Origin of the sequence: Lacibacter cauensis (assembly GCF_007830055.1) — a bacterium.
Taxonomy (GTDB): Bacteria; Bacteroidota; Bacteroidia; order Chitinophagales; family Chitinophagaceae; genus Lacibacter; species Lacibacter cauensis.
Genome location: NZ_VLLE01000002.1, coordinates 193624 through 654996, shown reverse-complemented (window position 1 = coordinate 654996; position 461373 = coordinate 193624). Strand labels below are relative to the sequence as shown.

Annotated in this window: 382 protein-coding genes, 3 tRNA genes, 2 other RNA genes and 1 riboswitch (1 of these 388 only partly in view); of the genes, 177 read left to right on the top strand and 210 right to left on the bottom strand. The window is 42.2% G+C overall.

Going from position 1 to position 461373, the window contains the following annotated elements:
* Positions 1–328 carry the 3' portion of a hypothetical protein gene (locus IQ13_RS02785; RefSeq protein WP_144884272.1) on the top strand. 41 nt of this gene lie to the left of the window's left edge, so 328 of the gene's 369 nt are visible here — the last part of the coding sequence; its start codon lies off the left edge, out of view; its stop codon occupies positions 326–328.
* 171 nt (positions 329–499) lie between these two features.
* Positions 500–1168, top strand: coding sequence for a porin family protein (locus tag IQ13_RS02780; RefSeq protein ID WP_144884270.1), 669 nt, complete (start codon positions 500–502; stop codon positions 1166–1168).
* Between the two features lie 115 nt (positions 1169–1283).
* Here the strand turns inward: IQ13_RS02780 and IQ13_RS02775 are convergent, their stop codons facing one another.
* The 8 genes from IQ13_RS02775 to IQ13_RS02740 form a co-directional block, all read right to left on the bottom strand.
* Positions 1284–1694 (bottom strand): SET domain-containing protein, encoded by a 411-nt coding sequence (locus IQ13_RS02775; RefSeq protein ID WP_144884269.1) that lies wholly within the window; start codon positions 1692–1694, stop codon positions 1284–1286.
* Positions 1695–1736: 42 nt separating this feature from the next.
* On the bottom strand, positions 1737–2171 hold the full coding sequence (gene smpB, locus IQ13_RS02770) for an SsrA-binding protein (protein WP_144884267.1): 435 nt from the start codon (positions 2169–2171) through the stop codon (positions 1737–1739).
* A gap of 67 nt (positions 2172–2238) precedes the next feature.
* Positions 2239–3156 carry an acetyl-CoA carboxylase, carboxyltransferase subunit beta gene (gene accD, locus IQ13_RS02765; protein WP_144884265.1) on the bottom strand — a complete coding sequence of 306 codons (918 nt, stop codon included), beginning with the start codon at positions 3154–3156 and terminating at the stop codon, positions 2239–2241.
* Between the two features lie 36 nt (positions 3157–3192).
* A complete protein-coding gene (gene fbaA, locus IQ13_RS02760) occupies positions 3193–4260 on the bottom strand; it encodes a class II fructose-bisphosphate aldolase (RefSeq protein ID WP_144884263.1) in 1068 nt (355 codons plus the stop codon).
* Between the two features lie 110 nt (positions 4261–4370).
* Positions 4371–5882: a hypothetical protein gene (locus IQ13_RS02755; RefSeq protein ID WP_144884261.1), complete on the bottom strand. Its 1512-nt coding sequence runs from the start codon at positions 5880–5882 to the stop codon at positions 4371–4373.
* Positions 5866–6696, bottom strand: coding sequence for an ABC transporter substrate-binding protein (locus IQ13_RS02750; protein ID WP_144884258.1), 831 nt, complete (start codon positions 6694–6696; stop codon positions 5866–5868). The genes IQ13_RS02755 and IQ13_RS02750 overlap by 17 nt, the downstream gene beginning before the upstream one ends.
* 773 nt (positions 6697–7469) lie before the next feature.
* Entirely contained in the window at positions 7470–8828 is a 1359-nt protein-coding gene (locus tag IQ13_RS02745; protein WP_144884256.1) for a pyridoxal-phosphate dependent enzyme, read from the bottom strand.
* Between the two features lie 99 nt (positions 8829–8927).
* On the bottom strand, positions 8928–10430 hold the full coding sequence (locus IQ13_RS02740) for a S41 family peptidase (RefSeq protein WP_242009466.1): 1503 nt from the start codon (positions 10428–10430) through the stop codon (positions 8928–8930).
* Positions 10431–10639: 209 nt separating this feature from the next.
* On the opposite strand from IQ13_RS02740, the gene IQ13_RS02735 reads away from it, so the two are divergent.
* The 17 genes from IQ13_RS02735 (at position 10640) to IQ13_RS02655 (ending at position 32213) form a co-directional block, all read left to right on the top strand.
* Positions 10640–11485: an N-acetylglucosamine kinase gene (locus IQ13_RS02735; protein WP_144884252.1), complete on the top strand. Its 846-nt coding sequence runs from the start codon at positions 10640–10642 to the stop codon at positions 11483–11485.
* 9 nt (positions 11486–11494) lie between these two features.
* On the top strand, positions 11495–12316 hold the full coding sequence (gene murQ, locus IQ13_RS02730; protein WP_144884251.1) for an N-acetylmuramic acid 6-phosphate etherase: 822 nt from the start codon (positions 11495–11497) through the stop codon (positions 12314–12316).
* 119 nt (positions 12317–12435) lie between these two features.
* On the top strand, positions 12436–13647 hold the full coding sequence (locus tag IQ13_RS02725) for a T9SS type A sorting domain-containing protein (RefSeq protein ID WP_158637287.1): 1212 nt from the start codon (positions 12436–12438) through the stop codon (positions 13645–13647).
* 287 nt (positions 13648–13934) lie between these two features.
* The gene (gene thrA / locus IQ13_RS02720; protein WP_144884247.1) at positions 13935–16376 is read left to right on the top strand and encodes a bifunctional aspartate kinase/homoserine dehydrogenase I; all 2442 of its coding nucleotides are present in this window, start codon (positions 13935–13937) and stop codon (positions 16374–16376) included.
* Positions 16377–16381: 5 nt separating this feature from the next.
* Positions 16382–17308 carry a homoserine kinase gene (locus IQ13_RS02715; protein ID WP_144884245.1) on the top strand — a complete coding sequence of 309 codons (927 nt, stop codon included), beginning with the start codon at positions 16382–16384 and terminating at the stop codon, positions 17306–17308.
* 136 nt (positions 17309–17444) lie between these two features.
* Positions 17445–18782: a threonine synthase gene (gene thrC, locus IQ13_RS02710; RefSeq protein ID WP_144884243.1), complete on the top strand. Its 1338-nt coding sequence runs from the start codon at positions 17445–17447 to the stop codon at positions 18780–18782.
* Between the two features lie 106 nt (positions 18783–18888).
* A complete protein-coding gene (locus IQ13_RS02705) occupies positions 18889–20334 on the top strand; it encodes a circularly permuted type 2 ATP-grasp protein (protein ID WP_144884241.1) in 1446 nt (481 codons plus the stop codon).
* A 154-nt stretch (positions 20335–20488) separates the two neighbouring features.
* The gene (locus tag IQ13_RS02700) at positions 20489–21430 is read left to right on the top strand and encodes an alpha-E domain-containing protein (RefSeq protein WP_144884239.1); all 942 of its coding nucleotides are present in this window, start codon (positions 20489–20491) and stop codon (positions 21428–21430) included.
* Between the two features lie 10 nt (positions 21431–21440).
* Positions 21441–22391, top strand: coding sequence for a transglutaminase family protein (locus IQ13_RS02695; protein ID WP_144884237.1), 951 nt, complete (start codon positions 21441–21443; stop codon positions 22389–22391).
* Positions 22392–22505: 114 nt separating this feature from the next.
* Positions 22506–22757, top strand: coding sequence for a hypothetical protein (locus IQ13_RS02690; RefSeq protein WP_144884235.1), 252 nt, complete (start codon positions 22506–22508; stop codon positions 22755–22757).
* Between the two features lie 71 nt (positions 22758–22828).
* The gene (locus tag IQ13_RS02685) at positions 22829–23395 is read left to right on the top strand and encodes a hypothetical protein (RefSeq protein WP_144884233.1); all 567 of its coding nucleotides are present in this window, start codon (positions 22829–22831) and stop codon (positions 23393–23395) included.
* Between the two features lie 80 nt (positions 23396–23475).
* A complete protein-coding gene (locus IQ13_RS02680; protein ID WP_144884231.1) occupies positions 23476–24279 on the top strand; it encodes a DUF3575 domain-containing protein in 804 nt (267 codons plus the stop codon).
* A gap of 133 nt (positions 24280–24412) precedes the next feature.
* A complete protein-coding gene (locus IQ13_RS02675; RefSeq protein WP_144884229.1) occupies positions 24413–25120 on the top strand; it encodes a succinate dehydrogenase cytochrome b subunit in 708 nt (235 codons plus the stop codon).
* A 109-nt stretch (positions 25121–25229) separates the two neighbouring features.
* Positions 25230–27200, top strand: coding sequence for a fumarate reductase/succinate dehydrogenase flavoprotein subunit (locus IQ13_RS02670; RefSeq protein WP_144884227.1), 1971 nt, complete (start codon positions 25230–25232; stop codon positions 27198–27200).
* Positions 27201–27222: 22 nt separating this feature from the next.
* Positions 27223–27987: a succinate dehydrogenase/fumarate reductase iron-sulfur subunit gene (locus IQ13_RS02665; RefSeq protein ID WP_144884225.1), complete on the top strand. Its 765-nt coding sequence runs from the start codon at positions 27223–27225 to the stop codon at positions 27985–27987.
* Positions 27988–28083: 96 nt separating this feature from the next.
* Positions 28084–28656, top strand: a complete 573-nt coding sequence (locus IQ13_RS02660; protein ID WP_144884223.1) for a TMEM175 family protein — start codon at positions 28084–28086, stop codon at positions 28654–28656.
* A gap of 122 nt (positions 28657–28778) precedes the next feature.
* Positions 28779–32213 carry a DUF8818 domain-containing protein gene (locus IQ13_RS02655; protein ID WP_242009465.1) on the top strand — a complete coding sequence of 1145 codons (3435 nt, stop codon included), beginning with the start codon at positions 28779–28781 and terminating at the stop codon, positions 32211–32213.
* Positions 32214–32275: 62 nt separating this feature from the next.
* Here IQ13_RS02655 and IQ13_RS02650 read toward each other — a convergent pair whose 3' ends face one another.
* A complete protein-coding gene (locus IQ13_RS02650; RefSeq protein ID WP_144884221.1) occupies positions 32276–33262 on the bottom strand; it encodes a DUF8428 domain-containing protein in 987 nt (328 codons plus the stop codon).
* A 38-nt stretch (positions 33263–33300) separates the two neighbouring features.
* Here IQ13_RS02650 and IQ13_RS02645 point away from each other — a divergent pair, with 38 nt between their 5' ends.
* The 6 genes from IQ13_RS02645 to IQ13_RS02620 all read left to right on the top strand — a co-directional run bounded on the left by IQ13_RS02645 (position 33301) and on the right by IQ13_RS02620 (position 39442).
* Positions 33301–34044, top strand: coding sequence for a 3'-5' exonuclease (locus IQ13_RS02645; protein WP_144884219.1), 744 nt, complete (start codon positions 33301–33303; stop codon positions 34042–34044).
* Positions 34041–35036 (top strand): DNA polymerase III subunit delta, encoded by a 996-nt coding sequence (gene holA / locus IQ13_RS02640; RefSeq protein ID WP_144884217.1) that lies wholly within the window; start codon positions 34041–34043, stop codon positions 35034–35036. Before IQ13_RS02645 ends, holA begins: the two co-directional genes overlap by 4 nt.
* A gap of 211 nt (positions 35037–35247) precedes the next feature.
* A complete protein-coding gene (gene glmM, locus IQ13_RS02635) occupies positions 35248–36609 on the top strand; it encodes a phosphoglucosamine mutase (protein ID WP_242009464.1) in 1362 nt (453 codons plus the stop codon).
* 62 nt (positions 36610–36671) lie between these two features.
* Complete coding sequence (locus IQ13_RS02630; RefSeq protein WP_144884213.1) at positions 36672–37799, top strand: cysteine desulfurase family protein; 1128 nt, start codon at positions 36672–36674, stop codon at positions 37797–37799.
* Between the two features lie 86 nt (positions 37800–37885).
* Positions 37886–39241: an alpha-amylase family glycosyl hydrolase gene (locus IQ13_RS02625; protein WP_158637286.1), complete on the top strand. Its 1356-nt coding sequence runs from the start codon at positions 37886–37888 to the stop codon at positions 39239–39241.
* Between the two features lie 9 nt (positions 39242–39250).
* On the top strand, positions 39251–39442 hold the full coding sequence (locus IQ13_RS02620; RefSeq protein ID WP_144884209.1) for a hypothetical protein: 192 nt from the start codon (positions 39251–39253) through the stop codon (positions 39440–39442).
* Positions 39443–39447: 5 nt separating this feature from the next.
* Here the strand turns inward: IQ13_RS02620 and IQ13_RS02615 are convergent, their stop codons facing one another.
* On the bottom strand, positions 39448–40911 hold the full coding sequence (locus IQ13_RS02615) for a cryptochrome/deoxyribodipyrimidine photo-lyase family protein (RefSeq protein WP_144884207.1): 1464 nt from the start codon (positions 40909–40911) through the stop codon (positions 39448–39450).
* Positions 40912–40976: 65 nt separating this feature from the next.
* The gene (locus IQ13_RS02610; protein WP_144884205.1) at positions 40977–42032 is read right to left on the bottom strand and encodes a tryptophan 2,3-dioxygenase family protein; all 1056 of its coding nucleotides are present in this window, start codon (positions 42030–42032) and stop codon (positions 40977–40979) included.
* A gap of 141 nt (positions 42033–42173) precedes the next feature.
* Here IQ13_RS02610 and IQ13_RS02605 point away from each other — a divergent pair, with 141 nt between their 5' ends.
* From IQ13_RS02605 to IQ13_RS02585, 6 genes are all read left to right on the top strand, one after another.
* A complete protein-coding gene (locus IQ13_RS02605) occupies positions 42174–43055 on the top strand; it encodes a DUF6089 family protein (RefSeq protein ID WP_144884203.1) in 882 nt (293 codons plus the stop codon).
* A gap of 140 nt (positions 43056–43195) precedes the next feature.
* Positions 43196–45805, top strand: a complete 2610-nt coding sequence (gene gyrA, locus IQ13_RS02600) for a DNA gyrase subunit A (RefSeq protein WP_144884202.1) — start codon at positions 43196–43198, stop codon at positions 45803–45805.
* 32 nt (positions 45806–45837) lie between these two features.
* The gene (locus tag IQ13_RS02595; protein WP_144884200.1) at positions 45838–47103 is read left to right on the top strand and encodes a tetratricopeptide repeat protein; all 1266 of its coding nucleotides are present in this window, start codon (positions 45838–45840) and stop codon (positions 47101–47103) included.
* Positions 47104–47179: 76 nt separating this feature from the next.
* Positions 47180–47422 carry a hypothetical protein gene (locus IQ13_RS21450; RefSeq protein WP_199758154.1) on the top strand — a complete coding sequence of 81 codons (243 nt, stop codon included), beginning with the start codon at positions 47180–47182 and terminating at the stop codon, positions 47420–47422.
* On the top strand, positions 47397–47627 hold the full coding sequence (locus IQ13_RS21445; protein ID WP_199758153.1) for a hypothetical protein: 231 nt from the start codon (positions 47397–47399) through the stop codon (positions 47625–47627). Before IQ13_RS21450 ends, IQ13_RS21445 begins: the two co-directional genes overlap by 26 nt.
* 274 nt (positions 47628–47901) lie before the next feature.
* A complete protein-coding gene (locus IQ13_RS02585) occupies positions 47902–48222 on the top strand; it encodes a hypothetical protein (RefSeq protein ID WP_144884198.1) in 321 nt (106 codons plus the stop codon).
* On the opposite strand, the gene IQ13_RS02580 is transcribed toward IQ13_RS02585, so the two are convergent.
* The 7 genes from IQ13_RS02580 to IQ13_RS02550 all read right to left on the bottom strand — a co-directional run bounded on the left by IQ13_RS02580 (position 48194) and on the right by IQ13_RS02550 (position 54999).
* Positions 48194–48499, bottom strand: a complete 306-nt coding sequence (locus IQ13_RS02580) for a hypothetical protein (RefSeq protein WP_144884196.1) — start codon at positions 48497–48499, stop codon at positions 48194–48196. The genes IQ13_RS02585 and IQ13_RS02580 overlap by 29 nt on opposite strands.
* A gap of 135 nt (positions 48500–48634) precedes the next feature.
* Complete coding sequence (locus IQ13_RS02575) at positions 48635–49609, bottom strand: GSCFA domain-containing protein (protein ID WP_144884194.1); 975 nt, start codon at positions 49607–49609, stop codon at positions 48635–48637.
* The gene (locus IQ13_RS02570) at positions 49609–50466 is read right to left on the bottom strand and encodes a hydroxymethylglutaryl-CoA lyase (protein ID WP_144884192.1); all 858 of its coding nucleotides are present in this window, start codon (positions 50464–50466) and stop codon (positions 49609–49611) included. The genes IQ13_RS02575 and IQ13_RS02570 overlap by 1 nt, the downstream gene beginning before the upstream one ends.
* A 36-nt stretch (positions 50467–50502) precedes the next feature.
* Positions 50503–51267: a 23S rRNA (guanosine(2251)-2'-O)-methyltransferase RlmB gene (gene rlmB, locus IQ13_RS02565; protein ID WP_242009463.1), complete on the bottom strand. Its 765-nt coding sequence runs from the start codon at positions 51265–51267 to the stop codon at positions 50503–50505.
* A gap of 76 nt (positions 51268–51343) precedes the next feature.
* Positions 51344–52600: a methionine adenosyltransferase gene (gene metK / locus IQ13_RS02560; RefSeq protein ID WP_144884190.1), complete on the bottom strand. Its 1257-nt coding sequence runs from the start codon at positions 52598–52600 to the stop codon at positions 51344–51346.
* Positions 52601–52674: 74 nt separating this feature from the next.
* The gene (locus IQ13_RS02555; protein WP_144884188.1) at positions 52675–54165 is read right to left on the bottom strand and encodes a DUF4270 domain-containing protein; all 1491 of its coding nucleotides are present in this window, start codon (positions 54163–54165) and stop codon (positions 52675–52677) included.
* Between the two features lie 15 nt (positions 54166–54180).
* The gene (locus IQ13_RS02550; RefSeq protein ID WP_144884186.1) at positions 54181–54999 is read right to left on the bottom strand and encodes a glycogen/starch synthase; all 819 of its coding nucleotides are present in this window, start codon (positions 54997–54999) and stop codon (positions 54181–54183) included.
* Between the two features lie 107 nt (positions 55000–55106).
* On the opposite strand from IQ13_RS02550, the gene panC reads away from it, so the two are divergent.
* The 7 genes from panC to panB all read left to right on the top strand — a co-directional run bounded on the left by panC (position 55107) and on the right by panB (position 61756).
* Positions 55107–55955, top strand: a complete 849-nt coding sequence (gene panC, locus IQ13_RS02545) for a pantoate--beta-alanine ligase (RefSeq protein ID WP_144884184.1) — start codon at positions 55107–55109, stop codon at positions 55953–55955.
* 37 nt (positions 55956–55992) lie between these two features.
* Positions 55993–56337 (top strand): aspartate 1-decarboxylase, encoded by a 345-nt coding sequence (gene panD / locus IQ13_RS02540; RefSeq protein WP_129128842.1) that lies wholly within the window; start codon positions 55993–55995, stop codon positions 56335–56337.
* A gap of 15 nt (positions 56338–56352) precedes the next feature.
* Positions 56353–57390: a lysylphosphatidylglycerol synthase transmembrane domain-containing protein gene (locus IQ13_RS02535; RefSeq protein ID WP_144884182.1), complete on the top strand. Its 1038-nt coding sequence runs from the start codon at positions 56353–56355 to the stop codon at positions 57388–57390.
* Positions 57353–57844: a D-glycero-beta-D-manno-heptose 1-phosphate adenylyltransferase gene (gene rfaE2 / locus IQ13_RS02530; protein ID WP_144884180.1), complete on the top strand. Its 492-nt coding sequence runs from the start codon at positions 57353–57355 to the stop codon at positions 57842–57844. The genes IQ13_RS02535 and rfaE2 overlap by 38 nt, the downstream gene beginning before the upstream one ends.
* A gap of 70 nt (positions 57845–57914) precedes the next feature.
* Positions 57915–60014, top strand: coding sequence for a polyphosphate kinase 1 (gene ppk1 / locus IQ13_RS02525; protein WP_144884178.1), 2100 nt, complete (start codon positions 57915–57917; stop codon positions 60012–60014).
* Positions 59995–60906: a Ppx/GppA phosphatase family protein gene (locus IQ13_RS02520; protein ID WP_144884176.1), complete on the top strand. Its 912-nt coding sequence runs from the start codon at positions 59995–59997 to the stop codon at positions 60904–60906. Before ppk1 ends, IQ13_RS02520 begins: the two co-directional genes overlap by 20 nt.
* A gap of 34 nt (positions 60907–60940) precedes the next feature.
* Complete coding sequence (panB, locus tag IQ13_RS02515; protein ID WP_144884174.1) at positions 60941–61756, top strand: 3-methyl-2-oxobutanoate hydroxymethyltransferase; 816 nt, start codon at positions 60941–60943, stop codon at positions 61754–61756.
* A gap of 48 nt (positions 61757–61804) precedes the next feature.
* Here panB and IQ13_RS02510 read toward each other — a convergent pair whose 3' ends face one another.
* The 3 genes from IQ13_RS02510 to IQ13_RS02500 all read right to left on the bottom strand — a co-directional run bounded on the left by IQ13_RS02510 (position 61805) and on the right by IQ13_RS02500 (position 65083).
* A complete protein-coding gene (locus tag IQ13_RS02510) occupies positions 61805–62995 on the bottom strand; it encodes a pyridoxal phosphate-dependent aminotransferase (RefSeq protein WP_144884172.1) in 1191 nt (396 codons plus the stop codon).
* Positions 62996–63057: 62 nt separating this feature from the next.
* Positions 63058–63792, bottom strand: a complete 735-nt coding sequence (locus tag IQ13_RS02505; protein WP_144884170.1) for a DUF4397 domain-containing protein — start codon at positions 63790–63792, stop codon at positions 63058–63060.
* Between the two features lie 28 nt (positions 63793–63820).
* Positions 63821–65083, bottom strand: coding sequence for a serine hydrolase (locus IQ13_RS02500; protein WP_144885033.1), 1263 nt, complete (start codon positions 65081–65083; stop codon positions 63821–63823).
* Between the two features lie 140 nt (positions 65084–65223).
* On the opposite strand from IQ13_RS02500, the gene secDF reads away from it, so the two are divergent.
* Positions 65224–68238 (top strand): protein translocase subunit SecDF, encoded by a 3015-nt coding sequence (gene secDF, locus IQ13_RS02495; protein ID WP_144884168.1) that lies wholly within the window; start codon positions 65224–65226, stop codon positions 68236–68238.
* Positions 68239–68296: 58 nt separating this feature from the next.
* Here secDF and IQ13_RS02490 read toward each other — a convergent pair whose 3' ends face one another.
* Complete coding sequence (locus IQ13_RS02490) at positions 68297–69202, bottom strand: hypothetical protein (RefSeq protein WP_144884166.1); 906 nt, start codon at positions 69200–69202, stop codon at positions 68297–68299.
* A gap of 137 nt (positions 69203–69339) precedes the next feature.
* Positions 69340–69678, bottom strand: a complete 339-nt coding sequence (locus IQ13_RS02485; protein WP_144884164.1) for a HesB/IscA family protein — start codon at positions 69676–69678, stop codon at positions 69340–69342.
* Positions 69679–69784: 106 nt separating this feature from the next.
* On the opposite strand from IQ13_RS02485, the gene IQ13_RS02480 reads away from it, so the two are divergent.
* The 5 genes from IQ13_RS02480 to IQ13_RS02460 all read left to right on the top strand — a co-directional run bounded on the left by IQ13_RS02480 (position 69785) and on the right by IQ13_RS02460 (position 75417).
* Positions 69785–70363: a DUF7935 family protein gene (locus tag IQ13_RS02480; protein ID WP_144884162.1), complete on the top strand. Its 579-nt coding sequence runs from the start codon at positions 69785–69787 to the stop codon at positions 70361–70363.
* 23 nt (positions 70364–70386) lie between these two features.
* The gene (locus IQ13_RS02475) at positions 70387–71934 is read left to right on the top strand and encodes an acyl-CoA mutase large subunit family protein (protein ID WP_144884160.1); all 1548 of its coding nucleotides are present in this window, start codon (positions 70387–70389) and stop codon (positions 71932–71934) included.
* Positions 71935–72020: 86 nt separating this feature from the next.
* Positions 72021–72464, top strand: coding sequence for a pyridoxamine 5'-phosphate oxidase family protein (locus IQ13_RS02470; RefSeq protein ID WP_144884159.1), 444 nt, complete (start codon positions 72021–72023; stop codon positions 72462–72464).
* Between the two features lie 125 nt (positions 72465–72589).
* Positions 72590–74104 carry a serine hydrolase gene (locus IQ13_RS02465; RefSeq protein ID WP_144884157.1) on the top strand — a complete coding sequence of 505 codons (1515 nt, stop codon included), beginning with the start codon at positions 72590–72592 and terminating at the stop codon, positions 74102–74104.
* Between the two features lie 26 nt (positions 74105–74130).
* On the top strand, positions 74131–75417 hold the full coding sequence (locus IQ13_RS02460) for an amidohydrolase (protein WP_144884155.1): 1287 nt from the start codon (positions 74131–74133) through the stop codon (positions 75415–75417).
* Positions 75418–75511: 94 nt separating this feature from the next.
* Here the strand turns inward: IQ13_RS02460 and IQ13_RS02455 are convergent, their stop codons facing one another.
* Together IQ13_RS02455 and IQ13_RS02450 are read right to left on the bottom strand one after the other, a co-directional pair.
* On the bottom strand, positions 75512–76234 hold the full coding sequence (locus tag IQ13_RS02455) for a LytR/AlgR family response regulator transcription factor (RefSeq protein WP_242009461.1): 723 nt from the start codon (positions 76232–76234) through the stop codon (positions 75512–75514).
* Positions 76231–77256 carry a sensor histidine kinase gene (locus IQ13_RS02450; RefSeq protein WP_144884153.1) on the bottom strand — a complete coding sequence of 342 codons (1026 nt, stop codon included), beginning with the start codon at positions 77254–77256 and terminating at the stop codon, positions 76231–76233. The genes IQ13_RS02455 and IQ13_RS02450 overlap by 4 nt, the downstream gene beginning before the upstream one ends.
* Positions 77257–77425: 169 nt before the next feature.
* Here IQ13_RS02450 and IQ13_RS02445 point away from each other — a divergent pair, with 169 nt between their 5' ends.
* Complete coding sequence (locus tag IQ13_RS02445) at positions 77426–78073, top strand: dioxygenase family protein (protein ID WP_144884151.1); 648 nt, start codon at positions 77426–77428, stop codon at positions 78071–78073.
* Positions 78074–78143: 70 nt separating this feature from the next.
* On the opposite strand, the gene IQ13_RS02440 is transcribed toward IQ13_RS02445, so the two are convergent.
* The 3 genes from IQ13_RS02440 to IQ13_RS02430 all read right to left on the bottom strand — a co-directional run bounded on the left by IQ13_RS02440 (position 78144) and on the right by IQ13_RS02430 (position 80361).
* Positions 78144–78413 (bottom strand): hypothetical protein, encoded by a 270-nt coding sequence (locus tag IQ13_RS02440; protein WP_144884149.1) that lies wholly within the window; start codon positions 78411–78413, stop codon positions 78144–78146.
* The gene (locus IQ13_RS02435) at positions 78410–79090 is read right to left on the bottom strand and encodes a YggS family pyridoxal phosphate-dependent enzyme (RefSeq protein ID WP_144884147.1); all 681 of its coding nucleotides are present in this window, start codon (positions 79088–79090) and stop codon (positions 78410–78412) included. The genes IQ13_RS02440 and IQ13_RS02435 overlap by 4 nt, the downstream gene beginning before the upstream one ends.
* Positions 79091–79206: 116 nt before the next feature.
* Complete coding sequence (locus IQ13_RS02430; protein ID WP_144884145.1) at positions 79207–80361, bottom strand: acyl-CoA dehydrogenase; 1155 nt, start codon at positions 80359–80361, stop codon at positions 79207–79209.
* A 141-nt stretch (positions 80362–80502) separates the two neighbouring features.
* Here IQ13_RS02430 and IQ13_RS02425 point away from each other — a divergent pair, with 141 nt between their 5' ends.
* Together IQ13_RS02425 and IQ13_RS02420 are read left to right on the top strand one after the other, a co-directional pair.
* Positions 80503–82551, top strand: a complete 2049-nt coding sequence (locus IQ13_RS02425; protein WP_144884143.1) for a caspase family protein — start codon at positions 80503–80505, stop codon at positions 82549–82551.
* Between the two features lie 79 nt (positions 82552–82630).
* The gene (locus IQ13_RS02420; RefSeq protein WP_144884141.1) at positions 82631–83215 is read left to right on the top strand and encodes a methyltransferase domain-containing protein; all 585 of its coding nucleotides are present in this window, start codon (positions 82631–82633) and stop codon (positions 83213–83215) included.
* Here IQ13_RS02420 and IQ13_RS02415 read toward each other — a convergent pair.
* The 3 genes from IQ13_RS02415 to IQ13_RS02405 all read right to left on the bottom strand — a co-directional run bounded on the left by IQ13_RS02415 (position 83212) and on the right by IQ13_RS02405 (position 85888).
* Positions 83212–84279, bottom strand: a complete 1068-nt coding sequence (locus IQ13_RS02415) for a fatty acid desaturase family protein (protein ID WP_144884139.1) — start codon at positions 84277–84279, stop codon at positions 83212–83214. The genes IQ13_RS02420 and IQ13_RS02415 overlap by 4 nt on opposite strands.
* Positions 84280–84387: 108 nt before the next feature.
* Positions 84388–85128 (bottom strand): bacillithiol biosynthesis deacetylase BshB1, encoded by a 741-nt coding sequence (gene bshB1, locus IQ13_RS02410; RefSeq protein ID WP_144884137.1) that lies wholly within the window; start codon positions 85126–85128, stop codon positions 84388–84390.
* Positions 85129–85204: 76 nt separating this feature from the next.
* The gene (locus tag IQ13_RS02405) at positions 85205–85888 is read right to left on the bottom strand and encodes a DUF4294 domain-containing protein (protein ID WP_242009460.1); all 684 of its coding nucleotides are present in this window, start codon (positions 85886–85888) and stop codon (positions 85205–85207) included.
* An 855-nt stretch (positions 85889–86743) separates the two neighbouring features.
* On the opposite strand from IQ13_RS02405, the gene IQ13_RS02400 reads away from it, so the two are divergent.
* The gene (locus tag IQ13_RS02400) at positions 86744–87124 is read left to right on the top strand and encodes a DUF2750 domain-containing protein (protein WP_144884135.1); all 381 of its coding nucleotides are present in this window, start codon (positions 86744–86746) and stop codon (positions 87122–87124) included.
* Positions 87125–87228: 104 nt separating this feature from the next.
* On the opposite strand, the gene ccsA is transcribed toward IQ13_RS02400, so the two are convergent.
* Both ccsA and IQ13_RS02390 read right to left on the bottom strand, forming a co-directional pair.
* Positions 87229–89697 carry a cytochrome c biogenesis protein CcsA gene (gene ccsA, locus IQ13_RS02395; RefSeq protein ID WP_144884133.1) on the bottom strand — a complete coding sequence of 823 codons (2469 nt, stop codon included), beginning with the start codon at positions 89695–89697 and terminating at the stop codon, positions 87229–87231.
* 47 nt (positions 89698–89744) lie between these two features.
* Complete coding sequence (locus tag IQ13_RS02390) at positions 89745–90152, bottom strand: cytochrome c maturation protein CcmE domain-containing protein (protein WP_144884131.1); 408 nt, start codon at positions 90150–90152, stop codon at positions 89745–89747.
* Positions 90153–90642: 490 nt separating this feature from the next.
* Between IQ13_RS02390 and IQ13_RS02385 the strand changes: the two genes are divergently transcribed.
* The 23 genes from IQ13_RS02385 to IQ13_RS02275 all read left to right on the top strand — a co-directional run bounded on the left by IQ13_RS02385 (position 90643) and on the right by IQ13_RS02275 (position 118057).
* Positions 90643–92547, top strand: coding sequence for a PAS domain-containing sensor histidine kinase (locus tag IQ13_RS02385; RefSeq protein ID WP_158637285.1), 1905 nt, complete (start codon positions 90643–90645; stop codon positions 92545–92547).
* A gap of 146 nt (positions 92548–92693) precedes the next feature.
* Entirely contained in the window at positions 92694–93740 is a 1047-nt protein-coding gene (locus IQ13_RS02380) for an agmatinase family protein (protein WP_144884128.1), read from the top strand.
* Between the two features lie 484 nt (positions 93741–94224).
* Positions 94225–96063, top strand: coding sequence for an ATP-binding protein (locus IQ13_RS02375; RefSeq protein ID WP_144884126.1), 1839 nt, complete (start codon positions 94225–94227; stop codon positions 96061–96063).
* A gap of 5 nt (positions 96064–96068) precedes the next feature.
* On the top strand, positions 96069–96512 hold the full coding sequence (locus IQ13_RS02370) for a response regulator (protein ID WP_144884124.1): 444 nt from the start codon (positions 96069–96071) through the stop codon (positions 96510–96512).
* 14 nt (positions 96513–96526) lie between these two features.
* A complete protein-coding gene (locus tag IQ13_RS02365; RefSeq protein ID WP_144884122.1) occupies positions 96527–98671 on the top strand; it encodes a PAS domain S-box protein in 2145 nt (714 codons plus the stop codon).
* A 62-nt stretch (positions 98672–98733) separates the two neighbouring features.
* Positions 98734–99339: a hypothetical protein gene (locus tag IQ13_RS02360; RefSeq protein WP_144884120.1), complete on the top strand. Its 606-nt coding sequence runs from the start codon at positions 98734–98736 to the stop codon at positions 99337–99339.
* 21 nt (positions 99340–99360) lie between these two features.
* Positions 99361–99747, top strand: coding sequence for a hypothetical protein (locus IQ13_RS02355; RefSeq protein WP_144884118.1), 387 nt, complete (start codon positions 99361–99363; stop codon positions 99745–99747).
* A gap of 90 nt (positions 99748–99837) precedes the next feature.
* Positions 99838–104187, top strand: a complete 4350-nt coding sequence (locus IQ13_RS02350) for a CusA/CzcA family heavy metal efflux RND transporter (RefSeq protein ID WP_144884116.1) — start codon at positions 99838–99840, stop codon at positions 104185–104187.
* Between the two features lie 10 nt (positions 104188–104197).
* Positions 104198–105328 carry an efflux RND transporter periplasmic adaptor subunit gene (locus IQ13_RS02345; RefSeq protein WP_144884114.1) on the top strand — a complete coding sequence of 377 codons (1131 nt, stop codon included), beginning with the start codon at positions 104198–104200 and terminating at the stop codon, positions 105326–105328.
* A 77-nt stretch (positions 105329–105405) separates the two neighbouring features.
* A complete protein-coding gene (locus IQ13_RS02340) occupies positions 105406–105762 on the top strand; it encodes a hypothetical protein (protein ID WP_158637284.1) in 357 nt (118 codons plus the stop codon).
* 84 nt (positions 105763–105846) lie between these two features.
* A complete protein-coding gene (locus IQ13_RS02335; protein WP_144884110.1) occupies positions 105847–106560 on the top strand; it encodes a c-type cytochrome domain-containing protein in 714 nt (237 codons plus the stop codon).
* A 10-nt stretch (positions 106561–106570) separates the two neighbouring features.
* Positions 106571–106942 carry a cytochrome c gene (locus IQ13_RS02330; RefSeq protein ID WP_144884108.1) on the top strand — a complete coding sequence of 124 codons (372 nt, stop codon included), beginning with the start codon at positions 106571–106573 and terminating at the stop codon, positions 106940–106942.
* 10 nt (positions 106943–106952) lie between these two features.
* On the top strand, positions 106953–107408 hold the full coding sequence (locus IQ13_RS02325; protein ID WP_158637283.1) for an OB-fold protein: 456 nt from the start codon (positions 106953–106955) through the stop codon (positions 107406–107408).
* 28 nt (positions 107409–107436) lie between these two features.
* Complete coding sequence (locus IQ13_RS02320) at positions 107437–107994, top strand: YceI family protein (RefSeq protein WP_144884104.1); 558 nt, start codon at positions 107437–107439, stop codon at positions 107992–107994.
* 23 nt (positions 107995–108017) lie between these two features.
* Positions 108018–108914 (top strand): DUF5777 family beta-barrel protein, encoded by an 897-nt coding sequence (locus IQ13_RS02315; RefSeq protein WP_242009459.1) that lies wholly within the window; start codon positions 108018–108020, stop codon positions 108912–108914.
* 90 nt (positions 108915–109004) lie between these two features.
* Positions 109005–109601 (top strand): hypothetical protein, encoded by a 597-nt coding sequence (locus IQ13_RS02310; RefSeq protein ID WP_144884102.1) that lies wholly within the window; start codon positions 109005–109007, stop codon positions 109599–109601.
* Between the two features lie 61 nt (positions 109602–109662).
* Entirely contained in the window at positions 109663–110964 is a 1302-nt protein-coding gene (locus tag IQ13_RS02305) for a radical SAM family protein (protein WP_144884100.1), read from the top strand.
* A gap of 188 nt (positions 110965–111152) precedes the next feature.
* Positions 111153–112334, top strand: coding sequence for an MFS transporter (locus IQ13_RS02300; protein WP_144884098.1), 1182 nt, complete (start codon positions 111153–111155; stop codon positions 112332–112334).
* Between the two features lie 176 nt (positions 112335–112510).
* The gene (locus IQ13_RS02295) at positions 112511–113425 is read left to right on the top strand and encodes a DMT family transporter (RefSeq protein ID WP_144884096.1); all 915 of its coding nucleotides are present in this window, start codon (positions 112511–112513) and stop codon (positions 113423–113425) included.
* Between the two features lie 3 nt (positions 113426–113428).
* A complete protein-coding gene (locus IQ13_RS02290) occupies positions 113429–114145 on the top strand; it encodes an SDR family NAD(P)-dependent oxidoreductase (RefSeq protein WP_144884094.1) in 717 nt (238 codons plus the stop codon).
* A gap of 88 nt (positions 114146–114233) precedes the next feature.
* Positions 114234–115118: a hypothetical protein gene (locus tag IQ13_RS02285; protein ID WP_144884092.1), complete on the top strand. Its 885-nt coding sequence runs from the start codon at positions 114234–114236 to the stop codon at positions 115116–115118.
* 254 nt (positions 115119–115372) lie between these two features.
* On the top strand, positions 115373–116725 hold the full coding sequence (locus IQ13_RS02280; RefSeq protein ID WP_144884090.1) for a sensor histidine kinase: 1353 nt from the start codon (positions 115373–115375) through the stop codon (positions 116723–116725).
* 36 nt (positions 116726–116761) lie between these two features.
* Positions 116762–118057, top strand: coding sequence for a bifunctional folylpolyglutamate synthase/dihydrofolate synthase (locus IQ13_RS02275; protein WP_144884088.1), 1296 nt, complete (start codon positions 116762–116764; stop codon positions 118055–118057).
* A 69-nt stretch (positions 118058–118126) separates the two neighbouring features.
* On the opposite strand, the gene IQ13_RS02270 is transcribed toward IQ13_RS02275, so the two are convergent.
* From IQ13_RS02270 to IQ13_RS02240, 7 genes are all read right to left on the bottom strand, one after another.
* On the bottom strand, positions 118127–118675 hold the full coding sequence (locus IQ13_RS02270; RefSeq protein WP_144884086.1) for an NUDIX hydrolase: 549 nt from the start codon (positions 118673–118675) through the stop codon (positions 118127–118129).
* A gap of 84 nt (positions 118676–118759) precedes the next feature.
* Positions 118760–119281: a YfiT family bacillithiol transferase gene (locus tag IQ13_RS02265; protein ID WP_144884084.1), complete on the bottom strand. Its 522-nt coding sequence runs from the start codon at positions 119279–119281 to the stop codon at positions 118760–118762.
* Between the two features lie 84 nt (positions 119282–119365).
* On the bottom strand, positions 119366–120121 hold the full coding sequence (locus IQ13_RS02260) for an FKBP-type peptidyl-prolyl cis-trans isomerase (RefSeq protein ID WP_144884082.1): 756 nt from the start codon (positions 120119–120121) through the stop codon (positions 119366–119368).
* Positions 120122–120140: 19 nt separating this feature from the next.
* Complete coding sequence (locus IQ13_RS02255) at positions 120141–120899, bottom strand: ABC transporter ATP-binding protein (protein WP_144884080.1); 759 nt, start codon at positions 120897–120899, stop codon at positions 120141–120143.
* A gap of 32 nt (positions 120900–120931) precedes the next feature.
* Positions 120932–121951 carry a class 1 fructose-bisphosphatase gene (gene fbp, locus IQ13_RS02250; protein ID WP_144884078.1) on the bottom strand — a complete coding sequence of 340 codons (1020 nt, stop codon included), beginning with the start codon at positions 121949–121951 and terminating at the stop codon, positions 120932–120934.
* Positions 121952–122076: 125 nt separating this feature from the next.
* The gene (locus IQ13_RS02245) at positions 122077–122559 is read right to left on the bottom strand and encodes a GtrA family protein (RefSeq protein ID WP_144884076.1); all 483 of its coding nucleotides are present in this window, start codon (positions 122557–122559) and stop codon (positions 122077–122079) included.
* Positions 122560–122629: 70 nt separating this feature from the next.
* On the bottom strand, positions 122630–125161 hold the full coding sequence (locus tag IQ13_RS02240) for a M14 family metallopeptidase (protein ID WP_144884074.1): 2532 nt from the start codon (positions 125159–125161) through the stop codon (positions 122630–122632).
* 114 nt (positions 125162–125275) lie between these two features.
* Between IQ13_RS02240 and IQ13_RS02235 the strand changes: the two genes are divergently transcribed.
* From IQ13_RS02235 to IQ13_RS02220, 4 genes are all read left to right on the top strand, one after another.
* Positions 125276–125968 (top strand): rhodanese-like domain-containing protein, encoded by a 693-nt coding sequence (locus IQ13_RS02235; RefSeq protein ID WP_144884072.1) that lies wholly within the window; start codon positions 125276–125278, stop codon positions 125966–125968.
* Between the two features lie 69 nt (positions 125969–126037).
* Positions 126038–126799, top strand: a complete 762-nt coding sequence (locus tag IQ13_RS02230; RefSeq protein WP_144884070.1) for a class I SAM-dependent methyltransferase — start codon at positions 126038–126040, stop codon at positions 126797–126799.
* 57 nt (positions 126800–126856) lie between these two features.
* Positions 126857–127141 carry a transposase gene (locus IQ13_RS21685; protein WP_144884068.1) on the top strand — a complete coding sequence of 95 codons (285 nt, stop codon included), beginning with the start codon at positions 126857–126859 and terminating at the stop codon, positions 127139–127141.
* Positions 127110–127442 carry a hypothetical protein gene (locus IQ13_RS02220; RefSeq protein WP_144884066.1) on the top strand — a complete coding sequence of 111 codons (333 nt, stop codon included), beginning with the start codon at positions 127110–127112 and terminating at the stop codon, positions 127440–127442. The genes IQ13_RS21685 and IQ13_RS02220 overlap by 32 nt, the downstream gene beginning before the upstream one ends.
* 43 nt (positions 127443–127485) lie before the next feature.
* On the opposite strand, the gene IQ13_RS02215 is transcribed toward IQ13_RS02220, so the two are convergent.
* On the bottom strand, positions 127486–129450 hold the full coding sequence (locus IQ13_RS02215) for an LTA synthase family protein (RefSeq protein WP_144884064.1): 1965 nt from the start codon (positions 129448–129450) through the stop codon (positions 127486–127488).
* Positions 129451–129537: 87 nt separating this feature from the next.
* Here IQ13_RS02215 and IQ13_RS02210 point away from each other — a divergent pair, with 87 nt between their 5' ends.
* From IQ13_RS02210 to IQ13_RS02200, 3 genes are all read left to right on the top strand, one after another.
* On the top strand, positions 129538–130110 hold the full coding sequence (locus tag IQ13_RS02210; RefSeq protein ID WP_144884062.1) for a phosphatase PAP2 family protein: 573 nt from the start codon (positions 129538–129540) through the stop codon (positions 130108–130110).
* A gap of 65 nt (positions 130111–130175) precedes the next feature.
* A complete protein-coding gene (locus tag IQ13_RS02205) occupies positions 130176–131474 on the top strand; it encodes a hemolysin family protein (protein ID WP_144884060.1) in 1299 nt (432 codons plus the stop codon).
* 14 nt (positions 131475–131488) lie between these two features.
* Positions 131489–131953 (top strand): hypothetical protein, encoded by a 465-nt coding sequence (locus IQ13_RS02200; protein ID WP_144884058.1) that lies wholly within the window; start codon positions 131489–131491, stop codon positions 131951–131953.
* 17 nt (positions 131954–131970) lie between these two features.
* Here IQ13_RS02200 and IQ13_RS02195 read toward each other — a convergent pair whose 3' ends face one another.
* From IQ13_RS02195 to IQ13_RS02180, 4 genes are all read right to left on the bottom strand, one after another.
* Positions 131971–132867, bottom strand: a complete 897-nt coding sequence (locus tag IQ13_RS02195; RefSeq protein ID WP_144884056.1) for a class I SAM-dependent methyltransferase — start codon at positions 132865–132867, stop codon at positions 131971–131973.
* Positions 132868–132898: 31 nt separating this feature from the next.
* Positions 132899–133558, bottom strand: coding sequence for a hypothetical protein (locus IQ13_RS02190; protein WP_144884054.1), 660 nt, complete (start codon positions 133556–133558; stop codon positions 132899–132901).
* Positions 133542–135167, bottom strand: coding sequence for a hypothetical protein (locus IQ13_RS02185; RefSeq protein ID WP_144884052.1), 1626 nt, complete (start codon positions 135165–135167; stop codon positions 133542–133544). The genes IQ13_RS02190 and IQ13_RS02185 overlap by 17 nt, the downstream gene beginning before the upstream one ends.
* A 101-nt stretch (positions 135168–135268) precedes the next feature.
* Positions 135269–138328, bottom strand: a complete 3060-nt coding sequence (locus tag IQ13_RS02180; protein ID WP_144884050.1) for a tetratricopeptide repeat protein — start codon at positions 138326–138328, stop codon at positions 135269–135271.
* Positions 138329–138526: 198 nt separating this feature from the next.
* On the opposite strand from IQ13_RS02180, the gene IQ13_RS02175 reads away from it, so the two are divergent.
* The 4 genes from IQ13_RS02175 (at position 138527) to IQ13_RS02160 (ending at position 142116) form a co-directional block, all read left to right on the top strand.
* Positions 138527–138934, top strand: a complete 408-nt coding sequence (locus IQ13_RS02175; protein WP_144884048.1) for a DoxX family protein — start codon at positions 138527–138529, stop codon at positions 138932–138934.
* A gap of 30 nt (positions 138935–138964) precedes the next feature.
* A complete protein-coding gene (locus IQ13_RS02170) occupies positions 138965–139375 on the top strand; it encodes an acyl-CoA thioesterase (RefSeq protein WP_144884046.1) in 411 nt (136 codons plus the stop codon).
* Between the two features lie 9 nt (positions 139376–139384).
* On the top strand, positions 139385–140650 hold the full coding sequence (locus IQ13_RS02165) for a competence/damage-inducible protein A (RefSeq protein ID WP_144884044.1): 1266 nt from the start codon (positions 139385–139387) through the stop codon (positions 140648–140650).
* A 107-nt stretch (positions 140651–140757) separates the two neighbouring features.
* Entirely contained in the window at positions 140758–142116 is a 1359-nt protein-coding gene (locus IQ13_RS02160; protein WP_144884042.1) for a dihydrolipoamide acetyltransferase family protein, read from the top strand.
* Positions 142117–142309: 193 nt separating this feature from the next.
* Here IQ13_RS02160 and IQ13_RS02155 read toward each other — a convergent pair whose 3' ends face one another.
* On the bottom strand, positions 142310–142693 hold the full coding sequence (locus tag IQ13_RS02155; protein WP_144884039.1) for a hypothetical protein: 384 nt from the start codon (positions 142691–142693) through the stop codon (positions 142310–142312).
* 132 nt (positions 142694–142825) lie between these two features.
* A complete protein-coding gene (locus IQ13_RS02150) occupies positions 142826–143332 on the bottom strand; it encodes a SixA phosphatase family protein (RefSeq protein WP_144884037.1) in 507 nt (168 codons plus the stop codon).
* A 72-nt stretch (positions 143333–143404) separates the two neighbouring features.
* Here IQ13_RS02150 and IQ13_RS02145 point away from each other — a divergent pair, with 72 nt between their 5' ends.
* On the top strand, positions 143405–144118 hold the full coding sequence (locus tag IQ13_RS02145) for a hypothetical protein (RefSeq protein ID WP_144884036.1): 714 nt from the start codon (positions 143405–143407) through the stop codon (positions 144116–144118).
* Between the two features lie 66 nt (positions 144119–144184).
* Here IQ13_RS02145 and IQ13_RS02140 read toward each other — a convergent pair whose 3' ends face one another.
* Complete coding sequence (locus tag IQ13_RS02140) at positions 144185–147142, bottom strand: S9 family peptidase (protein WP_144884034.1); 2958 nt, start codon at positions 147140–147142, stop codon at positions 144185–144187.
* Between the two features lie 88 nt (positions 147143–147230).
* Here IQ13_RS02140 and IQ13_RS02135 point away from each other — a divergent pair, with 88 nt between their 5' ends.
* Positions 147231–149675 (top strand): TonB-dependent receptor, encoded by a 2445-nt coding sequence (locus IQ13_RS02135; protein ID WP_144884032.1) that lies wholly within the window; start codon positions 147231–147233, stop codon positions 149673–149675.
* Between the two features lie 201 nt (positions 149676–149876).
* Here the strand turns inward: IQ13_RS02135 and IQ13_RS02130 are convergent, their stop codons facing one another.
* From IQ13_RS02130 to IQ13_RS02120, 3 genes are all read right to left on the bottom strand, one after another.
* Complete coding sequence (locus IQ13_RS02130) at positions 149877–150755, bottom strand: DMT family transporter (RefSeq protein WP_144884030.1); 879 nt, start codon at positions 150753–150755, stop codon at positions 149877–149879.
* Between the two features lie 49 nt (positions 150756–150804).
* On the bottom strand, positions 150805–151602 hold the full coding sequence (locus IQ13_RS02125; protein WP_199758151.1) for a polyprenol monophosphomannose synthase: 798 nt from the start codon (positions 151600–151602) through the stop codon (positions 150805–150807).
* Between the two features lie 70 nt (positions 151603–151672).
* On the bottom strand, positions 151673–152500 hold the full coding sequence (locus IQ13_RS02120) for a 3'-5' exonuclease (RefSeq protein WP_242009457.1): 828 nt from the start codon (positions 152498–152500) through the stop codon (positions 151673–151675).
* A gap of 278 nt (positions 152501–152778) precedes the next feature.
* Between IQ13_RS02120 and ytxJ the strand changes: the two genes are divergently transcribed.
* Positions 152779–153108 carry a bacillithiol system redox-active protein YtxJ gene (gene ytxJ, locus IQ13_RS02115; protein WP_144884028.1) on the top strand — a complete coding sequence of 110 codons (330 nt, stop codon included), beginning with the start codon at positions 152779–152781 and terminating at the stop codon, positions 153106–153108.
* Between the two features lie 65 nt (positions 153109–153173).
* On the opposite strand, the gene ppdK is transcribed toward ytxJ, so the two are convergent.
* A complete protein-coding gene (gene ppdK / locus IQ13_RS02110; protein WP_144884026.1) occupies positions 153174–155930 on the bottom strand; it encodes a pyruvate, phosphate dikinase in 2757 nt (918 codons plus the stop codon).
* 337 nt (positions 155931–156267) lie between these two features.
* Between ppdK and IQ13_RS02105 the strand changes: the two genes are divergently transcribed.
* From IQ13_RS02105 to IQ13_RS02075, 7 genes are all read left to right on the top strand, one after another.
* A complete protein-coding gene (locus IQ13_RS02105) occupies positions 156268–156810 on the top strand; it encodes a nuclear transport factor 2 family protein (protein WP_144884024.1) in 543 nt (180 codons plus the stop codon).
* A gap of 135 nt (positions 156811–156945) precedes the next feature.
* Positions 156946–158028: an amidohydrolase family protein gene (locus IQ13_RS02100; RefSeq protein WP_144884022.1), complete on the top strand. Its 1083-nt coding sequence runs from the start codon at positions 156946–156948 to the stop codon at positions 158026–158028.
* Between the two features lie 26 nt (positions 158029–158054).
* Positions 158055–158396, top strand: a complete 342-nt coding sequence (locus tag IQ13_RS02095; protein ID WP_144884020.1) for a cupin domain-containing protein — start codon at positions 158055–158057, stop codon at positions 158394–158396.
* A 349-nt stretch (positions 158397–158745) separates the two neighbouring features.
* Positions 158746–161886, top strand: a complete 3141-nt coding sequence (locus IQ13_RS02090) for a SusC/RagA family TonB-linked outer membrane protein (RefSeq protein WP_144884017.1) — start codon at positions 158746–158748, stop codon at positions 161884–161886.
* A 33-nt stretch (positions 161887–161919) separates the two neighbouring features.
* Entirely contained in the window at positions 161920–163416 is a 1497-nt protein-coding gene (locus IQ13_RS02085) for a RagB/SusD family nutrient uptake outer membrane protein (RefSeq protein ID WP_144884015.1), read from the top strand.
* A gap of 202 nt (positions 163417–163618) precedes the next feature.
* Positions 163619–164149, top strand: coding sequence for a hypothetical protein (locus IQ13_RS02080; protein WP_144884013.1), 531 nt, complete (start codon positions 163619–163621; stop codon positions 164147–164149).
* 8 nt (positions 164150–164157) lie between these two features.
* Positions 164158–164361: a YwbE family protein gene (locus IQ13_RS02075; protein WP_144884011.1), complete on the top strand. Its 204-nt coding sequence runs from the start codon at positions 164158–164160 to the stop codon at positions 164359–164361.
* A 73-nt stretch (positions 164362–164434) separates the two neighbouring features.
* On the opposite strand, the gene IQ13_RS02070 is transcribed toward IQ13_RS02075, so the two are convergent.
* The 4 genes from IQ13_RS02070 to IQ13_RS02055 all read right to left on the bottom strand — a co-directional run bounded on the left by IQ13_RS02070 (position 164435) and on the right by IQ13_RS02055 (position 171987).
* Complete coding sequence (locus tag IQ13_RS02070; RefSeq protein WP_144884009.1) at positions 164435–165133, bottom strand: DUF4397 domain-containing protein; 699 nt, start codon at positions 165131–165133, stop codon at positions 164435–164437.
* Positions 165134–165956: 823 nt separating this feature from the next.
* Positions 165957–168104, bottom strand: coding sequence for a glycoside hydrolase family 97 protein (locus IQ13_RS02065; RefSeq protein ID WP_144884007.1), 2148 nt, complete (start codon positions 168102–168104; stop codon positions 165957–165959).
* A 173-nt stretch (positions 168105–168277) separates the two neighbouring features.
* Entirely contained in the window at positions 168278–169381 is a 1104-nt protein-coding gene (locus IQ13_RS02060; RefSeq protein ID WP_144884005.1) for a hypothetical protein, read from the bottom strand.
* Between the two features lie 197 nt (positions 169382–169578).
* Positions 169579–171987, bottom strand: coding sequence for an alpha/beta hydrolase family protein (locus tag IQ13_RS02055; RefSeq protein ID WP_144884003.1), 2409 nt, complete (start codon positions 171985–171987; stop codon positions 169579–169581).
* 328 nt (positions 171988–172315) lie between these two features.
* On the opposite strand from IQ13_RS02055, the gene hisG reads away from it, so the two are divergent.
* The 7 genes from hisG to IQ13_RS02020 all read left to right on the top strand — a co-directional run bounded on the left by hisG (position 172316) and on the right by IQ13_RS02020 (position 178903).
* Positions 172316–173233, top strand: a complete 918-nt coding sequence (gene hisG, locus IQ13_RS02050) for an ATP phosphoribosyltransferase (protein WP_242009456.1) — start codon at positions 172316–172318, stop codon at positions 173231–173233.
* Between the two features lie 193 nt (positions 173234–173426).
* Complete coding sequence (gene hisD, locus IQ13_RS02045; protein WP_144884001.1) at positions 173427–174719, top strand: histidinol dehydrogenase; 1293 nt, start codon at positions 173427–173429, stop codon at positions 174717–174719.
* Between the two features lie 23 nt (positions 174720–174742).
* On the top strand, positions 174743–175102 hold the full coding sequence (locus tag IQ13_RS02040) for a four helix bundle protein (protein WP_144883999.1): 360 nt from the start codon (positions 174743–174745) through the stop codon (positions 175100–175102).
* Positions 175103–175118: 16 nt separating this feature from the next.
* Positions 175119–176168 carry a histidinol-phosphate transaminase gene (gene hisC, locus IQ13_RS02035; protein WP_144883997.1) on the top strand — a complete coding sequence of 350 codons (1050 nt, stop codon included), beginning with the start codon at positions 175119–175121 and terminating at the stop codon, positions 176166–176168.
* Positions 176169–176235: 67 nt separating this feature from the next.
* A complete protein-coding gene (locus tag IQ13_RS02030) occupies positions 176236–176649 on the top strand; it encodes a c-type cytochrome (protein WP_144883995.1) in 414 nt (137 codons plus the stop codon).
* 79 nt (positions 176650–176728) lie between these two features.
* Positions 176729–177892, top strand: a complete 1164-nt coding sequence (hisB, locus tag IQ13_RS02025; RefSeq protein WP_144883993.1) for a bifunctional histidinol-phosphatase/imidazoleglycerol-phosphate dehydratase HisB — start codon at positions 176729–176731, stop codon at positions 177890–177892.
* A gap of 189 nt (positions 177893–178081) precedes the next feature.
* Positions 178082–178903, top strand: coding sequence for a universal stress protein (locus IQ13_RS02020; RefSeq protein ID WP_144883991.1), 822 nt, complete (start codon positions 178082–178084; stop codon positions 178901–178903).
* A gap of 105 nt (positions 178904–179008) precedes the next feature.
* Here the strand turns inward: IQ13_RS02020 and IQ13_RS02015 are convergent, their stop codons facing one another.
* The 6 genes from IQ13_RS02015 to IQ13_RS01990 form a co-directional block, all read right to left on the bottom strand.
* The gene (locus tag IQ13_RS02015) at positions 179009–180793 is read right to left on the bottom strand and encodes a patatin-like phospholipase family protein (protein WP_144883989.1); all 1785 of its coding nucleotides are present in this window, start codon (positions 180791–180793) and stop codon (positions 179009–179011) included.
* A 172-nt stretch (positions 180794–180965) separates the two neighbouring features.
* Positions 180966–181715: an alpha/beta fold hydrolase gene (locus IQ13_RS02010; protein WP_144883987.1), complete on the bottom strand. Its 750-nt coding sequence runs from the start codon at positions 181713–181715 to the stop codon at positions 180966–180968.
* 107 nt (positions 181716–181822) lie between these two features.
* Positions 181823–182761 (bottom strand): bestrophin family protein, encoded by a 939-nt coding sequence (locus tag IQ13_RS02005; RefSeq protein ID WP_144883985.1) that lies wholly within the window; start codon positions 182759–182761, stop codon positions 181823–181825.
* 9 nt (positions 182762–182770) lie between these two features.
* Positions 182771–183388, bottom strand: a complete 618-nt coding sequence (locus tag IQ13_RS02000) for an NADPH-dependent F420 reductase (RefSeq protein WP_144883983.1) — start codon at positions 183386–183388, stop codon at positions 182771–182773.
* A 36-nt stretch (positions 183389–183424) separates the two neighbouring features.
* On the bottom strand, positions 183425–184048 hold the full coding sequence (locus IQ13_RS01995) for a hypothetical protein (protein WP_144883981.1): 624 nt from the start codon (positions 184046–184048) through the stop codon (positions 183425–183427).
* Positions 184049–184108: 60 nt separating this feature from the next.
* Complete coding sequence (locus IQ13_RS01990) at positions 184109–184873, bottom strand: type 1 glutamine amidotransferase domain-containing protein (protein WP_144883979.1); 765 nt, start codon at positions 184871–184873, stop codon at positions 184109–184111.
* 108 nt (positions 184874–184981) lie between these two features.
* On the opposite strand from IQ13_RS01990, the gene IQ13_RS01985 reads away from it, so the two are divergent.
* Entirely contained in the window at positions 184982–185368 is a 387-nt protein-coding gene (locus tag IQ13_RS01985) for a winged helix-turn-helix transcriptional regulator (protein WP_144883977.1), read from the top strand.
* Positions 185369–185419: 51 nt separating this feature from the next.
* On the opposite strand, the gene IQ13_RS01980 is transcribed toward IQ13_RS01985, so the two are convergent.
* Entirely contained in the window at positions 185420–186622 is a 1203-nt protein-coding gene (locus tag IQ13_RS01980; protein ID WP_242009455.1) for an ABC transporter permease, read from the bottom strand.
* Between the two features lie 154 nt (positions 186623–186776).
* Here IQ13_RS01980 and IQ13_RS01975 point away from each other — a divergent pair, with 154 nt between their 5' ends.
* The 3 genes from IQ13_RS01975 to fsa all read left to right on the top strand — a co-directional run bounded on the left by IQ13_RS01975 (position 186777) and on the right by fsa (position 188977).
* On the top strand, positions 186777–188081 hold the full coding sequence (locus tag IQ13_RS01975) for a type IX secretion system plug protein (protein WP_144883973.1): 1305 nt from the start codon (positions 186777–186779) through the stop codon (positions 188079–188081).
* Between the two features lie 68 nt (positions 188082–188149).
* Positions 188150–188249, top strand: an RNA gene (gene ffs / locus IQ13_RS01970) — signal recognition particle sRNA small type.
* Positions 188250–188323: 74 nt separating this feature from the next.
* Positions 188324–188977, top strand: a complete 654-nt coding sequence (fsa, locus tag IQ13_RS01965) for a fructose-6-phosphate aldolase (protein WP_129132524.1) — start codon at positions 188324–188326, stop codon at positions 188975–188977.
* Positions 188978–189030: 53 nt separating this feature from the next.
* On the opposite strand, the gene IQ13_RS01960 is transcribed toward fsa, so the two are convergent.
* Both IQ13_RS01960 and IQ13_RS01955 read right to left on the bottom strand, forming a co-directional pair.
* Positions 189031–189723 carry an SIR2 family NAD-dependent protein deacylase gene (locus tag IQ13_RS01960; protein WP_144883971.1) on the bottom strand — a complete coding sequence of 231 codons (693 nt, stop codon included), beginning with the start codon at positions 189721–189723 and terminating at the stop codon, positions 189031–189033.
* A 21-nt stretch (positions 189724–189744) separates the two neighbouring features.
* A complete protein-coding gene (locus IQ13_RS01955) occupies positions 189745–190380 on the bottom strand; it encodes a flavin reductase family protein (protein ID WP_144883969.1) in 636 nt (211 codons plus the stop codon).
* A gap of 51 nt (positions 190381–190431) precedes the next feature.
* On the opposite strand from IQ13_RS01955, the gene IQ13_RS01950 reads away from it, so the two are divergent.
* Genes IQ13_RS01950 through IQ13_RS01930 form a run of 5 tightly spaced genes read left to right on the top strand, consistent with a single transcriptional unit; the run spans position 190432 to position 194438 of the window.
* Positions 190432–191913 (top strand): cryptochrome/photolyase family protein, encoded by a 1482-nt coding sequence (locus IQ13_RS01950; RefSeq protein WP_144883967.1) that lies wholly within the window; start codon positions 190432–190434, stop codon positions 191911–191913.
* Positions 191910–192182, top strand: a complete 273-nt coding sequence (locus IQ13_RS01945; protein ID WP_144883965.1) for a TIGR03643 family protein — start codon at positions 191910–191912, stop codon at positions 192180–192182. The genes IQ13_RS01950 and IQ13_RS01945 overlap by 4 nt, the downstream gene beginning before the upstream one ends.
* Positions 192183–192185: 3 nt before the next feature.
* Positions 192186–192569, top strand: coding sequence for a DoxX family protein (locus IQ13_RS01940; protein WP_144883963.1), 384 nt, complete (start codon positions 192186–192188; stop codon positions 192567–192569).
* Between the two features lie 7 nt (positions 192570–192576).
* Positions 192577–193671, top strand: a complete 1095-nt coding sequence (locus IQ13_RS01935) for an FAD-binding domain-containing protein (RefSeq protein ID WP_144883961.1) — start codon at positions 192577–192579, stop codon at positions 193669–193671.
* 50 nt (positions 193672–193721) lie between these two features.
* Positions 193722–194438, top strand: a complete 717-nt coding sequence (locus IQ13_RS01930; RefSeq protein ID WP_144883959.1) for an SDR family oxidoreductase — start codon at positions 193722–193724, stop codon at positions 194436–194438.
* A gap of 58 nt (positions 194439–194496) precedes the next feature.
* Here the strand turns inward: IQ13_RS01930 and IQ13_RS01925 are convergent, their stop codons facing one another.
* The 3 genes from IQ13_RS01925 to IQ13_RS01915 all read right to left on the bottom strand — a co-directional run bounded on the left by IQ13_RS01925 (position 194497) and on the right by IQ13_RS01915 (position 195659).
* Positions 194497–195003, bottom strand: a complete 507-nt coding sequence (locus tag IQ13_RS01925; RefSeq protein WP_144883957.1) for an SRPBCC family protein — start codon at positions 195001–195003, stop codon at positions 194497–194499.
* Between the two features lie 2 nt (positions 195004–195005).
* On the bottom strand, positions 195006–195296 hold the full coding sequence (locus IQ13_RS01920; protein WP_144883955.1) for a hypothetical protein: 291 nt from the start codon (positions 195294–195296) through the stop codon (positions 195006–195008).
* A gap of 279 nt (positions 195297–195575) precedes the next feature.
* Positions 195576–195659: transfer RNA gene (locus tag IQ13_RS01915), tRNA-Leu, on the bottom strand.
* Between the two features lie 120 nt (positions 195660–195779).
* Between IQ13_RS01915 and IQ13_RS01910 the strand changes: the two genes are divergently transcribed.
* Positions 195780–196979, top strand: coding sequence for an NAD(P)-dependent oxidoreductase (locus IQ13_RS01910; RefSeq protein ID WP_144883953.1), 1200 nt, complete (start codon positions 195780–195782; stop codon positions 196977–196979).
* An 8-nt stretch (positions 196980–196987) separates the two neighbouring features.
* Here IQ13_RS01910 and IQ13_RS01905 read toward each other — a convergent pair whose 3' ends face one another.
* On the bottom strand, positions 196988–197749 hold the full coding sequence (locus IQ13_RS01905; protein WP_144883951.1) for a tRNA1(Val) (adenine(37)-N6)-methyltransferase: 762 nt from the start codon (positions 197747–197749) through the stop codon (positions 196988–196990).
* A gap of 58 nt (positions 197750–197807) precedes the next feature.
* Here IQ13_RS01905 and IQ13_RS01900 point away from each other — a divergent pair, with 58 nt between their 5' ends.
* On the top strand, positions 197808–198221 hold the full coding sequence (locus tag IQ13_RS01900; protein WP_144883949.1) for a hypothetical protein: 414 nt from the start codon (positions 197808–197810) through the stop codon (positions 198219–198221).
* 3 nt (positions 198222–198224) lie between these two features.
* Here the strand turns inward: IQ13_RS01900 and tsaD are convergent, their stop codons facing one another.
* Both tsaD and IQ13_RS01890 read right to left on the bottom strand, forming a co-directional pair.
* Positions 198225–199265: a tRNA (adenosine(37)-N6)-threonylcarbamoyltransferase complex transferase subunit TsaD gene (gene tsaD, locus IQ13_RS01895; RefSeq protein ID WP_144883947.1), complete on the bottom strand. Its 1041-nt coding sequence runs from the start codon at positions 199263–199265 to the stop codon at positions 198225–198227.
* Positions 199266–199354: 89 nt separating this feature from the next.
* Positions 199355–200602, bottom strand: a complete 1248-nt coding sequence (locus IQ13_RS01890; protein WP_144883945.1) for an ABC transporter permease — start codon at positions 200600–200602, stop codon at positions 199355–199357.
* A 152-nt stretch (positions 200603–200754) separates the two neighbouring features.
* Between IQ13_RS01890 and IQ13_RS01885 the strand changes: the two genes are divergently transcribed.
* Positions 200755–202353 carry a peptide chain release factor 3 gene (locus tag IQ13_RS01885; protein WP_242009454.1) on the top strand — a complete coding sequence of 533 codons (1599 nt, stop codon included), beginning with the start codon at positions 200755–200757 and terminating at the stop codon, positions 202351–202353.
* A 96-nt stretch (positions 202354–202449) separates the two neighbouring features.
* Positions 202450–202968 carry a GNAT family N-acetyltransferase gene (locus IQ13_RS01880; protein WP_144883941.1) on the top strand — a complete coding sequence of 173 codons (519 nt, stop codon included), beginning with the start codon at positions 202450–202452 and terminating at the stop codon, positions 202966–202968.
* 47 nt (positions 202969–203015) lie between these two features.
* Here the strand turns inward: IQ13_RS01880 and IQ13_RS01875 are convergent, their stop codons facing one another.
* Positions 203016–203531, bottom strand: coding sequence for a YkgJ family cysteine cluster protein (locus IQ13_RS01875; RefSeq protein WP_144883939.1), 516 nt, complete (start codon positions 203529–203531; stop codon positions 203016–203018).
* A gap of 166 nt (positions 203532–203697) precedes the next feature.
* Here IQ13_RS01875 and xerD point away from each other — a divergent pair, with 166 nt between their 5' ends.
* Positions 203698–204606: a site-specific tyrosine recombinase XerD gene (gene xerD, locus IQ13_RS01870; protein WP_144883937.1), complete on the top strand. Its 909-nt coding sequence runs from the start codon at positions 203698–203700 to the stop codon at positions 204604–204606.
* Between the two features lie 18 nt (positions 204607–204624).
* Entirely contained in the window at positions 204625–205719 is a 1095-nt protein-coding gene (locus tag IQ13_RS01865) for a glycoside hydrolase family 18 protein (RefSeq protein ID WP_144883935.1), read from the top strand.
* Positions 205720–205730: 11 nt separating this feature from the next.
* Here the strand turns inward: IQ13_RS01865 and IQ13_RS01860 are convergent, their stop codons facing one another.
* The 4 genes from IQ13_RS01860 to IQ13_RS01845 form a co-directional block, all read right to left on the bottom strand.
* Positions 205731–206189 (bottom strand): hypothetical protein, encoded by a 459-nt coding sequence (locus IQ13_RS01860; RefSeq protein ID WP_144883933.1) that lies wholly within the window; start codon positions 206187–206189, stop codon positions 205731–205733.
* A 20-nt stretch (positions 206190–206209) separates the two neighbouring features.
* The gene (locus IQ13_RS01855) at positions 206210–207514 is read right to left on the bottom strand and encodes a coiled-coil domain-containing protein (protein ID WP_144883931.1); all 1305 of its coding nucleotides are present in this window, start codon (positions 207512–207514) and stop codon (positions 206210–206212) included.
* Between the two features lie 294 nt (positions 207515–207808).
* Positions 207809–208804: a T9SS type A sorting domain-containing protein gene (locus IQ13_RS01850; protein ID WP_144883929.1), complete on the bottom strand. Its 996-nt coding sequence runs from the start codon at positions 208802–208804 to the stop codon at positions 207809–207811.
* Between the two features lie 6 nt (positions 208805–208810).
* Positions 208811–209848 (bottom strand): carboxypeptidase-like regulatory domain-containing protein, encoded by a 1038-nt coding sequence (locus IQ13_RS01845; RefSeq protein WP_158637282.1) that lies wholly within the window; start codon positions 209846–209848, stop codon positions 208811–208813.
* A 128-nt stretch (positions 209849–209976) separates the two neighbouring features.
* Between IQ13_RS01845 and IQ13_RS01840 the strand changes: the two genes are divergently transcribed.
* The 3 genes from IQ13_RS01840 (at position 209977) to IQ13_RS01830 (ending at position 212754) form a co-directional block, all read left to right on the top strand.
* Positions 209977–210558 carry an RNA polymerase sigma factor gene (locus tag IQ13_RS01840; protein ID WP_144883925.1) on the top strand — a complete coding sequence of 194 codons (582 nt, stop codon included), beginning with the start codon at positions 209977–209979 and terminating at the stop codon, positions 210556–210558.
* Between the two features lie 13 nt (positions 210559–210571).
* Positions 210572–211846: a carboxypeptidase-like regulatory domain-containing protein gene (locus IQ13_RS01835; RefSeq protein ID WP_144883923.1), complete on the top strand. Its 1275-nt coding sequence runs from the start codon at positions 210572–210574 to the stop codon at positions 211844–211846.
* Positions 211847–211920: 74 nt separating this feature from the next.
* A complete protein-coding gene (locus IQ13_RS01830) occupies positions 211921–212754 on the top strand; it encodes a DUF2911 domain-containing protein (protein WP_199758150.1) in 834 nt (277 codons plus the stop codon).
* A 172-nt stretch (positions 212755–212926) separates the two neighbouring features.
* Here IQ13_RS01830 and IQ13_RS01825 read toward each other — a convergent pair whose 3' ends face one another.
* The 6 genes from IQ13_RS01825 to IQ13_RS01805 all read right to left on the bottom strand — a co-directional run bounded on the left by IQ13_RS01825 (position 212927) and on the right by IQ13_RS01805 (position 220235).
* The gene (locus tag IQ13_RS01825) at positions 212927–213343 is read right to left on the bottom strand and encodes a hypothetical protein (RefSeq protein WP_144883921.1); all 417 of its coding nucleotides are present in this window, start codon (positions 213341–213343) and stop codon (positions 212927–212929) included.
* A 171-nt stretch (positions 213344–213514) separates the two neighbouring features.
* Entirely contained in the window at positions 213515–213988 is a 474-nt protein-coding gene (locus IQ13_RS01820; protein ID WP_144883919.1) for a hypothetical protein, read from the bottom strand.
* Positions 213989–214005: 17 nt separating this feature from the next.
* On the bottom strand, positions 214006–215721 hold the full coding sequence (locus IQ13_RS01815; protein ID WP_144883917.1) for a sodium:solute symporter family protein: 1716 nt from the start codon (positions 215719–215721) through the stop codon (positions 214006–214008).
* Positions 215722–215869: 148 nt separating this feature from the next.
* Positions 215870–216034, bottom strand: a complete 165-nt coding sequence (locus IQ13_RS21300; protein WP_158637281.1) for a hypothetical protein — start codon at positions 216032–216034, stop codon at positions 215870–215872.
* A 51-nt stretch (positions 216035–216085) separates the two neighbouring features.
* The gene (locus tag IQ13_RS01810; protein ID WP_144883915.1) at positions 216086–218665 is read right to left on the bottom strand and encodes a PIG-L family deacetylase; all 2580 of its coding nucleotides are present in this window, start codon (positions 218663–218665) and stop codon (positions 216086–216088) included.
* Between the two features lie 163 nt (positions 218666–218828).
* Positions 218829–220235 (bottom strand): spore maturation protein, encoded by a 1407-nt coding sequence (locus IQ13_RS01805; RefSeq protein WP_144883913.1) that lies wholly within the window; start codon positions 220233–220235, stop codon positions 218829–218831.
* A 226-nt stretch (positions 220236–220461) separates the two neighbouring features.
* Here IQ13_RS01805 and ychF point away from each other — a divergent pair, with 226 nt between their 5' ends.
* Positions 220462–221562 carry a redox-regulated ATPase YchF gene (gene ychF, locus IQ13_RS01800; protein WP_144883911.1) on the top strand — a complete coding sequence of 367 codons (1101 nt, stop codon included), beginning with the start codon at positions 220462–220464 and terminating at the stop codon, positions 221560–221562.
* Positions 221563–221695: 133 nt separating this feature from the next.
* On the opposite strand, the gene IQ13_RS01795 is transcribed toward ychF, so the two are convergent.
* Positions 221696–221947: a type B 50S ribosomal protein L31 gene (locus tag IQ13_RS01795; protein ID WP_144883909.1), complete on the bottom strand. Its 252-nt coding sequence runs from the start codon at positions 221945–221947 to the stop codon at positions 221696–221698.
* Positions 221948–222284: 337 nt separating this feature from the next.
* Here IQ13_RS01795 and IQ13_RS21295 point away from each other — a divergent pair, with 337 nt between their 5' ends.
* Positions 222285–222425 (top strand): hypothetical protein, encoded by a 141-nt coding sequence (locus IQ13_RS21295; protein WP_158637280.1) that lies wholly within the window; start codon positions 222285–222287, stop codon positions 222423–222425.
* Positions 222426–222463: 38 nt separating this feature from the next.
* Here the strand turns inward: IQ13_RS21295 and IQ13_RS01790 are convergent, their stop codons facing one another.
* The 7 genes from IQ13_RS01790 to IQ13_RS01760 all read right to left on the bottom strand — a co-directional run bounded on the left by IQ13_RS01790 (position 222464) and on the right by IQ13_RS01760 (position 231080).
* Positions 222464–222955, bottom strand: coding sequence for a YajQ family cyclic di-GMP-binding protein (locus tag IQ13_RS01790; RefSeq protein WP_144883907.1), 492 nt, complete (start codon positions 222953–222955; stop codon positions 222464–222466).
* A 146-nt stretch (positions 222956–223101) separates the two neighbouring features.
* On the bottom strand, positions 223102–225582 hold the full coding sequence (locus IQ13_RS01785) for an outer membrane beta-barrel family protein (RefSeq protein ID WP_144883905.1): 2481 nt from the start codon (positions 225580–225582) through the stop codon (positions 223102–223104).
* A gap of 291 nt (positions 225583–225873) precedes the next feature.
* Complete coding sequence (locus IQ13_RS01780; protein ID WP_144883903.1) at positions 225874–227163, bottom strand: prolipoprotein diacylglyceryl transferase; 1290 nt, start codon at positions 227161–227163, stop codon at positions 225874–225876.
* An 81-nt stretch (positions 227164–227244) separates the two neighbouring features.
* Positions 227245–228267, bottom strand: a complete 1023-nt coding sequence (locus IQ13_RS01775; protein WP_144883901.1) for a Smr/MutS family protein — start codon at positions 228265–228267, stop codon at positions 227245–227247.
* Between the two features lie 98 nt (positions 228268–228365).
* A complete protein-coding gene (locus IQ13_RS01770; protein WP_144883899.1) occupies positions 228366–228833 on the bottom strand; it encodes a DoxX family protein in 468 nt (155 codons plus the stop codon).
* A gap of 102 nt (positions 228834–228935) precedes the next feature.
* A complete protein-coding gene (locus IQ13_RS01765; protein ID WP_144883897.1) occupies positions 228936–229388 on the bottom strand; it encodes a methylglyoxal synthase in 453 nt (150 codons plus the stop codon).
* Positions 229389–229391: 3 nt separating this feature from the next.
* A complete protein-coding gene (locus tag IQ13_RS01760; RefSeq protein WP_144883895.1) occupies positions 229392–231080 on the bottom strand; it encodes an amino acid permease in 1689 nt (562 codons plus the stop codon).
* Positions 231081–231160: 80 nt separating this feature from the next.
* Between IQ13_RS01760 and IQ13_RS01755 the strand changes: the two genes are divergently transcribed.
* Complete coding sequence (locus tag IQ13_RS01755) at positions 231161–231517, top strand: hypothetical protein (RefSeq protein ID WP_144883893.1); 357 nt, start codon at positions 231161–231163, stop codon at positions 231515–231517.
* Here IQ13_RS01755 and IQ13_RS01750 read toward each other — a convergent pair.
* The 6 genes from IQ13_RS01750 to IQ13_RS01725 form a co-directional block, all read right to left on the bottom strand.
* A complete protein-coding gene (locus tag IQ13_RS01750; protein WP_144883891.1) occupies positions 231514–232476 on the bottom strand; it encodes a polyprenyl synthetase family protein in 963 nt (320 codons plus the stop codon). The two genes, IQ13_RS01755 and IQ13_RS01750, sit on opposite strands and share 4 nt — an antisense overlap.
* A gap of 122 nt (positions 232477–232598) precedes the next feature.
* Positions 232599–234704, bottom strand: a complete 2106-nt coding sequence (gene rnr, locus IQ13_RS01745) for a ribonuclease R (protein WP_144883889.1) — start codon at positions 234702–234704, stop codon at positions 232599–232601.
* Positions 234705–234710: 6 nt separating this feature from the next.
* Positions 234711–235787 (bottom strand): tetraacyldisaccharide 4'-kinase, encoded by a 1077-nt coding sequence (lpxK, locus tag IQ13_RS01740; RefSeq protein WP_144883887.1) that lies wholly within the window; start codon positions 235785–235787, stop codon positions 234711–234713.
* Positions 235774–236346 carry a 5-formyltetrahydrofolate cyclo-ligase gene (locus IQ13_RS01735; RefSeq protein WP_144883885.1) on the bottom strand — a complete coding sequence of 191 codons (573 nt, stop codon included), beginning with the start codon at positions 236344–236346 and terminating at the stop codon, positions 235774–235776. The genes lpxK and IQ13_RS01735 overlap by 14 nt, the downstream gene beginning before the upstream one ends.
* On the bottom strand, positions 236343–236891 hold the full coding sequence (locus IQ13_RS01730) for an RsmD family RNA methyltransferase (protein WP_144883883.1): 549 nt from the start codon (positions 236889–236891) through the stop codon (positions 236343–236345). Before IQ13_RS01730 ends, IQ13_RS01735 begins: the two co-directional genes overlap by 4 nt.
* Entirely contained in the window at positions 236879–237715 is an 837-nt protein-coding gene (locus tag IQ13_RS01725) for a DUF3822 family protein (protein ID WP_144883881.1), read from the bottom strand. Before IQ13_RS01725 ends, IQ13_RS01730 begins: the two co-directional genes overlap by 13 nt.
* 152 nt (positions 237716–237867) lie before the next feature.
* Here IQ13_RS01725 and IQ13_RS01720 point away from each other — a divergent pair, with 152 nt between their 5' ends.
* From IQ13_RS01720 to IQ13_RS01700, 5 genes are all read left to right on the top strand, one after another.
* A complete protein-coding gene (locus IQ13_RS01720) occupies positions 237868–239226 on the top strand; it encodes an MATE family efflux transporter (protein WP_144883879.1) in 1359 nt (452 codons plus the stop codon).
* 103 nt (positions 239227–239329) lie between these two features.
* Entirely contained in the window at positions 239330–240052 is a 723-nt protein-coding gene (locus tag IQ13_RS01715) for a hypothetical protein (protein WP_144883877.1), read from the top strand.
* On the top strand, positions 240042–240260 hold the full coding sequence (locus IQ13_RS01710; RefSeq protein WP_144883875.1) for a hypothetical protein: 219 nt from the start codon (positions 240042–240044) through the stop codon (positions 240258–240260). The genes IQ13_RS01715 and IQ13_RS01710 overlap by 11 nt, the downstream gene beginning before the upstream one ends.
* A 531-nt stretch (positions 240261–240791) precedes the next feature.
* Positions 240792–241190 (top strand): hypothetical protein, encoded by a 399-nt coding sequence (locus IQ13_RS01705; protein ID WP_144883873.1) that lies wholly within the window; start codon positions 240792–240794, stop codon positions 241188–241190.
* 31 nt (positions 241191–241221) lie between these two features.
* Positions 241222–241638, top strand: a complete 417-nt coding sequence (locus IQ13_RS01700) for a hypothetical protein (RefSeq protein ID WP_144883871.1) — start codon at positions 241222–241224, stop codon at positions 241636–241638.
* Here IQ13_RS01700 and IQ13_RS01695 read toward each other — a convergent pair.
* From IQ13_RS01695 to IQ13_RS01660, 8 genes are all read right to left on the bottom strand, one after another.
* Positions 241635–242285: a protein-glutamine glutaminase family protein gene (locus tag IQ13_RS01695; protein ID WP_144883869.1), complete on the bottom strand. Its 651-nt coding sequence runs from the start codon at positions 242283–242285 to the stop codon at positions 241635–241637. The two genes, IQ13_RS01700 and IQ13_RS01695, sit on opposite strands and share 4 nt — an antisense overlap.
* Positions 242286–242344: 59 nt before the next feature.
* A complete protein-coding gene (locus IQ13_RS01690) occupies positions 242345–243310 on the bottom strand; it encodes an energy transducer TonB (protein ID WP_144883867.1) in 966 nt (321 codons plus the stop codon).
* A gap of 55 nt (positions 243311–243365) precedes the next feature.
* A complete protein-coding gene (locus IQ13_RS01685) occupies positions 243366–245561 on the bottom strand; it encodes a B12-binding domain-containing radical SAM protein (protein WP_144883865.1) in 2196 nt (731 codons plus the stop codon).
* 43 nt (positions 245562–245604) lie between these two features.
* Positions 245605–246363 carry a tetratricopeptide repeat protein gene (locus tag IQ13_RS01680; RefSeq protein ID WP_144883863.1) on the bottom strand — a complete coding sequence of 253 codons (759 nt, stop codon included), beginning with the start codon at positions 246361–246363 and terminating at the stop codon, positions 245605–245607.
* Entirely contained in the window at positions 246360–246770 is a 411-nt protein-coding gene (folB, locus tag IQ13_RS01675; RefSeq protein ID WP_144883861.1) for a dihydroneopterin aldolase, read from the bottom strand. The genes IQ13_RS01680 and folB overlap by 4 nt, the downstream gene beginning before the upstream one ends.
* 12 nt (positions 246771–246782) lie before the next feature.
* A complete protein-coding gene (gene trxB, locus IQ13_RS01670; RefSeq protein ID WP_144885025.1) occupies positions 246783–247724 on the bottom strand; it encodes a thioredoxin-disulfide reductase in 942 nt (313 codons plus the stop codon).
* Positions 247725–247815: 91 nt separating this feature from the next.
* Entirely contained in the window at positions 247816–248703 is an 888-nt protein-coding gene (locus IQ13_RS01665) for a DUF4249 domain-containing protein (protein ID WP_144883859.1), read from the bottom strand.
* A gap of 173 nt (positions 248704–248876) precedes the next feature.
* Positions 248877–249737, bottom strand: a complete 861-nt coding sequence (locus IQ13_RS01660; RefSeq protein WP_129132464.1) for a sigma-70 family RNA polymerase sigma factor — start codon at positions 249735–249737, stop codon at positions 248877–248879.
* Between the two features lie 282 nt (positions 249738–250019).
* Here IQ13_RS01660 and IQ13_RS01655 point away from each other — a divergent pair, with 282 nt between their 5' ends.
* The gene (locus IQ13_RS01655; protein ID WP_144883857.1) at positions 250020–251045 is read left to right on the top strand and encodes a threonine aldolase family protein; all 1026 of its coding nucleotides are present in this window, start codon (positions 250020–250022) and stop codon (positions 251043–251045) included.
* A gap of 58 nt (positions 251046–251103) precedes the next feature.
* Here IQ13_RS01655 and IQ13_RS01650 read toward each other — a convergent pair whose 3' ends face one another.
* Entirely contained in the window at positions 251104–253272 is a 2169-nt protein-coding gene (locus IQ13_RS01650; RefSeq protein WP_242009453.1) for a carboxy terminal-processing peptidase, read from the bottom strand.
* A gap of 205 nt (positions 253273–253477) precedes the next feature.
* Between IQ13_RS01650 and IQ13_RS01645 the strand changes: the two genes are divergently transcribed.
* Positions 253478–254857, top strand: coding sequence for a DUF2339 domain-containing protein (locus tag IQ13_RS01645; protein WP_158637279.1), 1380 nt, complete (start codon positions 253478–253480; stop codon positions 254855–254857).
* Here the strand turns inward: IQ13_RS01645 and IQ13_RS01640 are convergent.
* On the bottom strand, positions 254854–255786 hold the full coding sequence (locus IQ13_RS01640; protein WP_144883853.1) for an AraC family transcriptional regulator: 933 nt from the start codon (positions 255784–255786) through the stop codon (positions 254854–254856). The genes IQ13_RS01645 and IQ13_RS01640 overlap by 4 nt on opposite strands.
* Positions 255787–255929: 143 nt before the next feature.
* Between IQ13_RS01640 and IQ13_RS01635 the strand changes: the two genes are divergently transcribed.
* Positions 255930–257375 carry a sialate O-acetylesterase gene (locus IQ13_RS01635; protein WP_144883851.1) on the top strand — a complete coding sequence of 482 codons (1446 nt, stop codon included), beginning with the start codon at positions 255930–255932 and terminating at the stop codon, positions 257373–257375.
* Between the two features lie 226 nt (positions 257376–257601).
* Here IQ13_RS01635 and IQ13_RS01630 read toward each other — a convergent pair whose 3' ends face one another.
* The 68 genes from IQ13_RS01630 to IQ13_RS01295 all read right to left on the bottom strand — a co-directional run bounded on the left by IQ13_RS01630 (position 257602) and on the right by IQ13_RS01295 (position 368710).
* Positions 257602–259887: a DUF5703 domain-containing protein gene (locus IQ13_RS01630; protein WP_144883849.1), complete on the bottom strand. Its 2286-nt coding sequence runs from the start codon at positions 259885–259887 to the stop codon at positions 257602–257604.
* Between the two features lie 95 nt (positions 259888–259982).
* Entirely contained in the window at positions 259983–263258 is a 3276-nt protein-coding gene (locus IQ13_RS01625) for a glycosyl hydrolase (RefSeq protein ID WP_242009452.1), read from the bottom strand.
* A 116-nt stretch (positions 263259–263374) separates the two neighbouring features.
* Complete coding sequence (locus tag IQ13_RS01620; protein WP_199758149.1) at positions 263375–264382, bottom strand: glycoside hydrolase family protein; 1008 nt, start codon at positions 264380–264382, stop codon at positions 263375–263377.
* Between the two features lie 109 nt (positions 264383–264491).
* A complete protein-coding gene (locus IQ13_RS01615) occupies positions 264492–267767 on the bottom strand; it encodes a glycoside hydrolase family 2 TIM barrel-domain containing protein (protein WP_242009451.1) in 3276 nt (1091 codons plus the stop codon).
* Between the two features lie 79 nt (positions 267768–267846).
* Positions 267847–269139: a glycoside hydrolase family 88/105 protein gene (locus IQ13_RS01610; RefSeq protein ID WP_144883841.1), complete on the bottom strand. Its 1293-nt coding sequence runs from the start codon at positions 269137–269139 to the stop codon at positions 267847–267849.
* Between the two features lie 10 nt (positions 269140–269149).
* Positions 269150–270433 carry a bile acid:sodium symporter family protein gene (locus tag IQ13_RS01605; protein WP_144883839.1) on the bottom strand — a complete coding sequence of 428 codons (1284 nt, stop codon included), beginning with the start codon at positions 270431–270433 and terminating at the stop codon, positions 269150–269152.
* Positions 270434–270480: 47 nt separating this feature from the next.
* On the bottom strand, positions 270481–271155 hold the full coding sequence (locus tag IQ13_RS01600; RefSeq protein ID WP_144883837.1) for an aspartate/glutamate racemase family protein: 675 nt from the start codon (positions 271153–271155) through the stop codon (positions 270481–270483).
* Between the two features lie 234 nt (positions 271156–271389).
* The gene (locus IQ13_RS01595) at positions 271390–272679 is read right to left on the bottom strand and encodes a four-carbon acid sugar kinase family protein (RefSeq protein WP_144883835.1); all 1290 of its coding nucleotides are present in this window, start codon (positions 272677–272679) and stop codon (positions 271390–271392) included.
* A gap of 117 nt (positions 272680–272796) precedes the next feature.
* Positions 272797–274041 carry a ribulose-bisphosphate carboxylase large subunit family protein gene (locus tag IQ13_RS01590; RefSeq protein ID WP_144883833.1) on the bottom strand — a complete coding sequence of 415 codons (1245 nt, stop codon included), beginning with the start codon at positions 274039–274041 and terminating at the stop codon, positions 272797–272799.
* 95 nt (positions 274042–274136) lie between these two features.
* Positions 274137–276143, bottom strand: coding sequence for an aceric acid hydrolase (locus IQ13_RS01585; protein WP_144883831.1), 2007 nt, complete (start codon positions 276141–276143; stop codon positions 274137–274139).
* A 1-nt stretch (position 276144) separates the two neighbouring features.
* A complete protein-coding gene (locus IQ13_RS01580; RefSeq protein WP_242009450.1) occupies positions 276145–278277 on the bottom strand; it encodes an alpha-L-rhamnosidase-related protein in 2133 nt (710 codons plus the stop codon).
* Between the two features lie 50 nt (positions 278278–278327).
* Entirely contained in the window at positions 278328–279695 is a 1368-nt protein-coding gene (locus IQ13_RS01575; RefSeq protein ID WP_144883829.1) for an MFS transporter, read from the bottom strand.
* A 2-nt stretch (positions 279696–279697) separates the two neighbouring features.
* On the bottom strand, positions 279698–281287 hold the full coding sequence (locus IQ13_RS01570; protein ID WP_144883827.1) for a sodium:solute symporter family transporter: 1590 nt from the start codon (positions 281285–281287) through the stop codon (positions 279698–279700).
* A gap of 131 nt (positions 281288–281418) precedes the next feature.
* The gene (locus IQ13_RS01565) at positions 281419–282498 is read right to left on the bottom strand and encodes a Gfo/Idh/MocA family protein (RefSeq protein ID WP_144883825.1); all 1080 of its coding nucleotides are present in this window, start codon (positions 282496–282498) and stop codon (positions 281419–281421) included.
* 35 nt (positions 282499–282533) lie between these two features.
* On the bottom strand, positions 282534–285044 hold the full coding sequence (locus IQ13_RS01560) for an L-rhamnose mutarotase (protein WP_144883824.1): 2511 nt from the start codon (positions 285042–285044) through the stop codon (positions 282534–282536).
* 218 nt (positions 285045–285262) lie between these two features.
* Positions 285263–286819: a RagB/SusD family nutrient uptake outer membrane protein gene (locus IQ13_RS01555; RefSeq protein ID WP_144883822.1), complete on the bottom strand. Its 1557-nt coding sequence runs from the start codon at positions 286817–286819 to the stop codon at positions 285263–285265.
* 3 nt (positions 286820–286822) lie between these two features.
* The gene (locus IQ13_RS01550) at positions 286823–289894 is read right to left on the bottom strand and encodes a SusC/RagA family TonB-linked outer membrane protein (protein WP_158637278.1); all 3072 of its coding nucleotides are present in this window, start codon (positions 289892–289894) and stop codon (positions 286823–286825) included.
* A 285-nt stretch (positions 289895–290179) separates the two neighbouring features.
* Positions 290180–292594 (bottom strand): sugar phosphate isomerase/epimerase family protein, encoded by a 2415-nt coding sequence (locus IQ13_RS21570; protein ID WP_242009449.1) that lies wholly within the window; start codon positions 292592–292594, stop codon positions 290180–290182.
* Between the two features lie 12 nt (positions 292595–292606).
* Positions 292607–294148 (bottom strand): sodium:solute symporter family protein, encoded by a 1542-nt coding sequence (locus IQ13_RS01540; protein ID WP_144883818.1) that lies wholly within the window; start codon positions 294146–294148, stop codon positions 292607–292609.
* Between the two features lie 62 nt (positions 294149–294210).
* Positions 294211–295335 carry a four-carbon acid sugar kinase family protein gene (locus IQ13_RS01535; RefSeq protein ID WP_144883816.1) on the bottom strand — a complete coding sequence of 375 codons (1125 nt, stop codon included), beginning with the start codon at positions 295333–295335 and terminating at the stop codon, positions 294211–294213.
* Positions 295336–295388: 53 nt separating this feature from the next.
* Entirely contained in the window at positions 295389–296417 is a 1029-nt protein-coding gene (gene pdxA, locus IQ13_RS01530; RefSeq protein ID WP_144883814.1) for a 4-hydroxythreonine-4-phosphate dehydrogenase PdxA, read from the bottom strand.
* Between the two features lie 6 nt (positions 296418–296423).
* Entirely contained in the window at positions 296424–297326 is a 903-nt protein-coding gene (locus IQ13_RS01525; protein ID WP_144883812.1) for a dihydrodipicolinate synthase family protein, read from the bottom strand.
* A complete protein-coding gene (locus tag IQ13_RS01520) occupies positions 297326–298477 on the bottom strand; it encodes an iron-containing alcohol dehydrogenase (protein ID WP_144883810.1) in 1152 nt (383 codons plus the stop codon). Before IQ13_RS01520 ends, IQ13_RS01525 begins: the two co-directional genes overlap by 1 nt.
* 9 nt (positions 298478–298486) lie before the next feature.
* The gene (locus IQ13_RS01515; RefSeq protein WP_144883808.1) at positions 298487–299464 is read right to left on the bottom strand and encodes a dihydrodipicolinate synthase family protein; all 978 of its coding nucleotides are present in this window, start codon (positions 299462–299464) and stop codon (positions 298487–298489) included.
* An 81-nt stretch (positions 299465–299545) separates the two neighbouring features.
* Complete coding sequence (locus IQ13_RS01510) at positions 299546–301102, bottom strand: sodium:solute symporter family protein (RefSeq protein ID WP_144883806.1); 1557 nt, start codon at positions 301100–301102, stop codon at positions 299546–299548.
* 193 nt (positions 301103–301295) lie between these two features.
* Positions 301296–305093 (bottom strand): family 78 glycoside hydrolase catalytic domain, encoded by a 3798-nt coding sequence (locus IQ13_RS01505; RefSeq protein ID WP_144883804.1) that lies wholly within the window; start codon positions 305091–305093, stop codon positions 301296–301298.
* Between the two features lie 2 nt (positions 305094–305095).
* Entirely contained in the window at positions 305096–307873 is a 2778-nt protein-coding gene (locus tag IQ13_RS01500) for a glycoside hydrolase family 2 protein (protein WP_144883802.1), read from the bottom strand.
* A 52-nt stretch (positions 307874–307925) separates the two neighbouring features.
* Complete coding sequence (locus IQ13_RS01495; RefSeq protein ID WP_242009480.1) at positions 307926–309524, bottom strand: MGH1-like glycoside hydrolase domain-containing protein; 1599 nt, start codon at positions 309522–309524, stop codon at positions 307926–307928.
* The gene (locus tag IQ13_RS01490; RefSeq protein ID WP_144883800.1) at positions 309524–311350 is read right to left on the bottom strand and encodes a sialidase family protein; all 1827 of its coding nucleotides are present in this window, start codon (positions 311348–311350) and stop codon (positions 309524–309526) included. Before IQ13_RS01490 ends, IQ13_RS01495 begins: the two co-directional genes overlap by 1 nt.
* Before the next feature lie 63 nt (positions 311351–311413).
* The gene (locus tag IQ13_RS01485; RefSeq protein ID WP_144883798.1) at positions 311414–312334 is read right to left on the bottom strand and encodes a glycoside hydrolase family 43 protein; all 921 of its coding nucleotides are present in this window, start codon (positions 312332–312334) and stop codon (positions 311414–311416) included.
* 3 nt (positions 312335–312337) lie between these two features.
* Positions 312338–313708 carry a glycoside hydrolase family 140 protein gene (locus IQ13_RS01480; protein ID WP_144883796.1) on the bottom strand — a complete coding sequence of 457 codons (1371 nt, stop codon included), beginning with the start codon at positions 313706–313708 and terminating at the stop codon, positions 312338–312340.
* Between the two features lie 3 nt (positions 313709–313711).
* Complete coding sequence (locus tag IQ13_RS01475) at positions 313712–316687, bottom strand: DUF6298 domain-containing protein (RefSeq protein WP_144883794.1); 2976 nt, start codon at positions 316685–316687, stop codon at positions 313712–313714.
* 50 nt (positions 316688–316737) lie between these two features.
* Positions 316738–318390, bottom strand: a complete 1653-nt coding sequence (locus IQ13_RS01470; RefSeq protein ID WP_242009448.1) for a pectate lyase family protein — start codon at positions 318388–318390, stop codon at positions 316738–316740.
* 107 nt (positions 318391–318497) lie between these two features.
* Positions 318498–319436, bottom strand: a complete 939-nt coding sequence (locus IQ13_RS01465; protein WP_144883792.1) for a hypothetical protein — start codon at positions 319434–319436, stop codon at positions 318498–318500.
* Between the two features lie 25 nt (positions 319437–319461).
* The gene (locus IQ13_RS01460) at positions 319462–321312 is read right to left on the bottom strand and encodes a RagB/SusD family nutrient uptake outer membrane protein (protein ID WP_158637277.1); all 1851 of its coding nucleotides are present in this window, start codon (positions 321310–321312) and stop codon (positions 319462–319464) included.
* Positions 321313–321344: 32 nt separating this feature from the next.
* Positions 321345–324551 (bottom strand): SusC/RagA family TonB-linked outer membrane protein, encoded by a 3207-nt coding sequence (locus IQ13_RS01455; protein ID WP_158637276.1) that lies wholly within the window; start codon positions 324549–324551, stop codon positions 321345–321347.
* A gap of 53 nt (positions 324552–324604) precedes the next feature.
* Positions 324605–325360 carry a DUF3826 domain-containing protein gene (locus tag IQ13_RS01450; protein ID WP_144883786.1) on the bottom strand — a complete coding sequence of 252 codons (756 nt, stop codon included), beginning with the start codon at positions 325358–325360 and terminating at the stop codon, positions 324605–324607.
* A gap of 170 nt (positions 325361–325530) precedes the next feature.
* Positions 325531–327948 (bottom strand): glycoside hydrolase family 2 TIM barrel-domain containing protein, encoded by a 2418-nt coding sequence (locus IQ13_RS01445; protein WP_144883784.1) that lies wholly within the window; start codon positions 327946–327948, stop codon positions 325531–325533.
* Between the two features lie 148 nt (positions 327949–328096).
* Positions 328097–329083, bottom strand: a complete 987-nt coding sequence (locus tag IQ13_RS01440) for an aldo/keto reductase (RefSeq protein WP_144883782.1) — start codon at positions 329081–329083, stop codon at positions 328097–328099.
* A gap of 83 nt (positions 329084–329166) precedes the next feature.
* A complete protein-coding gene (locus tag IQ13_RS01435; protein WP_144883780.1) occupies positions 329167–330180 on the bottom strand; it encodes a zinc-binding alcohol dehydrogenase family protein in 1014 nt (337 codons plus the stop codon).
* 111 nt (positions 330181–330291) lie between these two features.
* Positions 330292–333030: a family 78 glycoside hydrolase catalytic domain gene (locus IQ13_RS01430; protein ID WP_144883778.1), complete on the bottom strand. Its 2739-nt coding sequence runs from the start codon at positions 333028–333030 to the stop codon at positions 330292–330294.
* Positions 333031–333054: 24 nt separating this feature from the next.
* Positions 333055–336474 carry a malectin domain-containing carbohydrate-binding protein gene (locus IQ13_RS01425; protein ID WP_242009447.1) on the bottom strand — a complete coding sequence of 1140 codons (3420 nt, stop codon included), beginning with the start codon at positions 336472–336474 and terminating at the stop codon, positions 333055–333057.
* Positions 336475–336709: 235 nt separating this feature from the next.
* Positions 336710–339496, bottom strand: a complete 2787-nt coding sequence (locus tag IQ13_RS01420; protein ID WP_144883774.1) for a glycoside hydrolase family 95 protein — start codon at positions 339494–339496, stop codon at positions 336710–336712.
* 267 nt (positions 339497–339763) lie between these two features.
* Entirely contained in the window at positions 339764–341311 is a 1548-nt protein-coding gene (locus tag IQ13_RS01415) for a glycoside hydrolase family 28 protein (protein ID WP_144883772.1), read from the bottom strand.
* 76 nt (positions 341312–341387) lie between these two features.
* Positions 341388–344039, bottom strand: a complete 2652-nt coding sequence (locus IQ13_RS01410; protein ID WP_144883769.1) for an alpha-d-galacturonidase — start codon at positions 344037–344039, stop codon at positions 341388–341390.
* Position 344040: 1 nt separating this feature from the next.
* On the bottom strand, positions 344041–345432 hold the full coding sequence (locus tag IQ13_RS01405) for a pectate lyase (protein WP_144883767.1): 1392 nt from the start codon (positions 345430–345432) through the stop codon (positions 344041–344043).
* 18 nt (positions 345433–345450) lie between these two features.
* On the bottom strand, positions 345451–346515 hold the full coding sequence (locus IQ13_RS01400; RefSeq protein ID WP_144883765.1) for a Gfo/Idh/MocA family protein: 1065 nt from the start codon (positions 346513–346515) through the stop codon (positions 345451–345453).
* A 111-nt stretch (positions 346516–346626) separates the two neighbouring features.
* On the bottom strand, positions 346627–347664 hold the full coding sequence (locus IQ13_RS01395; RefSeq protein ID WP_144883763.1) for an L-rhamnose/proton symporter RhaT: 1038 nt from the start codon (positions 347662–347664) through the stop codon (positions 346627–346629).
* 17 nt (positions 347665–347681) lie between these two features.
* Entirely contained in the window at positions 347682–348536 is an 855-nt protein-coding gene (locus IQ13_RS01390) for an amidohydrolase family protein (RefSeq protein ID WP_242009446.1), read from the bottom strand.
* Positions 348537–348546: 10 nt separating this feature from the next.
* Positions 348547–349716 (bottom strand): CaiB/BaiF CoA transferase family protein, encoded by a 1170-nt coding sequence (locus IQ13_RS01385; protein WP_144883761.1) that lies wholly within the window; start codon positions 349714–349716, stop codon positions 348547–348549.
* A gap of 212 nt (positions 349717–349928) precedes the next feature.
* A complete protein-coding gene (locus tag IQ13_RS01380; protein WP_144883759.1) occupies positions 349929–351074 on the bottom strand; it encodes a CaiB/BaiF CoA transferase family protein in 1146 nt (381 codons plus the stop codon).
* Positions 351071–352222, bottom strand: a complete 1152-nt coding sequence (locus tag IQ13_RS01375) for an extracellular solute-binding protein (protein ID WP_144883757.1) — start codon at positions 352220–352222, stop codon at positions 351071–351073. The genes IQ13_RS01380 and IQ13_RS01375 overlap by 4 nt, the downstream gene beginning before the upstream one ends.
* Before the next feature lie 2 nt (positions 352223–352224).
* Positions 352225–352668, bottom strand: a complete 444-nt coding sequence (locus IQ13_RS01370) for a MaoC family dehydratase (protein ID WP_144883755.1) — start codon at positions 352666–352668, stop codon at positions 352225–352227.
* Between the two features lie 216 nt (positions 352669–352884).
* Entirely contained in the window at positions 352885–354363 is a 1479-nt protein-coding gene (locus tag IQ13_RS01365) for an FGGY family carbohydrate kinase (RefSeq protein WP_199758147.1), read from the bottom strand.
* Between the two features lie 102 nt (positions 354364–354465).
* Positions 354466–355446: an ABC transporter permease gene (locus IQ13_RS01360; RefSeq protein WP_144883751.1), complete on the bottom strand. Its 981-nt coding sequence runs from the start codon at positions 355444–355446 to the stop codon at positions 354466–354468.
* The gene (locus IQ13_RS01355) at positions 355443–356960 is read right to left on the bottom strand and encodes a sugar ABC transporter ATP-binding protein (RefSeq protein ID WP_144883749.1); all 1518 of its coding nucleotides are present in this window, start codon (positions 356958–356960) and stop codon (positions 355443–355445) included. Before IQ13_RS01355 ends, IQ13_RS01360 begins: the two co-directional genes overlap by 4 nt.
* Complete coding sequence (locus tag IQ13_RS01350; protein ID WP_144883747.1) at positions 356960–357589, bottom strand: DUF2291 domain-containing protein; 630 nt, start codon at positions 357587–357589, stop codon at positions 356960–356962. Before IQ13_RS01350 ends, IQ13_RS01355 begins: the two co-directional genes overlap by 1 nt.
* Positions 357590–357594: 5 nt before the next feature.
* Positions 357595–358539: a D-ribose ABC transporter substrate-binding protein gene (locus tag IQ13_RS01345; RefSeq protein ID WP_144883745.1), complete on the bottom strand. Its 945-nt coding sequence runs from the start codon at positions 358537–358539 to the stop codon at positions 357595–357597.
* A gap of 31 nt (positions 358540–358570) precedes the next feature.
* Positions 358571–360172: a DUF5060 domain-containing protein gene (locus tag IQ13_RS01340; protein WP_199758146.1), complete on the bottom strand. Its 1602-nt coding sequence runs from the start codon at positions 360170–360172 to the stop codon at positions 358571–358573.
* Between the two features lie 46 nt (positions 360173–360218).
* Entirely contained in the window at positions 360219–361184 is a 966-nt protein-coding gene (locus tag IQ13_RS01335; protein WP_144883743.1) for a transketolase family protein, read from the bottom strand.
* A 61-nt stretch (positions 361185–361245) separates the two neighbouring features.
* Positions 361246–362076, bottom strand: coding sequence for a transketolase (locus tag IQ13_RS01330; protein WP_144883741.1), 831 nt, complete (start codon positions 362074–362076; stop codon positions 361246–361248).
* Positions 362077–362101: 25 nt separating this feature from the next.
* Positions 362102–363559 carry a DUF1593 domain-containing protein gene (locus IQ13_RS01325; RefSeq protein ID WP_144883739.1) on the bottom strand — a complete coding sequence of 486 codons (1458 nt, stop codon included), beginning with the start codon at positions 363557–363559 and terminating at the stop codon, positions 362102–362104.
* Between the two features lie 10 nt (positions 363560–363569).
* Positions 363570–364988: an L-fucose/L-arabinose isomerase family protein gene (locus IQ13_RS01320; RefSeq protein ID WP_144883737.1), complete on the bottom strand. Its 1419-nt coding sequence runs from the start codon at positions 364986–364988 to the stop codon at positions 363570–363572.
* Positions 364989–364992: 4 nt separating this feature from the next.
* Entirely contained in the window at positions 364993–365757 is a 765-nt protein-coding gene (locus IQ13_RS01315; RefSeq protein ID WP_144883735.1) for a DeoR/GlpR family DNA-binding transcription regulator, read from the bottom strand.
* Between the two features lie 121 nt (positions 365758–365878).
* Positions 365879–365952: transfer RNA gene (locus IQ13_RS01310), tRNA-Pro, on the bottom strand.
* An 18-nt stretch (positions 365953–365970) separates the two neighbouring features.
* Positions 365971–366921 (bottom strand): phosphodiester glycosidase family protein, encoded by a 951-nt coding sequence (locus IQ13_RS01305; RefSeq protein ID WP_144883733.1) that lies wholly within the window; start codon positions 366919–366921, stop codon positions 365971–365973.
* A gap of 7 nt (positions 366922–366928) precedes the next feature.
* The gene (gene lipA / locus IQ13_RS01300; protein WP_144883731.1) at positions 366929–367858 is read right to left on the bottom strand and encodes a lipoyl synthase; all 930 of its coding nucleotides are present in this window, start codon (positions 367856–367858) and stop codon (positions 366929–366931) included.
* A 30-nt stretch (positions 367859–367888) separates the two neighbouring features.
* Entirely contained in the window at positions 367889–368710 is an 822-nt protein-coding gene (locus tag IQ13_RS01295) for a hypothetical protein (protein WP_144883729.1), read from the bottom strand.
* A 101-nt stretch (positions 368711–368811) separates the two neighbouring features.
* On the opposite strand from IQ13_RS01295, the gene IQ13_RS01290 reads away from it, so the two are divergent.
* Positions 368812–369216: an OsmC family protein gene (locus IQ13_RS01290; protein ID WP_144883727.1), complete on the top strand. Its 405-nt coding sequence runs from the start codon at positions 368812–368814 to the stop codon at positions 369214–369216.
* Here the strand turns inward: IQ13_RS01290 and IQ13_RS01285 are convergent.
* The 5 genes from IQ13_RS01285 to IQ13_RS01265 form a co-directional block, all read right to left on the bottom strand.
* On the bottom strand, positions 369206–370474 hold the full coding sequence (locus IQ13_RS01285) for a DUF2851 family protein (protein WP_144883725.1): 1269 nt from the start codon (positions 370472–370474) through the stop codon (positions 369206–369208). The two genes, IQ13_RS01290 and IQ13_RS01285, sit on opposite strands and share 11 nt — an antisense overlap.
* 132 nt (positions 370475–370606) lie before the next feature.
* Entirely contained in the window at positions 370607–371173 is a 567-nt protein-coding gene (locus tag IQ13_RS01280; protein WP_144883723.1) for a Maf family nucleotide pyrophosphatase, read from the bottom strand.
* Positions 371173–372117 (bottom strand): geranylgeranylglycerol-phosphate geranylgeranyltransferase, encoded by a 945-nt coding sequence (locus IQ13_RS01275; protein WP_144883721.1) that lies wholly within the window; start codon positions 372115–372117, stop codon positions 371173–371175. The genes IQ13_RS01280 and IQ13_RS01275 overlap by 1 nt, the downstream gene beginning before the upstream one ends.
* A gap of 126 nt (positions 372118–372243) precedes the next feature.
* Positions 372244–372768, bottom strand: a complete 525-nt coding sequence (locus IQ13_RS01270) for a KdsC family phosphatase (protein ID WP_144883719.1) — start codon at positions 372766–372768, stop codon at positions 372244–372246.
* Positions 372769–372792: 24 nt separating this feature from the next.
* Positions 372793–373560 carry a Rossmann-like and DUF2520 domain-containing protein gene (locus IQ13_RS01265; RefSeq protein WP_144883717.1) on the bottom strand — a complete coding sequence of 256 codons (768 nt, stop codon included), beginning with the start codon at positions 373558–373560 and terminating at the stop codon, positions 372793–372795.
* Positions 373561–373625: 65 nt separating this feature from the next.
* Here IQ13_RS01265 and IQ13_RS01260 point away from each other — a divergent pair, with 65 nt between their 5' ends.
* The 6 genes from IQ13_RS01260 to IQ13_RS01235 all read left to right on the top strand — a co-directional run bounded on the left by IQ13_RS01260 (position 373626) and on the right by IQ13_RS01235 (position 383767).
* Positions 373626–374468, top strand: a complete 843-nt coding sequence (locus IQ13_RS01260) for an alpha/beta hydrolase (RefSeq protein ID WP_144883714.1) — start codon at positions 373626–373628, stop codon at positions 374466–374468.
* Positions 374469–374658: 190 nt separating this feature from the next.
* Entirely contained in the window at positions 374659–377271 is a 2613-nt protein-coding gene (topA, locus tag IQ13_RS01255; RefSeq protein ID WP_144883712.1) for a type I DNA topoisomerase, read from the top strand.
* Positions 377272–377703: 432 nt separating this feature from the next.
* Positions 377704–379605 (top strand): TonB-dependent receptor plug domain-containing protein, encoded by a 1902-nt coding sequence (locus IQ13_RS01250; protein WP_144883710.1) that lies wholly within the window; start codon positions 377704–377706, stop codon positions 379603–379605.
* A gap of 146 nt (positions 379606–379751) precedes the next feature.
* A complete protein-coding gene (gene amaB, locus IQ13_RS01245) occupies positions 379752–381278 on the top strand; it encodes an L-piperidine-6-carboxylate dehydrogenase (RefSeq protein ID WP_144883708.1) in 1527 nt (508 codons plus the stop codon).
* Between the two features lie 167 nt (positions 381279–381445).
* Positions 381446–383146: a S8 family peptidase gene (locus IQ13_RS01240; protein WP_144883706.1), complete on the top strand. Its 1701-nt coding sequence runs from the start codon at positions 381446–381448 to the stop codon at positions 383144–383146.
* 111 nt (positions 383147–383257) lie between these two features.
* The gene (locus tag IQ13_RS01235; RefSeq protein WP_158637275.1) at positions 383258–383767 is read left to right on the top strand and encodes a DinB family protein; all 510 of its coding nucleotides are present in this window, start codon (positions 383258–383260) and stop codon (positions 383765–383767) included.
* A 40-nt stretch (positions 383768–383807) separates the two neighbouring features.
* Here the strand turns inward: IQ13_RS01235 and rnpB are convergent.
* Both rnpB and IQ13_RS01225 read right to left on the bottom strand, forming a co-directional pair.
* An RNA gene (rnpB, locus tag IQ13_RS01230) (RNase P RNA component class A) lies at positions 383808–384162 on the bottom strand.
* A 70-nt stretch (positions 384163–384232) separates the two neighbouring features.
* A complete protein-coding gene (locus IQ13_RS01225; RefSeq protein ID WP_144883702.1) occupies positions 384233–384649 on the bottom strand; it encodes a BrxA/BrxB family bacilliredoxin in 417 nt (138 codons plus the stop codon).
* Positions 384650–384856: 207 nt separating this feature from the next.
* Between IQ13_RS01225 and IQ13_RS01220 the strand changes: the two genes are divergently transcribed.
* Both IQ13_RS01220 and IQ13_RS01215 read left to right on the top strand, forming a co-directional pair.
* Positions 384857–385288 (top strand): Hsp20/alpha crystallin family protein, encoded by a 432-nt coding sequence (locus IQ13_RS01220; protein ID WP_144883700.1) that lies wholly within the window; start codon positions 384857–384859, stop codon positions 385286–385288.
* Between the two features lie 142 nt (positions 385289–385430).
* On the top strand, positions 385431–386681 hold the full coding sequence (locus IQ13_RS01215; RefSeq protein WP_144883698.1) for a hypothetical protein: 1251 nt from the start codon (positions 385431–385433) through the stop codon (positions 386679–386681).
* 54 nt (positions 386682–386735) lie between these two features.
* Here the strand turns inward: IQ13_RS01215 and IQ13_RS01210 are convergent, their stop codons facing one another.
* Positions 386736–387188 carry a hypothetical protein gene (locus tag IQ13_RS01210; RefSeq protein WP_144883696.1) on the bottom strand — a complete coding sequence of 151 codons (453 nt, stop codon included), beginning with the start codon at positions 387186–387188 and terminating at the stop codon, positions 386736–386738.
* 60 nt (positions 387189–387248) lie between these two features.
* On the opposite strand from IQ13_RS01210, the gene IQ13_RS21440 reads away from it, so the two are divergent.
* Positions 387249–387761, top strand: coding sequence for a T-complex 10 C-terminal domain-containing protein (locus tag IQ13_RS21440; RefSeq protein WP_199758145.1), 513 nt, complete (start codon positions 387249–387251; stop codon positions 387759–387761).
* Positions 387762–387828: 67 nt separating this feature from the next.
* Here the strand turns inward: IQ13_RS21440 and IQ13_RS01200 are convergent, their stop codons facing one another.
* The 5 genes from IQ13_RS01200 to thrS all read right to left on the bottom strand — a co-directional run bounded on the left by IQ13_RS01200 (position 387829) and on the right by thrS (position 392937).
* Complete coding sequence (locus IQ13_RS01200; protein WP_144883694.1) at positions 387829–389262, bottom strand: type III PLP-dependent enzyme domain-containing protein; 1434 nt, start codon at positions 389260–389262, stop codon at positions 387829–387831.
* Positions 389263–389428: 166 nt separating this feature from the next.
* The gene (gene rplT / locus IQ13_RS01195) at positions 389429–389773 is read right to left on the bottom strand and encodes a 50S ribosomal protein L20 (protein ID WP_144883692.1); all 345 of its coding nucleotides are present in this window, start codon (positions 389771–389773) and stop codon (positions 389429–389431) included.
* Between the two features lie 46 nt (positions 389774–389819).
* A complete protein-coding gene (gene rpmI / locus IQ13_RS01190) occupies positions 389820–390017 on the bottom strand; it encodes a 50S ribosomal protein L35 (protein WP_144883690.1) in 198 nt (65 codons plus the stop codon).
* Between the two features lie 324 nt (positions 390018–390341).
* Positions 390342–390920, bottom strand: coding sequence for a translation initiation factor IF-3 (gene infC, locus IQ13_RS01185; RefSeq protein WP_144883688.1), 579 nt, complete (start codon positions 390918–390920; stop codon positions 390342–390344).
* An 85-nt stretch (positions 390921–391005) separates the two neighbouring features.
* Positions 391006–392937: a threonine--tRNA ligase gene (gene thrS / locus IQ13_RS01180; RefSeq protein ID WP_144883686.1), complete on the bottom strand. Its 1932-nt coding sequence runs from the start codon at positions 392935–392937 to the stop codon at positions 391006–391008.
* 126 nt (positions 392938–393063) lie between these two features.
* Between thrS and IQ13_RS01175 the strand changes: the two genes are divergently transcribed.
* The 14 genes from IQ13_RS01175 (at position 393064) to IQ13_RS01110 (ending at position 411680) form a co-directional block, all read left to right on the top strand.
* Positions 393064–394095, top strand: coding sequence for a hypothetical protein (locus IQ13_RS01175; RefSeq protein ID WP_144883684.1), 1032 nt, complete (start codon positions 393064–393066; stop codon positions 394093–394095).
* A 226-nt stretch (positions 394096–394321) separates the two neighbouring features.
* Positions 394322–399256 (top strand): LamG-like jellyroll fold domain-containing protein, encoded by a 4935-nt coding sequence (locus tag IQ13_RS01170; RefSeq protein WP_144883682.1) that lies wholly within the window; start codon positions 394322–394324, stop codon positions 399254–399256.
* A gap of 132 nt (positions 399257–399388) precedes the next feature.
* Positions 399389–399688 carry a hypothetical protein gene (locus tag IQ13_RS01165; protein WP_144883680.1) on the top strand — a complete coding sequence of 100 codons (300 nt, stop codon included), beginning with the start codon at positions 399389–399391 and terminating at the stop codon, positions 399686–399688.
* A gap of 176 nt (positions 399689–399864) precedes the next feature.
* Positions 399865–400626 (top strand): protein kinase family protein, encoded by a 762-nt coding sequence (locus tag IQ13_RS01160; protein ID WP_144883678.1) that lies wholly within the window; start codon positions 399865–399867, stop codon positions 400624–400626.
* Between the two features lie 48 nt (positions 400627–400674).
* On the top strand, positions 400675–402111 hold the full coding sequence (locus IQ13_RS01155; protein ID WP_144883676.1) for a family 43 glycosylhydrolase: 1437 nt from the start codon (positions 400675–400677) through the stop codon (positions 402109–402111).
* 311 nt (positions 402112–402422) lie between these two features.
* A complete protein-coding gene (locus IQ13_RS01150) occupies positions 402423–403520 on the top strand; it encodes a D-TA family PLP-dependent enzyme (RefSeq protein WP_144883674.1) in 1098 nt (365 codons plus the stop codon).
* A gap of 114 nt (positions 403521–403634) precedes the next feature.
* Positions 403635–404906, top strand: a complete 1272-nt coding sequence (locus IQ13_RS01145) for an NRAMP family divalent metal transporter (RefSeq protein WP_144883672.1) — start codon at positions 403635–403637, stop codon at positions 404904–404906.
* Between the two features lie 120 nt (positions 404907–405026).
* Positions 405027–405301: riboswitch (cobalamin riboswitch) on the top strand.
* A 117-nt stretch (positions 405302–405418) separates the two neighbouring features.
* Positions 405419–406390: a ribonucleoside-diphosphate reductase small subunit gene (locus IQ13_RS01140; RefSeq protein WP_144883670.1), complete on the top strand. Its 972-nt coding sequence runs from the start codon at positions 405419–405421 to the stop codon at positions 406388–406390.
* A gap of 96 nt (positions 406391–406486) precedes the next feature.
* Positions 406487–408883 carry a ribonucleoside-diphosphate reductase subunit alpha gene (locus IQ13_RS01135; protein ID WP_144883668.1) on the top strand — a complete coding sequence of 799 codons (2397 nt, stop codon included), beginning with the start codon at positions 406487–406489 and terminating at the stop codon, positions 408881–408883.
* Between the two features lie 146 nt (positions 408884–409029).
* Entirely contained in the window at positions 409030–409635 is a 606-nt protein-coding gene (locus tag IQ13_RS01130) for a hypothetical protein (protein WP_144883666.1), read from the top strand.
* A 168-nt stretch (positions 409636–409803) separates the two neighbouring features.
* On the top strand, positions 409804–410277 hold the full coding sequence (locus tag IQ13_RS01125) for a hypothetical protein (RefSeq protein WP_144883664.1): 474 nt from the start codon (positions 409804–409806) through the stop codon (positions 410275–410277).
* Between the two features lie 258 nt (positions 410278–410535).
* Positions 410536–411081, top strand: coding sequence for a transposase (locus tag IQ13_RS01120; protein WP_199758144.1), 546 nt, complete (start codon positions 410536–410538; stop codon positions 411079–411081).
* 56 nt (positions 411082–411137) lie between these two features.
* The gene (locus tag IQ13_RS01115) at positions 411138–411461 is read left to right on the top strand and encodes a DUF7677 family protein (RefSeq protein ID WP_144883662.1); all 324 of its coding nucleotides are present in this window, start codon (positions 411138–411140) and stop codon (positions 411459–411461) included.
* A gap of 30 nt (positions 411462–411491) precedes the next feature.
* Entirely contained in the window at positions 411492–411680 is a 189-nt protein-coding gene (locus IQ13_RS01110) for a hypothetical protein (RefSeq protein ID WP_144883660.1), read from the top strand.
* A 32-nt stretch (positions 411681–411712) separates the two neighbouring features.
* On the opposite strand, the gene IQ13_RS01105 is transcribed toward IQ13_RS01110, so the two are convergent.
* Positions 411713–412957 carry an MFS transporter gene (locus IQ13_RS01105; protein WP_144883658.1) on the bottom strand — a complete coding sequence of 415 codons (1245 nt, stop codon included), beginning with the start codon at positions 412955–412957 and terminating at the stop codon, positions 411713–411715.
* Between the two features lie 174 nt (positions 412958–413131).
* Here IQ13_RS01105 and IQ13_RS01100 point away from each other — a divergent pair, with 174 nt between their 5' ends.
* A complete protein-coding gene (locus IQ13_RS01100) occupies positions 413132–414103 on the top strand; it encodes a 5,10-methylenetetrahydrofolate reductase (protein ID WP_144883656.1) in 972 nt (323 codons plus the stop codon).
* A gap of 96 nt (positions 414104–414199) precedes the next feature.
* Here the strand turns inward: IQ13_RS01100 and IQ13_RS01095 are convergent, their stop codons facing one another.
* From IQ13_RS01095 to IQ13_RS01085, 3 genes are all read right to left on the bottom strand, one after another.
* Positions 414200–414592, bottom strand: a complete 393-nt coding sequence (locus IQ13_RS01095; RefSeq protein ID WP_144883655.1) for a GreA/GreB family elongation factor — start codon at positions 414590–414592, stop codon at positions 414200–414202.
* Between the two features lie 290 nt (positions 414593–414882).
* The gene (locus tag IQ13_RS01090) at positions 414883–417249 is read right to left on the bottom strand and encodes a TonB-dependent receptor (protein WP_144883653.1); all 2367 of its coding nucleotides are present in this window, start codon (positions 417247–417249) and stop codon (positions 414883–414885) included.
* Positions 417250–417472: 223 nt separating this feature from the next.
* A complete protein-coding gene (locus IQ13_RS01085; protein WP_144883651.1) occupies positions 417473–418054 on the bottom strand; it encodes a DUF3347 domain-containing protein in 582 nt (193 codons plus the stop codon).
* Positions 418055–418245: 191 nt separating this feature from the next.
* Between IQ13_RS01085 and abc-f the strand changes: the two genes are divergently transcribed.
* Entirely contained in the window at positions 418246–420225 is a 1980-nt protein-coding gene (gene abc-f, locus IQ13_RS01080) for a ribosomal protection-like ABC-F family protein (protein ID WP_144883649.1), read from the top strand.
* Positions 420226–420298: 73 nt separating this feature from the next.
* Complete coding sequence (locus tag IQ13_RS01075) at positions 420299–420973, top strand: hypothetical protein (protein WP_144883647.1); 675 nt, start codon at positions 420299–420301, stop codon at positions 420971–420973.
* A 67-nt stretch (positions 420974–421040) separates the two neighbouring features.
* Here IQ13_RS01075 and IQ13_RS01070 read toward each other — a convergent pair whose 3' ends face one another.
* From IQ13_RS01070 to IQ13_RS01060, 3 genes are all read right to left on the bottom strand, one after another.
* Complete coding sequence (locus IQ13_RS01070) at positions 421041–421415, bottom strand: hypothetical protein (protein WP_144883644.1); 375 nt, start codon at positions 421413–421415, stop codon at positions 421041–421043.
* A gap of 228 nt (positions 421416–421643) precedes the next feature.
* The gene (locus IQ13_RS01065) at positions 421644–422063 is read right to left on the bottom strand and encodes a hypothetical protein (RefSeq protein ID WP_144883642.1); all 420 of its coding nucleotides are present in this window, start codon (positions 422061–422063) and stop codon (positions 421644–421646) included.
* Positions 422064–422517: 454 nt separating this feature from the next.
* A tRNA-Arg gene (locus IQ13_RS01060) sits at positions 422518–422591 on the bottom strand.
* A gap of 62 nt (positions 422592–422653) precedes the next feature.
* On the opposite strand from IQ13_RS01060, the gene ung reads away from it, so the two are divergent.
* Both ung and IQ13_RS01050 read left to right on the top strand, forming a co-directional pair.
* Positions 422654–423331 carry a uracil-DNA glycosylase gene (ung, locus tag IQ13_RS01055; RefSeq protein WP_144883640.1) on the top strand — a complete coding sequence of 226 codons (678 nt, stop codon included), beginning with the start codon at positions 422654–422656 and terminating at the stop codon, positions 423329–423331.
* Positions 423331–424074, top strand: coding sequence for a lysophospholipid acyltransferase family protein (locus tag IQ13_RS01050; protein WP_144883638.1), 744 nt, complete (start codon positions 423331–423333; stop codon positions 424072–424074). Before ung ends, IQ13_RS01050 begins: the two co-directional genes overlap by 1 nt.
* Here IQ13_RS01050 and IQ13_RS01045 read toward each other — a convergent pair whose 3' ends face one another.
* Positions 424075–426876, bottom strand: a complete 2802-nt coding sequence (locus tag IQ13_RS01045) for a putative LPS assembly protein LptD (protein ID WP_144883636.1) — start codon at positions 426874–426876, stop codon at positions 424075–424077.
* Between the two features lie 87 nt (positions 426877–426963).
* Between IQ13_RS01045 and IQ13_RS01040 the strand changes: the two genes are divergently transcribed.
* The 9 genes from IQ13_RS01040 (at position 426964) to IQ13_RS01000 (ending at position 436338) form a co-directional block, all read left to right on the top strand.
* On the top strand, positions 426964–427926 hold the full coding sequence (locus tag IQ13_RS01040) for an N-acetylmuramoyl-L-alanine amidase family protein (RefSeq protein ID WP_144883634.1): 963 nt from the start codon (positions 426964–426966) through the stop codon (positions 427924–427926).
* Positions 427927–428038: 112 nt separating this feature from the next.
* A complete protein-coding gene (locus IQ13_RS01035; protein WP_144883632.1) occupies positions 428039–429022 on the top strand; it encodes an MlaD family protein in 984 nt (327 codons plus the stop codon).
* Positions 429023–429035: 13 nt separating this feature from the next.
* The gene (locus IQ13_RS01030; protein WP_158637274.1) at positions 429036–430937 is read left to right on the top strand and encodes an OstA-like protein; all 1902 of its coding nucleotides are present in this window, start codon (positions 429036–429038) and stop codon (positions 430935–430937) included.
* Between the two features lie 66 nt (positions 430938–431003).
* The gene (gene nhaA / locus IQ13_RS01025) at positions 431004–432161 is read left to right on the top strand and encodes a Na+/H+ antiporter NhaA (protein ID WP_144883628.1); all 1158 of its coding nucleotides are present in this window, start codon (positions 431004–431006) and stop codon (positions 432159–432161) included.
* 46 nt (positions 432162–432207) lie between these two features.
* Positions 432208–432669, top strand: a complete 462-nt coding sequence (locus IQ13_RS01020) for a hypothetical protein (RefSeq protein ID WP_144883626.1) — start codon at positions 432208–432210, stop codon at positions 432667–432669.
* A gap of 107 nt (positions 432670–432776) precedes the next feature.
* Positions 432777–434291, top strand: a complete 1515-nt coding sequence (locus IQ13_RS01015; RefSeq protein ID WP_144883624.1) for an NAD(P)H-hydrate dehydratase — start codon at positions 432777–432779, stop codon at positions 434289–434291.
* The gene (locus tag IQ13_RS01010) at positions 434292–435395 is read left to right on the top strand and encodes a BamA/TamA family outer membrane protein (RefSeq protein WP_199758143.1); all 1104 of its coding nucleotides are present in this window, start codon (positions 434292–434294) and stop codon (positions 435393–435395) included.
* Positions 435396–435419: 24 nt separating this feature from the next.
* Positions 435420–435743, top strand: coding sequence for a DUF6922 domain-containing protein (locus IQ13_RS01005; protein ID WP_144883622.1), 324 nt, complete (start codon positions 435420–435422; stop codon positions 435741–435743).
* Complete coding sequence (locus IQ13_RS01000) at positions 435721–436338, top strand: nucleotidyl transferase AbiEii/AbiGii toxin family protein (protein ID WP_144883620.1); 618 nt, start codon at positions 435721–435723, stop codon at positions 436336–436338. The genes IQ13_RS01005 and IQ13_RS01000 overlap by 23 nt, the downstream gene beginning before the upstream one ends.
* Positions 436339–436418: 80 nt before the next feature.
* Here IQ13_RS01000 and IQ13_RS00995 read toward each other — a convergent pair whose 3' ends face one another.
* From IQ13_RS00995 to IQ13_RS00985, 3 genes are all read right to left on the bottom strand, one after another.
* The gene (locus tag IQ13_RS00995) at positions 436419–436814 is read right to left on the bottom strand and encodes an Hsp20/alpha crystallin family protein (RefSeq protein ID WP_144883618.1); all 396 of its coding nucleotides are present in this window, start codon (positions 436812–436814) and stop codon (positions 436419–436421) included.
* Positions 436815–436929: 115 nt separating this feature from the next.
* Complete coding sequence (locus IQ13_RS00990; RefSeq protein WP_144883616.1) at positions 436930–437283, bottom strand: hypothetical protein; 354 nt, start codon at positions 437281–437283, stop codon at positions 436930–436932.
* A 14-nt stretch (positions 437284–437297) separates the two neighbouring features.
* A complete protein-coding gene (locus IQ13_RS00985; protein WP_199758142.1) occupies positions 437298–437864 on the bottom strand; it encodes an RNA polymerase sigma factor in 567 nt (188 codons plus the stop codon).
* A gap of 457 nt (positions 437865–438321) precedes the next feature.
* On the opposite strand from IQ13_RS00985, the gene IQ13_RS00980 reads away from it, so the two are divergent.
* From IQ13_RS00980 to IQ13_RS00965, 4 genes are all read left to right on the top strand, one after another.
* Positions 438322–440712 carry a sodium-translocating pyrophosphatase gene (locus tag IQ13_RS00980; protein WP_144883614.1) on the top strand — a complete coding sequence of 797 codons (2391 nt, stop codon included), beginning with the start codon at positions 438322–438324 and terminating at the stop codon, positions 440710–440712.
* A gap of 172 nt (positions 440713–440884) precedes the next feature.
* The gene (locus IQ13_RS00975) at positions 440885–441685 is read left to right on the top strand and encodes a DUF4382 domain-containing protein (RefSeq protein WP_242009445.1); all 801 of its coding nucleotides are present in this window, start codon (positions 440885–440887) and stop codon (positions 441683–441685) included.
* 130 nt (positions 441686–441815) lie between these two features.
* Complete coding sequence (locus IQ13_RS00970; RefSeq protein ID WP_242009444.1) at positions 441816–442220, top strand: BlaI/MecI/CopY family transcriptional regulator; 405 nt, start codon at positions 441816–441818, stop codon at positions 442218–442220.
* 4 nt (positions 442221–442224) lie between these two features.
* Positions 442225–444219 carry a M56 family metallopeptidase gene (locus IQ13_RS00965; RefSeq protein WP_144883612.1) on the top strand — a complete coding sequence of 665 codons (1995 nt, stop codon included), beginning with the start codon at positions 442225–442227 and terminating at the stop codon, positions 444217–444219.
* On the opposite strand, the gene IQ13_RS00960 is transcribed toward IQ13_RS00965, so the two are convergent.
* From IQ13_RS00960 to IQ13_RS00950, 3 genes are all read right to left on the bottom strand, one after another.
* Positions 444220–445239, bottom strand: a complete 1020-nt coding sequence (locus IQ13_RS00960) for a PorP/SprF family type IX secretion system membrane protein (protein WP_144883611.1) — start codon at positions 445237–445239, stop codon at positions 444220–444222. It lies immediately after the preceding gene.
* A gap of 16 nt (positions 445240–445255) precedes the next feature.
* Positions 445256–449635 (bottom strand): PKD domain-containing protein, encoded by a 4380-nt coding sequence (locus IQ13_RS00955; protein WP_144883609.1) that lies wholly within the window; start codon positions 449633–449635, stop codon positions 445256–445258.
* A gap of 134 nt (positions 449636–449769) precedes the next feature.
* A complete protein-coding gene (locus tag IQ13_RS00950; protein ID WP_144883607.1) occupies positions 449770–450366 on the bottom strand; it encodes a WbqC family protein in 597 nt (198 codons plus the stop codon).
* Between the two features lie 295 nt (positions 450367–450661).
* Between IQ13_RS00950 and IQ13_RS00945 the strand changes: the two genes are divergently transcribed.
* A complete protein-coding gene (locus IQ13_RS00945; protein ID WP_144883605.1) occupies positions 450662–451123 on the top strand; it encodes an LEA/WHy family protein in 462 nt (153 codons plus the stop codon).
* A 272-nt stretch (positions 451124–451395) separates the two neighbouring features.
* On the opposite strand, the gene IQ13_RS00940 is transcribed toward IQ13_RS00945, so the two are convergent.
* Both IQ13_RS00940 and pyrE read right to left on the bottom strand, forming a co-directional pair.
* Positions 451396–451755, bottom strand: a complete 360-nt coding sequence (locus tag IQ13_RS00940) for a heavy-metal-associated domain-containing protein (RefSeq protein ID WP_144883603.1) — start codon at positions 451753–451755, stop codon at positions 451396–451398.
* A gap of 145 nt (positions 451756–451900) precedes the next feature.
* On the bottom strand, positions 451901–452536 hold the full coding sequence (gene pyrE / locus IQ13_RS00935) for an orotate phosphoribosyltransferase (RefSeq protein ID WP_144883601.1): 636 nt from the start codon (positions 452534–452536) through the stop codon (positions 451901–451903).
* Between the two features lie 216 nt (positions 452537–452752).
* On the opposite strand from pyrE, the gene IQ13_RS00930 reads away from it, so the two are divergent.
* The gene (locus IQ13_RS00930; RefSeq protein WP_144883599.1) at positions 452753–453370 is read left to right on the top strand and encodes an NUDIX hydrolase; all 618 of its coding nucleotides are present in this window, start codon (positions 452753–452755) and stop codon (positions 453368–453370) included.
* Between the two features lie 103 nt (positions 453371–453473).
* On the opposite strand, the gene IQ13_RS00925 is transcribed toward IQ13_RS00930, so the two are convergent.
* Positions 453474–453875, bottom strand: coding sequence for a VOC family protein (locus tag IQ13_RS00925; RefSeq protein ID WP_144883598.1), 402 nt, complete (start codon positions 453873–453875; stop codon positions 453474–453476).
* Between the two features lie 196 nt (positions 453876–454071).
* On the opposite strand from IQ13_RS00925, the gene rbp reads away from it, so the two are divergent.
* The 4 genes from rbp to IQ13_RS00905 all read left to right on the top strand — a co-directional run bounded on the left by rbp (position 454072) and on the right by IQ13_RS00905 (position 456211).
* Positions 454072–454341 (top strand): RNA-binding regulator, encoded by a 270-nt coding sequence (gene rbp / locus IQ13_RS00920; RefSeq protein WP_144883596.1) that lies wholly within the window; start codon positions 454072–454074, stop codon positions 454339–454341.
* A gap of 46 nt (positions 454342–454387) precedes the next feature.
* Positions 454388–454642 (top strand): short-chain dehydrogenase, encoded by a 255-nt coding sequence (locus IQ13_RS00915; RefSeq protein WP_242009443.1) that lies wholly within the window; start codon positions 454388–454390, stop codon positions 454640–454642.
* A gap of 23 nt (positions 454643–454665) precedes the next feature.
* Positions 454666–455046 (top strand): hypothetical protein, encoded by a 381-nt coding sequence (locus IQ13_RS00910; RefSeq protein ID WP_144883594.1) that lies wholly within the window; start codon positions 454666–454668, stop codon positions 455044–455046.
* Positions 455047–455137: 91 nt separating this feature from the next.
* Positions 455138–456211, top strand: a complete 1074-nt coding sequence (locus tag IQ13_RS00905; RefSeq protein ID WP_144883592.1) for a 3-oxoacyl-ACP synthase III family protein — start codon at positions 455138–455140, stop codon at positions 456209–456211.
* Here IQ13_RS00905 and IQ13_RS00900 read toward each other — a convergent pair.
* Positions 456208–457455 (bottom strand): DEAD/DEAH box helicase, encoded by a 1248-nt coding sequence (locus IQ13_RS00900; RefSeq protein ID WP_144883590.1) that lies wholly within the window; start codon positions 457453–457455, stop codon positions 456208–456210. The genes IQ13_RS00905 and IQ13_RS00900 overlap by 4 nt on opposite strands.
* A 310-nt stretch (positions 457456–457765) precedes the next feature.
* On the opposite strand from IQ13_RS00900, the gene IQ13_RS00895 reads away from it, so the two are divergent.
* The gene (locus IQ13_RS00895; protein ID WP_144883588.1) at positions 457766–458209 is read left to right on the top strand and encodes a cold-shock protein; all 444 of its coding nucleotides are present in this window, start codon (positions 457766–457768) and stop codon (positions 458207–458209) included.
* Between the two features lie 15 nt (positions 458210–458224).
* Here the strand turns inward: IQ13_RS00895 and IQ13_RS00890 are convergent, their stop codons facing one another.
* From IQ13_RS00890 to IQ13_RS00870, 5 genes are all read right to left on the bottom strand, one after another.
* Positions 458225–459169, bottom strand: a complete 945-nt coding sequence (locus IQ13_RS00890; RefSeq protein ID WP_144883586.1) for an ABC transporter ATP-binding protein — start codon at positions 459167–459169, stop codon at positions 458225–458227.
* Between the two features lie 69 nt (positions 459170–459238).
* Positions 459239–459673 carry a hypothetical protein gene (locus IQ13_RS00885; protein WP_144883584.1) on the bottom strand — a complete coding sequence of 145 codons (435 nt, stop codon included), beginning with the start codon at positions 459671–459673 and terminating at the stop codon, positions 459239–459241.
* A 151-nt stretch (positions 459674–459824) separates the two neighbouring features.
* Entirely contained in the window at positions 459825–460142 is a 318-nt protein-coding gene (locus IQ13_RS00880; protein WP_144883582.1) for a CHY zinc finger protein, read from the bottom strand.
* Between the two features lie 21 nt (positions 460143–460163).
* Positions 460164–460550: a DUF3037 domain-containing protein gene (locus tag IQ13_RS00875; protein WP_144883580.1), complete on the bottom strand. Its 387-nt coding sequence runs from the start codon at positions 460548–460550 to the stop codon at positions 460164–460166.
* Complete coding sequence (locus tag IQ13_RS00870; protein WP_199758141.1) at positions 460528–461325, bottom strand: HipA family kinase; 798 nt, start codon at positions 461323–461325, stop codon at positions 460528–460530. Before IQ13_RS00870 ends, IQ13_RS00875 begins: the two co-directional genes overlap by 23 nt.
* Between the last annotated feature and the right edge of the window lie 48 nt (positions 461326–461373).

Sequence of the window (461373 nt, the reverse complement as noted above, 5' to 3'; positions counted from 1 at the left end):
AAAGATTTTTGTTTTTACTGTATTAAATTTCTTCTTTTGGGAGACAATTAATTTTACCGGAAAACAGATTCTGCTATACGTCCTTGCATTTTTGCTATTTGTAATAACATCCGTTTTAAAGTTTCGTGGGGCAAGAACCTTTGGCAACTACCTTAAAACGTTGGAGAAGGAATTCTCTTTTATGTTTATTAGTGCACTTGCTCTACAAGACATGGGATTGGGAGCTATTGCATTATTCACATTTTTAGAATGGCACTTGTATCTTAAAGAATTCTGCATACTAAAACCAAGTAACAAGTTTGATGGAGATATAGAAACAGATGAATAAATATTGATTTAAAACTAAAACGGCGATTGCTTTGCAATCGCCGTTTTAGTTTACAAGAATTTGTTAAGAGCTTTACCCGTTAACAAAAGTTTAGAAACCACGATACATCTGTTGAAAATTTTCCTGCATCTGAATGAGCAAGCAGTTATTTAAAACCCTGCAACCATTTATATGAGGACTACATACCTGAGCTTACTCGTAGCATTTACTGCAGTAACCATTGCCGGCAACGCACAAGTGAAACCTGTTATCAAAGCAGGTATTATTCAATCAACATGGAAAGGAGAAGCCCGACAATCATTCGATCAGTTAGTTGACAAAGCCAATGGCTACATTACCACACGCAACCGCACTGCGTTTTATGTTGGTGCAGGTATTGAATTACCAATGGGCGATGTTGTTTCTATTGAACCTTCGCTCATATACACACAAAGAGGTTATGGCATTAAAGGAAACCTCACCATTAACGATATGAAGATCGATGCACTGGATGCAAGGGCAACTGCACAAATGCATTATATTGATTTGCCTGTACTGCTGAAAGTAAAGCCTGCTGCAGGTTTGCAGCTGTTTGCCGGCCCGCAGGTTTCATATTTGGTGAAGAATAATTTACGGGCCGATGTTGCCGTACTTGGCTTTTCACTCATCAACAGCGATATGGATATTACCGATCAATTTAACCGTTGGGATGTAGGTGTAACAGGTGGTGTGGGTTACGAATTTGCAAATGGTCTTGGTCTGATGGCGTCGTACGAACGGGGCTTTCAGCGATTGGATAAGAATCAAAACTTCAAAGCATTTAATGAAGGATATAAAGCAGGGTTAACATTCAAATTCTAATAAGTCTTAAGAATATCAACTTAGAAAACCTTTACCGATGATGCAGTACCCGGCATCATCGTTTTTTTTATCTATGCGAACCGCTGTCAGGGTTTGCAACCGCTGACGGGGTACATCATTCATCACTCTCCACAATCTCACCATAATCAATAAACAATTCTTCCCCAGCTTGTATTGCACGAATTGTTTCAAAATCTTCGCCATCATTAATAGAAATGATATTCGGTGTATCGGAATGATTGAGGAAGTTGACAATATCCATCACTTTAAATCCATAATCAGGAACATAGTAAAAGTCTTCATCAAATAAACAGTAGGTTTCTACCAACCCTTTGCTGTGTGCAGGCAGTGCATCAATTTCACTGCGTTCAATCTTGATCCATTCGCCGATATTTTTCGAAAACAATCCACGCTGGCCTTTCGGAATATCCCGCAAGGCAAACACACCGTTGCCATGAATGGGAGAGGGTTTCATCATAACCCAGGTATCGTATTTCAGTTCGTGCAGCAGTTGTTCTTTCGTCATATCCGAATGTATAAAAAAGCCGGCATTCGCCGGCTATCGTTGTTATTTTAAGTAACGTTTCATTTCACGTTCCGCATCCCTACTCTTGATTGTTTCCCGTTTATCGTGCAGTTTTTTACCTTTTGCCAAACCAACTTCCATTTTTGCCAGGTTATTTTCATTAAAGAAAATACGCAGCGGAACAACGGTGTAACCTTTATCCTTGAGTTTATTTTCCCATTTTTTGATCTCCCGTTTATTAAGCAGGAGTTTACGATCGTGTACCGCAATGTGGTTATTGGTTGTACCAAGTCGGTACTCTGCAATATGCAAACCCTTTACCCACAATTCGTGCTTATCAAAAAAACAATAAGCATCTGCAAAACTCACTTTGCCGTCACGAATCGATTTTACTTCCGTTCCCACCAATACCATGCCCGCCACGAGTTTATCCTCGATGTAATATTCGTGAAAGGCGCTTCTGTTCTTCAGTTCCATGTAATAAATAAAAAAGCAATCAGCAAAAGGAACATCCTTTTACTGATTGCAAATATAGAAGGTTCAATCAGTTCTTAAACAACGTAAAAATTACCCCGAATTTTTGTTTCATTTCCTTGCGGTCGATGATCATATCGAGGAAACCATGTTCAAGTAAAAATTCGCTGCGTTGGAAACCCTCGGGCAAATCTTTTTTAATGGTTTCTTTGATTACACGTGGACCTGCAAAGCCGATCAATGCGCCAGGCTCACCAATGTTCAGATCGCCCAACATTCCAAACGAAGCAGTAACACCGCCAAAGGTTGGGTCGGTTAACAGCGATATGTACGGGAGTTTGGCATCGCTCATTTGCGAAAGCTTTCCCGAAATTTTAGCGAGCTGCATTAACGAAAATGCACTTTCCATCATACGGGCACCACCACTTTTACAGATCATGATCATGGGGATGTTGTTCGCAATACAATAGTCTGCACCACGGGCAACTTTTTCGCCCATTACACTACCCAGCGATCCACCAATAAAATCAAAGTCCATACAACAGATGAGTACTTCATGTCCTTCAATTTTACCAACTGCAACTCGAATAGAATCGTGCAGATCAGACTTTTTCCAGATATCTTCCAAACGCTTATCATATGGCTTTAAATCGGTAAAGCCCAGATAATCTTTTGAGCGGATATTGGCATAAAGCTCGGTGTATTCATCGCCATCAAATAAAATGTCGAAGTATTCAGCACTACCAATGCGGTGGTGATAATTACATTTCGGACATACATATTTATTTTCCGAAAGTTCAGTTGTAGTACAGGTATACTTACACTCAGGGCATTTCGTCCAAAGTCCTTCCTGGATTTCTTTCTTTTCAGACGTTGAAGTAAGAATTCCTTTTTGTACCCGTTTAAACCAGGATGAGCGGATTGCATCTGCCTGTGGCAAATCGTCACCCGTCAGGTTTTTCTCAATATCCTCTTCTTTTTTAGCCATCGTTCTTTGATTTGAAAAGTGGGTAAAAGTAAGCAATTAAGCGTTTCTGTTCACACAGTTCAGATCTTCGAAGGCAACTTCGAGGCGCTTAATGAAACTTTCTTCTCCTTTACGTAACCAAACACGGGGATCGTAGTATTTTTTATTGGGGCTGTCCGGACCTTCGGGGTTACCCAACTGGCCTTGCAGATAGCCTTCATTTTTCTTGTAATTGTTGAGAACACCTTCCCAGAAAGCCCACTGCAGATCGGTATCAATATTCATTTTAATAGCGCCGTAACTGATGGCTTCACGGATTTGGTGTTGAGGAGAACCGCTACCGCCGTGAAATACGAAGTAAACAGGCTTAGGTCCGGTACCTAATTTTTTCTCAATGTGTACCTGACTGTTATGCAAGATGATTGGGGTTAACTGTACATTACCTGACTTATATACACCGTGTACGTTACCAAAAGCAGCTGCAACAGTAAAGAGCTTACCTACTTTGCTTAATTCAGTATAGGCATATTCTACATGCTCAGGTTGCGTATAAAGCTTATCGTTTTCGATATCGCTGTTATCAACACCATCTTCTTCACCACCGGTTACACCCAACTCAATTTCAATACCCATGCCTAAAGGAGCCATGCGTTTGAAATATTCTACGGATGTTTTGATATTCTCTTCAATTGGTTCTTCGCTTAAATCCAACATGTGCGAGCTGAAAAGTGGCTGGCCTTTTTCTTTTTTGAATTCAACACCAGCATCAATCAATCCGCTGATCCAGGGCAACCATTTTTTTGCAGCATGATCGGTATGCAATACAACAGGCACACCATAATATTTTGCCACGTTGTGAATATGTAAAGCACCTGAAATAGCACCACGGATATTGCCTTGCAGCTGATCGTTCGGCATGCCTTTACCTGCAATAAATTGCGCACCACCATTCGAAAACTGAACGATAACAGGCGAGTTTACTTTCGCAGCTGTTTCCAGTGTAGCGTTAATTGTGTTGGTGCCAATTGTGTTTACTGCTGGCAATGCAAACTGGTTATCTTTTGCATCTTGTAATAAAGCTTCCAGTTCTTCGCCGAAAAGGACGCCGGCTTTGTACTTGCTCATAGTTAAGTATTAATAGTTGAAAAAGACAGATTAACATCTGTATTAAGCGCCGCTAAGATAGTTAAATTGAGGCTTTAAACCCTTAGGAAATTTCATTTTGCAAACACACATTAGTAAAGCTGTATAACGAGTAAGCCGGGTAACAGCTCCAGTTGTTTTATACCCATCGACGCTATGCTTCCTTTTAAAAATTCTTCTTTATCCTGTTGCGTGATGTAGTAAAAGAAATAATATCTGATTTTAGTTTGTTTGAACTCAGTAAGAAGATCGGCTACTGCATAGGTTGGTTTATTAATAGTGTAGAAAGGATTTCCACTAAGATAAGCATACACCATGCACTCATCAACACGTTGATTGGAGGTGAAGCGTCCCTGGATATTTTGTCGTTTCATTGCTGCAGCAGTTTCAAAAATACTCTTGTGTTGATGAATCTGATCTTTCAAAAGATTAACAGGTTCAACAAGAAAACTGCCAAAGAAAATAAGCCACATGAATGCCTGTTGCAGCTTACGTATAGGATACGCTGCAGCAAGTTGCTGCAGCAATAATGCACCGGCAATGAAAAACACAAATGTTGTTGCCCAAATAAATCTTGTTTCTAAATGAAGCAACAAATAACCCGAAGGTAATAGCAGCATTCCAACCAATAAATACAACCATTGATTCGATCGGTGCTTGAAATACATATAGCCTGACAAAAAAAGAATTCCGGATGCAAGAAACGACAACTCATGAATACATTTTAACCATTGCTGAAAATTAAACAGTATTACACGCATCTGGTGTAATGCAAGAGTTACAAATGAAGCTGATGCAAGATTATCTCTACGCATATGCCATGGGTCTTCCCAAACAGAAGAAGAACCTTCGTGGGGCGGAGGATGCAGAATAGGGCCGGGCAGAGGTGCATCGCCAAACTGCCAGTGTGCATTAAATTTTCCAAATGCAATTATCCACTCTCCGTATTTCCAATGCAGGACATACAACCATGGAAAAATGCAGACAAAAAATATCAATAATCCAACTGCAAATTGTTTTACAATTTTCAGTCTGTTAAACAACAGGTGAATAACCGTAAAATGAAAAATGAAAAAAGGGAATCCATAAGATTTGTTCAGGTAGAGTAATGCACCAATAAATCCGGCCAGAATATTTTTACTATAGCTGGTATAAAAATTATCCTGCTTAAGCAGGTTGAAATAGATCAACAACAAAAAAACAAGCAGGGCGTCGGCTGCCAATTCAAAATAACAATAGTGCAACAGGATAATGATACTGCAATATTGTATGGCTGCTTTTAACCACAGCGACAATTCAAACTTATTGAGCAACGAATACAGCATCCACAACGAACCCAATGAAAAAAACAGGTTGCTGATTTTAAATGCAGCCCAATCATTCAACCCTAATTTCAGTAATGGCAGCACCAGCCAGGAATGTAAAGGATTCCAGAAACCATTTACAGCCAGCTTCCATTCGCCATTGAGATAATGATGAGCTACTTCCATATAGCCAATTGCATCCAGATCGGAAACGTATTGATAGAGTGGCCATGTTACTGCAAAAAGGATACAAAACGTTGCAAGAGAAAACGGGAGGCGTTGCTTATACAATAAGTTCATCGCTTAAAAATAAGCTTTCCCGGAGTTTTTTAAAATATTCTGTTGCATAAAGCAAACGGCTTCCATACCAGCTAAACATTTCGCCATCTACATTTCGTAACAAGGGTAGGTTTTGCTGCGGTATTTGTTGTTGCCAGGCTGTTGCAAGTGCTTCGAGATGTTGTTGCTTAAATGGAAATGGTTCCGATGAAAAAAGTATAACCTCAACATCCAGCGATGCTATTTGCTCCAAATCGATTTCAGGGTAACGCAGTTTTTCCTGCAACACATTTTCAAATCCGGCTTTGGTAAGCATGTCGTTAATAAATGTATCGCCACCGACACTCATGTACGGATTGTTCCAGATAAGATAGACACAGCGCATTTTTTTTGTTGCCGGTTTTAATTGCGCAAAGTTTGCTTTAAGCTGCTCAATCAGCTCTTCTGCCTTCGCTGAACGATGTGTAAGCATGCCGATTTGTGCTATTGCTTGGTATGCATCTTCCAGGTTGCTGATATCTGAACAATAAACCGGGCAAAAAGCTTCAATTGCTTCCACCTGCTCTCTTACATTTTCTTCTTTGCTGGCAATTACAAGATCGGGCTGTAAAGACTGGATTGCTGCTATGTCGGCATTTTTAGTTCCACCAACCCGTTGTTTTGTTCTGAACCAATGTTCGGGATGAACACAAAACTTGGTAATCCCCACAACTTCATCTTCTAGCTGCAGCGAATACAACAACTCGGTGAGTGATGGCACAAGAGATACAACCCTGCGGGGAGGAGAGGATTGAATAAAAACAAATTTGCCTGTTTGATCGTGAAATTGACTCATTTCATTTTTCAAACAGGCAAATTAATTAATTGAACGGTTCCTTTGGTGTTTATGTTTTCTTGGTACGAAATCAGGTAGCTCATTCAAAGGATTTTGGAAACACGTTCCAACTTTTTTTCAAAATATCTTCGGTTAATGACAGATAAAAGGAAAAAAAGATCTGGATTTCAGAGGATATTACGTTTGGATTTTACGTTGGTTTTCTTAGGATCCAGATCTTTTAGATAAAGCCTTTTTTGGTCTCTTGGTTTCCGCAACAGAGGGATTAGTTCTGATCCGGTTGGCTTTTTTTGGTCTTTCAGGACTAGGATTGGTCTTTCTTCCTAGGACGCTTGGATTTTGCGTTTGGTCTTTCTTTAGGATTTGGTGTGGTTCTTTCAGTTAGGATTTCATTTGGATTTTTCAACGGTTCTTTTGGTTTTCTTACAGGGCTATTGGATTTACTGTTGGTTTTTCAAATTGGAAGTCAACTGATATTGGATTTGTTACTTTGGTTTTTTAATGGATTTGGATATTTTCTCAGTTATTTCTCTTGGTTAACATTGATTGTGTTTCAATCAACTTCCGATACAAAAGTATAAGCATTGTTAAAGCTGTACAAGAGCAGTATTTCTCTTTTTCGAACCATCGGTATTTACCCCGCAAAACGTAAAACTACGTGTATTCTGAGCGTGTACTTACGTAAATAAGCCTGTTTTAGGCATAAAATGAACACTCTTACAAAAGAAAAGCCGCTTTACAGCGGCCTTTACGTTTCGTTTTTGCGGTATTCGCTATTTAGTAAGCGACTGTATAATATCGTATTTCGTAACAATATGGTAGTTGCCTGCCTCATCTTTACTCAGGACTGCACCGTTTTCTTTTGTTATGAGCGAACTGATACGTTCAATCGGCGTATCAAAGGCAACAATCGGCAACGTTGTTTCTATTACATCTGCTACAGCTGCATTCTTTATTTCAGGATTCGAAAAAACTTTATTGAACAATCCATTTTCCGAAATAGAACCTACAGGTTCGCCATCCTTCAGTACAGGCAAATGCTCGATATCATACTTCTTCATCAACTCTACTGTTTCAGCAACAGTAGTAGACGGATCTACACTGATTAAACGATTATGTGCACGGGATGAAACAATGTCTTTAAAGGTTTTCACATCCAGAAAACCACGTTCCATCATCCATTGATCGTTGTATATCTTTCCTACATAACGGCTTCCATGGTCGTGCAGAATAGCAACCACCAGGTCATCTTTTTTCAAACGGTCTTTCAACTGTATGAGGCCTTGCAAACAACTGCCTGCACTGTAACCGCAGAACAATCCTTCTTCCTTTGCTAAACGACGGGCCATCACCGCACCATCTTTATCCGTTACCTGTTCGAAGTGGTCGATAACACTCATATCATAATTCTTCGGCACAAAGTCTTCGCCAAAACCTTCGCTGATGTAAGGATGTACTTCACCCATATCAATTTCGCCAGTTCGGAAATACTTGGTGAGTAGTGAGCCATACACATCAATGGCCCATATTTGTATGTCAGGATTTTTTTCTTTCAAGTACATCGCCGTACCGGTAATGGTTCCACCGGTACCAGCTGTACAAACCAAGTGTGTAATTTTGCCATCGGTTTGCTTCCAGATTTCCGGACCCGTTGTTTCGTAATGCGCCAACCTGTTTGCGAGGTTGTCGTATTGATTCATGTGATATGAGTTCGGAATTTCCTTTGCCAAACGTGCTGCAACACTGTAGTAACTGCGGGGATCTTCGGGTGCAACATTGGTTGGGCAAACAATTACTTCTGCACCAACAGCTTTAAGAATATCTGCTTTCTCTTTCGATTGTTTATCTGTGGTAACAAAAATGCATTTGTAGCCTTTCACAACAGCAGCCAAAGCCAAGCCCATACCTGTATTACCACTGGTGCCTTCTATAATTGTTCCGCCTGGTTTTAACTTACCTTCCTGTTCGGCAATCTCAACCATCTTCAACGCCATGCGGTCCTTAATAGAATTGCCGGGATTGAAATAATCAACCTTTGCAACCACAGTGCAGGGGAGATTGCGGGTTATTTTATTTAACCGAATAAGCGGGGTGTTTCCAATTGTTTCAAGAATATTATTCTTAATGTCCATAGTATTTTCTTCTGTTAAGTGCACAAATGTACAAGGAATAACTGTACACTAACGGTTAGTAGCACCGTTCTTAACAAAGTAACAAAGTAAAAGGAGAGATTACTTCTTTATTTCTTCCAATGCTTTTAGCACAATAGGATCGCTGCTGTTTTTTACACGGGCATATCCTTCGTTGTACCAAACGTACCAGCTGATCATACTGATAAAATTCTCTGTAAGATTTTTCTGCTGAGGAACTGTAAATGCAGAAAGATTTACACTGTCTTTAGCAAGGTTGGTTGAAAGAAAAGAAAGTGCATCTGTATTGACTGCTAGATATTGCTGCAGTTGTGATGCAGATTTAAACGAGCTGATTTGCTTTTTGTTTTTGATAAAATACAAGTAGGCAGCGTCACTCACAAAACCTCTTATTTTCGGACGTTTATTGCGGGGCAGGGAAGCTGATGTATCGATTGCTACATATACATCGGGCGAAATACCACCGCCACCATAAACAATTCGTCCGCCTTTTGTTTTGTAAGCTTTACCATTATGTGCCGATGAATCGCCATGAAACACTTCACCGTTGGTAAATCGGTTCTGCACTTCTTCCTCATATTTATCACGATCGGTTCTGCTATAGGGCTTTTGAATGCTGCGGCCAATCGGCGTAAAATAGCGTGATACGGTTAAACGCACAGCACTGCCATCGCTTAAACTAAACTGTTCCTGTACCAACCCTTTACCAAACGAACGGCGGCCGATGATCGTTGCCCTGTCCCAATCCTGCAATGCACCTGCCAACACCTCACTTGCCGAAGCTGAGTTTTCATCAAGCAGCAACACCAACTTTCCTTTTTCAAATAAACCCGGGCGACGGGCAGAATAGATTTGCTTGGGATACGATTTGCCTTCGGTATAAACGATTTCCTTATTACCGTCTAAAAACTCATCGGCAATCTGAACGGCATCATCCAGCATACCACCACCATTGCCACGTAAATCGAGAATGAGCTTTTGCATGCCTTCCTTCTGCAAACGTTCCAGGTTTTCCATAAACTCTTCGTAAGTAGTGCTGGAGAACTTGTTTAAACGGATATACGCTACAGCTGGCTCTATCATGTAGGCCGCATCAATACTTTTAATAGGAATAATGTTGCGTACAATGCTGTATTGTACTTTCTTTCCATCACGGATTAACTCACCTTTCACTTCTGTTCCTTTCGGGCCACGGAAAATGCGGCGTATTTCATCGCCTTTGCGTTTTTTGCCCGATATGATAGAATCGTTCGCAGTAATAATCTGATCGCCCACTTGTAAACCTGCTTCAGCCGACGGACCGCCGGGCATCACATATAAAATGTTCAGCGTATCGTTCAACATCCCGAACTCGATACCTACACCCTGGAAATTACCCTGCATCTTTTCATTCACCATATCCAGTTCAACGGGAGGAATGTAAGTAGAATGCGGATCGAGCTGGCTGAGTAAATCCTGGATGGCAAATTCGCCAAGCGAATCAACATTCACCGTATCCACATATTTCTGCTGTATGAGTGTAAGAATTTCCTGAACGGGATTTTTCTTGGCCCGATGGAAGAAAGAAGGGGCGTAGCTGCCCATATTATCCCGGAGTTTATAACCGAAAAACATCCCCAAAACGAGGGTAACGGATAACACGACAGGCAACCAAACTTGAACTTTCTTTTGATTCATGAACTTAATATCAGATAAAAGACCCGCAAATTTCATGAAAATAAAGCATATTGTCTTCCTACATTTATCCCGATTTTAATAAATTACAGTAAAGGCCCGAAAAACGTAATAACGGTATGAGTTCGACTAAACTAATTGCAGACAGCGGAGCAACAAAGGCAGAATGGTGCCTGTTGAAGGGAAAAAAGAAAAAGACCATTTTTACCCAAGGCATCAGTCCTTTTTTGATGAGCAGCGAACAGATAAGCAGCTTGTTACAGAAAGAACTGAAAAAGAAATTAGCAAAAACGCAGGTGGACGAAATTGACTTCTATGGCACTGGCTGCAGCAGCGAGCAGAATATTAAAAGCATTAAGCAGGCGTTGAAGGAAGTATTTCCATCGGCACAAAAAATTAAGGTTGATAATGATATGATGGGCGCTGCGAAGGCGTTATGCGGCCACGAAAAAGGGATTGCATGCATATTGGGTACCGGCTCCAACACCTGTTATTACAATGGTAAACGCATCGTAAAGGGAAGTCCGGGTTTGGGTTATGTGCTGGGCGATGAAGGAAGCGGTGCTTATCTTGGCAGAAAGGTAATCCAACATTATCTCTACAATACATTTGATGAAGAGCTGAAAGCCCGTTTTGATGCCAAGTACAACACCGACCGTGTAGAAATTCTGGATAAGGTGTACCGCCAGCCGATGCCCAACAGGTACATGGCATCCTTTGCACTCTTCCTGAGCGAAAACAGGGGACATTACATGGTTGAAAATATTATTGAAGACTCCTTCAATGATTTTTTCTTTAACCACCTGTATAAGTTCAGGGAAAGCTGGTTGTATCCCATCCACTTTACAGGCAGCGTTGCTTATGCATTTCGTGATGTGTTGAAAGCAATGTGTCATACGTACGAATTACAACCGGGACGTATCCTTAAAAATCCAATGCAGGGTTTAATCGAATATCATAGCTAATTTTGCAGCATGGCAGAACAATTTGTACGGATTACAGAACAGGAATCGAATTATCATCATCTCGAAAACATGAGCGTTGCGGAATTGCTCCACAACATCAATAAAGAAGACAGCATTGTTCCCGCAGCTGTTGAAAAAGCAATTCCACAAATAGAACCGTTGGTTTCTGCCATTACCGATAAAATGCTCATGGGCGGCCGATTGTTTTATATTGGCGCCGGCACAAGCGGTCGTTTAGGTATTGTAGATGCCAGCGAATGTCCGCCAACGTACGGTGTGCCTTATGGTTTGGTGATTGGTATTATTGCCGGTGGCGAAAAAGCTATTACCAACGCTGTAGAGTTTGCCGAGGACAGTAAAGAACAGGGCTGGGCCGATCTTGAAGCACACAATATTTCCGATAAAGATGTGGTAATTGGCATTGCTGCCAGCGGCACCACACCTTATGTTATCGGCGCACTCGAAGAATGCCGCAAGCGCAACATTATTACAGGCAGCATCAGTTGCAACCCCAACTCACCCGTATCGAAAGCCGCAGATTTTCCAATTGAAGTAATTGTTGGGCCCGAGTTTGTAACCGGCAGTACCCGTATGAAAAGCGGCACAGCACAAAAACTGGTGTTGAACATGATCTCCACATCTATTATGATCCAGCTGGGAAGGGTAGAAGACAACCGCATGGTCAATATGCAGCTGAGCAACGAAAAACTGGTGGACCGGGGTGTAAAAATGCTGATGCTTCGCAGCGGCATCAATAATTACGAAGCGGCCAAAGACCTGCTGCTTACGCATGGCACTGTGAAAAAAGCACTTACCGCTATTGGCGGATAAACCACTCTGCTTCCTCATTTTCTCGTTCATAAAAATGTGCCTCAAAAGGGTTGCAATTGGCAATGAATGGTTGTAACTTATACATTCCATTTCGGCAAACACCACTAAAACTGCACATTATGAAAGAGCATTTTTTACTCTCCGCTTTCCTTTTCATCACCTGTTCATTAGCCGCACAAAAATCATCGTTTGTGTATGTGATCAACGCTGCCGAAAACGAGGCAAGCTGGATGAACCTACAACTGATGAACAGCAAAAAAGGAGAGTTGGTACAAACCATTTACGATTACCGGAAACAACACCCGGCAGTAATTGATGTTGAAACAAATAGACAACGGACAAGTTCTGGTGGATCTTTTCCAACTTATACCAGTGTTGCAGCTGCTGCTTACGATGGTAAAACACAACGCATGTTTTTTATTCCGATGCGCATTGCAGAATTACGTTGGGCAGATGTACGCACACCTGCTGAAGCTAAATATTACACAATATCATCTCCGATATTAAATGAACTTAATCTAAACGATCCTGCTAATCATATTACCAGGATGGTGATTGCAGCAGATGGCTATGGTTATGCTATTACCAACGATGGCAATCATCTCTATCGCTTTACTACAGGCAAAAAACCACAGTTGACCGATTTAGGAAATTTGGTTGATGCAGCTGATAACGGCGCCATGTCGGTACACAGCCAGTGCAGCAGCTGGGGTGGCGATGTGGTGGCTGGTACCGATGGTTTGCTTTACCTCATCAGTCAACGGCATCAGGTATTTTCAATTGACCCGGCAACAAGAATAACAACGAACCTCGGCACAATCAAAGGACTTCCGGAAAACTTTACCGTTAACGGTGCTGCAGTAAACAACGATGGAACGATCTTACTTTCCTGCAGCATAGGCAACCAACCTTTCTATCAACTTGAACTCGATCAGTTGCAGGCAAAGCTTGCCTTTACAAAAGAACAACGCATCAACGCCTCCGATCTGGCGAGCAGCAATCTTGCACTTCGTCCGGCGATCAATAAAGGTCAATATGTACAGGGCCGATCTCCGTTTGAAACTGCGAATCAAAAGATCAGCATGTATCCCAACCCCGTAACCGAATATCGTTTTCAATTAAACTTCGAAGAAACAACAACAGGAATACATACGATTCAGGTAATGGATCTTTCAGGAAAATTATTGCTGAACAAAGTTGTAAATATCAGCGGGCCCGGGCAATTTGAAGGAGTTGAGCTTAGCAAAAAAATGAGCAAAGGCATGTACTTTGTAAAAGTGCTTAACAATGAAATGAAAGCAGTTTATACTTCGAAATTCATTTTACAATAAAACGAAAAATCAATAGGGTGAAGGGCTGCAGCAATGCAGCCTTTTTATTTGTTTGAAATTTATTTTAAGACTAACGCTTGTTGCATGAAAACAGCTATTTAACTTCACACCCATAATGAAACAGACAGTTGTACATACAATCTCCACTCCGGTAGCTATTTCGGCTACAGGTACAACTACGTTTACAACTACGATCCGCTAAGCGGATTGTATAGTACCATATTACCCCAAGGGCACATATTGCTGCAAGAACAGAAACTCTACTGATCATTTAACGTTTATCTTATATGCTGGTTTTAAAATTTGGCGGCACTTCAATGGGAAGTGCAGAAGCAATGAAGCAGGTTGCTGACATTGTAAAAGAAAAGCTCCAACACAATAATTTATTTTTAGTGGTAAGTGCCATGAGCGGCACAACCGATCTGTTATTAAACTGCGGTGCAAAAGCAGCTGCAGACGATGAATCGTACAAAGAACTCTTAAAGCAGATTGAAACAAGACATCTCGAAGCAGTGAAAGCACTCATACCTGTACAGCATCAAAGCAGTGTACTGAGTATGGTGAAGAAATACTGCAACGAAATTGAAGATATCTGTAACGGCATTTATCTCCTCAGCGAATCATCTTTACGCACAAAAGATAAACTGGTAAGCTATGGTGAGTTGCTTTCATCTACCATCATCAACGCTGCATTAAATCATGCAGGTGTTGCATCTGTTTGGAAAGATGCACGTGAACTCATCCGCACCAATGCCAACTACGGTAATGCTGCTGTTGACTTTGCAGTAACCAACCAGCAGATTAAAGAATACGTACAGCAATCGAACGCCAGACTGATTGTTGTACCCGGTTTTATTGCAGCCAATGCAGAACAGATTACCACTACATTAGGTCGTGGTGGTTCTGATTATACAGCTGCTATTCTTGCAGCAGCTGTGGATGCAGGTGCTTTGGAAATATGGACTGATGTAAGTGGTATGATGACAGCCGACCCACGTTGGGTTGCCAATGCAAAGATCATCCCTTCCATTTCTTACCAGGAAGCAATGGAACTTTCGCACTTTGGTGCAAAAGTGATCTATCCGCCAACCATTCAACCGGTGTTGTCGAAAAATATTCCTACGTGGATCAAGAACACATTTGCACCGAATGATCATGGAACGGTGATTGAATTCAAATCAGAATCGAGCAATATTATTACCGGTATATCAAGCATCAACTCACTTGCACTGTTAAGTTTGGAAGGAAGTGGTATGATTGGTATTCCCGGTTTCAGCAGCCGTTTGTTTGCTGCTTTAGCCAATGCACAAATCAATGTTATTCTTATTACACAAGGTTCTTCTGAACATAGTATTTGTGTGGGTGTAGATGCAGCTTCTGCTGGTCGTGCAAAAGAAGTGGTAGACAAAGCATTTGAATACGAGATCAACAGCGATAAAGTTGAACCCTTGCAGATCGAAGAACAATTATCGATCGTGGCATTGGTAGGCGATCAAATGCGTCATCACACCGGTATCAGCGGACGCATGTTTTCTGCACTTGGGCGCAACGGTATCAACATCCGTGCAATTGCACAAGGTTCTACCGAACGAAATATTTCTGCAGTTGTTGCAGCAGCCGATGTACGCAAAGCAGTCAACGTTTTACACGAAGAGTTTTTTGAAACAACAAAGAAACAGGTAAACCTTTTTATAGTAGGTACCGGTAATGTAGGCAAGAAATTACTCGATCAGTTAAAGCAACAGCAAATTTTTCTTGAACAGCAATTACGTTTACAGGTAAACATTGTTGGTTTAAGCAACAGCCGCAAAATGTTGATTGATGAAAACGGCATTAATGTAGCGAATTGGGAAGACAGTTTAGCCAATGCAGAACAAGCCGATCTGCAGGCATTTGTACAATCGATCATTAAACGCAATTTGCGAAACTCAGTTTTTGTTGATGTAACTGCCAATGCAGCTATAGCCGATGTATATGCATCGCTGCTCGAAAAAAGTATTGCGGTGGTGGCGTGTAATAAAGTAGCGGCCTCATCGCAACTAAGCAACTATAAAAAACTGAAACATCTTTCGGCCGAGTTTAATGCGCCGTTTTTGTTTGAAACAAATGTTGGTGCAGGCTTGCCCATCATTGGTACATTGAACGATCTGATGCGCAGCGGCGATCGTGTACATCGCATGGAAGCCGTGTTGAGCGGCACACTCAACTTTGTGTTTAACAACTACGATGGCAGCAGACCCTTTGCTGATGTGGTGAAACAGGCACAGGACGAAGGATATACCGAACCCGATCCACGTTTGGATTTGAGTGGTACTGATGTAATGCGCAAGATTCTTATTCTTTCACGTGAAGCAGGAGTGCAGATGGAAATGGAAGAGATCAGTTGCAATGGTTTCCTGCCCGACAGTTGCATGCAGGGCAGTGTTGCCAATTTTTATGAAGCCATGAAAAAAGAAGAAGCACATTTTAAAGCCATCTATGATAAAGCTCATGCAGAAAATTGCAAGCTGAAATTTGTAGCAAGCTTTGCCGATGGTAAAGCAGGTGTGGGCTTACAGCATATTCCGCCGCAACACGATCTTTATCATTTGTACGGTAAAGACAACGTGGTGTTATTCTATACCGATCGTTATAAAGAACAACCGATGGTGGTGAAAGGTGCCGGAGCCGGTGCTGAAGTTACAGCCAGTGGTGTATTTGCAGATATATTAAGAGCAGCTCAAAAATAATTCTGATGAAAGAAGTAGTAGTGAAATGTCCGGCCACTGTTGCCAACCTCGTTTGCGGTTTCGATATTTTAGGTATGGCCCTGAAAGAGCCCTACGATATCATGAAACTGAAGTTAATCGATGAACCGAAAGTTGTCATCACCAACAAAGACGATTACAACTTACCCACCGAAGCCGAAAAAAATGTGGCTGGTGTAGTGTTACTGTCGATCATGGAGAAGCTTGGCGGAAACATTGGTTTTGAAGTAGAAATTGAAAAACAGATTAAACCGGGAAGTGGCCTTGGTTCCAGTGCGGCCAGTGCAGCAGGCGCAGCTGTTGCAGCAAATCTGTTATTAGACAATCGCTTTACGAAAGATGAGTTGGTGCAGTTTGCCATGAATGGTGAAAAGCTGGCGAGTGGTGTAAAACATGCCGATAATATTACACCATGCATAACAGGTGGTGTAACGCTTATCCGTTCGATTCATCCGCTGGATATTGTGCCGCTTAACTCACCATCCTTGTTTGTAACAGTAGTACATCCGCAGATAGAAGTAAAGACCAGCGATGCACGGCAAATACTCCGCAAAGAAGTATTGCTGAAAGATGCCATTAAACAATGGGGCAATATTGCAGGTTTGGTAGCCGGTTTTGAAAAAGGTGATACAGACCTTATCGGCCGCAGCCTGGAAGATGTAATCATTGAGCCCGTACGCAGTATTTTAATTCCGGGTTTTGATGAAATTAAAACAAGAAGCAAAGAGGCAGGTGCATTGGGTGGTGGTATTTCCGGCAGCGGTCCATCGATTTTTATGCTGAGCACAAACGAAGCAACGGCAAAAAGTGTGGAAGCCATTATGCAGGAAGTGTTTCAGCGCCTGGGCATCGATTATAAGACATATGTTACATCGATTGCACAGGAAGGAGTGAGTGAGATAAGTACGAAGTAAGAAGGACGAGGTACGAAAATTCTCCCGTCACCTCGACGAAGGAGAGGTCTCTAAAAATTGATGATGGCTGTAACTGCAGAGATATCTCGGTCCTCGATATGACGTTCAAATTCAAACAACAAAAAACTTTTTCAAATTGAAGTACTACAGTTTACATAAACAATCGCCCATTGCTTCGTTTAAGGAAGCAACCATACTCGGACAGGCACCTGATAAAGGATTGTATTTTCCGGAAACCATTCCACAGATTGATAAAGATTTAATCAACAATATCGAACACATCAGCAACGAAGAAATTGCTTTTCGTGTGATTAAGCCGTATGTGGGTAACGAGATAAAGGAAGAGGAACTGATGCGCATCGTGTCTGAAACAGTCAACTTTCCCATCCCGTTGGTACCGGTAACAGATAACATCTCTTCGCTTGAATTATTTCACGGACCAACACTGGCGTTTAAAGATGTGGGCGCACGTTTTATGAGCAGATGTCTGGGGCAATTTGTTCGTGAAGGTCAGGCCACTCAAAGCGGCCAGACCGGTAAGGTTACTGTACTCGTTGCTACCAGCGGCGATACAGGCGGTGCTGTTGCCAATGGTTTTTATGATGTGGAAGGAGTGGATGTAGTGATACTTTACCCCAGCGGTAAAGTAAGCAGTGTGCAGGAAAAACAACTCACCACGCTTGGCAAAAACATTCATGCATTGGAAGTAAATGGAACTTTTGATGATTGTCAGCAAATGGTGAAGCAGGCGTTTACAGATGCAGAACTCAACAAACAATTATTTCTTACATCAGCTAATTCCATTAATGTAGCAAGATGGTTACCACAACAGTTTTATTATTTCTTTGCCTACAAACAATGGATTTGCACCCCTTCAGGGGTTGGGGGCCAGCCACCAGTTATTTGTGTACCAAGCGGCAACTTTGGTAATATCTGTGCCGGCATCTTAGCACACATGAGTGGTTTACCGGTGCAGCATTTCATTGCAGCCTGCAATGCCAACGATGTAGTACCGAATTACATGCAAAGTCAGCAATACCAACCCAAGGCTGCTGTTGCCACCATCAGCAATGCCATGGATGTAGGCAACCCCAGTAACTTTGTACGCATCCTCGAATTATTTCATCAGCAGGTTCCGCAGTTGAAAGAAAAATTCAGCAGTATAAGCATTACTGATGAAGCAACAAAACAAACTATGAAGCGTGTGTTTGATGCAACAGGTTATACCCTCGATCCGCATGGTGCTGTTGGTTACCTGGCATTGGAACAATATCTTCAACAACATCAGGCATCGAAAGGAATGTTCCTTGAAACAGCACACCCGGTAAAGTTTTATGATGTGGTAGAACCGGTGTTACATCAAACAATACCATTACCCGAATCAGTAAAAGCGATTATTGATCTGCCGAAGCAATCCACATGCATCGATCCTTCGTTTGAACAACTGAAAGATTTTTTATTGACGAATCGATAATTTTTTCATCAGCGTCTCTGCTTTTTCCCTAAATTGGGCGAAGAGTTGCCTGCCGTACAAATTCATGTGCGAACGCAACTCTTTTTTATTAACACTAAAATCCAGCATGAACAGCGAAACCCTGATACAAAACTATCACACAAACCCTGCTTTGTTTGATGAGATGCAGCAGAACGGAGAGATCCGTATACCGTATCAAAAGTTGATGGAGGCGTTGCGTACACACAGTATTGACGAACTGAAACTGAAAGATAAACTGGCGGCTGAATTATTCATGAACCAGGGTATTACTTTCACCGTGTACAGCGATAATGCCGGCATTGAACGCATTTTTCCTTTTGATATTCTGCCCCGCATTATTACTGCTGCCGAATGGGATCATGTAGAAAAAGGCATTACACAACGGTTAAAAGCGTTGAATCTTTTTCTAAAAGACATTTACAGTGAACAGCAGATTATTAAAGACAAAGTTATTCCTGCCGAACTGATTGCATCCTGTCAGCATTACCTGCGTGAAGTAGCGGGCATTAAAGTACCGCATGATATTTATGTACACATCTCCGGTATTGATTTGATTCGTGGCGAAGATGGAACCTTCTACATCCTGGAAGATAACCTGCGTACACCATCAGGTGTATCGTACATGTTAGAAAACAGGGAAGTAACCAAACGCCTGTTCCCCGATTTGTTGGCGAAGGCGAATGTACGCATGGTGAATAATTACCCATTGTTGCTGCACAACAACTTAATGGCATTGTCACCACGTGCAGTAAGCAAACCCACTGTGGTGTTGCTTACACCAGGTGTGTACAATTCGGCGTATTACGAGCATACCTTTCTTGCACGGCAAATGGGAATACAGTTAGTTGAAGGAAGAGACCTTGTGATTGATAACCATAAAGTGTACATGAAAACAACCGGTGGTCTGCAACAGGTAGATGTGATCTATCGCCGCATTGATGATGAATTTATGGATCCGTTGTTGTTCCGACCTGATAGTATGTTGGGCGTGCCCGGCATTATGGGTGCGTACCGGAAAGGAACTGTTGCGTTAGCCAATGCAGTGGGCAACGGTGTGGCGGATGATAAAGCGGTGTATGCCTATGTGCCTGCTATGATCAAATACTATCTCAACGAAGAACCCATTCTGCAGAATGTACCTACCTACCAGATGAGCAATGAAGACGAACGCAAACACGTGTTCGACAATATGCACAAGATGGTGGTGAAGCGTACCAACCAAAGTGGCGGTTATGGTATGTTGATGGGCAATAAAGCAACGGACGAGGAAATACGTTTGTTCAAAAATGAAATTGAAAAGAACCCCAGAGAGTTTATTGCACAGCCCATTATTCAGTTGTCAACTGTTCCCTGTTTTATTGATGGGCAATTGAAAGCACGACATGTCGATCTGCGTCCGTATGCGTTATGCGGACCCGATGGTGTAAAAATTGTTCCCGGTGGTTTAACACGTGTTGCACTCAAAGAAGGTTCGCTCGTTGTAAACTCATCGCAGGGTGGCGGAAGTAAAGACACCTGGGTCATCGATTAAGTACAAGGTACAAAGTTGGAAGTACGAAAGAAGAAAAGTTACAGGTTGCCAGTTGCAAGTTACAGGTAGGAAAATCCTCAAAATTGCCCCCTAACCAGAAACCGGAAACTTGAAACCAGAAACAAAATCATAAATCAAAAATCAAACATCATACATGTTATCCCGTGTTGCCGATTCAATGTTCTGGATGAACCGTTATATGGAACGGGCCGAAGGTTTGTTGCGTGTATTGCTGACGAATTATATTATTTCGCTCGATAAAGGACCACATGGTGTGTACTCGTGGAAACCCGTGCTGGAAATGTTTGGTACATTAACGTCCGATGAAGTAAAAGCAATGGAATATTCTGCGGCAGATTCCTTGCAATACCTCATCATGCGTCCATCAAACCAAAATTCGTTGCGTAGCATTATCACCAAAGCAAGAGAGAATGCCCGTGGCATGCAGGATCATATAACCAAAGAAGTATGGGAAGAAGTAAATCTTATTTACCACACCGTTAACCAGGCCGGCCTCGATAAAAAACTTACCGGTTCGGAAGCTTTACCTACACTTGATCATTTTTTAAAGCTTTGCCTTACATACGTAGGTGTAACCGATACAACCATGCCCCGTGGTATGGGCTGGAACTTTATGAGCCTTGGCCGTTTCATCGAAAGAGCTATACTTACCACCGATGTAACAACCAAACATTTCGAGCAAATTGGTTTTAACCTCGACGATACTAAAGACATTCTGTTCTGGCGTAATCTTTTGTTCTCTTTGTCTGGCTATGAGTTACACCTGAAAAGTTACCAGGGCAGCAACATCAACTCCAACGTCTTGCACCAAGCTATGCTCAATCATTTATACCCACGTTCGGTTGTGTATTCCCTGTCACGTACAGAAAAATATTTAAAAGATGTATTGGAAGATAATGAGCCTCCGCAAAAACAAGCGATGTACCGTGAGTTTGGACGCATTTACAGCCGTATAAAATTTGCAGACGAAAGCTCCATTAAACAAGTTACATTGCAGCGCTTTTTGCAGGACACAAAAACCGATCTTTTGAATTTTTCATACATGCTCGGTCAACAATTTTTCTCGTACACATAGTATCAACTGAATGCCCGTTTTTAAAATACAGCACGTAACAAAATATCATTACAGCCGCCCTGTAAAGGAAAGTGTAAACCAAATCCGTATTTATCCGGTTGCCTCTGCCCAGCAGGAAATTCTGCAGCAAGATGTAACCATTTCTTCCGATCCGGAACCTTTTTTCTTTATCGATTATTGGGGAAACCGTTGTGCGGATTTCAGCGTGCTGGATGCGCACACCTCACTGGTTATCGACAGCAGGGTAGTGGTTCGTACCATCGGCCTGGAAACAATTCCGGATGTAAACAGCAGCAGAGAAGAGTTGCTTACGTTAATTGAAAACGATTTTCATTTACTTGAATTATCACGGCCCGAAGAAATTAAAGCTACGCAGGCATTGCAGCATATTCTTGATGAGTTAGCTTGTGAACATAAAACGGTGATGCAGATTGTGGAAGCCTGTTCAGCCTATATTTTTTCGCAGTTCAAATACATTAAAGGCATTACCAATATTGAAACAACGGTTGATGAGATTCTGCAACACCGCAGCGGTGTATGCCAGGATTTTGCACATGTGCTTTTGCAATTACTACGGAGCATGGGCATTCCATCCCGTTATGTAAGCGGTTATATCTGTCCCAACAAAAACGGCATGCGTGGCGAAGGTGCAACGCATGCCTGGGTTGAGGCCTACATACCACAATTGGGTTGGTCGGGTATTGACCCAACCAATAACGTATGGGCAACCTCGCACCACGTTAAATTGGCTGTAGGCCGTAATTTTAATGATTGCTCACCGGTAAAAGGCACCTTCAAAGGCATTTCCCGCCAAACCTTATCAGTTTATGTTTCGGTTGGTTACGAAGATGGGCATGTGTTTGAAGAGGTAAATGATGTACAAATGATTGTATCCGAAACCGAAAAAGAGGCTGATCGTCAGCTGGCGTTGGAAGAGGAGCAGCAGCAACAGCAGCAATAGTCCTTCATTTATTTACAAAAGAGTCGACGTTTTACTACAGGCGAAGGCAATTTTCCTGTTTACATTTACGTTGTAATCGCATCCACTATCTGTAAACCAAAATCTTTCAGTCCGATGAAACGCCATTATTACGATGATCATGCTCACATTGCAGAATCATTCACCCTCAACGAAGATCACACCAGTCGTCTTGCATTTCTTGCGTATCACAAAATTCATGCATACAAACTATCACTCAGCAGCGAAGCGTTTTGTGTAAACCGCAGGGAGCTTGCCGAACTCATCAGCACAACCCTGTTTAATTACGTGCACCCCTGCACGCTTTTGCAAATGGCAAACTACTACAACGAGTCGAACGAGAATTAATATTTTTTCTTTTACGTGCAAATTTGAAATTTGCAGCAACAATCGCTAAATGATTGTTGTTGATTTGAGGTATGCACGATATTGAACCTTTTTATAACTGGCGCCACATTTATACGAGTGAAGAAGACGAACGATCTCCTTTTTTCGGTCGCCAGTATTCTGAATTTGAATTTTCCCAAACGGTTTACAACTATTATATCCATCCGCAATGGGATGAATTCGGCAGCCGTACACTCTACCTGAAAATTTTAATAGCCGATTATGCCGAACAATATGCCATTATTGAATTACTGGGCGAGTGGAATGATGCCATTGAAAACGATGTAATGGAGTTGAAGCGGGAGGTAATTGAAAAGCTGATGAACGAAGGTATTTACAAGTTTATCCTCATTGCCGAAAATGTACTCAACTTTCACAGCAGCGAAAAAGATTATTACGAGGAATGGTATGAAAACTGTGCCGATGAAAACGGCTGGACCATCATCCTCAACATGCCGGAACAAACACAATACGATTTTAAAAAGCTGAAACTAAACCGCTACCTCGAATTAATGCAGCTCGATAACTGGCGGGTGTTTAAGCCCTATCATCTTTTCAAAAAAATCAACGACGAATTAAATAACCGGCTGCCGGGATAAAAGACAAAATACCAATTATTGGGTATTGGCTATTCCTGTTGGATGCATATCTTGATCTTTCAAACCCAAAACATAACACTATGCAAATCGTAAAACAATTTTTTACCATCGCATGCCTGTGCAGTTTGGCAATTGGCGTACATGCGCAATCGCTCGATGAAAAAGCCGGAAGTAATAAAACCTCAACAGGCGATGGTGGGAAAACAGGAGAGAAGATGAACATCATCAAAGTAAACCTGTTTGCATTGCCGTTAAAAAATTACTCTTTTCAATACGAACGTGTAGTAACCAAGCATATTTCGCTTGCGTTGGGCGTGCGTACGATGCCTTCTTCAACACTGCCATTTCAATCAACTTTTGTAAATATTGCCAATGTTACCGATCAGCAAACCATCGATAATCTTGCGAAATTTAAAACGGGTAATCTCGCCATTACACCCGAAATACGCTTTTACCTGAGCAAGAAAGGCTATGGCCGTGGTTTTTACATTGCCCCATATTACCGTTTTGCAAAATTCAGTTCGGAAGAATTGCCGGTTGAGTTTACGAGTGGCAACACTACAAAAACCGTTCGTTTGAAGGGAGATATTACTGCCAACTCGGGTGGGTTGATGTTTGGCGTAAACTGGAAAATAGGGAAAGCTGTTTCGCTCGACTGGTGGATCCTTGGTGCCCACTACGGTTCAAGCAAGGGCACGCTCAGCGGTACTCCCTCACCGGCGTTAACACAACAAGAACAGGATGAGTTACGTAACGAAATAGAATCAATCGATATTCCGCTTACAAAAATTAAAGCCGAAGTAACAGCCAACAGTGCGAAAGCAATTTTCGATGGACCATGGGGCGGAATCAGAAGCGGCTTAACACTCGGCATCAGGTTTTAATTTAAAATGTTTCAGTTATAACATGTAATGCTCCCCATAAAGGAGCATTTTTTTATTACATTAATCAGATTTATCTGCTTTTGCGTTTGTTCATACCCTAAATTTGCAGCGGCTCCCCAAAAACTAATTCGTTATGACATTCAAGCAGATGTTTACCTCTTCGATTGGTAAGAAACTTGTGATGGGACTTACCGGCTTGTTTCTGATTTCTTTTTTGATCGTTCACGTAAGTATTAATGCCTGCATTTTTGCAGACTTATTTAATCCGGATGAAAACGGTGAAATGTTTAATAAAGCAGCACACTTCATGGGCTCAACAGTGCTCATCCGTATACTCGAAGTAGGTTTAATGGCAGGTATCGTATTGCACATTGTGCAAGGTTACATGCTTGAAATGCTGAACCGTAAAGCCCGTGCAGTCGGTTACGATAAACCAATGGGCAATGTTGGCAGCAAATGGTACAGTCGCAGTATGGGCTTATTAGGTACGTTGCTGTTATTATTCTTTATTCTCCATTTCAGTCATTTTTGGGTACCTGCACGTTTTACTCACCAAGGTCTGGATATTCCTGTAACCTATAATGGTGTAGACATGCACGACATGTTCGGCTTAATGAAAGTAACTTTTAGCCAGCTTTGGGTGGTTATCGCTTACATCATCGGCTGTATTTCTCTTTTTTGGCATTTAATGCACGGCTTCCAGAGTGCATTCCGCACAGTTGGCGTTAGCAACAATCGTTATCTTTCTTTGTTAAACAATATTGGTATAGGTTTCTCACTCATTGTGTCGGTATTGTTTGCTTTAATGCCCATTGCCATGTACCTCGAGTGGATCGGGTAACTGTTTCTTTGTTGAAAGGAAGAGTACTCTATTCAATTGTTACATCACACAAAAGCTGACTGCACAAAAAACATCTACTAACTTGTACGATAAAAGAATTTGATACGCTATGCTCAATTCAAAAATTCCTGCCGGTCCGTTAGATTCTAAGTGGAAGAATTATAAGAATACTTGTAAGCTGGTAAATCCGGCTAACAAGCGCAGTCTTGAAATCATTGTGGTAGGTACCGGTTTGGCCGGTGCATCTGCTGCGGCTTCATTAGGCGAGCTTGGTTACAAGGTAAAAACATTTTGTTTCCAGGATAGCCCACGCCGTGCACACTCAATTGCTGCACAAGGTGGTATTAACGCTGCAAAAAACTATCAAAACGATGGTGACTCTGTTTACCGTTTGTTTTATGACACTATTAAAGGTGGCGACTATCGTGCACGTGAAGGCAACGTACACCGTTTAGCAGAAGTAAGTGCAAACATCATTGACCAGTGCGTTGCTCAGGGTGTTCCTTTTGCACGTGAGTATGGTGGTTTGTTGAGCAACCGTTCTTTTGGTGGTACACAGGTACAACGTACATTCTATGCTGCAGGCCAAACAGGTCAGCAGTTATTAATAGGCGCCTACCAGGCATTGGAGCGCCAGATTGCATTGGGCAACGTAACCCAGTACTCACGCCACGAAATGCTGGATATTGTAATGATCGATGGCAAGGCCCGTGGTATCATTGCCCGCAACCTGGTAACAGGTGAGTTGGAGCGCCACTTCGGTCATGCAGTACTGTTATGTACAGGTGGGTATGGCAACGTATTCTATCTTTCTACCAACGCTATGGGCAGCAACGTAACAGCTGCGTGGAAAGCGCACAAGAAAGGAGCATTGTTTGCGAACCCTTGCTTTACACAGATTCACCCAACCTGTATTCCTGTAAGTGGCGACCATCAGAGTAAGTTAACGCTGATGAGCGAATCGCTCCGTAATGACGGACGTATCTGGGTGCCTAAAAAACAAGGCGATACCCGTAAGCCCAACGAAATTCCTGAAGAAGAAAGAGATTATTATTTAGAAAGAAGATATCCTGCATTTGGTAACCTCGTTCCACGTGACGTTGCCAGCCGTGCTGCAAAAGAACGCTGCGATGCCGGTTACGGTGTGGGTACAAGTAAGCAGGCTGTTTATCTCGATTATGCAGCAGCTATTCAACGTTATGGAAAAATTGAAGCAGGTAAGCGTGGTATCAACGCCGATGCTGAAACAATAACTAAACTGGGTAAAGAAGTTGTAAAAGAAAAGTACGGTAACCTGTTCGATATGTACGAAAAAATTACCGGCGAAAACCCATACGAAGTGCCAATGCGTATTTACCCTGCGGTACACTATACCATGGGTGGTTTGTGGGTTGATTATGAACTGATGACGAATATCCCTGGTTTATATTCATTAGGTGAAGCTAACTTCAGCGACCACGGTGCAAACCGTTTGGGTGCAAGTGCACTGATGCAGGGCCTGGCTGATGGTTACTTTGTAATTCCTTACACAATCGGAAACTACCTCGCAGACGAGATCCGCACCAAATCAATTCCAACAGATCATCCTGCATTTGCTGAAACAGAAAGCAAAGTGCGTGACCGCATTCATATGCTCATGAACATCAAGGGTACAAAAACCGTTGAAAGTTTCCACAAGCGTTTAGGCAAGATCATGTGGGATAAGTGCGGTATGGCCCGTAATGCAGAAGGTTTGAAACAAGCCATCAAAGAAATTCAGCAATTGAAGAATGAATTCTGGAGCGATGTGCGTATTCCCGGTGAGATCAATGAAATGAACCCTGAGTTAGATAAAGCAAACCGTGTGGCCGACTTTATTGAATTGGGTGAATTGATGTGTATTGATGCGTTGAACCGTGAAGAAAGCTGTGGTGGGCACTTCCGTGAAGAACACCAGACAGAAGAAGGTGAAGCGTTACGTCATGATGATAAATACATGTATGTAGCTGCGTGGGAAATGAAAGCTGATCATGAATGGCAGTTACACAAAGAAGATCTGAATTACGAAGTGGTGAAACCAAGTCAACGTTCTTATAAATAATTTTAAAATCGTTTTTGATTTTATGGAACATAAAAATATCAATGTTAAACTGAAGGTTTGGCGTCAGAAAAACAGCAACGATAAAGGTACATTTGAAACCTACGATGCAAAGAATATTTCGCAGGAAATGAGTTTCCTCGAAATGTTTGATGTATTGAACGAAGAGCTGATTGCTGAAGGAAAAGACCCGATTGCTTTCGACCACGACTGCCGTGAAGGTATCTGCGGTATGTGCAGTATGTACATCAATGGTCGTCCGCATGGTCCGTGGGAAGCCAACACAACCTGTCAGTTGCACATGCGTGCTTTCAACGATGGTGATACCATTGTGGTAGAACCATGGAGAGCAAACTCATTTCCTGTTATCAAGGATTTGATGGTGGATCGTTCAGCATTCGACCGTATTATCCAGGCCGGTGGTTACATCAGCGTTAACACCGGTAATGCTGTTGATGCAAATGCGCTGCCTGTTGATAAAGCAAAAGCTGATGCAGCCTTTGCTGCTGCAGCCTGTATCGGTTGCGGTGCTTGCGTAGCGGCCTGTAAAAACTCTTCTGCCATGTTGTTTGTGAGTGCGAAGGTGGCACACTTGAATCAATTGCCACAAGGTGAACCGGAAAAGAACACACGTGTACTCAACATGATTGCACAAATGGATAAAGAAGGTTTTGGAGCTTGTACCAATACTGGTGCCTGCGAAGCTGTTTGTCCGAAAGAAATTTCGTTAACAAACATTGCCCGCCTCAATGCCGACTATGCGGTGGCAAGCTTAACAGCAACAAAATAATCAACCCTGATTGTATAGGAAAGCCTCCCGTTTGGGAGGCTTTTTATTTGCAGTAACTTACAGCAATAAATCATCTTACCAACCAATAAACGACTTATGACAAAAGGCAGAATGGAAGCTTTCAGTGATGGTGTACTCGCCATCATTATCACCATTATGGTGCTGGAATTAAAAGAACCCGAAGGTTATACCTTCGAAGCATTAAAACCAATCGTACCAAGCCTCATCAGCTATGTACTAAGCTTTATTTACATCGGCATTTACTGGAATAACCACCACCACCTGCTGCATGCCGTAAAACAAATTAAAGGCAATGTACTTTGGTACAATATGCTGTTGTTGTTTTGGCTGTCGCTGGTTCCGTTTGCAACAGGTTGGGTAGGGGCTCACCTGGAGCCGATCCCCATTGCTGTGTATGGATTTGTTTTACTGATGGCGGCCATTTCGTACAGTTTACTGTTAAAAGCATTGGTAAAAGTTGAAGGCAACGATTCCTTATTATCAAAAGCTGTTGGCAGAGACTGGAAAGGGAGAATTTCAATTACGTTATACCTGGTGGGCATACTGTCCGCTTTGTTTATTCACCCACTGCCGGGCTATATCTGTTACGTAATTGTTGCGTTTATCTGGTTTATTCCCGATACCCGACTTGAACGGAATATGAAATAAGGAGTGAAGCAGGCAGCTGTTTTTACAGCAATCCATGTCTTCACACAATAAATTCTATTTTTACACATTCTTATCCTGAAAACCACTGCTTTATCAGAAAACCAGTTTTTGTCATAGCGCTGTTGCTTTCCTTTCTTCTGGCCAATGCCCAGCAGCAGCCGCCATTATCTAATCTCCGGACAAAGAAGATAAGCACAAAAACCAGCCCGGTTAAAATTGATACGCTGAGTATCGTTCCGCAGTCTGTAAGTATTGCAGGCATCGCCAAAGATGCATATGCCGTTGATGAGATTAATGCAAAACTTACCTGGCTACAAGTTCAAATACCCGATTCGGTTGTAATCACCTATCGTGTATTTCCTTTTAAACTCAATGCACAGGTACAGCGGCTGCGGTTTGATGATGTGAAAAACAACTTCATGACCGCACCTATTACACTCGACAATAATCCCGGCTTTGGTAAAGGCATGTTCGACTTTGGGAATGTGAATTACAACGGAAGCTTTGGCCGTGGTATTGCATTTGGTAATAACCAGGATGCAGTGGTGAATGGTGTGTTGAATCTGCAGATCAATGGCATGATCGGCGATAGCATGATGCTCTCTGCTGCGTTAACCGATAATAACATTCCGGTGCAGGCCGAAGGCAATACCCAGCAGCTGAATGAATTTGACCGTGTTTGGATTCAATTAAAAAAGAGAGGCTGGCAGTTGAATCTCGGCGATATTGATATCAGGCGAAACGATGCATACTTTCTCAGCTTTTTTAAACGTCTCCAGGGTATTTCGTTCCAGAACGAAAGCAATGTATTTGCGAAAGGAAAGAATACTACACTTGTTTCCGGTGCTATTGCCAAAGGAAAATTCAATCGTTATTTATTTCAGGGGCAGGAAGGAAACCAGGGACCATACCGTTTGCAAGGTCCTAATGGCGAATTGTTCTTTATTGTTCTTGCAGGAACAGAACGTGTGTTTATCGATGGCGAATTAATGCAGCGTGGCGAAGACCAGGATTATGTGATCAATTACAACACAGCAGAAATTACGTTTACCCCACGCCGTATGATTACTAAAGACCGGCGTATACAGGTGGAGTTTGAATATGCCGACCGCAACTTTGTCAACTCGCAGTTTATTGTGGGCAACGAATTAAAGCTGAATGAAAAACTGACGGTACGGGTGAATGCTTTTTCCAATGCCGATGCAAAGAATACTTCTGTCAACCAGTTTTTAAACACTGAGCAACGGCAGTTTTTATTTGATATTGGTGATAAAGTTGAAACAGCTTTGTATCCATCCATTGTGAAAGACACCTTTGCTGCCAATAAAATTGTGTACCGGTTAGTTGACAGTACAGTTAATAATGTGTTGTACGATTCGGTATTGGTGTATACCAGCATCGATCAACCCGATGTATACGGTGCTTCGTTTACCGATGTGGGCATTGGCAATGCCGATTATATTCTGGAAGAAGCAGGCACCAACGGGCGAACCTATAAATGGGTGGCGCCGGTTAACGGTGTGCGGCAGGGACGTTATGCTCCGGCTTTGCGGTTAGTAGCTCCACGTACGCAACAGATGATGACGGTTGGTGCCGATTATCAAATAACGAAACAGCTGCTGGTAAAATCAGAAGTAGCCATCAGCCGTTTCGATATCAATACACTTTCAAGAAAAGATAAGTTGAATGATGATGGTGCTGCCGGTCGTGTTGCCTTGCAGTACAACAACAGCTTTAAACATCCAACAAAGAAACCGCTCAACTATAAACTTACAGGCAGTTACGAATTTGTACAACAAAGCTTTCGTGCACTGGAACGTTTACGCCCTGTGGAATTTACAAGGGAGTGGGGCTTACCCATTTTTTTGCAGCAGCAAAAAGAACAATTGGCAAATGCTGGTATTGAGTTGATGCGCAGCAGCGAACATAAATTCAGCTACACCATACAAAACTATCAACGGGGCGAGTTATTTAAAGGCTTTCGTCAAATTGTACAGCATAACTTTCAGCAAAAAGGCTGGACGTGGACAGGCAACCTCAACTACTCATCAACCGACAGTGGTTTCAACAAAGGTTTCTTTCTTCGTCCAACAGTTGATTTGAAAAGAAGATTTGCGAAGCTTGATAACATTGAAATTGGCGGGCAGTATTATCTTGAACACAGCGAATCACGCAACCGCAGAACCGATTCGCTTTCCGCATTAACCTTCAGCTGGGATACCTGGACGTTGTACCTGCGTTCGAAAGAAGCAGCCAATAAATGGGGTGTTAATCTCTTTACCAGAAGAGATAAACTTCCATTAGGAAAAATGCTGGAACAAACCGACCGCAGCTTTAACTACAATGCCTATGTTGAACTGATGAGCAGTGAAAAACATCAGTTCCGTTTAAATGCTACTGTGCGTGAGTTGAGAGTATACAACAGTCAGCTTACCGGACAAAAGCCCGAGCAAACCTTACTCGGCCGTGCGGAATATTTTGTAAACGAATGGAAAGGCATGCTTACTGGCAACCTGTTGTACGAAGCTGGTAGCGGACAGGAACAGCGAAGAGATTATTCTTTCCTTGAAGTTCCTGCAGGACAAGGCGAGTACACCTGGAACGATTACAATGCCGATGGTATTCCGCAGATCAATGAATTTGAAGTAGCACTTTATCAAGACCAGGCAAGATATATCCGTGTGTTTACACCCACGCTCGATTTTATCCGTGCAAACTATAATCAGTTTAATTACAGTATCAATCTCAACCCAAGAGCGATGATTGATGTAAACAGTGCGAAAGGCATCAAAAAATTCCTCACCCGAATTACACTGCAATCGGGGCTGCAGATTTTCAAAAAGGAAATTTCTGATAAAAACATCAGCCTCGATCCGTTTTCAAAACCAAAAGAAGACAGCAGTCTAATATCGTTGAGCTCTGTACTTACCAATACGTTATTTTTTAACCGTTCCAGTACGGTATGGGGCGTAGACTTTACACATATCGAAAATGTTGGACGCTCTATTCTTACGTATGGTTTAGAAACAAGAACGGTACGGGATCTGTCTGCACGCATCCGCTGGAACCTGAGTAAAACATTTTCAACAAACGTACTGGTAAAGTCCATCAACAATCAACTGGAAACACCCAAGTTTGGTAACCGAAATTACAATCTCAAACAATTTGTAACCGAGCCATCTGTCAGTTATCAAAGCGGAACAAAATACCGATTCTCGTTAAACTATAAACTGGAAGACAAAACCAATACGGAGGGGCAGAAAGAAAAAGCAACGGTTCATTCCATTATTACAGAAATGCGCTATAGTGTACTTTCGAGCAGTACCATCAATGGTAAGTTCCAGTTCAGCAATATCAATTTTACCGGTGCAAAAAATACAACTGTTGCATTTATTATGTTGGATGCATTATTACCCGGTAAAAACTTTTTGTGGAATATCGATTTTACACACCGCCTCTCCAACAACATGGAAATTAATTTCACTTACGAAGGAAGAAAGCCGGGCGAGTCAAAAGCAATTCATACCGGCAGGGCAGGTGTAAGAGCATTGTTCTAAACAAAAAAAGCGGCAGGAAAAACCTGCCGCTCCACCAATAAACCATCAACGTGTAAGTATGTTTAGCTAAATAAACCGCCTTTACGTAATGTTTTTGAACCTTCGCCAATTTTGAAACCGTTGTTATAAATTTCAACTTTGTAAGCACCTTCTACAAACTTTGCACCTGGTTTCCACTCAATAGATACAGGAACTGTTTTGTTTGCAGAGAAGGTTAAGCTGGTCATTTTTGTAAATACTCTTTCACCTTCTTCTCTTGTGGTGAAACGACCGCTACCCAATGCTTCGTTGCTTACAACCTGGCCGGAAGGATCAGTAATTACTACATATACATCTTTTGTACCTTCTTCACCAACACGGTTAAACACATTGAACGACAGACGGATTTTATCTACACGCTTCGCAACATCTTTTTCTTTTTCTTTACCGTTACGACGCTCATCAATTGTTACAATATTGATGGCTGAAGCATTTAATGTAGATGCTACATCCAGTTTTTCTTCCACTACTTTCTTTTCTGCACTTGTTTGATCGTACTGCACCTGCAAAGCTTCTTTCTGTGTAGTTAATTCCTGCTTTTCAGTTTTCAGCTGGAGGTTTTCGCCACGGAGTGTTTCCACTTCTACAACATAACCACTGATTTTTTCATTCAACTCGTTAATTAAACGCTTGGCCTCTGCAAGGTCAGCTGCTGTTTTGTTTTGCTTGTTCAGGAGCGTTTGAATACGGCTCTTCATATTTGCAATTTCACCGTTCTTGGTTTTTACCAGGCTGTCCATGCTTGCATTCATGCTGGTTAATTCATCAAGGCGTTGCAGTGCAGCGTTGTATTCTGTTTGAATAGCGCCTTTGCTGCTATCGCTGGTGCTTAACTGCGCCTGCAGCTGCGTAGTCATTTCTTTTGTTTTTGATTTATCCCAGATGATGTAACCCCAAGTACCGAGTAAAGCTGCAATTAACAAACCATAGATAAGGCTACGATTGTTTTTCTGAGGCGCAGATGGGGTAGGTTCCTGCGGATTTGCTGAAGGATAATTTGAATACGACATACTATTTGATTTTAATTTTTAAAAAATTACATTTATCCATGGCTAACCAAACGCATATTCATCCCGATCGTCTGATGGTACTCGATATCGAAACAGTACCACAGTTTGCATCGTTCGAACAGTTGCCGGAAGTATGGAAAGATCTCTGGGCAGACAAAATTTCCAAAACCATGCCAGAAAATTTTTCGCTGCCTGACAGTTATCAGCAAAAGGCTGGAATTCAAGCCGAATTTGGTAAAATAATATGTATTTCTACCGGCTTTTTTTACACCGATAAAGGTAACCGTTTATGCTTCCGGTTAAAGTCGTATGCAGCAGATAATGAAAAAAAATTATTGCAGGCTTTCACTGCCGATGTAGAGAAGTTTTACAACACTACACCCGACATGCACTTTGCCGGCCATAACATTAAAGAATTTGATATACCATTCATCAGCCGGCGCATGCTCATCAACCAATTAGCCTTACCGGCTTTCTTGCAATTCAGCGGAAGAAAACCATGGGAGACCAACCTGGTTGATACCATGCAGCTTTGGAAATTTGGCGACTATAAAAACTATACATCCCTGCATCTGCTGGCCAACTGCCTGGGTATTGAAACACCAAAAGATGGAATTGACGGCAGCATGGTAAAAGACATTTACTACAAGGAGCAAAACCTGCAACGGATCGTAACGTACTGCCAGAAAGATGTGGTTGCGGTTGCCCAGATTTTTCTTCGCTTTCAACAATTACCTTTGTTGCCGCCGGAAAACATCTTTATTGCCGGCACCGAAACATGAGTGTAGAAAAAATCCTCAACGACTGGAAAAAGAAAAGCTTTAAACCTGTTTACTGGTTCGAAGGCGAAGAAGATTTTTATATCGATCAGTTGGTTGATGCAGCTGAACATAAAATCCTTGATGAAGCAGAAGCTGGGTTTAACCTTTCGATCTTTTACGGAAAGGATACCAACTGGAGCGATGTCGTGAATGCCTGTATGCGTTACCCCATGTTTTCGGATAAACAGGTGGTGATATTGAAAGAAGCCCAGCAAATGAAAGATATTGATAAGCTGGAAGGCTATGTAGCCAAACCGCTAGCATCAACCATTTTTGTAGTAGCGCACAAAGAAAAAAAAGTAGATGGACGCAGTAAGCTTGCAAAGTTGCTGAAGGATAAAGCGGAAGTATTGAGTACAAAAAAAATGTACGATAACGAACTGCCCGCCTGGACCCAAAGCTTCATTGAAAAGAAAGGTTACGAACCCACACAAAAAGCTGTTCACTTACTGGTCGATCATATTGGTAACGATCTCAGCCGTATTGCCAATGAAATAGACAAAGTAATCCTCAACCTCGGCAACCGTAAAACCATTAACGAAGACGATATTGAAAACTTCGTCGGCATCAGCAAAGAATACAATGTATTTGAACTGCAGAATGCAGTTGGTAAAAAGAACTTAGCCAAAGCCCTGCAGATTGTACAGTACTTTGAAGGCAATCCGAAAGCTGCGCCCATACAACTGGTGCTGCCATCGCTGTACAGTTATTTCTCCAAAGTATTTATGTTGTTTGGCGCACAGGGCGATGATAAAACCGTAGCAGCACAAACCGGCATCAACGCCTGGTTTTTGAAAGACTACAAAGCAACAGCCAGTGCTTATGGTTACGAAGGTGTGCAATCGGCCCTGTTGCTGATGCATCATTACAATCTGCGCAGCGTTGGTGTGGGCGATGTGGGTACAGAAGACGGATCGCTGTTGAAAGAAATGATCTATAAAATGATGATGTAGGGAAGAGGTGAGTGGTGAGTGGTGAGCGCAGTCGAACCACGGATAAGCGTATCGAGCGGAGTCGAGATACACTTTATCATCCTTCGACTTCGCTCAGGACTTAACGCATACGGTTGCATCAAAGCATCTTAAACAAACAACAAGCATTACCTTCGCAACGCAGAAAAATATGCAATCGCAAATCTAAAATCTAAAATAAGCCATGGCTTTAATGAAATCGATCTCCGGTATTCGTGGTACAATCGGAGGTGCTCCCGGCGACAATCTTACTCCCGTTGATATTGTAAAATTCACAGCTGCATACGCAACAATTCTTGGTAAAGGCAAAAAAGTAATTGTTGGTCGTGATGGCCGTATGAGTGGCGAAATGGTACGCAGCCTTGTGGTAAATACATTACTGGGTATGGGACTGCATGTGATCGATCTGGGTTTAAGTACAACACCCACCGTTGAAATGGCGGTGAAATTTGAAGGTGCAGACGGTGGCATTATTCTAACGGCATCGCATAACCCAAAACAGTGGAATGCGTTAAAGCTGCTGAATGAAAAAGGAGAATTCATCAGTGCAGAACTTGGTCAGCAGATGCTGGCGATTGCAGAAAAAGAAGCGTTTGCATTTGCACCGGTAGATGAGCTCGGCACTTATTCTGATGACGATACGTTGTTACAAACACATATTGATGCAATTCTTGTTCATCCGTTGGTGAACAAACAAGCTATTGCTGAAAAGAAATTTAAAGTGGTGCTGGATGCCATCAACAGTTCCGGTGCAGTTGCTGTACCTGCACTGTTAAATGCATTGGGTGTAACCGATATTACCGTATTGAATGCAGAGATGCATGGCAACTTTGCACATAATCCCGAACCGCTGGCCGAGAACCTGGTGGAGCTGTGCACAGAGGTAGTTAACCAAAAAGCACATATAGGTATTGCTGTCGATCCCGATGTAGATCGTTTATGCTTTGTTAGTGATGACGGCAGTTTGTTTGGTGAAGAATATACACTGGTGGCTGTTGCTGATTACATTTTATCGAAACAAAAAGGGAATACAGTTTCCAATCTTTCATCTACAAGAGCATTGAAAGATGTAACCGAAAAACATGGCGGCGAGTATTTTGCCAGTGCAGTAGGAGAGGTGAATGTGGTGAAGATGATGAAAGAAGTAAATGCAGTCATTGGTGGTGAAGGTAACGGCGGCATTATTGATCCGCAGTTGCACTATGGCAGAGATGCATTGATTGGTATTGCCTTGTTCTTAACCCATCTTGCACAAACAGGATTAAGCACAGCTGCACTCCGCAAAACTTATCCGGATTATTTCATGAGTAAGCAAAAGATCGATCTGCCAAAAGGTACCGATGTAAAAGCAATTCTTGAAAAAGTAAAAACACAATACGCAGCACAACCCGTGAACACAGTTGATGGTGTAAAAATTGAATTCGATAAAAGCTGGGTGCATTTGCGCAGCAGTAATACCGAACCCATTATCCGGGTTTATTCAGAAGCAGCAACTGTTGAAAAAGCTGATGCATTGGCAAATGAGGTGATGGATGTGATTAAAGGGTTGATGTAATTCATTTGCTGTCTCAATCGGCAGTAATCACCTTATCTTTGCAGCCTCATTTCCCTTAAATCATGAACCGTATTTATTTCGACAACGCCGCAACAACAGCCATCGATCCACAGGTAGTGGAGGCCATGTTACCTTTTCTGCAAAATGGTTTTGGCAATCCTTCATCCATCTATTCGTTTGGCCGGGAAACGAGATTAGCCATTGAAAACTCCCGTAAAACTGTAGCGAAAATTCTCAATGCACACCCGGCAGAAATTTTCTTTACCAGCGGAGGTACAGAAAGTTCAAATACAGCAATTACAGCATCGGTTCGTGATCTGGGTTGTACCCACATCATTACTTCGAAAATTGAGCACCACGCCACTTTACATACTGTTGAATACCTCGACAACCGTGATGAAGCAAAAGTGAGTTATGTAAACGTTTTGCCCAACGGCCATATCGATCTGGAGCACCTGGAACAACTGCTGGCTTCAACAGAACAAAAAACATTGGTTACACTTATGCATGCCAACAACGAAATCGGTAACATCACCGATCTGCATGCGGTGGGCAATCTGTGTAAAATGTACAGTGCTATTTTCCACAGCGACACGGTGCAAACCATCGGCCACTTCAATTTTGATCTGCGCAGTACACCCGTGCATTTCATCAGCGGTTCGGCACATAAATTCCACGGACCAAAAGGTGCAGGACTTTTGTACATCAACGAAAACGTACACATCAAACCCTACATCCATGGCGGCGGACAGGAACGCAATATGCGTGCAGGAACTGAAAACGTCTACGGCATTGTAGGCTTTGCCAAAGCATTACAGATTGCCACAGACAAATTGGAAGAAGAAAGCGCTTATATCCAAAGCATCAAATATTACATGATCGAGCAATTGAAGAAACACGTTAAAGGTGTAAGTTTCAATGGCGATCCGATGGGCCGCAGCAACTACACTGTGCTCAATGCCAGTTTTCCCAAATCAGAAAAATCAGAAATGTTGCTGATGAATCTCGATATGGAAGGCATTTGTGCATCGGGCGGCAGTGCATGCACCAGTGGTGCACAGCAAGGCTCGCATGTAATTCGTGCCATCAACAGTAACCCTAACCAGATACCTGTTCGTTTCTCCTTCAGCAAATACAACACAAAAGAAGAAGTGGATATTGTAGTTGAAAAACTGAAAACCCTGATTTAAGTTTTCGGCCCGCAAAAAAGCCGGTAGAGAAATAGATGTTGAGCGTAAGAAAAAGTTCAATAATTTCCAGCATTAAATTATTGATTATGCGCTTTTCAAATCTTGTATTGCAGATTACTGCTGCAACCTTGTTGCTGTGTTCCTGCAAGGAGCTTCCGTCAAATGCAACAACTGTTACCACATCTGCTTATCCCGAATATATTAAGCAATCGAATATTTATGAAGTGAATGTTCGGCAATACACGCCCGAAGGAACATTCAAAGCGTTTGAAGCAAACCTGCCACGGTTGAAAGAAATGGGCATGGACATTCTCTGGTTTATGCCGATTACCCCCATCAGCAAAGCAGATCGCAAAGGTGCGTTGGGCAGCTATTATGCAGTGGCCGATTACACTGCCGTTAATCCCGAGTTTGGTACACTGGACGATTGGAAAAACCTGGTGAACAAAGCACACGAACTCGGCTTTAAAGTAATTACCGATTGGGTAGCCAACCATACCGGTGCCGATAACAGGTGGATGCAAAGCAACCCCGATTTTTTTGTAAAGAAAGCCGATGGCAGTTTCGCCTACGCATTCGACTGGAGCGATACCCGTGACCTCAACTTCTGGAATCCTGTTTTGCACGACAGCATGATCAATGCCATGAAGTTTTGGTTAACCGAAACAAACATCGATGGCTTTCGTTGCGATGTTGCAGGCGAAGTACCCCGCAGTTTCTGGCAGAAATGTATTGCCGAATTAAAAACGGTGAAGCCCGATATTTTTATGCTGGCAGAAGCAGATGTTGCGTGGATACATGATGCAGGTTTTCATGCAAGCTATGGCTGGGATGGTTTTGCCAAAATGAAAAAAGTAGCTAAAGGAGAGGCGAGTGCAAGGGTGCTGGATACAGTGCTTCGTCACCTCGACGAAAGCTTTAAACCTGATTATATTAAAATGTACTTCACCAGCAACCACGATGAGAATAGCTGGAATAAAGCCGACTACGAAACAATGCCCGGCGAAATACATGCACCGTTTGCGGTATTAACACAAACATGGAAAAATACATTGCCGTTAATTTACAGCGGACAAGAAGAACCTTTCCTGGATTCGATTTCCTTTTTCTATAAAGACACCATTACGTTTGGAAAGTACCAGCGTGCTGCTTTTTATAAAACCTTACTGGGTTTACGAAAGAGTACTGCTGCTTTAGCAGTTGATGCAGCTTATACAAAACTGCAATCAGCAAACGACGATGCTGTTTTTGCTTACACAAGAGAAAAGGATGGTAAGAAAGTATTGGTGATTTTGAATCTTTCAAATAAACCACAAACAACCAAACTGCAGGGAGCTATTGCCGGCGAAGCACAAAATGTATTCGCCAATAAGAAAGAGCATTTAACCGATGGGCAGGAATTTGTATTAGCGCCTTGGGGTTACTTAGTGTACTCTTATTGATAAGCTGTAATGGGCGATAAACATCTTGCTTTTCTTATGCCGATGATGATCGGTGGATTTGTTTATTGGGCTTTCAATGGCTTCAAAGGAAAGTACAATGAAGAATTGGCTGAAGAAAAACAGAACAGAAATTTCTGGACCGGTTACCTATTGCTGGCTATTGTTGCTATAGCTGTTGTTTTATTTCTATTAAGCAAATAGTTCAATCAGGAACGTTTGGTGTGTACAGCAAGTACATGTTTGTTTTCTGTAAGTACGTTTGTTGTTTTCTTCACATCCCACAAATGTTTGCGTGCAAAAGCAGCCGCCTCCGGCACATCAATAATGGGCAGCGGATAATCTATACCCAACTTTATGTTGTGAAGTTGTTGTTCCATTTCGCTCATCAGCCATGGTTCATGAATAAACTCCACCGGCACATTTGCTAATTCAGGAATCCATTTTTTGATAAACAATCCTTCAGGATCATGTTCTTTTCCCTGCTTTATCGGGTTATAAATACGTATGGTATGCACACCCATGGTACCGGCCTGCATTTGAAACTGCGGATAATGAATGCCCGGTTCATAATCTAAAAACTGTTTAGCCAAATGGTTTGCTCCGGCTTGCCAGGGTTGCCACAAATGATGTGTAAGAAAAGATGCCAGCATACTGCGCATGCGAAAATTTAAATAGCCCGTTTGGGTTACACAACGCATACAGGCATCAACCAATGGTATACCTGTTGCGCCATTTTTCCAGGCAGTTACATAGGTTTCATTGATTGTTGTTCGAATAGCATTGAACCCACGATTCAGGTTTTCAAATTCCATGCGGCATTCGCTTTCAAACTTTTGAATAAAATGACAATGCCAATGTAACCTTGCAATAAAAAAATGTAAGGGTCCTTTGTATGTTGTTGTTTCAATTGTCCTGAGTGTAGACTGGTACAGCTGCTTCATACTAATGTTGCCATAAGTTAAATAAGGCGAAATGCGGCTGCAGCTTTTCCTGCTTTCTTCCGGCTTGGAAATATGTTTGCTGTAGGTTCTGCAGCGTTCGTTCAAAAAAGAGAGAAGGTAGCGCCAGGCAGCTGTTTCGCCTCCCGGTTGAAACAAGGAATTTTTTGTTCGGATCGTTTGCGGAAGATGAGCTGCTGCATCCAAGTTGTTGATTGTTGGGGGAAGTGAAACGGGCTTTATTTCCTGAAGCAGCACTGTATATTCAGGTGATGCCATCGTTTCATTCCACTTTTCACTCCACTTGTTTCTGTTTTTCAATCCACGAATAATACCATTCGTAGGAAACTCCTGCCACTGTATCTTTTGTTGTTTGCAAAAGGCAGCCACTGCTTTATCACGCTTGTAGCTGATGGCATTACCAATTTCTTCATGCGAATAAATACTGTTGACGTAGAAATGTGTTTGCAACTGTTCAAGTACCGGTAATACTTCTGCATGTAACGAAAAGAAAGAAATACGCTGTTGAAGCAGCTTTGTTTTCATTTCGTCAACCGATTCGTAAATAAAGCGCCAATGCCGTTCATCGCTGTCTGCAGCATCCATCAGGCTTGGTTCAAAAAAATGCAGGAGCAAAACCGGCAAACCACGCTTGATCGCTTCCGATAAAGGTGCATGATCGGTAAGTCGCAAATCTTTTTTAAACCAAACAATAGTGATTGCTTCCTGCATGCATCAACAAACAATGCAGTCTGTTTTTTGTTGAGCTTAAACAGCGATTGATTGTAAGAGAACGATCAACTCAAAAAGCCCAATGCTTTAATTAATTCATCGGGCAGTTTGGGTAACTTTCTACGTTCAATTAAATAAGTTGAAATCGCAGCAAGGTCTTTAAAGATGTAATGTTGCTGCACAGCACCTTCTAAATAACCGGCGCCGCTGGTATTACCTGTACCTACACGCATACCAATCATGCGTCGAACCATAACATAATGTTTATGTCGCCAACCTGCAAGCCAATGATCAATTTCAATTAAGGTATCGAGTATTTGAAACGAAGTTTGAAACACGGGAAAGTCCCTGTACAACATTATAAACAACGCACTTCGCATCGCCGCATCGCTGAACGAACCATCTGCCTGTTTCTCATCAATAAACTGTGCATCAAAATCAGCCAGCTTCTGTTGCTCACGTTCAGTTAAACTGTTGGCATAAATGCTGCGGTAATCATTCCAGAACGGATGCAGCGTAGTTGATGGATACAATGCAGCATATCCTTTCCAGAATTTTTCGTCAAAAAAGGGCATACGTTCCAGCCATTGATTAACCAGTTGAAGAATGGTCGCCGATGCTTCAAAGGAATTGATCTCGTTAAAGTCGTTTGCAGCAAAACCACCTTCGTTGGTACGTTTGTAATAATCGTGCTGATGACGTTTTTCCATTTTCAATCCAAGCGTTGCTTCAATTAAACGGAACTGCTTGCTTTGAAAACCCGAAGCAGGGGTGAGGAGGTTGCGGAACTCCAGGAAATCCATCGGTGTCATGGTATCAAGGATCGTTACCTGTTGGTTGAGCAAAGCAAGAATGCTCGTTATACGTTGTAAACGGTGACGGCACAAATTCAAATCTTCACTGTTATCATCTACTTTGTCCTTGCTGAACACTTTTTTTACAAACTCCAGTTCAAACAAAATCTGTTTAAACCAAAGTTCATAAGCCTGGTGAATAATGATGAACAGCATTTCATCATGCGCAGGTGCTTGTCCTTCGGCAAAGCTTAATGGATGCTGGCTATCGAGAATTTTTTCTAATTGCAAATAGGAGGGGTAGTACTGCCCGTTATCTTGTTTCATACGCAAACATTGTTGCGGCAAGATTAATCAAAATCCTTCATTCAAGGCTGTTACTGTTTTCCAAATCAGGTGCTGTTGAAGCCATAATTAAAAAGCAGGATCGTTATCAAAACTGGCTTTATTTTTGCGTAACAACACACTATGCAAAAGAAACTGCTGACACTCATTTTTACCGCATCAACTTTTCTTTTTTCAACAGCACAGGATTTGCGTTTAAACCTGTTTGGCGGCATGGCCAATTACAATGGCGATCTGCAGGCCAAACCTTTTACGTTTCAGCAGGCACGTTATGCAGTTGGTTTATGGGCCAGTTACGATATCAACCCGTATATTATGCTTCGTGGTGGTTTGCATTTGGCGAACCTGCGGGCAGAAGATCGTTTTCAAACAAATCCTTTTAACCAATTACGAAACTTAAGCTTCAGTACAAATATTTACGAATTACATGCCGGTGCAGAATATCATTTTCTTGGTATGGATAACCGTGTATTTTCACCGTACGTGTTTGGGGCATTAGCTGGTTTTTATTATAATCCTTACGCCTACGATCGGACAGGTAATAAAGTTTTCCTGAAACCATTGTCAACCGAAGGACAGGGCTTACCCGGTTACCCAGATCGGAAACCGTACAGCTTAACACAGTTTACAGTTCCGCTTGGAATTGGTGTACGTATGGTATTAACAGACAGGTTTGATGTAGGTGTAGAATTTGGCTACCGGAAAACCTTCACCGATTACATGGATGATGTGAGTAAGACCTATGTTGACCCTGCCGTTTTACTTGCCAACCGTGGACCAAAAGCAGTTGAAATGTCGTTCCGCACACCCGAATTACCAACACACAGCGGCGATCCTTATCCGCCGAATTTGCAGGTGAGAGGTGGCAGCCAGTACGACGATAATTACTATTTCCTTGGAGTTACACTTAGCTACCGCATAACAGGCGGGAGCAGGGGTAATACGGGCAGCGGAAAAGCTGGCCGAAAGCGGTCTTCGCTGGGCTGTCCAACCAATGTTTTTTAATAAAATTTTCAAGCCGGATTCGCTCCGGCTTTTCTTTTCCACAAAAGCCTTTAATTTGTTGAAAAACAGTGTAAATAAACACTTGTTGAAGTGCGTATTGCCCTCCGTTTTCGGTATCTTTGACCGCTTTATTTTTTACTATGGATCAAACAGAAAATACAATGGAAAACGGTCAGGATAACAACGGCCGCATTATTCCGGTTAATATCGAAGAGCAAATGAAAACAGCCTACATCGATTACTCGATGTCGGTAATTGTTGGACGTGCACTTCCTGATGTGCGGGACGGTTTAAAACCGGTACATCGCCGCATTTTGTACGCCATGAACGAGCTGGGGCTTCAGTACAACAAAGCCTACAAAAAAAGTGCGAGAGTTGTGGGTGAGGTGCTGGGTAAGTATCACCCGCACGGCGACAGTTCGGTATACGATGCCATGGTGCGTATGGCCCAGGAATGGAGCATGCGGTACACCTTGGTCGATGGTCAGGGTAACTTCGGTAACCAGGATGGTGATGGTCCGGCGGCTATGCGTTACACAGAGGTACGTATGGAACGCCTTACCGAAAGCATGCTGAATGATATTGACAAAGAAACTGTAGACTTCCAGAATAACTTCGATGACTCCGAAACGGAACCTACTGTACTTCCAACCCGCATACCACAGTTGCTGGTAAACGGCTCCAGTGGTATCGCCGTAGGTATGGCTACCAACATGATGCCGCATAACCTCAGCGAAGTAATTGACGGTTGCGTGGCGTATATCGATAACCGTGAGATCACGATTGACGAACTGATGCAGTATGTAAAGGCTCCGGATTTCCCCACCGCTGGAACTATATTCGGCATGGAAGGCATCAAAGCCGGTTACCACACTGGTCGTGGTCGTGTTGTATTGCGTGGAAAATTAACGGTTGAAACCAAAACCAGTGGTCGTGAACAAATCATCATTACCGAAGTGCCTTACCAGGTAAACCGTGATGCTTTGACCGATAAGATCGGCCAATTGGTAAACGACAAGGTTATTGAAGGTATCGTTCACGTAAACAACGAAAGTAACCAGAAAGAAGGTACTCGTATTGTGGTTGATCTGAAGCGTGATGCAGTAGCAAACGTTATCATCAACCAGTTGTTCAAATACACCGAACTGCAGACTTCTTACGGCATCAACAACGTGGCGCTTGTAAAAGGACGTCCCAGAACACTCAACCTGAAAGACATGATTTCAGAGTTCGTCGAGTTCCGTCACGAAGTGGTTGTACGTCGTACCAAATACGAATTACGCAAGGCGCAGGAGCGTGCACACATCTTACAAGGTTATTTAATTGCCTTGGATCACCTCGATGAGGTAATTGCTTTGATCCGCAGCTCTGCCACACCGGATATTGCCAAGGATAACCTGATCAATGCAGGATGGGGATTGGATGAAATTCAGGCCAAAGCCATTCTGGAATTACGTCTCCAGCGTTTAACAGGCATGGAACGTGACAAGATCAAACAGGAGTACGACGAACTGATGAAGTTGATTGCACACCTGAATGAAATCCTCTCAAATGAAACCATGCGTTTCGAGCTCATCAAAACCGAACTCCTGGAAGTAAAAGAACGTTTTGGCGACGAGCGTAAAACAGAAATTACTTATCTCGATAACGAAGTACGTATTGAAGACCTCATCAAAGAAGAAGATGTGGTGATCACAATTTCACATCATGGATACATCAAACGTACATCTGCTACCGAATACCGTCAGCAGAAGCGTGGTGGCAGGGGAGCAATCGGTAGCAAAACAAGAGAAGAGGATTATGTAGAACATCTCTTTGTTGCATCTACCCACCACACACTGTTGTTCTTTACCGAAAAAGGTCGTTGTTACTGGCTGAAGAGCTACGAAATTCCTGAAGGTGATAAGACCAGCAAGGGGCGTGCAATTCAAAACCTGATGCAATTACCACCGGATGATAAGGTGAGAGCGATCATTGATGTTGCCAACCTCGACGATGAAGAATTTGTAAAGAATCATTACATTGTACTCTGCACCAGGAAGGGTATTATTAAGAAAACGCTTTTAGAAGACTTTAGCAGACGTCGTGCAACCGGTGTGAATGCGATTACCATCGTAGAAGGAGATCAGTTACTGGAAGCGAAGATGACCGATGGCAACAGCGAAATTATGATGGCAGTGAAGAGCGGACGGGCCATTCGTTTCCCTGAAGAAAAAGTAAGACCGACCGGCCGTGGCGCAATTGGTGTTGCCGGTATTGAAGTGGATGACGAGCACGACGAAGTGGTTGGTATGATTTGTGTAAACAGGGAAGACGCAACAAGGACAGTATTGGTAGTAAGTGAAAAAGGCTACGGTAAGCGTACAGCTGTTGATGAGTACCGTATTACGAACAGAGGTGGTAAAGGTGTGAAAACAATCAGCGTTACAGACAAAACAGGCCCTTTAGTTGGTATGCTTGAAGTAACCGAAAAAGAAGACCTGATGATTAGTTGTAAGAGCGGTATCACCATCCGTATGAAGGTTGCCCAAATCAGTGAACAGGGCCGTGCAACTCAGGGTGTAAAGCTGATTCGTGTGGATGATGGCGATGAAATTGCAGCCATTACACGGTTAGATGAAAGCAACATTGAAGAAGAAGTTGTTGAGACAGAAAGCAGTGATGCAACGAAATCAACACCTGAAGCATCTAACGAAAACACTACGCCAACCGACGAAGAAACAAACACCGAATCAACTGATAATCAGTAAAAAAAACAATAATTATCAAAATAAAAAAGAAAATGAAAAAATTTCTTTTCGCAGCGATTGCTGTACTGTTTGCCTGGAGTATTTCGGCTCAGGATATTAAAAAGATTCGCAGTGCTTACGACAAAAAAGACTGGGCAAAAGCAAAGGACGCAGTAGACCAAGCTTTGGCAACAGAAAAAGAACAAAAGAACTGGGAAGCCTGGTATTATAAAGGAATGATTTATGGTCAGATTGCAAAAGATGCAAACCTGAAGGCATCGGTTCCGGATGCATGGATGCAGTCGTTCGAAGCTTATCAAAAAGCGATGGAGCTTGACAGCAAGCAGACTGAAATTTCCATGATGACCAAAAGCTACCCGGTATTTGAGAACTACCTCGAACTCCAAAAGGAAGCAAACGCTTTTTACAACTCAGGCAATTACCAGGGTGCGTTAGATAATTATAAGAAAGCCGACAAAGTTGGTCGTTTCATCTTCAAAAATAAATGGGCTCTCAGCGAAGTAGACACCATCTTGTATTATTATGCAGGCGCTGCAGCAATGCAACTTGAAAACAAGGAAGAAACAGTAAGCTTCTTCCAAAAGATTGCTGATGCAAAGATTGGTGGCGATGGTTTTGACGTAGTTTATCGTTACCTCGCTTATTATTACGAGCAAAAGAAAGATGCAGAAAACGCTAAAAAATATGCAGATATTGGTCGCCAGCTTTATCCGAAGGATTCATACTACGACAAAGTAGAGCTGGACAAAATGCGCAAAAACGGAGCAGACCCGTTGGAGGTTTTCAAGAAATATGAAACTATTGCAGCGTACGACCCGAAGGATTACGAAGTACGTTATGACTATGCAGCTGAAATCTTCAACTGGATCTTTATGGATAACAAGGCAACAGCAGAACAACGCCCTGTATACTTCGACAAAATGATTTCTGTTTTAAAAAACTGCATTGAGCTGGATCCCAAAACCGCTGATGCGCACCTGTTAATGGGTAAGATCTATTACAACGAAGCGGCGTTTATCCAGGACGAAATCAAAAAAATCAAAGGAACAACTCCTGCAGATACCCAAAAGAAAGCAGACATGAAGAAGAAAATGGACGAAAAGATGAAGGAAGCAATTCCAAGTCTTGATAATGCGTACAACATCTTCAGCGCAATGACTGCAGACCAGTTAAAAGACAGACGCACGAAGAACGAATACAAGTCTACCGTATATCTTTTAACCGAAGCACACCGTTTCCTCGGCAATAAAGATAAGGAAAAAGAATATGATGCAAAATATCAGGCATTAAATCAATAATAATTGATTATCAATAAAAAAGGCTGTTCATTTGAACAGCCTTTTTTATTCTGTTCAACCATCTAAACGCATTACTATGTCATTGCTGTTAAACCGTAATAACTTTGGAGCCCCTGCAAATGCAGGTAATGTACTGAGTCGACACGACGCTGAAACGTTGCTGAATGACTGGGTTAAAAATGAACGATTAAAGCTGCATATGCGGCAAGTAGCTCAACTCATGAAAAGCTGGGCCGCCGAAATGGAGCAACTGGATGAAGCTGGCCAGTGGCGTTGGGAAATGGCAATCAAAAATGGACAAGCTGCTGTATGCATTTGATGAGCTTAGCGGACTGATTCATGCTTACAGCTTAATGCGGCCGGAGGGTTATGCGGGCATGGAATTGAAAGGAGTAAAAAAGCGGCTGAAAGAAAAAAGTTTTGCCGCCAACGTTAACCGAGATGAAATTGCTGATGCGCTCAACAGGGCAGGCCTTGATATCGATCAGCTGATCCCGTTCATCATTGCTAAGCAGCAAATGTAGGTTTGAAATTGTCTTTTAGCTGCTTAACATAAAAATTTCTTATATGATTTCTTAGCGGAGGGATTGAATTATTTGGGTGTAGCTCCCGACAGCGCCGCCCGTGTTCAGGCGGACATCCTGCCTTGGTGCTTGTGCGCAGGGGGATGTTCGCCTGAACACGGGCGGCAGTTGGAAGGGGGCGGTACGAGAAATTATATAAGACAATATTATGTTTAAATAGCTACGGGTTCAGTGGTTCTGGATTCGTAAGTTTTAAAAAACGAATCCTGAACATATGGAAGAAAAAAATGGGGACATAGAAAAAGAAATGAATAAAGAGGGAGAAGCTATCGAAGATAGATTTTCCCTTGATTTTTATAAGAAGTATGCTAATGTTCCACCACACATGTTACAGGAAGGTGAAATCCATTGGTATATGAAAATGAATGGTGAACTTGTTTTCTTATCGGTAGATAGAGAAATAATTACCGACCAAGCAAAAATTGATAGATTTTTAAACTGGATGTGGGATTGTCAGGAACGAATAAGCAAAATGTCGAACAAGTCTGTAAAAGACCTTTGTGACATTAAAGGCTTACCATATCGAGACCGTTAAATTTCAGAATGTTCTCTAATTCTTCAAAGTAATAATCCTTTCCATTTTTAACGTATCCTACAACTACATAGATTTTCATTATTCGTTCCTCTGGTGTAAGGTCGGAATCAATATTAAGCGATTCATTATTTGTAGCTTGCTGCTGTTGCTGCCCAGCAATACATGCAATAATATTTGTTATTGATGTGCTGATTGATTCACTAAGGGGTAGTCCACTAAGTTTGTCTGCATAATATTCCCTTAATTTAACCGCTGTTACAAAGTCGTAGTGTTTCATGCTTTAAATTTAAAGTAAGCCACGAAAGAAGCGGGTTGTTCCGGATCATTTCTTTTTTCGTCCCCATTTTTTTTCTGTGCGGCTATTTAACATAATATTAATTATAAGAAAAATATTTACTTTAGGATTTGATAATCAACCTTTAAAGTATTGCAGCTCATCTTGGAGATTTAGATATGGATGCTCCTGTGCAAGCTGAACTGCCTTTTCATAATGTTGCTTTAGAAATGCTTGGTGCTGTTGCGATTCGGGGTTAAATGCTTTGTGATTTTTCGCCGTTACAATTTGCCGGATTGTTTTGATTAAACTTTTCGTTTCTTCTGTAAATGCACATTCGCTGAACTTATCCATTACAAACTGTGTAGCAGCGTAATTGGGATGTGCCAGATCGATATCGTAAAAACGATAATCACGCAGCACATCAATAACCAGCTCATAAGCCGGGAAATAAAACAACCGATCGAACTTATTTACGAGATGATGCACGGTTTCAAGCAAACGGGCCTTGCTGCGGTTATTTTCCACAACGCCATCACGCAGATGCCTTACTGGACTGATAGTAAAAATGATCTTTAGCCTGGGATTAAAATGAAACAGCTGGTGAATGGTATTGTCCAGCAAAGCAATTTGCTCATCTATGGGCAATAAATGCTTTGTAAACCATTGTCCGGGAGCCTTGTGACAGTTGGCAACAAAACGGCCAGCATCATTCAGCTTATACACAAACGACGAGCCTAGCGTAATAATAAGCCAATCGGCATCTTTTAAAAAATGATGCGCTTCGGTTTGCGACTGATTTATTGCAGTTAAAGCAGCTTCCAGTGATGGATTGGAGAACCGGCTATGATGATCCCAGCTCTGCCAAAGTTCATTATAATGAAACAAATCCGCAGCGGCATACTGTTTATGTTGAATGTACGAAACCAGGCTCCGGGCTACACTTTCTGTCTCAAACAAAATACCATTAGGATTTTGTAAAACATTAAATTTCAAATCGCTAAGATTATTTCCAATATGCTCTGTAAAACAACTTCCGATAAGTAAAAGCTTCTGCTGATGCGTGATCGGCATCGGCAAAGGCTTCAAATCAATATGTGCAAAAAAGTTCATCAGTTAAATATTTCGGCGGCTAAATGCAGGCTGAGCTGCAAGGCTTCAGCATTCAAATGCAGCGATTCTTTGTTTTCAAAAAAACTCAACACTTTCGTTGTATCCATGTTACCCACCAATTCATCATTGGCCATCGGACAACCGCCGATTCCCAAAAGTGCAGAATCGAATCTTCGACAGCCAACCTTGTAAGCAGCCTCGAGTTTTTCTCTCCAGTTAACGGCGGTTGAATGCAGGTGAACACCTATTTCAACCTCAGGCATGTTTCGGATAAGATGACCGGTTACACGTTTTACCTGGTCGGCCGTTGCCAGCCCCACAGTATCTGCAAGTGAAATAATCTCAATTCCCATATTGGCCAGTTGATTAGCCTTTTCAAAAACGATCTCTTCCGACCACGAGTCGCCATACGGGTTACCAAATCCCATCGACAGATAAACCACCAGTTGCTTATTGTTTCTAATACAGAGTTCCTGAATCGCCTCTACCCTTTTTAACGACTCTGCGATTGAACTATTCGTATTTCGATGCTGAAATGTTTCGGAGACAGATAGCGGAAACCCGAGGTAACTGATTTCGTTGTACAAAACAGCCTCTTCGGCTCCTCTTTCATTGGCGATAATGGCCAACAGTTTCGATTTTGAACCGGTTAAGTCAAGCCCGGCAAGCACCTGTTTCGTATCGGCCATTTGTGGAATAGCTTTGGGCGATACAAAACTTCCAAAGTCGATCGTATCAAACCCTACCTGTAACAAAGCATTGATGTAAGCGATTTTCTTTTCGGTAGGAATCATCTGTTTCCACCCCTGCATAGCATCACGTGGACATTCGATAAGTTTAATTGAATGCTGCTCCATTATTTCAACTTAAGAGAGTTAGGAAAAAAGGTTAAGCTACCCTCGCTGCTTCATCCCTTCGTACAGAATCATTGCCGTTGCTACACCTACATTTAAACTTTCAAAATCTCCTTTCATGGGAATTTTAAACGTTTCATCGCAAATCTTCATCAAACCTGGAAAAACACCTTTCTCTTCTCCTCCCATTACAATGGCACAAGGTTCTTTAAAATCGCAAGTGTAAATACTTTTCTTTGCTGTCATTTCACTCGCCAATACTTTGATGCCGTTAAGATGCAGATCATCCACCGCTTTCATTAAACTGTTTACACGGCATACAGCAATTTGTTCCAATGCACCGGCACTGGCCAGTATCGCATCTTCATTCAACGCCCCCACTCCTTTATCCGGAATGATGATAGCCTGTGCACCACAGCATAAAGCCGTACGTGCAATACCGCCGATATTGCGTACATCGGTAACACCATCAAGAATAACAAACATCGGTGCTTCACCTTTCTCCACTACCCAATCAATTACCTGCTGCAGATCCTGGTAACGAATCTTCGAAAGCTGTGCAACAATACCCTCATGATCGTTGACATTAAAACTGTTCAGCTTTTCAACCGGTACTTTATTAATGGGCACCTGTTGCTTATAAGCCAGCTTTTGAATTTCATCGGCTACATCGCCATGCAAATTACTCTGCATGTAAATACGATCGAGTTGTTTGCCTTCCTGCAATGCTTCAAGCACGGCAATACGGCCAATTACTAATGAAGACTTTTTGGGACGTTGTTGTTTTTGACGGAACTGTTTCACATTGCAAAGAAACATAAAAAAGAAACCCACAAACCTTTCGGTTTATGGGTTTGAACCACATTGATGGTTTATTGGGTTATTTTAAACCGAAAGCTTTTTTCACTTTCGATACATAATCTAATTTCTCCCAGGTAAACAACTCAACTTTTACTTTCTTCACTTTACCATCGGGACTCTTGAATGATTTCTCAACCACTTCAGGAACACGACCCATGTGACCATAAGCTGCTGTTTCACTGTAGATCGGGTTACGCAATTTCAAGCGCTGCTCGATGAAGTAAGGACGCATATCAAAGATGCCTTCAACAATCTTTGCAATTTCGCCATCGCTCAAATCAACCTTTGCTGTACCATATGTATTTACGTTGATAGAGGTTGGCTTGGCAACACCAATTGCATAAGAAACCTGTACCAGCACTTCATCGCACAAACCTGCAGCAACAAGGTTCTTTGCAATATGGCGTGTTGCATAAGCAGCAGAACGATCTACTTTAGAAGGATCTTTACCGCTGAACGCACCACCACCGTGTGCACCTTTACCACCGTATGTATCAACAATGATTTTACGACCTGTTAAACCAGTATCACCGTGAGGCCCGCCAATTACAAACTTACCTGTTGGGTTGATGTGGTATTTAATGTCGTTGTTGAACAACTTAGCGTACTTTTTATATTTTGACTTAATGCGAGGGATCAGAATATTGATTACATCAGCTTTGATCTTCGCCAGCATTTTTGCTTCGGCATCAAAATCATCGTGCTGTGTAGAAATTACAATTGCATCAATACGAACCGGGCGGTTGTTATCATCGTATTCCAATGTTACCTGGCTCTTTGCATCTGGACGCAGGTAAGGCATTTTCGAATTCTTCTCACGACGGATAGCTGCTAATTCAATTAACAGATTATGTGCAAGATCCAACGCCAATGGCATGTAATGCTCTGTTTCGTTAGTTGCATAACCAAACATCATACCTTGATCACCAGCACCTTGCTCTTCTTTCTTCTTACGATCAACACCTTGGTTAATGTCGGCACTCTGCTCATGAATAGCGCTTAACACACCACATGAGTTTGCTTCGAACATATACTCGCTCTTAGTATAGCCAATCTTTTTAATTACACCACGTGCAATGTCCTGTACATCCAGGTAAGCTTTCGATTTTACTTCACCGGCCAACACAACTTGTCCCGTTGTAACCAGTGTTTCGCAAGCCACCTTCGACTGCGGATCAAAAGCAAGAAAGTTATCAATCAACGCATCACTGATCTGGTCTGCAACTTTATCAGGATGTCCTTCAGAAACTGATTCGGATGTAAATAAATAAGGCATAAAATAATGAGTTTATAAGCTCCGATGGTTTAGCTCGGAAAGCCGCAAAGATAGGTTATGAAATAATTCAAAAGTTATTGCTTGGAGTAATAGATACGCACATACATCTTTTGTGAGGGATGCGCACCTCCGCCTAACTGCACCCTGCCATAAGCCAGCGGGTTAAGGTTGGAGGATCCGATTTTCTTATTACTGAAACGGGGGTAATACGGCGCCGAAAGTTTAAAATCTCTGCGGGTGGTCTTCCCGGTTACAAGACTCTGAACATAACTCGTCATGTTGAAACGATACTCAGCGATTTTGTTGCTGGCAATATCCTGAATGTAATTCGGATTACCACCGGTGTACGCTGTTTCAATATTAAACACCGTATCTAACTGGCGGGGATTAAGGAAAAACGAGTTTACAAAATAATAAGGCTGATCAAACGGAATCGGCTCAACATCATTCGTTGCTGAATAACTGAAAAGGTGCAGGTAAGGAGGAACAAAAATGCTTTCCTGTGCTACCGGACCTTGATATACTTGCTGGGCCACCAATTCTGCACGATGAATGATGTAAGATTTGTTGCGGATCGTATCTAACCCTGGTACCGAAACACGTACAGCTGTTCCGGGACCGCTTTGCAAATAAACCAGGCTCGAAGGCTGCGTATTATTCAAAAATGGAGCAACTGTACTACCGTTGTAATTGCGGTAAACTTTGTTTGCACTGGCACTGCGGATTGTATCTGCTACAAAATTAAACCGCACAGCAGCCGTATCAAACTTGCCTTCTCTGTTCAGCTGACGATAGTAAAGGCTGATACGTGTTTTCGCATTGTTCAACTGGAAATAGCTGATTGCATTTCCGCTAACTGTTGTATCAGGAACAATTGCTAAACCGTTGAAGAAGTTTTTAAAAATGGTATCGTTACGGAATGCGCCATTCACATTATCCTGATCGAGTAATGAACGGCCAAACGCATCATTTAAACGAATACGTAACTGGTTAAAAATACTGTCGTCGGTATAACGTGTGTTGTATTTTTTATTACGGATTTCAGCAACAGTGTACGATGTTGATCCTAACAAATCACCCGTTGAAAAATTCGGTAAAAATGTAAGTGGATAATAAATGTTCGACTTAAATGTTGGATCGGACAGTTTGTAAACATTTACTTTCGTCAGTGCATTGGTATCGCCATACAAGCCATTAAATGAAAGTGATAACACACAAGAGTCGAGGTATAAACTGTCTTTTGCTACTGCAAAAGAAAAAGGATACGACGATGGCAGAAACTGCGCCGAAATTGAGGCACTTGTGGTACCAAACATCGGGTCGTTAACCCAACCTAATAAATATTGCTCGCTTTTATCTAGAAGGATAGAGTCCTGATCGAGGAACGAATAGGTTTGAACAGGAAGAACAAGCGTATCGGTGACAAGCCTGTCACCGCCTGGCAATAAATCACCACCTAATCTTGTACTCTCGAGCTTGGTACAACCGTTCAGAATAAAAACAAACAAAAAAGAAACAGCTAAAAACGTAGTACTTCTGCGCATCTCCGGTGTGAGAAAGTTCATAGAATGATGACAATATTATTTCGCCGAAAGGTCGGTATATAGTTGTAAATAGTCTGTTAAATCACCATCAGGATTAAATGGCAACACTTTCTTACCACGCACTTTGCCAAACTCTTCAAGCAGTTTTTTATCAACCTTTTCAGCTCCAAAAGTAATTGCATCTGCATACGTAGCACCGCCACGGAACATGGCTGTGTTGTTGGTATCCTTGTAGGGCTCAAGGTCTTTGTCTTTGATGCTTGCGTGAATATTGGCAAGCTTCAAAAACTTAGCACCGAGCTTTTCCTTAAATGTATTTTGACCAACGGTGAAGATGAGTTTGCTGTTACCAAATACCGGCTCCTTCTTGTAAGCGGTTTGCAGGTACATGGGTATTAAACCGGTCATCCAGCCACTGCAATGAATAATGTCTGGAGGCCATCCGAATTTTTTTACTGTTTCCAATGCGCCTTTACAAAAGAAGATCGTACGCAGATCATTATCATCGAACCATTTCTCGTTCTCATCATGATAAATGAATTTGCGTTTAAAGAAATCTTCGTTTTCGAGGAAATAAACCTGCAAACGGGCATTCGGCAACGATGCTACCTTAATCTGCAATGGATAATCGTCGTTGTCTACCGATACATTGATACCACTTAAACGTACAACTTCGTGTAAACGATGACGACGCTCGTTAATAACACCAAAACGTGGCATTATGCAACGGATCTCAAAACCACTCTCATTTGCTTTAATTGCCAACTGATTTACGATGGACGAGAAATCTGTTTCCTCCAGATACGGAGACATTTCACTGGCAATGAATAAAATTCTTTTCTTTGCTGCTACCATTACTGATTGTTAAAGAAACGTTACCTGTTAAATAAGGTGTGCAAAGGTAGTGGATTTTATGCAAAAGGCCCTGATTATGGCTGTTTTGCACGCAAAAACAATACTTTATGCTCATTTTTCATACTATTCCGGAATTGCAAATCTATTTACAGAGTGCAGGAAAAAAGGGGCTTAAAACAGGGTTTGTTCCTACCATGGGCGCCCTCCATAAAGGCCATCTCTCCCTCATACAACAGTCAAAAGCTTATACAGACATTAGCGTTTGCAGCATTTTTGTAAACCCTACCCAGTTTAACGATCCAAACGATTTTTCGAAATACCCGATCACCCTTAGCGCCGATATTGAAAAATTGCTCGGCATTGGCACCGATGTGTTATTTCTGCCATCAGTTGCTGAAATTTACCCTGCAGGAACTGCTAACCTCCCCCATTACGAACTTGGCTTTTTGGAAACAGTTCTGGAAGGGCAATACAGACCAGGGCATTTCCAGGGTGTTTACCAGGTTATGAAAAGATTACTGCAGATTGTTGAAGCAGATGATTTATTTATGGGGCAGAAAGATTACCAACAGTGTATGGTTATTCAACAGCTGCTTCAACAGGAAAACATATCCACCAAACTGCACATTGCGCCTACCCTTCGTGAAGAAGATGGCTTGGCCATGAGCAGCCGTAACATGCGTTTAAACCCGCAGCAACGAATAACAGCGGTATACATTTACAGAGCGCTGCTGCAAATGAAACAACAGTTGCAGCCGGGCAACCTCAACAATATCAAAGAGGCCGCAACCGCACTTTTAACAAATAATGGTTTTACGGTTGATTACACAGAGCTTGCACATGCAACAACACTTGAACCACTTACCCAGTGGAACGGTACCGATCCTGTTGTTGCATTGATTGCTGCTTACCTTGGCGAAGTGCGTTTAATTGACAACATGGTATTAACGCACTAAGCAGTTTCATTAAAAAGATTCCTTATAAATTTGCTGTATGGAAATTGAAGTATTAAAGTCGAAGATTCATCGTCTTGCCATTACAGAAGCCAATCTGCATTATGTTGGCAGCCTTACATTGGATGAAGACCTGATGGATGCAGCGAATATGATCGAGTACGAAAAGATACAGGTGGTGAACGTAAACAATGGAAATCGCTTAGAAACTTATCTCATAAAAGGCAAACGTGGAAGTGGTGTTTGTTGCCTTAACGGCCCCGCTGCACGTCAAGGTGCTGTTGGAGATGTGGTAATTATCATATCTTACGCAACCATGAAGTTTGAAGAAGCAAAGAACTTTAAACCATGGGTGGTATTTCCCAAAGAATCAAATAAACTCTAACGAGTATCCGCATTTATGCTGAAGAAACGAATCATCCTGGCAGCGCAATTCCTTTTTTTTCTGGGACTTGGTTTGTTTCTGGTATGGTGGATGGCCAGAGGTATTGATGATAAAGGCTGGCAGCAGATCCGCACTTCATTAAAGCAAGCCAACTACTGGCTGTTTCTGCCTGTATTTGCTATGCTGTTATTAAGCCATTATATCCGGGCTTTGCGCTGGAAAATATTGATGGAACCTTTGGGGTACAAACCCGGCACCTTCAATGTATTTAATGCAGTAATGATCGGCTATCTTGCCAATCTTGCCTTTCCACGTTTAGGCGAAGTACTCAAGTGTACCTTACTAGCCCGCTATGAAAAAGTAGCTCCCGATAAACTCGTGGGCACCATTGTAGCAGAACGTGCGATTGATCTGGTGTGTTTAATTACAGCTTTTGTAATTACGATTTTATTACAGATCGATACCGTTGGTTCGTTTGCATTATCACTTTTACAAAACACCTTTAACGGTGGAGGCAAAGAGTTTTCCTGGCTGCGTACCGGAATGATCTTAGGCATTATCGTTTCATTTGTATTTGTAACCTACTGGCTGTTTAAACGGTTCAGCCATATCCGCATCATTGAACGTATCAAAAACGTTGTGAAAGGTATCTGGCATGGATTGAACAGTGTACGTTACATCAAGCAACGCCGTTTATTCATCATTCACACCATCCTCATCTGGAGTTTGTATTTCTTCAGTAGCCGTGTTGGATTTTATGCCATGGAAGAAGTGGCCCACCTTGGCACAAGGGAAGCATTTTCCATTCTCTCGTTTGGCAGTGTGGGAATGATTGCTACGCAGGGAGGTATAGGTGCTTACCAGTTTATTGTGCAGGAAATTTTAATGCTGTATGGCTTATCCGAAATAACCGGTTTTACATTTGGCTGGATCTTGTGGATAGCCCAGACACTGGTTATTTTATTAGGCGGCCTCATCTGCTTTATCCTCTTACCGATCATTAATCGCAAAAGCAATGAAATCAGTCAAACACATTCAACAGAAAATACATAACCAGTACCAGCTGCAACAGGAGCTGATGCGTTGGCGAAAGTTTGGTAAAACTGTAGCATTCACCAACGGCTGCTTTGATATTCTCCATGCCGGTCATATCCACTCACTCATGCAGGCTGCATCCTTTGCAGATGTACTGGTGGTGGGCCTCAACAGCGATGCTTCCACCAAACGGTTAAAAGGAGAAAACCGGCCTGTAAACAACGAGCAGAACAGGGCGCTTGTGCTTGCATCGTTAGTTATGGTTGATGCTGTTGTGTTGTTTGATGAAGATACCCCCTTCAACCTTATTACTACTGTTATGCCCGATGTACTGGTGAAAGGCGGCGATTATACGGTTGATACCATTGTTGGTGCTAAAGAAGTAATGGCCAACGGTGGTAAAATAGAAATAATTCCGTTGGTGGAAGGTTTATCAACAACCTCACTGTTACATAAAATTGAAGCATTATAAGTTTTCGCAAAAACTTAATGTTAGAACAATTTGTGGCTGCGTAATTTTAGGGTAAGTATTCCCGGTAGTTATGGCATCAGAAAAACGTAAGACGATTGTTCGAGATATCAGCTGGCTTTCTTTTAACGCCAGGGTGTTACAGGAAGCCAATGACCCTTCGGTTCCGCTTCGTGAACGTGTTCGCTTTCTCGGTATTTTTTCCAACAACATGGATGAGTTTTTCCGTGTGCGTGTAGCCACATTAAAACGCATGTCGGAGTTTGGAGAAAAGGTCAAAGGCAAAATGCATCTTGAAAAAAATCCGCAACAGATTCTGGAGCAGATACAGGAAGTTGTTTTGCAGCAACAGAATGAATTCAATCGTATCTGGAACCAGGTGCAGCAGGAGCTGAAGAAAGAAAAAATATTCCTGGTAACAGAAAAGCAATTGAGCCGTGAACAGAAAAAGTTTGTAGAAACTTTTTTTGATGAGGAAGTACGGCAGGAAGTGATACCGTTAATGATTGAGAGCAACCCGCAAACACCTTACCTGCGGGAACGTTCGCTGTACCTCGCAGTTGCCATGAGTACAAAAAGTACTGCTTACAAAAAGAAGTATGCGTTAATTGAAATACCGGCAAAGTATAAACGCCGTTTTGTAAAACTCCCCTCACCTGCCGGCCAGCACCACATCATCCTGATGGAAGATGTGATCCGTCACTGCCTGCCGAAAATCTTTTCATTTCTTGGATTTAATGAATACAGCGCTCACATTATCAAAGTAACTAAAGATGCAGAGATCGATCTGGATGCCGATGTAAGCACATCACTTATTCAGAAAATAGAAAAAGGTTTAAAAAACAGGCGCAAAGGAAAACCAGTTCGCTTTATTTATGATAAAGAAATTGATGCTGGTTTGCTGGAGTACCTCATCCGTCGTTTAAACCTCACCCGGAGAGATGCGATCATCCCCGGTGGAAGAATTCACAACTTTCGTCACTTCATGGATTTTCCCGGCGATGTGTTTAAAACAAAACAGGAACGGAAAAAACCTTTCCTCCATCCACAGTTACAGAAAACGATTCGTGTTACCGACGAAATCATTAAACAGGATATGCTGTTGCATTTCCCCTATCATTCGTTTGATGCAGTTATTGAGTTGTTGCGTGAAGCAGCAATGGATCCTGATGTAAAAGAAATTAAGATTACAGCTTACCGGCTTGCTGAGAATTCAAAAATAATTAATGCTCTCATCAATGCTGCACGCAATGGCAAACTGGTAACGGTAATGCTGGAGCTACGTGCCCGGTTTGATGAAGAAGCTAACCTGGAGTGGAAAGAAAAACTGGAAGAAGAAGGTGTGCGGGTATTAATTGGCGTACCCAACATGAAAGTGCATGCCAAGCTTTGCATCATAAAAAAACGCATCAAAAACAAAACCATCCAGTATGGCTTTGTCAGCACAGGAAATTTAAACGAAAACACATCCAAAGTATATGGCGATCATTGCCTGTTAACATCGAACAGGAAAATTATGGCCGATATTAACCGCATCTTCTCTTACCTCGAACATCCGGTTATAAGTCGCCTCAAATTCTTACGTCAATGCAAAACACTGGTTGTTTGCCCTACTGGCATGCGGCAGCGGTTCATGCATCATATCACTACGGAAATCAATAACGCTAAAAAAGGATTACCTGCCTCCATTATTTTAAAAATGAACAGTTTTAGTGATGCCATACTCATTGAAAAACTGTATGAAGCTGCAAGACATGGCGTAGAAATAAAATTAATTGTAAGAGGCATCTTTTGCATGCTTACCGAAAGCAGTAAATACAAAGCAAAGCCTTATGCAATCAGTATTGTCGATCAGTATCTCGAACACAGCCGGGTGTTGATATTTCACAATAATGGCAAAGAGAAAGTTTATCTATCTTCGGCAGACTGGATGATACGCAACCTCGATCATCGGATAGAAGCGGCGGTAGAAATTACCGGCAAAGCCCTAAAAGATGAACTGAAAGAATGCATCAACATCCAGTTAAAAGATAACGTAAAAGCGAGGATACTGGATAACCAACTGCAGAATGTATACGTGAACCGAAAAGGGAAAAAAATACGTTCGCAGGTGGAAATCTACAACTTCCTGCATCAAAAAATTCTGAAGCAAGTTGAAACTGGCAGCAATTGATATTGGAAGTAATGCGGCACGCTTACTGATTACCGAAGTAGAAGAAAACGGCAAAGGCACTCCTCTCTTCAACAAACTAAATCTTGTACGTGTACCGCTGCGTTTGGGTTTTGATGTGTTTGAAACAGGCGATATTTCGAAAATCAAAATCAATAAAGTAGTTGAAACCATTAAGGCATATAAACACCTGCTCAATATTTACGAAGTACAATACTTAAAGGCATGTGCCACTTCTGCCATGCGTGATGCAAAAAATGCCGGCGACATTATCCGTAAAGTAAAAATGGAAACAGGTATTGAAATTCGTGTAATCAGCGGCGACGAAGAAGCTTCGTTTATTTACGAAAATCATATTGCAGAGAACCTGGCAAAAGATCACTCCTATTTATACATTGATGTAGGTGGCGGCAGTACCGAACTTACTTTTTTTAATGATGGCAAGCTGGTATTCAAGGAATCGTTTAATATTGGTACCATCCGTTTGCTGAAAGGTTTGGTAAACGAAAGTCATTGGGATGAGATGAAGAATTATATAAAACTTGGAACCAAAGGCAAGAGCGATATTATTGCAATTGGTTCGGGCGGCAACATCAACAAAGTTTTTTCACTCTCCAAGAAAAAAGAGGGCAAACCTTTATCGCTTGAACTTTTAAGAGACTATCATAAAGAACTCAGCAGTTTTACACTGGCAGAACGTATGAAACAGTACAAGCTGCGTGAAGATCGTGCTGATGTTATTCTTCCTGCCTTACAGATTTATGTAAATGTTATGCGCTGGGCAAATATTGAAGAGATTTATGTACCAAAGATTGGCTTAGCCGATGGCTTGGTGCATATGCTGTATGATGAGGTGAAAAATAAAAAGCTGCACGCATCTACAGTTGTGTTGTAATTTCATTTCCCAATTACCAAATTTCAAAATTCTCATGTCTGTTAATAAAGAAGTAAAGCGCATTACTACCCATACGCTGCAGAAAATGAAATCGAACGGTGAAAAGATCTCGATGATCACGGCTTACGATTTTTCCTTTGCACGCATTTTTGATGCAGCCGGTATTGATGTAATTCTTGTAGGCGACAGTGCCAGTAATGTCATGGCCGGGCACGAAACCACCCTGCCGATTACACTTGATCAAATGATCTACCATGCACAGTCGGTATTAAGAGGCATTCACCGTTGCCTGGTGGTGGTGGATTTGCCATTTGGTACTTATCAATCCAACTCAGACATTGCACTTGCTTCTGCTATCCGTATTATGAAGGAAACAGGTGCACACGCCATTAAACTGGAAGGTGGCGAAGAAGCTGTTGAATCGATTAAACGGATTGTGCATGCAGGCATTCCGGTAATGGGACATTTAGGTTTAACACCGCAATCCATTTATAAATTCGGCACCTATACTGTTCGTGCAAAAGAAGAAGAGGAAGCCAATAAGCTGAAAAAAGATGCACTGTTGTTACAGGAAGCCGGTTGCTTTGCCACGGTGCTGGAAAAAATTCCGGCAATACTTGCCAAAGAAGTAAGTGAAAGTCTGCACATTCCAACGATTGGTATTGGTGCAGGTAATGCATGCGACGGACAGGTATTGGTCATGCACGATATGCTGGGCATTAATACGGAATTCAAACCTCGTTTTCTGCGTCAATACCTTAATCTACATGAACAAATTACCGGTGCAGTACAACAATATATTGGCGATGTAAAGAGTGGTGATTTTCCGAATGAACATGAATCTTATTAAAATAAAAAAGGGAGCAACTGCTCCCTTTTTCTTTATATGCTCATCAGCTTAGTTCAATTTAGCTAATGCAGTTTTGATGCGCTTGTACGCCTCTTCAATTTTTTCCAGACTGTTGGCAAATGATAAACGAATACAATCCGGTGTACCAAATGCACGACCTGTAACGGTAGATACGTGTGCTACGTTCAGCAAATACATACAAAGATCATCTGCATCATTAATGGTTGTTGTACCATCGCTTTTGCCAAAGTATGCACTTACTTGTGGAAATACGTAAAACGCTCCATCGGGTTCCGCTAATTTCCAACCGGGAATTTCGCTCACTAATTCCAGTACACGTTTTTTACGACGTTCGAATTCTTTGGTCATTTCCAATGTAGGTGTTTGATCACCTACCAATGCATCAATTGTTGCACGTTGTGTAACAGCATTGGTACCGCTGGTAAACTGACCTTGTAATTTTTCGCAACCTTTCGCTACATCCACATTAGCAGCAATATAACCTAAACGGTAACCAGTCATGGCGTAACCTTTACTTAAACCGTTTACAATAATTACCTGGTTTTTAATAGCATCGAATTGTGCAATGCTTTCATGCTTGCCAACAAAATTGATGTATTCGTAGATCTCATCAGAAATGATGAAGATATCAGGATACTTCGCAAACACATCTGCAAGACTCTTTAATTCATCATAGTTATAAACAGAACCTGAAGGATTACAAGGAGATGAAAACAGAAATACTTTTGTTTTAGGCGTAATGGCTGCTTCCAGTTCGGCTGCAGAAATTTTGTACTTGTTTTCCATCTTCGTTGTAAGGATTACAGGAACACCGCCTGCAATTTTCACCAACTCAGAATACGTAACCCAGAACGGAGCAGGAATAATTACTTCATCGCCTGCATCAACTGTTGCAAGAATAACGTTGGCCAGACTTTGCTTGGCACCTGTTGATAAAACGATATTCTCGGGTTTGTAATCAAGATTGTTATCACGCTTCAGCTTTGTACAAACCGCTTCACGTACATCGAGGTAACCGGCTACAGGCGTATAGTGACTGTAGTTATCATCAACTGCTTTCTTAGCAGCAGCTTTGATGTGGTCCGGTGTATCGAAATCCGGTTCGCCGAGGCTTAAATCAATTACATCTACACCTTGTGCTCTTAACTCACGGCCGAGTTTGGCCATTTTTAACGTCTCAGGTTCGCTGAACCTGCTCAACAGGGATGAAAGTTTCATTTTATTGTATGTGATTTGTAGGAAAGTTTTGCGCAAGTTACCGCATCTGCAGCTATTGCTTGTTAGTTATGTTTGATAACTGAAAGAGAAAGTGAATCGGCATCTTTTTTCGCTGCATATCCTTTTACCAGGAACGAATAAACACCACCCTTTGCCAACTGCAACTGGTATTGTTTGACAATAGTACCGGTGCTTTTGTTTTGCAGCTTGATGAAAACGGCTGTATCGGCATAAAAATTCTGAAACAGAGCTGCGGTAGTTAAGTCACTTGCAGATGCTCTTCCTCCATAAGGTCGTTCGGCAATCAACACAGAGTCTTGAAGCGGATTGCTTGGTTTAGTGGTAAGCAAGACCAATGTATCTGTATCCGGACTTGCATGCACCAAACGGATTTTCGAGCGCTTGCCTAAACCTGATGTGTCCAGGACATCTGTAAGAAAAAAGTATTTGAGCTTAGCACTCGCAGCTGTGTCGCAAATGAACAATGAATACCTGCTGCCGGTGTTGCTGTAAAACCAACTTGCAAGTTGTGTATTGCCCAATCGTAAACGGTAATCGCTAAAACCGCTGTCGAGATTAAGATAAGTCGCATTACTGCTTAACCCGGTTATATAACTGAAACTGCCCACCGGTTTTAAGTTCTGCAGTAATTCAATACTACCCGAGCCTGCAGAAGCATTCACTACAAATACCTGCATCTGTGTACCCGGTACCACATCTTTTTTGCAGGAGTACAATAAACTGAATGTTATTAACAGCAACAATAACTGCACAAATCGTTTCCGGTCTTTTTTCATACTTGTTATGTTCATCGAACCTGCAAAGTTATTGATCGTAGTTTACTCTAAACGCAGAAAGATCAGGCTGCTGTTTCCGCTTTCGTTTTATTTCGTAAGCGTAAATCGCCTGCCCAAGTTTTTCCATAAAAGGCAACCCTACTGTTTCATAATCGTATTTGTCGTCGTTCAAAATGCCATCACTGTTACAGTAAATGGTTGCACTGAGCATAAACTCCACCTTCTTTTCAAAATCAACAATGTATGCCACATCCGTTAAGAAACCGTACGACCATCCCACCTTGTTAAAACTGCGGATATGCTTTGGGAGCTTTTCATTTTTTTTCGTCCCGAATAATAGAAACTTGCAGTAGGCATCGTAAAAATGCGCACTGTCGTATTCCGGATAAGTTGTTTCAGCAGGAAATTGACTCATGTACTGATACAGGAACTTGTAATCCTCTGCTTTAAAATTAAACCGCTCCTTTTCGGACACAGCCTGTGGGAACATGACACTGCGTAAGATCTTATGCAGATCGTAGAGGTAGATATTGTTTTTGCGGCTGAAATCCATTGGCTCATTCACCAGTTTATTTTCATCGTTGAGGTAACCCTTACCCAAAAAATCGTGCCGTTGACGATAAACCAGATTACTGTTTTGCAAGGGCTGCTCGTAAACTGTTTTACCGGCAGTATCTAAAAAACGTACGGGGTTGGTGATACGATGGAGGCTTTCGGGCATGGCAATAGCCAAACGACGAATAATCTCCGCATCAGGATATCCTTTTGCTTTTAACTGATCGTGCAGGTATTGCTGCCCCAGAAATTCGTACAGTCGGTTATTGGCATCGTTATCACTCACCAGAAATATTTTTTTCACGTAATGAGCCAGCGTTGGCCGGCCATCGGGTGTTGTAGGATCGTTGTACACAGCTGAAAGTCCCTCCTGCCCTTTTTCCGTAATCATGGTTGCGTTCAAAGGAATACCCAGCTTATTTGCTTTTTCCATGGCAAGGAAAGCAACAGGCATTTTAACCGTAGAAGCGGGATAAAAATAAACGCCGGGATTTGTATTGAAGAAATAGTCGGTAAAATGAGGGCGGTTTTGCTTATCTCTGTCAATCCGGGTGTACACAATCTGTACCCGCATCGAATCACGGTTGGCCAGAACCGCAGCAAAATCGTCAGGATTTGCCTGCATCAGCTTTTCGAGGAAATTGTCGTTGGCAGCCACTGTTTTGGACGGTTTACAGGCATAAAACAATCCTATTGCAACCAAAAGAAGACCACCGGAGAACACCGTTTTGAACATCTTCAAAAATAAGACTTAAACCTTAACCTCAAAACCTGCCCGGAGTGGTGGATAACAGTGATTTTGAGGCTGTTCTCTTTCGCATTGAAACCCCTATCTTTGCCCTCCTTAAAAAAAAGAACCCAAATTATTAATCTACTATGGCACTGAAAGGTTTGGTAAGGTTTTTTGCGATTGTTTTGATCATCATCTCTGTTTGGCAACTGAGCTACACTTGGATTGTGAACAATTTTGAGAAAACACAAAAAGCCAGAGCTGAGAAATTTGTAAAGAACAATTTTGGTACTGCTTCCAAAGAAACAAAGGACTCTGCAGTGAACGCTGTTTACCGCAGATACATTGACAGCTTAAAGGAAAAAGTAATTCTGAATGTTCCTTTGATCTATCCCAATTTAACGTATCAAAAAGCAGTTGAGCAGGAATTAAATCTTGGTCTCGATCTTCAAGGTGGTATGAACGTAACACTGGAGGTTGGACTCGATGGCTTGATCCGTTCAATGAGTAACAATCCAAAAGACGCAACACTTAACAACGCCCTTGCAAGTGCTACGCAAAGAAAAGAAACCAGCGATGCTGATTTTGTTACACTCTTTGGCGAAGAATACAGTAAGGCAACAGGTAACGGCCGTTTAGCTCCGTTGTTTGCAGGTGGTAAAAATAAATCAATTAAGATTGATGCCAGCAACAATGCTGTATTAGACGCCATTCATGTTGAAGCACGTGATGCGATTAAGCGTACTTACGATCGCTTAATGGCACGTATCGACCAGTTTGGAGTAGCACAGCCGAATGTAAGCTACGATGACAACAAAGGTATCATCAACGTAGAACTGGCGGGTATCGATGATCCTGTTCGTGTACGTAAGTTCTTACAGGCAACTGCCAACCTCGAATTCTGGGAAACATACAGCAACCAGGATCCTGTTGTAGCACAAAGTCTGCAACAAATGGATGCAAAAGTAAAAGCATACTTAAGCGGCACCAGCGATACAACGAAAGTTGACAGCAACGGTGTTGCCATTAAGGATACAGCAAAAGCTGCTGTTGCGGGCGACCAGCCGGTAACTGCACTTATCAGCCAGCAGGTAGCAGGTACACCACAAGGTTACAGCTCTGCTACAATCGGTTTAATCCGTTTGGCTGATACAGCAACATTCTCAAGCTATGTCAACCTCGATGTAGTAAAGGCTTCTATTCCTTCTACCATGCGTTTCATGTTTGGTGCAAAACCAACCGGTAAAAATGCACGTGGCGAAAGCTTACTTGAAGTATATGTGATTAAGACTGTACCCGGTACAGATCAACCAAAACTGTCTGGTGAATTTATTACCGATGCACGCCAGGACTTCGATCAACGTAACAACGAAGTACAGGTGCAAATGGAAATGAACAGTAAAGGTGCCGGCATCTGGGAAAAAATGACCGGCGATGCATTCAGCAACAAATATGCAATTGCTATTGCGCTCGATAACTACGTTTACTCTGCACCCGGTGTTAACAATGGTGCAATCAGTGGCGGTATATCACAAATCAGCGGCAACTTCACTATCCAGGAAGCACAGGATTTGGCAAGTGTATTACGCACCGGTAAATTACCTGCTCCTGCACGCATCGTTGCAGAACAGGTAGTTGGTCCAACACTTGGTGCTGAAGCGGTGAAAGGCGGTTCAATGTCGTTCATCATTTCGTTTGCGGTAATCTTCATCTTAATGTTGATCTACTATAACACAGGTGGCTGGGTTGCAAATATTGCGTTGATCTTAAACCTCCTCTTTACCATAGGCGTATTAAGCGCATTTGGTGCAACATTAACTGCAGCAGGTATTGCAGGTTTGGTGTTAACCATTGGTATGGCGGTAGATACGAACGTAATCATCTTTGAACGTATTAAGGAAGAGTTAACCAAAGGCAAGAGCTACCAGATGGCTGTTGAAGATGGTTACAAGCGGTCACTGGCGCCTGTATTGGATGCACACGTTACAACACTTTTAACTGCACTCATCCTGTTATACTTCGGTTTAGGTCCTGTAAAAGGTTTCGCAACAACACAAATCATCGGTATCCTGTTGAGCTTGTTCTGCGGTATCCTTGTATCACGCCTCATTACCGATTTCTGGACAAACAAAAAACGTCACTTCGAATACTTTACAGCCGTTTCCCGCCGCATCTTTAAACATGCTGCTTACAAATTCATCGAGTATCGTAAAATCGCTTACGGCATTTCATTGGTTGTATTGTTACTCGGTATTGCGGCAATCTTTAATGGGTTCGACTACGGTGTTGAATTCCGTGGTGGTCGCAGCTACACTGTTAAGTTCGATCGTGAAATGAATAACGAAGAAGTTGCAAACGCTTTAAATAAAGAGTTTGGCAAATTCCCGATTATTAAAACAGTTGGCAACAGCAAACAACTGAATATTACAACTGATTACCTGATTGAAAAACCAGGTCAGGAAGTAGATGCACAGGTTGAAGCAAAACTGTTCGAAGGTTTGAAATCGTTCCTGCCTTCAGGTATTACCTATGCGCAATTTGATGCACAGTATAAACAAAGCTCACAAACAGTACAAGCTACCATTTCGGATGATTTGAAGAAAGGTGCATTATGGGCAACCATCCTCGGTTTGCTTGCAATTACCCTGTACATTTTTGTTCGCTTCCGTGATTACCGCTATTCAGTTGGTACCATCATTGCCCTGATGCACGACGTATTGGTAACATTGATCGTATTCTCCTTCTTCCGCAACATTGTACCGTTCCCGCTCGAAATCGATCAGCACTTTATTGCAGCGATTCTTACGGTAATCGGTTTCTCCATGAACGATACCGTAATTGTATTTGACCGTGTGCGTGAATACAGTGCCAAAATGTTTGGACAGAGCAAAGCAACGATCCTTAACAAAGCGATCAACGATACCCTGGCCCGTACCATTATGACATCATTAACCGTGTTCCTCACGTTGCTTATCCTCTTTATCTTTGGTGGTGAGGTAACAAGAGGCTTCGCATTTGCAATGTTGATTGGTGTTGTAACAGGTACTTACTCATCAATTTTCGTAGCAGCACCAATCCTGATGGATTTTGCAAAAGACAAACCATTAGGTGAGCCTGAAAAAGATAAAACGCTTGCAAAAGCAAGACATAGCATCAGCTAATTTCACTGTTGCAAAAAAAATCCCCGATCAGCTGATCGGGGATTTTTTTGCGTTACACTTAACGGTAACCATACCAATACCGCTCATTTTTATCAAATAGCCAGTACACACCATTTGCATATGAGAAATTAAAATAAGTTTCTATTGTAAAATCAGCCGGTATGCTGATAGTCTGTTTCATGTAACCGGTTTTTATATCGTACAATTCAACTTGTTTCTTGGCCACATTCAGCAATCCTATCTCTGCCCCTTTTGTTCCGGTGTAGATCAATGAGCGGACGTTATACGACTTTTCAAAATCAGTAACAGAAAGCTGCGTATCATCGGCAGCGCTTGTGGCACCAAAATGCAGCTGTATGGTTTTACGTTTATCGGAACCATCGGTATTGTAACACACTACATTTAAACCGGAAAGAAACAGCACTTCATTGTCGTTTGTATTTAAAACACCTGCACTATTGGCATCGGGCTGGTTTAAGCCTTCCTTTTTAACGTTTGCTTTTTCAGGAATATCGTTTTTATTCAAATCATAAGAAAACCAGCCGTAATCATTATAGCCATTGCCTTCTATTTGTTTGGTCTTGGGGTTGTACCAAAGTCCACGCACATCAATCATGGTTGTTTGCTCATCGTTTGAAACAATCTTTCCGTCTTCATCAAAAATCACCAACGGAAAATTCATATTACCCGCCTGAGCAGCATAATACTTTTTGGTTTTGGGATGATATACAACCGATGCTGCATTCGCCCCACCTGCTGGGATTTTTATTTTAAAAACCTGCGATACGGTTGTTGTGTTGTTTTTGCCGTTTTTACCATTGTTACCGTTGTTATTTGTTTTCTTTTCTTCCGCAGATGCTTCACTACCCATAAGAGCAGAAACTGCAGCGGGTTTCTTTTTTTGGGCAACGCCGGCTGTACATATACTCAACAGCAAGGCTGCTGATAAAAGCTTATACTTCATACGTAAAATTTTACAGCTAATTACCAACATCTATCCTAGGCAGCAATACCCTCGGCATGGTATTTTACACAGTGCTTTCTGCAAACAAAAACTGCGGCCAATGGCCGCAGCTGAATAATTATTGTTACTGTATTGCATTATACTGCAAAGCTGGTACCACAGCCACAAGTTTTGCTGGCATTAGGATTGGTGAAAGTAAAACCACGGTTGTTTAAGCCGTTATCCCAGTTTATTTCCATACCAAACAAATACATGCCATGGCTTTTCTCCATGATGCAGGAAATGCCTTCAATAACATACAGTTCGTCGTTATCTTTTTTCTCATCAAACTCCAGCACATAGCTTAAGCCGGAGCAACCACCACCCTTTACACCAACACGCAGGTATTTGCCTTCGGCCTGCTGTGTATACAAACGCTGCAATTCTTCAATGGCAGATGCCGTAAATGTTACCGGAGCCTGGTTAATTGTTTCCATACATTTTGTTTTTGCGAAATTACAACCGAAACACGCAACAACCATCAATCTCAACAGCAACTTGTTTTCTGCTGCAAACACCTATTTTTGTTGCAACTCTATTAGTATGGAACCTATTTATTATTATGTTTTTGGCGCAGCTGCAGTTGTATTTATTGCTTTAGCTGTTTATTTACGCATTAAAGGGAAAAAAGAATTACTGGAAGAACGCAAACGTGAAGCGCTTGAACAGGAAGCTTTAAAGCAGCAGCAGGCAATACGTGCACAGCAACCAAAAGCACAAGCTGCTAACCCGGAAATGATCCGGTTACAATTACAAGCCTATGAGCGTATGACAATCCTTTGCGAACGTATTGGCCTTACCAACCTCCTGGGCCGTTTACCCGTTAACCAGCTTTCGGCAACCGAATTGCAAAACCTGATGGTACAAAGCATCAAAACAGAATTTGAATATAATGTGAGCCAGCAATTGTATGTTTCGCAGGCGGCATGGGATGGGATTAAAAACCTGAAAGAACAAAACATTTTTATCGTTAACGAACTGGCATCCACACTGGCCCCAAATGCTACAGGTGCTGATTTGAGTAAAAAGATTGTGGAATTACTTTCGCATGACGACCATGTATCGCTGCAGAATATTGTAAGCTCACTCATTAATCATGAAGCAAAACAGCTCATGAACTGATAACGCATTTAACGATTCTTGCTATGGATGAAAAGAAAGTATACACCGACTCCGGTATTGAAGTAAAACCACTTTATACTGGTTCCGGAGATGCGGAATTACCGGGACAGTTTCCCTTTACACGTGGCGTACAGCCCGATATGTACCGGGGTAAACTGTGGACCATGCGCCAGTACGCCGGTTTTTCTACAGCCGAAGAAAGTAATAAACGCTACCACTATTTATTATCACAGGGTGTAAACGGATTAAGTGTTGCTTTTGATTTGCCTACACAAATCGGTTACGATAGCGATCACGCATTGGCCGAAGGTGAAGTGGGTAAAGTTGGCGTTGCTATTGACAGTATTGAAGACATGAAAACACTGTTCAACGGCATTAAACTGGAAGATGTTTCTACTTCCATGACCATTAATGCCACAGGTTTTATTCTCCTCTCCTTTTATGTGGCGCTGACCAAACAACAGGGTGCCGATCTGAAAAAGATCTCCGGCACGATTCAAAACGATATTCTGAAAGAATACGCTGCCAGAGGCACTTATATCTATCCGCCAAAACCAAGCATGCGCATCATTACCGATATTTTCGAATGGTGCAGTAAGGAGTTGCCTAAGTGGAATACCATTTCTATCAGCGGCTATCATATTCGTGAAGCCGGAAGCACAGCTGTACAGGAAATTGCGTTTACACTTGCTAACGGTAAGGCCTACGTGAAAGCAGCATTGGAAAAAGGATTAGACATTAATGTGTTTGGCAAACGCCTCTCCTTCTTCTTTAATTCGCACAATAACCTGTTTGAAGAAGCAGCGAAATTTCGTGCAGCACGCCGTATGTGGGCGCAGATGATGAAAGAGCTGGGCGCAACCGATCCCAAAGCAATGATGCTCCGCTTTCATACACAAACAGGCGGCAGCACCTTAACCGCACAACAACCGCTCAATAATATTTCCAGAGTCACCATACAAACATTGGCAGCAGTTTTGGGTGGTACGCAATCGCTCCATACCAACGGGTACGATGAAGCGCTGAGCTTACCCACCGAAGAAGCTGCACGTATTGCATTGCGTACACAACAGATTGTTGCTTTTGAAAGCGGTGCACCCGATACCGTTGATCCATTGGCGGGCAGTTATTATGTAGAGGCGCTCACCAATGAAATTGAACAGAAAGCATGGGATTTGATTGCGAAGATTGATGTAATGGGCGGCAGCGTAAGTGCTATTGAAGAAGGTTTCATACAGGATGAAATTGCACGGAGTGCGTACGAATACCAACGCAATATTGAAAACGGATCGAAGATTATTGTGGGCGTAAACAAATTTCAAGTACAGGAAGAAAACACAACACCGGTATTTAAAATTGATGACAGCATTCGTGCCATTCAAACCGAAAAACTTCGTCAGTTGAAAAACGATCGGGATCCGGGCAAAGTAGATCAATGCCTGCAGGAAATCAACGACCGTGCAGCCAGTGGCGAAAACCTGATGCCGGCTGTTATTACTGCCGTTGAAAATAAATGTACACTGGGTGAAATTTCGGATGAATTACGGGCGGTGTTTGGCGAGTACAAGTAACAGCTTATTACAATCAGTTGATCACCTAATAAAGGTTAGCCGGCTTGTTTGTATATTCATGCAACTTTAGAAAAACAAATTTCAATATGAGCACATCTACCAACTCACCTGCAATGCCCGAACAGATCGCTTCTTTCCTGGAAGAACAATCTGTTGTTACGATTGCAACATCCATCGACAATCAACCTTATTGTGCATCTTGTTATTTTGCATTTGTGCCCGGCGATAATCTGCTGGCATTTAAAAGCGACAGCGATACAAGACATGTTGAAGAAGCATTGCAAAACAATTTGGTGGGCGGTACTGTGTTGCCCGATAAAATTACACAGGCAAAACCTAAAGGTGTACAGTTTACAGGTGTTTTTAGCAAAGCAGAAGGCAGCGTAGGCGATAAAGCAAAGAAAGCTTATTTACGAAAATATCCTGTAGCCGGTATTTTCCGTGGCGATATCTGGGTGATTGAATTGAGCAAAATCAAGTTTACCGATAATACATTGGTATTTGGAAAGAAAACCTTGTGGGAACGATAACCTGAATACTTTTTCATACAAAGCGGCTTCAGATTGAAGCCGCTTTTTTATTTACTTACTAATGAAAAACACAACAAACAGTTCGCTTTTCATTTTTCTGTATCTTCCTCAAAAGAAAGCTTTCAATGAAATACTTATTTGCAGCACTGCTTTTAATTGCTACTTCTGCTTATGCCCAACAGCCTCCTGCTTTTATTACCGACAGTCTTGAGAAATACATTGAACGTGGCATGAAAGACTGGAATATTCCCGGCCTTGCCATTACCATTGTTAAAGATGGCAAGATTGTTTTCATAAAAGGTTACGGTGTGCGTGAAGTTGGTAAGCCGGAGAAAGTAGATGCAAACACTTTGTTCATCATAGCATCGAACTCCAAGTTGTTTACGGGTACAAGTCTTGCATTAGCAGAGAAAGAAAAGAAATTATCGCTCGATGATAAGGTAACAAAATACATCCCTTGGTTTCGATTGTACGATTCAACATCCACACAACTGGCAACAGTGAAAGACATGTTGTGCCATCGTTTAGGCACCAAAACTTTCCAGGGCGATTTTACTTTCTGGAACAGTAATCTGCCGAAAGATTCCATCATCTGGAAAATGCGTTTGCTGAAACCCGAAGGTGAGTTTCGTCAGAACTATGGTTACTGCAACTCGGGCTTTTTAGTAGCCGGTGAAATTTTGCAAAAAACCACGGGCAAAACATGGGAGCAATATGTGCAGGAACGCATCTTAAATCCGGTTGGCATGACCAACACCTTCATGAATACAGCTGGCATGGGCAGCAAACCAAATGTTGCGGTACCCTACTCCAACTCATTCGGTCCGTTAAGTCGCTTGCCTTATGATGAAATTGATAATCTTGGTCCCGCAACAAGTATGGTGAGTTGTGTAAACGATCTCAGCAAATGGTTACTGTTTCAATTAGACAGCGGCAAAATAAACGGCCAGACTGTTATACCATGGGATGTGCTGCAAAAAACAAGAGACGGAAATATTTTAACAGGCACACGCAAATCGCCGTACTATCCTTCGCATTTCCGTGCGTATGGCCTTGGTGAATTTATGACTGACTATAACGGAAGACAAGTGTACTGGCATACCGGTGGTGCATTTGGTTTTGTAACCAATGTGTGTTTTATACCGGAAGAGAAACTCGGCATCAGTATTTTAACCAACAACGATAACCAGAACTTTTTTGAAGCATTGCGTTACCAGATTATGGATGCATACCTCGGTGTTCCTTACACCGACAGAAGTAAATTTCAAATGCAGTTTCATGCACAGGATCAAGCCATGACCGATTCGAAAATTCAAGGATGGGAAATACGTGCAAAGAAAAAACCGGAATTACCTGTTAGTGCCGACGCATTTGTTGGCACTTACTATAACCATGTATATGGCAATATGCAGATTGTAAAAGAGAATGGTGAGTTAACTGTTCTGCTCAGCCATCATCCGAAATTAAAAGGCAAACTGGAATACATCGATAATAAAAATTTCCTGCTTACATGGAATCATGCATCTTACGGAAAGTTTGCAGTGCCGTTTGAATTACGCAACGGAAAAGTAAATGCCATTGAAATAAAAGCATCGGATTTTGTAGAGTATGATGGTTATGTGTTTTTAAAGAGAAACTAAACTGAAATTTTAATACGTAAACAAGCATGAGAAAATTAATTCCACTATTTGGATTGCTGTTGTTCAGCATCGGCTCCAACGCACAAAACGTGCAGCAGTTGATTGATCAGAAGGCAAAAGCCATTTTGCCGAAAGTAATTGAATGGCGCAGACATATTCACCAAAACCCCGAGTTGGGCAACCGTGAATTTAAAACGATGGAATACATTGCTGCGCATTTAAAAAGTCTTGGACTGGAAGTAACAACCGGCGTTGCAAAAACGGGCATCGTTGCTTTACTCAAAGGTGGTAAGCCCGGCCCTGTTGTTGCATTGCGTGCAGATATTGATGCATTGCCAATTAAAGAACGTGTTGAGTTGCCGTTCAAATCAACCGTAATGGCCGATTACCTCGGCACTCAGGTTCCTGTAATGCATGCCTGCGGGCATGATACACATATTGCCATGCTGATGGGCACTGCAGAAGTATTGGCAAGCATGAAAAAAGATGTACCCGGCACGGTGAAATTTATTTTTCAACCTGCTGAAGAAGGACCGCCCGGTACAGAAGAAGGCGGTGCTCCGTTAATGGTAAAAGAAGGTGTAATGGATAATCCGAAAGTAGATGCCATCTTCGGTATTCATATTGATGCGGATGTGGAAATTGGAAAAATCCAATACAAAAGCGGCTCGTTTATGGCCAGCAGCGATTGGTTTACTGTTACGGTAAAAGGTAAAGGTGCGCATGGTTCTACACCATGGCTGGGTGTTGATCCGATTGCTATTTCTGCGCAAATCATTAACGGATATCAAACAATTGTAAGCCGCAGTGCCGATTTAACGAAAGCACCTGTTGTAATTACCGTTGGTAAATTCAATGGTGGTGTGCGTGAAAATATTATTCCTGAAACGGTAAGCTTCAGCGGTACGATTCGCACACTGGACAGTAAAATGCAAAAAGATGTTTGGGAAAGAATGAAAACGATGGCCGCTAAAATTGCTGAAGCAAATGGTGCAGTTGCTGAAGTAGAAATCACCAATAAAACATTGGTGACGTACAATACACCTGCACTTGTTTCCATGATGTTGCCTTCGTTGCAAAATGCAGCAGGCAAAGAAAATGTAATTGAAGGTGTATGGAGTACAGGTGCAGAAGATTTTTCGTTCTTTGGCGAGAAGGCACCTGCGTTTTTCTTTAATGTAGGTGGTATGCGCAAAGGCGGTCCTGCAACCAATCATCACACACCCGATTTTTATATCGACGACAGCATGCTCGATGTGGGTGTAAAAGCCTTTTGCAACATTGTGTTTGATTATGGGAAAGTGAAGAAGTAAACAGCAATAGAAACACGGATTGAACTGATTAAAGCGGATGAATACAGATTTCTTCTGTGTTCATCCGTTTTATTTTTGTTAGCTGCGGATTTATCTAGCGTTTTAAAAATTTATTCTTCAGTAACTGTTCCAGCACGTCTTCTTTTTCGCTGCGGCTGATGGGGATACGATGTTGAGCAATGCGTATTTCGTTGCCTTCAATCGCATCAATCTTTGCCGCATTTACAATAAATGACTTGTGTGTTTTGATGAATTGAACTGCAGGCAAATATTCCTCCACCGATTTCATAGTGAGATAACTGATGTATTTTTTCTCAGCCGTATAAATGCACACATAGTTCTGCAGCGCTTCTACAAACTGTACATCGTTAAACGCAATGCGTACAAACTGGTTATCGGCTTTAATATAAAAATCACTTTGCTGAGTTGTATGATCTGCCGTTTTGTTTTGCTGCCGCAGTTCGTAATACTCTTTTGCCTTCATCGAGGCCTTTAAAAACCGATCGAATGAAATGGGTTTCACCAGATAATCCAATGCATTCAGTTCAAAACCATCTAATGCATATTGCGGATAAGCAGTGGTAAAAATTACCGGCGGCGCATGCTGCAGCGATTTAAAGAAATCAATGCCGGTGATTTTGGGCATTTGTATATCGAGCAACAGCAACTGCACTTCGCCTTTGCTGATAAGATCAGCCGCCTTTAACGGATGATCGAACTCACCCACCAGCTGCAGAAAATCTACATCAGCCACATATTCCTTTATGCCTTTACGGGCAAGTGGCTCATCATCGATAATAACAACATTGATCATCATGATACGTGCAGTTGAAGATGAACAGTATAAAATTCTGCCCCATTTTGGATATGCAGCTTGTATTTGCCGGGATACAATAATTCCAGCCGGCGCTGTACATTCTGTAAGCCGATGCCGCCATTTTTATCGGCCGTAATTACTTCTTCCTTTGAATTCTCCACAACAAAATCCAATATATCTTTTTCTTTCGACAGATTGATTTTTACAGAATTGATTTCATGGCTGTGATGCGAAATATGTTTGAATGCATTTTCTACAAACGACACTAACAGCAAAGGCTCAATTGTAAATCCTTTTACATCCGTAGCAACAGAAAAGTTTACAAGATATTTTTCATCTTTCCGGAGTTTCTGCAACGCTACATAATCGTTCAGAAAAGTAATTTCTTTTTCAATCGGTATTTTATCATCTGCTGCTTCGTACAACTGGTACCGCAGCATATCCGAAAATTTGTGCAGCGCTTCCCTTGCTTCCTGGTTTTCTTTATCAATTAAAAAATAAACAGTATTGATTGAATTAAATAGAAAATGCGGATTAATCTGCGATTTCAGAAAACTCAATTCTGCTTCTGCTTTTTCTTTTGCCATATCGACCATTTTTGTTTGCATGACTGTGTAATCAAACATGAGTTTAAACGCAGCACCACCCAGTACAAGGAAAAAATGTGGAATCACATTATCATACACTCGTCCTTTCCAGTTACCGGAAAAGTCGAGCAACGCAGGATTATTGGTAACATGACCGATGATTTTCATCTTTACATAACTGCTCAAGAGAATCATACCAATCAATATCACCGCAAATAATACATACTGCTTTTTGTACAGCAGTTTCGGAATAAGCAGGTAATTGGTGAGGTACACCAATGCAGCCAGATCAATTACCTTTATGAGCGTTACTTTAAACGCTGTAGCAGGCAATGCATAATCTTCATAGCGAAACATAAACCAGGTGCCGAATACCAGCATCCAGATGATGAGATGATGAAGATTGTATTTGAGAAAAAATTTAGCGTTGTGCATACCTCAAAATAAATGTACAAAATTGGCCTGTTAAAAAGGATTACAGCAGTTATTGCTTTTAATTGACGAAATGCAGAACTGCAGTTGGTCAAGCAGCAAATGCAGGTGATGTAAATTAATTGAACAGCTTTACCAGTTGTGCAACATTTGTTCAGAAAACGAATGCAACATGAACCATTTTCTTGCCGCTGTTTTTTCGTTGGTATTACTTTCGCCGCTTCTCTCCTGCGCACAGGTACAAAAGAAAAACCCGGAAGAGATAAAGACCGGTGGCCCATGCGAAGGATGCGAAGCCATCTACGAAAGTGCGGTGCCGTTTGAAAAACTGGAGCCAATGGTTTGGTTACCCGATTGGAATTTACCCGGACGAAAACTGGCAGTAAGCGGCACCGTATACAAAGCGGATGGAAAAACACCGGCAGAGGGTGTGATCATTTATGTTTATCACACCGACCAAACAGGTGTTTACCCAACCAAAGGCGATGAAACCGGCTGGGCCAAACGACACGGTTATTTGCGTGGCTGGATGAAGACCGATAAAAATGGGTTTTACAAATTCTTTACGTTGCGTCCGGGATCATATCCCAACAGTAAGAATCCGGCACACATTCATATCATCATTAAAGAACCGGGTAAACAGGAATACTGGATCGATGATTTTGTATTCGACGATGATCCTTTTCTTACAGCAGAAGAACGAAGCCATTTGCAGAACCGTGGGGGCAGCGGTCTTCTTAAACATAAGCCCGCCGGAAGCATGGTCAAAGCTGATCGAAATATTTACCTGGGAAAAAATATTCCGGGTTATCCGTTGTAAAAGAGATTAGCCATTAAACCTTATAACATATACCTTATTCCATAGTTCATAAATCGATACCAGAAAATAATCAAGTATCATGCTGGCTTCTTTTCTTTCTCTTATCGGGCCAATACATAGCAATAAGCATAGTGGTTGAAAATACAGCTGCAAACAGGGCAGCGCCTTGTGTTACTGGAACCTCCTTCCCTTTACTATATTTGTCTTGTTGAATAAAACCACCACTTGTGCCAAAAACGAGGAGGCTAACAAATCCAATCCAGCATGCCATAACAAAAAACCATAAAAGTTGTTTGAAAGCACCTGTATAATCACTCTTCCTATTCTTACTCTCTTTCATTTCGCATAATTTCTTGCACCAAACAACAAACTGCCGATACGCACCATTGTGCTTCCCTCTTCAACAGCAATTGCATAATCGCCACTCATGCCCATGGAAAGAACAGAGAGTGGTAAATGGTGAGTGGCAAGTTTCGCTGCACTTGCATCGAACAATGTTTTCAAATTGCAGAACTCTCCCCTCACCTTTTCCATGTCATCGCTGAACGAAGCCATTCCCATCAAGCCGCAGATGCGCACATTGGCCATTTTCAAATTTTCAAATTCAGTAATCGCTGTATTGAGCTCTTCAGCGTTCATGCCAAACTTCGTTTCTTCCTGTGCAATATGCACCTGCAGCAACACATCTATTACACGGTTGTTCTTTGCTGCTTCTTTATTGATCTCTTTCAGCAGTTTCAAACTGTCAACTCCATGAATCAACTGCACAAACGGCGCAATGTATTTTACTTTGTTGCTTTGCAGGTGACCGATAAAATGCCAACGGATATCGTTCGGCAACTGTGCCTGTTTATCAACCAGCTCCTGCACATAGTTTTCACCAAAATCTCGCTGTCCCAACTCGTACAATGCAACAATATCTTCCACAGGTTTTGTTTTACTCACTGCTACAAGTGTAACCTGTTTTGCGTCCAGTTCCTTTTTAATCGATTGATACGCTTCTGTATTCACTGCCATTGTGCAAAGTTGCTGAAAATAAAAATGTGCTGATCATTTTCAAATCAGCACATTTAGAATATTGTTTTCAAATTTAACCACCGACAGGGTTTGTAACCACTGTCGGGGTTTATTCATTATTTCAAAATACTTCTGCTAATTACAATCCGCTGTACCTCGCTGGTTCCTTCGTAGATCTGGGTAATTTTTGCATCCCGCATCAAACGCTCTACATGAAACTCTTTTACAAAGCCATAACCGCCGTGCACTTGTACCGCTTCTGTTGCTGTCCACATCGCAGCTTCACTTGCAAACACTTTCGCCATGGATGAGCTGAGTGTATAATCGAGATGATTATCTTTTTCCCATGCAGCCTTCATACATAACAAACGGGCTGCTTCAATTTTCGTTGCCATATCGGCCAGTTTAAACTGAATAGCCTGGTGATGCATAATTTCTTTACCAAAGGCTTTGCGTTGTTTCGAATACGCCAAAGCCAACTCATATGCACCGCTGGCAATACCAAGCGCCTGTGCCGCAATACCAATCCGTCCGCCAGCCAATGTTTTCATAGCGAATTTGAAACCAAAACCATCTTCACCAATGCGGTTTTCTTTGGGCACTTTTACATCCTGGAAAGAAATACTGTGTGTGTCACTTCCACGAATGCCGAGTTTGTTTTCCTTGGCACCCACCGTTACGCCGGGCCAACTTTTTTCTACAATAAACGCATTAATTCCTTTACTGCCTTTTGCTTTATCGGTTTGTGCAATCACTAAATAAACAGAAGCTGAGTTACCGTTGGTGATCCAGTTTTTAATGCCGTTAATCACATAATGATCGCCTTTATCTTCTGCTGTTGTTTGCTGCGAAGTAGCATCACTGCCCGCTTCCGGTTCGCTCAGCAAAAACGCACCAATGTACAGTTCGCCATCTTTCTTACCCTGGGCAAGCGGCGTTAAATATTTCTGCTTTTGTTCTTCGGTACCATACTCCTGCAGGCCATAACATACCAGACTGTTGTTGACACTCATACACACACTCACACTTGAATCCACCTTGCTGATCTCTTCCATCGCCAGTACATAGCTGATGGTATCCATTCCTGATCCACCGTATTCGGGTTTCACCATCATACCCATAAAACCCAGATCGGCCAGTTTGCTGATCTGTTCTTTGGGAAATTTCTGCAGTTCATCACGCTCAATAACACCGGGCAAGCATTCGGTTTGGGCAAAATCCCGGGCTGCTTTCTGAATCATCAGTTGTTCTTCTGTCAATTGAAAATGCATAGGACTTAATCGTTTTTGCCAAAGATAAGGGATACTAACAGTTGAAAGTTTTTTATTCAAAATTGCAACTATTTAAATACCAAGTAATGGGTATTTGTAACTTTAGGCAAGCATTTAACTTCAACCCAAAAATATCCCAGCATGAAAGCAATCGTTTTCATTTCTTTCTTTTCTGTTGTTTTTTCATTGCAATCCGTTGGTCAAACCTGTTTAAGCGGCAACTGCAGCTCGGGCTTTGGCAAATTCAAATACGAAAACGGCGATATCTACGAAGGCGAGTTTTACGACGATAAACGGGAAGGTTTTGGCGTGTACATCTGGAAAACGGGTGAAAAATTTATTGGTGAAAGCCTCGGCAATGTGTTCAGTGGTTTTGGGGTGATGGAGTTTAAAGACGGCACCAAATACATTGGCGATTTTAAAAATGGAGAATTTGAAGGCGAAGGCGAGAAAACACTTGCCGACGGAAACAAACAAACCGGCATTTGGGAAAAAGGCAAATACCTCGGTAAAATTTCTTACTACGGTAAACCCGTCGGCACCACCGGTTGCCTTAACGGTGATTGTGATGCAGGTTATGGTATGAAGTATTATAGTGGCGACGACCGCTACTTTGGTTATTTCAAAAACGGCAAACGTGATGGCTATGGCGCTTACTACTGGAACGATGGCACACGCTGGGTTGGTCAGTTTGAACAAAACCTGTTAACCGGTTACGGCACCTATTTCTTTATTACGGGTGAGAAATATGTAGGCTATTTTATTGATAGTAAACGTAATGGCTGGGGCATCAACTACGATCCCAACACGGGTGTTAAGAAGATCGGTTTCTGGAAAGATAATAACCTGGTTACACCCAAAGCATCGCTGGTAACAAACGGTAATGCTACAGGCTGCATCAGCGGCGATTGTAAGAATGGTTACGGTAAATATGTATACAACAATGGTTATTACGAAGGCTATTTTAAAAACGGTTACCGTAACGGACAAGGCAAATATTATTTCGATATCGGCGATTTGTACATTGGTAATTTCGACGATAACAAGTTTAACGGCAAAGGCACTTACTACTATACCAATGGCGAACGCTACACCGGCGAATGGAAAGATCAACGCACACATGGTAAAGGAGAATTAGTGCAGTTTGACGGTACGTTGAAAATCGGATACTGGAAAGAAGGTACTTACCAGGATAAAACTACACCGCCTCCCGGTTACGATGCATGGGTACGAAACAACTATCAATCAACTGCGGGCGGCAATACCGGAACCATTGCTGCAAACAATAACAACAGCAACAACAACAAGCCTACGGTTAACCAAAACAATACAAAACCGAACACCACAACCGGTAACAACAATACCACCGCTAACAATAACAAACCGAATGTAAACAACAATACAGGCAACAGTAACACCAACAATAAACCAACCAATACTACCAACAGCAATACCAATTTCGGCACAAGTAATACCAGCGGACTTGTAACTACCAACTTTAAACGAAAACTGGCGTTGATAATCGGTAATCAGTCATATCAGTATGCAACGGCATTGCGCAATCCAAAAAACGATGCCCGTTCAATGGCACAGGTATTACGAGCCTGCGGCTTTGAAGTGATCGAAGTAATTGATGGCAGCGCAACACAAATGAAAGCAGCTATCCGTGATTTTGGAGCAAAGATTATTGGTGCCGATGTGGCGTTATTTTATTACTCAGGCCACGGTATGCAGGTTGACAACTCCAACTTCATGATTCCGATTGATTTTAAACTGCAGACCAAATCGGATGTAAAAGACGATTGTCCGAATATCAACTGGGTATTGGATCGTATGCAAAGAGCATCAACCAAACTCAACATTGTAATCTTGGATGCCTGCCGCAACAATCCGTTCGATCGTGGTTCGTTTGGCGATGATGATGCCAGCGAAGGTTTGGCGTCTATTACACCACCCGATAATACTGTTATTTCTTTTGCTACAGATCCTGGGTCTGTTGCCAGCGATGGTGTTGCAGGCACCAATGGTTTGTACACCGGTGCATTAATCAAATACATCGCATCGCCCAACATGCAACTCGAAAATGTGTTTAAGTTAACCGGTCGTGAAGTGCGTGAAAAATCAAGCGGTAAACAAAAACCCTGGCTCAACTCAAATTTCTACGATATCTTCTACTTTAAAGCGCAATAACAAATTTCATTTTTATACAAAGCCGGGAGATGCAGATCATCTTCCGGCTTTTTCATTGCAGGTTTCCTAACTTTAACCTATGTCGTCAACAACTTTAAATGCCGATTACTGGAGCAACCGCTACCGGCAAAACGAAACCGGTTGGGATATTGGTTATGGCTCCACTCCACTGGTTGGATATCTGCAAACCATAACTGATAAACAATTGGCTATTCTTATACCCGGCTGTGGTAATGCTTACGAAGCGGAATGGTTGCTGCAACATGGATTTACCAATGTTACGGTACTGGATATTTCGCCGGTTTTGACCGCTGCGTTGCAAGCGAAGTTCAAAGATGCACCTGTTACAATTACGACCGGCGATTTTTTTGCACACGAAGGACAATACGATCTGATACTGGAACAAACTTTCTTTTGCGCAATTGATCCAGCCTTGCGCAATCAATACGTACAGCAAATGCAACGCTTGTTAAAACCGGGCGGTAAGCTGGTAGGTGTTTTATTCAACCGCTCGTTTGAAGGAGGTCCGCCGTTTGGCGGCAGTAAAGAAGAATACGAAGAACGGTTTAGCCCCTACTTACACCTAAAAAAAATGGAGTTGTGTACCAACTCCATTCCTCCACGTGCAAACGCAGAATTATTTTTTATTGCTGAAAAAGTTTAACCTCTTCCCATTTCCCGCAGGTATGCCACATGCGATGCAAGGGCCATCCGCATTTTCGGATACTCGATGTATTCGATGTTAAACTCCTGGCAGGTTTGCTTAATGATTTTGCTGATGGCAGGATAGTGAATGTGTGAAATTTTCGGGAACAGGTGATGCTCTACCTGGAAATTCAATCCACCCACGAGCATTGAAATCAATTTGTTTTTTGTTGCAAAGTTGGCGGTTGTTTTCAACTGGTGAATGGCCCACTCATCTTCCAACCGGTTATCGGGTTCAACCGGCATCGGGAAATGCGTATGCTCAACGGTATGTGCAAGCTGAAATACAATACTCAACACAAAACCTGCAAACAATGTAGAAACCAAGAAACCTAATAACCAAGGCAGAAAACCTGCAACATATATTGGTAATGCTACGAAAATAAATAAGTGTGCAATCTTAAATGCCCAAAACACCACGTGGTCGCTCACATGCATTTTCTTTAAAGGCATGGTACCGATCTTTTGCTTGAAATACTTTTGATAGTCCAGCACAAAAATCCAGAGAATGTACAGCAACGCATACAGGAACCAGAAATAACGATGCTGGTATTTGTGCAGGCGGTATTTCTTTTGTGTGCTGCTCATACGCATCCAGGGTTGGATATCGATATCATCATCCACACCATCTACGTTGGTATAGGCATGGTGAATGATGTTGTGCTTTACATTCCACATAAAACTGCTGCCACCGAGAATATTCAGCGAAAAAGCAGCTAAAACATTTACCGGCTTGTATTTACTGAAACTGCCATGCGCACCATCATGCATTACATTAAAACCAATGGCCGAAACCAATCCGCCGAGAATGATTGATTCAATGATACCTAAAACGATACCGGGCGTAAAAAATACAAGATGCACATACACTGCAATTAATGCAACCGCAAATGCAATGGCCTTAAAAAACAGTTGAAAATTACCTGTAGGACGTTTGCCTTGTTCTTCGAAGTAAGCATTTACTCTTCTCTTAAGTTCGGCATGAAAAGAATGTGCTTTAACGGCAAATTTTGGAGTACTCATATGTTCTAACAAAAAAAATTACAGCAAAGGTAACGCATCTGCGTCTTTTTTGAGCAGCTTGTTGAATGATGACAATGTATTAACAGGCTAAACTACGACTGATTGTTATCAGGTGGTGATTTGTATCAACGCATCAAACGAACGAATGCCTATTCGTTTTTCGGTAATAAAGCCTTCACCATATTCTACACCAATGCGTTTACCCAGCATTTTGTGACGGGAAATGATGGTATCGAAATAAGCCGGCGTTGAAATATAGGTTTGAGGCTCATCATCGTTAGGATTCACAGAAGCATTACTGAACTGTGTACCATAGGCTTTAATACTTTCTACCTTACGATTAAAGACAGATGTAATATCAAAAATAAAATCGGGCTCAGCGTAACGGTCCTGAATGTAATGAAACACATATTTGGGTCGCCATGCTTCCTGAGCTACTCCATCGAGAGCCGTTTCAATTTTACGTAACCCGGATAAGAAACTCGCATCAGACACCAGTTTGGAAGAACGGCCATGATCGGGATGACGGTCTTCAATAGCATTACAAATCACAATTTCAGGCTGATACTGCCGTATTTTTTGGATGATCTGCAGTTGGTGTTCTTCATCGTTTTTAAAAAAACCATCCCGCATGCCTAAGTTTTCACGTACATGCACACCCATAATTTCTGCAGCAACAGCCGCTTCCTGCCGGCGGGTTTCGGCAGTACCTCTGGTACCTAATTCGCCACGGGTAAGATCGATTACACCCACTTTTTTGCCATTGTTGATTTCTACCATCAATGTTCCTGCACAACTTAATTCCACATCATCGGGGTGAACGCCAAATGCGAGTATATCTAATTTCATCGATTAAAATTTTGGATTGTAAAAGTACAGGATAAGCAAGTAAGTGCAAGCAAAGCTGCTGAGCGAAAGCAACCCGTTATTTCTTTGAGGTTGAATTATAACCGGGATAGTTGTAATACATACGATCGATTTCCTGCACAATTTCCTCAATCTGTTTATCGAAGTGGTCTTCCTGCGGATTCCAGCCTTGTTTTAAGCTGGTGCCAGCAAAAAACATGAGCGTTTGATAAAACCCGGCCGTAAAGCCGCCCTTCATTTCGTGTACAATTTCGTAACAGTTGTTGCCTGTTTGGCGGTTGATGAGCTTCATGAGCACTTTACCCTGATAAATGGACAAGTCGGTTACTTTATCGGTAAAGCCTGCACGTAATTCTTTTTCCCTTGACTTAATGTATTTCTTACGTTCGGATTTGCCGCTGATATTTTCGAGGTGCTTGTTTACATCATTCATAACTACACCCGCCGAGCGTGCGTACGGATAGGTTACATAAACAGCATTGCGGAGTCTTGTCCAGTTGGCCCAGTATTTCGCCGCTTCTTTGGGGTTACCGCCCCAAACCAGCACTTCGCTTATTTCCCGGCCGCCGAGCAGTTCGCCATTGATGACCATGGCTTTTACGAATACCGTATCATTGGGACCATATTCAGTTTTCACTACCTGCTTAACGTTGGTATCGGCCGTTTGTGCAACAGCCGGCTGCACAGCCAAAACTGCGGCAACGAGTACAGATAAAAGAAATATGTGTTTGCGACCCATCATCAATCCTGTAAATTAAAGAATCTTCCTCTTTATACAAAAGACAAGAGCGATGTAACCTTTGCTGCCTTGTGAAGATTTTCTTAATTCGTTGTCAGGACGTCGCAGACGTCAGACACCTGAACTTTCACATTTACAAGAAGCGCCTTGACTTGTTTTACGTCATTTGTTAAAACTAGAGATGAGTAGCAATTGATTTTTAAACAAGATGGAACGTATATTTAGGTGTTGTGCGTTAGTCAAGCAAGACACTTCTAAAAGAAACAACTATTACTGATTACTAAAATATAATTAGGTGAGAGACTTAAGCATTGGCGGGTGGACATCAATTTTACTCGGCTTCGGCTACATAATTTATTGTGCTTATGGTTTTGATACAAATCCTAACAAAAAGTTTTATCACAAGCTATTTGTTAGACAGACTTTTTTGACTCATCTTGTTGCGGCACTTGGACTTTTTTGTTATGGGTATTATAGGTGCAACAATGGACATTATCAAGAAACCTTTTATTTCGCACCCCTTATTTTTCTAATCGCACTTATGTTTTTCAATTGGCTGACAAGACTTGCAACGGATAGAAACATATTGATTTCGACAAGATGGGATTCTAGACCACCACAATACAAATGGTATATTGACGGTTTTTTCAGTTTTCTAATAGTATTGATACCAATCCTGTCGTCTGTACTCGCCATGAATAAATTTAGATTTGGAGAATTCTTCAGATAGATAACCAACACACAACTTTGGGCTTCAGCTAGTGTTGGCATCCACGTCAACTAACCTGCTATTCTTTTTTGATTTTAAAAAACTGCAAGTTGGCGAGGACTGCAACTTGAACATGAACTGTAAAAATCATGAATCAAAATAAACTGATCAATATAGAAAATCTTTCACCAAAAGATCGATATGGATACTTCATACGGAAAGTTGCGGACTTTCAGGAAGTATGGTTCATTCAAGACAATGATCGATACCTGATGGTTGGAGACAATGACGACCGAATGGCAATTCCTGTTTGGCCAGAAAAAGATTTTGCAGAACTTATGTTGAAAGATGATTGGAAGAATTATAAAATAACCAGCATGGAGATGGTGCACTTCCTTGAATGGCTGGATACAATTGAAAAGAAAGGGTATAAAATAGCTGCGTTTCCGTACAGCGATTTAAAAAGCGTTATGGTAACTGCAAAAGAAATGAAAGCACATCTACTTTATGAAATGGAACAATACGAATAAATTATTCTTTAAAAAGTGTATTTGCTGCAACTAACAATCCAATAATAAAAAATGGTTGATGCATCAACACCAACCATTCAATCTTTTAAACAAATCCTTACCTGTTATACCTTCTTCAACTCCGCTTTCCTGTTCTTCTGTATATGATTCCAGCTGGCGAGCAAGAAACCAAAAGTCATCACCAATATACCTAACCATAAAACATTAATCGCCGGGAACTGGTAAGCCTTCAGCGTAACGTATTCCAGCACCGAGTTGCTTTCTTTCACACCAAGATTAATACCATCCGCATCAGCACCTTTAAACGCCAGGATCAGGCTTTGCGAAATAACAGTATCTGCCACAGGCATAATATTGTTACCACGCAAAATGAGCATTGGCTCGGCCGTGTACTTGCTGCTGTCTTTTGCATAAATGGTTAATGATGCTGCAAATACAGAATCAGTAGCCTCGTACGGAATATTTTTACGTGTAATGTTACGGCCTACTTTATCGAGCACCATAAAGCCCTGCGAATAAAACACCGTATCGCCGGGTTGCAGTTTATGATCTTTAAAAGAAGAGGTGTCTCTGTTCTTTTCTTTGTTGGGTAGCGAAGTAATGTACGTAAACACATCTTTGTGCAGGTAGTGTTTACTGTCGGGGTTCGCCATTATCCCTTCGTTGCCTTTGAAGTTGACAAATGCATCAGGATACAGCGTAAAGCCTTCGTCTTTATTCTTGTACTTGAAATGAATTTTAAAATACTGCTTCGGATCAGAAGGATGCGTTGAATCGCCTTGGTAGGTAACCATGTACTTACCCATATCCGTCGCCACTCCTTTTACCAGTGTAAGATTTTCTGCCGGGTTTTCCTGGCTTTGTTCGCCAAAGTTCACCATAATACCACTGGTGTTCCAGCTGAGTACTTCTTTCTTCGATGCAGAAATTAAAATACCGAGCAGTGTTAAGCCAAACCCAACGTGTGCAATGGATGCACCTGCTTTGATCATCTTCCCTTTAATGCCTGTAAAAATGTAAAAGGCATTCGCCACTACTGCATACACCGAAGCAAAAATGCTGAGGTGAATAGCAGCCAGATAACCGACACCGTATTTGTTATAATTGATGTCGCCCCAAATGCTGATACTGAGCGATGCAACTAAAGCAATAAGTGTTGGCAACCAGATTGATTTAATGAATGCAGCACCGGCTGTTTGTTTGTATTTGAGGTACTGACTGATGGCAGTAAGAATGGCAATGACGAATGAAAACAGAATGAGGACTTTATTATATGAGTACTCAATATCTTCTGCTGGTGCGTACTTGGTTCCAAAGATTTTGTTGACAACCGGCAACGATGTTTTACCAATAATAAACAGTGCCGAAATGAAAAACAGTAACGAACCTACAAATAACCAAAACTCACGTGCGCTGATGACTTCTTCTTTTGCAACTGTTGGTATTTGCTTATAACGCATACCCAGTAACACAAACGAAGGAACCACAAAAATGAGCAAGAAGGTAAGCAGCTGAGCATTCATACCCAAATCGGTAAAGGCATGCACACTGGTATCGCCCAAAATACCGCTGCGGGTTAAAAAGGTTGAATAGATGATCAACAGATGTTGCAGAATAAAAAACAGGAAAGTTGCCCGCAACGAATGACCGGTATGCTTATAGGCAATCAATGTATGAATACCGCAGATGGCAATGAGCCACGGCACCAGCGAAGCATTTTCTACCGGATCCCATGCCCAGTAACCGCCAAAGGTTAAGCTTTCGTACGCCCATGCAGCGCCCATCATAATACCCAATCCTAAAATACCGGCACTGAAAATAGCCCAGGGGCGTGCAGGTAATACCCAGCCGCCAAAGTCTTTTTTCCAAAGTCCGGCAATGGCGAAAGCAAACGGCACGATGGTACTTGCAAAGCCGAGGAAAAGCACAGGCGGATGAATCACCATCCAGTAGTTCTGCAACAAAGGATTCAATCCGTTACCATCACGGATAAAACTCAGGTAATCGCTGCGCAGATGCCCTTGCGAATCAAATCCGATCGGGAATTGTTCAGGACTCAACATGCCTTGGTCACGCATCAAGACAAAGGGATTACTGCCTATTTTAAAATCGAAGAAATAAATACCTATCACCATCGTAGCCAATGCAAACTGCATAAAGCTGATGGTAACCATTACCGGCGCTTCCCATTTCTTTTCACGCAGGATAATGATACCGCCGAGGATACAATGCCAGAAGCTCCAGAGCAGAAAGCTACCCTCCTGTCCTTCCCAAAAACAACTGAGGATGTATTGCATGGGCAGCTGGTAGTTGCTGTGCTGCCAGGCATACTTGTACTCGAAGCGGTGATTGGAAATGATAAAATAGAGTGTAACAAAAATGCCGATGACAGCTATAATTTCGGCGAGGAACGCTCCCCTCGCAATACGTTTCCAGCTTTGCTGCTGCGAAGGAAGTTGCGACTGTGTTGCTTTAAAATAAGCGACGGTTGCTAATAAGGAAGCTACAAAAGATACAATGGACAGGAAGGTTCCAATCTGTCCGGGTAATAACTGTTCGCCTGTATATGGCATGTGTAATGCGTTCTTTTATGAAAGAGATAGTTTGGTTGAAGCTGCAATTATTTGGCAGCCGTGCTGATTTTTGCCTTTTCTTCTTTGTATTTGCTGGGGCATTTAATCAGAATATCATCGCAGAGGAAAGCGCTGTCGGTCATTTTTCCTTTCAATACCATGCGTTCACTACGTTCCATATCCGTTGGTGGCTTGCCCTTCATGTACACCACTTTTGTAGCGCCACCCAGAGAATCTTTTACATGAAAACTGAGGTAATTGGGATTTTTAAGGGCATCGTATTCAATATGTTTGCCATTGGTTGTGTCTAGTTTGGCAATAAGATGTAAGAATTTACCGGGTTTGGCTTTGGCTGATTCGATGGTATCGTAGGTTGACAAATCGCCCATCATGCTGATAAGAATACCAATTCCCACAGCGATTACTACAAGAATGAGAATATGTGAAGTCTTCATTTTTCTCTGCTGTTTTTATTGCAGCGCAAAGTTAGCCCAAAACAGGTTTCGGAACAGAAGGAAACTGACAATTAGCTACAGGAAGTGATGAAATGCTAAATTTTAACAAATGAACTGTCCTCGTGCACTTTTCAACAAAGACAAATCCGCAGTCCTTAAACAGCTTTTAGCAGCCTGCTAAAAACCTTACGCTTTTATACCTAGAAATGATGGAGGGACACACTGTTTTTTAAAAATGAACCCTTGCAGAATTAACCTTTTGCGACAGTACACAATACCTTCAACCTGTAAAAAATGACGATCCAACAGTTTTAAAATCCACATAAAATATCCTAACGTGCAAGACCAACAATGTGCGCTGAAAAACCAGTAGCTTCAAACAACAGGATAGATGACTGAAGAACTCAAGAATTTAGAAGCTAAACCCCGACTTGTCGGGGTTTTTAAATTGTCTGTTTTAATTGCCCAAAACCGAATCGTCATATTGCTTATGCATCTTTTAAAAAATAAACCGAACAGCAGTATTACCTGGCTTTCGTTTGCATTAACCATCGTTACCGGCATTATTGCCGGTTTTGCTATTGTAAGCTGGGGAACAAATGCACTCCACTTGATAACGGTTAATGGTGATACCACTATTATCAAACTGAATACAGCCATCTGCTTTCTTTTTGCTGTTATTGCATATGGTTTAACGACGGTTGAAAAATATAAGACACCGGGAATTGTTCTGGCCATTGTACTTATTGGGTTAAACCTTCTGAACTTAAGCCAATACATTTTTGGTTATAATCTTGGTATTGACGAGTTTTTTTTAAAAGATAGCTATACCCAACCGCAAGGCTATCCCGGCAGAATGACGATCAACACTTCTCTCTTTTTTCTTTTTACGTCTTTTTTCACCATCTGCTTATCGGTACGATTAAAACCGAAAATTACAGAACTGCTTATACCACCTTTTTGGGCTGCTACGGTTTTGGCGCTTGTAGCTTACGGCTATAGTTTTGCCAACTCTGAAAGAATACCCAATCACCATAAATTATCGCCGGTTACCGTAATAGAATGTTTTCTGCTGGCAACGGCCATACTTGTATCCCGATCTGACGAAGGGTTTCTGGCTCCTTTTACCAAAAAGACAGAAACAGCAAAGCATAACAGCCGTATGCTTGTTTACGGCATACTGCTTACACTTTTTTTCGGATGGTTACGATTGAGAGGTGAGTTAAGCGGATTGCTACAACATGACATAGGCATAGCGCTGATGGCGGCGGCATACATTCTTATCATCATGTACTTCACGAAAATTACAACGGTTAAACTCAATTATCTTGAGCAAAGCCTGAAAAAAGAACAAGCCCTATCCGAACAAATCATCAACAGTTTGCCTGCAATCTTTTTTGTTACAGATAAAGACAATAGGTTTATACGCTATAACGACAACCTGCTGAAAGCAACCTGCTGCAGCAAAGAGGAAATTGAACAATTAACTCCGCATCATTTTTTTCCGGAAAGTGAGCGCTACAAAGTAGATAACTATCTGCAGCAGGCAAAAGAAAAAGGATTGGTAGTTATTGAAAGTGATCTGATAGATAACGAAGGCAACGTTGAGCCTTTCTTTTTCCGTACGATGGCGATCGATTACAACGGAGAACCCTGCTTAATCGGAACGGGCGTAAATATATCTGAGCGAAAAAATGCGGAAGAGGAAATTAAGCTCTTAAACCGTCAGTTGCGAAGCCTCAATAACCGACTCGATAACATACGTGAAGAGGAACGTACAACCATCGCCCGTGAAATACATGATGAGCTGGGCCAACAGTTAACCGTATTTAAAATTAACCTGGCATGGCTGAAATCATTACCAAAAGATGCCGACGCAGAATTTGAAAACCTGACCACCGAAATGCTGGCCTTATCGGACAGTATGATCCACTCAGTCAGACGCATTGCACATGACTTGCGGCCACCCGCACTGGAAGATCTGGGACTGGCAGAGGCTCTTCGTATTTACTCCGAGGAATTTGAAATGCGCAGCGGAGTCTCGATTCACTTTTATTCGGAACTGGACCAGCTCGAACTACCGGAAGATACCGGCAAAGCCTTTTACCGTATTTTCCAGGAAAGCCTTACAAACGTAGCCCGCTATGCTAATGCTACCCATGTAGAAGCTTTGCTCGATTTAGAAGATGATGAAATCATTCTTTCTGTATCAGATAATGGTATCGGGTTCGATATAGATTCAGTTACCCGCAAAAAAACCCTTGGCATCATTGGCATGCGGGAACGTGCACTAATAACAGGCGGCAAATTTGAAATCAACAGCAAACCTAATTGCGGAACAACAGTGCTTGTACGTGCACCTCTTTACCAGGAAGCAGACAGCGGAAACTACTAACCTTAAGTGCCTTTTCCGCCATTTTCAACATACTCCATTTTTTCAAAGGCTCGCAATTTTATGAATTGTGCAAAACTTTGCCTGCAACTAACTGTAGTTAAGTCCTCGTCTATTACCTTTGCATCCGCTTTTAAAAAACTGTGATCATGACTGATCTTTCCGGGTTCGATCCGAATGGAGCCGGCAACCCAAACAACAATGTATTTGGTCTTCCTTTTTCTGAAGAAGACGCCGCCCTCGTAATTTTACCCGTGCCATGGGAAGTAACTGTAAGTTATAAAGCAGGAACAGCCCGGGCTCCCGAACACATTTTCAGAGCCAGTTTACAGGTAGATCTGCACGACAATGACACAACCGATGCGTGGCGCAGGGGAATTTATATGCGGGATGTGGATCGCAACATTCTTTTAAAAAGCGATTACCTGCGAAAAGAAGCCGAACTATACATCAACTACATTGCACAGGGCGAAAACGTTAACGACAACAAGTTTATGTGCAAAACACTCAAGGAAGTAAATGCCGGGGGTGTGTTTTTGAATGATTGGGTATACACACAAACAAAAGAGTTATTGGCAAAAGGCAAATTGGTTGCCTTGCTGGGTGGCGATCACAGTACGCCTCTCGGTTATTTCAAAGCCATTGCCGAAAAACATGGCAACTTTGGTATTCTGCAAATTGATGCACACTTAGATCTCCGTAAATCCTATGAAGGATTTGTTTACTCGCATGCTTCAGTAATGTACAATGCGCTGAATGAAGTTCCGGAAATAGAAAAGTTAGTTCCCTTAGGTATACGGGACTATGGTGATGATGAGTTGAAGCTTGTTAACGAAAGTAATAACCGCATTACCGTTTTCTTTGATCGTGCAATGAAAGAACGGCTTTTTGAAGGGGAAGCATGGAAAACTATCGCTGATGAAATTGTAGCCCAGCTTCCGCAAAAAGTATATGTGAGCTTTGATATTGATGGGCTCGACCCCAAACTTTGTCCATGCACAGGTACACCGGTAATGGGCGGGCTGGAAACTGAACAGGTTTTTTATCTCTTCCGTAAAATACTATCAAGCGGCAGACAGTTAATCGGGTTTGATGTGAATGAAGTAGGCGTAAGTCCTACTGAATGGGATGAAAATGTTGGTGCCCGGGTTTTATATAAACTCAGCAATCTGCTGCTTGCTTCCAACCCCGTATAAAATTTAATTCTTTGCTGGAGAAAGGACTGCTTTGATTGCAGTCCTTTTTTATTTGGTTGAAGCTGTCGCAAAAAAAAGCCAACCCTGAAAAGAGTCGGCCGTTGCTAACCTATGAAAAACACCTATTGCAAGTGTACATAAAAAAAATCCGTAAATCCAATTTTTCTCAATTTTTTTTTAAACCCGGCCTGCGCAACCGTTTGCGCAGAATAGAGCATCCACCCGGTATCTGTTATACTGTACCCTGTTGTTTGCTATTTGCCCTGCGCAATCGAATACGTAGCAGTAGGCTCCTTGCTGTTCTTTACACGAAAAGCATAAAGTTCAGCCCAATACTACCTCTCTAAAAAATATTTAACCTGATGAACATCAAGTATTTTGATGAGCAATAATTGGCTTGCTCTTAATTGTTTGCTTAACTTAGAGTACTAACGTGAGCGCAGCAACATAAAATAACCTGACACCGTTAGCTTAATAACCAAAAATGACTAACCCCATCAACAAGCGAATGATTTTTGCATTATCGCTGTTAACGATTGCTGTGTCGGCGGTTGCACTCATTTCCATCTGGCAATCGCAGCAGATAAAAAAATTTGATGCAGAAATTACACGGTTCGAAGAGAACCGCTACCTGACGCAGCAGCTGACAATGGCCGTACTCGATAACGAAACCGGTGCCAGAGGCTTTGTTATTACAGCACAAAAAGCGTTCCTGGAGCCAATGATCAGTTCCGAACGCAAGCTCGACGAATTGCGCATTCTTCTTGCAAAACGAACTCTCAACCCGGAACTTGCAACGCTTATCAACGACTCGTTAAGTCCACTCATCGATTTACGAAAAGAATTTTCCTGGCAAATGGCAGCCCTCGTAAACAGCAAGAAATATGAAGAAGCCGTAAAACTTGTATTGGAAGGCCGGGGTAAATATTATACCGATGAAGTTCGCAGAATTGCAAACAAAATTGATACGATCCGTAACAAGATGCTAGATTTAAAGCGACTGGAAAATGAAAGATTTATCCAGAACTCAAACGCTGTCCAAATTGTTGTTCTTATACTCGTACTCATTATCTCTGCTTTTAATTTCCGGCAGCTTGTCAGAATATTCAACAAACAAAAGGAAACCGAATTACAGCTTCGAACCAGTGAGCAATTATACTCGGCGCTTTTTTATAAAAGCCCGATTGCCAAATGGATTGTGGATCCTGCAACCAGCAAAATGCTCGATGTGAACAACAGCTTTTGTGAGTTATTTCAAATAAAACCTGAAAGTGTTATCGGAAAATCGACTGCCGATATCGGACTAGCTAATACACCGGGCATCAGAGAAGCCGTGCAACAACAGCTTGCGGCAACCGGATGTGTGCGTAATCTTGAATACAAAACCACACTTCAAAACGGCGATATAAAATGGGTGTCCATGAGTATCGATCCTATTAAGCTGGATGGTAAAGACTGTTTTGTTGGCGCTTCGGCAGACATCACTTCATTAAAAGAAAAAGAGCAACTCATAGCAGAAATGAACGAAAACCTCGAAGAAAAGGTATCGGAAAAAACCGCGGAGCTGAGAAAGAATGAAAAAAAATTACAAGAGCTCAACGATTCGCTGGAGCGTATGGTTGAACACCGAACGGCACAGCTTTCTGCCGCCAACAAAGAACTCGAAGCGTTTAGCTATTCTGTATCGCACGACTTACGGGCTCCTCTTCGTGGCATAATAGGCTTTGCCAACATTATACAGGAAGACTATGGCGCTAACATGCAGGAAGAAGAAAAAAGACTGTTTGGCATCATTCAGAAAAACACGCAAAAAATGGGAAACCTGATCGATGACCTGCTCGATTTTTCCCGCCTCGGCAGAAAAGAAATATCCAAAACAACAATCGATACGCAGGCCTTGGTAAAAGAAGTAATTGATGAGATGGGCAAATCAAATGCAAGAACAGATGCAGTGGAATGGATAATCGGTACGCTCCCATCTGTTAATGCCGATCTTTCAACATTACGGCAGGTATGGGTCAATCTCATTTCAAATGCTTTGAAGTACAGCAAACAAGTATCCAAGCCAGTTATTAAAATCGGTAGCTATCGGGAAGACGATCAACTTGTATTTTTCGTAAAAGACAATGGTGTTGGCTTCGACGAACAATATAAAAACAAATTATTCCAGGTATTTCAGCGCCTGCACAGCGAGAGTGAGTTTGAAGGAACTGGAATTGGCCTGGCGCTTGTACAGAAAATCATAACACGCCACGAAGGCAAAGTATGGGCAACCGGAGAAGTAAACAAAGGTGCAGAATTTTATTTTTCATTACCACAATAACCTTTATGCAACACAAATCTGTTGACATTTTATTGGTAGAAGACAATATCGACGATGCCGAACTCACCATCAGAGAATTTAAAAAGCACAATATTGTAAACGAACTTTTTCATGTAAGTGATGGTTCGCAGGCTCTCGATTACATTTTTGGTAAAGGTGTATTTACAGGCAGGTTAATTGAGCAAAGGCCTAAACTCATTTTGCTTGATATTCAGATGCCTAAAGTGAATGGCATTGAGGTACTCGAAGCAATTAAGGCTGATGAACGCACAAAAACAATTCCGGTAGTGATGCTTACCTCCTCAAAAGAAGATCCGGATATTCAACGTTGTTACCAACTTGGGGTTAACAGCTATATTGTAAAACCGGTAAATTTTGAGGCATTTACGGTTGCCATACGAAGTATCCATTTTTATTGGCTTCTCTTGAATGAACCTCCTGCAAAATAAGAATATGCATAACCATGAATAAAAAACTGAACATCCTGATTCTGGAAGACAACCCCACTGATGTGGAGTTGATCAAACATGCCCTCCGAAAAGAAGAGATGCAGTATGAAAGTACATGGGTAGATAACCGGCCCGATTTTATTACGGCGCTTTCGAACAATTCATTTGATGTTATATTATCAGACAATTCACTACCTCAATTTGAAGCAAGAGAAGCTGTACAAATTGTACGCAACTTGCTGCCCGACATACCGTTTATTCTGGTTACGGGTACGGTACACGAAGATTTTATCATCAACATTATGAAGCTGGGTATTGATGATTATATATTGAAAGACCGGTTAACCAGGTTGCCTTCTGCCATTTACCAGGCAATCAGCAATAAAGAAGCTAAAAAAGAAAAACAACTTGCAGAAATACAACTTCGTTCGAGCGAAGCGAAATACCGTTTTCTAATTGAACATATTGAAAAGGGAATTTATGCGCTCGATAAAAACTGGCGTGTTTTATACATGAATAAAACTGCTGCAGAAATATTTGAATGCAACCCCGATGAAATTGCAGGCAAAGTACTGTGGGATGAATACCCGCAATTGATTGGCGGAAAATTTTACAACGCCTATAAAAGAGCCATGCAACTACAACAGCAGGTACACATCGAAGATTATTCAGAACACTTTAAACGTTGGGCAACGGTAAGTGCATATCCTTCATCAGAAGGTTTAGTGATAATTTTTGATGACATTACTGAGAAAAAAGAAATACAACTAGCATATCAAAAAAGTCAGGAACAGTACAGGGAAATGGTAGAGCGAATTACAGATGCATTCATTTCGCTCGATAAAAACTTCAATTATGTTTATTTAAACAAACAAGCTGCAGAACTTATACAAAAGAACGCAGATGACCTGATCGGCAAAAATGTTTGGGATATTTTTCCGGATGCTGTAGGAAGTAAAACTTATCATTCAATAACAGAGGCGTTAACTGAACAAAAATATGTTTTCAGTGAAGACTATTATGAACCACTCGACCTCTGGCAGGAAAATCATATCTATCCATCAACGGATGGGCTATCGATTTTTATACGAGATATTTCCGCAAGAAAAAGAATAGAGCGATCTGTAAAACAGAGCGAAGAAGTACGTAACCTCATTATGAGTTCTGCTCTCGACGCCATCATTTGTGTAAACAACGATAACAAATTTATTTTCTGGAACAAACGTGCAGAAGAACTTTTCGGCTGGACATTTGAAGAAATAAAAAATCAAACACTTACCACAACAATTGTTCCGCCACAACACAGACATGCACATGATCATGCTATGGCGCACTATCTTGTAACCGGTGAAAAAAAGGTATCGGGCAGAATGCTGGAACTTACAGCTCTTAAAAAATCCGGAAAAGAATTCCCGATTGAATTGTTTATGATACCCGTTAAAACCGGCGACGGCGAATTCTTTTGTGCATTCATTCGTGATATTTCTGAAAGGAAAGAACTGCAGCAAAAACTCATCGATCAGCAACAGAAAGCCGCCCGGGAAATTACAGCTACAGCACTGGATGCGCAGGAAAAGGAACGCAACTTTATAGGACAGGAACTACACGACAACATTAACCAGATCCTGGTAGGCACCAAAATGATGCTGCAGCTTACCACATCAAACGTAGAAAAAAATAAACACCTGTTGGATAAATGTGTAGAAAGTTTAGATGAGGTAATTAAAGAAAACAGGAAACTGGCGCACGAAATGGTTACGCCTAATATTGAGCAGGAAAGCCTGCACAATTTATTACAAACACTAACAACAGACATGTTTGTAAGTGTACAAACCGCAGTTAACGTGTTTGTTCACGCTGGTATCGATCAGCAACTAACCAATAAACAAAAGCTTGCACTCTACAGAATTGCGCAGGAACAATGCGCTAACATTCTCAAATATGCCGAAGCTTCTGAAGTGCACCTGGTTGTTGAAGAAAAAAACCAAGGTATTGAAATGAGTATAAGGGATAATGGTAAAGGAATGGAAACCGATAAAAAACCAAATGGTATTGGCTTACGCAATATCAACAGCCGGTTGAGTATTTATAGCGGCACATCGAAAATTATTTCTGCGCCGGGTGAAGGGTTTACGTTGTTTGTATACATACCGTTATAACAAGCAGCATAATTTGTACGTATCCGTTAAATGGGTGGCGCATTTAACTGTATCTTTACAGCGTGACAACTTCTTACAACATACCCATCTTTTTTGAACCGTTCGAAAAGCAAAAAAAAGCAGCCCGCCTGCTGCACTTGCTTGCAGGATTTCTGATGATCGCCAATGCATGGGGCGATTTTAAAAACCCAACTCCCAACCTCGTTTTTATTGTGGTGCAAATTGCCACTGCATTAGTCCTCATCAGCTATGCTTTTTCCGGCAAAAAATGGTCGGCTAATCAAAACAGCTCCAACGGACTAATCCGCTTGCTGGCGGCAACAGTTTTATTCTATGCCTCCTCCTATTTTCTCAGCATGAACGACGGCCTGCGTGCAGTGCTGCAGGTGTTTGGTGCACTTGGTTTATTGTTGCTGTTCTTTACCGAACGTAAAATTTTTAAACCATGCGAAGTATTGATTGATGAAAAAGGCGTTCACATTCCGGCCAACCTGAAAGCCCGTCTTATTGAGTGGAAAGACATAGACAACATGTTAATTAAAAACGATTTCGTCTCCATCAATACCATACAAAATCACTTCATTCAATACGAAACAGGCGCTGTACTCAGCGAGCTGCAAATGGATGAAGTAAACGCTTATTGCAGGCAGAAGTTTACCAAAAGCTGATTTTCGTTTATCTTTGTGCCGTTGAAGAAACTTATCTGCATATTATTTCTGGGAGCTTATCTCATTTCATCTACTGAATTACGTCAGTTGTTGAAGTTCCCTTTGCTCATGCAACATTATGCCGAACACAGAGCCCAAAATCACAAACTGGGTATTATTGAGTTTCTTGCAGAACATTATAACGATAAGAACATTGTCGATCTCGATTACAGCAAGGATCAGCAATTACCTTTTAAATCAAAAACGGGTTATACCGGTGCTGTTTTAAGTATTGGGGTTCCGGCTACCTTTTTTGTTGCCGCACCCAAACCCGTACACGCCTTAACGGTAGAACGGTTTATACCCAACGAAGATTTTATTTCAGCAGTTTACCTCTCCTCTATCTGGCAGCCTCCCCGCTCCTGCTGATGCATATTCCATTCTATTTTCTGTAACACACTACCGTTTTGCAAAAGCAAAGCAGCAGTGCTATTCTTGATTTATTTAAACAGCTCCTAAATGCTGAATGCAATCATCCGTTTTTCTGTCAATAACAAACTTGTTATTGGTCTTTTTATAGCAGTACTCATCGGTTATGGCAGTTACGAGTTTACCAAACTCCCCATCGATGCTGTGCCCGATATCACCAATAACCAGGTACAGGTCATTACTGTTGCGCCATCACTCGGTGCAACAGATATTGAAAGATTAGTCACCTTCCCCATTGAACTGGCGAATAACAATATTTCGGGACTGCACGAAATCCGCAGCTTCTCCCGCTTCGGCCTTTCGTTGGTAACAATTGTATTTAATGACGATGTAGATATTTACTGGGCAAGGCAACAGGTAGCCGAACGCTTACAACAGGTAAAAGATGAAATACCTGCGGGCATCGGTTCCATTTCATTAGGACCAGTTACAACAGGTCTGGGCGAAATCTACCAGTACACCGTTCGACCGAAGAAAGGGTACGAAAACAAATACGACGCCATGGAATTACGAACCATCCAGGATTGGATCGTTCGCCGTCAGTTGCTGGGCGTAAAAGGCGTAGCCGATGTAAGCAGCTTCGGTGGCCGTTTAAAGCAATATGAAATTGCAGTTGATCCCAACAAGCTGCAATCGCTGGGTATTACCATGAGCGATGTATTTACGGCATTGGAAAAAAGCAACCAGAACACCGGGGGTGCCTATATTGAAAAAGGCCCAACAGTATTGTATATCCGCAGCGAAGGTTTAGTGGGCAGCGTGGAAGATATTCAATCAACTTTCATCAAAAACACTTCTGCAGGAACTCCTCTTTTTGTGCGTGATGTGGCCGATGTACGCTTTGGACAAGCCACACGTTTTGGCGCACTTACGTACAACGATGAAGGTGAAGTTGCCGGTGCTGTTGTAATGATGTTGAAAGGCGCCAACAGCAGCGAAGTAATTAAGAATGTAAAAGAGCGAGTAGCGCAAATACAGAAATCGTTACCCGAAGGCGTCATCATTGAACCCTTCCTCGACCGCACCAAAATGGTGAATAATGCCATTGGTACAGTTAAAACAAATTTGATCGAAGGTGCATTGATTGTACTGTTTGTGCTTATTCTCTTCCTTGGAAATTTACGTGCAGGATTTTTAGTGGCGTCGGTTATTCCGCTGGCCATGTTGTTTGCCGTAATTATGATGAACATCTTTGGCGTGATCGGTAACCTGATGAGCTTAGGCGCACTTGATTTTGGGTTGATAGTTGATGGTGCCGTGTTTATTGTGGAAGCTGTATTGCACCAGCTTACGCACAGCAAACACTTTACGCATGTAAACAAATTATCGCAGCACCAGATGAACGAAGAAGTAAGTGCAGCTTCGGGTAAAATGGCACGCAGTGTAGTCTTTGGTCAAATCATTATCCTTATTGTGTATCTGCCAACCTTTACGTTGCAGGGTATTGAAGGAAAGATGTTCATTCCCATGGCGCAGACCATTGCGTTTGCATTGCTGGGTGCATTCATTCTTTCACTCACCTATGTACCCATGATGAGTTCGCTGATTATGAGCCGGAAACTCACACACAAGAAAACATTTGCTGATAAGATGATGGAGTTTTTTGAATTCCATTATCAGAAAGCGCTCAATAAAGTTCTCAACATTTCAAAATGGGTGATTGCAGCATCCGTATTGTTATTCGTCGCTTCTGTATTTGTGTTAACCACTTTGGGTGGCGAATTTATTCCTGCATTGGAAGAAGGCGATTTTGCAGTTGAAACAAGAGTGTTGACAGGCAGCAATCTTACTACCACTATTGAAAGCACACAGAAAGCTGCACATATCTTAAAATCACAATTCCCTGAAGTAGAACAGGTGGTTACCAAAATCGGCAGTGGCGAAATTCCAACTGACCCGATGCCGATGGAAGCTGCGGATATGATGGTGATTTTGAAAGACAAAAAAGAATGGACCTCTGCAAAAAACTTTGATGACTTGGCAGATAAAATGAGTAAAGCAGTTGCAGTAGTGCCGGGCATCACCGTAAGTTTTCAGTTTCCTGTGCAGATGCGTTTTAATGAACTGATGACGGGCGCCAAACAGGATGTGGTATGTAAAATATTTGGTGAGAACATTGATACGCTGGCGCATTATGCACAACAGTTAGGCAATTTGGTTTCATCGGTACAAGGCTCCAAGAATTTATATGTTGAACCGGTATCCGGTATGCCCCAGATCATTATCGAATACAACCGTGCTGCTATTTCGCAATATGGGTTGAACATCAGCGACGTTAATCACATCATCAACACAGGCCTGGCAGGCGAAGCCACCGGCTTTGTGTACGAAGGAGAAAAGCGTTTTGATATGGTGGTGCGATTGAGCGGTGAAAAACGAAAGAATATTGAAGACATTCAAAACCTGTTGATACCGGTGAAAGGTGGCACACAGGTGCCGTTATACCAATTGGCAAACGTAGAAATTAAAGAAGGTCCTAACCAGATACAACGTGAAGATGCCAAGCGCAGAATCATTGTTGGTTTTAATGTGGGCGACAGAGATGTGCAATCGATCGTAAACGAACTGCAGCAAAAAGTAGAAGCGAAAATGAAACTGCCTGCAGGTTATTATGTAACCTATGGTGGTGCATTTGAAAACCTGAATGCTGCAAAAGCAAGATTAGCCATTGCAGTACCGGTAGCACTGTTGCTCATCTTCTTACTATTGTTCTTCTCCTTCAATTCCATTAAGCAAGGCTTATTGATTTATTCCGCAATCCCATTATCTGCAACCGGTGGCATTTTCGCATTGGCATTGCGTGATATGCCGTTCAGTATTTCTGCAGGTGTGGGCTTTATCGCCTTGTTTGGTGTAGCAGTATTAAATGGCATTGTATTGATCTCCGAATTCAATCGCCTGCGTGATGAAGGCTGGACCGATCCACGAAAGATTGCTGTCATGGGAACAAAAATCCGTTTACGTCCGGTGTTAATGACTGCCTTTGTAGCATCCTTTGGTATTTTACCCATGGCACTCAGTACAGGTGCCGGTGCAGAAGTGCAACGTCCATTAGCAACCGTATTGATAGGTGGCTTATTGGTGGCAACGTTTTTAACACTATTCGTCTTACCCGGGCTGTATGTTCTGTTTGAAAAAGGAACTGAAAAACGCAAAAAAAGAAAAGCAATGAAAAAACCAACCTTACTGATTGTATTGCTCTTATCTGTAGCTGCAGCTACCGCACAAACACCGATCACCTTACAATCGGCTATTGATACAGCGTTAAAAAACAACCTGCAGGTGAAGCAGGAGAAGTTAGTAACGGAGTACAAAAAAATGCTCATTGGTTCTGCTGCGGTAGTGCCGCAAACAACGGTATCGGCTGAGGTTGGACAGTTCAACAGTATTTACAACGATACCCGATTCGGGCTTTCGCAATCGTTCAACTTTCCGAAAGTGTACAGCACCCAAAAAACATTCTTAACCGAAGAATGGAAGAACAATGTGTTGTTTGTTGCAGTAAAAGAAGCCGAACTGAAACGGGATGTAACAACTGCATTCTATCATCTCTTATACCTGCAGCAAAAAGCACAACTGTTGCAGGAAGCCGATAGTTTATACAGTGCATTTTATCGTTTAACCGAATTGCGTTTACAAAAAGGCGAAAGCAATGTGCTGGAAAAAGCAACAGCCGAAACACAGTTGGGACAAATTCGTTTGCAACGTCAGCAGTTGCAAAAAGACCAGGCACTTGTACAATTGCAGTTCCAGTTATTGCTCAACTCAACAACAGCGTTTACTGTATCCACAAAAGAATTGAAGCATACAGTTCAACTTGCACCGGCCGAATTGAGCAATCATCCAAACATTGCGTTCATTAAACAACAGCAACAGATTGCAGATGCAGCCATTGCCGTAGAAAAAGCAAAGCTCCTCCCCGATCTGTCGCTGGGCTTGTTCAGCACCAGTATACGTGGTACCGGCGCCGATAACAATTTCTATCCTTCATCCTATCGTTTTCAATCGATGCAGGTTGGGATTGGTATTCCTGTTTTTGCCAAAGCACAAAAAGCAAAGATCAACAGTGCAAAATTCAGCAAACAGCTTGCGGCCAATCAATACATGGTAAGCATGAACGAATTGAACACGCATTATCAATCGGCACAACAACAATACCTCAAGTACAAAGAAAGTGTTGATTATTTTGAAAAAACCGGTCTGCAGAATGCCACGTTGATCTTAACAACCGCCAACAAACAATTCAACAGCGGATTAATCAATTACCTCGAATGGTTTATGTTAATCAACCAGGCAACAGGTATCAAAAGCGATTATCTCGAAGCGGTAAAAAATCTCAACGAAAGCAGCATTCAATTAAACTATTACAGCAATCAATAAATTATTCGAAATGAAATACGCATTCATATTATTCAGCACTGCATTATTGTTACAGGCTTGTGGTGGTAAAACAAAAACGGCAGAAGCAACAACCGAACAGGCAGTTGAAAGCCTGGTTACATTAACCGATGCGCAATTAAAAAATGCAGCGCTTGAAATAACCAAACTGCAACAGCAGCAAATTTCATCGATGCTTAAACTCAATGGCAAAATTGATGTGCCGCCGCAGAATATTGTATCCATCAGTGTGCCCATGGGCGGCTATCTCAAATCTACCAAACTCCTGCCCGGTTTGCATGTAAAGAAAGGTGAAGTAATTGCAGTAATTGAAGACCAGCAATATATTCAGCTGCAACAGGATTATTTAACAGCCAAAGCCAAACTTCCTTTTCTTGAAAATGAATACAACCGCCAGAAAGAGCTGAACGAAAGCAAAGCCAGCAGCGATAAAACCTATCAGCAGGCCGAAGCCGAATTCAGAAGCCAGAAAGTGTTGACCAGTGCACTTGCAGAAAAATTAAAACTCGCCGGCATCAACTTAAGCCGTTTAGATGAATCGAATATCACCCGCAGCATCCAGATCTTTTCGCCTATTGATGGATATGTTTCGGCAGTAAACGTGAACATCGGAAAATATGTAGCGCCTACTGATGTGTTGTTTGAACTGATTAATCCCACCGACATTCATCTTGCACTCACTGTTTTTGAAAAGGATGTCAACAAACTGTTTATCGGTCAGAAACTGGTTGCATATACCAATAACGATCCTTCGAACAAACACGAATGCGAAATTCTGTTGATTGGTAAAGACCTCAACGATGAACGAAACACCGAAGTGCATTGCCATTTTGAAGCATACGATAAAACGCTGATCCCCGGTACGTATATGAATGCCGAAGTGGAAGTAAAAAACAAAGCTGCCTGGGTTGTACCTGAAGATGCAGTGGTGCGTTTCGAAAACAAGCATTATGTGTTTGTGAAAAAATCAGAAAAGCAATTTGAACTGACCGAAGTGCAGACCGGCATCAGCGAAAAAGGCTTCACCGAAATTTTAAATGGCGATGCCCTTCAGCAAAAAGAAATTGTAGGCAAAGGTGCTTATACCGTTTTAATGAGCTTAAAAAATAAAACCGAAGATTAACAGGCTGTAAAAAACAGACGGCACGATTATTGTCAGGTTTTTGTCATAGCATGCGCAGGTATTTTGCAATATTCTTATTGGCTGTACAGCTTTTGGGCTATACAGAATTTGGTCAACTGTTGAGTTTACCAAAAATGGCAGAGCATTATAAATGGCATCATCAGCTCAATCCATCCATTGGCTTTGTAACATTTCTAGTGCAGCATTACATAGGCGATGATGGTATGAGTTCTGACAATACGGAAGACAATAATCTGCCTTTTAAACATTTGCATCATCCGGTTACTGCGCAGGTAATCATCCCTCAACCTCTTGCTTCGTTTAAATCCAATCAATTTTTTGTTGATCTGGAAAGGATCGCTGTACCTTATTCGTCATCAACCCTTGCAGGACATCTTTACGCAATTCATCAACCTCCCGATGTAGCGGTGTAAGTTTTTATACCGTTTAATCTTTTATCTGATTCACAGTGTAAACAGTTACGCTGTGCCTATTACCGTACAATTAAATCAACACGTATGAACAAGCATGTTTCTGCAGTGGTAATTTTCATTACTGTTACTGCCGCAATCCTGTATTCCTGTAAACACGAAATACCTGCTGGTCCTGAAACCGGGTTACCCGGAGGTATATCCGGTTTACCCGGATCGGTTGGCCGCCCCTGCAGCCCCGACTCTGTTTATTTTGCCAATACTATTTTTCCACTCATTAATTCAAGCTGTGCAATTGCCGGATGTCATGATGCAGCTTCACACGCCGAAGGTGTGGTACTTACAAGCTACAATAACATTATGCGTTATGTAGTTGCGGGAAATGCAGCCAACAGTAAATTGTACAAAGTGATCGTTCGTACAGATAATGAACGGATGCCACCACCACCTGCACCAGCGTGGACAACCGAACAAAAAGCAGCCTTGCAAAAATGGATCAACCAGGGGGCAAAAAACAATGCCTGCGATAAATGCGATACAGTAGATTTTAAATACAGCACAGCTATTAAAACGATTATGCAGAACAAGTGCCAGGGGTGCCATAATCCTGCATCTCTTGGAGGCGGTGTCGATCTTTCAACCTATACAGGTGTAAAAGCATCGGCGTTAACCGGCAAACTGTATGGTTCGGTAATATGGTCGTCAGGTGTTTCTGCCATGCCCAAAGGTGGCATTAAATTACCCGATTGCGAAATAACACAAATCAGAAAATGGATCGATGCAGGATCTCAGAACAACTAAATATCCACGTATGAACCGAATAATTATTTTATTGCTCGTTGTATTTACAACAGTACTCAGCTCCTGTTATTACGATGCGGCCGATTTATTATATCCATCAGCAGGCACTTGCGATACAGCCACGAATGTTTCTTACAACCAAACCATTGTTCCGCTTTTTCAACAGCAGTGCTACAGTTGTCATAACAACACATCTACGGGAGGTGGTGTACTGATGGGCTCATATACCAACGATAAAACAATTGCCGTTAACGGTAAGTTATATGGCTCCGTTACGCATGCGTCCGGTTATTCGGCAATGCCCAAAGGCATGGCTAAACTTAATAACTGCCAGCTATCGGCTATAAAAAAATGGATCGATGCAGGAGCACCAAACAATTAAACAAATGCAGATGAAAAAGAAATCGATCATACGATATGTAATGCTTCTACTACTGGTGCTTGCAGCAGCTCTTGCATTTTATATGTACAAAGAGTTTAACCGTAAGCCAAAAAATCTGTCAGCAGCAACAGCCGACTTTACTTTGCAGGAACAGCAATTGCTCAACGAATTTGCTGCCGATGAAAAAACGGCAACAGCAAAATACAGCGGAAAGGTAATTGCCGTTACAGGAACTGTTAAAGCTGTTGAAACAGATGATACCGGCAACAGCACAGTTATCCTGGGCAACAGCAGTTCTATGTCTTCCATCCGTTGCAGTGCCGACAGTTTGGAAACACAGGCCGTTGCTGCACTTAAACCCAACAGCAGCATTACCATCAAAGGTATCTGTACAGGTTACAATACCGATGAGCTTGGCCTTGGCGCAGATATCATTCTTAACCGCTGTGTATTGGTAAAACAATAACCCCTTTTCAAACACACAATTATTTACAATGAAAACAATACTGATCGTAATCTGTGCCACATTACTTGCAACCATCACAAATGCACAGGATAAATATTTCACTAAGTCGGGTAAAATTTATTTCGATGCTACATCGCCTAAGTCGCCTGAAAATGTAAATGCCATTACCAAAACTGCGGTGTGTGTGCTCGATACAAAAACAGGCAACCTGCAATTTTCTTTACTAATGAAGAGTTTTGAATTTGAACGAGCTTTGATGCAGGAACACTTTAATGAGAACTATGTTGAGAGCAACAAGTTTCCGAAAGCAGAATTTAAAGGAACAATCACCAATAACAGCAATGTAAACTATGCAAAAGATGGTGTGTATAATGTGAAAGTAAGTGGCAACCTCACCATGCATGGCGAAACAAAAACGGTAGAAACATCCGGCACTGTTACCGTTAAAAACGGAAAGCTTATTGCCGTAGCTGAATTTGCTGTAACACTTGCCGATTATAAAATTACTGTGCCGCAACTGGTGGCTGATAAAGTAGCGAAAACAGCAACCATTAAAGTTGATTGTACACTCGATGTTCTCAAATAATAACATGTAAACCCATAACTGCAATGACCAATCATTTCTTAAAACTGCTGCTGTTGCTGCTATGTGCAACTGCAGCAAAAGCACAGGAAACCGAAGATCTGCTGAAACTGGTGGAGAAAGACAACCCCAAAAAGGAGTTCGTTAAATATGCTTTCAAATCGTCGAGAGTGATTAACGGGCATTCAATGGAGTTCCTCGCACCCGGCACCATGGATTTTCGTATACTCCATCGCTTCGGACAACTGGATCAGGGCTATAAAAACTTTTTTGGACTAGACCAGGCCAGTATGCGTATGGGCTTCGACTTTGGTTTGTACCGTAACCTGATGGTTGGCGTAGGAAGAAGTACGTTTAAAAAAGAGCTGGATGGTTTTATAAAATATGCACCGATCATGCAGGCAAAAGGCGAAGGAGCTTCACCTGTTACTGTTGCCTTGGTGGCAGGTATAACCATGAACACGCAACCATGGGCCGATCCAACGATCAACAATTATTTTTCCTCACGCCTCGGCTATTATTACCAGGTGATCGTTGGCAGGAAATTTTCCGAAGCCTTATCGTTGCAACTCTCGCCAACAATGGTGCACACCAACCTGGTACCGGTGCACACACAGCCAAACGATGTGTTTGCTTTAGGTGTTGGTGGCCGTATTAAACTAACCAGCCGCATTGCCTTAACAGCCGATTATTATTACGTAGCGAATGGTATTGAAAAAGGATTGAACTACAATCCTCTCTCAGTCGGTATAGATATTGAAACAGGCGGACACGTATTTCAACTGCATTTCTCCAACGCCACCGGTATGAACGAGCGGGCCTTTATTACCGAAACCTACAACACCTGGAGCAAAGGCGAAATAAGGTTTGGGTTTAACCTTTCACGGATATTCCAGATAAAAAAACATAAACCAAGTATGTAATTGGTAGTAACTTTAAAGAGGTGCGGCAACACCTCTTTACTTTTTTTATGGAAAAAGTAAAAGCCTGCATCTCATCAAAAACCTACTGCTATGGCTTCACCACTTTCAGTTTCAATTGTACACCCCTCGTACAACAATTTAAAGAAGATAAGCCCTGTATTGCATTTCCTGGCAGGAGCTGTGTTTCTCGCCGCCGGTTCGTATGAGTTTCGTATGGATAACCGCATTACAGCCTTTTGTGAAATTGTAATAGCTGTTGACGTAATGACGGTTGCTTTCCTGCGTGGCTTTGCCGAAGAATCGAGCCGCCTGAATGCGACCTTCCGTTTTATTGAAGTATTGGTATTTGGCGGTTTGGGTATTCTTGCCCTGCTCGATCAATCGTGGGCTACGGCCGCATTCCTGTTCCTGGCAACGGGCATGTATTACTATGTTTTTCATTGCGAAAAGAAAGTGATCCAGACCGAGCGGGTTTCGGTGCATCACCTTGGTGTAACTATTTCGCATTTCCCCAAGGATAAAGAAATCGAATGGGCACAGATCCAGTCAATGGAAGCCCTGCCCCACAGTATCACCATCCACACCACAAAAAATAAAATTCACCGTTTTGAATTCCAAAAAGCAATTGCTTTCGACGAACTGGAACAAATTCACGAATTTTGCAGTCATTATCTGAAAAGTGAATAGTGAATGGTCAATGGTGAATAAGCCAAACCGCACATTCACCATTCACAATTGACAATTCACTATGGCTTTAGATCATTCTCCTTACTTACTTTATTCCGACGGAAACGGAAATATTTTTGAAGACACAACGCTGTATGCTGTTGGGCGTGAAGGTTGGGATGCTTTTCCTGTACCCGAAGAAGACTGGATCGTTTTACCCGATGGCGGGAACCTGTACGAATTACCCGGTCGCAAAGGCATTGGTATTGATGTGGAAACAGGCGAAATGCGTTTGTGCGAAAAGGGCTGGGCAGTAGCTGCCTTTGTTCCGCCGGCACATACCAGTTTGTACTTTGCCGCATTTGAAAGCGAGCCCGACGCCGAAACACTTCCCCTCTTTTGTTATACCGCTGCCGGTTGGCACAACGATCAGTTTTATGTAACGGCTGTGCGTATTGAAGACGACATTCGCCAGGAATGCAAAGGCTATGATGATGAAAAAATTGAAACCGGTGCCGAAGCATTGGTAAAAGCCTATCCGCATAACCGTTTGGTGAAACATTTAATGGAAAACTGTTGCCAAACGTATAACTGTCCTGCCGCCAGAAATTTTGCGATGGGTCGTTGGGAATGCCCTATTCCGATTTCACCTGCATGTAATGCCAATTGCATTGGTTGTATTTCGTTTCAGCCACAGGAAGAAACCATTCAAAGTCCGCAGGATCGTTTAACCTTTAAGCCAACCGCTGAAGAAGTAGTTGAGTTCACCGTACCGCATTTGGAAACAGCCCCCTTCCCGATTGTTTCATTTGGACAAGGTTGCGAAGGCGAACCGTTGCTGATGTGGGAAACCATGCGTGAAGCCATTATCGAAATCCGTAAGCATACTCAAAAAGGCAGCATCAATATCAACACCAACGGATCGAACCCAGCTGCTGTAAAAGCATTGTGCGAAGTGGGGTTAGACAGTATTCGTGTAAGCACCAACAGTGCACGCAAACATATTTACGAAGCGTACTATCGTCCCAACAACTATTCGTTTGAAGATATTGTGGAGAGTTTGAAAGTGATGAACAGCTTTGGTGGCTGGACCAGCATCAATTATTTTGTGTTCCCGGGAATGACGGATAGTGTGGAGGAGTATGAAGCACTACGCAAACTCATTAAAGAAACCGGTTTGAAGATGATCCAGTGGCGCAATTTCAATATTGATCCTGATTGGTACCTTGGTAAACTCGGTGTTACCGACACAGGTGAAATCATGGGTGTAAAACAATTGCAGGAACTGATCCGTGAAGAATTCCCGGATCTGAAGTTTGGTTATTTCAATCCGCCGATTGAACGCATTAAAGGAAACTACCAGGAAGATTTTGCGCATTGGTAAGCTAAAGAGTTACACAAAGGGCACAGAGGAAAGCACAAAGTTCATCATGTATTCTTTGCGTTCTTTGTGAACCACTTTGTGTACTTGGTGCTCCAAAAAAATAATCTACGTTTTCTACAAAAAGGGTTGTTCCGGAAATGAACAACCCTTTTTCATTCTCATTACTTTCCGTAAGTTGAGCACTGTTTATGCAACGTCCCAACCATATTCTTCCACTCATTGTGTTATCGCAATTTGCAGGCACTTCCTTGTGGTTTAGTGGCAATGCAATTCTTCCCGAAATAAGCAAAACCTTTCAACTGCAGCAAGGTGCATTGGCATTGGTTACATCATCGGTATTAATTGGTTTTATTACCGGCACATTTGTGTATGCGGTGTTTGCAATTGCCGACCGGTTTAAACCATCGACAGTGTTTTTTCTTTCGTCGGTATTGGCTGCACTTGCCAATCTCATTATTCTCCTGCCCGATCTGCAAATCAGCAGTTTAATCCTATCCCGTTTTTTGGTTGGATTCTTTCTTGCCGGTATTTATCCGGTTGGTATGAAGATCGCTGCCGAATGGTACGAAAAAGGATTGGGCAAAGCATTGGGCTATTTGGTAGGCGCATTGGTGCTGGGCACCGCCTTTCCGCATTTATTAAAACAAGCAGGCTGGGAATATAACTGGCGAGTGGTGTTACTGATGACGTCTTCTTTTGCAACCATCGGTGGATTAGTGATTGTATTGTTCATTCCTCGTGGACCGTTTGCCAAAACAAGTCTGCATTATTCGTTTACTGCTTTTCAACAGAGTTTTCGTTTTGCCAATTTCCGTTCGGCATCGTTCGGTTATTTCGGGCATATGTGGGAGTTATATGCGTTCTGGGCTTTTGTACCGGTGTTGCTTACGCTCTATGTAAACAAACAGCATGCTCTGCTTAATGTTCCCTTTTGGTCGTTCAGCATTATTGCTGCAGGTGCTGTTGGTTGTGTAGTGGGCGGCTATTTAACCAAACGATACGGCAGTGCAAAAGTGGCGTTTGCTGCCTTGTGTATTTCCTGTGCCTGTTGTTTGCTGGCTTATTTCAGTTACAATTTACCTGCACCCTTATTTTTATTGTTCATGTTTATTTGGGGCATTGCAGTAGTAGCCGATTCACCGCAATTTTCATCCATTGTTGCGCAAACAGCCGTTGCTGAAAATAAAGGTGCAGCCTTAACCATTGTAACCTGCATTGGTTTTTCCATTACTGTTGCCAGTATCTATTTGCTCAATTATTTGTTTGAAGCATGGCTGCAATCTCCATTGGTATTATTGCTGTTGGCACCAGGACCATTGTTTGGTTTGTGGAAATTGTATCCGTTGCTGAAAGAGAAAGCGTTTCAATAAAATTTCAACACAGAGAAAAAGAGAAAAGGAGTTTGATCAAGTGTATCGATGCATGTAATTCATAATGATTATGCTCTTTTGTTTTTAACATTCGGATTCATGCTCTAATTTCTCTAAAACCCTGTTCTCTGTGTTGAAAATGTATTAACAAACCCGCAGCCCGGTATCTTTGCCTCATGAAGGAAGGCAATCAACCAAACGTATCGCTGGGTATTTTACTGGCTGTGGCAGCAACGATTATCTGGAGTGGCAACTTTATAGTGGCACGTGCAGTAATGAATACTATTCCGCCGATAACCTTGGCATTTTATCGTTGGGCAACAGCTGTACTTATCTTAACACCCATTGCCTGGAAACACATCAAACCAGCCTGGCAAATTGTAAAAGAAAACAAAGCTTATTTTTTTTGGACGGGGTTGACCGGTGTAAGTCTCTTCAACACCTTTGTGTACATAGCCGGGCATAGTTCAACAGCAATTAATCTTGCATTGATCGGCACCACCTCCTCGCCCATCATGTCGGTATTACTCGCTTCTGTTATTTTAAAAGAACCAATTTCGTGGCGACGTTTACTCGGCATGTTGCTTTGCATTGCAGGCATTCTTTTTCTGTTAAGCAAAGGCTTTTTTCAAAACCTGTTGCACTTACAGTTTAACAAAGGCGATGCATGGGTATTACTTGGTGCATTAAGCTTCGCCATCTACAATATTTTTACACGTAAACGTCCGGCAGCTATTTCTGCTTTGGGCTTTTTGTTTTTTGTATTTCTCATTGGAGCAGTGTTGCTTTTTCCAGCTTATATAGCCGAAGCCACTTATGCCGCACCGGTGCAATGGAGTATGCAAACCGTATTGGTGATTCTTTACCTGGGTGCAGGTGCATCGGTTCTTTCCTTTCTGTTCTGGAACCGATCTATTAAAGAACTAGGTGCAGGACGTACCTCTTTGTTCGGTAACCTCATTCCTATTTTCAGCACCATGGAAGCCGTGGCTATTTTGGGCGAAAAGATCAGCTATATTCATGTAGTGAGTTTCCTGCTTATTGTAGCCGGACTTGCAATTGATAACAGTGCTTTGCTAAAACGAAAATAACAGATGCAGAAAGTCATCATCATTGGCGCAACATCGGGCATTGGCCGTGCTTTGGCCGAACGTTTTCTCCGCAACGGAGCAATGGTTGGTATTACCGGCCGCAGAAAAAATCTGCTCGATGAACTGCAGCAACAACATCCGCAGCAGGTAAAAACAGCCGTGTTTGATGTTACAGGCAATGAAAACCGAAAGCACCTGCAACAATTAATTGATGAGCTGGGCGGTATGGACATCTTCATTTACAACAGTGGCTTCGGCGAAGCAAGCAAAGAACTCAGCTGGGAGCATGATGAACAAACCACCCGCATCAACGTCAATGGATTTATTGACACAACCAACTACGCTTTCAACTATTTTGTGCAACGGCAACACGGACAGATCGTTGGTATCTCATCCATTGCATCATATCGTGGCAGCAGCTGGGCACCTGCTTACAATGCAAGTAAAGCCTATATGAGTAATTATCTTGAAGGCATCAGCATTAAAGCCGGACGGTTAAAAAAGAACATTGTTGTTACCGATGTTCAACCCGGTTATGTACAAACCGATATGGCCAAAGGCTCACAATTATTTTGGATTGCGCCACTACCAAAAGCAACCGATCAGATCTTCAACGCAATCATGCATAAAAAAAGACGTGTACAGGTAACCAAACGATGGGCATTGATTGCATGGCTGCTGAAGTGGCTTCCATATTCGCTGTATAAGAAGATCGGTTAATAAGAATGTAAAGGTTTTCTTAAAGCTTGGTTTATGCTGTGCAATCGGGCACGGTTTTCCATCGTTAAAGAGAAAAGAAGTAATTTCGATGAACCAAGCAATAACCATGAACGCAACAGATAATCAAAAGAATGTAAAAGCAGCAGCAATTACGATTGTAGTGCATGCAGCACTGTTGTTTTTATTTTTCATTATCACTATTGCAATGGCTGTGCCTGCACCTCCTCCTAAACCAGAAGAAGGTATTGAGGTGAACCTCGGCAACAGCGATATTGGTTTTGGCGATATTGAACCCATGGTTCCCGGCGATCCGGCACCTGAAGTAGCACAGGAAGAAGCGGCTCCTCAACAACAAATAGAACAACCGGTACAGGAAACCGAAAAAGAAGTAAGCGAACGGGATGATCCGGAAGCACCTGAAATAAATAAACCGGCAACTGTTACCAAGCCAACAAAAGTAATTCCGAAAGAAAATCCTCCGGTAACAACCCCCAAGCCTGCAACAACAACAGTTGCCAATCCCAAACCTGCACCTCCGCAAAAACCAAAAGCGGTTTATGGCGGTGGCACAGGAACAGGTGGTAATAATTCCGATACGTATAACAACAGTCGCAACCAGGGTATTGCAGGCGGTACAGGCAATCAAGGCAAACCCGGTGGTAATCCGAACAGCGATAACTACAATGGTAATGGCGGTACAGGTACAAGCGGCGGACCACGTGTAACAAGTGGTAACCGCAAAATCATTAAATACTATTCGTTCTCCGGCGATCTGGATAAAGCAACCATTTATGCCATCATCAGAGTGTCGCCCGAAGGTCGTGGTACATTTGTACGCATTGGTCCACGCTCCACATCGTACAGCCAGGCATATGCTACTGCGATTACCGAATACCTGCGGAATATCAAATTCGATCCAAGCGATCAGGAATCAACGGTAACGGTACAGTTCAACTTTAAAGTGAACGACTAAATAATTTCATCCTCGGATTTACAGGCATCATTCATGTAATTGAATGATGCTTTTTCATTTTAGCACGACTGCATGCGCCACCTTTTGTACTATTCATCAGCCTATTTTACCGTTCGTGCCATCAGACAAACCTATGACATCCAAACTACTCATGAAATACGAATGTTGCAACGTGTAAACACTTAGCAAAAGAGGCAACGTGCTGGTTTCTTTTACGCTGTTACCCTGTGTTTACACTCCGTAAAACCTATATTATGCAAGTACTGGAACAAACTGAATCGAAACAAATGAGCCGTTTCTCTTTGCAACGCATTAAGACGATTGGTTATACCGATGAAATGGACAGCTACAGCAAACGAAGACTGGGCATCTTTAATCTTATTAACTTCTTCGGCTTACTTACCGGCATATTCACCCCGTTATTAGCATTAAGCAACGATGGTTATCTGCCGCTTATTGCATGGATTGTTGCTGCAGCTCCTGCTTTCATCAGTTTTGTAGTGTTATACGCCAACTATCACCATCACTACAACTTTGCCATGCTTTGGTATTTCATTTTATACCCGCTCATAACATCGCTGGTATATATTGGAAGTATTGATGCAGGCATTGAATTATTTTTCCTGCTTTACGCTGTTTTCTCGGTGTTCTTTTTGCAGGAACTGAAGTTGATCGTAGTGGCCATCGGCTTTTCCATGATCAGCTATATTGCCGTATACATTGTACAGCATCACTACAAATTTGTAATGGCTGAAATTAATTATCCATTCTTTGTATTTATGCATGCGTTGTCTATTGCATTAATTTTTGCGGGACTGTTTCTAATCAAAAAAGAAAACAAAGAATTTCAACAGGAAATTATTACCAGCAATGAAGAGTTAAATAAATACAACCTTGAAATAGAACAGCAGAAAGAGGAACTGAGTGAACTGAATAATCTCAAGACAAAACTGTTTTCGGTTATTTCGCACGACATACGCACGCCGCTCTACGGCTTACGCAATCTCTTTAAAAGTGTACATGAATACGATTTACCTGCAGAAGAAATTAAAATACTGATTCCGGATGTGGTAAAAGACCTGCAGTATACAACCGACTTAATGGAAAATTTATTGCAATGGGCCAAAAGTCAAATGAAAGGAGAAGCATTATCGCCACAGCTGATTGATGTAAATAAACTGATAACGGATGTACAGCAGGTGGTACGCTTACAGGCAGAGAATAAACAGGTTTACATCAATTCAAAAACAGACAAACCGGTATACATCTATGCCGATAAAGAAATGATTGAAGTTGTTCTCCGCAACCTCATTAGCAACGCCATAAAGTTTACACCAAAACAAGGAGAAGTTACAGTAAACGTGAGAGAAAGCGGTGAATTGGTAGAAGTATTTGTGAAAGATACCGGTACCGGCATGAGTGAGGAAAGCCGCAAAAAACTTTTTGGTGATGAATATTTTACAACCAAAGGAACAGCCAACGAAGCAGGAACAGGACTTGGGTTGATGATCTGCAAAGAATTCCTCAAAAAAAACGGAGGCGAAATACAGGTACAAAGTGAATTAGGTAAAGGCAGCACTTTTGCATTTACCCTACCCAGAGCATAAACTTGTTGATGCAGTTTCTCCTTCTATCTTTGCAGCATGACTTACCAGGAGACGATCAATTATCTCTTTACCCGGCTTCCCATGTTCAGCCGTATTGGTGCTGCTGCAATCAAAAAAGATCTGCACAATACAATTGCATTATGCGATGCATTAAATAATCCGCAAAAGCAGTTCAAAAGCATTCATATTGCCGGTACAAATGGAAAAGGTTCGGTAAGTCATATGCTGGCGGCTATTTTACAAACCGCCGGTTACAAAGTTGGATTATACACCTCTCCGCACCTGCACGATTTTCGTGAACGGATCAAGATCAACGGCGAAATGATCAGCGAAGAATATGTGATTGATTTTACCAAACGCATTCAACCACAGATCGATTTAATTGAACCTTCTTTCTTTGAAATAACCGTGGCCATGGCCTTTGAATATTTTGCGAAAGAGCAAGTAGATATTGCTGTGATTGAAACAGGCTTAGGCGGACGGTTAGACAGTACCAACATTATTACACCCGTGCTATCCGTCATTACCAATATCGGTTGGGATCATATGAACCTGTTGGGCGATACACTGGAAAAAATTGCAGGTGAAAAAGCAGGTATCATCAAACAACATATTCCGGTTGTTGTGGGCGAAACAGTTGAAGAAACAAAGCCGGTGTTTGAAGCAAAAGCACAAGCAATGCAGGCGCCTTTGTATTTTGCGTATGATCAATTTACTGTTATCCAAAAAGAAACAATTGATCATAAGCTACATGTTGCTATGCAAGAAACAGCAACAAACGATGTATTGCCGTACACGCTCGATCTGCCGGGTATTTATCAAACAAAGAATATAGTTACTGTGTTGGCTGCGGTTCGGCAATTGCAACAGCAAAACTTGGCAATATCAGAAGAGCATTTGCAAACGGCATTGGCAGCTACCAAACAGATCAATGGTTTACATGGACGTTGGGAAGTGTTGCAAAGCAATCCAACACTGGTGCTGGATGTGGGGCATAATGAAGACGGCATGAAACAAATTGTTGCCCAGCTTGCAGAAAGCACCTATCAGCAACTGCATATCATCATCGGTATGGTGAAGGATAAAGAAGTAGAAAAAGTATTGGCATTACTGCCGAAGGAAGCGCATTATTATTTCACCAAGGCACATATACCAAGAGCCTTAGCCGAAACCGATCTGCAACAAAAAGCCTCAGCATTTCAATTGAACGGAAATTGTTTTGAAAACGTAAATGCAGCGATTGCAAACGCCTTACAACATGCACACAAAGATGATTTGGTATTAGTGTGTGGCAGTGTGTTTTTGGTGGGTGAAGTTGTTTATTCCGTCTGACGCCCACGTCTGACGGATAATAAATCTCTGCGTGTTCAAAATCGTCAGACGAGGACGTCAGACGACAGGTTAATACTTCAACTCTCCTATTTTCTCCAACGCATACATCAATGCCGTTACATGCATACTCTGGATGAGTTTGTTGTCACGCAGCAGTTGTTTTACCTCATCAATAGAACAAAGTAACACTTCAATATCTTCTGCTTCGTCGAGTTGTTGTTCCTTCACCTTTACACCACCTGTTGCCAGGTACACATGCATCAGGTTATTATTGGTAGAGGGGTTGGCAGATGTATTGCAGAGAAATTCAATTTGCTCAAACTGGTAACCGGTTTCTTCTAATAACTCACGGGCACAGGCTGCTTCGTAATCCGCATCTGTTTTATCTACACAACCACCGGGAATTTCCAGAATGGTTTGTCCTAGCGCATGACGGTACTGTCTCACCAAAATAATCTGTTGATCGGTAGTAAGTGCAACAGCCGTAACCCAATCCGGGAATTCGTACACATAATACGGCTCCACAATTTTACCATCGGGCCGTTGGCATTTATCTACACGCAGCGTGAGCCAGTTATCAGTAAAAAGATATTTTGAAGCGAGGGTTTTCCAGTTCATGCTTAGTTCATTGTTAATTGTTCATAGTTCATTGTAAATCCTGGCTCAGACTATGAACCATCTGCCATGAACCATGAACTTTTTTTACCATCCCATCCGTTCTCTTAATGCAGTGATGTGTGCTGCATGATGTTTGCCATGCCAAGCATACATGCCCAGCAAGAACCAGAGATCGAATTGTTTTTTTGATTGCGAGTGAATATAAGTCCGCTTCCATTCTTCTGCAGTTACATTGGAGAAAAGGCAATGCAGTTTGGCATGAATGGTATGGATCATTGTGAGCGAAATATTAATGGGCAGTTGTGTGTATTCTGCCGTTTTTGCCCAGGCTTCTTCATCATACCCCATTACGGTTGGATTCTCTTCTGTAAGCGTAAACTTTAAACGGCTCAATGCATTTAAATGACTATCGCTTACATGATGCACCACCTGCTTCACCGTCCAGCCACCATCACGGTAAGGCGTGTTCAGTTGTGCTTCATCTAAATTCTCAATGGCTTTTTCGAGTAAGCCGGGTAAGAATTGAATATCAGCTAAACGCTCTGCTCTTAAAGCATCGCTGTAAGGAGCAGGCTCATATTGTCCGATGGGATAACGTAAGTCCATAATAGTTGATAGTTAATGGTTGATGGTTCATAGTCAAACCAATGCTTTACCATCAGCTATGAACTATGAACCATCAACTGTTGCTTATTTCTTCACCGGAATCACTTCCAGCAATTCCAATTCAAAGATGAGTGTAGCACCGCCGGGAATATCGCCACCGGCACCACGATCGCCATAACCATAATCGCTGGGGATGAACAGTTGCCATTTACTGCCGGCAGGCATCAATACGACTGTTTGCTTCCAACCTTCAATCAGCTGGTTTAACGGATAAGTGACAGGCTCACCACGTTTGTACGATTCATCAAAAACAAAACCATCAAGTCTTGTTCCTTTGTAATGAAATTTGATGGTATCTTCTAACAATGGTTTGGGACCAGTGCCTTGTGTAATGATTTTGTATTGCACACCGCTTGGTAATTCAACCACACCGGCCTGCTTTTTATTTTCAGCAAGAAATTTTCTGCCTTCTTCTTTTACAGCGCCATTTTTCTTGGCCATGTACTCCTGTAATTTTTGTTGTATCGTCATGTTTGCCATATTATCATCCATTAAGGGGGTTGCATTTTCTTTCATGGCATCGGCCATACCTTTATTCAAAGCAATGTAATTAAGCGTTTCAATGCCCTGAGCTTTCATATTACCGCCAATGTTTAACCCAATAGCATAACTTAAACTATCCACACCATTTCGTAACAATGGTTTGGGGGTCGCAGGTTTTACAGTTGTTTTAGTTGTTGTTGTTTTTACGGCAGGCTTCTTAACAGCAGGTTTTGTGTTTTGTGCTGTTGTTACTGTTGCTGCGAGTAAACCGGCAGTAACGAGAGAGAAAATACGCATGTGATTTGAAAATTAAAATTTATTCGCCACGCAATGCATGGCCGGTTAATGAAATAAAAACATCTTCCAGGTTGGCTGCTTTCATTTGCTTGGGCCGTTCGAAACCGGTGGCCAGCAACTGATCGATGAGCTTGCCCGGTGTATCCAACGCCACAATGTTTCCACTGTCGATGATGGCTACACGGTCGCAAAGATATTCGGCTTCATCCATGTAATGCGTGGTAATTATAACAGTGGTACCACGAGCCTGAATGTTCTTTACCAGCTCCCATAAGTTACGCCTTGCCTGCGGATCGAGGCCCGTCGTTGGCTCATCTAAAAAAACAATCTTCGGTTCGTTAATAAGGGTTGTCGCTACGGAGAAACGTTGTTTCTGTCCGCCGCTCAACTCCTTAAATTTTGCCTTTGCTTTTTCTTCAAGGTTCACCGTTTTCAGTAACTCCATGGCATCTACCTTACGGTTATACAAACCACTGAAGAGGTGAATGAGTTCTGTAAGATTAAGCCCGGGGTAATAACCCGAAGTCTGCAATTGTACCCCGATGATCTGTTTAATATCGTTGGCCTGTGTATCAAGGTTAAAGCCGTTTACCAGCACTTCGCCGCTTGTTTTTTCCCGCAGTGTTTCAATAATCTCCAGCGAAGTTGATTTACCGGCACCGTTGGGCCCCAGCAAACCAAAAATCTCCCCTTCGTACACATCGAAACTGATGCCTTTTACCGCCTGGAAGTTGCCGTAGTTTTTTACGAGGTTCTTTACTTCAATTATTTTTTTCATGCTGTGTGCGAAGGTAAATTGAACGGAACAGATTATGATGCATGTTTTGCCAAATAAGTATCCAGTTCATCCATCATATTTTTACTGCCGATAAACATGGGCATTCGTTGGTGCAGTTCGGTAGGCTGCACATCAATGATAGGAATAATACCATTGGTTGCTCTGCCCCCTGCTACTTCCATGATAAATGCAAACGGATTACACTCGTAGTTTAAACGGAGCTTTCCGTTCGGACGGTCAACTGTTCCGGGATACATGAAGATGCCACCTTTAATTAAGCTGCGGTGCACATCGGCCACCATGCTGCCGATATAGCGTTGCGTATAAGGACCGCCGTTTGATTTGTCTTTTTTCTGACAGGCATTAATGTATTCCTGCACGCCTTTATCGTAACGGAAAAAATTACCATGATTCACCGAATAGATATTGCCATCGGGCGGACATTGAATATCGGGATGGCTTAAACAGAATTCACCAATGGAAGGATCAAGTGTAAAACCGTTCACACCTCTGCGGGTTGCATACACCATCATGGTACTGCTGCCATAAACCATATAACCCGCAGCGACCTGATTACGGCCGGTTTGCAGAAAATCTTCTTTGGTACAAGGCTTTCCTCTTTCGCTTACACGACGGTACACACTAAAAATGGTGCCGATGGAAATGTTTACATCAATATTCCCACTGCCATCCAGCGGATCGAACATTACCACATACTTGGCATTGTTGCTGATTTCATCATCAAACACCACAATATCATCCAGCTCTTCGCTGGCAATACCTGCACAGCTGATGCCGTGCTGCAATACTTTCATGAATTGATTGTTGGCAAAAATGTCGAGCTTCTTTACATCTTCGCCCTGCACATTTACACTGCCGGCATCACCAAGAATATCTACCAATCCGGCTTTGTTTACTTCCACATTCACCCGTTTGGCTGCAAGACCAAGATCCCGGAGCAGACTACTCAGTTCACCTGTAGCCTGTGGAAAATTGCGTAACTGCTGAATGGTGAACTCATCCAGCGTAAGTACTTTTCGGTTTACACTCATATAGCTATCGTTTAGAAATCGTTTGCGACAAATGTAAGGTAATAAGAACGATGTGAAAACCGATACTACACTGTCCTGCTTTTAAAACAGGAATAAACAGGCGCAGACTGAAAAGTAAAGGAGCTTTAGCTCACTTTAAACGTAAAATATTTTTGCGAAAAATAACTGAAGGCCACCACAAAGAAAGTGGTGCAGATTTTCGCCAGCGTAGCGTACATGTGAAAGGTTTCAACAAATACTTTCAGAAAGAAATAGTTGAGCAGAATGGCACCCAGCACCACCACCATGTATTTCGGCAATTGCTCCCGTTTACGTACAGCACTACCTTCAAAAACTACGTAACGACTTAGAAAGAAACCAACGGGGAATGTAACGATGAATGACATTAAGAAAGCGGCGATGTGCGGGCTCAACGTCATTACCGGTGTATTTACCATTTCCTTGTGCAGAATAAAATTATAGCTGATGTAAAACAGTAAAATATCCAGCAAGGTATTACCGCCACCGCAAGCGGCATAACGAAAGGTTTGCAAAGGCATCAGCTTTTTGAAAGGCGGATAAAACCAATCTATAGCTGCATGTATAAAGGAAACGAAACTGTTAATCATGGAAGCGGCAAAAGTAAAGAAAAATGCCGGTTACCGGTAAGCACCCGGCAACCGGCATCTTGAAACTTTGTTAAAAGAATAAAGCGTTTAAAAACAATTTGCTTGTGCCAAACCAGAAAGCCCGGAAGTTCATATTATCGCTATAGGTAATTACTTTACCACGGCCGATATTTTCAATATTCACCACTGCAGTTCCTTTTACTTTATCTACATAACTTTTATGCAGGTAACCGCTTTGCAATGGATTATCAGATAACAATACCGGCGAATCGTACGGGTTGTTATTCTGATCCATGAACAAGGTATTTGCTTTGAAAATGCTCATTGTTTTTGAACGGTAACCATAACACAACGGGTGCGTATTATCGATACGGGCTTCAAAAATAGAACCGGGCATTTCACGTGCACGCACTTCATCGCTGCGCATGTTGTACGGCAGCATCAGTGTAGTATCGGTTTTACCATCGGCACTGCGGTAAATGGTTCGTGTAATTCCAGCTGATGCAAGAAAACGTCCTGCACCTTCAAACGCCAGCACTGTACCACCGTTGCTGATCCATGCACGGAGTTTATCCTGCTCTGCTTTTTCCATATTGCCGTACGAACCTTCTGGCATCACAATAATGTTGTAGTTATTGATGTTTGCCGAGCCAAAACGATCGAGTTCAATTAAAGAAGAAGGAATGTTCATGCGTTGATCGAGCATATGCCAGATCTCCCCTGCATCGTTACTGCTGGTACCTGCTCCACCCAACATGAGGATACGTGGTGTGCGGGTGTTCACCAAACTGTTACTGCCCAGATCAATTCCACTTACCGATAAACCGTTGTTCAAAGCATATACCTGAACACCTGTAGCTGCAACAGCTGCTTCAACAATCTTTTGTACATCTGCTGCAGTTTTTGATTGAATCGCAACCGGAATAACAATGGTACCGAAGGTGAATTTTTTATTGCCTGTTGACGTGATGGATTCAAATTGCTGCGATGCCACTTTTGTAATGAGGCCTCTCGACTGCAATGCATACAACAGCTTCGGTGCATAAAAATCATCCCACTCAAATGCATAGGCATACTTACTGCTGCCGCCGATAATTGAACCGGTTGGTTTCTTTACTTCATCTACACTGTTACCCAAAGCCGGCAATGTTTTTAATTCTGCCGAAGGCAAACCCATGGCTAAAGGAAAGGTCCAGCTGGTAATATCGTAAAACAGACTGTCTTCGTAATTCAATGTTTTTTCGAAAATCGTTTTTACCAACTTGAACTGACTTTGATTGGTGGGTACAATCCATGAACTGCCGGGCTTGAAACTTTTTCCATCGGCTTCAAGTGCCTGTTTGTTTTCGTAGATCTCAATCTTATGACGCTTCATCATTTCTAAAAACAGTGCATTGCGGCTTTGATCGTAGGCATCACCAAATACATACCCCTTTACTGCAAAAGCAGCCGCTTCTGTTTTTACATCCTGGTAAAACTGGCGTTGATAGTCGAGCAATTCTTTGCGCATGTTGCGTGCTGCTTCTAACGTTGAAAGTGCTGTCACAAACTGATTGCGGATAGTAAACCCAAACGTGAGCAAACCATTTTCTGTCTGCTGCACATGACCACGGCTGCTCGCCTGTTCAAACAAAATACCAATGCTGCCATGTATATCGGGGAAAGTTGATCCTTTACCATAATAAAAATCATCATAGCCTTCTTTGGTAAAATACAAGGAGCCGATGCTGTCTAAATATTTCGCATGGTAGTTACCGATAGCACCTGTTAACTGTTGATTTTTCTTGGGCGTATTCGGGTTAACACGGCTGGGCACACCCGGCTGAAAAAAGAAGGTGGAGTTACTGCCCATTTCATGATGATCGGTTAAGATATTCGGGCGCCAGTCGTGAAAAATTTTCAAACGGTTCTGGCTTTCGGGTTGCTGTGCCGGTAACCAGTCACGGTTTAAATCAAACCAGTAATGGTTGGTTCTTCCGCCCGGCCATACTTCATTGTATTCTCTTGTGTTGGGATCGCTTACTAACGTAGCACTCTTGTGCATGTTAACCCAGTTGGCAAAACGGTTTAAACCATCAGGATTAAAAGAAGGATCGAGAATAATCACCGTGTTTTCCAACAGTTCATCAATGGCTTTGCCCTGAGCTGCTGCTAAATGATAAATGAGCAACAGACTCATGTTTGCTCCGCTTGGTTCGTTGCCATGAATGCTGCAGCCGATCCAAACCACAGCAGGCATATCGGCTGTATTTAAAGAAGTGCTTTTTGCAGGATCGCTCAATTGCAAATGCTGCTGACGTATGGTTTCGAGTTTTGCGTGATTGGCGGGAGATGTAATGAACAAAGCCAGTTGTTGCCGTCCTTCATGCGTAGTGCCGGTAACGGTTAATGTTACCCTGTCGCTCGCCGCATCAACCGTTTTCATATATGAAACAAGCCGGTCGTGGGTAATATGCCACTCACCTACCTCATGTCCAACAACCGATTTCGGTGTTGGTACCGAACTGTTATACGTAACATTTGCCGGTAAATAATACGAAAGTTGTTGTGCGTTTACCTGTACGGAGCAGGCAAACAAAAACAGAATGATAATTTTTCTCATGCGCTTGGTTTGTAATTCGAATATAAGCAAGATACAAGTTGGTGTTTTTTCTACAACCCATCTTTTGATGATTGGCAAACAAGGTTTTGGTGGTAGCTTTGCAAAAAAAAGTATATGCGTTTTTTAATGATGAGCCTGTTTGTGTTGCTGGCAGCTTGCAACAGTGGTGCACAGGGAGCGAAAGAAGTATCAGCAGACGAGTTTGAAAAAGGATTAACTCAGGCAAATATCCAATTGCTGGATGTACGTACGGCGGGTGAATTCCGTTCGGGTCATTTAAAAGGTTCGTTGCAGGCAAACTGGAACGATCAGAAAGAATTTACCGAACGCACTGCTTCGTTAGATAAAGAAAAAACCGTTTATATCTACTGCTTAAGTGGTGGCCGAAGCCATGCTGCTGCAGAAAAACTGCGTAGTGAAGGTTACAAAGTGGTTGAATTAAAAGGTGGCATCAATGCCTGGAAACGCAGCGACAAACCAGTTGAAGGTGCATCGAACGAAAAACAAATGACGATGGCCGACTATCAGCAGCAGATTGCAGGCAAAGAATATGTACTGGTTGATTTTGGTGCTGAATGGTGCCCGCCCTGCCGTAAAATGGAGCCTATCGTCAACAATTTCTTAGCAGCCAACAAAGCCATTTCGTTTTTTAAAATTGATGGCGGTGTACATACCGACTTAATGAAGACCTTGAATGTAGACGGTCTTCCTACGTTTATTCTGCTGAAGAACGGTACCGAAGTGTGGCGTTACAAAGGTGTACTAACTGCAGAAGAATTGAATGCAGTATGGACATCAAAGAAATAAACAAGGCTATTTCTCAACATAAAAATTTTAACCGGGAAACACCTGAAAGCTTTTCAATTTAAAATGAACATGGAAGCAGCACCAACCAATAAAAAAGCATGGTACCGCAGCTGGTTTAATTCACCTTACTACCATCAACTCTATTTCCAGCGTGATGAACAGGAAGCTGCTGCTTTTATTGATCGTTTGGTAGAGAAATTAAATCCGCCTGCTTCCAGTCGCATGCTTGATGTTGGTTGCGGACGTGGCCGCCACAGTATCCAGCTGGCAGCAAAAGGATATGAAGTAACGGGTATCGACATCAGCGAAGACAGCATCGCTGAAGCCAAACAAAGTGAAACAGATCAGCTGGAGTTTTTTGTGCATGATATGCGTTTGCCGTTTCGCATGAATTATTACGACTATGCCTTTAACTTCTTTACCAGCTTTGGATTTTTCCGTACCCGTCGTGAGCACGATAATGCCATCCGCACCATTGCGCAATCGTTAAAAACAGGCGGGCTTTTTGTGATTGATTACCTGAATGCTCATTACATCGAAAATCATTTACAATACAAAAGCGAAGTAGTAAAAGACGGTGTTACGTTTAACATTACACGCTGGCTCGACGAAACACATTTTTATAAAAAGATTGAAGTAGAAGACGAAGCAAATCTGGAAGAGCCCTTGGAGTTTACCGAAAAGGTAGCCAAGTTTTCACTCGGCGATTTTAATGATATGTTTGCCTTTCACAATCTGCAAATTCAGGATGTGTACGGCAGCTACAACTTTGAGCCTTACCATGTAAACAATTCGCAACGGTTGATTATTGTGGCAAAGAAAGTGAAGTGATGTACGCTGGTCGGTACGGCCCTTAGGCCGTCAGACCAAAAATAAGTAGCTTTAAGAATGCATCTCGAAGCTAACCGTATTTATCATGTTTACAACCAAGGCAACAGGAAACAATCTGTCTTCTTTAAGCATGAACATTATTTGCGCTTTTTAGTGCTTGTTCGAAGATATATTTCTGGCAACTGTACTGTTTTGGCATATTGTTTAATGCCTAATCATTATCACTTTCTTATTCAGACTAATATAAAGAGTATAGCGCCTAAAAAAAGTAGGCAACATCGTAAGCACGGAACTATCAAATGGATTCAGAATGCTACAAAGCAGTTTCGCTCAAATTATTAATGTTGAACGTAACGAAACCGGCTCTCTTTTTAAGCAAAAGGCGCAGGCAAAGCTCATAGACGAATCTGATGACCAATTATTAAACGTCTTTAATTACATACATCAAAATCCAGTAAATGCAGGATTAGCAAATGAGTTATCAGATTGGGAATACTCTTCGTTCAGAGACTTTGCAGGAATACGCAAGGGCACAATTCCAAATACTTCTTTAGCTCTGCAGCTAACCGGATTAGAAGGAAAGGAATTTCTTTACAGAAGCAACAACCCCGTAAGCGAGGAGGTTGTCAAAAAAATATTTTAATTTATGAAATGGTCTGACGGCCTAAGGGCCGTACCGACCAAAGTTACTTCTTATTATTCAGCAACATCCAGCGTGAACTTTCGAATAATGCAATGGTTTCTGTTGCCAGTTGTTTCTTAATGCTTTCGTATTTGGCAGCAGGAAGTACAGGTGTATTAAACCGAACCGGCACAAGCGTATCTTTTTGCAGATTCATGTTTAAGATGTAATAGAAATCATTATTCACCAGCCCGATCTTTCCTTCATCGTGATGAATGATAAACGCAAAATCTTTAGCGCCTTGCTTCCGTAACAGATCACGACCGATGGTGGTATTGGTATAGGGCTGATTGAGCAAGCCTGCAATGGTTGGCAACACATCAATCTGGCTAACGGCTTCTTTTCTTTTTTCGGGCTTAATAAAACCAGGTGCATAAAACAGCAACGGAATATGTTCATCGGTTAAGCGTTCACTGGTCCATGCATCAGGATACAATGCTTTTGCATTCCCTTTTACACCATGATCGCCTACAAACACAAACAACGTATTTTGAAACCAGGGTTGTTGCTTCGCTGCTTCCACAAACTGCTGAATACTGTAATCGGTATAACGCAACACCTGCAGTTCGCCCTGTGAATCAAATCCGTATTTTTTTAATTCTTCTTCCGAAACAGCCATTGTTCCAACCGCTGCACTGTCTTCTACCGGCAACACAAAAGGTCGGTGATTATCCGCAGTTTGTATAATAGAGAAGAACGGTTTTTCCTGCTGCGACAACACCGCATTCGCCTCTTTGAATAAATTATTATCGCTGATGCCCCACACATTAAACTTGGGGCTTTTGTACATGCCTTCTTCAAACAAATGCAGACCATCTACATTTTTCACCAACAACCCTTTAAAATTGTTGAACTCACTGTTACCACCAATGAAATAGAATTTTTCATGATCAGCAAATGCATTGATGATTGTATGCTGATCGATGGCTGCTTCGTTTCGGGTAGAAAACTTACTCAGTTGTACATCGGGTATGCCGGTTAACAACGCAAACACACCACGGGCTGTACCAAAATGTGGCGAAAAGCAACGTTCAAACAACAGTCCTTCGTTTGATAATTGTTGCAGGTAAGGTGTTGCATTTAACGGGTTACCGCTTAAGCTTGTTTTATACATGCTCAGCGATTCGCAGATCACCAATACCACGTTCATTTTACGTGGTTGCTGTAAAAACGATTCGTTGCGTTTAAAATTGAGCAGCTGATTTTCTGCCGGCAGTTGTAACAACTGCTTCATTGTTTCAAACTGCATCTTGGCATGTCCAACATCAGCAAACGGTTTGCGAAAACGAAGTGTGGTGAAAAAATTCTCCAGCGGATTCAGCGCCAGGTATGCTTTAAAATTATCGCCCAACCGAAATGCATCTTTCCACATCAACGGTTTGGCCGGATTAAAACCGGCAACACCAACAATCAACAACAAGATCATCCAAACAGTACGAAACGGTTTAAACGGATGTTTCAGCGAATGCACTTTTGCATGACTGTTATGAAAGAACCGATATAAAAAGTAAATAATAACTGAGAGTAAAAGAAAGATCCACAACAGCGGATACGATTGCCACAGCATGCGCATGGAAATGGCAAAATCTTCAATAAAATTCAGCGCACTGGCGTTTAATCTTGTTTCCACATAATCGAAATGCCCGAAATCGGCACCAAAAAAGAACAGGAGAAAACTGCTTACCACAACAAGGTAATAAATCCAGAATTTGCGATGAGCCGAAGATTGAAAAGGCGAAAAACGTTTTAAGCTGCCCGCAATTAAGATGGGAGCAAGTACGATTGATACCCACCGCAGATCGAAACGGAGCCCCATTAAAAAAGAAGGTAATGCATCGGCAAACGTAACATCATCGGGGCGAAACGAAAAAAACGTAAGCACCCGCATAATGCTGAAGCCCAGCATAAAGAACACAAATAACTGCAAAACCCAGCGTGAAGTGGGTGGTAATTGAAAGCGATGACCCATAGTTTCCTGAAGCAATAGCCAAAAGTAGAAAGAATTCTGCGGAAACAGCTTTTATTCCATAAGTGGTTTGTTATATTTGACGGTATCATGGTAAAAGCCCTGCTTAACTTTGACCGTTCCCTTTTCAGCACCATCAACCAAACATGGAGCAATCCTGTATTTGATGTGCTGATGCCGTTTATCCGCAACCAGTTTTTCTGGGTGCCGGTTTATCTTTTCCTGCTGGCATTTATGGTACTCAACTTTCGTAAAAAAGCCGGTTGGTGGGTATTGTTTTTTCTGGCCACATTTGCACTTACAGACATGATCAGCACACAGGTGATTAAAGCGTTTATTGAACGCCCCCGCCCTTGCGCCGACGTGTTTACTTCCGATACAGCCCGTATGCTGATACCCTGCAGCTACAGTTTCAGCTTCGTCTCATCACATGCAGCCAATCATTTTGGTATTGCCATGTTTGTATTTATGACCTTGAAACAAATCAGCAACCGTTCTATCTGGCTTTTATTTGTGTGGGCTTTTGTTGTTTGTTATGCCCAGGTTTATGTGGGTGCACATTTTCCGTTTGATGTGTTGGGCGGTGCTTTGCTGGGTTTGTTTATCGGTCACCGCACGGCCATTATTTTTAACCGGCAATTCAAACCACTTACCATTCATTAATTCTTTACTATTTTCAATAAAACAGGCACTTAGATAAAGGATTGTATCTTTGGCCTTTCACTACAATGGAGATATTTATATTACTCGTTCTGATTTTTTTAAACAGTTTGTTCGTTATAGCTGAAATTTCACTGGTTTCGGCACGCCGTGCCCGCCTTGAAATTTTTGCTTCCAAAGGAAAAAGCAGTGCCCGTACAGCACTTGAATTATCCGAAAACCCGGAAGTATTTCTTTCGGCCGCCCAAATTGGCATTACCCTTATTGCTATTTTAACGGGGGTGTACTCCGGCGAAAAATTCGGGAAAGATCTGGAGCCGCTTATTGCCAGCATTTCGTTTTTAAAAGAATACGCACAGGAAATTGCAACAGGTATCATTGTTGTAATTGTAACCATCCTTTCGATTATACTGGGCGAACTGATACCAAAACGTATTGGGCTGATTAATGCAGAAAAAATTGCCATGGCTGTTGCAAAGCCCATGAAGATTTTTGCGAAAGCGGTTGGTCCGTTGGTTTGGTTTTTAAACAGCACCACCAACCTCATCTTCCGCTTACTGAATGTAAAAACAGTATCGGATACACAGGTTACAGAAGAAGAAATTAAAGCTATCATCAGCGAAGGAACCGAGCAAGGCACCATTGAAGAAGCCGAGCAGGAAATTATTGAGCGGGTGTTTCATTTGGGCGACAGAAACATTACTTCGCTTATGACCCACCGGAACGATATCATCTGGTTCGATTTGAATGATAACGAATCATCCATCAAAGAAAAGATTGTTACACAGCCCCATTCCATCTACCCTATATGCGATGGCGACCTCGACAATATTAAAGGCTTTGTATCGATTAAAGACATGTATGTGTCAGACGATTTTACCTTGTTTAAAGACCTGATGAAGCCGGCTTTGTTTGTGCCGGAAAATAACTCGGCCTACCAGGTGCTGGAGAAATTCAAGCAAGGCAAAATACACAGTGCATTTATTGTAGATGAATACGGCAGTGTACAGGGGATGATTACGCTCAACGATATCCTGGAAGCGATTGTTGGTGATTTACCCGAACCACACCAGGACGATTATGAAATTATCAAGCGTGACGATGGCAGTTTTCTTATAGATGCACAAATACCATTCTACAACTTCCTCTCCCGTTTTGAACGCACCGAATGGATGAACGAAGGTGAGCAGGAATTTGATACGCTGGCGGGCTTTATTTTACACGAGCTGGAACGTATTCCACAAGCGGGCGACAAACTCGATTGGAAAGGATTCTCATTTGAAATTATGGATATGGACGGGCACCGTATTGACAAAATACTGCTGGAAATACCCGACGATATGAAGGATGAGGATGCGGAAGAGTAAACAAACAGGCATTCATGCATCAACGCTTCGAAACAATATTTGAAGTTACCAGTCAACCTATAAACTACTGGTGGGCATTTCCACTGATATTTATTATTGTAGGCGTACTATTTTTCAAATCAACTCCGCCAAAATCTTTCGATAGAGTTTTCTTGTTTCTCTTTATAACTTTCTTTGTTTGTGTTTTTGTTTATTTAACCGAAGGCAACTTTAAAACATACCTACGTCTGCGTTCACTCTACAAGGAGAAAAAATATAAAATAGTTGAAGGTTATGTTACTGATTTTGTTGCAGGGAGAACAAAAGTAAAAGAGACGTACAAAGTTAATGGCATACCATTCTCACAAGGATACGCATGGTATGGTTACAAAGAAAACTACGAAAGTGATGGCAGCATTAACGAAGGAAAATATGTTCGGCTGTTTTACATCGAGTCAGGCAAAGAAAAAATAATCCTTCGTGTAGATATTGCCCGCTAAGAAAACTTATTTCTGCATCAACTCTCCGCTTCAATAATATACACCACTGAACTGCATTGTTCTTTATTGAATAATGCGTTGAGGTTAGATCGGAAACCATTCCATACCGCTTTGAAGATGTTTCCGCCAATGTATTTTTCACTCAACATGGCAATGTAAAAGCTGTCGAGCCACATACGTTTGGTACCAATTACTTTCAAACCATGCCGTTGCATTAATACACGCATCGATTGCGGTGAAAAATGATACAGATGACGGGGCACATCGTAGGCTGCCCAGTTGGCGCCATAGATTGCACAGTCTTTACTGGTATAATTCGGAACAGCGATAATTAATTTGCCTTGCGGTGCAAGTATTGCTTTTATACGGGCAATATACTCATCCAGTTGGTGAACATGCTCCAGCACATGCCACATGGTCACTACGCTGTAAGTAGCATCGGGCAAACGAAACAGTTCATCCGACGGATAGATATCGCAATTGTATTTTTTTACAGCTAATGCTCTTGCTTCTGCATCGGGCTCTAAACCAACTACACTCCAGCCGGCTTTTTCCATGGTATGCAGAAAAGTTCCCGTGCCGCTGCCAATATCGAGCAACATACCAACCTGCCGCTTTGAGGCTTTTTTCACCAGTTTCTCTTTCGACATCATGGTAAAAAAACGGGCAACGTGGTAGATCATGTTAACCAGCCCCTTCTTGGTATCGGTATGCGATATGTAAGCTGAAGACTTATAATAATTATGAATTACTTCCTGCGACGGTGCATCGGATGTAAACCGAAAACTGCATTCTGCACATTCGCTGATGGTAAACTGTTCTTGTGTAACGGTATGATCTTTGGCTGATAAAACGGGCTTAACCGATTCGCTTTTACATACAGGACAATGTCGATAAGTAACATGAAGGCTCATAAAAGGGGCTGTTCTGGTCTGGGTCATAGGGTTATCGGCTTTTATACAATGCAGGCATCTCGTTCAGTTTTAGTTTTTGACTGTTTCCCTGCCTGTTCCATTGCGGTGAATGATTCGTTAGGGTGAACAAAATAAGAACTAAAGCGGTCAAGAACAATGCCAAAGCAAACAGCCACCATAAATTGAGGGTTTTCCTTGATTGGGTTTGCAGTAATTCCTCCATCTCTACATTCGTTTTTTCCTGTTCGCCTACACGTATAGAATGCTGCGCATTTTTACGAATTACTTTTTCGGCGGTTACAGGCGCACGTTTAGCTGCTTCAAACTCGGAAACGAACGCTATTTGCTGCTCGTTTTTTGAAAATTGACCGATGCGCTTCCACCCAAACCTTTTCTCCTCAGATAATGTACGCTGAAATAAATCGGAAAGATGTTGCAGCTGCTCTTGTACTTCCTGCTGAGACGCACCACTCTGCTTTTGCAGCCATTGTTCAAACAGCTCATCCTCGCTCCACTTTGTATTAAAATGAAGGATATGCTCCGGGGCATGCAGTAACCTGTTCGGGAAATCAAGACGGGCCGGCAACTCTTCTACCGAAAATGTTCCGACATCTTTTATTGAAACCTGTTTATTAAAAGTGAGGTACTGTGCTACCAACTCCACCATCTGCTTATTATTGCTTTTGGTCAAAAGTAAGTCTTATTCCTGCAAGTAAGTTAAATCCAACCACCTGGTAATTATTCCAGCGCTGGTAGGTATTGTTGAAGATATTGTTGAACTGTCCCCAAACACTGATGAGCGGGTGCACTTTAAACTCAAATCCGGCATTTAAATCGAAAGCAGCGGGCAAACGGTCGCTGTTACCGGCAAGATCTTTACGGTAAGCCGCTCCTTGCCAAGCAAACAAGTCGGTTTTCACCATAATTTTCTTCGATGGCTGCCAGCGTAAAGCTGTTGTAAACTCAATGGGCTGAATATGCCAGGGCCTTGCTTCATCCTGTATGCGGAGGAAATTATAAATATCAATTTTAGCGCTGGCATTAAACTGATCCTGCAGCACAAATCCCATTTCGGCCTGCGTGTGCCATGCCTGCAGCTTTCCTTCACGCACCACTTCAAACAAAGCAGGTGTAATATGGTTGCTGAACAAAGGCAGGTTCAGGTATTCAGTAAATCCTGTGGTAACACGATAGTTAAACGAGTTAGCCAATGTTCCTTTGAAACCGCCATATAATTCGGTAATACGTGTGTTGTATTGTGATGTTGGCTGGTTGATCCATGGGTTTTTCGATGCCAGGAACATGTAATTGTTCTTTCGTACATAGCCACTCCAACCTGCAGTAAGAATGATTTTCTTTTCCTGTAAATGCGCATCTACCAACACATCGGGCAATACATTCAGCTTACCCTGATCCCATGTTGGACGGATACCTCCTTTAATGTACAGTCTCGATGTTTTGAGCATAGCCGCCGTATTCAGGAAAAAAAGGTTGTTGCTGTATGTAGTACCGCCGGTTGGTGTATATGTTGTAAGATCGGCATTGGCTCTCACCAGTAACCCAAAGCTGTTACCAAAACGTACTTCTACTGGCACATCCAAAACACCGTTTGTTTCGGTGCTGCGTGTATCGCCAAACACATTGATGTTAAGATCGGGATTGTAGCTGATGCCAAACCTGTTTACAAATGCATTGCGCACGCCTGCACGGATGTTGATGGTTTGGTAAGGCTTTTTTAACGAATCGTCTTTGCTGTTAATAAACGATGGATCTGGCCCATACAGGTAATAGGTTTGATTCTGATAGCCTGCCTTACCATACACTTCAACATTATTTAAAATGGTATTGAGGTTTGCAGAAAACGAAGTATTGCTGAAACGTTGTACACGCAGCTTTCCCCTTTGCGACAAATGATTGGCAAAAATGGTGAAGTTGGTTTTCTTTCCGTCGCCGATTGAAAAACCGGCATCAATCAATGGAGTATTGTAATTACCATAACCGGCCTTGATATAATTGCTGTTATGTGCCTCACCTGCTGAATCTATCTGCAGGTTCATAGGTTTTAAACCAACCGGCTGCAGATTAAAAAATAAATTCTGTACCGGTATCTGGTACGTTAACGCCGGAGCTTTCGTATCGGGTGCCGGTGGAGTTGCAATAAAATTCAGCTTCACCGCATTTTTTAATACCGGCTTGAATGCTGAAATAATTTCAACCGAATTTTTCTTTGATGTATCCTGCGCAAACGCAGTCGCTGTCATCAAACAAAAAACAAAAAGAAATATGTTGAGTCTGTGCATGTTTGTTATTGCTTTATGCTGCTTCTGTTAATTCTTTTACTCTTTTTTACTCCGTCAGACGTGGGCGTCAGACGGTGGGTTTCGTATCTCGTACTTCCATCTTAACCATCAACCTTCGAATTCTTCTTCTCCTCTTCTATCACCTGCTGCAGTTTGGCTTCGGCTTCCTGCTTCAGCTGAGGGTTGGTTGCATTTTCCACAATACTCTGGAAAGTGGCTTTTGCATTGAAGAAATCTTTTTGTTTGAAATAAATATCGCCCAACATGATGTACGATTTGGTTACCCAGTAATCGTACGATCCGCTTTTATTGATGACTTCAAACGCCGCTTTTTCTGCATTGGTTAAACTGTTGAGATCGAAATAGCATTTTGCAATTTCATAACGTGCTTCTGCAGCCCACTCGCCTTTGTTCAGATTCACTACTGCACGATACGATTGTATGGCCAGGTCGTATGCATTATTCAACTGGTGATTACGGCCGGTTACCAAATTTGATAATGCTTTATCATCGTTACCGGCACCTTTTGCAATCAGCAGATCTTTTGCCACATCAGCAGCCTGTTTGTATTCTTTCAACTGGTAATGACAACGTAACGAACCACGCAATGCTTCGAGTCTGCTGTCGTCGGTGGTGGCAATATTGCGGAGTATATCGTAATACGGTTGTGCTTTTGCATAATCTTTCAATTCGAAGTAATACGAACGTGCCGCAATCAATGCACTCTTTTCTGCATACTGACTTGCGCCCTGGTTAGCGACGTATTCATAGCCGGGCAATGCACTCTTCCAGTCTTTACGGGCCATATAACATTCGCTGCGGTTGTAGTATGCATCAATTGCATGTGCGCCATTGGGGAAACGGTTGAGGTAATTCGTGATTTGCTCAATAGCGCCTGCACAATCGTTGTTATTGATCTTTACTTCAACTGCTGCATACGCCAATGAATCGGCTTCGCTTGCAGAAATATTTTTACCGGTAGAACGGATGAAGGCTTCATACTCCTGAGGTTTGCCCATCTCTACATAAATATCTCGGATGTTTTCTAACGCAAAACCTGCTTCTTCACTGTTGGGATATTGCTGCAGTAATTTTTTGTATTGATCCAGCGCTTCCTGCCGTTTGTTTAAGTTGAAATAACAAACACCCAGCTGCAACAATGCACTTTGTTTGAAGCCTGTATTTTGCGGAGCACTGATGACATTGTTAAGGAAAGGAATGGCTGCCTGGAATTTTTCATCCGCCATATACGTTTTGGCAATCTCCATGTTTGCATCGGGAATCAAATTACTCCGTGGATACAAACGCTGAAGTGTCGACAACTGATCAATTTTTGAGCGACTGTTGTTTACACCCGCCAGCATGGCTTTTTGATAGAGTGCATAATCTGCATTGGGCCAGGAATAATCCAGCGCCTGCTGATACATACTCAACGCCTGCTTGTAATTCTTCTGCATAAAATAACAATCGGCCAAGCGGATGTACGCATCCTGATCAATGGGTGCAGCGTTCAACGCTACACGTCCAACTGCTTTTTGAAAGAAGCCCTGCGCTACAATAAAGTTCTCTTTGCGCAGGTAACAGTAGCCCATGTTATAGTTGGCTTCCTTTGTTGTTGATTCGCCCATACCTGCACTGCCGCTTTGTAAAAACTTATCGTAAAAACGAATGGCATCATCGAGGCGATCATTTTTATAAGCGATCTCCCCTTTCCAGAAGTTGGTTAAAGGCAACACCGGAGCATTGTAAGGATCTTTCAGAATTTTATCGAGCAACTGTTCAGCCTGGTTCATCTGTCCGTCGTTGATTAACTCTGCTGCTCTTCCGTACAACATACGGGGATATAATCGCTTCGTTGCTTCCGATGGATCGGTTAAGGATTCCATCAACGTAATAGCATCTTTGTAGTTACTCGTACCCGTTAGCAGGCCTACCAACAATTCTTTTGCTTCGTTGGTGTACGTACTGCGGGGATATTCATTAAGGAAACGTTTAAACTCACTGATGGCTACCCCTTGATAACCTAACTCGTACGAAAGTTTGGCGTAGTTGAACAGTGATACTTCACGCTGCTGCTGGTTACTGCTGTTGGCGGCACAAAATGCAAAGGCATTCCGTGCATTTTCTTTCTGGTTGGTTTTTAAATACGCATCGCCCAGCAAATACATGGCGCTTTGGCTCAGCGAATCCTGGTTACCACTTAACTGTTTAAAGCCATCAATTGCTTTGGTAAGTTGATTGTTTTGATAATAACAATAACTCAGTTCATACAAATCCTGGCGTGTAACTTTCTCTGATTTGTTGACATACTCTTCCAGCAGTGGCAATGCCTTCTTGTATTCTTTCTTTTCAAAATAAGCATGGCCCAGCAACTGCTTCATCTCCACATCGTACAAAATATTCGGACGCTTCACCGCCTCTTCTGCAATCTTGATGGCCTTGTCTTTTTCACCCCGGAAATAATAAATAGATGCAATGTAAAACGGAACAATTTTTCCATACTCCGGGTGTTCTTTTACTTTTTCAAAACAGCCCAGTGCATCGTTGTATTGCTTATCGTTGTACGCAATAAAACCATAATAGTAATTCGCATCGAGGTAATACTTATCCGTCGGCATTTGACGGATGGTATTAAACAGCGGTTTCGCCTGCTGGTACTGCTTTAAATGAAAATAGCAGTAACCCATTCTGAATTTCTGTTCCGATATCTGTTCGTTATTTAAGCTGGCAATGTCTGCCTTCTCGTAAAACTCCAATGCATCGGTAAACTGTTGCTTGCGGAAATAATAATTACCTAAATGAAAACTGAGCTGTTGTGTGCGGGGCTGGTTATGCACAACCGTGATAAATTCACGGCTGGGTGCCACTACCCGTTCATCGTTTTGCTGCAGACCACAAGCCAGCAGGTAATAGTCAATTTCCTGTACCTGTATACCATTGTTAAGCACAGTTGATGTTTGCACTTCCTGCTTCAGCTCACGCAAAAGCGGCAATGCCAGACTGTATTGATCATTCAGAAAATATTCCTGTGCCTGTTTAAAGCGAGCATGCGGATCGTTATTGATGGCGGTTGTTTGTGCAGTTAACTGCAACGTAAAACTGCAAAAAGCAATTAACAGAATGTAAGTAATGCGGCTGTTCATTAGCGGGTAAACGTTCATCGTTGGCAAATATTTTATCCGTTCTCTTAAAGTCTGTTGTACCGGGTAAAGGTAAACTCTCCGTTACCGTTCAAACACCATTCCAGATTTTTGTGGATAAAAGTTCATGTTCCGTTAATTTCGCAAACGAAATCAATATACATGAAGAAAACCCTGCTGTAAGCCTTACCTGTACAGCAACTAAACTACAACGTTCGTATGAAGAAACTTTTGTCCATCAACTATTCAGCTACAGCTTTTAACATTTCCTTCTTATTATTACGTCTTGTGTTCGGTATCAGCTTGTGCGTAAACTATGGTTACGATAAGCTTGTTAACTTCGCCGATAAGAAAGATCACTTTGTTAATCTCTTTGGCATTGGCAGTACAGCCACACTTGCATTGGTTGTATTTGCAGAGTTTTTCTGTTCCATTTTTGTAGCCATTGGTTTATTTACACGTTTTACAGTTGTTCCGATTGTAATATCAATGGGATATGCATTTTTTGTGGCGCATAACAGTACCTTGTTTGCAAAAGGCGAAGTTGCAGCATTGTATTTAACCGGTTTCTTTGTAATTCTGTTGTGCGGCCCGGGGAAAGCCAGCGTGGATGGATTGATTAAATAAATAGTGCAACCTATCTGTTGTAACCGAACAATGTTTAACAGCGAAACAACTATACGTGTACGTTATGCCGAAACCGACCAAATGAATGTGGTGTACCACGGCAACTACGCACAATATTTCGAAGTTGCCCGTGCAGAAGCTATACGTGAACTTGGATTTACCTATAAAGAAATGGAAGCAAGCGGTGTGGTGATGCCCATTGTGGAACTGCATACCAAATTTTTGCGTCCGGCGAAGTACGATGATCTCCTCACCATAAAAACACAACTGCGGGAGTTACCCACCGATCACCGCATCGAATTTCATCACGAAGTGTACAACGAAGAAGGCAAACTGCTCACTATCGGTCGCATTGTGTTGTATTTTCTCGATGCAAAAACAATGGCCCGCAGTACAATGCCCGAAGCATTGGCGCAACATATTCAACCATACTTTTCTTAAATCATCAAGATGCAGGAACAACAAATCTTTGCCTCCATTATTACTATCGGAGATGAACTATTGATCGGACAAACCATCGATACCAACAGCGCTTGGATGGCACAGGAACTGAACAAAATTGGTGTGTGGGTGAAACGCAGAATAGCTGTTGGCGATAACCGGGAAGATATTTGGCGTGCATTAGATGAGGAAAGTGAGCATGCACAAATTATATTAATTACAGGCGGCCTCGGCCCTACTGCCGATGATATTACCAAGCCTTTGCTCTGCGATTATTTTGGTGGCAAAATGATCATGGACGAGCAGGTGCTGGAACATGTAAGTGCTATTTTCCGCAAGCTGAACCGACCCATGATCGACCGGAACATGAAACAGGCAGAAGTGCCCGATGTATGCACGGTGTTGATGAACAAACGGGGGACTGCTCCGGGTATGCTGTTCCGCAAAGGCGACCGCATATTTGTTTCGATGCCGGGCGTACCACACGAAATGAAAGGTTTGATGCACGATGAAGTGTTACCCCTGCTGCAAAAAGAATTACAAATGCCGTTTATCCTGCACCGAACGTTGTTAACAGCGGGTGTAGGTGAATCGTTTTTGGCAGATAAAATAAGCGATTGGGAAACCGCATTGCCTCCGCACATTAAACTGGCCTACCTGCCGAACTACGGCATGGTGCGTTTGCGTTTAACCGCCAACGGCACAGATAGAAAACATCTCAGCAAAGAACTGGATGAGCTGTTTGCCCAACTGCAGCAGCAGGTTGCCGAGCACATGGTTATTAATGAAGACATTACCCTGGAAGAAGCGCTTGGCAGATTACTGCTCAGTAAAAATCAAACAATGGCCACAGCAGAAAGCTGCAGCGGTGGTTATATTGCCCACCTGCTCACCTCTATTCCCGGATCATCGGTTTACTTTAAAGGAACAGTCGTCGCTTACGCCTACGATGTAAAAGAAGATGTATTGGGTGTACAACATCAAACCCTTGAAGAAAAAGGTGCTGTTAGTGAAGAAACCGTAAAGGAAATGCTGGCGGGTTTGCTCAACACCACGTCTGCTGATTATGGTATTGCCACCAGCGGTGTAATGGGCCCGGGCGGCGGCACACACGATAAACCTGTTGGTACCGTATGGGTGGCTGTTGGTACAAGAGAAAAGGCCTTTGCCAAAAAATTACATTTCCGGTTCGACCGCTTAAAGAATATAGAATTAACGGCAGCACATGCCATGTTACTCCTGTATCGTTTTATTAAGGGTGATTCCTTGAATTAAACTGTCAATCCTTACCTTTGACGCCTATTAACGATTGTTTGTATAAGGTTATCCCGATTCATATCAGGACTGTTGCCGGTTGACAAACAAAAAAACTTTAAATCATTATGGCTTTAGTTGATTTAGTAATGCCCAAACTCGGTGAAAGTATTATGGAAGCAACCATTTTACGTTGGCACAAAAAACCGGGCGACAGTATTAAAATGGATGAAACAGTACTTGATATTGCTACCGATAAAGTGGATAGCGAGGTGCCCAGTACTGCCGAAGGTGTTTTAAGCGAGGTTTTATTTAATGAAAATGATGTAGTGCCGATTGGTGCTGTTATTGCCCGTATTAAAACCGGTGCCGCAGAAACAACTCCGGTTGCAGCTGCGCCTGTGCAGGCTCCTGTTGTTGATTCGGTTGCCGAACTGGCAGAAGATGAAGTAGCCATCCCTTATCAACCGGCCGGTGCAAGAGTTAGTGCTCCTTCAAACGGTATTCGTTTTTATTCGCCACTCGTGCTGAACATTGCAGCACAGGAAGGTATTGGCATGGCTGAATTAGAAAAAATTCCCGGTACAGGTAACGATGGACGTGTTACCAAACGGGATATTCTGCAATATGTATCTACCCGTAAAAATGGAACTACGCCACCGCCTTCTGTAAAAGAAGAAGTGTTGGTAGTACCGATGAACAGGGTTGAAACACCGGCAAATAACAACAGCGCTACTCCTGCCCCTGCGCCTTCAACTGCGCCAACTGTTTACAGTGGTAATGTGGAGATTATTGAAATGGACCGCATGCGCAAACTCATTGCCGACCACATGGTCAAGAGCAAGCATATCAGTCCGCATGTAACCAGCTTCAGCGAAGCGGATGTAACCAACCTGGTACAGTGGAGAGACAAGATGAAGAAAGAGTTCGAAAAACGTGAAGGCACAAAAATTACGTTTACACCACTCTTTATTGAAGCCATTGCAAAATGCATCAAAAAATATCCGCTCATTAACAGCTCGGTTGATGGCGACAGAATTATTGTAAAGAAAGACATCAACATTGGTATGGCAACGGCTTTACCAAGTGGCAATCTCATAGTACCGGTTATTAAAAATGCAGACCAGTTGAATTTGGTTGGTTTAACCAAGCAGGTGAATAATCTGGCTGACAGTGCACGCAACGGTAAACTGAAAGCCGATGATACAACCGGCGGCACCTTTACCTTAACCAATGTGGGTACGTTCGGCAGTTTAATGGGTACACCCATCATCAATCAGCCGCAGGTAGCTGTACTGGCAGTAGGAGCTATCAAAAAAAGACCGGTGGTGATTGAAACACCGCACGGCGACAGTATTGCCATCCGCCATATGATGTATTTGAGCATGAGCTACGATCATCGTATTATCGATGGCAGCCTCGGTGCAACATTCTTAACAGCTGTTGCAAACGAACTGCAGAATTTCAATCCCGACAGAGATTTATAAATTCATCTTTGCATACAAACTAAAAACCCCGGCATGCCGGGGTTTTTAGTTTATGTTATATAACTGATAGTGAAATTTACTTCCTAAAACGCCTCTCCATCCATTTAGTTTCAATACTATTCAACTGCGTTGAGAAGACATTGTTTCGAATGAAAAGTATAAGCGATATACATGCGCCTATTGGAGCTGTTTTCTAATATTTATTTTTGAGCAGAAAGCTTAGAAAAAATAAAATACTTAAAATAGAAATCACTTTTAATGCGGTTGATTTATGGTAATTTGAGATTATTGAAGATGTAAACTTATTATAATAGAGTTTGGGCATTTTTGCCATATCAATAGAATCAGACATTGCCCTTGAAATAGAAACAAGGTGTCTTCTAGTATTAAAAATTACTTCTAATTTATAATTTGTACCTCGCCAATAACTTTGTTTTTGGCTTACTAAACTATAATCAATTGGATTTTCATTTTCAATTGTTCTTTTATAAGTTAAATACAAGCACAAAGAAACTATGATGCAAACTAGAAGAGTAAGTCTTGCCCCAAAGAGCATTTTTTTATAAGAAATTATCATTTGTCATTGGGTTTATTCTTCTTGTAGAAGCGTTTCGTATAGCATTAGAAGCTATTGCTTTCCATCAATGTCCCCATGAGCTTTTACTAAACTTCAACAACATCAGTTTAGAAACGTTGTTCTATACGCTGCTTAGTATTTCTTCCGCTCGAAACTGTATTTCTTTCCTTTCCGCTTTACAATAAACAGATTGTCGTATTCCGTTTCCGGCAGATCGGTTAAGAGTTGTTGACCCATCAGTTTATTTACCAGATCGTCTACCGAATTGGAATGGCCCACAATTAATACATTGCCTTTCTGAATATTTTTTATACGTGCAATAAACTGATCTACGGTATCTTTTGGTGAATACAATTGTACCGCTACCTGCGTTGCATCGCTGAATGGTTTGGCTGTTGATTTGGTGCGGATATAAGGTGTAGAAAAAATAGTTTGCACGTTTTTATCGATCAGTAATCCTTTCAGGTTTTGTGCCCGTTGCTCGCCTTCGGTTGAAAGCGGCACATCGCTGCTCATGTTGGCATTAGCGGTAGCTTTTTCTGCATGGCGCACAATGTAAAAGGTAGTACGGCTGCAGGATGCAAGCAATAAAGCAATTGTTAATAAGGATGACAGGTTGATGATTTTTTGTTTAAACATAAAACAAGGTTTTTAAAAAAGATTGTGTTTTTGTAAATTTAAGCAACAATCACCCGGTAAAAACATCATCACATGAAAACATTATCCGAAACCTGGTTTGCTGATGGCTTCATTGATTTTGAATTAAAAAAGTATACCCTGCTCGCCTATCTGCAGGAAGTAAACAAATACTTTAACCAGGCAAAGCTTTATCCCCAACTGGCCGATGTAATTTTCCATTACAACAACCTTGTTGCTTTTCGTGAAAACAAAAAGTATTTGCAGGAACAGTTCCCGAAAAAACTCACCGGTATACAAATTGAAAAGCTGCAGCTGCTGTACGAGCAGATGATTGAAGATGATGAGCTGATGCAGGAACTGGAAACCATCATGCACTACTCTATCGATCGCATGAAAACTACCATCAACAACGGTACAGAAATTTATGAGTTTGTTGAGCAGAGTATTTCAATTAATCCCATTGGTATTATTCCGCTCGACACAACAGAAGGTTATCTGTTTTTGCGGAATACAAATGTAAAACATACCAATGTGTATCAATACAGGCTCAGCTTCTTTGAACGTCACGATGAACAATACCGCACCTTGAAAACAAATTATGTTGATACCTGGATGAGCACATTGGCCAATACCTATCAGAATATCAAAAGTGAACTCATCCGCAATAAAACAGAATTGCCCAACCCTGCGGTTTACAGTATTGAAACCGATTTAAGTTACCCGATTGAAGAAACCTTTTTACCTATTGCCAAGCGCAGGTTTGTAAAGTTCCTCACGGCTGCATAATTATAAATGAAAATAAGAAAGGCGCAATCGAACAATTGCGCCTTTCTTATTTGTAGCATGAAGGGTTTATTTTACAATATCTAATCCCCAGTCAATTCCTTTATCTGTTGCAGGCACACCGTCTTTCATCCATTTCGGCATCGGCGCTCCTTTCAAATAATGATCAAAGAACTGAGCTAAACGCACCGACAAATCTTTCCGGTTTCTGCGTTCAACAAGGTTATGATCCTCTTCGTTGTATTGCAGCAACCAAACTTTCTTATCCAGTCTGCGCAAGGCTGTAAAGTATTCAATACCCTGGTACCAAGGCACTGCGCCATCTTTATCGTTGTGTGTCATCAGTAAAGGCGTTTTTACTTTATCGGCTTTAAACAACGGTGAGTTTTTGATGTACAAATCAGGTCGCTGCCAAGGCGTTGCACCTAAGCGTGTTTGCGAACGCTCATACTGGAACTGCCTGCTGATACCTGTTCCCCAACGGATACCACCATACGCACTGAACATATTGGCAACAGGCGCACCTGCACCTGCAGCTGCAAACATATTTGTCCGTGTAATTAAATAAGCAACCTGGTAACCACCCCAGCTTTGTCCTTGTATCGCCATCTTCGTACTGTCAACAAATTTCATCTTGCTGAGGTACTTTGCTGCACTTACCACAGAGTTATAAGCACTTTCGCCCGGCTCTCCATCCTTGTAATAAATATTCGGATCGAATACCAGGTAACCATTGCTGGTAAAGTAGGCAATGTTTACTGTTGATGCACTTGGTGCTGGTGTACGGTAAGTGTAACGAGTATCGGAGTTACGTTCGTAGAAATAAAAAATGACAGGATATTTTTTGTTGGGATCGAAATTCTCCGGCTTGAATAATAAACCTTCGCTTTCCTTACCATCGAACATTTTCCATTTATGCAGTTCAACTGTATACCAATTGTAGTCTTTCTGTTGTTCGTTGATGAAGCTTAACTGCTTTGCTGCAGTATGGTTTTGTGCATTGGCAATAGTTGATGCAAATACAGAACCACTTACTTGCGGTGTTGCTGCAGTGTAGATGATGGCATCTGCATCTTTCGCTTTCTGCACAGCAAAACCATTGATAGAAGCCGGATATGTTACAGGAATGCTTTCGTTTAAACTGAAACTGCTGCTGAGTTTATGTGTAACAAAGCCACTGCCCTTTTCTTTATTATCAAATGTGCTCAACAGTAATGTTTCACCATCTTTCACAAACAATGCATCACGATCAAGATCGATGTTACGGAAGGTGAGTTGCTTTTTACGGCCAATACCATTGGTAATATTTACAGGTTTGCTTTTACCTGTCATATCCAGCTTCCAGATGTCGAACTTATCGTACACATATAACGCTGCATCGCCTTCGTGCCAGCCCATGGTACCATGTGGCGGCGGATCGTCGGGATGATCATCATCTTCATCATACAACGGCACTTTAACATCTGCAGTTAATACCGATGTTTTGCCGCTTGCAACGTCATACGCCATGTACTGGCTTTTCTTCCAATCGAACCAGGCCATGTATTTTCCGGTTGGAGAAATATTACCGCTGCGGATCTTTTTTCCGATCAGTTTACGTTCACCTGTATTTACATTCACGAGGTAAACATCATTGTAATTATGTTGCTCCCACTGGTTTTGTTTACGATAAGGTCTGCTGTCGAAACCAACAGCCACATCTGCATCTGCATCGGGCGTAAGACTTACACGATCCATTGTTGCATCGCTCAGCATGGTTACTGTTGTTGCATCGCCATTGAGTACAGCTACATAACTGCGACGTAATTCAGCATTCAACTGTACCAATTGTTGCGGCTGCAAATCCAGATCGTCGTAATGCCAAATGTCTAATCGTGCTGTTTCAAATTCAACCAGGCTGGTATCTTTTGGCTGACGAATAGGTGCCAAACCAAAGAATAACCTGTTACCGTTCTTACTGAAACGGTTTATATAATCAGGACTGATCGTTAATCCACTCTTTACACCTGCAGTGTTACGGTCTGCACGTAAACGGGCACTGTCCATACCCGGTTTATAATGCCAGAGCTTATAAAACTTACGCAGCGATTTGGTTGAACTATCTCTTTCTGCAACAAAAGCCACCTGCGTACCGGCTTCGTCCATGGCATAATTCTTTGCATCGTTAAATCCTTTCAACACCGTATCAATCTTACCGGTTGCAGTATTCATCCAGTAAACAGTTGCCTTGCTTAATGTATCAGCATTCTTCTTTGTTGTTTCAATCAACAATACATTTCCCTGTTCGCTGAAATAATATTCACTCACCAATGCAAACTTCTTCTCTTCGCCTGTTTGCATATTGCGTACCACCAATTCTGTTCCTTCTTCAACAGGATCTGCAGCAGGACGATTATTTGGTCTTGCATCACGCTTGGGAGGTTGCAATGCAGCTAAGCCTTTTGTTTTTGCTTCGTTTGCTTTGTTCTTTAAACTATCGGCAACACGCAACAACGAATCAGCCATCAACATCATCTTGTTAATTTGCGTAAGCGAATCAGGCTTTGGTGCAGGCTTAGGCGCTTCAGGCAATGCTTTATCCAAATGATACGCTAACCAGCCATTTCCCTTCTCGGGAGCTTTGAATGTTTTTACACGTGCTGTTTTCCATATTTCTTCCTTGCCTAATTCTATAATCGCCATACTGTCTTTCGGCATTTCATCGGGACGCTTCTTTTTAATGCGAGCCTCTCGGGTTTCTTTAAACAACGGACGGATCTTGAAGATCACATAACGGCTGTCGTTTGTAATAACAGAGCCATAACCACGGGCAATTACTTTTTTATAAGTGCCGTCATGCGACTGGATGATGAGCTCAGCATCGCCTTCCTGCGGGCTTACCTGGTAAACCACCCACTTTCCATCGTTACTGATCTGTGAACTTTGTACACTCTGCCATCGGTCGTACACCGAATGATCGAGTGGCTTTTTTTGGGCGAGTAATGCCAGCGGAAAAGCCGACAGCATTACCAATAGAATTTTTCTCATTGAACAGTTTAATTAAATATTTATTTATACAAGATAAATTAAACAATTTGCGCTGTGTAATGTTTTACACAAGTGGAATTAATAATTTATGAATAAGATCATCCTATCACTCGTTTTCATTTTTGCTTCTTTTTCGTTGTTCGCACAAAACAAAGCTGTAATTACCGGTACGGTTATTAACAAAATAACCCAATTGCCGGTTGATGGCGTTTCGGTAACAGTAGAAAAAACAGAAGCCGGTACGGTTACCGATTCGTCGGGTCGCTTCCGCATCAGTAATATCGATCCCAAATCCTACAATATCGTCTTCTCGAAAGTAGGTTATAAAACATTTACGCTTTACAATGTTGTATTAACCACCGGTAACGAAATCAGTGTACAGGTGGAAATGGAGGAAGACATCAAGACCATTGGCGAAATAACGGTTACGGGCAGGCGCACAGCAAAAGTGGCTACGCTGGAAACACCGTTGAGTGTACAACGTTTAACGACTGAGGAAATTAAAGCCAACCCTGGCGGTAACTTCGACATCAGCCGTGTAATTAATACCTTACCCGGCGTGGGCGGGACGGCCGGAAGTGTAGGCGGTTTCCGGAACGACATCATCATCCGTGGTGGTGGTCCAGGTGAAAATGTATTTTATTTAGATGGGATAGAAATTCCGGTGATCAATCACTTTGCTACGCAAGGTGCAGGTGGCGGGCCAACCGGTATTCTCAACGTAAGTTTTATTGAAGATGTAAAACTGAGTTCTTCGGCTTTTGATGCCCGTTATGATAATGCGTTAAGCAGTGTGTTTGAGTTTAAACAGAAACGTGGTAACAGCAACCGTGTACAGGGTAATGTGCGTTTAAGTGCAACCGAACTGGCCGCTACACTTGAAGGACCGCTGAGCAACAACAAGAAGACGACTTTTCTTGCGAGCGCCAGAAGAAGTTATCTGCAGTTTTTGTTCCAGGCGTTAGACTTACCTATTCGTCCAAACTACTGGGATTTCCAATACAAGGTTACACACCAGTTCGACAAAAAGACCACCTTAACATTGCTCGGTGTTGGTGCTATTGATGAGTTTAGTTTTTCTGCACCATCAGAAGCAACGCCAGAGAAATTATATATCCTGAACAGCAATCCGAACATCAACCAATGGAACTATACCGTTGGGGCTACATTGCGTCGCACTATTAAAAACGGATACTGGAATCTGGCACTCAGCCGCAATGCATTCAACAATAACATTACACGATTCGAAGACAATCTCAATCCTGTTGCTGCAGAACAATCGCTGGATGTAACATCCAACGAAACAGAAAACAAATTGCGTTTCGATGTAAACCAGACAAAGAATGGCTGGAAGATCAGTTATGGTGCAGTGGTACAAAATCCACAGTTCAGCAACGAAGGTTTTGCACGTGTGCGTGCAGCCATCAGAGATACCTTGGGTAACCTGGTGCAGCCTGAGATCAAAGCCAACTTCAACACCTCGAACAACTTTGTAAAGCTGGGTGCATTTGCACAGGTAGGCAAACGTTTCTTTGCCGATCGCCTGGGTGTAAACTTCGGCGTGCGTATGGATGGTAATACGTTTACCGATGAAGGAATGAACCTGTTCCAGACTTTCAGTCCACGTGTTGGCTTGAGTTATGTACTCGGTGATAAATGGAATCTCAATGCTAGTGTTGGACGCTATTACAAACTGTCGCCTTATACCATTCTTGGTTTCAAAGACAATAACAACAACTATGTAAACCGTGATGCAGGTTATCAACGCAGCGATCATTATGTAATTGGCCTGGAATTTTTACCCAAGAATACTACACGCTTTACGGTGGAAGCATTCTACAAAGCGTACGGCAATATGCCGGTGAGTGTGCGTGATGGAATTAACCTTGCCAACAAAGGCGGCGACTTCAACATACTCGGTAATGAAGATGTTGTAACAACAGGCAAAGGACGTACATATGGGGTTGAGTTTTTTGCACAACAAAAACTCACCAATCGTTTTTACGGTGTGTTCAGTTATACTTTATTTGTAAGCCAGTTTACCGGCAGTGATAACAAGTATGTGGCGAGTGCATGGGACAACCGTCACCTGTTGAGTGTAACCTGGGGTTACAAATTTCCACGCAACTGGGAGCTTGGGTTGAAATTCCGTTACCAGGGCGGTGCACCGTTTACACCCTTTAACGAAGGTGCCAGTCGTTTAAATTATCTGAGCATTGGTGAAGGTGTGCTTGATTACAATCGTTTAAATCAAAACCGTCTTACTGCGTTTCATGCAAGTGATGTACGTATTGATAAGAAATGGAATTTTAAACGCCTGACATTGGATGTGTTTTTAGACGTTACGAATTGGTATGTGGCGAAGAGTCCGGCGTTTCCACAATACACGTTTCAACGCACACCCGATAACAGCGGTTTTGCAACAACAAACGGCAGACCCATTGCAGCTGATGGCAGCAACGCCATTCCGGTTATTCTCCAAAACAACGATCCGAGTGTAACACCAACAATTGGATTTATATTAGAATTCTAATTTGAAAGTACGAGGTGCGAAGTTGGAAGTATAAGTCCGGCTTCGCACTTTTTTTGGTCGCAGAGAAAGAAGATGCATAGAGCAGTTTATACAACGTCTTCGCTAAACTCTGCGTGAACTCCATTTCCTCTTGTTCTCTGCGGTTAAGGCTAAACTTTTATATTGAAGCCACCCGCCACCCATAACCTTTAACTCATAACTCTATTTAGTTACCCTCCGCTCCCTCCAAACTCTTACCGTTTGAATAACCACACTCGCAACAATCAGCAGTATTCCCCACACAAACCCATCGCCCAATTCTTTTTCTTCGTGGTAAATGAGAAACGCAAGCGCAATACCATACACCGGTTCGAGATTGTACGTAAGATTAGCGGTGAAAGGCGATATCTTCTTCAATGCATTCACCGATAGCTGCACCGCCAGCACGGTGCAAAACAAAGCCAGCATCAGCAGCCAGAACCAATCGTTCAATGAGGGCAAATGTTTTGTTGCAGGTGAGAATTGCAAATAGAATGGTAATACTAAACTCAGCAACAACCAACCGCCGCTTAACTCGTAAAGAGTTAAAGCCGAAACGGGTACATGCTGAATCAAACGTTTATTGTAAATCGGAAATAAAGCAGAAAGAAATGCTGCTGCAACACCCAACAGAATACCTGTTTTGTATTGCACATCAAAATGAAAAATAAGATAAATGCCGAGCAACACCAATAAGCCCAGCAATACTTCTGTCAAATCTATTCTACGTTTCAATATCAACGGTTCGAGAAAAGCAGTGAACGAACCCGTTGCCGCAAAACAAACCAGGGCAATGGATACGTTGGCATATTTTACGCTGCCGTAAAAAAATACCCAATGCAGCGCAATCAATGCACCAATGCCAATACAACGCAGCAGGTATTTTTTTTCTATACGGATCGATTGTTTGCGCAACAGCATCAGCAACAACAACAAAACAGCCGAGAGCAGCATCCGGTACCATACCAGCCAGCCTTCGTTCAGTTCAATTAAACGACCCAGCACTCCGGTGAAACCGGCCAGGAAAACAGCAGCATGTAATTGCAAAAAAGCGTTACGCATCGTTGCTCAAAGAAAGCCAAAAAAGAAATAAGAGGTGGAAAATAAAAAATCAGGAATTGCTTTCTGCCATTACCTTTTCTGATGTGAAGTTGGCAATATTTTCACCTTTGCTTTTCATACGTGCATGATAGTCTTTAAACAAACTTTGCCAGCGGAGTTTTAATACACCAAGGATGCCTTCTTTTACAATACCCTTGTTCATTTTACTGACGCCGAACTTACGGTCGACGAATGTAATGGGTACTTCGGCAATTTTGAATTTCAGTTTCCAGGCAGCAAACTTCATTTCAATCTGGAATGCATAACCAACGAATGTAATACCATCAAGGTTCATGGCTTCCAGTGTTTGGCGGCGGTAACAAACAAAACCTGCCGTAGGGTCCATTACCGGCATCCAGGTAATGATGCGTGTATAAAGTGATGCGCCTTTTGATAAGAAAATGCGATTACGTGGCCAGTTGGCAACAGCTCCACCTTTTGTGTAGCGACTACCCACAGCTAAATCAGCGCCCTTGTCTCTGCAGGCTTCAACCAAACGTGAAAGATCAGCAGGGTTATGACTGAAATCGGCATCCATTTCGCAAATAAAATTGTAGCCTTTAGCAATCGCCCATTTAAAGCCATGAATATAGGCTGTACCTAAGCCCAGTTTACCTGTACGTTCTTCAATAAATAATTTACCGGGAAAAACAGTCTGCAATTGCTTTACAATCTGTGCTGTACCATCGGGAGAACCATCATCAATGACCAACACATGAAAGTTGTTGTGTAATGTAAACACAGCACGGATAATGTTTTCAATATTATCCTTTTCGTTATACGTTGGTATGATTACTAGATTTTCCACTTGAATGTTGCAGTGCAAGTTAGGTTTTTTCAAAAACAGTCGTTGTTACTTCTTTACCCTTTCTTGCCGTTTAGTTCTTTTTTAACAGCGTACGGTTTAAAATTTCAGTAAGCTTTTGTTTGGTATGCAGCGGAAAATCACCCTTCATCATCCAATCGTAATACTGTGGTTCCTGCTTTAATACCAACGTTACCGGCTTTCCTTTATGTTTTCCGAAATTGAATACTTCGACGCCATTTTCCATTACAAACCTGCGTGCAAAATCAACAATCTGGTCTTCGCCGGTGAACTTCACAATTGCCTCTACATTGGCACCCATCTGCGGATAACGCTTTACCTGCGCTTCCAGTACTTCGTAGGTAGCCAGTGCATCTACTTCTGCACTGTGTGCACCATCAAGGTTCTTATCGCAATAAAATTTATAGGCTGCACTAAGTGTACGCTGCTCCATCATGTGAAACACCCGCTGCACGTCGAGCAGATGACGGTCGTTTAATTCAATATCCAGTCCTGCACGCAGAAATTCTTCTACCAATAACGGAATATCGAAACGGTTGGAATTATAACCTGCCAGATCGCAGTTATTGATGAACATTTTTATTTCGTTGGCGGCCTGCTTAAAGGTCGGTGCATCTTTTACCATTTCGTTGCTGATGCCATGTACTTCCGTAGCTCCGGGAGGAATGGGCATTTCAGGATTGATGAGCTTACGTTTTACCATACGGCTTCCATCGGGCGAAACTTTTACAACGGCAATTTCCACAATACGGTCGCTGCTGATATTTACTCCGGTTGTTTCAAGGTCGATGATGGCTAAAGGCCGTTTAAGCTGCAGGTTCATTTCGTTATTAGCAGGTTGATTTGTACTGTCGAATCCGAGGGGAATTTGTTGGCTCATGCGCAAAAATAACTAAAACAAAGGCATCCATTTATACTGAAATAGGTGTGAACTCCGTTATTCTTCAGGAAATACTGAAATTTCCATTAATCTTTACTAATTTTACGGAACCAAAATCCGTTTATTATGAAAAAAATATTATTCTCCGCTCTTGTAATTGCTCTCGCAGCATTCGTATTTACCTCTTGCGCAAGCAGTAAGCGTGGCTATGGTTGCCCTACCAGCCAAAGCAATAAACCTTTCAGAGCTTAAACTGTTAGTACAAACAAAAACTTTGCATGAACTGGACTCCGTTATGTTCCACTGATGAATTGGAACAACTTATTCATTTAAGTACACAACAACCACAGGTTATTTTCAAACACAGTACCCGTTGCAGCATCAGCTCGGTGGCTAAAAGCAGATTAGAAAAAGCCGGAGCACCGGATAATGCCAACTTTCATTACCTGGATCTGTTAAGCTATCGCCCGCTTTCCAATGCTATTGCCGAAAAATTTGCAGTGGAGCACGAATCGCCGCAAATACTCATCATTAAAGATGGCAAATGCGTGTATTACGAAAGCCATATGGGTATTGATATGGATGAAATAAAAGATCAGCTCAACTAAAAGAATTTATACAAACAGTAAAGGCCACCAAACGGTGGCCTTTTACTTTCAATCACAATCAAACACTATTTTTTTCGTGGAAACTCCAGCGCTGCATGTGCTGCTGCAAGTCGTGCAATGGGCACACGGAATGGAGAACAGCTCACATAGTTCATTCCAATTTTATGGCAGAACACCACGCTGTCAGGATCGCCACCATGCTCGCCGCAGATACCGATCTTGAGATTGGGTTTGGTTACACGTCCACGTTCTACACCAATCTTGATCAACTCGCCCACGCCACTCTGATCGATGGTTTGGAACGGATCGTAAGGCAGCAGTTTCAGATCGAGATACTTGGGTAAGAAACCACCAATATCATCACGACTAAAACCAAAGCTCATCTGTGTAAGATCGTTTGTACCGAAGCTGAAGAAGTCGGCTTCCATTGCCAAGCTGTTTGCTTTCAACGCAGCACGTGGTATTTCAATCATCGTTCCATACAGATATGGAATTTTCTTCACCTTCATTTTTAAGCAGGTTTCTTTGTACACCTGTTCAACAATGGCTTTCTGGTGACGCAACTCGTGCTTACCACACACTACCGGAATCATAATTTCGGGTAATGCTTTTTTGCCCTTGCGAATGAGTTCAACCGTTGCTTCAAAAATGGCCCGTATCTGCATCTCTGTAATCTCCGGATAACTGATACCCAACCGCACACCACGGTGACCAAGCATCGGGTTATTTTCATGCAATGCCAATACACGACGCTTCAACACACTCATACGAATGCCGAGTTCTTTACTCAACTCCTGCAGCTTTTCGGTGTCGTGTGGTACAAACTCATGCAGTGGCGGATCGAGCAGGCGAATAGTAACCGGATGTCCGTTCATAACAGCCAATGTATCCTTCACATCTTTCTTCACATACACGAAGAGGGCGTTCAACGCTTCTCTTCTTTCTTTTTCAGTTTTACTCACGATCATTTTGCGCAGCAGGAACAAAGGTTCTTCACTTCCCTCGCCATAGAACATATGTTCAGTACGGAACAAACCAATACCTTCTGCTCCAAACTTCGATGCAACTGCAGCATCGCCGGGAGTTTCAGCATTTGCACGCACACCGATCTGTTTGGTTTTATCTACCAGTTTCATCAAATCTTTATACGATTGGTTTTTCTCAATATCAATATCCACTAATGGCATGCTGCCTTCATACACCAAACCTTTGGTACCATTTAAACTGATCCAATCGCCTTCTTTTATGATTACACCATTTTTCGCATGAAATGTTTTTGTGTTGGCATGAATTTCAATATCGCCACAACCAACAATACAGCATTTACCCCAGCCACGTGCAACGAGTGCAGCGTGTGAGGTCATGCCACCTTTTGTTGTAAGAATCGCCTGTGCTTTGTGCATACCATCCACATCTTCTGGTGATGTTTCTTCACGCACCAAAATCACCTTCTCTCCTTTTGCAGCCCATTCAACCGCATCTTCCGATGTAAATACTGCACGGCCTTTAGCACCACCGGGACCAGCAGGCAAACCTTTGGCAATAACCGGTTGTGTTATTTCTGCTTTGGGATCAAGCATGGGCAATAACAGTTCAACCAACTGATTAGGGCTAACACGAAGTATCGCTGTCCTTGCATCAATTTGTTTTGCTTTATACATTTCTGTTGCCATACGCACAGCAGCCACACCATTGCGTTTACCTACACGGCATTGCAACATGTAGAGTTTTCCTTTTTCGATGGTAAACTCAATATCCTGCATGTCTTTGTAATGCTTCTCTAATTTTTGTTGATAGCCGTACAACTCTTTATACAATGCAGGCATTAATTTCTCCAGGGTATCATAGTGTTCACTCTGTGCATTCTTCGAATACTCATTAACAGGTGCGGGTGTGCGGATACCTGCCACCACATCTTCTCCTTGCGCATTAACGAGGTATTCACCATAAAATTTAGCTTCACCATTGCCGGGGTTACGTGTAAAGGCAACACCGGTGCAACTGTCGTCGCCCATATTACCAAACACCATGGCCTGTACGTTTACAGCAGTGCCCCATTCGTCAGGAATTTTTTCAATGCGACGATATTCAATGGCACGCTTGCCCATCCAACTGCTGAACACTGCACCAATACTGCCCCATAATTGTTCGTATGGATCTTCAGGGAAAGGTTTGCCCAATACTTTTACAACTGTTGCTTTAAAATCTTTCACCAATGCTTTTAATTCATCAACGGTAAGATCGGTATCGGATTGATAGCCTTTTTTATGTTTGATTTTTTCCAGTTTTTCATCGAGCACCTTGCGAATGCCTTTGCCACCTTTTGGTTCAATACCGCCAGCTTTTTCCATCACCACATCTGCATACATCATAATTAAACGGCGGTAGGCATCATACGCAAAACGGGCATCGCCGCTTTGTGCAATAATTCCTTTAATCGTTTCTTCATTTAAACCCACATTCAATACTGTTTCCATCATGCCGGGCATACTTTTACGTGCACCAGAACGTACCGATACCAGCAATGGATTTTTCACATCGCCAAACTTTTTACCCATCAGCTTTTCCATTTGCGTCATCGCATCTTTTACCTGCTGATTCAATACTTTCGGATATGCTTTTTTATTGGCATAATACCAGGTACATACTTCTGTTGAAACGGTGAAACCGGGCGGTACAGGTAAGCGTAGTTTTGGATGGCCTGCCATTTCGGCCAGGTTTGCACCTTTACCACCTAATAAATTTTTCATTGATTCGTTGCCATCGGCCTTGCCTCCCCCAAAGGAATACACATACTTGACAGGCTTTTTAACTGTTGCCATAATGTTGAATTTTGTTTTGAAAGCACATGGGCGGTAAGAAAACGGCAATCGCTGATGTGCTTGTGAATGTGTTGAAATACAGAAGTAAAAGTAGATGCACCGAAAAGGGCAAAGAATGATTATCCGCAAGAAAAAAACTTACCACCGTCAGCAAGCGGTTCAGCATTTCTGCTTATACCAAACGAGGAATCAGGTATTTGGATTTTGAATTTTTGATTTTGGATTTTCGTTTCTATTGACAATGCCATTTTAATTACATAGCTTACTTCTTCCTTCCGCACAATGTGAATACTTCGGCAACCTCCACCTTGATTTTTCACATTTAAATCATTTACACATGAAACAATTCATTCTTGTAATCATGAGCGTTTTGCTGTTTGCAGCATGCAACAATCCCAAACCTGAAGAAAATAAAGAAACAACTGCGGACACATCCTTATCTAAACCGCAACCCGCAGAATTTGCAGATGCGAAATACATGCAGATCGGGAAAAGCGGGCTGGATCATTTAGCAGCCGGCAATGTAGATGCATGGATGGAATCCTTTGCCGACAATGCTGTTTACCAATGGAACACAGGCGATAGTTTGGCTGGTAAAAAAGCAATTATGGATTACTGGAAAGACAGAAGAGCGAACGTTATTGATTCGCTCAGCTTTAGTAATGTTATCTGGTTACCGGTAAAAGTAAATCAGCCGCAAAGTACAGAAGCGCCCGGCACCTGGCTGCTTGGCTGGTACAGAGTGGATGCCAAATATAAAACCGGAAAACGCATGACGCAATGGATGCACATGGCACAACATTTTGATGCAAATGATAAAGTTGACCGCATCATTCATTACATGGACAAAGCTTCGGTAATGGAAGCAACAAAAAAATAAATCACTCAACTTATCAGGTACAAAATCCGGGAATTTGGTTCCCGGATTTTTCTTTTATACCCGTTAAAAAATGACAAACGGAAACAATTATCGTTGATTCCTGCTTTTCTTTGAAACATAAAACAATCAACCGCCATGCACAAACGCTTACTTGCTTATTCGTTGCTGCTTACTGTTACTGCAACTGCTCAACAGAAAATTGATTTCGAAAGTTACAATCCGCCATCAACATTGGTGGTGCCGCAACATCCGGTAACGAAAGCAAAGTTTCCGTTTATTGATGTACACAATCACCAGTTTCAAATGCCTTCGATGAATTTGAATACACTCACTTTTGAAATGGATAAACTCAACATGCGTGTAATGGTGAATTTAAGTGGCGGCAGTGGCGATCAATTAAAAAAAGCGGTGGACAATGCAAAGCAAAATAAGCCGGGACGTTTTATTGTATTCGCCAATGTAGATTTTAAAGGTGTGGGCGAACCTGGCTGGGGCGAAAAAGCAGCTAAGCAACTGGAAGAAGATGTAAAGAATGGAGCCAACGGTTTAAAGATTTACAAGAGTCTTGGTTTTAGTGTAAAAGATATTAACGGCAACCGTGTACCTGTTGATGATGAACGACTTGATGCAGTATGGCAGAAAGCAGGCGAGTTAAAAATTCCGGTGATCATTCATACAGCCGATCCAAAATCGTTTTGGGATCCTTTAGACAACAGCAACGAACGCTGGCTCGAACTCATCATTAATCCCAACCGTAAGCGAGGTAACGATAATCCTGTACCATGGGAAACACTCATCAACGAACAACACAATCTGTTTAAGAAACATAAGAACACCACCTTTATTGCTGCGCATTTTGGCTGGTACCCCAACGATCTGCAAAAGCTCAGCACAATCCTCGATGCCATGCCGAACGTGGTGGTAGAGTTTGGTGCAGTAATCGCTGAACTTGGCCGTCAACCGAAAGCTGCAAAAGCGTTCTTCACCAAATACCAGGATCGCATCCTGTTTGGAAAAGATAGTTGGGTTCCTTCGGAATATGCTACTTACTTCCGTGTACTGGAAACGGAAGATGAATATTTTCCTTATCACAAAAAATACCATGCCTTCTGGGCCCTGTATGGCATGGGCCTACCCGACTCTATTTTAAAGAAAGTGTATTACAAAAACGCTTTGCGCATTATTCCCAACATCGATAAAAGCGGATGGCCGGAATAACGCAACGAGATCGCTATTTTTGCCGCATGCAACAGCAACCCGGTTTTATTGGAGACAGTCAATTTGAATGGCAAACTGCCGGCGAAGGTATACGCAGAAAAATAATGGCGTATGATCCTTCGCTGATGCTGGTGAAAGTAGCTTTTGAGCAAGGCGCTGTTGGCACTTTGCACAAGCATGTGCATGTACAGATAACCCATATTGAAAGCGGTGTGTTTGAAGTGGAGATCGCCGGCGAAAAGAAATTATTGAAAGCCGGTGATGGCTTTCATGTTGCATCAAATGTAGAACACGGCGTTGTTTGTTTGGAAAAAGGTGTGTTGATTGATGTGTTTAGTCCCATGCGGGAGGATTTTTTAGCACATTAGTCAACCTTAACCAATTAAAAATTGTTATTAGTTCGTTTATCAAGTATAAAGAGTTACCGAACAGTCGCTTTTCAATCAATTCCCGATAAGCATCGATGCAATAAAATTACTAAAAAAAAGAGCCCTATGCAGCATTTACGGTGTGACTTCCCTCTATCAAAAACATCAACTAAATATTTTATCGTTTTTCAGGTAAAACCCGATAATTTCGAAGCTTAGATGTATCAATTAAAGATTGTAAAACCGTAATAAAAGCCTTAATGAAATTAAGCAGACTAAGCACCTGTTTATTTTTTTGCAATACCTATCAAATCCACCTGCTTTTATTCATTTCTAAACCAAAACAAGTATGAGAAAACTGCTTACAGTAGTTGTGCTCTTAGTGTACTCCTTATGCATTAAAGCGCAAGAAAGGTCTGTTTCAGGAAAAATTACAGACGAAAAAGATGGTACGCCGCTGTCTGGCGTGTCGGTAGTTGTAAAAGGCACCACAATTGGTACCACTACGGCGACAGATGGCTCTTTTAAACTCAGTGTCCCGGCCAGTGCCAAAATCATTATTTTTTCGCTATTGGACTACGAAACACAGGAAGTATCCATTGGCAATCGCTCCACAATTAACGTCATAATGACTTCATCTTCCAAGGCCCTTGAAGAAGTTGTAGTTGTGGCTTACGGTACGCAAAAGAAAGAATCAATTACCGGTTCTGTTTCAAAAATCGGGGCAGAACAGCTCGAATCAAGGCTCACTACGAATATTTCGCAAGCGCTTGCAGGTGCTGCGCCAGGTATTGCCGCCACATCGGGCAACGGTCAGCCAGGAAGTTCTGCTGCACTGCGTATCAGAGGATTTGGCTCTGTGAATGCCAGCTCTGCTCCATTGTACGTGGTAGATGGATTTCCTTATGGCGGCGCAATTGGTGACCTGAACACAAATGACATTGAAAGTATATCATTACTGAAAGATGCATCATCTACTGCCTTGTATGGTGCCCGTGCTGCAAATGGGGTTGTATTGATTACAACTAAAAAAGGAAAAGCAGGTACGCCTAAAGTAAACTTATTTGTTAATACCGGCTTTTCTGAAAGAGGTATTGCAGAATATGACCGTGTGGGTACGTTTGATTATTATCCACTTATGTGGCAGGCTATGAAACATGGCTTGATGTTTCCTACTACAGGTACCGGTCAAACAGAAGCTGTTGCTGCACAAAATGCAACCAATGGTATTGCTGCCCAGTTAATTTACAATCCATTTAATGTACCGAATAATCAACTTGTAGACGTAAATGGCGTTATGAACCCGAACGCTAAACTTCTTTATAATGACTTTGACTGGTATGGTCCTATTGAAAGAAACGGTATGCGTAACGAGGTTGGTTTTAATTTATCTTCTAAAGCCAACAAATCCGATTACTTCTTTTCGTTAAACTATCTTAACGATCAGGGATTCGTTCTGAAATCGGACTACCAGCGTATCAACGCCCGCCTTGCGTTGAATTCACAGGTTAAAGAATGGTTGAAGACCGGTGTTAACTTAACTACAGTTTTGGTAACGTCTAATCAGGCGGCGGGTGATGGATCAAATACATTCATCAACCCATTCGTATTTGCAAGAGGTATGGGCCCCATTTATCCTGTACGTGCATGGGATGCATCAGGCAATGCCATTCTTGATGCTTTTGGTAACCAATACTACGATTACGGTATCCATCCAGGTTCTATTAACCGACCATCTGGTGCATCTCCGGGCCGCCATATCATTTACGAAACCATGTTAAACCAAAACATTCAAAAACGTAACAGCATTATTGCCAGAACTTATCTTGAAACAAAGTTCCTGCAGTATTTCACGTTTACAGTTAATGCAGGTATTGATCTTAACAACTCAAAAAGCCAAACGTTTCAAAACCGTATTGTGGGTGATGGCGTAACTGCAGGTGGAACATCAGGTCGTACTTCCAACGAATTCAGAACAGTTTCATTCAACCAGGTTTTAAACTACAATCAAAAATTTGGCTTGCATAATGTATCGGCTTTAGTAGGTCATGAATCGCAAAAAAATAACAACGAGTTTTTCAGCGGTTCCAGAAGAGGTATGAACCTGGATGGAAATATCGAACTCACCAACTTTGTAACACTTGCAGGTGTTGATGGCTCTTTCGATCGTTTAAGAAGAGAAGGTTACCTGTCGAGCGTTAAATACAATTACGATAACAGGTATTACTTAGACATTTCTTACCGCAGAGATGCATCTTCACGTTTTTCACCACAAAGCCGTTGGGGTAATTTTTATTCAGCCGGTCTTTCCTGGTCTGTTATGCGTGAAAAATTCATGTCGAACGTGAACTGGGTGAACGATTTAAAACTGAGAGCTTCTTACGGTACAGTAGGTAACGACGAGCTTGATACTTATTACCAATACCAGGCATTATTTGGCTTAGGATGGAATAACGCCAGCGAACCGGGAGCACTATTGGCGACTGTTTCTACACCTGAATTAACATGGGAAGTAAACAAAACTTTTAACGTAGGGTTGGAGTTTGGTGTGTTAAAAAATCGCATATCAGGTTCGATTGAATACTTCGACCGTGGTTCATCTAAACTGTTATTTGAAGTGCCACAAGGTTTATCTTCTGCAGTAACTGTTAAGAATGAAAACATTGGTACAATGTGGAACAGAGGTATTGAAGCGCAATTGAATTTTGATGTAGTAAGAACAAAAAATGTAAAATGGGATGTACAGTTGAACGTTACCAGCCTTAAAAACAGAATCACAAAGCTCCCGGCAACTACGCCTACAATTGTAAGTGGAACCAAACGTTTAGAAGCAGGAAAAGACATCTTTGCATTCTATTTAAGAAAATGGTATGGTGTTGATCCCACAGATGGCGCCGGATTGTTTTATGCGACCCCTGGAATTACCACTGGTTACCGTGTAACTGCAAAAGGCGACACTGTTACAACGAATCCTACCAACGCAGCTTTTGGCTATGCAGGTACTGCTATCCCCAAGTTCTTTGGTTCGGTACAAAGTACAGTAACAGTGAAAGACTTCTCACTCTCCTTCTTGCTTAACTACCAGGTTGGTGGCAAGTTTTACGATGGCAACTATGCTGGCTTATTAGCAGCAACATATGGCAGGGCTTTACATACCGACGTTTTACGTTCATGGAAGAAACCAGGTGACATTACTGATATGCCCCGTTTCGACATTAACAACTCGGGACAGTTCAACTCACAGTCAGACAGATTTTTGATTGATGCCTCTTATATCAACTTCCGTAACGTTACACTTTCTTACAAACTACCAAAAACAGTTGTAGGTAAAATTGGTTTCGATCAGGCGAAAGTGTATGTAGGTGGTGAAAACCTCTTGATTGTATCAAAGCGCAAAGGAATGAATCCGGCTGAAAGTTTTAATGGAACAAACAGTCCGGTTTATGTACCTAACAGATTATGGAACGTGGGTATTAATGTTACATTCTAATGTTTATTTCTGTCATTCTTAATTTCAACAATTATGAAAAAAATAATTATAGCAGTTACTTTCCTCAGCCTTTTTACAACAAGTTGTAAGAAGGAATACTTCGACGTAGGGCCTACCGGCAGTGCCGACGAATCTGCAATCTTTACAACAACAGGTAATGCATCAAATGTAATCAATGGCATCTACCGCTATTTATATAGCAGGTACAGTGCGCAGAACCAACCTGGCCAAGGTGGCATTATGCTGATGTTTGATTTTATGGGTGAAGATGTTCACCAGGCTGTTGCCAGCTGGTACACACCTGGTAATGGCACGGGAGGTTGGGTAAACCACCGGAATGATGCGTACTTGTATGTAGAGTATCCGTTCCGCTTATATTATCGTTGTATTGGTAACGCCAATGCGTTACTTGCCAACATTGATAATGCCACCGGTACCGAAGCAGATAAAAACAGGCTGAAAGGCGAAGCGCTAACCATGCGTGCATGGGCTTACTTTTACCTGGTACAGATTTATGGTAAACGTTACGCAGCAGGAGCTAACAACACACAATTAGGTGTTTCAATGCCGCTTAAGCCAACAGATAGCAAATTACCAAGATCTACAGTTGAAGAAAATTATACGCAGATCATTAAAGACTTGAACGACGCTGTAACTGCTTTTGCATCTGCTTCTGCTCCGGCTTCAGGGCCGCAACAAAAATCACATTTGTCACGTAAAGCAGCATTAGCTATTCGTGCACGTGTGGCATTAGTGATGCAGGATTATGTAAATGCAGCGGCATTTGCAAAACAGGTAATTGATTTGGGAGGTCATTCATTGATGACGAATGCAGCTTACCAGGCAGGATTTAATGACCTCTCCAATCCTGAATGGTTGTGGGGTGCTTACATTCAAGATGACCAAGGCGATACATTTGGATCGTATATGGCACAGATTTCATGGGATGGAAATACGACTTACATCCGTGGCGTTCCCAAGCGCATCAATTCTGCTCTGTACGATAGAATCACTTCAACCGATGTACGTAAAAAAATGTGGGAACCTAGTCCGAATGCTACCAATTTCCCGCTTCCGCTTTCGAGTTATTCGAGATCGCCTTACATGAGCCGTAAGTTCAAGACCAGAAATGCGCCCACAATCGGCGATGTGCCTTACATCCGTTTAGCCGAAATGTACCTCATTATGGCTGAAGCTTATGCACGCACTCCCGGTAAAGAAACAGAGGCCAAACAGGCTCTTTATACATTGGCTGTAAACAGAGATCCAAGCTATACTCTCAGCACCAATACCGGACAGGCGTTGATAGATGAAATTTTGACTCAACGTCGTGTTGAATTTTGGGCCGAAGGTCACAGATGGTTTGATCTGAAACGCTTAAACCTGCCGCTCGACAGAACTGTTGTTCCAAACTATGTACCTGCTTCCGCTGGTGGTTTAATGCAAGTACCTGCAGGTAGTAATTTGTGGGAGTTTGTAATTCCTATTTCCGAATTACAGGCAAATCCAAATTCTGTACAGAATCTCTGATAAATAATTATCATGTTATAAAAAGCGGCTTTGCTATTTGCAAAGCCGCTTTTTATTTGCCAATCATTCAAAAAAATCATCTCTTCAACTATTCTCTGCCCGAAAATTTGCGCTGGCAGATATACTTATTTTCTTGCAGAATTATTTTACACAATAAGTTTTTATAATTTCAGTTATTTACCATGTCGCTAAATCCACCACAATGCACACAACTCTTAAAAAGAAATCAATTTCTTTTTTACGTTTATTCATAAGCATATTACTTACCTGCTTTTTTATTACAGCTTACACCCAAACAAAACAAAGTAATAAAGCCACACAGAAAACCGAACAGGCCCTGGTGAATTATCTTAACAAACTGTACAGTGATTATACTGTTAACGAAATGCCCGTTGAGCTGGGTACTGTGCAGAAACCTTTTTACATCAGGCAACAAACGCTTTACATCACCCGTCGTATTCCCGAATCGGAAACTACTGTAAGCATCGTACAGTACAAAATGCCCATAGCCGAAATAGCAGATGTATTCTTTGATTACTACATAGGCTTACAGGGTATAAACGAAGCATCAGTACTTACCGAAACCTCTAACGCTGCGGACGATCCATTTCCTAAACAGGGCAATCAGATGTTACTGCATGTTGCGGCGGTTGGTGATGGAACTGCAGGTTATGACATTCAAACAAAATTGCGCTCGCTTGTAAAAGCATTACAGCAGAGCTACAAACAATAATTTCGAAAATGGAAGGAACCATTCGTTCAAATATTAAACCAGGTATGCTCGTATTGATCGTTTTAAAAAAAGATCAACGTACGGGCATACTTACCGAAGGTATTGTAAAAGACCTGCTCACCAGTGCACCCAAGCACCACCGTGGAATTAAAGTGCGTTTGCAGGACGGACAGATCGGTCGTGTGCAAAAAATTCTTGAAGAAGAAGATTAAGCTGCCTGGTTAAATTAAAAAAAAGCCCATCTGCAAAAGCAGACAGGCTTATGGGAACAATTAAAAAACGACATTAGTTGTGGGCAATGATGGAAGCACCCAATGGTGTAGTTGTATTGCCAACAATACCACGTGCAAATACTGTATAAATTTTTCCTGCCTGTAAATTGATACCAGTAAGCGTTAAAACCGAATTGGTAGTACCTGCAACACGAACATCAAATGTATAAGTGCCTGCATCAACAGGAGCAAATGCCTGATTAGCCGCTGCAGTTGCTTGTGTTTCGAAAGAACGGTTGCTGAAAACCGGTGTAAATGTACTACCTGCCAATACTCCAACTGTTACTGCCGGAGCACCCGGGCTTAAATGAAAGAAACGGATATGCGCTTTACCCGATGCTGGTGTAGTAAGATCATCTTCTACAAGAATAGCACCAATTGAAGCTAATCTGTTAAACGCATACACAGAGTAATTCTTATCTTTTACAAATGGAATATCTGCATTAATGACTGTTGTAGTTGTTCCTGCTGCATTTACTTTGATGTTACGTGTTCCTGCAGTAACAGTGAGGTAACCTGTACTGTTGGGAAAAGTTAATGCACTTGCATTTACTTTTTGGTTATCTACTAACAAATCTACACCAGGTGCATCAGGGGAAGCATGCGTAACCAACACTCTTGCTTCTTCTTTCTTTTCTTTTTTACATGATACAAATGCTAACGATGAAAACAGCAAAGCAGCTGTGGCTAAGAAAATTGTAGTCCTTTTCATATTTGTTTTGTTTGAGATAGATAAACCATTAATCAAACAAAAAGGTTGGAAGAAATACAATGAGTTAACAAAGCAGTAACATGCGTTTAATTTTTAATGTATGGATAAGCCAAATCGCCTTCAACAAGAAACAATAAAGGCTGACTGGTTTTTACTTACACTAGAATCTGCATTAACCCTGAACAGACAATTTAACATCAGGCCTATGGTATAGTTAGATGCTAGTACTGTTTTACAGCATTTATAACAAAAAGGTGTAAACTACCATTTACCTGTTCAACTCTGTGCGTTAAATCCATGATTCCTGAAGTGATCGTTCCATTCCACCGATAATAGGTTCCTATAGCTCCCCTGTTGGTATAAGTTTCTTTGATAACTCCATTCCTGATCCAAATGTTCTCGCTGTAAGGCACAGATATTGACGCATCACTATAATCCAAAGCGAGCCGAATTTCACTACTTGTACTTTCCGATCCTTTACGTACAATTATCGTAACATTTTTAAACAGCGTATCAATTGTAGGAATTGTATTTCTAGGCTCATAATATTGGTGTATAACTGTTCCATAGTAGTTACCTACAAAAATGTTTACTGGATCCTTCTTGCAGGAAATGAACAATGTGAACGTGAAAAAGGCAATCGTATAAACAAGAAGCTTTGTCTTGCAGGTATTTTTCATTATTCGGTTAATTTCCCTGTAAATATACAATATCTAAAATTTTACTTTTGATTACCTACATACTAAATAGGTAATCTGTGAAAAGTACTGTAAAAAACGGGATGCCAACTTTTTGCAGATTGGCATCCCTGACTAAATATTTATTATTTTTTCTTCTTTAACGCTTTGATCATCTCAGGAGTTGCTTCTTCCAAACTGATGGCATAACCGCCACCTGCAGCAACAAATTGTTTCAACTGTGTTTTATTGGTTACAACCATTTTCTTAATCGTGTAAGCCTGCGGTTTTGTTTTGTAATGTGCATCGGCAGCATCCGCATAAACTGTAGCAATGTATTGCTTACCGTTGTCTAAAAAGTCAAACACAATGTTCGATGTGCGTGCTTCCTCTCCTCCTACACTACCCACAAACCATTTACCGGTATTTTTTGCTTTACGGGCAACCGTTAAGTAGGCACCTGGTTCTGCTTCAAGATATTTGCTGTCCTGCCAATCAACTGCCACATCTTTAATAAACTGAAAGGCATCTGCAAAACGCATATAGTTTTCTGGAAGGTCAGCAGCCATTTGCAGCGGACTGTACATTGTTACATACAACGCCAGTTGATTTGCCAGCGTACTGTTCACATGCGAATTGTTGCCGGGATTGATTTTGCTGATATCCATTTCAAACACACCGGGTGTGTAATCCATTGGCCCGCCAATTAAACGTGTAAAAGGCAACACTGCCACATGATTTGGTTTGCTGCCGCCAAATGCCTGGAACTCGGTACCACGTGCAGCTTCATTACCAATTAAGTTGGGCCATGTGCGTGCAATACCTGTTGGACGAACTGCTTCATGTGCATTCACCATGATCTGGTATTTCGCAGCCTGTTCAATGGCATATTGATAATGATTAACAATCCACTGACTGTAATGATGCTCACCTCTTGGTAAAATATTTCCAACATAACCACTCTTCACCGCATCGTAGCCATTTGCTTTCATGAATTTGTAAGCGGTATCCATATGGCGCTCGTAATTACGAACCGATGAAGATGTTTCATGATGCATGATCATCTTTACACCTTTAGCTTTTGCATATTCACGAATAGCTACGACATCAAAATCGGGATAGGGTGTTACAAAATCAAATACATAATCTTTCGACTGACCAAACCAATCTTCCCAACCAACATTCCAGCCTTCTACCAACACACCGTCAAAACCATGTTCTGCTGCAAAATCGATATACCGTTTCACATTCGCTGTTGTTGCACCATGCTTGCCATGCGGCGTTGCTTTGCTGAAGTCGCTTACGCCTAACTGTACAGCCGGAAAATCGTTGGTGTACGACCAGTTACTTTTACCCGTAATCATTTCCCACCAAACACCTACATACTTCACCGGTTTGATCCACGATGTTTCTTTGATCTTACTTGGTTCGTTTAAGTTGTACGTAATCTTCGATGCCAGGATATCCCGTGCATCATCACTTACAATTACGGTGCGCCAGGGTGATGTAGACGGTGTTTGCATATAACCTTTATCACCAATAGCATCTGGTGTAAGCCAGCTTTCGAACACAAAGTTTTTATCATCCAGGTTCAGGTGCATGCAGGAATAATTGATGAGCGCTGCTTCGTGCAGGTTGATGTACAAACCATCATCACTCTTCATCATCAACGCTGTTTGTACACCTGTTGGAGAGAAAGGTGTTTGTGATGCATTGCTGGAAATAGATCCTTTCATTAAACCACGTATCTCCGATAAACGTGAACGGGTGTAATCGTATTCCTGCGTATCATAATCACCGGCGATCCACCAGGCAGTGTGGTTACCCGTCATGGCAAACTGACTATGCTCTTCTTTAATAACGAAGTAATTGAAATTTTTCTGTGAAGGAAATTCGTAACGGAAACCCAATCCATCGTTGAATAAACGAAAACGAATGACCATCTGCCGATTGGTTTCTTTTTGCTGCAGGGTAACTGCCAGCTCATTGTAGTTGTTGCGGATGTTGCTCACTTCGCCCCACACCGGTTGCCATGTTTCATCGAACGTTGCTGTTTGTGTTGATGCAATACTGAAATCGTTGAGCAATGATTTTTTGTCGTTCTTTAATTCCAGGCCCAATGTGCTGGGCTTAATAACTGCTTTGTTTTTGTACGCCAGCTGATACTGCGGTGCACCGGTAGTGGTTACATTAAACTGTAAGACTAAATTTCCGTTGGGAGAACGCAGCTCCTGTGCAAACGTATAAACACACAAGAACAGCAATGCTGCAAGGCAGCCAATTGTTTGTTTCATAATCAATAGTTGTTAAGAGTCGGGCGTAAAGTTAGTTGTTTGCAGCTTTAAACAACAACAGCAACAACTGACTGCGGTGAAGTTTTTTGGGTTGTTCAACTGATTTTCATCATTGAAAACGTTTGCGGAAATAATATTCGTAAAACACAAACTTGGGAACTAACGAATAAAAATTATACTCTTTCATGTATCAACAATCCCTCATTGCTAAGAATAAACATCTTATCCGCATGAAATTGAGGCTCTGAAATCCATCTCATCCCCTCAAAACGCTTTTGCCACACGTATTCTCCTGTTTCCGGATTTATAGCGAGAAGCATGCATACAGCACTTTTGCAAAACGACAGCCATAAAAGGTCTGCATATAAAACAAAATTGCAGGCTTCCTCATTATACATCGCTAGAGATTGTCCATCAACAACTATTTCGTTTAGGATTACACCATCTGAAATAAATTTACCATAAGCCAAATCAATCTTATGATAAAAATAACCGCCTTCACAGTTATATCCAATATTACCATCAATTATCAATTGCGCACCGAATCGTTTAATTTTACTATTCTTTTGGTCAATTTTTAACTGCCATTTTTTTTGGCCACTAGCCAAATCATAACAGATCATAACGCTCCCTGCTGCTACAATCACTTTATTTGTGTCGTATATCTGGATGCATTTAATCTCTCCTGGCTTCTCTTTACTTAGACCTTCATAGCGACCAATTTCTGATAGATCTTCGGATTGCCAAATGAGATTTAAGCTGTAGTCGTAAACTAACAAACACTCCTTGTTGGGAAAATATTGTTTAAATCCTCTGGATAAAATATACTTTTCATTTAGTCTCCAAATGCCATTCGGAAGTTCTTCATCAACAATTGTCTTTGCAAATGAAACAGCTTCCATATCAAATACACCATAAACTTCGTCATCACCCTTTATTCTGGCAGTACAAGCATTTAAATTATTATTTCGTCCCTCGGCCAGACAAAAAAAAGTATAAGACAACTCTGTTATTTTGTTTGTCGAAATATCGTACAAAAAGGTTTGAGTAGAATAATGTTTCGAAATGACTAATTTATTTCCAAATAATTTAAGTTTGTCTTCATCTCCGTATTCTTTTCTGTATGGACTATTTAGATCAAGAATCTTTTTCTTGCTCCCATCGCATGCTTCGAAAAAAACTGCTCCGCTTACATCATCTTTTATGATATAAAAAAAACCTTCCTGGCTTATGCAATAGTCAACTACTGACTTAATAATGTATTTATAATGATACATAACAATTTTTCATTTCACCCTCAACTCAAAGAATGTCGGGGTATAAATTTTTATGATTGTGTACAATACATAAATATACACACCCTCTTCTTTAAACAATCATCAACTTACAATCGGATTTCCACTAACGTTACCCACAAAAAATCGGGCACAAACTTACGTTCATGCCCGATCAACTATCAACTACAAACTACAAACTATTTCTTTCCCTTCACATATTTCTCTAACCACATATGCTCTTCCCACAACAAATGCAATATATTTTCTTTACCACGGTACCCATGTGCTTCGTAGGGTAAGCTTACATATCGTACATTACCACCATTGCCTTTCAATGCCTGGAACATCCGTTCACTCTGGATGGGATAAGTTCCTGTGTTATCATCTGTATCGCCATGCACCAACAGGATCGGTGTTTTAATCTTGTGTGCATAGCTGAACGGACTCATATCAAAATACAATTGCGGCGCCTGCCAGTACGTACGGTCTTCGTTCTGGAAACTGAACGGTGTTAATGTTCTGTTGTACGCACCGCTGCGTGCAATACCGGCTTTAAACCAATTGGTGTGCGATAGTAAATGCGCTGTCATAAACGCACCATAGCTATGGCCGCCTACACCCACACGTGTACTGTCGCCCACACCCATTGCTGCTAATTTATCAATGGCAGCACGTGCATTTAATTTCAGCTGATCAATAAAATCATCGTTCGGTTTTTTATCTGCACTTGTGGCAACAATCGGCATTTCTGCATTATCCAACACAGCATAACCTTGTGTTACCCAAAAAATCGGGCTGCCCCAGCTGATGCGTGTAAACTGATTTTTTGATCCACGCACCTGTGCGGCATCACGTGCATTGGTAAACTCACGTGGGTAAGCCCACATCAGCACCGGTAACGGACCATCTTTCTTTACATCGTATCCTTTCGGCAGATAAAGATTGCCTGTTAAGTCAACACCATCTGCACGCTTGTAAGAAATTTTCTGAACAGAAATTCCTTCCAGTTGCGGATATGGATTTTTGAAATTGGTTACCTGCTTGCCGCCGCCTGGCACAAAACCTTTCAACGTTTTCATGTAAAAGTTCGGTACTTCGGTTTGTGTTTCTCTTCTCGTAATTACCGTTAACGTGTTACGGTCAATTACATCAGTTACCAATTCATATTCATCTTCTTTACAACGCCAGATAATTTCGTTTTGCTTTGTTGCCAGGTTGAAATAAGAGATGTAAGGCAAATCGCCTTTAGGCGATGCACCGGTTGTATTATTCATCAACAGTTTTCCATCGTGCGGTATCACCACATCACGATTGAAACTGTTTTTTTCTGATACCGGGCTGCCGTAGTTACTGTACGCATCGTTGGCACTACGCTCCTGCAGTACTTCCATTTCACCGGATGATGGATTTAAACGGCTGAGTTTTGTTTGTGCTTTGCTGCGCAACACTTCCTGTACCAACGCAAAGCTGCTGTTACCCCAGGTAGTGCCACCGTAACGCATTTTTGTTTTGAATAATTCTTTCGGTTGTGCAGTAAACGGTGCAGGCAATGCATACACTGCATCACGGTATTCTGCTGTGTTTTTGATCAGGCCACCATCCAACGGTTTGCACCAAACAATGGTTGCTGCTTCATCATCACGCCATTCAATAGAACGAGGCACATCTGCCACATTATCGTTACCTGCAGGTGCAGTTTCTGCAGAAGGCAGTTTCGCCATTTCTTTTACAAACTTTCCGTTTGCATCAGTTATAGCAACTGTTGCATTAAATCCGTTGGCAGGCACCACGTACGAAAACGGCTTGTTGATGGTACGCACCAACCAATACTTTTTATCGGGCGATGGACTGACAGATGAATAGATAGCCGGCTGATTGATTTTTGTTTCTACGCCGTTTACATTCTTCACCAACTGAGCAGTTGTAAAAAACTCAAACAATGCTTCATCGTAAGGCGATTTGATCATATCCTGAAACGTAGGACGTGGCGCTGCACTGCCATAGCTCTCCTGCACGGTTGGACCTTTCGGAGTAATGGGGCGTTTGGGCATTGCCGATGCAGGCTTGATGATGGTTTTATACAACAGCGTATTATCATCTAACCAACTGAAAGCAGCTCCTAACACCACATTCAATGCCGTTTTGTTTACTTTAAATGCTTTTTGTGTAGCAATATCTACCACATACAAATCTACCAGCGAGCCGGTGCTGTTGGTAAAAGCAAACTTTTTTTCGTTGGGGCTCCACGAAACTGCATTTGCCAGCATATTGGCCGGCAGTCCGCTGATCTTGTATTCTTTACCGGAAGCAATATTCTTCAGCGTAAAATTGTTGATGTAATTCTGGCGACTCAACGAGAAGTTAGCCGGGTTGATACGCAAACCGGCCACACGTACTTCGGGCTGGCCCAGTTCATCCACCAACGGATAGGTATTCCGTTCAATTAATAACATCCACTGGCCTTTACTGTCTACACTTACCGTTGGTGTAGGCTTTGCCAATGCAAGATCCATAATATCTTTTGGCGGTAATTGATAATTGACCGCATCCTGTGCAACAACATGAATTGCCAGAAAGAACATCAAGAAAAGAGATACACTTCTCATACAAATGATTGTTTGTTTTGGATTTCGAAAGTAGCGAAAGACAAGTTTTTTACTCTACCATTCAACAAATTATTTGCTGATTCAATTTCTGCCCTTATTTTTGCGCCATGATTTCAAATACGCATACACATCATCACCATACTTGCCCTACCAGGTAAGCCAGATGTGTATTGTGTTCTACAATATTGTAAAAAGGCTTACGGATCGTAGGCCTTTTTTTATTGTCTGAATCAAACGACCTGACAGGTTAAGCTCACTTTTGTAAGATTAAAATAAACTTGTGTCTTACCATACTGAATTAACCTGTCAGGTCAACCATAAAACAATTATGATGCAAGAAAAAAAATACACACCACTGAGTGAACTAAGTGGTGGCAGCAGTGACAAACCGGCAAAACTCCGTATCGCTATCCAGAAAAGCGGACGACTCTACGACGATTCAGTAAAACTCCTCAACGAGTGTGGCATTGAATTACGCAACGTAAAAGACCGTTTGAAAACAGAAAGCGACACTTTTCCGATGGAAGTGTTTTTCTTACGTGATGATGATATACCACAATACGTGGAAGATGGTGTTGCTGATATTGGTATTGTGGGTGAGAATGTGTTGTTTGAAAAAAACAAAAAGGCAGAGATTGTTGAAAAACTCGGCTTTGGCAAATGCCGTTTAAGTTTAGCCATTCCTCGTAGTGAAACGTATCAAGGTGTACAAAGCTTAGATGGTAAACGCATTGCAACCAGCTATCCGTTTTTGGTGAATGAGTTTTTGAAGAAGAACAACATCAGCGGCGAAGTACACGAGATCAGCGGCAGTGTAGAAATTGCTCCCGGTATTGGTTTGGCCGATGTGGTGGTTGACCTGGTGAGCAGTGGTTCTACCCTGTTCATGAATGGACTGAAAGAAGTGGAAACCATTCTGCAGTCGCAATCGGTGCTCATCAAAAACAATAAACTCAACAAAGACCAGGAAATACTGTTAGATAAATTGCTCTTCCGCATCAAAGCTGTGAAGAAAGCAAAGCGTAACAAGTATGTGTTGATGAATGCGCCAAACGATAAACTCAGCAACATCATTGCATTATTGCCCGGCATGAAAAGCCCGACTGTTTTACCATTGGCAGAAACCGGTTGGAGCAGTGTACACAGTGTGTTAAGCGAAGACGAGTTCTGGGAAAAAATTGAGCAGTTGAAAGCGGCAGGTGCAGAAGGAATTTTGGTGGTACCAATTGAGAAGATGGTGATGTAAGCTCAATGCCCCCTCCGCCCCCTGAAGGGGGAACTTGTAGCACTCAACTTAATAGAGCTCATCTTCAAATTTTATATAGGTCGAACCAAGTTCTTTTTGTAATTCTTGAAACACATTGTCCCGTAGGGACATTTGCTGGGTAGAAAAACAAACGCACATAAAACGTTTCGTTCCGTAGGAACGATTGATGAATATGCAGATCATAAAACATCCGAAGAAAAGTGAATGGAACCGATTGCTCAAGCGTCCGGCAATGGATTCAACATCGCTGGAAGCAAGTGTAGCAAATATTTTACACGAAGTAAAAGCAAGTGGCGACGAAGCCCTGAAACGTTTCGCCACCATCTTTGATAAAGTTTCTGTAACTGAATTACAGGTAACCAAAGAAGAAATTGCTGTTGCAGAAGCATCGTTGAGTAAAGAACTGAAAGAAGCGATTGCACTTGCCAAACAAAACATCGAAACCTTTCATCGCAAACAGGTAACTGCAGTAGAGAAAATTGAAACAATGCCCGGCGTTCTTTGCTGGCGCAAAACTGTAGCGATTGAAAAAGTGGGTTTGTATATTCCCGGTGGTACTGCGCCTCTCTTCTCTACGATTTTAATGTTGAGTGTTCCGGCGAAGATTGCGGGTTGCAAAGAAATTGTTCTTTGTACGCCACCTTCAAAAGACGGCAAGATCAACGCTGCTATTTTATACACGGCACAACTGGCCGGCATTACCAAAATTTTTAAAGTGGGTGGTGCGCAGGCCATCGGCGCAATGGCATATGGCACACAAACTGTTCCGCAGGTATATAAAATTTTCGGACCGGGTAACCAGTATGTTACTGCCGCCAAACAATTGGTACAGAAAGATGGCGTGGCCATTGATATGCCGGCCGGACCAAGCGAAGTGTGTGTAATGGCGGATGATACAGCGAATCCTGCTTTTGTAGCATCGGATCTGTTGTCGCAGGCAGAACATGGTGTTGATTCGCAGGTGTTGCTGGTGAGCACATCAGAACAAATGATCGATGCGGTGCTGAAAGAAACTGCGGCACAACTGGAAGCTTTGCCCCGCAAAGAATTTGCTGCAAAAGCATTGGAGAACAGCAAAGCCATTCTGTTGCCAACGGTAGCAGAAATGATTGAGCTGGTTAATGAATATGCTGCCGAACATTTGATCATCAGTTGCAACGATGAAGAAGCCATTGCAGAACAGATCATCAATGCAGGCTCCATCTTCTTAGGCAACTATTCACCCGAAAGTGTGGGCGATTATGCAAGTGGTACCAATCATACCTTACCCACGAACGGTTATGCAAAAGCCTACAGCGGTGTAAGTGTGGATAGTTTTGTGAAGAAGATCACTTTTCAAAAATTAAGTAAAGAAGGATTACAACATATTGGCAAAGATGTGGAGTTGATGGCAGAAGCAGAAGGACTGCAGGCGCATGCGGAAGCGGTGAGGAAGAGAACACAGGATATAGAAGATAGAAGTTAGAAGTAATACAACTTACCTTTTATATGGCAACAACGACATTTCAGGAACTAATTGTTTGGCAAAAAGCACATCAGTTTGTGTTGTCGGTTTATAAATACACCGAATCATTCCCTAAATCTGAAACCTATGGTTTGAGTTCTCAATTCAGACGAGCCGCCGTTTCCATTGCCGCAAACATTGCTGAAGGATATAAGAAAAAAGGCAAAGCCGACAAAGCTCGTTTCTTTAACATAGCTCAGGGATCATTGGAAGAATGCCAATACTATCTGATATTATCTTCTGATCTCGGCTTCGGTGATGTAATCGATAAGCAATCGCTTCTTAACGAAATTTCAAAAATGCTGGAAGCATACATGAGCAAAATTCTATCTACTAACTCCTAAATTCTATCTTCTTAATATGTTCGATTTAAATACTTTACTACGCCCAAACATCAAGACCCTTGTTCCCTACTCTTCTGCACGTGATGAGTTTCACGGTGAAGCGAAGGTGTATCTTGATGCAAACGAAAACAGCATCGGTTCACCATTGCTGAAATGGTACAACCGTTATCCCGATCCGTATCAACACAAAATCAAAGAAAAACTTTCGGCGATAAAAGGTGTCTCGCCAAAGCAGATTTTCATTGGTAATGGTAGTGATGAATGTATTGATTTACTCTACCGTGCATTTTGCAACCCGGGTGTTGACAATGTGATTATTTGTCCGCCTACCTATGGCATGTACGAGGTAAGTGCCAATATCAACGATATTGAATTGCGTAAAGCACCGCTGCTGGATGATTTTCAGCTGAACCTTGCCCACATGGAAACATTGGTGGATGAGCACACGAAAATCATCTGGATCTGTTCGCCCAACAACCCAACAGGTAACAGCATCAATATTGCAGACATTGAAATGGTGTTAAACAATTTCGATGGCATTGTGGTGGTGGATGAAGCGTATATCAACTTCTCCCGTCAACGTTCACTGGTAACATTACTCGCCGATTATCCCAACCTCGTGGTCATGCAAACGCTGAGCAAAGCATGGGGACTGGCAGGTTTGCGTTTGGGTATGTCGTTCGCAAGCGAGGAGATCATCAGCATCTACAACAAAATCAAACCGCCGTACAATATCAGCGAAGCGGTACAGGAATTAGTGATCAAAGCACTCGACAATATCGAAGATGTGAATGCCATGATCAAAGAACTGGTGAATGAACGCAAGCGGCTGGAAGTGGAATTACCCAATCTTCCTGTGGTTGAAAAAGTGTACCCCAGCGATGCGAACTTTTTGCTGGTAAAAGTAATTGATGCAAGAGGCATTTATGAATACCTGCTGGCAAAACAGATTGTGGTGCGTGACAGAAGCAAGGTGATTCTTTGCGAAGGTTGTTTGCGTATTACCGTTGGTACCGCTAAAGAAAACGATGAACTGCTGGAAGCACTCCGTTCATTTATTGCATAAGAAAAGTTAGCAGGCATTTGCTGCGGGTGCAGTAAATTCATTGCTTCAATCAACCATACAACAAAAGATGAAACAACTTTCAATTGCTATTATTCTTACAGCCAGCATTGGTCTGTTTTCATTCAGCCTGCAACAGCCCAACTTAAAAGCTTCAATGGAGCGTGGGAAGAAAGTATACAACGACAACTGTGCTGTTTGTCATTTGCAGGATGGCAAAGGTTTGCAGGGATTAAATCCGCCGTTGATCAAAACAAAACAGGTGGCCGGTGCAAAACCACAGCTCATCAACATTGTTTTAAAAGGACTGGAAGAAGAGCTCACAATCAATGGTGAAACCTATTATAATCCCATGCCTGCACAACCCAACTTAACCGATCAGCAGATTGCAGATGTACTCACCTATGTACGTAACAGCTTTGGTAATAAATACAGTTTGGTAACTGCTGCTGAAGTAAAAGTAGCGAGAGCAAAGATCAAATAAACGTAGCGCTCTTTGTGATTACTCTGTGCTCTTTGCGCAACTACATTGTATCACAAAGGACACAAGAAAACAACAACAGATGTCAACTACACAAATAACAGGTAAACGGGTTTTATTTATTGACCGGGATGGTACGTTGATTAACGAAGCACCTCCCACCTATCAACTGGATTCGTTTGATAAACTCAGCTTTTATCCCGATGTATTCTTTTACCTGCGTAAGATTGCTGCAGAGCTGGATTATGAACTGGTAATGCCCACTAACCAGGATGGTTTGGGTACCGATAGTTTTCCCGAAGATACATTCTGGCCTGTACACAATTTCGTGGTGAACAGTTTAAAGAATGAAGGCATTGCGTTCAACGATGTGTTAATCGACCGTACGTTCCCGCATGAAAATGCACCTACACGTAAACCCGGCGTTGGCATGTTTGGCAAATACATCAACAATCCGGAATACGATCTGGCAAATTCATTTGTCATCGGCGATCGTATTACCGATGTGCAGCTGGCAAAAAATCTCGGCTGTAAAGCGATCTGGATGAGCAACGATGCGAACCTTGGTGCTGCAGAAATACAAGACCAGGTAGCCGAACTCCGTGCATCAACCATTGCATTGGAAACAGTGCATTGGAAAGAAATTTATGAGTTTCTGAAACTGGGCTTGCGTACCGTGGTGCACGAACGCAACACCAACGAAACAAAAATAAAAGTGGAACTGAATGTAGATGGCAGCGGTAAAGCAGTCATCAACACCGGCTTAGGCTTCTTCGATCATATGCTCGACCAGATTGCACGCCACGGCAAAATGGATCTCAACATTACCACGCATGGCGATCTGCATATCGACGAACATCATACCATTGAAGATACCGGCATAGCGTTAGGTGAAGCTTTTGGTAAAGCATTGGCCGATAAACGTGGTATGGAACGTTACGGTTTTGCATTGCCGATGGATGAGGCCGATGCAAAAGTACTCATCGATTTTGGCGGCCGAAACTGGATTGTGTGGAATGCTACCTTCACCCGTGAAAAGATTGGTGAAATGCCAACGGAAATGTTCTTCCACTTCTTTAAATCGTTCAGCGATGCGGCAAAGTGTAATCTCAATATCGAATGTCATGGCGATAATGAGCATCATAAAATTGAAGCCATCTTCAAAGCATTTGCCAAAGCCATCCGCATGGCGGTGAAGCGTGATCCGTTGAGTAATTACCTGCCTTCAACCAAAGGCGTTTTATAAAACCGTAGGTTAATTTATATTGTTGAAAAGCGTTCATGCAGCCTGCTGAACGCTTTTCGCTTTTTTGGGCTGTTCCCCAAACCCGCTGATTGAAGATTGCGGAAGTTCTGACAGTTGTCATAGTCCGGGCCGGTTTGGTCGGTTAGCTTTATGTGAGATTAGTTGTATGTACTATTTAAAACTTATCACATGAAAGCGATTCTTGTCCCTGTTGATTTTTCGTCAACTTCACTCAACGCCGCCTCTTATGCCCTGCACTATGCCAAACAGGTAGGCGGCAAACTGATGCTGGTGCATGCGTACGAACAGCCACTTATTTTTCCGTTGTACCAAGGCATTGAGCTTTCGCCGGAAAGTATGCGTGAAATAAAAAAGAAAGAATTGCAGTTACTCGCCAATCAGCTTTCAGAACTGGAGCCAATGGTTAAAGTAGAACAACTGCTGTTCGATGGCAAACTGCTTGATGTGATACAGGACTTAACTGAAGTTCTGCAGATTTCTTTTATTGTGATGGGCATTACAGGTGCCGGTAAAGCAAAAGAAACGCTGATTGGCAGTAATACACTCAGTATTTCGAAACACTGTAAAGTACCTGTGCTGATTGTTCCGGAAAACGCTGTGTTTACCAGAATAAACGATATTGGATTAACCACCGACTTTCGTGATGTGGTGCGTACCATTCCCGATGATATGGTGAAAGAACTGATAAAAGCAACGGGCGCCCGTTTGCATGTATTGAATGTTGATTTTAAAAACAGACAATGGACCAACGATACACCGTTCCAAAGCGGATTGGTGGAAACCATGTTCGAACATTACCATCCGCAATATCATTTTATTGATAAAGAAGATATGGTAGACGGCTTGAATGAATACGCCAACAAATACAGTATTGAATTACTGCTTGTAATACCGCAGAAACATAATTTACTGGAGAAAATCTTTGCAGGCAGTCATACCAAAGAACTGGTATTCCACAGCGATGTACCGGTAATGGTGATGCATGAATAAACAGTTACTCGTTGATTGATACAAAACAGGTCGGGCATTTTGCCGGGCCTGTTTGTTTTAATAGATGCAGTAAACTGTTTCGGTGAAATACGCTGCCGCAAAAAATCAATTTTGTTTCCAGAACTGTAATTCCTGTTTTGTTTCGTCCAGCTTTTGTTTGGTTTGCGAATAGCCTTTCGAAATCAGCTGCTGCCAGTTGTTCCAATCCAGGAACTTAAACTCTCTCAAATCCAGTTCAAGAAATACCGATACGTTTGGCTTGCTACTCTCCATCCGATGACGGCTGTTGATGGTAATGCTGTTGACCAATATGGATGAAATGCCCGGCAAATGATAGCCGGTTGTATTTGTGAGTTTGTTCCAGAATAATTCCCATGAAGAAGGCACTTCGTGCAGATCGACCATTGGTGTTTCTTCAGACGATAAGGACACAGCGATGATATGCCGTACCGGTTTTTTATACATGGCTTCAACAGGCAGGTTATCAATTACACCGCCGTCGATGTGGAGATGCTTGTTGATTATAACCGGCGGAAACACACCGGGGATAGCCATACTTGCGGCTACCTGCAACTTTGTTAAACCCTTTTCATGCACTTTCAACGAAGCGTTGGAAAAGTTAGCCGATACACAATAGGTATTCACCCAAAGATCTTCGAGGTGTGCATCGCCAAACATGGTATCTAAAAACTTACGAATCTTTTTGCCACTCATAAGCGATACAATGGGCAGCGTTAAATCGTTTGAAGTGAGTTTGCTGTCGGCTGCCAGCCTGCACATAGCATCAATTTTTTCAAAATCAAAATCAAAGAACGATAAACCTGCACCATACACGGCCCCCGCACTGGTGCCACCAATAAAATCAAATTCAACGCCTTGCTCCATCAATGCCATTGCGGCGCCTACATGTGCGAAACCTCTTGCACCGCCACCGCCCAATACCAACCCGATTGCCTGGTGTGTTACAATACGACAGAACCTGCGTGTATCGGCTGCATGCTGTTTGCGCATGTGTAAATGCAAATCGGCTTTTCGTCCATGAAACCATCTGTTGGTGTGCACCGGCAATGCTGCATGTTCGTTGTGCAACAACAACAGGTAAATCTTTTTATTCATCACATTATCGGTGTACAGGTGCAGCACTTTTTCAATATCGTACAAGTGACTGTCGGCATAAAAATCTGTTGCAACAATTACAAGGTCGCAATAAGCAATACACTGTCGGGCCCATTCCTGGTTATCGATATCGCATACAAGGAAATTAAGCCCTGCCTGCTTTTCCATTTCATCAAACGTAAGTTGGTAATCTTTATCGCCATGCGATGCATAGTTGTAAATGCTGATGCCAAAACCCATTCGTTGCAGTTCCGCTTCAATTGCTTCGGTATAGGCGCTTACATCATGATTGGGTTGCAGATTAACCACTGCAATATTTTTAGGCGCTGCATCCATTTTTGTCTGATGCACATTGCGCCGCATACGGTCAATCACAAACTTGGTAATGGTATTGGCAAAGGAAGGAAACTGCTGTACCAGTTTTAAATAATCGGCATCAGCCAATTTCAGAATAAGCGATTTGCGTAAGGCAACAACCGAAGCACTATGCGGTTCATTGGTAAACAATGAAAATTCACCAATCGGTTCTCCAGTAGAGATATCGCCGAGAATAAAAATACCATCTTCGTTATGTTGCATGGCACGAAAGCGGCCCGACAGAACGATATAAAATGAATCGCCCTTTTCTCCCTGTTGAAACAGGTATTCGCCCGCTTCAAACGAAAGGATCGTTGTAAGTTGTAAAATGTTGTCTAACTGCTCATCACTCATTTCACCAAGCAGGAGCAGCAACGACTGCCGGCAAAGCAGTTTGTTTTCTACAGATTGCATCATGGAAGAACATCGATAATCGTTAACAATATGGCTTTGCTTTCAACAGGTAGTGGATGATGGATACATTGAAGATACAGTTTCCTGCGAACTTATTATTGCAGTTACAACACAGAAAAAAGCGTAATGAATTTTCGTTCATTACGCTTACCGGCAACTGTTAGGTTCATGTATGTTAGTTCGCCAGTTTCTTCAACATTTGTACAAATGCTTCGGGAGCTGACCATTGCGGATTGTGATCTGCTTCCAGAATCAATACCGGCCAGTTCTTTTTACGTGCACGCTCCGCCTGCAACGCAAAATCATCAGCCTTGGCATCAGTACCTTTTGCCACAGTAAGAATATAGGTTGTTGGGATTTTTAAACGAAGTGGATTCGTTAACTGGATTGTATCGGTAAATGTTTTAACCGGATGCGGTACATCTTTGGGTGGTGCCTGGTCTTTCTTTACCCACACCGGAATAAGAAAACCATTGCTGGCCATCTTCATCAAACCATCGGCTCTTGCACCTTGTATACTCAATACACTTTCGCCATGCTCCGGTACAAATGCATCGAGATAAATGAGTTTGCTGATGCGGCCAGGCACACGATCGGCAACACCGGTGACAACCATACCACCGTAACTATGTCCAACTAAAATTACGTTTTGCAAATCTTCGTATAAAATCATATTCACCACATCGTTGATATGCGTTTCCAATCCAACCTGCAACGAAGCTAAATGCACCCGTTCGCCCTGCCCTGTTAACGACGGACGATACACCACTGCACCACCAGCCGTAAGCAGAGAATCAACTTTTTTAAATGCCCAGCTGCCGCCCCATGCACCATGCACAATTACATAAGTTGGTTTTTGTTGCGCTGCTGCTGCTGTTGCCAGGAAGATTAAGCTGAAAAGGAATACAGGGAGAATATGTTTCATAAAAAGGATTGCAGTTTGATACTGTTAAAAATACAACAGTTCACTGTAGAGATAACAGTAATAGGCCGTTTCGTTACTTTTTAATTTGCAGGACTGCCTACTTAAAATCAATATAAAAATCCGTTTTGCGGAGTAAGTTTTGGGGGGAGCATGTCAGATCCCAACATTTCTTTTAAATCCCTTTCAATGTTTGTACAGATGGAAGTTAACGGAACATCCGTAATACGATTTTCAAAAGGATCTTCATTTACCTCACCCACTTTACCCATCACAGCAAATACAAACGAGATCAAAATACTTACAGGAATCATCAACCAGGTTACGCCCATTTTGCTAAAATCGGTAATAAGCGAAAATGGTAACACAAGCATAAATGCCAATAGAAATAAGCGGGTGAAGTAATGATACTGTCGCAACAAAGGTGTGTTCTTTATCCGTTCGCAACTGCCTTGAAAATTATTAAACCCTGCAAGTGTTGGTTCCAGACTAATGTTATCAAACGCACCAAGCAGTTCAGCTTTCATTGCTTCTTTAATTCGTTTTCCCTGTATCAGCAACATGTAATTGGCCGGGTTTTGCTTTTGGCTGATGTTTACAAATTCATCAGCAGCTAACAATGCCCTGTACTCATCGTTGTTGCTTTGCGTACGCAACTGTAAACGTAGTGCATGTGCAAAAGCAATTTGCCGGAAAATCATTTCTTCTTTAAACCGCTGCGCATCTGTTGCAGACGCTTTTCCGGTTTGTACGGCACTATCAGCATTGGCAATAATCTGTCTTGCAAAAATGCGGCTGTTGTTGATGATACCACCCCAGATTGTTCTTGCCTCCCACCAACGGCTGTAAGCGTTGTTATTCCTGAACGCAAGAAAGATGGCTAATGCGCTGCCCATAATTGCAGCAATTGAAAAAGGAAGACTTACATTTTGAATATGCCTGTTGTGGTACAAAAAGTAAACGGCAGACGATACAACAAATGCTACAAGCAATTCTGTTTTCATGTAGCGGGCTACAGCCAGCGGATTAAATACTTTTCGTACAATCATAAAAACGTTTTATCGTTTGAGTAATTTAAAAGCAATCTCTCTGCCCTGCCCCTGGAACATCGCCAGGTTGATCCAGAAAAATGCAAACTGTTCCATCAGTTGAAACCGATCATTGCCGCCAACATCATAACATGCAGCAAAGCCTGCATCGGCAGCAAGTTGCTTCGCTAATTCTTTCCCTTTTACACTATCACCTGCAACAAAAACATCAATAGGAACATTATTGTAAACAGGATCGAGCATATTATTGAAACCGGTTGTGTTAAAACATTTCACCACATCTTTCGTTTGTGTATGTGCAAGAATTGCATCTGCTGTATTGGTAAATCCCAGTGGCCCACGCCCCATAACAACATTCATACTGTCAATAATTATTTTGCCCGTTGTATCACCCAACGATTGTGCTACTTCTGTTGCAACAGTGGCAGGAGTTGCAATTAAAATCACATCGGCCAACGAAACTGCTTCTTGCACAAAATGAACACTTGTATTTGAATTCTTCAACAACTCTTTTCCTTTAAACGCTTGTTGATCTTTTACGCCTAAATAAACGACATGTCCTTTTTGTGCCCATTTGGTTGCCAATGCACCGCCTACATTGCCGGTACCGATGATTGCTATTTTCATATGCTGTTTAAATTTTCTGTAGTATAAGGAATGTTTTTAGAATTCATATCGAATGAAAGCGCCGAGATTACTTGTACCGATGAAATTATTTTTTCCTGTTTGCTGAAAATCCATCATCAGCCCTCTACTCCATGCACGATACTTTGCACCCAATCGCACACGCTCTATGATATTCCATAGTTCCGATGATGGTTGATAAACAGGAAACAATTCCATTTGCAGCAATCCCCGCCAATTTTCTGATACAGTGGGCTGGTAACGAAAGAGTCCAAATAAATCAACATTTCCTTGTTTCTTTATATCGCTCACGAGCCAACCGAAAAACATGAAGTTACCCGACTGCCGGTAATATTGAACGCCTGCTTTGGGTACAAACCCGGCATTTACAAAAGATGCAACAGTAACAAGCCCCAATCCATTTTTGAAATTATATGAAACAGCATTAGTAGAACCCATTGCAGCCGATCCCTGTTTATAACTTACGCTGGCTCTGTTACGACTGAAATAAAGAAATGCTGTTTTTGCTTTCTGTTTGTTTTGAAAATTTTTGAACCACATGATATCGATACCGGTACGTTTATCGCCCGCAAAGTATTCAACCATTTGCGCATGAGACTTTACCGCAATCATCAAAACCAAACCTGCAAGCAATTGTTTCATATTATAATTGAACGCATGTGCATGATCGTAGATGCCTGTTAACAATTATTGCTATCGAATTTATTGCGCAAGAGCTTTCACCAAAAGTTCGGCTGCAGCTGCGCCACTGTTTTGCTGCTGACCAGTGATTAAATTTCCATCCTGAATGGCATAGGAGCTGAATGGAGCTGCTACTTTGAATGTAGTGCCTTCCATTTTTCTTGCTTCCGTTTCGATGCGGTAAGGTTGAATTTTCATTCCGACTGCCTGGTCTGCAAACTCTTCCTCGGCATCTGCAAAGCCTGTCCAGGTTTTTCCTTTCACCAACAATTCTCCATTTGATGTTTTTGCTTCGAGTAACAAGGTTGTACTGTGGCACACTGCAGAACTGGGTTTTCCTGCTTCATAAAATGCTGCAAAAAGCTGCTCCAATTCTTTGTTTCCACGAAATGTATACATGGGGCCTTGTCCGCCTACTAAAAAAATACCGGCGTAATCGTCGGGGTTGATTGCAGTAAGTTTTTTGGTGCTGACCAGCATATCATTAAACCATTGTTGCTGCATATAGCCCAGCGAAATAACATCGTGAGCGGAATAGCCACTCGCATCAGTTGGGTTGGAGTAGCCATCCATTTCAAGTCTACCACCTTCGGTTGATACAAGTTCAACTTCGTAACCCGCTTCCTGAAACACACGTAACGGATGTGTTAATTCAGCGGCCCAAAAACCAATAGGCCATCCTGTTTGTACACTCACGGAAGGTGAGCTTGCTACCATTAAAATTTTTCCTTTTGTTGGTGCACCATGAAAATGCACGTATTGCTGTATTTCTTTTACTGTTGACATGCTTAAAAATTTTATGAGACAAAATTGTACTACAGATCTGCTTAAACCATGTAACACCTGTAGAAGTACGCTACGCACTTATTGGTGCGTTTAGCCTAATTTTAGTGTATGCCCGATGTAATTATTAACAAAGAAGTGTTTTATAACCCGGTTGATTTTGTATTAAAAAAACTCGGAGGCACTTGGAAAATTCCGGTGCTTTGGCGTTTACGTAAAAAAACCTGGCGATATACCGAATTGCAGAAAGACATTGCACACATCAGCCAGAAAATGCTTACCCAAACTTTAAAAGAACTGGAAGCTGACGGCTTTGTGTTAAAGAAAGTTTATGCAGAAGTTCCGCCACGAACTGAATATTCGTTGACCGAAAAAGGAACCAAGGCTGTTGAAGTAATTACTTATCTACGTAACTATGGCTTAGAGTTAATGAAAGAGGAAGGAATTGACTATGAAGCCATGATGCAGGAAGAAGCAAAAAAGAAAAAAGACAAATAACCATCTTCTATTGATGCAAGTTTGGATCAATTGCTTAAAAAAGTTATTCGATCACTCAAACCGCAACGCCTTCACCGGGCTCATTTTCCGTACAAGTAAAGAAGGAATAAACAGGATAATAAAGCTTACCAAGAACGTAACAGTAACAATGAGCAACACCTGCCACCAGATTACTTTAATGGGTGCCGTTGCAACATAGTAAGCCGATTCGTCGAGTTTAATAAAACCGGTAGCCTGCTGTAAAAAACAAATGCCCAGCCCAAGTACAACACCCAGCAAAATACCTGTAAGTGTAATAATCAATCCCTGGTTCCAGAAAATAACCTGTACCTGTCCGTTGGTAGCGCCGGTTGCTTTTAACAAACCAATCATACGTGCTCGTTCCAGCACCAAAATAATTAAACAGGAAATTAAATTGATCACCGCCACAATGCACATGATAATTAAAATCACCTGCTTGTTGGTACTTTGCAAAGCCAGCCAATCAAAAATATTCGGATAAATTTCACGCAACGGAGTGCTGAACCAAACAACAGGCAACTGATCGAGCAGTTGGTTGCTGGTACTGTAATCTTTTTTGTAATCTTTGAGTGTTACTTCATAGCCACCGATTTGTGTAGCCGTCCAGCCGTTAAGACGACGGATCAAATTCATATCAACGATGGCAAATGTTTTATCGTACTCTTCAATACCTGTTTTGTAAATACCGCTCACGGTAACAGGCCGCACACGAGGCACTGTACTGTTGTTATCAATAAAATAAATCAACACTTTATCTCCCACTTTTGCATTGATCTGACGGGAAGTATATTGCGAAATAAGTATCTGATTGTTCTGCAAACTGTCATCAAACGCAATCCATTTTCCTTCAATCAAAAAAGGCAACAGGCGTTCTTTTGAAAAATCTTTTTCAATGCCCTTCAACAACACACCTTCGATTGTTTCGGTTGATTTGAGCATCGCCGATTTTGTAGCAAATGCATCTACCAATGCCACATTTTTATTTGCTTTAATGATTGTGTAAACCGAATCGCTTTTCTCAATCGGCAACTCTTCTGCTAAACCCGATGCAGATGATTGCTGTTGCTGCACCCGCAAATGCCCCCAGAAGCTAAACACCTTACTGCTCACAGTGTATTGAAATCCTTCCACAAAAGCGAACGCCAGTATCATTACCGCCACACTGATGGCCGTTGCAGCAGTTGACAAACGGATGATGAACCGTGAAAAAGATTGATTCTTTTGAAAAACCAAACGCCGTGCTATAAAGGAAGCAATATTCAAATCTTTATCTTTGAGATGGCTGTAAAACTAATGGTTTATTGGAAAAGGTTGCCAACCCTGTATTAGAAAGCAACCGTTTCGCAGTATTTTGAATCTTAAACCAAACCGTTTCAGCACTATAGCTATGCATCAACTCCTCAAAAAACAGCTTGTTTCTATTCTTCTCCTGTTATCTGCTACAGCCGTAATGGCACAGGAAACAGATCGTATCGTTAAACCGAATATCCGTTCGGTGAAGTTTCATGTAAAAGGCGATCAGCTGGCTTACCCCATCATGCGGTTGAACAGCGGCGATCAGTTAGAACTGCATTTCGATGATATGGATGCTGATGTAAAATACTATTCATACACTTTTACTTTATGCAATGCCGACTGGACTCCTGCCATGCTGAGCCAGTTCGACTATATGAAAGGTTTTTCCAACGTACGCATCAACACCTACCGTAACTCTTCGCTGGTGCTTACCCGTTATACCCATTACACCTGCAACCTGCCCGATCGCAATACGATGCCAACCCGCAGTGGCAACTACATTCTAAAAGTATTTACCAACGGCGACACATCGCAGGTAGCATTTACCAAACGGTTTCTGGTGATTGATACCAAAGTAAGTGCAGGCGCAACCATTGTGCAGCCTTTTAATACATCCATTGCTAAAACACAACAGAAACTGCAGTTTAATGTAAACGTGCAAAATATTAAGCCCACCAATATTTTTCAGCAGATCAAAGTGGTGATCCTTCAAAACTTCCGTTGGGATAATTGCATTACCAATCTGCAACCCACCTTCATCAAACAAAATATACTGGAATATAATACCGAAAACCAGGCACTGTTTCCGGCGCAAAAAGAATGGCGCTGGGTAGATCTTACAAGCTTCAGGTTACAAACAGACCGCATTGAAAAAGGCGACTACAGCAACATTGGACAAACATTATTTATAAAGCCCGAAGGCGAACGCAAAGACCTTCGCTACATGTACTACCGTGATTACAATGGCATGTACCAACTGATGAACATTGAACAGAACAATCCTTACTGGCAAGGTGATTATGCGAGTGTATGGTTTCGTTACAGTACACCCGACCGTAAAGAAATACCCGGTAAAGAATTGTACCTCTTTGGAGAAATGACCAACTACGAACTGACGCCTGCCAATCGATTAACCTTTAACGCTGAAACAGGCATGTACGAAAACAAACAATTCCTGAAACAGGCTTTGTACGATTACATTTATGTTACAAGAGATAAAGCAACCAAACAACTGAGCACCGATGTTACTGAAGGCAACTGGTGGGAAACTGAGAATATGTACACCATTCTCATTTATTACCGTCCTCTTGGTGGCCGTGCCGATGAATTGGTTGGAATGACACAGGCTAATTCATTAGCAAACCGCCCCAACTTTAATAACAACCGCTTGTTGTAAGCGCTTCTAATTTTTCATTTTTACTTCTACATTTTTCATTTCTCATCTGCATTCCCCTATCTTTGCGCCGGCAGGTCTTGCACGACCAGCTCCTGCTGAACTCCCCCAGGGTGGGAACGCAGCAAGGGTAGGCGGTTGTAGCGGTGCGATGTAAGTAACCTGCCATTTTTTTATTTTCTGTTGAAGATGACCCTTACAAGCCATTTTATTTTTTTCATCTTCAAAACAATCAAACAATTATCATGAAATTTTTCATTGACACGGCAGACCTTTCTCAAATTAAGGAAGCGAATGAATTAGGTATTCTCGATGGTGTTACAACCAACCCTTCGTTAATGGCTAAAGTTGGCATTAAAGGAACGGAAGCTGTTATGCAGCACTACAAAACCATTTGCGAAATGGTTGATGGCGACATCAGTGCAGAAGTAATCAGCACCGATTTTGATGGCATCGTGGAAGAAGGTAAAAAGCTGGCTGCTATTCACCCAAACATTGTGGTGAAAGTGCCAATGATCAAAGACGGTATTAAAGCGCTGAAATGGTTCAGCGATAACGGTATTAAAACAAACTGCACATTGGTATTCAGCGCAGGCCAGGCAATTCTGGCAGCAAAAGCTGGTGCTACTTATGTGTCTCCTTTCATCGGTCGTATTGATGACAGCTGCTGGGATGGTATGGAGCTGATCAGCCAGATCGCCAACATTTATTCACTGCAGGGTTTTGAAACAGAAATTTTAGCGGCATCGATCCGTACGCCATTGCATATTGTTCAGGCAGCTGAAGCAGGTGCACATGTTTGTACTTGTCCGTTAAGTTCAATTACAGGTTTATTAAAGCATCCGCTGACTGATATTGGTTTAGCACAGTTTTTAGAAGATGCAAAGAAGTTTCAATAATTGAAATCTTTCCAAATAAGAAAAGCTGTTCTGAAAGGAACAGCTTTTTTGTTTTATTTCAAACGCAATAATAATTCTCTCAAATCCTTCACTCCTTCTGTTGCCGGCTTTTCAATGGCGGTTACATTGTACACCGATGAGGTATAAGGAATCTTTTTATCAACAATAAACTTGGGTATAGCATCATCGGCGACTGTAATTAATCCGGCGGCAGGATACACCACCAACGATGTACCCACCACAGCAAAAAAATCGGCCTGCTGCACAATGGGTACTGCTACTTCAATCATCGGCACTGCTTCCTCGAACCAAACAATATGCGGACGAAGCTGTGCACCATCTTCGGCTTTATCGCCCAGCATAATATCGCCGGTAATAGCATAGATCAACTCTTCATCACGTTCGCTCCGCATTTTTAAAATTTCTCCATGCAAATGCAATACATTGGTAGAACCGCCACGTTCGTGCAGGTCATCGATGTTTTGTGTGATGATGGTTACATCAAAATCATTCTCCAGTTCTGCTAGTCCAACATGCGCTGCATTCGGTTGCGCCTGCAACACATCTCTCCTTCTGTAATTATAAAAATCGAGTACCAGTTGCGGGTTCTTTCGCCATGCACGTGGTGTGGCTACATCTTCAATTTGATAACCTTCCCACAAACCATCACTGTCACGAAAGGTACGCAAACCACTTTCGGCACTGATGCCCGCACCTGTTAATACAACCAGTTTCTTTTTCTGCATACCTCAAAAATAAAGAAAGCGTTAATCGATACGGCAGACTGGCTTATCTGGTTTTGCATAACTGAAACGGGCCAGCTTTTCGGTTGCATAGTACCCATCAATACCCAACGAAGTAATGATGTTGGCTTTCTCCAGATCAAGAAATCCATCTGCAGATAATATCTGCTCATCTGCAAACACACCCGTTACTGCACCAATCACAAAAAACGTATTGTTGAATTGAATGGGAATGATTTCTTTCAACTCCATGGAGTACTTCACCGGGCTTTCGAACACAAATGGTGCCTTGCAGTATTCGGTAAATTCTTCTGTTAAACCAACCGCCTTGAATTCGCTCTCTTCTTCTGCATATTTCGCACTGGTTTGATGCGCCTGCTCAATAAGGTTCGCCGGAATAAGATTGATTGTATACTGTCCTGTTGCTTCGATATTGCTGAGCGTATGTGGCGCCGCTTCTTTTGGCCTGTTTACAAAACCAATTAGTGCCGGATCGGCACCAATGTGTACAATATTGCTGAAGATGGTGAGATTACTGATGCCTGCTTTATTCACCGTTGCAATTAAGCTGGCGCTTTTAAAACCGCTGAGACTGTTGATGAAATTACCCCTGTAAAACCGTTCCCAACTTTGAATATCCGACAGACTGTAGAAAGCCATTGTTCTTTTTGAATGCTAAACATTCTGCATTGAAAATTGTTGTGTTTTCCTATGAGTTCTGCTACGTTGATTTTCCCACACCAGTTATTCAAAGCACATCCGGCGCTGGATAAAAGCCGCACCGTATACCTGGTGGAGGAAGGATTGTTTTTCCGGCAATACAAATTTCACAAACAAAAGCTGGTGCTGCACCGGGCTTCCATGCAGTTTTATGCGCAATGGCTGAATGAAAATAGTTACAACCTCAACTATATTGAAACAACCGAAACAGAAAATGATGTACGCAAGCTGATTGCTTCTTTGGCAAAACAACAGATCACTGAAATTCATATTGCAGATGTGGCCGACAACTGGTTGTTGAAACGCATCAGCGAAACCTGTCTGCAGCTCAAGATCAAACTCGTTGTTCATGCAACACCGGGCTTTTTGAATACGATGGATGATGTGGCTGATTACTTCAGCAAAAAGAAAAACTATTTCCAAACCGATTTTTATACGCATCAGCGCAAGCTGCGAAAGATATTGTTAGAGAAAGATGGCAAACCACTCGGCGGTAAATGGACCTTTGATGCAGAGAACAGGGAAAAATATCCGAAGAAGCAAACGCCGCCAAAAGTAACCCTTCCAAAACCAAACAAGTTCATCAAAGAAGCAACAGCCTATGTAGAAAAACATTTTGCTGACAACTATGGTGCTGTTGAAGCGCCGCATTTTTTTGTCTGCAGTTTTGATGAAGCAGAGCAATGGCTTGATGAGTTTATTGAACAACGTTTTCAACAGTTTGGCATTTATGAAGATGCCATTGTAACGAAAGAATATATTCTGCATCACTCGGTACTTACGCCGATGCTGAATACGGGTTTACTTACGCCAAAACAGGTGTTGGAAAAAGTATTGAACGAAGTAGCCAAGCACAATATACCACTCAACTCATTGGAAGGTTTTGTACGGCAGATCATGGGTTGGCGTGAGTTCATACGCATCGTGTACGAACGTGAAGGCACGAAACAACGTACCACCAACTACTGGCAGTTCAAACGAAAAATACCGGAGAGTTTCTGGACCGGCACTACGGGTATATTACCAATAGATGAAACGATTAAGAAAGTATTGAAGACGGGCTATTGTCACCACATTGAACGTTTGATGGTGCTGGGCAACTTTATGCTGCTCTGCGAATTTGACCCCGATGAAGTGTACCGTTGGTTTATGGAACTGTTTATTGATGCCTACGATTGGGTAATGGTGCCGAATGTGTATGGCATGACGCAGTTTGCAGATGGCGGACTGATGACCACAAAACCCTACATCAGCGGCAGTAATTATTTAATGAAGATGAGTGATTATGAGAAGGGAAACTGGCAGGCTGTGTGGGATGGTTTGTTCTGGCGCTTTATGCATGTGCACCGTGATTTCTTTTTACAGAATCCACGGCTTGGCATGTTGATCAAAACATTTGATAAGATGCCTGTTGAAAAACAGCAAACACATTTAAAAAACGCTGAAATATTTTTACAACAACTCGACAAATGAATTTTACAATAGAAGATAAAGACCGCATTATTGAAATGGCCTGGGAAGACCGCACTCCTTTCGAAGCCATCGAACTGCAGTTTGGCTTAAAGGAAAAAGATGTGATTGCGTTTATGCGGGCCAACAGCAAGCCATCGAGCTTTCGCATGTGGCGCAAACGTATGGCCGGTCGTACAACAAAGCATACTGCTTTACGTAGTGATGATGTGAATCGTTTTAAATGCAACCGTCAACGCAGCATCAGCATGAATAAAATCAGTAAACGGTAAACGATGAAAAAACTGTTACCCAAAATTGCTGTCATCGTTTTAGGTGTGTTCTATATTCTCGGCGGCATCAATCATTTCATCAATCCTGATTTTTATTTACCGCTCATTCCCGATTATTTTCCCAAGCCTTCCCTACTGAATATCTTAAGTGGTGCAGGCGAAGTTTTAGCAGGCATTGCTGTACTGATCCCCTCAACAAGAAAACATGGCTGCAATGCCATCCTTTTTTTACTGATCGCTTTCTTACCTGCACATATTTATTTTATTCAGAAAGGTGGTTGCTTGAGCGATTCCCTGTGCGTACCTGCATGGGTAGCATGGGTTCGTTTGCTGGTGATACATCCCGTATTAATCTATTGGGCGTACAAATGCCGTACAATTAAATAAGTTGAAGATGATTTCGTTTGCTACAGACTACTCCTCCATTCTCGAACGTGTTGAAAACGTTGACCCCATTCGTTATGGTAAGACGAGAAATTTTATTGATGGAGATGTTACCTATCTCTCTCCTTATATTTCACGTGGTGTAATTAGTACAAAGCAAGTGAAAGAAATTGTGATGAAGAAAGGTTACAAACCTTACCAGGTAGAAAAATTTTTGCAGGAACTCGCCTGGCGTGAATATTTTCAGCGTGTGTGGCAGGCAAAAGGAACAGCTGCCATCAACACCGCATTGAAACAGGATCAGGTTGATGTAAAGCATACGCACATGATCGGTGCTGTTGCTAATGCAGCAACGGGCATTGAAGCCATCGATGAGCAAATAAGCAAACTGTACGAAACGGGTTACATGCACAATCATGCACGGATGTACACCGCTTCCATTGTTTGTAATATTGGCAAAGCGCATTGGCATCAACCAAGTAAATGGATGTATTACCATTTGCTCGATGGTGATCTGGCCAGTAATAACTGCAGCTGGCAATGGGTGGCGGCTGCTTTCTCATCCAAAAAATATTATTGCAACCAGGAAAATATCAACAATTACTGCAACAGCAATCAACGCCAAACATTTTTGGATAAGAGTTACGAAGAATTGCCGGAGATGAATATCCCCGATGCATTGCAGCAAACCGTTGAATTATCATTACACACCGAATTGCCAACAGCAACTGCTATCAACATTGATCCGTCCAAACCGATGTTGATCTACAACTCCTACAACCTTGATCCCAACTGGCGCAAAGAAGAAGATGCCAACAGAATATTATTGCTTGAGCCATCACATTTTGTCCGTTACCCGGTGAGTGAAAAAGTGCTGCAGTTCATAATCGATCTTTCGAAGAATATTGAAGGTATACAGCTTTTTGTTGGAGAGTTTGATGAGTTATTACAAGTGACGAGTCGTGCACAAATTATCTCCAAAGAACATCCGGCATTTGAACATTACACCGGAACAAAAGACGGCCGGAATTGGATGTTTCCGCAGGTAACAGGCTACTTCAATTCATTTTTCAGCTACTGGAAAAAATGTGTGCGGTATTTGTAAGCACAGTTCAACCAAAGCATTTATTTTTTGTTGAAGCATAAACTTATTTCATGGAATCAGTAAAAAATAAAAACGTATTGATCGTTGGTGCAACGGGCGGCATCGGCAGCAAGGTTGCTAAGTTACTCTCAGGCAGTGGAGCTAATTTATTTCTGGCGGGGCGTAACAGCGAAAAACTGGCGGCATTGGCGCAGGAGCTGAATCTTTCTTCTTCCAAAACATTAGCGCTCAACATTAGTAACCCGGCAGAAGTGGCTGTACTGAAAGAACAGTTCTTTGCACAATATCCTACGATTGATGTGTTGGTGAATGCAGCCGGTATTGGTATCATCAAACCGTCGGATACATTAACAGAAGAGGAATTCATGCAGACCATCCACACAAATCTTTATGCACCTTTTTTGCTGGTGAAAGCGTTTTTGCCAAATATGAAAGAAACAAAGAAAGGATTGATCATTAATATTCCGGGCATCCTGGGTAAAGTGCCGATGTTGGGAGCAGCTGCTTACAGCGCATCGAAGTATGGATTGAATGGCATGATGCAAAGCATTCGTGAAGAAGTGAAACGAACAGAAATACGCATCACCAATTTATTCCTTGGTGGTGTGGATACGCCTTTTTGGGATACCATTGATTTGCGTGTTCAACGTGATAAAATGGTGATGGCCGATGAAGCAGCAAAAGCAATTTGGTTCTTGTGCCAGCAACCAACCAGTGCTGTGGTAAGCGAAATGGTGGTGCAGCCCTTCAATCACCAGGCTATCTAAAAAGAACGGCATCCGCTTTTAGCGGATGCCGTTCTTTTTTATGCAAGCGGTTTTTCGTTTATGCAGCTTTATGAAACTCCACCTTATTGATAACTGTACCCGGCCATTTTCCAAACAACTCTTCCACTACCTTAAATCTGAATTCGAAGATTTGCTTCAACTGTGCCTTTACAAATAAAGTGTTGGCAATATTGCCTAAAAAACCAAGCGGATTACGATAATGCACAATGTCCGTCATTTCTACGCCGCCTTCCACTATTTTAAAATGATGTTGATGATGCCATAATTGATATGGGCCAAAACGTTGTTCATCTACAAAAAATTCTTTGTCTTTCACATGTGTAATCTCCGTCATCCAGTACAAAGGGATACCAAGAACAGGACTCACTTTGTATTCAATGATTTGACCTGGATACATTTTATCGCCATGATGTTTCGATAAAATTTTAAATCCAAGATTCTTCGGCGTTATCGCCTGTAAGTTTGCAGGGTTCGAAAAAAATTCCCAAGCTGTATCAATATCAACGGGGATTTTTTGTACAGTCTTCAGTGAAAAAGTGGCCATGTTTAGTTGAGGTTGTTGGCAATAACGATCTCCGGGTACTCGTTTTTTTCAGTTGCCCATTGGTACAACAGATCGCTGCCAAGCGGTTCATAAATGTCACGCTTCAAAGGATCCGTAGGCAGCTCTTTCATTGGCACCAACACCAGGTAATGTGGCTCCACGTAATCGTAATGCTTGTCAACTGTAAGTCCTTTGATCTGAACAAACTTGTAACCCTTGCTTTGTAACTGATCAAGATTTTTCTTGTTGAACTCAATAGTAGCGCTGCGTGCTTCGGCAATTCCTTTTCGCATGGTGATTGATTTACGTAATAAATAATAAACGAAAGACAGAATTGTTCGCTCAGCAAGAGGTTTTAACAGATGTTGACCGAACGATTGGCTTACAAAGGTACGGGTTCAACAAACGGCTAATTCGTTAAAACTTGTCATAAGATGTGTACAACTCACGCTTGGGCAGGGTTACGTAAGGCATATTTACAACGCAAATACAGTTTGCATGGAAGAAGTTCTACAACCGAAGCTCTGAAAAATAAAAAAACCCGCCTTCAAAAGAGAAGACGGGAAAAAAAGTGCCCGGGAAAGGACTCGAACCTTCACATCCTTGCGAACGGCAGATTTTGAGTCTGCTGCGTCTACCAATTCCGCCACCCGGGCGTTTTGGCTCCGATAGCCATCGGAGGGGGTGCAATATTACAGAAACTTTGCTTTCCTGTAAAATTTTTTATGTCTTCATTTTTTTTGTCCGAACACTTAACTTGCAAACAAACGATTGGTATGTTAACAATAGGACTCATCAGAGAAGGAAAAACGCCTGCAGATAACCGTGTAGCACTTACCCCCACACAATGCAAATGGATAGCGAAAAATATTACTAACGTACAAGTATTGGTGCAATCCTCACCAGATCGCTGTTTTACCGATAAAGAATACAAAAGCGCAGGCGTAACTGTAACAGACGATATGAGCAGTTGCGATGTTTTGTTTGGCATTAAAGAAGTGCCGGTTGATCAGTTGATTCCGGGGAAAACTTATCTGTTTTTCTCGCATACAAAAAAAGCGCAGGCACATAACCGTAAATTGATGCAGGCAATGATTGCAAAAAAGATCACCTTGATCGATTATGAATGTTTAACACACGACGACGGTCAACGGATTATTGGCTTTGGTTTTTTTGCAGGTGTGGTTGGCGCACACAATGGCATGATGGCATTTGGCAACCGCACCGGTGCGTTTAAACTGGGACGTGTTGGCGATGTGCGTGATTACAGGCAGTTAATTCATACTTATTTTGGATTGAAATTGCCGAAGATTAAAATTGCCATTACCGGCAGTGGCCGTGTGGCCCACGGCTTACTGGAAATTATGAATCTGCTGGGTGTAAACGAAGTGGAACCTTTCGACTACCTGCACCGGCAATATGAATATCCCGTGTATGTGCATTTGAAAGGAAGAGATTTATACGAACGTAAAGATGATGGTACTTACAACCGTGATAATTTTCACGAGCACCCGGAAGAATACAAATGCAGCTTCTCTCCTTTTGTGAAGCAAACCGATATACTGCTCAATGGTGTGTATTGGGATAAGACAATTCCATCGTTATTTACATTAGATGAGTTCAGGAATCCGTCGTTCAAAATTCAAACCATTGCTGATATTACCAACGATACAGGCGGCTCTATTCCCATTAACATCGGCGATTCAACCATTGCCGATCCGGTGTATGGCGTTGATAAGATAACCTTACAAAAAACAGCAGCCTATTTATCTACATCTGTTGATGTAATGGCTGTAGGCAATTTACCCAACGAACTGCCACGTGATGCATCCCGTTACTTTGGTGAACAGCTAATTAAATATGTATTGGATGACCTGGTGAAAGGTGGTTCGCCTGTTTTAGATCGGGCTACAATGTTGAAAGCGGGCACGCTTACAGAAGAATACAGTTACCTGAAGGAATATGCCGGTGTTTGACAGATGATTTACAAATACAAATAATAATCCTTTAACAGGTTTACAAAATCAACTGTATAGTTATTGTCTGCATCTTTAATTGCCAGCTCTTCAACAACGGGCTCTTTTGTCGTATGTGCAAACAATAACATTGAGCGGAAGTAACCATGCTTCACGGATTGTTTTACCTGTACATGCTTTTGCAGATGAAGGTTTGCAGTTGCAGCTTTTTCTATCATATATTCAGCACGTGTAAAAGGAAGCAATACTGCAAAGCTTCCGGCTTCTGTTAAGTTCGCTGCAACGATCCCCACCAACTCATCCAGTTTTAAACCGGCATCGTGCATGGCCACATTACGGTTAGCAGCACCCGCTTTTAAATCGCCTTCGTAAAACGGTGGATTAGAAAGAATGAGATCGTATTTTTTGCTAAAGCTGAATTGCTTGACATCAGCTTGAAACAACTGTAGTCGTTCCTTCCAGGGCGACGCTTCGATATTTTCTTTTGCCTGTTGATACGATGGTTCATCGATTTCAATACCATCGATCATTGCATTGTTTTTCTGCGCCAGCATCAGCATCAGTAAACCGGTGCCTGCGCCGATATCAAGAATGGCGAGTGGTGAATGGTGAGTAGTGAGTGGGGTTCCTACACTTCGTACCTCGTACTTCATACTTCTTACTTCCTCCGCTATCCATGCTCCAAACAGGCAGCTATCGGTACTTACTTTCAATGCAGCTTTTTCCTGCTGAACAGTAAATTGTTTGAATTGAAAATAGTGATTGGGCATTTATCTGTTATCAAAATGAACTTTTTACCAAAGCGGCTGTTTGGAAAACGAAAATTCTATGCACCTCTTTCTCCTGTTCGTGCTGCTTAACGGCTCAAAAATACAACAAACAGCACCCCTATCGCATTTTGGAAATGAAAAGCAGACAAGATTTGCTTACGCAGACAGCAGTAAAATTCTTGGAACATGGATCATTGACTTGAGACCAACACCCAACAGTGAAGCCTATTTGAAAGAATTTAAGTTCACAAAAATTACAGGCAAAACTTTCGATGGTGAGTTTTATGGTTACCCTTTCAACGGAGGTTTCTTAAATACAGATTGGGATAAAGTTTACTTTGCCTTCACTACTTCCGATCAAAGCGGCACTTACTATCACAGCGGTTCTATTGATGGTGATAAAATTGTTGGTATAACGCTTAATGAAAACAGGCAATTTGTATTGCCCTGGAGTGGTTACCGAAAAAAATAAGATCTACCATTCTGCTCTGGCACTTGGCTGTACAGCTAACGAAACAAACTCGCCTGCAAGGTATTTATGGTAAGCAGTTATAGCAATCATACCGGCATTATCGGTACAATATTCAAACGAAGGAATAAAGGTTTTCCAATGATGCTTCTCACCCATAGCAACAAAGGCTTTGCGCAAACCGCTGTTGGCACTAACACCGCCAGCTAAACAAACCTGTTTCACACCTGTTTCTTTTACCGCTTTCTTCAGTTTGTTCAATAATATAGAAATGATGCGCTGTTGAATAGATGCACAAATATCGTTCAGGTTCTCCGCAATAAACTGCTTTTGCTCTTCTTCTGTTTTTAAAAACTCTTCTTTATACACCAGGCTTGTACCTGCGTTGCGCAGAAAATAAAGAATGGATGTTTTTAATCCACTGAAGCTAAAGTTGAGTTCGGGTATCTGTGGCTCGGGAAAATGAAAACGATCAGGATTACCCAGCTGCGCATATTTATCAATCAACGGGCCGCCGGGATAAGGCAGTCCCAACAGTTTTGCAGTTTTATCAAATGCTTCGCCGGCTGCATCATCAATCGTTTCGCCCAGCACTGTCATTTGCGTAGCACTTTCGCACAACACAATTTGTGTATGTCCGCCACTCACCGTTAAACACAAGAAAGGAAAGGAAGGGTTTTCTTCGGGAATTAAATTCGCCAGCACATGCGCCTGCATATGATGCACCGCAATCAATGGCACATCTAAAGCAAGCGCCATCGATTTGGCAAATTGCACACCTACCAGCAGCGAACCAATTAAACCCGGCGCCTGTGTAAAAGCAACTGCGTTCAGTTCCTGCATGGTAACACCTGCCTGCTTCAATGCTTTGTCAACCACGGGCACAATATTCTCCATGTGTGCACGGCTTGCAAGCTCCGGTACAACGCCACCGTACTGCTCATGCACCGCCTGCGTAGCAATAACATTGGAAAGAATACGTCCATCCCGACAAACGGAAGCCGAAGTTTCGTCGCAGGAAGATTCGATGGCGAGAATAGTGATCAAAACAGGAATGAAAAATTAAAAAATTAGAATTAAGAATGTAAAATTAAGGCAGCAACCTTTTTCATTTTTCATTTCACATTCTTCATTTTTTATTTACTACGGATGGCTACAACAGGATCCATTTTTGCGGCAATAAACGCAGGTATGATTCCTGCAAGAATGCCTGTAATGATACAAACCATCACGGCGCCAAGAAACAATCCAATTGAAATAAATACTTTGAATTTAAAGGCAGCAGATAACGCAAAGGTTAATCCAAACACCATCGCCAAACCTATAATACCACCTAGTATACAAAGAAAGGCGCTCTCCATTAAAAACTCAGCAAGTATGGTTCTGCGTTTGGCACCAATGGCTTTCTTCAACCCAATAATGCTGGTACGTTCACGAACGGTAACAAACATAATATTGGCTACACCAAAAATGCCCACGATAAACGAAAGGATGGTAATGGCAATACCGCCAATCGTCATACCATCAAATATAGAAGTGATTTGTGTTGCACCTGTACTTACATCATTCAATGCAAAATTATCTTCCTGCTTAGGATTCAGTTTTCGTATGCTGCGCATAACACCTCGCAATTCGTTTTTCAAATCCTCAACCGGTACATTCTCTTTTCCCTTCACCAATATAAACCCATCACTTCTTGCTTCGTTACCTACCTGACTGGCAAAGCGGTATGGAATGATGATAACATTATCAAAATCCCAACCACCCAACAGGTTTTGTCCCTGCTTCTTAATAACACCCACCACATTTACTTTACGTCCTTTAATGTCAACCGTTTTTCCAACTGCGTATTCAGCTTTATCGAACAATTTTTCAGCAACATTATAGCCCATTACCACGCTGGCCGTACCATATGCAAATTCATTATTGGATAAATAGCGGCCTGTACCCATTTCAACCGGCTGTATTTCGTTGAACTCTTCCGTAACACCATACCAGTTTACGGATGACAATGACACATCTTTATAATCGATTGCGGAAGCATTGAAATAAGTGTACGCAACATTACCGGCCAGCGACATCCGCTGTTTTACCGGAGCCATTTCTTTAAACTTGGCGTTCGGTCGACTGATGTATTTCCACCAGGGGTATTCGCCACCGCCACCCCAGGGCCATTTCTGTACATAAATGGTATTGTTGCCAAACGATTTAAACTCGTTTTTAATGCTGCTTTCAAGGCTACCAACCGTAGCCATTACGCTGATGATACAGAAGATGCCAAACGTAATCCCTAACAAACTCAAAAAAGTACGGAGCTTATTTTTCCTTAATTCCTGTGTGGCAAACAACAGGCTGTTCCAGAAGATTTCGAAGGTTTTACGCATAGTCAAATTTATACTGATTTGTGGAAGCACAAAGAAAATTGTTACAAATGGAAGCCTTTGACGGCTTACCTTTGCGGGCTTAAAAAGGCCGATAGTTCATAGTTAATAGTTCATAGTCGTTTCCGACCACTATTATCAATGAACTATGAACCATGAACTTCGACATGAAATTTACAAACGAAATCAACCGCCGACGCACATTCGCCATCATCTCCCACCCGGATGCGGGTAAAACCACCCTTACCGAAAAGTTGCTGTTGTTTGGTGGTGCCATCCAGGTGGCAGGCGCCGTAAAAAGTAACAAGATCAAGAAACATGCAACCAGCGATTTCATGGAAATTGAACGCCAGCGTGGTATCTCGGTTGCTACTTCGGTAATGACGTTTGAATACAATGGCATATTGATCAACCTGCTCGATACACCCGGTCACAAAGACTTTGCAGAAGATACGTACCGTACATTGACTGCTGTTGACAGTGTTATCCTGGTAATTGACAGTGTGAATGGTGTGGAAGACCAGACCCGACGCTTGATGGAAGTGTGCCGCATGCGTGATACACCGGTAATTGTGTTCATCAACAAAATGGACCGTGATGGTAAGAACCGTTTCGACTTGCTGGAAGAAGTAGAAAAAGAACTGAGCCTGCACCTCCACCCCATGACCTGGCCCATCAACAGCGGTAAAGAATTTAAAGGCGTATATGATCTCGATAAAAAATCGCTGGTATTGTTTACGCCCAATACAAAAGCCAGCGATGAAGATGTGGTGGAAATTAAAGATCTGAGCAATAAAATACTCGATGAAAAAGTAGGCGAAGCCGATGCCAATACCCTGCGTGAAGATGTGGAACTGGTAGATGGTGTATACGGTGACCTTAATGTTGATCAATACCTGAAAGGAAAAATTGCACCCGTGTTTTTCGGCAGTGCCGTAAACAACTTTGGTGTAAAAGAAATGCTGGATACGTTTATCCGTATTGCACCCTTGCCGCAAAGCAGAGAAACATCTACCCGCCACTTAGATGTGCAGGAAGAAAAACTGAGCGGTTTTATTTTTAAAATTCACGCCAACCTCGATCCCAAACACCGTGACCGAATTGCGTTTTTGCGTGTGTGCAGCGGTAAGTTTGAACGGAACAAATACTATCATCATGTGCGCTTAGATAAGGATGTACGTTTCAGTAATCCTTATTCCTTTATGGCCCGCCAGAAAGATGTGATTGAAGAAGCTTATCCGGGCGATGTGGTGGGCTTGTTTGATACCGGCAACTTTAAAATTGGTGATACACTTACAGAAGGTGAAAATTTTTACTTCACCGGTATTCCTTCGTTTTCGCCGGAATTGTTTAAGGAAGTGATCAATAAAGATCCGATGAAGACCAAGCAACTGGAAAAAGGTTTGCTGCAGTTAACCGACGAAGGTGTGGCGCAGCTGTTTACCCAGTTTGGCGGTAACAAAAAGATCATTGGCTGTGTAGGCGAACTGCAGTTTGAAGTAATTCAATACCGCTTGTTGCAGGAATATGGCGCCAGTGCAGAATTCCGTTCTCTACCCTATTATAAAGCTTGTTGGATTACGAGTAAAGATCAAAAAAAGCTGGACGAGTTTACCCGTTTTAAAACCAACAATATTGCGGCAGATAAAGACGGGCATCTGGTTTACCTGGCACAAAGCGAATGGTTCCTCAATACCGAACGGCAGAACAACCCCGATATTGAGTTCCACTTTACCAGCGAAATTCATAAGTAAACAGTGGTTGGTACGGTTGCAAACCGTCATACCAACTAAACAAAAAACTCCAGTTATACGTCTTACGGCCGATGGCCGCACCGACGAAAAGCAGCTATGATCCTATTTGAATCTGAACGATTATTGGTAAAAACTTATACCGCTGCCGATGGCGATGCATTCTTTCGCTTTCATGGCGATGCAGAAGTGATGCGCTTTATTCGTGCACCAAAAACAAGAGAACAAACTGATGCATTCCTGTTGGAGAACCTGCAGTTTTATCTCGATCATCCGGGCATCGGTCGTTTTGCAGTAATTGAAAAAGCAACCGGCGAATACATTGGTTCATTTTCATTACTGCCGTTAGAAGATACCGTGAACTATCATTTGGGCTATGGCTTTTTGCAACATGCATGGGGCAAAGGTTATGCAACAGAACTGGTTGCTGCTTCCATCAATTATACCTTTCAAACAATCAAGCGTGATGTAATTATGGCCATCACTCTTCCGCAACATCTTGCTTCGCAAAAAGTATTATTGAAAGCAGGATTTGTTGAAAGCGGCACTATCATACAGGAAGGTGAAAACCTGAAACTGTTTTGCCTGCAGCAGAAAAAAGAATCGTCACTACCGTAACAAGCGTTAACAGTAATGACGATTCAAGTATAGTTGCATAAGCGTTCTTAGATCTTTCCTACTTTCTCCATCATTTTCTCTACCAATTTATAAGTAGCCGGACAATACTCTACGTTCTGTTTGTACACATGTACCCAATCCGTAAAGTTCTTTTTGGTGTGATGCGGGAAGGTTGCACAATCAACCGGACGTATTTCGTAAATCGAACACTTATTGTCTTTCAAATTCAGAAACTGGCAGGGCTGTTTCTTGTTCATCATATCGCCGGTGCTGCGTTCTTTGTACAACCACTTCTCGGTAAACTCTTCAGGCGTTTGGTTAAAGTGTGCAGAGATGCGTTTAATATCCTGCTTGGTAAATGTCGGTGTCATGGTTTTACAGCAGTTGGCACAAGCCAGGCAATCCGTTTCGGCCCACACTTCTTTATCCATTTCCTTTGCCAGCTTATCCATTCCTTTTGGCTTCACTGTTTCCAAACGGGTAAGAAAATAACGGAAACGACGACGGTTCTGTTGCATTAAACGTTTGAAGAAAGGAAGATGCATGGGTTTTGATGATTGCATACCGGTATTGATTATTAAACAGCGAATATAGGGATTCAAGTGTTTAAAATAATAAAGCAATGCCACAAAGACCCAAAGACAAAAAGTTCGCTAAGCATTTTTTTATTCGTGTTTCTTTGTGCTTTCGTGTCTTAGTGGCAATTTTAGTAAACTATTGAGACAACAAATGTGGGACCCGTATAAAAAAGGTTTTAAAGCTTACCTGCAACTGGAACGTTCGCTGAGTGATAACTCAGTGGAAGCTTACCTGCACGATGTTGAAATGCTGACGCAATACCTGCAGCACATCAATGATCTGAAAAATCCTTCGGAGCTGGTATTAAAAGACCTGCAGCAGTTTGTAAAATGGATTGCCGAGCTGGGCATGAGTGCAGGCAGCCAGGCCAGAATTATTTCGGGGCTTCGGCAGTTTTATAAATACTGTCTGCTGGAACAGATCAGCACAACAGACCCTACTGCATTGCTGGAAGCACCCAAACTCAAACGCACACTCCCCGATACACTCAGCTACGAAGAAATTGAAAGCATGATCAACCAGATAGATCTGAGCAAACCGGAAGGCGGTCGTAACAAAGCTATTCTTGAAACCATGTACAGTTGCGGTTTGCGTGTAAGTGAAGTGGTGAATTTAAAACTATCGAACCTTTTTCTCGATGTAGGCTTCATTCGTGTAATTGGTAAAGGCGATAAAGAACGGTTAGTGCCCATTGGCAGCAGCGCTGTTAAATACATCGAAATTTATGTAAACAATATTCGTGTGCATGTGCAGCCGAAAAAAGGAAAAGAAGATTATGTTTTTCTCAACCGTCGTGGCGATGAGTTAACAAGAGTAATGATCTTCCTCATCATTAAAGAACTAGCCAGGAAAGCAGGTATTGAAAAAAACATTTCGCCACACACCTTCCGTCATTCCTTTGCTACGCATTTGGTAGAAGGCGGAGCCGACTTACGTGCTGTACAGGAAATGCTGGGCCACGAAAGTATTACCACTACCGAAATTTATACGCATCTCGACCGTGAGTTCCTGCGTAAAACATTGGAGCAATATCATCCCGGCTTTGGAAAAAAAGCTTAACCACAAACAACACTCAGTATGAAGCAACGCATCATCGGTATCCTCCTGTTTGTACTTACTTGCAGTATGTGTACAGCACAAAAAACTGCAGACAACCACATGGAAATAATTGCTTACTACGCCGGTGGCAGCCAAGCGATAGACCAATTCAAGGTAGAGCAGTTGACTCAAATCATTTTTTCGTTTGGGCATTTAAAAGGTAATCGTTTACACATTGGCAGTGCAAGAGATACTGCTACCATTCACAAACTGGTAGCACTGAAAAAAAGAAATACAAAGTTGAAAGTCTTGCTGTCGCTAGGTGGTTGGGGCGGTTGTGCTCCCTGTTCTGACGTGTTTTCTACAAACGAAGGACGCTCAGCATTTGCAGCATCGGTAAAAGAACTGCTGCAGTATTTTAAAGCCGATGGGATTGATCTTGATTGGGAATACCCTGCTATTGAAGGGCACCCCGGTCACACGTACAGAAAAGAAGACAGAGACAATTTTACTGCACTCGTAAAAGCATTGCGTACAACATTGGGCAAGCAAAAGATCATCAGCTTTGCAGCTGGTGGTTTTGATGAATTTTTACAGGAATCCATCGACTGGAAAGCGGTGCTGCCCGTTATCAATTTCGTAAACGTAATGACCTACGATTTTGTTGGCGGCTACAGTAAAGTAACAGGCCATCACACTTCACTCTACTCAACAGCAACACAAAAAAGATCGGCCGATAATGTTGTCCGCTACTTTGAATCCATCAACGCTCCGCTCAAGAAAATCATTCTTGGTGCTGCCTTTTATGCCCGAACATGGGAACAGGTAAGTAACAACAATAACGGCTTGTACCAGTCAGGCAGCTTCAAATCGTTTATCTCCTTCAGCCAGTTTCAGCAACGCCTCAACACCGACAGCGGTTTTGTTTATTACAGAGATACTGTTGCACAGGCCCCTTACGCCTACAACGAACGCACAAAAACCTTCGCTACTTTTGATGATGCAGTTTCTGTTGCAGCAAAAGTGAAGTATATACAACAGAAAAAACTTGGCGGCATCATGTTTTGGGAACTGTCGCTCGACAAACCTGAAAACGGTTTGTTACAAATAATTACGAATACCAGAAGCCAATAACCAGCTGCCGGTTAAATGGGCAGTAACAGCAACAAACTTTTTACTTTTTCACTGATGCGCTTTACGGGTGTAGACCGTTGCAGAAATTCGATGCCGTGTATATCACTCATCCACTTTTCAAACTTAGCAGCATTCAGGTACAAATGCTTTATCGAATACAATCCCAATTCGTGCTTTGTAAACGGTACGCATACATCCAGCAGGTTGCTGTAATAACGACTGCCTAACTGAAACTGCATCCAGTATTTATTGGAGAATTCGCCCGGTTCAAAAATCAATAGCATGTTATGCAGCTGATCGAACCGGAGTGATGTTTCGTAAAACAAAAAATTGAAGGTTTGTAACTGTTCAGCAGGTTGAACAAAAACAGCCTCCCTGCTTACTGCGGGCAGGGAAGCTGTGTGAACACTTGTTAAACTTAACTTCTGTTGCAGTAATAATGAAATTTCAGCGGTATTGAATTGTAACATATATGGTAGAATGGTTGTGTCTATTGGTACTGCATGTGCCCGTTGCCGTTAATAACCGGCTGCCCTTCGGTGGCAGTTTGAAAATGAGCAAACCTGGTTTCAATATCTTTCATCACCAGCAGCATTTCCTTGCTCAAGCGTTCCCGCTCCTGCAGTTTGTGCTGCAGTTCTTCAATTAATTGCACTTGCTGCTGTTTTGTTTTGTGCATTTCTTCAATGGCCTGTTCTTTTTGCTGCAGCTGTTCCTGCAAAGCCATTACCGAAGATTGTAACGAACCTGTTTGTTCCATCCACGCATCTTCTCTTAAACGCATATTCTCCTGCACATTTTTAATTTCTTCTTCCAGCCTTTCCCTTTCGGCAAGCATTGGCTGCAGTTGCAACAGTTCTTCTTCGGCTGTTCGTTTTTCTTGTTGCAGTTTGGTGATGCTTTCGTTTAAACGTTCGTTACTTGCAAGCAGCTGTTCGTAAGAGTAAGTATCCCGGAGAATAGCTGTTAAATGATCTCTGAACTGCTCAACTTTTTCAGCCACCTGCGAAGCCTGGATTCTTGTGGCCGTAATGCCTGCTTTTTGCAGCAACATCTCCTCGCTGAGGCTTTGATTTTGTATAGCCTCCTTCAATTGCTCTTTCAATTGCATGATCTGTTGTTGCAAATGCTGCTCTTTATCGCTTGCGGAAGAACCAATCAATTGTTGCTGTAGTTGTTGAATTTCTTCCTGTGCTTCTTCAAGTTGAGCAGTCAGACGATCATTTGTCACTTGCGTTTCAGCTAAAAGCTGACGTAGTTGATGTATCTCTGGTTTTTCAGTTTCCTCTGGTGATTGTTCGTTTTCGTTTTGTATGATTAATTCACAGTATTGTTGATCAATTGCGTTTCGTTGCTGTTCCGATTGACGAAGTTTTTGTTCTGCTTCCAGCAGGTTACGCTCCTGCTGAATAATTTTTTCCTGCAGGTTATGCATCACTGTTTCCTGTTCGGATAAATCGGTTTTTGCCGTTCCATTTTTCAGTTCTTCAATATGTGTTAATGCCTTGGCGTATTGCACCTGCAGATCCATATGTCGTTTTTCAGCTGCTTTGATTTCATCCTGTAAAAGCGCCTCCGTTTCTTCACGCCGAAGAATTTCTGCACTGAATTTATTTTGCAATACTTCTACTGCAGTCTCCCGTGCTTCCTCCTCGCTCGAATAACTGTCTTTTCGTAGCTGGCTCCAGAATAGTTTTAACAAATACCCCGCTGTTATTGCAGCAACAATAATTACCAGCAACTCTATTATGTGCAGCGATACCACTGCAGCAGCTGTAAAACCTGTATACATCATAGCTTCCCGTTTAAATGCGTTTCATGTGTGCATTTGTTGTTGTTTTTCATTTGCCACATGCTGTAACAAAACTTTCTGCAAAGCCAGTCAGTCGGAATAATCATCGCAGCTGGCTGCAAAAAATTTTCATTGAATAATTATTTCATGGAGACAGCTGTAAGACACTCGTAGCTACAAACGGGATTATTGGTGAGATGATTTTCTAAAAACAAATATCAAACCAAACTTAAATTTTGTGGAAAAGAAAAAGGGCCGCCAATGGCGGCCCGGCATAGGTGTTTGCCAAAGCAAACCTTATTGAACAATGAGTTTACTACTCTGCAGCAGGGTTTTGTTTTCATCCATTACCTGTATCATATACATACCGGCGGGCATTGCATTAGTAACAGGCAATTGCTGCGTTTCGTTTTTGCCGGTGATCTGTTTTTTAAAACTGTAAAGTAACTGACCGGAGGCGCTAGATAACCGAATTTGATAGACTCCCGGTTTCAAATCAGAAAAAGAAAGTTGTACCGTTCCGCTGGCAGCCACGGGATTAGGATAAACCTTGATCTTTGCTTGCTCAGCAATAACAGCACTTTCCTTCTTACTTTGTGTTTCTAAAATCTTTACTCCGGCAGCCAAACAGACAAACCTCCCGGCCAATTCATCCATTTTTAATGCAGACATTTTTGCATTTCCTCGTCCACATGAAATCCTTGAATAAGCCATTACTGTAATTTCTTTTAACTCAACAAAAATTGGCTTCAATTCGAAACGGTATCTTGCCTTCTTCGCCTGCTTACCCGTTAGCTGCAGCGGCTGATAACCTGTTGCAGTTACTGTAATCAGACTTTCATCTGCAATGAGCGAGTCTGTTTCATAACGGCCATAGTCATCTGCAATAAAAGCCATCACCTTTGCTGCATTTGTAGAAGCGATGTGCAGACTTGCAGCGCTTACCCCAACATTTGTTTTTGCATCAACCACATGCAAAATTTTCCTGTTTGCCTTTTTGGTTGTGATAAGCACAACGGGTTTCGGTTTAGTATAGCAAGAGTAGATTTTAGTAGTTGATTCTTTTATCAGATCAATGGATACAATATCTGTTGGATCGAGCAGGTTTATTTCTCTATCGGTTACCAAAAATCCATCAACAACATATAGCACATCATTTGCGGCAAGAGTACCGCTGCAACGTAAACGAATTGTATCCGAATTTTTCGAAGCTGATTCTTTTTGTTGTTGAGCCTGTGCAGAAGTGTTTACGGTTAAAGCTGAACAAAGTACAATTAAGCAGATCGTTTTCATAGCAGTTTATTGAATAATGAGTTTACTGTTCTGAATCATTTTATTCTTTTCATCTGTAACCTGTACAACATATATTCCTGCAGCCATCTGCTTACTCAGGTGAATCTGCTCCGTTTCATTTTTACCACTGATTTGTTTTTGAAAACTGTAAAACAGCTGACCATTGTTATTCAGCACACGAATCTGGTAGGCGCCTGGCTTTACATCGGGGAATGTTAGCTGAACCGTTCCTGAGGCAGCAACTGGATTAGGATAAATCTGTACGGGCACCGGAAGCAGTGTATCCTTAATCCTGTTCCAGAAAGTATACGTTGTTTTCTTTACAGAGGTAGTATAGGCAACTTTACCTTTTCTTGTTGCATATCCGGTAACAATCACCTCTCCCATTAACATCGGAGCCTGTTTCATTTTAAGCACAACCGCATTTTTGATTGACGATTTCGACAGTTTTATTGCTGCAGTTTCGTAACCGATGTAACTGTATTGCAACACATCTTTGTGAGATGTTACTGCTACTTTAAAACTGCCATCCTCTGCAGTAACAACGCCTATTCCTGTTCCCTTAACTGTAACCGAAACACCTGCCAAAGGTTCTTTTGTTACAGCATCAATTACTTTACCTTCTACCAACTGCCCTTTTACCGCCGGTGACGTCATGAACGTTCCAACGGTTACAAGTGTTGATGGATCGAACTGTACTGCTTCAATCGTATCGTTGCTCGCAGGCGATTTGGTTTGTGCACTTGCTTTAACAGAAAATACCGCAGCAGGCATCAGCAACGATGCGGCATATTTTATAAAACGTGAAGCCGGTTTTAATTCAATGGATTGTATCGGCCTGTTGAGTTGTTCGTCTGCAAAACGGCCACAGCTGCTGCTGTTATAATTGTTGAAAAAAGCGATGATTTCTTCGTCGCTCTTCGTTGTAAAATCAATCACATTTTTTTGGCAAGAGCCACAGAAACGTCCCTGTTCAACAGGCGACATCTTGTTCCAATCTTCGTGGCATGGTTCGGCAACAGTAATGTTAAAAGCGGACTGCATAGCAAGTTGTTTTTGAGGTGATGGTTTACTGCAAAAGCAGGTTACACGCATTTGATGTAACAGTCTTAACGATTACATACAAAGCCTGAAAATATTTTTTGCCTATCTTCCCGCCTCAACTTTTTGGCTTGGCGTTCATCAGAGAAAAAGACAATACAAACCGAAGCGATGCAGAACTGGTTTCCCTTTACCGGTCGGGTGGCGATTTAACGGTATTGAGCCAACTTTACCAACGTTATATGGATCTGGTGTATGGTCTTTGTATCAACTACCTGAAAGATGCGGAAACGGCCAAGGATGCGGTTATTAGTATTTACGAGGAGCTGGTGGTTAAGCTGAAGCAACACGAAGTGAGCAATTTTAAAAGCTGGCTGTACACCCTCAGCCGTAACCACTGCCTCATGCAGCTGCGGAAAGAAAAAGGTATACGTACGGTTGAAATTGCGGATGATTTTATGCAAAACAGCGCATTGCCGCATCTGGATGAAGTAAAGGCAAAAGAAGAACAGCTAAACAGTATGGAAGATTGCCTGGAAAAACTGGCAGCCGAACAAAAAACCTGTGTTACCTTGTTTTACCTGCAGGGCAAATGTTATAACGATATTACCGAACTTACAGGTATTGAATGGAATAAAGTACGGAGCTATATACAAAACGGACGGAGAAATTTGAAACTTTGTATGGAAAACAAGCTGGAAGCAGATAGCTGACAGCTGCAAGCGAATGATGAACCACAGTGCACACGATATTGAACGTTACCTCAACCGGCAAATGAATGCTGCAGAAATGCATGCATTTGAAAAAGCCATGATGGACGATCCCTTCCTTGCCGATGCAGTGGATGGTTACCGTACTGTTGTGCCACAGCAAACAATTCAACACGACCTGGCCGAACTGCAGCAACGCATCAACAATAAAAAAGAAAACGGTAAGCTAATTACCGGCTTCTTTAAACCATGGATGCAGCTGGCAGCCGTTGCAATCATCCTGCTGGCAACGGCAGTTACGCTTTACCGTGTACTCAATAAACCGGAAGTAACCGATACAGCGGTTGTGGTACCCAAACAAACGGAGCCGGCAGCACCTGTTACTAAAAAGCCAACCAAAGTTGATTCGTCTACCATTGCCGTAGCCGATGTCCCTGTGCCGTTTGTAAATACACCGGTTCGTCCAAAGCAGGAAAAGCAGGCAACTGTACCTTCCGTTTCGCCTGCTGAGACCTTCGCCATTGCAGAAACAAAGCCAGTTGTAAAGGATAGTAACAGCAACGATGTAGCCATGAATACGACCGCTGCCGCACCTCCATCTGTTGCTGCGGCAGCAAATGAAATACAGCAGAACAACAATAAGGCTGCAAGAATGCAAATGAAAGCAAAATCGGTTCCGGTAAAACTCAACCGCTTTGCTGGTGTGGTAGTTGATGAAAATAATCAACCGCTGCCCTTTGCCAATATTGTTGAAGTAAAATCGGGCGTGGGTACGTATGCCGATGCAAAAGGCAACTTCGTAATGGTGGCAGGTGATTCGGTTTTATCAATCGAAACAAGGTCGGTAGGTTACAGTACAGCCAATGTGCAAATACGTTCCAGCAACCAGCAAAAGATCGTATTGCGTGATGAAGCGGTGAGTTATGGATATCTATCTAAAGAACAGCTGTTCGAACGTAACAAGCAACGCAACAGCCGGATGAAGGAAGAGCTGATTGAAATGGAAAGCGAACCCCTTGATGGCTGGGATAACTATTCAACCTATGTGTTAAACAACACCCGCAACAGTCGTTTTACCGATGAGAAAGTACGGTTGCAAGATAAAAGTTCGGTAAAAGAAGTTGAAGTATCATTTGACGTGTTGCCCGATGGCAATATTGCCAATTTTAAAGTGGAGCGTTCCAACTGTGCAACCTGCAACAGCGAAGCCATCCGTGTGCTAAAAGAAGGCCCTAAATGGAAATCGAAAAGCGGCAAAACCGAACGCACCCGTTTTACCGTTCAGTTCTGATAAGAGCCTCTTGTGAAATCACTCCTCATCTTTGTTGCACTTCCCTACCTTTGCCTCCTAAAAACTTTGTTATTATGAAAAGATTATTGCTCGTTCTTTCCTGTGTTGGCGTGTTTGCTGCAGCCAATGCACAGCAATTAAAAACACCCCAACCATCAACCACACAAACAATTAAACAAGATCTGGGCTTAGGCAACATCGAACTTTCGTACAGCCGCCCCAACATGAAAGGCCGTAAAATTTTTGGCGACCTCGTTCCCTTTGGTAAAGTATGGCGTACCGGTGCAAACAGTGCTACTACCTTAACCTTTACCGATGAAGTGATTATTGGTGGTACAAAAGTGCCTGCCGGTAAATATGGTTTACTTTCTATTCCTGATGCCAACGAATGGACCATCATTATTACCAAACAAACCGACGTAACCTCACCAGCTGCTTACAAGCAGGATATGGATGTGGTGCGTGTGAAAGCAAAACCGATGGCCTTGCCCTGGAGTTTTGAAACATTCGGTATTTCGTTCGAAAACATTAAAGACAATAGCTGCGATGTAATGATGGCGTGGGATAAAACACTGGTATCGTTTGCCATTACTACCGATGTTGATGGTAAAGTAATGAAGCAGATAGATGGTATTATGAAAGGTGACAGCAAACCTTATTTTGCTGCAGCTGCATACTATCTTGAAAACGGTAAAGACTTGAACCAGGCTGTTGCATGGTTTGACAAAGCGATTGAGCAAAACCCCAAAGCATTCTGGGTATATTACCAAAAAGCAAGAGCATTGGCAAAGCTGGGTAAGAAAGCTGATGCCATTGCTGTATCTAACAAATCAATCGAATTAGCAAAAGAAGCGAAGAACGATGATTATGTGGCGTTGAACGAAAAATTGCAGAAGGATTTGAAATAAGCTTTCATGCTTTACAAAAAAAGCCTCACCGTTTGGTGAGGCTTTTTTTGTACGCAGCTTTCTAATTAAATATTCCTCAATTGACTAGAGCTGAGTCTATTTCTACAAAAGCTGCTATAAAAAATTTCTGTTGCTGATCTGACAATCAATAACAATACAGCGTTTTAAATATTTAATCGGTTCCCCAGAAATCATCAGACAGCCTCTCTTTTTTTACAATTGACCTAATTACAACAACGGATTTACCTATCAGTACTAGCTCAATAAATAAAATAATAAAAGAAGTCATCCCTTTTGTTAGAAGGTCGCTCTTACTTTTAATTGTAGCCTCACTTGGATAACTTGAAACATACCGCAAATCCACACTGTCATATTTAACCACATTAATCAAAGAGTCTGGGGAAAGTGATTCGTTAAGATTGTAAGTCTTGTTACCTACAAAATACTTAACTGAATAACGGTATTCAACAGTACCATTATAATCAACATACTTATAGAAGTTCTCAACGATTCCCTTTGTTGTTTTAGTCTCTTTAAAATTGTAAACATATAGCTTGCTAAAACTATCGATAATAGTGTTATATGTCAACGGGACGATAATTAAGGTAAGCAATACCAACACATACCGCATATTAATCTGAAAATTGATAGTGATTATAAGATAGCTCCTGCTAAATATATATAATCATTTAATAGGTCGATTGGATTACCAACAATAGCAGTAAAAAGCCTCACCGTTTGGTGAGGCTTTTTTGTAAAATCATTTTATAATCGGGTAATTCTCGTACGGCAAACTTATAGGCGGCGAAACAGCCGAATTGTTTACTTTATTCAACGAGAAATAACTCATATCGCAACAATCTGTTTCCTTGCGGTTGTAACCGAAAAATAATGAATCGGTAAGGTTATTGTTGATGGAAATATAATACACCGAATAAGTAGCTGATACACCAAATGAAGTTACATAGTTAGTATCGGACACAACGGTTATGTTTCTGCGAACAGTTTCCAAAGCACCATTATCAATACGTCGTGCTTTTAATTGCACATTCGTTGTATCGTATTGCTTAAACGGCCCAGTGAGCAAATCTTTACCTGCACTGTTTAACACACGAAACGAGAATACAGGCACTGCTGCAAAACCGCAATCAGTACGTGCACAATCCGAACCACAGCCGCTGCCGGCAAATACTGCTGCTATCACCCCCGAAAAAAATATCAACTTCTTTATCATGTTGCAAATGTAATTCATCAGGCTTGTTTCCTGCCTGTTAAAGTTTGAATGAGCAAAGACAGCAGCACTACTGCAACCGCACCAATCACATTCAGCCATAAAAACGAAATGATCTTCAGGAAATAAATACCAATTACAATCACTTCCGAAATAATGGCGGCGGTAAACACAGCGTTGCCCTGCACCTTTTTTAAATAAAAAGCAACAAGGAAAATACCAAGAATTGTTCCATAAAACCAGCTGCCTAAAATATTGACTGCTTCAATTAAACTGTTGCCCAGGTTATAAGCGAAGAAAGCGATTACCACACAAAAAACACCCCAGGCCAACGTGTAAATTTTGCTCCAGCGGTATTCTTCAGCTTCAGTTAAAGTTTTGCTTGAAAATTTCTGGTGAAAGTCGATCATGGTACAGGAGGCCAGCGAATTAATGGCCGCAGCAATACTACCCCACGCTGCCAGGAAAATCACCGCAATAATCAAACCCACCAAACCAACAGGTAACGCATCACCAACAAAGCGTAAAAAAATATAATTGGTATCGTTGGTATCAGCGTTGGGGTCAGCTTTTTTTATCAATGCTTTCATTTCATCACGAATGGCCTTGCTTCTTACTTCCACATCTTTCAGTTCCATCCTTGTCATAGCAACAACTGCTTCGTTGTTTGTTTTCCGTGCATTGGTTAATGCAACAGCCAGTTCTTTTTTCTCCTGCTGCAACTGTTCAAACGAAATACCTTTTGCAACATACGCTTCCCTGTATTCACTCATCAATACCACACGCTCCTGTGTTTTATTAAAGAAAGCCGGCGCCTGGAAATAAGCATAATACGCAAACAGGAAACAACCAATGAGCAAAATCAAAAACTGCAGCGGCACTTTTACCAATCCATTCATCAGCAAGCCCAACCTGCTTTCTCGTGTATCTTTTGCTGTAAGATAGCGACCCACCTGGCTCTGATCGGTTCCGAAATAACTCAGTGCCAGGAAAAATCCACCAATCACTCCACTCCAGATATTGTAACGATCGTTCCAATCAAAACCCTTCTCCGTCATACCTGTTGTAATTACATTCAGCTTGCCCGATTTACCTGCAATGTGCAGGGCATCAGTAATACCCATTCCGTCCGGCAGCGATGAAATGGCATAGTAACCAGCTATAAACATAGCAGCATAAATAATAATGAACTGCAGCTGTTGTGTATACGCCACCGCACGTGCACCACCGGTAACGGTGTAGATGATGAGCAAACCTCCGGTTACAATATTGGTGATGTAAATATCCCAGCCCAGCATGCTGCTGAGTACAAGCGACGGTGCAAAAATGCTGATACCCGTACTCAAACCCCTCGACAACAAAAACAGGAACGATGTAAGTGAACGTGTCTTGATATCGAAGCGCTTTTCTAAAAACTCGTACGCTGTAAACAATTTCAGTTTATGAAACAACGGCACGAAGGTGACGCACACTACGATCATTGCCAATGGCAGACCGAAATAATATTGCACAAAACGCATTCCATCGGTATAGGCTTGTCCGGGTGCCGTTAAAAAAGTAACTGCACTGGCCTGTGTACCCATAATGCTCAACAATATAACCCACCAGGGCATTTGCCGGTTGCTTAAAAAATATCCTTCGAGATTTTTAGATGTGCGGCTTTTATAAATGCCATAGAGCATTACTGCAAGCAGCGTTACAATAAGAACAATCCAATCGGTGAGTTGAAAATTCATGCAAACTGTTGAGTAAAGAAGTAAAAGACGATGATTAATACAACAAGTGTAACTGCTACAGCAATGTACCAGCTATTCCATTTTTTTTCATTGTTACCGGGCAAGTTCGTGTTCATTTCAGTTGTTATTAAGCAGAAAGACTTTTCGATTATTCATCGTCTCTGGGTCGTAGATAGTACATCATAAACAAAGCGATGCCGATACCCAGTAACAAACCATACGCCACACGCTTGCTGATAAAACCGATCAGCAAACCAATACCTAAACCAACTAATAACGTTCGCTCTATGCCTGCCTGTTTTTGATTGCTCATTTTCTTCTTTCAAATAAAATAAAAACTTTTCTGCTACTCATTATTCATCACTCATCTCCCCTCTACTGGAGGTTTCGCCAGCAAGTTAGCCATTAAACGATAAGCACCGGGCACACCTGCAGGCAGCTGGCGGAAGAACGCCAATGCCGAATACACAAAACGCCCTTTACCGTAATTGGCAACAATTAAACTGCCGTTGCGTTGCGGTTCACCTGCATCGTTCATGCCGAATATGCTTACATAATTTGCATCCATACTTTCAGCTTCGTAAACACTCCGCTCCTGCACCCATCCGTTAAAATCGCTTTCGGTGATTTTATTGGGATAGTTCAACACAGGATGAGCAGGTGCGAGGAAACTTACTTTCGCATCTTCTTCGGTTACACGGTTGCGTGAGATGTTAAAAGGATAAGGCGACATTTTTGCTTTTACCGGACCAATCTGGTTACTGGTATTGTACTGCACAAGCAACACACCTCCATCGTTTACATATTTCATCAGCGGCTCGTAGGCGTTGCTAAGCCATGCATGCACATTGTATGCACGAATGCCGGTAACAACCGCATCATATTGCTTCAGCTTTTCTGCAGTAACATCTTCTTCTTTCAAAAATTCAACCGTATAACCTAATTGTTGCAGACAGTAGGGCATAAAATCGCCTGCACCATTTATATAACCGATCTTTTTGCCAACAATTTTCACATCAACTGTAACAAGTTTGGTCAGTGCGTCGGGGAAATAAGTAATGGTTGGAATATGATCGTACTCAATTTTATGTAAACGCTGACGGTTAGAACCTACTGCTACATTGCTGGTATAACTTGGCTGCAGATAAGTAACCTGTCCGCTAACGAACTTCTCCGGTTTTACATCAACGCTTAATTCATAATCCTCTCCTTTAATTAAATTAAACGTACCATGGTCAGGATTCAACTTCCAACCGTTGGATGTATTCAACGATACGGATGTTTTTGATTTTTGATTGGCCTGTGGCGAAAAAATGAAGTTGGCTTTCTTGCTGTTGTTATCCTTAAACAATAATAACGAATTGGTTGCTTTGATTAATGCAGAAGGATACACGACTAATTTTTGATACAACTCTCCTTTTACCGGATCGGTAAACTTGTACTGCACAGGTTTTACAAATACAAACTCTTCGCCTTCGATGGTAAGCGAAAACTTTACGGTGTAAACAGGATTATTTTCTGCCATGCCAATCTGTAATTGATTATCTACCGTAAACGTTCCGGTACTCATTGGTTTGGCAATCCAGTAAGGATCAGTTGCTCTTCTTCGTACCGATATCTTTCGGAGAAAATTAACCGGTTGATTGGGAGCTAATGTTCTATTCAATACTGTATCAATAAAATACGGCTGCTCGGCCATTTCTTTTTTGAAGGCCTGTTCGTAATTAGGCATTTGCCGTTTTACACTATCCGGTATCGCAATCATAAAACTGCTGTCGAGTTGTACACGCTTTACCACAATAGCAGTATTGGTTCTGTTGATGGCATTTACAGTTAATCGCAAACTGTCGCCTGTAACAACAAATTCCTGGCTGGTTGTTGCTTCTAACCATAAGCCTGCACAGGCTTCGATAAGCTGCTGTACTTCCTCCAGTTTCTTTTTCTTCCAGTCTCCATCGTTTATTTTTTCAATGGCTTTGTATAACTGCAGCAACCCTTTTACAGAAGCTGATGGATTCGTAGCAGAGAATTTTGCAGCAATTTCATCGATTAGTTGGTTAATGGCAGCACCACCTTCGTACCTGCTCCAATCGGTTACAATTCCTTCGGCAACATCGTTCTTTACCACATCACCGCCGGTTTGTGTAAAAAACTCAATAGCTGCTCCACGTTGTGCCGGTACACCAAAACCCTGGCTTTTGTGCATGCTTCGGCTTTCGGCTGCAATCTCACCATAGCTTTTTCCAAGCAATGGATTGAATGCACCTACATCCATCTTTAACTGATCGTTGGAAGTTGTATTGTTGCCACCGAAATTGAAGGTGTTCCAGAAAATGCGTTTGGTCTGCCATGGTTTTACGCCATAGAAAAACTGTTCGGGAAAACGATTGGGATCGGCCGCTGCATCAAACGCCTCACGGGCAAGCACAGCCGAAGCGGAATGATGTCCATGACCTGCACGTGCATCGGGTGGAAACCGTGTTACAATAAAATCGGGTTGAAACTTTCGGATAACCCACACCACATCGCTCAGTATTTTCTCTTTATCCCAAACCTTTAACGCTTCTTCTGTTGTTTTGGAAAAACCAAAATCAAATGCACGTGTAAAGAATTGTTCAGCACCATCAATGCGGCGTGCCGCCAGTAACTCCTGTGTACGGATGAGCCCGAGTTCAATGCCCTGTTCATCACCAATCAGGTTCTGGCCACCATCGCCTCTGGTCATACTTAAATAACCGGTGCGGTACATACGTTCTTTGCTGAAGTAAGCCAGCAAACGTGTATTCTCATCATCGGGATGAGCAGCGATGTACAACACACTGCCGATGACCTTTAGTTTTTTGATACCCAGTAATATTTCTGCACTGTTGAGTGCCTTGGGTGTTTGTGCTTTTGCAACTGATGCCGATAATATAACAAGCAATGCAACCAGATAATTCCTCATGCAATTCGATTAATGTTTGCGAAGATAGATATTGACCATAGCGGCTTTTTACCGATGATGGAATTTTAGACAATTTTAGTGTAAGTGCATCGAAGATGTCAGATACTTTTTAACTGATGGCGACTTTTTAAACCGCTGTCTTACGTCTTCGACGTACTGACAGCTATAATGAACTTCCGAAAAACAAATACGCCAGTAAAATGGATGCAATAATTCCTACCAGATCGGCCAATAACATGGCTCCAACTGCGTAGCGTGTGTTTTTAATACCAACCGCACCAAAATAAACAGCAATAACATAAAACGTCGTATCGCTGGAACCTTGCAATACCGATGATAACCGTCCGGCAAATGAATCGGGACCAAATGTTTTCATGGTATCAATCATCATACCTCTTGCGCCACTTCCGCTCAATGGCTTAATCAACGCCGTTGGTAAGCCATCCACAAAACGAGTATCGGCCCCCATCCACATAAACAATTGCTTCATGCCGTTAATCACTACATCAAACGTACCACTGGTACGTAATAAGCTGATGGCGACAAGCATTCCTACCAGGTAGGGAATAATCCGTACAGCAGTTTCAAAACCTCCTTTTGCACCTTCAATAAACGCATCAAACACATTGATCTTTTTGTACAAGGCTCCAAGTACAATTGCCAGGAAAATAAACAAGATCAACCCATTGCTTAAAATACCTGAGAACGACTGCACACCATCTGCATTTAAACGAACAAGATATAACACCAATGCTGCAATGATGGCCGATATACCAAGCACCCACGCCAGTATCACCGGTTGCAACACATTGATTTTTTGTTTGAATGATACAATGAACATGGCCGCCATGGTTGCAGCAAACGTAGCTACCATGCAGGGAACAAAAATATCAGTAGGATTTGTTGCTTTCAAAGATGCCCTTGCAGCTATGATGGTCACCGGAATTAACGTTAAGCCCGATGCATGCAAACACAAAAACATCAATTGTGCATTACTGGCTGTTGCTTTGTTGGGGTTCAGTTCCTGCAGACTCTCCATGGCTTTAATACCAAACGGTGTGGCTGCATTATCAAGGTTGAGCAGGTTGGCACTAAAGTTCATCATCATATGCCCGAATGCAGGATGACCTTTGGGTATTTCGGGAAAGATGCGGGAGAAAAATGGCCCGATGATGCGTGACAACAAGTTTACACCACCGGCTTTCTCAGCAATGCTCATAAACCCCATAAACAAAGCCATGATGCCGATCAATCCAATACAAATGGTTACCGCATCCTTACAGGTTTCTATAACGCCGTTGGCACTTTGTACCCGCAAAGCAACAACAGCAGCGCCTTCTTTTTTATAAGTGATCTTATTTTCTGTAACTCTGGCTGCAGTATCTAAACCTTGTACAACAGATTGCGGAGCAGCAGTAATGGCCATGGTCTTTGCTACCACGGTATCGCCGTTTTTGCCAATCACCATCGAAGAAAACATTTGCTTTTCACCACTCGCCGGTAAAAACCTGATCAGGCCTACAACAATTGCTATCAGAATAAATGCACTCCAGATTCTGCTTAACGCCATAGAAGAATTTTAGATTTCGGATTGAAGATTGCAGATTTTTACGAAACAGCCAAAACCATCTTTTCACAGGTTTCGCTGCTAAGCTGTGAAGACTTATCTTTGCGCCTCGAAAAAAAGCAGATTAGAATTGTTGTGGTTGAAGTGTGCGACGCAAGGAACGATGAATAGTATTCATTGGCTGACAACAAAAATCTGACATCTAACTTCTAAAATCGTCAATCGAATCATGGGTTTAAAAGCAGGTATTGTGGGTTTACCAAACGTTGGAAAGTCAACGTTGTTCAACGCTGTAAGTAACAGCGCCAAAGCACAGGCAAGTAACTATCGTTTCTGTACCATTGAACCCAATGTGGGCTTGGTAGATGTGCCGGATAAACGATTGAATAAACTGGCAGAACTGGTTCAACCCGATCGTATTGTACCTACACAAATTGAAATTGTGGATATTGCCGGCCTGGTAAAAGGTGCCAGTAAAGGCGAAGGTTTGGGCAATAAGTTCCTTGCGAACATCCGTGAAGTGGATGCCATCATTCATGTAATCCGTTGTTTTGAAGATGAGAATGTATTGCGTGAAGAAGGTGCCATTAACCCCGTAGGCGATAAAGAAATTATTGATACCGAACTGCAGCTGAAAGATCTTGAAACAGTTGAAAAGAAAATTCAGCGTATTGAAAAGCAGGCCAAAGCCGGCGATGTAAAAGCAAAAACCGAACTGGAAGTATTGCTGAAATGCAAGAACCACCTGGAGCAAGGCAAGAGCATTCGTGGTTTGGATTTGAACAGTGCAGAACTGGACCTGATCCAGGATTCATTCTTCCTCACCGGTAAAAAAGTATTGTATGTTGCCAATGTTGATGAGGCAAGCATGCATACCGGCAATAAATATTCCCAAGCATTGAAGGATGCTGTGAAAGATGAAGATGCAGATGTCATTATCATGAACAATACCATTGAAGCACAGATCAGCGAAATGGAAGATCCGGATGATAAGGCTTTGTTCATGGATGAATATAAAATGACCGAGCCTGCGCTTGATCGTTTGATCCACAGCACCTATCACTTATTGGGTTTGCAAACGTATTTTACCGCAGGTGTGCAGGAAGTTCGTGCATGGACTTTTCACAAAGGCTGGAAAGCACCGCAATGTGCAGGTGTAATTCATACCGATTTTGAAAAAGGATTTATTAAAGCTGAGGTGATAGGTTACGACGATTATGTAACCTACAAAACCGAAGCTGCCGCACGTGATGCAGGTAAATTGCGCATTGAGGGGAAAGAATACCTGGTGAAGGACGGCGATGTGATGCACTTCCGCTTCAATGTATAATATTCGCTTGACTAAAATAACGAAAGGCCAGCTCAAATGAGCCGGCCTTTCGTTTAGTGAATGCATTTATGCAATAAAAAATCCCCCGTTTTGCGGGGGATATAAGTTATACCGAAAAGCCTGGCCAATTGGCTTAAGCTTTCTTTGCGTATTTCTTCTTGAACTTGTCGATACGACCAGCAGTATCTACCAATACATTCTGACCTGTAAAGAACGGGTGGCTGGTGTTAGAGATCTCCAACTTAATGAGGGGATACTCGTTACCATCTTCCCACTGAACTGTTTCCTTAGAAGGAGCAGTTGAACGGGTTAAAAAAGAATAACCGTTACTCATGTCCTTAAACACTACAAAACGGTAATTTGCGGGATGAAGCTCTTTTTTCATATATCTGGGAGTTTTCAGCACGGATTTGGCCGTGCATTTTTTTAAACGAAAGCGCAAAAGTAAGGGTTCTGTTAGTGAGCGCCAAATGAAATTTAAGAAAAACCTCCGCCACAGCTAAAACTTTATTTTTTGCAGCGTTAAACGCTTTTCCAATCCAAAAGTCAAACTTCTACGGTAAGTAAAAAGCCTTATTTTTGTGCACCGCATTGCCTGGCCACATAAAATCAATCGTTCGAATTACTTGAATTTGCTTGAAAAAGGAACTAACTGTTATTACTTTTAAAGCGTTCGAGACGTATTATCCAGTATCCTGATTATAAACATTAAAACTTACAGCATGTTTACACACCTACTGGTAATCGGATCAATGACGCTCTTATTTCTGTCGGTACAATGGCTTTCGCAACGCTCTAAGCAAGCCCAAAAAACTAAAACAACTGCTACCACATTCGATCAAAAACAGGAAGCAGCTGCTTAAGCATACTTCGCTCCAACCTTATATTTCAGCCTACATAATCAGGAACGCATATTCTCATATTGTAGAGGTATGCCCAGCTCCCAACCTTTTGAGGCCTGTATAACTTCCTGCAGATCATCGATTTTTTTACCTGTTACCCGCACAATATCGTCGTTAATAGAAGCCTGTACCTTTAAGCCACTATCCTTTATCAGTTTTACGATCTTTTTGGCGTCTTCCTGCTTCAAGCCGTTTCTTACCAATACTTCCTGCTTTACTAGTTTACCGCTTTGATAAGGTTCTTTGCTCTGATCAAACGCTTCAGGCGCTATACCCTGTTTATGAGCACGGTTGATGAGTACATCAATCAACTGGCGCATCTTCATTTCATCTTCCACTTCCAGTTTAATCTTAAACTCTTTTTTATCAAGGTCTATCTGCACATGACTTCCTTTAAAATCGAAGCGATTGGTAATTTCCTTGGTAGTAACGTTTACAGCATTGTCTAATGCCTGGGCATCAACTTTACTTACAATATCAAAAGATGGCATATAAAATTGTTTGAAATGAGAAGTACAAAATACAACGTGTTTGAATGCAAAAATAGCTATTGAAAAATAAAAGCTCTTCCGAAAAAAGGAAACCCCGGTAGAAACCGGGGTCGTCAATCAACATGAGAAAATATATAGGGAAAAACTTACTCGCTTCCTTTAACACGGTTTTGCTCATCGGCGGCAGCACTGCTTTTTCGACGGGTATTGCCATTTACTTTACCTTTTGCAATGCGGTACGTAAAGGTGATGGTTGCAACACGTGAATCACGATAGTTCTGGAACTGTGCATCGATGTTTCCGAACTTGCTTTCGCCTTTAATGCGCTGGCTCCAGAGCACATCACGCACATTTAAACGGATGGTACCTTTTGTTTTAAACACTGGTACACTTGCACCAAGGTTCATCATTCCAAATCCTCCAATGCGGAACACACCATCAACACCTGCAGTTCTGTAAAAACCACTTACCTCTGTAGTTAAGCCTTTTTTGAATTTATATGCTAACGAACCATTGAACATTGCCGTGGTGGCACCCATTGTTACCTGTGTATTGTTGACTATACCATTGAACTCGTTGTTGAACACATTAGCATAGATATTACCGCTGAATCCTTTGAATTGTTTGAAAGCACTTACTGCAATACCAAACTGGCGCTGATTGGCAATGTTTGCCTGTTTAATGTAAGATTCATTATTAGCCTCGTTCTGCTCCAATACCTGTTGAATGATATTGTTTGTCTTTGTATAATTCAATGTTGTTGTTAAGAAATTATTGAATGTATGTGATAACTCGATGTTATGACTGAACTGCGGACGTAAGTTGGGATTACCCTGCTCGTACGTATAACGATCGAGGAATTCAACAAACGGATTCAGGTTTTCATAATCCGGACGACGGATACGACGGCCGTAGTTCGCTGTAAAACTGTTTTTTTCATTGACAGTGTACTGCAAAAATACGGTTGGGAAAAGCTGGGTATAGTTTAAGGTAAACGTAGAATCGAACCGCATAAATTTGTTATACGTATTGCTGTATGCCAGCCCCTTTGAGTTCCCTTTTGCTGTTGTATTTTCCAAACGTAAACCAACCTGCACACTAAACTTTTTACTGAATTCTTTGCTGTAGTTGACATAAGCAGCATTGATGTTCTCTGTATAAACAAAGTGATTACTGCGTGCAGAATCAAGAATCATTGATCCGTTTCTTAAAGTGTCGTACACTGCATTGTTATCTGTTCGTACAAAACTTGTTTTAAGACCTGCTTCAAATTTTGCTCCTTTCTTTAACGGATGCAGATAATCTGTTTTTGCGCTGTAGATGCTGATCAATTGCGGAAGATTACCCAACAGGTTATCCGGTGTAATGGTAGGTGTACCCGTTGCATCAAAATAACGGTTCATCAGGTTTTGCGTATTGGCTGCATTGTAGTGTAAGTAGTCAACATCTGCCGTCAATTCCTTACCGGTTGAATCGAACTGGTGACGGAAGTTGATGTTTGAACCAAAATGGCGCCAGTTACTTCTGCTTTTTGAATAACCATTGGCTTTATTCATTAAAGTACCATCGGGTGCAGCAATATCAATATCACTGTTATTGGTAAACATACCCAGGTTGTAAAAACCATTTACAGTAGCTCCAATAGTTGTTTTCTTCGATAAATACACATCTGCACCAACCTTTCCATTGTTACCGATATTCAGGTTACGCATCAGCGACTCCTGCTCAAATAACGACTTTACTTCTTTACTGCTTTGTTCAATAAACTTTCGCTGAATTGAGAGCAGCTGAAAAGAGTTGCGTTCGTTACGGCTTACCGTACCAAAAAGATTTACTTTATTCTTACGATAATTGAAATTGATGTTCTGATTATTAGAAGCATAAACACCTTGCGAATAACCGGCGGTGGCTAAAATATTATAGCCCATCTGCTTAGTCTTTTTTGTTTTGATGTTGATGATACCGCTGTTACCTGCTGCATCGTATTTTGCAGGTGGGTTTGTCATGATCTCAATTTGATCCAATTGAGTTCCCTGTAAGTTGCGGAGGTAGTTTGCAAGATCTGCACCCGATAAATAAGCCGGCTTACCATCAATAAACACCTGTACACCCGCTTTGCCTTTAAGGCTGATGTTACCGTCTTTATCTACAGAAACACCGGGCGACTTTTCCAGAATTTCCAATGCATTTGCACCGGCATTTGATGGACTGGCTTCAACATTTACCAGCATTTTATCAGGCTTCTGTTCGAACAATGGTTTGCGGGCAGTAACTGTTACTTCCTGTAAACCTTTTGCCTGTGGTGTTAAGCTGAATGCGGGTACTGAAAGCTCGGCTCCCTCTTTTACATCTACCACATTGCTGTACATTTTTTGGTAACCTACAGCAGTAACGCCGAGCAAATAGCTGCCGTTTTTCACCGCTTCGAAAAGGTAGCCACCACTTTTATCGGTAATGGCTGCCTTTACCAGCGAACTGTCTTTCGAACGTAAAAGAGAAACGGTGATACCTGAAAATGGCTTTTGGCTTTCGTCCTTAACCTCTCCTTTTAAGCGTGAGCTGGACTGTGCAAAGCCGGAATAGGTAAAGGTTAGAACGGCCGCCGTTAAAGCGAGTAACTTTTTCATGATGATGATAGGTTTGATGATTCGGTTTATAATAATAAGGCTCAACAGTTAACAGTACCTGTTGTTTTAAATTACATGTCAAAAGTAGGTTCTATGTTTTGCATAGTACATTGTTTTATGGCTAACGGTGTTTTAACCTGATGTTCGGTAAATAATTACATTGATGTGACGGATTGCCCTCCAAGATGTTACAATGGATGCACTATTTAAGTAGGAACGGAAATTATTAGAGATGGCCGGAAACAACAAAGGCTTCCTTTCGGAAGCCTTTGTTGTTAAAAACCGTTTAATTTATTTTGATTCAGCCGCTTTTTTCTTAGACACAAAATAGAGTGCAATTCCAAGTATTACCAAGCCAAGCGAAATCAACTCGGCCTGTGTAGGCTGAAAAGGAAGAGATTCGTATTTTGTATTCACCCTGATCTTTTCTACGAAAAAGCGCTCCCCCCCATTCAACACCAGGTATAGGCTAAACAAGCCACCCGCCAGTTTAATACGACTGCGGTAGTACAGCAACACCCCGAACAACAGTAAACAAGCAACCGTTTCATAAAATGGTGTTGGAAACACCGGCAACGGCAAATAACTGCAGTGATTATCGTCCGGACAATCGGCCAGCTTATTCCCAATGCTGTTTACATTATGCGGATAAGTATAAGCCACCATCCATGTAGGTAAAAATGAAGGAGCTTTAAATGTTGCATAAGGTACATTCTCCGGCTTCATACCACGACCAAACTCCTGCTGCAGGTAAACGGTATTGCTATTTACTGCCTGCTGAAATTCGCCGGCATTGGCCAAACGAACAGCCCCGGTTGAATCGGATACATATGCGGCATTGGGTACACCCCAGTCGCCATCGCCGGCTACCTGACACCCGATACGACCCAGCGCATAAGCCAGCATTAACGTTGGCCCCATGGCATCGGCCAAATGGCGGATAGACATCCCTTTTCGCTTAGCGTAAACAATGATGGCTATCGCTGCACAAATGAGACCTCCGTAAAAAGTTAAGCCGCTGAAAGAAACCAAGGAACCAATCGGGTCTGCAACAAACTCATCCCAATTTTCGAGATTATGAAAAATTTTAGCGCCTGCAAATCCAAAAATGGCGGCCATTACAGTAATATCGCCTACACGTTCGTGCGGCCAGATACGTACTTTTCGCTCTTCGGGTTTAGCAGCCTTCTGTTTATTTTTTTCATACCACTTTAAGCCTGCAAATAAAAGTGCCAGGAAAATACCGGCGCCCCAACTACCCTGCGATGAAAAGATGTACGCCTGCGGATCTACACCCGAACCGGCGGCCATAAACGCACCAATTATTTTGTAACCCATTACAAAGCCCAGCAACGCATTGGTGAGTAACTCACCGGCAGTTGCAGGTTTGCCAAATACACGCTTTTCTTCAAAAGGCTGTAAGTACCCTTGCTTTTCTTTACGCTGCAGTCCTTTGGTTAAAACGATGGCAGCGATAATAAATGCAAGTGCAACAAAAAAACCAAATGAGTTTAAGAATCTGGCCCACTCCCACTCTACGCCCAACACATCTTTAAAGAAATAATACAGATTAGGATACATGCTGTTTATTTGAGTTGCAATGATACTTGAAAATTTCGGATTGCACTTGTTAAGACGCTCCTGCCCCGATTTACCGCTGTTTTAATACTGAAAGTAAATTTCAGTGGCACCATAGCCATACAAAGGATGATACTGGTTTACAAACGATTTCACCTCCCGTTTTAAACGAAGGATATCATGTATCTCATCACGCAACCTGCCTTCACCTACACCATGAATTACGATGAGCGTTGGCTGCATATGCAATACTGCCAGCTCGTAATACTTTTCAAACTCCCGTAACTGGGCTGTAAGTATTTCAAAATTGCTGAGGTGTTTCCAGTCGTTCACAATCTTTTCAATATGCAGATCCACCACTGTACGGGCCGGAGGAATGTGCTGCCTTGCTTTACCGGCATCATACACCTTAAATCCGGCATTGGAGAGTTTACTCAAGTCTACCTTATCCTTTACTACAGCATCCGGATAGTTTTCCATTAACAAATAACTGAAGCTTGCTTCCTGTTTCTGCAGCATTTCTTCAATACGTTGAAACAATTGTTTGGCCTTTAATTTCAACGATGCTTCGAAGTACTCTGCCTTACCTTTTACAGGTTGTGAAAGACTAAACTCAAAATCGAAACGGGGGGCATCATTCAACTGCTCAAAGGGTACATCATGAACATAAAAATCGCTGTACGGAAGCAATTCGTTTTTAAGATTGAACTCACTTTCACCAGTAAAACGCAAATGATAATTAAAGGTATAAGCTGTGTTGCTGTTGTTTACAAGATAAATGCGGAAATACTCCACCACATCATCGTCGAAAATATCTTTATCAAAAACAGGCAAAAACGCAATCCATATCCCTTCCCCTACATTGTATCCTTTGATGCTGTTTGTTTTTTCTTTCTTCACATCATCCACATATTTCTTTTGTTTGGGAGGTGCCGCTTTCTTTTCGGTAAAGCGTTTGTAATATGGAAAGTCTACCTGGTCGGTGTACACAGGAAACTGCACACCATCCACATCAACCATCACCATTTTCTTATTAATAATATCAACCACTTCGCCTTCTTCGTTCGAATGGAGCAGGAGTACTTTATCGCCAATCTGAAATTTCATATACTTCGAATAAAGTGCAAAAATAACCCCGGCTAACACATCCTGTTCAAACAAGTTGAAAGAATAAATTGCCGGGGAAATCATACCACACTGGAACCTCAACCCCACTTATGTTTATGAGGCCGCTCATCAGGATGCGTCCTCATCCATTCGTCGATACTGATCTTACCGCTGCCTTCTACAACAAAAAACACCAGCAATATCAGTAACAGAACAGAAAACCACAGTTCGGAGTGTGGCTGCAATATTCCACCCGATATATTCACAAAAATGATTGCTCCGAGCAAAATAGGTATTTGAACAAGACAGGCTAAACGGGTAAGTAAACCAAAGGCAACCAATAAGCCGCCTACGAGATGTGCGAAAACAACATAATGTGCTAACAAGCCGGCAGACAAAGAACCGAGAAACTGGCTGTTGGCAATCAGTTCGGTAAGTGGTTCCATGTTGTTAATGAATTGCACTCCTTTTACGGTGAGAATAACACCAAGAATAATTCTTATGAAATCGATCCATGTTGGATGGTGGGCATCGCCCCACTTTTCCATGCGTTGTACAAAATTCATAATGGCAATATTTAGATGTGAAAGAAGCTATGTAAAAGTTACAATGCTTTTTCCGCTTTTGCAAGTGAAGTTGTACACCGGGAAAAGAAACCAGATGTTCCTTTATTTGATTTTACGCTTGAGGTATTGACTGTAATCTTCCAACTGTACCGTATACTCATCAAGTATTAACGGAGATGTAAAAATAAAATCTGCTGTGGCACGATCGCAGGCAGTAGGAATATTCCAGGTTACGGCTAAACGCAGCAATGCCTTTACATCGGGATCGTGTGGTTGAGCTTCCATCGGATCCCAAAAGAAAATAAGAATATCAATTTTACCTTCTGCAATCAATGCACCTATTTGCTGATCGCCACCTAATGGTCCGCTCAGAAACTTATTAACGGGTCTGTCAAGTTTATCTTCAAGCAGTTTACCGGTTGTACCGGTTGCAAACAATTCGTGTTTCGATAAAGCAGTACGATTAAAATATGCCCAATCGATTAAATCTGTTTTCTTATGATCGTGCGCCACCAACGCAATGCGTTTGCGGACTTTCATTTTTCTTGTTGACATAAACTAACCTTGTTCGTTTGCTAATTTACTTTTACGGTAACCATAAAAGAAGTAAATAACTAAGCCAATTCCCATCCACACAAAAAACCATAACCAGCTGTTTACCGGAATTTCAATCATCAGGTACAAACAACTCAATGCACCCAATACCGGAATAAGCGAATATTTACGGATGAATGTTAACGCAGCAATAACTACTGCAATAATGATAAAGATGAGGAACAATACTTCCTGGTGGTTTTCGTGAAACAGGTTGGTAACAGATGCTGCAACACGCTCACGAAACAGGAAAACAAATGCAGCAACAAGAATCGGTAAAATAAACTGGCCGTTTATGTACGGCAATTTGAATTTGCCCTGAGTACCTGCAGCCTGCAGTTTTGGTAACAACAGCACACCTAAACAAACCAGTACAAAAGCGAACAAGGTACCAATGCTGGTCAAGTCTGTCATGATCGATGATGGTAAAAACATGGCCGGTATACCAACAAGGAAACCTGTGATGATAGTTGCAAAAGCGGGAGTTTTATACTTGGGATGAACTTTTGAAAAACGCTTGGGCAATAAACCATCACGGCTCATCGTCATCCATATACGTGGCTGACCCAGTTGAAACACCAGTAATACACTTGTTGTTGCAACCACCGCACTAATGCTGATGATATAACCAATCCACTTCAATCCAAGTTTATCGAACACATACGCTAAAGGATCGTCTACTTTCAGTTCGCTGTAGTTTACCATACCGGTTAAAACCAATGCAATGAGTATGTACAGAATGGTGCAGATCACCAAGGCATTGATCATTCCTTTTGGCAAATCACGCTGCGGATCTTTACACTCTTCTGCAGTGGTACTAATGGCATCGAAACCGATGTAGGCATAAAACACCGCACTTACACCTTGCAGTACGCCTGTAAATCCATTTGGCATAAACGGATTCCAGTTATCGGTGTTTACATAAAAAAAGCCCATGATAATCACGAAAATGATTACAGCAATTTTAAAGATCACCATGGCATTGGCGCTTTTTTTACTTTCCTTCATACCAATGTATGCCAGTGCAGTAATAAAAGCAACGATGAGAAACGCAGGCAGGTTGAGAAACAATTTACTGCTGCCTAACACCGGTGCTGCATTGTAGCCATCGATGATGGATTGCATGTCAGTTGTCATGGCAACTCCCTTTGCCAGTTCTGCTTTAACCGCTGCAACCGCTTCGTTAGCTGTGGTAAGATTGGTAGTTAACCAGTACGGTAAATGAATATTTAAACCCTGTAACAGGTTATTAAAGTAACTGCTCCAGCTAATTGCCACCACAATATTACCAATGGCATATTCAAGAATCAACGCCCAACCAATGATCCACGCAACCAGCTCACCAAAACTTACATACGCATACGTATAAGCACTACCACTTACCGGCACACGGCTTGCAAACTCTGCATAACATAAAGCTGAGAAACCACAGGTAATGGCTGTGATTACAAATAATAATGAAACACCTGGTCCGCCATGAAATGCAGCCGAACCGATCGTAGAAAAGATACCGGCTCCGATTACCGCCGCAATACCCAGGAATGTAAGATCACGCACATTTAACACCCTATGCAAACCTGTTCCGCCATGTACTTCATCTCCCCCTTCTGCTACAATTGTATTGATCTTCTTTTTGCGGAATAAACGACTCATAAGAATTTAGTTTGAGGTGTTCAAAATAGGGAAAAAACAAATAAGTGCAACGTTCCTCTTTTATAGCTGGTCAAACAAATATGCGATTAACAATTTTATCCTCTTGTATTTGCCTGCTCATTGGATGTACAAAACTCCTTCCAGAAAATACACAATTACGGATTTTCAATAACAGCAATATCATTTTCGATTCTGTTCTTGTAAACAGCCCCGGTGGCAAACACCAGTATCATCAAATTGCACCTGGCTCGTCCTCAGATTATAAAAAGTACAGGTTTATTTACAACTACGCCTACCTGGAAGTGTATTTCAACAACCAAATGCTGAAGCTGCAACCCATCGATTATGTGGGAGAAGAAAAATTAAGATCCGGCAATTACAGCTATCGCATAACTGTTAATGCCGGATCTCTTTCGTTACAGTGTGTAAAAGATTAGTATTCTCGCTGTACCAAAAACTGTGCAAGCTGTTGCAACGGTTCTTTTCGTTTACTCAGCACGGCTATATCTTCTAAATGCTGCATGGCTTTTTCGAAGTATTGATTTTTGAGTTGCATCGCCCATTCATCAACTCCTGCCGATTTAAAAATGGCCAACACCTGTTCTACTTTATCGGCCGGGTTTGTTTGCATCAGTTCTTTCAGCTGTTGCTGTTGTGCAGCCGATGCTGTTTCCAGTGCATGAATCATTAAAAAGGTTTTCTTGTTGGCTCTAATATCACCCCCCACCTGTTTGCCAAACTTAGCCGGATCGCCAAAACAATCGAGGTAATCGTCCTGCACCTGGAACGCAATACCGAGGTTACGGCCAAACTCATACACATGTTCGGTATTACCCACACTTGCACCGCCGATCATTGCACCGAGCTTTAAACTGGCTGCCAGCAGTACCGATGTTTTTAATTCGATCATGCGTACATATTCAGCAAGACTCACCGTTTCCCTTTTTTCAAAATCCATATCCATCTGCTGCCCTTCCGAAACTTCCAATGCTGTTTTATTGAATAAGGCAAGAATCGGTTTTACATCGCCTTCCACTCTGCCGAGATAATCGTACGACATGGTCAATGTTACATCGCCGGCAAGTATGGCTGTGTTTACCCCATGTATCGCATGTACAGTTTGTTTACCACGACGCAGCGGCGCTTCATCCATTATATCATCATGGATCAACGAAAAATTATGAAACAATTCAATGGCTGTTGCTACCTGCCAGGCATCGGGTTTAATTTCATCAAACAATTCGTTGCCCATTAACACAGCAACAGGACGAACTCGTTTGCCGCCGATGCTGAGGATATGTTGCGCCGCATCGTACAACGACGCCGGCTCTGTTGGGAATATGCGCTTGTTAAAATGCTCTTCAAATTGTTTTAATAATTGCTCGAACGACTGCATAAAATTTGATGTATGATTTCTGATGTCTGATTGATGATTTACGAACAGCACACAAGATAGCTAAGCATAATGAGGATGTTGATTTCAAAACAAATCAGAAATCATACATCCTAAATCAGCCATCACTTCTTTCCCCTCTTTTTCTTCGAATGTTGAAACTTCGTTGGCTGCAATACTTTCTTTTCGGTTGAATCGATATGCCCCAGCACCAACTCGTAATCGAGCTGACGTTTTTCCAGATTGGCTGCCACTACTTTGATCGTCACTTTATCACCCATCCGGAATGTTCGTCCACTGCGTTTACCCACTAAGCAATAGTCTTCTTCCACATGGCGGAAATCGTCAAAATCGCTTAATGAAAACAAACTAACAAGTCCCTCGCATTTATGTTCAACCGTTTCTACCCAAAAACCGAACGAAGCTACACCACTCACCACACCGTCAAACTCTTCGCCAAGGAACTGGCTCATGTACTCCACCTGTTTGTATTTGTTGGCAGCCCGTTCGCTTTCCATAGCCGAACGTTCACGTTCACTGCAATGCTTGCATTTCGCTTCCATTTTTTTATCGATCTGCGGTTCTTTATCCAGACATTGCTGCAATACACGATGCACCAACACATCGGGATAACGACGGATGGGTGAAGTGAAATGACAATAATGTTCAAAGCCTAAACCATAGTGACCGATATTTTCTGCCGTATAAACAGCTTTCGCCATCGTACGGATGCCCAGCGCTTCCAATACATGCTGCTCCGGTTTACCGTGTGCATCTTTCAGCATCTGGTTAAACGATTCGGCAATGCGTTGCGGCGATGATATATCGAATGTATGACCGTACTTTTTGGCAAACACCATAAACGGACCAAGCTTTGCTTCATCGGGCGTATCGTGTACACGATACGGGAATGGCACCGGCTTGTCTTTCACCGTAATCTTACCAATAAACTCCGCTACATGTTTATTCGCCAGCAACATAAACTCTTCAATCAGCTGATGCGCTTCTTTGCTTTCTTTAATGGTAATACCAATTGGTTTCCGATTTTCATCCAACACAAAACGTACTTCCTGCGAAGAGAAATTGATCGCCCCTTTTTTGAAACGCTCTTTCCGCATCTTTTGCGCAAGTGTTTTGAGCAGCAGAATTTCTTCGCCGTACAAACCTTCACCGGCTTCAATTATTTCCTGCACCTGCTCGTAGGTAAAGCGATGATCGGAATGAATCACTGTTCTTCCGAGCCACACTTCTTTGATTTCTCCCTTGCCTGTTATTTTAAACACAGCAGAAAACGTGTACTTATCTTCCTTTGGACGAAGCGAACACAATTCATTCGAAATACGCTCAGGCAACATCGGCAATACTCGATCGGGCAGATACACCGATGTAGCTCTTGCATACGCTTCATCATCCAATGCAGTCCCCGGCTCCACGTAATGGCTCACATCAGCAATGTGTACACCTATTTCGTACATCCCATTTTCCAGTTTCTGAATGGAAAGGGCATCATCAAAATCTTTTGCATCCACCGGATCAATTGTAAATGTGAGGATATCACGGAAATCTCTGCGCTTCTTTGCTTCTGCAGCACTCACACCGTCCGGAAAACGTTCGGCCTGTTCCATTACTTCATCATCAAAGCTGAGATTGAAACCTGCCGAAAGTAAGATCTGCTTCATGGCAATATCATTCTCGGCTTCCTGTTTCACCAGTTCCAGCACTTCGCCTTCGGGTGCACGTTTGGCCTTATCCCACGCCGTTAGTTTCACTACTACCTTATCACCGTTTGTTGCACCGTTAAGTTTATCGGTTGGAATAAACAGATCGGGCATGGGCCTGTCTGTTTCCGGAATAAAAAAACTGTAATTCTTCTGAATGCTGATGCGGCCGATGAACTGTGTTTGCTTCCGTTCAATAATGCGCACAATTTCACCTTCCATTCTTCCTCCTCCGCCACCGCTTTTGGTAATCTGTACTTCCACAGTATCGCCATGCAGTGCCGTATTAAAATGTTGCGGACGAACAATGATGTCCCGTTCCATATCTGTAACGGTTACATAGCCCATACCACTCCTGGTAATTTCAATTACACCACGATGATTGGCACCGGGATGTTTGTGCCTGCCACCTGCAACTTTACCTGCAGCGGTTTTCGTACCCTGTTTATGTTTTGCCGAGGAACCTTTCGCTCCTTTCTGCTTTTGATCTTTGTTAATTTTCTTTTTCTTCATATTGTTTTATTTACGGGAGAATTGCTGAATAAAAGCAATCACTGTTTTCTTCAACGCTTCTTCCCTGTTAAACAAGATACGATGACGAATGGGTAAAACGAACAACGGAAGATCTTCCAGTTCTTCTTTGAACTTTACCAACCGCACTGCATCTTTTTCGGTGGTGATGATAATTTTTGCTGCATGATCCATTTTACTGAACCGCTTGCGGATCTCTTTCAAATCATCGATACTGAAAATATGATGATCGCTGAAACTGATTTTCTCGTACGTGTACGAATTGGCCAGGATATGCTTTGTTAATGGCTCCGTATTGGCAATACCGGTTACCAGCAACACTTCGAGCTGTTTGTGCAAATGATAATCCTGCTGCGGATGCAGAATATGATACGGCACACCATATTCGATTGTTGAAAAGAATATCTGCTGATGCAGCAATGGTTTGATCTCTGCTTCAATTTCGTTACGCTCCGCTTCGGTTAATGTTGCCGGGCATTTGGTCACCACAATTACTTCGGCACGTTTGTAACTGCTGCGCTCATCCCGTAAGTCACCGGTAGGCAAAAAGAAATCACGGGTAAACAGATTGTTGTAATCCGTGAGCAAAATATTCAAACCTGCTTTGATGGCTCTGTGCTGAAAACCATCATCCAGGATGATAGCTTGCGTATCGGGCCGGTCGTGCAGCAATTGCGGTATCGCTTCAATCCGTTCTTCACCAACAGCAACGGTTACATCGGGAAACTTCAAATGAAACTGCATGGGCTCATCACCAATTTCCAATGCAGTTGTGTTTTCGTTTGCCAAGGCATACCCTTTTGTTTTGCGTTTGTATCCACGGCTCAGGGTTGCCATTTTTACTTCGTCTTTCAGCAAACGCAACAAATATTCTACCATGGGCGATTTACCGGTACCACCCACACTTAAATTGCCCACGCAAATAATGGGCATGTTTACTGTTGTTGATTTCAACAGCTGTTTATCGTACAACCTGTTACGTACCCACACAGCAACGCCGTACAGCAACGCAAACGGCAACAGTAAAAAACGTACAGACTGGAATGTGAGATTAGCCAAATTCATACACACGTTGCGGAGTAACGCAATAGTTTAAAGGTATATCAAATTGTGCACGGTCGCTGATGCGTGGTATGGGCTCAAAATAACTTAATCCCACCTTCAACACATCGGGTCTGCATTTGGCGAGGAATTTATCGTAAAAGCCTTTACCATAACCAACACGGTAACCGTCTTCATCAAAGGCCAACAACGGAACAAACACTAAGTCGATCAGTTGTTCATCTACCAGGTTACCATTCACCGGTTCGTGAATGCCCCATTCATTTTTCATCACATCTACCAACTCATCGTATTCAATATGCAGCAGTTCGCTGGTTGTATGATCCATGCGGGGGATAACGATCTTCAGCTCCGGGTTGCGGAACTCGAGGTAATGCAGTAAATGATCGGTTTCAATTTCACGCTGCTCTTTCATGGCAAGATACGTGTGTACATAAAACAGATCGGGTAATTGCAGTTGCTGAAAATGGATAAGGATCAGATCATCAAACCTGTTACGATCTCCCACGGTGAGGCTTAACCGCATTTCTTTAAAAACTTTTCTTGCCTCTTTTTTCGTCATTCGTCTTTGGGTTTGTTTACGAAGATAGAGAAGATGGTGGTGCCGTAGTTCCGCTCTGTACGGAAAAACGGAAACTGTGTATAGCTGTTGCGTGGCGTATGTTCCAATACAAACCAGCCACCTTCGTTTAATAAACCATGCTTGAAAATTTCTTTCGGTAACTCATCGATGGTGCCTAACGCATACGGCGGACCTGCAAAAATGAAATCGAATTTTTCGTTACACTGCTCAATGTATTTGAACACATCCATCTTTACCAGCTTTAACGGAATGCCCAGCTTAGCTGCCGTTTGCTTAATAAAGGCACTCATGTTTACATCTTTCTCTACTATGGTTTGATCAGTTGCGCCACGGCTTGCCAGCTCGTAACTGATGCTGCCCGTGCCACCAAAAAGATCGAGTGTTTTCAACTCTTCAATATCGAGATTGTTTTCGATGATGTTGAACAAACCACCTTTTGCCAAATCGGTTGTTGGCCTTGTGTAAGGCATTTTGGCCGGTGGCTGAAAGGTTCTTCCGCCGAATTTTCCACTTATGATACGCATACTAAAACCTGGTCGAGTGAAGCTGATAAATGTACCGGATGATCTTCTTTTGCAGGAAAGCTATACACGAGTTCCTCTTTCAACTGCAAATTGAGAATATAATTATACAACACATCGTACAAAGCTGAATGCTGATTGATATAACCCTGCAACAGCACCGTGGTCTCTTCCTGGCTTAACTGCAATTGCTCCATCGCATGCAGAATATAATACAGCACATCTTCCGGTGTTTGATAGCTGTACGATTGCAGCAGCAACCAATTACCGCCACGCTCTGCTGTCAGCTGCACTTCGCTGAAGCGGATGGTAACAGTTATTCTCGGTTCGGCTGATGCTTTTTGCGTAAGCAGTAACGATTGCAGATGCCACCACTCAGCTTTCGGAAAACGTTTATTCAACAAGGCTGCTGCCGTTGCATCGATACTGTAATGATTAACGAGGCTCTGCTGTAACACAATATCTTTTGCCAGCACCGTGTTGTACAACGGGCCGTTCATTAACTCCAGCAACGATTCTTTTGCCGCATCGCTGTTTAAACTTGCAGGCACCAAGGCATTGGTGGCGGCATATTGCACCAGCAATACTTTTTTATAGTTGGTATGTACCCACGTGTGTTTCGCTGCAATGGCCGCTACTTTCTCTTCCAGTTCATGCACCGCAGTTTCGTACACAATCCATGCATGAACTTCTTTTTGTGTTGGCTGAAACGAAACAAAACCAACAAACCCGTTCCCCACCTGCACCAACAGGTAAGCCGATGCGGTATCAACCGTTTCGGGATTGTTGCTGCCAAGCTCTACTGTTGGATGTAATACTGTACTCATACTTCAATTGCTGCAATAATACGATAATCGGGTGAATAGCATCTCGGAAGGCACTGATTGGATAGATGACCACTGATTTTTCGATCTGCGAAGATCCGGCTTTATCCGTGTCATCCGTGTCTCTATCTTATCTTCGCCAAAAATAACGCTGCTTGGAAACTGCTTTACCGAAGAACGATTTAAAACTGGAGATCAACAACCGGCAAATCTTATCAATGTCGCTGCCCATCAGCCTTTCGCTGCTGGTACCCTTCCTCAATTTTACTGCCAATAATTATTTCGTAAGCGGATTGGGCGAAGCGGCATTGGGAACAGCGGGTATTACCGGCGTGTATTTTTTGGTGGTGGCAGTTGTGGGTAATGGGCTCAACAATGCCATTCAATCGCTGATTGCAAGACGTGCAGGCGAAAACCGGTTGGAAGAAATCGGCAAACTCTTTTCGCAGGGCGTGCGCATTGCGTTGATTTTTGCAGCCATCGGCATTGCACTTACCTACCTGCTGGCGCCGGTTATTTTCAACAACGTGTTGCAATCGCAAAATGTAGACAAGAGTGCGGTTAATTTTTTAAAGATTCGTGTATGGGGGCTGCCCTTCCTCTACCTGTTCCAGATGGGGAATGCATTTTTGGTGGGTACGAATAACAGTCGCTACCTCATGATCGGCACTTTGTTTGAAGCCGGTGCCAATATCTTTTTCGATTATGGTTTTATCTACGGTCATTTCGGGTTACCTGAGCTGGGCTTTAACGGTGCAGCCGTGGCATCGGTACTGGCCGAAGCCATTGGTGTGGTAGTGGTGTTTGGTTTTATTTTACTGAAAGGTTTGCATGCACGCTTTCATTTGTTCAGTTATTTACGCTACAGCAAAGAGTTAACCAGGCTCATCCTGCGTATTTCGGCACCATTGATCGGACAGTTTTCCATCAGCCTCATCAGCTGGCTGGTGTTTTATATTTTAATTGAACATCACGGCGAACGGGCTTTGGCGGTATCGAATGTAATGCGGAATATTTTTTCGCTGTCGGGTGTGTTCATCTGGGCATTTGCATCCACCACCAATGCCATGGTGAGTAATATCATCGGGCAAGGAAGAAGCCACGATGTACACAAGCTGATTTACCGTATTATGAAGCTGAGCTTTACATCAGCCCTGTGTATGTTCATCCTGTTCAATGTATTTGCACATGAGCTGCTGTCGGTGTTTCGTTTATCGAACGAATTTGTTGCAGCGGCCGTACCGGTATTGCGGATGGTAACAACGGGTATGTTGCTGATGTCGATTTCCGTAGTATGGCTGAATGCTGTTACAGGTACCGGTAATACCAAAATGAATCTCATTATTGAAGCGGTGACCATTGTGGCTTATCTCGTTTATATTGTCCTTGTACTGGAAGTGTACAAACTCAACCTCATCTGGGCATGGGCTTCGGAACTCATTTACTGGAGCGTCATTTTTGTAATGGCCTTTAATTATTTGAAGAGTGATAAGTGGAAGGGGAAAGTAATATAGCGAAGAACATACTTAGTTAAGTTTCCTTTGATGATCAATAGCTTTTAAACTAAGAAGGTGCGTATATTTAAGTGTTGACAGCAATTTAAGACAACACCTGACTATGATACATAAAGCATACTTTTCAGACACAACAAAACTTATAAACCTTCCTGAAACCGGAATGGGATATCAAGTAATTGATGCAGCTCTATATGGACGTTCAATCAAAAAACGCTACTTAGTTTATAATGCTGAATTGATATTAGATTTTGACGATTCATTTGCAAATTCCAAAAAACTGGCCTTTTCAAAGTCTTTCAGTTCTGTATTAAATGAAGCGCAATTTTTGCCCTTAGAAACAAGTTCAATTGACATTGTTAAAAAGAGCCAGTTAATTGACACTGTTAGAAACTTATCATTACAATTCAAAATGATGAGTGAAAGCACAAAAAAGGACAAACGTAGGCACTCTGGTGGTAAAGGAGCGACAGACAGTCCTAAAGAAAATGCCAATGGTTCGGAAATATTTGTACGACTTTCTGCTTTTGAAAATGACAAGAGAGTTGACTTCGAAAAGAAAAGATTAAAAGACGGCACATTTACGACAACGCAAATTGACTATCTACACTGTGTAATGTACAAAGATGACCCTGTAGATAGATATGCTTTGCCAAACGATGATGAAATTAAATGGGCATTTTATGTGCAACCAAAAAGTGTAGACATTTTACAAAGGGGTATTGTTCAACCAGCATTTGGACACGAAGGAGGAGGCATTGAAGCATATTTTGAAAAAGGCACCTCAGAAAAAACATACTTTGATAAAAGAGTTTATGAAAAATAAAGTAAGAATTAATTTACCGAAAAAGTTTTCGAACTTACTTGAAAACTTGCCAGAGCAAGGTATGGGCTACCAAATTGTTGACATTGTTTTAAAAAACGGAAAGTCTCTAACAAAAAAGATTGTTTTAAACTCAAGTATATTAGAATTGGAAAAAAGTGAGGAAATTAAAGCGAAAGAGATTGATACAATTAAGCTTCACTCCAAATAAACTGATGGCAACATTTTTTTATTAGCTGGTGGAGACACCAACCATTAAGAAAGAGAAAAAATATAATGATTGCATCATCTGAAACGATCTTATGGATGGGATATATTCCCATGATAGTATTAGCAACTATGGCTTTTTCGAAAAAGCTAAGAAATGACAGATTAATCGTCGTTATTCTAGCCTTATCGATATGCTATGCTTTATTCGGATCGTTTATAAAAACGAAAGATGCAAATCCCTATCCCCCCTTTGTATTGGCGACTTCGTTTATCTATGCTTCAACCTACGCAATACTAAGATACATTTACAAAATAATCTACAAACGAGAACCAACCTATAACAGATCTTCTTGGTACGACTATGAAGAAAAAAGAAGGCAAAACGTAATGGATGTTTTAGTTCATCTATTACCACTGCTACTTTCTGTTCTATTCCCATTATTTTTCTGAATAAATAACTACGCCATTGTTGATAGCCAACCATTCGATAGCTATTCATTCAACAGTAACTCACCATTCAAAAAACAAACCCATGCAACTACACCGTAAACTACAACCCAAAACAATTTTCCTTATCGATGGTATGGGCGCACTGGTATCGGCTATTCTGCTGGGGTTGGTGCTAACCAGGTTAGAATCCTTTTTCGGCTTGCCCAAAAATGTATTGTATGTTTTGTCGGGTATTGCTGTGCTGCTTGCTGTTTACTCCCTCGCCCATTCGATTATGCAAACGTATGACCCGTCTGTACGATTAAAGCTGGTTGCCATTGCCAATCTGTTCTATTGTGTGCTAACCATTGTATTGCTGATTGCTTTTTATCAGCAAATGACTGTGTACGATTTGCTCTATTTTGGTGGTGAGTTGCTCATTATTCTGTCGCTTGCTTTTTTTGAACTGAAAGCTGCTGCAGTCAGCCACAAGAAGAAATAAATTATCTTACAGCACAATCGTCCAACAAAAAATGAAATTAAACCTTAGCATCTGGTCGAAATTATTCATTGCTGTTTTCTGTTTCGGTATTGCCATTGTTGGCTTTATGCTGAAGCTTCCTGCCGTGTTCAGGGGAATGGATAAAGAAATGCATGCGGCGTTTTACTTCCTGGCAGCTGCGTTTCTAAACATCCTCTTCGCCAAACGCAATCTCATCATTCATGCGTGCATCTTTGGTTTCCTGTACCTGTTTGGTTATGGCATAGAACTGGCGCAGGAATACTCCAACAAATTCTTTCACAAACGAATTCATGGCCGTTTCGATCCGGAAGATGTTGCCTCGAATTTACAGGGACTACTTTATTTTTCTGCTGTTTGGATTGTGGTGGTTGCACTCAGTTTGCTGTTTAGGAAAACATCAGCTGCAACGGAAGTAGAAGTGAGCTAAACATTTATTGCTGTTAACAGCGGTTTGTTGTGCTGCAACATTGCAAAACGTTTGGCCGTATTGCGGATGCGTTGTTTATTAAAACACAATTGTGCTCTTCCTTTTGCAGAAACCCCGTTAATACCTGCCAGCCCCTGCAGCATCCATTTGCTGTTTTGCTTATCACGCAAATGCCAGTTATCTTTTTTAATTTTTCCTGAACGGAAAATAAAATAGTCGGCCGATTTAATGAAATGATAACTATGCGGATAAGCCGTTACTTCGGCAGCCCAGTTATACATTGTTTGCAGGGCAGTGCCAACAGATGGATCGATGACATAAAAAACCGTCTCCGCTCCTTCCTTTACCGGCAACACGGCAGCTACATGATAGTTCCATAACTGTTTCAAGCCGCCAATATGTTTGCGCAAAAAATATCCACCGAACACCCATGCTTTGTAATGCGGAACCTGCCAGGCTTCGAGCAAACGGCAAACAGCATCAGCTCTTGCTTCGCAGTTATTGTGTACATCGTGCCATTTAAACAACGCACAACCGGCGAAAAAAGTAAACAGCTCCTCTGCCGCTTGTTTCGTTAGCACGTTGTCTGCAACAACATCATCCGTAAGCCGGTAATCGAAAAGCGTTGGTACTAATTGCACATCCATTGCGGTAAAGATAACGTATCAACGTAGAGGTTTAAAGATTACTCCGAGGGCAGCATTGATCATTCTGCTGTATTACGAAACGTAATAGTCTGAGTCATTAAATGATCTATTTTTTCACCTCTTATTGTTGCCGGCTTCCAGCCATAAGATTCTTTTATAATCCGTAATGCTTCTTTCGCAAGTGCCGGATGTATTTCCTTTTTATTGATTACCTCGGCTTCACCTACAATACCATTTGCTGTTACAACAAACAAGACTTGTGCTGATTGCTGGGCTATTTTTTCGCCTTTTGGTATTTTAACATACTTGCTCACTAAATCAGCATTTATATTTTTTTGAACATATCTGCTCCACTCTGCTTCACCTTCCGATTTAAAAAATGGAATTTTATAATGAGATGAAAACTGAAACTCAGCAACAGGCAATGGCAGTAGCTGAAATACAGCATCTGACACTGTTGTTTTAACTACCCGGAATGCGGTTTCGGTATAAATGAATTGCTCACTTTCAATAATACATTTCAAATAAACCGATTTGGTTTGTTGTAAAAATTGCGTAAACGAAATATCATCATCAGGTCTGCTGTATTTCGGATCCTGAAATAGTAAGGGATCGTAATAGTAGGTAACGATCATACTTTTAGTTCGCACAGTAAACGATTTGCAGTTATAGCCGGCAATATTTACAATTTTATCCGATTGTACAATCTCGGGGGTTTCATTCTTTAAAGAAGGTAAATTGTAAAAAATTGTATCAATACCCTTGAAACTAAAAAATGTTTTGCTGGAATCAGTCCGGTTAATTTCAAGCAGTTTCGAACTTTCTCTTCTGGTATTACCTTGTTTGATGTGTACCTTCATGGTAGTACCCGCTGCCAGCAAACGGCGAACACTTTCATCACTGATGGAACTGTTTTTCGATTTTACCTCTAATTGAAAATCAATTACTCCTTCAAATGATTTTTCCTGAGCTGACAGATTTGTATTTAAACAAATCAATAATACGAATGCAAAAAAAATGCGCATGCTTTCAAGATAATAATTGTAAATGAAAAAATGCTGGTCAAGACTTAGCTGTAGATTACAGTTTCAGTAGTCCGGCCTTGTATAAATTACTGATGGGTTTATTATCCCAGAACAATTCAAAATCATCAAGGCCCTGCTGTTCGTAACTGTCTTTTACTTCCTGCATGGTCAGCATCCTGTCGTTGTATACACTCAGCTGCGGCAACAACTGCAACAGCCACGCTCCTTTCTGCGGATCGACACTGATGCTGATGGTTTCCTTTTTTGTTGCAAAAATTATCTGCATTACTTCCCAACTGTTTCCTTTTTTCGACTTGGTAATGATTTCACTTTTGAGCACTTTCCCAAGGAAAACAAGTTTTGCAGCAGGTTTAAATACAGGCGGCTCATCGTTGTTGAGAATGTTGAGAATATAATCGGGCGCTACAGTTGTCTTCGGCACTTTTACCTCAAACCATTTGTGCAAAGGATCATCGAGGCAAACGCCCTGCATATAGTTGAACAGCGATTTCTTTAAGCCAAACGAAAAGCTTTCATGATCCGCACCTGTTTCATCAACATGCTCCACATCATTATCTGCAAATGTTATAGCCACTTCTTTTGCACGCTTTACGTTGAAGTGTTCGGGATTCATACCAACCGGACTATGGGCCGTCATTGCAAACTGATGCCAGAACGCCGATTGCAATACACCGGTTTTAAATAACTGTCGCACCATCTCCAGCGAATCAATTGTTTCCTGCGCCGTTTGTGTAGGAAAGCCATACATCAGGTACGCATGCACCATAATACCGGCTTCAGTAAAATGTTTGTTTACTCTTGCCACCTGTTCTACTGTTACACCTTTGTTGATGAGAGAGAGTAAACGATCACTTGCTACTTCCAATCCGCCGCTTACAGCAATACAGCCGCTTGCACGCAACAGCAGACAAAGATCACGGGTGAAACTTTTTTCGAAACGCACATTGGTCCACCAGCTAACTACCAGTTTGCGTTTGATGATTTCCAATGCCAGTGCACGCATCAATGCAGGCGGTGCCGCTTCATCCACAAAATGAAAACCATTGTTGCCTGTTTGTGCAATGATGGTTTCCATTCTGTCGCACAAGAGTTTTGCAGCAATAGGTTCGTAGAGTTTAATATAATCTAATGAAATATCGCAGAAAGTACACTTGCCCCAATAGCAACCATGCGCCATCGTAAGTTTGTTCCAGCGGCCATCGCTCCACAAACTGTGCATGGGGTTCACCACTTCAATCACCGAAATATAATCGTGCAGTAACAGATCGCTGTAATCGGGAGTACCCACTTCGGTTTGCTTATAATCTTTACAGGAGCTGTTGTTGATGTACGTAACTGTTCCATCCTGCAACAGAAAGGTTCGCTTCAATTGCGCTGCATCAATTTCGTTGTTGATGTATTTCCACAACTGTTCAATTGGTGCTTCGCCATCATCGAGTGTAATAAAATCGAAGAACGCAAACACACGTGCATCTTTGAGCGAACGTAATTCGGTATTGGGGAACCCTCCGCCCATGGTTACCTGTATGTTCGGATGATTGGCTTTGATCCATTGTGCAGAACGGAAAGCTGCAAACAAATTACCTGGGAAAGGAACCGAAATGGCAACAAGTTTGGGTTGCACATTTTCAATATGCTGCTGCAACTGATCGAGCAATAAGGTATCGACTAAGGTAAGCGGCTTTTGTAATTCGTTGTACAGCTCGTCGAAGCTGTTAGCGCTGCGACCTAAGCGCTCCGCATAACGGCTGAAACCGAAATGATCATCTACACATTCTTTGATGAGATCAGCAAGATCTTCGAGATAAAGTGTGGCGATGTGTTTGGCTTTATCCTGCAGCCCCATTACACCAAAAGCCCAATGAAAATCGGTGATTTCTGCAAACCGTCCGGCTTCGGGCAAAAAATTGCGGGAAGCAATATGATGAGCCAGTGTTGGATTTTTTCCCTGCAGAAAAGAGATCACCTCATCAATGGTTGAGATGTAGTCATCCTGCAACAGCAGTATACGTTTTGCATTGTCGGAACATTCTTTTCCGGCATCGATGGACGCAAACATGCGTTGCAGTCCGGCTTTCGAAAACAACTGCAGGGTTATTTCTATACCAAGGTCGCTTTGGAAAGAGGAAATGCCTTTTGTATTGAGAAAACCTTTTAAATAAGCCGTTGCAGGGTACGGCGTATTCAGCTGGGTAAAAGGCGGCGTAAATAAAAAAACACTGGCGCTCAAAGAATATATTTAAGCTGCAAAGCTATTTATAAAAATGTAAAGGCTATTGTTTCCAGCTTTTCAATAATTCACGGGCTTCTGCTTTAACCGTCGGATCATCGGCTGCTGTGTTGGGCATTTTTAGCAAATGGTTAAGTGCCTCAACTGCTTTTTCTTTTTTTCCGGCTCTGTTGTAAGCTTTCGCAAGCTCAAGATAATTCAGTACAAAATTCGGGCTAATGGCTTTTACTTTTTCGTAATAATGGATGGCAGAATCGAGTGAGTTTTTTTGAAGTCCGCCGAAAAAAACTTTTACAGCAGCTTTTTCCATTGCATTTAAATTACTCACTTCAAAATGCCAGCGTGCAATCACAAACAGCGCTTTAAAATTATTGGGGTTACTCACCAATGCTCTGTCTGCATAATTTTTTATTTCCCGTACATACTCCACTTTTTCCTTTCCGCTTTTTAACAGGCTCATCCGTGCATATGCCAACGACATCACCACATTTGCTTCACTGTCTCTAGGATTTATTTTCAATGCACGCTCTGCATAAATTTTAGCAGCCTGGTAAAAATCCATTTGCTTTTCTTTGGTAGCCTGTCTTCTGCCGATACGGCTTGCCAGTTCGCTGCAACGCACCAATGCATGTACATGTACAGGATTTAACTTAATGGCTTCTTTAAACTTTTGATAAGCTTCATCTTCCTTCAATTGCTTCTCCAGCAAATCGCCTTGTTTCACCAAATCATCTGCCGTTTGCGCTGTCGTCGCAAAAGTTAAGCCTGCAATAAAAAATAATACTAGAAAAAACCTCATCATACGCTACGGTTAAATGTTTTGTACATGGTTATACCGGTTTTACCCGAAAAGTTTTCAATGGGTGGTGAGCATTTGTCAATGCTCAATTCTATCTTATTTACAAACGGAAACGCCTGTTGAATTGTTGCACACACATCTTCTGCCACTGTTTCTATGAGAGCTGTTTTCTGCTGCATCCGCTGCTTTACGATTTCAAACAATGCAACATAGTTAATTGTTTGGCTGAGAGTTTCAATACGTCCTTCTGGTTCGTACCAAACAGAGAGATTTACTTCAAACGGACCACCCGTTAAATCCTCGCCTGCATACAAACCATGATGCGCATGAAACGTCAACTCTTTTAAATGAACAGCTACCATGTGCCGAAAATAAAAAAGTCCTGCTACAACAGCAGGACTCTTGTACATTTTTATTGAAACTTATACCAGTCCTTTTGCAGAAAGGTAACGTTCTGCATCCAGCGCTGCCATACAACCACTTCCCGCTGCGGTAACTGCCTGGCGGTAATGTTTATCCTGCACATCACCCGCTGCAAACACACCTTCTACGTTTGTTTTAGATGTACCGGGAACCGTTAAAATATAACCTGCTTCATCCATATCAACAAAGCCTTTAAAGATATCGGAGTTGGGTTGATGACCGATTGCCACAAAAAAGCCTTGCACCGGAATAACCGATTCTTCGCCGGTTTTGTTATTCTTCACTTTCATACCGTCCACTTTATTTTCACCAAGAATTTCAAGTGTTTCGGTATTCCAGTGTATTTCGATGTTCGGCGCATTCAACACACGATCCTGCATTACTTTACTTGCACGCATGGCATCTTTACGAATAAGCATGTGCACTTTTGTACAAAGCTTGCTCAGGTACAATGCTTCTTCTGCTGCAGTATCGCCCGCACCAACAATCGCTACTTCTTTACCACGGAAGAAGAATCCATCGCACACAGCACAAGCACTTACACCATAACCATTCAAACGCTGTTCGCTTTCGAGGCCCAGCCATTTTGCACTGGCACCGGTACTGATGATGACACTGTCTGCTTCAATGAGTTTTTCATCATCGATCCATACTTTATGAGGAGTTGAGCTGAAATCAACTTTTGTTGCAAGTCCGTAACGGATATCGGCTCCCATACGGGCTGCCTGTTTTTCAAAATCCACCATCATTTCAGGACCTTGCACGCCATCCGGGTAACCAGGATAATTTTCTACTTCTGTAGTAATCGTTAACTGGCCTCCGGGCTGAATTCCCTGGTACAAAACAGGTTTCAGGTTAGCCCTTGATGCATAAATAGCGGCGGTATAACCGGCAGGACCGGAACCGATGATCAAACAATGTACTTTTTCTGCTGCTTCCATAATCGTCTTCAAAAAATTTTAGTCGACAAATTTAGCCCTATCTGTGCAATGAAAATGTAACCTGCGTTACAATGAACATGGCTGTGGATAATTAACGGGGAATTGTAACCGTAGTAAACTGGTTGGCATAACCTCCGAAATAACCCAATGCACCGTTGCTGATGTTGCCGATGATTTTTGTTGGAGTTGAAAACGGGTTACCAATGCTTTGATAGCTGTATTCTACTGTACGCCAGAAATCGAAAGTGGCTTTATTGATGTTGCTGAATTTGATGGTTACCGTATCACCTTTACGGAAAAAGCCATATTCCTCGAAGTCAAGTTCAGCATTCCGATCAACGCCTTTGTCCACGTCAACCGTGTAGGTTGTGCCGTTTACAAACGCATCGTCAAATACAGAGTTGAAACCCGGCAAAAACACGCCGTTGTTTACGCTGGTAAAATAACGGGCATAATCGCCAAAAGGCTGCGGATCGATTACCCTTGCACGAACGATCACCTTTTTACTGGTATCGGGTGTGTTGGGCGCTTTTACCCACCATAACGAATCAATGACTTTGCGGAGTGTTGGTATAGTTGTAGATGAAGTGTATTCTTTCCCTTGCCAAACAATACGCAGCCTGTACGATTGTCCTTCCTCTCCACGGATGATGGTTGATGGATTAGCCGTATCGCTGCTGTAATAACTGAAGGGAATGCTTGTGCCGGGTAAAACAACATCGTACCTGCGTAGCTGATGGGTTTTATTGCCTGTTGACAGGTACACTTCTGCATCTTTGATGATCGTATTACCTAAAACCTCTGCAGAAACTTTTGAAAAATAATTAAGGCTTTTGGTTAAAACCACTGTTGGCCCCTGTCCTGTTTCAATGGAAGCATCAACAGTTAAGAGCGGTATTGTTTCATTTAAATCAAACTCTACTTTCTTTTCGCAGCCCAATAATGCAAACAGTAAAACAGCTGTAACGATGTATTTCATGTTTTAATTCAAACGTTTTTATTCGGGTTACCTGTTGTTCAAAATTAACTTGAGAACACTTATCATAACAGTAACCAACCGTTAATTGTTGCTTTTAACGTGTAAAGTATTTGTAATGAAAAACCCCGACGCTTTGGCCGGGGTTCGATACTTAATACCCATTATTCTATATCTTAATTGCCCAGGTAGCTCTTCAGCGCATTGCTGTAGCGTGCTTTCTGCAGGCGTTTAATTGCTCTTTCTTTGATCTGGCGGATACGTTCTTTTGTTAAATCGTATTTCTGACCAATTTGTTCAATGGTTACACCATTTTCGCCATCTAAACCAAAATATGCATTTACAATTTCCGCTTCACGTGGGCTGAGTGACTTCAGTACACGACGGATTTCGTTACGCAGCGAATCTTTCATTACATCTTCGTCGGTATCATCACTGCCTTCCAGCAAATCGCCCATGGCCACATCTTCTGCTTCGTGCACAGGTGCATCGAGTGAAGTATGGCGGGTATTACTTTGGAAAATGTTGTTGATCTCTGTTTCGCTCATTTCCAGGATATCAGCCAGCTCTTCGGTAGAAGGCTCACGCTCATGTTCCTGTTCGAACGCCATGTATGCTTTGTTCGCTTTGTTGTAAGTACCGATCTTGTTTTGTGGCAAACGCACCAAACGACCCTGCTCGGCCAAAGCCTGCAAAATCGACTGACGGATCCACCAAACAGCGTAAGAAATGAATTTAAAACCTTTGGTTTCATCGAAACGTTGAGCAGCTTTGATCAAACCGAGGTTACCCTCATTGATCAGATCACTTAACGATAAACCCTGGTGTTGGTATTGCTTAGCCACAGAAACCACGAAACGCAGGTTCGATTGAACCAATTTATCCAAAGCCCGTTGATCGCCCATTTTAATTCGCTGTGCAAGGGTTGTTTCCTCTTCCGGCGTAATCATGGGGATCTTCGAAATTTCCTGTAAATACTTTTCAACCGCTTGTGAATCACGATTGGTAATCTGTGTTGCAATTTTGAGCTGCCGCATATTGAATTCCTCTTAATTGTTTGAAACGTTACTTAGACAGGGAAATTTGACCGGGAGTTGCAAAAATCTGGTTAAGAATCCACTGTAAACCGTTTGCAAAGGTAATCATCAATCGTCGTTTTTCATAGTCTATGTTGATAATTGAAGCCAAATAGGGCCTTCTTCTACCTTTTACGGTTCAAACTTCCTTCGTATATACAACGCTTCCCAGCTTCGCTTTGTTTATTTTTACTGAAAATACCACAAGGATCAACTACTTTGCAAACGAATTAAATCATTGATATGGAATGGATTGACTTAAGAAGTGATACCGTAACAAAACCTACCAAAGCCATGCAGGAAGCCATGTGGGAAGCGCCTGTCGGTGACGATGTTTTTGGGGAAGACCCAACTGTGAATAAGTTGGAGGAAGCAGCAGCAAGGATGTTTGGAATGGAGGCCGGTTTGTTCTGTCCATCGGGCACTATGACCAACCAGATTGCCATAAAAATGCACACCCAACCCGGCGATGAGGTGATTTGTGATGAGCTGAGCCATGTGTACCAGTACGAAGGGGGCGGCATTGCGTTCAATTCAGGTGCTTCTGTTCGGCTGTTGCAAGGCAACCGTGGCCGTGTTACCGCAACGCAGGTAGCCGAAGGCATCAATAACAAAGAGGATATTCACAAAGCCCTATCGAGTCTGGTGGTGCTTGAAAATACCAGTAACCGTGGCGGGGGAAGCTGTTATAACCTTGCCGAGATTGAAGCCATCAAAGAAGTTTGTACGTCAAACGGTCTTATTCTCCACCTCGACGGAGCCCGCCTGTTCAATGCATTGGTTGAAAAACAACAACAAGCCAACGATTACGGTCGGTTGTTCGATTCCATATCCATTTGCCTGAGTAAAGGTTTGGGTGCACCGGTGGGCAGTGTATTGTTGGGTACGAAAGAAAAGATTAAAAAAGCAAGGCGCATACGCAAAGCTTTTGGCGGAGGAATGCGGCAGGCCGGTATAATTGCTGCTGCAGGATTATATGCGTTGGAGAACCATATTGAACGATTGGCGGTCGATCATCAACATGCTAAACTGATAGAGGCCGCTCTCCTATCTAATCCAAACGTTGAAACGGTGTTACCCGTTGAAACCAATATTGTCATTTTTAGAGTGAAAGACCATATTAACGCAGAACAGCTGGTACTTCAGCTGAAAGAAAAAGGTATTCTTTGTTTTACCATGGGTAAACAGCAGATACGTTTTGTTTTGCATTTGGATGTGAGTGAGGCAATGGTGCAGCGATGTATAGATTTACTACAGAAGATTTCATAAAAGCAAACGCCCCGCATACTGCGGGGCGTTTTCGTTATAGCTGTGTTATCTCATACTATTAATTTTTCGCAGCTTGCTTATTCTGTGCAATTAGCTTCTGCTGAATCATGTCACTCATAATGTTTACGGTTTCACCGAGGTGTAAATCATTTTTAAGACGGGTAATGAACAATTTGTTCCGTTCTTCTTTATTGGTATTACCTTTTATTACAGCGAGATCAGCATCAAGATTTACTACATCCAAAGGCGTATTCAGCTTAGTTACCGAATCAATTGCCTGAATGGTGTTACCGAGGGTTTTCTTTTCCTGGCGGAACTTATCAATTTTTAACGAGAAGTGCTTGCCATCATAACTTGAAAGCCAGTTTGTTTTTTCAACAATCTGTTTAAATGCCGGGCTCTGTGCTACACGCTGTTTGCTTTGCTGAACGATGTAATTCAGATCAAAATCAGATTTCCATGTTTTGAACTGCGCACTTCCAATTTCATCCCAAGGCAATGCCGTCGGTTCATCTTTTTCACGCATCTTCAGGTATTCGTACTGATCAGGCAACACAATATCCGGCACCACACCCTTCAATTGTGTACTTGCACCCGTTACACGGTAAAACTTCTGTAATGTAAGCTTGATGTTACCGAGATCAGAAGGATTATTGCTTACCCAGCTTGCACGATCCAGTTCAATATTGCGTTGTACAGTTCCTTTACCATAGGTTGAGGTACTGCCCACTACCAATCCACGCTTATAATCCTGGATAGCACCTGCAAAAATTTCTGATGCAGAAGCACTGAACTCATTCACCATGACGGTTAATGGACCTTCCCATAACACATTCTTGTTACGGTCACGGAGAATTGTTGGCGCTTCGTCTCTGCTTTTCACCTGTACAACCGGACCTTCTTCAATAAACAAACCAACCATTTCCACTGTTTCCATTAACGATCCACCGCCATTTAAACGCAGATCGATGATTAATCCCTGCACACCTTCCGCTTTCAGTTTAATAATTTCTTTTGCCACATCCTGTGCACAACGGTTACCGTTCGCATCCTGGAAGTCGGCATAAAAAGCAGGTAAAAAGATGTATCCGATTTTATGATTATCCGGTCCTTTAATAATGGTGCTTTTTGCACGGTTTTCTTCCAGGTCAATTTTTTCACGAATCATCGAAACCACTTTAATAGCCCCGCTCGGCTTTTTGATGGTTACACGTACTTCAGTATCTTTTTTTCCACGAATCAATCGCACCGCATCAGGCACCTCAAAACCGGTTAAATCCTGTGGCTCACCATTACCCTGAGCTACTTTCAAAATAAAATCGCCCACCTGTATTTCGCCCGATTTGGCAGCTGCGCCACCGGCAACAATAGACGCAATTTTAATGTTACCATCTTCTTCCTGTAAAGAAGCACCGATACCAAAAAACTCACCTGCACTCATTTGCTCATCAAAAGCAATTTTTTCCAAAGGTGGCAAGTAGTTCGTGTGCGGGTCCATAGTTTCGGTAATACTATTTACCAGGTAGTTGAAGCGGTCTTCATCCTTAAAACGATTACGCAAACGATCGAACATACGGTCGAAAGTCTTCAACACTTTTTCACGGGCTTCTTTCTCCAGCTGGGCATTAGTTTTTGCCTCAAAGCCTTCTTTGCCCTTATTCTTTTCCTGCTGTTCCAACAGGTCTACATAACGATCGAGTGCATAATACTTCAGCTTTAAGCGCCAGGCCTCTTTACGTTCTGCTTCGTTCTTCGGATAAGTACGCTTATCGTCATCGTCGTTGTATTTTTCATCAACATTAAAGTCGAATGGCTTTTGCAGAATTTCTTTGTACAAAGCTGCTACTTCTTCCATGCGCTTTTTGTAAACAGTATTAATGGCATAGAACGATTCCAGCTGTGCTCCATGAATCTCATCATCAATACGAGCTTCGTATTTCTTAAACTCTTTGATGTCTGATTGCAGGAAATAAGATTTTTCCGAATCGAGATTCTTCATAAACTTCTCGAATACCACTTTGGAAAAATCATCATCAATCTTTTTGGGATTATAATGCCCTTCTTCCAAGAACTCACCTATTAACTTCAGGATGCGTTCAAAACGGTTAGAAGGTTCTCTGCGGATACCGGATGATTGTACGGCAAAAAAGATACTGCCCCCCAGCAGGAGAACAAGTATGATCACTAAACTCTTTTTACTGAACATATATTGGATAAAATTTGACATAAACGATTAGGTAAAAATAACGAGAAAAGCCGACTTCTACTAAGCCGTTCGTACAAATGCAGGCTTTTAACAAGCTCTTAGGTCAAAAGTGATGCCCGAAATTTAACGAACCATGCTACGGCAGCCTTACAGCAATCTTCAACTTACCAACTTTTTTTTGACCATTGTCAATTTTTTTCTTCAGTCAGATGTATACTTTAGTTCCATGACAGACAATTCAAAACAGGAATTACAGCAACTGATTGAGCAAATGAAAAAGCTGGAGGCTCAACAGGAAAACGACCGCCAGGAGTTACTTCAACTCAAGAACCAACTGCGGAACTTTATTTACAATAACCCCGACGTCCGGGCTTCGTTCCAGCCTGTTCCACCTCCGCAAAAGAAACCAGCGTTCAGCCTGGAGCAATTCATTGGTTTAAAGCTGTTGAATCTTGTAGGCATCGTTGTGCTGTTAATTGGTATTGCCATTGGTGTAAAATTTGCCATCGATAAAAACCTCATCTCCCCGCTACTGCGCATCATACTTGCCTATGTAGCCGGTGCTGCATTGCTTTTGCTCAGTGTTGTATTGCGAAAAAAGTACGAAGCCTTCAGTGCCATTTTGTTTAGCGGTGCTGCTGCCACCTGTTACTTTACCACCTATGGTGCATTTGAATTTTATGGCTTTATTGATCGGCCTGTTGCATTTGCCCTGATGGTGGCATTAACCATTGCAACAACGATTGTAGCCTTGCGGTTTAACCGGCAGGAAATTGCCACACTGGCCTTTGTTGGTGCGTATGGTATTCCTTTTCTTGTTGGGGGCGAATCGGGAAACATGGCCGCATTGTTCTCCTACCTGTTTATCATTAACTCCGGTATCTTGTTTATATCGTTCAGAAAAGACTGGCAATTGCTGAAGTACTTATCGTTTTCATTTACCTGGATCATTTTTATTTCCTGGCTTGTATTGCAGTACAACGACAAGCTGTGGTTTGGAACAGGCTTCTTTTTTACTGCCGCTTTCTTTGCATTATTCACCGCTACTGTTTTAGGCTTCCGCATACTGCGCAAACAAACCATGCCGGATATTGATTTCCTGTTAACCGGTACACTTAGTCTGCTCTCCTATGTTTCCGTTCTGCAACTCTATAAAAATGCGGTTAATGATGATGTGTTTGCAAACATTACGTTGTTTGATGGTTTATTCCATTTGCTGTTAAGCGCTCTTGTTTACAAACTGTTGCCAACATATAACAAGTTGAGCACCTGGTATATGCTTTCGGGCATTCTGCTATTGATCGTATTTGTTCCGATAAAATATGAGGGAATAACTGTTTCTGCGATTTGGATTGCAGCTGCCATTGGGTTGTTTGCTGCCGGCTTTTTGCTGAAGAAAAGAATACTCCGTTTCTTTTCAATCGGCTTGTTCGGCATCACCCTTTTTAAATTAGTATTGGTAGATAGCCTGCGCTTTTCTACAGTTGAAAAGATTATTACCTATATCGCTATAGGTGTTGTGCTGCTGGTTATCTCTTTTCTCTACCAGAAGTACAAAGATTTATTATTTGCAAAAGATAACCAGCAGAAACTACTGCAGGGTTAACTCATGTTCAACTTCGCTTCATCCAGGCGCCTTGTGCGGTATTTCTTTGGCGACATACCAATAATGGTACGGAAGCGTTTGGAGAAGTAGTAAGGATCATCAAAGCCCATACTGAAGGCAATGTCTTTAATTGAACGATCGCTGAAATCTAACTGCTGACAGGCTTTCTGCATTTTCAACTGCAGAAAATAATCGATGGGTGCATAGCCTGTTTTTTGCTTGAACAGATTTGAAAAACGTGATACAGAATAATTATACTGCTTGCTTAAATCATTCAACGAAATATTATCGTTGATATGTTCCTGCATAAAAAGAATGGCACTGTCTACACAATCGAGTTTATCGTTTGCTGTTGCCGTGTAATGGCGTGAATTGTAAATGAACAATGTGAGGAAATGTGACAGACACATGTTTGCAAACAACAGGTTATCGATACTGTAACCCAGTTCCAGTGTTTTGTAAATCTTCATGAAAATGGGAATAATCTCCCCATTATTCTTTACATATTCCGGTTTAAAATGCTTTTGTACTTCCTGTACTTCGTTAAACTGCGGTAACGAATCGCCGCCGAAATGAATCCAGTAAATCGTCCATGGATGATCGGGGCTGCTGCCATAGGTATGCTCCACATTCTGCGGAAGAATAAAAAATTCATTCGGACCAACTTCATACCGCTGTTTGCCAACCTGAAAAAAGCCATGGCCATCTACACAATAAAACAAAAAGTTTTCAGGCAAGCCTTTCTTACGGTACGTGAAATGATCTTTTGCTTTTGGATAATAGCCGATGGAATGGATGTGTAAATGCTGCAGCATAGGATTGCTGTTAACCCTCGACTTTAAAATAGTTTTAGGTATTTCAATACGCTGGCGACCTACACCGTACCAGATATTTTTATGCGAACCTTCTTTATTATCCTTTTCCTTCATACTGCAAGCAACTGAATGCGGCATGAAAATTACTAAAAAAGAAATTCATGGAACAAATCCTGTTCGCCACTTATAGAAATAAAGCCGGTTGACGGGAGAACTGAAAGAAACCAGTAATTTCGGCAACACTTAAACAACCGATCATGTCTTTATTTGTTTTTCGTCTGCATGCAAAAAGTGCAGCTGCTCTCCTGTTTGTTCTAACGTTTGTCTTCAGCGCTCATGCAACAATTAAATTACCTTATTTCTTCAGTGATAATATGGTATTGCAGCAACAAACCGATGCTGCCATTTGGGGATGGGCAAAAGCAGGAAGCACGGTAACCATTACTACTTCCTGGAACAAAGCAAAGTATTCGGTTAAAGCCGATGCTGCCGGTAAATGGAAAACAAAAATCAGCACAGCTGCTGCCGGCGGACCATACAGCATGACAGTGAGCGATGGCAAACCTGTTACCATCAAAAATATTTTATTGGGTGAAGTATGGTTGTGCAGCGGACAAAGCAATATGGAAATGCCGATGAAAGGCTACAGAGATCAACCGATATTTGGCGGCAATGATGCGATCTTCCACTCTACCAACGATCAGATACGTTTGTACACCGTGCCACGTTCGGTGCAACGCACTCCACAGGATACAACAAAAGCCTCTACATGGAAAACAGCAGAACCCGAAGCAGTAAGCAATTTCAGTGCAACAGCTTATTACTTTGCAAAAATTTTACAAGAAAGATTGAAGGTACCGGTTGCTGTCATCAACATCAGCTATGGTGGTTCGCCTGTTGAAGCATTTATGGATGCTGAAACTTTAAAAGCATTTCCTGAAATTCAGGTGCCTTTACCAACAGATACTGCACGACTCAACAACCGCAATGCAACTGTTTTATACAATGGCATGTTGGGTGCATTTCTTGGTTATACCATTAAAGGTTGTTTATGGTATCAGGGCGAAAGCAATAATGATCGTCCGAAGCAATATGAAACCTTGTTTCCTGCCTTTGTAAAACAGATTCGTGAACAAAGCGGACAAGGTGATTTTCCATTTTACTTCTGCCAGATAGCACCTTACAATTATTATAACTACGCTGCTGTAAACGCAGTGAACAACAACTCTGCTTATTTGCGTGATGCGCAACGGAAAGCTGTTGCAAAAATTCCGAACAGCGGCATGGCGGTGTTGATGGATATTGGTGAAGAATTCAATATACATCCCGGCGATAAAGCAACAGGCAGCAAACGTTTAGCGTATATGGCTTTGGCAAAAACTTACGGACTGAAAGGTTTTGGATCTGAAAGCCCGGCCTTCGAATCAATGACAGTAAGCGGCAATACGATCACCATTAAATTCAGCGGTGCTCCGAATGGTTTAACCAGTTATGGCAAAGCCTTACAATATTTTGAAGTAGCCGGTGCCAATAAAATTTTCCGTCCGGCAAAAGCATTGATCAGTGGAGGAACCATTGTTGTTTCTGCACCCGATGTAAAAGACCCTGTTGCTGTGCGCTATGCATTTAAAGATTTTGTGGTGGGTGATTTGTTTAGTACAGAAGGTTTTCCGGTGAGCAGTTTTAGGAGTGATGATTGGTGATTTTCAACACAGAGAAAAAGAGACGAAGAGTATACAGTTAAACAACTCGTCTGACGCCCACGTCTGACGAATAACATAAGTATTATTCGCAACAGTCTGATGATTCAGAGATGTCTCGTTCCTCGACATGACGGGTGTAAGAGTATAATAAAATATTGAAACCCGTCACCTCGACGAAGGAGAGGTCGCTTAGACTTCAAGCTATTTGAATAATGTAAGTAACGTTTTAATTCAGCTTCAACTCCACATCTTTCTTCCTCTCCTCCGGCAACACAATCAACTTTATAATTTTCCCATCTTTCAACTCTGCTTCAACAGTTGTTTTTGAAGGTGCATGTAACTTAAAGTGTACGTCTTTTTCTTTGGGCCATGCGGGGAACAACAGAATGCGTTGTCCATCCGTCTGCAATAACATTTCCTGCAGGCCGATCATACCACTACCACCCCAGTTATGATCGGGCACCCAATCGAAACCCGGTCCCCAGAATGCAGGGAAACGACGTTCACTATTTTGCAGTTTGAGAGAAGTTAATCGCCACGCTTCTTCGGTTAGGCCTAACCGTGCAGCCCAGATATTATCCTGCTTCCAGCCAATATGACTGCGGAATTTGATCACCGATGTATCGTAATGCCATGTATTTAATGCAGTGTCTAATCCCGGTTTACCCACACCAAAAATTCCCCACGGAAATACCGGATATAATTGCGGTGATTCAACGTTGTTGATACGCTCCCAAGTTTTTGCAGGAGCAATGGTTGTATGGCCGTTGAATTGCTGATAACTTAGTGATGGTACACGTTTCAATAATGATTCAACATATTGCTTTTGTTCAATTGACAAATTGGTTGAAAGTAATTGTTTGATGATGGTTTGCATTGCAGCAACCGTTGTCACCGAATTGTTTGTCATCTTAAATGTTTCCGCAGCACTGCCGGGATATAACACCAAGTGTCCATTGCCATCCAACGCCTTTGCTCCTCTTTGCTTGGCGAGGTATTGATAATGCTCATCGAAGAACTGCAGACAACTGATGATAAACGGAATTTTATCGCTGATGTCTTTGCCTGTGTATTCAGCTTCCTGTAACATCATCAAACAAAATTCAAATACCGTATCCCATTCGTATTCGAGCCACGCATTATACTCAACACCTTTATCAAAATAATCCGGACGTTTGGTACCGTACTCAGCAAAATTGGGCAGACCAAAATTTTCCATCTGCTCCGTAAAACAGGCACCGTTATGCTTCCAATAAACTTTCGTTCTTAACTCAGCATTTTTTTGCAGGCGTAAATAAAAGTTGAGCTGCGGTTGCAATAGATCCCAATCACCGCTCTTGATCATGGGGAAATAAACCAATCGTTGGTTTTGTGCCGTATGCAAACCGCCGCCCCAATTGCGGTAATCAGGTGTAAGACCTTTGTTGATGGTATCGGTATAGATCGGAGCAACCGTAAACAATCCACCGTTAAATTTCGTTGGCCACTCACCTCTTGCATTACAAGCCAGCATATAGCGGAAGAGTTGATAATTGCGTCCAACTTCCCATGAACGCCTCTTCTTTTGCAATGGATCAATTGCAATAAAACTCCTGCTCCAGAATTGTTTCCACCATTGCTGTGTTTGTTGAAAAGCTGTTTTATCTGCTTTTACTTTTTGCTGCAAGGAATCAAGCGATTGCTTCCATACAGTAATGTCATTTACCTGTGCATTGTGTAACGTTAATTGCAGCCCATGTTGCTTTGCTGCTGTTTTACTTTTCAGCTTCCATGCTTTGAAATCGGTTTGAGCATACCTGCCCGTATCTGTTCCGGCTGCAATAAAATTCTTTCCGCTGAAGGAGCCACCAAAGGCCAATTGTTTAAGTGGATTGTACAATTGCTCTTTCACCGTTTCCATTCCCTGCTGCTTTACAACAGCATCAAAAATGGTTTCGCTGCTGTTGTGATGATAGAACAACACTTCGTTACTGTTAAAATCAATCACATCTTTTTTATAGACATTATTTTTGGGCGCTCCCCATTTCCAGGAGTTGCCCCAGTTTTCCCTTGTGGTAATGACACGATCACGGTAACGCCAGCTTTCATAAGCTGCTTCAACATTTATTTTTTTGTTACTGTTGATCTCGATATGTGCAACAGGACGAAATACATCTGCCCATATTTTTACCGTTGCTTTTGTACCGTTATGTTCGCCTTCAGCTGTTACATATCCCTGTTGCAGATGCAACTGCTGTTTGAAGTTTGTTCCTGCAAATGGATTAGGAAATAGTTTCACTCTTAATCTTCCGCTCTTCATCAATGCATTGTTCTCATCGAAGTTGCCGCTGCGTGCAACGTAGATGAACAACTCTCCTTTTTCCACCCACACATTCATACCAATATCTCCACCACCGCAGGGCATGGATGCTGATGCGTTCTTGCTTTGAGTAGTCCATACAACATCGTAGTTCTGTTGTGCTGAAACAGTAAATGAGATTGCAATAAAGAAGAAAAGAAAAAAGTGCTTCATTAATTTATTTAGAATTAACCGCCGACAGGGTTTGCAACCGCTGTCGGGGTATCCCAACCCCGTCAGCGGCTATTAGCCCTGACGGCGGTTGATAATTATCGAACAATCAATTTCACTTCACCCACAATACCTGCAGGCAACAAGGGTTTATCTTTCAACCGGAACGGCGCTGTTGTCCATGTAATACGTTTTGCTTCCGGCAATAGCTGATCGCCGATTAAACGGTTATGCCAGGTATTGGTAACGAATATCTCTACTTTGTTTTCACCTTGTCTGATTGCTTTGGTAATATCAACGGAATATGGTTGTGTCCAGATTGTACCGCAATCAACACCGTTTACTTTTACAGTAGCAATATTGTAGAGTGAATCGATTTGCAGGTAAATCGAACGGTTTGTCACATCCTGTTTCCAATCAAACACATTTGTATACACCGCTGTACCCGAATAATATTTTATAGACGAATCGGAATAGATTGACCAACTCTGAAACTCTTGTGTATTAACAGATAAAGAAGGTCCTCCATATTTTTGATTGAATTGAATATTCCAGTTCTTTGATTTGAAAGACATTTCTGACTTCTCAGTAACGGGTGGCGAAAGCTGTTTACTATTTACAGGTTTCGTTTTCCGGAAGACATAAAACATCGATTGACCGGGAGCCATAACCATGAAAAGAGAATCGGTTTGATCGAAAAAACTCAAATCGCCTATTTCACCTGTTACCGGATTATAAATCTCAAGATGATCATGTCCATGAACTCTGAACTTAATTTCAAAAGAAGCTTCTGTATTGCTTTGGTTGGACAAAAAATAAATATCAGCCTCATTCGTTTTTCTGTGCGTCCACGCAATTGCATGTGCAGCATTTCCGTTAATTTCTACATCTCTCTTCACGCCCAATTTTTCAAACGAACTTTCCATATATGGAGCTGCAACTACGTTCTTGTTGTTGCCAAACAGCTTCATCCATTTCTGATCGATAATAATTTTTGCACCTGCTTTTGCCAGTTGTTGTAATTTCTTTTGTACCGCAACGCTCATCGTTGGGTTAGGGTTCATCAGCATCTTTCCCGGTATCACCAACACGCCATAACTCGCACCACCCGGCAATACTACTCTTCCATTCTTCACCTGCATCAGCATCAATGCATCGGGGTTAAAGGAATCGTAGGTATAACCATTCAACGGATCGATCCAGTCTTCCGGATCGGCCATGTTAGCCGAATGTGTTACACCATCCGGTATTTGTCGCAATGGCTGACCTTTATTTTCCAAACGCTTCTTTTCTGCTTCCACTTTTTCTTTTCCAAAAATGCCGGGCAATACACTCACCAAACGATCGGGCAATACCGAACGACGGGGCACTTCTTCTCCGGTGAACACTGCCACATCCACAACAGGATCGCCCATTTGCAACAAGGCCTGGCAACGTGTTAAATAGTCGATCCATGCTTTGCTTTGCTTAAACCATGTCTGATCTCGCTGAAAATACAAACCCACACCATCAAGTGTTACACCTGGCTTTCGATCGAGAAACGGATTGTGTGCAAATACATGCAACGACATTTTATTAATACCTAAAGCAAAATTGCGGTCGCCCACAATTTTCAAACTGCCGGGATGTTCGCTCCAATCCATCCTCACCGTTGTAAACGATTCCGACTGGATAATTTTCTTACCGTAGATATGTGCACCACTGATGGCATCACGCATATCATTGGGTTTATCATGTGTAGGACTATTGAACCAAAATTCACCCATCGGCAAATCTGCATGTTTGTAATGCATCAAACCATCGCTTACCATTGTAGGTGCAATGGCTTCTGTATTTACACTGCAGCCCAATGCATGTGCTTCTTTTTTGAGTGTGGTATAAAACACATCGTTCACCAACTCGGCAATCGTTTCACGAACATCATGCAACACTTTTTCCGATTTATCTGCACTTTCTACAGGCACACCTGCCATCGTTAACAGGTAAGGCATCAGATCGTATCCTCTGCGTTTCTTAAACTCCGCTGCAAAATTTGCACTCCAGTTTTGGCTGCCACATTCCCAGCTGTCAATATGAAACACTTTCAATACTTGTTTTGCCAATGCTGGGTCTTGAGCAAATGCTTTTCCGAACCAGTTATCGAATTGCCACTTCACTGCTTTTGCATTGAACTTATCGCACTCCAAACCCAAACCTGCTCCACCGGTATAATTGGTATGACCTGTTGACGTATGTCCAATACGAACGATGACCCAATTGTTACCCGCAGGTGCTTTCCAGTTAAGATTACCAGCTGCATCCATCTTACCTGTAAGGTTGATGATATTCTTTAATGGTACTGCAAGATTGTTCGGTACCTGCTCAACTGTTGTTGCAGTGCCGATACGCCACATTGAACCATTTTTTGCTTCATAGTGATGAACAGAAGGTTCATCGCTCAAATAAATACCGATCACTTTTAAGGAAGGTTTCCATTTGGCTGCATCCAGATCTTCTGAGCCCGGCTCCGATCCGTCTTTATCGTACACAAAACGAAAATATTTTGCTGTAGTAGACGGAATAGAGAATGTATAATCTTCATCCGTATCCTGCCAACCAAAACGGGGCGGATCAAGACGTGTTACAGTTGTAAAATTTTCGCCATCATCGCTGCTTTGTACAATTAAACGCAAAGCCTGGTAGGCATTACCACCTGTGCGTACAACAATGGAGCGACAGGTAAACGGCTTGGGATATTTGTATTGAATCCAGCAGGCAGAATCACTTTTAAATGAAGCCTCGTTATTACCGGTTTGCCGATATGCCAGAAAACTTGCACGCACATAATTGCTGGTTGAAACAGTTGGCACCGACACCACTTCGTTAAACGCATTACTGCTGTTGGCGGGATACGCATATACTGCTACGTCCTTATAATAATTTTGAAAGCCTTCGGGTTGTGCTAACTGAATAGCAGTTGTATCGCCGGCGGCAACATAGGTTTTCGTCCACACCAGTTTCTGCATGCTCAGTTCCGGAGTAATCCACGGACCACCTGCCAATGCAAAACCATCACTTACGTGCATACCTAACTGCAGATTCAAACGTTTTGCTTCCTGCATGGCAAACTTTACCAGGTTCCACCATTCTGGTGTTAACTGCCGCACGGTTGGTTGAAATGGAATTTTTGAAGTAGTATCCTTGATGGGCATCAAGAAAGCACCGCCAATGCCTACTTCTTTCATCGCTTCCAGATCGGCCGTAATACCTTCTTTTGAAAAAGCACCATGCATCCAATACCAGAATACCCAGGGCTTGGCCGATTGCGGCGGGTTGAGAAAGCTCTGTTCAACACTGCCCTGTTTCGTTTGCTGAGCAACAAGATGATTACTCACAAAAAAAGCTATCAAATACAACAAACAATATGTAGAAAATCTCTTCATATACGCAAGTCTTCCAGAGTTTTTATGCAACAAGCAATCTCCGTGTCTTTGTGTCTCTGTGTTTAACTCTAAAACTGCAATTTACTCTTTCCTTTGTCAACAGAAGTAGCCACAGCTATTCCTCGGTTATCTTTCTTATCAACGGCGCAATAGAAATGATACACCACACCCTTCCATTTTACCACAAAACTTTTATGTGCATATTTGGCATCATACGGTTCGGATGATTTGATGAGATCCTCACCTTTCCAATCCGTCCAGTTCACCAGGTCGTAACTGCACGCAAACCGGTTAAATGTTTCATTCTTTCTTGTTTCCCAGAAAGCACCAAAATAAAACATCACCCACACATCGTTGATTTTTTGCAGCACGGCATCGCCGGTAATACCCACACCATGTTCCATCACCGGATCGGCATGGTAACGTTTCCAGTTGACCATGTCATCACTCACGGCCATGCCGATGCGTTCGAACCAGCGCCACTTGGGTTTATTGCCGCTGCTGTCGCCATTGGCATTGTAGTACATGATGAACTCGCTGCCGAGTGTTTTGTCTTTATCACGAATAACAGTGCTCTTGTATAATTTCCTGTTTTCCCACCAACGCACATCTGTATCGGTAGAACTTAAAACGGGTTTTGACAACCGGTTCCACTCATGTGGTTTGATTGGATCATTGGTTGTGTTGGCAATACCGATTGCTAATGGGCCGGATTCATAACCACGATCTCTTCCGCCGATATAGCTCATCCAGTATTTATTCTGGTATTTTTCCAGTTTGTAATTACCGCCCCATTTTGTATTCTGCAAAGCAATGTATCCTGCTTTCTGATTATTGTCCCAATCAGTGGTATCAGAAAAACTCATGAGTTTGCCGAGTGTTGTCCAATCCAACAAATCTTTACTTTTTGCGATCCATGTTTCATAACCACGCCCATCGAACTGGATGTAGGTCATATACCAGGAATTTCCTTTGCGGAAGACGGATGGACAATCAATTTTCTTTGTCTCATTTTCGGGTGTAACAACCAACCCGTATTTGAAAGGCGTTTTTACTTCTTCATATACTTTCTGCATTATTTCCTGCGGCACCTGTGAAGTAACCACAGAGGCACAGAGTACACAGAGAAAAAACAATACACACTTCGTGTATCTCTGTGTCTTTGTGTCTCTGTGGTTCACCTTACTATTTAATTTCTTTTGCTCTCTCACCGGCTGATTTCTTTTTTGCGTTGAACGGAACTAAATAAAAGCTGTATTGATAATTCTTTGGTTTGATCTGGTATTGCTCCAATGGTGCTGCCACTTCGCTCCAGCTATCGTTACCACCTACACCCATCTGTATGAGATCAATATTGAGTGTGATAAAGCCTGCTTCTTTCAGTTTATTCGTATGCTTTGCGTTCTGGATATTTTCTTCGGTATAAGGCCATGCACTCATGCTGAGTAAACTATCGGCCACTACCAGCAATCCATCTTTTGATGTTTTGTTGTGGAGATACATCCAACGTACATCAGTACGGTTACCATTTTCCTGCGGCACCACATACGGCTCCATAAAATCAAAAATATTCTGGTTGTAGATGCCCACATCTGCACCGTAACGACGATCGATATAATTTTCAAATGGTCCACGACCGAAGTATTCGATTTGATCATAGCTTCTGTTGATACCCATCTGAATACCAACTTTTGGAATATTCGGCAGACCGGGCTTTGAAACAGCATTCAATATAAAGTCTATTTTTACAACGCCTTCTTTATTTATCTGATAAATGATCCGTGCAAGAGCACTGTCTTTTGCAATTGAATAAAAGCTTGCAACAGTGAGATGGCCATATTGTTGAGAAAAAGTAATATGTTTCAATACAGGCTTATTCTCATACCATGCTTTCAATACACGATGTGTTTTAAATCCACGCCTGTCATTATCGGTTTGCGGTCTTGTGAAATGCGGTAATAAAGGCGCTGCGATCTGTTCCTTACCACTCAGCTTGTACGATTCCAATGCACCTGTTTTCTTATTGATGAAAATGGAATAATCAAACTGTTTTATTGTATATCCTTCTTCTGTTTCTGTATAGATAACCGGAGTAAAACGATTTGTTGTAGACGAAGCAGGCTTTAATACCAACTGATTACTTGCAATCTCAAAACCCGCAGGCGCCCATGCTTCGGCTTTTTGCAATACAAACTTCAACTCTACATGATATTCCGATGCTGCTTTTGCTTTCGGTAACCATTTTGACACAGGAAAATCCACTGTTGTTGCAGGCGCTACATCAATACCACCGATCTGCTGATTGGAAATAATCTTTCCATCTTCTTTCACAACAATATAAGCCGTATAAGCATTCACATTCTTTACTTCACTACGGTTGATGATGCGGATGATACCTTTCAATGACCCGATAGCTATCGGGTCAGCCCACTCAACCTGTATCGGTTGAAAAATACGTTTGCATTCATACATCGCCTGCTTGGACCTGCCATCTGCTGCCACAATTCCTTTGATGGTGAAGTTGTCGAAGTACCGTTCGCCATAATCACCACCATAAGCATAAAACTTTACACCTGCCGAATCGGTTTTCTCCAAGCCCTGATCTTTAAACTCCCAGATGCAACCGCCGATCACTCTCGGCAAACTACGCCACTGATCCCAAAAATCTTTTAAGTTACCGGCACTGTTGCCCATGGCATGTGCGTACTCACAAAAGAAAATGGGACGATGATCGCCGTTGTTTTGATTCACTAATAATGGTGCGGTGTAATCAGATGGATACATTCTGCTGACTACATCTACATAATATTGATCCACCGGATTCTGAATGCGATGCGAATGATCATTGCTTTTTAAATAACGGCTGTCACTTGGATCGATATAACCTTCTTCTTTCGGGCTGCCCATTGCGGGTTCGTAATGCAAAGGTCTCGTCATATCAAAGTCTTTGATCCATGCGGCCATCGCTGCATGATTGGGTCCACTACCTGCTTCGTTACCCAAACTCCACATGATAATGCTCGGATGATTTTTATCACGCAAAGCCATACGACTGATACGCTCCACATAAGCACCTGCCCATGCCGCATCATGACTCAGCTTTCCACCCAAACCATGCGTTTCCAGATTTGCTTCATCAATGACCATTATGCCGAACTCATCACACAGGTCTAACAAATATGGATCGCTTGGATAATGACTGAGACGAACACAATTAAAATTGAATTGTTTGATTGTTTTAATATCCTGTAAAATATCTTCTCTTGTTAATGCCTTCCCTCTTGTGGGATGATGATCGGGACGATTAACGCCATACAAGTAAGTGAGTTTTCCGTTGATGAGTAATTTGCTGTCGCTCTTGCGAAATTCAATGGAACGGAAACCAAGCCTGCATGTTTTTACTTCGAGTACTTTACCGGTACTGTCTTCTAATGTCAATACCAGCTTGTATAAATTCGGTTCTTCGGGGCTCCACTTTTTGGGATTACTGATAGTTGCTTCCATCAGTCCAAATTTTACACGATCTAACCGTGGATGAATTTCATTGATGATCTCATCCGTTTTTTTCGAAAGCGGTTGTTGTAAAACCGGCTGATTGTTGGCATCGTATACCTGCGCCTTCAACACATAACCGGGCATATCAGCACCGGATAAATTTTCGATGCGTGGACGGATACTCAGCAATGCATCTTTATAATCTTTATCCAATTTTGTTTGGTAAAAGAAATCTGCAATACGAAGCTTGGGCTCTGCCTGCAAATACACTTCACGATGAATACCACTCATGCGCCATTGATCCTGGTCTTCTAAAAAACTGCCATCACTCCAGCGTATCACCCAAACAGAAATGATGTTTTCTCCATCCTGTAAGTAAGGAGTAATGTTAAATTCACTTGGCAGAAAACTATCTTCAGCATAACCGGCAAACTTTCCGTTGATCCATAATTTATACGCTGAACTCACACCTCCAAAATGCAGCGTGATATTCATGTTCTTCCAATTGACAGGAACGGTAAATGTTTTTTGATAACAACCAACACCGTTATAATCCTGCGGCACATGCGGCGGATTTACCGGACGAAAAGGATACACAGCACTTTTGTAAATCGGTTTATCGTAACCCTGCATTTCCCAACTCGATGGAACAATGATCTTCTTCCACCCACTCACTTTGCTTTTATAAAAATCCTTTGGTGCATCAGAAGGCTTTAATGAGAATGAAAAATCCCAATCGCCGTTTAATGAAAGATAACGTCCACTTTTAGTTCTGTCGTCCTTCAATGCATCTGCAACAGTTGCAAATGAATAAGCTGTTACTCTTGATTGATCCCTGTTGATGCCGCTCACATACGGATCTTCGTACGGCTCACGATTAAAAATTGTTGGCGCAACAGGAACAGCAGCCGGTGTTTTATCAACCAACTGTGCAAATGCGGTTTGCACCACAGAGACACTGAGCACACTGAGGAATACACAAAAACTTATTATATCTCTGTGTCTTTGTGTCTCCGTGGTTCTATTCTTCTTCTCTTCTTTCATTTTACTTTTTCTTTTTCATCAACTCCATTTCAATACATGCCTGGATAAATGGCCCGATCGCTTTCAGATCATCATCTCTTCTCGGTTCGTTCACATAATATTCATAGGTACCATCACGATAAGGAATGCCGCCCAAACCGGCACCTGCAACAGCCTGAATAAAATGATACTGACCGTTGGCGTCGGTTGTTACAAATTGGCTGATCATGCCCTTGTAGGCTTTTTGCAAAGGTGCATTGAATGTTGCAGGCAAATAATGCATGCGGATGCCCTTTGCCAGTGCAAACACAAACATGGCCGTACCCGATGATTCGAGATAATTCTTTTCCTTATTCGCCTTATCAGTTACCTGCCACCACACACCACTCTTTGCATCCTGGAATTTTACAATGGCAGTTGAGAGACGATTCAATATTGCAATCAATTCTTTTCTTCTTGGATGAGTTGCAGGAATAAAATCCAGCACATCCACCAATGCCATCATATACCAACCCATGCTGCGGCTCCAGAACTCCGGTGAAGTACCTGTTTGTTTATTCGCCCAGCCTTGCAGTTTGCTTTCATCCCAGCCATGGTACAGCAAACCTGTTTTTGTATCACGACTATATTTTCCCATCCACACAAACTGGTTGATGATATCGTTAAAATCCTGTTGTTGCTTATTTACCACTGCATACTCTGCATAAAACGGTTCGATCATGTACAAACCATCGAGCCACATTTGCGAAGGGTATTTCAGCTTATGCCAAAAGCCGCCCACCTTATTCCGTGGCTGAATACTGATCTGATCACGCAATGTTTGTGCAGCAGTTTTATATTTCTCGTCTTTATACAATTGATGTAAACGCAACAGTTGACGGCCGGGAGGAATATTATCGCTGTTGTATTCATCCATCACATAGGTTCTGATCTTTCCATCAGCGGTAATAAAGTGATCAACGATGTGTTTGGTATAATCGATATAGGTTTGATCGTTCGTCATTTTCCACAAACGTTCAAAGCCCATCAGCACAACGCCTATTTCATAATTCCAGTTGGCCGGACGATCACCTGTTGGCAATTTATCCTGTTCCAGATGACTGGCATACTTTTTCACCACCATTGAATCTTTGTATTGCTTCATGATGGTAGCAGCCATTTGTTTGGCGTATTCAATTTGTGCAACAGCAGGAACCACGATTGCACTAAGTACAGTAAGTAGCACAAAGAATTTCCTTCGTGTTCCTTTGTGTCTTCCTGTCTCTGTGGTTCTATCTGCAGAGTAGCGTACAGAACGTACAAGTGATTTTATCATTTTATAAGATTTAATCTTTGTGTTCCTTTGTGTCTTCCGGTCTTTGTGTTTCAACCGGTCTTCTTCTCCAGTAGTTCGCCAGCAAACTTCCGCTGATGTTCATCCACGGACTAAACACCGCAGCTGCCAAACCAACCGTTCCCAACTTACCCATGCTGCCTGCAATACCGCTTGCCATGCCGCCGTTTTGCAAACCAACTTCAAACGCAATGGTGCGACTTGAATTTTTATCCATCCCAAACAAACGACTGAGCCAGTAACCAAAGAAGTAACCGGCTGCATTATGAATAACCGATGCAATAAACAATAACAATCCAACCTTCATCAAATTTTCTCTTCCTGCAGCGGTGGTTACAGTTGTAAAATAAATAATCCCAAACATCGAGATCAACGGCATGATACTGTCGAGCTTTGGAAACTTCACCCACAGCCAATGATACAACACACCTGCAATCACAGCTCCTGCAAAAAAAGCCGATAGCTGTATGCTTTGCAACAGACCGTTATTATCAATGTTGCCTTGCAACAATACCACTGTAACGATCCAGATAGCAGCAACTGCAGCTATGAGGTGTACTTTCTTTTTTTGTGTTGTGCCTGCATGTTTTAAAAAATCGTGTACCAGTGCAGCGCCGATCGGCACCAGTACAATCTTGATGATCTCCATCATCATATCCACAAACTTTATTTCAATGAGTGTGCCGGCCAGTGTTTTCATTAGCAATGGTGTTAACAGCGGTGCTACCAAAGTTGCCATGGCTGTTACAATTACACTCAACACTAAATTCGCTTTTGCCAAATACACCATTACATTACTTGCCAGGCCACTGCTGCAACTACCGATGAGAATAATACCGGCTGCAATCTCCGGTTCAAACTGAAAAACTTTTGTCAGCAATAAACCCATCAACGGCATTATGGAGAAATGACAGAACAAACCCACCAATACACCTTTGCCTGTTGATGCCAATCCGCTGAAATCTTTTAAGCTCATATGTGTACCCATGCCAAACATCACTAGTTGAATAATGACAAGGATCAATGTTTTATCCCGCAGGTTGACGCCACCCCAGTTTTTAAATGCTTCCGGGAACAGCATTCCCGCAGCAACAGCACTGATGATCCATGCGGTGTATTGATATCCTTTCAGCGATGGCACCGAACCAAGCCCGATTGCCAAACTGATGGCAGCGATCAATGCCGAAGGTTTGTACAACGATGCATTCTCAATTGCCGCACCAACGACAACGAGCAAAAGGCAAACAAGCGATATGTATAAAAAAGATTTCTTCATTTTATTTCTCACTGATTACACGGATTTCACTGACTAATACATCTGTGTTAATCTGCGTTATCTGTGAGCAATGTTTTTAAATATTCCATCGCAATTGGCGGGCTTGCCAGTATCGGCACTTTCTTTTCTGCATCGGTTAATGTGTCCACCACTCTTGCCATGCTTGCCTGCGCCAATACAATTACATCTACCTCGTTGGCGAGTTGCTTTAATACATCACCTACTTTTTGATCGTGTGTGGCTGCATCGCCACTCATCAATGCTTCAAATGCGCCTTCGCACAACACAGCTTTCAATTCAATTTCTTTTCCTGCGACCAATGCCCTTCTTCTAACCAAATCGCTTGTTGGATTTAATGTGGTTGACAGTGTTGCTACCACGCCGATCTTTTTCCCGGTTGCTACTGCTTTGTCGGCCATTGGCTGATCTACCCGCAACACAGGCACACCTGTTAATGTTGCTGCGGTTTCAACTGCAGGACCGATGGAAGAACAGGTGAACAAAATATAATCTGCTCCTGCTTCTTCTGCCGATGCGGCATAGTTCACCACTCGTTTACTTGTTGACGCAGTTAATTCACCGCAAGCAATGGTGTTCTTGATCAAACTGTCATCCACAATGTTGAAGACTTTTACATTCGGCAAATACTTACTCACCAAGTCTGCAAACACAGGCACCAATGTTGCCGATGTATGAACCAATCCTAATGTTTTTTGTGACATCTTGTTTATGTTCGTTTTATTTTATGATACCAACTTTTGTATTTCTGTTTAGCTGTTGTTGCGTCGCACACTTGTGCCACACAATACGAATGAACATTTTTGTGGCACCCCGCTGCAAGCGGTGGTACGTTCTGTATTTCTGTTCATCTTTTTGGGAACCACAAAGACACAGATAACATTAAGTAACACAAAGGCTATTCTTCGTGTCCCTTCGTGACTTAGCGCCTTAGTGGTTCAAAAGAGTCCGAAATAATCCTCCGCCCCAACCTGTCCGCCTTTAAAATTCACTTCCAGTCCGTTGATCTTTTTATTCTTCGAATAAGCTTTACACAACGGTGCCCCACTTACAATTGGTGCGATCATTTCCACTGCATCAATCCCCATGGCTCTCGCTGCATAACTGCTTGTATCGCCACCGGCCACCACCACACGTTTCACATTTGAATGCAACACCGCATGCTTAGCAATAATGCCCAACGCTGCTCCCAATTTCTCCGAAGAAAGATTTTCTGTTTGTTTACTGCCTGTATGTACAAGTACGTTCTTTTGTTTTTGCAGAAATACCGCCACATGATTTAGTACAGCTGCATCAACCGTTCCTTCATCCACTATTTTCTGTGCATCAATGATCACTTCTTCAAAATCATTTGACTTTGCCCATGCAATCTGTGCAGCTGTAACAGGCGAACAACTGCCCGACACTACCAATAACGGCGTTGCCTTGACCGGTTTTTTCCATTCACTTACTTTGGTCAATAATCCTTTTTCATTCCAGTAATTACCCAATGCAGCTTCCACACCTGAGCCTCCCACACTGAACAATGTCTTTTCTTCTTCCAAGTCATTCATCCACTCTCCGACCTTTGTCAATTGTTCTTCATACATCGTATCAACTAAAATAACTTCTTCATCTGTTAACGCTTCTTTCCATTGCTCAACAGGAAGATCAAGTTGTGTAATATCGATCAATCCTATTTTCTTTTCTGTTTGTTTTCCAATATGCAGACGCAGATCACTTTCATCTGCCGGTGTTACCGGATGTTTACTCATCGATGGATGACGATCCAATCGATAAATTTTTCCGTTACTTCCAATGCCCATGCGTGCAAACAGATTACCGAACAAACAATACCGACCCAATGCAGGCATACCGCCAATTACCGGAATCAGTTTGTTTGGAAAAACTGTTGCACCGCAATCAATGGCTTTACCAATACTGCCAACTGTTGCTGACGAATCAAATGTAGAGCACACTTTGTAATGCACCTGCTTTGCACCACTTGCTTTCAGTTGTTCAAATGCAGGCAACAATATCTCCTGCATCTGTGCAGGTGATAAAGCTCTTGTTTTACCCGCCACTCCAATCACATCAATATCCGGAAACTGCAGTAACTGTTCTGCAGTTGGTGGTTCAATAAACAACACGGCTTTTGCACCGGCTCTTGTAATAAATTCAAGCGCATCAGTGCTGCCGGTGAAATCATCACCGTAAAATGCGAGTAATATGTTTTGTTTGTTGTTCATTTTTTTGCCACTAAGGCACGAAGGCACTAAGCGACTCAAATTTTTTATTATTGTTTTCTTCTTTGTGTTTCCTGTCTGCCGCCAGGCAGGCTTCCTGTCTTTGTGTCTTCGTGGCAATTACCTCTTACCGAATTTTTCAACAGCTGCTGCAAACTCTTTATACTGCTTTGCCGCATCTTCCAACGTTAAACCATCCACCGCTGCTTTCCATGCCTGCTGTAATGCCACCACGCCTGCTGCTGCACCCATTGGATGGGCCATGATACCGCCACCAGCCATGTACAACAGATCAACTGTTTTTGTTCTTCTGTATGTTTCAAATGCCTGTCCTCCCCATTGACCCGATGATACAACCGGCACCACTGTTTTATGATCAAACATTTTTGTTAAGCATGCTTCAATCGATGCCACGACACTATCATCACTCTCCCAGAATTTATTTTGAATACCGTTCACATGCATCTGGTCTGCACCTGCCAATCGCCATATTTTCTGATACGCTTTATAATCGATTCCTAACAATGGATGTCTTGTCAGCATACCCCAACCATTGCGGTGTGCATGTATCGCCAATTGCCGCTGATCCATAATTTTCTTCGCAGCTGCCAGGCCTACACTGTTAATGCTGATCATAGCACAGGTACCGCCACTGTTAACAATCTTCTCATAACGCTGCAGCATTTCATCCACTTCTCCACTGAGATTGAATGCATACATTACTTTCTTACCTGTCTTATCTGCATGTGCGTTGATGACGTTCATCACTGCATCAACACGGTCATTGAAACTGGAGTTGCCCGATGAAGAAAGCAGTTCATCATCTTTTACAAAATCAATTCCTGCTTCAGCCAATGTCTTAACCATTGCAGCCGTTTGCTCAGGCGATAAACCAATAGATGGCTTGATGATAGTGCCGATCATTGGACGACCTTGCACGCCTGTTAATTGTCTGCATCCTTCAATACCAAATGCTGGACCTTTGAATTGTTCGCCGAATGAGGCAGGCAATTCAATATCCATCAACTTTAAACCGGTGAATTGTGTGATCTCGTATAAATTTCCCTGCAGGGTTGAAACCATCACAGGGAGATTGTAACCGAAGTTTTCGATGCTCCACGATACTTTCACAATGGCACGGTGGTACTTCCCATCCTTACTCGTTGCACCGGGAATGGCTGGTTCATTCACTGTTTCCAATACTTCTACCGATTCCACTCTTGCCGCAAAGCGTTGTTTGAGTTCCGCTGTTTCGCCGGGCACCGCTACAAATGTTCCAGATGATTGTTCACCGGCCAATACCGCTGCTGCCTTCTCCGGCGCATACGGCGTTTCGATGTAATATGTTGCTAAAATTCTTTCCATGTTTTTTTGTTTTGAACCCTTAAGACACTAAGTGCACAACGCAACACGAAGTCTTAGTGAATCTTTCTGCCTTCGTGTCTTTGTGGTTCCATCTACTATCTTGCCAACGGCAACCAAACCGTCATATCTGTTTTACCACGGTTGGCCCATGCGTAATACGGAATAAGTTTAATGATTACCGGCTTTAGTTTTGTATTTACTTCTTTATATAAGGTATTGTTCCATTGATTCTGATCGAGCAATCTTGCTTCACCTGTTAAGGCCATTACATTTCCTTCTGCAATTTTCATCGGCACAGGTTGCAGTTTGATGTTGGATGGAATCAGCACATCAAATACGTTTTGTTGTGGCAGGTCTGTTGATTCCAGACAATAGATCACCGGTCCACGCTTTACTGTTACCTGGTTTCTTGTTTCTTCCACCAATGGATTGCTTTCGATAAGTGTTGCAGGCATATCCATAGTGAGCTCTAGTTTATCATTTGCTTTTACCGTTAACTCAACATAACCATTTTCTCTTTTCGCTGCAACAAGTTTACCGTTTTGTTTTATGTCAAATCGATTGCACCAACCCGGAATGCGAAGAAAAATTTTCGTTCCATTCTTTGACAGTTCTTTTATGTTCATAACAACCGCACCGCTCCAGGGATAATTGGTTGTTTGCTCCAGTTTGATCTTGGTTCCATCATGTAACTCCGTTACCAATGTATTGCCGCCGTACATATTGATGTACAAACCTTTTTCACCAATACTGTACATATAACTGTTTACTTCAGCAATGGTACGCACTACATTCGGCGGACAGCAATTCGATTTGCTGATATAAGGCACTCTTCCACCTTCCCAACGCAGATGGTACGGGTAGTTTGCTGTTGCTGCCAATGGATTGGTGTAAAAATATTTTGTGCCGTCCATGCTCACACCGCTCAACACGCTGTTGTATAAAGCGAGTTCAACAATATCAGCATATCTCGATTCTCCAGTTAATAAAAACATCCGCCAGTTCCACAATACATTACCAATGTTGGCGCAGGTTTCATTGTGTGCACTGAAGTTGGGTAACTGATAATCTCTTCCATAACTCTGGTGCACTTTCTGCACGGTGTCAGGTTTGTACGAAGTACCATCCACACTCACACCATCATATAACGCACCGCAACCACCGGTTACATACATTTTTGTATTGATGACATTGTTCCACATTTTGTTCAAAGTGTTCATCAAGGTTGCATCGCCTGTTTCAGCATACACATCGGCCACACCTGCAAACAAATAATTCGCCCTCACAGCATGACCAACCACTTTATTCATTTCACGGAAAGGTGCACGGTCGCTGTTATCATCTGTTCCTTCAACCGTACCACGGATATTGATGAGATGAATCACCAGATCGAGATATTTCTTTTCGTTTGTAGTGCGGTACAATTCGGTTAAGCCCATGTAATGCGATGGACAGATCGCATTGCGTGCCAGTTCAGGAGTTGCCGTTGCATAAAACCCAATCAGAAAATCGGCTGCTTTCTTTGCAATGTTGAGCAAAGTTGTTTTACCCGTTGCACGGTAATGCACACAGGCCGCCGTCATTAAATGACCAAAGTTGTAGGCTTCAAAACTTAACTGATCATCAAACATTTTATCCTTGCCTGTTTTCTTTTGTTCGATGATGTTCTTGGTATAGATATAACCATCGCTCTTTTGTGCTTTACCAATTACATCAATGGCTTCATCCATCCATTTTTCCAACTTCGGATCTTTAGTGTTGGCATACATGGCTGCCACCGCTTCCAGTGTTTTATAAAAATCACCATCATGAAACGATGGGCCACGGAAACGACCGGTATCTAAACCGGCAGCCACTCGAAAATTCTGAAACGAATAACAGATGTCTTTGCTGGTATAGGTTTGCCAAAGCTGCGGCAGCATGGCATCACGACAAACAGCAAAACGTTCGGCCCAGAAACCTTTTGTCCATTGCACATCACTGATGCCTACGCCGGTAAGCTTTGCATAACTGCTGCCTTGTGTGTTGACAAGACTTGTTTGCGCTGAAACCTGGTTCAGCAATAAAATAGATAGCACCAATGTAACACTGATTCTTTTCATCTTATTGTGCTTTATAGTTAATAACATATTCAACTCCGGGCATAACAGTTATCTCATACAAATCATTTCCTTTTGAAACAGCTGTTACATTATTACCTAAAGGCTGAGATTTACTTTTTAATTTAATTGTCCCCTCTCCTGTTACCCCTTTGATCTTCACCTGCTCTTTACTTACATACAATTCAATTTCACCTTGTGGCGTAGGTACTTTACCCTGCATCCATTCCAATCCACCAAGATTTGGTTCAACAACATATTCAGAATAACCCGGCGCTGTTGGCTTTACGCCGAGGTAATATTTACCCAACAAATACAACGGACTTGCGCCCCAAGCATGGCATAAACTTTTTCCAAACGCTCTGCCATACATCGCATAATGCTCTGCTCCTTTTTTGGTTGGATCGTATTCTTCCCAGAAACTTGTTGCTCCGAGTTTCAACATTCCTCCCCAATAGTCTTTCATTTCTTTCAACACATAATCCTGTTCGCCTAAAGCACACAATGCTTCCAGTTCGTAGAAACGCATGTAAGGTGTAGTGATCTTCTGAATATCGTCGTTCAGTAAAACAGATGTTTTCACCTGTTGTTTTTGTTGCTCATTAAAATAATCGAAGAAGATGGAGAACATATTGGCATAACGTGTAACATTTTCTGTTTGCTTGCCATCTACACGGCTGTGCACCAATGCCTGCTTTGTATCGTTCCAGTAAATGTTGAATAACTTACTACGCATATCTGCAGCCAGGGTATTGTAGTGTGTTGCAGCATCTTTATTGTTGGCAATGTTAGCGCACAAAGCCATTGTTTCCAGGCTACGTGCAAGCAATAACTGTTCAAAGCTCACTTCGCCTTTTTTGCTGAGTTCAGCAGCCCAATCGATAAAAATCCAGTCGCCTGTCATCCATTCCATCAACCCCTCTCTATTTCTTCTTGCCAGCACGTAATCCATCAGCGTTTTCATGCGATCATAGTTCTGTACAATAAAATCTTTATCGCCGGTGTAGAGATAATAATCATAAATACCGAGGAACCAGTAGAACGTATAATCCATGATGGTGTTAATGTGCCCTGTTACCGGATCTTTTCCCCGCAACGCATAGGTAGTACGTTTTACTGTTTCGTTGTCGAAGTAGAGATAATAGTTCATCAAATAACTTTGAAAGGCATCACCACTCCAGATCCAACGATCACGTTTGATACCATCAATAAAAAATTCTCTTGTGTTTAATTCAAACGTATATTTTGATACATCGTAAATACGATTGATCTCTTCATCGTTACAACTGAAACTGCCACGTTCTTTTACATCAGCATATTCATACAGCATCGAAACAGAATCAAGTGTCACCCCTTCATCGTATTGCACATTTACAAAACGAAAAGCTTTCGACAGTTTCATGATCTTATCTTTCTTCTCAGGGTTGTTCACATCTACCCTGTCCAACGTTTCGCAATGCTCTGCTGATAATGCTTCTTCTTCTGATTCACCATAGTACACCGACAGTTTACCTTTCCCACTCAACCCGTGCAATTGAATAAACCCAAAGGTTTCCTTTCCAAAATCAACCAGCATAGAGTTCTTTCCTTTTAAGGTTGATACTGCTGCTTGCTTTCTTGTCGGTAGCATAAACTCCGAAGGCAATTGCGTAGGCGAATTAAAATTCGAACTACCTGCATGAACCCATTTAGTAGCGGAGATGTCGGAGGCTTTGCCCGTTTCATCAATCCATTCTTTGTCTTCAAATGTCACGAGCCAGGTAGCATCCGATACGATGGTCTTTCCTTTGACATAAATAGCAGGCACGTTGGCCTGATTAAATACTTTAATGTTGATCTTGTGTTTACCGGCAGGAACTGTAATCTGCTTGGGACTTCCTTCAAATGCTTTTCCATCGAGCTTTACATTGTATTCGCCTTCTACGTAAATGTCCACCGTTTCTTCTGTGGGCACATCAAACACTTTGTGAAAATCCATCAGCACATAATGGCTATCTATTTTCCAAAATACAGGAAAGAAGGTGCCTCGTTCTGTACGACGGTTTTGCATTTTATTGGCTAGCACAATTTCAAAATCGCCGGGATACCATATCCAGGTTGCTGCAGAAGAAATATTTGATAAAAAAGAGTTGTTCATTGCTTCACGTTAATTGCTTCGTGTTGTTTGCTTTACATTATTCTAAAACTCTAGATATCCTCTCCGTATCTTTCATTGGTTATTTGTTGTAATGATTTGCCTTGGGTTTTTGGTGTCCAGATTGTTCCTACGATCAGTGCAAAAATGAGCAGCCCGATCATAATGTAAGCTGCAGTATAAAATCCTTCACCATTCTCACCATAAATATTTACAAAACCAAATCCCCATGCTGCTGCAATGCTTCTAACGGCAAAGAACATGATGCCCTGCGCAGCTGCCCGGTATTTTGCCGGAAAAAGTTCTGAAGCCCAAAGCGCATAAAATGCCTGCACACTTATGCCGGCATGTATGCCCCAAAGCATGGTGAACGTCCATAATGCAACATGATTTTTTATTCCGATGAAAATAAGAATGAACCAGGCCACTATCCCAATCGTTGTACCGAAAACATAGAGCCAGCGTTGATTCACTTTATCAACCAACATGGCAAATCCAAAATAAGTGACTGCAATAATCACAATCCATTGTACTGCCGTAATCATGTTGGCCTCACCATTTGAAAGACCGCCTGCGGTTTCATAAATATGTTGCTGAAAGAAACCCATTACCGAAGCCACCATATTCCAGCTGATGTAAATGCCGGCCAGGAATAGCATTGTGCGGATATTCACTTTGTTGGTAAAGAGCGTACCAAACGATGCGAAAACGTCCGGTTGTTTTTCGTTTGATTGTGATTGCTTTGCTTCTTCCCAATCTTTCGATTCATTGAGTTTTCGTTGCAACGTCCATGCGATAAAAGCAACCACTAACAACGATCCAAAAATGATACGGCTGCTGAATACATTGATGGCTTCAACACTTGCATCTTTACCAATAAAAAGTGTTGCTATTTTTTGCACGTAATCAAATAAAACACCAGCCGAAGCATCAGCGTTGCCAGGAGCAAGGAGCATGCCCAGCAATAAAATAATCATTGGACCCACACCCCATGCAAACTGTGAAATACCCATATTCTTTCCACGGTTACCTACTTCTGAATTTTCGGAAATATAGGTCCAGGAAGCAGGAACACCCACACCTACAGAAATACCTGTAACAAGGAAGCCAATCAATAGCATGGGAAAATTAACAGTAAACATGATGATAGCTATCCCAAGCATATATACAAGCATGTTGTATGTATAAATGGTTTTGCGTCCGTATTTGTCGGCAAGGAAACCACCGAAAATTGCACCAATAGCCGCTCCAAATGCGTTAGCGCTAAGCGCATTCAGCCAACCGAGATGCCCTTCGTTAAGCCCAAGGTAATTTTGCCAAAGCGTCAACCCGCTTGCGCCTGCAACGATTGCTCCTGCATCCAGGTAATTTGTGAGCGATACAGCAATCGTACTTTTTAAACTTCCTTTTTTATGTTCCATGTTTAGTGTCCGTTAAATATGATGTAGAGAGTTAGTATGACAAGTCCTAATAAGACAAATAAAATTTTTACCTGCTTATCTGCTTTTGGTAATGGTGCTGTTTCGATAGCAGCCGTTACTTTGTTTTTATCTACTAATGAAATGATGATCGCTGCAACAAACAATACAGCGAAGATGTAAAACGATATCAGGAAATAATGCGGCCACCAAGTGTTGGAACCTGTTGCAGCATCGGGCGGTAAGATCCATAAATTGAGCATGCCTACCAATAAGCTGAATGCAGAACCTGCTGATAAAATTACATTTACCGCAAGCTTTGTTGTTCGTTTCCAAAACACACTCAATAAAAAGGTAACAGCTAATGGTGGCGCAAGATATCCCAGTATGGATTGAAAAATATCAAACAATGTTTTGCCTTGTATATTATCAAATGCAATGGCCATTAACACAGCCAGCACACAACCTGCAATCACCGTGTAGCGACCAACATTGATCTGTTTTTTCACAGTTGCCTTTGGATTGATATTGTTGACATAAATATCTTTTGTAAACACAGTACTCAATGCATTCAATGACGAACCAATGGTTGCAACCAATACTGCTATCAATACACAAATTACCAAACCATTTAAGCCCGAAGGAAACAGGTTTGTTACCATTGTCATGTAGGCTAACTTATCATCAGTCAAATCAGGAAACAATGCAAAACATAAAATGCCCGGCAAGATAAACATGGGCAATGCCAATACTTTTAACCAGCCGATGAAGTTTACACCCAACTGTCCCTGCTTTAAATTTTTTGCACCCAATACACTTTGCACCATGCTTTGATCGGTACAGAAAAAGGCAACGGCCGATACAGGATAACCCAATAACAATGCATGCCACGGATAACCGGGATCGGATGCAGGATGAATCAAGTTCCAAAAGTGATTCGGTGTTTTATCGATCAATGCAGTGATGCCACCAAGCTTTTGCAAGCCGATAAACGTTAATGCCAATGAAACAATGATCAACAGGATCATTTGAAACACATTTACTTTCGCTATTGCTTTTAAACCGCCCATGTAGGTAAACAAACCGGAGAAGGCAACCAATACAATTGTGGATTGCCACATGGGGATGCCTAAAATCTGTCGAACTAAAATTCCTCCGCTGAATAAACCAAGGCTTAACCAACTGATCAAAATTTTTACCAACGCATAACCTGCTAAAATATCCTGTGTGCTTTTGCCGTAACGCTTGCCCATGAACTCAGGCATGGTGCTCACTTTACTGGCGATGTAACGAGGTGCAAACACCATTGCCAACAGTGTTAAAAACACAAATGCATACCATTCAAAATTTCCGCCCACAATACCTGCTGAAAAACCAATACTTGCAAAAGCAAGTAATGATGAAGGGCCGACATTTGTCCCCCACATATTAAAGCCAATGTTGTACCAGTTGAGTGAGTTGCTGGCAAGGAACAAGGTTTCATCTTTTTTCTTGTTGCGGAAACTGGCAACATAACCGATCACCAGCAATGCAATGAGATAAATTGCAACGATGGCAAAGTCGAGTTGTGTAAGTTTATCGTAAATTTTATTCATTTATTTTTTGTTACCTGCTTTCGCACTTGTGGCATCTTCGTTGTGTCACTCACTTCAACGTTTTGTTTTTTATTCATCAATTGTCTGAACTGGGATTAATAAGATTTTACTGATTCAGAAGATTAAACCCGTTAATCAAATAAATCATTCAAATCATGGTTCAGACAAATGTCTTTGATCTTCACCGGCACTCCACTCTTCAAACTCTTATCCATTGCCTGCAACAACGCTACGGTTCCAATTCCTTCTTTCATATCAGGATATGCAGTGAAGCCTTGTTCAATTGAATCAACGAAGTATTCCAGGTAATTCTGATACTCGCCTGCATGATGACTCTGTCCTTCGAAACGGAAATAATATTTCAAGGTGCTGTCGCCCCAATGAATGATTTTTTCTTCACCTGTTTTGTCGGTGATGGAATAACGCAGTTCATGATAATCGGCTTGTGATGCACCTTCTGTACCACGCAGAATACAGGTCATGCCGCTATCACGTTTCACCGGTTGTGTTGGACTCGTGTATGTTCCGCTCACTCTTGCAATACGTCCATCGGTTGCTTTAAAGATGAAATGCATCGTGTCTTCGTTTTTTAAACCGGCTGCTTTTCCATTGGCGCTAATCATTCCATAGCCCATCACTTCTTCGATGTTGGGCAAATAGTAACGGATGAAATCAACAGGATGACTTAACCCGCCGTACAACCATTTGAATGAATCTTCTAATGCCCATTTCTTTTCGAGGAACCAACGATGATCGGCGTTGTAATGACTTTCGATGGTGATGAGTTCGCCAATTTCTCCTGCTTCAAAATCTTTGCGCTGGCGTCTATACGGCTCGAAGAAACGGGAGCTTTGTCCCACAAACACTTTTTTACCTGTTTGTTGTTGAAGCTCAAGCAATTCTTTCGCCCTGCTCAAATCATCAATAAACGGTTTGGTGCACACTACATGTTTGCCATGCAGCAATGCCTGTTTGATATGATCGGCATGCAGATGATCGGGAGTATAAATGGCGATGATGTCGATCTCTGCATCGTTGAGCAGATCATCGTAGTTGGTCGTGTAATTATTAAAATCAAATTCTTTGCAACGTTGTTTGCATAATTCTTCGTTACGATCGCAAATAGTTTTGAGATGCAGCTTTTTGCTTTGCAACGCTGCGCTCATGGTACTGCGACCTTCACCAACGCCTAAAATTCCGATTGTCAACATAATTTATTTTTTATTCCACCGGATAAATCTGGTGGCTAGTCATTCATTTGCTTGAGAAACACCCACGTCTCACCCAGTTTCGTTCCGTTAATGCCTTCTTGGTATTTTTTCATGATCTTATTCCATTCATCCACACGAGGATTGTTCTCGGTTGTTCTTGGGTTGAGTTTATCCAAACTCTCTCCTTTTGGAATGCTGATGACCAACATTAATTGCCTTCCGTTCCTGAACAACAACAACTGCTGAAAATCTGCATTGCAGAATCCTTTGGATATCTCCGGCCATTTTTCAAACTGCGTAGCATGATAGTCGAGGTATTCTTTCTGCATCCTTTTATCTTCCACCAAATTTGCCGTGAGGATGATATGCTCCCACTCTTTTGCTACAGATTTATCACTGCAATGTTTTTTCTTACTGTATTCGTAAAACATGTTGTGATAAACTCTTACTTCTGCTTCAGGAAAATTGTTGGCGATGCGTCCCTGCATTACGCCGATGTCCTGCACTTTATCGAAGATGACATAATGATTCTGCCAATGATAAATGGCATTGCTATCCATGTTGTTCTTCGCCAGCAATTCTTTCAGCTTGGGTAAATTCAATTGCATACCATCTTTCACCACTAATTCAATTACTTCGTTATGTTCTTCGTTGATGGCACCAACCTTCACCGTTTTGTTGGCAGTTAAATAGTGGAAGCGTTTTTCAAGTCCCGCATTTTGCTTTACACTGTCGTGCACCTGCGGACCATTATTACTCCACACATTACCGGGACCATTGTTATTCTGCAAGTACTTTCGTGAAGGCGTCCAATTATTTTTTACAGTAAAATGCGAAGAGCCTTCATCGGTATAAATATAAAACCAGTGTGATGGTAAGTGAGCAATGGGCGATTTGTAAATACTGTCGATATAATTCTCTTCAATGATGGAATTTTGTTGTGCACTCAATGTATAGATACCAGCACAATCGTAATTCCATTTGCCGTAATGATGAATTTTGTTGGCGACGATTCGGTTGTCCTTCATCATATTCTGTGCAGGTGACCATCCCCAACCCAAACTGATACCACTGTACGATACATTTTCAATTTCGTTGTGACGGATACTTGTTCTGCTAACAAAACCACAGCCTATACCGACTGTGCCCCAATCTTCGTTGGTAGCATTGGTGATGAAGTTGTTTTCAATAAAAAGCACATCACATTTCTCCCGTTCATCTTTCGGATCAAACGGCAAATGAATTTCTCTTCCTTCATCACCATAATTACCGGCGAGGATAGCCGTACCGCCAATATCGCTGAACAGATTATTCTTCGTCATATTATCCTGCACACCTTTTTTCAAATCAACACCTGTTGCTGCCAAATGAAGAAAAGAACAGTTTTTAATTCTTGTACGAAGGGCATAACTCAATTCTACTGCAGCCGCTTGTCTGCCAACCCAAGCCTGGTTATCCAAACCCGGTTTTGTTTTTGTGCCTGCAGGTTTTAACCGGTATGCTTCCGTCATATACAAACCAACCTGGTGCGGCACATGACCTTGCAATGATGGTCGCAACCAACCTGTATGCTGAAAAGAAAGACCATCGATCACTACGTTCTCAACCGGATCATCAATTGTTCCGTCTACACGGATCAATGTTTCGGTAAACGGTGCAATTATTTTTGCTGTTGATAAATTTTCATTGTTGCGTGGCCAGTAATAGATTTTTTTACTGGTGACATCTAAATACCATTCGCCGGGTTCATCTAAAAACTGAATCGCATTAGTCAAGTAAAATGCAGAGTTGCCGGTTTCATTACTCATCCAAGGAGCTGGCCAGGGATGTTCGTTTTGTATTTTGCTTTCGGGCTGATGAAAGAACAGTTTTGTACTGTCGCCCATCACCTGCACTTTCTTCACCCGCAGGTTAGCGATCTCCCACCATTGATGAATAAATAACTCCAATCCTTTTGCTTTATCCAAGTTCTGAAAAACCAATGTCGGTATCACACAGGCGGCTTCTGCTTTGTTCCAGTTTAAAATGCGCAACATGGTATCGCCATTGGAAGATTTAGCTCTTACTGCTTTCACATCATCTACCCACAGTTGACGAAAATTAAAATCATTACCATTTACCTGTGGCACATCCGCCACCCAAATTTTATTTTGATGCTTAGCCTGCAAACCGCTGACCGGAACAGTTACTCTTTTCCAATTGCCGATCTGTACGCCGCCACTTAAAACAGGCTGTTCATTTTCTGCTGCTTCAATAAACGTGGAGCTTTCACGGGTGCCGCTATCTTCAGGCCGTATCACAATGGTTTCAAGCACTTGATAATTGCCTCCACGTAAAATAATATGAATACCATCTTTGATTGTTGCATCATTCAACCTGCGCAATTCTCTTGCTTTGCGCAAGGCCATGTTCAATGTTGCAAAAGGGTTTTCTTTTGAACCATCGTTGCGGTCGGAACCATTGGGGGAAACATAAATATCTGCTGCACTGCTCACTTGAGCAAACAGGATACAAACAAGCAATAAGCAAGATCGCAATCGTTTCATGTTGTTCATCAGCTTGAAGCTAAAAAAACTGCCTCAAAAGCAGGTATTCAGGCCAATAAATGTACCGCTGCTGCACTGGGTGAAAAATGTAAGGAATAGCTGAAAAGATGGAATATTTTCCTGTTTTGCAGCCCAAATCTTACAAAAAAGAAACCGGGAAAGAATTCCCGGTCGTTAACTACTAAATAACTGCTGTATAAATAGAAAATGTTCACAATTTAGTACCCATCGTTCTGCCGAAGATTGGGGTTATTATCCAACTCACCTTGCGAGAAAGGCAACACATAATTCTTTGTATCAAACTTCAGGGGCACATTGGCCGGGGTTGAAAGTGTGGGCAGTTTAATGTGTGCAATGTTCCAACGTTTGAGATCATTGTAACGCTGACCTTCGAGTGCAAATTCAATACGGCGTTCGTGGCGGATATAATCACGCAGCTTTTCTTTGGTATTATACTTTACCTGGTCGGTTGGCGGCATTGCGATTCCTGTTCTGCCCCTTACCTGGTCAATAGCAGCATACACACTTGCATCGGGTCCTGTTGCTTCATTCTTTGCTTCGGCATACATCAGTAAAATATCGGCATAGCGTAAGTGTATATAATCCTGATCGGTAGCTGTAGCTGTAGCTGTTGTAAACGGAGCCCTTGTAAGATCAACATACTTTTCTGTGATAAACGTGGTTGCAGGTGCATAGCTTCCGCTCCAGGTTGCATTGGTAGTGGGATTTTTCCAAACTTCGCCCGGAAGTTTAATGGTAAGATCCAACCTCGGGTCACGATTAGCATAGGGCGTTGCTGCATTGTACAATGGCGATTCGCTGATCGATTTACCATCGGTCATTTCATAATCATCTACCAAATTTTTATACGGCTGCATTAATGAATACCAACCCAGTTCAATATCCATACCAGCCGCACCCGGACTTGTACGTTGCGGATTGCTTACAGCCAGGTATTGTGTGGAGAACATAATTTCAATATTTACTGCTGCATTCGCCTGACCGGCCGTTTTAAACAATGCGGCGTAGTTATTCGATAATCCAAACTTCCCAGCAGCCCCACTCATGATCGTTTGCAGCAATGTTGCGGCTGCAGCCCATTTTTGCTGTGTTAACAGCACACGTGCCTTCATTCCCTGCGCACTGCCTCTTACTGCACGACCATTGTATTTTTCATCTGGCAAATTGGTTATAGCAAAATCAAGATCTTCTTCAATGAATGCGTAAACTTGTTCTTTTGTGCTTTTGGCAATTTTTACTTCATCCAACGTTTTAGGATAGTTTTTGTACAACACTACTCCACCATAAGCCTGAACCAGGTCGAAATAACACAATGCACGTATAAAGCGCACTTCTGCCTTGTATTGATTCTTCTTTGCTTCCGTAACCGGAGCCTTGTCTACGTTATCCAGAAAGAAATTACAGGTACTGATGGCACGATAAGGCGTACTGTACATATTGGGTAATGCACCGCCAAGCGTTGCCGAAATACCACCCGTTGTCATTAACAGCATATTGGGCTGATTGGTATTGGCATCAAGATAAGCGTTGTCGCTTAACCCGTCGAGATATACACGTTCATAACCTAAAAAGTTTTGCTGCAAACGGGAGTATACACCGGCTAATGCACTTTGCACATCTGTTTCCGAAGTCCAGAATGTTTGCGTTGATACGCTGTCGAGCGGCGCCCTGTCGAGTAAATTCTTTTTACAAGCTGCCAATGAAACCAGCAGTACAAGTAAAAGCGTATAGGATAATTTATTGTTCGATTTCATGTTTTAGAATTTGATGTTGAAGCCTGCGTTTAAAATCATTACCTGCGGATACTGTGCAAAATTGCCCGACACACTTGCTCTTTCTGGATCACTACCTTCATACTTGGTAAATGTGAGCAGGTTTTCGCCCGATATATACACGGTTAATCCTTTAGAAGCGATACGCTTTGTTACCGATGCAGGAACGGTGTATGAAAGCATCACATTTTTCAAACGCAGGTAGGATGCATCCATAAGATAATATGTAGATGCGCCGTAAGCTGCAACACCGGTATAACCAGCGGTATAAATTGCAGGCAATGTGTTACTGCGGTTTTGTGGAGTCCACGCATTACGCCATTTGGTTGTAGGTGGTGTACCCTGCATAAACGGATCTACACCCCAGTTGTTTACTCTTGCTTTAATGCCCTCAACACCCTGGAAGAAAAACGAGAGGCTGAATGCATTGTAATCAACATGCCCGCCAAAGGAATAAATAAAATCGGGATAGGCACCACCAACCACAACACGATCATTGGCATCAACTTTCATATCACCATTCATATCTTTCATCTTCAGATCACCAGCTTTCGGAGAAGTGTTTAACGCATGTACGGGCACGTTGGGGTTACCAATATCTTCTACCTGGAAAATTCCGTCCCAAACGTAGAGGTAATGTGCATCGTACGGTAGTCCAACCTGGCGAATGGTACTACCCAACGAAGGTGTAATGATCTGATCAACCTTGTTTTTTGCTGTTGAAATATTTCCGTTAACACCATAAGAAACCTTGCCGATGTGGTATTCGTGACGCAGATCCAGCTCAATACCTTTTGCATGCATGCGGCCGTTGTTGGTTGTTGGACCACTTAAACCTAAACTTGCAGGTACCGGAATCGATGAAAGAATATCATAGGTTTGTTTCTTGAACCAATCAAATGTTAAACCAAACAAGCCGTTGAAAATATCCAGGTCAAAACCAATATCGGTGATCTTGGTCGACTCCCAACGGATACTCTGATCTCTGAACGAATTAATAACAGCGCCTGAAGTTGGAGTAGCGTTTCCGAATGGATAACTTACGTTTAACGATAACACATCCTGGTATGGATAGTTACCAATATCCTGGTTACCCAACACACCATACGAAACACGCAGCTTCAGATTGTTGATCCATTTTGCATTATCACGTACAAAGTTTTCTTTGCTAACATACCAACCTGCCGATACCGAAGGAAACACACCCCAACGATAATCCGGTGATACACGTGAGGTACCATCGTAACGGATATTGGCTTCAATTAAATATTTGCCTTGATAATCGTAATTAATGCGGCCGAACAATGATTGCAATGCCGCTTCGTTGGTGCCGGGCAAGCCGGGTAAACGAGGATAGGTATTGTTCAATGCTTCGCCTGTAGATGTATAACCGGAAATTTCCTGAATGGCAGATGACACACCATTAAACCTGCGGCCACGTAAGCCCTGCGATTTTGTAAAGAACTGTTCGTAACCTGCCAATCCTTTTACAGAATGATCGCCAAAGTATTTGCTGTAGGTAAGTGTTGAATAAAGCGTAGGTGATATTACTTTTGAATACTGATCGGTTACACCAACAAGATCGGGACCAAGGTTAAATACTTCGTAATCGCCTGTTGTTGCATTCTTCACCTGCGTGTAATACGATTGGTAAGGATGCTGGTACATTTTATAATATTCATCTACATAGTTCACCGCTACTTTCGATGACCATACAAAGTTTTTCAGCAACTTCACATCCATAAATGCCTGCGCATTAAGGTTGTACTCTTTTGTGTTTTGCCAACCCATTTCAAATGCTTCCTGCACGTTCCGGTTCTTTCCTTCATTAACATATGCTTTTGAAGCAATTCTACCGCTGCCATCAGGTAAGTATGGACCTATCAACGGACCGGCAGCATACACCAGCAACGCAACGTTTTCGCTGGTAAACGGCGGCTCTTTACGATCCTTGTACGTCATATTCATAATCGTACCAATTGTAACCGCTTTGCTGATCTGCGAAGTGTAATTCAACATAAGGTTATACCGTTTGAAATTATACACAGGCAACAATGCATCCTGATCAAGATAGCTTGCAGAAAGATTATACGTGTTCTTATCCGATCCACCCGACACCGAAAGATTGTGATTAGTAACAAATGCAGGACGGAAATAATAATCCATTGCATTAAAGTTGGGATAAAGAATACGGTCTTTGGATGTACGGTACTTCTCGATCTCGGCCGGATCGTATTTGAAGGCAACACCACTTCTTGTAGCAGCGGCATTGTACATTTCCATATACTCAGCAGAGTTGGTGATAAAATCCGGAAGTTCGGTTGCCGACTGACGTGAAAAGTTTGCAGAGTAGTTAATTACAGGTGCTCCCTTTTTTCCTTTTCGTGTGGTAATCAGAATTACACCGTTAGCAGCACGTGAACCATAGATAGAAGCTGAAGCTGCATCTTTTAATACGGTCACATTCTCAATATCGTTTGGCGAAATATTGTTGAAGTTACCAACCACACCGTCAATTAAAACCAGTGGCCCTGTACCTGTAGAAAAGGAACTGCGGCCTCTGATCAACAAGTTCGCATTATCTCGGCCCGGCTCTGCAGACGGTTGCGTAACCTGTAAACCTGTTACACGACCCTGTAACAAGTTCGAAGCATTGGGTACCGGTCGTTTTGTTAATTCAGCACCTGATATGCTCACCACAGCACCGGTAAGATTTCCTTTCTTCTGCGAACCATAACCAACAATAACAATGTCGGATAAATTATTGTCGCTTGGTTTTAACTGAACCGTTATACTGTTTTTCCCGGTAATTAATATCTCTTGTTCTGTAAATCCTACATAAGAGAAGACAAGTGTTGTAACATTTGCCGGTAATTGAATAGAAAAATTTCCCTCGCTGTCGGTAATCACCGACTGTGCAGTTCCTTTTGCAGTAACGGTTACACCTGCAAGAGGCTCGTTGTTTTGATCTGTTACTTTACCTGTTACTGCATTTTGAATTGCAGGATGATGATCAGGAATTGTAAACCTTTTTTCCGATAAAATAGGATGTGACATTCCCTGTAGGTATAGACAAAACGCTATACCAACGGCAAACAATTGTCGTTTCATGGAAGAATCGTTTAAGTTTTAGTTTTTTGCTAAGAAATAGTTACCTGTAATTTGAAAGTGAATTAAAGGTAGAAGCGACCGCAAACGATTGCAATGTATTTATCAACTAAAAAGATGGAAGATTTTACTTTTTTATTTTCTTGTAATACTTGCTGAATCAGTGTTTGCAATAAAGAAAAAGAGGTTTGTAAAAATTACAAACCTCTTTGTTGAAATTCTACTAAGAAAAAATTATTCGCCCTGAAATACCTTTTTAAGATAGGTTGTATTTGCACCATAGTTATATTTTGTATCAGAAGGTTTGCGTGCATCTCTGCTGCGTTCAATCACTAACCATCCACTCCATCCTATTTCATCCAGCGCCTTTTTCACTTTGTACAGATCTATCTGCGGATCATTTTCTAACCACACACTGTCTTTGTTGGTGGCATGTATCATGCTGATGCGATCCTTGCCGAGGATTTTTAATTCGCTGATGAGGTCTCTGCCTTCTTTCAACGGATTGGAAAAGTTGAAATAAATTTTGATGGCAGGTGAGCCAATCTGTTTCAGCAACTCCACTTCTTCTTTTGCAGTGAGTGAAGTTTCAATGCCGATGATGACACCTGCTTCTTCTGCCAGCTTACCTGCTATTTTCAAACGTGCAATCACCGAATCACGAATAGCCGGATTCTTTTTGATATCGCACTGCACACCCAATGGCAGGAATGCATGTTTTACATTCATCAGCTGCATAGTTTTAATACAATCTTCAATGCTGCGGATGTATTCTGCCCTACCGCAAAACGATTGTGCATAATAGCCCGTCATTGCCAAGCAGAATATTTCTACCTTCTTTTCTTTGGCTGTTTTAATGAAATGGTTACGCACACTGTCGATGAGCAATTGATTATCGAATGTTGGACGATTGCCCAATCCGCCCATATCCACTTCCACACCATCGGCTTTCAGTTCTGCAGTAAGCGTGATAGCACCAAGCTTCTGGCGTTTAAGCAACATCAGATCGATCAAACCGATTTTATAGCGTTGATTGGTTCTCGCCTTTTCTATTTCTTCTGCAAAGACACGTTCTAAATTTTCAAACCCTTTTACTGCATGTGCAGGTAGTTTCTCTCCATTCTCGCCAAACACATACAAACTCTTCTCCGGTTCAATGGTGATTTTTGATTCATCGATATTACCGTTTGCATCCTGGATGGCCTTGATGTTTAAACCCAGCTGTTTTGCCATGAATACATACACCGGTTTACGTTTGGTTATTCCGAAATCATGTTTGTCTTGCGGCAGGTGCACATTGGTTACGTTTTCCTTTTTGTTATACCAACTGTACATCGTTTGCAGATAAGGGAAATCATGTTCGGGCATTTTATCTGTCCAGTCGCCGCCATCACTAACAATTAACTGCGGACGAGGGGCGGCCATGGCTGCAATCTCTACATTGTTTGTTCTGCCGCCACATGCATGAATATTCATACCGCTTTCGCATGGGCAACCGCCATAGAAATAAGAGGACAATGAAACAACAGGTGCAGATACTTTAATGCGATCATCCAACGCCGTCATTAACACCGTATGACTGCCGCCACCTGAACCACCGGTGATGCCTACACGGTTTGTATCGGCATCTTTCTGTGCCAGTAAATAATCAAGAATGCGGATAGCGCCCAATGCCTGTATAGTCATCGCCAAACTTCTGCGATGATCTTCAACTTTGAATTGCAGTAACGATTCGCCCCATGCAAACAGATCGTAACTGAATGCCATGGCACCCATCTTTGCCATGGCAGCACAACGCAGTTGGCAATCGGCACGGTAACGTTGTTTTTCCCAATGACCATCGGGGTTTAAGATAACCGGAATTTTGCCTTTAAACTTAAGTGGCTTGTATAATGACCCGTTGATCCAAACGCCGGGTAATATTTCAATGGCCACATTCTCTACGCTATAACCATCGAAGAGGCGTTTGGGAGTAACAATTGGTTTGCTGTTTGGTGCTGCCGGTAAATGATTTAACTGCAGCGCTTCTTTTAAACAAGGTTTCAACTCTGCTTTGCGCTTCTCCCACTCTTCTACTGTTTTGTATTGTGCAGCAATACGATCCATCTCAGCCCAGCCTTCTTCCACAGGCCAGCGGTAATATTCGTACGCACTTAACTTGTATTGCTTATCTTTTTCTTTCTTCACTTTTAATTCCAACGGCTTCAGAATATTATCCAGCGTTACTTCTACATCGGGACGATACTTCCATTCGGCATAGGTAACCATCTTGTTATTTACCATACTATCAACGTACTTGATGGTAATGCCGTATTTCTTTTGAATATCAGTCAGTACTTCTTTTAAAGGCTTAGCATATTGTTGATCGGTGTTGAGTTGTGCGGAAGAGTTGAACCACAAAAATACAAAAGCGCAAAGCAGAAGCCCCCCAAGTCCCCTGAAGGGGGAGCTCTGATGCACAGCCCTATCTTGTTGAACAGCTTTATTACAACAAAGCATTGTAGAATAGCGGGGGCTGCGTGTGGTTATCCCCTCTTGGGAGGGGTTGGGGTGGGTTGATGAATAGCGAACAATACGCACAAGTGTGCGACGCAACAGAAGATTCATAGTGTTAGTGTTGCCTGTTACATTATTATTTATCCATTTCATAATTACCCATTTTTATTTATGCCGATTTGCTTTCCAACTACTGTACAATAAATTTGGTTCGAGTACAGGTTTCGGAAAAAACAAACTGGCGATATAACCAACCACGATCACAACCAAATGACTGTATACGCCAAGCATGAGTTTATGATGTGTGAAATTAAAATTACCTAAATCGAGTAAGAGTTTTGGTTCCTTTACACCAATGGGCGTGCTGGTTAAGAAAGCCCATGCAGTAAACAAAATACATGTAATGATACCGATGTTCACACCTTGACGATTTGCTCTTGCACTAAACAGACCCAACAGAAAAATACCAACAATACCACCGGAGAAAATAGCATAGATGGTGAAGATGACACCCAACACACCTTCGTTGCCCAATACAAGATAAAGTGCACCGATGGCAATAGAAATCAATCCCGATAACACCACAAAGGTTTTACTCATGTAGAGATATTCTTTATCTGTTTTCTTTGGACGTAGTTTTTTATAATAATCCTGCATGCCAACTGCAGCCAATGAATTCAAATCGGCACTGAGACTACAGATAGCTGCAGAGATGAGCGCCGCAACTAAAAAACCAATGACACCTGTTGGCAACTCCGTCATAATAAAATGCGGGAACACTGCTTCGGCTTTCATGCCTTCGGGTAAATTGTTTTGTTTATAAAACACAAACAAGGCTGTACCGATAAACATAAAGATCGTCCAGATAGGAACAGTTAATGAAATGCCCAACAACGACGCTTTCTCTGCTGCACGATCTGATTTAGCTGTGAGATAACGCTGCACCACGGTTTGATCAGTTGCATATTTCTGAATAGCATAAAATGCGCCGTTGATGATCATCACAATCAGAGTGAGTTGATCGAAACGAAAATCATAAGGGCCAAAACCTGTGCGGTTGTTTTCGGTTGCAACTTTGATTGCTTCTGGCACCCCCCCTTTTATGGAAAACAACAACACGCCTAAACAGATGATACTGCTTGCAAACAACATGAAACCCTGAAACACATCGAGCCAGATAACAGCCTGCATGCCTCCTTTTAAATTCACCAACACCAATACAAACCCAACTACGGCAAGAATGATGTAGGGACTGATGGTTGTCATTTCATGAATGGCCACGGCAATTAAAAACAACACTGTGCCCATACCTGCAAACTGCCGGATGATAAACGATGACGAACTGTAGTAGCGTGCAAAACCTCCGAATCGTTTTTCAAAATATTCGTACGTACTAAGTCCGATCACTTTGCGGAAGAGTGGCACGATAAACCAGATGGTTCCCAACAAAACGATGGGTACCATTAAGCCTTGCACCAATAATATCCAATTGCTGGTATACCCTTGCGCAGGATAGCCGAGAAATGTTACACTGCTGATAAGTGTGGAAAGCAACGACAAGCCCAATGCCCATGCGGGAAAATTACCTTTCGATAAAAAATATTTTTCCGTTGTATCCTGTCTTTTGGCAAAACGAAAACCGAGGTAAAGCGTAATGCCTAATACCAGCAGGATAATGCAGTAATCAATAAAATGTAAATGGTTCATGGACGAATCGTTATGTGGTGCTGTGCTCACTGATTGCACTGATGAACACAGATTGTTTTATGCTATTGACTAAACAGTTGTTTTATTTCATTGCTTAATTCGTAACTACCGGGTTTAACCGTGATGTATAAATTGTTTGTTTTCATCCGTACAACTCCTCTCGTTAATTCCTGCAAGGGTGAAAGCTTTTTGATATTCAGTTCATTTAAAATAGCTGTTGCTGTTGATCCACCTTCGAGGAACAGTTCTTTGATCTGCTGCTCTTCCACTACCTGCGCCACCAGTTTTGCCATATTGTTGCGTAGTGTTAGAGCAGATGCATTTTCAGGCAACTCTTCTTTCTTTACTGCTATGATGGCTTTCTGTTCTTTTGCCAAAACATTTCTGCATTGCTGCCACCACTCTTCTGTTACTGCTCCATCATTTGTACTGATCTCTTTCCCTACATACAATACCACTTCACTTCGTTCACTAACTTCTTTGATATAATTCACCGAATTTTCATAAGCTGTGCCGCACACATACAAAAAAGGTTGTTTCAGTTGAAAGCCCTCCTGTTGCTTCAATTCAAACCGTTGTTCCAGCAGTGCTGTATAAAAATCACCTGCGCCTGCCAGCACAAATTCATCGTTCATCTTTGCAGCCCATGCCTGCACATCTGCATCAGTTGTTGCTTCGCCAACAATAAATCCTGTTGCTGGAAGTTGATCGTTGTGTTGAAGCACCTCTACTTCATCATTCAGTATTTGTTTTACAAAAGAACTGCTTACAGGAAATTCCGGATCGTTTGCAAAACCTGTTTCGCTGATGGGTGTTCCCTGCACATAATAGGTTCCGTTGCTGATGGTTCTGTTCAAGAATGGATTTGCAGGAAGAATAAAGGCTTTGCTTTTCTGCATCAACTGCATCTGAACTTTCAGTTCATCTAACACATACCCACGCAACACCGAATCGATCTTTTTATAAACAAGCGATGGATTAAGTTGCAACACTTGCTTTATTGCTTCTGCTGTTTTTTCTAAAGCAGCAGTTTTATTCAAAGAGCGGCTATCTGTACTTACGATCAGCACATCTGCAGATGTTACAGCAACATCAGCCGTACATAATTCTACATTCAGTCCGTAACGCAGACTGATGCCAGCTAACTCAGCGGCTCCTGTAAAATCATCGGCTATTACTGCAATCATATGATGAGTGATCAGTGATGAATAATGAGTGGCCACTCATTACTCATCATTCATTATTTGTTTTTTGTCAGTTGCACCGCACTTTCAATGGCCAACACCATTGCATCGGCGCTGGCAATGCCTTTGCCTGCAATTTCAAATGCAGTACCATGATCAACAGATGTACGCACAATGGGCAAGCCCAATGTAATGTTCACACCTTTCACACTATCCATCTGTTGTTTCTCTGCATTCCATTTAAAACCTGCCAGCTTAAAAGGAATATGTCCCTGGTCGTGATACATAGCCACCACACCACCGTACGCTCCCATTGCTGCTTTTGCAAACATGGTATCAGGTGGTACGGGACCTTCTACATCATAACCTAAGTTTCTTGCCTCGATAACTGCAGGTAGTATTTCTTCATCATCTTCGGTGCCGAACAAACCGCTATCACCTGCGTGCGGATTCAATCCTGCCACACCAATTTTCAGATTTGTTTTGCCTAAACGTTTTAATCCATCAACGATCAATTCGATGACCTGCACAATGCGTTCTTTCTTTACCAAATCACATGCTTGCCGGAGTGACACATGCGTACTTACATGGATTACATTGATATGATCTTCCACCAGCAGCATCGCATATTTTTTTGTGCCGGTGTAATGCGCATAGATTTCTGTATGTCCTGCAAAATGATGACCGGCTTCGTTGATGGATTTTTTGTTGATAGGACCTGTTACTGTTCCATCCACTTCTTTCGCCAATGCCAGTTCAATTGCCTTTTTCACTGCCTGAAACGATGCTTCGCCACACATGGCTTGGATTTTACCAAATTCCAGCTTTGCAATATCTGTGATGCCGAGGTCGTACACATCAATTGTTCCTAATTCAAATTTTGCATCCGCCACTTTTGTTACGGCATTCACTTTTGCATTGAGTTGCAGTTTATCAATGATCTGCTGAAAAACGATAGCATCACCTACCAATAATGGTTTGCAGATATCGTAGGTCTCTTTTTGCAACAATGCTTTTACAGCAATCTCGGGACCGATGCTTGCAGGGTCGCCCATTGTAATGGCTAAAACTGGTAATGTGCTCATAACTACTTATCCTTTTATTTCTTCGTACGACTGAATTAATTTTTGTTTCTCCTCTTCATCTAATGCCTGCAACGGCGGCATCACCACATCTTCACAAATTCCTTTGTGCTGCATCACTGCTTTCAATGCCCACAAACTTTCACCTAATGTTTTTCCACTTTGGTATAAGTTGCCATACACATCACTCAGCTTTTGCATGTCGAATGCTTTTGTATGATCATTTGCTGCAACTGCCTGCAGCATCTCTTCATATATCTCAGGCATTAAATTTCCTGTACTTGGTATCAAGCCATCACTGCCACCGATCAATGCTTCAGCGGACTTTGCAGCCCAGCCAAGAAAATGACCAAAATCTGCACGGTCTTTCCACAAATCCAGTGATTGAGCTAAACGTTCATCGCTGCGTTCTGAATCTTTTGTTGCAATAATATTTGGGTGATGACTTAACTCATCAATCAACTGCAACGGAATACTCATGTGTGTGGTTGCAGGAATATTGTAAATGATCACGGGTAGTGGCGATGCATCAGCCAGTGTTTCAAAATAAATCCTCATCTGCGTTTCGGTTAACGCATAGTACGAAGGCAAAGTTGCTGCAACAGCATCGACTGCATGATCGGCACAGAGCTTTGCAAACGCAATTGATTCGTTGAGTATGTTCGATGATATGCCTGCATACAAAACCGATCCTGCCTGTTTGAATTTTGCAGCCGCTTTTACATACTGTTCTTTTACGTCAGCAGGTAAGGAAGCCGATTCACCTGTTGTACCTAAGATGAACGGAGAGATATGATGCTGGTAAAAAGAGTTGAACAATCGTTCAACAGCTGCTTCATCGATCTGCAGTTGCTGTGTAAGCGGCGTTACAGCCGGAACAATCACGCCACTAAATTTCTTATTCTTCTTCATCAAAATGCCGATTTAAAAATTGCCACCGCATCCTGTTCGGTAATTTCTCTTGGATTATTTTTCAGCAGTCGCTGGATCTTCATGGCTTCACTCGCCATTTGCGAAATGGCTTCTTCTTTCACGCCCACTTCCCGCAAGGTTGTTGGAATGCTGCAGGCTTTGTTCAGTTCTTTTATCTTCTCCACACCAGCTTTCGCCGTTGTCCATGCATCTGTTTCACGTGTGCAGCCCAATGCAACAGCCACATCTGCATAACGATCTACTGCTGCCACAATATTATACTCCATTACATACGGTAATAACACAGCATTTGATAAACCATGCGCCAAATGATACATACTTCCCAATGGATAAGACAATGCATGCACACCTGCTGTGTTCACCGGACCTAAACAAAAGCCGCCATACAAACTACCCATCGCTACTTTTTCTCTTGCTTCGATATTGCTACCGTCTTTCACTGCTGTTTCAATATGTGCAGCGATCAAACGCATGCCTTCGTATGCAAACAGGTCGATGAACGGCAATGCAAATTTGTTGGTGTAAGCCTCCAGGCAATGCGTCAACGCATCCATTCCTGTTGCTGCGGTTATTGCAGGCGGAACAGATACCGTTAACAGCGGATCAACATATACAATATCAGGAACAAGGTATGGACTGATGATGCCTTTCTTCTGGTTATCTGCATCATCAACCAAAATTGCATTGGGCGATACTTCACTGCCCGTACCCGATGTTGCAGGAACACAAATCAATTTTTTCTTTCTTCCTTTCAGTAAACCTATCCCAACATATTCTCCCAGCTGCTGCTCATTTTCCAATTGTGCAGCCACCAATTTGGCAATATCCAAAACACTGCCGCCGCCAATACCAATCACCACATCGGGATTGAAAGGCGTAACTTTTTTCATCAGCGTCTCAAAATCGCTGAAGCTTGGTTCGGCAACTATGGATCTATCCGTTACAACATTTATGTTTTGTGCAGTGAGTTTTGCGGTAAATGCATCAATGATCTGTTGCAACGGCGTAATGGTTGCAATAAACACTTTTGTCGGTTGCAAAGCCACTACATCATCGATCAACTGTTCAAATGTTCCGTTACCCGTAACCAGTTTACCGGGAAAAAAAATACGCAAAGGAAGCTGTGACATATTCTTTGTTTAATAAACGGTTTCCTGCAAACTGTTCGATCCTATAATGGATGGAATATCTACTTGCTGGATGCCCAGTTTTTCGCACCAGTGCCGGAAACGATCGTATATATCATCTAATGTTTGTCGTTGTTCAGGTGTTAACTTGGTGGCAACTGCACGGCTGATAGTTCGCACAGGCAATCCTCTCTTCTGTAAAAAATATTTCGAACACATGGGGTATGCAATATGAATCAACGGATCCACTTTTGTCAACTCTTCCTGCAACCATTTTACTTCTTCCTTTTTATCGGGATTGTTTGCATTGTTCACCATCCACACCATTACTTCCGGATAAAAATTACCGGAGATAGACGACATCCCTTTTGCGCCTTGCTGCAGACTAAACGCTGCATTGGGTGTATGTGCATCGTAAAACTCCATGTTATTTGGCGTTGAAGCCAGTATATCGAGTTTACCTTTTACATTTTCGTGTGTGATGGATGTGTCTTTGTGATAGATCAACCGGTTTGCCGAAAGCAGTTGACGGAACACATCGTTCGTGATGATGCGTTTGTAAGGAGCCGGACATTCGTACATACCCAACGGTATATTGCCGGTGGCCAAAAACATCTGTTCAAAATTGCGGAGCAGAATGTCGTCACTGTCTTCTTCCTTTGCAAAATGACCGGTGATCATGATCGCCGCATCAATTCCAGTATCGTAAATCTTTTTGGTAAACTGTGCTTTATCGGCAATGGTCAACCCAAACGAGCCTGTTGCCACTACAGGCACACGACCTCTTACCTGTTTTACAATATGTGCGGTTAAATTCAAACGCTCACTTTCTGTTATGCTGAACATTTCGCTGCTGAGACAGTTGGCGAAAAAACCTTTTACGCCGGCCGCTAAATAAAACTCAACCAATATACTTACTACATCCAGATCAACCTCTGCTTTGAGATTGTATGGGGTGATCATTACCGGGACAAATTTTTTATCGGGCATAACAACCTTTATTTAATGCATAAATTTGACTTTATCGGCACGGGTTTACAATGTAGCATTTCACTTTTCTGCTGTACAATTTTACTGTTTTGAAGGACGGAGTTTGGTAATAAGTAAGCCAGTAAGGAAAATGCTCAAGGTTCCCACCACAATGACCATATTCTTGTGCAAGGGATTTTTCAGGAACGCATAATTTTCATTGAGTTTACCCGAGAAGGTCATCCACAAAATCACAATGATGCCAATGATAACGGCTGTTATGGCTGCTGCATTTTTTGTTTGCCGGCTGATGAGTCCAAGCAAAAACAAACCAAGCATACCACCGGCGAAAATGCCACTCAACTCCCACCAGATGTCGAGCAGGCTCTTTGCACCAATCATCGCCAAACCTGTACACAAACCAATTACGCCAAACACAATGGTTGATACGTGCAGCAAAAAGAGTTTACGTTTATCGGTGATATCGGGTTTGAAATATTTCTGATAGATGTCAACCGTAAACACAGTAGCCGATGCATTCATATTACTGCTGATGGTACTCATGGCAGCCGATAATAAGGCAGATACGATCAAACCAACCAATCCTGTCGGGATATTGTTCACCATGAAAAACGGTAATACTTTATCGCCATAATCGGCAGGTGCCAATGTTGCAGCCAATTGTTTTGCTTCGGGTGCATTTGCGGCTACGCCTAAACGTTCGGCTGCTACCTGTAGTTTCACCGGATCAATCAAACCGGGTTGTGTTTGATAAAATGCATACAAGGCAGTGCCGATGATGAAGAACAATAACGATGCAGGCACATACATCCACACACAAAGCCAAACGGACTTCGCTGCCTGCTTCTCCGTTTGTGCAGTATGATAACGTTGAATATAATTCTGATCCATCCCGAAATTATTCAGGTTGATGAAGAAGCCATAGAACAACACTACCCAGAACGTTGATTCGGTAAAGTTGGGTGAGAAACTGCCGAGACTTGTTTTATGATCTGCTGTTGCTACATTGATAATGGTAGAAAAACCGCCGGGTAGATCATTCACTACTAAAAATAAAATCAGCAACGCCCCCAATGTTTTGATGATGCCTTGTGCCACTTCCGTCCAGATCACCGCTTCCATGCCACCCAGCACCGTGTAAATGATAATACAGATGCCCATCACGATCATGATGGATTGCATACTGAAACCTGTGAGTGCCTGCAGACTTAGTGCAATACCAAAGAAGATGGAACCCATACGTGCAAACTGTGTCAATAGAAAACAAACCACCGCATAGGTTCTTGCCCACGGACCAAACCGTTTTTCCAAATGTGTGTACGCCGATATTTCACCTGTGCTTCTGTAAAACGGAACAAAATATTTGGATGCCACCCATGCAGCCAATGGCATGGAAATGCTGAACACAAATGCGTTCCAGTTGCTGCCGAATGCTTTCCCCGGCACACCTAAAAATGTATTACTGCTTAAAAAAGTGGCGTAGATAGAAAGACCAATGGCCCAGCCGGGAATTCGTCCCGATGCTTTGGTAAACTGGTCGCTGTTTTTATTCCTGCGTGAAAAATAAAAACCAATGCCCACCATGGCAAGCATGTAAAGTGCAATGACTGCAAGATCGATAAATGGCAAATTGTGCATCGTAAACCTCTCCCACCTTCTCCCTCTCCTTCAGAGAGGAAGCGGTGCAGTATATTTTGATTAAACTATTTCAGCTACCACATCATCACAATATTTCTATTCAACATTTTCAGATTTTTATTTAGTACACAACATTGTTGAAAAGCAAGGGCTGTGGTTAGACACTCTTCCTTTAGGGAGAGAAGAAGAGGGTTTAATCATCCGTTGTCTTCCCGCTTCCTTCTTTCGCTCCCGGCCATTGCTTATTCACAATTTCTTTCAACTCCAGTTTACTCGGATCAACCACCACATGCTTCACTTTCTCTCTCCGCCATGTATACACAATATGCACCAGTCCATCTTTTGTTTGAATCACCGATGGATAGGAATACTGGCTGATAGGTGAATCTTCCAATACCAACGCTGCGTTCCACACTTTCCCATCTTTACTCACTGCAACATTCAACGGCGTACGTGGACCTTTCCCATTTACCCATGATGAGTTTGGCAAATTATGATTGTACACGAGCAATTGTCTTCCATCTTTCAGTGTTACGGCATCGGTTCCTGAATTGTTATTCGGCAATGCTGATGCCTGCATGGTGCTCCATGTTTTACCACCGTCTGTACTCCAGCTTTCGTTCAATGTGGTGTTGCGGCTTCTGCAAAGAATCTGCAAACGGCCATCTGCATATTTTAAAATACTTGGTTGAATGGCTTGTAAAATTTTCGGATCGTTGATCGCATCTGTTTTCGTCCATGTTTTGCCGAAATCTGTTGTGAATTCGATATGTGCTTTCCAACCTGTTTTTTCGGTACTGCTCGGACAAAGCAAAACGCCGTTGATGAGTTCGGGTTTGTTTTTAATCGGACCTAAAAATCCTTCAGGTAATGCTTCCCGTTCGCTCCATGTGTGGCCGTTGTCTTTGCTGCGTTTCATCCAGCCCGTCCAGCCTGCAACGTTGGGGCCTATCTTATAAAACAACAACAACTCGTCATTCGGTGCATAAAACAAAACAGGATTGTATGTTGGATAACGTAATGTATCATTCATCACCCCATCAGCAACTTTTGCAGGTTCAGTCCATTTACCGTTTTTGAAATGACTTGTCCAGATGCACACATCCTTGTAACCTTCTTTCGTACCACCAAACCATGCAGCAATCAATCCTTCCGGTGTTTCTGCAATTGTTGCCGCATGGCTCTCAGGAAAGCTTGCACGCTCAAAAATGAATTCATCTTTTACAATTCCTTTTTTGAATTGTTTGTTGCGGATGAAGGTGTAGTTGCCCGATGCAATCTCCAGCACCACAGCTCCATCATCTTCTTTCATGAACTTGATGTCTTTGCTGTTGGCAATAGACAAACCGCTCTCCGTAATTTCTTCCACGCTGTTTGCAGGAATATAAACCGTTGCCGATGTGTTGGCAGGGATGCTGATCTTCCATTCAAATTGATCGACAGAATTTTTCCATTCACTTTTGATCAAACCATGAAAACTGTTGTACGATGCTTTTACAAAATCCAAACCTGCAGGTATGGTTGGTTTCATGATGATCTTCTTGAACGCCACATCTGTTTTGTTGGTGCGGATGCCAGCCAGATTTTCATAGAACCAGGTGAGCAGATCGCCGAGCAACATCACATGGTTCTGACTGTTCATACCGGGATCGGCTGTATTGCCATTCCACAATTCCCAGATCGTGGTCGCACCATTTTCCACCATATAACCCCAGCTGGGATAAGTTTTGTTGGATGCCATGATGTACGCCAGATCAGCATAACCATATTCGGTCAACCCACGCATGATCCATTGTGAACCGATGAGACCTGTGCTGATATGCCCATGATTTTCTACATGCACTTTATGCCTTATTTTTTCAAACACAGGTGCTCGCAACGAATCGGGACAAATACCAAAATACAACGCTAATAAGTTTGCAGTAACTGTATTGTTACTGTATTGCTTCAGTTTTGGATTGTAAAACTCCTGTTGAAAGGCAGTGCGGATACTATCGCTCAACAAGCCATAATACTTCGCATCATCTGTATTGTCCGTGATGTTGGCAAAGCGTTGCATATACGACAGCAACTTGTAATAGTAAGCGGTTGCAATCAGTTTACCATCCGTTAAACGGTTGCTGTCTTTTGCATGAATGAGGTTCAGACTTTCCGGCGGCACACACCAATCACCATATTTATCACGGGTGATGATGTAATTCTTCATGTACTTACTCTTCATGTACAGCATCCATTTCTTCATCGATGGATAATGTTTCTGAATCGGCGTAACATCACCAAACTGGTTGTATAAATTATTTGTAACGAAGAAATAGGCAGCAGGCCATGTTACATCATCGCTGTAATAATTCCAGAAGGCAGGCGCTACATCGGGAATGCTTCCTTCTTCTGTTTGACTATCTTCTATATCCTGCATCCACTTTGCATACAAAGTAGCATTGTTGAATACATAGCTTTCGCCCTGTGAGCCAACCGTACGATCGCCTAACCATGGTTGACGTTCGTTGCGTTGCGGACAATCAACCGGCATACCTTTGTAATTCGATGCAATGCCCCACCATGCGTTTTGATAAATACGATTGAGTGTTGCGTTTGCAGTTTGAAACGATCCTGTTGTTTCCAAAGCATCATACACCAGCTTTCCTTCAAACTGATTGATGGTTGGTGTGCCGGGAAATGTTGATACTTCCACATAACGGAAACCATTGTACACAAAAGAAGGTTGCCAACCCCCATCCCCTAAAGGGGAGTTACCAAAGGTGTAGACATTTGTGACCTTCGCATCTCTTAGGTTCGCTACAAAAATATCGCCGTTCGATTGCAAGCTTTCTGCAAATCGTAAAGTGATCTTCTCTCCTTTTTTGCCGTTGATGTTTTGCAGTTTGATCCATCCTGCAAAATTCTGTCCCATATCAAGGATATATTTTCCGCTCGCAGTTTTTTTAATGGAAACGGGTTTGATGGTTTGCATCACTTTCATTGGTTCGCTCATTTGTGCCACCATCTTTCCTGTTGGTGCTTCTACCAATTCAGGCTGCATCCATTTGCTGTCGTTGAAGCCGGCATTCGTCCAGCCAATAAATTCTTTACGAGCATCATACTCTTCGCCATCATATTCATTGTTGGTACGGATGGGGCCATCCACATTCAGCTTCCAGCTTTCATCACTCACAATCGTTTTCGTTGTTCCATCTGTATATTCAATTTCTAACTGCAACAACAGTTTCGGAAAACCGAATGTGTTATGCTTATGTGTTTTGTAATTCTGACGCATGGTAAAAAAACGGCCATTGCCCAACACCGTTGCAATGGCATTGTTGCCAGCTTTGATCTGCCTGGTTACATTATGCGTATTGTAGAAATAAGTTTTGCGGTAATCAGTCGGGTTTGGTGCAAGCACCTGGTCGCCGATCTTTTTCCCATTGATGTACAGTTCATACATACCCAACCCGGAGAGATAAACGGTTGCACGTTTTACTGCAGGCTTGCTTGCAAATTCTTTGCGCAGGTATCTTGCACTTAAGCGGCTCCATTGCGTAACACTGTCCCATGAGGATGCTTTATCGTAACCAATCCATTTTGCTTTCCATAATTCAGCTGTAAGTCCCGTGGAGAAGAAAGCAGTTTGTGCAGCAAGCGCTTTGCCTTTATTCGTCTGCACCAGCACTTTCCAGTAATAGGTTTTACCTGGCTTGAGTTCTGCACCCTTGTATGGTACATGCAAGGATTGATTGCTGCTGATGTTGCCCGAGTTCCACACATCACCTTTGTTCTGTTGCAGGTTTTGCGGGGTGCTGCTTACAAGAATCTGATAGCTTGTCTGCACCACATTTCGGAGATTACTTTGTAACTGCCAGCTGAGGCGTGGTTGTTTCACATCAATACCCTGCGGGTTCACCAGCATTTCGCAGCGGAGATTACTCACTGTTACCTGTGCAGTTAACTGCTGAACAGAAATAAACAGAACAAGTAAGGTTATAATTCGTTTCATTGTTATTGTGCAGAAAAGTTAAAGTATAAGTTGATGTGCAAAGCCCTTGAGGGATCTTTTTCGTAATCGTAAAAAATATTCTTGCTGCCCATTGGGCCTGTTGTTTCGTTGCGTTGTGTTTTACTGCCAATGCTGCTGATGCCATTCATAAATGAAATATCACCTGAAGGGAACAACGGTTCATAATTATGCCACTGATCGGTTTTCCATGCAGGTGTCAACAGTCGCAGGAACAAACCTTCAGTTTCGGTTACAACGGTGAAACGATTTGTTTGGGTAAAGAAATAACCACCATAGAAATTGGAATGATATCCTTTAAACTCCGGATAGATCCACGGCGCTTCACCTGCTTCGGTGTTATTGTACGTTTTAGTCCACACGCCAAACTGGTTTCCTTTCAAACGGTTTTTCCAAACTCTATAAGGACCATCGCCCATATAAGTGACCGATTGAATTTCGTTTTCAGGGAAAGAAAAATTGATGCCTGCGAAATTGGTAAAGTAAGCAGCAGGGAAATAATTCACCTGCAACTGTACCCAGCCCGAAGGATAGATCGTCCACTTGAGTGTGTTGTAACTTTCTTTTTGGTTGAAAGAAGATTCCAGCACAAGCTTGTTTCCTTCTTTGTATTGTTTGAATCCTTTAAAGTTGTTCGCTCCTTCCTGTAACACCGGGCCATTGTTAAAAGGCAATTCGCCCTTACTGTTCTTTACTGAAACTAATAAGCCATTGTTTTTATTCAGTACAACCATTACATCCTTTACTGTAACAGTGAGCAATGAATCTTTTTCTGAAGTAGTAATGATATTGTTGCCTTCTTTAACAATCATTCTTGCGCCTGTTGTTGCAGGACTACTGATCGGGAAACTCCAGGTAAACAATTCTTTTTGGTAACGGTCTTTCACTGTTACATACAGCACATCATAATTTTTCCAGTCTGCTGGCAAGGGAATTTGTACCACTCCTTTTGCGCCGGGTTGAATATCCGGCGCTGTTGCTATGCCTTCTGTTTCTTTTGATGTGGCTATATCAAAACGTTTCAGCTTCCAGCTGAAAGAACATTCTTTTGTACTGGTATAATGATAGCGATTCTCAATGTTCAGTTTTCCATCGAAACCTTCTGCAATTTCTCTGCGTTCAAAAAACACCGGGCTCCATACTTCTTTGATGGTATAAAAGCTTGTTTCTTTTTCGTGGTGCGGACCAACAATACCATCTGCTGCACGATGCTTATCAGTATCCAATGAATCGTTCTTATCTTTTCGTACAACAGCATTATCGGCAAAGTCCCAGAGAAAACCTCCTGCACTTAACGGGTTGTGCCACATCTTTTCCCAATAATCTTCAATGCCTGCACCATGCCCACCATCAAACTGTCCGTGTAAAAATTCTGTCGGCATAACAATGTCTTTTCCGTTCTCATAATTGCCGATACCATAATTGTACTCACGGTAATGCTGTGTATCAAAGCCGCCAAACAACTGCCAAGGGTGCACCACAGGCCGTTGTTGAATATCGAACTCAGTAAAGTATTTATCGAGCGCCAAATTGTGTCCGCCTTCGTTGCCGTTTGCCCAGAAGATGATGGATGGATGATTCACATCATGATCGATCATTTCTTTCAATAACTTTTTTCCTGTTGGCTCATCATAGTTACCATGCCAGCCAGCAAGCTCATCCATCACAAACAAACCAAGCGAATCACATACATCCAAGAAATGATCATCGGGTGGATAATGACTCATCCGCACTGCATTCATGTTCATTTCTTTCATTAGCAATACATCTTCAATGCTGATTTGTTTGCTCGTGGTTCTTCCTGACTCCGGACGAAATGCATGACGGTTCACTCCTTTCATTTTCACCTTCACACCGTTTACATAAATACCATCACGCTGTTTAACTTCTACGGTACGGAAACCGAATTGTTTTGTAACAGTATGCAACTCTTTACCATTCTTATAAATTGCAATAACTGCTTTGTATAGTACAGGCGATTCTGCATTCCATTGCTTGGGAGAAGCGAATTGATTCTTTACAGTAATAGCGTTACTTGCCTTATCCCATTGCATCGCAATAGGGTTACCAAATTTTTCATTAGCTGAGGAATACAGTTGTATTGTTACTGATTCAGGAGCTACGTTTGTTTTGATGTTGGCTGAAAAATTCCCATCTGCCTTTGCATTGATCGCCACCTGCTCTATATGCACTGCAGGCAACACTTCCAACCACACCGGGCGGAAGATGCCGCCAAATATCCAAAAATCGGCTTTGCGTTCGGCTTCATTCACCGATTGATTGGCTGAATGTTTGGCAACGCTTACTTCAAGTAAGTTTTCTTTTCCGTAGTTGAGCAATTTGCTGATGTCGTATTTGAAAGCATAAAATGCGCCTTGATGTACTTCCCCTGCAGATTTGCCGTTTACTTTTACTTCTGCATCGGTCATCACACCTTCAAACACGATGTTGATGACCTTACCTTTCCAGTTGACAGGCACATTAAACCGATGTTTGTACAAACCCTTTTCTCTTCCACGCACACTGTCTTTTGCAAAACCATAATCGTATTTACCAAAGCCTTGCAATTCCCAGCAGCTTGGCACAGCAATCTTTGTCCACTTGTTGGCATTCATACCACCTGTGCAAAAGAAATCCCATTGTACGGTTTGATCACTGCCTGTGCCGGAGAGATAGACTTTTTCTGTTGTTTGAGCAGATAGGTGAATGGTGAATAGTGAATGGTGAATGAAAAAGGCAATAGCAAGAATGTACTTGAACATCTTGCTGCTTATAAAGTTGACTGTATTAAATTCACAATTGACCATTGACCATTCACATTTTACCTGTAATTTTTTCCAGCTTCAACGACGAAGCCACTTTCTTTCCATTCACCCACACACTTAATCCTTTTCCCTTTTTATATTTTAATCCGTCCTTATCCCAAACAATTGTAACAATCTTGCCGTGATACAACACATTGTCGAGACAGAACCAATTCCATTTATTATCCGGCAATAAAGGATTTACTTCAATGGTATTATCCGCTCTTGGGCGCAGACCAACCAATCCACTGATGATGAGATCATTGAATGTAGAATGATTGTAATAGCGACTGCGTTCCTCATCACCCTTCAACCAATAGCCCGTTTTCTCATCCAGGTATTCACCGATATACGGACGGCCACGGTAGTACTGCGATTCAACATACGTATTCAACAAACTGAAATAATTACTGTCAGCCAAATAATCCTGCTGGTAATTATTCAGCAGGTTGGCCATGCCTGTTAATGTTTGTGCTGTTGCAAACGGCCATACCGCACCATCCCATTCGCATTTGCAGCAACCATGTGTGCGAAATTCAGGATGACTGCGATCGGCAGTGGTGATACCAAATGGCGCACAAAATGTTTTCGTGTCAATCAGGCTTTGCCATGCTTTGCTGTATTGCGTATCAGGCAAATTGAAATACCAGGGAATAAACCCGATCTCTTCTTTTACATTCGCCGCCGTATCTCCTTTCTCTTTCAACACTTCAAAGAAGGTGTGCTTGCTGTTCCAGAGTTTGGCTTGGGTAAGCTGTTTTAACGAATCGGCTTTACGGTTGTACAAAGCAACAACGTCTGCATCGCCTTTCATTGCTGCCATTGCTGCAATGGCTTTGGCATTACCGAACATATAGCCGTTGATGGAAGGCCGTGGATTTTTTTCCGTCCGGCCACCGCTGATGGTTTCTTCCATAGCATCACGAACATCATACTGCCAGAACAAACCATCTGCTCTTTTCCGTTCGGCTTCCCATGCTGCATAGTTGGTTAGCAGATCAGGTAACAGATCAAGCATAAAATTTTTATCGCCATTCACCAGGAAACGATTATAAATAGCATCTTCATTCCAGCCGCTATAAAAACGCAGTTTCTTTAACGGCTTACCATCGTTGCCCCGATACCACACCTGCAGGTTGTTATCCATGTAGGCTTTATCATGCAGCCATCTTGACTCATAAATATGATGACCTAGACCACTGGAGATGAGATTGTATTTATCCGCATAACTGCGTTGCACCAAAAACTCGGTAAACACAAATCCTTTTTCTGTTTTCTTGATGTGCTTACGTAAGGTCCACCAGCGGTAGTAAAAAATCTCTTCAAAATTCTGTTGCGGACATTCAAACAACGGAATATTTTTTTTCATCCACTCCCAGCTTTTTACATTGGGAATGGCCTGCTCAATATTCGGTTCTTCCATTGTATTGAAATAATCAACGTAGTGTTTGAACTGGTCCTGTTTTAATATCAATGGCTTTTGTTGTGCAGAAGAAGATTGCCACAAAGTCACAAAGGCACAAAGAAAAAACAGTTTCACGCTGCGATCGCTGCGGTTACGCTGCGAACGCTGCGAGATCATTACTCTTATAAAATTCATTCCAAGCATCACAGACTACTTGTTTTTACTGAATGAATAAAATAAATCGCTTCTTTCGCCTTAGCATCTGCACCGGGCAGATCGTAATCCTGGTCGGTTGGCGTATCTGCATTGGGGAAACGACGCACAGATCCTGTTCTGAACGACAATCGTTCTACAGATTCAACCGGCTGGAAGAATACATTCAGATTCGGTTTGCCATTGTTGATGGTCACCGTATAAAAACGTGTTGAGGTATTCAACTCAACTTTGAAATGGAGTTGTTCACCCGCATTGTATTTGCCCAGGCTTTTGTTACGATACCCCTGCTTGGTTAAAATACTTCCTGTTGAATCAAGCATTATGCGGAGTGTCGCCATCCCTTTTTTATCCAGCAATTCAACTTCCAGGCTACCGGTGTTTGTTTGATTGGCTGTAATCGTAAATTCAATCACCACATTTTTCGATTCAGGAAAAATGCGTTCTGCTTTTGCATAATCGAACGGATCACTGTCGTGCAGTGCCAATACTTTTTGATTGTTGTGCTGTTCAATAACTGTTCTACACCAAAGCGGACTATAGAGATTCCATTCGTTGAGTTCTTTGCCTGCGGGGAAATTATTGAATACATCGTTGACAGGTGCTGCTACTTTTTGTTTTACCGGAACTGCAATCCTGCTCACCCACATATCTTCTTTGTTCATGCTGTAGGTTACCCACATGTTTCCATCGGCAGGTTTCCCATCCATTTCCTGGATACCACGCACATATTGCGGACCATAACTTTTGTAGGCACCACCATAACGCATGGAAGTGATCTCTCCATTTACCAGCAACAGATTTCTATAATTCAATCCATCATCACTTACACTAATGGCCAACGGCCAGCGAAATTCAGAAGGATTATATACTGTTGCATATTTACCATCAGTTGTGCGTTGTCCCCATATCTTGGCATTGGCATTCACGAACCCGGGTGCTCTTGTTGGATTGTATTGCCAGGTCTTCCCTTCATCTTTACTAATGCTGGTCAACGAATATTTCCAGAGCGCTACTACATTTCCATTGGCTAAATGATAATAGTTGAATGCTTTAAAATCTTTCTGCAGCGGAATCAAGGGATCGTTCCGATCAGCCTCTTCTACTGTCTGCATCATTAATAAGGGTGTACTCAGAATTTCATCACACGCTGCGATCAATCCTTTGTCCTTCGATGATTTGTAAAACGGATAGATCGTATTCTTTTCATTAAAGGAATGATTGTACCGCAGAAAATAGATCGGGCCGAAACTTCCATCTGCTTTTATTTCACGAATCACACGGCCAATACCATTCCCATCATTCGGATCATCTTTTTGACCCAAAACAATTCCATAAAACGCCAATGCAAACAAACGCTTCGACTTGGATGTATAAAAGCCCATCCGTTGATGCATAACAGCATACGCATTCTTTGCAGTATCTGTTTTGCCGGGCTTTACAAAACCATCGGGTACTTTGTAAGGCGGAAAGATCACAACCGGATTGCTCCAGCTGTAACCATCTTTTGATGTTTGCAACAATGTTTGGCCGGGAGGAATATGTTCACCAACAGGATCACTTAAATATTCAAGGTAAAAAGTATTATTCCAGTACGCCAGCATGGGTGCATGATTGTAGGTCCATGATATTGCACCGGTATCTGCACGATTCGCCCGCATGGTTTGAATATTGTGCACACCAACAGCCGGCGATAATTGCCCGTGATGATAATCCACGTTCGACAAGGTTGTACCTGAATATCGAACTGTGTCCTGCGCCTGCAATGCTGAAGCAAGGAGTATTGAGCCAACGATAAATGTATTTCTAAATCTCATTTTATTATTTGCCACGAAGTCACAAAGGCTCTAAGACTTTGTGCTGCTTTCTGTCTTTGTGCCTTAGTGGCCTGTTTTCTTTATTAATTGCTTTACTGTTTTCTTCTTCACGGGAACAATTGTTCCATGTTTATGTCCTTCCGGTACTTTTACTTTTGTCGTTACATTTTCAAACTTCACAAAGTCTTTCGTTGCAACTGCTTCGTAAATTTTCTTTTGGTACGAATCGAAATAGATCAGCCATTCATCTTTCAGCTTTACTACCGAAGGTCCTTCGGTGAAATTGACGGAGAATGGTTTTGAAATATTTGTCCACGGACCAAGCGGCGATTTGCCAAATTCCACTTTAATATTCCGCTCAGGCCTGGTATTATCTTTCAGCACCAATATATAGTCATTCTTTTTTCGCTTTACAATCACCGCATCAATTACACTGAACTTCGGATCGAGAAATAATTTTGTATCGCTGAATGTTTTAAAATCAGTTGTTGTTGTTACGTACATACGGTGATTGTTGCTGTCTTCTTCAATACCCCGTTCAAAACGCCCCGGAATACAACTGGCCCAAATGATGATGTATTGCTTTGCTTCATCATCATAAAATAATTCAGGCGCCCACACATTCACCGTTGTTGGTTCATTCTTCATTACCGGAATAAATTGTTGCTCACTCCAGTGCAACAGATCTTTCGATGAAGCATAACCAAAACCCAGATCGCCACGCCAGCTGCTGGTCCACACTAAATGAAAAGTACCATCAGGCCCTTGCAGCATGCTGGGATCACGCATTACTTTTTGATTACCCACTTTCGGCTGTAAAAGAACTGTATCTAAATCCGTCCAGTTTTTTCCATCATAACTGTATAGCATCCGTAAACCCGCATCGGCCGGTTCGTGAAAGGAAGTGAACAGGTAAGCTTTGCTACTGCAAGAAGCCAGCAGAATTAATAATGAACAATTAATAATTAATAATTTCCTATGCATGGCCTATTTCTCTAAAATCAATACCCAATCATTCCCATCTTTCTGTTCACCGGGAGGATCGAAACTGGTTGTACCTTTTTTATATCCTTCAACAAGTTGCTGTTTGCCTGTAGCCGGATTAAACCAGTTTGCTTTCGTTGGCACAAACTTCAGCTTCGATACATCTATTTTAAAATCTCTTCCATTATAAACATAGAACATCGCATAGTTAGTTGCTCTTGTTGCAGCAACACGATTGTAACGTTCACCACTGTCAACCACCAATTCCTGTGCAGGCACACGATCGTAATACGATTTACTTAACATGAGTTTTTTCAAATGAACCATTTGTGTTGCACCTGGTGATAGAAGCGCCTGCTTCCAGTTCATGGTTACACCATAGTTCGCTGTCCAGTCGCCCATCTTATTAAACTGCATCGTTGCGTTTTCACCATAAGTAAAACCTGCACCACCTGCAAACACACTCCAGTAGGCGTAGCGACGCAGATCGCCAGCTGTCCAGCGAGGCTGCAAACTATCGTGCAAACCATGCGGAATATTTTCATACGATGGTTCACCATCCAATGTTGGCTTCACCGGTTTTAAGTTGTAATCAACAGCAATAAACTTCCAGTTGTCTTCACCATAATGATTGGTTTCGTTGCTGCTGGTATCCTGTGCATAATCTTTATGACCGCTTTGAAACAGATTAAAATCAAGCCATGCTTCGTTATGAAACCAATCGCTTGATGAAGTACGTCCACGTGGATGATAGGTAACCAAATGTTTCGGATCGTATTTCTTCAAGGTGGGACCAATCACTTTCCACACTTCCATTCCTTCTGTTCCCCGCACATCACCACCATTCAACCAAATAATGTTTGTTCGGTTTTTATAACGATTGGCTAAAAACTTTGCATACACTTCACCCTGTTGTGCATTTACTTTACCGGCTTTTACATTGCTGCCCCACACCGGAACCATTGCCATATAAATGCCACGCTTCGCTGCTTCGTCCACAATAAAATCAACATGATCCCAATAATCATAAGCAGCAGTATCGGCGAAATTATTTCCGGGAGTAACATTCGGCTTTGATGCATCCTCGTTGATCAATGCAAAATCGCCATACACGTTTTTCGTATTGTTTAGATCATGCAGCACCATTACCTGCACCACATTAAAGCCTTGTTGCTTTCTTGTTTCGAGATAACGGATGGCATCTTCCCTGCTGCATTTTACAAACAACAACCAGCCGGTATCTCCAATCCAGAAGAAAGGTTTACCATCAACTGTTTGAAAAAAGCGTTTATTGGCCGAAACTTTGAGTTGCTTCACCTGTGCGTTTGCAAACAAGGCAAATACTAAAAACAAAACTGTCAATCTGTTTTTCATCACTTATCGTCTTTCAAATTTTCTCGTTTCTGTATTATAGATAATGCTGCTCTTCCCATCACTCAGTACATACTCGTTGGCGTTGGTTGCTGCTACGGGCTTCATACCAGCAGCAGCTTTTAAAATTGCTGCATCAATTGTTTCAGGCAGCACAGGCATACTGCCTCCTGCCATCAACACAGCTATTCCAAACTCCGGATAATTATCGCCACTGTACATCACTACTTTGGTTGGATATTTTGTGCGGTATTCTTTTACGGCACGATACACCTGCTCAAAACTTGTTTTCTTCGGTTTGAGTAAACGTGCATGCTGACGTGGTGCTAAATTTTCTCCACCCTTTGGTGCATAGGCTGTACCATCGGCCTGGTAATGCCAATAACGGATATCGATGATATCAACGACTGCTGCATAAGCAGGCAATGCCAATATCGCATCCTGTACATCTTTGGTTACACTCAATGCAATTAACGGATGCTTGCCTGTTTCCTGTTCCCATTCACGAATTACATCGAGCCAGAATTTTACAAAATGCAATGGCCCTGTATATTCTTCACCAATGAGTTGAATGACACCGTTATTGTCTTTGAAGTTGGCTAAACACTGACGGATGTATTTTTTATGTAACTCTTTACGAACAGGATTCGACAGATCGTAAAACTGTTCGGCATAGAAAATGCGTTTATCACCTGCATAATTCACCGGCTCATTAAACCCGGTGTTGTTGATGTTGTTCGCCGTACGCCAGGGGAAATCGGCATAATGTGCACCTGCTTCAATAATGTTGTGCTGAAAATAATTCTGGTGCATTAACACTAATCCACTCTGATCGGCGAGATCAGCAAACTGTTTCAACCGGCTCCAGTAAAACAAGTTATACTTCGTTAAATCATATTTACTCAAACCATCCCAGGCTGTTTCTTTTCCGCTCCTTGCAAAAGGCAATTCATAAAACGGAGGCCATACTTCGCCATCCATTCTGCGTACACGTTGGTGATCATCTCTTCTCCTGTCGTACCACAATCCGTAATTATGTTCGATTGCAACATGATTCGTTGCTTTCATTTCTGTTACCACTTCGTCAAGGTTATCCGTTAAACCTTTTCCGCTGCGACCCGGAACAAATCGTGTGATATGCCATTTCGATTGCTGAATATCTTTTGCCTGTAAACCACCGCTCCACCACTGTACACCGGAACGTTTACCTGTTACCAATTCATCACCTCTTACCAATACACCGTTTTTAATTTGTAAAGCAGGCGCAAGCGTTGGTTTTACTTTCTGCGGTATACCAATTTCATCGATCGATTTTACATTACTGTATGCAATCGAAATTTTGTTTCGTGCTGATGCCTGTGCAATTAAATCTTTTAATTGCTGCTTTGGCTTTGCTGCTTCTTTTGTAAGTACCTGTGCTACTTCAACAGATGGACTACTACTTGCTTCTGTTGGTACATCCATGATCTGCGCCTGCGCATCTACATTTTTATTTAAGCGTTCACGCAACTGTGCATAGTATAGACTTCTTGGAGTAATGGTATTATTACTTTCATTCCAGTAACCATCGCCGGCAAACTGGCTCCAGCTGCCGAATGCCCAGTTTTGTGCAGTTGGTGGTTTGTAACAATCGATACGTGCTGCACTGCAATTCCAGAATACACTATTGGCTGCCGACCAGCCTGCTCCATTTGCATCCTGTCCTCGATTACCAAAACGCAACGCATTCCCATCCACATTCACCACATCAAACAAAACACCGCTTGCCCAGCTGTCGATCGCTCCGCTGAAACTGAATGGCAAAACCGATTCGCATTGCACAAATGCATTCGGGCCGGCTGCACAAAATCCTACAGCAAAATCGTGATAACCATACTCGGCATAACAACGCTGAAACAATGTTTGCTGGCCGGTAGTTAAAAATGTGTATCGACGTTGTCCGCCAATTTCTGAAACAGGTGCTAATGAAATACAATCTTCAACCGTAATTCTTTTTGAAGTCTCCAATACACTCACGGCACTACCAGCAAAATGCTGAAACGTGATTTGCCTTACCCAGCAGTCTTCTGCATTTTCAAGATTGATGGCATTCCAGCGATGGTCTTCATCTTTTGGATTTGCTTTGTCGTAAGTAGAAATGAGTTTGATATTTTCAACAGCACAATTCGTAATACGACCATTGTTATTGTAAAAAGAAACCGTTGCTCCACTATAGCTTGTATCAAGTGCTGTGGTGATTGGTGCATCAATGTAAACCGTGTTGCCTTCCACTTTTGTAATGGTACGATCGAAATACAAATCCCGTTCGCCCGGTTTCCAACCCAATGCAGTAATACCTCCACCGAAATGATCTGTACCGAGTAAATTAATCCAGTTGGCTGTTGAAGGTCGACGGATTATAATTTTATTGGAGTGATCTTTCAGATTGATCTGATCAACATGAAAACTCATTGCGTTTACCGGCACATACGCATCCGTAATTTTTAAACCGGTAAGTTCTTTTGCAAGGGTATTCTTCCCAACAATCTTGATCAATGCTAAACGTCCGGTTCCTGCACCAACAATGGTTGTGCTGTTGATACCACTGCCACGCAACACCACACCGGATGTTGTAATACGCAGCTGCCCCAACACTTCATGCCTGCCGGGCAATAATAACACCGCACCACGAAAACCATTTGCATCAAGCGGTAATTTGCTTACATAGTCAATGGCAGCCTGTATACGTGTTGTTGCATCGCCTTGCTTTGCAGGTACAGTAACTTTCACATCAACCATCGGTATCGGTTGTTCCGATGCTTTGTAACCGCAATATGAAAAATCAGGAATACGATTTCCAAGTTGATCAGGGGTATACATCAACTTCCCTTTCTCACTGTATAAAGGAGGAACAGGCTTTACCTGCTTTTGCGCAAGTAAAGCCTGTTGAACTGTAATAAGACTGATTAAAATTAAAAAACGATATACTGTTCTTTTATTCATTCCTTTCAAACTGATTATAAGATACAAAAACAGTATGTACTGCCGAATCTTTATTTCTTCACTACCGAAGGGATGGGTTTTACATTCTTTACATCCACCACACTGTTGAGATAGTTCTCGATGTTGCTGTAACCATTCTTTGCAATTTTGGCTGCATCAGCTGCATCTTTCGGATTCAAACCAACTTTCAATTCGTACGCATCCGGCATACCATCATTATCACTATCAACATAAGGCGTGCCTTTGTATTCGGGATAACCACCTACCTGTGCAGGATCTGTAATGATACCGATCTTGTAGGAGTCGATTGGTAAACGGCGATGCTTGAATTGTGTTTCCGGCAATTTTACATTCGGATTGATTTCCACTTTGCCAGTTGTTGCTTCTTTTACAATCCGTGCATCCACCGCATCACGTTTTGGCAAGGTTGCCCCGGCATTTGCCAATACATATTTTCTTGCTTCTTCAGCAGACAGAATAGTAACAGGCGCCATTGGCAACGGCTTGTTCACCTTCATAAAATCTTTGTATTTACCGGCGTCTCGTTCTTCTTCAACCTGTACACCACCGTTCCAGTTATCTTTTGTGATCTCCGGATAACCTTCCATAATATTGCCATTTACATAAGAACGTCCGTAATATTTTTCTTTGAGTTTGCTTCGTCCGCTTTCGGGCTTGAGAATACGGTGACCAACCGGCGTATTTTTGGGAGTAGCCGGCCCCGGTTTGAAATAATTGTTGATGATGTTGAACTGTGCACGGTAATCACCACCATCAATACTGCGATGTACCCAGTTGTACACCACGTTGTTTGCAAAGTTGAACACACCATTCCAGCCAACAGATGGATTACGGCCTGCATTGTTTGCCCAGAGATTACGCATGAAGGTGCAATTCTCTCCACCCAACGTACTGCCAAATGCATGGTTCCAGGTATCGAGCGCTTCACCAAAAATTGAATTCTGAATAGTGATATTCACCGTGCCGAATTTATCTTCAATCTTTCCTGTGCTGTCGTTGTACATGTGGCGATACATACTCATGTTTTCATCCAGGCCCCATGTTGCACTTACATGATCTATGATGATATTGCCGATGGGATTACCACCGATGGCATCATCTCTACGTCCCACCCATGTTTCACCACGACGGAAACGCATGTAACGAATGATCACATCATGTGTATTGATCCACACACTTTCGCCTGCTATACATACACCATCACCCGGTGCTGTTTGTCCGGCAATCGTAATATAAGGAGCACGAATGATCAACGGTGTTTGTAAACGAATAATACCTGCAACATTGAATACAATAATTCTTGCACCACCCTGTTCACAAGCCCAACGTAAGCTACCCGGACCATCATCATTTAAGTTTGTTACAACATACACCTTACCACCACGGCCACCAAAGCTGTATTTACCTCCACCTTCTGCACCTGGAAAGGCTAAAATATCCGATTGAGGTAATTCATCATATCGTGAAGCCCAAGGGATATATGGCTTGCCTTCTTTTGCCTGTTGTTGAATAATAGGCCATGCCACTTGCCATGCTGAATCGGAATGCTTATTGGCAGCACGCATCAATGAATCTGATTTCTGTTGAACATCTTTAGGGATATCAGGATACTGGGCAACTACACTTCCTGCTGCCACTAAGCAAACTGCTGCTGTGTAAATTCTCTTACGAAGGAAATTCATGTTATTAATTTATACTTATTATTGACGATTTCTTACACTGTAACCTGCGCTAACGAAAAGAGAAAGTGATAACACTTTCTCTTTTCAATGATTGTGTTATACAAAAACTATTTCTGCACTTTTACATCTACTTCAATCTGCGTCGTCTTGCTGGGTGAATCGCCATTTAAAAAGCGGATAAGAATGGCTCCGAACTTGCCGGTGACTGTTCGAAAACCGATTACATTGTTACCGGCAGTTGTATTGATTGCAGTAACCTTTGAAGATGTTCCCGAGGTCATATTACCACCAATCAATGTTTGAATGGCTCCCGAAGAAGTTAACCCTGTGACAAAATTTACCGAACTTGGCATTTTCTTTAATAAGGTTGCATTTTTCGTCCAAGATGTTTGCGATACATCGTTAAAGGCTATTTGTGATTGAGGTGCATTTAAAGCATACAAACAATGTTTTAAATCATCGGTTGTAGAAGCTGTTCCTCTGCCTGTCGTATCCCAATAATAACCAAAATCAATTGAAGCTGAGTTACCCGGACCATCGGCATAGCTGTACACTTTACCATCTTTTGTAGAGTAATAACATTTATTGGTTTGAGTAAGTGAATCCGGCACCTGTAAAATTCTATACGACCAAAAATCAAAATCGGGTTTTACAGTAACCTTCAACTGCTTACCACCATCACCCATAAATACACCACGGGCATCACGTGCGAGTACACGGTAAGTATATACTCCAGCAGCGCTGTCTGCCCTGTAGCCTTTTATTGTTGAAAAGCTACGTTTTTTATCGGCTGTGTTTAATTGAAAGGTATCAATTCGTGAACCATTTCGTTGTATCTCAATATACGCCATGTCGTTGGGCGACGAAATGGTAAAATTGAGATAAATGCTGTCCTTTGGATTTAACTCTACGTTACCGGTTAGATCTTTAGCGGTATTTTGTTTATACTCAACCGTTACATAGTATGTATCAACCGGGTTTACCTTTTTTTCGCATGCAGATAACAATAAGCCCGCTGCAAAAATCCCTGTCAAATATTTTTTCATTGCTGTAGTTATTTTAGTTTAAGACTTACTGTAATGGATCAAATGTTCCGTTTACCCAACCTTGTGTTTGCTCAATAAAGAAATTTTGGCTGAACCAGTTTGGCAGGGCATAGAAATAATACTTACTGGGTATGCTTATTACGTTGGAACCTTCAATACTTGCAACTGTTCCCGGTACGGTAAATACAGTTGTATAAGATGCAAGATTGTTGATATTTACTGTATCTCTTGGTCTTTGTCCAAGAGCATTCGGAACATCAAGATAAATACGTCCTGCAACCGGTCCGCTTCCAGGAAGTGCACCTGCGAAATAGGGAGATTTAGGCGCAAGTTTATACGATTGTCTTGCAGCAATCAAAGAAAGATTTCTTGTTCTTCTTAAATCTGCATAACGTTTTCCCTCCATTGCAAACTCAATCTGGCGCTCGTTTAAAAGTAAGTTACGCATGCTTGCAGCATCTGTAGCAATACTCAACCCATAATCGAAAGAACCCGCTGCTATACCAGCACGCTGGCGTATGGTACGTACATAATTTTTGGCTTCTGCCAAACGTCCTGTTTCGTTCGCACACTCGGCTAAATTTAAAATCACCTCGGCAAATCGCATTTCAACCCAATCCATACCACTGCCACCACCTGTACTGGAAACATACTGGGCTTGTGTTGGCGTAAGGGTTGTATTGCAAAATCTGCGGTTATAAAAACCTGTTACAATAGAAGAAGATGTTTCATCAATAACCCCATTGTATTGCCATTGTCTGCGGGTTGCTTTACCACTTAATGCCCAAAGTGCACCATTGTACGCAATAGTTGCATCAAAACGAGGATCTCTGTTTTGCCAAAACTGGTTAGCGTTGTATCCCGATGAGGCATGTGTAATAGGTAAACCATCGGCCATAGTATAAGCCTGCACCAAGTTCCAGGTAGGTTGAAAAGAACCACTGCCACTGGGCGATTCGGAACTTGGACGTGTGATGGCTTCGATATTTGTTCCCCAATCTCTTGTGGTTGTATATTTTCTTACAATCATTACCTCCCGATGATCTTCCGTTAAGAAAATATCGGCGTAACGTGCAATTAAACCGTAGCCATCTGCAATACATTGGTCATAGGCAGTTTTATTAGCCTGGTAAGCATCTTCCCAACGACTGGCTATATTCGTAGGGTTAAACTGTGGGCTGGCCCAGTACAGTAGTGTTTTACCTTTCATTGCCAACGCTGTACCACGAGTGATACGGCCTGCTTCTGCTGCTGGCCAGGTGGCAGGTAAATTTGCAGCCGCTGAATCAAAATCACGCACAATTGCAGCAATACATTCGCTTGTTTTCGAACGTGGTGTAGTTGGTATCCCCTCGTTGGTAAGCTCTTGCACTTTTAACACCAACGGAATACCGCCATACAAGCTTACCATACGGAAATAGACATAAGCACGTAAAAAGTAAAATTGTCCTTTCAGGCTACGTTTGGTTGCATCCGAAATTGCTTTACTCGAATCAATACCTTCCAATGCAAGGTTACAACGTCTGATATCGAAATAGCGGTTGGTTGTAATACCATTACCTGTACCTAAGTCAGTAACTGAGTTTTCTACCAACGTTCCATAGAGAAAGCCCGTGTTACCGCCATTCATTTCATCGGATGTGATATGAATATTACCTGGCGCTGTACCGGGTGCCGGCCATTGCGGAATAATTAAACCATATGTGCGGTTCAGGAAAAGACCAACAGCACCTTCATCTTCCCAAATTCTTGAATCGATACCCTGAGGGTCTTTGATATCAAAAAATTCAGCGTCTTTTTTGCAGGAAGAAAGTGTTGTAGACAACAGCAGTATCGCTGCAAGTATAAAAGAACCTGTATATTTTATCTGCTTCATTGTGTATTCGTTTTGTATTGTTACCATTCAAATTATAAGCTTGCATTAATACCCAACGAAATCGTACGCAATGTTGGATAGTTTGCAAAGTTTGAAGTGTAAGGATCTTTGTACTTAAATGGATTGATGATATTGAACAGGTTGGTACCGGTAAGCATGACACGCAAATCCGGAATTTTGAATTTGGCAGCTAACTGCTTTGGTAACTGATAAGATAATACAGCATTGTTAATGCGGCTTTGTGTACCATCCATTAACCAGAAAGTTGAGTTTTCTCTGGCCAAAGGAGCATCGGCTCTTGGAAACTTACCGTTAGGATTTGTAGGCGTCCAGTGATCGGCCCAGAAAGCCGGAGCATTTTGTGTGGTTGTTGGTACTTTGCGTGCTTCGCTATCGTACGCTACCTTACCACCAATACGCAGGTTCATGTTCATCTGCAGTTTAAATTCTTTGTACGTAGCTCCCAATGTAATACCGAAAGAAGCAAACGGAGTAGTACGATTGAACATGGTTGTTATATCCAGATCATTAATTTGTCCATCGCCATTGATATCTTCAAAATCCATAAAACCTACCTGCGGCTTTTGACCACCAATGAGGTAGTTCGGATTTTTTGCAAGAATAGCATCTACTGCGGCCTGTGTACGTAAAATACCTTTGGCAATGTAACCAAGGTTGGTACCATTGTACTTGCGAGGATCACGCCCAACCAATATACCTAACTGATCGGGGCCAAATGTGCCCAACTGCGCTTCGTTATAAAACACCTGCAGCATTTGGCTGTTGCTCCAACCAAAGTTCACATCAGCATTCACACCCCAATCTTTACCTAACCTTGTACGGTAGCCAACAGAAAACTCGGAACCCCAACTAAGCTGGCGGCCATAGTTTACAATTGGAGGAGGGATGCCTGCGGTAGGTGCAAACACACTTGCTGAATAGGTATCGAAACCATCGTAACTGTAGCGGTTATAAAAATCTACCGTTAAAGAAAGTTTATTTGATAAGAAAGAGGCATCAAAACCTACGTTGAGGTTTCGTGCTTTTTCCCATGTAAGATCCGGATTAGGATATACGTTTGGATCTAAACCTCCGGTAACATTATTGCCAAATACAACGCCTGTAGATTGCGTGAAGCGAGATTCCCATAAACGGTTACCCACCCTGTCTTCACCTACTAAACCATAGTTGGCACGTAGCTTTAATGAATTGACAAAAGCTACATTGCGGAAGAAACTTTCATCACTTACTTTCCAACCCAAACCTACTGTTGGAAAAAAGCCCCAACGGTTTTCGGGTAAAAAGTTTACTGATGCATCGGCACGGCCAATAAACTCGAAGAAGTAACGGCCTTTAAACGAATAGTTGGCACGGCTGATGTACGAGCGTTTTGAGTTACGGAAAAACTGCGGATTACGCAATGCATCCTGAATACTGCCTAAAGTAGAAGGATCATTATTGAATGCCCAAAACTCATCTACCCCGGCTACAATTTGTCCGGTTTTAGAGAGTAAATAGTTTTTACTGTCTGCCTCACCTTGGTCGAAACCAACCATTACATCAACATCGTGTTCACCAAATTTACGACCATACGAAAGTGTAGTGATGAACTGGTAGTTTTTCGATGTAGTAATCCCCTCTTCAATCTGATCGCTTTGGCTGGTTACACGACGAGAAGGTGTAGTAGGATTTAATGTATTCGATAACAGCAAACCGTTTTGACCACGGCTGGTAAAATTATAAACCAAGTAAGCAGGATAATAACCTAAAGCATTATTTGTACGGTTATTATTACCATATTGTACACGTGCAGTTAAGCCTTTAACAAATTTGGGTTTCCACTCCAAGGAAGCATTCACCGAAAGACCTTGCGATTTAGCATCACGATAAGCACCTGAGCGGTGTACGCCCAATAAGCTCCAGGGGTTACCTGTGCTGTTGTTTGGTGCAGCATTACCACCAAAAGCCACCGGCAAACCATTAATTTCTACCGGAATCCATTTGGGTGTAAGGTAAAGTGCCCGAATAGTAGCATCGTCTGTTTCACTTCCCGCATTTTTCCAGTTATTACTACGCTCTCTGTTAAAATCTGATGCGAAGTTTACCTGTGCACTTAATCCATCAACAATAACTGCATTCATACCTGTACGAAAACTGTACTTATTATTTTGCGTAATGCCATAATTACCATTTTCGTTGTAATAACTACCGCCTGCAAACAAGGTTACTTTATCTGTACCACCCGATACGTTGATGGTATGGCGCTGCACCCGGCCATTTTTCCAAAAGTAATCGTACCAGCTCTTATCCGGCATTGATTTTAATGAATCGAGGTCGGCTTGCGAAAAACGTTGCGTGAGCGGTGCACCTGTCATTTCGTATCCATCGTTTAAAAACTGCGCATGCTCGTAAGCTGTGAGCGATTTATTTTTTACTGCTTCGGTAGAAACACCAAAGTAGCCTGAGTAAGAAATTTTAGGTTTACCTGCCTTACCTTTTTTAGTGGTAATCAACACCACACCTTTTGCACCGGCAGCACCATAAATTGCAGCAGATGCATCTTTCAGGAATGTAATGTCTTCAATTTGGCTTGCATCTAAATTTTCCAGCCAGTCTGCATTAGTAGCCTGAGACCACTGTGTGGGGTTTGAAATAATACCATCAATAACAATTAATGGCTGATTGGTTACACCAGTTGGAGCACCTGGAAAAGTAGTTGCATTACGGATATTAATGGTGGTTGTAGAACCTGGTTTACCTGAACTGAAGTTGATACCTACACCGGGTAAACGGTTAATGAGTGCCGATGGCAAATTAGCCACAGGCAAATCTTCAATCTCCGTTGCTTTGATAGTACCTACCGAACCTTGTACGTTAACACGCTTTTTGGTGCCGTAACCAATAACAACAACTTCTTCCAGACGGTCGTTGCTGCTGCGTTCAAGTTGTACCGATAATGATCCTGATGCAGATGCTTTGCTTTCAAAGTTCGCAAAGCCGACATAAGAAAATACAAGAATGGATGATGCAGATGGAACCTTTAATGTAAAGCTTCCGTCTTTTTTTGTTGTTGTGCCTGTAGCAGCGTTTTTAAGTTTTACACTCACCCCTTCTAAAGGCTCATTGTTTTCTTTGTTAGTTACTGTTCCGCTAACAGTTACTTCCTGTGCAAACAGCGTTACTGTAAGGAATGAAAAAATCGTAAGTAACAGCAGTTTTGGTTGTCGCAAATACTTCATGTTATATGGCATTTTGCTTTTTGGGTTTTTAAGAAAAATCAGTAGTTATTGTTTTATTTAGAAGATTCATTTTTTTCTTTAATCCGCTTTTGCCACTCCTCTCTCTCTTTGGTTAAATCGTAACCGGCAGCAGCAAGATAATTATTGATGCGGCCTTTGTACTTACCAAAGATGGCGTGCTTTTTATCTGAGGATTCGCTGTCCATAGCAAGCTCTCTTGCTTCTACCAGCCAATCATATATTTTCTTCTTCTGTTCTTCCGTAAGGGAAGGAATCATGTCAACATAAGCAGTGTAAGTAACGTGCAGCACCTTATAGGTCATACCATCTTTCACCAGCTCAATCTGCTCTCCAGTTAAATTCGTTTGTAACCCGGCAAGAAAAGATGTGTGCAGTTGCTGAAGCTGCGCATTTTTTTTCTCTTCCTGCTTTTGTACCTGAAGAGCAGATTCCTGAGCGGTGATTGATTGCTGTTTGATTGCTGCTAAAGCTATTTTAGTTTCTTCGTGTATGCGGTTGATGTTGCTGTACTGATAAACCAATAATGCAAGTACCTGTTTGTACGTTGCTGAATCTTTAATAGAAAGTGTGTTAACAATTTTCGCAGAGCGATCGGTAACTGTTTTAATGTAAGCTGCCTTTTCCTCGGCTGTTTGGTTGTTTTGCCCCGCTGCAGTAACGAAACCAAATGCACAAAGTGATACCGTAAAAACTATTTTTTTAACAGATGATAAATCTGCAGTTAAACTACGGATAAATACCTTTGGAGCATCCTGTGAAGTATGTAGAAATGGCAAACTTAAAATCATACCTGAAGCCGTTTAATCGTTAACCGTTTTAAACAAAAAAGCTGTTTAAATGATGGTCTAAAATTACATTGACCCCACCCCTTAAAAATGTAAGGTTTTGCTAAGTTGATGTATTATTTTACTATTCAACAAATAGTTACGGAAACGTTCCCGAAAGCTGTTTTCGCCCTCTAATCTTCGGTTCTAAGTGTAAACATTGCCTGTTTTAAACCATCTGCCTTTACCAGAACTGTAATATTTCCCTTTTTTACATGCGACTGTACAATTGCCAGGGCCATTCCTTTCCATGTTTTGCGGCGGGGATTTTTAAATGAACTGCTGTCGGCGGGAAACCCATTGTCTGTGCCGGCCAACAAACCTGCTCCTGTAACAGAAATCTGAAGAAGCTGATCGGCATCTGGAACCAGATTGCCATCTTTATCAACCAGTTTTACGGTAATAAAAGAAAGATCTTTTCCATTGGCTTTGAGTTTTGATTTATCGGCTGTTAGTAGAATTTTTGCCGGAGCACCTGCTGTTCTGATTTCCTTCGTAAGAATAATTTTTCCGTTCTTTTTTGATACTGCTTTGATTATTCCCGGCTGGTAAGGCACACGCCACATTACATGTAAGACATCCGTAGTTTTCGATTTGCTGCCTAACGATTTTCCGTTGAGGAATAATTCCACTTCATCAGCATTATTATAATAAGCCCACACATCAACCGTATCGCCTTTGTTCCAGTTCCAATGCGGAAATAAATGCAATACCGGTTTTGTTGTCCACTCACTTTGATAGAGGTAATACACATCTTTGGGAAGACCTGCAAGGTCAACAATGCCATAGTACGAACTGCGTGCCGGCCATGCATACGGTACAGGCTCTCCAATAAAATCGAACCCGCTCCATACAAACATGCCCGACATGAATTTGTATTTGTTCACCGCCAATAATGCCGCTTCATGTGAAGAACCCCAGTAAGCATAAACATGATCATAAGCCGATACACTCATATCAGCATTGCCTTTTACTGTTGGCGTTTTACCATCGGGTGGCCAGAGACGGTTACTGTCGCTGGGCATATCGTACGAACCTCTTGATGCTAATGCGGATGCAGTTTCAGTTGCAACAAACGACTGACCCGGAAAACGTTTGGGCAGGTCTGCATAATCGTACAACTTGTAATTGAAGCCGAGTACATCCAATGCACCGGATTTCCAGATGAAATTTTTCTCGGGAAAATTTTCCGTTAATGCACAGGTTACAGGTCTTGTTGTATCAATAGCTTTCACTAAGTCAACCAAACGTTTGGCGATGGTTGTACCGGTACTGTCGAATTGCTCCCGTATTTCGTTACCGATGCTCCACATAAAAACAGAAGGATGATTACGATCTCGCAACACCATGGCTTGTATATCACGTGCATGCCATTCATCGAAATAGAGGTTATAATCGAATTTGTTTTTCTTTTTCTTCCACATATCGAATGCTTCCACCTGCACCAAAAAACCCATTTCATCGCAGAGATCAAGTATGGCTGCTGCCGGAGGATTGTGAGAGAAACGGATGGCATTCACACCCATCTCTTTTAATATCGTTAATTGACGCTTTGCTGCCGCATGATTATACGCTGCACCCAATGCACCCAGATCGTGATGCATACAAACGCCTTGTATTTTCAAAGGTTGATTGTTGAGAAAGAAACCATTGGCTGCATCGAAACGGAATGAACGGATACCGAACGTTGTTTTTACTTCATCAATCAATTGACCATTCCGTTCAATGCGTGTAACGGCTTTATACAAATAGGGTTTGGCAATTGACCAAAGAATGGGTGCGTTGATTTGTAATTGACTGGCATATGAATAACCGCCAACAGGTATGGTGCGCTTCACGATATTTTTTGATGTAGCAACCTTCTTCCCTGCTGCATCATACACATCGGTATACAGGTTAACGATTTCATTTTGTTTACCGGTGTTTGTAACAGTGTATTGAATTGAAACAGTTGCTTTGCTTTGATTGATAACAGGCGTAGTGATGAATACGCCTGCCTCTGCAATCGCCACTTTACTTGTTGTAACTAATTTCACATCCCTGTAAATACCACTGCCGCTGTACCATCTGGAGTCGGGTTGCAGACTGTTATCAACTTTCACTGCAAGCACATTTGGTTTGCCATAATTCAAATACGGAGTGAGATCATAAGAGAAATTGACATACCCATAAGGACGTTTCCCTAAGTAATGCCCGTTGATCCATACTTCACTGTTCTTATACACGCCGTCAAATTCTATTCTTATTTTTTTATCTGCCGAAGAAGCAGGAACTGTAAACGTTTTGCGATACCAGCCAATACCACCGGGTAATGCTCCGCCCTGGTTGGTTGCAGGAAACGAAGAGGAGAAATTACTTTCAATACTCCAGTCGTGCGGCAGGTTTAAACTTCTCCACTTGGCATCGTTATAGTTTGCATTGCTTGCAAGACTATCATTACCTAACAGGAACTTCCATCCGTTGTTGAAATCAACAACAGAACGAACCTGCGCTGTTGAAAATAGACTCAACAATAAAGCGATAACCAGTAATGTATGTTTATTCAACTTCATTTTATTTGTTTGCCGGGAAGAGGGAAAGGCGGGAAGTTATTCCGTCATTTAGTGCTTCCGTAGCAGTTTTATTATCCGGCAGACAAGGGCGTCTGACGGGAGTTTCCTTTGTACTTCTTCTTGCCTTTGCGTCTTAGTGGTTCAATCCTCACCATAAATGATGCACCGCCTGCTTAATATACTTTTCATATACAGCCTGCACCTGTTGCAACCGTTCAGCGCTCAGCGATTGTTCATTTAATGCTTCCAGGTTGCGTGTAACCTGTTCGGGCTTGGATGCACCAGGTATTACAGTGCTTACCGCATCAAAATCAAGTATCCATTTCAAAGCCAGTGCTGACAATGTTTTACCAGAAGGAACAATTTGTTTCAATTCTTCCACGGCCTGCAAACCTGTTGAATAATCAATACCGGAGAAAGTTTCGCCTTTATCAAACGCTTCACCATTGCGGTTGAACTGTCGATGATCACCACTTTCAAAAACAGTTTGTGCAGAATAGTTACCGGTTAACAATCCACTTGCCAACGGCACACGAACAATCACACCAATATTTTTCTTCTTCGCCTGTTCAAAAAATAACTCTGCAGGACGCTGACGAAACATATTGAAGATGATCTGCACTGTTGTTACATTCTCAAACTCAATGGCCTTTAATGCTTCTTCCACTTTCTCCACACTCACACCCAAGTGTTGAATCTTGCCTTCTTTCTTCAGGTCTTCAAACAAACCAAAGATTTCCGGACGATAATAGACAGGCGTAGGCGGACAATGCAACTGAATCAGATCGAGTGCTTCAATTTGCAAACGTTGCAAACTGTCTTCTACATATTTCCGCAACACTGCAGGCGTGTAGCCTTCGTTTACATGTGGTTGAATTTGTCGTCCGCACTTCGTAGCGACAAACAATTTTTCTTTTCTCGTTTTCAGAAATCGGCCGATTGCTTTTTCGCTTTCACCATCGCTGTACACATCTGCCGTATCAATAAAGTTGACTCCGTTATCAACAGCAGTATTTAAAATGGCATCTGCATTCTTTTCATCAAACGCACTGCCCCATTTACCGCCTACCTGCCATGTACCAAGACTGATGGCTGAAATATTCATTCCGGTTTTGCCGAGTGTTCTGTATTCCATTTTCGCTGTTTATTTTTTTCGTCCGACGAGGGCGTCTGACGAAGTTTCCTTTGTGTAACTTTCTGTCTTTGTGTCTTCGTGGTTCAAATCTCCACCATTGCTTTGATCACCCCATTCTTCGGATCGAGCCAGCTTTTGAAATGATCTTTCACCTCCTCAAACTTTACCCGATGTGTAATGTAAGTTGATGGATCAACCAACTTGTTGCGCATACACATCATCACATGATCAAAATCTTCCTGCGTGGCGTTGCGACTGCTCATGAGTGTTGCCTCCCGTTTGTGAAACTCTGGATGACTCACAATCAATTCGCCTTTCTGTAATCCTACCAGCACATACCGTGCACCATGGGCCATGTATAGAAATGCATTGTTGATGGCTTTTTGACTTCCTGTTGCATCAATTACCACCGTTGGCATATCGCCGTTGGTGATTTCTTTTAAGCGTTGCAGTACATCTTCATTCAACGGATTGATGGTATGCTGCACTTTTAATTTATCCTTACAGAAATTTAAACGTGTATCATTTACATCCATTGCAATTACCTGTCCGCCTGCAATGCGGCCAAATTCCATAATACCCAAACCGATGGGGCCTGCACCTATCACCAGTACAAACTCTCCTGCACGCACTCCTGCCCTGCGGATACCATGTGCACCAATTGCCAACGGTTCAACGAGTGCAAGTTCATCAAAACTCATATCGCCGCCATGCAGCAATGCCGATGTGGGCACTGAAATATATTCCATCATACCACCATCCACATGCACACCAAATACATTGATGGCCGCACAACAGTTGGGTAAACCATTGCGGCATGCAATACATTCACCGCAATGAAAATATGGGATGAGTGTAACACGCTCTCCTACTTCAAATCCCGCTTCTGCATCCACTTGTACAATTTCGCAACCCAGCTCATGACCGAGTATGCGTGGATAGGCGAAGTAAGGTTGTGTACCTTCAAAGGCATGCAGGTCGGTTCCGCAGATACCGATGCGTTTTACTTTTAATATTGCACGGCCGGGTTGAATTGCAGGCTGTTCCTTTTCGACATATTCAAATAAACCCGGTTGCTGACACACTAATGCTTTCATAAAAAACTGTTTTAAATAACAGGTCGCTCCTACGGAGCTGATTGCCCTATTGATTATTTTCTATTAACCTTTAACCCCTACGGGGTTTTTCCATTGGCATAACAACCTATTCTAATTACTTGCTACACTAAACTCATAAGTACCTGAACCAATTTTCACAACTGCTCTGCCATCTGCGTTCATAACAACTGCTTTCTTTCCATTCAATAAAACCGTTTGCCCCGGCTTTGCAGGAAGATAAACAACAGCTGTACTGTTGGCAGGTATTTCCACCCGCAAGTTAAATGATGAGATTGTTTTTACCCATTCACTTTTAATTAAACCATACGGCGATTGAAAACTTGCTTTAGCATTGGTTACATCGCCCACCACTTCAGGCTTGATCACAATTTCTTTGTATGCGATGGAATTTTCTGTTTGTTGAATACCCGCAAGCCCGGCATAAAACCATTCCATTAAATGCCCCAGCATAAAATGATTGTTCGACACCGATTCATACGCCTGCCAGCTTTCGGTGAGTGCAGTTGCACCATGTTTCAGCTGATAACCATAGCCCGGCACATCATCCCGATAGTTCATATCAAAAATTACATCGCTACGACCCGCCTGCTGCAGCGCCTGTAATACGTAACGGTAACCGATATCGCCGGCAGTTAAGGCATTGTTCCTGCTTCTGATTTCACGGATCAACGCATCCAAAACAGCCTGCCTGTTTTTTTCTTCCACCAAACCCATGTACAAGGCCATGGCATTGGCAGTTTGACTGGAAGAATCGTATTGTATTTTGATGGGATCAAAAAATGTTTGATTGAAAGCTGTTTTTACATCTGCTGCCAATTGCTCATAGAATTTCACATCTTCATTCTTCTTCAGCATCGTTGCAATTTTGATCATGATCTTGAGATCATAATAAAACGTGGCCGTTGCTGTTACACCCATCTTCGTCATTTGTGCAAAGCCTGATTTGTTCGGACCAATATCAAACCAATCGCCCAACCCATGCGACAGAATATTATTTTTCGCTTTGCCTTTTAAATACAGCACATAAGCCTTCATCATATCATACGACTGCAGCAAGGTTTCTTTATCGCCATACCATTGATAATTATACCAGGAATAAATTATGGCTGCACTGCCCCACTCTGGTGATTCATCAAACGGCGGCGTAAACACCGTAAACTCAGGAGCAATCTCCGGAATTTTTCCGTTGGCATACTGTGCATTCTTCATGTCGTTGATCACTTTCTTATTCAACGCTGCCACATCATACCTGTAATGAACAGAAGTGCCCACTAAATGTGTTTCTTCGAGCCAGCCAAGTTTCTCCCGGTGCGGACAATCGGTGAACACACTCACCATATTGCTTTTAATGGCCCAGTCAATCAAGGTATGTGTGCGGTTAAATAAATCGTTCGAACAACTGAATGAGCCAACCGTATTTGCTGAATTACGGATATGCAGTCCTTCTAATTTTATTACTTGCGGAAGTGATTGATTCGTTTCTTTCGTATTGCAATGCACTTCTACATAGCGGAAGCCAGTGTATGTAAACAAAGGATGCCAGCTTTCTTCGCCATCCCCCTTTAAAATGTATGTAAAGTAAGACGGGCTGCCTGTTGCTTTTTGATTGGCTGTGCCATCTTCATTAATCAATTCGCCACAGATCAATTTCACGGTATCGCCTTTGTTACCTTTTACCGTAATGGAAGGAACACCGGAAAAATTTTGTCCAAGATCATACAACGTAACGCCCGATTTTAATTCCCGTTTTGTTTGTATAGGTAATTGCTGCATCACTTTCACGGGCTCATTCATTTGCGATTCAAGCAAAGCCGGACCGTTGGTAACGACTGCCTGTTTCCATTTCGCATCATTAAATCCCGGCTCGTTCCATCCTTGCTGAAAAAGATTCGCATCATAATCCTCACCACCGAAGATGCTTGAATAAATAATGGGCGACTGATCGGTCTTCCAGCTTTCATCACTACTAATCTGCTGTGTAGTTCCATCCGTAAACTCTATCACTGTTTTTGTAATGAGCTTGGGATAGCCATAAGCACCGGTCATCTTGCGGTAACGTTCCGAAGGAATATAATAAAAACCATTACCGAGCATTACACCAATCGCATTCTTCCCCTCCTTTATATTCTTTGTTACATCAAAGGTTACATACTGTGCATGTTTACTGTAGTTGGTCCAGCCCGGTGCCAGAAAATGATCGCCGATCTTTTCTCCGTTGATGCTTACTTCAAAATGACCAAGCCCACAGATGAACATTGTCGCCTGTTTGATTTTCTTTGCAACAACAAATTCCTTACGCAGCAGCGGCAGAATATCTTTGCGTGGTCCCCATGCTTTTTTTCCGCTCAGATGCACGTGCGGCGCAATGATGGCTGTATCGTTGATCTCTTCATAACCGATCCACTTTGCATTGCCCCAATTGTTTGTTTGCAACAAACCCATTTGCCAATACGAACCGCTGCTCCATGCTGATACGGCACCCTTATTATCACACACCTGTACTTTCCAGTAATATTTTTTTGCTGATTGTAATGCTTTACCAGCATAAGCAACCTGTATGGATGCTGAAGATTTGATCTGCTTCGAATCCCACACGTTACCGATATTCTTTTTCAATAACGCCGCATCATCTGCAACAAGAATACGATAAGCAGTTTGTGCTACATTTTGCTGAGTTGAATGTAACTGCCAGCTGAGTTTGGGTTTCGTTACATCAACGCCTAATGGATTAGTTCTGCTTTCGCAACGAAGATTGACAACAGTTAATTGCTGAGCGTTTAACTGAAAGCCCAGCAAAACAACCATAACTATCAACAAGTATCGTTTCATTCTCATCTTAGCTTTTAATATTGACTATTGTATTTCTATCCCCGACACCGCTACCTGCTCCCCATTCTCCAATTCCAGTTTCACCACATAGTTTCCTGCGTTAATCTGCGACCCTGTGTTTACGGTGAACTGGTTCCATTTACCTACCCGTGTAAATGTAAACTGCACAGCTTCATCCATCATCCTGTTGCCACCTGCATCAAACAACTGCAATTTCGCTTTTACGATTTGTTCTTTCGGATAATAATATTTTACAGTGATGGAATAAATATCGGCCACTCCTGTTTGCACTGGCCATTGCATGTTTGCGGCTGCATTTGTTTTTACCACGGCGCATAATCTTCCGTTGACAGAATCTTTTGTTACACCATCTCGAACTATTGCAACGTTTGTGCGATAAGCAGTGATTGGTTTCAGATCGTAGGCGGGTTGCATTTTGTTGACAGGAAGATAAAACAGCAAAGTGAATGGATCGATCATCAGTCCGACCTCTGTGTTTGCAGCATATCTTCTACGGTATATTTTATATTCTGTTCCTCCAATTCCATCTGTAATCAGTTGCGTATGCAGAGCCTCGGCATCAGCGAAAGATCGATTCTCATTCACCGCAAAAAAAAGATCCAGTTCGGCATTTGTTGTAAATGATACCGGACTGGTTTCTTTATTCTGATCCAATCGTATCCAGTCAGCCCCAAATAAATTTGAAGGCAGGCTATTGATAGTAGTATTTGAATAGGTATAATTTTTATCTCCAATATCCAGCCAGCTTTGTTCTGTACAATTACCACAAACAAGATTACTGATAAGCGAAGACGCTGCTGCCGGTTTAATTCCGCTCTTTATTGAAGCAATGGCAATAGCTGAGATAACCGCTTGTCCGGATTTACTTTCCGGAAATGAGATGATCATCTTACCACCGTTGATCTTTGCTTTTACCGTTTTCTTCAGCGCTGTGTTCGTACCTGCTTCACTCCAGATGTCTAAATCGTTAATAACAGTTTTCCCATTGATAGCAACATCAAATAAGCGCATCCCTTTGGCATTAATGCCACCGCCAATTCCTAACCAAGGTTCAATGAAATACAATTCAACGATGTATTCGCCATCGGGTAAGGGGAACTCGTACATGAGTTTATCTTTCCCGAAACGGAAGCTTTGAAACAATTTCCAGTCTTTTGTATGCTTGATGGGAGAAAATATTCTGCGTTGACTTGCAAAATTGGTTGGCACTTCAGAAAAATCTTTTGTCCATGATGTAGCAAATCCTTTATCTGCAGCCCATGTAATTCCATTGTCATCTTTATAAGAAGGTCCACCACAATTGATGCGATAGATATAATTATAACCTGCTGTTGCTTTGGTTAACGCTTTCGCATTTGCATACAACTGCTTAAAATTGGGTGATTGCGGTAAATGATTTAACACAATGGTATCTCTCGCAACTGCCTTTCCATTCACATATCCCACTGCATACAACAGATTGTATTGAATGTTGACATTGTCCCATTGAAAATGCGTACCAATGCCATTCTTCTTTCGTTTACCCAGCGAAGAACCATTCACATCATTAAACAATTCCACTTCATCGCAATTGCTGTACACATAAATACTGTCTTTGATGCCGGGCTTCATCCATCTGTTGGGCCATGTATGAGAAACAATGTAAACCATCGGTTCTTTGTTCTTATCCGCATAATTGCTGCGAAACATATAATAGGCATCTGTTGGTTCTTCCCAAGGTGTAAGTAATCCTTTGTAATTCACCGGACCAATACGATCCAGTTCACGCAAACCTTCACCGCCTTGTACACGACCGGGATTATCATGCGATGTCAATAACCAAAAGAAATGTCCTGCACTGCTGTCTTTCACCGATTCTGCCAAACGAACTTTCTGTTCCATCAACTGCACCATTCTGTCTTCACTCAAAATTCCATTTTGCACAAAGCCACCTTCCGTATGCAGATCAATTGTGCGCCATGCACCATACTCACCGATCAATACTTGCTTCTTTACATCATCGCCATAGGTTGCAGGATTACCACCATAAGTGCCGGTCCAGTTTTGCGGCACATCCCAATCGGTTCCGCTTCCACCGTTACAGGTTGTTACCAACCGTTGTGTTGATACAGTTGGATCAAGTGAGCGGATCAGCTCTGTACATTCTTTAGCGAAATCTTCCGGCAGTTTACTTTCATTCTGCAAGCCCCATAAAATAATGGATGGACTGTTGCGTCGTTCGATCACCCACTCTCTTAACAGCTGTTTGAAATTTTCTCTGAACTCTTGGGTATCGTACCATACATGTGCAGAGAGTTGTGTCCACCAAAGAATTCCTTTTTCATCGCACAATTGTCCGTAAAATAAATGATGGGGCTGATGACCATCACGAAAAGCATTGAAGCCTGCTGACTGTATCCATTTAAAACGGGAAAAGATCTGCTCCTTGCTGAACGCATGACTTTGCCCCAACAAATGTTCATACTCGGCAATACCGTTGATGAAAACAGGTTTTCCGTTTAAGATGAATTGACTGGTTGGGTTTTTCCAATTGATGGTGCGGAAACCAAATGCTGTTTCAACTTTATCCAGCACAATATTGTTCTCGTTTACGACTGAAATAATCTTGTAGAGATAAGGATTTTCAACTGACCAGAGATTGATGGCTGATGTAGGATGTATGACGTCGGATTTATTTTCAACAGCAACATTCTTGTCAACTGTTATCCCTTGTTCAACTATCTTTTTTACTTCTTTACCATTGGCATCTATCAACCTGTGTTCAACTACAATATTTCGTTTCTTCTTCGAATAGTTTTTGAATGTAGTCGCAATATTCAATTGAACATTTTTCTCTGTAATATCAGCCCATGCATGCACACCAAAGGGTTCAATGCGCACATCATTTGTAACAATTAAATGCACAGGACGAAAAATACCCATCGGCTGCGAACCTTCACTAAAGCCACGTTCATCACTGCAACCGCCACAAACCCAGGGCAGGTTTTGAATATTGGATGGATGATAGGCCCGTACTGCCAGTTGATTTGCGGTTCCATCCGTTTTGATCACATCGGTTACATCCAATGTAAACGTTGTTCGTCCGCCGCTATGCTCGCCTACTTTTTTATTATTGAGATAAACTGTTGCATAGGATCCCACTCCTTCAAAAAACAAAAAGAAACGTTTGCCTTTAGTTGATTGTTTCGCTGCAAATGTTTTGCGGTACCAGGAGTCGCCATGCCGGTTGCCGTGCAGCAATCTTCTGTAACCTTCGTATTGATCCCAGTTATGCGGAACATTTACTTTCTTCCAGTTGCTGTTGATGGTTGCCTGGTAAGTATCGGCAGGTAATTGCTGATCGTTACTTGTTGCAATGGTCAGCCAGTTTTCGTTTAATGAAATATCCTGGCGTTGTGCATTCGTTTTTTGCCACGAAGACACAAATGCACAAAGAAGCACAAAGAAAAGCAAGCTCTTACACAAGCGAGGGCTGTGAGTGAGCATCCCCTCCCTGGAGGGGACTAAGGGGTGGGTTGCAGAAAATTGACAAGAACGTACCACCGCTTGCAGCGGGGTGCCACAAAAATGTTCATTTATATTATGTGCCACAAGACTGCGACGCAACAGAAGCTTCATTGAAATACTGTTGTAGGAAACATCACCAATGGTATAAAATTTATTTAAGCTCTCCATCAAACGTATACACTCCGTTCTTGCTTGTTTTAATTGTTTTTGTTTTGCCATTGTAACGCAAACGCAACTCAGTTCCTGCTTTAGATAATACTTTCAGTTTGGTTAACTTTCCATTACTCCATTGCATATCCATTACAAATCCACCACGCACACAAATTCCTTTTACTTCGCCATTTGCAAAAGCAGCAGGCAAGGCAGGAAGTATATCAATATACTTTGTATGACTTTGCACAAGCATTTCAGCAATACCGGCAGCACCGCCAAAGTTGCCATCGATCTGGAACGGTGGATGTGCATCAAATAAATTCGGATAACTGCCTGCGCCACCTTTTACCGGGCTAAGTAACATTTTCACCATTGTAAATGCATGTTCAGCATCTTTGAAACGTGCCCAGCAGTTGATCTTCCAACCCAAACTCCATCCTGTTGCTTCATCGCCACGGAAGATGAGCGATTGCTTTGCAGCATTCATCATCGCAGGCGTTTCATCATAATTAATTTCATTGCCGGGATACATGCCCCACAAATGCGAAATATGACGATGCTTGTTGTTTGGATTATCAACATCCTGCATCCACTCCTGCAACTGGCCATGTTTACCGATCATGTTCGGCGCAATCTGTTTGTATTTTTCTTTTAATGTTGCACGCAACGCTACATCTACATTCAAAATTTCACTTGCTTCAATTACATGTTGCAGCAATGCACGAATGATCTGGTGATCCATTGTTGGCCCTGCAACCAATCCGCCTTGCTCAGGTGAGTTGGATGGTGTGCTGATGAGATAACCTGTCTTAGGATCTTTTATAAGAAAGCTGTTAAAGAACAGGGCCGCTTCTTTCATAATGGGATAAGCCCTGTTGCGTAAAAAATTTTTATCCTGTGTAAATAAATAACGTTCCCACAAATGCTGACACAACCATGCACCACCTGTTACCCAAATACCATGATTGGCGGCATTGATCGGCGCTGTACCTCTCCACAAATCAGTGTTGTGATGCAGTACCCAACCCGGTGCATTGTAATGATCTTTTGCTGTTTGCTTTCCTGTTACTGCCAGTTCACTGATCATATCAAACAACGGCTCATGCATAGGAGATAAGTTGAGTAACTCTGCAGGCCAGTAATTCATTTCCGCATTGATGTTGGTGGTGTACTTACTGCCCCAAGGTGGATTTGTTAAATCATTCCAGATGCCTTGCAGATTCGCTGGTCTTGTACCCGGGCGTGAAGATGAGATCAATAAATATCTCCCGTATTGTGTGTACAAAGCTGCGAAAGATGGGTCATCGCCATTCGCAAAATTGGCGAGGCGTTCATCTGTGGGCAATACAGCTTTCTTACTATCGCCCATTGTTATGGAAAATGTGTTGAACCATTTTTTATACTCTGCAACATGTGCAGCTTTGACTTGCTGATATGTTTTTCCTTCCAGCGATTTCAATGCAGCAACACATGGTTGCGACGGATCAGCCGTGATGTCTTTGTAATTTTTATAGTTCGTTCCCACTGTCAGAAATACTGTTGCTTCATCAGCGTTTGTAATGATCAATTTTCCATTATCAATTATAACAGTTCCTCCAACCGTCTTCACCTGCAGATAACTTTTTCCTTTCAACTCTCCCACACGTACTTTCACTGAAAGCACTACCGTATTGGCATTTAATTTTTCAACCGTATAACTTCTGTGCGGACTGGTGAGTACTGCACTAAAACTGATACTTGCTTTTCTATTTGCAGTAATCCTTGTTACCAATGCCTGGTTAGGAGCCGATACAAAATATTCACGTTTATACTCAACACCTGCAAGTGAGTAAGAAGTTGAAGCTATCGCATCAGCAATATTCAGCTCACGTTTATAATTGCTAAAGCCTGTTGTATTTGCAAACTGCAAATTCAAATCGCCAAATGGTTGATAATCGGCCTGGTATGTACCAACAGGTGGCGGATTATCATTCAACACAAAATATTTCCATTGCCCGTTCAACGATATTTTTTCTGTTTCTCTGCCCTTAGGATAAACACCAGTATGAATAGCTGTATCCTTATAACCATACACACCACCTTTGTTCGAAAAATTTAACACCAAAATGGCAATTGTATTTTTTCCCTTTTGCAAAAGATTTTTTGCAACGGTGTATTTTCTTCCTTCTGCATTTTGCTGCGAGCCTACCAGTTGCCCGTTTACATACGTATAATCCCAATCACGAATACGGTTGAAATCAAAAACCATATCCTCTTCTTTCCAGTTTTCGGGTAACACAAAACTTGTGCGTAACCACACTGCACCATCCAATGCTTCAAAGCCAACTGTTTCCCAACCATCCCAATGCGGAACCGTCATTGTTTTCCAATCGCTGTCATCAAAATTTGCTGCTGCATATTTTTTATCGGCAGTAACTGTTGCGATCCAGCCGCTGCGTTCTGCTTCAAAACTTTTCAATCCCATGAATTCTCTTTCGGCCAACGCTTCTGCTTCTTTTTGTTTGCCTGCAAACAACAATTGCCTGATGCTGTCTAAATAGTTGTAGGCACCTGGTCTGCTGTAATTTCTAGGCGCACCACTCCACAATGTTTCTTCGTTGAATTGTATGCGGTCGTTTTCCACGCCGCCAAATATCATTGCGCCGATGCGACCATTACCAACCGGCAATGCCTCTGTCCATTTAACAGCAGGTTGCTTGTACCAGAGTTTTAAATCCTGTGCGTGTAAAATTTGTAAGCAACAGATTGCTGTTGCAAAAGCCGTGAATTTTAATTTTTGTATCATTGTTATTGCTGCTATTAAACTTTTGTTGCGTCGCACTCTTGTACTGCAACAATTCTATTCATCATTTACCAAGCGTACCTACGGCACGCAAAACCTTCCATTCATTTTTGTTCAACCGATCAGATGTTCCTACGGAACAGGTTTGTCATTTCATTGAACCCCTGTGGAGTTACTTTCATGTGCATCATTCAGGTTATCCAAATGAAACCACTTCGTGGTTGTATCCTGCATCACCCAAAACTTCTATCACTTATCACTCATTACTCATCACTGCTTCACCTCATCCTTCTTCACATCATCCGCAACAACCATTGCTGCTTCACCAAGCATATTGTTCTTAAACAAAATATTTTTTGTGCTCGCTCCCTTGATCTCTGCAAATGTTTTTGTTCCGCTGAAAGGCCAGTTATTCATCAGCAATACATCCTGCACATTTGTTAAGCGGATCAACGGAGCAGTTGTTAATGGTTTAGCCGAAACAAAACCATTCACCGTTATACGTTCTGCTTTTTCAACAGACAATGGTGATCCCGTTTTGGTATTCACCCGTACATTGTGCAGTTCTATATCTTTTGCATTGCGGATAGTGATGCCTGTTTCAGCTTCAAACACACAATCATTCAAACTGATCTCGCTAACCGGCATTTCATCAAGACCATTAATAAACATCGCTTGTTTGGTATAGGCTGTGATATTGCTCAAACGGATATTGCGAAACTGTGGCGTACGTTCACTCACCGGCGCAGGTTGTGTTTTTGCGTATTCCATATCTAACACAATCGCTTGTGCTTTGATATTCTTCATCACAATATTATCTACACGAATATCTTCCACCACACCACCTCTTCCCCTTGCAGTTTTAATACGGATGCCTCGATCAGTTCCATCAAACACACAATTGCTGATGACGATCTTCTTTACATCACCGCTCATTTCACTACCAATCACCACACCACCATGTCCGCTGAGCATGGTGCAATTGGTGATGGTATAATTTTCAGCAGGCGTTGCTTTTGTTCTGCCCGGCAAATCTTTACCTGATTTGATGGTAATGCAATCATCACCCACACTGATATGGCAATCGGAAATATGCACATACCTGCAACTCGATGGATTGATTCCGTCAGTATTTGGTGATGGTGGATTGTTGATGGTTACTGCTTTGATCGTTACGTTTTCGCAGAACTCCGGTGTTACTGTCCAGAAAGGAGAATTGGTGATGGTAACACCTTCGATCAATACATTCTTGCAATACAACGGTTGTATAAACGGTGGACGAAGAAATCCTCGTTTCATTTGTGTGGGGTCATCGGGCAACAGAATGTCTTTATTTAAACTGTCGAACAAGAGTTGATACTTGTTACGTTCCGTTTGGTTTTTATAAAACGTCAATGCATAGTTCCACCACTTTTGTCCATGTCCGTTAATTGTACCTCTTCCGGTGATAGCAATATTCTCTGCTTTGTATGCATAAAACAATGGAGAAAAACTCATCACATCCACTCCTTCGTAACGGCTTTGCACCATCGGCAGGTAATCATCAAAGTTATCAGAGAAGTGCAGCTCTGCACCTGCATCAATCAAAATGGTGATTTTGCTTTTGAGATGAATCGGCCCGGTTAAATATTTACCCGCAGGAAAATACACCGTGCCGCCACCTGCTTTTGATGCTGCAGCAATAGCATCAGCAATGGGCTTTGTTGCCAGCTTGCTGCTGTCGTTCTTTGCACCGTATTTGGTCACATCATAAAAACGTTGAGCCGTTGCGGCAAAGCAAACGGCTGTAACAAAAACAATGAGAATCAGTTTTTTCATGTATTTCATTTTTGCTCACAGATGCCACTGATATACACAGATTTTTTCTGTGCTGCTCTATGAAATCTGTAAGAGACTATTCAAATAACCAATCAATATTTTTATTCTTTGCATCGCTCATCAGCATCGCATCGTACACAGGAATAATTTGTGTACCATCAACAAATCCCAACACTAAGCAAACTCCTTTGGGTAACTTTAATGTATGTGAACCCGCTTTGAATGTATAACTGTGAATGTTCACCGGTGGCATACCGTCAATCGCTATAGCATTGGAAATTTTTATTTCGGCCTGGCCGTAATCATCAGCACTGGCATTTGTTTCCAACTCAGGTGCTTTGGCGAATACAGTATCTGTCGTGAAAGCTGCACGCTGTGTTCTGAAATATCCCACCAATATTTTTACCGGCTTATCGGTATAAAAATCAATTTCGGTAGCGCTTCGCAACTGTTGTCTGTAACTTAACTGTACAGCTTTCATTCCCTTCAATTCAGACGGAAGTTGTTTAATGCGAAAACCTGTATCGCTGAAAAGTTGTGCACCTTCGTTCAATACAACCGGAACATGATTCAACTTTGCATCCACCTGTAAAAATGGCTTACGATCCTGCACCTTTGTGTTGGACCTGTTTGTGAGAGAATCAATCTTGTATTTAAACGTCTTTAGCTCGGTTTCAAATACCGGCACCATCTCTGTCCAATGTTTAAACGTTGCGTTTGAACCACGCATAGGAATTTTCCGCTGCTGTGTTTGCATGCTGTTGGCATAGAGGTATGAACCTGCAGTTAAAGCAGCCAGTTCTTTGTAATCGTTTACACTTTTTTCCAGCATGGGTACTGCCAACTCAAGATCAGCAACATTACCGCTGTATTTGTATTTCAGCAATTGCACTGCAGCATTTACTTTACTGCTGAAATGATCGGCCATTGCTTTGTAACAGTACATATCGTTGACAATGCGGTTGAACTCTTCTTTATTTTTCGTCACTCTTCTCGATACTTCCATGATAGCTGCAACAGCTTTGTTACCATGTAACACCACTTCATTAGCGACTTGTGGTGGTGTTTCACCAATATGCTTTATTCCTTTCTGTTGTTTGTCTGCATAATCCAATATCATTTCTCCTTCCGGTGCTTCCGCATCATACAACAAAGTGAATAATCCATAACGGAATGGATTGATGAGTTGCGTCATCAACATACCCAATGTCAATGTTTGACGGTTACCATCCGTAATACCAAAACGACGCAACAGCTTTGGAGCAATCTCACCACTCTCTTCATATGCTGTTAATATTCTTCTGCCATCTGCTTCACTGCAACCAAACTTTGCTGCGAATTGTTTACTCCAGTAAACGATCTCTTCATCACGGTTACGTTTTGCTTTCCATGCATAACGGCTCCAGGCGCTGTACCAGATCCAGTCTCTTTCTATTTGCAATAAACGTTTGCCTTTTACACTATCAGCACTGTAAGGCCAATCCCAATAAGATGCCTGCGGATATAAATGTAAACCGTTACCGCCCATCACTTCATGCATACCAATTACACTCTGCTGAATAAAATCAGGTGAGCCATAACGAAACGGTTCAAGATTGGCAAGGATATGTACGTTCTCAATTTGCACACTGCCGAGTCTGCTCAATGTTTGATGCAACTCTGCCCATGTCCCTCTTGGCCGTGCATAGGTCAAGGCTTCACCATTGAACTTTGCTTCGGTATATAAATTTTTATAGAGTGGTAAGGAAGCACGCATCACAGCAGGTGCATCCGTATCATGTGCACGCAGAACGATGGGCGGCTCCTCTATTTTATTCAATGCTTTCAAACCATCTTTTACGCCGGGAATAATTGTTTTAGTGAACCATTCTATATCATCATTACCCACACCTTCCATTGCTTCACCCAAACAAACCATTAAGCCAACGTTTGGATATTTTTCTACGAATGCTGCAATGGATTTACGTGTATAATCAGCAATGAGAGGAATGATGGGACGTTCACGTTCCTGTGTTTTGATCTTATGATGTTCAGCAAAAGGTTTGGAGACGATGATATTATAAAACATCTGGATCACCCAGATGCCACGCTTATCTGCTTCTGTTGTTAAAAAGCGATAGATCTCTTCATTCTTTTTGAATGTTGCTTCATCTACTTCCACTGCATACGGATAATCTTTCAGCTTCACTAACGATGCAAATGGATGACCATTCCAGAGATACAAAGAGTTCATGCGATTCGCTACCATTGAATCGAGATATTGTATCCATAATTTTTTATCGTAAAACCAGGGAAAGGTTTCGGGTGTGTAAGGATATTCATACACATTTCTTCCGGGGAGGTAGTACGGTTTCTGTACACCGATACATGCACCACGCAAGACCATTTCGGGTGCATCGCTGAATGAATAAGTAACAGGAAACTTTTTTGTTTTCTTTAATTCATCAGCAAAAGCTAAACAGCCGTATAAAATTCCTGACTCATCATTACCTATAATAGTAGTGCTGTTATTTTTTGTTTCAATTGAGAACCCTTCTTTCTTACCGGTTGCCTGTTTACTGAGAACAATGCTGTGCTTTACCGTATTCAGTTTTAACTGTGCAATGGTTGCATTCAATCGCTGTTCACCAAACTTTGTTCTTGATGAAACTTGTTTGTTCTCAATCTTCACTTGCGCTGACAGGATTGAACAAACAAATAATGATATGATGAAAAAAAACTGCTTCATGTTATTTCACTTCCACTAATTCGTTTAAATAAATTTCCAGCATGGTATAACCGCTTGCGTCCACTTTGTTGCGGTCGTTGGCATCATTTGGATTCAATCCTTTTTTTATTTCCCATGCATCGGGCATGCCATCCTTATCTGTATCAACTGGTACAACTGCAGTTTTATACTCGGCCCAGCCTCCAACTGCTAACGGACTATCAATAATGCCGGGCTTACCAAATACACCTTTGCCCATTGCAGTTCCCGTTTTTGTTTCGTTTACCACACGTTCATCAGTTGCATCACGCTTGGGGAAGATTGCACCTGCATAACGCAACACTTTCTCGTATGATTCTTTTGCTGTTTCAACAGGTAATGCGATACTTACAGCAAACGCCTTATCAGCAATTGCTCCTGTAGGATAACCCTGTGCCTGCAGGTCAACACCATTCGTATTTTTTTTCGTTAATCCCTTATCGCCTTCCATGATATTACCCTCCACAAACCATTGTCCTGTTCCTTTGCCGTTTTCTTTTTGATAAGAAGCATTGACAAATTTTAATTCAGCAGCAGTTGCAGGACCGGGTTTGTAATAGTTGTTAACGATATTCACTTGCGATACTCCGCCTGCAATATTCACTTCGCCGCCATAAGCTGCATTGGCATTGCCCCAGTTGTAAATAACATTATTGCGGTAATCGATCAACGCAATGGTATCATGTGCTCTTGCTCCATTGAACCGAACAGCACGACTATTAAGGTGTGCTAATAAATTATGATGATAAGAAGCATATTGCCCGCCCCATACACCGCCATACGAACGATGTCCTTTCTGATGACCGGCTTCGTACAAACCTTCACTCACTATACACCATTGTACCGTTACATTCTTTGTATCGTACATCGCCGCACATTCTTCATTGGCCCAGCTGAAACTGCAATGATCAACAATTACATCATGACAGTTCTCCATATCAAAACCATACAATCCTGTTTTCAACGTACCACCGGGACGTGAACGAATGAAACGGATAATGATATTACCATGATTACCTTTTGAAGAAGCACCATTTAAAATGAGTGATTGATTTTTTAAACAGATGCCATCGCCGGGAGCTGTTTGTCCGGCAATGGTTAAGTTGGAACGTTTGATCTGAATTTTTGATTGCAGTTCGATAATTCCTGATACTGCAAATACAACCGTCAACGGTTCGCCGGGATATTGTTCCAATGCCCAGCGGAAACTTCCTTCACCACTATCATGCAGATTTGTAACGGCAATTACTTTTCCTCCTCTTCCACCTGTTGCATATTTCCCAAAACCTTCGGCACCGGGAAACGCAACCTGCTGTGCAAATAACTGCTGCGAAAAAATAAAAAAGGTAAGTAAAATGTATAAGTGCTTGTTCATTGTAATTGATTCAAAAGATCAAACGAGTTGGTTGAGTTGAATACCGCCCTGCTGGCAACTCATGTAGGCGGCTTCTGTGCATGCCATCGTGTACAAACAATCTTCCACTGCATTATCCGGTTTTTCAATTTTTCCTGCAGCTGCCAGCATTACCTGCTCCATGGTTCCGATAAACGCATGGGGAAACCAGCTGCCTTCGATTTTCTTTTCCTGCCATTGCGGCTCTTTGCCTTCTTCTAAAAACACATATTCAAAACTATCGGCTTCGCCACGGGGATAATTGATGAGTGCCCCAAAGTTGATAATGACAGCACCTTTTGTTCCTTCGAACTTGATGTAGGATTGTTGTTTGGGTGTACCGTAATTGTGACAATGATTGGTGAGAATATTTGCCCTGATCATATCACCATAATCCATAATGATATTACTGCGTACCGATGCCAGTGCAGGCATGCTCGGATGTTTGGTCGATTTCGCATACACCGATTTCGGATTGCCGAGTATATGCCGTACCAGATCGATATAATGAATGCTGTGGTACAAAATTTCTACACGAGGCGAGGCCATTAAAAAATCCCACAGATGCCAGGGCGTGTATACATTCACGTTTACTTCTATATCATTAATCTCACCTAACAATCCTTCATTCATCATCCGTTTTACTTCGAGAATGAAGGGAGCATAACGTAGTTGAAAGTTGACTGCTGCTTTTAGGTTTTTTCGTTTACAGATCGCAAGTATTTTCTTTGCTGCATCCATATCCTCACCCATCGGCTTTTGCAATAACACCGGAGCTCCATCGGGTAATTGTTCCAGCAATGGAATCAATGCTGGTCCGGGCACTGCAATATCGATAACTGCATTTGCAGGTAAATCCTTCAACAACTCTTCGGGACTTGCAAATACTTGTTTAATACCAAAACGCTCAGCTGTTGTTTTTGCTTTCTCCGGATCGAGATCGCAAATACCCTGCACATGAAAACCTGCCAGCATATAGGCAGGTAAATGTGCAGCATTCACAATGCCGCCTGCCCCGATAATGTAAATGGGCAATTGTGCAGAGGCGATATCCCGTTCGTGCATTGACATATTTTCTTAATCGCTTGTGGTCTTTGTGAAGTCTTTGTGTTCCTTGTGTTCTTTATAACACAAAGGACACAAAGAGAAAACACACAAAGTTCACGAAGTATTATTTTAAACTTCCGCTCCTAATTTATTTCCGTAGGTTAACAGCAATACGGCTGTAATCAATATCACAATGGCAACAGAAAGTAAACGGATTGTTTTACTGCTGCTGCTTTTCCATTCTTTCAATAACAATCCTGTTAGAGCACTTAACAACACGAGCATGATCATGTGAATAGCCCAGCTGCTGAATTCAAACTTCCCCATGCGTACGTGGCCAAGCCCGTAAAAGAAAAACTGTCCATACCACAACAGACCGGTTAAAATAGCCATTACATAATTCAACCCTAAACCGGCTTCACCTGTTGATGCATACTCTGCAAAAGTTTTTTCTTTTCGATGCAGGTAGATGCAATAGATCATTGTTGTGATAAAAGCACCTGTGTTGGAAAAAATATAGATCACATTTCCCTGAAAACTTCCTGCACCATATTTTGCTGCAACATCGGCAATGGGCTGTCCCTGGTTTAACGAATAACCATACAATGCGGATAATACACCTGCCAGCAAACAAAGCGGTAATCCTTTTGCCAATGAAAAAACGGATTCTTTCTTCTCCTGCTGCTCAATATCTTTTTCTTTACTGCGCCCGGCTAAGCCGCATACTGCAATACCAAATGCGCCCATGCTTACACCGCTGATGAGATAGCCGGCACCAGTACCCGATAACACATCGCCCAAAGTACCGCTAACCAATGGAGGTAACAACGTACCCAACACACAACTGATGCCTACTGAAATGGCGTACGTTAATGAGAACCCAACATAACGGATAGCAATACCAAATGCAGTGCCACCAATACCATAAGCCATCCCTAAAAAGAAGCTACGCTGCATAGCGCTTACCGGTGCCTCTTTCAACACCGTTGCCAGCTGCGGTATGGTTAACCATGCAACAAACAATGGTAACAACAACCAGCATACCGCTGCCTGCGCCAGCCAATAGGTTTGCCAGCTCCAGCCTTTAACTTTTTTCTGTGGAGTATAGCAGAGTGAAGCGCTGGAAGCACCTACTGCATGAAACAAAACGCCGTTAATTACTTCCATACACTTTTGCAGATGGTTTAAAACGAATAAAAGTTTGCTGCGTTATGATAATAAATTTTTGAACGTTCCTCTGCAGGCAACAATTCATCAATAACAGTGCGGTAATTTTTCCAGGCGCCGGTGTAACTGCCTGCAAGCAACGACACGGGCCAATCGCCACCAAGAAAACAACGATCGGTGCCGAAAAGCTCCAACACAAAAGCTACATACGGTTTTATATCGTCTGCCGCCCAGCTCTCGCCTTTTTGCGAAGTGGTACCCAAACCGGAAATCTTTGCATAAAAGTTTGCGTGTTGTGCCGCTTCTTTCATCAGATCACCCCATCGTCCAAACTGTTCGTTTGTTGCAATGGGTGGTTGATTGAGATGATCGAACACCATTTTCAAATGCGGTACTTTATTGGCAACTTCCAATGCTGTTTCAATATGTTCGGGCAAAATGCCTACTACATCGTAAGGAATATTATGGTCGGCTAAGATGTGCAAACTGTTGATCACTTCCGGTTGCAACAACCATTGTGCATCAGGTTCATCATGTATTAAATGACGAACGCCTTTGAAATAATTTTCTTTGCCGTATTTTTTTTGCAGTGCTTTTAATGTTGCATCCGGATCGGTTAAAGGCAACCATCCCACAATAGCGGCGATCCATGATGTGTTATCTGCCACATGCAACATCCAGTCTGTATCTTCAAAATTATTAGCGGCCTGAACGAGTATGCCTGTAGTTACTCCGGCTGCTATCCTCGACGTTTCGAGTTCTTCTATTGCGTAAGTACGATTGAGAATACTGGTATTATTTTTCAGCCATGCATATTCCGCACGGTGAAAGTCCCATATATGAACATGTGTATCCGCAATCATCTGTGTCATTGGCAAAGCCTTATTTACTTACACTTTCTAAGTGAGAAGTTAATCCAAACTGTTGTTCGATCTGTTCGTTATGCTCGCCCAATGTTGGCGCACCTTTTTCTGATACCAACAATTCTCCGTCTACTCTTATCGGACAGCGGGTGGTGCTTACCGTTAGTCCGTTGCCTGTTTTTACATTGATCTCCATTTCCAGCACACGGTAGCCTTCCTGTTTTACCAATGCATCATAATCCATTACGGGAGCACACCAAACATCTGCACTTTCCAATACTGCCAGCCAATGTTGTGCCGATTGTGTTGAAAGATGTTTTGCCAGTATGGCTTTGATCTCATCACGCTTAGCAAACCAATCGTTGCTGTTCGAAAATAGCTTCAACGGTTCACACTGCAGTAATCCGGCCAATGTTGGAATATTGGTCATTGCCAATGCAATGTAATCATCATTTGTTTTATAAATACCATAGGGCGCCGCAATGTAAGCATGCGCACTGTTTACCGCCCCACGAACGGGTAACTGCCGTCCGTCGTTGTAATAACAGGTCAATACTTCAAACTGAAAATCTAAAATACTTTCCAGCATACTTACCTGCACCAACGCACCTTCGCCTGTTTGTCCTTTGCGGAACAATGCGGCTAAAATTCCCTGTGCCACATGTGTACCGGCCATAATATCTACCACAGCCACACCCATGGGTGTAGGGCTTTCATGAATGTTATTGCTGAGCCATGTTAAACCCGACGCTGATTGCAACAACAGATCCTGTCCGGGTAAATCTTTCCACGGACCTTCGGTGCCATAACCGCTGATCTCTGCATATACAATATCGGGTTTGATCTGTTTTACACTTGCATAATCGAGCCCGATGCGTTCCATTACTCCCGGACGGAAATTGTGCATCACCACATCGGCCTTTGCAATAAGTTGTTTTATTTTAAACAGATCATCCGGATTTTTCAGATCGGCCGCATAACTTTCTTTGTTGCGGTTGATGGCATGAAAAATGGTTGATTCGCCTTCGATCATCACATCACTCACATACAGCTCCCGGCAAATATCGCCGGTACCCGGACGCTCCACTTTGATCACCTCTGCTCCCATATCGGCCAAACGTAATGCTGCAGATGGCCCCGAAAGGAACTGGCTGAAATCAATGATCAATATATCTTCTAAAAGTTTCATTTTGTTTTTTTGTGAATGGTCAATGGTTAATTGTGAATGAAGAACACGCTCACTATCCATTATTCATTACTCATCAATTAACCCACCCCTGTTTATCACTCCTCTGTGTTGCAGTTTGCGCACCTCCCAAGAGGGGATAACGATGCTGATCCACTCGTAACCCATTACGCATAACATTTAACTATAAATCATAAACATCAAACTAAACACTATCAACTACCGGCTACCAACTCTCTCCGTATCGCCTCATTCTGTTCCCCCAACTGCGGTGCAGGTTTTGTACTTAACAACAATTCGCCATCAATACGGATGGGACAACGTGTTGTGCTGATTGCACGGTTGTTTACTGTTATCTCCTGCTCCATTTGCAATACACGGTAGGCTTCATGTTCTGTCAATTCGTCCCAGTTCATTACTTCCATTGCCCACAAACCTGCATCCTGTAATAAGCCCAACCAAAAGTTTGTTTCCTTCGTTACAAGATGATCGACCAACAGTCGTTTGATGTCATCTCGCTTTGCAAATGCATCTTCTTTTGCAAAATTTTTCAAACCGGCACAACCAATGGTATCGGCTAACTGATGAAGATCCATCATAGCCAAAGCCAGGTATCCATCAGCTGTTTGATAAATGCCGTAGGGAGCACCTAACAATGGCTGACCATTTGCAAGTACACTCCGCTTTGGTTGCTGTTTGCTGGTAAAATAGGTTGTGAGTAATTCAAATTGAAAATCGAGTAACGATTCCAGCAGGCTCACTTCAATCAACGCTCCTTTTCCTGTTTTTTGTCTGCGGATGAGTGCACCTAATATTCCCTGCACCAATTGCGAACCCGCCATAATATCGGTAATGGAAATACCAAAAGGCACCGGACCGTTACTGCCGTTACCAGTTGTATATGCAAGCCCTGCCATTGATTGTACCAACAAATCCTGACCAGGCTTATTTTTCCACGGTCCTTTCTTACCATAGCCGGAAATTTCTGCATACACCAACTTTGGATTAAGCTGCTGCACTGTTGCATAATCCAATCCGTTTTTCCCCATCACATCCGGACGGAAATTATGAATGAGCACATCGGCCTTTGCAATTAATTTATACAACACAGCCTTATCTTCTTCGTTCTTCAGATCGGCTGTAAAACTTTCTTTATTCCGGTTGATGGTATGAAACAACAACGAACTGTCATCCACCCACAAATCTTTAATGGCCAGTTTACGACCAGCATCGCCTGTGCCCGGCCGTTCAATTTTGATGACACGTGCACCAAGATCGGCCAAACGCAAGGATGCCGATGGACCGGATAAATATTGGCAAAACTCCAGCACTACAATTCCTTGTAAGGGTAAGTTCATCATGCGGTGAAAGCTGTTTGTTTAGCTAAACTCTGTTCGTAAATAGTGTTCATAGCATCGAGTGCTTTTTGCGGATCGGTATCGTGCAGCAAACAATGCTGCAAGGGATCGCCTGCATGATCCTGAAAATGCAGATAACCATTGTAACGTGGACGCATATACCCATTCTCCATTACCGGTAACACCTGCGTAAAAAAGTAATTGGTTAAATGATTGGCTGTCGGATCTGTCCATGCACTGCGATGACCTGGTTGGCCGCCGTGTTGCACATACATGGTACTTTGACATTCGCCCGATACAACCATCGCAGCAAAATCTACCGCTACATCTTTGTGCTTACCAAAGGCAGAAACAGAAAGCCCTGTTCCGCCAATTGTTGTCCGCAGTTTTTTTTCGTTGAACGTAACCACATCGGCATAATGCAATAAATGTGGTGCATATCCTTTGCGTGCATAATTAGAATAACCATACGCAAACGGACAATAGACATAATCGTTGGTTGTACTCATTAACTCTGCCACTGCAATAGGGTTACAGCTGAACATCTTTTCATCTACCACACTGTACAACTCCTTCATGGTTTCAATGGCAAGGATGCCTGTTGCTGCATCAATCACCTCCTCTTCACTCTGAAAAGGCTCTGTACCATGTGCAATACAAAACGTATAAAAGTTCATGAGCAGATCGATAGGAATAGCAGGTACTGCTACTTTTCCTTCGTTCGCTAACGACAGCACATCGCTCCATGTTTGCGGCACATCATTCAACAAATCTTTCCGGTAACTGGCTGCGGGTGTTGCTGCATCAATGGCCAAGGCCCATTGTTTATTGTTGTAGTTGTAGCTGTTATGCGAAAGACCAACAGAATTTTCCTGTTGATCTCTTAAATAAATATCTGATAAATATTCGTTCAGCGGCAGAACACAATTTGTGGCATCGGCACAGCCCACCCAGGGATGATCGATGATGAGCAGATCATATTCCTTCGTCAATTCTTCAATCGGAAAATCAGCAAACTCCTGGAGTGTACGTTTTTTCCAGTGTATCTCCACATTGGGGTGTAATTCGGAATAACGTTGGGAAACAGCAAGCAGAGGCGTTATACCCCTGCTGTGTCCCCATGTAATACCATTCAGAATAATTCGTTCCATTCTTAACTGTTTCCTTTTTTAACCATGAGAATATGTTCGCACAACATCACCAATTCGTTGTGCTGGTTAAAACATTCCACTAACTCCGTTACTAAACCGTACTCCGGCTTTTTGTGGTCTTTCAAATCTTTTATGGTTACCGTTACCTTAATGGTATCGTTAATAAATACAGGTTTAATAAATCGTAACCGTTCGTAACCATAGGTCATGCTTACCTCGTTTACAAAATCGGCGGTTAAACCAATGGCTACTGTAAAAATGAGGGTGCCATGTGCAATGCGCTTTTTAAACGGCTGGCTTTTGCACCACTCTTCATCCATATGATGGGGAAAGAAATCGCCTGACTGACCGGCGTGAATCACAATATCGGTTTCGGTGATGGTTCGACCCTTGGTTTGGCGAACATCGTTTAATTGAAACTCCTCGAAATACTTCTGTATAAACATAGCTGGCTGCAATCAGTTTTATGCATCAAACAGATGGTTCTTATGCCGAATCCGACTGTTTATTCCGAAGTTCAAGGTATAACAGGCCGTCGGGGCGTTCAATGGAAGGTTTTACTGATTTGATGGATTATTTTCCAACAGACAGGAATACGAAGGCAATCCGACTGGTTAAGACAGCAAACAGGGAGTTTGTGTTGAAGGATTAAGCGAGGCGTATCAGGAATGCTGAATGATCGTTTGCCATTGCTGATAAAAGTCCTGCAATTTTGTTTCGGCGTTGGGTTGATAGGTTGTATCAACAGCGATAGACGCTTTCAACCTATCAAGACCGTTGAACAGCCCGGTTCCGAGTCCGGCTAAAAAAGCAGCCCCCAATGCAGATGCATCGGCTACTGCCGAACGGGTAATATTAATCTGCAGCAGATCGGCAATCATTTGCATCACAAAACGATTTCCTGAAATTCCACCGTTGATGTTGATGCTTTTTAAATTCACTGTTGCATCGGCTTGCATAGCACTCATCACATCTTTTATTTGGTAAGGAATTGATTCCAGTGCTGCTCTTACGATATGATTTTTTGTTGTACCGAAACTAATGCCCTCGATGGACGCTTTACGATCCATTTGCCAATGTGGTGAACCTAATCCGCTGAAGGCCGGAATAAGGTACACGCCACCATTATCAGCAACAGCTGTTGCCATGGCTTCTGTTTCTTTACTGTCGCCAAATAAGCTCAGTTCATTCTTTAACCACTCGATGGTTGCACCGCAGCTTACGATTACGCCTTCCAATGCGTAATCAATACGTCCATCGATACTCCAGCAAATAGTAGTGACCATTCCGTTTTTCGATTGCACCGGTTTATCACCAATGTTCATGAGAATACTGCAGCCCGTACCCAAAGTTGCCTTGGCTGTACCAGCTTCAAAACAACCTTCGCCAAATGCTGCTGCATGCGAATCGCCGATCATAGCTGCAACGGGAACAGGCTGTGCAAACAACCCACCCAATGTTGTTTCACCAAATACTGCAGCAGATGATTCTACTTCCGGCAGTTGTATTCCTGTTAAACCGAATGCATTGATCAGCTCTTCATCCCACTCAAGTGAATGCAGATTGAACAGCAAGGTTCTTGATGCATTGGTATAATCAGTTGCATAGCTTTTTCCATTGGTCATTTTGTACAACAACCAGGTATCAACTGTGCCGAAACAGGCTTCGCCTTTTGCAATAGCATTCTTTACAGCTTCGTTATTCTGATTAAGCCAGATGAGTTTGGTTGCTGAGAAATAAGGGTCGATCACCAGACCTGTTTTCGCATTCACCAGTTGAGACAAACCTTGTTGTTTCAGCTCTTCACAAATCTGCACCGAACGTTTGCATTGCCATACCACGGCGTTATGCAATGGCTTTCCGCTTTTATCCCACACTACAAATGTTTCCCGCTGGTTGGAAATACCAATGCCTGTAATTGCAGTTGTCTCATGACCTTTGCCTGTAAAGTCCTGCAAACATTTTGCAACCGAAGCCAATACATTTTGATAGATGACTTCCGGTTCCTGTTCAACAAAACCATCGCCGAAATAATGCGTATGTAAATTTTCGGAACCTTTGGCAACAGCCTGTCCTTGTTCATCGAAGATGAGTGATTTGGTAGAGCTGGTTCCCTGATCAATTGCAAGTATAAATTTCATAGCCATTTTTTATTTTTCCTCACAGATTGCGCAGATGAATCCAGATTTTCATACTGTGCAAATCGGTGTTATCTGTGCGACACTATTATTGTATTTGTCAAATCAATCCCTCCTCTCTCCGGCTTTATCAATGATCACCGCTAACAAAATCACCCCACCTTTTACTACCTGCTGCCAGAACGGAGATACATTTAGCAACACCAAGCCATTGTTGAGCACACCAATAATAACTGCGCCCATAACGGTGCCCCACACACTTCCTTTGCCACCGCTTAACGATGTACCACCAATCACCACTGCTGCAATGGCATCAAGTTCGTAACTCATGCCCGCATTGGGTTGAGCAGAATCCAAACGTGCTGTAACAATAATTCCGCCTAATGCAGCCAATGCACCTGCAAAGGAATACACGGTAATTTTTACTCTGTTGATATTGATGCCTGATAGTTTGGCCGCCTGTTCGTTACCGCCAATAGCATAAATGTAACGACCCATTTTTGTTTTCTGCGTAATGAAAACAGCAAGCAATACAACAATAGCTGCGATCCATACCGGAACAGGAATACCCAGGAAAGAACCCGAACCAATAAATGCAAATTCTTTTCCGAGGTTACTGATGGGATGACCTTTTGTGTACAACATGGTAAACCCTCTTGCAATGGTAAGCATGGCAAGCGTTGCAACAAACGGCGGCACATTAAACTTTGTAATAGCAAAGCCATTGAACCAACCAAGCAGCCAGCCGCAAAGTAATCCACCAAGAATAGCACCTAACAATGTAAAGCCAACAAATAAATCGCCTGCGGGGATTTCAACACCGTTTCGCAGCAAACCTACTGTAACTGCTCCGCACAAAGCTAACACCGAACCAACAGACAGATCAATACCTGCTGTAAGTACAATCAGCGTCATACCTGTAGCAATACAAATGTTCACAGCTATCTGGCGTAAAACGTTTAAGCCATTATCAGCTGTAAAGAATTTATCGGTCATAAAGCTCAGAATCGTGCACAGAATGAGCAAGGCAATGAGCGATTGAAACCGTTTAAGCGTATCAGATCCGATCTTGAGTTGAGCTATCATGCTGTTAGTTCGTTTTTGTAGATGGCGTATGTCAATATTCCAGCTTCGGTTGCCTCATCAATAGGTATGGATGCGGTGAGTTCGCCTTCGCACATCACTAATACACGATCCGATACGGCGAGTATTTCCGGCAATTCAGACGATACCATGATGATACCCATACCTTCATCGGCCAATGTTTTCATCAGTTTATAAATCTCTGCTTTGGCATTGATGTCAATACCACGTGTAGGTTCGTCAAGCAATAAAATCTGCGGATGTGTAGCCAGCCATTTCGCCAATACAATTTTTTGTTGATTGCCACCGCTGAGATTCTTTGCCAGGTTTTTATCCGATGATGTTTTTATGGCAAGGCGGCTGATATAATTATCGGCTAAGTTTTTTTCTTTCTTCGTACTCAACAGCAATCCCCACTTCTCGATCTGCTTCAAAACCGTTAAGCTGATATTTGTTTTGATGTTCTGGTTGAGGATAAGCCCGTGCAGTTTACGATCTTCGGGCACCAACGCAATGCCTGCAGCAATGGCATCGGCAGGTGTTTTTATTTTGCAGCTTTTACCTTTCATCTTTATTTCTCCTGATGAATTCTTCGGATGCAAGCCGAAAATACATTCCATCAATTCGGTACGCCCTGCACCCATTAAACCATACACACCAAGTATCTCTCCTTTATGCAACGTAAAAGAAACATTGGTAAGAATATTGGTAAAACGCAGCAAGGGATGTTTGAGGCTGATATTTTTTACCGTCATTAATTCTTCTGCATTGCTGATGAGTTTACCACTCTTCTGCAAATTGAGTTGGCGACCCGTCATTTTTTGTATCAGTTCGTCTTGTGTAACGCTGTTCATATCACCTGCATCAACGGTAGTGCCATCTCGCAGTACAACAAATCGATCGGCTATGGAAAACAGCTCTTTCAGTTTGTGCGAAATATAAGCGATGGTTTTCCCGTCTGCTTTTAACTGGTTGATGATGGCAAACAGCTGCTCCACTTCCTTATCGCTGATGGCCGAAGTGGGTTCATCCATAATGATCACTTCTGCATTTGTGTACAATGCTTTTGCAATTTCCACCAACTGCTGCTGACCAACTTTCAGTTCTGCAATTTTTGTATCGGGATCGATATTCAGGTTGAGGCGTTGCAGCAATGCGTTTGCTTTTTCACGCATCTGTTTTCTGTCCACCATATTGAGCCAGTTGATCAACTCACGACCAAGAAAAATATTTTCGGCAACAGATAAATAAGGAACAAGATTTAACTCCTGGTGAATAATAGCAATGCCTGCTTCTTCCGCCTCTTTGGTATTGGTAAACTTCACCACTTTATCTTTGAAAACAATTTCGCCTTCGTACTGTGTATGTACGCCGGAAAGGATTTTCATGAGCGTGGATTTGCCTGCACCATTCTCACCAATGATCGCATTTACTTTGCCGGGACGCAACTCCAGGTTCACATTCGACAAGGCCGTTACACCCGAAAACTTTTTCGATATGTTTTTTGCAACCAACATCAGTTTACAATTTGCAGACGAACAGGAATTATTTCCGGCTCACTCCAGTTAAGATGTGCTTTGTTGATTTCAATTGCCCCGGTAACCACCACTTTATCGCCTGCTTTCACAGCTTGTTTGAATGGCTTCAATATTGTCGTACGAACAGTTTTGTTCAGTTCTTCAGAAATGCTGTTCAGATCATTGGTATTGGGAAAATCTTTTACATCCACTAATCTTGATGCATCACGAATGGCATTGCCATACACAAATTCCGTAGCAACTTTTACAGTCAGCATCGAATCAGCAAAAGGCAATTGCACAAGAACGTCATCTTCATTTACCTGCTTCACTTCCGCATTCAGCTTTACCATAGCATTACGATAGTTACCAATCGCCAAGGCATTGGTATGCCTGTTGAATGCATCTGCAGGTGCAGCTTCAATGGCTTTGATCAATGTAGTTAATTCAATAGCGCTGTCGAGCTTTGTATTCAATTGTTCGCTCCAGATTTTTTGTGTAAAGCCTGCTGCATCAAATGCAGTTGCTGTTTTCGCCTTTACTTCACTCAGCTTTTTAAAGTAAACCGATTTGTAGGCTAGTAATCCAACTGCTGCAATGGTGATGATATATTTCAGGTATTTTTTCACGTATCTTATTTTTTACCGTAAGCGATATAGTCTTTGATATTTCTGCTGGTAACGAGCTCAACTGCCACAGGTACTTTCTGCGGAAAATCTCTACGGCCTTTAATATATTCATCTGCATACGCAGCAGCCGTTTCGGCCATTACTTTCGGAAATTGCATTCCTGTTGCTGCCACTTTATTTTCGCCGATGGAAACAATGGCATCTTCTGCCCCGTCAAAACCAAACACTTTTACTTTATCGGCCTTACCTGCATTCACTAATGCCTGGTATGCACCCATGGCCATTGCATCATTCCCGCAAAACACGCCATCAATATTTGGATGTGCCTGCAGGATCGATTCCATCACTTCCATTGCTTTGTTGCGGTCGAAGTCAGCACTTTGTTGAGCGACCATCTTCAATCCTTTGTATTGATCTACCACACTGTGAAAACCTTTTGAACGAGCCCATGTGTTATTATCGCCAACAAGACCAAGCAACTCCACGTATGCTCCTTTTTTATTTAATTCTTGTGTGAAGTATTTACCAATGGAAACAGCCCCTGAATAACTGTCGCTTAAAATTTGTGAAGTAGCTGCATTGAGCGAATTGATCTCCCTGTCCATGCAAAAAACAGGAATACCTGCATCCTTCGCTTTCTGCACATTGGCAACAGAACCATCTGCATCAGTTGAGTTGAACAGGATAGCATCAAAACCTGCAACGATAATATTTTCGAAATGATCACTTTCAAGTGCAGTGTTATTTTGCGAATCAAATATTCTTGCTTCATAACCCAGTGCCCTTGCTTTTGCTGCGGCCGTTTCTGCTAGAAATACAAACCATGGATTGTTGAGTGTTGAAACAACAACGGCAATGCGTTTACTACCTGTCTTCTCCGTTTTGTTATTACAGGCAGCTACAAACAGCAGCAGCACCATCACTGAATAAAAAATGCTTTTGGGCTTCATATTGCAATCGTATGTGAATCGTTATTGTTGATTATTTTTTGATTGCTGTTATTCGTAAGGCCAGATAAGGTTTCATGGGCAGCTTTATCTTCTTCATCGCTTTATCATAGTAGCGGTAATCGTTTTGTTCGCCCAAAACAAACTCTTCTGCAATAGGTGTTACCGTCATCTCCCATGTGTCGATGATCTCTGCTTTAAACCGATCACCAGGCTTTGCCCGTTCAAACTGTCCGTTTTTTGTTGGCAGATTAAACACCCAATATTCATTGATCTCTTTACCGAAATACAACAGGTAATAACCCTTACCAGCAGTTGCCGTGTGCATATCACGACTTATATCTGCAGGCTCCAATGGACCACCACCTTCTTCCAATATCTTTCGCATAAATGCTGCACGCATCCAGCTTTTACCTTTCCATGTTCCACCTTTCGCCCAAAAGATGGTATCAGTATTATCTTTGTAGCGATAGGTTTCACCATGCGTTACATAGGTGCCACCAATCGTTGCCATCCACATCAAGTACGTCATTTCTTCTGCACTGTATCGTCCCCAACGGTGCTGCAGATTTCCTTCATAACCCACTTCATCATACACAACAGGTTTGTAATAGACGTTACGCAAAATAGAAGCTGCCCCCCAATGCATCACCGGTGCTTCATCCTGCACACTCACATGTGTGATCTCGGGCATCCAGTATTCAAAATATTTAGCTGTGCTTCCGTGTATCGACAAAAGATGTTTATATGGATCGTTCTTACTGATCTCTTTTGTTAATGCCACCCAATCATCATGTGTTTTTGGTTTCACTAAGTCCCACTCGTTGGCAACAGACCACCAGATATTCCTGAACGCTGCTAACCTGGCTGTGAGGTAATGAATATATCTGAAGTTGGCCTCCTGCGCCATGGCATCGAACCCCCACCTTCCTTTGTCGTAAGGATGGAAAACGATGAGATCAACTTCAATACCCAGTTGCTGCAATGCATCGATCTGTTGTTCGAGTTGCCGAAAGAAAGCCGGATTGAAACGGGTAAGATCCCATTTATCTGTTTTTGAAGTTGCTTGTTGTTTCACTTCGTACGGAAATAATTCCGGCTCTTCAATAACGAGATCGTAGTTTTTAGGAAATACACACATACGTAGTTTATTGAAACCACTTTGCTTTAACGATTGCAGTGTTTGTTGCTGCAAGGCCTGCCCCATGTGGTTCCATGCATAAGCTGTTGTACCAACTGGATAAAACAATTTACCATCTGCAAAACTGAAATGATATTGCTTGTGCACTTTCACCGGGCCATGATTGGCAGCAGCGGGTTGAATGCATTGAAAACTTCCTTTTTGATTATTGAGTAAACGGATGTTGCTGCTGGTTTGATACGACCAGTTGCCTGTTGCCGGCGGCATAAAACGGATACGGAACACATCGGCACCGTCGTAAAAGCCGGATACATTGATCGAAGTATCGCCATTGCTGAACGTAGCAGTTAAGCGAACATCTGTAAATGCATTACCGTTTGCTTTGTAATGTAAAACAGTTTCAAACCTTCCCCATTGCTCTACCTGTGTTTGAGCAAAAGAGCAGACAGCGAACAGCACTGCCATGCAGCTGAACATGATACGTTGGGCAATCATTTGTTTTTTATTTTGGCGTAATCGAAAAAAATATTGCTGAACTTACTTATTTGCTGATGAGATGCATCACTTCTTTTGCTATACCCTCTTTGCTTATACCATAATGATTCAATATTTCTACCTGCGAACCGGTGACGGTGTATTCATCGGGAATACCCATGATCTTAAAAGGCTTTGCATAACCGTTTTGCAACAGCCATGATGCACAGGCTTCGCCCAAGCCGCCATTTACACTGTGTTCTTCAACGGTGATGATGGCGTTGCATTTTGCAGCCAATGCAGCAAGCAATGCCGTGTCCAATGGTTTGATTGTATGCATGCTTACCACTGTTGCATGAATGCCTTGTTCTTTTAAAACTTCAGCAGCCTGCACAGCCGGATAAACTGTTTCGCCGTTTGCTATAATGGCTACATCATTTCCTTCTGCAATCACTCTTCCTTTGCCAAACATGAAATCATCGCTGTTATCTGTTTTCAGTGATGGCATAACTTTTTTACCGAAACGCAGGTACACCGGTTTATCACTTGCAGCAGCCAGCTCGGTTGCTTTTTCTGTTTCGTAATTATCTGCAGGAACAACAATAGTGATGTTGTTGATGGCACGCAGCACAGCAAAATCGTGCAGACTGTGATGCGTACTGCCCAATGCACCATAGCTTACACCAGCACTGATGCCCACTACTGTAACCGGATGATCGCTGTAGCAGATATCGTTCTTGATTTGCTCCAATGAACGTGCTGTTAAAAAACATGCAGGTGAAACAGCAAATACTTTTTTATCGCAGGAACCTAACCCTGCAGCCACACCAACAAGATTTTGTTCAGCAATACCTACTTCCACAATTTGGTTGGGAAACTTTTTTCCGAAAGGAACCAGTTTACCCGAGCCTCTTGAATCGCTGGTAACAGCAATGATGTTGCGGTCTGTTTCTGCCAAACGTTGTAACGTTTCAGCAAAAACATCCTGGTTGGGTTTATCTGCACCCGGTTGTATAATTATTTGTTCAGCCATTTTTTTCTATCTGATTTTATTTTCTCACAGAACACACGGATTGACACGGATTTTATCCGTGTTAATCTGAGATATCGGTGAGTAATCCATTTAATTCTTCCAGTGCCTGTTCATACTGTTCTTCGCTCGGCACACCGTGATGCCACTTCAATTCATTCTCCATAAAGCTCACGCCCTTTCCCTTTGTTGTATGTGCAATGATGACAGAAGGCTTCCCTTCTTCAAACGGCAGACTTTTGAACGCTGCACGCAGCTCATCAATATCATTTCCATTCACTTCTTTCACCGCCCAGCCAAATGCTTTCCATTTTTCATCCAACGGATCGGTATTCATTACATCAGCTGTGGGTGCAGTAATCTGCAGACTGTTTTTATCAACAATGGCACAGAGATTATCGAGTTTGTAATGCGCTGCACTCAAGGCCGCTTCCCAGTTGCTGCCTTCGGGTAATTCTCCATCGCCCATCAATGTAAACACACGGTAATCTTTATTGTCGAGTTTAGCTGCAATGGCCGTGCCTACACAAATCGGCAAACCATGACCTAATGCACCGGTATTCTGTTCAACACCTTTTACTTTTCGTGTTGGGTGACCAATGTAATGCGATTGATAGCGGCAAAGTGTATTCAATTCCTCTTCGGGAAAGAATCCTTTATCGGCCAACACCACAAACAATGCTTCCACACTATGTCCTTTACTTTGTACGTAACGGTCACGGTCAGGCGATGAAAAGTTTGCCGGAGAAATATTCATCACATCGTTGTACAATACGTTCAATATATCGGTACACGATAAACTGCCACCGGTATGTCCCGCCTTTGCCTGCAAGATGTACTTGAGTATTTTCTTGCGGTATTCAATGGATTTTATTTTTAATTCTTTTGTTGTCATACTCTTTCAATCACAAATGGTTCTATTATTTTTTTGGAGGCAATACTGTCACAATTATTCTTTTATACCTTGATAAAACCGGAGTTCCTTTATCAGTTACTTTCAAAATAAAATGAAGCGTTTCCGTTTTATCGACAACCGGTGCTGTAATGGAAATCTGGGGATAATTTTCCGGCAAAACTTTTATCTCATCTTTATAAGAACCTGCTTCTGGGTAATTGAACCATAAAATACTGAAACTATCTCCATCGGGATCATAAGATGCGGATGCATCTAACGTAAACTTTTCTCCGGATCTTACAGTGAAATCTGCAGACTGCTTCAATACAGGAACAGGCGGATGATTCGCCTTCTTGTAATCTGCCAAACACCAATCCATGCGGGCAGCAAAATCGTTTTGAAAATCCTGTCTCCAACGCCAGAGAGTAGCTTTATTATCGTTATAACGAAGCGTATCTGGTTTTACAACACGACCAAAATTGGAATAAATAAATGGCGTGTATGCATCTGCATCATCTGTCCATATTGCACGGGTTTCCTGTTGGTGCGGCACACCCGATGATCCTTTCTTTTGTTTAGCAAAATCCGGCACGTATAATTTATAGCGTCCACCCCATCCACCCCAATCAGGATGCTCGGGCTCATTGATTCCATTTGGAATTAATGAAAGCCATGATGGTGTATCGCCTTCCATACCCCATGACACATCAGGATAAACTGCTCCCAACGGACCATGTCCCTGTTGAATATTTTGAGTAAGCCAGCTGTTGCTGATCTCTTCATTGGTTATGCCCTTTATTTGCGAATTAATAGCAACCCATGTTGAACTGCCATAATCATCCCCCGGACTTATAATAAAAAAAAGATCCGGAAAATTATTTCGCAGCCATATACCGCTATCATCCTGATCGGAAATTGTATACACTCTTAATTTAGAAACAAGCCGCTTTACTTCTGCAGGAGGCCTTGTTTGTTTGATTTTATATAAGGCCTGTGCCAACGTATTAACTCCACCCCATACAGAAATGTATAACGGACGTTGATCGTTTTCATCCAGATTTTTTATTATCCATTCTGATCCTTCAGAATCCTGATCTTTTCCAACTGCGGTCATGCCATATTTTTCGGGACCTTGCTTTACTAAAGACATCAGGTCACTTGCAAGAGGAAAGCCGGGCTCATGCAGATCAAGATTGACTTGCACCTTACCGTAAGCATTTACAATTTTTTTGATTGATTCGGGAGCTACTCTTGTTTTTTGCCAAACGGAAGTTGTAGCAATCAATCCTTTTATATCAATTTGATTAGCATACAAAAGAAGCCGAACCATTGATTGAGTGTCATCAGGATCGGCTTCAATATCTGTCAGCACAATCAATCTATGCTTTGGTTTAGCCTGACCGGAAACGGGGCTGCATACAAACTGTAAATTCAAAAAAGTAAAAAGAAAAATAATAACGTTTACCGTTGTTGTTTTTTTCATTCTTGTTTTTTTAATGACAATACGTTTCCCAACCAAGGTAATTTTCAAATGCTTCTTTTAAGATGCCTGCGGTTTTGCTGGCATTCATCACCACGTGGTGTTCAAAACCGTTACGGCATACATAGTTCATTAAGCCCTGCAGGTTATTGATCTGTGCCACAGCACGGTTACCAAATGTGTTCAACGCATCGTTGGTTAATTCACCTTCGCCAATGTATGCTTTGATGATGCCTTTGCAATCATCGGTGCTGATGCGACCGAAGGTTAACGGCATTGCAGGTGTGCGGCCATCCAATGCACCATAAGTATTTTCTGTACCAACACTTGTACCTAAGATGGGCGCTGTGCTGATGCTGATATCGGGTAAAAATGATTTTGCCCAGTTACCACAATGGAACAACACGCACTTCGTATCATCATCTGCATAGTTGTTATTCCAGTCAACCAACGCAGAAGGTGAGCCACTCGCTAACTGCATCGCATACATGCTGAGCGTACCTGTTACATCTACTTCACAGGCAGATGGCAACATGTTTTCACTCATCATACTCATGCTGGTACAAACATTACAGCCATAATTTTTCTGTATAGATGTCCAGCATTGAATAGCTGTAGCATCAAGGCTGTTTTCTTCCATAAAATTTGCAAGCACCACGTCGAGCTTTGCGATCTGTACTAATTTATCAGGAGGTGTTAAACCTGTGCTGGTGTAGGCATGAATTTTTTCCAGCTTTTCTTTTACTGCTTTATCATCAGCCGTTAACTTATTGGCATTACCTAAAATTTCAGAGAGATCAACAGTTGTAACAGAGATGCCGTTGCGTTGCAGAATTTTTTCGCTGTAACGAACAGTGTTGAAAGCACCAGGCCTTGCACCCACTGCACCAATGCGCACTTTGCGCATCCCCTTTACTACTCTGCAGACAGCAATGAAATTTTTCAGATCAGTAATAAAACTTTCATCTGTTGGACTTACCACATGCTTTGTTGTAAGCGAATACTTAATACCAAACTGATAGAGGTTGTTGCAAACAGAAATCTTTCCGCACCAGGCATCTCTCCTGTTCACCACATCCATCTTACCCAAATCATCGGGATAAGCCTGTATAAGCACCGGTACATTCAAGCCGGACCATTTAATTGTTTCAGCCACACCTTTCTCATCACCAAAGTTGGGCAACACAACAAGGATACCATCAATGGCTTCTGCATGTTGTTTAAACAAGGCTGCACACTTCTGTGCTTCTGCAAATGTTTCTACACCACCGAGTTTTGTATCGGCATCACTCAACATCACCGGAGTAATGTTGAGTTGTTTAAACAGATCAATGATCTGTGTTCTTGCTTCGGCCACCAGTTTATCGGGAAAGAAATCACGGTTACCGATGATGACGCCAAGCGTTGCTGTTTTATAATTTGTTGTGCTCATAATTTTAACTTGCGATGATTAATTCAATATCGTTGTCTTGAAATACTTGTTTGTGTTTGTCTTCAATGCCGTTATCGGTAATGATGTAATCAATGAGCGATAATGCACCGAGGCTTGCAAATGCCGCCTTACCCATCTTTGTTGAATCGGCAACGAGATAAGTTGTTTCAGCTGCTTCGATCATGGCCTTCTTTACCACGATATCGCTGATGCTGGGATAAGTTAAACCGGCTTTGAGTGAAATGCCGGCTGTTGCAAGGAACAGTTTCTGCACATGCAATCCTTTAAAAAAATCAGCGGCTTTTTGTCCGGTTAGTGAAAGTGTTGGCGGTTTGAATTCGCCGCCCGTTACAATTACTTCAATGCCCGGCTCTGCACCCAACATCAATGCAATGTTTAATGCATTGGTGATGACGGTGAGATTTTTCATGCCCTTTAACTTCTTAGCTACTTCTGTGGTGGTAGAACCGGAATCTAGGATGATGGTATCGCCGCTTTCAATAAAGTCTAAGCATTTGAGAGCGATCAATTCTTTTTTATCGAGATGCTCCTGGTGCGCCAGCGAAAAGGCCTGCACCTGGTCTTTTACATTTTTGAGATAGGCACCGCCATGTTCACGGATGATGAGACCGTCCTTCTCCAGTTTTTCGAGATCCTGGCGGATGGTTACTTCGGTTACTTTAAACAGTTTAGCCAGGTTCAGTACCTTGGCCGAACCGTCTTCCTGCAGTAATTCGATGATCTTTTCCCGGCGATGATTGGCGAGCATAATCCTGTTTTACGCAACAAGATTAGCGAAAATTGGTAAAAAATCAAAAGAAATCGAAAATAAACGAAAATCAACGTAAGTAAACCAAAATAAAAAGCCCCATTTAAGGGGCAAATAGTTGTCGGGATGACTGGATTCGAACCAGCGACCTCTTCGTCCCGAACGAAGCACGCTACCGGGCTGCGCTACATCCCGAATGAGGAATAAAATTATTTATTTTTTGTTTTCGATGATAAACACGGCAGGCACGGCACGCTGTCCTTCCTTATCGCTGGGTTTGATGGTTTCTTTGCCGTTAACCAGCATGCAACTGCTACCGCCACCATCAAGATTCAATGCTTCCACGCAACCCAAATCGAGCAAAAGTTTTGCAAGTTGTGTTAGAGAAGCGCCTTCTGCTATACCAGGCATGCGGCCTTGCACAACTAAAATGATAAGTTTACCATCAGCCGTATAACCCATGGCTGTGCGGGGATGTTGATCGTCGATGGCTTTGCCGATAAACATATATTCTTCGTTATTACTCACATCAACTTTCCCATTTTGAATTAATACAGGACCACCGGCAATGGCTGATTGCATCTTCCATTTAACAGATTGGTTTTGCAAGGTTTTATTCATTACTGCAGGTAAATAATCTTTGTAAAAGCCGGGCACTTGTTGAAAGGCCTTTGCAAACCTTGCCGATGAATCCGTATACAACCACGCCACATCAGCTTTCCGCTTTTTAGTAATACCTATAGCCGAACGAAACGTATGCATGTACAGCATGGTATCTTTTCCTTTCAATGCTGTTGAATGCACATTGTATGAAACCAGTTTGCCATTTTTGATCACTGCATTCAAATTCCTGTTCGTTGCAAAATCAAAAAAAGTTCCGTTCACCACCAGCAAGGGCTGTTGGTTCTTTTCATAAAACTGTTGCGGTGTAAACCGACGTTGATAGGTTGTGTCGGTGGTAAAGTTTAGTTTTCGATTTTTCAAATCGGCAAGAACATAGTAAGCAATATTCGGCTTGCCTTCAATTAAATCTGTTGTTGTAAATACATGCACAGATGAAGGCAATGCGCCAAACAGGGAATCAACATTCGTCCATTTCACTTGCCCTAAACAAAAAGGAGCAGTGATGGTGTACAACACTGCTCCGAGAATTATTTTCTTCATAAAAGATCTAAGCTATAAAATTCGCCTTCTCTTCTTCCCATTTGGCTTTACCAAATCCGGGGATCACATGCTTTTCGCTGTGATAGCTTGAACGCACCAGCGGACCACTCTCCACATAATCCAATCCGATCGTGTACCCGATTTCACGGTACTCCGCAAACTCATCAGGATGTACAAAACGTTGTACCGCCAAATGCTTTTTGGTGGGTTGCAGATACTGGCCAATTGTTACCACATCTACCCCGTTATTCTTTAAATCGTGTAATGTTTGTACCACTTCTTCTTTTGTTTCGCCCAAACCCAACATGATACCGCTCTTCACCCGCATACCATTTTCTTTCAGGTAACGCAACACATCCATACTGCGCCAGTACTTTGCCTGGATGCGCACCTGGCGTGTTAAACGCTCTACCGTTTCAATGTTATGCGATACAACTTCCGGGTGTGCTTCTACAATGCGCTGCACGTTCTCCATCTGTCCTTTAAAATCAGGAATCAATGTCTCCAGTGTTGTATCGGGGTTCAATGCTTTTACTGCACGGATGGTGTTGTACCAGATAATACTGCCCCCATCTTTGATTTCATCACGGTCAACCGATGTAAGTACGGCGTGCTTCACCTTCATTAAATGAATGGCTTCTGCTACACGTTGCGGTTCATCCCAGTCAATGGGGTCGGGACGGCCTGTTGCCACGGCACAAAAACCACAGCTGCGGGTACAGGTATTGCCCAAAATCATAAACGTTGCGGTGCCTTCGCCCCAGCATTCGCCCATGTTCGGACAGTTACCGCTTTCGCAAATAGTGTGTAGTTTATTCTTATCAACCAGGTTACGTACATGACGGTAACTTTCGCCTATGGGTAAACGTACCCGTAACCAATCCGGCTTTTTCGGCTTCTGCTCTGCGGCAGCATCATTCACAATACTTTCCTGCATAATTTCAACTAAATGAGGGGCAAAGTTAGGCTACTTTCGTTTACCAAACAGGATAGCAATATAACCGTTGAAAAACACCTGCTGTGCAGGGTTCAACAGCATAATTTCTACTTTGCGGCTGTAGGCTTCGAGGTTCATGCCAATTTCAATAGCGGCAACAGTTTCGTTAAAGCGGCCATAATCGAACCGAAGAGCAGCTTTTGCATGCACGCCGGGCACGAATTTCAGCTCGTTCCACCCATGACGCAAACCTGTGCCCATGATGATATTACCGGGCTCCAGGAAAGAAGCGCTATCGGCCTTGGAGTATTTAATATCTCTTGATCCATTGGGACCCGGATCCTGTATACGCACATAGTACGGACGTTCCAGGCCGGCTGAAAATCCGCCGCCATAAATGGCATGTACAGCTACCCCGTTTTTATTGGCTTTTGCACCCAGCATGCGTTGTTGACCATAAGAAAGTTTTACCTGGTAAAAGCTGTTGCGCTTTCCATACACATAGGGATTACCTAACTGTAAAAAACCGTTGTTATTTAAAACGTTGTTGAGCTTTTTTTCTTTGGGATGTTTTTTTTCGTTGAACTCAAGAGCAAAGAGGTTCGCCGTGTTGGCGTCTTTCATATAACCTTTTTCGTACAGCAATCCCCAGCCATCAGTATTAAGGCGTAAGCCAAACACACTTTGTTTATTAAAAATCAACGCACCTTCTTCCTGCTGACGAATGAGATTATCTATTTTCTGGCGGCGTGCTTCTTTTTTAGCATCACGCTCTGTACGACGGTCGGTATTTTGAGCAAACGAAACGAGGACAGCTAACAGGAATGAGCAACTGAGGACTACTTTTTTCACAAGCCTGAATTTATTGTTTCAACGTAAATTTACACTTTAAACGAATACCAACGCATTATGGTATCTTGCGCAGGTTTTCTTTACCAATAATTTAATAACAGATGACTTCCTCTATTGTTTATAAAGGCGAATTACGTACTGAAGCAACCCATTTATACAGCCAATCGGTTGTTGAAACTGATGCTCCGCTCGATAACCAGGGAATGGCACAACGCTTTTCACCTACCGACCTTGTAGCAACCGCACTCGGCAGTTGCATGATGACGATTATGGGCATTAAAGCAAGGGATATGCAGATCGATTTAACAGGAACGAAAATCGAAATTCTGAAGCACATGAAATCGGAGCCACGCCGTATTGGTGCAGTTGATGTTAAGTTTATTTTACCAGCGGGTTTACAGCTCGATGATAAGCAACGGACCATTTTACAAAATGCAGCACTCACCTGCCCTGTTGCAAAAAGCCTCGATCCTGCAATTGAACAAAACGTAGTATTTAACTGGTAACTTGTTTTTTCAACAAGCTGTTGCCGATGGCACATTGCAAACAATGCCTGCTATCGCAATACGTCTTTTTGAGATACAACAACGCTTGTGAATCGAAGGCAGATTGATGCTGCACATGAACGGCTTCCCACTTCGTTGTAATACTGTTTTTTTCTTTTGGTAATTGCTGCAGCCATTGCACTGCTTTTTCCTTTAATGGATTGTTGTGTTGCTCCTGTGCATACACAAACAGTAATGGTATAATCGTATTAATGAGCAGGTTCGTAACCATTACTTCGCCCACATGTTTTTTCCTGAAAGAAGCTGCTTCGTTAAGGACATAATGATAATGCCAGTAATCGTTTGCCGTAACATCGAACATAGCTCGTAATTGCTCCACGGTTTTCGCTTCTGTTACTTTTGAAAAGAGATGACTGGACTGATGAATTAGCATGGCCAGCTGTGCCAACCGGACGGTTGGAAAATTGGATGGACGCATCCGCAAAAACTGTAAGGGCCTTATTACGGATTGCAGCTTGTGTTTTGCTTGCAGAAAACGATATTCCTTCTGCAGCATGATGGCATAATCTTCTGTAAAAGCCCCGTTGAGTAAACCAGCCTGCCCCAGCAACAATGCCTCCAGTTGGTGAATTTGATTTTTGCGTTTGGCGAGCAGTGTTACCGGCAGGCTTTGCGCAATCAGTTCAAACGCATCAGCATTTAACGGTCCGCCGAAATTGCGTGCAAGCAATAGCCAAAAGGTTTCTTCCCAATGCCGGTTGGTTTGCTGCAGCAGTTGTTGAATACGATCACTTTTCTGCTGTAACCTGTCTGCCAGCATTCGCTCCTTCCAGCTTTGCCAAACCAGTTCGTTGACATGTTGCAGTTGCTTACTGCAGGGAACAAAACTGTTTTGTTCCATCAACTGTTTGTAATACCCAAGCAGGTTATTGGAGATACGGTTCTTTAATTCCAGCACCGGTACGTTGTTGTTGATTGTTGTATCATTTTCATATACCACGTGCAATACCACATTGTTGTAATGTGCATCGCCTGTATGGCCATGTTTTATCCAGTCGCTGGTTTTAATATGCAGCTCCACATTACCCGCCCATGTAACCGTGCCGATAGTGATTTTTGCTTCTAAAAAATCGGGCCCCTGATTGCTGTTGCGGCTGCCCTGGTAGATAATCTGTACCGGTTCGTTTTGTAGAGTTTGCAGTTCTTCTTTGTTGAAGTACAAATGTTGCCAAATGTATTGGAGGAGGTGTTCGTTCATTAGCAGCAATTTGAGAATGTGCGAATTTGATCATTTGAAAATTAGAAAAACTCTTCCGTTTCGTCAATACTTCTATAAACAAAATGGGAGGCTGAAATAGACAGCCCCCCATTTTCAAATTTTTAAATTGAACTAATTTTCAAATTCCATTATCGCCTTCATTACCCTGCTCACCGGCAATCCCATCACATTATAAAAATCACCTTTTACCCGTTTAATACCCACCACACCAATCCATTCCTGAATGGCGTACGCACCGGCTTTATCGTAGGGTTTGTATTTGTTTACATAAAACTCTATCTGCTGCAGCGATAGTTTGTGAAACTCCACTTCTGTTATATCAGCAAAAGCAATTTCAGCATCATCCCGCATCAGCACCACCCCCGTAATTACTTCGTGTGTTTGTCCCGACAGCTCCGATAAGATTGCAATTGCATTTTCTTTGCTCACGGGTTTACCAATCACTTTGCCATTCAATACAACCACTGTATCGGCAGCAAGAATTAACCGGTCGTGGCTCAGCTCTTCTTTTACCGCCAGTGCTTTGTTGCGGGCAATGTACACCGGCACCTGGTCTATTGACAGTGATGCAGGATACATTTCATCTGTATCCTTTACCATTACATCAAAAGGAATTTCAGCCCATTCGAGCAATTGTTTTCGTCTTGGCGATTTTGATGCAAGGATTATCCGTTCCATCAGGCAAAAAATTTAAACAGAATCATGGAAAGAATACCGGTAAAGATGATGGCTTTGATCCATTTGCTGAGGCTGCTAAAATCGGCTGTTTTATTTGCTTTCAGCAATTGCTTCATCACATATGCAGAAGGTAGTATAATCAACAGCAGGTTATACGCAGCAGCCACCCACATTCCAAACTGCAGAACGTAAAACAATACCACAATCAACAACACCAGTAAAATAACCAGCCAGATACTTACAAACACTTTCGAAAACGAAACACCCCACACAATTGGCATGGTTTTACAACCATATTTTGCATCGCCTTCCATGTCTTCAATATCTTTTACTACTTCACGAATAAGCGTAATAATAAATGCAAAGCTGGAGTACAGTAATGCAAGACGTAATAATTTTTGATGTGAACCCGGCTGAACCGGATGCAACAGATCGATCTGCTGATGAACAGTTAGGAGATACACCACAAACACCACCCAGGCAGTTAACAACGAAATAAGAATATTACCTGTAAGCAGTTTCTTTTTAAACGTAGTACTGTAAAACCATAATACAAACACACAGCCCATGTTGGCAAAGCCGATGAGCCAGTTGCCGTTTTGCAGACCAATATAAAAACCCATCAGCACACCTGCAAACGAAAAAAACATATGAAAGAAAATAGCCCAGCGGCGGCTGATGGTTTTATCTACCACCATTTTGCCCGGCTTGTTTACAAGATCAATATTCAAATCAAAATAATCATTGATCACATAACCGGCAGCAGCAATAAATACCGACGATACACATAAAATCCAGAACAACGTATGATATTCTCTTGCCATGTGCAGATCGCCAAACAACACCGGCTCCACCACGCAATAGAAAAACAACACCTGGGTTAAGGCAATAAAAACAAGATTGGGCCAACGGACAAGTTTAAAAAAATCGGCGAGCTTTTGCATCTGTTTATTTGTACTGTGAAGATAGGTCGGAATCGGGGAATTAAGTTATGCGTTAAAAGTTAAGTGTTACGGGTGCGTTTACTTTCAACGCATAACACTTAACCCGTAACCTGCATTTTGTTTGATTTACTTTGCACTTACACTTTGTGCGTCCACCACCCAATCGTTATTCAGCTTCAGTACTTTTTCAATTACTTCACGCACACAACCTTTACCACCGTCGATGGAGGAGATAAATGTAGAAACTGCTTTGATCTCCGGCACGGCATCAGCCGGGCAAGCCGATAAACCTACCAGCTTCATTACTTCCAGGTCGGGTATATCATCGCCCATAAACAAAGTTTCTTCCCACTGTAAGTGATTGGCCAAAAGAAATTGTGCCAGCACTTCTTCCTTATCCTTCACTTTCATAAATACATTGCGGATGCCGAGGTATTCGAAGCGCTCTGCACAAGGCTTGCTGATGCTGCCCGAAATAATAGCCACGTTATACCCTTTCTTTACAGCTAACTGCAAAGCATAACCGTCTTTAATGTTCATGGTGCGGATGTGTTCGTTACCGGGCATGATGATGAGTGAGCCATCGGTAAGCACACCATCCATATCAAACACAAAAGTGTTGATGCGGGCAAAACGTTCAAGCAAATTCATACCACAATGTTACGGCAGAAGAAGTTATTTTTTCCGGTACAGTTTCTGAATACTTTCTGAAAGTTCCCGGTACAGATCCTGTAGGTGTTCATCAATTTCCAGCAAGAGCAAATGCTTTTGGATCGTTTCTTCATCGCCCCTGCGTGCCGGACCCGTTTGCATATCTACTGCATGGCCCTGCGTTAAACGGCAGGCCACTTCAATAATCAACGGATGCAGCAGCTTAAAATCGAGACCACGGTCGTTGCAATAATCTTCGGTTAATGCATATAAATGATTGGTGAAGTTGCTCACCATTACTGCCGCCAGGTGCATGTTCAGTCTTGCAGCATCATCGGCAAACTCCACATTATCTGAAAGCGAATGGGCAAAATCTTCCAACAGTGCATTTACTTCATCCGAATTACCATCAATTAAAAAAGGCAACTGCGGCATTACCAGCATTTCTTTGCGCAAACTCTGCAGCGGATACAGCACTCCATAGTTGGGCGAACTGTTGCGCAGCACATCTTTATTGACCGAACCGGCAGTGTGCAACAAAATTTTTCTGCGCAGGTGTAATTGCTTGGCCAGCTGTGGTATGGCGGCGTCGGAAACGGCCATAATGCAGATATCAGCTTCGCTGGTAAGCTCATCTAAACTTGCAATAGCCTGTGCATGTACTTTGGCAGCTAACGCTTTGGCATGATCGAAGTTGCGGCTCCACACCTGCACGACTTCATGTTCGGCTTTTACAATCATTTTAGCCAGTACAGTGGCAGTATTACCCGATCCGAGCAGGATTACTTTCATACAATTAAGCGTTAGTGGTAAGGAAGAAGTAATTTGCAACAAAGTAAACCATCCTCTGCAAAAAAATGAAACTCGCCCAGAAATTAGTAATTGGTTATTACCGCACCAAACTCAACATCTTTGCGAAATTATCGAAACGCAAAGCAGCAGAAAAAGCATTTGAATTATTCTGCACACCTTACACTTCCAATAAAAAGAAGGCGCCCGCCCTTTTTGAAAAAGCGGAGAAACTGCATTTAAAAGTGGAACAGTACAACCTGGTTGGTTACCGCTGGAATCATCCGCAACCAAAGAAGGCGCTGATCCTGCATGGTTTTTCATCTACCGTAAAAAAGTTCGATCATTTTGTAATGCCGTTGGTGAAGAAAGGGTATGAAGTAATTGCGTTTGATGCGCCCGCACATGGCGACAGCAATGGTAAAACCATTAACGTGTACCAATACCGTGATACCATTAAAAAAGTGTACGAACGCTTTGGTCCCATTCATTCGTTTATTGCACATTCATTTGGCGGACTGGCCCTTTCTTTATTTATGGAAGAACAACCTTACCAGGAAAATAAGAAACTGGTGTTAATTGCTCCTGCTACTGAAACAGAAAGTGCATTGAACAGTTTTGCTGCGGTGTTGAACATTGATGAAGAGGTGAAAGAAGAAATGCGCAAAATCATTTTTGAAAAGAGCGGACATACCAGCGATAAAATTTCTGTTCGACACGCAGCGAATAAAATTAAAGCAGACGTATTGTGGATTCACGATGAAGACGATGACGTAACCCCATGGACTGATGCAGAAAAAGTAAAGCAGGATAATCACCCCAATTTTCAGTTCATGCTCACCAAAGGTTTAGGCCACCGACGGATTTACAGGGATAATAAAGTGAAGAAGGCGATTATGGAGTTTTTGTAATGGATAAGTGACCATTTCCACATCATTTGTTGTGTCGTTCAAGCAATTAAGTTCAGTTTTTCACCTGATTTTCAATTATTCATTATCCATTATCCCTTATCCATTATTTCCTTCTTTTCTTGCATTTATCAATCATTTTATAATATTGTGCCGCCGATGTCCGCTAAAAACCGGCTTGTGGAACCTAATTATGGCGAAGAATTTATTGATAGTAGAGAGCCCTGCCAAAGCAAAAACGATTGAAAAAATCCTCGGGAAAGACTTTGAGGTAAAGAGTTGCTATGGTCATATCCGTGACCTGGAAAAAGACGAGATGGGCATTGATGTAAACAACAATTTCGAACCCCGTTATATTGTCCCCGACGAAAAAGAAAAGGTGGTAAAAGACCTGAAATCGCTGGCCAAAAAAAGTGACGAAGTATGGCTGGCAACGGATGAGGACCGTGAAGGAGAAGCCATCAGTTGGCATTTGTGCGAAGTGTTGGGCCTCGATCCGTATAAAACAAAACGTATCGTTTTCCACGAAATTACCAAGCCCGCTATTCAGAAAGCGGTGCAGAACCCACGTACCGTAAACATGGATCTGGTGAATGCCCAGCAGGCACGCCGCATCCTCGACCGTATTGTGGGTTTCGAACTCAGCCCGGTATTGTGGCGTAAGATGAGCATGCGCAACAACCTCAGCGCAGGCCGTGTGCAGAGTGTGGCTGTGCGTTTAATTGCAGAACGTGAACGGGAGATCAATGCATTTGCTGCCACTTCTACTTTTAAAATTGAAGCGCTGTTTACAGCAAAAGATCTCAGTAACCGGAACGTAACCTTTAAGGCTGAAGGCAAGAAACAAAATGCTGCAGAAGATGCAGAAAAATTTTTGAACAGCTGTAAAGGCGCTACTTATAAAGTGGCCGATATACAGGTGCGTCCGGGTAAAAAATCACCGGCACCTCCGTTTACCACATCTACCCTGCAACAGGAAGCAAGCCGTAAACTGGGTTATAGTGTTAGCCGAACCATGCAGTTGGCGCAGAAGCTGTACGAAAGCGGTAAGATCACCTACATGCGTACCGACAGTGTGAATTTGAGCGATACAGCGTTGGCTGATCTTACAAAGACGATCAAAGGCATGTATGGCGACAGGTATCACCAGTTCCGCAAATACAAAAACAAAAACGAAAGTGCGCAGGAAGCACACGAAGCCATCCGCCCAACCTACATGGAGAACACAACAGTGGATGATGCGGATCTGAAGCGTTTGTACGAACTCATCTGGAAACGGACCATGGCCAGCCAAATGGCAGATGCAGAACTGGAACGCACCACAGCAAACATTTCCATTTCTACCAATAAAGAAGAATTAAAAGCCGAAGGTGAAGTGCTGAAGTTTGATGGCTTTTTAAAAGTATACCGTGAAGATAAAGACGATGACGAAGTAAGCGAAGACGAAACACAGGAAGGTATGTTGCCTCCATTAACGGTGGGCCAGGTTTTACCTTTGACTGAAATGAATGCGGTAGAGCGCTTTACCCGTCCTGCTCCCCGTTATACAGAAGCTTCACTTGTAAAAAAATTAGAAGAGTTGGGTATTGGCCGACCTTCAACCTACGCTCCTACGATTTCTACGATTTTAAAAAGAGGTTATGTAGAAAAGCGTGATAAAGAAGGAACCGTTCGTGATTTTCGTGTACTGCAACTGAAGAATGATACAGTAAATAAAAGCATGGAACGTGAAAACACCGGTGCAGAAAAATCGAAACTCTTCCCGAGTGATTTAGGTTTGGTTGTGACCGACTTTTTGAAGCAGCACTTTGATGATATTATGGATTATGGCTTCACCGCCAAAATTGAAAGTGAGTTTGATGATGTGGCCGAAGGCAAGCTGAAGTGGAATAAAATGCTGCAGGAGTTTTACAAGCCGTTTAAAAAAGATGTAGATAATACCATTGAAACTGCAGAACGGATTAAAGGTGAGCGTGAACTGGGAGCCGATCCTGTAAGTGGTAAAAAAGTAGTTGCCCGTATGGGTCGCTTTGGACCCATGGTCCAGATTGGCGATGCAAGTGAAGAAGAGAAACCTCGTTTTGCTGCCTTACGCAAAAACCAAAGTATTGAAACCATTACGTACGAAGAAGCCATGGATCTCTTCAAGCTTCCGTTGACACTTGGTGAATACGAAGGCGAAGAAGTAAGTGTGAATGTGGGACGTTTTGGACCTTATGTAAAATTTGGCGAACAGTTTATTTCTATTCCACGTGGCGAAGAGCCATTGGATGTAACCATGGATCGTGCCATTGAACTCATCAAAGAAAAACAAACTGCCGATGCACCTGTTGCGATGTTTGAAAACAAACCGGTAACAAAAGGCAAAGGACGTTTTGGTCCGTTTATTAAATGGGATGGCTTATTTATTAATGTACCAAAGCGTTACGATTTTGATAATCTTTCGCAGAGTGATATTAATGAGTTGATTGAAGCAAAAGTGGAGAAAGAAGCCAATCGTTTTATTGTACGTTGGCCCGATGAAAATATTGCTGTGGAGAATGGACGCTGGGGTCCGTTTATCCGATTTGGCAAAAAGATGCTGAAGATTGACAAGAAGAAAGACGGCGAAAAATATACAACCGAAGAAGTAGCCAACATGCCGGTTGAAGATATTAAGAAGATGATTGAAGCACAGGTGCCGGGCGCCTTTACCAAACAGGTAAAAGCCGCAGCAAAAAAAGCAGCTACAAAAAAGAAAGCAGCAGCACCAAAGAAGGCTGCAGGGAAAAAAGCGGCGCCGAAGAAAGCAGCTAAGAAGAAATAAAAAAAGCCCCGATTAAATCGGGGCTTTTTTTTGCCGTCATGTCGACGAAGGAGACAACTCCAAAAATTATCTCAGCAACTATTTAAAGAGTGATCAATTATACCTTTTCGTCTTAAACAACGAAGTGCAAAGAGATATCTCCTTCGTCGATATGACGAGAATTATTTTTCACTGTTTTACTAAACAAACAACAGCATATGCAATACTGAATTTCCCTTTGTGTGATTAAAGTTGAACCGCATTAAACATTCAACCGATTGCACTAACAGAATATACAATTTGCATTTGCAATAACACTCATTCATTAGTTGCGAACATCATTTTGGGTATAACTTTTCATTGCGAAAAAACAGTCATTTCCATTCGTCCTGCCTATATCTTTGCGCCGATTATCAACCTACTAACGAAATGAACTTTCAAAAACTTTCACTCATGAGTCTCGCACTCCTGGGTGTTTTTTCCAACAGTACTGCGCAGGAAAAAGAAATTGAATTAGATCCAATTACCATTACTGCTTCACTTACGCCGGTAAGCGCATCGAAAACCGGTCGCAACATTTTAATTATTAAAGGCGATGCTTTGCAGAAATTACCGGTACAGTCTATTGATGAACTGTTGCGTTATGTTCCGGGTGTGGAAGTACAAAGCCGTGGGCCCATGGGCGCACAAGGCGATATTACTATTCGTGGTGGTACGTTTCAACAAGTGCTTGTTATACTCGACGGCATCCGTTTAAACGATCCGCTGACTGGGCATTTCAATTCGTACATCCCCATCTCTCCTGCTGAAATTGACCGTATTGAAATTTTAAAAGGCGCTTCATCTGCTATCTATGGTACAGAAGCAGTTGGTGGAGTTGTACACATCATCAGCAAAACCTTTGCAGCAAAAAAACAAAGCAACGGACATAAAATAAATGCTCAACTTACTGCGGGTGATTATGGTTTGTTTAATACGCAGGCCGGCATTTCCATGCATCAAGAAAACACAACAGCTTCTGTTGGTGTGTTAACCAATAATGCAAAAGGCCAGCCATTGCGTGGTACCAAAGGTTATTTCAATCTTACAACCATCTCTGCATCCATCAAACAACAATTGAACGAAAACACAAGCGTAGCTTATCGCTTTGGTTACGATGACCGTGCTTTCAATGCACAGAATTTTTATACTACTTTCCTGAGCGATAGTGCAACAGAAGCAGTGGTAAGCCGTTGGCATCACTTCAAACTGCAATATCAAAAAAACAAACACCGCTTTTCGTTTGATGCAGGTTATAAACAGGCCGATGATGTGTATCGCTTTCGCAAAGCTGTTAGTCCAAACGTCAACAACTCATCGCTATTCCAGAGTTTAGCCATACACGATTATACCATCAACGATAAAAGCAGTATCACCAGTGGTGTACAGTTCATCAGCCGCAAGATTACTTCAAACGATCGTGGCAATCATGAAGTATCAAACGCCGGTGCATTTGTAGTACTCAATCAAAAAATCGGGGAGAATTTACAATTGAATCCTGCTCTTCGTGTAGACTGGAATGAGCGTTCCGGCTGGGAAATTATTCCGCAACTGAATGCTTCGTACCGCATGGAATCAATTTTATTCCGAGGAAGTTTAGGACGTACTACCAGAGATGCCGATTTCACCGAACGTTTCAATAACTACCAGCGTAATCCTGTTCCATCAGGCCAACGCATCGGAAATCCCGATCTTACATCCGAAACATCGTTCAGTTATGAATTTGGTGCAGATTATTTTATTACACCTTCATTCAAACTTTCTACAACCTGGTTCGAACGTTTCCAGGACGATTTGATCGATTATGTGACTACTCCGTACGCTACGATGCCACGCCAGGTTAATCTTACACCAGGCGGCACTTACCTGCTGACAAGTAACATCAACAAAGTAAATACAACCGGTATTGAAACCGATGTGCAGTATACACACCAGTTCACAGATGACCATTCGTTGGCAGGCGGACTTGGTTTCATCTGGATGCGCAGCCGCAGCAGCGACACTGTTCCATCCTTGTATGTTTCGAACCATGCAAGAGAGTTAATCAACTTCAACGTCATCTACCGTTATAAGAAACTTGGATTTAGCGTAAATGGTTTATACAAAAACAGAAGAGCACAGCCGATTGCTTCACCTTTTGTTCCCATCAGTAAAGATTATTTCTTACTCAGCACCCGTGTTGATTTGTTTTTGCTGAAAAATAAACTGGCAGTGTTTGTGCAGGTCGATAATATTTTCAACAAACGTTACAGCGATCTGTTGGGAAGCGTTATGCCGCAACGTTGGGTAATGGGTGGTGTAAAAGTGAATTTATAAACTTCTGCATGTTTATCCCCTCCGGGGATGGGCTGAAGCATCTTACATATGAGTAACTCTTTGAAAGGGGTGGGTTAATAATCCGCCCCTTTCCTGTTTTGCAAAGTATTTTCTGGATATTTGCAGCCACAAAAACGATTGATCGTATGCATAACTTCATTCAGCAGCTTGGCATTAAAGAAATGAACCAGGGTGTTTCTACAGGAATCAACTGGCTTGCTTCTGCCGGCGAAAAAATCACCTCCTCCTCTCCCGTTGATGGAAAACAAATTGCAGCCGTAACCGCAGCCGATAAAGCTTCGTACGAAGCGGTAATTGCAAAAGCACAACAGGCATTTACCGAATGGCGCAGCTGGCCTGCACCAAAGCGTGGTGAAGTGGTGCGGCAGATTGGCGAAGCTTTGCGTGCAAAAAAAGAACCGCTCGGCCGTTTAGTTTCGTACGAAATGGGCAAGAGTTTACAGGAAGGCTATGGCGAAGTGCAGGAAATGATCGATATCTGCGATTTTGCGGTGGGCCTCTCCCGCCAACTGCATGGCTTAACCATGCACAGCGAACGTCCCGGCCATCGCATGTACGAGCAATGGCATCCATTGGGCATTGTGGGCATCATTTCGGCCTTTAACTTTCCGGTGGCTGTATGGAGCTGGAATACCATGCTGGCCTGGATCTGTGGCGATGTGTGCATCTGGAAGCCATCGGAAAAAACACCGTTGTGCGGCATTGCCTGTCAGCATATCGTTGCCGAAGTGTTTGCAAAGAACAATGTGCCCGAAGGTGTGAGTTGCCTGATACAGGGCGGCAGAGAAATTGGTGAATGGATGAGCCATGATGCAAGAGTGCCGTTGGTTTCTGCAACAGGAAGCACACGCATGGGCAAAGCGGTAGGTGCAGCTGTAGGCGAACGTTTGGGCAGAAGTTTATTGGAGCTCGGCGGTAACAACGCCATCATCATCAGCGAACATGCTGATCTGAATATTGCTATCCGTGGTGCATTGTTTGGTGCAGTTGGTACAGCCGGACAACGTTGCACCACCACCCGTCGGTTGATTATTCACGAAAGCATTTACAATACAGTAAAAGAAAAATTAGTGGCTGCTTATAAGCAGTTGAGCATTGGTGATCCGCTGAATGAAAGCAACCATGTTGGTCCGCTCATTGATACAGATGCAGTAAAAAATTATCTGCATGCCATTGAACAATGCAAGGTAGAAGGCGGTCATTTTATTGTAGAAGGCGGCGTACTCGAAGGTGCAGGTTACGAAAGCGGTTGTTATGTAAAACCTTGTATTGCCGAAGCACAACCCCATTACAACATTGTACAGCACGAAACCTTTGCTCCTATTTTGTATTTGCTGAAATACAAAACAGTTGATGAAGCCATTGCCATTCAAAATGGAGTGCCGCAGGGTTTATCATCATCGATCATGACGCTGAACCTGCGTGAAGCAGAACAGTTTTTGTCTGCAGCAGGCAGCGATTGCGGCATAGCCAATGTAAACATTGGTACAAGCGGTGCCGAAATTGGCGGCGCATTTGGTGGTGAAAAAGAAACCGGTGGTGGTCGTGAAAGCGGCAGCGATGCATGGAAGAATTACATGCGCCGCCAAACCAATACCATCAACTATTCCAATAATCTGCCGTTGGCACAGGGTATTAAATTCGATCTTTAAGCAAGTATTAACAACCCATCCAAGCGTATAAAACGACTAAAAAGAGTCAGGTAAAGAACTGACAGCGCCAAATATTGTAAAATGCAGTAAAATGTGGTCAGACGGTATGTTTTTCTGCGCCGCATGTTGCAATTTTACCGTTTCGAAAAAACAAACAGATATTGATTATGCAGTTAAAAAAAGTGTTGCTTGTTTCGTCCGTATTCGCCCTAACATCTGCCTTTACGTTTGCACAAACTTCCGTAAAAGACGATCAGCTGAAAGGCTGGCATTTAAAAGACCAGCAAACTGATGGCTTCTACGGCATCAGTATGGATAAAGCATTTGAATTTGTAAAGAACCGTAAAAGCACAACCGTGATTGTAGCGGTGATCGACAGCGGTATCGATACCTTGCACGAAGACCTGAAACCGGTTTTGTGGCGTAATCCAAAAGAAATACCGGGTAACGGTATTGATGATGACAAGAATGGTTATGTAGATGATATTTATGGCTGGAACTTCCTGGGCGGTAAAGATGGCCGTAACGTAAAAGAAGATTCCTACGAAGCAGCACGCTTATACCACGCATTGAAGAAGAAATATAGTGGCGAAGTAGATGAAAGTAAACTCTCTCCTATTGAAAAAGAAGAGTACCGCATTTTCAAAAAAGCACAAGGTGATATTGAGCATGGTTCAACCGAAGCACAACAGCAAGTGCTGTTTCTGCGTGGACTGTACACCAAAACAATTCCTTCCGACAGTATTTTAAAGCTGCGCTTTAAACCGGAGTATACAGGTAACGACCTCATTACATTCAAGCCAGCAAATTCTAAAGAAGCCGATGCAAAATCAACCATGTTTTCTTTGTTTAAAGGCTTTGATATGATGGATGCAACCAACACTACCATCGTAGAAGAATTCAGCAGTTACTACAAAGGCCAGGAAAAGAAAGCCGAAGCATCGGTATCTGCTCCTAAAGATTACCGTGGCGAAATTGTAAAGGATAATTATTACGATTTCAATGATCGGTTTTATGGCAACGGCGATGTAATGGCCAGCACACCTTTTCATGGTACACATGTAAGCGGCATTATTGCTGCTGCACGTAACAACGGTATAGGTGTAGATGGTGTTGCCAACAACGTTCGCATCATGAGCATTCGTGCAGTACCCGATGGCGATGAGCACGATAAAGACATTGCATTAGCGATTCGCTATGCAGTTGACAATGGTGCAAAAATCATCAACATGAGTTTTGGTAAAAGTTTTTCACCACAAAAGAAGTGGGTTGATGATGCTGTACGCTATGCACAAAGCAAAGGTGTATTACTGGTGCATGCAGCAGGTAACGATGGTAAGAATGTTGACAGCACAGAAAACTACCCCAACCCCAACTTTGCCGATACAAAAATGAAAGCCAGTAATTTTATTACTGTTGGTGCAAGCGGCGATCCGAAAACAGGTGGCCTTGCAGCTGACTTTAGTAACTATGGCAAAAATGAAGTGGATGTATTTGCACCCGGTGTAAAAATTTATTCAACCATTCCCGGTGGTAACACGTATGGCTTTGCACAAGGCACCAGTATGGCCAGTCCTGTCGTGGCAGGTTTAGCTGCGTTCATTCTTTCATACTACCCCGATCTTACTCCGGAGCAGGTAAAATATTGTATTGAAAAAGGTGCACAAAATCCACATATGCAGGTTACCAAGCCTGGCACTGAAAATGAAAAAGAAGATTTTGCAAACTTCAGCCGAACTGGTGGTTTAATTAATGCGTACGAAGCGGTGAAGGTTGCAGCTACGCTTAAAGGCGAACGCAAAGAGGAAAGCAAACCAACGCCTAAACCTCAGCCCAAACCAAAAGTTAAGAAAACGAAAAAAGGTTAACCGATAAAAATCAAGTCCCGCTGAAAAGCGGGATTTCTTTTATGTTTACATTTTATACGGGCAATGTACGCAGGCATACTGCGTTATCTGCTCCACAAAAAACCTTTTATCATGCCAAGACCAACCACCAACGACTATGCTTCATTTTACCACAACTATGTAATGCAGGTACAGGAAGATGATCTGTCTGCAGCCATACAACAACAGGAACGTATATTGGAATCCTTTCTGCGTTCAATACCGGAAGCAAAAGCCGATTATGCTTATGCCGAAGGCAAGTGGACGGTGAAGCAGTTACTCCAACATATGATTGATGCCGAGCGCATCTTTACACACCGTGCTTTATGGTTTGCACGGCAAAGCCCTGCTCCATTAAGCGGCTTTGATGAAAATGAATATGCAGCTATTGCCGATGTAAGTAAACGCAGCCTGCAATCGCTTTGCGACGAGTTTATGGCTGTTCGCAAAAGCAGCGAACTTCTTTACAACAGCTTTTCGCAAAAAGAGCTCATGACAAGCGGCATTGCCAATAACAATTCAATTACTGTTAATGCAATAGGCTTTGTAACACTCGGGCACTTTCTGCACCATAAAAAAATTATGGAAGAACGATATCTCTAAAAAGGTCAGGCCCCGTTTCTAAGCGGGGCCTGATGTTTTAAAAGACTGTACACCTGTAAGCCGGATTTTGTCGAGAGCTATCATTTATCTGTCCCGAAGGTTACCCTTCGGGATCAATCTGCCTACCCTCCGTCATCGGGCGAGCAGCCCTCAAGCGACGGTTTATGTGGCATTTCAGCACGAAAGGTTTACCCCGCTATAACATTACTGCTATAACCCGTAGGCTCTTACCCTACTTTTTCACCCTTACCCTGCTTTGCAGCAAGGCGGTTATTTTCTGTGGCACTTTCTGTTCCCGCAAAAAATGCAGGACCCGGCTCTTCACCGGTACGTTGCTCTGTGCTGTCCGGACTTTCCTCTCACGCCAAGGCGTGAACGATAGCTTGGAATACAGTTCGGCAAAGCTACAAAATAAAAATCCCCCAACCGGAGTTGAGGGATACGATAAACATTCAATGGAGTCAATTAATTGCAAAACTCTTCAAATGCACCAATCAGGTTCTGCGCAATCATTTGTGCAGGACGACCTTCGATGTTATGGCGCTCAATAAAATGCACCAACTGACCATCTTTAAACAAAGCGATTGCAGGTGAACTTGGAGGGTAAGGCAACAAATGCTCACGAATCTTTTTCACTGCATCAATATCAAAGCCTGCAAAGCTGGTCAATAAATGATCAGGACGCTTTGTGCTGTTATTGACAGCCATTAAAACACCTGGTCTTGCACTACCTGCTGCACAACCACACACTGAGTTGATGAATACAAGGCTGGTACCTTTTTGCGTAAGTGCATTATCTACTGCTTCGGACGATAATAATTCTTCGAATCCTCCTTCAGTCATCTCTCCCTTCATGGGCATTACTATTTCTGCTGGATACATAGTTGAATTGATTTATAAATTTCTGCAAAGCTACAGGAAAGACAAGTCCAATCGAACAAAAAAGAATTTTTGACAGACACATTACAAGAAAACAGACTTTTTGTCGCAAAAACTTTACGCATTCTGTAATCAAGTCGTAGAATTTGCTGCTGGAACACGCTTTGATCATTCCCTTTCATCATTTAAAAACAAATAAACTTTAATACTATGACAATGGTAAAATTGCACAGCCCCGCTCAGAAACACATCAATAACATTTTTGATGAGCTTTTCAACGAGCTGCCTGCTTTTGGCAAAACAGTTAATAATCTGTTTTCACCTGCAGTAAATATTCTTGAAACAAACGATGCCTATCATTTGGAAGTAAATGCACCCGGACGCAATAAAGAAGACTTTACTGTATCGGTTGATAAAGGTTTACTCACGATCAGCTACGAGAAGAAAGAAGAAACAAAGAGCGATGATGTGAAAGTTGTTCGTCGTGAATTTAACGCACAAAGTTTCAAACGCAGCTTTACTGTTGATGAAAAAATTAATACAGAAGCCATTCAGGCGAAATATGAAAATGGTTTGCTGAAACTGTTTTTACCTAAAAAAGCAGATGTGCAGCAACCGGTAAAAACAATTCAAATACAGTAATAGCTACATAAAGCTTGTTTTTATAGCAGTTGGTTTTCCTGCCTGGCCTCAGGCAGGGGTAAGCCCGTTGTTTTTACAACGGGCTTTTTCATTCTCTTAACAGCTGTTTCAACAGACATGGTTATCTTCGCAACGCATCAGCATGAAACCTCTTTTAACCCTTGTAACAATTTTATTCCTTTTCCTGCAGAGCCAGGCACAGGAAGTTACCGACACAACGATCCAGCATCCGGCTACTGATACCGTTCTGCGTATCCGTAACCTGAATCCTTATTTTACAGTACACGTAGACAGTTCGCTCTCCTACAAGCTCGAAATAAACAAAGAGCAAAAGAACTATTACTGGTACCTGAAAAATTCGCCTGTTGGCTTACGTATTAACAAAGACAATGGTACACTCACCTTTAAAGCAGAAAAGGCTTATTTCCTTTCGGGCAGGTTGAAGTACGATGTAGAATACAAAGTGCAGTTAGGTGTGCAAAGCCTGGATAACCCGGCCGACAAAACAGATACCTTGTTCACGATTGTATTCTTCAATACAGAAATTATTCAGTCGAAAATAAGACCTTCTGTTTCTGCATCGATTACAGTGGATGAAGGCGACACAGCAAGAATTTCACTCAACTGCGAAAACGGAAACTTCCCGATCGAATATATCAACTTCGAAAGCTCACTTCCCATTAAACCAGAATACCAGATTTCAAAATGTAAAGATGAATTTGTTTGGTTCGTTCCTTACGATTTTGTGAAGGATAATGACAGTGGCAAAGTAAAAGTAGTACGCCTGTTATTTGTTGGTGCTGATAAATTCCGTAACAAAGACACTGCAGTTGTTCGTGTTGTTGTACGAGACGCAATTAACTATCCACTCAAAAAACAGGAATACGATAAACTGGTAACCGATTATAACCGCTACATTATTCAGTTGAAGTTTACGTTCAGAACACTCGATAGAAAAATTAAGAAAACAAGAAACTCGAGAGTTGCGTTTGATATGACTTCTTCTTCCTCTGCTTTGGCGGGAACAATCCTCAGTACATCAAAGAATGAAGAACAAAAAAACGTGGGACGTGTACTACCGGCAGTTGGTGTAACATTGGTACCGGTGAAGGAAGCCGTTTCGCCGAATAAAGTAAACGATCAGAACTCAGTATCACTGGTGCGTACAAGCATCCGCCGTTTGGAATACATTCTGCAGGAAAATGGGTTATTGAGTGAGAAGGATCCGGATATAGTTGCAAAAACTGCAAAAATGAAAGCTGATCTGAAACAGATTCAACAACAGCTGATCGATGTTCCTTTAGATGAAATTAATATCGACGATCCAAAGGAAGCAGCCAAGTACTTTGAAAGCAAAAAAGTAAACCGCAAATACCGTTCAAGAAAAAATTAATGGAAAAGGCCGATGAAATTTCATCGGCCTTTTGTTTATAGTGATAGGTTGCAATCAATTACAATCGCCTTTTCTTCTTGTGTCAATAATGTATTGAATTTTCCATACAGCATTCACCCTTACTAACTGGAACGAGTTCACACCACAATGGCTGAATGTTCCTTTCAAATAAAACTGGTAAGGCGTCCATACACTTGCCAATGCACCATCAATATGAATAGCTCCAAATGTGATGCGTTCATCGGCATCGCCTTTCATTGTTTTTCCAACAAAGGATGCAAACGCATCAATATTATCGGTGCGCACTATTGTTTGCCCCTCTTTTGTACGGCTGATGGTTTGCAATACCGCCCATTCTGAAAATGAATTTTTTAATCCGGCAGAATCGGCATTCTTCATGGCTGCAAACATATTGTTAACAACAGCTTTTACAGAATCTTCTGTACTCTGTGCTTTGAACGTTAAACTGTACAGCACTGTTAAAGAAAGCGTAAGAAAAAGGCGCATATGTGGTTGTTTTAATGTTTGGCAGGTTGTTTGGATTACAAGGATAAAAACTTACCGACTATGGCAAACTTAAAATTCTACAAATGGTCAATAGCCCTGATGATGCTTGTTGTGAGCACTTCAGCTTCGGCACAATTGTTTCCACGCAATGGTAACATTTTCGGCAATACATCCAACAGGCCGGTAATTCGACAAGATGGTAGTCGTCAATGGCCCGACGGTACCATACAATACCCCGATGGCACAACACGCTATCCCGATGGTGCAGTGCGTTATCCGAATGGTACAATGAGTTATCCCCGTAACAATCGTAACTACGATAACTGCAACCACCGCAGCAACCTGCCTCCCGGACAGGCAAAGAAAATTTATGGTGGTCATGCAAGGGATTATGCGAAAGGCAGAGGCAAGAAAGGACATGATTGCGATCACGATGATAGAAACTGGAACGACCGGAATGTAAGAAACTATCCGAATCAATATCCCCAGTATCCTTCGTATCCGCAATACCCGAACAACACGCCTCAAAATGGTGGTAAACGTCCAAGCCGTACTACCAACCCTAATTTGTAAGGTATAGAAGTGAACATAAAAAAGCCCCGACCGTAAGTGTCGGGGCTTTGCTTTTGAGATAAGATGATCAGTATCCCAATATCTTCAACATGCTTTGTGCGGTTTGCTCTTTGGCATACACCCAATCGACCAGCTTGCCGTTTTTATCGTGCCCTACAATAATATGCTTGGGCGAAGGAATCATACAGTGCTTAATACCGCCGTATCCGCTGATTTGATCCTGGTAGGCACCGGTGTGGAAGAAACCTACATACAATGGCTCCTGTGTATCGTTACCGTTGAGTTTGGGAAGAAACACTTCATTGATATGCTCTTCCGAATCGTAGTAATCATGACTGTCGCAGGTAATACCACCTAACACCACACGCTGATAATCGTTCTCCCACTTGTTAATGGGCAACATCAAAAACTTTTCGCCAATACCCCATGTATCAGGTAAGGTGGTGATGAATGAAGAATCGATCATGTACCAGTTCTCCCGGTCGTTCTGTGTTTTCTGACCAAGTACAGAATAAATATGCGCCATGCTTTCGCCTACAGTGAAGCTGCCGAACTCTGTATAAATATTCGGCATCGGCACACCTGCTTTTTTACAGGTCTTCTTGATGGTAGACACAATTTCATGAATCATGAATTGATAATCGTACTCAAAACCAAGCGAGTGCTTAATCGGAAATCCACCGCCGATATTAATTGAATCCAGCTCAGGACAGATTTTCTTCAACTGGCAATAGAGTGTTACTACCTTATTCAATTCACTCCAGTAGTAGATATCATCTTTAATGCCTTTGTTCAAGAAGATGTGCAGCATCTTTAACTGGAAACGATCTTCGTTGCCTTCGATTTTATCTACGTAAAACTCAAGAATATCTCTTGCACGGATACCAAGGCGTGATGTGTAGAAAGGAAATGTAGGCTCTTCTTCTGCTGCTACACGTATACCAAGCTTAAAAGGAACTTTTACGGTTTTCTTGTATTGCTGTAACTCTTCTTTGTTATCGAGTATGGGCGTTACATTTTTAAACCCGCTGTTGAGCAGTTTAGCAATGCGTGCGATATAATGCTTTTGCTTATAACCGTTGCAGATGATCTGAATGTCTTTATTGATCTTCTTTTTCTGATAGAGTTTATTAATGATCTCGATATCGTAAGCATAAGAAGTTTCCAGGTGAATTTCATGCTTCAATGCTTCCTCTACCACAAATGAGAAATGGCTGCTCTTGGTACAATAACAATAAAAGTATTTACCCTCGTAGCGATGCTTTTTAAATGCAGCGTCAAACATCTTTTTTGCTTTCTTGATCTGCATACCAATTTTGGGCAGATAAGTCAGCTTCATGGGGGTACCATATTTGTCAATCAAAGCTTTTACATCAAGTCCGTTAAACTGGAGGTAACCATCTTTTAATTCAAATCCTTCCTGCGGAAAGTTAAATGTTTGATGTACGAGGTCGTTGTAGGTTTGATTGCTAAGTTGAAACGAGCGTTGGTCTTGTGTCACCTTTGGGAAATTTTGCACAAACTTATTGTAAATTTAAATGCAGGGGCAGGAAGATTTTTTGAACAACCCATACAACAAGACTCAGCGTCTTCCAAAGAAGAAAAGTTGCAAAAACCAAAAGCCCCAACATTGCTGTCGGGGCTTTCGTTTTATCTGTATGCAGATATTACTTTACCGATTCTACCAACTTTTTAAAGCTGGCAGGTTCGTTCATCGCCAGATCAGCAAGGATCTTACGATCGAGGTCAATATTCTTCACCTTCAGTTTGTTGATGAACTGAGAGTACGTTAAACCTTCTTCTCTTACTGCAGCGTTGATACGTGCAATCCAGAGCGCACGGTATTCACGCTTTTTGAGTTTACGGCCTACATAAGAGTAGGTCATACCTTTTTCTACAACGTTTTTGGCAACGGTATATACATTTTTACGTTTGCCATAGAAGCCTTTGGCTTGCTTGAGAATTCTTTTGCGGCGCTGCTTTGATGCAACTGCGTTTACTGAACGGGGCATATCTTAATTTTTTTGAATGATAAATTGAAGTTTGTTTGTGCGGCTCTTATTTCAGACGCAATAAACGTTTTACAAAGTCAACATGTGATTTTGCTACTTCACCGTCAATACGCATGTTGCGCTTACGCTTTTTAGACTTCTTTGTGAGGATGTGACGTTTGAAACTCTTTTGGTGAGTGATCTTACCTGTGCCGGTTACTTTAAACCTTTTTTTGGCACTTGAATTGGTTTTTACCTTTGGCATTTGACTGCGCTTTAAGAATGATACCCGGCTGGCGGCTCTGCACAGGCAGAACACTTAGGGGGCCGTTTGGGCAATACCAAGCTGTTTCCAGCTTCCCGATTTGGGAGCGCAAATGTAGGGAATAAGTGCGAAAATGAAGGAAATAAGAGCCATTTTTTTGCAGAATACCGGCAAATACGCCGAAAACCGTCATGTAGAGGCACGAGACATCGCTAAAGTTGCATGCAAACCGAAATGCAGAAAACCTCTCCTTCGTCGAGGTGACGTTTTTTGAGATGCACAATTACAAAACAAAGCCGCCTCGTTTAGGGGCGGCTTCTATACTTATTCTGCATTCTCTTTTTTCTTCTTCGCTGTTTTAGGCGAAATAATCATCAACATCCGCTTTCCTTCCAGCTTGGGTAAGCCTTCTACCTGTCCAATTTCGGCCAGGCGCTCGGCAAACTTCAACAGTACCAGTTCTCCCCTTTCTTTAAACTGAATGGCACGACCTTTAAACTGCACGTAAGCTTTTACCTTATTACCCTCCTTGAGGAAGTTTTCGGCATGCTTGGCTTTAAAATCAAAGTCATGGTCATCGGTGTTGGGTGTAAAACGGATCTCCTTCAACTCGGCCGATTTACTCTTGGCCTTCATTTCCTTTTCTTTCTTCTTCTTTTCGTAAAGGAATTTGTTGTAGTCGATTGCTTTACAAACAGGCGGAACTGCCTGCGGAGAAATTTCTACCAGATCCAGACCCAGTTCCTGGGCAATCTGTAAAGCTTTCTGAGTTGGGTAAACACCCACCTCTACGTTATCACCAACCAGGCGTACTTCCGGTACACGGATCATGTGGTTGATGCGATGTTCTGGTTCTTTACGGGGAACAAAACGTCCCCTTGGAGGTCTTTGTGGAAATGCCATACTAATGTTGCTCCCATCCCCTGCGCAGAGCAATGATTCATTTTTTGTTTATAATTCTCTTCCGGGGAATTGAAGAGAAATTTGTTTAATCTGATTTACGTTCGCTGATCTCAAGAGCGGCTGCTGCAACAAATTCATCGGCATCCACCACACCTGCATCTCCTTTCCCTTGTTTACGTACGGCTACTTTTCCTTCATTCATTTCTTTTTCACCAACTACCAGCATGTAAGGTACTTTCGCCAACTCTGTATCACGGATTTTCTTACCGATTTTTTCGCTGCGGTCGTCAATCTCTGCACGAATATCTGCTTTTTTCAGTTTATCCCGCAACGTTTTTGCATAATCCATGAACTTATCGCTGATGGGCAGGATTTTTACCTGCACCGGCGCCAGCCATAACGGGAACTTACCGGCATAATGTTCTAACAGGAAGCCGATGAATCGTTCGTGTGTACCTAATGGAGCACGGTGAATGATCAACGGTACTTCGGGCTGGTTATTTTGATTGGTGTACGACAGTTTAAACTTGTTTCCGCTGTTGAAATCAACCTGGTTGGTGGCCAGTGTAAACTCACGGCCAATAGCGCTCCAGATCTGTACGTCAATTTTCGGACCATAGAACGCAGCCTCATCGTGCACTTCAATAAACGGAATATTTGATTCGATGAGCACTTTGCGTACCATCGCTTCTGTTTCCTGCCACAGCTGCGGTTCGTTCACATATTTCTGTCCGAGTTTGCTTGGTTCGTGTAAGCTTAAACGCATCACATACTTATCAATACCGAAGATTTTGAAATACTTCAGGTACATATCATTCACTGCACGAAACTCATCGGCAAACTGCTCACGGTTGCAATAGATATGCGCATCGTTCATGTGCAGACAACGTACACGCATCAAACCAAACAACTCCCCACTCTGCTCATAACGGTAGCAAGTACCATATTCAGCTATACGGAACGGAAGATCTTTATAGCTCTTTGGTTCTGCATCGAAGATTTTATGATGGTGCGGACAGTTCATCGCCTTGAGATAATATTTCTCACCATCCATTTCCATCGGCGGGAACATACTATCTGCATAATAAGGCAGATGGCCGCTGGTGAGGTACATGCTTTCTTTGGCAATATGCGGTGTTACCACACGCTTATACCCTGCTGCTGCTTCTGTTTCTTTGGCCAGCTTTTCCAACTCTTCAATAATGATGGTTCCGTTGGGTAACCACAAGGGCAAACCCGGACCAGTGTCATCATCCATTGTATAAATGCCGAGTTCTTTACCCAGTTTACGATGGTCACGCTTCTTTGCTTCTTCCAGCATTGCCAGGTATTCATCCAGCTCTTTTTGAGAGGGGAAGGTTACACCGTACACACGGGTTAACTGTTTGTTCTTTTCATCGCCTTTCCAATACGCACCTGCAATAGAAGTAAGTTTGATGGCTTTGATGAAACCTGTATGCGGAATATGTGGTCCACGGCACAGATCGGTAAAATCGCCCTGCGTATAGAACGTAATACCGCCATCTTCCAGGTTCTGCAACAGATCAAGCTTATACTCATCTCCTTTTTCGGTGAAATAAGCGATGGCATCCTGCTTGGAAATTTCTTTACGCTGGTAAGGATTGTTCTTCTTTGCCAGTTCGTTCATTTTCTTTTCCAGCACAGCAAGATCCTCTTCGGTCATCTTGCGATCACCGAGATCCATGTCGTAATAAAATCCTTTATCCAAAGCAGGTCCCACCCAGAATTTTACGCCGGGGAAAAGCGATTCCACCGCCTCGGCCATAAGGTGAGCGCTGGAATGCCAGAACGTATTCTTTCCATCAGCATCATCCCACGTCAGCAGTTTCAACGATGCATCCTGTGTAATGGGTCGAGTAAGATCCCACACCTGGCCATCTACATTTGCTGCTAATACTTTTCTTGCCAAACCTTCGCTGATTGATTTAGCAATATCAAGAGCCGATGCACCTTGCTCGTACTCCCGCACTGCTCCATCCGGAAAACTGATCTTCATGTACTTGTCTTGATTTTTTTTGGATAGCAAAGGTAACAAAAGCTAACCGTTTGAAAATTAACAAACCCTTACCCGAAGCCTTTTTTTTCAAATGTGTAATTTGCAGGCTGATTTTGAACTTACACAATGAGACAGATAATACTACTTGCTTTCCTTTTTTGCACTACTCAGACCTTTGCCCAGAAATACAGTGGTCAGTGGACCGGCAGCTTCAGTTCCAAAAGCGAACCCGGCAGCCAAACCGAATATGTACTGGAAATTGAAGCACGGGGCAACAGCTTTACGGGCACATCCACGACCTACTTTAATTATGCAGGTAAACGTTTTTATACCATCTGCGAAATAAAAGGCACCATCGATCCGGGCAGTAAAACGCTTACTTCTACCGAAGTAAAAGTGATCAAGAAAAATACACCGCCCGATCAGATTGATTGCCTGCAAATGCATACGCTCACGTATTTCCGCAAAGGCGAAACAGAAGAATTGAGTGGCACCTGGAAAGGTGCAAGAGACATTGATAAGTGCGGTGTAGGTTCTACCACACTGATGCGCAAGCAGCTGGTAAAAAATACCATTACCACTCCACCGCAAAACACAACAGCCCGTGCAAACCCTGCACCGAACAAACCGGCTGTAGAAAAACCTGTAACCAAGCCGGTAACAAAACCGGCAACAACACCAACAACAGAACCTAAAAAAGAAACGCCTGTTGTTACCGGTCCTGCAATTACAAAAGTTGAAAACAACACCGAACCACAAACGAAAACAGAAGTAAAACCAACCACTATTCCTGCACCTAAACTTCCTAATGGTTTAGAGAAGCGTGAAAGCAAAGTATTTGAAACGATTCCGATTGAAGAAGAAGAGATTACTGTAAACCTCTATGATAATGCAGAAATTGATGGTGATGTTATTACCGTATTGTTCAATGGTGAAGTGGTTGCTTCGCAAAAAACACTCAGCGACAAACCGATTACCCTTAAACTGAAAGCCATTAAAGGAAGAGACAACACCTTAACGATGTATGCCGAAAACCAGGGACGTGTACCGCCCAACACCGCCATTATGCGTGTACAGAATGGTGAACACTACTACAAGGTATTTTTGAGTGCCGATGATAAGAAGAACGGCAGTGTAGTATTTCGGTTTAAGAGTTAACGTAAAAAATAAATCTTAGTTGAGAGCCACTGTGTAAGCAGTGGCTTTTTTAGTTTATTTATTGTTCCCTCAGTTCACACTTATCGATTGTTATAAATCTTACTGAAGCATTATTAGCGGCTCGTTATTACATGCTGCTTTCAACATACAACACACATTTGTCAACAGTGCAGGACAGTTAAAACATCTGCTCTACTAATTTCATGGACTAAACTGACTTGCCACAATGAAAAAAAGTACTCTGCTTACCGCAGCGCCTATATGGCTATTACTATGCGCTCTTTTTTCCAATCAATTTCTTAACGCACAAACACTGGCTTTCCCCGAAGCAGAAGGTTTTGGTCGCTATGCACAAGGTGCCAGAGCCAATGCCACACGACAGGTTTACATTGTAACGAACCTTAACGATTCAGGTGCAGGATCATTTCGTGATGCCGTAAGCCAGCCTGGTCGTATAGTCGTATTTGCCGTTGGCGGTATCATCACCTTACAAAGTGATGTGGTTGTCTCGGCCAACTGTACAATTGCAGGGCAAACGGCTCCAGGTGACGGTATCACCATCTTCAATAAACGAGTTACGTTTACCGGCGCAAGCAATACCATTTGCCGTTACTTACGGTTCCGATTAGGTGCAACCGGCAATTCTGGAAAAGATGCTTCGGGTCTAGCAAACGGCAACAATATGATCATGGATCACATGTCGTTTTCATGGGGCATGGATGAAGTATTTTCAATTAACTGGGATGGTAAAGGCACAGCGCCCGACAACATCAGCATTCAGAACTCCATAATTGCACAAGGTTTGCACAGAGAAAACCACTCTGCAGGTGGTTTGATTCAAACACCCGATGGCGGAAAAGTGAGCCTCATTAAAAACTTGTACATCAGCAATAAAACCCGTAACCCGAAAGTAAAAGGCGTAAATGAATTTGTTAATAATGTAATATACAACTGGGGAAATGGAAACCGTTTAGGCGACAATCTGAACTATGGTTGGTCGGGTGAAGCATATATTATGGGTGGATCATCGGGTGTTTCGGAAGTAAACATCATCAACAACTACTTCATGAGTGGTCCGCTGACACCACCAGGCGAGGCATCGCCGTTTTCGAGGGGAACAGGTACTTTTTATTTGTATGGTGCAGGTAACTATTTCGATAATAACCGTAATGGTTTGTTAGATGGTGATGAGGTACCCTACAATAGTTCAGCAACCGGTTACCCCGGCATTGCCGACGAAGGTTTTAAAACAGCTCCGTTCCCCTATCCTGCTGCCAATCCATCTTTGAGTGCTGCACAGGCATACGAGTATGTAATGAATAATGCAGGCAGCAATTATCCACGTCGTGATCAGGTTGATGCATTGCTCATAAGCGAAGTAGCATCGAAAGGGGTGAATGGATTTTATGTATACCGTGAAACGGATTTGCCATTTACAAATGGCGGAGTTGGTAATGTGTTTAATGCCCCGGCTGCAACCGACAGCGACAGTGATGGCATGCCTGATGTTTGGGAAGATGCAAATGGTTTGAATAAAAACAATGCAGCTGATGCAACTGCCTTCAGTACAAGTATGCCGCAATATCTGAACATTGAAGTATACATCAACTCTCTTGTAAACACACCCGCAGCAGACTTCGTTAAACATCCTACTGCTGTTACATTAACCGCAAGTTCGTTTGAACTGCCATCGCCTAACAGTAAGATTGTTGTAAAGTGGAAAGACAATGCCGATAACGAAACTGATTTTATAATTGAACGTAGTGAAAATGGAACAACTTTTACTCCGGTTGCACAACCTGTGGCCAATACAGTTTCGTACGATGATGTAACAGGATTACTGCCTAACAAAACCTATTACTATCGTTTAAAAGCAGTTTCTGCAACTGCACAGTCGGCCTACAGTCCGGTTGTTTCTGTTACAACGCCGCCCATTGCTTCGGCACCAACAGTAACGTCAAACCCTAACCCAACCAATAATGCACAACAGGCAGAACCTGTTAACGGCAGTGTAAAACTTACCTGGAGTGGTAGCAGCAATACCGTGAGCTATGCTGTTTTCTTTGGTACAAGTGAAAACAATCTTACACAGCTGGGTTCTGTTACTTACAGTGCAAGTCCCTCATTTACGGTTAATAACCTCACAGAATATACAACTTATTACTGGCGTGTTGATGCAATTAATACTAAAGGAACAACCACTGGTACTGTTTGGAATTTCCGCACAACAAAAACATTCCCTGCAGGATTAATCGGTTACTGGAGTTTCGATGAAACGGAAGGCATAGACATCATCGACAGTTCGGAATACGCCAACCACGGCATTCTGGGTTTGGATGATGATGACCTCAGTATTCGTGTACCCGGCAAAGTAAATGGTGCTGTAGATTTTGCAACGGCATCGGTTGACAAATATGTGGTAAGTATTCCGCATAAAGACCATCTCTATCTCAATAAAACACCTTTCAGCATTTCATTCTGGATGAAAGCTCCTGCTTCCATGCTGCCACCCGATAATAATACAAGCTCGTATCTGTTATGCAAAGGTTCAATCACCAAAAACACAACAACTGGTGCAACAGGTAAACGTTTTGATATTGAATTCAAGAACAAAGAATTCCGTTTTGCCATTGATGATGATATCACCAAGTACGAGCTTAGTACAAGCGGGGTGCCCTTTTTTGTAAACGATTGGGTACATGTAGTGATTGTGCGTGATACTGCTGCCAAAAAATTGCGGGTGTACAACAACGGACAAATGATTAAAGAACAGGCAACAGGTACCGGTGCGGCACAAGCTATTGGAGAAGAAAGCGATTTTATCCTTGGCAACATTGGCGAATTGGAGTTTTTAACAACCACCAACAAACCTGCTCCTTACAAAGGCATGCTCGATGAATTTAAAGTATTCAACTATGTATTAAATGATGTGGATGTGTTGCGACTGTTTCATACCAGTCCCTTGCCCATTACGCCCTATGCACCTACATTAGCCACCGGCACCATTCTGGAAGGTTACGATGAAACGGTCAGCGCATCATGGAAAGGCGAAATCAACACTACATCATACAAAGTATATTTTGGAACAGATGCCAATCATCTTTCTTTTCTTGCTGATGCGACAGTTACAAATCCTTCTGTTACATTCACTAATCTGCAAAAAGGAACAATGTATTTCTGGCGTGTAGATGCAATTGGTGCTGCGGGCACTACAACCGGCACGGTCTGGAACTTTAAAGCAGTTTCTCCCAAAGGAATGGTGGCACATTACAAATTCGATGAAACTACAGGAACCGTTGTAACGGATAACAGCAATTACCAATGGCATGGCGCAGTAAATAATATGCCCGGAGCAGAATGGATTGCAGGCAGGTTTGCAAACGGATTAAACTTTTTAAACCCTGCTGCTACAAGTGCAGTTACCGTGCAACACGCAGATCATCTGCTTTTCGACCGAAACTCCTTTACTGTTTCAATGTGGGTGAACCTGAGCAGCAGTAACAGTAACTATAACTCTGCTGTTAACAAAGACTGTTATCTCTTCCACAAAGGAAAATTTACAGACCCCGGCGGTAAATGGTACGGCCTGCAGCTGCGAGACAGTACCCTTACTTTCTCTATTGACGATGCTTCAACGAAAGTAAGTTTGAATGTAAATCTCAAAAAGGCATCCCCTTATTTTCCATTCAATAACAGCTGGACAAATATCATCACCGTAAAAGATACTGCCGCCAGACGCCTGAAGGTTTATATCAATGGTGTAGAAGCAGGATCCATTGCCTACAGTGCAACATACGGTAATACAGGTTTAAACCTTCCATTGCTTATCGGCAATTCGTTAGAGAATAAACCCTTCCATGATAAGCTGGACGACATACGCCTGTATAACTATGCACTAACAGCACAGGAAATACAACGTATACAGCAGGGAGCGCCACTGGTAAACAAAGTAACCGATCCCTCTCCGGCAAATGGAGAACCGCAAGTAAGCTACGGTTCGGTACAGTTAAAATGGAAAGGCGCCGCACAAACATACAATGTGTACACGGGTAATAACGCCAACAATCTTTCTGCCGCTGCAACAGCTGTAGCAGACCAAACTTATACACTACCGAACATCAGTACACTTGGTAATTTATACTGGCGTATTGATGCTGTTCGGGATGGCGAAGTGGCAACAGGCGATGTTTGGTCGTTCTCCGTTGTTGATACCACCAAACCAACTGCACTGGCTAGAAACATTGCTGTTCCTTTAGTAAACGGAACTGTAACCGTAACTGCTGAACAGGTTAATTATGGCAGTAGCGACGATTATGGTATCCGGTCTGTAAGCATCGACTCAACCACTTTCGATTGCAGCCAGATTGGAGAACATACCATCACTTTAACCGTAACCGATAACAATAACAATGTAAATACAACCACTGCAATTGTTACTGTTGTTGGATCTGTTCCTGCTCCTGCAATCACAATAAGCCGCAGTAATACTACCCTAACAAATACCGATGCAAATACTGTTGTACTGGGTTATGGTGCACAGCAATTAACCTTAACAGCTGCAGATGCCAACAGCACCCAAAACAGTTTTGTATGGACCCCTGCAGATAACCTCAGTTCTGCTTCAACAGCAGTAACAACATTTGCTCCTGTAAGCGCAGGCCATTATTCCTATACAGTTGAAGCTGCAAACGAATATGGCTGTAAGGCCTCTGCGCAAATTGCTCTGAAAGTAATAGATGCACGCTGCGGCAACAATATGGATAAGCTGCTTATCTGTAAAGACAATAAATCAATTTGTATTGCAGCATCTGCCGTTCCAGCTATGCTCAACAAAGGTTATATGCTTGCTGCATGTTCTGCAGGTGCCAATGCAAGAAGCAGCGGAAACGAAATGGAACAAAATGAAAATATACTTTTAACTGTTTCGCCCAATCCTGCAACACAGCAGACAGTTATACGGTTCAATATAACAGATGCGCAAAACTACAGCCTGGATGTATACAATTTGATGGGTATGAAAATAGCAACCCTCGACAGAGGTACGAACAGCGGTAACCACCTTGTACGCTACAATCTTTCCAATCTATCAGCCGGGTTATACTTCCTGAAACTTTCTGTAAACGGAAAGATAACCACACAAAAACTGGTCGTTCAAAAATAAGCAAACCGTTAAAGCTTGTAAAACAGGATAGCAAACGCTATCCTGTTTTTGTTGATATATGCATCAACAGGGTGCAATTCATACTTGGTCGTATTCCTTCAAACAGTTGTTTAAATTATTCAACTGATTGTTATGAACTGGTACGAGGTTAAGAATAGCAATACAATTGATTCGCCTGCTTTGCTTGTTTGTAAAGACCATGTGCAGCAAAACATTACTCATGCAATTACTATGGTCGAAGATGTAAAGCTTTCCTTTGCTGCCGAGTCTCCCTCTTTCCAAGGCGATGTGTCAGAAACATATTGTAAGAAAGCATTTGCGGTAATCGAAGTGTTAACGGAACAACAGCTAATTTTCTTTATCCGTTTTCATACTGCGGCGAGTCGGCTGCGCCGGACATCGCCCGGAAACATTTGGGTTTGCTGCTTATGAGCCCCATGCATGTGCAAAGGACTTTTTTGGTTAGAAGAAACCAGTCCAAAAACAAATGCAAACAACCCGATTGTGTATAATAATACGGCGGTGTTTGTTGTACATAAAGCTAAAGTTTCATTTGTAGGTTTGTTTCATCAGCTCAGAAACAACGTCACCATATAAAGAAATCTGCAATGAACAAAAAAAAGAGCTCCTTATTGCCGGCTATGGCTTTTGTGATGCTATCACTGGTACAATTAACCGCCATTCATGCATATGCGCAGGCGCCGGGTCAGCCACCACCACGGCCATCATTACCTCCCATCCCCATTAAAGGCGATACAACGCATACGCTTTCCAAACATTTTATTGTTGCTTCGCCTGCCAAAAAAACTACAAACGAAAAGGGATTCATTCAACGTTGGCTGGTGCTTGAACCCGTGAGGAAAGACATTGCCCGCAATAATATTTTTACCGACAACTATCTCCGCACAACTTTCGCCGCCGATAATTTTTCGAACGATTATAACAGTGTTCCGAAAAACGGCGACATGATAAAGCTGGGTAACCAGGAATTAAAATGGTATGCTTTAGAAAGTAAAACATTCAACTTTAATTTATACCATTTCACTTACGCCATTAACAAACCGCCCTACGGCGTTCTTTTTTGGTTGGTTACTGTTATTGACTGTCCGACAGAAATGAAAAATGTGCGGATGACTGCAGGATGTAATTCAGCAAGCATGTGGTGGTTGAATGGCCAGGAAGCACTGCTGCTTTCAGGCGACAGGGATATGATTGTTGATAATGCTACCTCATCCCGTTTAACATTAAAGAAAGGAAAGAACATTATACGTGGTGCAGTAATTAACGGGCCGGGCATGGCGAACTTCTGCGTTCGTTTTTTAGATGAAAAAGGATCGCCTATCAAAAACCTCAGCATCAGTTACCAATAAAAAATTTTCCGGCTGTTACAGCCATTCAATTATTCTGAAATCATTAGTATGAAACGAATGCACATCTCCATCACTGCTTTGTTAGCAGTATTCTTTCAAATAGCATCAGCTCAAATCGGAAGACCATTTATCCATGATCCATCAACCATTGTTGAATGTAACGGAAAGTATTATACGTTCGGCACCGGTGGCGGCGGATTAATTTCAGCAGATGGTTGGACATGGTATGGCGGTGCAGTAAGACCGGGAGGTGGTGCTGCTCCTGATGCAATTAAAATTGGCGACCGCTATCTCGTAATATATGGAGCAACCGGCGGATCAAGCAACCACAAAGGCGCCATTCTTACGATGTGGAATAAAACACTGGATCCAACATCACCCGACTTCAACTATTCTGAACCAATTGTTGTTGCCACATCTGATGGTTACGAAGAAAACGATGCCATTGATCCCGGTGTAATGTTAGACCCAAACACAGGACGTCTTTGGTTAACATACGGTACTTACTTTGGATTCACACGACTGATTGAATTGGATCCTAAAACCGGCAAACTCAAAGAAGGAAACAAACCTATTGATGTGGCCATTGTATGCGAAGCTTCCACATTAACGTATCGTGATGGTTGGTATTACCTCCTTGCCACACATGGCAGTTGCTGCGATGGTGCCAACTCAACTTATAATGTTGTAGTGGGTCGTTCAAAACAAATAACAGGTCCTTACCTCGATAACGTAGGAAGAAGCATGCTGGAAGGTGGCGGCAAAATGGTGGTAGCTACACGTGGAAACTTAATAGGTCCCGGACATTTTGGACACATCAAGCTGGAAAAAGGAGTTGAAAAAATGTCGTTGCATTATGAAGCAGATCTTGAGCAAGGCGGACGAAGTGTGTTAGGTATTCTTCCATTGGTTTGGAAAGATGGTTGGCCTGTAGCCGGAGAAAAATTTAAAGAAGGTACGTATGAAATTGAATCCGTAAGAAGAGGATATGCATTAGAGCTGGCAGTTGATTTTACAAGAATGCCTGGCGGCCCTCGTGGGTTTGGTCAACCAAACAATGAACCTATCAAACCTGTTCCACCGCAACAACTGGCAGATGTGATTAAAAACTGGCCAACAGGAACGATTAATTTGCGAATAGGTGATTATATGTCACGCCCGCATCAACAGTGGACGATCACAGATGCACCTGATACAACAGGCTATTTGGGCGGACCTTATTATAAAATTGTATTGGCAGGAACAGACCGCACATTAGCGGCTACTGCCGATGCTGAAGTAATTACTGTACCGGCATTTACCGGTGCGCCAGAGCAATTATGGCGAATCGATCAATTGACAGATGGCACCTACAGAATAATGCCGAAGATAATTCCCAATTCAGGGAAAAAATTGGTGCTGGTATCTTCAGGAGACAGCACTCCTGCGCTGGCAGAATTTGATTTTAACAGCGATAATTGTAAATGGAATTTCAGAGCTCACTGATTGTATTTTTTATATGAACGCATCATCCCGGGCTGACGTTGCCACTCCGGGATGATGCGTTTTTTTGTATTTCAAGTATCTCTTTTACCCGAACAGCAACCGTAACGTTTTGAAAGCTTTGAGCGTTGCACGAATGAATCAGTTTAACTAAAGAACTTTGTTGACTAATGTAATGCAGCCAAATATTCATACCATGCCGGTTGAACGAAAATGAGAACGTTACAGGTATGGTCTGCCTCCTCCCCGCAATCGAATCTGCATTTGGCTGTCTTACTTCAATCAAGTAGTTTTAAATTATTCAACCTGCTTTTATGAATTGGTATAACATCAACAATATTGACAGTATTGATACGCCTGCATTGCTTGTGTATAAAGAGCGTGTGCAGCAAAATATTGCTCATGCCATTGCTATGATCAAGGATGTAAACCTGCTTCGCCCCCATGTAAAAACAAATAAAACAGCCGAAGTATGTGCCATGATGATGGCAGCAGGTATTACCAAATTTAAATGTGCCACCATTGCCGAAGCAGAAATGCTGGCGATGTTGCATGCAAAGGATGTGTTACTGGCTTACCAACCCGTTGGACCAAAAGCAAAACGTTTATTGACACTGGTACAACAATACCCGCAAACAACATTCAGTTGCGTAACTGATAATGCGTATACGGCAACCGTCTTATCCAATTTATTTTCTTCAGCCAATAAAACCATTGCTGTTTATATTGATCTGAATACGGGCATGAACAGAAGCGGTATTAAACCAGCCAACGCATTTGCTTTAGCTGAACTGCTGTTAACATTACCCGGCATTGAGTTCAAAGGTCTGCATGCGTACGATGGACATTTAAGAGATACCGATCTGGAACAACGACAGCAAAAAAGCAATGCCGCATTTGATGAAGTACTTGCACTGGCAACAAAAATTGAAAAGCTCACCAACAAACCACTCACAATTATTGCAGGAGGATCACCCAGCTTTCCTACACATGTTAACCGACATGTAGAATGCAGTCCCGGCACATTTGTGTATTGGGATTGGGGTTACAAACAGCAGCTGCCCGATGAGCCGTTTGAGTATGCTGCACTTGTTGCAACAAGAGTGATCTCGATTGTAGATGAGCAAACCATCACCACCGATCTGGGGCACAAATCCATTGCTGCAGAAAATCCATTGCCCCGTGTACACTTTTTAAACGCACCCGATGTAACGCCTTATGCACAAAGCGAAGAACACCTGGTTGCAAAAGTTACCGATAGCAGTGCTTTTAAAGTAGGCGATGTATTGTATGGTGTGCCGGTACATATTTGTCCTACAGTTGCGTTGTACAATAAAGCTGTGGTTGTTGAAAATAACGAAGCTGTTACAACCTGGAAAGTTGTAGCAAGAGACCGTTCCCTTACCCTTTAAGTAACCCGCCCCCGCATTTCAACAACAACAAAAAGCAGAATGTATGAGATTGATCAGTGATGAAGAAAGATCCTTATCGTACCTTTTAATCTCCGATCCACAATTACGTACTGCATGAATCATAAAAAAAGTTTTTCGCAAAAGCTGCTGCGTTTCTGGAAAAAGCTCGGTCCCGGGCTGGTAACAGGCGCAAGTGACGATGATCCTTCCGGTATTGCTACGTACTCGCAGGCGGGTGCGGCCTATGGTTTATCTACACTATGGACATCCATTGTTGCTTTTCCGTTAATGGCCGTGATCCAGCAAATGTGTGCACGCATCGGCATCGTTACATCGCAAGGGTTAACAGGCACGTTGAAAAAACATTACCCACGGCCGGTGCTGTACCTCATGTTACTCTTCAGCTTTCCTGCTATTGTGCTCAACATTGGTGCAGATATTGCCGGTATGGGTGCTGTAGGCAACTTGTTGTTTCCTGCTATTGATGCAACGTACTTCAGTGTATTTTTTACGATGCTGCTCATCGGGCTCATCATTTATCTGCCCTATCAAAAAATTGCAGCCACGTTAAAATATCTCTGCATTGTAATGCTGGTATATTTTGTAGTGCCTTTTTTATACAAACAGGATCTTACTGCAATTCTCCGTTCAACATTCATTCCTGACATCCGTTTCAACAAAGAGTTCATTGCTATTCTTGTAGGTATTCTGGGTACCACTATTTCTCCCTACTTATTTTTTTGGCAGGCGGCTGTGGAAGTAGAAGAAATGAGACACAAGAAAAAACATTTGATTGTTGACAAAAAGCTGGTACATACCATCAACAAAGATGTGGATATGGGTATGACCTTTTCCGGTTTTGTGATGTACTTTATTATACTCACCACCGGTTCGGTTTTGTTTAAAGAAGGTATTCACCAGATCGATACCGTTGAACAGGCAGCCAGTGCCTTAAAACCCTTGGCAGGAAATTTAGCCTATCTCCTCTTTTCAATTGGCGTAATCGGCACAGGCCTGATAGCGATTCCTGTCTTAAGCGGTTCTATCTCGTACATCATCACCGAAACCTTTGGCTGGGAAGAAGGTCTCGATAAAAAGTTTCACGAGGCAAAAGCATTCTATGTCATCATTGCGCTTTCACTGCTACTCGGCCTCTCGTTAAACTATGTTGGAATCTCTCCCATAAAAGCATTGATCTATACAGCCATTCTTTACGGTATTACAGCACCGGTATTAATTGCCATCATCCTGCATATCTCCAACAACAAAGAAATTATGGGCAATAATGTAAACAGCCGTACAGAAAATATCCTCGGCATCGCTGCATTGCTGATTATGACGGTTAGTGCTGCTGTACTACTTTACCTGCAGTTTTTTACTGAATAAATTCCACAAAAAAAAGTTCATTTTCCGGGTTTGGCCTACCTGTTAGAAAGCAATGCACCATTTTCTTTTTTTTCAACATCACGTGAATAACAACTTCTGTTCATTCAACTGAATGGGGTTTATTTTACAGTCCGTTTCGGTTGACAATATGCTTTCCAGCACATTGCATTAAAAGGGAATCAGGTGTAAATCCTGAGCTATCCCCGTAGCTGTGAGTTCTTAATGTGAATGGTCAATGGTCAATAGTGAATGATTCTCTGATCGGAATCCCACTCACTATTCACAACTCACCACTCACCTGTTGAATCTACAAGCCACTGTCTTACCACTTGGTTGGATGGGAAGGTGTTCAACAGCGAACAAGTCAGAAGACCTGCCGGAGGATGAACAAGTTAAAGTCACAAAGCTTTCGGGTAGAAAAGTAATTGACTGATCGTATTCGCCACTTCTGTTGTGGCCTGTCCTGTCAGCACTATACTCGTCTTCCGAATTTAAAATGTAAAGAAGCAATTATGCAGCACGAAGAAGAAATCCTGTTAAAGGAAAACAAAGACCGTTTTGTTATTCTGCCGATTAACTATCCTGAAATATGGAAGCATTATAAGCAGCACGAAGCCAGTTTCTGGACGGCTGAAGAAATTGATTTGAGTGGTGATCTGAAAGATTGGGAAAACCTCAACGAAGGCGAACGTCATTTCATTTCGCATGTACTCGCTTTTTTTGCAGCAAGTGATGGTATCGTAAACGAGAACCTCGCTGTTAATTTCATGAGCGAAGTGCAGTTGCCCGAAGCAAGATGTTTTTATGGTTTCCAGATTATGATGGAAAACATTCACAGCGAAACATACGCCTTGCTGATCGATACCTATATTAAAGATCCGCAGGAAAAACATAAACTCTTCCACGCTATCGACACGGTACCTGCTGTAAAGAAAAAAGCAGAATGGGCGTTGCGTTGGATCGAGAACGGAAATTTTGCGGAACGCCTGGTTGCATTTGCTGCAGTAGAAGGTATTTTCTTCAGCGGTAGTTTCTGCTCTATTTTCTGGTTGAAGAAACGTGGACTGATGCCGGGCCTCACCTTCAGCAACGAGCTCATCAGCCGTGATGAAGGTTTGCATTGCGAATTTGCCTGCTTACTCTACAGCATGCTGCAAAACAAACTGAGTGAAGAACAGGTGCGCACCATTATTACCGATGCTGTAACCATCGAAAAAGAATTCATCACCGAAGCGTTGCCGGTGGCATTGATTGGTATGAATGCGAAACTGATGCAGCAATACATTGAGTTTGTAGCCGATCGTTGGTTAACAGAGCTTGGTTATTCAAAAGTGTACAACGCAACCAATCCATTCGACTTTATGGAAATGATTTCACTGCAGGGTAAAACCAACTTCTTTGAGAAGCGTGTAGGCGATTACCAGAAAGCAGGTGTGATGGGCGGAAAGGATACGCAGGTGTTTTCAACAGACGAGGACTTTTAAGATGTAGGATGTATGATGGCTGATGTCGGATTTAAAACCATCAGACATCATACATCAGAAATCAGACATCATTCATTATAAAACTTACACCCCATTATGTTTGTAGTAAAACGGAACGGCAAAAAAGAATCGGTAAAATTCGATAAGGTTACCGCAAGGATTGAGAAGTTGAGTTACAGTCTCAGCCCCATGGTGAACGTTATTGATGTTGCCAAAAAAACGATTGAAGGTATTTACGAAGGTGTGGCTACAACCGACCTCGATAACCTGGCAGCAGAAACAGCTGCTTCATTAACCATCACTCATCCGGATTATGCTATTCTTGCATCACGTATTGCCGTGAGCAACCTGCATAAGAATACCATCAAGAGTTTTTCGCAAACCATGCGGAATCTTTACAACTATGTTGATAAAGCAACCGGTAAAAAATTACCGTTGATTGCAGATGATGTGATGCAGATTATTGAAGAGCATGCAGAGTTGTTAGACAGCACCATTATTTACGATCGTGATTTTGCATTTGATTATTTCGGTTTTAAAACACTGGAAAAATCATACCTCTTAAAAATCGACGGAAAAATTGCAGAACGTCCGCAGCACATGTACATGCGTGTAGCTGTAGGCATTCATAAAAACGATATCGACAGCGTCATCAAAACGTATCACCTGATGAGTGAACGCTGGATGACGCATGCAACACCTACACTCTTCAACGCAGGTACGCCGAAACCACAGATGAGTTCCTGTTTTCTTTTAACCATGAAGGAAGACAGCATTGATGGTATTTATGATACGCTGAAACAAACGGCGAAAATTTCGCAGAGTGCAGGTGGTATAGGTTTGGCTATTCACAACATCCGAGCAACGGGTAGTTATATTGGTGGCACCAACGGTACCAGCAACGGTATCATCCCCATGCTGCGTGTGTTTAACGATACGGCCCGTTATGTAGACCAGGGCGGTGGTAAACGCAAAGGCGCTTTTGCTATTTACCTCGAGCCATGGCATGCCGATGTGTTTGAGTTCCTCGATCTGCGCAAGAACCATGGTAAAGAAGAAATGCGTGCAAGAGATCTGTTCTATGCATTGTGGATTTGTGATCTGTTTATGAAGCGTGTGGAAGCAAACGGCGAATGGAGTTTGTTCTGTCCCAACGAAGCTCCCGGCTTAAGCGAATGCTGGGGCGAAGAGTTTGAAAAGCTGTACACACAATACGAAGCCGAAGGAAGAGCAAGAAAAACCATCAAGGCACAGGATCTTTGGTTTGCTATTCTGCAATCGCAGATTGAAACAGGTACGCCGTACATGCTGTATAAAGATGCGGCCAACAGCAAATCAAATCAACAGAACCTCGGTACCATCAAGAGTTCGAACCTGTGTACAGAGATCATGGAATATACCAGTCCTGATGAAGTGGCGGTATGTAACCTTGCATCGTTGGCTCTCCCCCGTTTTGTGATTGATGGAAAGTTTGATCATGAAAAATTATACGAGGTAACGTACGAAACAACCAAGAACCTCAACAAGATTATTGATAACAACTACTACCCTGTTGAAGAAGCAAAGAACAGCAACATGCGTCACCGCCCGATTGGTTTAGGTGTACAGGGTTTGGCTGATGTGTTCATCTTACTGCGTTTGCCGTTTGAAAGCGACCTCGCCAAAATGCTGAACAAAAATATTTTCGAGACCATCTACTTTGCTTCAATGACAGCAAGTAAAGACCTTGCGAAAGAACAAGGGCCTTACGAAACCTTTGCAGGTTCACCGGTATCGAAAGGAATTTTCCAGTTCGACATGTGGGGTGTTACACCAACCGACCGTTGGGATTGGGCTACACTGAAAGAAGAAGTAAAACAATATGGCGTACGAAACTCTTTACTGGTTGCACCAATGCCTACTGCTTCTACTTCGCAGATCTTTGGCAACAACGAATGTTTCGAACCATACACCTCCAACATTTATACACGCCGTGTATTAAGTGGTGAGTTTATTATTGTGAACAAGCATTTGCTGAAAGACCTGGTAAGCCTCGGCTTGTGGAACAATACGATGAAGAACAAGATCATTGCAGCAAACGGTTCTATCCAGAATATTGATGAAATACCGGCTGATATTAAAGAACTGTACAAAACAGTTTGGGAAATCAAGCAACGCAATATCATTGATATGGCTGCCGATCGTGGAGCGTACATCTGTCAATCGCAATCGTTGAATCTTTTTGTTGATAATCCGACTGCTTCTAAATTGACTTCGATGCATTTCCACGCATGGAAAAAAGGTTTGAAGACAGGTATGTATTACCTGCGTACACAAGCGGCAACGCAAGCGGTGCAGTTTACAGTAGAGAAACAGGCAAGTGCAGATATCAGCCCGGTGATTCCTTCAACTGAAAAAACAAACAACGCACAAACAACCACCGACATTGAACCTACACAGGTTGATGGCCCTACCTGCAGCATGCAGGATGGTTGTATCAGTTGCGGTTCGTAATTGTTGTTGTATAAATTTGCAATCCCCTTGTTGATGAAGCAAGGGGATTTTTGTTTTTGTTTATGGAGTGATAACAACGATTGAGAAATTTGGTTTTACATTAATTGTCGTATAATTTAGTAGATAAGCAATAATTAATCAATTTTATGGATAAACCATTTCTAATAAATGCAGCAAAGAATTTAGCAAATAGCAACCAACCTGCACCCTCTACCTATGTAAGCATTCTTGAATTTTTGCGAATCTATGCAGGTGAAAAAAGTTCGTTTTACAAACAGGTAAACAATTTCAAAAACTCGCATGAGCATAATGCGGCTCTTGCTAAAATGATTTTAAAAGGTTTTATTACATTTTTAGAGAATGGACTTACAGATGGCATTTCTATTGAGCGTAAAGCTCAAATGGATGTAGTCTCTGATATTTTAGAACAAGCCAATCAATTGTTAGACACAAAAGGTGTTCATTCTGCAGCTGCTTGTGTTTTAATAGGAGCCTCACTTGAAGAATTTCTGAGAAATTGGGTGGAAGATAAAAATTTAGATTTAGGGAACTTAAAACCTGGTATTGATACATATACCAAAATTCTTAAAGAAGCAGAATTAATAACTAAGCAAGACTTTAAAGACATCACATCATGGGCTGGTCTTAGAAACCATGCAGCTCACGGAGAATGGGATTTAGTTTGTGACAAAAGCAAAATTTCCCTGATGCTGCAAGGAGTAAATTTATTTTTGAGAAAGTACAGCACTTAGTTAATATTTTTTTGCCAACCGGTTTACAAGCGTACATGGTGAAACAGACTCGTCGTATAATGGAAACGAAAAAGTAATTCTGGCGAGTCCTTTGCAGAAGACTCGCCTACAAAAAGTGCCCACTCGATGAAACCCCGGGTGAACAAAAGCACTATAAACTTTTCAATCATGATAAGAATAAACCCATCAGGAAGTTTTTTAATGAATTTTTGTTATGTCAATTTATGGAGCAATGAAGGTAAAATCAGCCTACTGTCAGGTGGAAATCTATTTGACAAACTACAATTTCAGCTAGTGAAAAGAAGAACAAAATCTCTTTTGATAAAAACCATGAACTGTATTCATGGTAAAAGAGAGATGGACTTTGAAGGCATTCTAAGCAATCTTTCTTTCAATAGAAATGATATTTGGGACAGGCTCTTTATTTATACCATTATTAATCACGTTGTTTTTAACACAGCTAATGGTATCAAGTTCACAACTGAAAATAACGTAGAATCAGTATTATCAACTTTTCTTTCAAAAATAAAAGTTGAGCAAAATACGCCGTCTGAAATATTAGATTTAAAAATTGAAAAAATTAAGCTTAACACTAAGATGGAACTATTGCAATTAACTGCATCAAAATTTACACAACAATAATCAACAGCCTATTTTTTATCCGTTGGCGTTTCACCAACCGAAATAAAGGCATAAATTTTTAGTTGTTGAAAACACCAACAATTAAAACAACTTATCAGTTTTATTTTGGCTCGCTAAACACCAATATCATCCCAACAACACTCACAAGAAGCGCTGCAATTGCTAATGGCAACACATTCGCTATCATAAAGTGATTGATGATTTTCTTATCGGTTGGTGTCTCCACCAACCGAAACCAGAATGTTGTAAATTTAATTCATGCACCTACAACATGCCAGACAAGGCCAAATGGAAACCGCACTCTGTTATTTCTATACAGATACAATCCAGGATTTTAAACCATTATTGGCTGATGATGAATGTAAACAAATCTGCATTGATTCATGGAAATATTTAACCGAACGAAAACTCATAACTATTTACGGGTATGTCATCATGCCAAATCATATTCACCTGTTGTGGATGATGAACGATCTTAACGGAAAAGAAAGCCCTGCCGGTAGCTTTGCCAAGTTTACAGCCCACCGGTTTAAGCAATTACTTACTATCAAAGATCCGGAATCTTTGCAGAACTATCATTCAAAGAAAACAGATCGAGCTTTCCAGTTTTGGAAACGGGATCCATTAGCTATTGTAATCAGTTCGAAAAAAGCATTGCTGCAAAAGCTTGACTACATTCATAATAATCCAATTCAAGAAAAATGGAATCTTGCAGATTTGCCTGAACGTTATCGATGGAGCAGCGCCGATTTCTATCTAACAGGAAAGAATGAGTTTGGTATACTGACGCATTATGATGAATAACTGGTATGTTTGTTTCGGTTGGTGGAGACACCAACCGATAAAAAAAGTCAATCAAAATGAAACTAAGTAACTCGTTCAGTGGCGCTTTAAGAACATTTGCATACTTTATGGCAAGTGGAACTCAATACACGCTTGAAGGCATAGATTACTTACCACTGTATGGAGAAGAACCGAGTGCAATTGAGCAGGTGTTTGCCATTTATGCTAATGTGATAGAGATTGATGAAAATGGCAATGTATTGAATGCTAAATATGCTGAAAAAAGAGCTACAGATTACTTGCGATCTTATTGCGATCCGTCATTTGTGGTTGTGCCTCCATATGAACACTGGGAAGTAGAACTTAATGAGCCCCCACCCTTGAAAGATATTAATAGCTGAATTTTCCGTCGTCACCTAAAGCACAAGAAGATGAAGTATAAGATAAAACAATATGATACTTTCACACTTGGGAAAGATGTCAATCTAGCAATAGTCAAAGGAATGGCAGGTGTTGTACTTGAAATTTGGAGCGACGATAGCTATGAAGTTGAATTTGTAAAACCTGATGGCACAAATTATGAGCTCAATGGCCAGTTTATATTTACTATTGACCGGTGATATATAGGTGAAATAACTTGGACTCAACCTGATTAGCCGAATCCAATTACTCTGCTTTGATGCATGCGTATCGTTTTTGGTAAAAAATTTTTAGGTTCACTAAACACCAATATCATCCCAACAACACTCACAATCAGCGCTGCAATTGCTAATGGCAATACACTCGCAATCATAAAGTGATTGATGATTGTGCCAATCAACGAACCGATAAAGAAAAACAAGGTTCCATACACCGAAGCGGCAATACCTGCTTTGCTCCCCATTGGCTCAAGGGCTAATGCACTGCCGTTGGGATCGGCGGCTACAGTAAACGACATCAACAAACCAATACACACAACAAAATACCAGAGCGGAAGAGGATTATCGATAATGAAATGCAATGCAACAAACAACAGCGATACCAGCATGTAGGCCGTAAGAAAAAAGCGCAACACTCTTTTCGCACCAAAGCGTTTGGTAAAATAAGAATTGCTTAACGCAAACACGGCCATCACTGCACCGATTGTTCCGAATATCCAGGGAAACAGCGCAGGTTGCAGATACAACTCTCCAATGATCCGTTCCGAACTGGAAACATAAGCAGTAAGAATAGAAAAGATGATGGTGGCTGTAATGCAGTAACGCATAAACAGTCGGTTGGTAAGTACATACCATAACTGCGGCATGCTTTTAAGAAAGCTTGTTTGCAACCGTGCCTCTGCAGGAAGTGTTTCTGTTAACCGGAATGACCATATAAAAACCGGAATAGCAAACAACGGCGGTATAAGAAATACCACCTGCCACGATGAGTGCTGCAATACAAACGATCCCAACGCAGGTGCTATGACCGGTGTAAGCAACATAATGGTTAATACAAACGACATCACCCTGGCCATTTCACTTCCGGCATACTGATCTCGCACAGAAGCAATGGCCGTCATAAGTACTGCTGCTGCTCCCATGCCGCTGAAAAACCGCAGCACCAGCATCATGCTGAGAGCAGGTGCAAATACCGTTGCAATACCGCAAAAAATATAAATAACAAAACCAATGCGTAAAACAGGCAGGCGGCCATACCTATCGGTTAAATAACCAAAGAAGATTTGCGTAATCTGTCCCATAAAAAAATAAGAGATCAGGTTAGCAGTGGCCGGACTGTTATCGGGTAAACCAAAATGCTGACGGATCGCTCCCAACGCCGGCAACATAATATCAATACCCAGTGCAGTGAGTATCATGGAACAGGAAGTAAACACAATTACTTCTTTTGTAGAAACAGAGCGTCGGGTTGTTTGCATGAATAAAATTGGGCTGCAAGCTAACGAATCGAATGAATATATTTTTTCTCGCTGTTGTTTAAACTTCCTGCCAAAAAAGGATTTGATTCCGTTCTTCTTTACCTATCATTCGTTTGCTTGTCTGCACCTACCTTTGCCTGTTCTTACAATCGAAACGAACTGTTTATACAACGCATGAAAGCATTAAAAGAAAAAATTGCCGCCCGGGAAAACGGACTATTGCTGTACAGCTTTGCACCGCCGAAAATCACCACAGCAGCAGAAAAACTGCAGACCATTGCCGAAAAGCAGATCAACCGCATCAACAACCTTGCAATTGACGGCTTGATCCTCTACGATATACAGGATGAAAGTGAACGTACCAATGAGCAACGTACGTTTCCATTTATCCAGACTGTTCCGCCCGAAGAATATTTCAGGTATTATCTCAACGGCATCAAGGTGCCGGGCATCATTTATAAAAGCATTGCCAACCAGACAAAAGAAAGCTTTAACGAGTGGTTGAGCAACAACAAAGACCTGGAGAACTTTGTGTTTGTGGGTGCATCATCCAGTGCACAAATAGCCGCAACGAATTTTGCGTTGACGGATGCCTACGATTTGCGAAAAGATCAGCACCAGCATTTATTGCTCGGCGGCATAACAATTCCTGAACGCCACTCGAAGAAAGGCGATGAACACCAACGCATTTTTTCGAAAACAACAAAAGGCTGCAGCTTCTTTGTATCGCAATGCGTGTACAATGTGTACGAATCGAAAAACCTCCTCTCCGATTATTATTACGATGCCATTGAAAACAAGTACGAATTGCAACCCATCTTCTTTACCCTCAGTCCCTGTGGCTCAATCAAAACGCTGGAGTTTATGAAATGGCTGGGCATTGAAGTACCCAAGTGGTTGTACAACGATCTGAAACATGCAAAAGACATTTTAGAAACATCCGTGCGTACATCGATCCTGATTGCAGATGAACTGTTAGAATTTGCTGCTCAGAAACAGATACCCATTGGATTTAATGTAGAAAGTATTTCGAACAAAAAAGATGAAATTGATGCCGCAACAGAAATACTCAATAACATAGCAGCTCGTTTGCAGAAAGAACGCAAACCAATTACTGCTGAAAAGATTGTTGCAGCAAACGTATAACAGCGTACTCGTTTTTTTTAAAGCAGAATAAAAATAAACCCTTTGTTGATGCAACAAAGGGTTTATTTTTTGCTTTCAGTTTGTTGTTTGTATTGCTCAGGCCGGTAAGGGTGTTTGTACATCTTTAATAACAATACGTTTTAAGCCCGACGGCATTTTCCACACCACTTCTTCACCTTTGCGGAAGCCGATGATGGCAGCAGCCATGGGCGACAGTACCGATACAAACTTGCGTTTAATATCAGCTAAAGAAGGCATCACAATCGTAAACTCATGCAGCTTCTTTGTTTCCACATCTTCAATACTTACCGTAGATCCGATGCGAATGGTGTTGGGTGGAAACGAATCGTTCTTCACAACAATAGCACGGGCTATTTCATGTGCAAGACTCATTTCGTCTTGTTTAGCAGAACCGGAAAGTGATACCAATTGTTTCAGCTTGGAAAAATCTTCTTCGCAAAGAACCACAGGGTTCAATTCGTTGTTCATAATGACTGTATTTAAAAAATGAAAAATAAAACGCCCCTATCGGTTAAATACAACCAACAGGGTTAAGTGAAAGAAAGAGAAATGCGTATGTATTGCAGTAATGCATAAACGGCAAAGATAACTGCATCCTGTTGTTGTAAATGTTATGAACTTGTGAAGGATGCTATTAAAAAACGGATTCGACCTGACAGGTTAAGCTTTCACTACCATTTACCAGATTAAATGCTAACTGCACGATGAACATAAACCTGTCAGGTCAAGCTTACGAGTTGGAGTCATTGTAGCAAATTCTACAATTTAAAATTCAACGTTACACTGGGTATAATCGGAAACAGTGATACCTGTCTTGCTTCCACTTGTAAATTACCCTGCAGCGGATTGCCTTGCTGATCGTAGTAAATAAAATAAGGATTTTGACGGCTATAGGCATTGTACGCACTGAACACCCACTCTGTTTTCAGCTTCTTTACTTTCTTAGGTTGCGGTGTGTACACAGCCGAAAGATCTAAACGATGATAGGCAGGTAAACGGTATTGATTGATGCGGCTGTACTGCTGCGTTAGTACACCATCAACCAAAAAGAAACGCTCAGGGAGTGTAAACGCATTGCCTGTGCCAAAGACAAACACCGCCGAATAACGCCATTTTTTGTTTTGCTGGTAATTGGTAACAATACTCAGATCGTGCCGGCGATCGTAACGGCCGGGATATTTTTGACCATCATTCAAATCGGCAAAACGTCGCCACGTCCATGAAAGCGTATAACCGATCCATCCTGTGAAATTGCCTCTTGCTTTGTTTACATAAAACTCAGCACCATAACTCCACCCTTTTCCGAATACAAAACTTTCTTCAGGGTCACCAATACCCGGCGTGTATCCTTCTTTGTATTCGATCTGGTTCTGCATGGTTTTGTAATACACTTCCACCGATGTTTCCCACATATTGTCTTTAAAGTTTTTAAAGAAACCTGCGGCATACTGCCAGCCGATCTGTGGTTTAACCCTGTACGTACTCGGTACCCAGATATCGGTTGGCAAGGTTGTACCCGAATTACTTACCAAATGAATAAACTGCAGGTTACGTGTTACTGCCGCTTTCAACGATGTTTCATCATCCAATGCATAACGCATCGTTACACGTGGTTCTAAACCGCCATAGGTTTTAATGTTATCGCCTCTGCCATAAACGGTGCTGTCGAGCTTATTGCCATCTGCATCTTTTACAAACAGTTTATACGGACCAACCTGCTGAAAAGCTGTATAGCGGATACCGTAATTAATTTTCAATGCATCGTTCACCTCCCAATCATCCATCACGTACGCTGCCATTTCATGTGCAAACTTGTTGTTGACTGTTTGTGGTTCAAACGAAATGTCACCGCTTTTTCCACTGGCAGTTTGCGGATTGAATTTGTGATACGTATAGTTGATGCCGTACTTTAACTGGTGATTGTTGACAGGGTAATAATCAAAATCAATCTTCGCACTTACATCACGTATGGCTGAATTAAGATTGATTTCGAAATTACTTTGTTTACCACCGAAGGCAAATTGGTAATCGTTCCATACAACCGAGGTGTTGGAAAATAATTTACTGTTGAACACATGGTTCCACCGTATCGTTCCTGTTGAATTACCCCAGGGAATGCGTGCACCAAAGCTGCGTTCTTTGTTGTTGAAGGTAAACACATCTCTTCCGAAATAACCGCTGGCATACAGGCGGTCTTTCTCCGAAAATTTATAGTTGAATTTGGTGTTGAGATCGTAGAAATAATAACCGCTGCCATAGAACGCACTTTCTTTTTTAATAAAAGGCTTCACCAACACATCGAGATACGTTCGTCTCGCAGATATAATGAATGAAGCTTTTTCTTTTACAACCGGACCTTGAATAGAAACACGGGAAGACACATTACCAATACCGCCTTCTACCTGGAATTTTTTGTTGTTGCCTTCCTTCATGGCAATATCTACAACACTGCTGATGCGGCCACCGTAGTTAGCAGGCATGCCTCCTTTAATCAAACTCACGTTCTTCAACGCATCGCTGTTAAACACTGAAAAGAAACCAAACAGGTGACCGGGATTGTACACCACTGCATCGTCGAGTAGCATTAAATTCTGATCGGGGCCTCCACCACGTACATACAGCCCGCTGTTGCCTTCGCCTGCGTTGCGTACACCGGGCAATAGTTGTAATACTTTAATCGGGTCTACTTCTCCTGCAAATGCCGGCACCGCCTTGATCTGGTTCATGCTCAGTTCAAACTTGCCCATCTGTGCACTCTTCACATTCAGATCACGCTTTTTGGAATAGATAATCACTTCCTGCGCAATGGCAATGCGTGGAGCAAGATCGAAATTGAGCTGGGTATTACTTTTTAAATCGAGCACAATTTCTTTGGCTACAAAACCCACATGCGAAACTGTGAGTGTGTAATTGCCTTTATCGAGTGTAATGGAATAAAAACCGTATTGGTTAGAGCTGATGCCTTTGGTGCGCCCTTGAACGCTGATGGTGGCTCCAATAATGGTTTCATTGCTGGTACTGTCTTTTACATAACCGCTGATGGTGAATTTCTCTTGTGCGGTAGCCGAAACGACTGTTGCAAAACAAATGAGCAGTGAAATGATAGGTTTCAATAAATGATGCATGCGGCTATGTCCTGTTTTAAAGTCCCCTCTATTACAAGCAAACGGTGTTTTTGTTTAAATGAAACAACCCAACCCATCAATCATTCTCATGTGTAACAACATGCCGCCCCTCCAAGGAGGGGATAGACAGTGTGATATTTTAAAAGTGAATGATCGAAAGACTATCAACTACCAACTATCGGCTAATGGCTAATAGCTACCAGCTCCCCACTCATCAATCATCTTAGTATTTCAACGTCTCCTTCACTTCACCACAGGTGAGCATTTTTTTACCGAAGTAAGGATTCATAATGCTGTCGGCACTGCTGAGCCAGTAGGCTCCTTTATCGTTGAATGCCATTGGGCAGTATTGATAGTAAATGGTGGCACCGGTTGGTTTGATCACACGTACCATGTCGTAAAATGCATTCGAAACCATTTCGAACGATTCACGTTTTTTCTCCAGTTCTTTTTCACCCAGCATACCACTGATTTCTGCAGCCACATCGCCTGCACGGCCATCAATACTTGTAAAACCAAGACTATCGAATTGCTTTACTTCATCCAGTTTTAAACTGTCGAGCAAACCTTTTAAAGCTACTGCAGCTGTATTCACTTTTGCAGTATCGCTTGCTACAAACGCATCTTTGAGGTTGTAATACGCATTCAGCACATTCGTCATCGACTGGTTAAAGGTTTCGCTGTACGCATAGCCTGCTGCTTTGGGTTGTTCGGGAGCTGCGGTTGTTTCTTCCGATTTTTCATCTTTGTTTTTACAGGCCACCACCAATAAAACAACAGAGAGGATAAGCAAAGTCTTTTTCATACAAAAAATTTTGGGCAAAGATAAGACCTACCTTCTCAACTTTTTACGTCACTCTCGACTACGCTCGATTGACTTACCCGCCCTTCGACTCCGCTCAGGACGCACACTTCGTACTTCGTACCGCATACATCGTACTTCTTACCTCTCTCCCCGTACTTAAACCTTATCTTTGCGGCTCATTTTTATAAATTATGTTAGCTGGTTTTCAGAATGTAACGTTTGAGTTTGGCGCAAGAGCCATTGTGGAAGATGCAACCTGGCACATTCATCCCAATGAACGCATTGGTTTGATCGGGTATAACGGCACGGGCAAATCAACCCTGCTGAAGTTGCTGGTGGGCGAATACCAGCCATCGAAAGGCGAAGTGATCCGCAGCCGCAACACCAGTATTGGTTACTTGCACCAGGATCTGTTGAGTTTTGATACCAGCGAATCGATTCTGCAGGTGGCGTTGGGTGCGTTTGAAAGAGTATTGCTGCTGGAAAAAGAAATTGAAGAATTAGGCAAACAGCTGGAGCAAAATCATGAAGATGAAGCACTGCTTCACCTCTACAGCGATAAGCTGCACGAAATGGATACGTTGGATGGGTACAATATCCATCACAAAACAGAAGAAATTCTGCAGGGGCTTGGTTTTGCCAATGCCGATCTGCAACGTCCATATAAAGAGTTCAGCGGTGGCTGGCGCATGCGTGTGTTACTGGCAAAAATGATCTTACAACAGCCCGATCTCTTGTTATTGGATGAACCGACGAACCACCTTGATCTTCCCAGTATTGAATGGTTAGAAAAATATTTGCTGCACTACCAGGGTTCTGTTGTGATTGTATCGCATGACCGCTGGTTCCTTGATCGAATGGTAACAAAGATTGTGGAAGTGTTTCAACAAGGTCTGCATATTTACGGCGGCAACTATTCCTTCTATCAAAAGGAAAAAGAAGTGCGGATGGAACTGCAGATGAAAGCCTTCGAAAACCAACAGGATTTCATTCGTCAGCAGGAACGTTTTATTGAGCGCTTCCGTGCAAAAGCAAGCAAGGCTGCTGCTGCACAAACAGCCATTAAGAAATTAGAAAAGCTGGATGTGATTGAAGCGCCAACGAATGACCGTCCGAATATCCGCATCAACTTTTCGGTAGATAAAATGCCCGGCAAAGTATTATGTGAGCTAAAGCATATTACTAAACATTACGGCAGCACACGAATCGTAACAAATGGCAATGCCGAAATTGAACGGGGCGATAAGATTGCATTGATTGGTGCGAATGGTAAAGGGAAATCAACCCTGCTGCGCATTATTGCCGGCGTTGAAAGTTTTGAAGGCGAACGCAAATGGGGACATAATGTAGACGAAAGTTTTTATGCACAGCATCAGTTGGAGTCATTAGGGTTGAATCACACACTGCTGGATGAATTAAAAACCTGTGGCACGCAGAAAACTGATCAGGAGTTGCGTACACTGCTGGGTTGCTTTTTGTTTGGAGGCGATGACATTGATAAAAAAATCAAGGTATTAAGTGGTGGTGAAAAAGCAAGGATTGCCTTAGCAAAAACAATCATCAGCAAGGCCAACTTCCTCATGCTCGACGAACCGACGAACCACTTAGATATGCACTCGGTTGAATTGCTCATTGAAGCATTGAACAAATACCAGGGCAGTATCATTTTGGTGAGTCACGATCGTTTCTTTGTATCGCAAACGGCGAATAAGATCTGGGAAATTGTAGATGAAGAGATCAAAGAATTTAAAGGCACTTACACCGAATACTTAGAGTGGAAAGAACGGATGGCAAAGAGAGCTGCCGAGAATAAAGAGCCGGCAGCCGGTAGTGAGAAGAAGGCCGAAGTAAAAAAAGTAGTGGAAGAAAAACCAGCACCAACACCTGCTCCTGTTGCCGAAATCAAAGTGGTGATTAACAAAGAAGCGAAGAAAGAATTGCAGAAGCAACAACGCATACTGCAACAGCTCGAAGAGAAGATCAACGCTGTTACCATCGAAAAAAACAAGATGGAAGCGCAACTCTCCGACCCTGCTACGTATTCGGATAAAGACAAGTTTAAACAAACCGAAACTGCTTATCAACAGCTCAGCAAAGAATTAGCACAGCTCAACAAAGAATACGAAGCTGCGTTTGAGAAAGTGATGGAGTTGGAGAGTAAGATGGGGTGATGGAATTTGCAATAGTGAATAGACAATAAACAAACTTTACTGAAAGATATTATGTTTAAATACCTCTTCATTTATGTTTAGATTGCTACTCACAATAATATCTTTCCTATTTCTTCTAACAATTTCTTGTAATTCACCACACAAAAAAAATAATGAAAACAGTGTTGATTCAGTTAAACAAACCATTCATACTTTAAGGAGCATTGGCTTTTTTAGAAAATATGAAAGCTTGAGCAATGAACAATTATTCGATACACTTCACCAGCAAAGAATAGCTGAACATTCTAAAATGTTTAAAGAATTCTATGATCCGGGAATGAAATTAGAAAAATACGAAGTGCTTATGCTTGATCAGGAAAGAGCTGTTTATGGTGATGCAGAATCGGATGTTGGCAAAGACAATAATCAATACGTCTCACTTCTAAAAATCTTTTCCGAAGCATCCGCTGGATATTTTCAACCAACCGAAATTATTGAAACATGGGAAACTGAAAATGGTCCAATTCATGTTTCATTTAAAGAAAAAGGAGAAGAAATTAAATTCGACCCAACTTACCATGATGATTGGCTTTCCGAAGAAGTTTTTGATATCATCAATCAACAAATGATAAAAAATGGGCATGAGAAATTTTACATGTACTTAGGAAAAGATGGTTTGGGGCTTGGCCAGTTTTTTTTGTATATCCGTCTAACGGAATCTCAAAAACAAGCTCTTGAAAATACTTTTGGTTGGAAATTTTCTAAATAAAAAAGCCATCCTTAAGAATAAGGACGGCGTATTTACCTATAAGAGAACCAACAGTCTTTTGAATAGCTTAAAGCGATTGTTCACTTACAATTCTGTAAGTACCATCGTTGTTTATTTGTTTAATGCGATAAAATGTCTTGGTAGTTGCCGCCTGTTTCATGCGGGCTTTGTACTTATAATGTGCATCTTCACTGAAACCGCCTAATACAATGGCAAACGTTTGAAAAGTTTTGCCATCTGCGCTGCTTTCTATTTCATAATAGATTTCTTTCGGCTCGTTCTCTGCTTTCCACTGTAAAATAATGTGTGCTGCTTTTTGCTCGATCTGCACATCATATACTCGAGGCCATGATTTGATAGAAGGAATTGTTCCGCTGATTCCTGTGTTACTGATAAACAGCATCAGCAAGGTTACAATTACAGGTACGACTCTTGTTTTCATGTATACAAATTGATTAAAATACAATCTCGGGCTTAGGATTGGAATCAATTTGGTTAATAGAGGAATTTTGGAAAGGGCTTCCGGATATAGGGATTGTAAATGAGGGAATTAAATCGGGAAAGAAATTAGTTTAGGGCCGGATTCAATTCTGACCGTAAAATTACGGCCAGAATTGAGATATGCAAATTTTTGACAGATTATTTTTTTTTCGGCCATCCGTTACTGTTATTAACGGTAATTGAACTTCATCCCTACGGTTACAAAGAAATAGTCGGGTATGTAATTGGCAGAGTAATAAAAATTCCCCCGTTTGAACCGCTTGGTATTATACTCCACCCCTGTTATCCAGGAGTTTTTATTCAGCGATTTAAAGTTTGCCGATACCTGTTTGCGTACAAACCCGCCGTACATTCTTACAGCCTTCGTTAATTTATAACCGGCCTGCACATTCAGCAGCAGTGGTTGATCGTTATCGAGCAACGCAAAATAACCAACAGCAAAAGTTGTTTTCTTTGCTGCATACCCCACACTTAAATCGGCACCTGCATTGCCATGTGTGGTAACTCCTCCACCAGCCTGCACATACATTTGCGAATAACCGGCTGCAGCAGTGAGCATACAAATACAGAACGTAAAAATCTTTAGCATTTTTTCTCTTTTTTTATATAAGCAATGAGAGATGCTGTTTCAAGCGTTATGTTACGGTTCTTTCAGAAGTATTGGTTGCTGTGCTTTGTTATTACAAATAAAACGAAAGCTTGTTCGGTGAGTTGAAAGCGGTAGCGGAGTTTTGCGAAGGAGATTGGTACGAATTGTTCTTCTTACAGAAGCTGGATTTAAAAACGGGCAACTAAATATAGAAGTATTGTGGCAGGTAATTGCAAAATAGATTGTCTGTTTTTTGTCTGATTCAGAAAAAAAAGCAAAATAATTACTGCACGAACAAAATATTAAATGCAAACACTTACTCAATCTCAGTATAGAAGAGGGCCGTCAAAAAAACTGCTGCTGCAGGTATACTGAAATCATGACTGCCAAACTGAATTTAATGGCTGCAGAAGTGCCTTAAAATAACAAAGCCGCTGTAAAGCGGCTTTGCGTGTGATCCGGATTGGATTCGAACCAATGACCCTCAGCTTAGAAGGCTGATGCTCTATCCAGCTGAGCTACCGGACCAGCTTTCGATTAAGAGGCAGCAAAGATAATTTTTAGTACCATTGCATCCAAACGTATTGTGCATGGATGTTCAAATAGAAGAAAGCTGGAAAAATGAACTGAAGCAGGAGTTTACAAAAGCCTACTTTCAACAGATCGTTGCCTTTCTGAAAACAGAACGCATTCAGGGTAAAACCATTTATCCGCCCGGGCCACTTATATTTAATGCATTTGCACAAACACCGTTTCCCAACGTAAAAGTGGTTATCCTGGGACAGGATCCTTATCATGGTGCAGGCCAGGCGCATGGTTTGTGCTTTTCGGTGCAGGATGGCGTACAGCCCCCACCCTCGCTGGTAAATATTTACAAAGAAATTGAAAGTGATATAGGTGTTGGCATGCCCCCCAATTATGGCAATCTAACCAAATGGGCACAGCAGGGTGTGTTGTTGCTGAATGCGTTTTTAACTGTGCGGGCAAACGAAGCTGCCAGCCATTCGAAAATTGGCTGGGAAAATTTTACCAATGCTGTAATCCGCAAAATTTCCGACGATAAAAAAGGGGTTGTGTTTTTGCTGTGGGGCAAATTTGCACAGGAAAAGCAAAGCCTCATTGATGAAACCAAACACTTTGTGCTCAAAGCGGCGCATCCATCGCCCCTCAGCGCTTACAATGGATTTTTTGGCTGCAAACATTTTTCAAAAACAAACGAACTGCTGTTACAACAAGGACTTGAACCCATTGACTGGAAACTACCATAATGCAACTACTTAAGAACATACTCGGTCGATTTTTTGCAGCATGGGCAATGCTTACGTTTATTGCCACGATGCTGATTGTGTTGATACCAACCGCTTTTCTTGGTTTTTGGTCCGAACCCAAACGCACTATTCTTTTTATCCGCCTCTCCAGAATATGGATGGCCGTATGGCTGCCGCTTGCAGGTATTCGTCTGATCATAAAAGGCAGGGAAAAATTTGCCAAAGGCGAGAACTACGTGGTGGTTTGCAACCACAATTCGTTCATGGATGTGCCGGTAACATCGCCGGGTATTCCGGGCGGCAATAAAACCATTGCTAAAATTGAGATGGCTCGTATTCCGCTCTTTGGTCTTATTTATAAAAGAGGCAGTGTACTCGTTGATCGCAAGAGCGAAGAAAGCAGGTTAAAAAGTTATACTTATATGAAGCGTGTACTGGAAATGGGACTGCACATGTGTATTTATCCCGAGGGCACACGCAATAAAACTAACAAGCCCTTAAAAGAATTTAAAGACGGAGCTTTCCGACTGGCTATTGAAACAGGCAAACCGGTAATTCCCGCCGTGTTGTTCAACACTAAAAAAGTATTGCCGCAGCACAAAGCGTTTTACTTCTGGCCATCAACAATTGAAATGCATTTTCTCGATCCCGTTACAACAGAAGGATTACAGATGACAGATGTAAAGCAACTGAAAGAAACCATCTTCAACAGCATGTGGCAGTATTACGAAACCAATGCCTGATTACTGTGGTAAATTGTAAAAGAAGCGTGAACGGTTAATCCGCAGATCACGCAACAATGCCGATTTGGGATTAATGCTGATGCTGAACGAACGGTAAATACCAATCGGTGTTACGTTAATGGATAATTGCCAGCAATGCAGATCTCTTGAAATAGATGTTGTAAAGTATTGCAGCTTTCTTGTTTGAATATCGAAGGTACCACTACCCTGCATTTTCCACTTCTCCGTTAAATTAAAATCGCCGTTGAAGTTAATAGACTGTGCAAGCACGGTTTCAAAACCCGAATAATCCCGTTTCAGCTGCCGTGTAAAGTTCAACGAATACGACAGGTTCAAACTCCAGGGAATATTAAAATCAACAAACTCATTAGGGTTCCGGCGGATGGCATTGAGCTCTCTGCTTTGCTCATCGTAAGTACCATTGTTGCGTCTGTTCTTTTCAATTTCCTGTTTCTCTTTTTCTTTCTTCTCATCTTTCGGCTTGCTCTTAAACTGTGTACTTACCGAAACAAAACCACTGGTAAAACGGCCTAACGAAAACTTATCGCCTCCCTGCCAGGTGTACAATTGTTTCCGGAAACCCGTTGTTTTATCGAGTTGGTAAGGCGTAACATTCGCACCCGCTGTTAAACTGATTTTTTCAAACAGGTTACTGCGCAGGTATAAATTAAAATCACTCAGCGGAAACGAATCGGCCAGCATATTATAACCCGTCGATAAACCGAAACCATCAATCAGCCTAACTTTTTTGGTTGCAGATTCCGAGGTATCTTTTTTATCCCGCACTTTCATCTCCAGGTTATTGTCGAGCGTAAAACTGATAAAGCCCGATTGCCCCTCAGCTAAACCACCATACAACGAACCATCAAACTTATTAAAACGGTAAGTACGTCCGGTTGAATCAACCTGTTCGGTATACCATTGATCCCTTGCCATATTCGGCCGGTAACTTAAACCAAGTGTAGGACGTACAACATGACGCAGTGCTTTTACATTGCTGTTCTTGTTTTTAAAATTCAGCGTACCAAACAAAGCGGTGCTGAAATTGAGACCAAAACTCATTTGTCTGGCCGCATAAAAACCTTTGTTCACAATAGTATCAAGTTTCTTTGTAGCAGGGTTCCACTTACGGAAAAACTCCTGTGCATACCAGGTTTCATCGAAACTGATGGCGGGACCAACCTGCAAAGGACCCAACTGCGGTAACGATAACTGAATGGGTACACTATGCCTTGCTCCCCATTGAAATGTATCGATGAGTTGTCGTAAACTGAATGCTGTATCGTAAAACGAAAACTGATTCTTGAATGTACCATTGTAAGCCACACCCAGCTTCTCGTACCATTTGGGAGCACCCACCATTTCTTTTTTCTGGAACGGATAAATGGTGTTCATCGTAAAACCAACATCGGGCAGGTTTACATTAAAGAGTTTGGTGTTGGTGTTCTGGTTATGATTGGCACTAACCGTTAAGTTAAATGGTTTACCTGCCCAGCTGCGTTGATAAGCAATAGACGATGTAAGTGTGTTATTAAAGTTTTGCACCGCATTACTCGGGAAAAAGCGGTTGAACAGACTCGTTGCAACGTTTACGTTGGCACTGAACGTTTGACCGGGTCTTGCTTTTCCGTCTAAGGCATGATTCCATTGTATGGAAAAGTTGCGGCTTGGCGGACGGTAATCGGGATCGCCTTTAAACCCGATTTTATTATTCATATAACTCAGGTTAAACCCGCCGCTGTAACGGTAACGCTTACGGTACTGGGGCGATAGAAATAAATTATACGATCCGTAAGAGTAGATGTTGGCACGGATAGTAGCATCCCAATATTCGCCGATTGTTTTATAATAACCCAACCCCTCTAAACCAAAACCCAACTGGTCGTTGGCTACAGGTTGCGGTGGAAGTAAACCTGTTCTTCTGCCCTGCTTCATCGGGAAGATACCGAATGGCAAACCAATTGGTATAGGTATGTTCTCCACTTCAGGTCTTACCGATCCGGTAACAGCAATATTATTACTGATGAACTTTACCTTTTTTGCTTTGAATGCAAAGTGTGGCGTATCGTAATTACAAACAGTAAACCTTGCTTTCTCTGCAAAGAAAACTGTGGGGCTGATGCGTTTTACTTTTTCACCGTAGATAAACATCTCCCCTTCCTGTGTATAGGTGCCAATGGTTAAACCCCGTTGTGTTTTAAAATTGTAACGAATGGTATCGGAAGTAAATGCACTCTCTGCCTGTTTAAAGGCAGGCACACCAACACGCTTACCGGCAGAGTCTTTGGTTGAATAAGCTGTTAACAGTTGTGTTGGCTGATCGAGCCGGATAACCGATGCATCGAGCGATACATCTTTGAACTTTACCGAAGCTTTGTTGTACAGGTAAATCTGTTTGTTGGGAATATCCAATACCATCGAATCTTCTGCTTCAAATTCAACCGGCGCATCAATGGTATCTTTCGATAACTTCAAATCAAATGTATCAACCTTAGTTACGAGTGAATCTTTTTTGCGTAAAGAATCGACAACAGGTAAGGTATCATTGGTTTTCGGAACCGTATCATTTAACAGAACGTTTATGGACTGTTGCTTTGTACGCAACGTCTTTCCTTCAACAGCTGCTGCTTTTTTTGTTGCTGTTGCCGCAGATGATTCGTTGCCGGAAATTGTTAAAGCTTGCAGAAAATAGTCCTGCACACGAAATGCGCTTCGGCCTTCAACCGTTAAGCCATACAGTAACAACAGGGTTAATGCAGCAAATAAAACAGATTTATAGTTAACTTTACAGCGCTTATACATATGCTATGGCGGCAAAAATAACCACATTTGCATTAACGAACTGTGAATGTTGTTTTTAATGACGAACCCATAAAAAGAATTCAAATCATGAAGAAAAACTGGCTACCCGGAATTGCTTCGTTCATTATGTTAGGATTGGTTGCTGTTTCTTTTACCAGTAAAAGAAATGCGCACGCAGGTGTGGCAAAAATCAAAACAATCATTATCGATGCAGGTCATGGTTTTAAAGGCAGTATGAGCAGCCCCGATGGTACACACGGCGCCAACAGCCAGGAAGATGTGATTTCGTACGAAGTAGCGAAAAAAGTGGTGGAAGAACTCAAGCGTGTAATGCCTGAAGTGCAGGTACTCGAAACACGCCCTACTCCTTTCTTTATCGGTTTGCGTGAACGTGCCAACTTTGCCAACGAAAATAAAGGCAATCTCTTCGTTTCCATCCACTGCAACTTTGCACCCAACCTGCGTGAAGTAAGACGTGAAGGCTCCCGTACCGAAACCTATTATGTAAGAGGAAAGGGCAAAAAGAAAATTAAAAAGACCCGTACAGTTCCTGTATATAAAACCTACTATCACCCCAACCCTGCCAACGGTACCGAAACCTACGTGTTTGCGGCGCATAAGCAAGACGATAAAGAAGATATTCTGCTGGAAAACGGTGATGTGTTTCAAAACGAAAAAGACGATAGTACTGCATTTAATATCAACATCAACGATCCTATTGTGAAGCAACAGGTAGCCTTATGGACCAAACAGTTCTTCGCCAGCAGTGTTAAACTGGCAACCATTGTAGAAGAAGAGTTTACCGGGGTTGGCCGTTTTAGCCGTGGTGTAAAGCAACGCCAGAAAGGTATTTGGGTGTTACAGGCAACAGCAATGCCGAGTATCTTAATTGAGTTGGGCTTTCTTTCGAACAGAGATGAAGAAGCTTATTTGCTGAGTACCGAAGGCCAGCAACAAATGGCCGGCAGTATAACACGCTCCATTAAACGCTACAAAGACCTGGTAGAAAAACCGGTTGTGCAAAATGCAGCAGAAAATAAACGTAAATAATTGGTAAACGGCTGTTTTTTAACAGCCGTTTTTCGTTTCGCAGCTTGCAGCGCATAAACATTCCTTATTTTTGACCCCAAGGGAAATTTCAACCGCTTCCCTTCACCAACACATGAAAGTTTCAAACGAAACCAAAGTAGGCGCCTTAACTGTTATAGCCGTTACCCTTCTTATACTGGGTTTTAATTTTCTCAAAGGCAAAACGATTTTAAAAAAATCGAATGTGCTTTATGCCCGCTTTCCCGATGCAGGATCGCTGGAAGTAGCGAATCTGGTAAAAATTAAAGGCTTCCGCATCGGTAATGTATATAAGATAAGCGCTCTCGATAAAAATGTGAGCGAAGTAATTGTAACCATTAATCTGCTGGAAGATGTAAACATTCCGAAGAATTCGGTTGCTGTTATCAACAGCAGTCTCACCGGCAACGCTTCCATTTCAATTATTCCCGGCGAAGGCCCCGGCTTTCTTGCCAAAGGCGATACAGTGCTCAGCAGCAGCAACCCCGATATCTTATCCAAGATCATGACCAGTGTTGATCCGGTAATGGCCAACATTAAGCAGGCGGTTGATTCATTAAAGCTGGTGTTGGGTAATGTAAACAGTATGTTCGATGCCGATACAAAAGCCAACCTGAAACATACCATTGCCAATTTAAAAACCACATCCGATAATTTATCGGTGTTAATGAACAGTAAAAACGGTGCACTGGCTAAAACATTAAATAATGTAGAAACCTTTACCACCAACCTCAATACCAACAACGAAAAACTGAATTCAACCATTGAGAATCTTAAGAATACTTCGCAAAAGTTAACGGAGTTACAATTGAAAGAAACAGTGGCCAACCTTAACAACACCATCACACAATTACAGGGAATTTTGCAGAAAGCCAATAAAGGCGAAGGTTCACTTGGATTGTTGATCAATGATCCGAAACTGTACAACAACCTGCAGAATACCAGCAGAAGCCTCAACATTCTACTGGATGATTTCAAAACACATCCGAAACGTTATGTAAGCTTCTCTGTATTTGGCAAGAAAGATAAAACAGAACCACTGAAAGCGCCGTTGGCTGATAGTGTGAATCAAAAATAAAATCAGGAAATACGTGTTTGTTCGAATTGGTTTATTGTTTTGTTCTTTGCTGTTGTTGTTGAATACTGTTTCAGCACAAAAAAAAACAGCACCTCCCCGCCCTTCGCAAACAAGCGATACAGTGCGTGTGGTTCAAATTAAAAAAACAAACACGTTTTACTATAAAACAGTCGACTCCGTTACACAACTGCAAATCCTGAGCGGCAATGTTGAAGTTTGGCAAGGTGGTACAAAGTTTTTTGCCGACAGCGTTGTCTACAACGAGAAGACGAATTACATGCAGGCCTACGGCAACGTACACATCAACGAATCCGATTCGGTCAATATTTATTCGCAATACCTGCAATACGACGGCGCAAAAAAACTCGCCACCTTTCGGGACAAAGTAAAACTGAGCGACGGTAACAGTACACTGTACACCGATGAAATGGATTACGACATGAACGGCAAAGTGGGTTCGTACAAAGACGGTGGCCGTATTGAAAGCAAACAAACAACACTCTACAGCAAACAGGGTTTTTATTATGCCGATATTAAAGATGTGTACTTCATCGGCAATGTAAAAATGAGCGATCCCGAAGTTGCACTGGCAAGCGATTCGTTGTTATACAACACCAACAGCCAGGTGGCAACCTTTATTGCTCCTACGACCATTAAAAGCGGCAACTCCATTATCAATACAAGAGAAGGTTATTACGATCTGAAACTGAAGAAAGCAAAATTCGGCAGCCGTTCACGCATGCAGGACAGCACATCCACCATGATTGCCGATGATTTTGCCTTTGATGATAAAACAGGTTACGGCGAAGCAAGAGGCAATGTACAATACAAAGACACCGCACAAGGTGCACTCCTCTTTAGCAACAGGGTGTTCTTTAACAAAGAGAAAAAGAATTTCCTGGCAACTGAAAAACCGGTGATGGTAGTAGTGCAGAATAAAGACTCGGTTTACATTGCTGCCGATACGATTTACTCCGGCTTAATGAAAGATCTTGCACAGTTTAAAGATGGTTATATAAAAGCATTTGATACGGTGAAAGGGAAACAGGTGCTGAAAGTAGATTCGCTCATCAGCAGAGATTCCTCCCAACAAAAGTTGGAACAGGATGTTGCTGTAAGCGATAGTATTGCTCCTGTTGTAGTGAAAGATACTGTTACAGCGTCGATTGTAACGGTAAAACCAGTCTTGAAAAAAGACAGCATTGTTGACAACAAACCTCCGCCTTTAAAAACAAAACCAACACTGGCACTCAACGATTCAACAACGGTATTGCCGAAAGACAGTAATGCTGTTGTAATAACCGATACCTTGCAACAACGCAAACGAAGCAAGGCAGAAACAGATACGTTGCGTTTTATTACTGCATTCAGAAATGTGCGCATCTTTAACGATTCGTTACAGGCAGTTGCAGACAGTTTATTTTACTCGGGTGTTGACAGCATCTTCCAGCTTTTCCACAATCCCATTGCATGGAGCAAAGGCAGCCAGGTTACAGGCGATACCATTTTTATCTATACCGAAAATAAAAAGCCCAAACGCATGTACGTGTTTGAAAATGCGATGCTGGTGCAGGGTGTAAAAGAAAATGCAGAGTTCTTTAACCAGATCAAAGGCCGCACCATCAATGGTTATTTTAAAGATGGTGAACTGGATTTTGTAAACGCAAAAGGTACTGCAGAAAGTATTTACTATGCGCAGGACGATGACAGTGCGTATATTGGTATGAACCGTACCACTGCTGATATGATTGATATGTTCTTCCAGAAAAGAAGTCCGCACAAAGTAAAATACAGCAGTTCGGTAAAAGGAATTACCTACCCCATTCGCCAATTACCTGCCAATCAAAAAAAACTGCCCAATTTTAAATGGCTGGAAAGTAAACGGCCAAAGAATAAACTGGAACTTTTTCTTTAACGATTCACGACTCACTACTGACGATTTACGACTGACTTCTATCGTCATCGTTGCTTATCTTTACGCATGCCGTTTAGTTTTTTAAAGAAAGTCTTCATTTCGCCTTTACTTGAATTTATTCACGACAGTCGTGCAGTTGGCATCATGCTGCTTATTTGTACTGTTGTTTCATTAGTAATCAGCAATACATTTATTGGCGAATATTATCTCAACTTCTGGAATGCAGAAGTGCATTTGGGTGCATACATGCCGCATACGGTACTGCATTGGATCAACGATGGATTGATGGCCATCTTCTTTTTCCAGGTGGGCATGGAAATCAAACGGGAAATGGTTACCGGCGAACTCGCCTCTATCAAACAATCCATTTTACCGGTTGCAGGTGCAGTGGGTGGTATGCTGGTGCCCGCATTGATCTTTACAATTTTCAACAGCGGAACCGAATTTGCAAACGGCTGGGGTGTACCCATGGCAACAGATATTGCATTTTCGTTGGGCATTGCTTCGCTTTTATCCGGACGTGTACCACTGGCATTGAAAATATTTCTTACAGCCTTGGCCATTATCGACGATCTCGGTGCCATTGTAGCCATTGCCATTTTTTATACCAGTACTATCAAGTTCGTTTATCTCTTCGGCGGACTGGGCATTTTTGCATTGCTGTTAGTGCTTACACGCTTGAAAGTAAAATTTGGTTTTTGGAATTTTCTGTTGGGTGCAGCTCTGTGGTTTTGCTTTTTCAACTCCGGTGTACACGCAACCATTGCAGGTGTACTTTTTGCTTTTACTATTCCTATTAAAAAACTCGATGGCATCGAACATGCGTTGCACAACTACGTTAACTTTCTCATCATACCAATATTTGCATTAGCCAATACAGCCATTGTTATCCCACTTGGTTTTACAGAACACATGACGAACTCGTTGAGCATTGGTATTATTGCGGGCTTATTATTGGGTAAACCGTTAGGTATTGTGCTCTTCTGTTGGTTATTGGTAAAACTCAAGATCGGACAGCTGGCCGAAGGCATTAACTGGAAACACATGATTGGCCTGGGTTTACTCGCCGGTATTGGCTTTACCATGAGTATTTTTATTTCAATGCTTGCTTTTAAGGATTCCTTCACACAGGATATCAGTAAGATGGCCGTTATGGTAGCGTCTGTTCTTGCAATCATCTGCGGATATGCCTGGTTTAAATTTTTCATAAAAGAAAAACAATAACAACGCTGGCATCATTTTAGGATGATTGAAATCAATCTTAAAAACTATGATGCCCAAACGTTCGCTACCGCTCATTCTTGTTTTAGTAATTACAGGCTTTGCAGCCAATGCTCAGGTAAAGCACCAGGCAGGTGTACGCCTTGGCAGTTACGACCAGGTTGTTGCAACCGGCTTTACCTATCGTTACCATTTCAACGAAAACAAAGCGGTGGAAGGTATATTGAATCTGCGTGAAAACATTGCAATAGGTGCCCTTTATGAAGTGTTTAAACCCATCAGTGCAGTTCCCAATCTGCAATGGTTCTATGGCGGTGGCGCTTATGTTGGCTTCAGCGGTTTCGACAATTTCGGTATAGCCGGCATTGCAGGTGTAGACTATCAATTTACAGGTGTACCTGTTAATCTTTCCATTGACTGGAAGCCGGAGTTGAATTTTATTGAAGCAGTTCGTTTCCGTGCATCAACGGTTGCTGTATCTGTACGCTTTGCATTCCCATCAAAAAAATAATTTGTTCTCTTGGTCTCTTGAAAGGGTCTGACAGTTGTCAGACCTTTTTTATTTACAGATTAGTAACAGTACCTTTATACAACAGATTATCGCACAACAAGCGAACGATGAAAATTTTTACTGCCGGACAGATACGTAACTGGGATGCTTACACGATTGCAAACGAACCCATCACTTCACTGCAACTGATGGAGCGTGCAGCAACGGCCTGCACCAATTGGTTACTGGAACAACGTTTTACACAACAGCACATTCATATTTTTTGTGGTAAAGGAAACAATGGTGGCGATGGTTTAGCCATCGCACGTTTGCTGTTAATACAGGCTGTTCCTGTTACCGTATATATTTTTGAAACGGGCAAAAAGGGCAGCAACGATTTTCAACGCAATCTTGAGTTGCTGCATAATCATACCACCGATATTCATTTCCTCCAATCAACAGATGCGTTTCCAACACTGCAGCAAAACGATGTAGTGATTGATGCACTGCTGGGCACAGGCCTGGATCGTCCGCTCGAAGGATTGCTTGCAGACCTGGTTCAACACATCAGTAACTCTCCTGCTACGGTTATCGCCATTGATCTGCCCACCGGTATGTTTACCGATAAAAGCTGTAAAGAGGCAGTGTGCATGCGGGCTGATCATACCCTGAGCTTTGAAGTATACAAACAATGTTTGCTTGTAGCTGAAAATGCAGAGTACTGCGGGAATGTCCATCTGCTTGCTATTGGACTGCATCCGGCCTATTACGAAACAACACTCGCTGCACAGCAGTTGATGGATGCAGCCATCATCCGATCGATCTATAAAAAAAGAAAAGCCGCTGCACACAAAGGCAATTTCGGTCATGCCTTACTGTTAGCAGGTTCGTATGGCAAAACAGGTGCAGCTATACTAAGTGCAAAAGCCTGTTTACGAAGTGGTGTTGGTTTATTAACCATGCATACGCCAACTTGTGGAATCATTCCTTTACAAACAGCAGTACCCGAAGCAATGGTTGAAACAGATGCCAACGAAAAGTATTTAAGCAATACTCCTGCTGATCTGTTGCGTTATGCAGCTATTGGCATTGGCCCCGGCATTGATTTACACGAAGAAACGGCAAATGCTTTGATGCTGCTGTTGCAACAGGCGCATCAGCCAATGGTGCTTGATGCAGATGCATTGAATTTATTATCGATCAAAAAAGAGCTGTCGGCTTTGCTACATACCGACTGTATTTTAACACCACATCCAAAAGAATTTGAACGGCTCTTTGGGAAAACAGCCAACGATTTTGAACGCATTGAAAAGGCACAAGAAAAAGCAACGGAACTGAATTGTGTGATTGTAGTAAAAGGTCATCATACATTTATTGCCTGCCCCGATGGTACTGCATGGTTCAACAGCACCGGTAACGCAGGCATGGCCACTGCAGGAAGTGGCGATGTGTTAACAGGCATCTTAACCGGTTTACTGGCGCAAGGTTATAACACAACGGAGGCCGCAATTTTAGGCGTTTATCTCCACGGATTGGCAGGCGATTTTGCTGCAGCCGAGCTTTCGCAGGAAGCCATGACAGCAGGCGATCTTACACGCTATTTGGGAAAAGCATTTCTTCAACTTTCATTAACCAACAGGTAAATGCTGCGTATTCTTTTGCTTGGTACGGGGTTGATGTTTGCAATGCTGCCTGCAGTGCTTTTTGCACAGCAACAAAACGATTCAACAAAAAACAAAAGTCATTTACTGGCGGTACCTGTTATTTCCCGATCGATTGAAACCGACTGGTCGTTTGGTGCCGGTGGTACGTATACATTTTATACCACACGCAAAAAAGATTCTACTACACGCACTTCTTCTATTCGTTTTTTGGGCAGTTACTCGTTACGCAAACAGTTTTTATTTACCATTAATGGACCGGTGTTTTTTCCGGGTGAAAAATACATTCTCAACAGTCATTTTTCCTTCAGCTCTTTTCCCGATCGTTTCTGGGGCATGGGTAATCAAACAAGCGATGCCAAGGAAGAAGCATACGATTTCCGCCAGTTTTATGTACACCTGCATGGCGAACGTTTATTGGCGCAAAAAATATTTGCCGGTGTTATTTACGATTTTCAACGGGTCATCGACATCAATGTAAAAAGCGGCGGCTTGTTCGATCAGCAGAATGTAGCAGGCCGCAAACCTTACCAGGTATCGGGCTTAGGTGTAAGCTTATCGTGGGACAAACGCAACAATACCTTCTGGCCCAACCGTGGACATTTAATTTCGGTACAGGCTACGCATTACACTTCGCTCCTCTTATCCAATCACCGCTACACCAACATCATTACCGATCTGCGTTTATACAAACGTATTTACCGGCAGCAAATACTTGCATTGCAGGGCTATGGCTTTTTCAATACAGGTGCCGATGTGCCCATCCGCAGTATTGCATCCTTGGGTGGAGCAGATCGTATGCGTGGTTATTTCAGCGGTCGTTATCGTGATGATCATTTATTCAGCTTACAAGCAGAGTACCGTGTACCGGTGTACAAACGTTTCAGCGTAGTTGGTTTTGCAGGCACAGGTGATGTGGCAGGAAGATTCAGTACCGTATCGTTGCAGCGCTTGAAATATTCGTATGGCGGCGGACTACGTTTTGCTGTAAACAAAAACGAGAAACTGCATATCCGTTTAGATTATGGTGTAGGAAGCGGCAAAGGCAACCAGGGTTTTTATGTGCAGTTTGGCGAAGCGTTTTAAACATCTTTTGTTATTTTTGAAGAGATGAGTTCCTACTTCAATTTTATTGATACAAAAGCGCTGGATAAAAAAATAAGATCGGGCGAATTTCCTTTCAGCCAAAAACTGTTTTGGGATACGGCTGTTGAAAAAATTGATCTGAAAAAAAATCAGCGGTACATTATTGAAAGGGTACTCACACGTGGTTTTTTGGAAGACTTTTACATGCTCCTTCAAATCTATACCACCACTGAAATAAAAGAAGCATTGCTGAAAAGCAAGGAACTTGATCCGAAAACCATCAATTTCTGCAGCAATTATTTCAATATTCCTAAACAGGAAATGCATGCTTCATCTTTCTACAATTGATCCCGAAACGTTCCGTCTTCTGAAAGAACTGTTTACCCTTCGGGAGATAAATGAACAGTTTGCATTAGCCGGTGGAACTTCACTTGCATTACAGATTGGACATCGTAAATCCATTGATCTTGATCTTTTTACTACACAACCTTTTCATACAAGGGATATAGAGTTATTACTTTCTGCAGAATACAATAACAGGTTTACGTTTGTAAACAGTACAAAGCGAATGCTGTTTTGTTACCTCAACGAAATCAAATGCGATTTTGTAACAGAACCTGCAAAGCTAATTGCTCCCTTTACAGAAACGGATGGCGTCCGACTGTTTAGTATAGCAGACATCGCTGCTATGAAAATGCATACAATCTGCGGCAGAGGAAAAAAGAAAGATTTTGTTGACGTATATGTGCTTACCAGACTTTATGGCTGGCAACAACTTTTACAGTGGTTCGAACAGAAATATGGTACAGACCAGTTTTATTATCTATGGCGCAGTATTCATTATTTCACCGATGCAGACGAAGATGCTGATGCTGAACTTTTACCTCCTTACGATACAAGTTGGGAAAATATAAAGCACTACATAACCGAACATTGTAAATAAAAAGACAGCCCCGTAAAAACGGAACTGCCTTTGAACGTAAGAACACCTGTTCGATAACAGGCGTTTACAGTAAAACCAACCTAACTAATCTTAATTTCCTGTTCTTTGTTGGTTGCACCTGCTATTACAGGCAAACTCACCTGCAGCACCCCCTCTTCGTACTTTGCAGTAATGGCAGCAGCATCAATGGTTTCATCTAACGTAAAGCTGCGTACAAAACCACCACGGCTGTACTCACGCAATACCCAGTTGAACTTTGGAAAACCTTCGGGTGGCGTATAAGAAATTGTTAACTCATTTCCTTTTACACTCACCGAAAAATGTTCCTTGATGCGGCCCGGTGCAAACACCAGCATTTCATAACTGGTTGCTGTTTTGTAAATGTTTACTGCGGCCCGTTGCATGGAGCGGTAAAGCAGGTGCCGTTTGCTGCTTCCGTAGTAATCGCCTTTTGCGGCGTGATGTGTTTGATACATCGTTGTTTGTTTTAAATGAATAAAAATGATAACAGGTAGAATGACGATGCACACAGCTGTTTTACTTTATTCATGCAACTCACAATAAAAAGACCGGCGTTGGCCGGTCTTTTGTTTAAAGTGATGCTTCATCTTTATCCTGCTGTTGTGTTGCAGGAGGCTCGGGCATTTTTCCGCAACGCTTCCACCACTCCTGGCGAAAACGCCTGCGCTCTTCATCACTCATCGTATCCCATTTCTTTTTCCACGCATGATCGCCTTTGTGCTTTTTGCCCGAAAAACTGCTGAACAAAATTTTACTCAGCAACAGAATACCCAGTGCCTGCCAGAAGCCGATTGTATTAACACCGTTCACCGCCGGCACCAATGCCACATTCCATAAATACATTACCAGCCAGCCAAAGAGTGCCACACCTGCCACAATCAGCAAGGGTATAAACGCCATCCATTTTTTATTCCTGTTCCGCATTGTCTTTAAAAAGTTTAATTGTTTGTAAGATCGTTGTACAATGTTTCCAATCGCTCCCGTAAATGCAATACAGCATAACGCTTGCGGGAGATGATGGTTTTGATGTTTTCGTTTTCACGGTCGGCAATTTCCTGCAGCGTCATTTCTTCCAGCTCATTCCACACAAACACATTGCGTTGCTTTTCGGGGAGTTCCTGTAAGGCAGCCATTAATTCGTCCCAGATCACCCGCTGCATGGTTTGTGTTTCCGCATCGGTTTCGTTGCTGCGCATCAACGAAGTAAAAAAGCTGACACCCTCTTCGTCTTCGTAGGTATAGTCTTCGAGGTGGGCTTCTTTCTTTTTGCGTGCTTTGTCAATAATGCGGTTACGGGCCACACGGTACAGCCAGCCGCCTACATTTTCTACCGAGTCTACCCCCGAGAAATTGCTGAACTGGTACCATACATCCTGCAGAATGTCTTCGGCATCTTCGTTGGTATTTACACGGCTGCGTATAAAACCAAAAAGTTGCCGGCCGTAATCCTTTACTGCCGATATGATTGTTTGTTGACGGGCCATTGCCTCCATGCCATCCTTCATTTGATAAACAAGACGATGGCTGTTTTGATTTTACTTTAAAGATGCAGGAAAAAGCGGAAGGGACAAGGAGAAGGTTTATGGTAAAGGAACATCATTTATTTTATGACCAGTACAATTAACTTAGGATTAGTCACCTCCGTCCATCCTTCGCTGCTAAAGCCACCATAAAGGCAGGATAAAGCATAGATAAAGCGTAGTAAAAGCGCTTACTTGCCGTAGCCCTTAACTAAAACACTATACGCAGCTCCACCCATACCCCATAACCAGCAACCGGCAACCTGCAACCGGCAACACATAACCCTTAACTCTTCACTCACCACTCACGACTAAATCCCGTTTTCCCCACTGCTCCGCAACCGTCTCATTTTTAGCCTCATTCCCCTATCTTTGCCGCCCTTGAACTATTTTCGGCAACGTTGCCGGAGTTCATTCAATCAACTAACACTATTTTTCGTTTATGGAGAATTTGATTTATCTCGTTCCCGCTATGGCAGTTATTGGATTGCTGTACACGTTCGTGAAATTTAACTGGGTATCGAAACAGGATGCCGGCAGCGACCGCATGAAAGAAATCAGCGATTACATTGCAACCGGTGCTATGGCTTTCTTGAAAGCCGAATGGAAAATACTGGGCTACTTTGTGGTAATTGTTGCCATCCTTTTAGGTGTAATGGCAATGGCTAACCCGAACAGCCACTGGAGTATTGCCATTGCCTTTGTAATTGGTGCCGTGTTTAGTGCTACTGCCGGTTATATTGGTATGCGCATCGCTACAAAAAGTAACGTACGTACTGCACAGGCTGCCCGTTCAAGCCTTAGCAAAGCCCTGAATGTTTCGTTCACAGGCGGTGCGGTAATGGGCTTGGGTGTTGCCGGTTTGGCGGTACTTGGTCTGGGTGCCTTATTTATTATTCTCAAAGCCATCTTTGTTCCTGCAGGTGCTGATGTAAATGGTGCAGAAATGCTCAAGACAATTGAAGTGCTCACCGGTTTTTCACTGGGTGCAGAATCAATCGCCTTGTTTGCCCGTGTAGGTGGTGGTATTTATACAAAAGCTGCCGACGTAGGTGCTGATTTAGTGGGTAAAGTTGAAGCGGGTATTCCAGAAGATGATCCTCGTAACCCTGCAACTATTGCAGATAACGTAGGTGATAACGTAGGTGATGTGGCTGGTATGGGTGCCGATTTGTTCGGTTCGTATGTGGCAACCGTGTTGGCAACAATGGTGTTGGGACAGCAAACAAAATCAATTGATGATTTTGGTGGCATGGCTCCTATTCTTTTACCAATGGTTATTGCAGGATTAGGAATTCTCTTTTCAATTATTGGAACTTGGTTCGTAAAGATCAGCGACAACGCAGGTATCAGTACCGATAATGTTCAGAAAGCATTGAACATGGGTAACTGGGGCTCAATTGTTCTTACAGCGATTTCCTGTATTGGTCTTGTATATTTTATTCTTCCGGAAACTATGACTTTCCGTCCTGGTACTTCGGAAGAATACCTTATTACCAAATGGGGTGTACTCGGCGCTATCGCTGTGGGTTTAGTGGTGGGTGCATTAATGAGCATCATCACCGAGTATTACACAGCAATGGGTAAACGTCCGGTATTGAGCATCATTCGCCAGTCTTCTACCGGCCATGCTACCAACGTAATTGGTGGTCTGGCAATCGGTATGGAATCAACCTTCCTCCCTATCCTGGTATTGGCAGCTGGTATTTATGGTTCGTTCTTGTGTGCCGGTTTATATGGTGTGGCCATTGCGGCTGCAGGTATGATGGCCACTACAGCGATGCAATTGGCAATTGATGCATTCGGACCGATTGCTGATAATGCCGGTGGTATTGCCGAAATGAGCGAATTACCAAAAGATGTACGTGAAAAGACAGACGTATTAGATGCGGTTGGTAACACAACTGCTGCAACCGGTAAAGGTTTCGCCATTGCTTCTGCTGCATTAACAGCGTTGGCTTTGTTTGCTGCGTTTGTGGGTGTGGCTGGCATCAGCGGTATTGATATTTATAAAGCCGATGTACTGGCTTGTTTATTTGTAGGTGCAATGATTCCGTTCATCTTCTCTTCACTCGCCATTCGTGCAGTAGGTGAAGCAGCGATGAGTATGGTGGAAGAAGTGCGTCGCCAGTTCCGTACCATTCCAGGTATTATGGAAGGTACAGGCAAGCCTGAATACGATAAGTGTGTGGCAATTTCTACCGAAGCATCCATCAAAAAAATGTTATTGCCGGGTGCTATTACGATTGCCGCTCCATTGATCATTGGTTTCACCATGGGGCCCGAAGCCTTGGGTGGTTTCCTGGCGGGTGCTACCGTAAGTGGTGTACTGATGGGTATGTTCCAGAACAATGCCGGTGGTGCTTGGGATAATGCCAAGAAATCATTTGAGAAAGGTGTTGAAATTAACGGTGAAGTGTTCTATAAAAAATCCGAACCACACAAAGCCTCTGTAACAGGTGATACCGTGGGCGATCCGTTTAAAGATACTTCCGGTCCGTCAATGAATATCCTCATCAAGTTGATGTCAATTGTTTCATTGGTAATTGCTCCTACCCTTGCACAGATGTATGGTACAGGTGGTCATGCAAAACATGAGCAGAAGATTGAAGTGAAGATGGAACAGAAAACAACTGCAGAAGCAGATGTAAAATTTGAAAATCCATTCGTTGCTGCAATTGTTGCGGATGGACTGGTTGATGCAAAAGCTTTCTCTATTGAACTGAAGGAAGACGTATTAACCATTAATGGTATGGTACAACCAACAGAGGTGTTGGAGAAATACCGTTCCTTACTGAATGGTAAAACAGAACTCAACATCAACGTGAATTAGTCTTCACATAAAAATTTCTTTCTATAGATAAATCCCTGCGCTCTTTTACGCAGGGATTTTTTTGCGTTGCATAAGACGTTTTTCACTGTTGCGCAGATATAATTTTAATTTTGGAACGATGTTTGGTTTATATGAAAACGAATTGGATTACTCATTTAAAACAAATCACTTTATGAAACTGAAATTCAGTACAATTCTTTCGGGAGTTGTAATCATGGCAGCAACAGTGCTGGCAGTTAGTTGCCAGAAGAATAAGAGCAGTGATAAACCACGTTTGCAGGTTCGGTTAACGGATGCCCCCGATCCGAACGTGAAAGAAGTTTGGGTTGACGTGAAAGGCATCGCTATCAAAATGGGCGACAGTGCTGAAATAACATTGACCAATGCTTATCCCGGACTGTATAACCTTCTGGACCTTACCAACGGAAAAGATACTATCCTTGCAGATGCAGAGATTCCTGCAGGCCGTATTTCACAAATCCGCTTGTTACTGGGCGATAACAACTACATCATTACCAAAACAGGACAAAAAATCAATTTAACTACGCCAAGCGCACAGCATTCTGGTTTGAAAGTACAGATCCAGCAGGATGTTACAGGTGGTATCCTGTACAGACTGGTGTTAGACTTTGATGCAGGTAAATCAATTGTAAAAGCCGGCAACAGTGGGCAATACCTGTTGAAACCTGTTTTGCGCATCATTTCTTTTGCATCATCAGGTGGTAGCGTAAAAGGTGTGGTTGCTCCGGATTCGATCATTACAGCAATTTATGCGATTAACGGACCCGATACAGTTGCTTCAACCTTTACACAGGTAGGCAATGGTAACTACATGATCAAAGATATTCCTGCCGGCAGCTACACATTCTCGTATGTGCCCGGCGATACCATTCACAAAACAGCAACCAAAGTGGTGCCTGTTACCTTAGGACAGATCACTATTGTTGATACAGTGAAACTGGAAAAGAAATAAGCATTCTGTGATACCACATACAAAGCCGCTCAGTTGAGCGGCTTTTTTATGCCCACTATTCTTCAAAATTTTGTTAAGCCACGCATTTACATGACGGATGGTCTTGGTTTTTACGAACGAACTCGTATTTTTGATACGAAACAAGTCGTATACCATGAGTTTAAAGCAATTAAAACCTACAGAAAGTGAACTGGAAATTCTTCGGGTATTGTGGGAACGTGGCGAAGCAACCGTTCGTGATGTGCATGAAGAACTGAGTAAAACGAAAGATGCAGGTTACACCACCACCCTGAAGCTGATGCAGATTATGCACGAAAAAGGAATGGTAAAGCGGGATGAAAGCAGCAAAACACATAAGTATGCTCCATTGCTGAGCCGTGAAAAAACACAAAAACAGTTCGTAGGTAAAATGATCGATACCCTTTTCCAGGGTTCATCTTCACAACTGGTGATGCAGGCCTTGGGCAACCACAAAGCCTCGAAAGAAGAACTGGATGAAATTCAAAAATTAATTGATAACCTGAAACAGCAGTAACCGCATGCAGCAACTGTTTCAATCTGCATTTTTACAGGCCTTGGGTAAAGCAATTGCCAACAGCATCTGGCAAATCGGTTTGCTGTATCTGCTTTATCACCTGGTTGTTTTGCTGTTCCGCATCAAACAATCAACGATAAAGAATTTCTTTAGTACTGTTTTATCGTTTACAGGCTTTGCGTGGTTCCTTTATACCATCGGCAGCCTCTGGAACAATCAACTGCAGCAAAAAACAGCCTTGGTTATTACCGATGCAGGTGCGGGCAACAGCTTGCTCAACAGCTTTACTAACAGTAACCGTTGGGAACTCTTTTTCAACTGGCTCGATTATAAAATTCAGTTTGTACTGCCCTATCTTTCTGCAGCCTACATTGTTGTGCTTGTTTGGTTTGCTGCCAAACTGCTGTTGCAGGTACAGGCAGCCAATGCACTCCGCAACAAAGGATTGACGGAAGTGGAAGATGACATCAAAGAATTCTTCAGCTACCTGGTTGAAACAATGGGACTGCAACGCAATGTGCAACTCTATTTCAGTAAACAGATTGATATTCCTGCAACCATTGGCTTTTTAAAACCCATTGTATTACTGCCTGCAACAGCAGTAACACATTTAACAGCTGCACAACTCGAAGCTGTATTGTTACACGAGCTGGCGCATATTAAGCGGAATGATTATTTCTGGAACATGCTCTTGTCTGTTTCGGAAACCATTCTCTTCTTTAATCCTTTTGCATTATTGCTCATTGGCATTGCCCGCAAAGAAAGAGAAAACAGCTGCGATGATTATGTAATGAACTATCAGCAAAATGCAGCAGTTTATGCCGAAGCATTATTGAATGTTGAGAAAGCACGTATCCAAAATCCGCAGCTGGCTATGGCTTTGGGCGATAATAAACATCATTTGAAAGACCGCATCAAACGTATTCTCAATTTACCTGCAGAAAAAAATAAAATCAGTTCCCGTTTATTAGCATTGGTTTTGTTTACGGTTGTGTTTGCCTTAACCGGCTGGATGCTGAAAGAACATAAGCCTGCTGTTCAGCTGAGCGAACGCAGAATGGCTTCTTCTACACCGTTAAAAAAGTCAGCCAATAATACGTATTATCTTACCACCGAAGTAGTGGAAAAGAAAACCAAAGACGAAGTGGTATTACACGATGAAGAACGGAAATACCGTCTGCAGCTTCACCCCAAAACAAAAATGGAAAATGTGGTGTTGTGGGATGAACTGGAAAATGAAGAACTGAAATTCGACAAAGTAATCATCAACGATATGCCGGTTGAATGGTTCGAACGGATTGTAAAACCCGGCACACAGTATCGTAGAGAAAAACCGGAACAACCTGAGCGTGATGTATTTCTGTTCCGCTATAAACACGACTCGTTACAATATGCACAACAGGAAAAAGAAATGAATGTGTATGTTGAGAACGGAGATCGTACACGTGAAGCTCCACGCAGAAAAATGCCTTCTGTGAGAGTATTACCACAACATTATTCTGCATACACAAAAAACTGGCATACCGATTCATTGCTAAAGAAGATCAACATACAATGGCCCGAAGGGTTTACGTTTCAGCAGTTTCCTCCCGATGAATTCCTGCAACGTTTTCTTCCAATGGAAGAGGGCGTATTCTTTCAACGGTTGCAACAGGGCTCCGATGAAGTAAAGAAAGAACGGATGAAAACAAAAGTAAGTGTCATGCGCCGGCCCAAAAAAGCGGTTGACAGTACATTGGCTGAAGAAGAACAACGCTACCGTACCAACCGTTCGGCTGCCCTGGCAGTATTGCACAATAAAAAAGCATTGCTGGATGAAATTAAACGTGCACAGCAGCACTTCGAATTTGTAGTGGAGAATGATGTGCTGTTCTTACAAGGCCCTCCTCCATCGTGCAATTGCCCGGTAGATTCTATTCCACAGCAGGGTCAGCAAATGAATATGCCTCCCCAACCCAAGCGTATTGTTATTAAGAAACTCGAAGTAATTCGTTTGTAATTACCACACACGACGTGGGCAAAGATCGCCGTACTTATTCCCCAGTAAAAAGCCAATCACAATTTCGTGTGTGCCTCTTTGCATGTACTGTAAAAGGTATTTCGAATTGTTTACATCGTACGAATAACTTACGTTTAAGGTATTGGAAATATTAAACCCTGCCATCGCCGCAAAACCTTCTTTTATACGATAGTTACCACCTAACCAGAAACGATCGTGGTACTGGGCTTTTACATTTACATCCACAAATACCGGCATACTTGGTATGTAACGCACCATCACCGATGGCAATACATTCACATCATCACCTGCAGCAAAACGGTAACCTGTTGTCGCAAAAATGTGTGGCACCAGGGTTGATCTGTACAAATCGCTCGACACCAGATTCATTTTTTGCGGAATGATCTGCTGTGCCGATATACCTGCAAAAAACACATCGCTGTACAGCCACACACCGGCACTCAGTTCGGGCTTTATGCTGCGCAACTCCTGCGTAACACCACCAATAGCAGGATCAACAGGATTGGCCAGTTCAATCTTTGAAGCATCGATGGTTGTGCCCGAAATACCTCCTGCAAAACCGGCCGATAAATTCAACTTAGGCGATAAACCCAAATGATAGGCATACGATACGGTAGCAAAGTAGCGGTTGATATAACCTGTTTTATAATTGATGAGGGTTGCACCTACCCCATGATGCGGTGTTGCTGCCGTATAATCTTCCCAATACTGTTTGCCTCTCGGATTTTCACCGGGTACTTCAAATGAAGTGGGACTGTTGCGGTAATCATCTTTACCAATGGGTGTATGCACAGTTGCATAAACCGTTTGTGGTGCACCCGGAAAACCAACCCACTGGCTGCGGTAACTCAATTTTATATCCGTATAATTTTCGATACCCGTTAATGCAGGGTTAATGATGTAAGGGTTGATGATATACTGCGTATAATGCGGTCGTTGCTGCGCCTTCATGTGCATCAGCAAACAACAAAACCATGCGAACAAAACAACTCGTTTCATAAATAATCAACTCTTCTTATCGTAATATGGTTACAAAACCGCTGATGCGTTTGCGGCCGTTTTTCGGATCCATTACATAATAATAAGTACCTGCAGGTAATGGCTGCCCTTTCCATTTACCATCCCAGGGTGTGCTGTAACCCACCGAACGGTAAACCATTGTTCCGGCAGTGTTGTATACTTCTATTACAGAACCCGGATAATCGTTTATGAATTTGATTTCCCAGAAATCGTTGATACCATCACCGTTTGGAGTAAAGGTATTCGGCGGACGGGGCGATTTCAATACTTTCATAAACAGATCATCAGTTGCGGTACAACCAAAGCTGTTCGTTACCGTTAGTGTGTAAGTAACATCATCTTTTGGACCAATGATGGTTGGAAACTGAACCGTATCGCTGTCCAAATAAGTGGCGGGCGTCCATAAGAACTGTAAGCCGCTACCCGTTACCGTTACATCGGTTATTTTACGCACACCATCTTCCAGTACGGTAATATCTGCACCGGTATTTACAGTTGGCTTGGGCCACACTTCAATCGTTTGCTCGCTGTAATGCACACAACCATTGGCCGCTGTAAATGTGTAGCGTAATGTGTGTACACCCACGCCTGCTGCTGATGGATTAAAGATGCCTGCAGCGTTAATTCCTTTACCCGAATAAACACCTGTACCCGGCAAGCCTCCCAGTTCGCTTGCCTGCGTAATCTGGAAAGAGTTATCATTTACACAAACAGCCGCCAATGCATTAAACTGTGTAAGCGGACTTGCATTGATGGTAATGGTTCTGATCTGCTCATCCACACAAAGAATACCTGAGTAAGCTTTGTAGCGTATCTGGTAGGTCTTCGTTAATGGTGTTTGAAAATCGGGATAACGATGGTTATAGATTTTACCCGGTGTTGGTACATCATCTGTTTCAAACAATGCAGGCGTATTGGCATTGTCCCAATAAATTTCCACTTTCGTTACCGAACCAAAATCTACCGTTGAGTTATCTTTTATTTGAATATCCTGATTGCTGCATTGTCCGTTCGTTGTTAAAATAGTAAAGTCAGCATTCGGTACCGAACCATTTACGGTAAACGGAATCGCTACAACCGAATCTTTACAACCATCCTTGCTGGTTACCGTTAACGACAGCAAATAATTATCGGCCTTATTAAACTTAATCGCCGGATTTTTCAATGTACTGGTTGCTGGTACGGGACCCGGGACAATAGCCGGTGTACTTGTATTAAACATCCACAAGTAAGTCAGCTGTGCCGTACTGTTATCTGCAATCGACGATGTATCGAGGAACAAGGCCAATGCATCGTTCAAGCAAACTTCCGGCAACACATAACCCGGCTTGGGTAGCGGGTGAATCAGTATTGTTTGCAATAAGGTATCATTCCGGCAACCCTTGTCTGTTTCTGTTACAAAACGAACCGTATAATTTCCCCAGTTGGTATAAGTATGTGTGCTGGTGAGTATATTGATATTGGCAGTATTACCATCGCCAAAATCCCAATAGGCACGTGCTATATTACCAGCATTGGCAACTGAAGTATTGGTGAAGTTCAACACATTCTTTTCGCACAGAATGGTGCTTGTGGTAAAGCTGGCTGTTGGCCATGGGTTCACCACAACTGTTTTTGCAATCGTATCACTTACACAATTCTGATCGGTAAACACCCAGAGCGTTGCTGTATAAGTACCGGGATTGGTAAAGTTCTTTACCGGATTTTTTTGGGTAGAGGTAGTTCCATCGCTGAAGCGCCACTCCCATTTTGTAACCGGATGCGTGAAGCCATTCGATGCATCGGTAAATGTAATGGGCGTTTGCCAGCACACTTCTGCAGGCGCAGTAAAATCAGCCTTCGGTTGCGGATAAATTTTATCGGCTGCTTTCGTTACCGAATCAATACAACCGTACTGCGAAGTTATTTTCAACTGCACAGTAAACGGACCGGCCGAAGGATATGCATGCGACGGATTTTGAACAGTTGCGCTATTGAGTGCACCACTTGCAGGGTCACCAAAGTTCCAGGCATACGCAAAACCAGCCTGTGTACCATCAGCAATAGTAGAGGTATTTGTAAAGTTGATAACAGGGTTCGGCAAACAGCCATGCGATAAGGTAAAATCAACTGTTGGTTTAGGCCGGATGGTTACTGCTTTTTGATAAACCGGACTGGTACAACCGGTGTTGGTACGCAGTTGCAGACTGGCTGTGTAATTACCGGTAGCACCATAAGTAGTTGTTACATCGGCAGAGGATGTATTATTGATCGGACCTCCGACTCCCGTACTCCAGTTCCAGTTGGTTATACTGCCAAAGCCACCTGCTAACGATGAAGAATCACGGAAGGTTAATACTTTGCCGATACACAACGAATCCAGGATACCGAATTTCGCTACCGGTACTTTGGTAAGCGTAATGGTTTTGGTAACCGTATCGCTGATACAACCAATATCCGTCAATGCTACATACTTTACTGTAAATGTACCGGGGCTGAGATAGATTTTGGATGGATTGGCCGTGCTGCCCGTAGTACCGTCGCCAAAATCCCAGTAATGTTTAATGATGGGTCTTCCTCCCGAGTTGGTGCTGGGTGTAAACACCACAGCCGAATCGGTACAGCCTGAGCTCGTAAAACTAAAGTCAGTTGTTGGAGGATTGAACACCTGCAGATCAAATTCAATTTCCTGGTCACTGCTGCACCCATCACCCAAGGGGTTACGGGCATATACTTTTACCGTATAGGTACCCGCCGTAGGTATCGAATAGGTTTGCGGTATGCGGAATCGGTACACCATACGTCCGCTGATAAGGTAGCTGGTATCGGCTACAGGCGAACTATACGATACGGCAGGAAACAACGTTCCGAAATCCCAACGGATCGAATCGGGCTGATAGGGAAATGTAATTGAGAAATTAAAGGGTGAATTGATACAGGCTGCCGGGAAAGGTGCTGTACCCAATGAGTTCTTCGTATCAATAAACTGAAAGAGATCTTTCACATTCGTTCCCGCATTGTACCCGTACGATTCCACATTACCAAAACCATAGGCAATGGCAATAAAAGCTGAATCGGCCTTTAAGCTGTGTACAGGATTACTGGCCGACTTGGCCGAAACATCTTCCCGCAGGTATGAATACTGCGTACCCGGTATAGGGATGAAGGTACCCGTAGGTGCCACTCCGCTGATACGAAACGAAGCAGCTGCAGCTGTTTTAATAATAATATTGAGATAGTGATTGGTTACCTGGCTTTGACCCGTAGGTACAAAGTTTTGGTGCGCCGAAAACACGGTAATATCATTTATGGTCTGCTCAACCGGGTTGATGATCACCATTTCCGGATCGGTATTGGCGGCTGGTGTTTGGCAGGTTTGCGAACGGATATACATCACCACCGATGCCGGCTTATCGGCGGTAATGGCGGTTGGATTACCAGTTGAATACTCGTAATAAGAACCCGCAATTAAGCCTGTAAGTGTGGTGGTAACACCCAATTCTGTTTTCTGCACAACAGTGGCCGGATCTTTTACAAATACACGAATGATATCTCTGTTAGATGGATTATTGAAAAACGGCGCTGTTAAAAAGCTCTTGCCCCACGATGTGGTGGGAAATGGTTGCTGAAACAGGTTATCGCCACCTGATGCAACCGGTGTCGTACAATCAAAGGCCGACCAGGTGGTGGCCGAAAACACTGCAATCTTTTTACATTTTATACCGTTGGCTGCTATGGAGCGTACAATGGTGCCCGATATATCGGCATTTTGCTGAAACTGCACCTGGTACACATCGCCGGGGTTGGCCAGCGTTATGGTGTATGGCACACCCGCCGCCCTTGTGCCGGAGCGGCTTGTTACGGAGGGTGTTATTTCTACAATGGTATTCGTATCGGTTGCCACAACTGCAAGCTCTCCGTACCCTGCATTGGCACCACCGCTGCCCACATTCCGGTAACTGGGTATAATGTATTCCTTACTTAATACCGAAACAGGCAAGGCCAAGGTAGCCCCTGAACGTGCCGAACGGATAATATGTGCATATACAACCACAGGCTTATCGGAAGTAACACGTATACCCTTACCCACTTCAATGCCGTCCTGGGCAGTTAAATGAACTCCGGTATTGGGTGCATCGCCACCTGCACCGGGACCTAAAAACTTACGGGTAATGGTATTGGCAGTAACGGTAAAAGCGATAGTAGTACCCCCTACTTTGATGGTGCCCGAGGCATTTTGATCGGATGTGATATACAACCCCATCACCGAGTTGGTACCATCAATATGCGATGGGTAAGCGATCCAGAAATCTTTTCCCCGGTTCGAAAAATCCTGTGCACGCAAAAGTTGGGTAACAAAGAGTACAGTTACAAATAGACTGAAGAATTTTCTCATTTTTTAAGCAGCCTGAAGAGCGGGTTACAAGTTAATGATTAAATGGTGGGTAACTTCAATCAGGTCAGCAATTCTTCATGTAAGGATGTTAGACTAAAGAAAGCGTTTGACGTTTAATCGGCTGCAAACTTTTATTACAGTGCAATTTTTTTTAAATAGTTAATGGCCATCGGCCCTTCACAAAGCAACAAATCAACAATACTCAGATTGGGTACAAACCCATGCCGTTCACCAAAAACCTGCTGGTACACTGGCCAGCTACCGGTCTTCGGCTGCCCGGAGTCTTTTGCAACCTGCACCTGCTTCAGGAGGTCCTGCTCCCTTTCTACTGCCAAAAAGTCAACTTTTAGTTTTAGTCGTTGTACTGCCCATTCAGTGGTTTTTAGGTTCAGGTCCAGCAGAAATTTCTCCCGCTTCCGGTACAGGCTTTCCAGCCCGGGGGCATAGTCCTCAAACCAGGGAGCCTTCCGGTAATTGTCGTGGATACCCCGCCAATGGATCCGTTGCCAGGGTTCGGCATAGGAGATCCGCAAACCCTTCAATGCCACCTGCTGGTCTCTGCCGCCCTCTAACGGCACGCTGAGGAGGAGTGGACCATTAGCTCCCATTAACCGCATTCGGTTCAATTTTGAGGCTCTTTGGTAGTTTTGATATGGCGAAAATTCAACATTTGTTCGTTGTATAAATTTTAAATACGAATAAATATCTCCAAAATAATGTAAATCAATCATTTATATTATATTTAAATTCTGTTAACCTCCATGTTATCCAAAGTCATTTTTAAAGGACTGTTTCAACGATTTATAGGTACATTTTGCATTTATTTAAAAATAAATAAAATATAGTTAATAAATTTAAAAACAACCATTTACTATTATATTTAAGTACTACAATCCTTTGCCTTTCTCCGGTAGCTTCTTTACCCCAAAATCCGCTAATGAATTTAGTTCAAAAGTAAGACCTTCCACGAAAGCTTTTAAAAGAGATATCAACAGCTTGTGTTAATTTGCGCCAAACTCAAAAAGCGTGTTACGAACCTTCTCTCTCCTGCTCCTCTTGGTCCTGTTTTTCTGTTCCTGCAACCCTTTTAAGATTCCGGAGTACAAGGATTTTCAAAACCTTCGGCTGGAGTCGATCGGGTTAAATGAAACAACCGTGTACATGGAACTGGTTTACAACAACCCCAACCGCCTCGGTTTCCAGGTCAATCACACCGAGGCTGATGTGTATGTAGATGATGTGTATTTGGGAAGGGCCTACAGCGACACGTTGATCAAGGTTGCCAGAAAGGCAGACTTTGCCATACCCCTCCGGATTAAAACGGATATGAAGAATTTGTTCAAAAATGCCTGGTCGGCCATTTCCAGCAGGCAGGTAACCATCCGGGCCAACGGCACCATCCGGGCAGGTGTAGGCGGACTTTTTAAAACCATTCCGCTGGCCTACGAGGGCAAACACGAGTTGGGGATTTTGGAGCCGGCTCCGTAGAGAAGGTTTTAGGTTTCTTATTTTGAGTTTCTGTTCTCAACCTCACCTATTTGTACTGCTGCCCCGAAAGTTGTCTTTCCGACAAAGGAGGAATCTGTTAGGCAGAAAAAAGGACATTCTTCTTTCCTCAAACATTTAAAAGAAATTAATTACAAGTTAGCCTTGGGGGTTAAAGTACGAGGCGGCAAAATACGTTAAAGCGCTCATGCTACAACCGCACAAAAAAAGCCCCATCGCTCTAAACGATGGGGCTTTCTATTTTCAGCTTTGAATTATTGTTTTTTGGGCGGTCCGCCACCATCGGCTTCCCGTTTGCAGCAAAGGGGTAAGCGTTTGTATTGTTCCGCTTCAGCCACCACATCATCGGCATCAAAACCGAGGTTGGCAATGGCTGTTTTTACGTTTTCGATATTGGTGCGGTCGGGTGCAAAGGTGACGGTGGTTATTTTTTTACGGATGTCTACCACTACTTTCACCACGCCTTCTTCCGTTTTCATAAACTTTTCAATGCGCTCTTTGCACTCGGCACATTGGGCCTGTGGTGTTTTTATTTGTGCCACAATGGGCTTTTTAAACTGGGCCGAGGCGGTAAATGTTACCGCCAGGAAGAGTACGCTGAGGAATGTTTTCATGTGTTGAGTAGTTATTGTTTTTAAGTTGTCTGATTTTGAAGAGACCCACCCCCAAGCCCCCTCCAAGGAGGGGATTACGCCCTGATTAGACACAGAACAGTTTTTTGGACTATAATTCATGAGGAGTAGCAGTGCCGATATGAAATTACTCCATTCCCTTCCAATTGGCAGGGTCGGCACTCCATTTTAACAAAACTTCCTGTTCGCCTGCTTCCACAATCTGCTTATCGATTGCTAGCTGAATGAGTGTGGGATAATTGGTAAGCGACAGATATTTCACCCCGGCATTAGCAAATGCATCTTTGGCGGCATCAAACCCATAGTTGAAAATGGATACCATACCAATTACTTCCACACCTGCTGCCTTCAACACATCTACCACCTGAAGACTGCTTTTACCGGTAGAGATAAGGTCTTCAATCACCACTACTTTTTGTCCGGGTTCGTAGGCTCCTTCAATCTGGTTACCCAATCCGTGTTCTTTGGGTTTCGGACGCACATAGATATAAGGCAGCTTCAACTGATCGGCCGCCATAGCACCCCAGGCAATACCGGCGGTAGCTACACCTGCCAGCAGTTCTGCATTGGGAAACTGTTCGAAAATAACATTGCACATTTCGCTCTTGATAAACTCACGTACATGCGGAAAGGATAAGACTTTGCGGTTATCGCAGTAAATAGGACTTTTCCAGCCACTGGCCCAGGTAAAGGGCTCTTTTACATTTAGTTTAATGGCCTTAACTTGTAACAGTTTCTCGGCTACAGCTTGTTCATTTGTCATGCGGCAAAAATAAGGAACAAGGGACAAGGCTCAAGAAAAACCAAAATCCAAGGAACAAAAACAGGGTACAAGGGAAAATATCCAAAAAGCAAAAACCGAAGGAACAAGGTTCAGGAAACAGGAAAATCCAAGGAGCAAGGCACAAGCAACCGGAAACCTGCAACCAGAAACCTGTAACTTGCAACTCAAACCCACAACCTCAAACCTTCTACCCCCATGTTCATCAAAATCTATTTTGGCGATAAACCGGTTTTCCTTTGTAACGAAGTGGATGCTACTATTGAAGAATACATGCATCACCCCGATGCTGTGTTAATGGATGAAATTTCGGGGCCTGCCATTAAATCGCTGCTGCACGAAATTGCAAAGGAGGAGTTTCATGCAGGCATTTTATTGCACAGCGATCTTGATGAGCTGAAAAAAGTTTTCTTTAAACACTTTACATTGGTTACAGCCGCAGGTGGTTTGGTGGAAAATGAAAAAGGCCAATACCTGCTGATACACCGCCGGGGCAAATGGGATCTGCCCAAGGGTAAGCTCGACCCGGGTGAAACCATTGAGCAGTGTGCCGTACGGGAGGTAGAGGAAGAAACAGGGTTACAACAACCGGAATTGGGCGAGCTTCTTACCATTACCTATCATACTTACAACGAATTTGGCAAGCACATCCTCAAAGATTCGCACTGGTATAAAATGAAGGTAAAAGGGGCGCAAACCACAACCCCACAAACCGAAGAGGATATTCTGGAAATTAAATGGGTAAAGAAAGAAGATATCGGACTGTATTTGAACAATACATTTCCTTCTATTAAAGATGTGTTGCGTTTGGTGTGAGCAAGTTATGGGTTAAGAGTTATAAGTTACCCACCCCATATAATTTCCCGGCTTACGTAAGATGCTGACGCCCCTCCCAAGAGCGGATAAACGTTCTACTTGTTTAAAATTCCGGGGTTGCCGGTTCAATCATATCCCAAAGTGTACCGTACAAGTCTTCAAACACTGCTACTTTGCCAAACACTTCAACCGAAGGTTCACGCACAAAATTTACACCTGCAGCTTTCATACGCTCATAGTCACGTTGCAGATCATCAGTATGCAAAAAAAGAAATACACGGCCACCTGTTTGGTTACCTACGCTCGCCAGCTGTTTTTCATTGGCTGCTTTTGCCAGCAGCAAATACGTGATGCTGTTGCCGGGAGGAGCCATTACCACCCAGCGCTTAGTTTCGCTTAAAACAGTGTCTTCTACCAAACTGAACAAAAGTTTATCCCGGTAAAAAGCAATGGCTTCATCGTAATCCTTTACCACCAAAGCCAGTTGTGCTATTCGTTGCTGCATAGTATTTGTTAAAACAGCAAGATAGGTGGTTTCTGCTACAGCTGTCAGGCAAAATAAATCGGCTGTTCCCGAAAAGAAAGGTTACCTTTAATGTTCATTTGAGTAATCTCTTGTAAGCGAATTATAACATCGTCCCTCCTATTTTTCTTTTACACCAGCATTAAGCTCAACGTTTCTTTACGCTAAAACATGCAGGATGAACATTTATGTCTCCAATTTAGGCTATACTGTACAGGATGCAGAATTAAGCCAGTTATTTTCAGGTTACGGTGAGGTAACTTCTGCAAAGGTTATTATCGATAAAATGACCAATCAAAGCCGTGGATTTGGTTTTGTAGAAATGCCCGACGATGCAGCTGCCGGTACAGCCATTGCCGAATTAAACGGAAAAACAGTTGAAGGCCGGGCCATCAGGGTATCGGAAGCAAGACCACGTGAGGAAAAACCACGTAACAATCGCTGGTAATTTTTTTCAGCAATTTCTTTTATTCATATAAAAATCTCAGTGCAGTATGACGAATGACATGATTGAAAAGTTTATTGAAACCAAAGCAAGAAAGAGTGAGAAGGTGAATATCTTCTTTAAACAACGCAGTACCGTAAAAGGTATTTTTATCCGTAACCACGATTACGAAGAACTGAAGAGTAAAAACTTTTGGCGGATTATTTCGGAGTCGAAAATGGAAGAATGGAACCGTACAAAAGACAGCGGTCTTGCCCGTATTTTCAACGGTGCAGAATTTACCAAATTAAGTGAGGCGATTTAAACAACGTTTTTTAAACACAGCATATGTTTACACAAACCTGGCGAAAGTATTTACCGGTTATTCAGATTTTATTAAAGCGTTCGGCGCAAAGTGAGCAGTTACTGCAGATGAACCATACCGATTTTGAACGTGCTGCCGCAGGCAGGAAAATCCGTTACAGCTTTAACAATCTGGAACTGGTAAATGCACGTATGAACAACCAATCGAAACAACCGCCTTTTGCAAAAGAGTTTGCTGCTTTTTTGCTCGAAGATGAGAACATGAAACGTTTCCTTATGGATAAGCATGTAGAGTTCTCGATGACGAATGCATTTTCCCTTTCTATTAAACAGCACCTGCAGGTAGCAGTTCAGGAAGTGGACGAAGCCATTACAGCAACAGATAATGCAGATGCGCCGGAATAATTTTTTTAATAATTTAGTTTGCATCTTTTTACAAAAATATTTCAGCGCCTGCACCCGATGCAGGCGTTTTTTTTATCGATAACCATATTGTATGCAACGCTCAATTATTAAAGGTACCGGTTCGTACATACCTCCTGTTGTACAAACCAACACTGATTTTGCAAAGCATTTGTTTTATACTGAGGAACATGTGCCCTTACCTACTCCGCCAGCTGAAGTGGTAGAAAAATTTAAACAGATAACCGGTATTGAAGAGCGCCGTTATACCACCGACGATTTAAGCACCGCCGATATTGCAGCCATTGCAGCAAAAGAAGCCGTTGTAAACAGCGGAGATGATCCTGAAACACTCGACCAGATTATTGTTGCACATAACTTTGGTAATGTATTAAAGCATACCATACAAACCGATGCAGTACCATCATTAGCCTCACTCGTAAAACACAAGCTGGGCATACATAACCCCAGTTGTGTGGCGTATGATATCTTATTCGGCTGCCCCGGTTGGTTACAAGGCGTTATACAGGCCGATGCATTTTTTAAAGCCGGTATTGCAAAAAAAGCATTGGTAATTGGTGCCGAAACATTATCACGTGTAATTGATGTGTATGACAGAGACAGCATGATCTTCAGCGATGGTGCCGGTGCTGCAGTAATTGAATACAGCAATACATCCGAAAATGGCAGTGGCTTATTAAGCACCGCTGTACAAACCCATGCGTTGGAAGAAGTGAATTACATTAACATGGGGCCATCATTTTATCCCGAGAGCGATCCTCATGTACGGTTCATCAAAATGAAAGGAAGAAAAGTGTATGAATATGCAATGAAGTATGTACCGCAGGCGATGAAAGATTGCCTGGATAAAAGTGGCGTAGCTATTCACGAGTTGAAGAAAGTATTTATTCACCAGGCAAATGAAAAAATGGATGAAGGCATCATTAACCGCCTGTACAAATTATACGGTATCAATACTGCACCCGATCACATTATGCCTATGAGTATTCATTGGCTGGGCAACAGCTCGGTAGCCACGATACCCACGTTGTACGATCTTGTAAGAAAAGGTGAATTAAAAAATCACCGGCTCGAAGCCGGTGATGTCATTCTGTTTGCCTCTGTTGGAGCAGGCATGAATATTAATGCGGTTTGCTACCGTTATTAACGCTGCGAAAAAGTTTTACCATAGCGGCGGCCACCACCTCTTGGAATATTCTGTATTACAGGAATGGCCGTATTTACAACCGGCGCAGGTGAACTGTGCATGGTTACAATATCGTACGCATGATCTTTTACAACAGGTATCTGCTTTTTAATCAGCTTCTGAATGTCTGTTAAAAATGTTTTCTCGCTCCAATCACAAAAAGAAAACGCAACGCCACTCGCTCCTGCTCTTCCTGTACGTCCAATACGGTGTACATACGTTTCAGGAACATTTGGTAACTCGTAGTTGAGCACATGCGTTAACTCATCAATATCAATACCACGTGCAGCTATATCGGTTGCTACCAGCACACGTGTTTTGCGTTTTTTGAAATTATTCAATGCAGCCTGTCTTGCATTCTGCGATTTATTACCATGAATCGCTTCTGTACGGATGCCATGATTGTTCAACTGGCGTGCAAGCTTATCGGCTGCATGCTTCATTTGTGTAAACACCAACAACGATTCAATGGATGTATCTTCCAGCAATTTCACCAACAGCGAAAGCTTGTTCTGCTTTTCAACAAAATAAACCGATTGTGTAATCATTTCGGCAGTAGATGATACGGGAGTAACTTCTACCTTCACGGGATTGGTAAGCAGCATATTGGCCAACTGCTGAATTTCGGTTGGCATGGTTGCAGAGAAAAATAATGTCTGGCGTTTGGCAGGCAGCTTGGCAATAATGCGGCGCACATCCTGTACAAAGCCCATATCTAACATACGGTCTGCTTCATCCAATACAAAAAACTGAATTGTGCTGAGGTTGATATGTCCCTGCTGCATTAAATCGAGTAAACGACCAGGTGTTGCAATGAGTATATCAACACCACGTTTAATGGCCTGTACCTGGCTAAACTGTGGTACACCACCAAAAATTACCTGGTGACGAAGATTTAAAAAATGACCATAGGCTTTTACACTTTCACCAATCTGGATGGCCAGTTCACGTGTAGGTGTAAGGATTAAGGTTTGTAATTGTGCATGCTTCCGTGCCGTTTCTTGCTGCTGCTGGTGCATTAACTGCAATACGGGAATGGTAAACGCTGCTGTTTTACCGGTTCCTGTTTGCGCACAACCTAACAGGTCGCTTCGCTGAAGAATGGGTGGAATTGCTTTTTGCTGAATGGGTGTTGGACTGCTGTAGCCCTCTTTGCTCAACGCCTGTAATACAGGCTCAATGAGCTGTAATTCACTAAATAACACAAACTAAAATTTTAAAATTAAAAATGTGATAAGGCTATCAAAAAAAATGTTTGATACTTTATCTGCCTTAGGTTAACACATCACATATTTGAGGAGAAGGATACTCACAAACAAGGGAGAGATAACATTAAGAACAGCAAAGGTAAGTGTTTTACCGTTGCCTTGCCGATTTTAATTTAACGACCGTTGCAGAAGGCAAAGCTGCGCCGAAAAGCTTACCTTTATGCAGTTCCTGTATTTAACTGTTCCACTTTCTTCCGGAACAGTTGCTGACTCCGACAATCGTTTTTCTAACACATAAAAAATAATAATGGCCGAAACCTGGAATAAAAAAGAAAGAGAAAAGAAAAAGCAACAAAGCAAAAAAGAAAAAGCCGAGCGTAAGCAGGAACGTAAAGAAAACGCAAAAGGCAAAACCTTAGACGATATGCTTGCTTATATTGATGAGAACGGAAACATTTCTGATACTCCACCCGATTTAAGCAGAGTAAAAAAAGTGAAACTTGAAGACATTGAAATTGGTGTTCCCAAACAACAGGAGCAGGATCCTGCCGATGCAATAAGAACAGGCATTGTGAGCAACTTTAATGAATCGAAAGGCTATGGTTTTATTAAAGACCTTGAGAGTGGTGAAAGTATTTTTGTACACATCAACAACCTGGCAGAACCAATAAAAGAAAACAATAAAGTTACGTTTGAGATTGAACGTACGCATAAAGGTTTAAGTGCCGTAAATGTAAAACGTGCAGTTTAAACGCTGCGCAAAACATTAGTCTGCAAGCCGTACATAAACAGTATCGCCTTTTTGAACGCTTCTATCTGTTTGCAGCAGGTATAAGCGTTCTTCTTTTACAGCAAGCTCCAGCAAGCTATAGGCTCCACGGTAATGTACTGCAGCAACTACTGCTTCAACGGCATTACTTTCTTTTGTTGTTAATTGTAATTGCTGTGGACGAAGTAATAATTTCGACTGTTCATTGCTTTTATTAAACAAGGTTGCATCAACAGCACTGTATTCGCCCAATAATCCTGCAGCATATTCGCTTACCGGTTGTTCATATACTTCTGCTGCAGTACCCTGTTGCAAAATTTTGCCCGCCTGCATAATAAAAACAGTATCAGCCCATGCAAGCAGATCAGCCGGTTCGTGCGATACAAGAATGAAACTTGTACCAAACTGTTTGCCCGCTTCTTCCACCACCCGCTTCATGGTTGCTTTGTGCATTGCATCGAGATTGGAAAAAGGCTCGTCGAGAATTAATAATTTGGGCGATGTAATGAGCAAACGTGCCAGTGCAATGCGTTGTTTTTCGCCACCCGATAACTGGTGTGTTCTGCGGCGAAGTAAATGATCAATTTCACAAACAGCAAAAATCCGTTGCTCTTCCTCTTCGGGCAGCTTATTCGCCATATCGAGAAAATCATTTACCCAGTAATTATTCCTTAATTCAAAATGCTGTGAAAGATAACCGATGCCCGGATGGCCCGGTATTAACTGATCGAAGGGTCCCAGTATTTTCTGTCCGTTGAAGAAGAGTTCGCCGGCATCGGGTTGTACAAACCCTGCCACCATTTTTAAGAGTGTTGATTTACCAGAACCTGTTTCGCCTGCAATACCAATTTTCTGAAAAGGTTCCTGAACAAAACTGATACCGTTTACAGCGACTGTTTCTCCTTCTCTTTTAAAAACATTTCTTACTTCGAGTAAAGCCATGCCCGAAAGTAAAACAGAATACACGAACAGCAAACAGGCGTTTCAATTTGAAACGCCTGTTTGTGGATGCTACTCGTAAAAATGTTGCACCAATGAGTTGGAGATTACTTTGTATTCATCGCCTTTTAACACCAGCTGGTAACTGTTGTCAATGGCTTTGATATTGGGGTTTGACAAATGCCGCTCGTTATACGGACGGATAAGATCGGTTTCCTTAAGCAAATTTCCTTTAGCATCAATAACCCTTGAAAAAATGCGGTATTGAAAATGCCAGGGATTGAGTTGATCATCGGCACTCTTCGAATCATACGAATCGTTAAAGCCTTCAAAGATCAATTCACTGGCGTATTCAGGATGCGCCTGCAGTTCTTGAGTTATTTCAATCATTTCGTCCATTTGCGGATCGCCATGAATAATGCCGCTGTCCCAAATGGTTTCACCATTCAGGAAAATTACAAGACGGTTGTCAACATGTTTTACATTGATCCAATATTCCCGTTTCATGATTACTGTTTTTTGAGGTGATGTGTCGAATACAGACCTAAATTTCCATCATCTAAAAAACGCAGGTAATGACCAGTATTAGAAAATAAACTGATTAAAATACGTGTTTGAAACCTGTTGAAATGATAAAAATCAACTGCAGCTAAAGGACTCAGAGGTCGAAATAAAGGTGATTGTGGTTGTTGCACTTGGGGTTGAATGCAGCATTGCAGTTTGGGCAATGATAGCCGCTGTGGAGGTATTGGCTGATGGTTAGCTCATGCTTGCACACGCCGCAAAGAATAGCTTTTGTATCCAACTCATTCGCCTGCCAGCGTTGGGCAGTGTGTCCGGCAGTTTCTTCATGACAGAAATAACAAGGATAATACGTATTACAGCATTTAAACCTAATAGCAATAATATCAAGAGGCGAATGATAATGCTCGCATCTTGTTTCATCATCAACAGGTTTGCCTTTTATTTCAATCATTACTGCAACAAATAAAGATGATTAAAGAAGTACAAGCTTTTGTAATAACTGATCGGTTGTAACTGCTGGATCGAAACACAAACCCGGATGCACAGCAGATGCCTGTACAATTGTACTTCGCTTGGCTGTTAACCAACGGAAACGTGCTGCATGATCAAGCTCTGCAATCGGGCTGCTTCCTTTAACGCCTTTACTGATTTGTTCAAACGCTTCAAGATGCATGCGTACATCAGCCAGATCAATCTCGGGATCGATCGCCAATAAGCGCTTTTCATCCAGCACATATTGCATATCGAGAAATGCAGGTCGTTTGCAAAAAACGATCACCCCCACGTTCAGGAACTCTTCCCGTTCCACACGTGGCACAACACGTATAACGGCATACTCAAATGTGCGTTTTTCCTGCATGGATGGCTTCGTTTACAAAGATGGATGAATGTTGTATGCGTGTATTCAGAAACTGTACATATACTTCCCGTAATGCAGCAGGATCTTTTGTTTCATGTTCACCAATTAAAAAACTATCGGGCACAACCGATACAATAGCTGCAATACGCTCCGGTGTAAGGATTTGTTTCAGTTGCTCATCAACTTCCTGCAACTGTTTGGCTTGTGGTAGCAGCACGTGATCTTTGATCTGCACAAACGGACGTATTGCCTGTTCTTGCCACTGATAACCCGAATGATGAAAATATAAAGCAGCACCATGATCAATCAACCACAGTTCATTTTTCCAGGTAAGCATGTTGGTGTTGCGTGCAGTACGGTCTACGTTGGTGAGCAATGCATCGAGCCAAACAATTTTCGATGCAAGCAATGCTTCAACTTTGTTTACTGCAGGATCGTAAGTAATGGCCCCGGACAAATAATGCAGCCCCAGATTTAATCCCTGGCTTGCTTTCAGCAGATCCTGAATTTCTTCGTCAGGTTCTGTACGTCCAAAAGCTTCGTCCAGTTCGGCAAACACCACTTCCGGTACTTTTAAACCAATAGCCCTTGCAATTTCAGCACCAATAAAATCGGCTACCAATGCTCTCTTCCCCTGTCCTGCTCCACGAAATTTCAACACATACAGAAAACCATCATCGGCTTCGGCAATGGCAGGCAACGAACCTCCTTCACGCAAAGGTGTTACATACCGCATTACCTGCACAGTTCTTATTTCGGGAGGAAGTATTGCCAATGAAAATAATTTCTGCTAAACTAAAGCAAGATGATGGTTCGGCAAAAA

Coding starts and splice junctions, on each gene's coding strand:
- IQ13_RS01780 (WP_144883903.1), bottom strand. CDS start 227,163: ATGTATCCTAATCTGTATTATTTCTTTAAAGATGTGTTGGGCGTAGAG.
- IQ13_RS02185 (WP_144884052.1), bottom strand. CDS start 135,167: ATGCACAGACTCAACATATTTCTTTTTGTTTTTTGTTTGATGACAGCG.
- IQ13_RS02740 (WP_242009466.1), bottom strand. CDS start 10,430: ATGGGCAGCTACGCCCCTTCTTTCTTCCATCGGGCCAAGAAAAATCCC.
- panC (WP_144884184.1), top strand. CDS start 55,107: ATGCTCATTTTTCATACTATTCCGGAATTGCAAATCTATTTACAGAGT.
- IQ13_RS02090 (WP_144884017.1), top strand. CDS start 158,746: ATGAGAAAACTGCTTACAGTAGTTGTGCTCTTAGTGTACTCCTTATGC.
- IQ13_RS01890 (WP_144883945.1), bottom strand. CDS start 200,602: ATGCGTAAAACCTTCGAAATCTTCTGGAACAGCCTGTTGTTTGCCACA.
- IQ13_RS01565 (WP_144883825.1), bottom strand. CDS start 282,498: ATGTTGACAATCGGAATTTTAGGCGTTGGTGAAGGTCGCAGTACCATG.
- IQ13_RS02305 (WP_144884100.1), top strand. CDS start 109,663: ATGGCTTTAGATCATTCTCCTTACTTACTTTATTCCGACGGAAACGGA.
- IQ13_RS01600 (WP_144883837.1), bottom strand. CDS start 271,155: ATGTCACAAAAAACATTAGGATTGGTTCATACATCGGCAACATTGGTG.
- IQ13_RS01950 (WP_144883967.1), top strand. CDS start 190,432: ATGAGTTCTGCTACGTTGATTTTCCCACACCAGTTATTCAAAGCACAT.
- IQ13_RS01335 (WP_144883743.1), bottom strand. CDS start 361,184: ATGGCTGAACAAATAATTATACAACCGGGTGCAGATAAACCCAACCAG.
- IQ13_RS01735 (WP_144883885.1), bottom strand. CDS start 236,346: ATGACGAAAAAAGAGGCAAGAAAAGTTTTTAAAGAAATGCGGTTAAGC.
- IQ13_RS02490 (WP_144884166.1), bottom strand. CDS start 69,202: ATGAAGTATAAGCTTTTATCAGCAGCCTTGCTGTTGAGTATATGTACA.
- IQ13_RS00940 (WP_144883603.1), bottom strand. CDS start 451,755: ATGAAAACATTCCTCAGCGTACTCTTCCTGGCGGTAACATTTACCGCC.
- IQ13_RS02000 (WP_144883983.1), bottom strand. CDS start 183,388: ATGAAAATAGCAATCATCGGTACCGGCAATGTAGGCGGTGCATTGGCA.
- IQ13_RS01355 (WP_144883749.1), bottom strand. CDS start 356,960: ATGTTGGTTGCAAAAAACATATCGAAAAAGTTTTCGGGTGTAACGGCC.
- IQ13_RS02630 (WP_144884213.1), top strand. CDS start 36,672: ATGAACCGTATTTATTTCGACAACGCCGCAACAACAGCCATCGATCCA.
- IQ13_RS01750 (WP_144883891.1), bottom strand. CDS start 232,476: ATGCAGTCGTTCGAGCAATTATTAAAACAATTTGAAGAGCATTTTAAC.
- ytxJ (WP_144884028.1), top strand. CDS start 152,779: ATGAACTGGACTCCGTTATGTTCCACTGATGAATTGGAACAACTTATT.
- IQ13_RS01515 (WP_144883808.1), bottom strand. CDS start 299,464: ATGCCCGATAAAAAATTTGTCCCGGTAATGATCACCCCATACAATCTC.
- IQ13_RS02300 (WP_144884098.1), top strand. CDS start 111,153: ATGCAACGTCCCAACCATATTCTTCCACTCATTGTGTTATCGCAATTT.
- IQ13_RS01855 (WP_144883931.1), bottom strand. CDS start 207,514: ATGATGTATACAGGTTTTACAGCTGCTGCAGTGGTATCGCTGCACATA.
- folB (WP_144883861.1), bottom strand. CDS start 246,770: ATGTACAAGAGTCCTGCTGTTGTAGCAGGACTTTTTTATTTTCGGCAC.
- IQ13_RS02685 (WP_144884233.1), top strand. CDS start 22,829: ATGCACGATATTGAACCTTTTTATAACTGGCGCCACATTTATACGAGT.
- IQ13_RS02015 (WP_144883989.1), bottom strand. CDS start 180,793: ATGATGCAATCTGTAGAAAACAAACTGCTTTGCCGGCAGTCGTTGCTG.
- IQ13_RS02450 (WP_144884153.1), bottom strand. CDS start 77,256: ATGCACAACGCTAAATTTTTTCTCAAATACAATCTTCATCATCTCATC.
- IQ13_RS01040 (WP_144883634.1), top strand. CDS start 426,964: ATGAAGAAAAACTGGCTACCCGGAATTGCTTCGTTCATTATGTTAGGA.
- IQ13_RS02140 (WP_144884034.1), bottom strand. CDS start 147,142: ATGAGAAAAATTCTATTGGTAATGCTGTCGGCTTTTCCGCTGGCATTA.
- IQ13_RS01880 (WP_144883941.1), top strand. CDS start 202,450: ATGATCCTATTTGAATCTGAACGATTATTGGTAAAAACTTATACCGCT.
- hisC (WP_144883997.1), top strand. CDS start 175,119: ATGTTCGATTTAAATACTTTACTACGCCCAAACATCAAGACCCTTGTT.
- IQ13_RS02550 (WP_144884186.1), bottom strand. CDS start 54,999: ATGGTAGCAGCAAAGAAAAGAATTTTATTCATTGCCAGTGAAATGTCT.
- IQ13_RS02230 (WP_144884070.1), top strand. CDS start 126,038: ATGGAAGCAGCACCAACCAATAAAAAAGCATGGTACCGCAGCTGGTTT.
- IQ13_RS02220 (WP_144884066.1), top strand. CDS start 127,110: ATGCTACAAAGCAGTTTCGCTCAAATTATTAATGTTGAACGTAACGAA.
- IQ13_RS01070 (WP_144883644.1), bottom strand. CDS start 421,415: ATGAAAACAAGAGTCGTACCTGTAATTGTAACCTTGCTGATGCTGTTT.
- IQ13_RS00980 (WP_144883614.1), top strand. CDS start 438,322: ATGGAGAATTTGATTTATCTCGTTCCCGCTATGGCAGTTATTGGATTG.
- IQ13_RS00965 (WP_144883612.1), top strand. CDS start 442,225: ATGCAGCAACTGTTTCAATCTGCATTTTTACAGGCCTTGGGTAAAGCA.
- IQ13_RS01525 (WP_144883812.1), bottom strand. CDS start 297,326: ATGAAGAAGAATAAGAAATTTAGTGGCGTGATTGTTCCGGCTGTAACG.
- IQ13_RS01645 (WP_158637279.1), top strand. CDS start 253,478: ATGACAGACAATTCAAAACAGGAATTACAGCAACTGATTGAGCAAATG.
- IQ13_RS02725 (WP_158637287.1), top strand. CDS start 12,436: ATGAAAGAGCATTTTTTACTCTCCGCTTTCCTTTTCATCACCTGTTCA.
- IQ13_RS01945 (WP_144883965.1), top strand. CDS start 191,910: ATGAATTTTACAATAGAAGATAAAGACCGCATTATTGAAATGGCCTGG.
- IQ13_RS02335 (WP_144884110.1), top strand. CDS start 105,847: ATGAACAAGCATGTTTCTGCAGTGGTAATTTTCATTACTGTTACTGCC.
- ppdK (WP_144884026.1), bottom strand. CDS start 155,930: ATGGCAACAGTTAAAAAGCCTGTCAAGTATGTGTATTCCTTTGGGGGA.
- fbaA (WP_144884263.1), bottom strand. CDS start 4,260: ATGAGCAAGTACAAAGCCGGCGTCCTTTTCGGCGAAGAACTGGAAGCT.
- IQ13_RS01260 (WP_144883714.1), top strand. CDS start 373,626: ATGAAACTCGCCCAGAAATTAGTAATTGGTTATTACCGCACCAAACTC.
- IQ13_RS02265 (WP_144884084.1), bottom strand. CDS start 119,281: ATGGACTTACGTTATCCCATCGGACAATATGAGCCTGCTCCTTACAGC.
- IQ13_RS02055 (WP_144884003.1), bottom strand. CDS start 171,987: ATGAGAAGTGTATCTCTTTTCTTGATGTTCTTTCTGGCAATTCATGTT.
- hisD (WP_144884001.1), top strand. CDS start 173,427: ATGCAGATCATAAAACATCCGAAGAAAAGTGAATGGAACCGATTGCTC.
- IQ13_RS01320 (WP_144883737.1), bottom strand. CDS start 364,988: ATGAGCACAACAAATTATAAAACAGCAACGCTTGGCGTCATCATCGGT.
- IQ13_RS02205 (WP_144884060.1), top strand. CDS start 130,176: ATGGAGATATTTATATTACTCGTTCTGATTTTTTTAAACAGTTTGTTC.
- IQ13_RS01100 (WP_144883656.1), top strand. CDS start 413,132: ATGAAAGCATTAAAAGAAAAAATTGCCGCCCGGGAAAACGGACTATTG.
- IQ13_RS01330 (WP_144883741.1), bottom strand. CDS start 362,076: ATGACAACAAAAGAATTAAAAATAAAATCCATTGAATACCGCAAGAAA.
- hisG (WP_242009456.1), top strand. CDS start 172,316: ATGATGCAAGAAAAAAAATACACACCACTGAGTGAACTAAGTGGTGGC.
- IQ13_RS02455 (WP_242009461.1), bottom strand. CDS start 76,234: ATGATGATCAATGTTGTTATTATCGATGATGAGCCACTTGCCCGTAAA.
- IQ13_RS21570 (WP_242009449.1), bottom strand. CDS start 292,594: ATGAAATGGATAAATAATAATGTAACAGGCAACACTAACACTATGAAT.
- IQ13_RS02390 (WP_144884131.1), bottom strand. CDS start 90,152: ATGAAGACTTCACATATTCTCATTCTTGTAGTAATCGCTGTGGGAATT.
- IQ13_RS02650 (WP_144884221.1), bottom strand. CDS start 33,262: ATGTCGTATTCAAATTATCCTTCAGCAAATCCGCAGGAACCTACCCCA.
- IQ13_RS00975 (WP_242009445.1), top strand. CDS start 440,885: ATGAAACTGAAATTCAGTACAATTCTTTCGGGAGTTGTAATCATGGCA.
- IQ13_RS02510 (WP_144884172.1), bottom strand. CDS start 62,995: ATGAAACTTTCATCCCTGTTGAGCAGGTTCAGCGAACCTGAGACGTTA.
- IQ13_RS02690 (WP_144884235.1), top strand. CDS start 22,506: ATGAAACGCCATTATTACGATGATCATGCTCACATTGCAGAATCATTC.
- IQ13_RS02105 (WP_144884024.1), top strand. CDS start 156,268: ATGAAACAATTCATTCTTGTAATCATGAGCGTTTTGCTGTTTGCAGCA.
- IQ13_RS01905 (WP_144883951.1), bottom strand. CDS start 197,749: ATGCCCAATCACTATTTTCAATTCAAACAATTTACTGTTCAGCAGGAA.
- IQ13_RS00995 (WP_144883618.1), bottom strand. CDS start 436,814: ATGTATCAAACACATCACGCCGCAAAAGGCGATTACTACGGAAGCAGC.
- IQ13_RS01900 (WP_144883949.1), top strand. CDS start 197,808: ATGCACCTCTTTCTCCTGTTCGTGCTGCTTAACGGCTCAAAAATACAA.
- IQ13_RS01705 (WP_144883873.1), top strand. CDS start 240,792: ATGCAACTACACCGTAAACTACAACCCAAAACAATTTTCCTTATCGAT.
- IQ13_RS02150 (WP_144884037.1), bottom strand. CDS start 143,332: ATGTTTAAACAAAAAATCATCAACCTGTCATCCTTATTAACAATTGCT.
- IQ13_RS01835 (WP_144883923.1), top strand. CDS start 210,572: ATGATGAACCACAGTGCACACGATATTGAACGTTACCTCAACCGGCAA.
- IQ13_RS01155 (WP_144883676.1), top strand. CDS start 400,675: ATGAAACGAATGCACATCTCCATCACTGCTTTGTTAGCAGTATTCTTT.
- IQ13_RS01065 (WP_144883642.1), bottom strand. CDS start 422,063: ATGCTAAAGATTTTTACGTTCTGTATTTGTATGCTCACTGCTGCAGCC.
- IQ13_RS01695 (WP_144883869.1), bottom strand. CDS start 242,285: ATGGATGTGCAATTAGTACCAACGCTTTTCGATTACCGGCTTACGGAT.
- IQ13_RS01575 (WP_144883829.1), bottom strand. CDS start 279,695: ATGGAACATAAAAAAGGAAGTTTAAAAAGTACGATTGCTGTATCGCTC.
- IQ13_RS01995 (WP_144883981.1), bottom strand. CDS start 184,048: ATGAAACAATTGCTTGCAGGTTTGGTTTTGATGATTGCGGTAAAGTCT.
- IQ13_RS02695 (WP_144884237.1), top strand. CDS start 21,441: ATGCCCGTTTTTAAAATACAGCACGTAACAAAATATCATTACAGCCGC.
- IQ13_RS01820 (WP_144883919.1), bottom strand. CDS start 213,988: ATGATAAAGAAGTTGATATTTTTTTCGGGGGTGATAGCAGCAGTATTT.
- IQ13_RS02330 (WP_144884108.1), top strand. CDS start 106,571: ATGAACCGAATAATTATTTTATTGCTCGTTGTATTTACAACAGTACTC.
- lpxK (WP_144883887.1), bottom strand. CDS start 235,787: ATGAATTTGGCTAATCTCACATTCCAGTCTGTACGTTTTTTACTGTTG.
- IQ13_RS01160 (WP_144883678.1), top strand. CDS start 399,865: ATGAACAAAAAAAAGAGCTCCTTATTGCCGGCTATGGCTTTTGTGATG.
- IQ13_RS01790 (WP_144883907.1), bottom strand. CDS start 222,955: ATGCCATCTTTTGATATTGTAAGTAAAGTTGATGCCCAGGCATTAGAC.
- IQ13_RS02010 (WP_144883987.1), bottom strand. CDS start 181,715: ATGAAACATATTCTCCCTGTATTCCTTTTCAGCTTAATCTTCCTGGCA.
- IQ13_RS01305 (WP_144883733.1), bottom strand. CDS start 366,921: ATGAAGAAAATAATTCTCGGAGCAGTGTTGTACACCATCACTGCTCCT.
- IQ13_RS01120 (WP_199758144.1), top strand. CDS start 410,536: ATGCACCTACAACATGCCAGACAAGGCCAAATGGAAACCGCACTCTGT.
- IQ13_RS02670 (WP_144884227.1), top strand. CDS start 25,230: ATGCTCAATTCAAAAATTCCTGCCGGTCCGTTAGATTCTAAGTGGAAG.
- IQ13_RS01450 (WP_144883786.1), bottom strand. CDS start 325,360: ATGATTTTAAGTTTGCCATTTCTACATACTTCACAGGATGCTCCAAAG.
- rfaE2 (WP_144884180.1), top strand. CDS start 57,353: ATGAAATCAGTCAAACACATTCAACAGAAAATACATAACCAGTACCAG.
- rbp (WP_144883596.1), top strand. CDS start 454,072: ATGAACATTTATGTCTCCAATTTAGGCTATACTGTACAGGATGCAGAA.
- IQ13_RS01815 (WP_144883917.1), bottom strand. CDS start 215,721: ATGAATTTTCAACTCACCGATTGGATTGTTCTTATTGTAACGCTGCTT.
- IQ13_RS02775 (WP_144884269.1), bottom strand. CDS start 1,694: ATGACGAAAGAACAACTGCTGCACGAACTGAAATACGATACCTGGGTT.
- IQ13_RS21295 (WP_158637280.1), top strand. CDS start 222,285: ATGTTTACACACCTACTGGTAATCGGATCAATGACGCTCTTATTTCTG.
- IQ13_RS02295 (WP_144884096.1), top strand. CDS start 112,511: ATGAAGGAAGGCAATCAACCAAACGTATCGCTGGGTATTTTACTGGCT.
- IQ13_RS01935 (WP_144883961.1), top strand. CDS start 192,577: ATGATTTCGTTTGCTACAGACTACTCCTCCATTCTCGAACGTGTTGAA.
- lipA (WP_144883731.1), bottom strand. CDS start 367,858: ATGCAGGAAAGTATTGTGAATGATGCTGCCGCAGAGCAGAAGCCGAAA.
- IQ13_RS01680 (WP_144883863.1), bottom strand. CDS start 246,363: ATGATGAGGTTTTTTCTAGTATTATTTTTTATTGCAGGCTTAACTTTT.
- IQ13_RS01325 (WP_144883739.1), bottom strand. CDS start 363,559: ATGAAAAAAACAACAACGGTAAACGTTATTATTTTTCTTTTTACTTTT.
- IQ13_RS01865 (WP_144883935.1), top strand. CDS start 204,625: ATGAAGCAACGCATCATCGGTATCCTCCTGTTTGTACTTACTTGCAGT.
- IQ13_RS01430 (WP_144883778.1), bottom strand. CDS start 333,030: ATGAAACGATACTTGTTGATAGTTATGGTTGTTTTGCTGGGCTTTCAG.
- IQ13_RS02660 (WP_144884223.1), top strand. CDS start 28,084: ATGACAAAAGGCAGAATGGAAGCTTTCAGTGATGGTGTACTCGCCATC.
- IQ13_RS01485 (WP_144883798.1), bottom strand. CDS start 312,334: ATGCATAGGAAATTATTAATTATTAATTGTTCATTATTAATTCTGCTG.
- IQ13_RS01550 (WP_158637278.1), bottom strand. CDS start 289,894: ATGTCACATCCTATTTTATCGGAAAAAAGGTTTACAATTCCTGATCAT.
- IQ13_RS01365 (WP_199758147.1), bottom strand. CDS start 354,363: ATGAAATTTATACTTGCAATTGATCAGGGAACCAGCTCTACCAAATCA.
- IQ13_RS01345 (WP_144883745.1), bottom strand. CDS start 358,539: ATGAAGCCCAAAAGCATTTTTTATTCAGTGATGGTGCTGCTGCTGTTT.
- IQ13_RS01225 (WP_144883702.1), bottom strand. CDS start 384,649: ATGTATCCAGCAGAAATAGTAATGCCCATGAAGGGAGAGATGACTGAA.
- IQ13_RS02585 (WP_144884198.1), top strand. CDS start 47,902: ATGGAAGAAAAAAATGGGGACATAGAAAAAGAAATGAATAAAGAGGGA.
- IQ13_RS21450 (WP_199758154.1), top strand. CDS start 47,180: ATGTCATTGCTGTTAAACCGTAATAACTTTGGAGCCCCTGCAAATGCA.
- IQ13_RS02060 (WP_144884005.1), bottom strand. CDS start 169,381: ATGTATCATTATAAATACATTATTAAGTCAGTAGTTGACTATTGCATA.
- IQ13_RS02555 (WP_144884188.1), bottom strand. CDS start 54,165: ATGAACTTTCTCACACCGGAGATGCGCAGAAGTACTACGTTTTTAGCT.
- IQ13_RS01075 (WP_144883647.1), top strand. CDS start 420,299: ATGTTTAGATTGCTACTCACAATAATATCTTTCCTATTTCTTCTAACA.
- IQ13_RS01410 (WP_144883769.1), bottom strand. CDS start 344,039: ATGAAGCAGTTTTTTTTCATCATATCATTATTTGTTTGTTCAATCCTG.
- IQ13_RS01005 (WP_144883622.1), top strand. CDS start 435,420: ATGAGTTCCTACTTCAATTTTATTGATACAAAAGCGCTGGATAAAAAA.
- IQ13_RS01435 (WP_144883780.1), bottom strand. CDS start 330,180: ATGAAAGCATTAGTGTGTCAGCAACCGGGTTTATTTGAATATGTCGAA.
- topA (WP_144883712.1), top strand. CDS start 374,659: ATGGCGAAGAATTTATTGATAGTAGAGAGCCCTGCCAAAGCAAAAACG.
- IQ13_RS02100 (WP_144884022.1), top strand. CDS start 156,946: ATGCACAAACGCTTACTTGCTTATTCGTTGCTGCTTACTGTTACTGCA.
- IQ13_RS01045 (WP_144883636.1), bottom strand. CDS start 426,876: ATGTATAAGCGCTGTAAAGTTAACTATAAATCTGTTTTATTTGCTGCA.
- IQ13_RS01395 (WP_144883763.1), bottom strand. CDS start 347,664: ATGGAAGTAATTAACGGCGTTTTGTTTCATGCAGTAGGTGCTTCCAGC.
- IQ13_RS01475 (WP_144883794.1), bottom strand. CDS start 316,687: ATGAATAAAAGAACAGTATATCGTTTTTTAATTTTAATCAGTCTTATT.
- IQ13_RS02780 (WP_144884270.1), top strand. CDS start 500: ATGAGGACTACATACCTGAGCTTACTCGTAGCATTTACTGCAGTAACC.
- IQ13_RS01165 (WP_144883680.1), top strand. CDS start 399,389: ATGAACTGGTACGAGGTTAAGAATAGCAATACAATTGATTCGCCTGCT.
- IQ13_RS02400 (WP_144884135.1), top strand. CDS start 86,744: ATGAATCAAAATAAACTGATCAATATAGAAAATCTTTCACCAAAAGAT.
- IQ13_RS02195 (WP_144884056.1), bottom strand. CDS start 132,867: ATGAGCCTTCATGTTACTTATCGACATTGTCCTGTATGTAAAAGCGAA.
- IQ13_RS01520 (WP_144883810.1), bottom strand. CDS start 298,477: ATGTCACAGCTTCCTTTGCGTATTTTTTTTCCCGGTAAACTGGTTACG.
- IQ13_RS02070 (WP_144884009.1), bottom strand. CDS start 165,133: ATGAAAAGGACTACAATTTTCTTAGCCACAGCTGCTTTGCTGTTTTCA.
- IQ13_RS21445 (WP_199758153.1), top strand. CDS start 47,397: ATGGACAAGCTGCTGTATGCATTTGATGAGCTTAGCGGACTGATTCAT.
- fbp (WP_144884078.1), bottom strand. CDS start 121,951: ATGAGTGTAAACCGAAAAGTACTTACGCTGGATGAGTTCACCATTCAG.
- IQ13_RS01770 (WP_144883899.1), bottom strand. CDS start 228,833: ATGAATTTTGTACAACGCATGGAAAAGTGGGGCGATGCCCACCATCCA.
- IQ13_RS01085 (WP_144883651.1), bottom strand. CDS start 418,054: ATGAAAAAGACTTTGCTTATCCTCTCTGTTGTTTTATTGGTGGTGGCC.
- IQ13_RS02135 (WP_144884032.1), top strand. CDS start 147,231: ATGAATAAGATCATCCTATCACTCGTTTTCATTTTTGCTTCTTTTTCG.
- IQ13_RS02120 (WP_242009457.1), bottom strand. CDS start 152,500: ATGAGCCAACAAATTCCCCTCGGATTCGACAGTACAAATCAACCTGCT.
- IQ13_RS01440 (WP_144883782.1), bottom strand. CDS start 329,083: ATGGAATACAGAACACTCGGCAAAACCGGAATGAATATTTCAGCCATC.
- IQ13_RS01610 (WP_144883841.1), bottom strand. CDS start 269,139: ATGATAAAATCACTTGTACGTTCTGTACGCTACTCTGCAGATAGAACC.
- IQ13_RS01415 (WP_144883772.1), bottom strand. CDS start 341,311: ATGAAAAAACTGATTCTCATTGTTTTTGTTACAGCCGTTTGCTTTGCC.
- IQ13_RS01130 (WP_144883666.1), top strand. CDS start 409,030: ATGGATAAACCATTTCTAATAAATGCAGCAAAGAATTTAGCAAATAGC.
- IQ13_RS02315 (WP_242009459.1), top strand. CDS start 108,018: ATGACCAATCATTTCTTAAAACTGCTGCTGTTGCTGCTATGTGCAACT.
- IQ13_RS00915 (WP_242009443.1), top strand. CDS start 454,388: ATGACGAATGACATGATTGAAAAGTTTATTGAAACCAAAGCAAGAAAG.
- IQ13_RS01975 (WP_144883973.1), top strand. CDS start 186,777: ATGCATCAACTCCTCAAAAAACAGCTTGTTTCTATTCTTCTCCTGTTA.
- murQ (WP_144884251.1), top strand. CDS start 11,495: ATGGCAGAACAATTTGTACGGATTACAGAACAGGAATCGAATTATCAT.
- IQ13_RS02310 (WP_144884102.1), top strand. CDS start 109,005: ATGGCTTCACCACTTTCAGTTTCAATTGTACACCCCTCGTACAACAAT.
- IQ13_RS21440 (WP_199758145.1), top strand. CDS start 387,249: ATGGCAAACTTAAAATTCTACAAATGGTCAATAGCCCTGATGATGCTT.
- IQ13_RS02750 (WP_144884258.1), bottom strand. CDS start 6,696: ATGAGTCAATTTCACGATCAAACAGGCAAATTTGTTTTTATTCAATCC.
- IQ13_RS00950 (WP_144883607.1), bottom strand. CDS start 450,366: ATGATTGATTTACATTATTTTGGAGATATTTATTCGTATTTAAAATTT.
- IQ13_RS01635 (WP_144883851.1), top strand. CDS start 255,930: ATGTCTTTATTTGTTTTTCGTCTGCATGCAAAAAGTGCAGCTGCTCTC.
- IQ13_RS02625 (WP_158637286.1), top strand. CDS start 37,886: ATGCGCTTTTCAAATCTTGTATTGCAGATTACTGCTGCAACCTTGTTG.
- IQ13_RS02165 (WP_144884044.1), top strand. CDS start 139,385: ATGCAGGAACAACAAATCTTTGCCTCCATTATTACTATCGGAGATGAA.
- IQ13_RS02130 (WP_144884030.1), bottom strand. CDS start 150,755: ATGCGTAACGCTTTTTTGCAATTACATGCTGCTGTTTTCCTGGCCGGT.
- IQ13_RS02460 (WP_144884155.1), top strand. CDS start 74,131: ATGAGAAAATTAATTCCACTATTTGGATTGCTGTTGTTCAGCATCGGC.
- IQ13_RS02215 (WP_144884064.1), bottom strand. CDS start 129,450: ATGGGTCATCGCTTTCAATTACCACCCACTTCACGCTGGGTTTTGCAG.
- IQ13_RS02095 (WP_144884020.1), top strand. CDS start 158,055: ATGCAACAGCAACCCGGTTTTATTGGAGACAGTCAATTTGAATGGCAA.
- IQ13_RS01810 (WP_144883915.1), bottom strand. CDS start 218,665: ATGAGGAATTATCTGGTTGCATTGCTTGTTATATTATCGGCATCAGTT.
- IQ13_RS01110 (WP_144883660.1), top strand. CDS start 411,492: ATGAAGTATAAGATAAAACAATATGATACTTTCACACTTGGGAAAGAT.
- ccsA (WP_144884133.1), bottom strand. CDS start 89,697: ATGCCATATACAGGCGAACAGTTATTACCCGGACAGATTGGAACCTTC.
- IQ13_RS02700 (WP_144884239.1), top strand. CDS start 20,489: ATGTTATCCCGTGTTGCCGATTCAATGTTCTGGATGAACCGTTATATG.
- IQ13_RS01500 (WP_144883802.1), bottom strand. CDS start 307,873: ATGTTCAAGTACATTCTTGCTATTGCCTTTTTCATTCACCATTCACTA.
- amaB (WP_144883708.1), top strand. CDS start 379,752: ATGCATAACTTCATTCAGCAGCTTGGCATTAAAGAAATGAACCAGGGT.
- IQ13_RS01845 (WP_158637282.1), bottom strand. CDS start 209,848: ATGCAGTCCGCTTTTAACATTACTGTTGCCGAACCATGCCACGAAGAT.
- IQ13_RS01850 (WP_144883929.1), bottom strand. CDS start 208,804: ATGAAAACGATCTGCTTAATTGTACTTTGTTCAGCTTTAACCGTAAAC.
- IQ13_RS02465 (WP_144884157.1), top strand. CDS start 72,590: ATGAAATACTTATTTGCAGCACTGCTTTTAATTGCTACTTCTGCTTAT.
- IQ13_RS02180 (WP_144884050.1), bottom strand. CDS start 138,328: ATGAACGTTTACCCGCTAATGAACAGCCGCATTACTTACATTCTGTTA.
- ppk1 (WP_144884178.1), top strand. CDS start 57,915: ATGGCATCAGAAAAACGTAAGACGATTGTTCGAGATATCAGCTGGCTT.
- IQ13_RS02385 (WP_158637285.1), top strand. CDS start 90,643: ATGCATCTTTTAAAAAATAAACCGAACAGCAGTATTACCTGGCTTTCG.
- IQ13_RS01115 (WP_144883662.1), top strand. CDS start 411,138: ATGAAACTAAGTAACTCGTTCAGTGGCGCTTTAAGAACATTTGCATAC.
- IQ13_RS02285 (WP_144884092.1), top strand. CDS start 114,234: ATGAACCAAGCAATAACCATGAACGCAACAGATAATCAAAAGAATGTA.
- IQ13_RS02085 (WP_144884015.1), top strand. CDS start 161,920: ATGAAAAAAATAATTATAGCAGTTACTTTCCTCAGCCTTTTTACAACA.
- IQ13_RS01940 (WP_144883963.1), top strand. CDS start 192,186: ATGAAAAAACTGTTACCCAAAATTGCTGTCATCGTTTTAGGTGTGTTC.
- IQ13_RS02610 (WP_144884205.1), bottom strand. CDS start 42,032: ATGAAACAAGATAACGGGCAGTACTACCCCTCCTATTTGCAATTAGAA.
- bshB1 (WP_144884137.1), bottom strand. CDS start 85,128: ATGAAATTAGATATACTCGCATTTGGCGTTCACCCCGATGATGTGGAA.
- hisB (WP_144883993.1), top strand. CDS start 176,729: ATGTCAACTACACAAATAACAGGTAAACGGGTTTTATTTATTGACCGG.
- glmM (WP_242009464.1), top strand. CDS start 35,248: ATGAAATCGATCTCCGGTATTCGTGGTACAATCGGAGGTGCTCCCGGC.
- IQ13_RS01730 (WP_144883883.1), bottom strand. CDS start 236,891: ATGCGTATCATAAGTGGAAAATTCGGCGGAAGAACCTTTCAGCCACCG.
- IQ13_RS01760 (WP_144883895.1), bottom strand. CDS start 231,080: ATGAGTCGTTTATTCCGCAAAAAGAAGATCAATACAATTGTAGCAGAA.
- IQ13_RS02535 (WP_144884182.1), top strand. CDS start 56,353: ATGCTGAAGAAACGAATCATCCTGGCAGCGCAATTCCTTTTTTTTCTG.
- IQ13_RS01785 (WP_144883905.1), bottom strand. CDS start 225,582: ATGAAAAAGTTACTCGCTTTAACGGCGGCCGTTCTAACCTTTACCTAT.
- IQ13_RS00985 (WP_199758142.1), bottom strand. CDS start 437,864: ATGAAGGATGGCATGGAGGCAATGGCCCGTCAACAAACAATCATATCG.
- IQ13_RS01955 (WP_144883969.1), bottom strand. CDS start 190,380: ATGGCTTTCTACAGTCTGTCGGATATTCAAAGTTGGGAACGGTTTTAC.
- IQ13_RS01795 (WP_144883909.1), bottom strand. CDS start 221,947: ATGAAAAAAGAGCTTCATCCCGCAAATTACCGTTTTGTAGTGTTTAAG.
- IQ13_RS01460 (WP_158637277.1), bottom strand. CDS start 321,312: ATGAAGCAGATAAAATATACAGGTTCTTTTATACTTGCAGCGATACTG.
- IQ13_RS01930 (WP_144883959.1), top strand. CDS start 193,722: ATGGAATCAGTAAAAAATAAAAACGTATTGATCGTTGGTGCAACGGGC.
- IQ13_RS02210 (WP_144884062.1), top strand. CDS start 129,538: ATGGTAAAAGCCCTGCTTAACTTTGACCGTTCCCTTTTCAGCACCATC.
- IQ13_RS02275 (WP_144884088.1), top strand. CDS start 116,762: ATGACTTACCAGGAGACGATCAATTATCTCTTTACCCGGCTTCCCATG.
- IQ13_RS01830 (WP_199758150.1), top strand. CDS start 211,921: ATGAAAAGATTATTGCTCGTTCTTTCCTGTGTTGGCGTGTTTGCTGCA.
- IQ13_RS01990 (WP_144883979.1), bottom strand. CDS start 184,873: ATGTCAACAGTAAAAGAAATACAGCAATACGTGCATTTTCATGGTGCA.
- IQ13_RS01095 (WP_144883655.1), bottom strand. CDS start 414,592: ATGAACAACGAATTGAACCCTGTGGTTCTTTGCGAAGAAGATTTTTCC.
- IQ13_RS01470 (WP_242009448.1), bottom strand. CDS start 318,390: ATGAATTTCCTTCGTAAGAGAATTTACACAGCAGCAGTTTGCTTAGTG.
- IQ13_RS01270 (WP_144883719.1), bottom strand. CDS start 372,768: ATGAATTTGCTTGAACGTTTTGCCCGCATCAACACTTTTGTGTTTGAT.
- IQ13_RS01690 (WP_144883867.1), bottom strand. CDS start 243,310: ATGCGCATTTTTTTTGCATTCGTATTATTGATTTGTTTAAATACAAAT.
- IQ13_RS01570 (WP_144883827.1), bottom strand. CDS start 281,287: ATGAATAAAATTTACGATAAACTTACACAACTCGACTTTGCCATCGTT.
- IQ13_RS02065 (WP_144884007.1), bottom strand. CDS start 168,104: ATGAAACAAACAATTGGCTGCCTTGCAGCATTGCTGTTCTTGTGTGTT.
- IQ13_RS01920 (WP_144883955.1), bottom strand. CDS start 195,296: ATGCGAAAAGGAATTGCCGAAGCACGCAGCGCTACTATTGAGTTCAAC.
- IQ13_RS01250 (WP_144883710.1), top strand. CDS start 377,704: ATGAGTCTCGCACTCCTGGGTGTTTTTTCCAACAGTACTGCGCAGGAA.
- IQ13_RS01380 (WP_144883759.1), bottom strand. CDS start 351,074: ATGATGAACTTACCCTTACAAGGAATTGTAGTGCTGGAGTTTTGCCAA.
- IQ13_RS02675 (WP_144884229.1), top strand. CDS start 24,413: ATGACATTCAAGCAGATGTTTACCTCTTCGATTGGTAAGAAACTTGTG.
- IQ13_RS02155 (WP_144884039.1), bottom strand. CDS start 142,693: ATGATAATTTCTTATAAAAAAATGCTCTTTGGGGCAAGACTTACTCTT.
- IQ13_RS01145 (WP_144883672.1), top strand. CDS start 403,635: ATGAATCATAAAAAAAGTTTTTCGCAAAAGCTGCTGCGTTTCTGGAAA.
- IQ13_RS02040 (WP_144883999.1), top strand. CDS start 174,743: ATGGCAACAACGACATTTCAGGAACTAATTGTTTGGCAAAAAGCACAT.
- IQ13_RS01650 (WP_242009453.1), bottom strand. CDS start 253,272: ATGTCAAATTTTATCCAATATATGTTCAGTAAAAAGAGTTTAGTGATC.
- IQ13_RS02430 (WP_144884145.1), bottom strand. CDS start 80,361: ATGCATTTTCAATTGACAGAAGAACAACTGATGATTCAGAAAGCAGCC.
- IQ13_RS01280 (WP_144883723.1), bottom strand. CDS start 371,173: ATGGAACGGATAATCCTTGCATCAAAATCGCCAAGACGAAAACAATTG.
- IQ13_RS01385 (WP_144883761.1), bottom strand. CDS start 349,716: ATGAAACTTTTAGAAGATATATTGATCATTGATTTCAGCCAGTTCCTT.
- IQ13_RS01150 (WP_144883674.1), top strand. CDS start 402,423: ATGAATTGGTATAACATCAACAATATTGACAGTATTGATACGCCTGCA.
- IQ13_RS01020 (WP_144883626.1), top strand. CDS start 432,208: ATGATGCCCAAACGTTCGCTACCGCTCATTCTTGTTTTAGTAATTACA.
- IQ13_RS01535 (WP_144883816.1), bottom strand. CDS start 295,335: ATGATTGCAGTAATAGCCGATGATTTTACAGGAGCCGCTGAGTTAGCT.
- IQ13_RS02480 (WP_144884162.1), top strand. CDS start 69,785: ATGGAACCTATTTATTATTATGTTTTTGGCGCAGCTGCAGTTGTATTT.
- IQ13_RS01235 (WP_158637275.1), top strand. CDS start 383,258: ATGCCAAGACCAACCACCAACGACTATGCTTCATTTTACCACAACTAT.
- IQ13_RS01555 (WP_144883822.1), bottom strand. CDS start 286,819: ATGAAATCGAACAATAAATTATCCTATACGCTTTTACTTGTACTGCTG.
- IQ13_RS02240 (WP_144884074.1), bottom strand. CDS start 125,161: ATGAGAAAAATTATCATTCTGTTTTTGTTTGCCTGCTCCGTACAGGTA.
- IQ13_RS02270 (WP_144884086.1), bottom strand. CDS start 118,675: ATGAACTGGAAAACCCTCGCTTCAAAATATCTTTTTACTGATAACTGG.
- IQ13_RS01700 (WP_144883871.1), top strand. CDS start 241,222: ATGAAATTAAACCTTAGCATCTGGTCGAAATTATTCATTGCTGTTTTC.
- IQ13_RS02435 (WP_144884147.1), bottom strand. CDS start 79,090: ATGGCAGTGAATACAGAAGCGTATCAATCGATTAAAAAGGAACTGGAC.
- IQ13_RS01540 (WP_144883818.1), bottom strand. CDS start 294,148: ATGAACCATTTACATTTTATTGATTACTGCATTATCCTGCTGGTATTA.
- IQ13_RS02380 (WP_144884128.1), top strand. CDS start 92,694: ATGACTGATCTTTCCGGGTTCGATCCGAATGGAGCCGGCAACCCAAAC.
- IQ13_RS21300 (WP_158637281.1), bottom strand. CDS start 216,034: ATGAGCAATCAAAAACAGGCAGGCATAGAGCGAACGTTATTAGTTGGT.
- IQ13_RS02485 (WP_144884164.1), bottom strand. CDS start 69,678: ATGGAAACAATTAACCAGGCTCCGGTAACATTTACGGCATCTGCCATT.
- IQ13_RS00930 (WP_144883599.1), top strand. CDS start 452,753: ATGTTCATCAAAATCTATTTTGGCGATAAACCGGTTTTCCTTTGTAAC.
- IQ13_RS01000 (WP_144883620.1), top strand. CDS start 435,721: ATGCTTCATCTTTCTACAATTGATCCCGAAACGTTCCGTCTTCTGAAA.
- IQ13_RS02755 (WP_144884261.1), bottom strand. CDS start 5,882: ATGAACTTATTGTATAAGCAACGCCTCCCGTTTTCTCTTGCAACGTTT.
- IQ13_RS02470 (WP_144884159.1), top strand. CDS start 72,021: ATGAGCACATCTACCAACTCACCTGCAATGCCCGAACAGATCGCTTCT.
- thrA (WP_144884247.1), top strand. CDS start 13,935: ATGCTGGTTTTAAAATTTGGCGGCACTTCAATGGGAAGTGCAGAAGCA.
- IQ13_RS02620 (WP_144884209.1), top strand. CDS start 39,251: ATGGGCGATAAACATCTTGCTTTTCTTATGCCGATGATGATCGGTGGA.
- IQ13_RS01655 (WP_144883857.1), top strand. CDS start 250,020: ATGGAATGGATTGACTTAAGAAGTGATACCGTAACAAAACCTACCAAA.
- panB (WP_144884174.1), top strand. CDS start 60,941: ATGTCTGTTAATAAAGAAGTAAAGCGCATTACTACCCATACGCTGCAG.
- IQ13_RS01580 (WP_242009450.1), bottom strand. CDS start 278,277: ATGAACAACTCTTTTTTATCAAATATTTCTTCTGCAGCAACCTGGATA.
- IQ13_RS01885 (WP_242009454.1), top strand. CDS start 200,755: ATGAACTTCGACATGAAATTTACAAACGAAATCAACCGCCGACGCACA.
- IQ13_RS02505 (WP_144884170.1), bottom strand. CDS start 63,792: ATGAAAAAAGACCGGAAACGATTTGTGCAGTTATTGTTGCTGTTAATA.
- IQ13_RS02245 (WP_144884076.1), bottom strand. CDS start 122,559: ATGATTAACAGTTTCGTTTCCTTTATACATGCAGCTATAGATTGGTTT.
- IQ13_RS02575 (WP_144884194.1), bottom strand. CDS start 49,609: ATGAACTTTTTTGCACATATTGATTTGAAGCCTTTGCCGATGCCGATC.
- IQ13_RS01290 (WP_144883727.1), top strand. CDS start 368,812: ATGACTTCCTCTATTGTTTATAAAGGCGAATTACGTACTGAAGCAACC.
- IQ13_RS01135 (WP_144883668.1), top strand. CDS start 406,487: ATGTTTGTAGTAAAACGGAACGGCAAAAAAGAATCGGTAAAATTCGAT.
- IQ13_RS02370 (WP_144884124.1), top strand. CDS start 96,069: ATGCAACACAAATCTGTTGACATTTTATTGGTAGAAGACAATATCGAC.
- IQ13_RS00925 (WP_144883598.1), bottom strand. CDS start 453,875: ATGCAGCAACGAATAGCACAACTGGCTTTGGTGGTAAAGGATTACGAT.
- IQ13_RS02415 (WP_144884139.1), bottom strand. CDS start 84,279: ATGAGTACTCCAAAATTTGCCGTTAAAGCACATTCTTTTCATGCCGAA.
- IQ13_RS01050 (WP_144883638.1), top strand. CDS start 423,331: ATGCAACTACTTAAGAACATACTCGGTCGATTTTTTGCAGCATGGGCA.
- infC (WP_144883688.1), bottom strand. CDS start 390,920: ATGGCATTTCCACAAAGACCTCCAAGGGGACGTTTTGTTCCCCGTAAA.
- IQ13_RS02420 (WP_144884141.1), top strand. CDS start 82,631: ATGTCGTCAACAACTTTAAATGCCGATTACTGGAGCAACCGCTACCGG.
- secDF (WP_144884168.1), top strand. CDS start 65,224: ATGGCACTGAAAGGTTTGGTAAGGTTTTTTGCGATTGTTTTGATCATC.
- IQ13_RS01860 (WP_144883933.1), bottom strand. CDS start 206,189: ATGTTACAATTCAATACCGCTGAAATTTCATTATTACTGCAACAGAAG.
- IQ13_RS01090 (WP_144883653.1), bottom strand. CDS start 417,249: ATGCATCATTTATTGAAACCTATCATTTCACTGCTCATTTGTTTTGCA.
- IQ13_RS01490 (WP_144883800.1), bottom strand. CDS start 311,350: ATGAGATTTAGAAATACATTTATCGTTGGCTCAATACTCCTTGCTTCA.
- IQ13_RS02080 (WP_144884013.1), top strand. CDS start 163,619: ATGCACACAACTCTTAAAAAGAAATCAATTTCTTTTTTACGTTTATTC.
- IQ13_RS02075 (WP_144884011.1), top strand. CDS start 164,158: ATGGAAGGAACCATTCGTTCAAATATTAAACCAGGTATGCTCGTATTG.
- IQ13_RS02580 (WP_144884196.1), bottom strand. CDS start 48,499: ATGAAACACTACGACTTTGTAACAGCGGTTAAATTAAGGGAATATTAT.
- xerD (WP_144883937.1), top strand. CDS start 203,698: ATGTGGGACCCGTATAAAAAAGGTTTTAAAGCTTACCTGCAACTGGAA.
- IQ13_RS01170 (WP_144883682.1), top strand. CDS start 394,322: ATGAAAAAAAGTACTCTGCTTACCGCAGCGCCTATATGGCTATTACTA.
- pdxA (WP_144883814.1), bottom strand. CDS start 296,417: ATGAGCACATTACCAGTTTTAGCCATTACAATGGGCGACCCTGCAAGC.
- IQ13_RS01375 (WP_144883757.1), bottom strand. CDS start 352,222: ATGGAACGAATTATTCTGAATGGTATTACATGGGGACACAGCAGGGGT.
- gyrA (WP_144884202.1), top strand. CDS start 43,196: ATGGATCAAACAGAAAATACAATGGAAAACGGTCAGGATAACAACGGC.
- IQ13_RS01620 (WP_199758149.1), bottom strand. CDS start 264,382: ATGCAGAAAGTATATGAAGAAGTAAAAACGCCTTTCAAATACGGGTTG.
- trxB (WP_144885025.1), bottom strand. CDS start 247,724: ATGGAAGCAGCAGAAAAAGTACATTGTTTGATCATCGGTTCCGGTCCT.
- IQ13_RS01630 (WP_144883849.1), bottom strand. CDS start 259,887: ATGAAGCACTTTTTTCTTTTCTTCTTTATTGCAATCTCATTTACTGTT.
- IQ13_RS02425 (WP_144884143.1), top strand. CDS start 80,503: ATGAAAGCAATCGTTTTCATTTCTTTCTTTTCTGTTGTTTTTTCATTG.
- IQ13_RS01390 (WP_242009446.1), bottom strand. CDS start 348,536: ATGACACAGATGATTGCGGATACACATGTTCATATATGGGACTTTCAC.
- IQ13_RS01210 (WP_144883696.1), bottom strand. CDS start 387,188: ATGCGCCTTTTTCTTACGCTTTCTTTAACAGTGCTGTACAGTTTAACG.
- IQ13_RS02235 (WP_144884072.1), top strand. CDS start 125,276: ATGCGTTTTTTAATGATGAGCCTGTTTGTGTTGCTGGCAGCTTGCAAC.
- IQ13_RS01405 (WP_144883767.1), bottom strand. CDS start 345,432: ATGAACAAGCACTTATACATTTTACTTACCTTTTTTATTTTTTCGCAG.
- IQ13_RS01925 (WP_144883957.1), bottom strand. CDS start 195,003: ATGGCCACTTTTTCACTGAAGACTGTACAAAAAATCCCCGTTGATATT.
- IQ13_RS00960 (WP_144883611.1), bottom strand. CDS start 445,239: ATGAAACGAGTTGTTTTGTTCGCATGGTTTTGTTGTTTGCTGATGCAC.
- IQ13_RS01715 (WP_144883877.1), top strand. CDS start 239,330: ATGATACATAAAGCATACTTTTCAGACACAACAAAACTTATAAACCTT.
- IQ13_RS01140 (WP_144883670.1), top strand. CDS start 405,419: ATGCAGCACGAAGAAGAAATCCTGTTAAAGGAAAACAAAGACCGTTTT.
- IQ13_RS00895 (WP_144883588.1), top strand. CDS start 457,766: ATGGCCGAAACCTGGAATAAAAAAGAAAGAGAAAAGAAAAAGCAACAA.
- IQ13_RS02290 (WP_144884094.1), top strand. CDS start 113,429: ATGCAGAAAGTCATCATCATTGGCGCAACATCGGGCATTGGCCGTGCT.
- IQ13_RS01215 (WP_144883698.1), top strand. CDS start 385,431: ATGAAACCTCTTTTAACCCTTGTAACAATTTTATTCCTTTTCCTGCAG.
- IQ13_RS01360 (WP_144883751.1), bottom strand. CDS start 355,446: ATGATAGCTCAACTCAAGATCGGATCTGATACGCTTAAACGGTTTCAA.
- fsa (WP_129132524.1), top strand. CDS start 188,324: ATGAAATTTTTCATTGACACGGCAGACCTTTCTCAAATTAAGGAAGCG.
- IQ13_RS02255 (WP_144884080.1), bottom strand. CDS start 120,899: ATGAAAAAAATAATTGAAGTAAAGAACCTCGTAAAAAACTACGGCAAC.
- metK (WP_144884190.1), bottom strand. CDS start 52,600: ATGCCTTATTTATTTACATCCGAATCAGTTTCTGAAGGACATCCTGAT.
- IQ13_RS00875 (WP_144883580.1), bottom strand. CDS start 460,550: ATGCAGGAAAAACGCACATTTGAGTATGCCGTTATACGTGTTGTGCCA.
- IQ13_RS02170 (WP_144884046.1), top strand. CDS start 138,965: ATGTTTAACAGCGAAACAACTATACGTGTACGTTATGCCGAAACCGAC.
- IQ13_RS01875 (WP_144883939.1), bottom strand. CDS start 203,531: ATGCAATCATCAAAACCCATGCATCTTCCTTTCTTCAAACGTTTAATG.
- IQ13_RS02715 (WP_144884245.1), top strand. CDS start 16,382: ATGAAAGAAGTAGTAGTGAAATGTCCGGCCACTGTTGCCAACCTCGTT.
- IQ13_RS02350 (WP_144884116.1), top strand. CDS start 99,838: ATGCTGAATGCAATCATCCGTTTTTCTGTCAATAACAAACTTGTTATT.
- IQ13_RS01480 (WP_144883796.1), bottom strand. CDS start 313,708: ATGAAAAACAGATTGACAGTTTTGTTTTTAGTATTTGCCTTGTTTGCA.
- IQ13_RS01010 (WP_199758143.1), top strand. CDS start 434,292: ATGCTGCGTATTCTTTTGCTTGGTACGGGGTTGATGTTTGCAATGCTG.
- IQ13_RS00885 (WP_144883584.1), bottom strand. CDS start 459,673: ATGAAACGGGAATATTGGATCAATGTAAAACATGTTGACAACCGTCTT.
- IQ13_RS02020 (WP_144883991.1), top strand. CDS start 178,082: ATGAAAGCGATTCTTGTCCCTGTTGATTTTTCGTCAACTTCACTCAAC.
- IQ13_RS01315 (WP_144883735.1), bottom strand. CDS start 365,757: ATGCTCGCCAATCATCGCCGGGAAAAGATCATCGAATTACTGCAGGAA.
- IQ13_RS01710 (WP_144883875.1), top strand. CDS start 240,042: ATGAAAAATAAAGTAAGAATTAATTTACCGAAAAAGTTTTCGAACTTA.
- IQ13_RS02280 (WP_144884090.1), top strand. CDS start 115,373: ATGCAAGTACTGGAACAAACTGAATCGAAACAAATGAGCCGTTTCTCT.
- IQ13_RS00880 (WP_144883582.1), bottom strand. CDS start 460,142: ATGATTGAAATAAAAGGCAAACCTGTTGATGATGAAACAAGATGCGAG.
- thrS (WP_144883686.1), bottom strand. CDS start 392,937: ATGAAGATCAGTTTTCCGGATGGAGCAGTGCGGGAGTACGAGCAAGGT.
- IQ13_RS01125 (WP_144883664.1), top strand. CDS start 409,804: ATGATAAGAATAAACCCATCAGGAAGTTTTTTAATGAATTTTTGTTAT.
- IQ13_RS01590 (WP_144883833.1), bottom strand. CDS start 274,041: ATGGAAAGAATTTTAGCAACATATTACATCGAAACGCCGTATGCGCCG.
- rplT (WP_144883692.1), bottom strand. CDS start 389,773: ATGCCCCGTTCAGTAAACGCAGTTGCATCAAAGCAGCGCCGCAAAAGA.
- IQ13_RS01660 (WP_129132464.1), bottom strand. CDS start 249,737: ATGCGGCAGCTCAAAATTGCAACACAGATTACCAATCGTGATTCACAA.
- IQ13_RS02445 (WP_144884151.1), top strand. CDS start 77,426: ATGAACCATTTTCTTGCCGCTGTTTTTTCGTTGGTATTACTTTCGCCG.
- IQ13_RS01725 (WP_144883881.1), bottom strand. CDS start 237,715: ATGAGTACAGTATTACATCCAACAGTAGAGCTTGGCAGCAACAATCCC.
- IQ13_RS02260 (WP_144884082.1), bottom strand. CDS start 120,121: ATGCGTATTTTCTCTCTCGTTACTGCCGGTTTACTCGCAGCAACAGTA.
- IQ13_RS01175 (WP_144883684.1), top strand. CDS start 393,064: ATGAGACAGATAATACTACTTGCTTTCCTTTTTTGCACTACTCAGACC.
- IQ13_RS01105 (WP_144883658.1), bottom strand. CDS start 412,957: ATGCAAACAACCCGACGCTCTGTTTCTACAAAAGAAGTAATTGTGTTT.
- IQ13_RS21685 (WP_144884068.1), top strand. CDS start 126,857: ATGCATCTCGAAGCTAACCGTATTTATCATGTTTACAACCAAGGCAAC.
- nhaA (WP_144883628.1), top strand. CDS start 431,004: ATGCCGTTTAGTTTTTTAAAGAAAGTCTTCATTTCGCCTTTACTTGAA.
- ychF (WP_144883911.1), top strand. CDS start 220,462: ATGGGTTTAAAAGCAGGTATTGTGGGTTTACCAAACGTTGGAAAGTCA.
- IQ13_RS02005 (WP_144883985.1), bottom strand. CDS start 182,761: ATGATTGTACGAAAAGTATTTAATCCGCTGGCTGTAGCCCGCTACATG.
- IQ13_RS01805 (WP_144883913.1), bottom strand. CDS start 220,235: ATGGCGTTAAGCAGAATCTGGAGTGCATTTATTCTGATAGCAATTGTT.
- IQ13_RS01985 (WP_144883977.1), top strand. CDS start 184,982: ATGCCCGATGTAATTATTAACAAAGAAGTGTTTTATAACCCGGTTGAT.
- ung (WP_144883640.1), top strand. CDS start 422,654: ATGGATGTTCAAATAGAAGAAAGCTGGAAAAATGAACTGAAGCAGGAG.
- IQ13_RS02500 (WP_144885033.1), bottom strand. CDS start 65,083: ATGTTCAAAACGGTGTTCTCCGGTGGTCTTCTTTTGGTTGCAATAGGA.
- IQ13_RS01465 (WP_144883792.1), bottom strand. CDS start 319,436: ATGAAAAAATATTTGACAGGGATTTTTGCAGCGGGCTTATTGTTATCT.
- IQ13_RS02345 (WP_144884114.1), top strand. CDS start 104,198: ATGAAATACGCATTCATATTATTCAGCACTGCATTATTGTTACAGGCT.
- pyrE (WP_144883601.1), bottom strand. CDS start 452,536: ATGACAAATGAACAAGCTGTAGCCGAGAAACTGTTACAAGTTAAGGCC.
- IQ13_RS01455 (WP_158637276.1), bottom strand. CDS start 324,551: ATGAAGTATTTGCGACAACCAAAACTGCTGTTACTTACGATTTTTTCA.
- rpmI (WP_144883690.1), bottom strand. CDS start 390,017: ATGCCAAAGGTAAAAACCAATTCAAGTGCCAAAAAAAGGTTTAAAGTA.
- IQ13_RS02615 (WP_144884207.1), bottom strand. CDS start 40,911: ATGCAGGAAGCAATCACTATTGTTTGGTTTAAAAAAGATTTGCGACTT.
- IQ13_RS02320 (WP_144884104.1), top strand. CDS start 107,437: ATGAAAACAATACTGATCGTAATCTGTGCCACATTACTTGCAACCATC.
- IQ13_RS01400 (WP_144883765.1), bottom strand. CDS start 346,515: ATGCACGAACGGGATATCGCCTCTGCACAATTGCCCATTTACATTATC.
- IQ13_RS02475 (WP_144884160.1), top strand. CDS start 70,387: ATGGATGAAAAGAAAGTATACACCGACTCCGGTATTGAAGTAAAACCA.
- IQ13_RS02440 (WP_144884149.1), bottom strand. CDS start 78,413: ATGAAAGAGAGTAAGAATAGGAAGAGTGATTATACAGGTGCTTTCAAA.
- IQ13_RS02145 (WP_144884036.1), top strand. CDS start 143,405: ATGAAAACATTATCCGAAACCTGGTTTGCTGATGGCTTCATTGATTTT.
- IQ13_RS02735 (WP_144884252.1), top strand. CDS start 10,640: ATGAGTTCGACTAAACTAATTGCAGACAGCGGAGCAACAAAGGCAGAA.
- IQ13_RS01755 (WP_144883893.1), top strand. CDS start 231,161: ATGCGATTAACAATTTTATCCTCTTGTATTTGCCTGCTCATTGGATGT.
- rnr (WP_144883889.1), bottom strand. CDS start 234,704: ATGAAGAAAAAGAAAATTAACAAAGATCAAAAGCAGAAAGGAGCGAAA.
- IQ13_RS02365 (WP_144884122.1), top strand. CDS start 96,527: ATGAATAAAAAACTGAACATCCTGATTCTGGAAGACAACCCCACTGAT.
- abc-f (WP_144883649.1), top strand. CDS start 418,246: ATGTTAGCTGGTTTTCAGAATGTAACGTTTGAGTTTGGCGCAAGAGCC.
- IQ13_RS01765 (WP_144883897.1), bottom strand. CDS start 229,388: ATGTCAACAAGAAAAATGAAAGTCCGCAAACGCATTGCGTTGGTGGCG.
- IQ13_RS01340 (WP_199758146.1), bottom strand. CDS start 360,172: ATGATTGCCCAACGTATCATGTTCAGCTGCATGGCAGTGCTGTTCGCT.
- IQ13_RS01265 (WP_144883717.1), bottom strand. CDS start 373,560: ATGAAAGTAATCCTGCTCGGATCGGGTAATACTGCCACTGTACTGGCT.
- IQ13_RS00905 (WP_144883592.1), top strand. CDS start 455,138: ATGCAACGCTCAATTATTAAAGGTACCGGTTCGTACATACCTCCTGTT.
- IQ13_RS01640 (WP_144883853.1), bottom strand. CDS start 255,786: ATGAAGGAAAAGGATAATAAAGAAGGTTCGCATAAAAATATCTGGTAC.
- IQ13_RS02665 (WP_144884225.1), top strand. CDS start 27,223: ATGGAACATAAAAATATCAATGTTAAACTGAAGGTTTGGCGTCAGAAA.
- IQ13_RS01285 (WP_144883725.1), bottom strand. CDS start 370,474: ATGAACGAACACCTCCTCCAATACATTTGGCAACATTTGTACTTCAAC.
- IQ13_RS00910 (WP_144883594.1), top strand. CDS start 454,666: ATGTTTACACAAACCTGGCGAAAGTATTTACCGGTTATTCAGATTTTA.
- holA (WP_144884217.1), top strand. CDS start 34,041: ATGAGTGTAGAAAAAATCCTCAACGACTGGAAAAAGAAAAGCTTTAAA.
- IQ13_RS01560 (WP_144883824.1), bottom strand. CDS start 285,044: ATGAAACGATTGCGATCTTGCTTATTGCTTGTTTGTATCCTGTTTGCT.
- smpB (WP_144884267.1), bottom strand. CDS start 2,171: ATGGAACTGAAGAACAGAAGCGCCTTTCACGAATATTACATCGAGGAT.
- accD (WP_144884265.1), bottom strand. CDS start 3,156: ATGGCTAAAAAAGAAGAGGATATTGAGAAAAACCTGACGGGTGACGAT.
- IQ13_RS02325 (WP_158637283.1), top strand. CDS start 106,953: ATGAAAAAGAAATCGATCATACGATATGTAATGCTTCTACTACTGGTG.
- IQ13_RS02405 (WP_242009460.1), bottom strand. CDS start 85,888: ATGATGGGTCGCAAACACATATTTCTTTTATCTGTACTCGTTGCCGCA.
- IQ13_RS02705 (WP_144884241.1), top strand. CDS start 18,889: ATGAACAGCGAAACCCTGATACAAAACTATCACACAAACCCTGCTTTG.
- IQ13_RS00955 (WP_144883609.1), bottom strand. CDS start 449,635: ATGAGAAAATTCTTCAGTCTATTTGTAACTGTACTCTTTGTTACCCAA.
- IQ13_RS01605 (WP_144883839.1), bottom strand. CDS start 270,433: ATGAAGAAATCTTTTTTATACATATCGCTTGTTTGCCTTTTGCTCGTT.
- IQ13_RS01275 (WP_144883721.1), bottom strand. CDS start 372,117: ATGCAAAAGCTCGCCGATTTTTTTAAACTTGTCCGTTGGCCCAATCTT.
- IQ13_RS01595 (WP_144883835.1), bottom strand. CDS start 272,679: ATGAACAACAAACAAAACATATTACTCGCATTTTACGGTGATGATTTC.
- IQ13_RS01510 (WP_144883806.1), bottom strand. CDS start 301,102: ATGCACAATTTGCCATTTATCGATCTTGCAGTCATTGCACTTTACATG.
- IQ13_RS01220 (WP_144883700.1), top strand. CDS start 384,857: ATGACAATGGTAAAATTGCACAGCCCCGCTCAGAAACACATCAATAAC.
- IQ13_RS01585 (WP_144883831.1), bottom strand. CDS start 276,143: ATGAAAAGAATCAGTGTTACATTGGTGCTATCTATTTTATTGCTGAAC.
- IQ13_RS02745 (WP_144884256.1), bottom strand. CDS start 8,828: ATGGACATTAAGAATAATATTCTTGAAACAATTGGAAACACCCCGCTT.
- IQ13_RS02030 (WP_144883995.1), top strand. CDS start 176,236: ATGAAACAACTTTCAATTGCTATTATTCTTACAGCCAGCATTGGTCTG.
- IQ13_RS02200 (WP_144884058.1), top strand. CDS start 131,489: ATGCATCAACGCTTCGAAACAATATTTGAAGTTACCAGTCAACCTATA.
- IQ13_RS01370 (WP_144883755.1), bottom strand. CDS start 352,668: ATGTTTATACAGAAGTATTTCGAGGAGTTTCAATTAAACGATGTTCGC.
- IQ13_RS02160 (WP_144884042.1), top strand. CDS start 140,758: ATGGCTTTAGTTGATTTAGTAATGCCCAAACTCGGTGAAAGTATTATG.
- IQ13_RS01445 (WP_144883784.1), bottom strand. CDS start 327,948: ATGAAGTTGAATAAACATACATTACTGGTTATCGCTTTATTGTTGAGT.
- IQ13_RS01240 (WP_144883706.1), top strand. CDS start 381,446: ATGCAGTTAAAAAAAGTGTTGCTTGTTTCGTCCGTATTCGCCCTAACA.
- IQ13_RS01960 (WP_144883971.1), bottom strand. CDS start 189,723: ATGCAGAAAAAGAAACTGGTTGTATTAACAGGTGCGGGCATCAGTGCC.
- IQ13_RS01775 (WP_144883901.1), bottom strand. CDS start 228,267: ATGAAATTTCAGATTGGCGATAAAGTACTCCTGCTCCATTCGAACGAA.
- IQ13_RS01505 (WP_144883804.1), bottom strand. CDS start 305,093: ATGAAACGAATTATAACCTTACTTGTTCTGTTTATTTCTGTTCAGCAG.
- IQ13_RS01665 (WP_144883859.1), bottom strand. CDS start 248,703: ATGAAATACATCGTTACAGCTGTTTTACTGTTTGCATTATTGGGCTGC.
- IQ13_RS02595 (WP_144884200.1), top strand. CDS start 45,838: ATGAAAAAATTTCTTTTCGCAGCGATTGCTGTACTGTTTGCCTGGAGT.
- panD (WP_129128842.1), top strand. CDS start 55,993: ATGGAAATTGAAGTATTAAAGTCGAAGATTCATCGTCTTGCCATTACA.
- IQ13_RS02175 (WP_144884048.1), top strand. CDS start 138,527: ATGAAGAAACTTTTGTCCATCAACTATTCAGCTACAGCTTTTAACATT.
- IQ13_RS02605 (WP_144884203.1), top strand. CDS start 42,174: ATGCAAAAGAAACTGCTGACACTCATTTTTACCGCATCAACTTTTCTT.
- IQ13_RS02570 (WP_144884192.1), bottom strand. CDS start 50,466: ATGGAGCAGCATTCAATTAAACTTATCGAATGTCCACGTGATGCTATG.
- IQ13_RS01015 (WP_144883624.1), top strand. CDS start 432,777: ATGAAAATTTTTACTGCCGGACAGATACGTAACTGGGATGCTTACACG.
- IQ13_RS01035 (WP_144883632.1), top strand. CDS start 428,039: ATGAAAGTTTCAAACGAAACCAAAGTAGGCGCCTTAACTGTTATAGCC.
- IQ13_RS02375 (WP_144884126.1), top strand. CDS start 94,225: ATGACTAACCCCATCAACAAGCGAATGATTTTTGCATTATCGCTGTTA.
- IQ13_RS01495 (WP_242009480.1), bottom strand. CDS start 309,524: ATGCTTGGAATGAATTTTATAAGAGTAATGATCTCGCAGCGTTCGCAG.
- IQ13_RS02645 (WP_144884219.1), top strand. CDS start 33,301: ATGGCTAACCAAACGCATATTCATCCCGATCGTCTGATGGTACTCGAT.
- IQ13_RS02680 (WP_144884231.1), top strand. CDS start 23,476: ATGCAAATCGTAAAACAATTTTTTACCATCGCATGCCTGTGCAGTTTG.
- IQ13_RS00890 (WP_144883586.1), bottom strand. CDS start 459,169: ATGGCTTTACTCGAAGTAAGAAATGTTTTTAAAAGAGAAGGAGAAACA.
- IQ13_RS01420 (WP_144883774.1), bottom strand. CDS start 339,496: ATGATACAAAAATTAAAATTCACGGCTTTTGCAACAGCAATCTGTTGC.
- IQ13_RS00990 (WP_144883616.1), bottom strand. CDS start 437,283: ATGCGGAACAGGAATAAAAAATGGATGGCGTTTATACCCTTGCTGATT.
- IQ13_RS01910 (WP_144883953.1), top strand. CDS start 195,780: ATGTTAACAATAGGACTCATCAGAGAAGGAAAAACGCCTGCAGATAAC.